Source organism: Pseudomonas sp. G166 (genome assembly GCF_037027455.2).
Taxonomy (GTDB): domain Bacteria; phylum Pseudomonadota; class Gammaproteobacteria; order Pseudomonadales; family Pseudomonadaceae; genus Aquipseudomonas.
Genome location: NZ_CP146985.1, coordinates 4,410,946 through 4,867,416 on the forward strand (window position 1 = coordinate 4,410,946; position 456,471 = coordinate 4,867,416).

The window sequence follows — 456,471 nt, forward strand, 5'->3', positions numbered from 1 at the left end:
TGGCCGGTTCGAACACGCCGACGCCGTAGCGCAGGCTGAGTTTTTCCGAGAGGTTGCCGCTGGCCACCACGCTGGTGGTATCGCCGCTGCCCTGGGTGTCGAGCTGGAAGTCCTCGATCCCCAGGTTATTGGCCAGGCTGGTGGTCACCCCCGAGCTGCCCATCAGCCCCAGGCCCAACGCTGCCTGGGCAAGCATGTTGTTGTCCTCGCCCGTGGTGCTCAGCGGTCGGCCCAACACCAGGTAAGACAATGCCTGCTCCTGGCTCATGGCCGGCTCCGAGAAAATCTGCGTGGTCGGCTGCTCGGCGCTGCCGCTCAAGCGAATACCGGCGATTACGTCGTCGGTCTGGCGGATCGCTTCGATGTCCAGGTAAGGCTGGTCGATGGGCCCGGCGAACAACAACCGCGCCCGACGCACCGTCAGCCGTTGTCCGTAGGCCCGGTAGCGACCGTCGTTGAGCCAGAGTTCACCGCGGGTGTCCATGTTGTCGCCGATGTGTACCTGCCCTTGCACGTTGGCCGTCAGGCCGAAGCCTGAAAAGGCGAGTTTTTCCTGGCCGACGATCACATCGATGTCCATCGCCATGGCGATCGGCGTCGTGCCTTCTTCAGTCTGGTGGCCGACGATCACCGTGTCATCCGACACCTTGACGGTCGAGGGCGGCAATTCGCGGATGGTGATCTCGCCTTTGGGTATCAGGACCTTGCCGGCGATGGAAAGCCGCTCGCCCTGCATCGTGATAGTGAGGTCGGGCGCCACGTCCAGCACTGCATAAGGCTCGACGGTGACCGGCAGTTGCGAACCCTTGAGGGTCAGGTTCATGGACAGGGCCTCGCCCCAACCGATGTTGCCACTCAGGCTGCCCTGCCCGCTCTTGCCACTTTTCCAGTCGCCGTTGAGCCGTACCGTTTCACCGACAATCATGGCCCGCACCTGCAGGGCTTCGAGGCTGACCGGCAATTCCGGGCCAGACACTTCGCCGTCACTGAGCACCAGGTTGCCGTTGACTTGGGGCGCGAGCAAACCACCGGACAACGTCCCACTGCCGTTCAAATGGCCGGTCAGGGTTTCCACCATCGGCACAAACGGCCGGGCCACCGACAGGTCCAGACCGGTCAGGCGGAACGAGCCAGTCAGCGGCTTGCTGGCCGGCAGCGGATTGATCTGTGCCTGGAGCATCAGCTCACCGAGCTTAGCGCCGACGAAATTCAGGTGAGTGTCGATGCGCTTGGGGGTCAGGCGACTGTCCAGCGTCAAGGTCTGGTATGGGAAGTCCACCCAGTGCTCGTTGTCGCGCGCCTTGTCTCGAATCCGTAAGGTTCCGCCACTGGCATCCACCAGGATCCGCCCACTCGGGCCGCTGGCCGGCAGGTCCAATTGCAGGTCAGCGTTGAGCTGGCCCTGCCAGGCAAAATCCTTGGGCATCCACTGGGCCAGGCTTTCGATGGGAAATTGCTTGAGGTGATAACGCAGCTTCGGTTCCGGCATCAGGCGCTGGTCTTCACCACACAGGCTGGCCGGGCCGGAACGCCAACAGTGAGCGCCCACGTTGAGCGTGCCATTGGCCAGGCGCTCCAGCTTCGCCGGGGCTTGCAGGCGCCAGGCTTGACCGCCAGCCTGCACCTCGCCGCTGGCCAAACGCCCGCGCCAGTTGCCCTGGTCGAGGGCGCCATCGAGCGCCAGAGTGGTGTCGAGCTGCGGCCCTTGCAGGTCCAAGGTGAGTTTTTGCTGCTTGATATCGCCCTGCCCGCTGACCGTGAGCACACCTAGAGAGGTTTCGCCGGCGCGGATGCCGCTGGCCTTGAGATCGACTTTTCCCCGTTGCGCACTGTCGAGGGTCGCGTCCAGGTTCAGGCTTTGCAGGCGATTGTCCTGGAACGCCAATTGCGAGCCTTGCAGGCCGAGCTTGCCTTGCGGAGCCTTCAACGTCCCGGCCACATCGATACGGCCCATGACTTGGCCGCGCAACTGCGGCCAGAGCTGGGCCAGGCGCGCGAGCTTGATGTCGACCTGGCCGGTGAGTTTCTGTTGCAGGCTGCCGGTGCCGTTGATGCGGTTATCCCCCAGGCGGATGTCCAGGGCGCTGAGGTTCCACTGCTCGCCGGCGCCGCTGGCCTTGGCCTGGAACAGCGCCGGTTGCCCGCGCAGCTTGCCCTTGAGGTCGAGGTCGGCATCGAGGCTGAGACTGTCGTCCTTCAGCGACCCTTTGCTGCGCAACGGCCCGGCCAGGGTGCCGGGCAGTTCACCAAGCCAGTACGCCGGGTTGATGGCCGACAACTCCAGCGCCGTATCCCAGGCGATGCCCTCGGCAAATTGCAGGTCCAGGTGCCCTGCGGCCTTGCCCTGCCCGGCCGCGAGCTCAAGCTGCGGCAAATGGATTTGCGTCAAGTCGCCGCTGAACGGGCTGCCCAGGTTGAAGGCCCCGGCGGGTCCGTCCAAGGCAGCCTGGAAATTTCCCAGGTATTGACCATCGGTGTACGAGACTTCGCCACTGAAACTGCGCAACGTCACCTGCGGCTCGTCAATCAGCGGATAGAGGCGATGCCAGGGGAAATCCAGCCAGGCGATTTTCGCCTCGGCGCTAAGGCCTTCGCGCCAGTCCAACTGGCCGGTGAGTTTCAGGCTTTGCTGGTCGCCGGCGTCAAGGTCCAGACCGGCGATCTGTGCACCATTGGCATCCACCTTGCCTTGCAGCAGCAACGCTACCGGTCCCTTTTCGGCAGGCAGCGTGGCCTTGCCGAGCAGTTGATAGCCGTTCTTCAGGTCGCCTTCGCCGGTCAGTTCCAGCTGATTGAGCATCAGGGTGTCGGGCAGGTCGGCACTGGCCTTGAAGCCGTCAGCGGTGATGCGCACCTTGGCCGGCAGGTTGTCCGCCAACGGTTGCAGCTCACCGATGAGTTGGCCTTGCAGGTAACCGCTGCTCAGTGCCTTGAGGTTTAGGGTTTTGAGCAAGTTGCCGTCGATGTCCAGGTCCAGCGCCCAAGGTGTTGCACCTGGCGCGGGCAAGGTCAACAGCCCTTTGGCCTTCAACGGCCAGTCGCCGCCTGGTTTCAACAAGCCGGACAACGTCAGGCTCAGTTCGTCGCGCTGCAATTGCACCGAGTCGATCTGCAAGCCTTCGGCGGTCCAGTGGGCGACCAGTTGCAAGCCCTTGAGCTGTTCGCTGCCATTGAACAACAGGCTACCCACCTGCACCTCACCCAACTCGATGGCCACCGGCAACTCCAGGTCCGGCAAGCTGATCGGCGCGCTGCTCGGCTCATCGACTGACGGCGGCAATTGCAGGCTGACCTTGCCAGCCTTGAGCTGTTCGATGCACAGCGTCATGCGCATCAGGCACAACGGCGACCAGGCGAGGATCACCCCGTCGAGTTCTACCCGCTGGCTGTCTTGTTGCCACAACACATGCTCGGCACTCCATTGGCCGCCCAGTCGCCCCTGGAAATTCTCCGTGCTCAACCCCGGTATCAAGCCGAGGGTCCAGCGACTGCCCCATTGAGTGCCCAGCATGGCACTCAAGGCCAGCACTATCAGCACCAGCAACGTAGCGAGCGCCAGCAGCGTTATCTTCAAACCACGACTCACAGCTCGGGCCCCATGGAAAAGTGCAAACGAATACCGCCCTCGTCGTCCAGCGCATGGGCCAGGTCGAGGCGGATCGGGCCCACCGGCGACACCCAGCGCACGCCGACGCCCACGCCGGTCTTGAGGCTCGGCAGTTCAAGGCTGTTAAAGGAGTTGCCCTGGTCGACGAAGGTCGCCAGCCGCCATTTCTCGGCGATTGAATATTGATATTCGAGGCTGCCGGCGACCATGTAGCGACCGCCGATGCGATCGCCCTCGGAGTTTTCCGGCGACAGGCTCTGGTAGTCGTAACCGCGCACACTCTGGTCGCCCCCGGCAAAAAAGCGCAGGGACGGCGGGATCGATCTATAGCCATTGGTGGCGCTGCCACCGACCTGGGCCCGGGCCAGCAGGCGATGTTTGTCGAACACCGTGGTCAGGCCCTTGACCATGGCCGTGCCATATAAAAGGTTGTTGTCCGAGCCAAGCCCTTCCTTGGCGAGCTTGGTGTCGAATTGCAGGCGATAGCCGTTGTGCGGGTCAATGCGGTTGTCACTGCGCAGGTAGGAATAGCTGACGCCGGGCATCAGCAAGGTACTCAAGCCCGAATCGTCGCCGAGGCGATACTCCTCCCGCTGCCACTTGAGCGACACCACCCGTTGCCAACCGCTGGGCAACTTGCTATGCCATTCAGGGCCCACGGTCAGCAGTTTGCTGAGACTGTCGGTGTCGGCCAGCTCTTCATATTGATAACCGCCGGCGTAACGCAGCTTGTCGGTCAGCGGCGGGTCCAGTGGCACGTCGTACCACAGGCCGACGTTCTGCCGCGGCGCCGACACTTCCGTCTCCCAGCCATAACTGTGGCCCTGGGCATTGACCCAATGGCGAGTCCAATTGGCCTTGGCCCGTGGGCCGACGTCGGTGGAAAACCCCAGGCCCAGGCCCATGGTGCGCGGCTTGCGGGTGTCGAGCTTGACCGCCACCGGAATCACGTTATCGGTGGCCGCAGTGGGCGCCGCATCTACCCGGACGCCCTCGAAATAACCACTCGATTGCAGGGCCTGGTTGAGCTCGGCAATCAGTTCGGAGTCGTACGCGGCGCCCGCCTTGAACGGCACCATGCGCTGCAACAGCTCTTCGTCTATCGGAGTGTCGCCTTCGAAGTGCACGGGCCCCAGGGTGTAGCGCGGGCCGCTGTCGTAGATCAACTCGATGTCGGCGACACCCGCCTGGGGGTCCACGCGCAATGTCTGGCTGACAAAACGCCCGCTGAAAAAGCCATAACGCGAAGCCTGGTTCAGGATCTGCCGCTTGGCGTCCTCGTAACGGCCGTGGTTGAGCACCGCGCCCGGCTTGAGGGCCGCGTTGTCGGGGACGCGAAAGGCTTTGAGCGAGGCCGCCGGGCCGTCGATGCGCACGGAGACATTACGCAAGTGCACAGGCTCGCCGGGGTCGATGGTCAGCACCAGGCGCGGCACCTTGCCGCCCTTGACCTCGCTGTCGATCTGCGGCTGGTAATAACCCAAGGCCTGGGCGGCCTTGCGCGCCTGTTCCTCGGCACCGCGACTGAAGCGCAGCAAGGCTTCTTCGTCACGGTCACCTACACCGCCGATGTAACCTTCTACGTTGGCCTTGAGTTCGTCGTTGGACGGCTTGACCCGTACATCCAATTCACTTTGTGCCAGCGCCGCACAGCTGAGGGACAGCAAGAGCGCGCCACTGGTCATTCGTCCTGGGAAATTCATGGCGCGGATGCTATCACGAGCTTGGAAGCCTGATAGAGCCAGACATTTCCCAAAAGTTCGGCCGATTATGCGGTTGCGCTTTGCAGAACTTGGGGGTTGGCATGAAAGAACACGTGTTCACGGACGGGTCCTACCGCAATCTCACCGATTTCCTCATAGCCCTGGCGTTTATAAAACTCCAGGTAACGTGGGTTGCCGGTGTCTAGCACGACGCCTTGGGAGTTTTCGTCCACCGCACACCAGTTGTGCACCGCCGCGAGCAGCTGTTCACCAAAGTGCTGGCCTTGAAACTGTGGATGAACCCCCAGTAGCGGCAACACATGGACAGCATCCGACGGCAGGCAGGCTGCCACCGCTGCGTGGTAGTCCAGATAGCGCCGGGTGCAGCGAAAACCGGTGCTCAACACCATGCGCAGGCGCCAGGCCCAGCTTTCGGTGATGCCCAGGCGCCGCTGCGGAGGGGCGATCAGGGCGATGCCGATCAGGCGATCGTTGACCAGCAGGCCGATGGCCGGCAGATCCTGGAGAAAGTGTTGCTTGACCAGCTCGCGCACCGTGGCCCGTACCCGATGTTCATAACCGGGACGCTCGGACTCGAACAGGAAGCTGAAGGTCGGTTCATGGCGATAAGCCTGATACAGCAATGAACGGGCTTCGCGGGAGTAACCGCTGTCGAGCATATGAATGTCGGCAATGGCGGTGGCGGTTTCAGGCATGACGGTAGATCTCCTGGGCGAGGCTCGATGAGGCCCCGCTCTTATTGAGTACGAACCCGATTGGGTTGCGATCGTTCCTACACCCACAGGACATTAGCAGCGCATTTGTCCTACTGCCACGCTGGCTCAGTTCCGACATGTCAGCTAGCATCGCAGTTTTGCCAGGACAGCCGACCATGAAGATCGTCTCCTTCAACATCAACGGGCTGCGCGCCCGTCCCCATCAGCTGGCGGCGCTGATCGAGAAGCATCAGCCGGACGTGATCGGCCTGCAGGAAACCAAGGTCCATGACGAACAGTTTCCCCTGGCCGAGATTCAGGCCCTGGGTTACCACGTGCACTACCACGGACAAAAGGGCCACTACGGCGTCGCCCTGCTCTCCCGCCAGGCCCCACTGGCCCTGTATAAAGGCTTCGACAGCGATGACGAAGACGCCCAGCGACGCTTCATCTGGGGCACTTTCGCCGACGCCAATGGCGTGCCGGTGACGATCATGAACGGCTATTTCCCACAAGGTGAAAGCCGCGATCACCCGACCAAATTCCCCGCCAAGGAGCGTTTCTACAGCGATTTGCAGCAACTGCTGGAAAGCCGTTTCAGCAACGATCAACCGCTGGTGGTGATGGGGGACGTGAATATTTCCCCGGAAGACTGCGACATCGGCATCGGCCCGGACAACATGAAGCGCTGGCTGAAAACCGGCAAGTGCAGCTTCCTGCCGGAAGAACGCGAGTGGATGGCCCGCCTGAAGAACTGGGGCCTGGTGGACAGCTTCCGCCACCTGAACCCGGACGTCACCGACCGCTTCAGCTGGTTCGATTACCGCAGCCGCGGTTTCGAGGACGAGCCCAAGCGTGGCCTGCGCATCGACCTGATCCTCACCTCCCATGGCCTGTTGCCACGGGTCAAGGATGCCGGCGTGGATTATGAGCTGAGGGGGATGGAGAAACCTTCGGACCATGCGCCGATCTGGCTGCAGTTGAGCTGACCGACAAGAAACGGCTCGCCGCAATGGCGAGCCGTCCTGTCACAGCGTACCCAGTTGCTTGAACAGGGTCAGGTTGTCCTCGATGTGCCAGTTGGCGACGATTTTTCCTTGGTCGACCTGATAGATGTCCGTGGCGATGAACTCCACGGGCTGGCCCTGGCCCTTGAGCTGGTCGAAGGTCCCGGTGAAATGCCCGCGAAAACGCAGGTGCACCACCACCCGATCCCCCGCCACCAACATCTGCTCAACAACGCAGCTGAGATCCGGCACGGCAGTGCGGAAAGCCCGTGACGCCAGCAACGGACCTTCCGGGCCCTGCTTGCGCCCGGCCGGAGGGGTCTTGTCGACGAAGCCCGGCGCCAGGGCTTCGCGGGCCAGCGCTTCATCGCCGGTGTGCCAGAACGTGTCATAGCGCCGCGCCGCCAGGATCATCGATGTCGCCTGCTGCTCGGACAGGCTGCGGTCGACAATCAGGCTTTGCGGCTGCACAAGCGCATCGGGGGCGGCCGAAGCCCCCAGCGACAGGCCAAGGGCCAGGAGAAAACCGGCCAGGCGCAGGCCGCCGGGCATGGCAAGGGATAAGCACGACATGGTGGATTCCTTTGGGTCGATCAAGGGCCGGGCAACACGCTGCGGCCCGGGGTTGTAGAACAGGTTTCAGAGGGCCTCGGGCTCTCGCAAGGACAGCGGGCTGGCAAGGGTGTAGCGGGCAATGTCGTCCTTGCGCATGAACGTCACGCCCGGGTGGCTTTTGGCGTAACGCAGGAACTCGTCCCAGACCCTTACCATTTGTGGCGTGCCACTGATGCGATCATGGGCGCTGATGGACATCATTCGCCGCCGCGTGCCGGCTTCTTCGTAAAGCTGATCGAAATCGAGCTTCACTTGCTCCAGAAAGGCCTGGGGCGAGTAATGGCGACCTTCGATCAGCACAATGTCGTTATTGCGCAACGTGTAGGGGACCACGACGAAATCCTTGCCGTTGACCGATTCGATGAAGGGCTCGTCGCGGCTGACGTCATCGATGTGGTAGAGGTAGCCCAGCTCCTGCAGCAACGCCAGGGTATTGGGGCCCCTGCGCAACCAGTTGCAGTTGTAACCGGTGACCGGCTGCCCGGTGACCTCCTGCACCATCTGCGCGGCCTGGCGCAGGAACGTCCGTTCCTCATCGCGGCTCATTGCAAACTGCGAACTCCAACGCGGGCCGTGTCCGGCCGCTTCGTGACCGCGAGCAACGATCTCCCGTGCCAGGGCCGGCTGGCGCCGCACCGCTTCGCCGATCATGTGGGAAGTGACCTTGACGCCATGGCGGTCCCACAAATCCAACATGCGTGGGATACCTTCCCGATAGCCGTAGGCAAACCAGGTATTGGTCGCCGGATCACTGGGGACGCTGTCCGGGAAGTCCACCGGGGGGAACGGGCTGTCGGTCCCCTTGGGTGGCTGCCCTCCGGCTTCGAATTGCATGGAAATCGAAATGACCAACCGGGTGTCACCCGGCCAGTAACCACTCTTGGCAACGCTGGCGGCCTTGTTCGCGACACTGGCCCGGGCCGATCCGCTTGCCAGCACGTCCCCCGCGCTCAACAGCGCTGCGGCGGCGCTGGCATGGGCCAGAAAGGTCCTGCGTTCGGGGTTGTGGGTGACATCGGCGATGGCCATGGCAGAACTCCTGGGAAAACGCTGCGGGTAAGCTTCTTGGGTGCTAAGGTATTGCCTGCGTGTTTTCCTGATAATTGAGCTGTTTTCAAAAATACATTTCGAAAAATCCGAATAATGTTCCTGAAAAATCTCCAGCTGTTTTTACTCATTGTGGAAAAAGGCGGATTGTCTGCCGCAGGTCGAGAAATGGGGTTGTCTCCCGCGTCGGTCTCGGAACGGCTCGCCGCGCTGGAAACCTATTACGGTGCCACCCTGCTCAATCGCACCACACGTGCGATCAGCCTGACCGACGAAGGCAAGTTGTTGGTCGAAGGGGCCCGCCGGTTGCTGGCCGAGGCCGGTGAGTTGCACAGCAGCATTCGCGCCGGCAGCCAAACCCTTAGCGGACCGATTCGCCTCAGTGCCCCGCAGGATTTGGGACGCCAATACATCGAGCCCATCCTGGCGCGCTTTCTCGATGAGCATCCGGATGTCAGCCTGGACTTGGACCTGGGCGACGGCTACGTGGATCTGGTCAGCCAGGGGCTCGATTTCGCCATTCGCTACGGTGCCTTGGCCGACAGCTCACTGCGCGCCAGGCCCCTGGGGGAAAACCGGCGCGTGGTCTGCGCCGCGCCCAGTTATCTGGCCCGTCATGGCACACCCTTGCACCCCACCGAATTGACCCGACACGAATGCCTGGTGATGCGCCTGGGCATCAATACCGCGCGGGAATGGACCTTTAGCCGGCGCGGCGAGGTGCATCGTGTGCTGGTCCAGGGGCGGCGAATCGCCAATGATGGCGGTCTTGTGCGCCAGTGGTGCCTGGAGGGGCACGGCATCAGCCTCAAGTCGATCTGGGATGTGCGCGACGACCTCAAGAGCGGGCGCCTGGTGGAGTTGCTCCCGCAGTTCACCGCCGGCAGCACGCTACTGCAGATTGTCTACCCGACTGCCCGCATCCAACCCAAGCGCGTGAGGGCGTTGATCGAACGGCTGGTGGCCGAGTTGGCTGAAACCGAGACCGGGGTTTAGGGCGCAATCGCGCCGTCATCGTTCAGTCATCTATCTGACTTATTCTCCCGGCACTTCCCTGGGTTCTGAAGGTGTCGGCATGCGGCTGTCTGTGGTCTGGATAATGGCGTTGTGGCTGCCGTTGGCGATGTCCGCCGAACGCTTGCCCATTACCGGCCTGCCCCTTCCAGAAACCGGGCCGGCCCTGCGCCTCCAAGGTTCCAATACCATCGGCGCGGCGCTGGGCCCGGCGTTGGTCAAAGGGCTGATGGAACACCAGGGGCTGCTCAAAGTGAGCGCCGAAATCACTGGCAAGGACAATGAACAACGGATCGTCGGCCAGACCGCTGACGGTCGGCGGGTAGAAGTCGACATTGCCGCCCATGGCTCCAGCACCGGGTTCGCTGCCCTCAAGCAGGGCAACGCTGACCTGGCCGCCTCTTCGCGACCGATCAAGGACAGCGAGCTGAAGGAACTGTCGCTGATGGGGGATCTGAAAAGTCCCACCGCCGAGCAGGTCATCGCCATTGATGGCCTGGCGATTATTCTTCATCCACAGAACCCGTTGCGTCAGCTCGATACCGTACAACTGGCGCGAATATTCAGCGGCGAGGCGAAAACCTGGGAAGCAGTCGGTAGCCTTGGCGGAGCGATTCATCTTTACGCCCGGGACGAACAGTCCGGCACCTACGATACCTTCAAGGAACTGGTCCTTAGCCGACAGGGCAAACGGCTGGATCCTTCAGCACGGCGCTTCGAATCCAGCGAGCAGTTGTCCGACGCTGTCAGCCAAGACCCGCAAGGCATCGGTTTCATCGGTTTGCCCTACGTGCGCCAGGCTAAAGCGCTGGCAATCGTCGATGGCGATTCCCAACCCATGTTGCCGTTGAACAACCTGATCGCCACCGAGGATTACCCCTTGTCCCGGCGTCTGTTCTTTTATGTGCCCCCCCAGGAAACCAACCCGTGGGCCGAGGCACTGGTTGAGTTCACCCAGAGCGACCAGGGCCAGGCCATCGTCGCGGCCAATGGGTTCATCGCCCAAACCGTCCAAGCCATGTCCGTCACACCCAATGCGCTGATGCCGGAGGGGTATCAGGCCCTGAGTCGGCATGCCCAACGCCTGAGCGTGAACTTTCGCTTCGAAGAAGGCAGTGCCAACCTCGACAACAAGGCTCACCAAGACCTCAGCCGGGTGCTCGACTATATAAAGCAGCACGACAAATCAGATCGACGTGTGACGCTGGTGGGGTTTGGCGACGCCAAGGACGACCCGGCGCGCGCGGACCTGTTGTCCAAGTTGCGGGCCATGGCGGTGCGCCGTGAGCTGGTCAAATACGGCGTGGCGCTGCGGGAGGTGCGGGGGTTTGGGGCATTGATGCCGGTGGCGGCCAACAGTGAGGATGAAGGCAGGGTCAGGAATCGGCGGGTGGAGGTTTGGGTTTACTGAATGGGATCAAGCGGCAGGCACAAACTCCTGTGGTTCGGACTTTTGATCGTTCCCACAGGGTTTCGAGGTGCTCACTGCATTGACGTTCGGCGTCACCCCGCTAGCGCGCCGAATGACATCGGACTTTACCGCCCCGCCAACTCCATGATCATCCGTGACAACAGATAAATCCTTGGCACCACGCTCTCGACTTCCGCGTATTCCTCAGGCGTATGAATGTTGCCCCCAACAATCCCAAATCCATCCAGGGTTGGTGTGCCGACGCCGGCTGAGAGGCTGGCATCCGCCGCGCCGCCACTGCCCTCTTCGGTGAGTTTGCGCCCCAATTCGCCATAGATCCCCTGGGCCATGGCCATCAAACGATCCGACTCCGCCGTTTGCGGCATTGGTGGCAGGCCGCGTTTGAGGCTGGTGGTGACTTCAGTGTCGGCGATCAGTTTGTCCTGCGACACGCGGGCCAGGTCTTTTTCGATGCGGTCGAATTCCTCCGGCACCGCTGCCCGAACATCGGCCTTGGCGCTGGCCCGGTCGGGGATCACGTTGGTCCGGTCGCCGGCCTGGAGCACGGTGAAGTTGATGGTGGTTTTCTTTTCCGCATCGCCGAGCTTGCCCAGTTGCAGGATCTGATGCGCCGCTTCCATCGCCGCATTGCGTCCCAGTTCCGGCGCGACACCGGCATGGGACGCCTTGCCCTTGACCTCCACCAACGCCGTGGCACTGCCCTTGCGCCAGACCACCAGCCCATCGGCCGGGCGCCCCGGTTCAAGGTTGAGGGTCACATCATGGGCCTTGGCGGTTTTCTTGATCAGGTCGGTGGCGGCGTCAGAACCGGTTTCTTCGCTGGCGTCGAGCAGGAAAGTGATCTGCGCGTAGTTCTTGAAGTCCAGGTTCTTGAGCACCTTCAACGCATAGATCCCGGCGACGATCCCGCCCTTGTCGTCCATCACTCCCGGGCCGTAGGCCCGGCCATCCTTGATATGGAAAGGCCGCTCGGCGGCCGAGCCTTCCTTGAACACCGTATCCATGTGCGCCATCAGCAGGATCTTCGCCTTACCGGTACCTTTGAGGGTCGCCAGGATGTGCTGGGTGCCGTCCGAGTTGGGCACCTTTTCAATGGTAGCGCCCAACTTCTTCAATTCGTCGATGGCAATGTCACCAACCTGGGTCAACCCCGGTACATACCCGGAGCCGGAGTCGATATTCACCAGCCGCTCCAGCAGCTTCAGGGCCTCGCCCTTGTACTGTTCGGCGTCGCTGAGGACTTGTTGATGGGGCTGCGCGAAAGCAACGGGGGCGAAGGCGCCGAGGGCTAGGCTCAGGCCGAGACTGACGGCCAGACGGGAGCGAAGAGGAGTAATCGTCATGGGTTCATCCTTGTTCCGTATCGAGAAAGTGCCTTGGGCACCCTACCCGACAATGAAACAAGGCTCTAGACCGAATGCGACCTCAAGTCACATCAAAGAGGAACTGCCGGCTCCGCCGATACCTGCCGGGGGCGGTAACAAGTGACCCGATTGCGCCCGCCGGTCTTGGCCTCGTAGAGCGCCTGGTCGGCGTCATTGAGCCAATGGGTCGCATCGCCATAGTCCATGTTGAAGGCCGCCAAGCCAATGCTCAGGCTCACCTTCAGCGCCGGGTTCTGTTCGTAGCTGAGCGTCGCAAAGCGCTCGCGCAACCCGTCCATGGCCTGCACGGCGTTGTGAAGTGTCAGGTCCGGCAGAATCACACAGAACTCATCCCCGCCATAACGCCCGGCCACATCGGCAATGCGAAGGTTTTGCTTGAGCATCTTGCCGAGCTGGCGCAGCACGATGTCGCCAGCCACATGGCCATAGGTGTCATTGATGGCTTTGAAATGATCGATGTCGATCAGCGCAATTGCGCCACGCCCTGCCCCGTCTTTCGGATGGCGCAGGCAACGCTGGAACTCCTCGTTGAGGCGGTCTTTCCAAGCACCATGATTGAGCAACCCGGTCAGGCTGTCGGTGCGACTCAGGGCCAGCAACTCGCGCTTTTGCCGGCCCAGGGCGTAGGCCTGGCGATAGCAGAACCAACCCAGCGCCATCGGGTACAGGCACAGCAGCGGCAAACAGGCGTAGAGCTGCGCCGGGCTGGTCATGGGCACGCTGGTCAGCGGGAAGATCATCTCGCCTACGACAATGCCTGCCACTTGGGCTACCCCCCCGATGAGCAGGAAACGCAGACCGCCAATGGCGACGTTGTTCATCGCCATCATCGCCAGCGTGACGGCCGCAGGCAGCGGGTTGAACTGCATCGCCGCGACCCAGAAGCCGCCCAGGGCCGCATCGATCAATAAATTTAAGTGTTCGGCGTGGTACGGCGCCGCGCAATGCCGGGCCCACCAATAGGACAAGTGTGGCCAGAGCAGGCCGTTGAACAACATGAATCCCCAGACCCACGGCGCCGGCTCGAGGGGGTAAAGGGCAGCACTTACCAACACCAACCCCAGCGTCAAGCCCAGGATGCGCGATATATAAAGCCTCCTGGCAAGCGTGCGTCCCTTTCGTCCCGTTTTTTGCATAGAGACCTCTGCATCGCGGGTTTCCCAAGTTTTTCAGGGAGGGGATGCCTGGAGTCTATCAGGGCACCATCAAATAGCCACTATCAATAAAGGGGTATTTATTCTCTTCCGAATGCCGGGCTCGGCGCGGATTTTGGCTATACCTGACAAGGGCAATCAGCGAACCACCCGAAAGGAGATCCATGGGCAGTTATCAGGTGTTGATCATCGGCAGTGGATTTGGAGGCCAGTGCGCGGCGGTCAATCTGCTCAAGGAAGGCATTGAGGATTTCCAGTTGCTTGAGCGCCGGGATTTTTTCGGCGGCACCTGGTGCCAGAACACCTACCCCGGCGCGGCGGTGGATGTGCCGTCGCCCTTGTATTCGCTGTCGTTCGCCGCTTACGACTGGAGCCGGATGTTCGCTACACAAGAGGAACTGCACCGCTACACCCAACACGTAATCGAACGCTTCCAGTTGCGGGACAAAGTGCAGTTGGGGGCGAATGTCGAGCGAGTGGAATGGGATGACAACGCCAGGCAATGGCTTGTCCAGACTGCCAAGGGCATCTACCGATCGCAGTTCCTGATCAACGCCACCGGTCCCCTCAGCCAACCGGTGATCCCAGCGTTCGAAGGCCGGGAACGTTTCAAGGGCAAGACCTTTCACACCAATCATTGGGAGCATACCTACGACTATCGCCACAGGCGCGTGGCCATTGTCGGCAGTGGTGCCAGCGCCGCCCAGGTGATCCCGGCCATTGCCCCGGACGTCGAACACCTGCACGTGTTCCAGCGCACACCCCACTGGGTATTGTCACGCCCCGACCGCGCCTTCAACCGCTTCGAGCGCGGATTACTGCGCCTGGCACCGCTGCGCACGCTGTTGCGATGGTCGATCTATTGGCTGTTCGAAACCCGGGTGATCGCCTTCAAGTATTCACGGCCGGCGGTACGCCTGGTCCAGCGCCAGGCCTTGAAGCTGCTGGAGCGCCAGGTGCCGGACCCGGTCCTGCGGCGCCGCTTGACCCCCGACTACCTGATCGGCTGCAAGCGCGTGATCCTGTCCAATACGCTGTACCCGGCCCTGTGCCGCGCCAATGTCAGCGTGCATGGCCAGGAAGAAGGCATCGCCGCCCTCGACGAAACCGGCATCCTCACCCGGGACGGCCAGCACATCGAGCTGGACCTGATCATCTGGTCCACCGGCTTCGATGCCACCGACGGGGTGATTTCCTACCCCGTGACCGGCAAGCACGGTACCCGGCTTCACGACGTCTGGGCCCAGTACCCCCGCGCCTACCTGGGTACCAGCCTGCCGGACTTCCCCAACCTGTTTATCGTCACCGGGCCCAACACCGGCATCGGCCACACCTCGGCGCTGTTCATCATAGAGTCGCAGATGAACTACATACTGGACTGTATTCGCACACTGAACCGGCGAAACCTGCGTAGCATCGAAGTGCAGCCAGCGGCCGAACAGTGCTACACCGAGATGATCCATCGGGAAATGCAGCGCACCGTATGGAAGTCCGGCGGGTGCCATAGCTGGTATCAAAGCAAAAGCGGCCATGTCATCGCGATGTTCCCCGGCTTCAGCTTCACTTATCACCGCCTGACCCGTCGGCTCAGGCTGGACGATCACATTCTGTCGTGACCCATGGAGGGCAAAGTATGCTGGTGTTGTGGATAATTCTTGCCGTGCTTATCGCCTGGAGCTGGTTGACGTATCCAGCCATTGGCCAGGTGCTGTACGACACGAGCATGGCCTTGGAGGCACGTCTCTACCGATTGCGCAAAATCAACGTACCGATCAGCGAGATGACCGTATCGACCTGGCAAGGCGGGCCTTATGAAGCATCCGGCAGCATCCTGATGCTCCATGGCTACAGCGGCGACAAAGACCTCTGGCTGCGCGTTGCCCGGCATTTTGTCGGTGCCTATCGGGTGGTGATCCCCGACCTGGCCGGTCATGGCGAAACCGGCTTCAAGGCCGGCGGCGGCTATGACATCCCGACCCAGGCCCGGCGGGTGATCGAGTTGCTCGACGCCTGCGGCCTGGACAAAGTCCATGTGATCGGCAACTCCATGGGCGGGCATCTCGCGGCATGGCTGGCGGCCACTTCGCCTGAACGGGTACTGACCCTGGCGCTGCTCGATCCGGCTGGCGTCACTTCGCCCCAACCCAGCGACATGGATCGTCAACTGGCCGCCGGCCGCAACCCATCCCTGGTGCACTCGCGGGAGGAATTCGCGCCGTTCTACGCAATGACCATGGCCTCGCCGCCCTGGGTCCCGGGCATGGTGATGGCGGCGGTTGCCGAGCGCTATGTGCAACATCGCGAAGAACTGGCGGAGATCTACGCCGATTTTCGCGCCAGCCCTCCAATGGAGCCACGCCTGGCCGACATCCGTGCCCCCTCGCTGTTGCTCTGGGGTCGCCAGGACCGGGTGATCGACGTCAGCAGCGTGCCAGTGTGGAGCAAGGGCATCGCGGATTTGCGGGTGGAAATCTGGGACGGGGTCGGTCATCTGCCCATGATTGAAAAACCCGGGAAAACAGCAGCGCTGTATCAGGAATTTCTCAAGGGACTGGGGCAGTGAGCGGATGCCTCGCCACATGGCATTGGACCATGTGGGGGTATCAGTCCCTGGCAGAATGAAGTCCTGAAGATTCTTCGTTTGTCGGCACTGGCGAAGGCTGCGATCTTTCGTTCAACTTTCCCACAGCCCAAACCAGGAACTCTCACCATGAGCTTCGTCAGTCCCGACCTGATCCGCCAACGCTTTTCCAAAGCGATGTCCGACATGTACCGCGACGAGGTGCCGCTCTACGGCGCGTTGATGAATCTGGTGGAGCAAACCAATGCCCAGGTGCTGGGCAAAGACCCACAACTGGCCGAACACCTGCGCAGCACCGGCGAACTCCAGCGCCTGGACCTGGAACGCCACGGTGCTATCCGCGTCGGCACTGCCGTGGAACTGGCCACCCTCGGGCGGCTGTTCGCGGTGATGGGTATGCAGCCCGTGGGCTATTACGACCTCACACCGGCTGGGGTGCCGGTGCATTCCACAGCATTTCGCGCCGTGCATGAAAGTGCCTTGCAGGTCAGCCCGTTCCGAGTATTCACCTCACTGCTGCGCCTGGAACTGATCGAAAACACCGAACTTCGGGCCTTTGCCGAATCGGTGCTGGATAAGCGCCAGATCTTTACCCCCACCGCCCTTCAGCTTATCGATCTCGCCGAACGCCAGGGCGGCCTGACGGAGCCGCAGGCCGAGGATTTCGTCCTACAGGCCCTGGAGACGTTTCGCTGGCACCACAGCGCCACTGTCACGGCCGAGCAGTACCGGCAATTGAGCGCCCAACATCGTTTGATCGCCGACGTAGTGGCCTTCAAGGGCCCGCACATCAATCACCTGACGCCACGCACTCTGGACATCGACATCGTCCAGGCGCAGATGCCCGTGCACGGCATCACGCCCAAAGCAGTGATCGAAGGCCCACCCCGCCGTCATTGCCCGATCCTGCTGCGCCAGACCAGTTTCAAGGCGCTCGACGAGCCCGTCAGCTTCACCGACCAGGCGCAATCCCAAGGCAGCCACAGCGCCCGCTTTGGTGAAATCGAGCAACGTGGTGCCGCCCTCACGCCCAAAGGGCGAGCGCTCTACGATCAACTGCTGAACGCCGCCCGGGATGCGCTGGGGGAGTTCCCCAACGAAGCCAACGCCGAGCGCTACAACACGCTGATGAGCCAACACTTTGCCCAATTCCCTGACACCCACGATGAACTGCGGCGTCAGGCACTGGCGTACTTCCGTTATTTCGTGACGCCAAAGGGCCTCGGCGCCAAGGGCACTCTTGAGCAAACGGCCTCGCTGGAGCACCTGCTGGAGCAGCAATACCTGCGTGCCGAACCCTTGGTGTACGAAGATTTCCTGCCGGTCAGCGCCGCCGGCATCTTCCAGTCGAACCTTGGCGATGCCGCCCAGAGTCACTACGCCGGGCAGTCCAATCGCCAGGCTTTTGAAGAAGCATTGGGGCGCGCAACCATTGATGAGTTGGGGCTGTATGCCGAAACGCAGCAGCGCTCCATTGATGAATGCAGGGCTGCGTTGGGCGTGTAGGAAGTTGCTCTAGGAACCTGACGCGAAGCTTGGCCCATCAAGCCGTTACGCCGGGGGGCGGCGGCGCCAGCCCCTTGCGCAGGAGAGTGCGCGGCACTGGGCGGTGCCATGTGCAGATTGCGCGGCCCCCGAGGCTGTAACTCATGAACCAAAAACATAACCCATTGAACTGTATTATTTTTTTATTGAATGGCATAGCTCTTGATAATCGTCAGGCCACCTCGGGACGACGACCGTCCCAGGCCCTTTAGTTATCCAGGAAGGAGAGCATCCATTGGCTACCCCCGCGTATATGATCATCAAAGGCATCAAACAAGGTCTGATCACAGCTGGCGCGTTTACGGCCGACTCGGTAGGCAATATCTATCAGGAAGGTCGTGAGGACAAAATCATGGTGCAAGGCTTCCAGCACCAAGTGACCGTCCCGCGCGATCCTCAGTCCGGCCAGCCAACCGGCCAACGCGTGCATCACCCCCTCGTCATCACAAAAGTCTTCGACAAGGCCACGCCGCTGCTGCAGGCAGCCCTCACCAGCGGTGAATGCCTGGAAGAAATAGTGATTCATTGGTTCCGGACTTCAGCGGCGGGGACCCAGGAACACTACTTCACCACCACACTGTTTGACGCGATCATAGTCGAAATCAAGGACTACATGTTCAACTGCCAGGACCCGGCGAACGCGCACTTCACCCATCTGGAAGATGTGCACTTCTCATATCGCAAGATCACCTGGAATCACGAAGTCTGCGGCACGATGGGTGCCGATGACTGGCGTGTACCGGTCGCTGGTTAAGTCCGGGACAACCGTCAATGCACCGGCCAGGTCTGCTGGCCGATGTGCATTGAAGTGAATGGGAGTGATTGACTCCGAGAAGGTGTTCGCCCAGTGCGGCGGCCTCGGCATTCCATGCACTGGTAAAGAGCCTGACACTGGGCGAACGGGCACAATAATAGTGGAACTCGCAGAATATTGCCGCGAGTTCTTTTAAATAATTATTTATCCACAGCCGTCGTTATTGATGACTGGTCAATAACGGTGGCGCGGGCGCTTGCTCCCGCTGGGCTGCAAAGCAGCCTTAAAAGAACGGCCGCTGCGCGACCTGGCGGGAGCAAGCGCCCTCGCCACAGGTTTTTTGGGTCAACTTCTAATTTGTATTAATAGCTGTACAAGCCGTTATACAAAACTACAGACAAGTACAAAAACATATCAGCCGATAGGTGACACGTTATGGCAAGTTAAACGGTCATTAACATACCCGTTTTAATACCGCTCTGGCTCAACCACGCCGTCCGGTTTTTTGCGCATCGGTATCGCCCGCTTCGGGGTCGCCTTGCTGCTGTTTGCGCTTGGCCGGGTCGTTTGGGCGCAAGGCGTCGTTATCGCGCTCCACCTCTCCAGGCATCGCCGGTTCATCAGGGTTCTGCGGCGTTTGATCGGGGCTTTGCTTCATGGCGAACTCCTTGCGTTTTCAGGCCTGGACTTCAGGCATCAGGGTCAGCGACTTCTTCTGCGACATTGGCATCCGGCGAGCGCTGGTGCAGTTGCTCGGCCTTGGCCTTGAGTGTCTGCCACTGCGCCAGGTCGATAGCGCCCTGGCCGAACAGATCGTTGGCCAGCTGCATCAGCTCGGTGAAATGAACATCGGGGGACTGTTGCCAATAGGTCTTGTCGTCGAACAGCCGCTGCCAATCGGCCAGCGACGGAGGTTTAAGGTCATCGCTCATGACGGACTCCTGCGAGGCATTCATAAGGTATGAGGGCTGACGTTCCCGGGGAGTTCCGGTAATTCTCAGTAGCCAGTCATTTCCAGGTAGCCGTTGCCGCCGTGGCTGCCACTCAGTTGCACCGGCCCTTCCCAATAGGGAATGCGCAGGTTCATCCAGGCGTTGGGGTTCAAGGCCTGGGTGGTGACGTCGAGCTGCTTGCCGGGAATCTTGAGCGACCAGCGCACCGGCATCGAATGCCCGGCGACCTTGGCGGTGTCCAGCGGCACGAGGTCGATTTCCCCGGCGTGCAGGGTTTGCGCCTGGCCCTGGGCATCGATCCAGGTGCCTGTCAGGTACGGCGCGCCGTCCTTGTGGCGCATGCGATAGAGCATCACGTGCTCACCGCTGTCCAGGTGCAGGGAAAACCAGTCCCAGCCAGTCTGGTTGGCCGTCAAGGGCTGGCTGCTCCACTCGCGGTCAAGCCAGGCCGGGCCGCTGACCTGATAGCGCTGGCCGTCGATTTCCAACTCGCCACTGGCCTGGAAAAACGGCTGGCTGTAGTAGTACGACGCCTGGCCCTGCTCGGATTTCTGGCTGAAACCCTGATCCCCCTGCAACACCAGCGGGCGGGTCGAAGTGAGCCGCAACGCATAACTGAAGCGCGGGTCCCGGGCCTTCAACTGCATGTCCGCCAGAGGGTCGGCGCCTGACGCTTGAGTGCCGAAGCGCCAGTCGTCTATCCAGGCGTTGAAAGGCATCGTTAGCACCCCGGCCTGCCCCACGCCACCTCGTGCGTAGCGCTCGGCGGCATGATGGACGGCGGCAGAAGTGACCGCCGCGTGACCGAGCCAGATCGTCTGGTTGCGCCAGCCGTTGGCCTGGGGCGCGGCGTTCAAGGCGCTGCGAAACAGCGTCCATTGCACACCGAAATCACGGCCCTGGGCATCCTTGAGATTGGCGGTGACGTACCACCACTCAATGCGAAAACCCTCATGAACGCCGTGGTCAGTCGGGAAACTGAACACCCGCCCCGGCACCACTGGCGTGAACGCGGCGGCCTGATCGCCCAGGCCAGCAAAGCCCTTTTCCGGTGAAGGTTTATCGCAGCCGCTAAGCAACACCAGCAGCATCAGGCCGACTTTAATCTTCATGGGCAAAGGTCCTCAGCAAATCCGCCGGCTGCGTGCGGTACAGCGCATACAACGGCCAAGCCGATGCCAATAGCGTGGCGAACATCGCCAGGGCCAGCAGCTGCGCCAGTTGCATCGGGAACACCTGCAACGGCAGCCGCCAGCCAAAGGCCTGCACATTGATCACCGCATCCAGGCACCAGGCCAGGGCGATGCCCAGGGGCAAGGCCAGTACCAGGGTCAATAGCGCCAGCAGCCAGGTCTGGCCGAGATTGAGCAACATCAACTGGCGTCGCGTCACCCCCAACGCCCACAGCGGCGCCAACTGACCGAGGCGACTCTGGCTCTGGGTCAACAGACTGATGAACAACGCCACTCCAGCCACCGCCAGGGTCAGGCTGTTGAGGGCGGCAGTGGCGGCAAAAGTGCGCTCGAACACCTGGGTCGACCAGCCCTTGAGCCGGGCCTGATCGACGATGCGGCTGTCATCCAGGCTGAAGCGGCTTTGCAACGCCGTCAGCAACGCCGGAATCGCCGAGGGATCGATGCGCAGATTGAAGCGGTTCGGCGTCAGTTGCGGCCAGTGCGCCAGCAAGTGATCGGCGTTGATCAATACGTGGCCTTTGGGATTGCCGTAATCGGCATAGACCCCGACGATGCGCAGCACCCACGGCCCCTGTGGCGTCGGGAGGGTCAACTGATCGCCAATACTTACCTTGAGGCGCCGGGCCAGTTGTTCACTGAGCATCAGCGTGTCGGCAGCGGCGAGTTGCGCCCAAGGCTCGTCGCTGGCCGACTCCAACAGCGGCCAATGCTGACGATAGTGAGGATGATCGAGGATGCCGTGGATATCCGTCGGCCAGCCTTGCAACGGGATCGACACCTGCCAGATGGGGACCACGGCAGTGATCGCCGGTTGCTGCTTGAGCCAGGCGTGCAGCTCGCCCGCCTGGGCCGAGGTTTGCGGGTTGATGTACAGCTCGGCGCTGAGCCGTTGTTCGAGCCAGTTGCTGAAGGTCTGGCGGAAGCCTGCGGTCATGCTGCCGGCCCCGATGTTCGCCGCCAGCGCCAGCAGCAACGCCATCAGCGCCAGGCTCAACGTCGGCAATTGCTGGCGGCAATCGGCAAGGAACCATTGCCCAAGCACCGAGCGGCTGCGGCGCAACAGCAGGTTCAGTGCGTGGTTGAGCAACACCGGCAAGGCCAGCGCCGCCCCCAGCAGCAAGGCCGTCATCAAGACAAAACCACTGGCCAGGCTGTCGCCCCAGATCAACGCCGACACCGCGATCAACCCGGCCAATGTTGCCACCCCACCCTGGCGTCGCAGCCATCGCGCATGGGCCTGATGCCAGGCTTGGGGGTTAGCCAGCGCCAGCAAGGGCAGGCGCGCGGCTCGCAGCAAGCTGTCGGCGCCGGCCAGCAGCGCGCCAAGCAGGCTCAGGCCGACACCGCTGAGCCACCACCACGGGCTGAGGTTCAGATGCCCGGCCACTTCAGCGCCGTACAAACCCCGCAGGCTCGCCGCGACATCGGGCAATAACAGGCTCGCCAGCCAATAGCCGCTGAGCACCCCGGCGATGCCTCCGAGCAAGGCCAGCGCCCCCAGCTCCAGGGCCAGGCTGGTGACCAGCACCCGCGCACTGACGCCACAGGCCCGCAGGGTTCGCAGCAGGCTGCGGCGCTGTTCCAGGGCCAGGCCGATGGCGGCGTGGACTATGAACAGTCCCACCACGAAGGATAGAAACCCCAGGGCATCGAGGTTCAAGTGAAAGCTTTCGGTCAGGCGCGACAGGTTGTTTTCTTCATCGGCGTGCTTGAATTGCAACCGACCGCTAAACGCCTCCGGTAACACCGCACTGAACGTGGCGGGCAGCAACAGTCGTGACAACTGCTCCGGCAACCCGAGTACCTGCTGGGCAAATCCGATGTCCATCAACAACACGCCCGGCGCCATGTCCGCCTGGATGTGCAACGGCGGCAGGGATTGCCCATCGACCGTCAGGGGCCGGGCGCCCTCGCCAAACCCCAAGGCTTGCAAGGTCTGCGGGGCGATCCAGGTGCGCCCGGGATCACTGAAAAATGCTACCACCTCGGTCATTTCTCGCGCCTGCCCCGCCAGCGCCGCACCGGGGGGCAGTGACACCGGATCGATGCCCATCAGCTGCAAGCGATGGTCTTCGTGGCCTTTGAGCAGCACCCGTGCCTGCAACACCGGCGACACCGGCCAGCCCTGGCGCCGCAGGTCGACAAACCATTGCTGAGGGAAGGTCCCGCCGCCGGGCGCGCTGAGGCTGGCCTGGGGTTCGCCGCCAATCAGTTGGCTGGCCCGGGCGTAGCTGTCCCGGGCCTGACTGTTCAGCGCTTGCACGCCGGTGAGCAGGCTGGTGGCGAGCCAAAGCCCGGTCAACACGCTGAAAAACTGTACCGGGTGTTGGCGCCAGTGGCTGAGCAGCGCCTTGAGGGTCTGGCGAAAAATCATCACCCCTGGGCCACCTCGGCCAGACGGCCGCGTTGCAGCACCACGCGATGGGCCAGGCGCGCCGCCACCCGGGGACTGTGCGTGACCATCAGCAAGCTGGTGGGGCTGCCGTCCAGCAGTTCCAACAACAGTTGCAACACTTCGTCGCTGGTGGCTTCGTCGAGGCTGCCGGTGGGTTCGTCGGCCAGCAACAGGGGCGGTCGCGAGGCCAGCGCCCGACCCAGCGCCACCCGCTGTTGCTGCCCGCCGGAAAGCTGTTCCGGGTAGCGCCGCAGCAAGTCGGCAAGCCCGAGCCGCTGCACCAGATGGGCTTGCCAGACAGGGTCATGGCGACCGCACAGGCGCGCCTGGAATGCCAGGTTGTCCTCCACCGGCAAACTGCTGATGAGGTTGAATTGCTGGAACACCAGGCCGATTTCCGTACGCCGCCAATTCGCCAGCTGGCTTTCGCTCATGCCGTCGAGTCGGTATTGGCCACTGCGAATACTGCCGCCATCGACCTTGTCCAGCCCGGCGACCAGGTGCAGCAAGGTGCTTTTGCCGCTGCCGGACTCACCCATCAGCGCCAGGCTGCTACCGGGCGGCAGCGTCAGGTCGATGCCTTGCAACACCGGCAATGGCCCCTGAGGGGTGGCGTAGCTTTTAAAAACGTCGCGAACTTCAAGCATGAACAGGCTCGATGGGTAATCGTGAGGCTCAGGATAGCGGAGTTAGGGGGCGGCCCCACCAGGGATGAACCTGCGTAAGCGCTCTACCGTTTGTCATTTGCTGGCGGGATTGGATCCGCTTTGCTTGTATGGAGTCAATTTTGAGCTTGCTCGCGATGACGGTCGCACATTCAAAACTGCCGCAAGCTGACCCGGCGCTTTCGCGAGCAAGCTCGCTCCCACAGGGGATCTGGGGGTACGCGATGCCAGTGAACGATCACTGCCCCGCCGCCATCTCAGCCTGGGCCGGCCCCGGGGTGACGATGTGGTTCAGGTCGATGTGTTTCCATTCAGGCACAGCCCCCAACCGTGCATTGAAACGGTAGTTGAAGGTGAAGGCGTCGTCGGTCGGCTGGCTCAGGGACTTGCCATAGACAGCTTCGATCCCGGCCGGCTCGTACCCCATCAACTGCAACAGCGTCGGGAAGATGTTGTAGTGGCTGGAATGATCCTTGTTCTGCGCCCAGACACGGCGCCAATCCAGAGTGTGCAGCTGAGCGCCTTCGATCACCACCAGCGGCACCAACCCTTCCTCCGCCACCGGGTCGCCACCGCAATGGGTGTTGAGCCCCGGGTTGCCACGCTCGTGCAGATCCTGACCGTGGTCGGAGGTGTAGATCAGCACGGCGTTACGCAAATCGGCCTGCTGGAAAATTCGCTTGAAGAACTCGCCGACATTCCACAGCAACGTGTTCTGGTAGGCATTGCGGTACAGCGCCCAATCGTCCTTCTGACCGTTGAAGCCGTCACGCTTGCCGGTGTCGGCCACTTCCTGGAACTGCCCTCGCGGCAAGGCCGGACGGTAGGTCATGAAGTCGTCGGGGTATTTGTCGTGTACAGGGAAATGCGCGCCAACCTTATTGATCACCACCAGCTCGGCGCGGCCATCGCCCAGCAGTTCGATCAACTTCGCCGCCGCCGCCATGTCACGGTCGCGCACGCTGACCTGGTCGAATTGGACAAACTCGTCGATGTCCTGTTTCTCAAGGTCGCTCATCAGGTTCTGCAGGTTGCCACCGGTGCGCTGGGCATCGATGTAGACGGTGCGCAGCCCAGCCTTTTTAGCGTACTGCCAGATCGACGGCAGGGTGCTGTTGATGCGCATGTAGTCGGCGCGAGTACCGCCGTAACGCAGGGTGATATTTGTGTCGGCGCTGCAATTGGCGATGGAGGCCGCATAACCGTAGTTGACGATATCCACGCCTGCGGGCGGCGTTTTCAGACCGGTGTGCACGCCGAACGGCGTGTTGATGTCCAGGTAGTTGCCGGAAATGCTTTCATCGATGATCAACACAATATCGTGCTCGATGGCCGAGGTTAGCCGCGCAATGCGCACCGGCTCGCGAGGGCCTACGGTGTTGTGCAAGGCCTCGTAGGCGAACAGGTTCAGATAGGCCAGCGGCGTGTACATCACCGGCAGCCCCCGCGCGCCCTCGCCCGCCCGCACGAACAACACGCCGCTGAGCAATAGCACGCCAAGCAACGGCGCAGCGACTGGCAGCCAGCCTGGCAACGGCAGCCGTCGGCGAGGCTTGAGACCGATCCCCAACAACAGCAACAAGCCAGCGCTCGCGGCGTTGATGATCACTTCGCGGTACTGATAGGCCGCCTCTTGGATGAAACCGCCGGAATACACCAACGACACGAACTGGCTGTAGGTCAGGTAGCTGTCAGTGACTCGGGTGTACACCTCGAAGAACACCGCCGAGACAAACATCACCAGCGCGAACAGATGCCGCACCAGGGTCTGGCGGATGTACGCGCTCATCCATAACGCGACTACCAACACCACGAACATCGCGCCATACAACAGCGTGGCAAAACCAAAACCCAGCGCCTGCAGACGGTCAAGGTAGTACTCGTACCCCCGCACCAGATAGAGCACCAGCAGCAGTTCCTTGAGGTATCGGGCCATGTCTGTCTCGCCAGTATCGCGACGTTGGGAAGAAGGTCGTTTTCTGCACACTAGCAGGGGGTTCGCAAAGCGCAAGAAAGGCATTGACCGGCGAACGCGTCAAAAAAAAGTTACCCCAAAAATGACACCTTTATCCATCAAAAAACTGAAAAAACTATGGATTACGACCGTTCATCGCATTCTAAAACGTCCATATACGCCTTTAAAACCGGCACTTTTCTAAGTCAGTCAAGGACTTGATATCAAAAGGCCCGGTTATTTCTAGTTTTGCCAACACTGACAACTGTCATTTTGCTGACACGCTTTTATGAAGCTGCGCTATACCCCTCTAAACAGTTTCATCCGAGTTACATCAATCGGTTTGCGAGGCGCGCCAAAAATGGACGTGAGCGTATTTGGTACGGGGTATGTGGGGCTGATCCAGGCCGCTGCGTTGGCTGACGTCGGGCACCGGGTTTTGTGCATCGATATCGACCCGAACAAGGTCCGGCAACTGCAACAAGCGGTACCGACCATCAGCGAGCCAGGGCTGTCGGTGCTGCTCGAAGACAACATCAAGGCCGGGCGGTTGTCGTTCAGCTCCCAAGCCAGCGACGCGGTCAACCATGGCGAACTGATTTTCATCGCCGTCGGCACCCCCGCCGATGAAGACGGCTCGGCCGACCTCAGCCATGTACTGGGCGTCACCCGGCAAATCGCCGATTTCATGGACAGCGACCGCACCCTGATCATCAAGTCCACGGTGCCGGTGGGCACGGCCGATAAAGTTGCCGAGTGCGCACGCCAGGTTCTCGAACGCCGCGGCCTGAAAAAACTCGCGGTGCGCGTGGTCTCCAACCCCGAGTTTCTCAAGGAAGGCAGCGCCCTGGCCGACTGCATGCGCCCGGACCGGATCATCGTCGGCACCGCCGACCCGCAGGCGCGCGACCAGATGACCGAGCTCTACGCGCCCTTTTGCCGCAACCACGAAAAACTGATGTTCATGGATAACCGCAGCGCGGAACTGACCAAGTACGCCGCCAATGCCATGCTCGCCACCCGCATCAGCTTCATGAACGAACTAGCCAACCTCACCGAACGCCTGGGCGCCGACATCGAAGCGGTGCGCAAAGGCATCGGCTCGGACCCGCGCATCGGTTATCACTTCATCTACCCCGGCTGCGGTTTCGGTGGCTCGTGCTTTCCCAAGGACCTGCGCGCCCTGCTGCACACCGCCGAACAGAACGGCATGCCGCTGCGCCTGCTGCGCAGCGTCACCGACGTCAATGACAGCCAGCGGCACATCCTGTTCGAGAAACTGGCCAAGCAATTCCCCGACGGCCTGGCCGATAAGTCGATCGCCATCTGGGGCCTGGCCTTCAAACCCAACACCGACGACATGCGTGAAGCGCCCAGCCGCTACCTGATGGAAGCGCTGTGGCGCGAAGGCGCCCGGGTCCATGCCTATGACCCGGAAGCCATGTCCGAATGCCGCCGCCTCTACGGCTATCGCAAGGACCTGAACCTGTGCGCCACCCGCGATGACACCCTGGAGGATGCCGACGCCCTGGTGATCTGCACCGAGTGGAAAAATTTCCGCGTGGTGGACTTCGACCTGCTGGCCAGCAAACTGCGCGCCCGGGTCATCATCGACGGCCGCAACCTGTACAACCCCGAACACCTGGCCGCCGCCGGACTGCTGTATCGCGGCATCGGGCTGCGGCACACCCTGCCAGCCCAGGGGCCACAAGCATGAATGTCCTGGTGACCGGTGCGGCCGGTTTCATCGGCGCCCACTGCGTACTGCGATTGTTGCGCGACGGCCATCGGGTGTGCGGGCTGGACAATTTCAACGACTACTACGACCCGCAGCTCAAGTACGACCGCGTGACCTGGGTGAAGGATCAGGCCGGCGAATTCCCCCTGGCGCGGATCGACCTGACCGACGCGCCGGCCATCGATGAGCTGTTCCAGGCCCGGCGCCCGGACGTGGTGATTCACCTCGCGGCCCAGGCGGGTGTGCGCTACTCCCTGGAAAACCCGCAGGCCTATGTCGACAGCAACATCACCGGGTTCCTGAACATCCTGGAAAGCTGCCGCCGCTATCCGGTCAGGCACCTGATCTACGCCTCCTCAAGTTCCGTATACGGCGCCAACCCGCACACGCCTTATTCGGTGCATGACAACGTCGACCATCCGCTGTCGCTGTACGCGGCCAGCAAAAAAGCCAACGAGTTGATGGCGCATAGTTACAGCCATCTATTCGGCATCCCGTGCACCGGCCTGCGCTTCTTTACCGTGTATGGCCCTTGGGGCCGGCCAGATATGTCGCCGATCCAGTTTGCTCGCGCCATCATCGAGGACCGTGTGCTGCAACTGTTCAATCACGGCGAGCACCAACGCGACTTCACCTACATCGATGACATTGTCGAAAGCATCGCCCGCCTGATCGCACATGCGCCCCAGGTCACGCCACTGCTGGATCACGAACAACCGAGCCCGGCCACCAGCCGCGCACCCTGGCGGATCTACAACATCGGCGGGCAACACCCGGTGGCGCTGCGCACCTATGTCGCGTTGCTGGAAAAACACTTGGGACAAACCGCCCGCATCCAACTGCTGCCCCTGCAAGCCGGGGATGTGCTCAACACCTGCGCCGATGCCAGCGACCTGGCAAAGACCACCGGTTTCAAACCGTGCATCGAACTGGATGACGGCCTGGGTCGTTTCATCCAGTGGTTTCTCGATTACTACGCACGGCCTGCCCACGCGCCGCTCGCGGCTGAACACTTGCGGCCCAATCTCAGCGGAGGAATCCATGACCCGACATGAGCAAGTCATCGAGATCAACGCCCCTGGACGCGATAAACGTGTCGACCCCGACCACCGCAGGCGCCTGGACGCCGCCATCCACCGCCAAGGCCGCGGCTGGCTGACCGGTCGCGACGGCGGCCGGCCCTGGACCGTCTCGCGCACCAACCGGGTGGTGGCCTGCCTGGGTGCACTGTCGATTCTGCTGCTGCTCTGCCCACTGCTGCTGGGCCTGGCATTGCTGGTCAAGTTCTCCAGCCCAGGTCCTGTGCTGTTCGTGCAGAAACGCACCGGTTACCGCGGCCGCGTGTTCGGCATGTACAAATTCCGCACCATGGTGGCCGACGCCGAGGCCCTCAAGGAGTCGCTGCGCCACCTCAACAAACATGGTGCCGACGCCATCGACTTCAAGATCGACAACGACCCGCGCATCACCCCCATCGGCCGGTTCCTGCGACGCAGCAGCCTCGACGAACTGCCGAACCTGATCAATGTAGTGACCGGCGACATGCGCCTGGTGGGCCCACGGCCAACCTCGTTCAACGCCTATCGCTACAAGGACAACCATCTTGCGCGCCTGAGCATCTACCCCGGCCTGACCGGCCTGTGGCAGATCTCCGGGCGCAGCAATATCGACTTCGACCAGCGCGTGGAATTGGACCTCAGCTATATCGCTGAACAGAGCCTGTGGCTGGATTTGAAGATCCTGATGATTACCCCCTTCAAAGTTTTCAGCGGCCACGGAGCGAGTTAAATGGACGGTTCAACCAACATTCTGACCATAGCCAGCCCGAGCGAGACCAACCTGACCTCGACCGTGCTCGACCCTTCCCTGCGGATCCTGCTCTTGACGGCCGCCAACACCGGTACCGGAACCAGCACCAGCGCCATGGCGCTGGCCGCTCAACTGGCGCAGATGAGCAATGGCCGCGTATTGCTGGTGGACGCCAGCCAGTCGCCGCGCAACCTCAGCCAGCAACTGTCGCTGCACAAAGAGCGCGGCTTTACCGATCTGCTGTTCAACAGCCTCGCCCCGCCCTTGTTGCAGGACTGCGTGGTGCAGACATCCAGCCTGCCCTTCGACGTGCTGCCTAACGGCCGGCTGGGCCGCAATGCCGAACGCCTGAGCCCCGAGCGACTGCGCCCGCTGTTCCGCCAACTGGCGACGCAGTACCGCTTTGTGGTGATCGACGCCGACGCCGTGTATTCAGCCTCCGACACCCTGGTCATGAGTACCCAGGCCGACGGCGTGGTGCTGGTGGTGCGCGGTGAGGACACCCGTTGGGAAGTGGCTCAGGCCGCCCGCCAGCGCCTGTCCCAGGCCGGCGCAAAAGTGGTCGGCAGCGTGTTCAACCGCCGCAAGTACTACATGCCCAAGTGGCTCTACAACAACCTGTAAGCCTGCAAAAGGATGACGAGATGAACGCCAGAATGCTTGTCCTGCTGTTGCTGCCGCTTGCCGGTTGCTCCAGCACCTCAGACACCCGCTCGATGCCGGTGCAGATCCTTACGGCCGCGCCGGCCAATGCCCAGGCCACCGACATGCCCAAGGTCGAGCAGACCCTGCGGCCCCAGGACGTACTGGATGTGATCTTTCACATCAGCACCTCCGGGCCTCAGGCCTATCGGGTACAGCCGGGCGACCAGGTGGCCCTGAACTTCACCGCCGCCAGCCAGCTCAACGGTACGCAACAGGTGATGCCCGACGGCAGCATCGAGCTGCCGGGGGCCAACACCTCGGTGAAAGTCGCCGGCCTGACCACCGACGAGGCCCGCGTGGCGGTGCAACGTGCCTATGATCAGAAAATGCTGTTCCAGCCCAATCGCAACCAATTGACCGTGCTGGTGACCAGCCCGTTGTCCGGCGAGACGAACCTGAGGAACACCTTGACCCACCCGGGCACCGGCATGAGCCGGGAAATCACCGTGGGCAGGGATGGTTACGCAAGCTTTCCGGAAATTGGCTCGGTGCCGCTGCAAGGCATGACCGTCAACCAGTTGGAAACCTTCCTCAACGAGCGCTACGCCCAACTGCCGGGGCACATGACCGTCGATGTGCTACTCAAGTCCACCGCCGGCAACGAGATTTACGTCCTCGGTGAGGTGGCCCAGCCCGGCTCCTACCCGATCCGCCGGCCGATCTCGGTGCTCGAGGCGCTGACGCTGGCCCGGGGTACGAACGTCAAGGCTCGGCTCGATTCGGTGGTGATCATGCGCCGCAACGGCAATCAGGTCGAAGCCCGTCACTACGACGTGGAAAAAGCCCTGAGCGGTGATGCCTCGCAAATCGCCTACCTGCAACCCGAAGACATGCTCTTCGTGCCCAAGACCAAACTTGCCAGCGCCGGCGAACTGGCCAGGCAACTGGCCGACGTGGTGCTGTTCCAGGGCGTGGGGTTCAGCTTCGGCTACCGCGTCGACAACAAAGGCAGCAACAGCAACTGACCTCAGGTGACCTGACATGAACCCCAAGGAAAACTATCTGCATGAGTTCTTCAGGATCTTCTTCGCCAACAAGCAGTGGGTGAAGCGCGTCTTCCTGATCTTCGCCGTGATCGCCCTGGTGCTGCCATTGATGCTCAAGCAGAGCTTCGATATCACCGCCCAGGTGATCGTGCAGTCGAAAAAACTCTCCCAGGGCGACGCCACCACGTCGCTGAACCAGGAAAATGCCACCTTCATTCCACCGTCCCTGGCGGACATGGAGACTGAGAGCAATATCCTGCGCTCGCCGGCGCTGATCCGGCAGACCATCGCCACCCTGCGCGACCAGGGCGAGTACACACCCAGCCCGGGCATCTTCAACAAGTGGGTGAGCGAGCCGTTCAAGCGCTACGTCACCACGCCACTGCGTGAGTACGTGATCAACCCGCTGCGCGATGGCCTGGGGCTGGAGGTCGATCCAGTGCGCGACACGATGCTCGATACGCTGACCGACGAGGCCATCGAAAACCTGAAGATCGAGACCCTGCCCGGCTCCAACGTCATTTCTATCGTCTACAGCTTCGGCGACCCGGCCCAAGGCACTCGGTTCGTGGCGCAACTGCTGCAGAACTACCTCTCCAGCCGCCAGGACCTGCAATCGATCGAGCTGCCACAAGCCTTCTATGAACAGAAGAAAAGCCAATACCAGAATCGTCTCGACGGCCTGGAAGGCACCCGCTTGGCGCTGCTTGAAGGCGTCGGCTCATCCGACCCCAAGGAGGAAATCACCTTCCGCCTGAACGCCATCAACACCGAAGAACAGGCCCTGAACCTGTATCAGGACCGCCTGCTGCAAAGCCAGCGCTGGCTCGATTACCTCAAGACCAGCCTGGCGGCGGCGAACAGCTCGCGGTTCAACGACTACACCTTCCCGTTCACCTTCACCACCACCGTGGACAACATTGCTTTCGAAGACCGGGAGATCAAACAGCTGGGCGAACAACTGACCGGCCAGGTCAGCCGCTACATGAATGACCTGGCGATCTTCCAGCCCGGCAGCGAACCCATGCTGCTGGCCCGGGAACAGATCGTGCGCACGCGCCAGCAATTCCTCAAGGTGGTGAACAACCGGATCCAGGAACGCACCACCGACCTGGCCGTGGTCAGTTCGGTGATCAACCAGAAGGTCGAACGCATCGCGGCGTTCAAGGAGCGCATCCATCAGTTGCAGGAAACCCAGAGCAAGCTGCGGCAGATGGATACCGAGATCAACGCCCTGCATGCGGCGTTCTCCACCTATGCCCAACGGTTCGCCGAAAGCAGCACCGCCCGTTCGCTGGACAACGACTTGTCCAACGCCCGGGTGCTGAGCCCGCCGTTCGAGCCGACCGCCCCGGCCTTTCCCAAACCGATGCTGATTATCGCGTTCGGCCTGTTCAGCGGCATGCTGCTGGCGATCGCCCTGGTCTATGTCCGTGAGTTCTTCGACCATCGCTTCAAGCATCCAGCGCAGATCAGCCAGCAACTGGATGTGCCGGTGCTGTTGGTGATCAACGAGCAGTCCCCCGACCAGGTCAACCCGCACCGCAACTGGAGCCTGCCCAGCCTTGTCCATTGGGTGCGAAATTGAACGCGCCGTTCGGCCCGACCCGCCACAGCAGTCCCCTGTCGATCATTCATTTGCTCGACAGCGGCGGCTTCTACGGGGCCGAGCGGATGTTGCTCGATCATTGCCTGGCCACGCCCGGGCAGCACCAGGTGCTGTTCCTGGCGGCGCCGCCGACCTTGATCACACGCTTTCGCCAGGCCGGGGTCGATTGCCGCCACTGCGCCAGTTGGGCCGAGCTGTTGCAGCACCTGCGCCAACGTCGGGATGAACGTCCGCTGATCAACACCCACAACTTCAAGGGGCTGTTGTTCGGTTGGGCGGCAGCGACGCTGCTGCGCCTGCCGTTGGTGATCACCCAACATGGCTTCACACCGCGCAGCCCCAAGCAACGTTTCTACACCTGGCTGAGCCTGCAACTGTGCCGCACCGCCTCGGTCAAGCGGGTGGTGTGCGTGGCCGAAAGCATCGCCGCACTGCACCGCCGGGCCAGCGTCCGAGCGGAAAAACTCGACGTGATCCCCAACGGCCTGCCCGCGGTCAGCGCGCCGCTGGCCCACCGCGATGACGAGCAGCATTGGCGGGTCGGCTACGTTGGCCGCTTGAGCAGCGAGAAGGGTCCGGACCTGTTCCTCGACGCCATGATCCCGCTGTGCCAGCGCCACTCATCGCTGCATGCGGTGATGCTTGGCGACGGCCCGGAACGCCAGGCCCTGCTCAAGCGCATCACCGAGGCCGGGCTGCCGACGCGCATCGAGCTGCCCGGCTACCAGACCGACATGAACGCCTGGTGGAGCCGCCTCGACGCACTGGTGATCAGCTCACGTACCGAAGGCACGCCAATGATTCTGCTCGAAGCCATGCAGGCCGGGGTGCCGGTGGTGGCATTCGGCGTCGGCGGCATTCCCGATGTGCTGCAGGACCGCCATAACGGCCTGCTCGCCGCGCCGGCCGACAGCACCGAACTGGCCCAGCAGATCGAGACGCTGTTCAGCGAACCACCCCTGGCACGGATCCTGGCCGACAACGCCCGTCGCACCCAACTAGACCGCTACGACCTGCGCACGCTGGCCGAACGCTGGTCGCAGCTTTACATCCGCACGGCACGGGAGGCTCGCCCATGATTGTCCCGCTCTCGATCGTCAGCTTGCTGGGCCTGGTCTGCCTGGCGTTGCTGGCCAGCCCTTATCCGTTCCTCGCACCGGGGGCGGTGCTCGGCCTGGTGGGCGTCGCGGTGCTGTACCGCAAGCCCGGCTGGGGCTTGCTGGGCATCGCCGCGCTGGTGCCGTTCGAAGGCCTGTTCAAGGACAACGCCTTTTCCGGCAGCAAGTTCTTTGGCCTGGCGTTGATCCTGATCCTGATGTTGCAACTGGCCCTGCACCAGATTCCGGGGACGCGCCTGCGCAGCAATATCTGGCGGCCGCTGATCGGCTTCCTGCTGCTGTACGGTCTGAGCCTGCTGCTGTCGGAAAACATGGGCCTGTCCCTGACCCATTTTCGCGAATTGTCGGTGGGGCTGATTCTGTTCGTGATCACCCTGCTGATCGGTCGTGAACTGAACCTGGACCTGTTCTGCCGATTGATGACCCTGAGCGTCGCCACCACCTGCGTGCTGGCGATGTTTTCGGCCAAATACCAGGACCAGGGCCGCGCCTCCGGCCTGCTGGAAGACCCCAACTCCTTTGCCTTGTTGATTGCCTTTACCGTCCCGCTGGCGCTGCTGTTGGTACTGCGCAGCACAAACCTGCTCTACCGGTTGTTCTGGGGCGGCTGTTTCATCTTGCTGCTGGGCGGCATGACCAAGACCGAATCGCGCTCGGGGCTGGTGGTATTGATGCTCAGCCTGATGATCGGCGTGTACCACTATCGCGCGCAGCTGCCACGCATCCGCCCACGGCACCTGGGCTTCGCCATGCTCGGGCTGGCGCTCGTGATCCCCTTGGCAATCGCGGTGATGCCAGCCGGCTACGTGGCCCGCATCCAGTCGTTGAGCATCCTCAGCGCCGGCGCCAACGCCCACCAGGATGAATCCCTGGGCCGGCGTGCCTCGTACATCGTGGTCGGCAGCCAGATGATCCGCGAGAACCCGGTGCTGGGCACAGGCCCGGGCACCTTTCCCCTGCACTACGCGCCCACCGGTTACGCCAAGGCGTTCTCGGCCAATCGCAAGCTGGGAGACCTGTATCGCCGGGCCCATAACACCTATCTGGAAATCTTCAGCGAAATCGGCGTCCCCGGCGGGCTGATGTTCGTCGCCATGCTGGGCCTTGGCCTCTACAACCTGCTACACGCCCGCCAGCTCTGGTTACAACGCCGGGACTGGGCACAGGCCGACCTGCTGACGCACCTGGGCATGAGTTTCCTCTCGCTGGCGCTGTTCCTGATGTTCCTCAGCGCACCGAACCATAAGCTGCTGTGGATCATGCTGGCGCTCACCAGTGTGTTGCGCTACCACGCCGAACAGGCCGTGCCACAGGAGGCGCGTCCATGAGTCGCGTGAGCATTGTGATCCCGATGTACAACGAGGCCCGACACATCGGCCGCACGTTGCTGGCGGCCCGGGAAGCCGCCCGCCAGGCGCAGCTGGAATGCGAGTTGATCGTGGTGGACAACGGTTCCGACGACCATGGCCCGCGCATCGCCAACGAACTGGGTGCGCGGGTGCTGATCGTGCCGGGCGTGCACATCGGTGCCCTGCGCAACCGTGGCGCCGCCGTCGCCCATGGCGAATGGCTTGCGTTCATCGACGCCGACATCGAAATGCCGGTCGATTGGCTCAAGCTGTTGCTGGAACTGCAAGGCCAGGGCGATGTGCTGGGCCTGGACCTGGACACCCCCAAGCAGGCGCCGTGGTTCGCCGAAGCCTGGCAGCGTCGCAGCCAACGTTCGGGCTCGCGCCCGCTACACCGGGTGCAATGGCTGCCCAGCGCCAACCTGTTGTTGCGCCGCTCGTGGTTCGAACGGGTCGGCGGTTTCGACGAAAGCCTGCGCACCGGCGAAGACAAGGACTTCTCCCTGCGCCTGCGTCAGGCCGGCGCGCAGTTATTGCTGGTCAATGAAAGCGTGGCCCTGCATTGGGGCTACGAAGGCAGTTGGCGCGAGTGGATGAGCAAGGAACTCTGGCGCCAGGGCAGTCATGTGCAATTGCTGCGCAGCCACGGCCCGAGCCTGCGCCTGTTGCGTTTCCCGGCGCTGTCGATCGGTGCCTGGACGCTGGATCTCCTCGCGCTCGTCGCCCTGCTCCAGGGGCAACTGCGCCTGGCGTTGCTGCTATTGCTGCTCACCTCGCTGCCGGCCTTGTTCCTCAGCTTGCGCCAGAGCCGGCGTGATCCGCGCCTGACCCTGCAATTGTGGGCCTTGCATGGGGTGCGCCTGCACCTGACCGGCGCCGCGTTACTGCTCAACCTTTGTCATTGGAACGTCGGGAGGCCTGCCCGTGGCTGAATTCATTTACTGGTCCTGCCTGCTGTTGCCGGTGTACGCCTACCTCGGCTACCCCCTGATGTTGAGCCTGCTGGCGCCGTTGTTTCCGATCCGGCGCTACGGGCGAGCATTGCCGATGGACGTCAGCATTGTCATTGCCGCCCACAACGAGGCGCGACACATAGAGGAGAAACTGCGCACGTTGCTCGCCCAGGATTACCCGGCGCACTCACTGCAAATCATCCTCGCCAGCGACGGCTCCACCGACGACACCGTGGCCTGCGCGCGCAAGGTGATCGACCCGCGCATCAGCGTGCTCGACCTGCCGCGCCAGGGCAAGGCTGCCGCCCTCAATACCGGGGTGGCCCACAGCCGTGGCGAGATTCTGGTGTTTACCGATGCCGACAACCAATGGGCTGACGATACCCTCGGGCACCTGCTGGCGCCGCTGGGCGATCCGGAAGTCGGCGCCTGTGCCGGGCACATGGAAATCCCCGTGCCGGGCAAGGGCCTGAGCCTGGGCGACAGCCTGTATCGGCACTATGAAGGCTGGCTGCGTCAAGTTGAAAGCCGCACGGGCTGCATGGTCTCGGCCGACGGCGCGCTGCTGGCGCTGCGCCGGGAGCTGTTCCAGCCAATACCGGCGCAGGTCAATGATGACTTCTTCCTCAGTACCTGCGCACCGGCGGCCGGCAAGTCCATCGTCTATGCGCCACTGGCCCGTGTCACCGACCAGGGCGTGGACGAGGCCGACAAGCAGTTTCGCCGGCGCCAGCGGGTCACCGTCGGCGGCTTGCAAAGCCTGGCCCAGCGCCGCGAGTTACTCAATCCTCTGCGTCACGGGCTCTACGCCATCGGGCTGATCAGCCACAAATTGATCCGTCGCCTGGCGCCGGTGTTGCTGCTGCCGCTACTGGTCAGCAATGCGTGGCTGTGGAACGACCATGGGTTCTACCGCCTGAGCCTGGCCGGGCAACTGCTCGGCTACACCATGGCGCTGGTCGGTCTGCTGGACGCCGGTCATCGCTTGCCCCGGCCCTTTCGCCTGGCCGCGTTCGTGCTGGTGACGCTGGCGGGCATGAGTATCGGCCTGTGGCAATTCCTGCGTGGCCAGCGCTACAGCCAATGGAATCCGGAACAGAACCGCTAAGGGGAATGGCCGATGTCAATCAAACAGGTCTTCAAGCGCACCGGCGGCTGGCTCTACCTGAACACCTCTCTGGGCCGCGGCCCGCTGCGTGGCGCCGGCGTGATCCTGATGTTGCACCGGGTATTGAACAACGACCGCGCCGCCGAACTGCCCCATCGCAACGAATTGTGCGTGGGCCCTGAAGCCTTTGAGCACCTGCTGATCTGGCTGCAACGGTATTTCGAATGCGTACCGCTGATGAGCCTGCTGCTGGCCGACCCGGAAAGCGTGCCGAACCGCCCGCGGGTGGCCCTGACCTTCGATGACGGCTGGCGCGACAACGCCATGAATGCCTTCCCCCTGCTGCGCCAATACCAGGTGCCAGCGAGTATTTTTTTGTCCACCGATTTCATCGGCAGCCGCCAGCACTTCTGGTGGGAGAGCATCGGCGAAACCCTGTGGGGCAGTCACGGTCAAGTGGCGCGGCATTCACTGATCGAGCACTTGCAGCACGTCGGCAGGCCGTTGCCGGTGATGCTCGACGACTTGGACGTCGAGCGGCGCAGCCTGTCACTGCTGCACTACCTGCAAAGCCTCAAGAGCCTCACCCCCGATGTGTTGAGCGACCTCACCCAAACCTGCCCACCCGGCTCCCAGCCCCAGGCCCTGGACTGGTCCCAAGTGCGCATGCTGGAAGACTCCGGGCTGATCCGCTTCGGCCCCCATGGCGCCAGCCACGCGATTCTCACCGAGCTGGACGACCAGCGCCTGCACGAAGAACTGACCCGCAGCCGGACCGCCCTGGAAAACGGCTGCGCCCAGCCACTGCCGGTGTATTGCTACCCCAATGGCGATAACGACGAGCGCGTGCGCAAGTTCGTCGCAGCCCACGGTTATGCGTTCGCCCTGGGTACCGAAACCGGGCTGTATCGCCATGACGGCGACCCGTTGAACCTGCCGCGCTTCGGCGTCAGCCAGCGCAATGCCCAACACCCTGAACTGCTGGCCTGGCGCATTCGCCGAGGGGCACGCCCATGAGCCGTAGTCATTACCTCAAGCACCTGCTGCTGAGCATGGGCACACGCCTGGCGATGATCGGCCTGCGCCTGCTGCGCAACGTCTTGCTGGCCCGGATTCTGGGGCCCAGTGAACGCGGGTTGTTTGCGTTGCTCAGCACCCTGCCCGACCTGATCAGCGCCGCCACCAGCGGCGGCCTGAATTCCGCCGTGGGTTACCAGGCGGCGCAACAACGTTCGATGGGCTTGCTGCTCAGCCAGGTGCTGGTCTTCGGATGCCTGTTGGCCGGGTTGCTGACGGTACTGGTCGTGGCGCTGACGCGCGCATTCGGCGCCAACCTGGACATCACCACACAGTTGGGGTTGCTGGCCTGGTTGCTGTTGCTGGCGGTGCCGTTGACCGTGCTCAAGAGTGGCCTGCTGACGCTGCACAATGCCTCCGGCGGCGTGGGTGCCTTCAATGCCTTGCGGCTGATGGAATCCCTGGCGCCGCTGCTGCTGTTCCTGGCGTTGTTCTGGATGTGGAAGGAGACGGCCCTGGAAGCGGCGCTGATCAGTTGGCTGGCGGGGCTGAGCCTGGTGGTGCTGGCCGGTTGGGTCTGGCTGCGACGCGATCAGGACGTCACCTTGCAATGGGATCGCGCCGGCCAGAACGAGCTGCTGCGCTACGGCGCTCGCAGCCATCCGGACCTGCTGTTCCAGCAGGTGATGCTGCGCTCGGACTACCTGTTCATCGGCGCCCTGCTGGGCAGCACGGCGTTGGGTCACTACGCCATGGCCAGCGCCGCCGCCGAATTGCTGCTGATCGTGCCGGAAGCCGTGACCACACCGCTGATGAAACGCTTGTTGCAACAGGACAGCGACATGCAGCGCCTGACGCCCCTGGCCCTGCGCCTGACCGCCACGGTGATGCTCGGCGCTTGCATGGGCATGGCGCTGATCGGCGAATGGCTGATCGTCACTTTGTTCGGCGTCGCCTACCAACCCGCTTATCCGGCCTTGCTCGCATTGCTGCCGGGGCTGTTCGGGCTCTGCTACGCGAGCATCCTGCGCCTGGACCTGCTGGGCAAAAATCGGCCCGGCGCGGTGTCGCTGCTGATGGGGTTGGGCGCATTGTTGAACCTGGCGCTGAACCTGATCCTGATTCCGCGCTATGGCATCGTCGGGGCCGCCGCCGCTTCTTCCATTGCCTACCTGGGCGTGACCCTGGCGCTGCTGGCGATGTATTGCCGCCTCAGTGGCGTGGCGCTGTGGCAGACGCTGATCATCCTGCCCAGTGATTTGCTGCCGATGCGCCAGATGCTGATGGGGAAATCGGCATGAGTTTCTTCGCCCCTCCATCTGCTATCGCGAGCAGGCCCGCTCCCACAGGGTTTAGCGATGTCACTGTGGGAGCGAGCTTGCTCGCGAAAGTGCTGGGTCGGCTTGCAGTGATGTTGGATGTGACGCCCTCTTCGCGAGCAAGCCCGCTCCCACATATCGCCCTGTGCCTGTGCCTTTGGGGGTTGGCATTTTCAGCCCATGGCGCATCCATGGCCTGGACCGGCATCCGCGACGGCAGCCTGTACCTGCAGACCGCGCGCCCCGACAGTGTGACCGTACGTTGGGTGCCGGCCTGGCAAGCCAACGCCAATTCAGAGTACCTGTACCTGCTCGATGGCCAGGGGCACTTGGTGGGTGAACGCTTGATCAAGGCGGATCAGGAGCGCGGCGAGCAGCAATGGCCGTTGCTACCTGGGGCCGCCAGTTATCGACTGGAGATTCCCGGCTACAGTTTTCGCCGCTACGCCATCGAGCACGATGCCCGCACCCAGGCTTTGTTCGCCCCAGCCAAGGTGCATTTCAGCGCCGAAGCCCACGACGGCGATGAGTTGTACTTCAAGGTAGCGCCCGGCGAACAGGCGGTGCTGGCGGGCAAGTTCCACGGTGGTGTGCACGGCCTGCAAGCCCGGCGCGTCGGCGACGACAAAGAGCTCACGCTGGCCCTCAAGCCGTACCGTGCCTATTGGCAATTCGATCAAGTGGCACTGCCCGTCGCCAACGTCGAGCAAATCTGGCGCCTGCGTTTGCAGGGCAATGGCAAGGTCGCGTTCTGGCTGGACGGCACCGCCAATCTGTTCGCCCAGAACCCGGCTCAGTTACAACCGCTGCGCCAGGACCCGGGACAGGTCCACCTGAGCCTATCCAACAGTGTCCTCGGGCCGACCCCCAAGCTGGGGATTTCCCTGCCCTATGTCATGCCGCCGCCGTCCAGTTATACCGTCATCGAGGCGCTCAAACCCCAGGCGGCGACTTATTACAGCCTGGTGGATATCACCGCCGGCAAACCGGACTATGAAGATCGTTTCCGCCGCTTGTATCAGGATCGCTTCGGCATCACCCGGGACATCACCCTGCTGGCCGGCAGCCAACGCCAGGCCGATCTGCGGGCCGACCGGGTCAGCAATAGTGGTTTGCAGGCCTGGCTCCAATCGACCCGCGCCCTGGGCGGCAAAGGCCTGCACTACCTCAGCTTCGCCGATGAGCCGAACCTCAACTACGCCGACTTCGCCAGCTATCAGCAACTGTTCGAAAGCATGGCCGACCAGGTCCGCGCCGACCCCGCCAACGCCCGCGCCGGGGTACGCATCGCCATACCGGCCAGCTCGCGGTTCACCAACGGCCCCCTGGCCGAAAACGCGGCGGACAAGCGCGGTATCGATTGGGCGCGGCGCTTACTGACCAAATCCGCTGACAAAATCGACGCCCTGGCCTGGCATGAATGGATGATCCGCGATCTGCTGGCTACCCGGGTCTACCGCAACAGCGTGCGCCGGGCCGCCGACCTGGTAGGCCTGGATATCACTGGCCGGCCGCGCAAGGCCTTGTTGCTGGACCAGACCAACATGTCCAGCGGCTCGAGCCTGAGCCCCTACGATCAGGAAACCCACTACGCCGCCCTCTGGTGGACATCCGTGGTGATCAACGCCTCTGCGGACGGCCTGTTGGACATGCTCAACTGGTTCCAGTCCGCCGACGAACCGGAGTACCCCAAGGGCATGGTGCGGGTGCTGGACAACCAGCGCTTCGAGCTCAAGCCGGTGGGCCTGGCCCAGCAATTCATCCAGCAACACTGGCTCGACCAGGTGCTGCGCCTGGACAACGACGCCTTTGAAGTCGACGTCCTGGCCATGGCCACTGACGCCAGGCGCAGCCTGCTGGGCGTGAACAAAAGCACGCGCCCGCAACAGGTCAGCCTCGACGGCGCGCCCTGCCCTCAAGGGCAGGCCGCCCTGGTGTATTTCGGTCCGGACAACCGCAGCCAAAGCGCCCCATTCAATTGCGAGGCCGGGCAAATCCGTTTTCTCCTGCCAGGGGAAACCCTGTTTGCCCTGAGCTGGACTGCATCCTCTTCTCCCCAACCCGCCACCCGTCAGGAGGCACCATGAACGTACTGCAAAAACTGCGTGATCGCATCCAGAAGAAAGGCCTGCGCGCTGTGCTCAAGCAGGTGATACGCCATTACGTGTTTTCCCATTCGCAACTGGTTTGGCTGGAACACGATGTGCGCACCCCACTACCTCCGCATAACCTAAAGCCCTACCCACCGATGCGCCTGGAATTCATCACGACCAGCAATGCCGACGCTTTTGCCCGGCATTTCGGCGACCGCGTCGAAACCATGCGCGAGCTGGCCGCCGAAGGCTACACAGGCTTGATGTACCTGGATGACCAGGGCGACACGGTCGGTTTCGCCTGGGGTAGTACACGAGACTATTTCGACCGCCATTTCTATGGCTGCTCGTTCCCGATCGGCCCCGGCGAGTACTTTCAGTTCGGTGGCGAGATGATCCGCGCCTACTGGGGCTCCTCGATGTCGGCGGACATGCAGTTGGAGGTGTGGAAAGTCATGGCCGCCAAAGGTTGCAATAAAATGGTCGATGTCTGCGATTTGCAAAACATACCAGCGATCAAGATGCATCTGCGCATGGACTTCCAGGAACGCGGCCAGATCACCCACGTGTATCGCCTGTTCGGTCGCTGGCGGTTTTTCCGCGACACGTTTTACAACGGCTCGGTACTGGACGCCTTTCGTAAACCGGCTCGGCCGGTTACATCGACTGCGACGGCCTGATGTCCATGGCGATCCGGTTCCAATGGTGTCGCTCCCTGGGCGCCGAGGACTTTCCTACAACGGCTTATGAACAGCTGCGAACCCAGGTACCCGACGCTACGCCCTTCAACACCCTGGCCTGGCTGCAGGCAGCGGAGTTCGCCCTGCTGCCGGACCAGCAGTTGCAGGTATTGCTGGGCTGGGAGGACCAGACGCTGTGCCTGTGCCTGCCCCTGGTATCGGGCCGTGAACGCATCGGTGGCCTGCGGTTCCGGGTGTTGCATCACTTGGGTTATCCATTGGCCGACCGAATCGCCTTGTTGGTGCACCTGGACGCCGAGGGCATGGGCCAGGCACTGATGCAGATTCGCCAGCACCTGCCCCATGTGCTGTTGCAATTGAACGAAGTGGTCGAGCCGGTAGGTGAAGAAAGCGTCCTCAGTGCCTGGATGGCGCTAAGCTCCACTGGAGAGCGACGGCTCAGTTGTCGGGTGCCGGTACATTTGATCAGCGACAGCGACCGCCAGGAAATTTCTGGCGACCCACGCTACAAGTTGCGCCGGGCACGCAAGCGGATCGCCGCCTGCGGTGCGCAGATTCGCCGGGTGACACCCGACGCCATCAGCATCGGCCTGCTGTTGCACGAGCTGGCCGAAGTCGAGGCGGCCAGTTGGAAAGGCGAAGAAGGCGTGGGTATCTTCGCCGATCCCAGGCGTCGGCAATGGATGAACCACGCCTTCACCGCCCTCGCCGCCCAGGGGCTGGTGCGAGTGGTGATGTTGGAACTGGACGGGCGCTGTATCAGTTACCGCCTCGGCCTGCTGGATCAGGGGCGGCTGTACGATTACAACCTGGCGTTCCTGCCGCAGCACGCCGACCTGGGCAGCGGTCGGGTACTGCTCGAAGAGTGGATTCGCTGGGGGCTGGACGAAAACTGGCGCTGGATCGATGCATCGCGGGTCAGCCTCGAAAACTCTAGCCATCAGCTACACGAACGCATGACTGGCCAACTGGAACACTGGCGCTGGAGCTTTTACTCATGGCAGCCCGCAGGCCTGATCCTGGGAGTTGCCTTGCGGCTATGGAAAAGCCTCAAGCCATGGCTTCGCCAGCGCCCAGGCGCGCAAGCCACGGCGTCGGTTTCACCCACCCCCAGCCAGGAGAACACGCATGCCTCGCCAAGTGATCGTCAACGCTGACGACTTCGGGCTCAGCCTCAGCGAAAATGCGCTGATCCTGCGGGCCTTCGAGGCAGGCTTGATCAGCTCCGCCACGGCCATGGCCAACATGCCGGGCTTCGAGCAGGCGTGTGAACTGGCCCGGCACCCGCTGCTCAACGGCCACATAGGCCTGCACTTCAATCTCAGCTACGGCCCGCCACTGAGTGAGGCGATCGCATTACGAAAAGTGTTTTGCGGCACCAATGGCGAGTTCGACCTGAACCTGTCGCGTTACTGCCTGCGCCTCGGTTCGAAGGACTTGGCGGCCGTGGAAGACGAACTCCAAGCGCAATGGCAGCGCTGCCTCGACCACGGCTTGCGGCCAAGCCACCTCGACTCCCATCAACACGTGCACAACATCTGGCCGATCGGAGAACTGGTGGCCCGCTTCGCCGCCCGTCAAGGCGTTCCCATACGACTGGCACGCAACCTGGGGGCGAACCTGAACCTGCCCAAGCGCCTTTTCAAGACCCTGCTCAACCGTCGCATGCACCGCCTGTGCGGCGCCACCGCTGACTACGTCTGCACGCCGGCCGACCTGGACCACGCCGCACCACCGGAGCGTGGCTCGCTTGAGGTCATCGTTCATCCGCTGGAACTGGACGGGGATTTTGGCGATGCCAGCCTGATCCTGGGGGGCTCCCTGACTCAGGTGTTGAACAAGCGCCTGGCGGGCGTGCCCAAAGTGGCGTACGGCGGGATGGTGCCAGTGTTGACGCTGGCCGAATACTGGGATGTACAGTAATTGATCTTGTGCCGGGGAGCTTGCTCCCTTGTCACGGCTGCAGGCAAAACCCCACGCCCCTGCAAAATCCCTCCACCTTTCGAGCGAATCTGATAAAAAGCATCTTCCGTCTAAAGTAGCGAATTGCGTCGATGTCTTCGTCTCTTCTGTCCCGCCTTGGGCGGCGTTGGCTGGCTTTGCTCTGCATGACCACAATGGTGGTCGGGCTACCGGTGGGCTGCGCGGTGTTGCAGCATAAGGAGCGGGAGCTAGTCTTTCGGATCGAGCCGGGAACGGCGACCTGGTTCAATGGCTTGCCCAGCACTGTGCAAGAGTTCGACCTCAGGCCAAAAAGCTTCAAGGCCGGAGAAAACATCCACGGCTGGTGGTGGCCGGCCGAACGCAAGAACGCGCCGGCGATTCTGTACTTGCATGGTGTGCGCTGGAATTTGACTGGGCAGTTATTTCGTATCCAGCAGTTGCGGGCCCTGGGCTTTTCGGTGCTGGCGATCGACTACCGTGGCTTTGGCAAGAGCCACGGGGAGCTACCGTCGGAAGCCAGCGTCTACGAAGACGCACGCATCGCCTGGAAGCGTCTTGAAGTGCTGCAACCGGACCCGGCCCGGCGACTGATCTACGGCCACTCCCTGGGCGGCGCCGTGGCCGTGGACCTTGCGGCGGAACTGGGTCAAAAGGCCGCCAAAGACGGCAGCGCAGTCCCAGCCCGAGGCTTGGTCATCGAATCCACGTTCACGTCCCTGGGCGACGTCGCAACCGCCATGGCGAACACCTCCCTGCCGGTGCGCTGGTTGCTGTCGCAGAAGTTCGACTCCATCGACAAAATCGGCGAGATCAACATGCCGTTGCTGGTGGTGCACGGCTCGGCCGATCGCTACGTACCGCCGCGCTTCAGCGAGCAACTGTTCAACGCCGCCCAGGAGCCCAAGCACCTGTTGCTGGTGCCTGGCGCCACCCACAACAACAGCATGAGCCTGGCGGGCAAAAACTACCGGCAGGCATTGGATGCCCTGATGAAAAGCTCACCTTCGCCCGTGGCTGGAAACGCCTTGGCCAGCCCGGCCAAGGCGGGCTGATCACTCTCCCTCCAGATCGCCGCTCCTGTGGTGGCGCTGTGTCTAAGTCTTTGGCCCACCCCTTCAAATCTAAACATACAAGCGAGCTTGCTCGCGATAGCGTCAGCCCAGTCAACTCGATACAAGCTGACCCTGCGCTATCGCGAGCAAGCTCGCTCCCACAGTTTCGAAACAGAAAAAAACGGCACCTCTCGGTGCCGTTCATTCATTGCCGATGCCGTTTTATTTGCGTGCTGCCTCCCACGACTTCAACAGCTCGGTGTAGCTCACTGTTTCGCCTTTAGGCTTCTCGTTCGCCAGTTTCGGCTTCGGTGCACCCGGTTGGTCGAACCAGTATTGCGCGTCGCGCTCGGGGTTCATTTTCGGAGCGCAGGTGGCTTGGGCCTTGGAGCGTTCCAGACGCGTCATGATCGCGTCCTGATCCTTGGCCAAACCGTCGAGCGCCTGTTGCGGAGTTTTCTCGCCGCTGGCAGCTTCGGCGATGTGGCTCCACCACAGCTGGGCCAGGCGCGGGTAGTCCGGCACGTTGGTCCCGGTCGGAGTCCATTGCACGCGGGCCGGGCTGCGGTAGAACTCCACCAGGCCACCGAGTTTCGGCGCCAGCTCGGTCATCGCCTGGGAGTTGATGTCCGACTCACGAATCGGCGTCAGGCCAACGATGGTCTTCTTCAGCGACACGGTCTTGGACGTCACGAACTGCGCATAGAGCCAGGCCGCGAGTTTCTGTTTCTCAGGCGTGGACTTCATGAATGTCCAGGAACCCACGTCCTGATACCCCAGCTTCATGCCCTCCTCCCAATACGGACCGCGTGGCGAAGGCGCCATGCGCCATTTCGGCGTGCCATCGGCGTTCACCACCGGCAGGCCCGGCTTGGTCATGTCGGCGGTAAACGCGGTGTACCAGAAAATCTGCTGGGCGATATTGCCTTGGGACGGTACCGGACCTGATTCGGAGAAGGTCATGCCCGCCGCTTCCGGTGGCGCGTACTTCTTCAGCCAGTCCACGTACTTGGTGGTGGCAAACACCGCCGCCGGCCCGTTGGTATCGCCGCCACGGGTCACGCTGGAACCGACCGGATGGCAGTCTTCGACGCGAATACCCCACTCGTCCACCGGCAGACCATTGGGCAGGCCCTTGTCGCCGCCGCCAGCCATGGAGAACCAGGCATCGGTGAAGCGCCAGCCCAGGGACGGGTCTTTCTTGCCATAGTCCATGTGGCCGTAGACGCGTTTGCCGTCGATCTCCTTGACGTCTTCGGAGAAGAACTTGGCAATGTCCTCATAGGCCGACCAGTTCACCGGTACACCCAGCTCGTAGCCGTATTTCTCCTTGAACTTGGCCTTCAGCTCCGGGCGCTCGAACCAGTCGGCTCGGAACCAGTACAAGTTGGCGAATTGTTGGTCGGGCAGTTGATAGATCTTGCCGTCCGGCGCGGTGGTGAAGGAGATGCCGATGAAGTCCTTGATATCCAGGGTCGGCGAGGTGAAATTCTTGCCTTCGTTGGCCATCAGGTCGGTGATCGACTCGGTCTTGCCGTAGCGAAAGTGCGTACCGATCAGGTCCGAGTCGTTGACCCAGCCGTCATAGATGTTCTTGTCCGACTGCATCACCGTCTGCATCTTCTCCACCACATCGCCTTCTTGCAGAAGGTCATGGGTCAACTGGATCCCGGTGATTTCGGTGAAGGCCTTGGCCAGTACCTTGGACTCGTATTCGTGAGTGGTGAGGGTTTCCGACACCACGTTGATCTTCATACCGCGAAACGGCTCGGATGCCTTGATGAACCATTTGAGTTCTTCAAGCTGCTGGGCTTCCGTCAGGGTCGACGGCTTGAACTCACTGCCGATCCATTTTTTAGCGGCGTCTTCATAGGCGTCGGCCCAGGCCGCAGCACTTAGCCCGCTGAGTGCCAGCATGGCTGCCAATGAAACGCTATGTCGCAGCTTATTGTTTTTATTGAACATAGAGACCTCCTGTTTGGGTTTAAGAGCCTGATCGGCGAACGTTCGCCGTGGCCTGTACGGTTAATTCGAGTGCACGAATTAGCCACACAGGCCACTTAGCCCCACCGCATCACTGCCAACAGCCACACCAAAGACAACGCGAACGCTATCCAGATGCTCCAGTCAGTAGCACCGATCACCAGCATATGCAGGTAGGCGCTACCGAGAAGACCGATAAACAACCGATCGCCACGGGTGGTGGCAATCGGCAGGAAACCCCGTCGAGGGATACTCGGCGAACGCAATTCCCACGTGGTCATGCCTGCCAGCAGCACGGCAATGACCCCAAAGAACACCGCCGTGGGGGCGGTCCAGTTCATCCATTCCATCATCGACTCCTCAGACCCGGCCCAGGGCAAAGCCCTTGGCCACGTGGTTGCGAACGAACCAGATCACCAGCATGCCCGGCAGGATGGTCAACACCCCCGCCGCCGCCAGCACGCCCCAATCGATACCGGACGCCGACACGGTACGGGTCATGACCGCCGCGATCGGCTTGGCATTCACCGAGGTGAGCGTGCGCGCCAGCAGCAGTTCGACCCAGGAAAACATGAAGCAGAAAAACGCCGTGACACCGATGCCGGAGCCGATCAACGGGATGAAGATCTTCACGAAGAACTTGGGAAAACTGTAGCCGTCAATGTAGGCGGTCTCGTCAATTTCTTTCGGCACCCCGGACATGAAGCCTTCGAGGATCCACACCGCCAGCGGCACGTTGAACAGGCAATGCGCCAAGGCCACGGCAATGTGGGTGTCGAACAAGCCGATGGACGAATACAGCTGGAAGAACGGCAAGAGGAACACCGCCGGTGGAGCCATGCGGTTGGTCAGCAACCAGAAGAACAAGTGCTTGTCCCCCAGGAAGCGGTAGCGGGAAAACGCATAGGCCGCCGGCAGCGCGACGGTCAGGGAAATCACCGTGTTCAGGCTGACGTAGTACAGCGAGTTCAGGTAACCGGTGTACCAGCTCGGGTCGGTGAAGATCACCTTGTAGTTATGGAAGGTAAAGTCCTGGGGCCACAGCGTCAGGCTGCCGAGGATCTCGGTGTTGCTCTTGAACGACATGTTCAGCAGCCAGTAGATCGGCACCAGCAGGAACAGAATGTAGATCAGCAGCGGAATCAGCTTTCTCTTGCTCATCATGCGGGCCTCAACGGTTGGCGTCGGAGTGAGTCATGGCGGTGTAGAACAGCCACGACACCAACAGAATGATCAGGAAGTACACCAGGGAAAACGCCGCCGCCGGGCCCAGGTCGAATTGACCGATGGCCATCTGCGTCAGAGTCTGGCTCAGGAACGTGGTGGCGTTACCCGGCCCGCCGCCGGTGAGTACGAACGGCTCGGTGTAGATCATGAAACTGTCCATGAAGCGCAGCATCACCGCGATCAGCAGCACGCTCTTCATCTTCGGCAACTGGATGTGCCGGAACACCGCCCAATTGGACGCCCGGTCGATTCGCGCGGCCTGGTAGTACACATCCGGAATCGCCCGCAGCCCCGAGTAACACAGCAGCGCCACCAGGGAGGTCCAGTGCCAGACGTCCATCACCAACACCGTGACCCAGGCGTCCATGGTGTTGGCCGCATAGTTGTAGTTGATGCCCAGGCCGTTGAGGGCGGAGCCCAGCAGGCCGATGTCGGCGCGGCCGAAAATCTGCCAGATGGTGCCCACCACGTTCCATGGAATCAGCAATGGAATTGCCAGGATGATCAACACCAGGGATGACCATTTGCCCTTGGTCGGCATGGTCAGGGCGATGGCAATGCCCAGTGGGATTTCAATCAGCAGCACGCACGCCGAGTAGATGAACTGGCGCAACAGCGAATCGTGCAGCCGCGGATCGAGCAGCACCTGCTTGTACCAGTCGGCGCCGACGAAGTAGCGGCTGGACTGGTCGAAGATGTCCTGCACCGAATAGTTGACCACGGTCATCATCGGGATCACGGCGCTGAACGCCACCAGCAGGAACACCGGCAACACCAGCCACCAGGCCTTGTTGTTCTGCACCTTGTTCATGGCTGCACCTCGCTCAGTGGTTCCAGCAAATATTCATCGGCATAAACCATCAGCCACTGGGCCGGAAAACTGATGTACGCCGTGCCTTCGGGCACCGGCTTGTCTTCGGCCAGGCGCACTTTCAACGGCGCGCCATCGAGGTTGAGGGTCAGGATCTTGTAGGTGCCCAGGTCTTCGACGTGGACCACGTCGGCGCGCATCGCATCGTCGTAAGGCCCGTCCCAGACATGGACGAATTCCGGCCGAATACCGACCTTCAGGCTTTTGCCTTGAGCCTCGGCAATGCGCTGCTGCAAGGTGGCGGACAAGGGCAAATGAGTCGATGCGAAGCCGACGCCACCGGGCTGCGCCGTGACCTCGATCAGGTTCATTCCCGGGCTGCCAATGAAGTAGCCGACAAAGGTGTGGCTCGGACGCTCGAACAGATCCCGCGGCGTGCCGAACTGCACGATCTGGCCGCCATACATCACGGCGATCTTGTCGGCGAAGGTGGAGGCCTCCAACTGATCGTGAGTGACGTAGACCATGGTGATGTTGAACTGCTCATGGATCTGCTTGAGCTTGCGCCGCAGCTTCCATTTCAAGTGCGGGTCGATCACCGTCAGCGGTTCGTCGAACAGGATCGCCGACACGTCGTCGCGCACCAACCCGCGGCCCATGGAGACTTTCTGTTTTTCATCGGCGGTGAGATTGCGGGCCTTTTTGTCCAGCAGGCTTTGCAGGTCCAGGACCTCGGCGATTTCCTGCACCTTGGTGTGAATCCTGGCCTCGGCCATGCCCTGGTTGCGCAGCGGGAACGCCAGGTTATCGAACACCGTCATGGTGTCGTACACCACCGGGAACTGGAACACCTGGGCAATGTTGCGCCGCTCCGGAGTCAGGTCGTTGACGACTTTGCTGTCGAACATCACCTGGCCTTCGGAGGGGCTGAGCAGTCCGGAAATGATATTGAGCAAGGTGGATTTGCCACAGCCCGAGGGCCCGAGCAACGCATAAGCGCCGCCCTGCTCCCAGATATGGTTCATCTCGCGGATCGCGTAGTCCTCGGGGCCCGCCGGGGTGCTGGTGTAGCTGTGGGCGAGGTTCTGCAAACGAATTTCAGCCATCAGGCAACCCTCGCGATACGCTGGCCAGGGGCTTGGACCAGCTTGCCCTGGGCATCGAAAACAAACAGTTTGTGGGTCGGGATGTAAATGCGGATCGGCGCATCCACGTCGTACTCATGCACCCCGGGCAAGTGCAGCACCAACAGGAAATGCTCGTTGCGCACATGCAGGAAGGTCTCCGAGCCACTGATCTCGGCCACCTCCACGGTCACCGCCAGTTCAAGATCGTCATCGTTGCTGGGCACCAGGGAGATATGGCTGGGACGCACACCAAAGCGGAACTCGCCCTCGCCTACCGGGCGCAGGTCGACGTTCAGCGGGAAGTGCACGAAATTGGCAAAGCTCACTTCATTGCCGGCAATGCGACCGGGCATGAGGTTGATGGGCGGCTCGGAAAACAGCTCGGCGGCCAACACAGTCTGCGGCTGGTGATACACCGAGGACGATTTGCCGCTCTGGATGATCCGCCCCTCATGCAGAATCGTGGTAGTGCCGCCCAAGGCCAACGCTTCGTTGGGCTCGGTGGTGGCGTAGACGGCGATGGTGTGGCGGGCCTGGAACAGTTCGCGCATTTCCTGGCGAAGTTCCTCACGCAGCTTGTAGTCCAGGTTTACCAGCGGCTCATCGAACAGGATCAGTTCGGCGTCCTTGACCAGCGCCCGAGCCATGGCCGTGCGTTGCTGCTGGCCGCCGGACAATTCCAGCGGATGGCGCTGCAGGAACTTCTCGATGCGCAGCATCCTGGCGGTTTCCAGCACCTTGCTCTGGATTACCTCGTTGGACACACCGGCCTGGCGCAGCGGCGAGGCGATGTTTTCGAAAACAGTCATGGTCGGGTAATTGATGAACTGCTGATAGACCATCGACACGTTGCGCAACCGCACCGGGCGCTTGGTGACGTCGACGCCGTTCATCAGGATGCGACCGCTGTCGGGCTTGTCGAGTCCGGCCATCAGCCGCATCAGGCTGGTCTTGCCGGACAGCGTGCGGCCCAGCAGGACGTTGAAGGATCCGGGTTCGAAACTCAGATTGGCATCGTCGATCCAGGTCTGGCCTTCGACGGTGCGACAGATGTGCTCAAGCGTTAATGACATGGCTCGGCCTTTTTATTATTTGGAGTCAAGCGACCCGAGTTTAAAAGCGAAAGCCGTGCCAGAAATTACAACTCATTGATCGTATTGGTTTTTCATCTATTCCCTCCCAAAAAAGCTTTCGTTGATGAACACAAGTGAACAGCCACGACTGAACAACTGAACAATTCGCCGGTTGACAATGAACAATTTTGAACAACACTGAATATGATCTGTGGGAGCGAGCTTGCTCGCGATAGCGGTGGGTCAGTTGAATCAATGTGACTGATCCACCGCTATCGCGAGCAAGCTCGCTCTCACAGGGTCTGTGCATATTAAGTAGTGCCTGGATCTGCCCCAGCACAAGGAGTCTGTGCGAGACTGATCACAACAATAAAAACAGCACCTGCGAGAGTGCCCCATGGCCGCACCTGCCCCCGCCTTGTCCCATGACGCCATTATCCAGGCCTCCTGGTCCCGTTGCCGCGCCTTTGGCCTGAACCATCAGAGCGTGCCGGCCTTCGATCAGCTCCCCGCCGAAGGCATCGCCCAGTTGCTGGAAAGCCAGCATTCGCTGGTGCAGACCACCCATCAGGAAGTCTTGCCGTACTACGAGAACATTCTGAGTAACTCCAACTGCCTGATCATGCTGGCCGACAACCAGGGCCAGGTGTTGACCTCGTGGGGCACCCAACGCTTCATCGAGCCGAAACTGGCCCACGGTTTCAGCGCCGGGGCGAGCTGGATGGAGCGCTGCAGCGGCACCAATGCCATCGGTACCGCACTGGCCTGTGAACAGGCGGTGCATATCGAACACGATGAACACTTCCTCAAGGCCAACCGCTTCATGACCGGCTCCGCCGCGCCGATCTTCGACGCCGAGCGCAAGGTCATTGCGGTGCTGGACGTCTCCAGCGACAGCTACCTGCCGCCGTCCCACACCCTGGGCATGGTCAAGATGATGAGCCAGACCGTGGAGAACCGTCTGATCCTCAACCTGTTTCGCGGTGAACACTTCCAACTGACCTTCAATACCGGCTTGAACAACCTCGACAGCCAATGGGCCGGGCTGTTGATTTTCGATGAGAGTGGCCAGGTCCTATCCGCCAACCGCCGCGCCGACAACCTGCTGGGCCTGAGCCTGTCGCGGGTCAGCATCGAAAGCCTGTTCAAGGTCTCGCTGCTGGAGCTGCTGAACCAGCCCGATGGCCTGCCGTTCGCCCTGCAAGCGTCCGGGAGCAATCGTTTCCAGTGCTTGCTCAGGCGCCCAAGCCAAGTGTCGATCAAGGCACGAGTCTTCAGCGAGCCGGCGCCCACACCGGCCCTGGCTCCTGCCACCCACGTCATCAGCCTCAACACCCTGCACTTCGGTGACAGCCGCGTGGAAAAAGCCGTGCGCCAGGCCGAGCGCTTGCTGGAAAAGGACATTCCGCTGCTGATCCACGGCGAGACCGGGGTGGGCAAGGAAGTGTTCGTCAAAGCCCTGCACCAGGCCAGTTCGCGCTGCAAGCAGCCGTTCATTGCCGTCAACTGCGCGGCGATTCCCGCTGAGCTGGTGGAATCGGAACTGTTCGGCTACGAAAAAGGTGCCTTCACCGGCGCCAACCAGAAGGGCAGCATCGGCCTGATCCGCAAGGCCGACCGTGGCACGCTGTTCCTCGACGAGATTGGCGACATGCCCTTGCCGACCCAGGCCCGGCTGTTGCGAGTCTTGCAGGAACGTTGCGTGCAACCGGTGGGCAGTGCCGAGCTGTTCCCGGTAGACATCCGCATCATCTCCGCCACCAACCGCTCGTTGCGCGAACAGGTGCAACTGGGGCGGTTTCGCGAAGACTTGTATTACCGCATCGGCGGCTTGACCCTGGAATTGCCACCGCTGCGTGAGCGCAGTGACAAGCAGGCCTTGTTCAAGCGCCTCTGGGAACACCATCGCGAACCGACCCAGTGGGCCGGTTTGAGCCGCGAGGTATTGGACCTGTTCGAGCGCCATCCATGGCCGGGCAACCTGCGCCAGGTCAGCAGCGTGCTGCAAGTGGCCCTGGCGATGGCCGAGGAACAGCCGATCCGCCCGGAACACCTGCCCGACGATTTCTTTGTCGACCTTGAAATGGAACCGGTGGAAACACCCGAACCGCTGGCGGTGGACTTGAACGATATCGAGGACCTGAACCGCCAGTTGCAGGCGGTGGGCGGGAATATTTCGCACCTGGCGCGACGGCTGGGGGTCAGCCGTAATACCTTGTACAAGCGCCTGCGCCAACTGGAAAACTGACACGAAACCTGGGAGCGAGCTTGCTCGCGATGGCGTCGTGTCAGTCACTTCATCATTTGGCTGAACTGACGCTATCGCGAGCAAGCCCGCTCTCACAGAGTTCGCTCAACTCACTGGCATTACTCCGAAAAGGCTGCCATTTCGTTGAAACACCGGGTCAATCGAACGCCCCGTTGAGCACTTCATAGATGATGCCGCTGGCGATCGCCACCAGGATCAGGTCCGTACCCGCCTGCCGCCACTCATAACCATCGTAGTGCGGCAACTGCCCCAACAGGCGTCCGTCGAGCTTCTTGGCAATGCCTGGGGGCAACGGCTTGCCTCGGGCGAGGTTCTTCTGGATACCCGGCGGCAACGGCGGACCGGGGCTCCAATAATCACGATGACCGCCAAGCAGGCCGATAATGCCGCCGCGATCGATGCTGGGGCCGTTATGCCAGTCGCCACCACCGCCTTGGTTTCCCTTGCCACCCTGGTTGCCCTTGTTACCGGGATTTCCTTGACCGCCCTTGTTGCCCTGCCCGCCTTTGCCTCCTTGTCCATGACCCGGACCTTGATCGAATTGAGCGTTTCCCTTGCCGTTGCCCGGGTCCGCGACAACAATGCCAGGGCCCGCCACCAGGGCGAAACAGGTAACTGCAGCAATCAACGAGCGCGATTTGAACATGGCAGTTCTCTCAAAAAGGGGACGTCCCCTGTAAAGATATAGAGACTAAGGGTGATATTAGTTCCATATCACGCTGCGCGTCGTTGCCAGACAGGATGATTCTCTCAACCCGCAATCAAGGAGCTCCATGCACAAGGATTACCTGGCTTTTTTCGTCTCGATGTTCCTCTCCCGGCTGGCCGACCAGATCTTGCTGTTCATCGTCCCGTTGATTGTTTTCCAGACCACCAACAGCGTCTCCTGGGCGGGCCTGGCGTTCTTCGTCGAATCCTTGCCACGCTATTTATCCTTCCCGATCTGCGGCGCGCTGTGCGACAAGTTCCCGCCCATTCGTATCCTGCACATCAGCCAGGTCTATCGCGCCGTAGCCTGCGGCGTGGCGGTCATGCTTTACGCAATCTTTGGTGGGATCTATTGGATCGTCGCCCTTTCGGCGTTGTGCGGCGTACTGACCACCCAAGGCATCATGGCCCGCGAAGTGGTGATGCCTTACATCTTCAAGCAGTACACCTACACCAAGACCCTGGCCTACTCGCAAATTGCCGACCAGACCGGGCTGGTACTGGGCCCGCTGATCGCCGCGTTGATGCTCCAGGTGTGGGCGTGGCACTGGGTGGTGCTGGCAATAGCAGGGTTGTTCCTGCTGGCGGACCTGGCCATGGTGTACTGGCAGCGCACCAGCTCGGTCACATTGCAAACCTTCGAGCAACATTACGACATCTGGCTGAACCCGCTGCGAATCGCCTTCGGTCATATCCGTCGCCGGGCGGAGCTGAAAAAAATCATCGGCCTGGCGGTGGGCGTCAACCTGATCATCGGTGTCACCCTCGCCACATCAGCGGCCATGGTGATCGGCCAATACAGCGCCGATAAGGACTACTACGCCGGGTTACAGGCGGCCGGGGCGGTCACCACCATCCTCATTCTGTTCTTCCTGGCGCGGGTGAGCTTGCCCTTGAAAATCCTGGGAGCACTGTCCTATACGCTGATCGCCGCCGGCGCCTTCATCACCGCGCTCAGCCCGAACACGTGGGGCTATGTCGTCGGTTTTCTGCTGATCGTCGGTTTCGACAAGATGTTCAACGTCTACTTCCGCACCCTGCGCCAACAAGTCATTCCTCCCCAGGATTTCGGCAAGACCGTTGGCGTCATTACGCTACTCAACAACCTGTCGCAACCACTGGCGGGCCTTCTGGTCGCGGTACTGGCCACACCTGTCGGAACGCAACGGGTGATTTTGCTCTTGGCACTGGCCACCAGCCTGATCGGCATTGCAATGGTGGCGGTGCATAAAAACGCGACACCCGTGCCCGCAGCTTATGGCACAGAGGCTGACTGATTGTCGTAAGCCGGATACAGAAGCGGTTTTGTAGTATCAGTGACTTATTGTTGAGGCATGGTTGAAACGTTGCCGGCGTTGAACGTCTTCCGGGCGCCCTAGGACAGGCAACCCCGCCACTCGTCGCCTGTTAAACTTAGCGGCTGAATAGACGACCACGCCTGGCTTAGGGTTTGCACGGGCCTGTGTTAGCAGCCAAGAACGACGTAATTCTGACGCGGCGGCAAATTTATCAATGCTTAGTCAGCCAATGGAGATGTACCGTGTCAACTCTCAACGAAATCGCAGCGAACCACGCGAGAATGGCAAAGGCAAAGGAAGAGGAGTCGATACGGCTGAGTGCGCTTCACGGTCAAGTCGTGGGGAGTTTTGAAATTCCACCCCTCGAGACGAAGCAGCAGATGCCGCTGCACTTCATGGCTGGGGTTCAGGATCACTCGTTTGGGGAGGCGGCCCTGAGCTTTTGACCCGGGTGTTGGCTGGAACTCATCGCCTCTGCAATGACATCGGTTTTCATGACGACACCATTTAGAGCGCCGATGAATGACCCGGCCGCAGCGATGAGTATGGATAGATGAAAGGCTGGTCAGGCGTCAGAACTTACCGTAGGGGATGTCTTTGCCGGCCTGCGCCCAACCGCTAGGCATGATTGTTTCGTCCGGGTGGGGGGTAAGGATTGGCAGGCCACTTGCCACTGTGAAAGTAAAACAAAGACTTGCGTGGATCGGCTCATAATCAAACACCTGCGCGATCAGCCTGATAAGTTGAAAGCGCCGATCATCCATCAGCGGATAACCTTGACGGTTCTTCTTGCCCGTTGAGGCCGCCGTATTGAACCAAACGGCGCCAAGGCCAATCATGAATTGATTGGTCTTGGTCTCACCGACAAACCACTTATGAAAATTTCGCAGCGATAGTTCATTCCATGGGTCGCCTTCGCCATTCGCACAAAAAAGCGTGTTGTAATGAGCCATGGCCATTCTGCCGTTACCCGTATTGAACCCAGCAACGGCAATACAATTTCCCAGTCCTGCGGTCCCCACCAACCCATTGAACGAAACGACGTTAGACAACTTGTCAAAGCCGGCTGCATCCATTGCTCACATCCTCCATGATTTAAGCAAGCAGCATAGTCAATGCATGTAAAAAGAAAAAACGGGAACAAGAAAAAGCAGCAAAAGGCTGCCAATCCATTTCCCGAATCTATTCCAGGTCAAACCAAGCAGCTACTAACGTCTTCTTCCTTGGAAGCGTCCAGTGCAGCGGATTGCTTGAAGCCCATCACCCGCTTGTTGGCGGGTGACTCGGCCTTTTAGAACTGCCTGGCTAAAGCAGCTGCAAGTATGCCGGCCGCAATCGCTGGCAGCGGCTTTTTAAGTATCAACATGACAATGGCCGTGCTCAGCAGAGCCAGGCGCGCGCCGTTATCACCTTTTACAGCCAGCGGAGCCAGCACCGCCACCAACACTGAGCCCGACATGGCCGTGATGAACTGCTGCACCCTATAGTTGATCGGCACGAACGACATCACGAAAACACCGCCCCACCGAGTCGCCAATGTCACGACGGCCATGATCAATATGACGATCAATGTGCCGTAACCCGCTGTTTCGATATTCATTGTTTTTTCTCCATCCACAGCGCGCCCAAAACTCCCCCCGCCAAAGCGCCGACCACGACATGACTATTCGCCGGCAAATACCAGTAGGCCAACAGTGATGAACAGGCCGCCACGGTCCAGATGATGAACATGCGCAGGTTTTTCTTCCCGCCAACGACCATCGCCAGCAAGAAACACCCCATCACCATATCGAGGCCAAAGCTGACCGGGTTCTCAATGGCGCTACCAAAATGAAGTCCCAGCCAACTGCCCAGAATCCAAGTGACCCAGAGCGCAATGCCACCGCCGAACAAAATCCCGAGCCCCGGCTTGCCGCGACTGAACGCCTGCATCGCCATGGCCCAGTTGGCGTCCGAAACAACCAGCATGACACCGTAGCGTTTGGCCACGGGTAACTCCCGCAGCCACGGATACAGGGTCGCGCCCATCAACAAGTGCCGGGCGTTGATGGCGAAGACGGTAATCATCAGCGGAACGACCGGGACTTGCTGTCCCCATAGATCCAGTGCGGCAAATTGAGAAGCGCCGGCAAAGACCAGCGCGCTCATGAGCACGGCTGACGTATCACTCAAGCCCGTTTGCGCAGCGGCCAGGCCGAACGCCACTCCGAACACGACGACGAAAAGAGAGATGGGGGTCAGCTGTTTGAAACCGTCGTAGATGTGATTCAACGTCAGCGCGTGCAGGTGGGGTTCAACATTCGACAAAACAGGGCCTCTTCTGAATATCTGCGGTGCAAAAACCGAGAGTATGGGGCTGAATCTGCATGTCGAATACTGTTTGGCGGGTCAATGCACAACTCAACCCACCGAGCCTTAGAGATTGCGCGTGGCAAAACCAGCAAAATGGGTGAACCTCAAATCCTTGCGCAGTCCTTCCAGGTCGCCATAAACAAGCTTCGAACTGAAATTCATCAACAACAGCTCGGAAAACACCGTCGCCACGCTCTGTTTTCTTATGATGACTTGATGCGCCTGACGCTGGAAAACTGCCCTCTACCTCGTAGCCGAAACTGAACAACCCGCTTTCCGCCCTCAGACCGTCATTCATATAGTTCGGTGTGTAGAAACAGAACCCGTCTTCGCGAGCATCGGGAACGCTCGAAAAACGTCCTCCGGTAAGGCGTTGGTTTCCACCCAGATATATTCACCGCGAGGTGTCACCAAGTTTTCCAGGTGCTAGCGCACCAGTTCCTTCAGCTGGCCGACCGCCTGTTTGACATCGCGGCTGACCAGCGGCTCGAAGGGGCTTCGTATTGCAGTTGGAGCGGTTCGCCGCCTGCGGTGGATCAGCCTTGGAGGATCAGGTCATAGGACAGCTTGCTGATCAGGATCACCAGCAGCACCAGGAACAGCGCGCGGACAAAGGGCACCCCCTTGCGTACCGCCAGCCAGGTGCCGGTCAGCGCGCCGAGGATATTGAACAGCGCCATCGGCAGCGCTACCAAGTAGAGCACGTTGCCGCTCGGGATAAAGAACAGCAGCGCCGCGACATTGGTGGCGATATTCACCAGCTTGGCCGACGCCGAGGCGTGCAGGAAGTCAAAGGCGAAGCAGCGAATGAACAGGAAGATCAGGAAGCTGCCGGTGCCCGGTCCGAACAAACCGTCGTAGAAACCGATGGCGCCACCGACCAGTACCGCCAGCAGCTTCTCCTTGGTGCCGATGCGCATGGGCTTGTGCAGGCTGCCGAAGTCCTTTTTCCAGAAGGTGTAGATCGCCATCAGCATGATTAGCACCAATACCGCCGGGCGCATCAGTGCCTGCGGCACGATCGATACCGTCGCCGCGCCAGCGAAGGCCATGACAAAGGCCGCGCCGGCGGCAGGAACCACCAGGCTCCAGTCGATCACCACCTTGCGCACGAACGAGCGCGCGGCAAAGGCCGTGCCGCAGGCCGCCGCGACCTTGTTGGTGCCGAGCAGGGCGGCGGGCTGGGCGCCGGGCAGCACATTGAACAGTGCCGGGATCTGGATCAGGCCGCCGCCACCGACGGCCGCATCGATCAGGCCGGCGGCGAAGGCGAAGACACATAGCAGGACGATATCGAACATTGAATCAGGCTCTGGCAATAAAGGGGTGGGTGGTCGAGAGCGGGAGCAGGCGCTTGCGGTCGTTGACGCCAAAGACCCTAAGCATCCAGCGGTCCAGACCGTCGTAACGCGGCGCGAAGCCATCACGCGCGTGCAGGGTCTGCTGGTTCTTGAAGATCAGCATGTCGCCGGGCTGCAGCAGTACCGAGCGGACCACGTCGGGGTGATTGGCGGCGGCGGCGAACAGTTGCAGGGCCAGTCGCGAGTGCTCGCAGTGAGCGCTGACGCTGGCCATGTTGTAGCGACAGTGCAGGCCGCCGCTGCTGGGCCGGTAGAGCAGTGGGACATGTTCCAGGACCTTGCCCTGGCGGGCGAACGAGTCCGGCCGGCGTACCGAAAAGCTCGGGCGCAGCAGCTCCTGCTCGACGAAGTCCGGCAGCATGTTGAGCACGTCGGTAATCGCGACGATCCGCGTCGGCACCGTCAGTTCGCAGCGCAAGCCGGTCAGGCTCAGGTACTCGGGGCAGGCGGACAACTGCTGCACGGCCTCGCAGCTGAGCGGCAAGTGTGGGTTGTCGACATGCATGCCCAGGTCCAGGCGCGAGCCGTAAGAACTCTTCTCGGTTTCCCGCTGCCGCTTGGGCGAGACATGGCGAAATACGCTGTCCTCGCTCTCGCCCTGGTAGCCCACCGGGCAGGTGCCGAGCACGGCGAGTACCGCCAGGATCGCCCCGGCGACCACCGGCAGTTCGGCAATATCCGGGTTGCCATCGTAGGGCGTCGCCGGCAACTGCGCGTCGACCGGCAGGCCACGGATCACCAGCGCCACCTCGTCGCAGTGCTGGAAGTCACGCAGCAAGCGGAGTTTTTCCGGAGCCAGCAGTTGCTCCAGGCAGCGTCCGAGGGCCGGCATCTGCCGCAGGCCGCAGGCGCTGTCGCTGATTGCGAAATGGCTGAGTTCGTTGTGAAATTTTCTGTTTTCTTCGTAGGAAAGCTGTAATTCGACCAAGGGCTGTTCTGTCGAGAGGGGGGCTTTTGGCACCAGCCATTCGTGGGTCACTTCGCCCGCAAGGGCGGTTGCTTTTCTGAGTGTTTCATCCAGCGTTGACATATCCATCGCTCCTGTTTACCTACGTCCCTGTGCTGAGAGCGGGAAGGCTAACGGAAGGGGCTTTTTTGTGTTGCAATGTCATATTGTGAAAAGTGCAATGAGGTAGTCGGTGGCACTGGATATGTTGGCTGATCTTGAAGCCTTTGCGACGGTGGCCCGCAAGCGCAGCTTTGTCGTCGCAGCCCGCAGCCTGGGGCGCTCCCCCAGCTCGCTGACCCGCGCCATTCAAGGGCTGGAAGAACGCAGCGGGGTCAAGCTGTTCAATCGCTCGGCCAATGCCGTGACGCTGACCGAGGCCGGCGAGCGGCTACTGCCCCACGCCTACAGAATGCTCGATCTGCAACGTGAGGCGGACGAGGACCTGGCCGGGCTCAGCGGCCTGGCCACCGGCTGGATCCGCTTTTCCGCACCGGAATCCTTGGCCCACACGGTGGTCCCCGGGTTGATCACCCAGTACAGCCAGCGTTATCCCGATGTCAGCGTGGATGTGATCTTCACCGATGCAGCGGTCGATCCGGTCAAGGGCAAGCTGGACTTTTCGATTCGCGGCGCCTTTCCACAATCCAGCGACCTGATCGGCTACCCGTTGTGGAGCTATTCGCGCTACCTCTACGCCAGCCCTGGCTACCTGGAGCGATGCGGGCTGCCGGCGTCCATCGAGGCGCTGGAACAGCACGCATTGATCCTGCACACGGCGCCGCGGATTCTCAAGGAATGGAATTTTCGTGGGCCGGGCCAGGCCGGCAGCTTTCGCGTGCACCCCAAGTTTCGCTTCAGCTCCGGCGCGGCGGTGTTCCAGGCTGCGCTGGCCGGTGCCGGGATTGCTCGCCTGGCCGACTGGCTGGCGGAGCCGGAAGTGGCGGCGGGACGCCTGGCGCGGGTGTTCCCCGAGTACAAGCTGACCTCCAGCACGGGTGAAGACCCGCGCATGCATGCGGTCTATCCAGCCGGCAACCTGCCATTGCGGGTCAAGAACCTGCTGGACATGATCCGCGTCTACGGAGACAGCGTCAGCCGCTCCTGAAGGCCAGCTTCGCCCTTCCCTTTATCGCCTTCTGACCTCATTACGCTGCAAGGTTGGATGAGGATGAATACGCTGGGGGCAGGCCCTTGTCGAGCGGGCCCGTATCCAGCTTCTGCTGGCTGATGGAATGACGCTCAAAGCCGGATCGGGAGCAGCAGGTCGAGAACAGAGCAGTTCCGGGTGTCTCTCCTGGGCTTGCTCGTACAGCGCCTGACGCCGGCCCAGGATCTGATGATCCTGCCCACGGTGCCGTTCGGCCGGGGCCCCCATTGAAAAAATAGAGTGAAGCACGTCACAGACCAGGCGACCGCTCAAGTGGCCAGTGCGGAATGTTCCACACCCATGGCCATAAAACGGCAAAATAAACACCTCAGGCGATTCACTCGCGCCCTTCGTCAAAGATCAAAGCAATCAATGCGCTAGAAACAGAGCACAGGATTTCTTGGAAGAAAGAAAAATTACTAATGGAAAGCAGGAGCCTTGCAAAATGAGCACAACTGAACAAGTACAAAGCACGGGTAAATACAGCGCTAAATGGCAGGAACGCTTTGACTTCTTTGACACTTACGGCGCGCCAAACGACCCGCGCTACAAGGAAGCCGTCAAGACGCTGCCAGGCGTCAAGAAGAAAATCCTCATCAACGCCAACGTGATTGCGTTTTTCTTCGGCCCTATCTACCTGTTCGTCCTCGGCCTCTGGAAGAAAAATCTCGCCCTGCTGGGTATTTTCCTGGCGATCAATATCGCATTGAGCGTGATTTTCGCAATCCTCGGCATGGAGTTTCCCCGGCCGTTGAGTACAGGCCTGAGCATCGCCATGTCGATGATGTACGCACTCATGGCCAACTACGCCTACTACCTCAAGGAAGTGAAAGGCGAGCAAGGCTGGAACCCGTTCAAAGGCATGCGCCTCTGATTGCAGGCTAGGGTCATCAAGAGCCCGCGCCTCATCATGAGTGTGCGGGCTTGTTGTTTCTGGGGATTACATACCTGCGAAAGAAAGCAACAGCGGGTGCTCAACGATCGAAATGTTGTTTTTTTACACCTTTTCCTCTCTTGCGCTCAAAATAGGAGTGAAAAAACCACAGCGCCAGGGCAAACCCAGCAAAGCCAAAAATGAAGAGAAGAACCTCTATTGCAGTACCTTCATGAGAAAACATTGTGTTCACCTCGTCCTTAAGTGGGTTGACCGAAAATCGCCACGCTCGAAATCTCTCGTAACAATCCGAACATTTTCAGGGTAGTCGCCATCAACCTGCGTGACAACCCTTAGCCCGGCATAAACCCCCGGTCTAGACGAGTCGCCGACCAATGACACCCTGCCCGGTCGGGTCAAGATATGGTTTCACAAGGGTCGATCCAGGCTATCCAGAGAGCTGAGGTGAACACCGAGGACGAATCAATCGCCGCCCCATTACAGGAGCAAATGATCACGAAACTCCCGATTCGTTGACGGGAGAGCTTCCAGCGTCACGACTGCGCCAAATGACTCTTGGCCTGTTCGGATGCCGCAGTCTTTCGATTGAACGCCAACCTGCCGAGCAGGACCTTGTCGTGCCCCATGACGACGTGCATGCCCAATATCATCGTCGAAAACGGGCGCTTTATGGGCTTCATTGATTGCGGTCGGCTAGGCGTCGCGGATCGATATCAGGACCTGGCCCTGGCCACCCGAAACATCGCCGAAAAGTTAGGTAACCAATGGGTAGCGCCATTTCTGCAGCGATACGCAGAGGTCGAAACCGATCAGGAGCGAATTTACTTTTATCGGCTTCTGGATGAGTTCTTCTAGCATCCGGCATCCGATTGTTCCCCCGCCCCCAGCAAAGTGTTAAGTAAGCGATACATATCTGTCAGCATTTTAAACACCCGCACCAATACCCCCTTAATCCCCTTAAAAATAATGGCAGCACACAGAAGCCCGACTATTCTGAGCCTTAGCCCCACAAAAAAAAACAATGCAAAGGAACAGCAGATGAAAACACTACCATTGATAATGGCTGCGTTACTTTTACATGGCTGCAATGCAAACTGGAACAGCATATATAGAACTCATGACTTCCAGCTTCCTCAAATAGCCAAAGAAAGACAGAAATCCGTATTCATAGATATTAACCAGAGAGCAATTGTAAGCGGTAACGACACCATTTGTGCGGAACCGAGCCCTGATGCAATGCAGGCCTATGCGGCTCAACTCGCTGCGTCCGGCACTCTGAGTGATAGAGCCAGGGCGGAATTGGCAGCCGCAGTACAAACTTCGGCAGCCTACATTGGCGTCAGGTCAAAGAACATTCAGCTCTTCAGAGATGAATTCTATAGACTCTGCGAGGCGCGCATGAATGACACGCTCGATGACGCACAATATAATTTTTTCCTGGCAAGGCTCCAGCGTTACTCGGTGGCATTAGCAGCCGTGGAAGAACTGAACCAGAGTGCAATGGCTCCGGCCGTGTATCTATCGTCCTCTGGCAGCGCATCAGTCGCAGGATTAGCAGCCCAGCGGCAAGAGTTGACCGCCGTTCAGAGTGAGCTGGCGACTGCAAAAAAAGCGGTGACCGATACACCTTCTGACGCAGCCAAAGCGAAGGTAGCTGAATTAACCGGAAAAGAAGCAGAGCTCAAGAAGGCTATCGATGAGAACAAAAACAACTCAGTCAGTGGTAAAACTTCAGGGGAAATTGGAACGCCGGTAAGGGGTACGTCCCAGATAACCGCTGACGCCACACAAAAAATCATCACAGCGGCCCTGACGACTAACGACCTTCCCTATATGTGCCTGGAGCGTTTGAACGAATATGCTAAACGAAACATGAGCCTGGATGAAAGTGACTCATGGTCTCAACTTCCCGACGGCCGTATTATTTCCAGAGGCGGACGCCCGCTGAATGAAGCCGACAGGGTCATCGTTTCATATTGCAAATCCATACTTCAAGCAGCTGGGTCCAATGCGCAGTTCTGAGTACTTGATAGGCAAGAACATCGGGGGCTCCAGTTTGCCCCCGCACTGTCTAAGTTAGCGTTTAATCACCCAAGACAACAAATCAGTACTGCCCCAGCCATGGTATTGGCTGTCCTCTGAAATAAAAGCAAAGGAATGACATCTTCCTCAAAACGGTAGAGGAACAGCTCATAGCGGATCCTGGTGTAATCAAGCTTTTGAGCAACTGATTCAAGAAGCGTTGACGTTAGACACTGAATGCCGATCGGACTGCGCCGAAAGCGGAACATCAAACACCCGATCAAATCCCCATTGAAAAACCAACGAGTAAAAAAAGAAAAACACAAACAACCCCAGATTAGTCACCAACGCCAGCCACAGGCTGATGCCCAGCCACGCCCCAATCACGGGGGTAAGAATCAGCGTCAAGCCGCCTTCAAATCCCAGGGAATGCAGCAGTCGTCGCTGCCAGTTGCGATGGCGGCTGCGTTGACGACGTTCCCACCACTCGAACAGGCCGTTGAAAAACATGTTCCAGGCCAGCGCGACAGCAGAAATAACCAATGACAGCAGGGTTGAATAGCCCATGCCCTGACCGTAGATCAGCGCCAGCGCCGGTGCGACGAACAGCACACCACCGGCTTCGTAGAGTATGGCCTGGAGAATTTTACGAGGTGCGCCTTGCATTGGAGGGCTCCTTGGTTGGGCTTGGAACCACAGCGTGGCAAGTTGAGCACCCGCGCACAATTGAGCTAAATTGAGCCACGCTCACCCTGAGTAACCTACCCGCCCATGTTCGCCAAACTGCCCCTCACCGCCTTGCGCGGCTTTGAGTCCGCCGCACGGTTGGGCAGCTTCAAGGCAGCGGCCCAGGAACTGAACGTCAGCCCGGCGGCGATCTCCCACCAGGTCAAAAGCCTTGAAGCCTTCCTTGGCGTGCGCCTGTTCGAACGCTCCAGCCAGAACGTGCGCCTGAGTGCCGACGGCGAGCGCCTTCATCCTTTCATGCACCGTGCCCTGCTTGATATTCAGCAAGGCCTGCAGACGCTGTCGCCGCCTTGTGCTGCACAGTCTCTGGTGGTGAGCACCACGCCGGCATTCGCCAGCCTGTGGCTGATACCGCGGCTCGGGGGTTTTCATCGGTTGCACCCGGACATCGACGTCAGCCTGCACAGCAGCAACGACGTGGTGGACCTGAAGCGTGACGCCAGCATCGACTTGGCGATCCGCGCCCTGTTCACGCCCGATCCGCAGCTGTTCGAGCAGCCTCTGCTGGACGAGTATTTTGGCGTCTATTGCCGCCCTGGCTGGCAACCACCGGCAGCGGGCTCGCCCGTCGAGCTGATCGATGTGCCGTGGCTGAGCAGCGCAAACGTTGCGGTCGACTGGCCTGCTTGGTGCGCCAAGGCTGGCACTCTGGACTGGCTGGATAACGCACGATTCAGGCGTTATGACGAGGAACAGCATGCACTGCAGGCGGCGATTGCCGGGCATGGGCTGGTGCTTGCCAGTAATGTGCTGGTGGCTGAGGCAGTTGTGCGTGGGGAATTGGTTGGCTATCGACCAGAGGTTCGCCTGGAGGGTGCGCGTTACACCGTGGTGTGTGTGCCGGGGCGGGAGCGGCAAGTGGAGGTTCGGGCTTTTAGTGAGTGGTTGCTGGGAGAAAGTAACGGCTGAAAACGATGTGGTCGCGTTCGCGGGCGGATATTACTCACTGGACAGGAACCGATTGATAATCATCGAGACCGCTTGCACCGGAGAGGTTAGAGCTGTGTCTATGCGAAACGGAGCTTCGCCCCACGGCTCATACTCATGATCCAGTACCGACTGCCAGGTTGGTGGAGTCAGTCCGGGAATATCAGCGATCCTTGTTTCGACCCGGCGCTGATGTTCATCTTTTTCGGAACAAACCACCTGGATGTTTGCTAACCGGACACCAGCTTGTGAGGCGATTTCGCTCCACGCGCTTCGACTTTCGAGGACGGGATTGACACAATCAACGATGACTGTGCGGCCCAATCGAAGATTACTCAGGGCAAGCTCATTAGCGACCATGTAACCACTGCGCCCTACATCTTGCGCAAGAGCGCCCGAGTTTCGAATCGCCTGCTCGATCGTATCGATCCGCAGGTACACGGCGCCTGTTGTAGCGGCAAGATCATGGGCGATAGTTGTTTTTCCGGTACCGGGAAGGCCACTGAAGACGATGAGCATTCTAGATCCTTCGATTAGCGAGCTAACTCAGTTTAGGCATTTCAATGAAGGACCCTGCGGCTCTCCCCAATCCTGATCCTGTCGAGCGCCCGATTCAAAGCATCCAGGGCATCGAGCAGAGCTTTGGCCTCAGCCTCCCGGCCATCGCCCCAGAGGCGTTCTGCCATTTTGTTCAGTGCCTGGATAGAGCGCTCAATGTCTGCAGCCGTCACTGCTTTGTTTTCCTGAAGTTTCTTTGGCATTGACTGATCGTCCTAGGGCACGCAGCGTAATGGGCCGGTGAACACTCCTTCCGAGCCAAGCCGATAGCTGGGCCAGCAAATGCTCACGGTGAAGTGGCCAACCTCTGATCCTGACGGGTGCGCCCGATTCATCCGTGGACTCGCCCAATGATTCGCATCGATTCCATTTGGCTCGCCACCGAGCCGATGGACGTGCGTACCAGTACCGAGACAGCGTTGGCCAGAGTGATCGTGGTGTTCGGTGCGGCGCAGTTGATGTCGCAGGTCGACACCATGGGCAAGAAGATCAACCGCGACCAAACGGTTATCGAGAAGCTGACTCACGAGATCGCACAAATCAAGCGTTTGAAGTTTGCCAAGCGCAGCGAGCAGATGAATCTCCGCATTCTTGCACTTCAAATAAACAGCCGGTACAGCGCTACTCTGTGAAAACGTCACAAGCGAAGGCTAACGACGTGCGGTAGTTCAGAGCGTTTCGATCAGCACATCCAGGAAAGCACGCACAGCCGGATTGGTGCGACGACTCTCTGGCCATATGGCCGTGATGTTTTGCCGGTCTACCGCAAAGTCGGACAGAATCGGGATTAGCTCTTTGCGTTTCACCCAGGGAGCAGCCATAAAGCTGGCTGCCATTCCAATGCCTGCGCCGGCTGCAATCGCCACTATAACGGCTTCACTGGCATCAACGATCAATGGCGATGAGGGCAATATCTCAATCTCCTTATCCCCGATCCGAACCGGCCAGCGAAACACTTGCCCCGTGCTTTGATAACGCAAATTTACCGTTTCGTACGCCACCAGTTCATCAGGATGCCTAGGGGTTCCGCACCTGGCTAAATAATCTGGCGAGGCGTAGCAGCAGAGCCCGTATGGCGAGAGTCGGCGGGACAGGAGGGATGAATCTGCAAGGTCACCGATACGTATCGCAAGATCAACACCCTCTTCAACCAGGCCCACGAAGTGGTCGCTCAGCCGCAAGTCAACCATCACTTTAGGGTGACGTTTGCGAAATTCCGTAATGGCCGGGACAATCATGTGCAGACCAATTGGGAGTGATGTCGCGATACGTAATGTACCTGCTGGTTCGGAACGTGCTGACTTCGCGACCTGCTCGATTTCTTCTGCATGGCGCAGCAGTTGTAGCGCGCGCTCATGCAGGTCTCGGCCTTCCGCTGTTAGCGTCAGGGAACGTGTCGTACGTATGAAGAGAGATACGCCAAAATGACGCTCCAACCGCTGCACGCTTTTGCTTATCGCGGAGGGAGAGACCGCTAACGAGCGAGCTGCGGCGGTGTAGCTACCTAGAGAACCAGCGCGGGCGAACGCGATTAAGCCTGTCAGGCTTTCGAGACCAATTTGTGCCTTCATGGCAACATTAAAGCGAACCAGAGCGCCATTATCAACCTCGCTGGATCATCATAACCTCTGTCATCCAAGTGATTCTCTGAACGAGATTATGATGATCGACATGATGAAAGCGGTGCAACTACACGAATTCGGTGGCCCCGAAGTCTTGCGTTATGAAGATGTTACTCGGCCCTTAGCGGGGCCCGGCGAAGTCTTGGTTCGCATAAACGCAGCAAGTCTCAACCCACCAGACCTCTACCTGCGAGATGGCTATCGTTCGCTGCCGCCTGAATGGCAGCCGGATCCAACCTTTCCGCTGATCCTTGGCACCGATATATCGGGCGTCGTTGCGGCAATTGGCGACGAGGTATCCGGGCTAAGCGTGGGTGATGAAGTCTACGCAATGGTGCGCTTCCCGGAAGACCTGATGAAAGGCAGTGGCGCCTATGCCGAATACGTCCGCGTCGCCGTATCCGAACTGGCCTTGAAACCCAACGGTATAGATCATGTACAGGCAGCCGGTGCGCCGATGTCCCTGCTCACTGCCTGGCAGTTTTTGATTGACCCCGGTCATGACTTGCCGAACCCATTCCAATCGTTCCGACATATACCTGTCTTACTGGAAGGCAAAACGGTTCTGGTTAATGGCGCTGGGGGTGGAGTTGGGCACTTGGCAGTGCAAATTGCCAAGTGGAAAGGTGCGCGCGTAATAGCAGTTGCCTCAGGGAGACATGAAGGACTTCTGCGCGACCTAGGAGCCGATGAGTTCATCGACTACACCAAAGTCGCGGCCGAAACAGTCGCAAGTAATGTGGATGTAGTCATTGACGCTGTCGGCGGCCGGAATATGGAACGCTTTCTGAGCGTTATCAAACAGGGAGGCTCGCTGTTCTTGGTCAATCCTCTAGGCTTCTCGGGACATGATCAAGCAGCTGGTTTAGGGGTCACTGTTTCCTCGACACAGGTACACTCCGATGGCGCCCAACTAGCAGAGGCCGGGCGCTTGCTCGACGACGGTAGCATTCGTGTCGTGATCGACAGCATATTCCCATTGGCCGAAGCCTCGGCTGCCCATGCGCGAGCTTCACGGGGCAGTATCCAGGGTAAGGTCGTGCTTATCATCTGAGTAACCGATGCCCCGACCAACATTCTATGCTGGGTCGGGGCCGTCGCTGAAGGAAGCACATGCTAATAATTACGGGTTACCTCTACATCGCTCCAGCTGATCTGTCCCAATTTCTGGCTGATTTTCATGTTCTTTCCGTCGCCACCCGACAGCGTGAGGGAAACATCTCTTATGACGCGGGGATAGATGATCAGCGGGCCGGACGGTTGATCTTATCGGAACGTTGGGCTGACCAACGCGCACTCAGCGCTCACCTTGGTTCCGTCGACACTGCTCAGTTCATCAATAAGTGGCAGGGGCGGATGCACGGTGATATTCGAAAGTACGACGCATTCAACGAGAGAGATCTTACGCAAGCGTAGGAGAATCAATACGCGGCGGCGTGCCTTTGCATACGCTGGCAACACGATTGCAGTGTCGGTATCAACGTTAGTGTCCGGCGAAGCCACCCTCTCGAACGAAGCTTTAAAGACCGTGGTGTTCACTTAAAAATTCGTGGACAACATCACTTCTATCGCCGAGATTGCCAGGAGCCTAGGGGCAGGCAACAGCCTTTCGAGACTGCTTCTTGGCCCACAAAAGACGACCGTTGATTCTTCCATCAGTCCATGACTCGGTAACCAGAGCGCAATTGCCGCTCAGGTTCTCAACAAACGTCCTTGGATAACCTTCAGGCTCTTCGCCACCCAGACGCATCCAATTTGGATCTGGCGAGCTCACTGATTGATAAGGCATGCAGGCTACCAGTGCGGCCAGCGAGAGAGCCAAAACTACCTTTTTCATTTAAGTCCCAATCAATTGACGAGTGTCCGGGCAAAACGCGGAGTATAGATTGACTGGATGCCTTCCCAGCGCGAGCTACGACGGGGACTTGCTGCAAATGCCGCTATGGATCCCACCTCAATCGGCGGAGACCAGAAAGCTGGGGACAGACCGCGATTTGAGTTCATGTGTAATCGGATCGCCTCATCATCGTGGTCTGCCCGCGTTTTCCTTGCATCCGTAGCCCACAAGACCATTGTCGCGAGTGACGTTGAGGAGATGGGGACAGACTCCGATTTGAACTCATGAGCACTTTCTAACCCTCTGTAATGCCACCCTGGCGATGCTCGCTCCCTGCGGGCTCGGCTCGTGAGGAAGGCACGGAAACGGCGCAAAGGATTTAAATTGGACCAGGCCATATCCAAGCGTGCCTGCACCATCTCACTTTTCACCTGGACGATCTGCCCTGCCAAACTTAGCGCCCTCTTTTTGAACTCCCTGTGAAGCGCCTGTTCCCCGGTCTCGTTTCCCAGTGGCTTAACCTTCATCTCCGAAAATGTGAAAAGCGTTTTGTCGCTGAGCACATAAAACGTGTCGCGACATTTTTGTATAGTGCCCTGAAAGGTAAAATCGATCGAACAGAACGCATGTTCGTCCATGTCTATGTAGTACAGCGGCTCACCCCGGAGGTTTCGAACTTTTCCGTCCTGGTGAATCCGGCCCAAGGGCGCCCCGTCGCTGCCATTGCCTTTGAAGACTAGGTAGCGGCCGTTCGTGTAGCCGTATGGCATCAACGGTCCTCATCCCGAATAGACATCGGAACACCTGGTTTGCCCATTCGCTGTACCCATCCATGTCCCTTTCACGTAACGCTATCAGAGAAAGGGGTAGATGCCTTGCGTTTTAAAGCTCTCCCATCTTGTGAGGCGGGCGACTTATAAGCCGCCCGCGCACATCTGCCATAAACACTGCAAAAAAGCCCCGCAGCTGCTGCGCTTCATTCAATCGAGTCGCCACGCCCGAACCGCCATCTGGGCGACAGAGAGACAACAGGTTGCACATCCTGGGGCTGCAATGCATTGGTTTCCGAGGTTTGTGTAGGAATTTGCGTCTCTGTCACTCGCGGCACACGACTGAGCCTTCATAAGACATTTTCAAGACTGCAGCGGAGCCACGACTGGGTCCTCTGCAGCCCACAACCTAATTAATAAGTGAACCACACAGTTAGCTGCATGAGAGTGGCGATGGAGTCATCACCACTTTGTAGGCCACCATTCCCCAGCCAGCGATTAGGTTTAAAGAAACCAATCAGTGGGGAAACTACGATGTTCTCGGTAGCCATCCAATCCACGGAAAGATCAAGCTCTTTGCCTCCCATGTCCCCCTTATCGCGATCACTCAGTTGAGTGAATACGAAGTACTGAGCATTGAGGGACAGATCATCAGTGGGATGAAGCGATAGGAACACGTCGTTCGTTTTGTAATTATTAGTAGTAGGACCGGCATAGCCTGCCCCTACCTCACCTGGGAAACGCTTACGGTAGCCACCTGGGAAGATCGGATCCCAGTCTTTACTGAAACGCGACTGTCGGAAGCTCAGCAGGGGTTTCCAAAAGGCGTCAGCAAAGGTGTAGCCCACATCAAAGTACATCCCATTTTCGGTGCGACCTTTGTTGTTCTGAAGGGCAACTTCAAAAGCAAAATCAGCATTTTCAATTCCTAATCTACTTTCACCACGAATGCTGTAGGCCTTAAGGCTGTCGCGCTCGGCAGTAACGCCCTGGACCCATTTCTTGTTCACATCGAGGCCTTGAATGTAAGTGGTGCCGATGGTGCCGAAGTCCGTGGTGTAGTCAATGTTGGTAACTGCAAATTCAGCTTCACCCTCGATACGGTTATTCGATTTGATCCACATCAGATCACCATGCAGGCCTTCATCTCCACCTAAACGCAGTACTACGGTGTTAGCAAATGCCAAACGCATCCCCAAAGTGTAAGCGCCGCCGCGGTCGAACGAACCGTATGGCAGATTGGGGTCTGGATTAAAAGCATTGCCTGGTGAGAAGCCGTCCTCTACGACCATGAAACTATCAGTTGCAGCCAACTGACGGCCAATGGATAAATCAACACCGTCTTGACCCAGCGCAGGAAACATTTCGCCTGAGCGCCAACCGATGTAGGCCTCTTCAACCGTGGTGGCATGCTCGTTACCAGCAGTAACGCCACCGGGGTCGCCATCACCAAAAGAGCCTGTACTGAGAAGGCTGAAACCACCGTATACCGAACCTGCAGGTATTTTATCGGTAGCACCGCTAAAGCCATACTTGATAATGCCCTCTTGCCAGTTCATTCGACTTGGGTTTCTATCAGGATCGCCCAGATAGTTTCTATTGAGGGTAAAAAAACCTACCGCCCCCATCAGATCTGCATTCAGAAAGGTTGCTCCATCATCCTCATCATACAACTTGTAAGCTTGCGCCTGTTGGCAAAGCGAATAGATCAGAATGGCTGAAGCGAAAGGAATACTTCTTGCTGCGCGCATTGTGTATGTCTCTTATTATATTTTCTGTGGTTCCGCCTTGTGCACCTTGCTTCAATCCACCAGAGACGCCCAATTTCAGTCAAAAAAATGATGGGTAGGAGTTTTTCATGCTGGGAATACTTCAGCCAATCAAGCTAATGTAATATCAGGCTAATTTGATATCCCAAATCGGCACTTATAGTAGCGCTGGTGGAGTTTTTAGCTCCCAATAAAGGCGCACAAAATTAGTGCATCCACCAAGGCGAATGCCTGATAACGAGCAGCAAATTAGCGTTGGAATACCGTTCAGATTGTCGACTTTGGATACACTCTATGGGGAGTGCCCTATATCCATCAGGGATGAAAGTTCATAATAAGAATATGGTTATCATAAGCCATCGATTGCTCGACTTGGGCGCAAGTACCGCAGATACCAATGACAGTAGCGGAACCGGCTGCAGATCGGCCTCCACTGTCTTCGGCCAAGCGAGAAGGCACTGAACTCATCGACGTGACCAAGCATGGGTACGTAGAGGAAGTGTTCTATTTGCAAGACATCGCCCCAGCCATTACCGTTGCTGGCGAAAGCCTGTTTGATGCGCCTTACTGTTTATAGCGTGTCGAGAATTCTGACGTAACGCTTCGGAGTCGACCCAACATCGGCACCGATATGGCTTCATACCGAAGAAGATTCCAGTCGCCCCCAGCGCAGGGGCTATTTCCACGTTCCGATGACTTTACCGTCAGGAAAGCGCATTGCTTGAAGAGCGCCACCTCTTTTAGTTTCATCTTTCATCGGGGCCAGCTGTATATCTACCTTATCGCCGGCCTTCAGCGTGTTTGCCTTCCATCCTTGGCGCATCAGGATGTTTGGTCCGCCTGCCTCAACAGCCCAGCTTTGGGGTTGCCCCTGATCATCCACATCAACGAATACCCAGACATGCGGATTTCGATATTGAACCTCAGCTACGATACCGCTGATTTCCACCATTTTACTCATGTCAAAATCCGAGTAGGAATGATGAGCAAACGCAAAAGTAACGGGCACACCAATCAGGGCCAAACCAAGAAGTATAGATTTAATATTCAATTGACGAACCCTTCATTATTATTCGCACTCAGACCAAAGTGCACGTATTGTGGAGGCGAACTCGCTATTGTTTATTTATTAGTCGAGGGTGGACTGCTTCGCTCAGGGATATTAGTGACTTCCCGACCGGTTGTCGGATCGATTGTTTCAGTGTTGTTGTCCTCACAAATGTACTCAAGAAATTCAGTCCCCTTCGGTGCGCGCATCAAGATGATCGGATCCAATTTCCATGGCTTGGCGAGCGCCTGTGGGTCTTCAACCACGGTATCGACCTGAAGCATCCCGTCACCGTTGATGAAGATACGTTCCTTGATGGTCATAAGTGGACTATGGCCCATCGCATCTTCAGCTTGGGCAAACTCCCCTAGCGTGGTTTCCTGGCGGACGTGTTTAGTTTCTACAACCAGTACATCTCCCTCCCAGTGTCCAATTGAGCTCCCGCTGAACGTTGGTGGGACTTCTTCGGGATCGGGATGAGAGCGTCCATCCAAATAGATTCTGCGGGTCTCCTTGTAGAGCTCCTGAGACCAGTTGATCTGCTTGGGTGTTTGCAAGATCTCTACGGCGTACAGACTAGACATCATGGTCGGCATGCCGAGTAACTTGCATGTCGATTTGAACCCGACACCAAGTTTGGACAACGCCTCGTTGCGCTTCTTGAAGCTCTCGAGGTACACGCCTTTATATTCAGGGAGGGTACCGAAGAGCGGTTCCGGTGCCTCGCCAAGTGAGTCGTCCCCCTCTGATCCGGTAGCGCGACTCGATGGATCGAGTCCGGCACCAGGAGCCACCCAAAGGCCGCTGAGATCAGGTGGAGCGCTCCCTCCCGCAGCATTGGCCGACAACGAAAAAACGCTTGCTGTCACCAAAGTTGCAAGTGCTACTGCAACATAAGAAAACCGGACCTTCCTGATGTTCATAGGTTTTATCTGCGCCTTCAATGGTTTATAGAAGTAGATAGTGCGCGAAATGGCACCCATCCCTCTTTGTACCAATCCTCTGCATACGGAGTGATCAAGCTTTGACCAATGATACTGAGGGCGAAGGAACATGATTAACCCAAATCGGCATTTCGTATGCTGTTGCGATGAGGAGCCCGACTGAAAAGGACTGGAGAGTACGGAAAAGGGGACTACGGAAAAGGGGATAGATTTATTTTTATGCCAGCTGATCCAAGAGAATCCATTCGATAAAAACTCTCAACGCAGCGAAACAAAAAATAAATCTGTTCCCTTCTCCATTCCGTTAGCATCAGCGCTGCCGCGAGTTCTAAAGATAATTATCTTCTGGTGTGATGCTTCGTGTTCAGCACTTGAAAAGTACATTGCACCGGGTACACCACCCTTCAGCTGCGCTCCGGTTCATTGGAAAACGGAGGAGAGGATGGCTTGTATCGGCAACCGTCAAAACCAGTGAGAATCCTATGAATCTACGCCGAATCTCATCGGCTGGAACACTCATACCCGCCCCATCGACTATTTGAAGAACCCCGCCCGACACCCTGCTGTCAATCCGTTGCCACTCACACTGCCAGCCTGTTACCCACGTGAAGTCTCGAATTTGATAGTCGCCGGTGGCGCTTTGGCATTGAGCGAGTTTCTTGCTGGAGAGGTCAAAGGCAAGAAATATGGGGCTTGGATAACCGAGCAGCTGAGTATCGTCAAGGCTCAGGCCTTCTTTTAGGTTGATGGATGCGACCAGTGCTTTTGCTCGTCTCTTGCGCCGTATCAAATGCCATATGGCGAGGCAAAAAATAGAAACAGAAGCCAGGAAGAGCTGACGTCCTTCGACTGTAAGCTTACCGGACGAAAACTCTATCATGCCCCACAAGAGTCCTATCGTCGCAAGCCCCGATACCCAAGCGGCGGGGATCACTATACTGTTAGCGAGGCTAGCTCCGAGCGTCCTCAAACAGCCTGTCATAACTGTATCCAATATCATTTATAGAAGAGCTCGTAGGTTATCACTCACGGAGCGCTAACTTATAGGACTTGGCCTGAGGCCGGTTAATGGGTGCCCCCTTTTTGCCCTGACTGCTCAGTAGTCACATCCGCTCGACCCACCTAATCGGGTTTCACGCAGGCAAAAGTGCCGCCAGCTATTGAGCGACAGTGGGGCATAACTGCAGGACGCATCGACGTTGTTGATCGCAACCTGCAACGATTCCATGTCGTCACGGCTGACAGGAACAGATATTGCGCAGCAGTCTTGGGCTTTTGAACAGGCTGAAATGGTCGTGTCATTTCGCGTGCGCCCATTCACTGATACGACCAACGCAGTGTTGTCACAGTAGCCCGTCAAACCTTCTCCAGTAATAACAAAAGAGGTAGTTGGTGGGTTATTAGCACCCGCCCCAAGCCCTAGCGGAATAAGGAACAGCGAATGAGCGTAGCCTTCGCTGGCCTGAACCGTTGAGATCGTGACGGGTGAATTACAAGACTGGTTGACCCACTCCACGGGGGTTACCGGCTTCCAATCGCTGTCGTCAGTGACGTTCCAATGTTTGCCACTGCGGTAGTCATAGCAACCGTTCAGGCATGCGGCGGCGGTTAGTACTAGAAGAATTGCCGCTCGTGTTGTTTTCATGGTTGACCCGCTGTCCAATAAGGTTTTGATTGAAAATCGCCAAAACGCAAAAAGCCCCGACCCAAATCGAGGCTTTCTTATTTCTGCCAGACGCAAACCCGCCCGATAGCCGGCGGAGCTCGTTAATTTTTGCAAGCCATCTGCGGAGCTGCAGCAGGCGTCAGCTTTTGTGGGACCACAATGGAAGTGCCAGGCACCGCGCTCAGCTCGAGAACCGCCAACATGCAAATAAGCGCTTGCTCGCCATCTTTGCCTGGTCTGCTATCGACCCCTACCACAGCTTCGTAGTCTTTCCCTGGTTCCAGCTTGTAAACGAGCGCCTGGCCGCCACAGGACCGGTAAGAACTGCCATTGCCCGCAATGGTCGCGCCCAGGGTTGCAATTTGAAATGGCAAATCCGTCCTAACGCGATACTCGGTTACGACCTCTTTATAAGCCCCTTCCCCCATCCGAATTGCAGGGACGTACTGGATAAGACTGGGCCAAACTCTTTTCGGTATGCCAATGCTCGCCGACTTCAGGGGATACTGCGGATAATTGATGTTCGCCGTACCGTCCGACCCGAAACGTCCGGCTTCAGCCATCTTGTGCCGGGTAGCAGGAGCGCAACTGCCGATGATGCTGTCTCCATACACATCGGAGTTCGTGATAACGCGAACACGCGCCATTCCCTCTGATTGAGTAGGCTCTTCGTATGGAACTGAAGGTATTCCAGAGCAACCAGCAAGTGCTATAGAAAGAAAAGTTACGGAAGTGACAACCCGCATGACCATGTCCTTATGTGTGCGCCAACAAAAAAGGGCCCACCTTTCGGTGGGCCCTTCTAGACCGCCCAGCAGAGCGGATTTTGTTTGGTAGGCGCGATTGGACTCGAACCAACGACCCCCACCATGTCAAGGTGACCGTAACGCAACTCTAACCTATTGATTAAGAAAAGAAAAATATGATTTTTAAGGTTCAACAAAACCGCCGAACCACCCTATAAGAATCAATAAGTTAGCGTTGGATATTCCTACAGCTGTTTCCTCTCCTGGCGCGTCCACCAAGCAACACTACGTCCCCCTCAACTGCTATTCTGATCTCACTGCAAAAGGAAGCAGCCATGCCAAATTCAGACCTTCTCCCCTCTCTATTATTCAAAATCAACGAAAATCAGCTCGCCCTTGAGGCCGCCATCCTGGAGCTGTCTAACTGGGTCGAGGCGCGGGGCTCGACCGAAGTAGCTGACAATGTGCGTGGCGCTCTGGATACAATCAACATGAACGAAGAGTTCATCAAGACGGCATTGGCAGTTCTGATGACACCCGAGTGACTGCTTTCACCCTGAGGTTGAGCGCCAAGGTAGCGGCTGCAAGGGAAATCTGGGTTTGGTTGATCCTGAAAAGCAAGGAAGGAAGCAGGTCTGTGTTGAGCATCGAAGCTCCTCCGAGGAAAGAACCTTTGATGTGTGGATTTTATTCCCGCTCTAGCTGCCGGGCATCTGACGTTACCGCCTCCATTATTGACACCAACTCCTCAAGTAGTTCCGCATAGTGGTGTTTTAGATACACCGCAATAGTTTCGTTGCGAAGTAGCCGCACCAAATAACCTTTTGCTACAACTAAAACCAGCATCGTTTCCCCTAGGGTGTCCTCGACTTGCTTGTAATCATGCTGCAAATTCTCCATCTCTCGCTCCATGCGAGAGATATCCACAGCACTGACCTCGGCGACCGACTTTTTCTTTTGTTCCACCAGCGCCTCAGGTCGAGACGCTGCCAGTACCATTCGAGCGTAATTTTTGGTGAAACAATTTGCGGAAATCATCATTTCAACGGTTTCGATTTGCCTAATTGGCTTCATCTGGCGCAGGGATCGAAATACGTCTTGAGAGACCATCCGGACCTTGAGCATCTCTGCTACCTCTGGGGCTATGCCTTTCAGCAATTTTTCCCTCTCGTGGATTCTATCCACGTTTATCCCAAGTACCGTGGCAATACGCGATGCTTCAATTCCCTTCTTCAGAGCAGAAATAATCATTTTGTGCTCCTGTATCGGTGTCAGACGATTGATTTGCCTGTTGTAGGTAAAGCCCTCGTCATCTGTAGAAACCAAGCATAGTGCTTCAATCGCGCCGAGAGCTTTCAGCGCCTCCAATCGAAGATGCCCGTCCAAGAGCATAAAAGAAGATGTCCCTCCTGCAATGATCTGTTTGGGATGGACTACTAATGGTTCAATGACTCCAAGCTCCTTTATTGAGCTCAGAATACTGGCGTACTTTTTACTTCCGCACATGAGGTGTTCGACCTTCCGCGACGGGAGAATTCGCTCGATAGGAATCGCGATGACACGCTGATCGAAAGCCTGTTTGATCTCTGCCATCATTGCGACTCCCCAAATATCCTATCTGCCAAAGGCTTGGGCATGTCTGGAATTTCTTCGTTACGGAGCAATGTGCTGAAGTAGTCATCAGTCAACAGCTTGCGCATTGCAGTGACGATGATCAGTAGACGTTGTTCATTAATGTCCGACTTCTTGATCATCACTTTCTGACGTCGAACCTCTTTCTGGTAAGCATGAAGAAGCTTTTGTGGTGTCGTCTTTTCTGTGCGAACTGGCAACTGTCCATAGCGCTTTCCAAAAGTTTTTCGCTTATCAATTAGGCGCCGCACCTTCATCAATTGTTCGCCCTTAAGGATCCCACTTTCGTACGCATCGATCATCGCTTGTTGAAGATCACTATCCTTTGAGCGAGCGATTTCAACAGCCAACTTTATGGATAACCAACCTTTTTCAACCGCGGCTATGAGTCGTTCTTCTCCTTGGCGCAGCAGCACAAGAATTCCTTTTATGTAGCCAGCGTCAAGGCAGGTTTTCCCGGCTATCTGCTGACACGTGTAACCACGTTCTGAGAGAATTTGAATCGAAGTTAAAAGTTCTCTATTAGAATGCTTTCGTCTCGCCAGGTTCTCTACCAGGCCGATCAGATAACGATCCGCTTCGCTCGCACTCACAACTAAGCAAGGGACTTTTTTCTCTCCTAGCGCTTGATACGCTTCGAACCGACCTTGGCCGCAAACAATTTCAAAAGCCTCAGTACCACTAATAGTAGGAGCGACTGTAATGGGGCGTTTGAGTCCTAATGCGGATATATTTTCTACCAGTCTGGCAAAGACTTGCTTGTTGCGTGCCCGAGGGTTAAGCACTCGAATATCCTCAATTGGGATGAGACGAATCATCGACTCTTCCGCAATGTGCATCAGGGCTCTGTGAGGGGTTTGAATTACCGTCATGCCGCCCTCCTATACTCAGTGCGGCGCGCCAGCTCCGAAAGGATATCCAGAGTGTCGAACCGGTAAATCTCGAGTCTAGCCTGATTATGTTCAGCTAGGCGTAGCTGAGGGAGTTCCATATCGATAGTGGGGAGTATGTAGTAGTCCAGCGCTGCTTCTTCTTGTTCCTTCATCCGTACGGCAATTGTGAGGTCAGGATTCAGGGCTAAATCGAAACGAATATTCCAGCGTTTGTAACCAGTGGCGGATGACTGACAGCGGCATAGGACCAAAGAGACAGACAACTCTTGGTTAACTAATATGAGGTCAGTAAGAGGGTCAATCAACACCTGACCACCTACTTCTGCGATTTTCATCGTCGTTTGCTCAAGTAGTATCGGGTACATTTGACGAAGTCTTTTATTCGCCTCAATGTATTTGTAGTCGCGCGCAGGGACATACCCAATCAAGGAGTAGCAACGTAACAAGCTTCCAAATCGGCTTTGATAGGCGCTACTTGAGGGGCAACCCTCAGTCTCATCAATTATAAGCCCTGACAAGGAGCCGCTACGTTCATAGATACTCTTCAATACTTGAAGCATTTCATCATCGGGCATGCGATAGGAACGCGCTTGGATGACCAATTGGGCAGCTTGAAATAGGATCGTGCTGACGATAGGCCGAAAGGCACCATTCGCCCGAATCCATTGTTCAGGGGGATTAACCGTTCGCGACTGCTTCAGTTTGAACGAGCTATGATTCCAAACATTATTTCCCACGTATTTTTCGTTGATCAATACCTGATGTACCGCGCCTCTCGACCACAAAAGTGCACGGTCATTGAGCACACCTTGAGCATTCAACCAATCAGCTATTTCGCGTTCGCTTCTCCCCTCCTCTACGAACAAGCGATAGATGTGTTGCACCACTTCGATTTCGCCTGAAGGGCCCGGCACCAAGATCACACGATCTGTTTGGATACTTTTATGTTCACCGAGTCTCAGTTCGTTTTTTGGCGACCCATTGCTGTCGACTAACTGCCGTCTGAGCCCAAACCCCGCCCGTCCACCTTGGCGATACCCCAACTCAATGAGTCGAGATTGACCAGCAAAGACTTTAACTGAAAGTTCTCGGCTGTACTCACCAGCCATCATCCGCTTCACGCTTTTAACGATATTAGAGACCGGCGATCCGTCATTGGTGAATTGCTCCGCACAATATTGAACGGAGACACCTGCCTGGCGGCAGCGTACCTCGTAGCTGGCGCTAACGTCTGGATCCTGGAAGCGCCCCCAACGGCTGACGTCATACACTAGAACCGTCGCATATTCGGCGCAACCGCTCTCCACGTCGAAGAACAGTTGTTTCAGAGCATCCCGCCCCTCTAGGCGAAGACCGCTTTTACCCAAGTCCGTATAGATTTTTATGATCTCGAGAGTGTGGGCGGCAGCAAAAATTCGGATAACGTCTAGCTGATTTTCAGTCGAATATTGCTGATGCTCAGTGGACATTCGTACATACGCGGCCGCCAAGGTCGTGTTTGATTCAATGTGAGCATGACCCGCGCCAATAAGCGTCTTCATCGCCAACATCCTCAGCCTGATCCAATAGCTGCTAGGGATGGGATCAAAGCCGTGATCAAGTACCGCGTTTTTCGAAACAGCCCTAAAGAAGGTAGAAGATGGGGGAGAGAAAAATGTTCACGAAAACGGGCAATTCTTTTCTGACTCAAGAACAATACGCAGCCGAAATGGCCAAAGCTCTTCATATGGAGCTTGGTGGTACACATCAGGCGACAAAAACACTGATGCGATGGACTAAAGCGAACGAGAGAACAGTTAAGAATTGGATGGCCGGAAGCAATGGTCCACGGGGAGAGCATTTGGTGGCACTCGTCAAGCATTCTGACTTGGCCTTGGCTGCGTTTCTTGTAATGGCAGGGAGACCATTTGCGCTAACTGCAGCAGAGCTCCCATTACTCCGACAGAAGCTTCAGACAGCTATAGAAGGGATTGATTTGTGTTTAAAGCCTAGAGAATGAGCTTTGCAACAAAATGAGTCTCCATATTTTCGGTGTTTCAGAGTATCCGCTTTCGCGCCGAAAGCTACCGATCAACAGTTTAGTCGCCAGAGCTTCGACCGTCGTTTTATCGGGTCAATAGGACCGAACCGCGCCATCACATCGATCGATAGCTGGTTCCGGTATGTCCATGAGGGTAGGCCGAAGAATCAGCGCAACCTGTTCCGCCGGCGAGGCGAGGTGCCTACATTCTGTTCGGCTATTGGCCAATTCCCACTGGCGACCGTGAGCCGGGCTAGCACGACGGCTTCGTCATCATTACCGCCGACAGCGCGAGCGGCATGGTCGACATCCACGACCGCCGATCGGTTGTGCTGGGCGTTGACCTAGCCCGGGAATGGCTGGACCCGGCCACGCCGAAGGAGCGTGCCGAACAGATCCTGATGCAGCAGGGCGAGCCGTCGGAGACCTTCGAGTGGTTCAAGGTAGACCGGGCTCTCGGCAACGTGCAGAACGAGGGACCCGAGCTGATCAGAAAAATAGTTTGACAGTGGCATTTTGCCCAAACTATAGTTTTGTCACTCCGTCTCGCACGGTAAATGGGGATTTAGCTCAGTCGGTAGAGCGGCGGTCTTGAAATCCGCGCGTCGGGGGTTCGATTCCCTCAATCCATTCAGAAGCCCTGGCTCAATGCCGGGGCTTCGCCTTTTAGGGAGTCCAATTAAGGACGGCTAGCGGCCCCGCTGATCTGGCTCGCATACGCTTGGCAAGCCGCCAGTTTAATCACCGTCCTGTCGCCGTCGTCGGTGATGGCGACAATTCGTTGAGCATGCGCTGGGTCAAGTTGGGCTCGACGGGTTCCATGAACCACGCCGACGGCGCTGGTGGCGGAAGGCACTGTGTTGCAACTGGCTGAATCCTCGAGGAGGACTGACAGCCGCAAATCAGCAGTGGCAAGGCGATCGCGCAAGCGAGCCTGATTCGTTTGAGCATCGCTCAGTTCCTTGTGGTGGGTTTGTTCGCTGGCCGACAGGAGCTGCTCCAGGTCCAGGCGCTTGTCCTGCTCTGCTCGGGCCTGGTCGGCGGCCGCGCTGCTGATATTGTCCAGGTCGGATTGATGCAGGTCGGCCTGCTCTGCCAGCTGCTTGCCGTAGCGCCAGTTCTGGACCTTCCATGTCGCGCTCATGGCCAGGATCATCGCCACGGCCCCGCCGGCGATCATCAGCTTCAGCGTGGTGGGATTCATGGCACGTCCTTGAAGAAGATGTGATTGCCCAGGCGGAAGGTCTGCGTGGCTTGGCTGGCCCAGGCCGGCGGCTTTGGCATCGTGGTTGCGTAGTAGTGGGTCGCGCCCCGGGTAATGTCAGGCTCCTGGCCAGAGATAACCAGGTCCGCCGCCCGCTGAGCCTGGGCGAACTGCTTCGGCGGGATCGGCTTGGCGCCGCTCAGGAAGGCATAGTTCGGGTCGTTCTTGTTCCAGCAACTGAACTGGTACGGCTTCAGGCAGACGCCGGCATAGCCCTCGCCCCACCAGGACTTTTCTTTTCCATCAAGCACACGATTGCGAATGGTCCAGGCGACGACGATTTGGCCGGCCAGCCCTTCCCCGCGGGCTTCACCCCACAGGGTGCGCGCGAGGATGTCGCAGTCCTTCTCGGTTGCGTTCATGCTTTTCTCCAGACAAAAAAATCCCGCTCGATGGCGGGTTGAATATTTGGTTAAGCTAAAGGAGGACTCTCTACATTTATTAGCCTCTAGAGCTTGGCGAATACAGCGGGCAGAAAGAATGCGAACGGGTTGTTTGGCCCAACAGTCAATGCGTAGAGATTACCGCCGGAGAAATCCCACCAACAATACAAGGCCCTACTAAAAGGGTCATCGTTCAGCATCCGCATGCTGAAGGTATTTATTAGCATGTACTCTCCGACCGGAAAATTAAAAGCTACGCGATAATAGTTTCTCGGGACTCCCTGCGCTGTTGTATCGCTCCTTACATATGTCCAGTTCTGAAACGTCCGTGTGAATCTGGCATAGGGTGTTCCACTATCGAACAAAAGCTTTGAGCTTCCATCCCACAGACGCATACCACAATTAGCCAGGGCTGTAGCCGCGAAACCGCAAGCGAAATATGAACCGTTTGGCTGTAGCGTATTTGAATCGTAAGCTCGGACATAGAATCCCGTCCAGGCCCCTGGAGTCCCGATTACGCGCATGAGGCACAGACCGGCAATACCGCTGCTGCCCGATGGACGGACAAAGACGAGCGGCGGCTCTTGGCTGGTAATAGTGCGCGGAAATGTAGTAACAGATCCAAGCCCAGATTCCTGGGTTGGTTGATAGGCACCCTTCGCCAAGACAACGAGTCTTGTGAACTCAGAATCTACCGTCACAATATTACTATCGTTGGTGAACTCCAATCCATATGACATTAGGAGAACCTTATTACAATTAGGCGCATGGTAACTGTTGTTACGCTGCTATATTCAGCTCTTCCGCGTATAAAATTATATACCCGTACTGCGCCGGCTATTACCTCTGTTTCAAGCTGCATCGCGACGTCAATATCATAGCTACCAATCGGCACCACGAAAGCGGTGCCGTTGGTAGCTGTAAGTCCTGGAACTGATATTGTTTGATAGGTTGGTCCGGCTCTTGATCCTGTCACAACTCCGCTATATACAACACGCATCGTGAACGATGTCTCATCAAGACTAACGTTGCCGTCTTCATCCCAGATCTTCAGTCCAAAACTCATGCAGTCAAATCTCCTAACTGAACCCGTTTAACGCCGTTCTCGTCATAGACCTTGATAGCGCGATTGGTCATGGTCAGTCGGCCGCCACCTGGTGCCGGCCCGTTGAACTCAAGATTTCCAGCTTTATCCAGGCGCCACCCCTGAACACCAGCTACGTAGTTGTCGGATTGCAGGTATTGCCCGATCTTCAGCATGCTGATGCTGCCGTCACGAATGAACGCGGTATCGATGTACGCCGCGCCGCCTTGAATCACGAACGGATAGAACACGTTGGTGGTGTTCGGATCTACCACGGCGAACCGGCTTGCCGCGATTAGAACCTGGCTGGTAATGATCCCCTCATCGTTCTCAACGCCTATGCCGATGCCCGCCAGGTATGGCTTCCCGTCTACGGTGAGCTGAGTCTTGATGCTGTACATCGCCGCCAGCTCAGTCTTGAGTGCATCGATTTCAATCTGCGCACCACCGCCGGAGTCGATCTTTTCCAGCAGATGCTGACTCAGCTGGGTTTCCGTGATCTGGTCATTGAGGTAGTCGAGGATTGGGCCGGCATCCGCTGACGATTGTCCGAAGACCGGACCGTAGAACGCACCAATGTTGCCGATTCGATCAACCAGGCGAGCCCAGAAGAAGAACGTCTTGCCGGAAGCCAGTCCCATGATTGTCAGGTCGGTTTGTGGATAGGCGTAGTCGCCAAATTTAATGGCGCCGCCGATCTGGTTGGTTTCGCCGTACCAGATTTCTGTCCGCTGCAGGTCGGCGGTGTTCAAATCTTGAGGGATCGCCCACTTGAGCTTGATGCCGAACACAATCGAGTCGGCAGTGAACGAGGAGACCACCGGCGGTGGGGTCGTCTTTCCATTCAGTACCGTCTCCTCGGATGTTGCAAAGATCGACCCGATGTCGAGTGAATTGATCGCCCGGACCTTGGCAACATAGCGCCCGGCATAAATGCCGCTCACATCGATTGACGTGGTGCCAGTGCGGCCCGCGAATATCCAGTCTCCGTCATTCTTGCGCCAGTAAACCTCATAGGCAATTGCCGCTTCTGGCTTATCCCACGCGATCGTCATGACGCTGACCGCGCTGCCCTGGTCGACAAAGTGGTCATTGCTGACCGTCACATTGGTAGGCGGCTTTTGAACGCTTGGCGGAATCACGGTGATCGGCGGTCGCTCTATGCGGCTGCCATTGTCGATTGCACCAAACTTGCTTGAGTTGTGCCGAACGGCGCTGATGGTGAACTTGATGTCCGTATCCGAAAAATCCTCAACCACAGACATCACGCGGAACTGCTGGACCGCCAAAGTTGGCGAATCGATTGCCCACATCGAGTGACGCGGAGGCAAATCATCCAGAGCCTCGGACAGCACCACCTGTTGCACCTCGGAAGGAAAGCCTGTGGTGTCGAAGGTGATGCTTCCATTGTCCCAGGTGATGCCAGTGCTATCCCAGGTCAGCGGATAGCCCACCGACTGGATGGACCGGGACACTGCCTTGCCGTTCGGCATGATGAGGGTAATGGTGTCGCCCGGAAAGGCACTCACATCAGCATCTAGAACCAGCGTGTCCAGGGTGGAAGAGCGGAGACGGCCACCAATACGACGGCCCGCCCGGTCATTGTCTGCAATGCGGATAATTTGCCCGGGGCGAGCCAGGGTTCCATCCAGGCCAACAGAGAAGCCAACGCTTTCGGTCTCCAGTCGGTTGGTGAGCAATGCCCACTTGCCGACTCTTTGTGCCTGGGCCTGAGATGTGCAACCTGTTGCGGTAATCTCGGTTTGCTGGATGCCATAGCGGGTTATCCCGGCCTGGTCGTCCACATACTCGACCTTCGGCCGGTAGAAGTCGGATGGGTCGTTCCAGCTAACCAGGGCAACGGTGTAGCGCGTCTTCTTGGCCGACCCGGTGTAACCGAACTTTCCGTCGATAACGTTGGCATTCGAATAGGTGTAAACCGGATCCTCTGGGATATCGGCCACGACCATAACCGATCCGGCGGCCCAGTACGCCATCCCCCGGAAGGTGGTGGCTAGGTCTTGGAGCACGCGCAACGCATCGGCGCGAACCGACAGATAAAGATTGCAGGTGAAGCGTGGCTCTGTGCCGCCCTTGCCGTCCGGAACGGGTTGATCGCAGTACTGCCCGATTCGGTACAGCTCCCACTTGTCCACTTGTGCGGCGTTCAGCAGGTGGCCGAGGCCGTAGCGGTAATGCAGCAGCAGGTCGTAGAAAACCCACGCCGGGTTATCAGTCCAGGCACTCTTGAAGCTGCCATCCCACACGCCGGCATAGGTCCGGGCTTGTGGATCATAGTTGCTCGGAACCTTGATAATTCGACCGTATAGGTCAAAGGCCCTGGTCGGTATGGATTGGAACTGTGAGGCATCGAACTGCAGGCCGATAATGGCCGAACCTGGATACCGTAACTTCGCGTCGATGATCTCAGTGATGGCATCGACGTTGGTGGTGTCAGCGATAGTTCCGCTGGTGGAATTGGCGGTCAGTCGAACAACCCGCACGGTCCATCCGCTTGTAGCGTCAGGAAGGTCAACACGGTGCGAGCGCTCGTATTTGGTGGAGGTCTTGCCGCTGAAGGCCGCAGCTACCACGGGAACGAACGGTCCACCGTCAGTGGAGAGCTCAATCCGGTAGCGCACGGTGTAGCCGTTGGTGTCGCCATTGGTGGTGTTGGTCTGCGCCAAACGCGGCACCGAGAGGCGGATACGCACAGCTGACAGCTGCAAGTTGCTGATCGCCCGAACCCAAGGCTGGTCAGAACGAAGCTCAACGCCAATTCCGATCTCACTCTCCACCGCAGGGAAGCCGGAGATATGCAGCTGGTCCTGGCTTCCAGTGCGCACGTCCTGGGTAACACCACTAAAATTTAGGCTCCCATCGGCGTTTGCCAGCGGCGTCTCGTCCAGAAATACCGATCGCATGCCATTGACCAGCCCCAGGATCTCGCCCTCGCTGACCAGATCGAGAATCCGCGCAAAAGCGGTGCTTTGCAGATTGTCAGGCGCCTCAACAGATGGGCGCGGCTTCGACTCCCCGCCCTTGCTGCCGGCGATAGCTAAATTGGTCATGGCTTTCCTTCAGGCGAAAAAAAGCCCGCTCGGAAGCGGGCTATGTGGCGATGGCGAGGTTTACATCTGGTCTTCGGAGTAGATACCGGCGCTGATTACAGCGCTGCCGACGATCATCCGGCCGTAGAGCAACGGCACCGGGTTGCCTTGCACGCTGGTGTTCACCGGACCGTTGAAGCTGTAACTGGCCCGGTTGTTCGGGCTGTCCTGCGTACCCAAGCCTTTTGCCTGGGGGCTGAGCATTTGAATAACGCCGCCGGCGACTAAGGCAATGCCGACTGGTGCCAGCGCCTGAAATCCAGGGATAAAGGAAGCGGCGATCAAGATTGCACCCACGATCGTCTGCAGAAGCCCTGCCCGTTTAGAGCCCGCAATAACCGGGGCAATTCGGATTACGTCCCTACCGGTAGGCTTTTCGAGATCTTCCTCGCTGATATTCTCCTTGCCATTGAATACCGCAAAACGAAGCCCCTTACTTTTGCTTTCAAGCATGAACCTTTCGAACCCAGCGAATTGCTTGAAATAGCCAATGATGTCGCGCCAGCCGGCGCTAGTCGTCATCCGGTGCTCGCGCTTTCCGGTGATCTTGGCGAGCTGCTTCGTCACGATGACGGTTTGCATTTTTTCAACTGAGTGCGCCATGTTTCCTCCGGGCAACAAAAAACCGCCCGAAGGCGGCTTGCTTGATGTTTCTTGGGTTCTATAAGCAGCTTCTGACAGCCTGCTGCATCTCGCCTCGCCCATAACCAAGTGCCCAGGCCATGCGCTGGTACAGCTTTACGGCGGTGCCTTTGGACGTCTTGCGGATGCTCAACAGCTCGTCGGTCATGTTGTTGGTCGCGGCGATCAGTCGGTAGCCATACTCCGTTTCAGACATGGTCACGTCGCTGCGCGCATCCTGCCATCTCGGGAGAACGCAAAGTGCGTACTGCTTCGGGTCCTTCGACGTACTGGCCGATATGCTGGGGTCCTTCGACTCCAGGTCGCCAGGGGAAACACACCCTGCCAGCAAAGCAACAGCTACCGCGCCTACGAACATTCTCATGGGCCACTCCTGTGGAAGATGGCCACAAGATATCAGAAAATGGAAAAACCCAGCGGGTGGGCTGGGCCAGAACTCAACTCCTGGCACTACTTGAAGCTGGACGGAATCACGGGAACCTCCACAACCTTCCCGTCCACCATTCTGAAGGAAATAACACGGCTAGCTCCGCTCATCCCGTTCGCATGGCTCCATATCCACATCTGACCGTCAGCTCGGGAAACCACAGAATAGGGAGGCCCCATGATTTGAGTAACCTCATCCTCGGTCATCCCGACCTTAACTTTCCTAGCATCATCGTACGAAAAGTTCGTCCCGGCGCAGCCTGAAAGCACAAGCGCCAGTACGGCAGTGGCGGCAAAGTTGATAATCCTCATGGCTCTTCCTCATCCTTAAAGAATCGACTGTACCACCGGCTTCCGCCTGTACGAATCCCCAGTAACGCGCCTCAGCGATTCGGTAGTAGCGTTCGGCTATACCGCATGGATAGCTCGTTTGGGGTGGAAAGGTGAGACAGAAAACTCCTGGGGACAGGATCAGAGAGGCTTCGGCAATGCCTAGCGCGGATGAGCGATGGGTCCGAACTCTTCGTTACGCGATGATGCTGGAAATTGAAGCGTTTATGGATCGCGAGAACTTTCGCCGGACACTCTCTCCGCAACAGGCGGACGCGTTGACCGGTTCTGATCGGCTTGCTTACCGGTTCAGTCGATGCACTGACATGCTCGACATGATCGCCCCCATCGAGAATGAGCGCCCTGCTAACTCAGCCAGATTGGCGATCGATTTCGCGGACTATCTTCAAGATCGATACTTGAATCCAAGGTGCGAGCCTCCACAGTCGCTGACGGGGGAGCTGTTATCAATGGATCTTGGTATTTGAATAACGGATTTCCACGTTAAGTGGCTGTGCATTTTTGTGCCTGAGGATCAGATGTGTTCTGTTAAGCCAATGGCCGCCCAAGACGATGATTTCACTCGGCCTGCCGTGTAGGTGATGCAGTAGGAGTGGCTCTGGGCCGAAGGTGTCGACTTCCTCTCCGTGCACCGGTGGGCCCGCCCCCCTCCTAAAGCTTGGCGTCCCGGTGGCGCCAGTAGCTGACCGTTACCTCAACAAAGTATCCGCCGTACACATCCCGCTTGCTGTCTCGGTTGTAGAGATGATGCAGAATGGATCCTGGTGCGGGGTAGTGCTCGGGCTCGGTCTTCAGCATCCCGTCGGCCAGATAAATCCCGGCATGGTTCGGTACCGGCGACCGGATCTGCATCAGGACGATGTCGCCGTGCTGCAGCGTCGATACCTTTTCGAAGCCGGCGGCTGGCAGATTCTCCAAATATAGGTTTCCGCCCTTCTCCCACCAGCCGTCCTCGCGCTCATAGTCGCCAAGGTCGATTCCCATCTCGCGACGGTAAAAGTCCAGAATAATGCTGAGACAGTCGTGCACGCCATGGGCGAATTTCCGGCCAATCAAAGGCGCCTCATATCCGGCCGGCGAAAAGCTCACCATTTCACCGGCACGCACGACGCCATCATCCCCCTTGCGAACTTCAAGGATGTGCCAGGGCAATTCTGAGGCCTCGCATGAGACGCGGTCAGCCTCGCTGGGTGTGGCCGGGTAATCTGGATGGCTGTGCACAACGGCCAACACCTGGCCTCGATCCTCGGCGGCGGCATAATCCTCCGGCGCCAGGCGGAAATGCTCGCTGGGCGTCGAGGCCGTGTTTCGGCACGGCACATACACTTCCTTGCGCCCTTCGCACACCAGCAGCCCGCAGGCCTCGCGCGGGTATTCGGCCAGGGCATGAGCCTCGACTGCCGCTCTGTTTGATTTGTTCATCAGGGTGCGCTCGCTGAGGCATTACTGCCGCAAGAGACCTGCGGCAGGGAATGAGCCGTAAGGCAATGGGTTGTTTTCACCGAAGCGAAGCTTGCAACTGGTAAGCCGGCCGCCGCACTTGTCCTTGGCCGCATCAGTCACAATGACGTCGTTCTCGTCGGCCACCGGCGGGCCGTTGTAGCCGCAGTAGGGACCGCGATACCCACCACATGAAAGCCACCAACACACGTTGGCCACGATTTGGCGCCGAGGCAACTGCACACCCGCAAAGTCCAACGCGGTCGCAAGTTCGAACTGAACGACTTGGTTGTCCTCCGACGCCTTGCGCTCGACGTACCAGATATCTGGCGGCAGCTCTTCCTCTGGGTCAGCCTCAGGATGGCCGTCCAGGTACTTGCCCAGCGTGCGGTGCCGGATCAGCTTCGCGCCGACCAAGTCCTCGAAGTACAGGACCAGCGCCGTGATAAATCCGCCTACGTTGCCAACCGACAGCGTCGGCGTCGGCTGCGTGCCCTGCCCAGTCATCTCGAAGCCCTCAGCCTTGATCGGCCAGGGCGAGTACTCTTTTCCCTGCCAGAAGATCGATGCCTCCTGCGGGTAACCGTGGAACCGGTAAAGCTCAGCGCCAAGCACCGTGGCATCGAATTCAAAAAGCTCCACCCACGCGCCAGGCTCCAAGGTCTGGATATCGGCCAGAATTGGCATTGGATTTCCTCAGACTTTGTTTCAGGTTGGCTGAATTGGGCGCTTACTGCTGTTAGGGAAGTCAGGGTTATCTGCGGTCCATTTGCGCAGTGCAAGCCAGTACTTCTGCCAGCTATCCACCGTGCCCGGTAGATCGTCTGCTCCGTACGTCAAAGCGGTAACATTTTGCTGAGCTTTCGGCATTTCAATGTCTCGCCAAGCAAGTTCTCGACTCATTGCCGCAGCCAGGCTTTCAGACCATCCGGGAAACTGCCACACCTGGTCGGCATACTCAGGCGGCGGGCTAATCTCAATCCCATCGCCCAATGGTTCGCCATCTGAGCCACCAAGATAATTACCATCATTATTGATGTAATAGATCATGCTGCGGCCCTTATGATCAGCTGACTGTTAGATGGAGTGAGCTGCTGAGCTCCGGTTGAAGATGTGAGCAGCGGAATAGCTGATGCCATCCGAAATTTTATCGTGGTCGTGGTTTCATCTGTTATCTGCCCTCCCCAATAGGCAGAAGCATTCACATAAAGCGAAACATTTACTCGGGTGCCAATGGGGTATCCGGCTACAGCGGCAGTCAAAACAGCGATGGCCTGTGTCGTTTTAGGAAGAGTTCCGAGCCCGTGCGTAAAAGTTAGCTCTCCACCGACCGTCCAAGTAGTGGGAGCGCTTTCGTAATAATTCGTAAATACCTGTACTCCTGAAGAAATTTCGGTCCATGTAATGGTAGTTCCGTTATACCAGCCCTCAAAAACCCTCCCCATGCTGTTAAACGACACATTGTAAAATGTGTCATTTGTTGAGTACCGCTTTGCGAAGACCATGCAACCTGCCCCAACATTCAAAGGTGAGGACACAGTCGTATTGCCAACAGCCCTGTAAATTCCAGTAGGCACATGCTGCAAAAATGTAGTCAGCGCAGCCTGCGTGCCTTGGTTGCCAAGCCCCATCCATCCCGGGGTCAATAGTCTTCCACTCGTGGTATCGGACGCGCTCGCAACAGGAACCAAACCTAAATTCGTTCTCGCGCCTGAGTCGGTGTCTGCACCTGTCCCGCCTTGTGCAATAGATAATGCAGTCGTGAGCGCACTAAGGGATGTGATGTCGCTATTGGCTCCCTTCGCGGCCTTCAACCCAAGCGAAATAACCGCATCGCTGATTTGCTTTTGAAGTTTTCCGACTGCAACGAGAATTGTATCCGCTGCCGCGACCACCGCCGAGTTGGTAGTGACCAACCCTGTAAGGACGCTTGCGATGGTACGGGCATTGGTCCAGTACTTGTTGACGGATCCTTCAGGAACGTTGTCTGTAGACCCTGGCGAAGCCGTAAGCATGATGTACTGAGTTCCGCTCCATCGGTATTGGCTATTGGTGTTGATGGCTATGTAGATCTTGCCCGTCTCGCCCGTGGCGGGAAATGCGGCCAGACTAGCGAACTCAAGCACGTCATCCACGTAGCTCGGTAGTTGACTGGCCGGCACTACACCGCTGCCGTCCAGGGATGCCACGCCGCCTGGCTGCCCCTTCTGAGAAGCTGGAATGGCAGCATCTGCCTTGGCCTGCGCGGAGTCCGCCTTTGACCCCGCAGAGGAGGCGGCAACCGCTGCCGAGTCTGCAGTAGACTGTGCCGCGGTTGTCCTCTGGTCGAGCTCGGTAAAGTTGTCATTAATGACTTGGCCGCCAGATCGCAGGGTTTGCCCCGTGCCGTCGTTCGCAGCCCCACCGATATTGATTTGGACAATGCTCATGGGTGGAATGCCTGTTCAAAGGTTGCGGCCAGCATGTACACGTTTCCGCCAGCGTGCCGGGGTTGATATTCGTTGCATCGCATCAGAAGGGCTTCTCCGAAAGGTTCGGTCCAGCTGAAAGCTGTAGCGCCTTTATGCGCATCGAGGAATTCCATGATCTCGGCGATCCGCGACTTCGGGCCGGTGAAGGTCAGCGGCCAAGACTGGGTCTTGTTGTTGATCCCATCCTCCGCAGTCTGCTCGTACCCGTCGCCGAATTTTGCCGACTTGACGCGGAAACTCACGGTGCCGGAAGGCTCCTTGTCTGGAACCCAGGTGAAGGTTTCCATTGCCAAACGCCTCTGAAAAGATGACCCCGCCGAAGCGGGGATTGGTTACCGACCGTTGATGGCTTGCCAGATTTGGCCGCCTGGGCGAAGGTCCCTTGCGATTTGATCTTGGGCGCCCTGCTTTGCCGCTCTCGCGTAAGCCTGGGCCACTGCCTGGCTGGTGGATTCGTCAGTACCGGAGCTCTGGCCTTCGGGCACTGCGAAGTTCTGCTGGATCACCACCTGGTTGCTGCTGGATCCACTCCCACCTCCGACCGCCATGACTCCAAGCTTTCCGCCGGCCGTGCGGGTCAGCGGCATGATTGCCTCCTCCCCGGCCTCACCCATCACGCCAATATCACCGCCAGCCATGCCGAACGCTGTCGGCTTGCTGACGATTGAGTTCGTGAAGGCAGCGCCATTGGCAAACATCTGCACGCCGCCCGACCAGGCGCCGCCCTTGGCCTGAATGCTGCCTGGGGTGAAGCCTGATAGATCGCCGGAATACCCGGCCTGGGTTGAGCCAGCCGATGTCGCGCCGCCACCGAAATACGAACCAGCAGCAGATGCGGCTATGCCGAAAAGCGAGCTCAGTGCAGAAGAAGCCGCAGCCCTGGTCGCCATGCGAGCCATATCCGCCAAAATCGACTTCGCAAAATCCGCAAACGAAAGCTTCCCGGTCATGGCGAAGTTTACGATTGCGTCTTCCATCGAGCTGAAGGCATTGGTGAACAGGCTTTTCGTCTGCCCGGCCACGTCCCGCGCCGATTCCAGATAGTTCTGCCAGGCCGACGACGCTCCAGCGCTCCAGCTTCCCTGGGCGGCGGTCATGTCGTCGTAGTTGGCCTGCACGGTATCGTGCAGATCCTGCTGCGTCGCTTTCAGTGCGTTGAGCTTCTGCTTGTACTCGTCGGGGCTCATGCCGCGCGAGCCGTCGCCGTACTGATTCGCCAGTTCGAGCCGCTGCTGGTTGATGCGATCGTCGATGCCGTTCTGCTGATCCGTCAGCCCGCGCTGCCGATCGCCCTGGCCAAGGCCGGATGCTGCTCGAATCCCTTGCTGCCGAAGCGTGTCGACTTGGCGTTGCAGCGCCCCGGTATAGGTGCTGACGGCTAATTCCTGTTTCTTTAGACGGCCCTCTTCATTCGCGGCCAGCACGGCCAGCTCCGAATCGGATTCCTTCTGAGCCTTGACCATCGCCGAGCGCGCGTCGGCGATCTTCTGGTCCAACTGGATACGCTGAGCGGCTGAGGTATCAGCTTTACCCTTGGTCGCCTCAAGCGCCGAGATTTCCGCCTCGTAGGCGGCGGTTACCTCGTCGCGCTGGTTGCCAATCATTGCCTGGCGCTTCAGCAGGTAGTCCGACTGCGAGACCAGCCCAGCTTTTTGGGCCGCATCCAGTTCCTGTTGCGCGTTTTTGTAGTCGGACAGAATTGCGTTGAGGGCGTTTTTCGAGTCGTTGAAGCTGGTCAGGTCGACAGCACCTGCAGCTGTCTTCGGATCCTTGAACTGGTCGTTGATATTCGCAATGTTTTTATCGACGACGGCCTGATTCAGTCGTGCATCGTTGGGGCTGACTTTGCGAATATCGTCGAGCTGCCGCTTGTACTCCTTCAGTGCGTCGGCGCGCTTTTGCTCATTCGTCCAGGAGGACTTGGTCAGCGCATCAACCTTGCCCATCGCCGTGACAGCATCCCGCTGAGCTTTGGCCTGCTCACCTTCCCACTTGGCGATGTCCTCCGCCGCGGCCTTCTGGTCCTCCAGCATATTGAGCTGGTTACTGTAGAGCTCAACTATTTCCTTCTGGTTCTGGAACGCCCCGACATTTCCTGACTGGGCCTGCTCCAGGTTTCGCCGAGCTTGGTCGATGTCAGCATCGATATCGGGACGCCCCAGGTTCTTCAGGCTATCCGCTGCCCGCGCAACCGCGTTGTACCCCTTTTCCCAAAAACTCAGGTTTTCCAGAATTCTCGGGGTACGCTCGTTGATTGCGTCGGCGTATTGCTCGGTTGCCAGCTTCACCGCGCCGGCATGATCCCCCTGTTTCTCGAGCGCAACGATCTGCGAATAAACCGAGGCCGTCAGGTAGTGGTATTGCTCATTGAGCGCAGCCGAGGCCTTCACCGGCTCATCGGCGATTTTCTCGAACTCGGCTACCGTCTCCTTGACTGCCTTGCCGGTAGCTTGCCGCATCGACACAGCAGCCTGTGTGATGCCGAGGAAGCTTTCACCTGCGATCTTGCCATTCCCGGCCAGCAGCGCCAGTACCTCGGCGGCCTGCCCAGTTGTGCCGACGATTGCGCCTACCTGGCGCGCCATACCTCCAAGCTGCCCAGCGCTAACCCCGGCGTAGTTGCCGGTCGCAATCAGTGACTCGCTGTACTCATCCTGCTCTTTGGTACCCTTGTAATAAGCGAACCCTAGAGCGGTGACAGCGGCAGTGGCCAGCGCGAGCGGCGCCAGAATGGCGAGGAGTCCTGCTGCCGAAGCACCAGCACCCGCTCCCAACTGGGCCACAGCTCGCACGCCGCTGCCCCAGTCACCCGAGGACAGCGCATTACCCAGTTGAACGACGTTTTCCTGGGCCTGGCGGGTGCCAAGGCGCAGCTTGTCGAACCCAGTGGCGGTTTTTTCGAGCTTCGCGTAGTCCTTGTCGATCTTGCTCAGCGAAGAATTGAACTCATCCTGGCTGATCCGGCCGGCGTCGAGGTGCTTGCCCAGATCCTCAACCTGCTTGTCCAGCTTCGCCAGTGCGGCGCGGGCCGGGTCAATGGCACCCAAAAGGCTGTTCAGGGCCTTCTGCTCGTCCATGGCCGACTTGGCCAGAGCCACCTGCTGTTTATCGAGCTGAGCTGAGATTTTCGCCGCCTCAGCCTCGCCATAGGCGCCGGTCTTGGTCAACTTCGCCAGCGCATCACGCTGTTTTGCGAGATCCTGCGTGGTCTTGGCGCTGGTAGAAAGCGACTTTTCCAGCGCCTGCATTTCGTTCATCAGCGAAACAGCGGACTGCTCGGCGCGGCCGCCGGCCTTCGCCATTTCATCCAGGCTTGTCTTGGCCTGGATTGCATCGGCCGAGTCGATCTTGACGCCGAGTTCTGCAATATTCATCGACTCACCTTGAATAAGTACCCGTTCTCACGGGCGGTTATCGCGTAACTCAGCCATTACGGCGATCGCTTCCGACTCCATCACACGAATGTCCTGGAAAACTGTCGGCCGATCCTTTGCAGGCACACCGATAAGGCGCATCACGCTGGGCAGCACGGCATAATCAAGTCCGGTAGCGCCGCACGCGCCGGTGCGCCACTGCGTTCCCATGGCGTCCATAACGAGGAATGAAGGCCAGGCGTCCGGCCAGACTTCGAATGTCTCGTCATAGTCTTCAGGGGAAAATCCGAATACCGCCAATTGCTCGGCGGTTGCGGCTGGCTCGTAAAGCGCCCGGGCGGCGGCCGTCAGTTTCCCAGGCGGGCCTTGCCGAATGCATCGCTGTAGGCCTTGACCACGGCATCCGAAACACCGATGCAGCTCTTCACCAGAGCGGTTATGGATTCGTCATTCAGCTTGTCGCTGAAACCCCAGCCCACCACCAGATCTCGGACCTGCTCGACGCCCTGCTCGACTTCCGCTTCGGTGATTTCCGAGATGGTCGGCTCAATACCCTTGAAGCGTTCGTGCAAGGCCTCAGCCTTGGCGCTCCAGGCATCAAACAGTGCTGCAAGCGCGGTGCGGTCGCGGTATTGAAACGTGAACGGGACCATGACCGGCTTGCCGCCCACCTGGGGTATCGCTACGTCGACCGTAAAGGTCGGCTTCGGCGCGATTGAAAACTTTGCCATGAGGCCTCCTTATGCGTTGTAGCGAGTTGGGCGGGACGCGAACGACAGGGTGATGGTCCGGGTCATGATGTTGTTCCGGCTAAGCGTCGGCGTCGCAGTGATCGACACGTAGGCGTAGTAGAGGATGGTTGAGCCGGACGGGAGGTTTGCGCGAATCAGCCGCGGCTCCTTGTCTTCATCCGCAGCCTCAACGAACGCCACGAATGCCTGGTTTGGATCATCCGCCACCGGCAGCGTCATGCTGCTAGCCGACTTGGTGGTAGGGAGCTGTCGGTCGTCGTCATCCTCCAGGAAGCCGTAGGTCAGGAATTGCTGGTCGCCACCATTTGCCGCCGGCTCAGTGATCTGAGCGATCTGAGTCCAGCCAGAAGCGGAGCGGACAGAGCCGGCGCCCGAGCCGGCCGGGAAACTCTTGACGTTGGTAGTGTTGATCCCTTCCGCGGCGAAGTCGCCGACGTCGGAGTCAATGACCCGAGCCGGACGGCCGTTGAGTTTCGCCCAACCCGAGTCAACGACGATGATGTCGCCATCGGCTAGGCCGTGGGCCGCAGCGGTCAAGATGGCCGGATTGGCGTTGGAAATTGCAGTGAACGGCTTCGCAGCGCTCATGACGCTGGCGATTTCAAAGGTAGTGCCGTTGGGAATCGAAACGCTCATGGGTTTTCCTCTGTGCAGAAATGACAAAACCCGCTCAATGGCGGGTTCGGGGGTTGCCCAACGGGCGAATTATTTGGATGGTTTGCTATTCAGGAATTCGACTGTTCTCGTACTCCTCGAGCGGCAATCCTGACTCGGAACCAACGACAACACCGGTCAGCCCACAATGAGGGCAGCAGGCGTGTTTCTCGTCGTGCCACTTCGTGATCTGAGCTGGTTTTGACCATTGACCGCAGGCACTGCAAATACATTTTTCGCTCGCGTTGATTTCCTCACGGTTGTTCCAACCATGATCTTCGGCTGACCAGCCATTGTAGGCGCGCCTTTGTTGCATCATCCATGGGCTAGTCCTGGTCACTTCTACTCATAACGCGATTCTAACTCGATGCCGCTCAGTTGGTGTCGGCTCGGTACTGGAACGACACAGGCAAGGCGAACGCCGTGTCTTCGGTTTGTTCAGGCCCAGGCTCAACTGGCGTCATGATCAAGGCTGTGAGGCCGTTGCGAATCAATCGGTCGTTGAGTGGGTATAGCGCTGCAAGTTCGTCCGCGATCGTCTCGGCGCCGGATGGGCCGTTGCCGGCAGGCGTCACGATGGTGATCTGAAACAGGCCAGTGTACAGCCGGTGCGCACCGGCGAGGTCGTTGCTGTCGGTACCGGCCGGCAGCAGAAACGCTCGCAGGTACGTCTCGTCGCTGCTTGGGGTAAACGCAACGTTTTGGTACACGATGCGTAACGCGGGCATTCGAGCGCTCGCCCAGGCGTTCAGGCGAGACTCCAGCAGCAAGCGGATGATCTTGTGGCTCATACCTGATTATTCCTGATGGCCTCCTGCACGATCTGCTGGAAGCGGGCCACGGTTACCCGGACCATGCCGCCGGGGGCCTGGGTGGAATGGCCGAACTCCAGCGGGATCGCGTAGGGCAAATTGTTGACGATATAGGCCATCTGACCGGCGGTGAAATCACTAATTGCGGCCACCAGCGCGGCAGTGGTTTGGGCGCCGCTTGGGTCTACCTCGTCGAAGGTGACGCTCTCGACGACGCCCAGCGATATGTGCCAGTTCGCCCGGAACCGGCCGCCGACGTAGCCTTCCGGCGCGATGATATCCATCCCGTCGTTGAGCTTGCGGCCTTTCTTGAGCCTGCCGCCCTTCGTGAGGTTTTCCGGATCGCTACGCAACGCGCTGTTGTGATCGTCAACGGCCTTGTTGTACTCGGTCGCTACAGCGTTCTGCGCCCAAATCTCTGGGTTTCCCACGGGAGACATACGGATCAGGCTGCTACCGACCTCGATGATGATCTCGCGCACACTGGCGTCGATGGCTTCGCTGGTCTGGGCGGCAAACTCAGCCAGGCTCAAGGCGAAACTACCGGATTGGCCGGCGCCCGCCCTGCTCACGACCGCACCTGCAGCTCGTAGAGAATCGGCGTGCCGGCCGGGCTAATCTCTTTCAGCGGCGGAATGATCGACCATGTGCGCCCCTGAACGATGACTTTGTTCAGAAGATTGGGAGGCCAGTCCAGGCCCTGCGCAGCGATCTTGAGCTTCTTGTCGCCAACCTTGATTAGGCTGTTGGCCTGGAACTCCTGACCAGTAAAGTCAAGCAAAACGCCCTTGGAGGTCTGCTCGATGACGGCATCCGGTGGCACCGTACCTGTGCCAGGGTCGTACTCACCGACCGTGATGTCTCGAATGATCACGGGCTGGCCGAATTCTGTGATCATGTCCAGAGCCATCACGGCCATTTCGTCGTAGAAGGCCATGATGGGCTAACCTCGGTTTTTATCTTTTCCGTTGCTGTTCAAGCATATGGTCGGCCATGGTGGCGGCTGTCCCAAGCAGAACACTATGTGATTTTTTCAGCTTGTTAATTGCGTCATCTGGGAGCGCTGCCGCTTCCAAATAAACGATCTGTAAGGCAGCTGCATAAAAGCGATCCCAAGAAATCCTGTCTGCTGCGTTTAGTGCCATGTCAACCTCCATGATTGAAGATCGACAGTAGCTCACGCTCTAATCGCAAACAATCCACGCTTCAGCAAATAGTCAGCAAACTGCGTTGCACTCGGCCGGTCCGGTGCCGCTGGCAATAGCCTCCCACTGGTGTTGGAAATCGTCGCGTACTCGCGCGTTACAGCGCCCTCGACACGCTCCAGCGTAACCGCACCCTTTCTGCTCTCCACCGGGTCGATGTCGTCCCGGTGAATCTCGGCAGCCAAGGCCATCTGGCCGTATTGAATGCGCGCAGGGAGGTAGTTGTCTGGCTTGATTTCGCAATCCAGTTGGACACCCCGGCGCGGCCAGGCCAGAGCCTGATCACTGCTCATCTTCCGACCTTTCCAGATCATGCCATCCATCGCCAAGGCGGACCGGCGAAGCAACGCTTCTTGCGTGGGCACGTCAGCGGGGATGACGACGCCGAACTTCACGGCATACAGCGCTAGATCCGCGGCGCTCGCGTAGCTTTCGGCGTCAGGCTTCCCGGTGCCGTCCTCGATGATGAGTGTCATGAGTTATTCCGTAGGAATGAGTTTTACAAGATCGGCTTTCGGGGCTTTCGGGTCGAACTCGACGCCTTGGGCAGTCAGCCAGTCGCGCAATTCTGCCACACCCATCTTCGTCGGATTGGTTTCGACTTCGTCCGCTGCATACTCGGGTTTCAGCTTGGCCTTGGGCGGGCTATCGGCTTCATTGTCGCGGCTCTCGGTAGCGCTCGCATCGATGATGCGCAGGCCGGCCTTCTTGGCCAACGCCTTCACATCATCTTCGTAGCGGTGGAATGGCCCGGAAAGGTACCAAATGTTGTTATCAGTCATCGTTGCTACTCCGCTGCGCCAGAGCCCACTGCCCCGGCGCAGTCATTGAGGGGTTACTTGGAAGCGTCACCGATCAGAGCAACACCAGCGGTGTGCTTGATGCTTGTGGCGGTCTTGTCCCAGTTGGTACCGGTCGCCAGTTCAGCGTCGGTTGGCGACTTGCCGCCGGTGGTGGTGTCCCAGGTATAACCTTTCAGGCCCAGGCCGAAGGTGTAGTCGGTTTGCAGCGTGGTTTCGATACGCTCTTTGCCGTTGGTGGTCTCGACGTTGCTGATGATGTCGCGGCCGTCGTGGACCAGGGCAGCACCTTGCACCAGAGACAGGATGATTTCCTTGTTCGGGGTGCCGGCCTGCATCAGCGCCGGGGCATCCGTCACGACGGAGATCTTGCCGAGGATGTCCACCACGCGGACGTTGCCCGCCTGGAACAGCTGCTGCTGGTTCGCCAGGTTCTGGCCTACCAATTTATGGTAGCTGGTGCCCTGCATCACCTGGGTGACTAGGTTCTGGCTTGCGTCGCCGAACTTCGCGTGAGCGTTGTTCAGTGCGGCGTAGGTGATGCCAGCGGTAGCCGACACATCATTGACCGCGGCGGCCTGGGCGGTGATCGCAGCAACGAGCGCGGCAATGGCGGTGTTCAACTGGTCCTTGAGCAGGATTTCGGCGAAGGCGCGCGAGGCAACTTCAATACCCTGGGTGGTAGGACGCTCCAACCAAGTCATCTGCGACGGCTCGTAGCGGATCGGGCCGAAGCCGCCGGCGACTTTCACTGAGGTGTTCTTCAGCTCGGCCAGGTCGGTGGCAGCAACAGCAGCGTTTGCGCTGTAGCGGTCCACGCGTCGCTGGGCAGCAGCCAGGGTCTGGAAGAACGACTCTTGGAGGAAGTCGCCAGTGAAGCCGTCCGGGGACAGCACGATTGCGCCACGGCTGGCGGCGTTGAAAGCGGCGAGATACTGATCCAGCGTCTCGAGAGTCGCCGGCATGATGTATTCGTTGAAAACCTGCATTTGCGACAGGGACATGGGTTATTTCCTTACGATTGTGGGAGATCCGGGAACCGGCTCGCGATTGCTGCCTGTCGCTCCTCTTTGGTGCCGCCGATTTTTCCTTTTGCGGCCCCGCCGCTACCTCCAGCACCGCTGGCCCCGCCACCAGATGCCTTGCTACCCGCGATCAACGGCGCGAAGGCCGTGTCGTTTGCGAATTCTGCTTTCAGCTCATCCAGCGTTGCCGCCGAGAGCTTGCCCTGCTGGTCGAGGACGACCACGACAGGCTTCCCATCCCGCTGCTCAACGCTCAACCGGCGCTCAATGTGCGGCAACAGGGCTTTGGCGCTGCCTGGGATCGCCAGGGCAGACGCGATGTCAGTAGCGGTACGGCCGACAGTCAGATCCCGGATCTGAGTGCTCAGCACCCCACGCTCCTGCTCCAGCATGCCGTTCAGCTCAGCTTCGCGGCGGTTGTACTTTTCGGACCAGGACTTTTCTAGCTCTTCGACGTTGCCGGACTTTCGAGCGGCTTCTTCACGCTCAAGCCGGGCCTGCTCTTCCGCGTCCTTGCGAGCCTTCTCGGCGGCCTTCTTCTCGCCGAGCAGCTCATCAACTTTGGCCTTCAGGCCGGTGACATCTTCTTGCTGCGGCAGACCTTCAATGCCGAGTACGAACTTGCCGTCCTTCTCGGTGTAAAGAGCGCGCACGGCTTCATCTACCCCTTCCAGGGTATCCAGTTGGAATTTCAGCATTGGTTGTCTCCCAGAGACGTAGGTGCAGGCCCTGCCTGCGGGCATAAAAAAGCCCCGTCACTGACGAGGCCTGTGTAAATAATGACTATCAATAAGCCTGGCAACTCTAGAGCGCGGATAAAACATCCCAGTTCAACCGCTATAGAAGTCAGCCTTCATAGTGCTCGGAAATACTGAGGGTTCCTTCAATCAGCCCGATAACTGAATTATCTGCCGGGTAAACATGTGCCTTCATACTCGTTTCAACCACTACTTCCAGATCGGACAAATCGATTATTTCGTTATCCCCACAAATTTTCTCAGCGATTTTGCGGTACATGACGCCCTCAACGGTGATGCCTTCAACGTCGCCAAATTCCAAGCGTTTTGGGAATATTGTTTTCGTTGCAAGGCGAGCCTGCCCCCGATAACGCCGTGATCGCAAAAAAACACCAGTAACGAGGGCGCCTCGATCTCCCACCGAAATAATATCAATGTGAAACCCATAAGGCTCAGCGGCCTGCAAAAGCTTAATCCTTGGAAAGCTCGCTCTTCGCTGCCTGTCTGCAAGAGTTATTGCGATGATGGCAGCTGCTAATGCGCCAATTCCCGAGACCCAGTCTCCAACTGACCCAATTGCAGAAGATACAAACTCCAACGGTTTTGTTTCGGTGGTAGCGGAGATTCCAACTCCAATTCCAGCGAAGAAGGCAAACACAGGCCCAAGCACGACAGCTATTACCAGTAAAATTGTTCTATTCACTATTTGCCCCATTCATTTGAAGCAAAATCGTAGCATAGGCTCGCCCGTTTTCTGACCAGCTGAAGGCACAGGTACTCTCTAACCGACCGCCGCTATTTGATTCCCGCTCTCTCGAACGCCAGAGGCTCAAGAGCCTTCATCTGCACAAGGGTCAGAGGTGAAAAGTTGCGATCAAGCTGAAGCTCGGAGAATCGCTCGACGCTAAGGCCGCCCTCACGGAACAGCTTGGCGCGGACCGGGCCGATAGCCTTGTCTTGGAACGCCGCCGGCTGCTGCCTGAGCCAGTCGTAATAGCTGAGGTCTGCCCTCACCTGCTGGGTGCCGCCGTCGCCGATGGACGCCCGGGTGGCATCCTTGCTGAACAGAGCGCTGAAGCGGGTGACCGCAACCACCGTCGAGCGACAGTTGATGTGGATCGGCGGCCTCGGCCCCTCAGTCAGCTTGAACCGACGCTTATCCAGCGTCCGGCACTGGCTTGTCGTCTTCGAATCCAGGGTGCTGACCCACTCCACCGACTGCACAACATCGAAGTTCTCTTTCAGCGTCTCCATGCGCGCCTGGGTGGCGACGTGCTGCACGGCGGTTCTCACCACGGCGCCGGCGTTCCGGCTGGTCGTGGCAAGGATGCCGTCGTTGTACTGGAGCGCCTTGGTGCCGCGAATGTTCTTGATGATCTGGAAGTTGGTCTGGCCTTCGAAAAAGCCTTGCCTGATCGCACCTGTGAGGCGTTGCCGCTCGGTGCTGGTGAAGCCATCAATGAAGGTCTTGAGCAGCTTCCCGCCGTCCGCGCCACGCACGCTGAGCGGATTCGTGAGTATTGCCGCCCTGATTGCAGCAGCGCCCGGCACCGCCGCGTCGAAGGTGACGCCCACTGGTGCCGCCCTCGTCAGGCTGGTCGCTTCAAACTCAGCCTCGTAGTTGGCGATGTCCACCAGGTCTAGGCTCAGCTTCTCGCTGTACCGGTCGAAGATGCCCAGCAGCAGGCTATCCACCTCGCTCAGCAGCCGTTCCAGGCGGGCGACGGTGTAATCCGTCAAATCCGCCCGGGTCAGCCGTTCACGAATCGAGCGATCGATCTCCTTGAGGAATGGAGCGAACTTCGCCACCTCTCCCGACTTCAGTTGCTCCAGGAAGACGGCATGCCGGATGGTGGCGTCAAGGATTGCTTGGTTTGCCGCCATTCGGAATTACCTCGGTGTCGTCCAGGGCTGGCCCGGTGCTTTGCACTTCCAGCTCATCCCGGATGTCGTCGTCCGTCTTCTCTGGGTTGATCACGCCGCGATCACGCAGGTACTGCCAGAAGTCACCTTCCGGCAGCTTACCGCCCTGCACCGCATTGAACAGAGCAGCCAGAATCGTTGAGTCCAGAGTAATTTGGCTGAAGTCTTGGTTGAGCTTATAGACCACCTCACCGGGCGCATTGACGAACTCAGCCATCCAGGCCAGGCACTGGCTGTACGCCTCGCTAACGTTGCTCACTACCAGGGATAGAACGCTGTGTTCGGCGGCGCTATCGTTGTCGGCCTGGGTTGCGGTTTTCACTGCGCTACCACGCTCGATCAGCCGGGCGCCGAGCGACACCATGTCTTCCTTCTTGGCATCCATGGCCTCTTTCACAAGTGTGTTCGGCTCTGGCTGAGCAAACCCGCACGATCCATTGGCAGGAAGCGTCAAGGGGGCTCTGGAGCCGACATAGATGCCATTGGCTTCAAGGTGGTCGCGCCAAGCCTCATCGAGCCCGGAAATCCAGAACTGCGGCTGACCCGAGAACCAGACTGAGTCCTCATAGTCCGCGCTATTGCAGTAGTGACCAATGTTCAGCACGGCCATGTCGTACAGCGGCGCATCATCGATGCTGGTGTCATTGTTTTCGCTGCCGAGAAACTGGAACGGAATAATCTTCCACGGTTGACCAAGGCCATTCAGTGGTGTGAAAGGCGGGGTGATCATCGACGTCTCGCTACTGCCTTGCTGCCACACCTCCTGGGTATAAACACCGGCCTCGTCCAAGCGCAAAACCCGATATTGCACAACCTTTTCGCTACCGAAGCCGTCATCGGTATCAACGTCCACCGACTCCTGCAACACCACCAGGCTCAAAAGGTGCTGACCACCGACCTTACGGGTCTTCCAGTTCCTGATTGACTCGGCCGGGTAGCTGGCAACGCTCGCCCGCGCCCGGCCTGCTTGCTCGTCTGCCTTGCTCACCGTGCCAGGCTGAACGACGGCATAATCCACCAGCAGCCCGTGCCGGCCGACCTCAAGCAAATGCCCGATGACCGACTGCGACTGCTGATAGACGCTGACGCCCTGCCCGTCGATATCCCCGGACACGTAGTCGAGCGCACCCGGGACGGTCAGCGTGGGCCAGGTACGAAAAACCGCACCAACCAGGCTGTTTTTTGTCCGCCCCGTGGCGTTGTAGAAAACCGCTCGTTGCTTATAGGACTTGTACCGATCCTGGTTCTCTTTGCTCGTGTCATGCTCGTTGGGTTTCGGCAGATAGACATCGCCGCGCCCCTTGACCGTTTCGGAGCCCTTGCACACGTCGCGCACCAGCCGCCAACGGGACTGTGCCGCGTCATATTCCGGGCGGGTGTAAGTGACGTCTGCCATTAGCGTGCGAATCCCATTTTGATTGACTTGACCGGCTTCTTTGCGCTCTTAGCGACAGCGAAGTACCGGAATGCATCGGAGCCGTGAGACGTCCAGTCATGCAGCGGCTTGTCTTTCCAGCAGCCCTTCTTGTCGTCCCACTCCTTCCGATAGTTCTCAAGGCAGGCAATGCCTTCCTCGCATTTCGATTCATCGAAGGCGCACTTGGACAGAATCTCGCGAGCTTGCTCGATGCCATCGTCCACCCCGATCTTCGGCACGACCTGGAACGTCATGCGGTAGACCTGGCCGTCGATTTCGTAGCCTTCTCGGGCAATGTCTTTGCGCGTCTTGGCATCACTGCCGAACTCGCGGTTCTCGATGTCGTGCGGGCCCCAGTGCTCCGAATAGGTGTAGCCCTTGTTCTTGAGCACCTTCATGTAGTGCCGCAGGCCTTCGCCTGAGTTCTCGTAGTAATCAATGACGTGGTATTGCTCCCCGACCTGGCGCACAAACCAAATGGCGGTGGAGTCGCTCACACCGATGTCCCAAATGGTCATCACAGGCAGGTGGCTGTTGTCGGGCAGAGTGCCGATGCGCTGAGCTGCATACAGTTTGGTGAACTGCTGAGCGTAGTAAGCTCCCTCGACCGACTGCTGGAAGGCCTCGGCAGGGATCGACGGGTATTCCCGCTTCATGTCGTCGCCGAGTGTCTTTTCCTTGGCGGCGTACCAGGCGCGCTGGCCCGGGTTCGTATCGATGCCGTGCTTGGCGAACAGCTCATTGAAATAATCGATTAGGCGCTGCGGGATTGGCGCCTCGGCCGGGTCAAGCCAGTAGGCCTTGTTCTTCCACCAACTGAAGAAGAAGAACTTCCAGTCCAGCTTGCCCAGGGGTGTGCCTGATAGCTGCTGCTTCTCGGCACTCTGCGAGTAGTCGAAGAAGTAGCCGGCGCGACCTTCTGCTGTGGACTCAATAGTGACGAAACAGTCAGTGGCCACCGCCTCGAAGGCACCGGTGACGATCTCCCGGGCCTTGTGCGGAAACTTGGCGCAGATCTTCCCGAACTCGGATACGTGCAGATAACGCAGCGTGCCACCCCGGAACGAGGTACTGACGTAGATCGAACCACCCTTGCTGAACACCAGCTCGCCGGCGGCATCGTTGCTCGCCGGGTTGGCGGCCCGTATCTCTTTCGGCAGGTTGTCGTAGGCGTACTTCACCTTTTCCCGGAACAGACGCTTGGCGTCGTTCAGGGTGTGAGCAATCAGCGCGCACTTGGCCGACTCGAACAGAGCGGCGTCCAACTGGATGATGCAGCACTCAGTGGTGAAGCCAAGCTGCCGAGCCTTCAGGATGATGTTGCGTGTGTGCATCCCGTCGAAGTATTCAATCTGCTCGTCCGTCATCCGGAAGCGGACCTTTTTGCCCGCCTTGTCCGTGATGAAGTAGAGATTGTTCAGACGCCACCGCTTATCCCGGAGCAGCTTGATGTGCTCGGGCTTCATGTCAGGCGTCCTTCGATAGTTCGTCCATCATCTTCGAGAGTTCGTCGGCTTCGTCCGTCTTCTCCTTCTCGTCCAGGCTGTATGCCTGACGCTCCAGAACCTGCAGGTTCTTCATTGCAGAGGAAAGCTGGAACAGTGTTTTTGAGTTGCTGGGCAGCGCCACGGCGGCGAGCATTGATGCCCGGCGCATACCGTTGCTGTCCTCTGAGGTTTCATCCTCGATCGCGTCTTCGATCTCTTCGCGGCGCTGGATGGTGGTCATCAGATCATCCATCAACAAGTTCGCAAGGATCGTCGCTTTGCGGATGTCGCGGCGATGGCTGCGAACTACTCTGGCGCCTTCCTCTGCTGCCTCTTCGATGATCTCGGCATCCAGTTCGCAGTTCGCGCCTTGTTCATTGCGAACCTCTCCGCGAACCAGCTTGCTGCGAACCTCTTTGCGCACCTGGTCAGAAAGGTCTCTCGCCCATCCAAGGGCTTTGGCCTTCTTCCTGATCGCGGTGTCACTCACGCCTTGGCGCTCTGCGATAGTTCTGATGGAAAGCGAACCAGCCCGGTAGGCACGTTCGATTGCCTCCCAGTCGGGTTGCTTGGTTGTCATAAATTGTCTCAGGCACACCTAAAGAAGGGATTGAAATAGTGGCGCGTTGCCGGTATGTGTAGGGATCAAATCATCAGCAAGGAAAGCAACATGGCTATATCGGAAGACGCAAAAGTCGCCATCCAGACCATTAAGGGTAATCCCCCCTTGTCCAGGTCAAACGCTGTCGCAGCAGCTATTGGGCTGATAGCGCTACAGGTCCAAGCAGGCAAGGTGGATGATTTGGGGAAGGCGCTAGACGAACTTTCCAGCTTGGCGACAAAGATTCAGAGCGCCGCAACGTAATTGTTTAGTGCCGCACTCACCTGCGGCACGCCTACCCCGCCTTGCACAGTTCAATGACCACGGTACGAATCAAGCCGCCCGTGTAGATGTCACGCTTCATGGCCGCGAGCACTGCGTCTTCTGCGCTTGCGCCCATATCCATTGCAACCAGGGCATATGGTGCGCCACTGCCAATGGCGTCAGGGTTCGATGGGTCAAGCTCCTGTTTCCAGATGCCTGTCTTGTCGTCATACCCCACCATCATCAGCTTGCCACCATCGACGACGTAGCCCGAACATTCCACAGGAGTTGGTGACGGCGTCCCGAAGTAGGCCGCGATCAACGCCTTCTCATCGCACACGGCGCCAGACAGGAAGAAGCTGACACCATCTACCACCTGGCACTTCGAGCAATCGTCAGAAACGATGGCGCCGCTTCGGGTCTGGCGACCGTCATAGGCGATCACGCCGCCTTTGTAGGCGATGGTGGTCATAGAGCCCTCGCTTGATCTTGAAATGGACGCTGATTGCCGGTATTGGTGAAGGCCAATTCAGCAGAAGGAACTCGGCATGGATATCGTCTACATCGTTCAACGGAAACCGAGGGTTAGAGCCATTGTTCAAGGAAAGCGCCCGGGCCACCCAGTCGATCCCTTACCCCTGCCTGCGTACTGCTTCAAAGCTGTCGACACCAGGACTGGTGATTACCTTGGCGAATTCGATACCGAGGCCGATGCTCAAGCCCTATGCAATCGTCTAAACGCCCAACTTCCGCAAAATCAGCCTAGATAGTTAGTGTCGCGACACAATTTGCGGATACGCGAAACGTGTCGCGCCCTACCTTTTCTTCTCGCAGCCCATGCAGTGCTCACAGTTCAGGTGCCGGCAGATCCAGGCCTTGACCCGTTGCCAGTAAGTGACCATGAACAGGTGGCGAATGCCGGCCAGGGCCAGGGCGATGTGCAGCGTCAGGCCGGCAGTGGTCGGCCCGAACAGGAAGCTGTCATGTCGGGTGGTGACCACGTAGGCGCTGATGGCGATGGTCGAGTAGATCAGCTTCCCAAGGATGCCGTCCCTCACCTTCCCGCTCACTACGCACCAAAACGCCCACAAGGCGATCATGCCGCAGGCGATGGAGTTGATCAGTTCAAGACTCATGGTGGGTTGCCTCCTCCGAACCGCTGGCGGATAAGCGCCCAGAGGTCAGCGGCTTTGATAGCTCGGTTGATTGCTGCCAGAAGTGAGCCGCCGAACGTACCCAACAGGAAACCGATGCCAGCAACGATGCTGGGTTCGGTGACCTTCAGGTAGGCGCTCACCATGCCGGTCAGGTACAAGGAGCAGGCCACCCCCGTCACAAGAAAGATGCCCCAGGCGCGCCAGTCCGTGAGGTCGTCCTTATGCCACCAACTGGCAACGATGGCCCCAATGAGGCCCGCGATAACCCACTCGATCTTGTCGAGCAGGCGGTGCAATAGATCCATGCGCTCGACTCCGACTGTGCATGATTGAAGAAAAGAGACCTGCGACGGCCTGAGCATTGCCCGAAAATAAATAACACATAAGTGTTGTATCAACACAAAAGTGTTGTAGAGTTTAATCATCCAAACAACAAGGCGAGGTGATGAAGTTCAGCGAGTTCAGACGATGGTTGAAGGCCCAAGGGGTGACCTTCGAAGCAGGCAAAGGAAGCCACTTCAAAGTCACCGCCCCAAACGGCAACAGGACAACCTTCGCGGACCACGGGTCCAAGGAAATGCCGGAACCGACCCGCAAGGCGATCATTAAAAACTGGGGCTCTGATGAGCCCCTTCACCACATCTGAATGCTGAGCGATCACCTCCAAGGAGTGACCATGTACGACTATGCAATCCGCTTCGAACAGGACAGTAGCGCTCCAGGCGTTGCCGTTCTCTGCCGTGACCTGCCGGAGCTCAACAGCTATGGGGATGATCGGGAACACGCAATTCGCGAAGCCCTGGACGGGATCGAAAGCGCCCTCTCCATCTACGTCGATGAGCGCCGTGCAATTCCGCAGGCATCTGCACCCCAGGATGGCGAGCACGTCGTTCATCTTCCCACAGTGACCGTAGCGAAGATTGCGCTATGGAACGCCATGATGGAGCGGGATATGCGCAAGGCTGATCTGTGCCGCCTGCTCGGTGTGCACCAGGCCCAGGGCGACCGCCTTGTGGATTTCCTGCACACGTCGAAGATGGAGCAACTGGAGGCTGCTCTATATGCGCTGAACGTCAAGCTTCGATTGACTCAAGAGACGATCGTTGACCCGCTCGATATCTGGATAAACCTTCCAGAATCGCGAACTTCTGCCCGGTTTGCAGTGCGACAGCTTGTCGAAGCATTTGGCGAAAGTCGTGAACTGGTGGTCGGTAAATCCAATGCCAACAAAGATGAAATCAAGGATTACAGCGTCGACTTCATCTTGCGTGATTTTGCACACCCTGCCAGTCGCAACACTCGACAAGCTACCGTTCCGGTCATAGATGCCCTTGTGGCAACTGGTGTATTTCGTCGATCCCGAATGGTCGACCCAGCAACAGCGCGAGAGGTCGATAGCCTAGCGCTCATCTAAGCGCGTGCCGATTGTCTGTGTCTGCACCAGCCCATGCAATTGAATCGGCTCCAGCAGCACTCCCAGCCCGGGGGAATGGGTGTGGTGGAGCCGAAAACGAAAAAGCCCCGGCAAATGCAGAGGCTCTGTGAACGTAGAAAGCCAAAAAAAACCAACACTGGATCGGGCTTTTCTCGCAGAAAAAACCGCAAAGTGACGGAAAAACTAAAAACTCAAATCGATTCCGTCAGGCTTGCTCCGCGCCTCCATTTACATCAACCCTGCTTACTTCAACAGTTCACAATCTTCGAACATAGGAGTTTTGACGACATCACCTTTACCAATGCAAATGACCTTTACGGTGGCGCCCTTCTTCAACGTTGCCATAACGGCCAAGTCGGATTTTTCAAACTTAAACTGCGGCCCCATGAACTGGTTCGTGCCGGCCAGCACCAGGTAAGGCTTTCCGAGGAAGTCAGTATTGATGTCGGTGATTCGGCCGGTCACCTGAACTCGTTTACCCTTGAACTGGACGTCTGCGGCAACGGTGTTGTCCTCGTAACTCGAAGCTACTTGTGCGGCGGTGTAGGCCTTAAGGGGTTCGGCAGGAGCAGTTGCAGCAGCAGGGGCTGGTGACGATGTGGATGTCTTGGAAATCTGAGAACTGGTGTTGTTGCTTGACGTTGAGGACGGCGCCCCAGCACCAACGAGAATGGACAGCACAAGCCAGCCGAACCCGATGATTCGAGCGAGAAGCGAATGCCCCTTCCGCAGCAGAAACCATACGAAGACAAAGGGCAGGAAAAAGATCCCAAGCCCGAGAAGAAAACCGACATTTCGTTTAGTTGGCGCGGTCACTGCAGTCATATCGCTCTCCGTGGCGATTGGTAGGGGGAAGCATTTTGTACGCAGCGACATCAAAATGCTACCAGCGCACAAAGGAAGCCTCTAAAGCATTACGAATGCAATCCTGACAACGGCCCAGCGCTCTTCACTCACTTCCTCCGGTCTCGAATAAGCAAGAAGGTTCTTCGTTCTTTCGCTTTGCATCTGGCCATAAAAAAGCCCGACTCAACGGCTGGGCTGTAAAACAGTTGTGAATCGTGATACCTAGATTTTTTAACAACCGCCTGCAAGGCGCCACCATGGAAAAGGAGCGTCACAATGCTAGTAGATATCTACCGAGACCGGGCGCTTGAAAAGATCCTGATCGTCGAGGACGGCAAAGGCATTCCAAGAATATCTGACTCCGGCTCTGAGTTTTTGGATGGCTTGGTGTTTCATCGCCAAGTAGATATCAGCACAGACGATCTGCCGACAGGACTTAACAAAAATGAAGTCCTCACATCTCTAAAGGAGCACGGGGTTTACGTGGCAAGTAACACTACAACAATCAGCGAGGTTGATATCTTGGACTAGCTCTGAAACGAAAAAGCCCCGCACGGTGGCGAGGCTAGTAACTGGTGTAGGAGGCGACAGGGCCTTGCGTGAGCACCCGACAAACTTGCGTCCATGTCACCAGAGGATCGGCTTGGTCATGCTTCGAAGCATTTCTAGCTTTCTTCCTTCGACCCAGGAAGTGAGCGACAGCTATGCTTTAAGGCTATGGCCAGTTTGTAAATATTGTCCGGGTCCGACTCCGCTCGTACTTCATTTGCTCTCGTGATAATCAGAGAGGCTATACCATCGCGCTCTCGCATAAATGCCGCTGGAGCCAACGGACCTTTTTCGGCGCTACCCAAAGTGATGCTTGCAACGCCCGCAAGCCCCGCCGAGATAGCGGGAGCAAAACCTCCAGTTCCAGCAGCAGCCAACATGGCACCTGTAAAGCCCATCACACCTCCACCAGCCCCCACACCAAGCCGCCAGAACTCTGCGTTCTTGGTTCTGATTTCATAATTGTTCGAACGGGTCCAGCAGTACTCTGCGACGGTATCGAAGTCCTTGAGCGCCGCGACCATCGGGGCTTTTGTTGAGTCAGATTTAACGAAGCTCTCATATGCCGTCAACGCTGGAGGGCTTACCTTGGTCACGTGATAGCAACCTGACAACAGAAGAGCGCCTACTACGACAAAGATTCCTTTAGTCATACCTACCTCCAATTACCCAAAATGGGGCAATTGTGATTGTAGATACGAATTCAACTATGCAAGTGGCATTTTGATATTGGTGATTAGGCTGGTACCCAATCTTAAAACATCACGCTGCTTGGTCAATTTGACGAAGCCAGCCATGCAGGGTTGAGAGGCGCGATCAAAAATTGAAGTCCCGACATGATCGCCGGGCACTTCATTCAACCTGCCTCTGTGTCGCGCAGGAACAGCTGAACACCGTGCTATGAAAGCAGGTGTTTATCCGGCAGGAAAGAACTATTTACGCGGCATCGCTCATTCCGTGCAGGACGCCATCAATCCAACCAACACCTGACTTGATTATCTCTCTAGCTGAACGCTCAGAAATACCTGCCGCCCCGCCTCCCGCCGACTCCCCTATTCGAACCATCGTCCACTTGGCACCGAAGTAAAGCCAGAGGAACAGGCCCATCTGTGCATTGCGCCGTGTGAGCTTGGCCATAGCGGAATCCACTGCCAGAGCCTCGTCATCCGTAATCATGTAGCTAGATACGCTGGGCATATGAACATTGTCTCGCATGAGCGCCAATTGCGGCGAGACATACCGAGGCACTCCCATTCCGTCCATGCGCCACCAACCCCATTGCTCCAGCAAGTACTCCGTGTCCCCCAGGGGCTTGTTGATGTAGGTGCGCTTTTTCATGCAGCTTCCCTCGGGTCAGGATCACTCAGGCCAAACAGGTCTCGAAGCAAGCGGTCAGCCGCGGTCTTCTTCGCATTGCCCTCCAGAAGCCAGCGCTGGCCGTAATAATGGAAACCGATCTGCAATCGGCTCGAGTGCCAACTGGCGACCATATCCAATAGAGCTGCCAACGCGGCCGGGCCGCCCATTTTGATCTTCGCCAACTCTTCGCCAGCGATTTTCAGGAACTGGCACTCGATGTCGCTCATAGCTTTGCGTGGCAGCGCCGCTCCGACGTTACTCATGATTTGCTCTCCCCTTGATGCGGCCTGCGAATGGGCGATTTGCTTCGACCTCATCCTGCGTTGGCTCGCGCCCTGCAAAGTTGACGAAACGGGCGAATTGACCCTGCTGCTGGACCAAACAGGACCCAACCGGCGCGTGCCTGCACTTGGGCATGAGCAGTTCAGTAACGCCGTTCTGGCCTTCTTCCGAATCCATGTCGCGGTGGACAAGGATGATGCAATGGGCATCCGCTTCAATCTGCCCCGAGTCACGAAGGTCTGATGCGATCGGCTTTTTCCCAGGACGCTTGGTGGAGTCGCGGTTGAGCTGCGCCAGCAGGATGACTGGCACGTCGAGTTCTTTCGCGATATTCACGATGCCTGTCGAGATCCTCCCGAGCTCCGAGGCGCGGTTAAAGGCCTTCCCGTCAGATCCGATCAACCCGATGTAGTCGATGACCACCACGTCCAGACCATGGGCCCTCTGAACCTGTCGAGCAATACTGCGAATCCGCGCCACCGTCAGACTCGATCGATCGCAGACGAATAGCGGTGCGTTATTGATTCGATTGACCGCTGAAGTCAGCCGTGGCCAGTCCTCATCTGTCAAACTGCCATCGTCTAGGCGTTTGAGATCCACTCCAACCAGCGAGGCAAGCGCGCGGTTACCCAATTCCTCCTCGGGCATCTCCAGCGAAAACACCATCCCTACCCCGGTGCCACTGCACGCAATGTGCTGGGCAATTTGCAGACCCAATGTGGTCTTCCCGCTACCAGGCAGGCCCGCCACGATGGTCACGGTTTTCTTGCGCAGCCCCCTGATCAACTTGTCCAGATCAACCAGGCCGGTGGACAAGCCCGACTGCACAGCGCCGTTGAACTTCGCATCGATGACGTCGATGTTTTTTGCGACTACCGCATCCATGCGCTTGTAGTCGGGTTCACCGGTTTGCAGGTCGCGAAGATCCGCCATTGCCTGTTGCGCTTCGGCGATGATCTCAGCCACCGGCCGATTCACACTGGCTGATTCGCGCACCGCATCAGCGGCAGTCACTAAACGGCGCAGAACAGCCCGCTCAATCACAACCTTGGCATAGGCCTCCCAGTTGGCGGTACTGGGCGTGTTCGCGGCCAACTCCCCTGCGTAGGCCATGGTCCGCGTTTGGCTGGGCAGATAGGGCCGGAAGTCGCCCAGCGTCACAGGGTCGATCGGGGCGCCGCCTGAGTGGCACTCCACTATGGTCTGAAACAAGGCGGCATTTTCAGGATCATGGAAGTCCGCTGGCGTGACACGACCGCTGATGGGGTCGATCAGGTCGCCATTCAGCATCAACGCGCCCAGCAGTGCCTGTTCGGCCTCATCGCTGTACAGCTCGCGATAGTCGTTCATACGGCACCTCTCGCCGAGGCCCAACCGAACCCAACAGCCTGGCCTCCGCCCTCACGAAGTCGATCCAGCGCGCGATCTCCGATGTAGCGCCCCAGGTCCGTTGCAGCCAGATTCGACACCACCACGGTAGGCAAAACGAGCTGGTATCGCCGATCAATTACCTCATGGAGTACACCCAGCTCGTAGACGGTACCGGCCTGGGCTCCGACCTCATCGACGACCAGCAAATCGAAACTGGCAAGCTCGCTCAGAACATCCCTGTCGGTGTATTCAGCACCACGATCCATAGCACCCTTGAACACCCGGATTATCTCAGCCGCAGACACGATCACGGCCTGGGCCCGGTGTTCTCGAATCACAGCTTGGACTATCGCGCAGGCCAGATGAGTTTTCCCATTCCCCACATTTCCCGAGAGAATCAGCGAGCGGCCGACCTCGTAGTTCTCTTTGAACCGATGAACATAGTCCTCGCAAAGTTTGAGAGCTTTCGCCATGCCGGCCACACCGCCGGAGGTTCTGTAATTGCCGAAGGTGCAGTTGCTGAACCGCGGCGTGATCCCCGAACCTACGAGCAGTTTGTTCAAATCCTCTGCCTGTCTTCGATTGCGCGCCTCGATATGTTCCCCGCTCTCGGCAGGAGCGATGTTCAACGCCTCCCAGTGGCAATTCTTGCATCCGCGCGCAAGCATAGAACCGTCGAACTGCTCGGTCTCTGAACTGCTGACTTGGCCATGCTTCGAACATTCGATGTCGAAGAAGCGGACACGCGGCTGCGGGCAGAAATTAGAAGTTCGGGCCATGTGCTACCTCCGGGTATTCAAGCGTGTGGTTAGGCAGGCCGGTGTAGGCTGATTGCTTGGTGGGCATGGCGAGCGTCAGCTCGTCGGTCCATCGCTCTCCGTTCAACCAGGTTGAAGCGTTCGGGACGTAGCGCCCACCGTCTTTGGCCCAGTCTTCGGAAAGGCAGTGGCTACCCAGGGCGGTGATCAGGGTCTGGCGCAGCTCATCGTTCGGCTTCAGCTTCGCCCAGGCTTTGGCAGCGTCCTTGCGCCCCTTCTTTTTCGGGTACAGCTTCCAGAATTGCTCAAACCCCTCTGCAGTATCTGAAATGACCGTAGGTTTAGGTTCCTTGACTGGTTCATAAGAGTGACTGGTTCTGGGGGCAGTTCCTGCCCCACCCCCTGGGTTATCTCCTGCCCCAGGTGGGTTATCTCCTGCCCCACCCCCTGAGGCAGATGCTGCCCCACCATCAAGCGACAAGTGGAAAACGTTCGACTGATTCAACTCGCCCTTTCGGCGGTACTCTCGACGAAGCAACCCCGCCTTTTCCAACTCGCGGATATGCAGCTTCACGGTGGATCGTCCGATCTCGCACTGGTCGGCAATATGCTGGTATGACGGCCAGCATTCGCCCTGATCGCTGGCGTTATCTGCAAGCTTGATCAGCACCAGCTTGCGCAGCGGATTTCCGACCTTGGTTTTCATGGCCTTAACCATTAATTCCATGCTCATAGGTCGAGCTCCCCAGTCACGCGACGGACGAACTCGTCGTAACCTTCAGCCATGATCAGGCCTTGGTTCTCGAGCGCCTCGCGGTACGCCTTGGCGCTGCCATACAACAGGGATCTGAACGACGCGTAGCTGGGCCATGGGCCGGCTATCAACGATGCCGGTCCTTTCTCAGCAGATGACGTTTTCGGCCGCGTATTCATTGCAGGGTCTCCCCTGCTGGGAACTGCTCGATCTCAGGGCACAGCACCAGCGCCTCTAGTCGCCGCTGCAGCACGGCCTGGCGGAGGATGTCCGCATCCATCCCCGTAAGACGGCGCACCAGAACGCGGAGAGCCATGCAGGCGTGGGCCACTTCAAACTTGGCATCATGCAGGCTGTCTTCGCAGGCCTCATCATCAAAGAGGATTTCCTGCACCATGTCCGTGCCGGTCCAGGCCTTGTAGGCCAACTGGTCGTTGGTGAACTGCTCCATGTGAGCTTCGTCGATCACAGTGGGTTCGGTTGAGTTGAGCTCGCTCATCTTGACTCCTCCTTACTGCCCAGTTTCGTGAGGAGTGCATTCAAATTGTCACCACGGTTCATCAAATCGGTACCGACGATTCGCAGCCCAGCAACGATTCCGCCAATGGTGTATCCGTTGAGAATTTTCTCTACCGAATCCGGGGCCTCAGCAGCCAGGTCGAGTAAGAGGCGTCCAAGGGCGTCAATGAAATAGCCTGTGGAGTGCATGGACTCCGCGTCTTCAGCGATTCGGCCAGCGGGTAGATGCTGGAGGCTCATTGATCTTCCTCCTCTTCAGCAAAACGATCTTCGGGAGAAAACTCCCTCTCACCATTTCGCATAGCTCGAAGCCCCAACACAGCCGCTTTGGCTATCTGTTGAACAAACCCCAGTTCTAAGCAGGTTGTACGCCCTCCCATATCCGAAATCGCGAATTGGATTGCTTCGTACGCGGCAGTTTCATCAAACGCGGCCAGCGTACTCACCTCTTGGTCAAAAAAAGCGATCCCCTTCGCCCAATCGGAAGCTACGCCTGGGTTGTTCCTGGGCCAGTTAATGAGACGTCCCTCCGAGTCACGCGCAGTAAAACTAAGATCATCACGAGTACGCACAAGCGGAAAATTAATCGTCGCCAGTACACGAGCTTGTTCATTGCGAGTTGCGTGTGCCATGATTGGTACCTCTACGAGATGTGTTGTCCTGGTTGCACAGGACGATTAAATGAGCCCGGTTCCCGCCGGGTTTGTTGCTTTCTTGGCCGGGCGATTTCCATCATCCACCCGTTTGAAATAATGCAACTCCTGCCCTGACAGCCTGTTTCGAGCGAGCAAACCCATGGTCATGTATTTGCTCAAAAGGCCGGGTGTCAGCGCCGTTTAAGAATGTCTTCGACCAGTTCACGCCGCCTTCACCGACTCTTCCAGCACCAGTAAGCTCTGCCGCACATGGCCGATTTCTCGTTGAATTCCTGCTTTCTCAATCTGCGTTACTCGACCATCTGCCATGGCGTCGTGAACAGCACGAGAGACATCGCCTGACTCGGCCGCCAAATGCACCAATGCTTGAACCAGGCTGACCCCATCAGGCTTGACCAGCGGCACCAGTGCATAGCCCAAGGCATTCGCCAGAAGCTGCAGCGGCTCGGGGTTCTTGCTATGCACCAATATTTGTAAAAACTGCTCCAGGTTCAGCCGATGCGAATCGTCGTTTGGGTTACTGCGGTTAAGTAGCGCGGTGTGGCTCATTCCCATCAGGTGAGCCAACTGTTTTGGCCCCGCATCAAGCACTGCCTCATGAATCGCGCGATGTACTTGTTCCATTCGGGAAACCTCTTGGCGGTTGTCGTGGCGGTAACTCCTGGCAATGAGCGAGACTTTGCTCATCGGATCAGGCGACAGATTGCTCAGGGCCAGTGGATGAATTACGCAGGTACGCCCAATCGATATCAGGTCGTAGGTCTTCGCAGATCACCGCCCTCTTCGTCTCGCGCTCGAGCTTGATGGCAAGAGCGGGGTTGGCACGGCGGAAGCCGAGAGCGACCTGCCTGAGTTGGCCCACGCTGGTGTCGCAACGCTTAGCCAGGGAGTCCAGCGAAACGGCGTCCAGAGAGCGCATGAGTTCAATTAGCGTCATGGTTTTCCTCCTAAGAGACTACACATTACATATTGCTAAATTAAATAGCAATAGCATTTTATAATTTACTGTTTGCTAACGCAGGAACACTATTCGCCAATGGATATGAAAACTCTTCGGGTCGAAGCGCTGCGGCGTGTCATCGGCCCACTCAGTCAAAAAGAATTCGCCGACCAGCACGATCTGGACGCTTCCTATTTGTCCCAAATCCTTAACGGGCATCGAGGCCTGGGCGAGAAAGCGGCGCTCAACCTTGAGAAGAAGATCGGGTTGGCGCCTGGTGTTCTGGTCAATCCGGGCGGATACGGTTCGAACGTCATTGAAGGTGAGTTCACTCGCCAAGAAAGCGTGCGCGACCAGTCACCCGCCTATCAGGCTATGCAACAAAGTGCTTCGCCCAAAGCGATCGCTGTTATCGAGAAGCTCGCCAGAGCCGCGGCGAAGGGACGGCTGAAGGAGTCGGACCTGGTGCTCTTGGAGGGCATCGCCGCTCTGCTTGAGAAGGCCAACGCTGAAAAGCCTTGAGTCAGATGTAGAAAGCCCGGCGCATGGCCGGGCTCTCTTCATTTGCTACGTCAGCAAGTCCTCTTCCCTGCTCTGCCACATAGCTTGAAGCTTGGTCAGCCCCTTGCCAGTGATCAGCGTCGAACACGTTGGGATCGTGCCATCGATTGGGTGCTCGAAAGTGCCCAGCTTCACGTCAAGCAGGCCGGCCTCGATCTTCGCCTGGTACGGCTCATTGGTCCTCGTCACCCACCCCTTCTGCCTCATGAACTGCAGCAGTCTGGTGCGACCGGTACCGATGATCTTCGCGGCCTGGGCGGCGTTGTATCTCTTGTGGGATACCGTGACCATGTCGTGAAAGGCAACCTTGGGAGCGTCTTGCTCCACCTTTACTTCCAGAAGATGGTTCTCTTTGGTCAGTTCGGTGTTGTCGGCTTCCAAGGTGACGACCTTGCGCACGTTGTCGGTCAGCAGCGCCAAGAGCACCTTTGGGTCGTTGAGACTAGATATGTCAAAGGCAGGCTTGGCTACCTGCTCTTCCAACTCTTGCCAGCGGTCAACCAGGCGGGCCGTGAACTCAGGGCAGAGCTGCGCGACGATGATGTAGGTGTCACGCTTGCAGATTTGGTACTCAGCAACGGTCTGACCTAGGTGATTTTTAACATCCGCCAATGGCGGAAGTTGAATAACCCTGCGATCCGAGAGCCGAACAATTGAACGTTTCACGTCATCGTGACGAGACCCCACCAGATCGGCAATATCGCGAGATGACATAGTGGGTTGCGACACGTTTTCAGATTGAAGCAAACGTGTCGCATCGCCAGAAAGCTGCCCAGATTGGACGGAAGAAGTATTCATCGTGCTTTCTCCAGGCCTTCAGCGACGGAATCGATAGCAGCCTTTGCAGACTCGACCGCCATGTGAAGCAACCAAGCCTGGCTTAGCGTAACGATGAGCTCCCCCATTCCCGCGTCTTCCAACGCCGATTTCACGCTATAAAGAATGCAAGATGCCTGATTCAAAGCATCGACGGCGGGAACGCCTGGACGGACGCCGTACAAATCTTGCTCCTCAATGTTGCAGCGCGCGAATGAAAGCGACACGGTAGCTGCCCCTTTAACAGCGCCAGCATTGAGTTTTTCGTTAACTTCGGTATGCTTATCCATGACGTTTTTCCTAGTAGATTGACGTTCTGCTTCATGGGCCTCAAGCGTTGCCGCGCTTGGGGCTTTTTCATGCCTGTTGGTTTTCATGCAGTAGCTCCTGCTCCATCATTTTTCTCAGGCGGAAAACCACCTCCCCATTCGTTGACCTCCCGTTTACCTCGGACTGCGTGTCCAACCACTCTCTGAGCTGCGCCGGCAATCGGATCAACAGCGGTCTTTTCTCTTGCTTCATTTTGCCTCCGAGCTTATCCAGAATGATCACTTATGATCATTTGATACCTCTTATGATCACGTGTCAATACCGATCATAGGAGATCATTTCTTGTCTGGTATAGTGATATGAAACCGTGTACTCGAAAGGCAGCTATCCCTAATGACCGATTCCAAACCCTTCTCTGAGCGCCTTTTATGGGCCAGATCTGAAGCAGGATTGACTCAAAAAGATCTCTCGGTGAAGAGCGGTATCAGCCTCCCGCAGATCGTACGATATGAGGCTGGTCGATCTAAACCACGTCTCGGCGGGGCCCTAAAGTTGGCCCGCGTCCTCAAGATGGATGCGTATGATTTGATGCCGGAGCTGCGGAAAACCACTCACGAAATCGAAATTGAATTTTCCTCTGAAGAAGCGCAATTCCTCGACTCCACAGCTGCAAGTCTCGGAATATCCACTGAAGAGCTGGTGCGTAAGCTAACCATGTTCGGTCTGAGAGAGCGTTCCAAAGACCCTGAGATGCGCAAGATGATCGACACAGAAGCACCAGGCCTACTGGATCGAATTGACGCTCTTGACGACGACGGCGAACAGGAAATCGTAAACGCCCCTAACTCTTAGTCCAAGAATGAGCGTGCATTTGACTCGAAAAAAATGCAGGAAAAAACATAACGTACGTAACGTTGACAGGGGTTTACTCGAGCGTAAAACCCCTTGAGCGTGGCGCTCAAGATGATTTAGGTGAGCGTCCAGGCTGCTTTGCGTATGCGGGGGCCATCGGCCTTAGCCAGCTTTTAACCGTTTCGATAGTTTTTGGCATATCCTCCGCCCACCCTTCAGTTTCTAAACGCGTCCTAACGTACACAGCCATATCCGAAAGACGGGGATATTCTTTCTTTTTCGCGTCCGATTTCCATTTCTCGTCTGCGATAGTCCTAGCTCTCTCCTTAACAGCATCTTTTATCTCGTTGACAACCGCAAGCGACGAGCTAAATGCAGCACTTTCTGATCTATAACGCCTCTTGAGATTTCGAGACGGTATAAAAAATAACTGAGCAATACTAAACATAAGCTCTGTGAAATCTTCCAATGCCTCAGGACGTCGGTCTGAAACGTCCACCAAGTGTTCTTGAATCTTATTCAAGGGACCAAGAACAAATCCACCGAGGTCCAAAGCTAGATTAAAAAGCTCCTCTTCCGATTTAAATTTACGCGACAAACCCACAGCTGAGATCATTGCAAGTAATCCCAAAACCTCATTTTGAACCTTTAAAAGGTCATCACTCAGGAAATCATAGTCCTTAGATGCATCGGTAAAATCCTCTGCTGAGCTAATAAACAGCTCTCGAATTTTTACAAAATTTTCGCTCATTCACTTTCCTCCAATCACCCTATTACAGGAGCACGCGCAATAGCATCCAGTCTATCGTTGGTTAGCAAAATGTAATAGCCGAACGGCTTATCTAGGAACACAATCCGAACGGTCATGGTGACAGCCGTTGAGGCCTGGGTTCGAGGCTGCTCCCGTCGCCGCCCTACCACCTGATCATGGAAAGATGGAGACCGCACTGCGCTCGATATTGCTACTGATCGTCGCTGGGCTGAGCCCGGTGGCCTGGGGGTATGGAGAGATTGATCAGTTGGCGGGGGGCGACCGTCCTAGCCTCTGGCGGGCTTGAGCGAGTCACCTGCCCTCCTTTCGGCGACTACGACTGCATGACCTGGCCTCAGGACCTGTACAAGCTCAAGCTGCAGATTGTTTGCTTCACCGCCAGGATCATGATGTGTGGTTCTTCCTGCGATGGTTTCATCGCAGAGAAGGCCAACATTCAAACGCTTTATGTGCTTGCCAGTAATGGCCTGGACAGCTCGGCGATCAAGTTCTACAAATGCCCGAGCATGTACTGATATCCCCCAGTCAGAACAGGCGTATCGTTGATAACAACAGTCACTAGACCTGCCAAGGATGAAAAATGGGCCTATTCACGAAATGGAAACTAGCTCGGTATCTTCGGATTCAGGAAAGAGAAATGTCCTCCTTTACTGCTCAACTCAGGCAGATGGACGCCGATGAAATCGGTATGGTCGTGGCGCTGGCCACGGATGCTCGGAACCGCCTGGAAGAGGCAGGGTTCATTTTGAGTGACCCAATTGGTGCTCACACTCTCAAACCAGAAACACCTGCCGCGCTGCACGGCATGATTTCAAGCCTACAGGCTGAAGGAAGATTGCAGGAAGCCGCAGCAATAATGGTTTGGCTCCATACGGCGAGAGTCGGCGCCAGACTGGAACTGAGGCCCTTGGCGAGAGATATGTGGCGGCAACTCGAAAGAGGTTTTCCACATACACAGGAAGCGTCTGGGCCGTTAATGAGAACGCTCTTCCGATCAATTCGACTTGATGGTTACGACCAGTTTCCGAAAGGCCTTTCCCCAGATCCTCTTTGAATTCAAAGACGTTGCTATTAATCCAATACTCCACCGGCTTCGCAGTTGGCGTGATTCGTAGTCATGAGCTATGACTTGTTCGAAGTCACCGACCGGAGGCCGATATGAGACTGCAAAGCGACATAGATGCGCTCGCGGCGATAGAGGAAGACGCAAGAGCGATGCTTAACTGGTTAGGTTTGCCAGACGACGCCCAGAAACTGGCGATGGCTGTTTTCCTTCGCCAGATCATTGATCTGGCGACTTACACCGAATCGGCGAGGCTGCTACTGAGGCGCTGGACTTCAACTGACTCATCCGCCCCCTCGGTGCGAGGTTGGCGTGATTCAAGTTTGTGGGCTATTGGTTGATGGCGCGGCATGGAGCCGGAAGAGGAGATCGTTTTGAGTGATGCAGAAAGAAGCTTGATTGCGCATACTGCGTTCAGAGAAAGCAGCGAAAAATTCGACCACCTTGTGCTGGCCATCATCTTCGCAAGCATTGGCTTTTTGGTTCAAACCATTCCTTTCGGCAAGATAGGAATGAACGTGGAAACCATGTTCTTGTATTCGCTGGCGCTGTTCGGCTGCGCGGGAGTTTCGGCCTTCAAAAGAACCGAGTGGGCAATACAGGTGTATGCAAAAAATCACGCGATGCTTGAGGCTCTTGAGAAAGGAAAACAACCTGAGTTTTTGGGAAATCGTATAGCTTTGGAAAAATGTCAAAACCGGACTTACCTGTACTACCGAGCCCGAAACATCTTCATCTTTACTGGTCTCGTATGCTTCATCATCACAAAAGTCTTTGAACAGTATCTGAAATAGAAATTCGCTACTCGCTTCCAAGTCTGAGTGCTTCGCTCATAAACGAGTTTCCGTTTTCGGGTATCACGTATTCGCGTCGCGGAGCAGAAAGGAACTGAGCAGATCCAGCCGGGACAAGCCCATGCTGGTGGTGAATCATCAGCGTGATCGCCTCGCCCTGTTCTCAATACCTCCCCGACGCCATGTCAACTGCTAAATTTCACCCGCCAAGCAACGTGCTCCCTGTACCAGTTGCTAATGGTGATTTGAATATCAGGAGTGATACGTTCGGTCTCCCGCCCGTCTGCTGAGACCAGAGCATGTCCGCATCTGAAAAACGGTATCCCCGCGAATCATTTACCAAAAAGCTGATCCGTATGTGCCAGAGGTTGGACGAATGCTCTGTCCGCATCATCACGCATAAAGACATCTACGGTGAGTTCACTGGCGAGATCACAATCACATCAATGTGGGTCGTGGGGTCCTACGCCCGGGGCGCGATAACCTGTGGCGATCTGGACATGGTCATAGGCGTGCAAACCAAAGGAGCCCTGCCCTCAACAAGGGTTTGGGCCAGGTCCTTCTTCGGCGCTCCGTCACTCGTACGCTACTACCCAGGTGATCCAACCGAGAACGCCTCGGGTGTACCGTTCTCCGAGGCAGTCTTAATCTGGTCCGGCATCGGATGCGACTGGAAAGCAGCGATGGCGTCAATCAAACCGGATCCCAACGCAGGTAGAGCGTCGCGTGAAACGGATGCCATTCCCCTTCGGGACGAACAGCTGCGTACCTACAATGACGAATATCACGCCGCGGTAGATATGCAACGCGATGGTCTTTGGGAGTGGGAATTCGTCGAGATACGGAAGCAGGTACTCATCCCTACTCCCTCCGAGGCGGCCGCAGAGGATGAAAAGTACTTCGCGCGCTGCGCACCGCTGATGGGACGCAAATCGCGGGAGCTAATCCCAGCAATCATCAAGCTAATGAGAGAGAGGGAGCCCTTTGGCTCATGGTCTTCCGCGAACAGTCATCGATCAGAGTTCAGATGTGGCGGATCGCATCTGCACCTGGGCCGTCCGGCGCTTCCCATACGCTTCTTTGACTACACACCATGGGCGCACCAGTTAATTTTAGTTCCTCACATCAGCGCCAGAGGACCTAATGGCGCGTGGATTATTCGCCGCGGCCCAGAACACCCGGACCGCAAAGCCCTTGAAGGTAAACACGCTTACTACCTCATGACCTCCGGACAGCCCGATACCATCACCTACTTCGGGCCTTCCATCTACTGGCCTCCCACCGGCATTGAGCTGCTTGGGTCCCGCGATGAGGCTCAAGAGCTAGCAGCTGAGTTTACCGATGAGGATGACTTCGAAGCCCCAGAGATAGGTCGAGCTGAAGGAATGGATTTACTCTCTCTGTTTGGGCTGGTGGACATCGTGGAGGTGAGTGGGGAGCAACTAGCTCTGACATACCCCGGATCTTCTTATCTGGAAACAGACATCGCCACCCTGGATGAATTGATCGCCCTTCTCCCCTCATCCTGCACTCAGCCATTCGAGGATGAAGAAGACGTAAATCGCGAGACGAAAAAATCGGCCAATGTCGGGCTCGATGCATGATGGCGCTCCGCTACACTCGTTGCATTCAGTTACTGGACTGAGCGATGAATCGGGTCATAGCGGCAGCACTTGTAGGTCTTTCCGTGGGGAGCCTTAAATGCCTCGCGAACGACAGCGTCCCTCATGAACACTGGGGTTTTATGCCCGGCTACCGATATGACTACGCCGGATGCAGGGTGGACTGGAACGAGCGACGGGGCGAGTTCATTACAAGCGGCGATCAATGCGACCGAATCAGCCCGCAAAAAATGACGACGGACGCCGTCAAGTCGATTGAATACGTCAAAAAAAACAGCAGCGCCTCAGACTTCCTTGAGTACTACGCCTTGGTACATCGGGCCGAAAGCCAATACACGCAGCAAGAGGCCAACAAAGACGCTCAGAAATCTGGCAGTCAGGCTGTTCTGACTTCAAGAATGGGATGAACGCAGGCGACTTCCAGGGATGGTTGAAAATCGGGGATGTGACCAAAGCACACCTGAGGATCAAGAGCATTGCCGTAACGAGTCTGTACATGGACGGGTGGGACATGGCACGCGGACTGAATGGCGTCATCAACTGCCGTGGTATCGCCCCGTATCGCTCAGCCGACTACGTCTCCGGCGTCGACATAAGGCAGCATGACTAGTCTTCCCTGCTGACGGGGAGGAAGCAGAAACAAGAAGCCCGGCGCTGAGCCGGGCTTACTGGAGTATGATTCAAGACGCTGCAATTCTTATTCATCTTCCTCTTCTATTTCTGTCGAGGAAAAGTCTTCCGGCCCGATAATCTTGGGCTGTAAATAGTATTCACTCCAGGGACCACGGCCAGTCACGGTCGCAATCATATCCCGAATTCCACTGTAAACAATATTAGGCCCACTACGGGCTATAAGGGAAACCTTTTGCTCATCACTAAGGCTCTCGTCAGTACTGAAGGTTCCAATCCCTAACACTTCAATGCCGTACTTGTCCGAATCAAACTCTGCAGACACCACCAGCCGTAGACCTACGTGAAAAGTATCGCTGCCATTCCTATGCACATGAATCGCTATTTCTGGCTCAGTTGGCAACTCTTTAGATTCAGTACTAAATCCTTGGTTAGCCTTGACGGAAATTTCAGGGAAAAACAGATTCTCAAGCGTAAATTTCGCGGCTTTCATTTTGTATCTCATCAAATACGCGGGAAACATCAATCAGCTCGCGATCCTTTTGGCGCGCAGGGGGGGCTGGCTGATGATCAACATTTGCGCAATTAATGTGCTCGAGCCACCGAACACTGGCCTCAGCATCTGCGACATGAATATGGATGCGCCCACCCATTGCGTGAGCAACCTTTACCATTGTCTCGATGGTGAAATTTGCGTCACCCCGCAGCGCTTTCGTGACGTAAGCCGCGCTGGAATCCAATCTATCCGCAAGGGCGGCGTTGTTCACCCCCTTTAACCGCATGAGTCGTGTGATTCCACCCACGAATTCCAGCTTTGCCTGCTCCTGACAGTAGCTCTTGGTCCTTTTGAGCTCGCTTATTCTTTCCTTGAATGATTTGAGCATTAGTTATTCCTCCGTTATAAATCTTAGGCTATTCAGAGACTTGCTCTCAGCATAGGCCCGTTTCACGCGGATCGCTCGCTGTATCTCTCGCTTGGGAGTCTTTTGAGATTTTTTTACTATCCCGTGAGTGCAAACGACTATTTTCTCATCGTCCTCAAACCAGAAAAGCCTCAATCGGCCCTTGATGTACTCGTAAATTTTCTCGCCCTGATCAACGTAGTGACACTGGGCAGTGTTGAAGGTTTCAGGCCCTTGTTTGCTATGCCGCTCCATCATGATCAGCAAGCCATTAAGGTTCGATTCGAAGCCAGAACCAACCTCCTCCATGAACAGCTCCACTTGGGATAACCCGTTCGGCTCCATCGGGGAGGCTATTTGCCATCGGTTCGCAAAAAGGATCTTGAGGTCCACTGCGTCACCGAAACTGAGCGCACATTAACCCATAGGTTAACTGGAGGATAGAGGATAAATCGCCAGATGATGTAAATTTTTCTATGCTTTCCATGCGGATTTTCTACTTGTCAATTGATTTTTAGTCTTTAGGCCCGTCAGCTTAGAAAGCTGATGTACCGGCCCGCATAATCTTCCCCCTTCACCCCCATAACAGGCAGCCGATCCTCCCATCATGAAAAACCGTGGAAATATTCACTACCATCTGAGCATCTGCATCGTTGCCAACCAACTCCAAACGTTCGACGATTCACAACAGAACGACGACTGACCAAATGAGGCCGGAGGCTATGTCCTGGAGATCGCGCTTCAGGTTTTGAAGGGTTTGGTGAAGGGCACCCGCCAGATGTCCTACCGCAAAATGCAGAATCTAACACCATTAATTCGCCACTACGAGTCGAGCCTCAGAAAATTAGCAAACCGAAAATCATCAAAACAGTTTGCTAATTTATTTAGCTATTGCTAATTTATAGCCACTCCTTCGCCACCTCATGGCGAAACAAGAGCACTCACTATTTTTTTGCTAAAGCCATCAACTCGGCCGGGATTCGCTCGACCTGGAGAAAGTAATGACTCAAAAACGCCTATCAGCGACGCGCCTATTTGAGGTGCTGATGCTCATGTTCGTCTACGCCGTGCTCACGGTCGCCTGGTTTGGCTTCGCTGCGCCGGCAATGATCAGCAGCGTCTCTACCGGTGCGGTTTTGACAGGGCTCGCAGGCTCGGTCCTGTGACTCATCTGCACCACCTGCATCGTCATCCACATCCACAACAAATGGAACTCAGGCAAAACCACAGAGAAACAACCATGAAGCGGTACGACTCCCGCACCGCCGATAAATTCGTGGTGCGCCTACCAGACGACATGCGATCCAATGTTGAAGCTCTTGCAGCCTTTGAAGACCGCAGCATGAACAGCGTGATTGTCCAAGCAATCCGAAACCATCTCGACGGCCATCGACGCCAAGGGCTGATGCTGGATGCGCTGGCCGATGCACTTGATCGGGTCGCTCCAGGACAGGAAAGGAACAACCCCTACACAGATCCGCGCGATCTATTTATTAAAGCCAACCCTGTCGACTCCTTCGTCGAAGAAACGGAGGCGCAGCCATGACAGCCACAACACCCAGTGACGGCCGGATTGCTCTCCAGAACGAGTTCAGCCAGCTCGGCGCCCGCCTGGTTAGGTTCGGTCAAGCCATGCAAGAGCCAAGCACCACGGTCAACGAACTGACGCAGTTGGCCCAGGCCTGCGGGATCAACCTCAAGCTGCGAATGGCGGCTGAATCGGAGGGGCGCTCAGATGGCTAAAACTGTCCTGCGTGTCCGATTGGACGCCATATCGTTTTACCTGAACACCGAATCCTCTTCCCCAGGTACCGGACACAGAAACCGGTACCGCTTGTTCAAGACCGATAACTACGGGCGGGACAAACTCGGGTGGATTCAGGTCGGCTCGATGGCGGGCCAGGAACTGGTCGCACTCGATACCGATCGGGCCAGATTCGAGGCATGCGAGAAACTGTTTTTGAGCAAGAAACCTCATCAGTACGGGCAGTACGGCGATATACGCGGTCAGCCGGGCAAATGGGAAGGAGAGGCGTTCCCGCTACGCGTGACGAATAGGCCGTGACGCGACACAAATCGCGAATACCGAAAACGTGTCGCAAGACAAAATTCGAAGTGGAGCCGAGCACGGCCCGGAGCATCATCATGGCAAAAGTCATTGCCCAAATTACGGTAAAGCTCCCCCGCCTCATGGAGGTGAGCGAGTACAGAAAGTTGAGGTACGCCGGCGGCAAGCCAAGCGTTCAGCAGTTGAAGAAATGGATCGAGGAAGGCGAAGTGATCGGGGAAGTAAAAGGCGGGATGTATTTTGTGGACCTGCAGGCGGCCGTCATGGGGTCGAATGACCCGCTTCTGGCCAAGATGATGGAGGTTGGCTGATGGCCCCCCCTCGCGCCAGGACAATCAAAAACAGAAGTCTACCGGCGAATCTGTACCCAAACGGGAAATATTGGCAGTACAAAAACCCGATCACCGGGAAGAAGACCAGCATCAACAAGCCCATGGCCGAAGCCATAAAGCTGGCCAACGCCGCCAACGCCAAACTGCTCCCGCTCCTGGCTGATGACGGGTCACTGCTCGCGATGATCACTGGGGATGCCGCCCCGAAATTCACCGGTTGCCTGGATCGCTTCGAAAAGGAATGGCTGGGAACCCGGAACTACGCAGAGCGCACGCTGAAGGAAATCAAGTTCAAGTTGGCCCGTTACCGGGAGGACCTGGGCGATTTGATGATGGGGCAACTGGACGTGCTGACGGTGGCCGAATACCTGGACGGCTTCGAGAACAACGCCTACACCAAGCACCGCGGGCTGCTGGTCCAGATATTTGCCTTCGCCGTGGCCAAGGGCCTGTGCGAGCGCAACTCGGCCGAGCTGACTCTGGTCAAGAAGGAAGCCGAGAAGAGGCGACAGCGCCACACCGTCGAGGGATTGAACACGATACTGAACTACGTGGGCACGCCGATCTGGCTGAAGCGCGCCATCCGACTTGGGCTGCTGAGTCTTCAGCGGCGGGAGGATATCGTAATGTGGCCGAAGTCGGCCGTTGACCTCGAGCAGAACACCATCAAGGTGTCGCCTGGCAAGACGCAGAATTATGGGAAGCCTGTGCACCTGGAGATTGCGATGGGCCCGGCACTGCGCGAGGTTGTAGCCGAATGCATGCGATCGCCCGTCGTGTGCCCGTATCTGATCCACTACTCGCCGAAGGCTCGCAAGCGATCGCAGCTCGACACCAAGCTGCATTGGAATGCCGTGACGCCTGACTATCTGACCAAGTCATTCGCCCAGGTGCGGGACGACTCCGAGGCCTACAAGGACATGCCGACTGGCGAGCGTCCCACCTTTCATGAGATCCGGGCACTAGGTGCGTGGCTGTATGAACAGCAGGGTTTCCCGCAGGAATATATCCAAGGGCTGATGGGTCACGTAGACGTCAAAATGACTGAACACTACCAGGCGGGCCATGGCGATGACGCCGTGGTGTACATGAAGGTGAGCGCCGACCTGAAGGTGTAAGCGGTGGTCGTTTGCCCAAAATATTCCCAATGTTTGCCCAAACACCAGGCAACAAAAAAGGGCCCACCTTTCGGTGAGCCCTTCTAGACCGCCCAGCAGAGCGGATTTTGTTTGGTAGGCGCGATTGGACTCGAACCAACGACCCCCACCATGTCAAGGTGGTGCTCTAACCAACTGAGCTACGTGCCTGCTGTGAGGCGGCATTCTACGGAATTCCGGAGGGGTGTCAACACCTTTTTTTCACCTAACCCTATGAATATGCAAAATATTTAATTTCGCCAATGCGACGAAGATTTTGCGGTGGCTGGCGGCCAATTTTTATCTCGGGTAGGATCGGCGCATTCGTAAAAAATATAAAACAGAGGTTGCAGAATGGCGAACACATCCTATCCAGCGTCCTATTACGCCGCGTCGGCCAACCCGGTTCCTCCGCGCCCTGCCTTGCAGGATGACGTCGAGACGGATGTTTGCGTGATCGGCGCTGGTTACACCGGCCTGTCTTCTGCGCTGTTTTTGCTGGAAAACGGTTTCAAGGTGACGGTGCTTGAAGCGGCGAAGGTCGGCTTTGGAGCTTCGGGTCGCAACGGCGGGCAGATCGTTAACAGTTACAGCCGCGACATTGATGTGATCGAGCGTAGCGTTGGACCTCAACAGGCGCAGCTGCTGGGCAATATGGCGTTCGAGGGTGGACGGATTATTCGCGAGCGGGTGGCGAAGTATCAGATTCAGTGTGATTTGAAGGACGGTGGCGTATTCGCGGCCATCACTGCCAAGCAAATGGGCCATCTGGAGTCGCAGAAGCGTTTATGGGAGCGTTTCGGGCATACCCAGCTGGAGCTGCTGGATCAGCGCCGTATACGCGAGGTGGTGGCTTGCGAGGAGTATGTGGGCGGGATGCTGGACATGAGCGGCGGGCATATTCATCCGCTCAACCTGGCCTTGGGTGAAGCGGCGGCCGTGGAGTCCCTTGGCGGGGTGATTTATGAACAGTCGCCGGCGGTGCGCATCGAGCGCGGTGCCAGCCCGGTTGTGCATACGCCGCAGGGCAAGATCAGGGCCAAGTTCATTATCGTGGCCGGCAATGCTTACCTGGGTAATCTGGTGCCAGAGCTGGCGGCCAAATCCATGCCTTGCGGTACCCAGGTGATCGCCACCGAGCCGTTGGGCGATGAGCTGGCTCATAGCCTGTTGCCCCAGGATTACTGCGTGGAAGACTGCAACTACCTGCTCGACTACTACCGACTGACGGGGGACAAGCGTCTGATCTTCGGCGGTGGCGTGGTGTATGGCGCGCGGGATCCGGCGAATATTGAAGCGATCATTCGCCCGAAGATGCTCAAGGCATTTCCGCAGCTCAAGGACGTGAAGATCGATTACGCCTGGACCGGAAATTTCCTGCTGACGCTGTCGCGTCTTCCGCAGGTCGGGCGCCTGGGGGATAACATTTATTATTCCCAGGGCTGCAGCGGTCATGGCGTGACGTATACGCATTTGGCAGGCAAGGTTCTGGCTGAGGCGCTGCGTGGTCAGGCTGAGCGTTTTGATGCGTTTGCCGACCTGCCGCACTACCCCTTCCCCGGCGGTCAGTTGTTGCGCACGCCGTTCGCGGCGATGGGGGCTTGGTATTACGGGTTGCGGGATAAATTGGGGTTCTGAGAACAACAACACATCGCCAAAGGGCTGCTTCGCAGCCCTGCGGGGCGGTGCGACGTTTCGCTAAATCCCCTCGCCACAGCAAGCTCCCTCGCCAGGGGCTTTTCCAATCTTTCAAATCCCGAAAACAAAAAACCCCGGTCTTTCGACCAGGGTCTTTGCTATCGACTAGAAGTAGCTTTGCAGCTTTCTTCCTAGCTTCAAGGCGTTCAGTGGGCCTCGAAGCAGATATGGCGCAGCGGACGGGACTCGAACCCGCGACCCCCGGCGTGACAGGCCGGTATTCTAACCGACTGAACTACCGCTGCGTATCGCTATGGACTTGCGTCCAGTTAACTCGTCTGACCTAAACCCTTGGGTTTGGATCTCGAACCAGGCGAACCTGCTTCGGAAAATATGGCGCAGCGGACGGGACTCGAACCCGCGACCCCCGGCGTGACAGGCCGGTATTCTAACCGACTGAACTACCGCTGCGCGTCGGTGGAGGCTTTTGACAGCTTCCATCTTGCTTTCGCAAGACTCTCGTAAAACATGGTGGGTGATGACGGGATCGAACCGCCGACATTCTGCTTGTAAGGCAGACGCTCTCCCAGCTGAGCTAATCACCCTTTGCTTCGTTGAGGCCGCGAAATTTACGCAGGTACCGAAGCTAAGTCAATAGCAGGGTTGGATTTTTTTCAAAAACAGTTTCAAACGGCACCCGCAACCGCACTCACTTATAAATCATTTTCTTGGTCATGCCGCCGTCCACCACAAACTCCTGGCCCGTGACGAAACCGGCGTTGCGCGACAACAGCCACGCTACCATCGCCGCCACGTCCTCTACCGTGCCGACCCTGCCCGCCGGATGCTGGGCGTGATCGGCGTCGGTCAGCGGCTGCGCACGCCGCACGGACGGATCCCGCGCGTCGATCCAACCAGGGCTGACAGCATTGACCCGGATCTCCGGCCCGAGGCTGATCGCCAAGGCGTGAGTCAGGGCCAACAAGCCACCCTTGCTCGCCGCATAGGCCTCGGTGTCGGGTTCCGATTGCGCGGCACGGGTCGAGGCCAGGTTGACGATGGCGCCGTTGTGGGCGCGCAGGTAGGGCGCACAGTGCTTGGCCAGCAGCATCGGCCCGCCCAGGTTCACCGCCAGGACGCGATTCCAGTAAGCCAGGTCCAGGCTTTCCAGGGTGATGTTGTGCGGGTCGGCGATGGCCGCGTTGCACACCAGCGCATCAAGACGCCCGAACTGCCCAAGCACTTCGGCAATGCAGGTGGCGACTTGTGACTCGTCCGCCACGTCCATGGCGATGAACCAGGCGTTATCACCCAACGTCTTCGTAACCTTGGAACCGCGCTCACGATCCAGGTCGGTCAGCACCACCTGCCAGCCTTCACAGATCAACCAGGCGGCGATGCCCAGGCCGATGCCGCGTGCAGCGCCCGTAACCAGTGCTACCCGGCCATGAGTGCCGCTCGGCGGCGTTGCCAGCTCGATCACAAGGCCGCCAACCCGCGAGCCAGATCAGCTTGCAGGTCGGCCACGTCTTCCAGGCCGACCGCGACACGGATCAGGCTGTCGCGGATGCCCGCCGCTTCACGCTCCTGGGGCGACAGACGGCCGTGGGAGGTGGTGCTCGGATGGGTGATGGTGGTTTTGCTGTCACCCAGGTTGGCGGTGATGGAGATCAGCCGGGTCGCGTCGATGAAGCGCCAGGCGCCCTCCTTGCCCCCCTTGACCTCGAAGCTCACCACCGCACCGAAACCACGCTGCTGACGCGCAGCCAGGTCATGCTGCGGATGGCTCTTGAGGCCGGCGTAATGCACTTTCTCGATGCCGTCCTGCTGCTCCAGCCACTCAGCCAGAACCTGGGCGTTGGCGCAATGGGCTTTCATGCGCAGGCCCAGGGTTTCCAGGCCTTTGAGGAAGATCCAGGCGTTGAATGGGCTGAGGGTCGGCCCGGCGGTACGCAAGAAGCCCACCACCTCTTTCATCTGTTCGCTACGACCGGCCACCACGCCGCCCATGCAACGGCCCTGGCCATCGATGAACTTGGTCGCCGAATGCACCACCACGTCCGCACCCAGCTTCAGCGGCTGTTGCAATGCCGGAGTGCAGAAGCAGTTATCGACCACCAGCATGGCGCCCTTGGCGTGGGCGATTTCCGCCAGCGCGGCGATATCCACCAGCTCGGCCAGGGGGTTGGAGGGCGATTCGACGAACAGCAGCTTGGTATTGGCCTTGATGGCGGCGTCCCAACCGGACAAGTCCGCCAGGGGCACGTAATCGACTTCCACACCGAAGCGCTTGAAGTACTTCTCGAACAGGCTGATGGTCGAGCCGAAGACGCTACGCGACACCAGCACATGGTCACCGGCACTGCACAGGCTCATCACCACGGCCATGATTGCCGCCATGCCGGTGGCAGTGGCCACGGCTTGCTCGGCGCCTTCCAGGGCGGCAATGCGCTCCTCGAAAGCCCGCACGGTCGGGTTGGTGTAGCGCGAGTAAACGTTGCCCGGCACTTCACCGGCAAACCGTGCCGCCGCATCGGCAGCGGTGCGGAACACGTAGCTGGAGGTGAAGAACATCGGTTCGCCATGTTCGGCTTCCGGTGTACGGTGCTGACCAGCGCGAACCGCCAGGGTATCGAACGCTACGCCTTCAAGGTCGCTGTCCAGCCGACCGGCATCCCAATCCTGACTCATGCTGTCACTCCTGAAATCGGTTTAAACGCAAACCGGCCCCTCAGGGCCGGTTGGTTAATCAGTTGTTGTACAGATCGATGATCGCGCTGACCGCCTGAGTCTTGGCCTTGGACGCATCGTTACGTGCGTTCTCGATCTTGTTCAGGTAGGCCTCGTCGATGTCGCCGGTAACGTACTTGCCGTCGAATACCGCGCAATCGAAGTGCTCGATCTTGATCTTGCCGCCACCGACCGCTTCGATCAGGTCCGGCAGGTCCTGGTAGATCAACCAGTCCGCGCCGATCAGATCGGCGACGTCCTGGGTAGTGCGGTTATGAGCGATCAGCTCATGGGCACTCGGCATGTCGATGCCGTAGACGTTCGGGTAGCGCACGGCCGGGGCCGCGGAGCAGAAATACACGTTCTTGGCGCCGGCCTCGCGGGCCATCTGGATGATCTGCTTGCAGGTGGTGCCGCGCACGATGGAGTCATCCACCAGCATCACGTTCTTGCCACGAAATTCCAACTCGATGGCGTTGAGCTTCTGGCGTACGGATTTTTTCCTTGCGGCCTGGCCCGGCATGATGAAGGTACGACCGATGTAGCGGTTCTTCACAAAGCCTTCGCGGAACTTGACACCCAAGTGGTTCGCCAGCTCCAGGGCCGCGGTGCGGCTGGTGTCCGGAATCGGGATGACCACGTCGATGTCGTGGTCCGGACGCTCGCGCAGGATCTTGTCGGCCAGCTTCTCGCCCATGCGCAGGCGGGCCTTGTAGACCGAGACACCGTCGATGATCGAGTCCGGACGCGCCAGGTAGACGTGTTCGAAGATGCACGGGGTCAGGCTCGGGTTGGTCGCGCACTGACGGGTGTGCAGCTTGCCGTCTTCGGTGATGTAGACCGCTTCGCCCGGGGCGAGGTCGCGAATCAGGGTGAAGCCCAGCACGTCCAGGGACACGCTTTCGGAGGCGATCATGTACTCCACGCCTTCGTCAGTGTGACGCTGGCCAAAGACGATCGGACGAATACCGTGGGGATCACGGAAACCGACGATGCCGTAACCGGTGATCATCGCCACCACCGCATAACCGCCCACGCAACGGTTGTGCACGTCGGTCACGGCGGCAAACACGTCTTCTTCAGTAGGCTGCAGCTTGCCGCGCTGGGCCAGCTCATGGGCGAACACGTTGAGCATCACTTCCGAATCGGAATTGGTGTTGACGTGGCGCAAGTCAGATTCGTAGATCTCCTTGGCCAGTTGCTCGACGTTGGTCAGGTTGCCGTTGTGCGCCAGGGTGATGCCGTATGGCGAGTTGACGTAGAACGGCTGGGCTTCTGCCGAAGTTGAGCTGCCCGCTGTCGGGTAGCGCACATGGCCAATGCCCATGTGCCCGACCAGGCGCTGCATGTGGCGCTGGTGGAACACGTCACGCACCAGGCCGTTGTCCTTGCGCAGGAATAACCGGCCGTCATGGCTGGTCACGATACCGGCAGCGTCCTGGCCGCGGTGCTGGAGCACGGTTAGCGCGTCATACAGCGCCTGATTGACGTTCGACTTACCGACGATACCGACGATGCCACACATGCGACGCAACCCCTACTTAATGGATCTGAACTGAACAACACTCACTGCGGCGTTTTGGCCGTCGGCAAGAGGTGTTCCTTGAACGGTATTTCAGCGGGTACGCTGATACCGCTGGCAAGCCACTGACTGCTCCAACCCAGGATCAGGTTCTTGGACCAGTCTGCGACCAATAAAAATTGTGGCACGAGCCGGGACTCCTGCCACCACGTATCCTGCTGTACCGGCCCCAGGCTCAACAGCCCGACGGCCACGACCACCAGCAACGCGCCACGCGCCGCGCCAAAGGCCATGCCCAGGAACCGGTCCGTCCCGGAAAGCCCGGTGACGCGAATCAGTTCGCCGATCAGATAATTGATCATTGCGCCGACCAGCAAGGTGGCGATAAACAAGATGGCACAGCCCGCGATCACGCGAGCCGACGGAGTTTCGATGTATCCGGCGAGGTACTGGGACAGCGAACCACCAAACATCCAGGCTACGACCCCCGCGATGATCCAGGTCAGCAGCGAGAGGGCTTCCTTGACGAAGCCGCGGCTCAGGCTGATCAATGCGGAGATGGCGACGATCGCAACGATCGCCCAGTCAACCCAGGTAAATGGCACGGTGCAGCCTACAGACGGATAAGGCGGCGCATTTTAGCAGAGCCTAGGGCTGTCGGTAAGCTGCACGATTCAAATCAGCTAAATCGCTGTCAGCCACGCTCGGGCTGGAAGCGCACCACAAAACCCTTGAGGTTCTGCTGACGACTCAGCAGGTCACGCAGGCGGTCGGCCTCGGCTCGCTCGATCAGCGGCCCGACAAACACGCGATTCTTGCCATCGGCGGAGCGGATGTAAGCATTGTAGCCCTGGCTGCGCAGGGTTTTCTGCAGGCTTTCGGCGCTTTCACGACTGGTCAGGCTGGCCAGTTGCACCGACCAACTGACCGATAGGCCGTTGGCATCCACACGACTTTGCGTGGTGTCCGGCTTGGTCGTGGCGGCGGTAATCGGCTGGCTTGGGGCCGGCTTGACCGCTGGAGCGGCTGGAACCGGGGCCGGAGCGACAGCCGGCTTGCTCGGTGCGGCAGGCACTGGCGTTGCGGGTGCAGGCGCAATCGGCATCGAAGGCGCCGGTTGCTCAGCCAGTTCCTCGTCGCTCGGAACCGGCTCTTGGGGCAGCGTCTGCGGCTCGGGCACCGCCACGGGCTCGACCTGCACAGGCGGCACGGACGGTGCCTGGGGCGCGGCCGGCGCATCGACCGTTACCTGGCGCTGCTCATCCTGACGGGAAAACAGCATCGGCAGGAAAATCACGGCCAGGGCCACCAATACCAGGGCCCCCACCATGCGCTGCTTGTACGCCTTATCCAGCAATGCCATCTGCAGCTTCCTCCGTGGAGCGCCGGGCCAGCCATTGAAGGGCCTCGGCAACACAAAAAAATGATCCGAACAGCAGAATCTCGTCGTCGGCCGTTGCCTCGGCACACTGCCCTTCCAACGCGGCAGCCACGCTGGTGTAGGCTTGCACCGAAGCACCACGACGCTGCAAGGCTGCCTGCAATTCAGCCGCCGGGCGCGAACGCGGCGAATCCAGCGGCGTCACCGCCCAGTGCTGGACACTAGCACCCAACGCGTCGACAACGCCATCCAGATCCTTGTCCGACAGTAATCCGAATACCGCCAGACGCCGCCCCGCCACCGGCCGTCGCGCCAGGCGCTCGGCCAGGTACTGCGCCGCGTGGGGATTATGGCCGACATCCAGCAACAGGTTCAGACGCTTACCCTGCCAGTCGAACTGGCGACGATCAAGACGCCCGACCACGCGGGTCGCTTGCAACGCCGCGGTGATTTGCCCGACATCCCACGGCAAACCCAGCAGCAGGTAAGCCTGGAGTGCCAGCGCGGCGTTTTCCATCGGCAGGTCCAGCAGCGGCAGATCGTGCAACTCCACCGGGTTGCCCTGGGCATCACTGCCCCGCCACTGCCAATGCTGCTCGGTCATTGCCAGGTCGAAATCTCGCCCGCGCAGGAAGAACGGGCAGCTCAACTCGCGGACCTTATCCAACAACGGCTGGGGAGGATTGAGGTCGCCACAGAGCGCAGGCGCGCCCTGGCGAAAGATGCCGGCCTTCTCGAAAGCCACGGATTCGCGGGTATCGCCCAGGTAATCGGCGTGGTCCACACCGATACTGGTGACCAATGCGATGTCCGCGTCCACCAGGTTGACCGTGTCCAGCCGTCCGCCAAGCCCCACTTCCAGCACAACGGCATCCAGGCCGGAACGGGCGAACAGCCAAAACGCCGCCAGGGTACCCATCTCGAAATAAGTGAGGGACGTCTCGCCCCGCCCGGCTTCCACCGCGGCAAAGGCTTCGCACAGCTGGGCATCAGTGGCTTCGACGCCATTGACTTGCACCCGCTCGTTGTAGCGCAGCAGGTGCGGCGAGCTGTAGACACCGACACTCAGCCCCTGGGCCCGCAACAGCGAGGCCACGAAGGCACAGGTCGAACCCTTGCCGTTGGTGCCAGTGACGGTGACGACCCGAGGCGCCGGCTTGGCCAGTCCCATGCGGGACGCTACCGCTTGCGAGCGCTCCAGCCCCATGTCGATGGCCGATGGATGCAACTGCTCGAGGTAGGCAAGCCAGTCGCCCAGGGTACGTTGGGTCATAGGCCTGCAGGCACCGGCGGAACCACGACCGGCTCGATCGGTGCGGCGACGAATTTCGGCGTCGGCAGCCCCATCAGTTGAGCCAGCAGGTTGCCCAGGCGCGGACGCAGCTCCTGGCGATGGATGATCATGTCGATGGCACCGTGTTCCAGCAGGAACTCACTGCGCTGGAAGCCTTCCGGCAGTTTTTCGCGCACGGTCTGCTCGATCACGCGCGGGCCGGCGAAGCCGATCAGGGCTTTCGGCTCGCCGACGATCACGTCGCCGAGCATCGCCAGGCTGGCGGAAACGCCACCGTAGACCGGGTCGGTCAGCACCGAGATGAACGGAATACCTTCTTCACGCAGACGCGCCAGCACCGCAGAGGTCTTGGCCATTTGCATCAGGGAGATCAGCGCCTCCTGCATCCGCGCACCACCGGAAGCGGCGAAGCAGATCATTGGGCAACGGTTTTCCAAAGCATGGTTGGCGGCACGAACGAAGCGTTCACCGACAATGGCGCCCATGGAACCGCCCATGAAGGAGAACTCGAAGGCCGAAACCACCACTGGCATACCCAACAGGCTGCCGCTCATGGATACCAAGGCGTCCTTTTCACCGGTCTGCTTCTGGGCAGCGGTCAGGCGGTCCTTGTATTTCTTGCCGTCGCGAAATTTCAGACGGTCCACTGGCTCCAGGTCGGCACCCAGTTCAACACGGCCTTCGGCATCGAGGAAAATATCGATACGGGCACGCGCACTGATGCGCATGTGGTGGTTGCACTTGGGGCAAACGTCCAGGGTCTTTTCCAGCTCGGGGCGGTACAGCACCGCTTCGCAGGATGGACATTTGTGCCACAGACCTTCAGGCACCGAGCTTTTCTTCACCTCGGAACGCATGATCGAAGGGATCAGTTTGTCTACCAACCAGTTGCTCATGCTTTCTTTCTCCAGTACCGGCGGCCCGAACGCTTTGGTTCGCGGCCCCGCGTATGCCCTTGAGCTAAATTCATTGTGCGGCGAGTCGAGGGGCCGCCACGGTCAGTGCAAAACTGACCTGCGTGCAACCCAACCTTTCTCAACCATCCCGGCAGCCGCTGCACCGCGGCTACCACTTCGCTATCGGCCCACCCGGAGGCGGCGCCTGCCTGCTTTGTACAGTGCTGGTATGGACGGCGGCAGTCTGCCAGCCGTCACATTGACGACTGGCTACTGTGCACAGCAGCCATGAACGCACGAATCTTGGCCGGATCCTTGATGCCCTTGCCCTGCTCCACTCCACCGCTCACGTCCACCGCGTAAGGGCGAACCTGGCGAATGGCTTCGGCCACGTTGTCCGCTGTCAGGCCACCGGCAAGGATAATCGGTTTATCCAAGCCTTGGGGTACCAGCGACCAATCGAACGCTTCACCGGTCCCTCCGGGAACGCCTTCGACATAGGTGTCCAGCAAAATACCGCTGGCACTGGCGAAAGCTGCGCAGCTGGCGGCAATGTCATCCCCAGCCTTGACCCGCAACGCCTTGATGTACGGACGATGCCAGCCCTCGCAATCGGCTGGCGCCTCATCACCGTGAAACTGCAACAGGGCCAGCGGCACGGCATCGAGTATTTCGCCCAGCTCGCAACGGCTGGCATTGACGAACAGGCCAACAGGCGTAACGAACGGCGGCAAGGCCTGGATGATTGCCCTAGCCTGCTGCACCGTGACCGCCCGAGGACTCTTGGCATAAAACACCAGCCCAATGGCATCGGCCCCGGCCTCGACCGCCGCCAACGCGTCCTCGACGCGGGTGATCCCGCAAATCTTGCTGCGAACGGCCGACATGTCGTTAAAACCTCAGGCAAATCCGTGAAAGTCCCGGATGGTAGCAAATGCTGCGCAGAGCGTCAGCCGTCGAGTTCCGAGAAGCCAGTGAGGAAATGCGGCCCGATGTAACGCTGCGGCAGCTCGAATTCGTCGTGGTACTGGACCTGCACCAGGTACAAGCCAAACGGATGCGCCGTCACACCACCGGAACGGCGGATGCGACTTTCGAGTACTTCCTTGATCCATTCCACTGGCCGCTCACCGGCGCCAATGGTCATCAGTACCCCGGCGATGTTGCGCACCATGTGGTGCAGGAACGCACTGGCACGGATGTCGAGCACGATCATCTTGCCGTGACGGGTCACGCGCAGGTGGTGTAATTCCTTGATCGGCGACTTGGCCTGACACTGGCCGGCGCGAAAGGCGCTGAAATCATGCACACCGACCAGGTATTGCGCGGCCTCGGCCATGCGTTCGACATCCAGCGGGCGATGGTTCCAGGTGATCTCTTCGTTCAGGTGCGCCGGGCGGATCTGATCGTTGTAGATCACATAGCGATAGCGCCGGGCGATGGCCTTGAAGCGCGCATGAAAATGCGCCGGCATCGCCTTGGCCCAGCTGACGCTGACATCGTGGGGCAGGTTGATATTGGCGCCCATCACCCAAGCCTTCATCGAACGCTCGACCTGAGTGTCGAAATGCACCACTTGGCCGCACGCATGCACGCCAGCATCAGTACGGCCGGCGCAATGCAGTGACACGGGCGAATCGGCGACTTTGGACAGCGCGTTTTCAAGGGTTTCCTGCACCGTCAGTACACCGCTAGCCTGACGCTGCCAGCCGCGATAGCGCGAGCCTTTGTATTCAACGCCCAGGGCGATCCGGAAAAAGCCGTCGGCCGCCATTTCGGCGGCCGGGTTGTCTATGTTTGCCAAGGAATTACAGCCTGCTGAGGTACGCAAAGGCGGGCATTATAAGGCCGGTTGGGTGGGATGCCAGTGCAACAGTCGATCCTGTGCTGGATGGACTGACGCCATCGCGAGCAAGCCCACAAAGAGTTCTGTTGGATTCAGATTTTGCGCTACACACAAACCCGTGCTCTCGATGGGGCCAGTCCACACGCCATTACCTCCCCTGCCCCAAACAAAAACGGCAGCCTCACCGGCTGCCGTTCTTGTGAGCCCGCCCCTCTCAGACCAGGCGCGCCAGCATTTCCTGCGCTTCGCTCTTCTGGGTGGTATTGCCTTCGCTGAGGACTTCACCAAGGATGTCCCGGGCGCCGTCGTTGTCACCCATGTCGATGTAGGCCTGGGCCAGATCGAGTTTGGTCGCCACTTCGTCGGTGCCGCTGAGGAAGTCGAAGTCCGGTTCGTCTTCAGCGCCGACCAGGGCATCTTCAGCGGTGAAGGTCGGCACGCTCAGGTCATCAGACAGGCGATCCAGCTCGGCGTTGACATCATCCAGCTCCGACTCGAAAGCATCTTTTGGCTTGTCCTGAGCGTCCATTTCGTCGGCCAGGGACAGATCGAAGTCCGCCGGCAGTTCGAGGTCGTCGGCCGGGGTGTCAGCCAAGGCCGGCGTATCGGCCGCCGGCAAGTCCAAGCCCTTGAAGTCGTCGTCCAGGTCGAGCAGGAAGTCTTCGTCATCGAGAGCCGGGATCGGTGTCGGAGCATCGGCGCCCAGGTCCAGGTCAAACTCCGACAGATCGTCCAGGCTTTCGCTGGCTTCGGTCTGCTGCTTGAGCACCGACTCGAAACTCAGGTCATCGTCCTCCGGGAACGCATCCAGTTCGGCGACGGGCTCCGGTGCCGGCGCGGCCGGTGTGGCCTCCATATCATCCAGGCTCAGATCGAAGGCGCTGTCCAGCTCCTCATCGGTCGGCGACTTGTCTTCGAGCAGGTCCTTGACGTACTGCGCGTCCAGTTCGGCAGCCACCGCCGCCGCGGCCAGGCCAGCGGTGGTGGCGACCACCATGGCTGGGAAACGGCTCTTGAGCTGTTCGACCTGGGCGTAGTTTTCACCATTGGCCACCAGTTGGCGTTCCTGGGCGACGAAGGCGTCGCGGTCGCCCTGCTGACCGTAGACTTCCATCAATTTAAGACGCAAGTCGCTGCGCTGAGGCTCAGCCTTGATGCCCTGCTCAAGCAGGTCGGCTGCCTGGTTCAGGCGACCACGGTCGATATGGGACTGAGCCTGGGGCAGCACATCGTCGGAACGTTCGGCGGCCGGAGCCACCAGCGGCGCGGCGATGGGCGGCGTGACGATCACAGGCGCAACCAACGGAGCCGGCTTGGGTGCTGGCGCTGGCGCAGGTTTAGGCTCGAGTTTTACGCTTGGCGGTGGGACATCAATGCCCTCGAAGCTGCTCGGGGGCAGATCGAGCTCCGGGGAGAAGTCGGCCTCCTCCTCGAGGGCGCGGGCCATGCGCAAGTGTTTCTCGGCTTCCTGCTGGGCCTTGCGGCGACGGGCGAGCAACAACAGCAACAACAGCAGAACCAACGCGCCGCCGCCAATCAACCCCAGCAAGATCGGGTTGGTCAGCAGGTCGTTGTACTTTTGCTCATTGGAAGCAGCCGGCACTGGCTCGACCGGTGCGGCAGGTGGCGTCGCCTCAGGCGTCGCTTCAGGCGCAGGTGCTGCCGTCGGGGCCTGTGTCGCTGGCGCGGGGGTCAACTGCGCCGACATCGCCGGGGTCGACTCACCGGCAGGTGAAACTGCGGCACCTTCAGCCTGCATCTTGGCCAATTGATTGTTCTTCAGCTCGATCAGGCGCTGCAGCTTGTCCAGCTGGCTTTGCAGATCGGCCATGCGGCTTTTCAGCTCTTCATTGTCGCGCCGAGCCGAATCGAGGCTCTCCTGGGTGACCGCGAGCTTGTTGCTCAGCGCCTGGGCATCGCCGGCAGCGCCTTTACCCTTGCCCTTGCCAGCGGCCTTGGACTCGGCCGACACCAGGCTCAAATTATCGCGACCGGCAGCTTGTGCCGGTGCGCCTTCACCACGGCCACGCTTGGTGGCGTCCAACTGCTGTTGGCCATTACGCGCCACGCCCGGACGCCCCTGGCGCCAGGCGGCATTCTGCGCAGCCACTTCGGCGATGGCCTGGGGTTGCGGCAACGCGGTGCTTTGCACCGGATCCGGCAGGCGCAGCACCTGGCCGGTCTTGAGCAGGTTGATGTTGCCATTGATGAAGGCTTTCGGGTTTAGCGCCTGGATCGCCAGCATGGTTTGCTGGACCGACCCGCCATTGCGCACCTTGGCGGCGATTTCCCACAGGGTATCGCGCGGCGTGGTGGTGTATTGGGCAGGCTTGGTAGCCCCGGTGACCGGCGTGGACACCACCTGGGGCGGCTTCGCCCGCGCAGCGTCGGCGGCCTGCGGCGAGAACTTGGACGGATCGAGCAACACACTGTAGTCGCGTAGCAGACGACCGTTGGGCCACATCACCTGCACCAGGAACTTGACCATCGGCTCGGACAACGGCTGGCTGGACGTCACCCGCAGGACGCTTTTGCCGCTGGCATTGATCACCGGGGTAAAGGTCAGGTCATTGAGGAAGGCCTGGCGGTCGATACCGGCCTTGGCGAAGTCATCGGGCGAGGCCAGGCTCGGCACGACTTCGGCAGCCGTCAGTTGCTGGACATCGAGCAGCTCGATCTCGGCGACCAGAGGCTGGTTCGGCGGCGACTTCAGGGTCAATTCCCCGAGCCCGAGCGCTTGCGCCATACCGGAGGACAGCGCCGAGGCGGCCGCTATTGCTAACACCAGTTTGCGAACTTGAACCATAGCCTCTTCCTTTGTTTGAACATTCCTCGGCCAGCGAGAAGGTGTTGATGCCGCTGCCGTAAGGCATTGCGCGCAGCCCCGAAGCGACGGTGCGCGCGATCGTTTCACTCATGCCCCGGGTAAGCCCCCGGAGGGATGTTCGCCTTCAACGCTCTGGCCAAGCATAGCGCCCAGCTAGAATCATTCGACAAATTGTTGCCAAGTATCTTTTACAGCAGGTCTTTTATCAACAACTCAGCCACCTGCACCGCATTGAGCGCCGCGCCCTTGCGCACGTTATCTGACGTCAGCCACATATTTAGTTCCGCCGGATCGTCGATACCGCCGCGCACACGACCGACGTAGACCACATCCTGGCCCACCGCATCACCCACCGGAGTCGGGTAATCGCCCGCCTCCACCAGCTCGATTCCGGGCGCCGCTTCCAGGGCCGCGTTGATCTTCGCCAGGTCGATGGCGCTGGCAGACTGCACAGTCACGCTAAAGCTATCGCCGAAAAACACCGGGGCTTGAATGCAAGTGACGGAAATCTTTAATAAAGGTTGATCCAGCACCTGGCGCAATTCGCGAACCAGGCGCTTTTCCAGTGGTGTATGGCCCTGCTCATCCGGGGTGCCAACCTGGGCCAGCAGGTTGAACGCCATCTGCCGGTCAAAGAACTTCGGCTCCAACGGACGGGCATTGAGCAGCTCGGCGGTCTGACGCGCCAGCTCGCTTACGGCGACGCGTCCCTGGGCTGATACGGCGAGGCTGGCGGTCACGCTGATGCGTTGTAGATCCAGGTATTCGCGCAGCGGTGCCAGCGCCACCGCCAATACGGTGGCTGAAGCGCTGGGGCTGCTGACCTGCAATGGCTTGTTTAAACCAGACAGCACCTGAGGATTGGCTTCCGGCACGATCTGCGGTGCCTGCTCCGGCGGCAAGGCACCGGACAGGTCGATCAGCGCACAGCCGGCCGCCGTGGCACGCGAGGCGAAACTCAGGGTCACCGCCGGTCCGGCGGCAAAAAACACCAGCTGGACCTTGCTGAAGTCGAACTCATCCACCTCTCGCACCCGCACGTTTTTGCCGCGAAACATCACCGAGCTGCCTGCCGATTCGCTGCTGGCCAGCAGGTGCAGGTTGCCAACCGGGAAGTCCCGCTCTTCGAGGATCTGGACGAGGGTTTCGCCGACAGTACCGGTGGCGCCGATCACGGCTATATCAAAGGACTGGCTCATGGGTCTACCTCAGGTAAAACGTGGGGAGCGGCACTTTACCGGGTGGTAGGAATGCAGGCAATTGGCAGGAAATGTGTAGTGGCTTTACGGGCCCCATCGCGAGCAAGCTCGCCCCCACATTGGATTTGCGGCGTTCACACAAACCTGTGGGAGCGAGCTTGCTCGCGATGAGGCCAGCCCTGACACACAACTGCCAATAAAAAACCCGCACCTCTCACAAGGCACGGGTTCTTTCACTGCGACATCCGATCAACGCTCGAGCAGGATCCGCAGCATGCGACGCAGTGGTTCGGCCGCGCCCCACAGCAGTTGGTCGCCGACGGTGAAGGCACCGACGAATTGCGAGCCCATGTTCAGTTTGCGCAAACGGCCAACCGGAACATTCAGGGTGCCGGTGACCTTGGTCGGGCTCAGCTCCTGCATGCTGATTTCGCGGTTGTTCGGCACCAGCTTGACCCAAGGGTTGTGCTGGCTGATCAGCCCTTCGATGTCGGCGATCGGCACGTCTTTGTTCAACTTGATGGTCAGCGCCTGGCTGTGGCAGCGCATGGCGCCGATGCGCACGCAGATGCCGTCCACCGGGATCGGGCTCTTGAAGCGACCGAGGATCTTGTTGGTTTCGGCCTGGGCCTTCCACTCTTCACGGCTCTGGCCGTTAGGCAGTTCCTTGTCGATCCACGGGATCAGGCTGCCGGCCAGCGGCACGCCGAAGTTCTCGGTCGGGTAGGCATCGCTGCGCATCGCCTCGGCGACCTTGCGGTCGATGTCGAGGATGGCGCTGGCCGGGTTGGCCAGGTCATCGGCGACAGCGGCGTGGGTCGCGCCCATCTGCTTGATCAGTTCACGCATGTTCTGCGCACCGGCGCCAGACGCCGCCTGATAAGTCATGGCGCTCATCCACTCCACCAGCCCAGCTTCGAACAGGCCACCCAGGCCCATCAGCATCAGGCTGACGGTGCAGTTGCCACCGATGTAGTTCTTGGTCCCGGCATCCAACTGCTGGTCGATGACCTTGCGGTTCACCGGGTCGAGGATGATCACCGCATCGTCCTGCATGCGCAGGCTGGAAGCGGCGTCGATCCAGTAACCCTGCCAGCCGGCTTCACGCAGCTTGGGGAAGACTTCGCTGGTGTAGTCGCCACCCTGGCAGGTCAGGATCACGTCGAGAGTCTTGAGCTCGTCGATGCTGTAGGCATCCTTGAGCGCACCGGTGTCCTTGCCCACGGACGGGCCTTGGCCACCGACGTTGGAAGTGGTGAAAAACACCGGCTCAATGAGATCGAAATCCTGCTCTTCCAGCATTCGCTGCATGAGCACGGAACCGACCATGCCGCGCCAACCGATCAGACCTACACGTTTCATCGCAACTACACCTATACAAAAGTGGGCCACCGTCGGAGCGGTGGACCCGAAAGATTACAGATTCCGCAGCGCGGCGACTACTGCATCGCCCATTTGCTGCGTACCGACTTTGGTACAACCTTGCGACCAGATATCACCGGTGCGCAAGCCTTGGTCCAAGACCACGCTGACGGCTTTTTCGATCGCGTCGGCGGCATCGTTCAAGTTGAAGCTGTAACGCAGCATCATCGACACCGACAGGATGGTCGCCAATGGGTTGGCAATGCCCTGCCCGGCGATGTCCGGCGCCGAACCGTGACATGGCTCGTACATACCCTTGTTGTTGGCGTCCAGGGAAGCCGACGGCAGCATGCCAATGGAACCGGTGAGCATCGATGCCTCGTCGGACAGGATGTCGCCGAACATGTTGTCGGTGACGATCACGTCGAACTGCTTCGGTGCGCGCACCAGTTGCATGGCGGCGTTATCGACGTACATGTGGCTCAGTTCGATGTCCGGGTAATCCTTGGCCACCTGCTCGACCACTTCGCGCCACAGTTGGCTGGATGCCAGGACGTTGGCCTTGTCCACCGAGCACAGCTTCTTGCCCCGCACGCGGGCCATGTCGAAGCCGACCCGAGCGATACGGCGGATTTCGCTCTCGCTGTACGGCAGGGTGTCGTAGGCCTGACGCTCGCCATTGTCCAGCTCACGGGTACCGCGCGGGGCGCCGAAATAGATACCACCGGTCAGCTCGCGGACGATGAGGATGTCCAGGCCCGAGACGATTTCCGGCTTCAGGCTCGAGGCATCGGCCAGTTGCGGGTAGAGGATCGCTGGCCGCAGGTTGCCGAACAGCCCCAGTTGCGCGCGGATCTTCAGCAGGCCGCGCTCAGGGCGGATATCGCGCTCGATCTTGTCCCATTTCGGGCCGCCGACGGCGCCCAGCAGTACGGCATCGGCTGCGCGGGCGCGGTCCAGGGTTTCATCGGCCAGGGGCACGCCGTGCTTGTCGATGGCCGCGCCACCGATCACGTCGTGGCTGAGCTCGAAGCCCAGGCCGTACTTGTCGTTCGCCAGCTCCAGGACCTTGACCGCTTCGGCCATGATTTCCGGGCCAATACCATCGCCAGGGAGAATCAGAATCTGCTTGCTCATGCTTTCCTCGTTTGCTCTATCGGCGCGCCCCAGGCTTTGTAACCTTGGACGGGCCGGGAAAAATGCTATCGCTCGGCCCACAGCACCAGTACATCTGTACTGAACGAACCATCGGCCTCAATCTCAAAATATTCACGCACTTCAGCGCCCATCGAACGCTGCAGCTCGAGAATCGCCGCACGCATTACCTCGGGGGTGCGCATGCGCTCGACCCAGGAGCGGTATTCCAGGCGCAGGCGTTGGCGTGCGGTGCTGCGGGTGTGCAACCCCGCTTCGCTGACCTGGCGCAGCCATTCACCGGCCGAATAATCGCGCACATGGCTGGTGTCGCGCAGCACTTCGACACTTTGCAGGTACGTGTCCAGCAATGGCATGCCGGGCGACAGGACATCGATGAACGCCACCACGCCGCCCGGCTTGAGCACCCGGCGCACTTCCCGCAACGCCAGGCCCAGGTCGCTCCAATGATGCGCCGAGTAGCGGCTGAACACGAAGTCGAACTCAGCATCGGCGAACGGCAGGCGCTCGGCGGCACCGCGTACAGTGGTGATGTTACCCATGCCTCGATCCACTGCCGCGGCGGCGACGACGTCGAGCATTTGCTGGGACAAATCGTAGGCCACCACTTCGGCGGCCAGTGGCGCGACGTGGAAACTCACATGACCAGCGCCGCAGCCCAGGTCCAGCACCCGGGAATCGCTACGGCCCGCCAGCTCAGCCTGTAGCAGCGCGAACTCGGCGCCCTGGGCGTGCACGGCACTGCTCAGGTAGGCCGAGGCCTGTTCACCGAATTGCTTTTGTACAACCTGACTGTGGGCGGTGCTGGTCATGGGATGTCCTTGTGGTTTTGTCTTGCCTGGGCGGGCCCCATCGCGAGCAAGCTCGCTCCCACAGGGGCTTTGTGAACGCCGCAAATCCAATGTGGGAGCGAGCTTGCTCGCGATGAGGCCGGTACTGCCTACATCACAATCCATCAAGCATCGCGAAACAACCAAGGCTGGCTCGCCCGATGCTTGGCCTCGAACGCGGCAATCGCCTCGCCGTCCTGCAAGGTCAAGCCAATGTCGTCCAGGCCGTTGAGCAGGCAATGCTTGCGGAACGCGTCGATCTCGAAACTCAATACCTTGCCGTCAGGACGGGTCACGGTCTGGGCCGCCAGGTCGATCTGCAATTGGTAGCCCGGGTTAGCCTCGACCTGCTGGAACAGCTCATCCACCTCAGCGTCGCTCAGAATGATCGGCAGCAAACCGTTCTTGAAGCTGTTGTTGAAGAAGATGTCGGCGTAGCTCGGCGCGATGATGCTGCGAAAACCGTACTCTTCCAATGCCCATGGCGCGTGTTCACGGCTCGAACCGCAGCCGAAGTTCTCACGGGCCAGCAACACGCTGGCGCCTTGGTAACGCTCGGCGTTGAGTACGAAATCCTTGTTCAACGGCCGCTTGGAGTTGTCCTGGTACGGCTGGCCGACATCCAGGTAGCGCCACTCGTCGAACAGGTTCGGGCCGAAGCCGGTGCGCTTGATGGACTTCAAGAACTGCTTGGGAATGATCTGGTCGGTGTCGACGTTGGCACGATCCAAAGGCGCGACAAGACCGGTGTGCTGGGTAAAAGCTTTCATGCTGCGCTCCTTCAGATCAATTCGCGGACGTCGACGAAACGGCCGTTGACAGCCGCCGCCGCGGCCATGGCCGGGCTCACCAGGTGCGTACGGCCACCGGCGCCCTGACGGCCTTCGAAGTTACGGTTGGAGGTGGACGCGCAATGCTCGCCCGACTCCAAACGATCCGGGTTCATCGCCAGGCACATCGAGCACCCTGGCTCACGCCATTCGAAACCGGCTTCGAGGAAAATCTTGTCCAGCCCTTCCGCTTCGGCCTGGGCTTTGACCAGGCCTGAGCCCGGCACCACGATGGCCTGCTTGATGGTCGAGGCGACCTTGCGGCCCTTGGCGATCACTGCAGCGGCGCGCAGGTCTTCGATCCGCGAGTTGGTGCAGGAACCAATGAACACGCGATCGAGCTGAATGTCGGTGATCGCCTGGTTTGCACTCAAACCCATGTACTTCAGGGCGCGGACGATGGAGTCGCGCTTGACCAGGTCCATTTCCTTGGCAGGATCCGGTACGTTCTGGTCCACCGCCAAGACCATTTCCGGGGAAGTGCCCCAGCTGACTTGCGGCTTGATCTGGGTCGCGTCGAGTTCGACTACAGTGTCGAATTTCGCATCGGCATCGGAGACCAAGTCTTTCCAGGCTTCGACTGCCATGTCCCATTCGGCACCTTTTGGTGAAAACGGGCGGCCCTTGACGTATTCCACGGTTTTTTCATCGGCGGCCACCAGGCCGACGCGGGCACCGGCCTCGATGGACATGTTGCAGATCGTCATGCGGCCTTCGACAGACAGGTCGCGAATCGCGCTGCCGGCGAACTCAATGGCATGGCCGTTACCACCAGCGGTGCCAATCTTGCCGATCACGGCCAGGACGATGTCCTTGGCGGTCACGCCGAACGGCAGCTTGCCCTCGACGCGCACCAGCATGTTTTTCATTTTCTTGGCGACCAGGCACTGGGTGGCGAGCACGTGCTCGACCTCGGAGGTGCCAATGCCGTGGGCCAAGGCACCGAACGCACCGTGGGTCGAGGTGTGGGAGTCGCCGCAGACCACGGTCATGCCCGGCAAGGTCGCGCCCTGCTCCGGGCCGATGACGTGGACGATGCCCTGGCGCACGTCATTCATCTTGAATTCGACGATGCCGTATTCGTCACAGTTATCGTCGAGGGTCTGCACCTGCAAGCGCGAGACCTGGTCGGCAATGGCTTCGATGCCGCCCTTGCGCTCCGGCGTGGTCGGTACGTTGTGGTCCGGGGTCGCGATATTGGCATCGATGCGCCACGGCTTGCGCCCGGCCAGACGCAGGCCTTCGAAGGCCTGCGGCGAAGTCACTTCGTGGATGATGTGACGATCGATGTAGATCAGCGCCGAACCATCGTCGCGCTGCTTGACCAAATGCGAATCCCAGAGCTTGTCGTAGAGCGTTTTGCCGGCCATCAGACGGTTTCCTCATCAGCTTGTTTCTATGCCCCGGGTCCTGAGCGAATCAATAACCCCTTGGCTTGTGAGGCTGATCCTATGGGGTTACATTAAATAACTCAAATTCATATTTTTCATACTTTGCATAACCAACTGGAATCCGAGCGAAACGCCATGGACCTCGCCAATCTCAATGCCTTTATTGCCATCGCCGAGACCGGCAGTTTCTCCGGCGCCGGTGAACGCCTGCACCTGACCCAGCCGGCCATCAGCAAGCGTATCGCCGGGCTGGAACAACAGCTCAAGGTGCGTCTGTTCGACCGCCTCGGCCGTGAAGTGGGCCTGACCGAGGCCGGCCGGGCGCTGTTGCCACGGGCCTATCAGATCCTCAACGTGCTGGACGACACCCGCCGCGCCCTGACCAACCTGACCGGCGAAGTGACCGGCCGCCTGACGCTCGCCACCAGCCACCACATCGGCCTGCACCGCCTGCCGCCTCTATTAAGGGAGTTCACTCGCCGCTACCCACAGGTGGCGCTGGACATTCAGTTCCTGGATTCGGAAGTGGCCTATGAAGAGATCCTTCATGGCCGGGCTGAACTGGCAGTCATCACCCTCGCACCCGAACCGCACTCACTGGTACGGGCCACGCCAGTGTGGGACGACCCCCTGGATTTCGTGGTGGCCCCGGAACATGCATTGCTCAACGGTGCGGTCAGCCTGGCGGACATTGCCTTGCACCCGGCGGTGTTCCCCGGCGGCAATACCTTTACCCACCACATCGTGCGACGGCTGTTCGAAGCCCAGGGCCTGACGCCAAACATCGCCATGAGCACAAATTATCTGGAAACGATAAAGATGATGGTTTCCATCGGCCTGGCCTGGAGCGTTCTGCCGCGCACCATGCTCGACGAACAGGTGGCGCGCATCCCTTTGCCGGGCATACAGCTCAGTCGCGAGCTAGGCTATATCCTGCACACCGAACGGACGCTGTCGAATGCTGCACGGGCTTTCATGGCCTTACTGGACGCACAAATCGATCTGCCAGGGACAACGGCATAGGTTGTGCTACTCCTATAGAGCCGCCATACCCGTGCCTAACGCCCAATCTGCCCAAGGCTCGCTAGATAATGCCCAAACCCGCTGACCACCTCCCGCCTCTGCCGCGTATTCAGGCGCTCGACCCGAAACGGTCCGAGCAAAGCTGGGACAGCGCACCGCAGTTGCTGGCCGCCCTGAACGGCGCGCGGCTGGGGGCCTGGTCATGGGACATCGATACCGGGCAGATCAGTTGGTCCCGGGGCACCCAGGCGCTGTTCGGCTTCGATCCGCGCCAACCCTTGCCGGCGGACGTGGACTACCTCGACCTGTTGCTACCCGAAGACCGGGCCAAAGCCCTGCGGGCCTTTCACGCCGCAGTGGCCGGCGTGCCCCTGGAACAGGCGATGCACCACCGCATTGTCTGGCCTGATGGCACCCTGCACTGGCTGGAGATCAGTGGCAGCGTGCTGCCTGACAAACATGGCCGCCCCCGAATGATCGGGGTGATCCGCGAGATCACCCATCAGCGCGAACGCGAACAAGCACTGCGCAGCTCGGAAAAGCGCTTTGCCACGTTGTTTCACCTGTGCCCCAACATGGTATTGCTGACGCGTCAGGAAGACGGCCTGATCAGCGAGGCCAACCAGTATTTCGAAAGCCTGTTTGGCTGGCCGGTACAGGACGTGATTGGTCGCACCACCCTGGAGCTGGGGTTGTGGGTCGACCCAGCGCAACGGACAAAGCTGGTGGAAGCGACAAAGGCCAAGGGCGAACTGGTGAGCATGGAGGTGGAGTTCCGGGCCAGTAACGGCCAGGTCCACAACGGTATTCTCAGCGCACAGAAAGTCGAACTCGAAGGCCAGCCCTACCTGCTGAGCACCTTCCTCGACACCACCGAGCGCAAACTGGCCGAACAGGCCCTCAAGGACAGCCAGGAACGCCTGGACCTGGCCCTCGACTCGGCGCAACTGGGCACTTGGGACTGGCACATTCCCAGCGGCATGCTTTACGGCTCCGCACGAGCCGCGCAGCTCCACGGCCTGGAGCCCAAGCCGTTCCACGAGTCATTCGACGCGTTTTTCGATGGGGTACCCACTGAAGAACGCAACAATATGCGTAACGCCTACCGCAGCCTGAGGGAAGGCCCGGCGGGCAATTATCAACTGACCTACCGTGTACAACTGCCGGACGGCAGTTCGCGCTATCTGGAAAGCCGCGCCCGCCTCTACCGCAACGACGACGGCAGCCCCTTGCGCATGGCCGGCACCTTGCTGGACATCACCGACCAGGTCGAACGCGAACAGAGCCTGGCGGCATCGGAGGAAAAATTCGCCACGCTGTTCCAGGTCAGTCCCGATCCGATCTGCGTCACCCATCAGGACAGCGGGCGGTTTCTCGAAATCAATTCCAGCTTTACCCAGACATTCGGCTGGGCGGCCAGCGACGTGATCGGCCTCAGCGCCGACGAAATCGGTCTCTGGGACGCCTCGGGCAGCAGCCTGCAACGCATCGAACGGGTAATCCGCGAGCAATCACTGAACAATGTCGCCATCCTCGTCCACCATAAGAACGGTCAACCGCTGACCTGTGTGATTTCCAGCCGGCAGATCAACGTCGGCAACCAACCCTGCATCGTCACCACCTTGCGCGATATCACCCAACAACAGCGCTCCGAAGCGGCCCTGAAGGCCAGCGAGGAAAAATTCGCCAAGGCGTTTCACTCCAGCCCCGACGCCATCACCATCACCGAACACGAAAGCGGCCGCTACCTGGAGGTCAACGATGGCTTCTGCCGCCTCACCGGCTACCGCGCCGACGAAGTGATCGGGCACACAGTCTATGAGGTGGGGATCTGGGCCGAAGAAAAGCAGCGCGCGCTGCTGCTGGCCGAGCTGCAGCTCAAGGGCCGCGTGCATCACCTGGAAATGCTCGGGCGCAACAAACGCGGGGAAATACTCACCGTGGAAGTCTCAGTGGAGCCCATCACGCTCAACGAAACAGCCTGCCTGCTGCTGACGGCCCGAGACGTCAGCCTGTTGCGCAATGCCGAAGCGCAGATACGCCACCTGGCCTATCACGACTCACTGACCAACCTGCCCAACCGAGCCTTGCTGATGGACCGGTTGAGCCAGCAGATCGCCCTGCTCAAGCGTCATAACCTGCGTGGTGCCCTGCTGTTTCTGGACCTGGACCACTTCAAGCACATCAACGACTCGCTCGGTCACCCGGTGGGTGACACGGTGCTGAAAATCATTACCGCACGCCTGGAAGCCAGTGTGCGCCTGGAAGATACCGTCGCGCGGCTGGGCGGCGACGAATTCGTCGTACTGCTCAGCGGCCTGGAAGGCAGCCGCGCCGCTGTCAGCGCACAAGTGCAGAGCTTGGCCGACACCCTGCGCGAATTGCTCTCGGAGCCGATGTTCCTCGATGGCCAGCGCCTGCAAGTCACGCCGAGTATCGGCATGGCACTGATTCCCGACCACGGCTCCACCCCGACCGACCTGCTCAAGCGCGCCGACATTGCGCTGTACCGCGCCAAGGATTCGGGGCGCAATACCTCGCAGATGTTCCACGCCACCATGCAAAAAGCCGCCAGCGAACGCTTGCGCATGGAAACCGACCTGCGCCAGGCCCTTGCCCGCGGCGAGTTCAGCGTGCATTTCCAACCCCAGGTCGACGCCCGGGACAACCGCATCATCGGCGCCGAAGCCCTGGTCCGCTGGCATCACCCGGACCTGGGTGCGCAATCGCCCAACGAGTTCATCAAAGTGCTGGAAGACAGCGGACTGATCCTGGAGGTCGGGACCTGGATCCTCGACGAGGCTTGCGACGGCTTCAAGCAACTGATCGCCAGGGGCAAAGTCGATCCGCAGCGGTTCAGCCTGTGCGTGAACATCAGCCCACGGCAGTTCCGCCAGAGTGACTTCGTCGAGCGCATTGAAACCTGCCTCGCCACCCACGGCCTGCCCTGCGCCATGCTGAAGCTGGAAATCACTGAAGGCATCGTCATCCAGAACCTGGACGACACCATCGGCAAGATGCGCCGGCTGAAAAAACTGGGGGTCAGTTTCGCCATGGACGATTTCGGCACCGGTTATTCGTCGCTGACCTACCTCAAACGCCTGCCGGTGGACACGTTGAAAATCGACCAATCATTCGTGCGCGACGCCACCAGCGACCCTAACGACGCCGAAATCATCCGCGCCATCGTCGCCATGGCCCGCAGCCTCAACCTGGAAATGATTGCCGAAGGTGTGGAAACCCTGGAGCAGCTGCATTTCCTGCAAGGGCTTGATTGCCATTTGTACCAGGGTTACCTGCATAGCCGGCCGTTGCCGCTGGAGGCGTTCGAGCGGTTGTTGCCGTGATGCAAGACCACAATGGAATCTCCACAATGAAAAAGGGCGCCATCTGGCGCCCTTCTTCAGTAGTGATGCATCAGTTTTGCAGCGCGGGTTGCTGCTGCACCCCATTGATCGGGATGCGCTTGGCCTTGGCCTCTTCCGGAATCACCCGCAACAGGTCGATGCTCAACAGACCGTTGCTCAGGCCGGCAGACTTGATCTCGATATGATCGGCCAACCGGAAGGACAGCTTGAACGCACGCTGGGCAATGCCCTGGTGCAGATAGGTCACGCTGTCGTTGCTCGCTTCGCGTTTGCCACCGCTGATGGTCAGCACACCTTTTTCCACTTGCAGGTCCAGGTCTTCTTCCTGGAACCCAGCGGCGGCGACCACGATGCGGTACTCGTCATCACCATGTTTTTCCACATTGTAGGGCGGATAGCTGCTGCCCGGCTCATTGCGCAGGGCGGTCTCGAACAGGTCGTTGAAACGGTCGAAACCCACCGAGGAACGGAACAGAGGGGCCAGCGAAAATGCAGTACTCATGATTCAAATCTCCTGAAAAATTCAGCAAGTTTTTTTGTCTCCGCGACCCGAATTCGGCATCGCGTAACCCTTATCTAGGGTCCGCCAAAAACTTTTCAAGAGCTTTTTTTGAATTTTTTTCAAGCTGCTTCGGTGTGCCGCACACCCAGCAAATGACCTACCGCATCCAGCTCGGTTTCACGGCGCAGAGCGGTAAACAGCTGCACCGCTTCGGGATAATTGCGGGTCAGCATTGCCAGCCATTGCTTCAACCGACCCGGCGCTTGGCGGGGTGTCAGTTGTTCGACCACCTGCACCCAGAAGTCCTGGAGCATCGGTTGCAGTTCGGCCCAGGACATCTCGACCACTTCCTCACCCGCCCGGGCCGCAGCGATCTGCCGGGCCAGGTCAGGACGGGAAACCAGGCCACGACCGAGCATGATGTCTTCCACGCCGCTGATTTCGCGGCAACGGCGCCAGTCTTCCACGCTCCAGATATCGCCATTGGCGAATACCGGCACCTTGACCACTTCCTGGACCCGCGGGATCCACTCCCAGTGGGCCGGGGGCTTGTAGCCGTCGGTCTTGGTTCGCGCATGCACCACAATGTGCGCCGCGCCGCCTTCGGCCAACGCCGTGGCACAGACCAGCGCACCATCCGGGCTGTCGAACCCCAGGCGCATCTTGGCGGTGACCGGGATGTGTTTCGGCACCGCGCGACGTACATGCTCGACGATTTCGTTGAGCAGCTCCGGCTCCTTGAGCAACACCGCCCCGCCCCGGGATTTATTCACGGTCTTGGCCGGGCAACCGAAGTTCAGGTCAATAACTTCTGAGCCCAACTCGCAGGCCAACGCCGCGTTTTCCGCCAGGCACACCGGGTCGGAGCCGAGCAACTGCACCCGCAACGGCACGCCGGCAGCCGTTTGGGCACCGGTCAGCAATTCGGGGGCGAGCTTATGGAAATAGGCTGGCGTGAGCAGACGGTCATTGACGCGAATGAATTCGGTGACGCACCAGTCGATACCACCAACACGGGTCAGGACGTCCCGCAGGATGTTGTCGACCAACCCCTCCATGGGCGCCAGGGCAATTTGCATGGAAAAACACACTCAACGAAAAAACGTGCGGCAGTTTACCGGATTTTGCTCACATAGCCGGTATTCACCACAAATCCCCTGTGGGAGCGGGCTTGCTCGCGAAAACGGTGGGTCAGCTTGCATTGATGTTGGATGTGCTGCCGTCATCGCGAGCAGGCTCGCTCCCACAATGGTTCCAATGTGTTTACAGAATTGGAGCCCGCCACAAATCCCTGTGGGAGCGAGCCTGCTCGCGATAGCGGTGGGTCAATCTATGAAGATGCCAGATGGATTCAGCGCCACACCATAACCCTCGATGAACTCCGGCGGCATGCGCTTGGGCCTGCCAGTGGACAGTTCAATGCAGACAAATGTGGTCTGGGCCCGCAGCAAGGTGGTGTTGTCGCTGGGGCGGATCAGTTGGAAATGCCGGGTCATCTTCAACCGCTGGTCCCAATCGACGATCCAGGTCGCTAATTGCAACTCGTCGCCTTCATAGGCAGCCGCCAGGTAATCGATTTCATGCCGCACCACCGCCATGGCGCGGTCCAGCCGCCGATACTCCACCAGATCCAGCCCCAGGCGCTGGGAATGGCGCCAGGCACAGCGCTCGAGCCAGGTGACGTATACCGCGTTATTGGCGTGGCCCAGCCCGTCGATGTCTTCGGCATTTACTTGAAGATCAATGATGAACGGCGTTGCCCGATCCCAGCCCATGCCCCTCTCCCGGTCGAATATGGTTGGGGGCAGTGTAACGGATCCGCGCTTGACCGCCATCGCGGGCAGCCTTGCTCCCACAGATCAAGCCGATTGGCGCGCTTGCAGGCTGCGCCCGGCCAGCAGTGACAACACACCATCAATGACACGCGGATCGGCCAGCACCCGCTGGTGCCCGCCCTGTGGCAAGCGCAGCAAGCGGCTGTCGAACCAGGCCTCGTGAATCAGTTGCGATTCCTTGACCGAGACGAAGGTGTCGTCGTCGGCATGGACGATCAACCCAGGCACGTCCAGTTGGTAATGGGCGACGTCCATTTTCTCGGCCCGCATGCCCACATCGTTTTCCACCAGGCGAATGAAGGCTGAACGGGCCTTGGGCGGCAGCCCCATCATCCGGGCGAACCCGCGCAACACGCCCAGAATGCGCGCAGGTGCAGCGATGCTGACCAGGGTCTCGGTCCGCAACCCCAACTGAACCGCGAGCATGGCACTGGCGCCGCCCATGGAATGCCCGATCACGGCTTGCAGCGGCGGCAACTCAGCCGCGGCTTCGAGCATGGCCCTGGCGAACAACAAGACATTGGCCTCGCGTCCAGGTGAGCGGCCATGGGCCGGACCGTCCAGCGCCACCACCGTGTAGCCGGCGTCCACCAGTGCCGTGATCAGCGCCGCGAACTGTGTAGGTCGCCCTTCCCAGCCGTGCATCACCAAGACGGTCGGGCCTTTGCCCCAGCGCAAGGCCGACAGACCGAAGCGCAAGGTGATGCGCTCGGAGGTTGCCAGCAATGGCAATTCCCAATCCCGCGGCGGCAAGTCTCGGGGACGCATGAACAGCAGTCGCATCTTCTTTGCTATCAGGCGCGGCGCCACCCAGCCAAGGGTGCCATTGACGCCACGAATCCAGCTCAACCTGTTCATCGCTCATCTCCAGGGCTTGCGCCTCAGCTCATTGCACCGCCGACTTGGCGGCGCGCAGCAAACGATCCGATAACTCTCCAGGGCCCAGGGCGCGTGCCAAGGCCAGGCCGCCCACCATCAAGGCGATGTCGGCCAGGGCCTTGTCGGCGTCCTCCGGGCTGGCCGCCAGTTGCGCGACCATCAGTTCAATATGCTCATTGAGCACCTCACGAAATGCATCTGGCAGCCTGCCCAGTTCGCCAACCGACGCAGGAATCGGACAGGCGTGCTCGGTAGAGTCGCGGTGCTTTCGTGACAGATAGAACGCCGCGACCAGCGCGCGCCGCTCTTCGCCTGTCAGTTCGCTGTCCATGTCGGCGATCAAGCCGCGGCGCCGATTGAGCAATTGCTTGAACGCCTCCAGCATCAAGGCATCTTTGCTTTCGAAATGGGCATAAAAACCGCCCACCGTCAGCCCGGCCGCGCCCATCACCTCGCCCACGCTCGGTTCAGCCGGCCCACGCTGGATCAGCGCATCGCTGGCCGCCTTGAGAATGCGTTCACGGGTTTGTGCCTTTTTATCGCTCATCGTCGCCTCCGAATATTACGATTGAAATATTATTCCCATAATAATTTTCCGCAAGCGGAAATTTTGACCGCTGGTCAGAAGACTCTCTCAAGGATAAGGGAATTGGCCGAACGCCAGACAAACAAAAGGGCCATTCAAGAATTGAATGACCCCTATAAATCCCGCAGAGCGGGTAATCGTGGCGTCCCCTAGGGGACTCGAACCCCTGTTACCGCCGTGAAAGGGCGGTGTCCTAGGCCACTAGACGAAGGGGACACAAACCTTCTGAACGTGATCAGCGCTGAGAACTGATCGACTCAAGGCCGGTGTGGCCAGACCTTGAACCTGTAAATTGGTGGAGCTAGACGGGATCGAACCGTCGACCTCTTGCATGCCATGCAAGCGCTCTCCCAGCTGAGCTATAGCCCCGGATTTTTCGCCTCGCGGCGGAGCGACATCTTGCAACATCGCTTCTGTAAAACTGGCGTCCCCTAGGGGACTCGAACCCCTGTTACCGCCGTGAAAGGGCGGTGTCCTAGGCCACTAGACGAAGGGGACGCAAACCCTTCTATACAACTGATCAACGCTGAGTGTTGATCGCTTCAAGCCCCGTGTGGCCAGGCCTTGAAGTATAAATTGGTGGAGCTAGACGGGATCGAACCGTCGACCTCTTGCATGCCATGCAAGCGCTCTCCCAGCTGAGCTATAGCCCCTCATCGCTGAGGACGGGGCGAATCTTAAGGGCGTATCGGAGGGCTGTCAAATTTATTTTCAACAAATTTGAAAGTTTTTTGCCGGGATAACAATCACTTACCGACAAACCCCGGAAAACCGGGGTATGTCCTGCCTCATCGAGCGTTCAGGCAATCGCGCCGAGCAGTTTTTCCCACTCCTTGTTTTCCTTCTTCGACACGCCACCGAGCAAGTCGATGGCCTGGCGCAGGCGGAAACGGGTCAGATCCGGCCCGAGAATTTCCATCGCATCGAGCACCGACACCGAACTGGCCTGGCCGGTAATGGCGGCGAACATCAACGGCATGGCATCGCGCAGCTTCAACTCCAGGTGTTCGACAACCGCCTGAATGGTTGCGGTGATGCTGTCCTTTTCCCATTGGCGCAGGCTTTCCAGTTTCCACAGAATCAACTGCATCAACTGGCGTACCTGATCACCCGACAGCTTCTTGGATTCGAACAGCTTCGCATCCGGCGTCACGCCACCGGCAAAGAAGAAACCAGCCAGTGGAGCGATCTGGCTGAACGTCTCCACCCTGCCCTGCACATGGGGCGCGATCTTCATCATGTACTCAGGATTCAACGCCCACTTCTGCACACGCGCAGCGAATTCTTCCACCGGCAAGTCCCGCAGCCACTGACCGTTGAGCCACGACAGCTTCTCGACGTCGAAGATCGGCCCACCCAGGGACACCCGCGACAGGTCGAAATGCTCGACCATTTCCTGCAGCGAAAACTTCTCGCGCTCGTCCGGCATCGACCAGCCCATGCGGCCCAGGTAGTTGAGCATTGCCTCGGGCATGAAACCCATGCGCTCGTAGAACGTCACCGAGGTCGGGTTCTTGCGTTTGGACAGCTTGCTCTTGTCCGGGTTACGCAGCAGCGGCATGTAGCACAGCTGCGGTTGCTCCCAGCCGAAGTATTCGTAGAGCAGGATCAATTTCGGTGCCGACGGCAACCATTCTTCCCCGCGCAATACGTGAGTGATGCCCATCAGGTGATCGTCGACCACGTTCGCCAGGAAGTACGTCGGCAGGCCATCGGTCTTCATCAGCACTTGCATGTCCATGCGATCCCACGGGATCTCGACATCGCCCCGCAGCATGTCCGGCACCACGCAGACGCCTTCGGTCGGCACCTTCATGCGGATTACATGGGGCTCGCCGGCGGCCAGGCGACGGGCGACTTCTTCCTTGGACAGCAGCAGCGCGCGGCCGTCGTAGCGCGGGGTTTCGCCACGGGCCATCTGCTCGGCGCGCATCTGGTCCAGCTCTTCGGCGGTGCAGAAGCACGGGAATGCGTGCCCCATGTCCACCAGTTGCTGGCAATACTGCTGGTAGATATCGCCACGTTCGCTCTGGCGATACGGACCATGCGGGCCGCCAACGTCCGGACCTTCGCTCCAGTCGATGCCCAGCCAGCGCAGGGCGTCGAAGATCTGTTGTTCAGACTCGCGAGTCGAACGCAACTGGTCGGTGTCCTCGATCCGCAGGATGAACTCACCGCCATGCTGCTTGGCAAAGCAATAGTTGAACAAAGCGATGTAAGCGGTGCCGACATGGGGATCGCCAGTGGGCGAAGGCGCGATGCGGGTGCGGACGGTGGTCATGGCATGTCTCGAAAAGAATATAAAAGCGAAGATGAAACAGGGGGCGAATGGTAACAGGCGATGGTAGGCGGGCTCCAGTGAGAGCGGGATTTGTGTGGCCAGACGTTAGACCGAATCGCGCCCATCGCGAGCAAGCTCGCGCCCACAGGGCACCCAGTTGTCCGGACTGGACACGGCCCAATGAGGGAGCGAGCCTGCTCGCGATGAGGCCCTTAAAATCGCCACAAAACCTCAGACAGTCAGCAACCGCTCGCGCAACTTGCCAATCTCATCGCGCAACTGCGCCGCCGCCTCGAACTCCAGGTCCCGGGCCAGTTGGTACATCTTCTCTTCCAACTGACGGATACGCTTGGCGATCTCGCTCGGTGAGCGCAATTCGGCTTCGTAGCGAGCGCTCTCTTCGGCGGCCTTGGCCATGCCCTTGCGCTTTTTGCTGCGCGAGCCGGGTACGGTGGCACCTTCCATGATGTCGGCAACGTCCTTGAACACCCCTTTGGGCGTGATGCCGTTGGCCAGGTTAAAGGCGATCTGCTTGTCGCGACGGCGCTCGGTCTCGCCGATGGCCCGCTCCATCGAACCGGTGATGCGGTCGGCATAGAGAATCGCCCGCCCATTGAGGTTACGTGCGGCGCGACCGATGGTCTGGATCAACGAGCGCTCGGAACGCAGGAAACCTTCCTTATCGGCGTCGAGAATCGCCACCAGCGACACCTCGGGCATGTCCAGGCCTTCGCGCAGCAGGTTGATGCCCACGAGCACGTCGAAGGTGCCCAGGCGCAGGTCGCGGATAATTTCAACCCGCTCCACCGTGTCGATGTCCGAGTGCAGGTAGCGCACCCGTACGCCATGATCGGCCAGGTAATCGGTCAGGTCTTCGGCCATGCGCTTGGTCAGCGTAGTGACCAGCACCCTTTCCTCCAATGCCACGCGCTTGGTGATTTCCGAGAGCAGGTCATCGACCTGGGTCAGCGCCGGGCGCACTTCGATCTGTGGGTCGACCAGCCCGGTCGGCCGCACCAGTTGCTCGATCACTCGCCCGGCATGTTCGGCCTCATAGTTGCCTGGGGTGGCCGAGACAAAAATCGTCTGCGGGCTCACACTTTCCCATTCGTCGAAGCGCATCGGCCGGTTGTCCAGGGCCGAGGGCAGACGGAAGCCGTATTCCACCAGGGTTTCCTTGCGCGAACGGTCGCCTTTGTACATCGCGCCGACCTGGGGCACGCTGACGTGGGACTCGTCGATCACCAGCAAGGCATCGGCCGGCAGATAGTCATACAAGGTGGGCGGTGGCGCACCCGCCGGGCGGCCTGACAGGTAGCGCGAGTAGTTTTCGATGCCGTTGCAGTAGCCCAGCTCCAGGATCATCTCCAGGTCAAAGCGGGTCCGCTGCTCCAGACGTTGGGCTTCCACCAGCTTGTTGTTCGAACGCAGGTATTCCAGGCGCTCCTGCAGTTCGACCTTGATGCCTTCAATGGCGTCCAGCAGGGTTTCCCGCGGCGTCACGTAGTGGCTCTTGGGGTAGAAGGTGAAACGCGGCAGCTTGCGGATGACTTCGCCGGTCAGCGGGTCGAACGCGGAAATGCTCTCTACTTCATCGTCGAACAGCTCGATGCGGATCGCTTCGAGGTCCGATTCCGCCGGGTAGATGTCGATCACATCGCCACGCACCCGGAACGTCGCCCGAGCGAAATCCATGTCGTTGCGGGTGTACTGCAAGTCCGCCAGGCGGCGCACCAGGGCGCGCTGGTCGAGCTTGTCGCCGCGATCCACGTGCAAGACCATTTTCAGGTAGGTTTCCGGGCTGCCCAGACCGTAGATGCACGACACGGTGGTGACGATGATCGCGTCCTTGCGCTCCAGTAGCGCCTTGGTCGCCGACAGCCGCATCTGTTCGATGTGGTCGTTGATCGAGGCGTCCTTCTCGATGAAGGTGTCCGACGACGGCACGTAGGCCTCGGGCTGGTAGTAGTCGTAATAAGAGACGAAATACTCCACCGCGTTGTTCGGGAAGAACGCCTTGAACTCACCGTACAACTGCGCCGCCAGGGTCTTGTTCGGTGCCAGCACCAGGGTCGGGCGCTGCACCTGGGCGATTACGTTGGCGATGCTGAAGGTCTTGCCCGAGCCGGTCACACCGAGCAGCGTCTGGTGCGCCAGCCCCGCCTCGATGCCTTCGACCATCAGGCGGATGGCTTCCGGCTGGTCGCCGGCAGGCTGGAATCGGGTGACTAGCTGGAATTCAGACATGACATAACCTCTGGGTTCACCCCTGTCGGCCAGCCGACAGGGACGAGAAAGACCGAAACGACTGATGCCGTCCGAGGAAAAAGCTGGGATGCACACAATGTGGAGGTGAATGCCCTCGCTTTCAAGACGAACGTCCTACACGCCTTGCAGACTTTGACGCAGAGAAGGGACTAACGGTCGAAAAAAATCGAAAATACTTACCGCAAAAGCAGAATCGCCTGTCGCCGTGCCGGGTGATGGCCTCTATACTAGCTCCCCGTTTGTGCACCGCTCTAGTGCATCCGGCTGGAGCGCGACACGTCCCCCTCACTCCATTCAGAGCCGCGCAATAATGAGCCTGTTTTCCGCTGTCGAATTGGCACCCCGCGACCCCATCCTGGGCCTCAACGAAGCATTCAACGCCGACACCCGTACCAATAAGGTCAACTTGGGCGTAGGTGTTTACTGCAACGAAGAAGGGCGCATTCCACTCCTGCGCGCCGTTGTCGAAGCCGAGACGATTCGCGTGGCTCAGCACGTTTCCCGTGGTTACCTGCCAATCGACGGCATTGCAGCCTATGACCAGGCAGTGCAGACCTTGTTGTTTGGCAAGGACTCCCCGCTGATCGCCTCCGGCCGTGTCATCACCACCCAGGCCGTGGGCGGCACCGGCGCACTGAAGATCGGTGCCGACTTCCTCAAGCAACTGCTGCCGGACGCCGTTGTAGCCATCAGCGACCCGAGCTGGGAAAACCACCGCGCCCTGTTCGAAACCGCCGGCTTCCCGGTGCAGAACTACCGCTACTACGACGCCGCCACCCATGACGTGAACCGCAGCGGCCTGCTGGAAGACCTCAACGCCCTGCCCGAGCGCTCGATCGTTGTGCTGCATGCCTGCTGCCACAACCCGACCGGCGTGGACCTGAGCCCGCAAGACTGGAAAAACGTACTGGCTGTGATCAAGGCCAAGAACCACGTGCCGTTCCTGGACATGGCCTACCAGGGCTTTGGCGATGGCATCGACGAAGACGCAGCGGCCGTGCGCCTGTTCGCCGAGTCGGGCCTGACCTTCTTCGCGTCCAGCTCGTTCTCCAAGTCGTTCTCGCTGTACGGCGAACGCGTTGGCGCCCTGTCGATCGTCAGCGAATCGAAGGAAGAAAGTGCCCGCGTGCTGTCCCAGGTCAAGCGCGTGATCCGCACCAACTACTCCAACCCACCGACCCACGGCGCCAGCATCGTCGCCGCCGTGCTCAACAGCCCTGAGCTGCGGGCCCAGTGGGAAGCCGAACTGGCCGAGATGCGCCTGCGGATTCGCGGCATGCGCAACCAGATGGTGGACATGCTGGCCAAGGCCGCGCCGCACCACGACTTCAGCTTCGTCGCACGCCAAAGCGGGATGTTCTCCTACTCCGGCCTGACCGTTGAACAAGTGACGCGCCTGCGCAACGAGTTCGGCATCTATGCCCTGGACACCGGTCGCATCTGCGTGGCTGCGCTGAACCAGAACAACATCGAGGCAGTGACCAAGGCCATCGTTCAGGTGATCTGAAACTTTCGCGCCGGATGAAAAACGGGAAGCCATTGGCTTCCCGTTTTTTTTAGCGTCACTACCAGGTCAGGCGTACCCCTCGCCACAAAAGCACCCGGCACAACACTTTCAGCGAGGCTAAAGCTCCGTTGCCCGCTGACTCGCCGCATCGTCGTAGATCACATACAGCGACTCGGCAATCTGGCTCTTGATCGCCTTGGCACTTTCCAGCCCCAGGACGAAACCTTCGGCCTTGCCCCCGGCACGGTTCAGCTCATCGGCGGTGCCGGCCTGGGTGATGGCGTCGTAGAGTTTCTCGGCGTGGGGCCCCACACCCTTGGGCAAACTGATCTGCGCGGTGCTCATAGCGACACCCCAGTGCGGCTGGCGGTGTAAAGCGGTAACAGGTGATTCATGGCGCGTACCTTATGTCGGCGAATGGCCGGCAGCGCGTCCTGCCACTTCCGGGCGACCATGGTAGCCCTCTCCCGCCGTGGCAGTAACTGCCAATCGTTGATTGATCGTCAAAGGGCATCCGGGATCTACCGCTCGGCAATAGAAGCTTGACTTCTCTTTTCCAATCAGTAACATACGCGCCATTCCGCGATAGCTCAGTTGGTAGAGCAAGTGACTGTTAATCACTGGGTCCCTGGTTCGAGTCCAGGTCGTGGAGCCAGATAGCGACAAATCAAGCCCCTGAATCGAAAGATCCAGGGGCTTTTTCGTGGGCGAATAAAAATGCCGCAGGCTGAAAAAGCTTGCCGAGGTCGCTGCCGGAACAATAATCCGGCGCCAAAAAGGCATTATGGTCTGAATCCTGCTTTCTTTTCCAAAACCCGAGCTGTCACCCCAGTGTCATGACTGCACCGCAAACTGGTGCGGTCCGTCAACAACAGCTTCATAAAAACAAGGACGAAGGTATGCCCACGCAAAATCCCCACCGCATTGTCGGCCTGTGCACCTCCAGCAAGGTGTACAACGCACTGACCGAACTCAAGCACCTGGAAGGCCATCGCAGCGCCAAGTTCCTTTCCCTGCTGACGGAGAACCTGGTTCGCAAGGGCCTGCTCAACGAGCAGGAAGTGGTGCACATGCTCGACCTGGTCGTCGATTGAGCGGCATCGATTCCTACTATCGAGCCTGTTGATTTTTCGCCCCCCCGGCTGAGTCGTAAGGTAACCCCATCGATTGATGGAGGTTCCCATGCCCAAGGTTCAAATCATGTCTGTCATAGGCAGTGCCGTCCCCGCCCCACTCCGGGAGCGCGGTTTGCTGGCCTGCTGGTATCTGGTGCAGGACGGCGTGACCATCAGCGGTCCGCTGACTTCACTGCCCGCCGCCCAAGCCCTGTCGCAACGCATCGGCCCGTACGTGCTGAACGTCTAGGGCAGTTGTATGCGCGGTGTACTTTCGACGAACAAGGCCCAACAGGACATGAACAGCGCGGCGATCAGCGGCCCGATCACGAAGCCGTTCAGCCCGAACACCGCCAGCCCGCCGAGTGTCGAGACCAACACCATGTAGTCGGGCATCTTGGTGTCCTTGCCCACCAGGATCGGTCGCAGGAAGTTGTCCACCAGGCCAATCACGAATACGCCGAACAGCGTCAGCACCACACCCTGCCAGATCGCCCCGGAAAGCAGGAAATACACCGCCACCGGCGCCCAGACCAGGCCCGCCCCCACAGCAGGCAACAGTGACAGGAACGCCATCAGCACCGCCCACGGCAATACCGTCGGGATGCCCAGGATCCAGAAGATCAGCCCGCCCAGCGCGCCCTGGCTGATGGCGACCAGCAGATTGCCTTTTACCGTAGCGCGCACCACCCGGTTGAATTTCAACTGTAGGCGGCGCTTCTGGTGTTCGGCCAAGGGAATGGCCATGCGCACTTTGCGCACCAGTTCCGGGCCGTCGCGCAGGAAAAAAAACAGCAGATAAATCATGACAAAGAAACTGACCAGGAACTGGAACGTCCCCTGGCCGAAGCTGAACGCCTGGGTGGCGAAAAACTCACTGCCCTGCATCGCGCTCTTGACGATCTTGTCGCGCAACCCGTTCAGGTTACCCAGGCCGAAGCGGTCCAGCAGGTGCTGGAAGTACGGCGGCAAGGCATCCTTGAAACGGGCCAGGTAATCGGCAATGTCCAGCTCTCCGCTTTCCAGGCTCTTGTACAACGCCGTGCCTTCCTGGACCAGCAAGGTACTGATGATGATCACCGGTAAAATCGCACTGACCACGCAAATGCTCAAGGTGAACAGCGAGGTGACGTTGCGGTGCCAGCCGAACTTCAATTGCAGGCGGCGCTGCATCGGCGCAAAGACGATACCCAGGATCACCGCCCAGAACACCGCGCCATAAAACGGCAGCAGAATCCAGATGAAAGCGAGGGTCACGAGAACAAGCAATAGCATCTGGGATTTGTTTTGCAGCATCTTTCGATTCATCAGCGTTCCATGTCCAAAGGCGGGATAAACATTAGTCCGCCAGGACTCGCCGGAGTGCCTTCGCATTTCTCCCCCGGCATTGATCCAAATCAATACCGCCGGACCGACAGTGGCGTACCCTCGCCGCTTTTTGCGACCTGACGCCACCATGACCCTCGCCGCCCCCGAACTGCTCGCTCCCGCCGGCACCTTGAAAAACATGCGTTATGCCTTCGCCTACGGTGCCGACGCGGTGTACGCCGGCCAACCGCGCTACAGCCTGCGGGTGCGCAATAACGAATTCGACCACGCCAACCTGGCCCTGGGCATTCGTGAGGCCCAGGCCATGGGCAAGCGGTTCTACGTGGTGGTGAACATTGCCCCGCACAACGCCAAGCTGCGTACCTTCCTCAAGGACCTGGAGCCGGTGATAGCCATGGCGCCGGACGCGTTGATCATGTCCGATCCGGGGCTGATCATGCTGGTGCGCCGGCACTTTCCGCAGATGCCGATTCACCTGTCGGTGCAGGCCAATACCGTGAACTGGGCGAGCGTCGAGTTCTGGCAGCAACAGGGCTTGAGCCGGATCATCCTGTCCCGGGAACTGTCCCTGGAGGAAATCGCCGAGATTCGCCAGCAGGTGCCGGCCATGGAGCTGGAGGTGTTCGTCCACGGCGCCCTGTGCATGGCTTATTCCGGTCGCTGCCTGCTGTCGGGCTACCTGAACAAGCGCGACGCCAACCAGGGCAGTTGCACCAACGCCTGCCGCTGGAAGTATTCGGCGCAACCGGCGGTGGAAAACGTCGTGGGCGACATCGTGCAAACCTATCAACCCGAGCCGACCCTGGGCCTCGGCGCGCCCACCGACCAGGTATTCCTGCTCCAGGAGGCCAACCGCCCGGAAGCGTCCATGCCGGCCTTCGAGGACGAACATGGCACCTACATCATGAACGCCAAGGATCTGCGAGCGGTGCAGCACGTGGAGCGACTGGCGCGCATGGGCGTGCACTCACTGAAGATCGAAGGCCGGACCAAGTCGCACTTCTATTGCGCACGCACCACCCAGGTGTATCGCCGGGCCATCGATGACGCGGTCGCGGGTCGTGAGTTTGACCGCAGCTTGATGACCGACCTGGAGTCCCTCGCCCAGCGCGGCTACACCGAAGGTTTTCTACGCCGCCATGTGCATGACGAGTATCAGAACTACCAGAACGGCAGCTCGGTGTCGGAACGCCAGCAGTTCGTCGGAGAACTGACCGGCGAGCGGCGCGAACGCTTGGCCGAGGTGCGGGTCAAGAACCGTTTCCAATTGGGTGACCACATGGAACTGATGACGCCCAAGGGCAATTTTCACTTCGACCTGCATCAGTTGCAGAACGTGAAGGGCCAGGGCATCGACGTGGCGCCGGGGGATGGGCATGTGGTGTACCTGCCGATTCCGGATGCGGTGGATTTGCGGTTCGGGTTGTTGATGCGGGATGTGCGGGAAGCGTAAGGCCGGGACAGTGCTAGCGCCACATAGCCAATGTGTGCGAGCTTGCTCGCGATAGCGATTTACAGCTAACTCCTTCAGTGACTGACCTGCCGCCATCGCGAGCAAGCTCGCTCCCACAGGTATTTCCAGTCCTCGGCACGAACTGCCGAAGGCTGCGATCCTTCTTTCCCGATAGGACCCGGTTGCCCAGGTGAAAACATCTGGATCGAGAGCAAAAGATCGCAGCCTTCGGCAGCTCCTGCCTGATAGTCAGATCCGGAACTGCCCCACCAGTTTGCCCAGGCGCTGGCCCAGGTCGGCGAGGCTGCGGGAGGTCTGGGCGCCAAGCTGGGTTTCGTCGGCGACGCTGTCCACCGCCACGGCGATCTGATGCACGCTGCGGTTGATCTCCTCGGCCACGGCGGTCTGTTCCTCAGCGGCGCTGGCGATCTGGGCGTTCATCGAGTTGATGGTGCCGATCAACTGCGCCATGGTGTCCAGGGATGCCCCGGCTTCGTTGGCCCGCACCGACGTGCCCTCGCCGGCCTCACTGGAGCGACGCATCGCTTCTACCGCCGCATGGGTGCCTGATTGCAGGCGGTCGATCATGCCTTGGATTTCCTGGGTGCTTTGCTGGGTCCGGCTGGCCAGGGCCCGCACTTCATCGGCCACTACCGCGAACCCACGCCCGGCTTCACCGGCACGAGCAGCCTCGATGGCAGCGTTGAGGGCCAGCAGGTTGGTCTGCTCGGCGATCGAACGAATCACCCCAAGCACACTGACAATCGACGCCACGTCCTGCTGCAGGCTGTCCAGGGACACGCCGCTGCTACGAATATCGTTCACCAGCGCATGAATCTGCTGGATGCTGCCGGCCACCACGCGCTTGGCAGACTGGCCTTCTTCGTCGGTCTGCTGGGCCGCGACGGCCGCGCCCTGGGCGCTGCGGGCCACTTCCTGGGCGGCCGAAGACATTTCGTTGATCGCCGTGGCGACCTGGTCGGTTTCGTGACGCTGGCGTTCCATGGCCTGCTCGGAGCGCTGGGCCTGCTCGGAAACCTGCGTCACCAGCCCGGTCAGTTGGGAAGTCATCTCGGTAATCTGCCGCACCAGGCCGTGGATCTTGTCGACGAAACGGTTGAAGGAACCGGCCAGTTGGCCGAGTTCGTCCTGGCTGGTGATTGCCAGGCGGCGCGTCAGGTCGCCCTCGCCCGCGGCGATGTCATCGAGGTTGTCTTTCATCAGGTGCAGCGGCCGCAGAATGGTATTGGCCAGCACGATCCCCACCACCGCAATCACCAGCAACACCACGACGGCGATCCCGACAATACTTAGCACCACACCTTGCAGGCGCTCGTGGACTTTGGTTTCCACCAACGCCACTTGGGCTTCGATGCCGTCCAGGTTGACCGAGCTACCGACCGCCATGTCCCACTTGGCCAGGTATTCGGTGTAACCGAGCTTAGGCACCAGGTCTTTGCTGTTGGGCAGTGGCGAGCTGTATTCGAGATAGTGGGTTCCGTCCTTGGCGACTTTCACCAGGTCGCGGTTGACGTAGACACCGTTCGGGTCACGGTTGTCCTTGAAACTCTTGCCCACCCCGTCGGGGCTGTTGGCCTTGAACAGGCGCACGGTTTCGGAGTCGTAGCCGAAGAAATAGCCATCCTTGCCATAGCTGACGTTCGACAACAGCTTGATCGCCTGGGCCCGCGCCTCGTTATCACCGGGCGCTGCCGCGTCGTACAACGGCTTGATGGCCGTCAGCCCCACCGCCACGTAGTTCTGCAACGTAGCCTTGGCCTCGCTGAGCAGGCGTTCGCGGGTCTGCTGGACCTCTTTGACGGCCTGTTCCTGCAGAATGAATGCCGTGGTCAGGCTGATGATCACGGCGGACAACAATACAGGCAGTACTGCCAGGGACAGGACTTTAGCCTTCAGGCTCAGGCGCATACTGTTCACTCTTGTAGGTGTTATTGGCGTGGTTAGCTGTATTAACGGCAAGGCACGGGAAAACTGTAGGACAAGGTGGGACGGTTATCGCGAGCGGTCAGCAAATAAGGTTGCTGAATTGGAAGGCCCCATCGCGAGCAAGCTCGCTCCCACAGGGGATCAGCGCTGCTCACGAGTTTCGTGTTCACGCAGGATCCAATGTGGGAGCGAGCTTGCTCGCGATGAAGGCGACTCGGTCTTGAGGCTACAACACCATCGCCGCCACCCACCCAAACGCCAGCAACGGCAGGTTGTAATGGATGAAGGTCGGGACCACGGTGTCCCAGATGTGATGGTGCTGGCCGTCGATGTTCAGGCCGGAGGTCGGGCCCAGGGTCGAGTCCGAGGCAGGCGAGCCGGCGTCGCCCAGGGCGCCGGCGGTGCCGACGATGCAGACGATCGCCAACGGGCTGAAACCCAGTTGCAGGCACAGCGGCACGAAAATCGTCGCCAGGATCGGCACCGTGGAGAACGACGAGCCGATGCCCATGGTCACCAGCAACCCCACCAGCAGCATCAGCAGCGCTCCGACGCCCTTGTTGTGGCCGATCCAGGCCGCCGAGGTTTCCACCAGGCTCTGGACTTCACCGGTGGCCTTCATCACTTCAGCAAAACCCGAGGCGGCGATCATGATGAAACCGATCATCGCCATCATTTTCATGCCCTCGGTGAACAAGTCGTCGGTTTCACGCCAGCGCACCACCCCCGATACGGAGAAGATCAGGAACCCGACCAGGGCACCTATGATCATCGAATCCACCATCAGCTGGACGGCGAACGCCGCCACAATCGCCAGTCCTGCCACCAGCAGGCTCATGGGGTTGTAACGCACGGCCACTTGCTCGACCCGGGCGATTTTCTTCAGGTCGTAGACACGTTTCTTGCGATAGGTGAACAACGCCAGCAGCAAGCCAAACACCATGCCCAACGCCGGGATACCCATGGCATGGGTGACGTTGATGCCGCTGACGTCCACACCGCTGCGGGCGATGTTGGCCAGGAGGATTTCGTTAAGGAAGATATTGCCGAACCCCACCGGCAGGAACATGTAGGGCGTGATCAGACCGAAGGTCATGACGCAGGCGATCAACCGGCGGTCCAACTGCAACTTGGTCAGCACATAGAGAAGCGGCGGCACCAGCAGCGGGATGAAGGCGATATGGATCGGCAAAATGTTCTGGGAGGCGACCGCGACCGTTCCCAGCAGACCGATCAGGACCCATTTGACGCCCGAGCCGCCAGCGGCATCCTGGCGATCCACCAAGGCCAGGGCTTTGTCGGCCAGGGCATGGGCCATGCCGGACTTGGCAATCGCCACGGCGAACGCACCGAGCAAGGCGTAGGACAGCGCCACCGTCGCACCGCCCCCAAGGCCGGCGTTAAAGGCCTTGAGCGTTCCCTCGATACCCAGGCCACCGGTCAAGCCGCCCACCAACGCACCGACAATCAGCGCGATCACCACATGCACGCGGGACAGGCTGAGCACCAGCATGACGCCAACCGCGGCAATTACTGCATTTATCATCGTTACCTCAGAGCACAGCGATGGAGAGCCACCGGACAAAAAGGTCGCGACTTTGCAGGAAGCGGCGGCAAGCTGCAAGGGCTGTGGGGCGGGTTTTCAGTGACTCGCAATGTCTATGCCCACTACACCCTGTGGGAGCGAGCTTGCTTGCGATAGCAATCTATCAGTTGATACCGATGTGACTGGACTGACGCCATCGCGAGCAAGCTCGCTCCCACAGGGGCTCACCGCCATTGGATACGTATCAGCGCTTGGGCAACTCGATCACAACCTTCAGCCCGCCCCACTCGCTGTCTTGCAGCGCCAGCGTGCCGCCCCAGGTGTCGACGATGTCCCGCACGATGCCCAGGCCCAGGCCATGGCCATCGGTCTGTTCGTCCAGGCGTGTGCCGCGGCTGAAGACCTGGTTGCGGCGATCCTCGGGAATGCCTGGGCCGTCGTCTTCCACCGCCAGGCTGAACCCCGTGGCCGTCTCGTTCACGGTCAGGCGCACTTCGGCGTCTGCCCACTTGCAGGCGTTGTCCAACAGGTTGCCCAGCAGCTCCAGCAGATCCTCACGGTCCCAGGGCAGGTGCAAGCCCGGCGGGGCGATGCAAGTCAGTTGCAGGTGTTCGCCGTGGATCATGTTCAGCGTGGCCAGCAACCCCGGCAGTTCGGCGTCGCAGTCCAGGTGCGCGCCGGGCAACGCATCGCCGGACAGACGGGCGCGGTTGAGTTCGCGGTTCAGACGCTGGCGGACCTGCTCCAGTTGCTCGAGCAACAGCTTGCGCAGCTCGGGATACGGGTCGAGCTTCTCGTTCGAAGCCAGGCTTTGCAGCACCGCCAGCGGAGTTTTCAAGGCATGCCCAAGGTTGCCCAGGGCATTGCGCGAACGCTTGAGGCTGTCTTCAGTGTGGGCCAACAGATGGTTGATTTGCGCCACCAGCGGTTCCAGCTCCCGGGGCACTTGCTCGTCGAGCTGCGAACGCTGGCCGCGCTGCAACTGTGCAATTTGCTCACGGGCCCGATCCAGGGGGCGCAAGGCGCGGTGCACGGTGATGCGTTGCAATAACAGGATCAACAGCAGCCCCGCCAGCCCGAGACCGAGGCCGATCTGTTGCATCCGCCGGAAACTGTCACGCACCGGTGTGTAGTCCTGGGCCACGCTGATGGAAATAGCCTGGCCCAGGCGCCGATAGTCGGTGCGCAGCACCAGCAGCTTCTGCCCCTCGGGGCCCAACTGCAGGTTGCTGTGCAAGCCTGGGTGATCGAGCCGGGGCAACTCCTGGTCCCACAGGGAACGGGAGCGCCAGTGCACATCGGCAAAATCGATGCGGAAATAGTGCCCGGAAAACGGCCGTTGATAGGCCGGCGACAAGCGCCGCTCATCCAGTTGCAAGCCCTGCGGGCCACGCACCAGAGCCACCAGCAGGTTCTCGCTGTCGTTACGCAGCCCGGCTTCCAGATAGCGCTGCAAACCCAGTTCGAACAACCACAAACTGGTCTGCGCCAGGACCAGCCCGACCACCACCATCACACCAATCAGGCCCAGGCTCAGGCGCCGCTGGATCGATCTCACTGCGCCTGCCCGCCGAACAGGTAACCCTGGCCGCGACGGGTTTCGATCACGCTGCGCCCCAGCTTGCGCCGCAGGTGATTGACATGGACTTCCAGCACATTGGAATCACGCTCGGTTTCACCGTCATACAGGTGTTCGGCGAGATGGCTCTTGGACAGGATTTGCTCGGGGTGCAGCATGAAATAGCGCAACAACCGAAACTCGGCGGCGGTCAGTTGGATCTCTGCGCCATCACGAATCACGCATTGCCGCCCTTCATCCAGGTGCAGCCCGGCCGCCTTGAGCGTCGGTTGGTTGGCTTGGCCATGGGAGCGGCGCAGCAGCGCCTGGACCCGCAGGTGCAGTTCTTCGGGGTGAAAGGGTTTGGTCAGGTAATCGTCGGCCCCGGCCTTGAGGCCTTCGATACGTTCGGCCCAGGAGCCACGCGCGGTGAGGATCAGCACGGGCGTGCCCAGGCCGCCGGCACGCCATTGCGCCAGCACCTCGAGCCCCGGCACACCGGGCAGGCCGAGGTCGAGAATGATCAAGTCGTAAGGCTCGCTGCTGCCTTGATACACCGCATCGCGACCGTCAGCGAGCCAATCGACGGCGTAGCCCTGTCGTGTCAGCCCGGCCATCAGTTCGTCGGCCAGGGGAACGTGATCTTCCACCAGGAGCAGGCGCATCAGTCTTCCTTATCTTTGAGTAAGCGGCCGGTGGCGGCTTCCAGGTCCAGTTCGCGCACGACGCCGTCGGTATCCAGCAGTTCGACCTCGTAAATATAGACGCCGTGTTTTTCTTCCAGCTCGGCCTCCAGCAGCTTGGCGCCGGGGTGAAGATCCAGAGCCTGCTGGAGCAACTGCTCCAACGGCAGGATCACGCCTTGCTGGCGCAGTTGCAGGGCCTCGTCCTGGTCCAGGTCCCGGGCCATGGCCACCGAACAGAACGCCAGCAGCGCCAGCGTCCATCGGCTGCGGGCGCATAAATTAAGCTTCATTACGTATCCTGATGATTCTTGAGCACCTCGCCGTTGGCGGCGTCCAATTCCAGGTCCCACTCAATACCCTTCGCATCGCGCAGATCCACCTGATAGATGTACCGGCCGTACTCTTCGTCCAGCTCGGTATCGGTCAAGGTCGCGCCAGGGTGTTCAGCCAGGGCAATGGCGTTGAGTTTTTCAAAGGACAGAATGGTACCAGCGTCTCGCAGTTTGCGGGCTTCGTCGTCGTTGAGATCTCGTGCATGAGCCAGGCCAGCGCCGAGGGCCATGAGGGTCGCGATGAAAAAGGCAGTCAGGCGGTTCATGGATTGTCTCCTTTTTATAATCTTTGCGGGGGGACTGTATCGGGGCGAACTTAACTGAAACTGAATTGCCATCATCCAACCCAGATCAATGTGGGAGCGAGCTCGCTCGCGATAGCGCCAGTTCAGTCTCATCAATATCAACTGACAGACCGCCATCGCGAGCAAGCTCGCTCCCACAGGGTTTTGTGTCGCTATAATTGTCCGCTTGTTTGCCTTCGAGACCGGTATGACCGCCATCCACATCAAGTTCCCCGCCCTCACCCTCAAGGCCGGTCCGCGTGCCTTTGCACGCATTCGCCAGGCCGGCCTGAACGCCGCCGACGTCGGCATCCTGCCGGGCGCCGCCGGTGGTCCCAAGGCCTTGGGTATCCAGGGCCTGGACCTGGCGCTGTTCGGCCAATGGCTACCCGCCGCGCCCCGGGAGCGCTCGCTGATCGGCGCCTCGGTGGGTGCCTGGCGCTTCGCCAGCGCCTGCCTGCCGGATGCCGCCGAGGGGATCCGGCGCCTGGGCAATTTGTACAACGAACAAAGCTTCGCCAAAGGCGTGACCATGGCCGGGGTCAGCCAGAGCTCGCAGCGCATGCTCGATGACTTGCTCGAAGGCCGCGACAGCTCGATCCTCGACAACCCGCACTACCGGCTCAACATCATGGTGGTCAAGAGTCACGGCTTGCTGGCGCTCGATCATCGCGGACGGCTGGGCCTGGGCTTGTCGTCGGTGATCGCCGACAACCTGCGAGGCCGTGCACGGCTGTCGCGGCATTTCGAACGGTTGATCATCCACGACCCGCGCCTGGCCCCGCCCCTGCATCCGCTGAAGGACTTTCCGTCACGTTTCGTTGCGTTGCAAGCCGACAACCTGCGCCAGGCCCTGCTGGCCTCGGGTTCGATCCCCATGGTGATGGAAGGTGTGCGCGACCTGCCCGGCGCCGGTGCCGGCACCTACCGCGACGGCGGCCTGCTGGACTACCACCTCGACCTGCCTTACAGCGGCGAGGACATCGTGCTGTATCCGCACTTCACCGACCGGGTCATTCCCGGCTGGTTCGACAAAGGTTTGCCGTGGCGCAAAGGCAATGTCGACCGCCTTCAGGACGTGTTGTTGCTGGCGCCGTCCCGTGAATACCTGGCGCGCCTGCCCTACGGCAAACTGCCGGACCGGAATGACTTCAAGCGTTTCATGGGCGATGACCCGAGCCGTCGCAAGTACTGGCGCACGGCGATGGACGAGAGCCGCCGGCTCGGTGATGAGTTTCTCGAACTGAGCGCCAACGGTGGGCTGGGCGAGCGTTTGCTGACCCTTTAGTCAGCACGCTCGCGCAACGCCTGGATCAAACTGATAAACTCCGCCGCCTGCCTCGCGACCGCTACCTTAAAGAGCCCGAACCTGTGGAAATCTTCAAAGAGTTTACCTTCGAATCCGCCCATCGCCTGCCCCACGTGCCGGATGGCCACAAGTGCGGGCGCCTGCACGGTCACTCGTTCAAAGTGGCGATCCACTTGAGTGGCGACATCGACCCGCATACCGGCTGGATCCGTGACTTCTCGGAGATCAAGGCGATCTTCAAGCCACTCTACGAGCGCCTGGACCACAACTACCTCAACGACATCCCTGGCCTGGAAAACCCTACCAGCGAAGTCCTGGCCAAGTGGATCTGGAATGAGTTGAAGCCGTTGCTGCCGGAGCTCAGTGCCATTCGCATCCATGAGACATGCACCAGCGGTTGCATCTATCACGGCGAATAACCATTCCCCTTGTGGCAAGGGAGCTCGCTCGCCACAAGGGTGTCTCCCCTGCTGAATCGCATTGGCCTATGCTCTTTCCCCTGAGCCATTCTCAGTGGAACATCGATCATGACCAACTGGCTGCTGGATCAGACCTACGACTTCAACGGACACCCCATCCGCTACGCCATCCACGGCGATGGTCCACCGCTGGTGTTTGTCCACGGCACGCCCTTTTCTTCCTACGTGTGGCACCGGATCGCCCCGCTGTTCTTCGCCACCCACAGGGTGCATTACTTCGACCTGTTGGGTTATGGCCAGTCCGCGCAGCCTGATGCAGACGTGTCCCTCGGCGTGCAAAACCAATTGCTCGCAAAATTGCTGGAGCACTGGGGCCTGGAATGCCCGGACGTGGTGGCCCATGATTTCGGCGGCGCCACCGCCCTGCGCACACACCTGCTCGACGGCAAAGACTACCGCAGCCTGACCCTGATCGACCCGGTGGCCCTGTCACCTTGGGGCTCCCCCTTTGTACAGCACGTGCGCCAATATGAAACAGCGTTCAGCGGCCTGCCCGATTACATTCAGCGGGCCATCGTACCGACCTACATCCGCGGCGCGATCAAGCGCGATATTCCAGACGCAGAACTGGCGCCTTACGTAGAGCCTTGGCTTGGCGAGCCAGGCCAGGCGGCGTTCTATCGGCAGATTGCGCAGATGGACGAGCGGTACACCCGCGAGATCCAGGACCTGTATCCCAGCGTGCGCTGCCCGACACAGGTTCTCTGGGGCGAGGATGACCAGTGGATCCCCATCGAGCGCGGCCGGGCCTTGCACAAGCTGATTCCCGGCGCGCAATTGCACCCGGTTCCGAACGCCGGGCACCTGGTCCAGGAAGATGCGCCGCAGGCCATCGTCGCAGCACTGTTGCGATTTCTGACCTGAACCTGTGGGAGCGAGCTTGCTCGCGATAACGGTCTGTCAGTTGGCATCTATATGACTGACCCGACGCCATCGCGAGCAAGCTCGCTCCCACAGGGGGGACCTCATCGCTAATGAGATCTGTGTTCCAACTTGAATCACCGCCGCACCGCTTTCGCCCTCTTGCGCCACCCAAGCCCGAAGATTGTCTATAAATAACCTCGCGCTCACTCGTTTGGCACGGCCACTGCACGCTTGCGATATTCCCCTCATCCGCAAGGACCGCCACATGACTCAGAACGATCCAGGCAACGACTACCCCTTGAGCGAAGTCCCGATGCACGCCCGCAAGGGCTTGGCTTCCACGGCCATGGTGCTGCTGGGCTTCACCTTTTTCACCGCCACGATGTTTGCCGGTGGCAAGCTGGGGGTGGCGTTCGGTTTTGCCGAGATGCTCACCGTGATCGTGATCGGTAACCTGCTGCTGGGCCTGTATGCGGCGGGCCTGGGTTACATCGCTTTCAAGAGTGGGCTCAATTCGGTGCTGATGGGGCGCTTCTGTTTTGGCGAGGTGGGCAGCAAGCTCAGCGACTTGATCCTGGGCTTCACCCAGATCGGCTGGTACGCCTGGGGCACGGCGACTGCCGCCGTGGTGCTGGGCAAGTATTTCGAGCTGAGCGAGGGCAGCGTGCTGGGGTTGATGGTGCTGTTCGGCCTGGGGTTCTGCGCCACGGCCTACATTGGCTATCGTGGCTTGGAAATCCTCTCCTACATTGCCGTGCCGGCCATGATGTTGCTGCTGATGCTGTCGATGTGGGTGGCGACGGTGAAGGTCGGCGGCCTCGATGGCCTGCTGGCGATAGTGCCCACGGGCAGCCTCGACTGGTCCACCGCCATCACGCTGGTGTTCGGCACCTTCGTCAGCGGCGCGACCCAGGCGACCAACTGGACGCGGTTTTCCCGCTCGGCGAAGGTCGCGGTGCTGGCGAGCCTGATCGGCTTCTTCCTCGGCAATGGCCTGATGGTACTGATCGGCGCCTACGGCGCCATCGTCTATCAACAGCCAGACGTGGTCGAAGTGCTGCTGTTGCAGGGTTTCGCCATGGCGGCGATGGCCATGCTGCTACTCAACATCTGGAGCACCCAGGACAACACCATCTACAATTTCGCCGTAGCCGGTTGCAACCTGCTGCGCACCCGCCGGCGCAAGGCCGTCACCCTCGGCGGCGCGCTGATCGGCACACTGCTGGCGCTGCTGGGCATGTACGACCTGCTGGTACCGTACCTGATTTTGCTGGGCACGGTGATCCCACCCATTGGCGGCGTGATCATGGCCGACTTCTTCTTCCGCTGGCGCGGCCGCTATCCACGCCTGGCCGAAGCGCAGTTGCCTGCGTTCAATTGGCCCGGGCTGTTCGCTTACGGGATCGGCACCGTCGCCGCATTCAACTCACCCTGGGTCGCGCCGCTGGTAGGAATCGCCGCTGGCGCGCTAACGTATGTGCTATTGATCGGCGTAATGGGAATTCGCGCCACCAACGCCCCCCTACAAGATCTTTAAGAAGGACTCGCCTGATGCACATCATCAACGCCCGCCTGCGCAACCGCGAAGGCTTGCATGAACTGCACCTGGAAAACGGCCTGATCGCCAACATCGCCCGCCAGACCGAGGCCCCCAGCCTCGGTCCGCAGGATCTCGACGCCGGCGGCAACCTGGTGGTGCCACCTTTCGTCGAGCCGCATATCCACCTGGACGCGACCCTTACCGCCGGCGAGCCGCGCTGGAACATGAGCGGCACGCTGTTCGAAGGCATCGAGTGCTGGGGCGAACGCAAGGCCACCATCACCGAGGAAGACACCAAGACTCGCGCCAAGAAAACCATCCAGGCCCTCGCCGCCCATGGCATCCAGCATGTGCGCACCCATATCGACGTAACCGATCCCGAGCTCACGGCCCTCAAGGCGATGCTGCAAGTGCGCGAGGAAAGTCGCCACCTGATCGACATGCAGATCGTCGCGTTTCCCCAGGAGGGCATCGAGTCCTACCGCAACGGTCGCGAGCTGATGGAAGAAGCGATCCGCATGGGCGCCGACGTGGTGGGGGGCATTCCGCATTTCGAGTACACCCGCGACCAAGGCGTCAGCTCGGTGAAGTTCCTGATGGACCTGGCCGAGCGCACCGGCTGCCTGGTGGATGTGCATTGCGACGAAACCGATGATCCGCACTCGCGCTTTCTCGAAGTGCTCGCCGAAGAAGCCCGCAGTCGTGACATGGGCGCGCGGGTCACGGCCAGCCACACCACGGCCATGGGCTCCTACGACAACGCCTACTGCGCCAAGCTGTTTCGCCTGCTCGGGCATTCGGGCATCAGCTTCGTCTCTTGCCCCACCGAGAGCATTCACCTGCAAGGGCGCTTCGATAACTTCCCCAAACGCCGCGGCGTCACCCGGGTCAATGAACTGCTCGAAGCCGGGATGAACGTATGCTTCGGCCAGGACTCCATCGTCGACCCGTGGTACCCGTTGGGCAATGGCAACATCCTGCGGGTGCTCGAAGCCGGGTTGCACATCTGCCACATGCTCGGTTACCGCAACCTGCAAAGCGCCCTCGATCTGGTCACCGACAACAGTGCCAAGGCCATGGCCCTGGGCGAGCGCTACGGCCTGGAGCCAGGGCGCCCGGCGAACCTGCTGATCCTGTCGGCGGACAGTGATTACGAGGTAATCCGCAGCCAGGGCTTGCCGCTGTACTCGATTCGTAACGGTGAAGTACTGATGAAGCGGCAGATGCCGGTGGTGGAGTTTGCGCAGCAGTTGGGCTGATGTTCCCCACAGTGAGAGTGAGCTTGCTGCCCACCCGTTGACATTGAGATGACTGACCCGCCGCTATCGCGAGCAAGCTCGCTCCCACAGTGGTCTGTGTCGGACACAAATTTCGTGCCCGCTGAAGATCAAAATGTGGGAGCGAGCTTGTTCGCGATGGCGTTATTGGCCGCGCCGCGGGACTCCAGATTTTCTAGGGCACAAGCCGCGCCGTACCAAACAACCTGACCCGCATCAGCTCGCCGGCCTGCTCCTCCAACAAAATCGGCGCAATCCCTCCCGGCATTACCACACTCACCGGCCCCGCCTGCACCCAACCCACCCGCCACGCGGCACTGGCCACGGCACTGGCGCTGGTGCCCGAGGACGCGGTGGGGCCTTCGCCCCGTTCAAACACCCGGGCGACGACCCGCCCTTCGCCCTCGCGCCAGGCCCATTGCAGATTCACCCCCGCCGGGCATGGAGCCCCATCGCCAGCGGGCGCCGTATAAGCGATGCCGGTCAGGCTTTGCGACAACGGCGAGGCACGCATTTGTGCGTTGCTCGGCAGCGCCTCGGCAGCCTCCACCAAAGTCACGCAATGAGGATTGCCGATGCTCACGAACTGGCTGTTGCCCCATGCCGGATTCAACCCATGGAGCGCGGCCACTCGACTGACATCGCGCAGATTGAAGTTCACATTCTCCACACCGTGAGCACCAACGGCCCGAGGCCCGAAAAGCGGTTTCCCCAGGTTCAGCCAGAAGCCCTGCACACCCTCGAACTCAGCAGCTTGCACCGAAGTCTGCAGCGGTGACGGGCCTTGCTGTCTGTCGTGATGAACCTGCAGCACACACTCACCCTCCCCCGGCATCAAGCCTTGCTCTTTCAGCGCCTGGGAGAAAATCGTCAGGCCGTTGCCGCTACGCTCGGCCAGGGTGCCGTCGGTGTTGACGATCAAAACGTCAAAGGGCGGTTCGTTCTGGAACGGACCGACCAACAGACCGTCGCTGCGATGAGCCTTGGCATCCGGCGGGGCTTCGCCCGGTGCCCAACTGCAGAAGGCATGCACGGCAGCCACGGCCCAGGCCTCGCGCCGCTGCGCAGCCAGGGCGGCTGACGGCGGCAGGTCAATGCCGTGGTCACGCACTTGTTGCGGTGAAACGACCCCATAAATATTGCCGCGTGCATCATAAAACTGCGCCATGGACCAGACCCGGAATCAGCCAGCAAAGGCCGGTACTTTATGCTGGCAAAGGCTATGGGAGCAAAGCCTGCGCTTTGGCCGGCACCTTGGAGTCGCGGTGCGGTCAGTGGATATGCAAGCATAGGCCCCCTGCCCGCACCAGCGCACTGCAAGTAAGCCAAGGACGTTTCATGACTGCCATCACGCCACCACCCACCTTTATCCCAGGACGCCTGGAACAGATGTCCACCCGCATCGCCTATCTCATCGCCGGTATCGGCATCGCCGCCTGGGCGCCGTTGGTGCCTTACGCCAAGGTGCGGGCCGACCTGGATGAGGGCACCCTCGGTTTGCTGTTGCTGTGCCTTGGGGTGGGCTCGATCCTGGCGATGCCGATTTCCGGCGCGCTGGCGGCACGGTTCGGCTGCCGGCGGGTGCTCAGCGGCGGCACGCTGCTGATCTGCCTGGCGTTGCCGCTACTGGCGACGATGACCTCCCTGCCCTGGCTGGTGGCGGCATTGTTCCTGTTTGGCGCCGGCCTCGGCACCGTGGACTCGACCGTGAACCTGCAAGCGGTGATCGTCGAGCGCGCCAGCGGCAAGACCATGATGTCGGGCTTCCACGGCATGTTCAGCCTCGGCGGGATCATCGGCGCGGCGGGCGTGAGCGCCCTGCTCGGCCTCGGGCTTTCGCCGCTGGGGGCGACGCTGGTGGTCAACGCGGTGCTGCTGGTGGCGTTGTTCAAGGCTGCGCCGCACCTGCTGCCCTATGGCAGTGAAAGCTCGGGCCCGGCGTTTGCCATTCCCCACGGCGTGGTGCTGTTCATTGGCATCCTGTGTTTCATCGTGTTCCTCGCCGAAGGCGCGGTGCTGGACTGGAGCGCCGTATTCCTGACCACCGAACGCGCGGTGGATACCGCCTATGCCGGCCTGGGCTATGCCGCATTCGCGCTGACCATGACCGTCGGCCGGCTGACGGGGGATTCGGTGGTGCACCGCTTAGGCGCCAAGCGCGTGATCATCTACGGCGGTGCGATTGCTGCGACCGGATTCCTGCTGGCGACCCTGGCACCGATGTGGCAAGCCGCGCTGTTGGGTTATGCACTGGTGGGCGCCGGGTGTTCCAACATCGTGCCGGTGCTGTACACCGCCGTCGGCAAACAGACCCTGATGCCGGAAGCGATCGCCGTACCGGCCATCACCACCATCGGCTATGCCGGCATCCTCGCCGGCCCGGCGCTGATCGGGTTCGTTGCCCATGGCAGCAGTCTGAGCTTTGCCTTTGGGCTGATTGCGCTGTCGCTGGTGGCGGTGGCGGCGAGTGGCAAAGTGTTGAAGGTTTAAGACTCATATCATTTTTTGTGGCAAGGAGCTTCTCTGTGGCGAGGGGATTTATCCCCTCTCCACAAGGGTACGCGTCAACCCTGGATTTTCATCAAAACCCCACACTGGCCTGCACGAAGAATGTACGCGGCGCACCCACATACATGCCCGAATTGTTGTCGCTGGAGCGGGTGTAGTACTGGTGATCGAACAGGTTCTTCACCCCGGCGCCGAGTTTCAGGTTCGACAGTTGCTCACCGAAGTCATAGCCGGCGCGCACGTTCCAGAGCACATAGCCCGGTATGTCGCCGTACTGCCCGTCAGCGGTGCCGTCGGTGATGTAGTCACCGCTGAAACTGCCATCGGCGTTCACGCCGGTACCCGGCGAGCGCTGTTTCGACTGGGCGAAGGCATCGAGGTTGTAGGTCCAGCGGTTGACGTCATAGCGCAGGCCCAGGTTCACCACCTGACGGGAATAGAACGGCAGGTCGCGGCCCTTGAAGCTCGGGATCTGGCCTTCATAGGTCGCGCGGGTGTAGGTGAAACCGGCATTGGCGGTGAGGCCTTCGAGGCGTGGGTCCAGGGCGGCCATGTCGTAGTGCACCGAAGCTTCCAGGCCCTGGTGCTTGGTCGCACCCAGGTTGGTCCAGCCCACGTCGTTGCTGATGTACTGCAACTCGTCGTCGAAGTCGATGTAGAACAGCGTCACTTCCCCGCCCCACACGTCATCGTTGTAGCGCGTACCGATCTCGTAGGTCTTGGCCTTTTCCGGGCTCAGGCCATTGGCGGTGTTGTTGCCGTCGCCGCCCTGGCCGAGCTGGAAGTATTGCAGGCTGCCAAATGACGTCTCGTAGTTGGCGAACAGCTTCCACGCATCGGACAAGTGATACATCACGCTCAGGGCCGGCAGCGGTTCGTTGCTATCGATGCTGCGGCGTTTTTCCTGCACCGGGCGGCCGGCGGTGTCGAGCACGGGGCGGTCATGCCACTGGGTGCTGATGCTTTCGAAGCGGATCCCCGGGGTGATGGTCCATTTGCCGATATCGATCTTGTCGTCGATGTAAACCGCATGGGCTTCAGTGCCGCCAGTGCGGTCCTGGTAAACGTGACCGTCGGAGCCCGGCCGTACCACCGGCTCGTTGTTACGCAACGCCAAGCGGCTGGCTTCTTCGTGCATGCCTTCCTTGAGGTAGCGATAACCAACGCTGGCCTCCTGGGTGGTTGGTCCCAGGTCGAACACGTGGGACACCCGAGGCTCGATGCCGAAGGTGTAATAGGTGCGCGGGTAGGAGGCCAGGTTGCGCTGGTCCCGGGAGGCGATGGTGCTGCCACGGTAGCTGTCGGAGTAGTAGGTCAGCACTTCGGCCTGGGTGCGATCGTCGATCTGGCGCAACCACTTGAACGACACATCCTTGCGTCGCCCGCTGAAGTTGTCCCAGTCGCGGTCGGACTGGTACGGGTCGGCGTCATACTGCTTCTGGGTCAGGCCACCGGGCATGTCGGCCTTGGCGTCGTAGTAATGGAAGTTCAGCGAGAAATCGTCCACATCGGTGGGCGCCCAATGGGTCTTGAGGATGACGTCGTCGATGTCGTTGTCGTTGTTGCTTCGGCGATAACCATTGCCATTGACGCCCGAATACAACAGCGCCACGCCCAGGCCATTGTCGGCGGTGCCGCCGAGGAACGCCGTGTCGATGTGCTTCCAACCACCGCGCTGGGAGGTTTCCAGGGTGCTGCCAATTTCGCCGGTGGCCTTTTCCGGGATCGCCCGGGTCACGAAGTTGATCACCCCACCGACGTTCTGCGGCCCGTAGCGCACGGATCCGGCGCCGCGCACCACGTCGATGCTGTCCAGGTTGCCCGAGGAGATCGGTGCCATGGACAGTTGCGGCTGGCCATAGGGGGCGAACGCGGCCGGTACGCCGTCGATCAACACCGTAGAGCGCGGCGACAAGCGCGAGGTGAGGCCGCGCACGCCAACGTTCAGGGAAATGTCGCTGCCACCGGTGCCATTGGCATCCTGCACCTGCACACCCGGCACACGCCGCAGCACATCACCAACGTTCATGGCGCCCTGCTCCACCATCGCTTCGCGGCGGATCACCGTGCGCGCGCCGGGATGGTTCTGCACCACTTCGGCGTTGGCATCGCCGAGCCAGTCGCCGACCACCTGAATCTCCGTCGCCCCCAGTTCCATGGGGCCAGCGCTGGACGCCGTCGGCGCCGGCAACACGGTTACCGAACCTTCGTCGATCTGGTATTGCAGGCCGCTGCCCTGGAGCAGTTGGCGCAACGCCGCTTCCGGCGACAGGGTGCCGTCCACCGCCGGGGCTTGTTTGCCAGCGACCAGCTCGGGGCTGAAGAACACCTGTAACGAGGTCTGCTGGCCGAGTTGGCTCAGGGCCTGGCCCAGCGGTTGCGCCTGGATGTGTATGTTGCTGGTCGCCTGCTCGGCGAACGCCTGGGGCAGCGCGGCGCTGACAGCCAGGGCCAAGGCCAGCGGCAGCCAGGATGAAGAGAGGCGGTTGTTGTGTTTGGCGGAGGTTTTCACGTCGAACCTTGTCCTGTCAAATCGCAAGAATACGCGTCTGTTAATGCAAACCAGTTGCAGTTGGACAAGAAGACGAAGAACTCGAAAAAAACCTGAATCTATCGCGCAATTATTTCCTGGCTGCCGTCATCCAGGGTGCGCACTGCCACCGGCAGGATGTTGGGCAAGGCTTTGAGCAGCGCCTCAGGGTTGTCGGAACGGAACACGCTGGTCAGGCGCAGGTTGCCCACCGCCGCGCTGCCGACCCGCAGGGGGTTGGCGCGATAACGGGAGACTTCTTGCGCCACTTCGCTCAAGGGCGCGTTGTTGAATACCAATTTGCCGTTGCGCCAGGCGGTGAGTGCCTCGGCGTTGATCGCGTAAGGTGTGGCCACTTTACCCTGGGCATCGATCTGGGTACCGAGGCCCGGCGTAAGGCTGACGTACTGGGTTCGCGGTGCATCGCGTCCCTGGACCTTGACACTGCCCTGCTCCACCGCCACCCGGGTTCTGTCGGCATCGCGGCGCACGTCGAAGCGCGTCCCGGTCACCGTCACCTGACCGTTGCCCGCATCAACGGTGAATGGCCGGCCGGCATCATGCTCGACAGTGAACAACGCCTCGCCTTCGGCCAGTTCCACCCGGCGTTGATGATGGGCGAATTGAACACGCACTCGGCTGCGACTGTTGAGATCGATCATCGAACCGTCCGGCAATGCGATGTGCCGACGCTCGCCGAGGGTCGTGGCAAATTCGCCGCTGTAATCGGTGGAAGAACTCAAGCCACTGAACAGACCCAGGCCGATCGCCACCGCCAGCAACCCGGCGGCCACCGCGTAGCGCAACAGTGGCCGACGCCTGGGTCGTTCGGCGGGGCGCTCGCACAACGCTTGCAGGCGTTCCCTGGGCAGCAGGTCCGTGGCGCTCCAAATGCCTTGCAGCAGTTGGATTTCGTCGCGGTGGTTGGGATGTTCACCCAGCCAGGCATCGAAACGCTGGCGTTCCTCGACACTCATGGCGTGCGCCTGCAGGCGCACGAACCAGTGCGCCGCCGCGTCGCGGACCTTGTCCTGCCCGCACGGGCATTCACGGCTATCCATCATGGAAGGTCCTGTGACTCAGGTGGAAGATGACGACCGATCATTGGCCAGGCCCGTCCAGACGATCGCGCAGATGCCGCAGGGTGCGGATCATATACTTTTCCACCATGTTTTTTGACAGGCCCAGGCGCTCGGCGATTTCCGCCTGGGTCAGGCCCTCGATCTTCTGCCAGACGAACACCGTGCGGCAGTTGGCCGGCAGCTCGGCAAGCGCCCGCTCGATGGAGTCCGCCAGTTGGATCGCGTGCATGAAATGCTCCGGGTCGCCCGAAAACGACTGACCAGGGTCAATGACAGCCTCTTCCATGGCCCCCCGTCGATCTTCGCGCCGATAGCCATCCACTGCAATGTTGCGCGCCGTCTGGTGCAAATACGCCCGTGGCTGCTCGACCCCGCTCGAATCGGACTCAAGCACCCGCACGAAGGTGTCATGGGCCAAGTCCTCGGCCTGCTGGCGATTGCGCAGGCGACGGGTCCAGGTGCCGATCAACTCTTCGTAATGCTCGAAAAAGCCGGGTCTGCGGGGCAGCTTGGGAATCATCGCGGCGCGCTGTGGGAACGGGGTACGAATAGTAATGCTTCCTATTAATAGGAAGCAAACGGATTGCGGCGCTTAAGACCAGAGGTTGCCTGGTGGTGCCAAATCTGGCGCGCTTACATCCTGTGGGAGCGGGCTTGCTCGCGAAGAGGTCGGGACATTCAATACTTCTATCCACTGACACACCGCATTCGCGAGCAAGCCCGCTCCCACAGGTTTTGCGTCGAATCAATCAGACCAGCCGAACCTGCCGCACCGTCAAGCACACCGCCAGCACCCCGCACACAATCAACGTCCAGCCCAGTGCCTGGGACCAGGCCGCGAGCATCAAGGCGCCACCAATCAGCAGGTAATAGAACAAACCGAACAGCGCACCGGCCGTGCCCAAGCAGTCGGCATAGCGAACCAACGCAGCACCGAGCACGTTGGGGATCGCCATGCCGAACGCCAGCACGACCAACAGCATCGCCACGACAAAGCCGCGACCGTCGAGCAGACCTTGCACACTCACTCCACCGATCAGCAGCACCATCGCGGCGACGGCCGACAACTGATTGCCGTTGAAACCCCGTGCAAGCAGGCGCTTGTTCAGCCATGCCCCCAGGCCCGAGCCCAGGGCCAGGATCACCCCGCTGTAGCCAAACAGCGCCGCGTTCAAGCCGAGCCGTTCGAACTGGAACGGAGCGAGGTTGTAGTAACTGAACAGCGCAACGTTGAAGGTGGCGACCAGAAACGCAGAACGCCAGATCCACGGGTCCTTCAGCATGCGCCACGACGTCTTCGACAAGGGTTGCGATGGGAGACGGGTCGGCAAGGTTTCCGGCAGGGATCGCGCACACCACACGAGTAGCATCAGCGACAGCAGCAACAGGCCACCGAGTACACCTTGATACCCAAGGCATCGCACCAGGGCGGCACCGCTGAACAAACCAATCGCCGGGCTGGCCGCCAGGGCGATACCGACTACTGAAAAAACTTGGCCCAGCTGTACGCCCTGGTAACGATCCCGCAGGACCGTCTGGGTCACCACCGAACCGACCGCCGCACCCAACGCAGCCAGGGCCTGGACAGCCAGGAGCGCTTCGAAGGTGTCGACGCTCAGCCCCAACATCATCGCTGCCGCATACAAGGCCAGCCCACCCAACATGGCAGGCCGTCGACCGATGCGGTCACAGAGGCGGCCCCATACCACGACACCCAAGGCGAATCCCAGGAAATATACGGACAACATCTGCGCCGCCATTTCTGGACTGACGGCAAAACTCAAACTGATGTCTCCCAACGCAGGGCTATAGAGGGTCTGGGCAATCTGGGGAAACATCACCAGGGCAATCGCCAGGCTCAGGAAAGATCGCGACGTCATCGGTAAGCTCGCTCGAAAAATGGCGAGCAGTCTACGAATCCACGACCTGTCGTATTATCCGAATTCTGACAACTTATCATTGAAATCTGACAATTCATGGCTTGGCTCGACGCTCACACCCTCTTCGACCCCGACCGCCATCCCGCGCCGGTGATCGGTATCGCGGCCACATTGGCTTACCACGACTCTGGGCCGCACCAGCATCAGCGCGGACAACTGCTGTTCACACGCCAGGGCTGCACACGCATCACCCTCGCGCAGCAACTGTGCCTGCTGCCGCCATCACGCGCTGCGTGGATTCCGCCGTTGACGCCCCATCGGGCGGAGATGCAACAGAGTGTGGATTACCGATCGATCTACCTCGCGGCGTCGCTGTGCGCCGACCTGCCACCGCAGGTGTGCATCATCGAGGTCTCGCCGCTGCTGCGCGCTGTCCTCGAACCGATCACCGACGCCACATTCGACAGCGACTGGACGCAAGGTCGCAATATGCATTTGCTGGGGTTGTGCCTGAGTGAAATCCGCGAGGCGGCACAACAACCGATGCTGCTGCCGCTGCCTCAAGACAAGCGCCTGGCATCGCTGCTCGCAGCACTGGATCGCTTACCTCCCACCCTGGAGGTGCTGGAGCGACAGATCGGTGCCAGTAGCCGGACCATCGGCCGGATCTTTCAGCGGGAAACCGGCATGGGTTATCAGCAATGGCGGCAGCAATGGCGCCTGATGCGCGCCATTGAACTGCTCGCCACCGGGCGCAGCTTGAGCTACTGCGCCTTTGACCTGGGCTTTGCCAGTGACAGCGCTTTCATCGCGTTCTTCAAGCACATGACCGGTAGCACACCGAGGGCCTATCTGGGCCGATAACCGCTGGATTCACGCCTCGGGCATCTTGCGAAACCCCACCGCCAGACGGTTCCAGCCGTTGATGGCGTTGATCGCCACCGTCAGGTCGACCATTTCCTTGGGGCTGAAATGCTCACTCAACAGGGCGTAGTCGGCGTCTGGCGCGTGGGTGTCGCTCAGGCGGGTCAGGGCTTCGGTCCAGGCCAGGGCAGCGCGTTCACGGCCGGTGAAGAACGGCGCTTCGCGCCAGGCGGTCACGGCGTACAGGCGGCGCTCGGTCTCGCCGTCCTTGCGGGCGTCGGCGGTGTGCATATCGATGCAGAAGGCACAGCCGTTGATTTGCGAGGAACGCAGCTTGACCAGTTCCAGCAGGGATTTTTCCAGGCCCAGTTTCGAGACGGCGGTTTCCAGGGCCAGCATGGCTTTGAAAGCATCGGGGGACGCGGTGTAGAAATCGATACGCGGTTGCATGGTGAGCTCCAAACAATGAGGTGTGGGGCTACGTTAGCTTTGCGCTGGCGTGGGACAAATAGCCAATTGTTGGGAAGTTCGGGTGGCCAATAATGCGGGCGTCGGGTTAACCCTAGTAAGGAAGGAATTTTCGCCCCCTGTGGCGAGGGAGCTTGCTCCCTCGCCACAGGGGGACGGTGCATGTTTCGAGTCTGTCAGGCCCGGCTACGCAGCCATTGCAAAAAGCGCTTCTTGGCAACCGGCTTGGGGAGCTCGCGGGTCAGGTTCTGGGCCAGGTGCATGCGCACGTCCAGCAGGTTTTTCATGGCGTCGTTGATGTCGCGACGGGCGTCTAGGCAGGGTTTGAGGTAGCTGTTTTCGATGCGATAAAGGGTGCAGAAGGTCTTGGCCGAAAAGCTCGCCAGCGCAGCCTGCCCGGCGACGATCCCGGCTTCGCCGATCACCTCTCCCGGCCCCATGCGCCCGCCTTCGAACGGCTGGCCATTGCGCACAAGGCTCACGCTGACCACGCCGGACTCGATGATGAACAGATGATCGCTGACCTCCCCGGCTGCCAGGATCACGTCACCGGCGCGGAAGGTTTGCAGGGTCATGTTCTGGCTGAAGGTTTCCTTTTCATCCTGGCGCAAGGTGGAGAAAATGTTCGAGCTTTCCAGCAACGCCCGGGGCCGCGACGCGCCATTGGCCGTGGCACTTTCGCTGGTGGACAACAGGCTCACGCCCGATGCCTGCAAATGCCGGAACGCCAGGTCGAACAGCTGGTTGCGCACCTCGCGTTTCTGGGCCCTGGAGGCGACGAACCCGCTGATCTCGTATTCGGCCCCGCCGCTGCCGCTGCTTTTGAGCGTCACACAGGGTGCCGGGTTGGTGAGCAAGGTACGACAGCCGATCATGGCCCGTTCCAGGGCATCGATCACGGTTTGAGGGCGCGCGTGAGGGCTGACCTCGACGCTGATGGACAAGCCATGGACATCGCTGGGTCGGCTGAAATTGATGACCTTGGCCTTGGCCGCCAGTGAGTTGGGGATCACCGCCATGCTGCCTTGGGCGGTCTGCAACCGTGTCGCCCGCCAGTCGATGTCGGTAACCCGGCCTTCGGTGCCATCGATGGAAATCCAGTCATCGAGCTGATAAGGCTTGGTGGTGTTGAGCACGATCCCGGAGAACACATCGCTGAGGGTGCTCTGCAAGGCCAGACCGACGATGATCGCCATCGCGCCGGACGTTGCCAGCACGCCCTTGACCGGCAAGTCCAGCACATAGGCCAGGGCCGCGATGACCGCGATCAGGAAAATCACCGCGCCCAGCAAGTCCTGCAGCAACCGCCCGGTATGGCCGACCCGCTGCATCATCGCCGCGCCGATCATCACCGTCAGGGTTCGCGCGGCGAACAACCACCAGGCAATCTGCAAACCGGTGGCCGCCAAGTGCCGCGGCACGTCGTCGACCCACTGCGCCGGCTCCATGGGGTTGAGGCCCTCGTTGAACAGCAGCATGCTGAACAACGAGAAGATCAGCAGCCGCCCGCCGATTTTCCAGTAGGTCCGATCCGCACTGACCAGACGCCACATCAGGAGGTCGAGCGCAAGCAGCACCAGGGCACAGAGCAGCGGGTGCTCGGAGATCAGAGACAGCATCGGCACAGCTCCAAGAAGATCATTGGCGAAGATTGGCACAGATTGAACACGGCGTGGAGCTCACCACAAAAACCCTGTGGGAGCGAGCTCGCTCGCGATGGCGGTGTATCGATCAATGACGCATCGACATTCAGATCGCTATCGCGAGCAAGCTCGCTCCCACAGGGATTGTGTCGCCTCAGTCATCCATCTGGCCGAAGCGCCCGGAGTGGAAATCGCTGAAGGCCTGGTGGATTTCCTGCTCGCTGTTCATCACGAACGGGCCATGACCAACGATGGGTTCGTCGATGGGCTCGCCGCTGAGCAGCAGCACCACTGCATCGTTGTCGGCTTGCAAACTCAACTGGTCACCGGCGCGCTCGAACAGTGCCAACTGCCCGGCCTCGACCCGTTCACGGCCATTGGCCTGGACCGAACCGCGCAGCACCACCAAGGCGGTGTTGTGGCCTTCATGCAAATCAAGGATCAGGTCTTTCCCGGCATTCAAGCGGATGTCCCAGACATCGATGGGCGTGAAGGTCTTCGCAGGGCCTTGTTGCCCCTCGAAGGTCCCGGCAATCAGGCGCAGATTGCCAGCGCCGTCCTTCAGGGCGATGTTCGGAATGTCGCCCTTGAGCAGGGTCTGGTAGCCGGCCGGGGCCATTTTGTCCTTGGCCGGCAGGTTGACCCACAGTTGGACCATTTCCATGAAGCCACCCTGGCGGGCAAAGGCTTCGGAGTGGAATTCTTCGTGGATGATCCCGGACGCGGCGGTCATCCACTGCACATCGCCAGGGCCGATCTTGCCGCCACTGCCGGTGGAATCCCGGTGTTCCAGTTCGCCCTGATAGACGATGGTCACGGTTTCGAAGCCGCGATGCGGGTGTTGGCCGACGCCGCGACGCTCAGTGGTGGGGGTGAATTCGCTGGGGGCCGCGTGGTCCAGCAGCAGGAACGGGCTGATGTGCTTGCCCAGGTTGTCGTAGGAAAACAGCGTGCGGACCGGGAAACCATCGCCGACCCAATGGGGCCGCGGGCTGGTGTAGAGGCCGATGATGTTTTTCATGCTGTGTCTCCAAATCGGGTATTGCGATTAATGGACACAGGATAAAACCGACACCTTTAGAGCACTAGACTGCAAAAACCGGCCTTAGCGTTCTACCTGGGGAACGGTGATCGAAAACTGTGGGGGCGAGCTTGCTCGCGATTGCGCTCTATCAGTCAATGATGCATCGACGGTCAGGCCGCTATCGCGAGCAAGCTCGCTCCCACAGCTTTTGGTGTGGTTCATTCACAGATGATTGCGCTTGGCAAAATCCGACAGGCCCACCAACGATTTCAACCCAAGCTTCTCCAGCAAGCGGGTCTTGTAGGTGCTGACGGTTTTTGGGCTCAGGAACAGGTTTTCGGCGATGTCCTTGCCGCGCATGCCCATGGACAGCATGCGCAGAATGGACAGCTCGCGAGTGGAGAGACTCTCCAGGGCCTGCTGTTCGGTGCGCTGTTGAAAATCCAGCCTGACGGACATTTGCGGGAAATAAGCGTAACCGGACTTGAGCGCATGAATGGCTTTGATCAGCTCCTTCAGGTCGCTTTTCTTGGTCACAAACCCCCGGGCACCGGCCGAGATGCAACGGTTGCAGAAGTGCTGCGCGTCCTGGGAAGTGAATACCAGCACGGCGCACTCAGGAAACTGGGCCATGATCCAGACCAGCAAGTCCAGGCCATCGAACCCGTTCATTACCAGATCCAGGATCACCAGGTCTGGCGCACTCTCCTTGATGAGGGCCCTGGCATCGGTTGCGCCGGCGGCATCCCTGACGCGGTTGAACCCCTCGTTCTGGCAGATAAGCCGCAATGCCCCTCGTATGACAGGGTGGTCATCCACGATCAACACGTCTTTCAAGGCAGTTCCCCAAGTCAATACAAACGACACCGGTGCCATGACCGCACCGGACTCTTGCACACGTGCCAAGTCATGCCACCTGTCAGACCTGACAGTGCAGACAAACGGTCTGGCTCAGCGTCCATGGCCCTGCCTGAGGGATTGCCCCCACGGTTGCAGCGGCTCATGGACTTGCGGGTCAACCCGCGCCATCAGGCACCGCAGTGAAGCGAGGTCAGGCAGTGGGGCCTGACTCAGGTGCATGCTCGATCGGCGCGCGCCAGGCACCGGCGACTGACTGGCCGGTTGAGTGTTGTAAATCATCCCGTGACGAACCTGTGGGTTATAGATAACAAAATCGTGCAGGTCCAGCGCCCCACCTGCGAGCTCTGCGTTGACGACAATCAGGTCGAACGGCTCGCTGCCGTACTCCACCAGCGTCAGTAATTCCTGCAAATTGCTCACGGGGACAACCCGGAAATAACCCTGTTGGTTGAACAGGCGCTCCAGCACTATTCGATGGGTATGTTGTGTATCGGCAATCAAGATACGGAGTGCTTTGTTCGGCATGGCAAGCTTTCCAATAGCAACGCGCCAGGTAGGCACCGGCTCAAGAACATTAAGGGCCGTCAGGCTAGAGGAAGCTTTTGAAGGGCGATGTAGGACTAATCCTAAAATGAGGACGGATATAGCCTCACATCTCGATTTTCAGTCGTTCAGCCAGATGGTCCATGGCTTGGTGAAGTTCTTCCACGGCTTCGGCGAGCAGCAACGTGTCGCCTCCCCGACAAGCACTTTCCAGCGCCTCGCAGGCGGCGATCAGGCGTTGCGCTTGGATGATTCGCGCCCCGCCCTTGATCCGGTGCGCCAAGTCCGCCAGGCCCGGCAAGTCTTGTCGGGTGGCCAGGTGCAGCAATCGCGCCTGATCCTCGGCATTGCTGCTGACCAGTACCGCCAGCAGCGTCCTGATGGCGGTCGCATCGCCGCCAATCAGTTGTTCGAGGCTGCTCAAGTCGATGTCATCGATGGCCGAAGGTGTCACAGCGTCCGCGGTGACCGCAGCCAGGCACCCATTGAGTTCCCTGAGGCCGATGGGTTTGAACAGGCAGTCGTCCATCCCGGCTTCGAGGCAGCGGGACTTTTCCTCGGGCTGGGCATTGGCCGTGAACCCCAGGATTACCGTCGGCACCAAGCCTCGGGCGCGCTCCTCGTCACGAATGGCCCGGGCCAGTTCGTAGCCACTCAGCAACGGCATGTTGCAGTCGGTGATGACGACGTCGAAAAGGCCGGCGCGCCACGCATGCAGCCCCTGGACACCGTCCTCGGCAGCCTCGACACAATGCCCCAGATAGTTCAGTTGCTGGGACAGCAGCAGGCGGTTGGCCGGGTAATCGTCGACCACTAGAATGCTCAGCGCCCGCCCCGCCCCCAGCACCTCGTCCGAGTCCACCGGGGCTTGCGCCAAGGTGTCGAGCACCGGCAGGTTCAGCAGGACTTCGACCTGCGTGCCCTCCCCCGGCACGCTGCTCAACGCCAGGGTGCCGCCCATCATTTCGCACAAGGTGCGGCTGATCACCAGGCCCAGCCCGGAACCACTGCGGGCCGACTGGGCGTTATCGCTGGCCTGGGTAAAGGGGCTGAACAGGCGTCGCTGGTCCTCCAGGGAAATACCGCGGCCGCTGTCCTCAACCCGCAGGCAGACGCCCAGACGCCCGCCCTCAAGCCCCGGTTCGCCGCGCACACTCAGGCGCACCTGGCCCTGATCAGTGAACTTGAGCGCATTGCCCAACAGGTTCGAGACGATCTGCTTGAAGCGCAACGGGTCGATCAATACGTCGCGGTCGATCGCGGCATCCAGGTCCAGTTGCAGGCGCAGGTGCTTCTGCCGGGCCAGGCCTTCGAACATTCGCGCCACCGACTCGAGCAACTCCCGCAGGTTGGCCCGCTCTGGCGCCAGCGACAGCTTGCCCGACTCGATGCGGGCGATGTCGAGAATGTCGCCAATCAGCTCCAGCAGGCCCCGGGCGGCCCCCGACGCGACTTCGATGGCAACCCGGTCCATCACACCCTGGTCGGCTTTTTTCAGGGCCAGTTCCAGCATGCCGATCACCGCATTCATGGGTGTGCGGATTTCATGGCTCATGGTCGCCACGAAAGTGGTCTTGGCCCGATTGGCGTCGTCGGCGCGCTCCTTGGTCACCCGCAACTGCTCCAGCAGCCGCCGCAGGTACGCGACCCAGCCAAAGGCCAGCAGCAAGAGCAGCGCGGCGATGGCAAACCCTTGGACGATGGTCGTGCGGTTACGCAGCCAGTAGCTATCATCGATCACCACTTCACTGCGCCAGCGGTTGGTCAGCTCGTCCATCTCTTCGGGGGAAATGCTCAGCAGCGCCTTGTCCAGGATCGAATAGAGCTCCAATGCTCCCCGATTCGTCGCCAGGGCAACGCGCGCCGGCAAAGTGCCCACGGTGCTGGTGACCTGCAGCTTGTCGCGGTATTGACGGGAGATCAGGTAGCGGGCGCTGATCAGCGGATTGATCGCACCGTCCGCCGCGCCGGCGGCGACCATGGCCATGGCGTCGGCGGTATTCTGCGCCACCACCAACTGCACGCGGGGAAACTGCTCCAGCAGGAACTCGCGCAGCACGTTGCCACGCACCAGCGCCAGGCGTTTGCCGGCCATCTGGTCCAGGGTCAGAGGGACTTTGTCCCGAGCGGGCACCACCAACACGAACGGGTTCGTCAGGTACGGTCGGGTAAAACGCAATTGGTCTTCGAGTTCGGCGCTGGGTATGGCGGTAGCCAAGATGTCCGCCTTGCCGCTCTCGATCTGCCCGATCAGGTCGTCAACCGAGCCACCCCGCTGCACGTCGAATTTCAAACCGGTGCGCAAGCTGATCCGGGCCAGCACATCGGCGCCGATGCCGCGCAAATGGCCTTGCTCGTCGAAGAACGTCAGCGGCAGGAAATTTTCGTTGACCGCCACCTTGATCCGCGGATGGGCGTCCAGCCAGCGCTGTTCCTTGACACTGAAATGCAACGCTTGCTGACCCGGCATGCTCGCGCCGCCAGCACTCCAGCGGCGCAGGATGCTCATGCGTTCGCCAGCGGGAATGGCTTGCAGCGCCGCGTTGACCACGGGCAACAAGCGCCCATTGTCGCGCCTGAGCGCAAAGGCGAATGGCTGCACTTCCATGCGGGAAAAGTCCGCCAGTTGGATATTGTTCAGGTAATTCTTGCTGATCAGGTAATTGGCACTGATCGAATCCCCCAGATAGACGTCGGCCTGACCAAACGCCACGGCGCCGATGGCGCTCAAGGTCGAGGGATACAACTGCAAGGACGCCTTGGGATAGAAGGCCTCGACTGTCTCCGGTGGCAAGTAGTGATAAAGCATCGCGACCCGTTTGTCCGCCAGGTCCGCAGGCAAGTCCTGGCTGTCGTCGATGCGCGCCACCAGGGTGGGCAAGTCATCGGCGTAGGCCTGGGACATCGCCAGGTCCGGGTCACTGGCCTCGAAACCGTTGGCGGTGCCGAGCAGGTCAACCTCGCCGCTGCGCAGGGCCTGGAGCGATTCGGCACGGGACGGATAGCGCTGCACCTGCACCTTGACGTGCAATAACTGCCCGAGCAACTGGGCATAGTCAGCGGTCAGGCCTTCATAGTCCGTGCCATTGCCGGTGATGCCGAAAGGTGGGTCGTCTGGCGCCGAGGCGCCCAGCAGCAACGTGCCCTTTTGCCGCAGCAAGGTCCAATCGGCCTCGTCCAGGGACACCGAATAGTCGCTCACATTGGAACGCCCGAGCACATCCAGCAACTCGGGTGCCGCGCCAACGGTTGGCGCCACACTCAATGAGCCCAGCAACAGCGCCGCCAGGCCTGCGCGTAAAAGCAGCTTCATCTGTATCAGGTTGTTTCGCTTGGCGTAATCGGCCCGGCGCACCACTGACTTCACCGTAAGTCAGGGTGACCGGCTGATGGGTTCAGACTGCCAATACGAGGGAACAGCGAACCGAGCCTTTCAAACAGCGGGAGGCGTGCAGTGAGTGTAGGAAGTTTCTGAGGAATTTCCTGCGAGTTACCCGAGGCCGGCTTGCCCAGGGACCGGAATTGTGGGAGCGAGCTTGCTCGCGATGGCGTCAGTTCAGCCAATATTGAAGTTGACTGACACTACGCCATCGCGAGCAAGCTCGCTCCCACAGGGTTTTGCGTTGCATTGACTGACGCGTAGCGCGGCTCTGGCCTACACAGCGGCCAACAACACATCTCGCACCGCACGAGCCTGCCCACGATGGTTCCCGTGTTCATACAGCGAGCCGGCAATCTCATCGGCACGCACCGGCAAGATCGACAGCAAGGTATCGCTAAGGCCATGGCTGGCCTGGCAGAAGCCCTGCATGTAGATCGCCGCCTTGCAGCGCTCGTCGGTGATCAACTTGTAATTGCGGTCCACCTCGAAATCACCCAGGTACTGTGCAAGCGGGCCTAGCAGCGTGCGGTGCATCTGCCGTTCGTAACCGGTGGCCAGCACCACCGCGTCATAGCGGCGCACGGTCAGCTCGCCGGTGGCGTTGTTGCGTACCGTCAGTTCCACCCCGGCGTCGGTGGCCGTGGCTTTCTCCACCGTGGTCAAGGTACGGAACGCATGCCGCGCCACGCCGGAGACTTTCTGGCGATAGAAAATCCCGTAGATGCGTTCGATCAAGTCGATGTCCACCACCGAATAGTTGGTGTTGTGGTACTCGTTGACCAGGCGCTCGCGCTCGCTGTGGGGTTGCTGGAACACCAGGTCGGTGAATTCCGGCGAAAACACTTCGTTGACGAACGGGCTGTCGTCCGCCGGCTTGAGGGCCGAGCCGCGCAGGATCATGTCGACTTGCACCGAAGGGAAGCTGTCGTTGAGGTCGATGAAGGCTTCCGCCGCGCTCTGGCCGCCGCCGATGATCGCGATATTCATCGGCTGGCCGCTCACGCACGGCTGGGTCGCCATGCGCTCCAGGTACTGGGAATGGTGGAACACCCGGCTGTCACCCTTGAAGGCCTTGAACACTTCGGGAATGCGCGGCGTACCGCCGGCACTGACCACTACCGAACGGGCGGTGCGTACGAACTCTTCGCCCTGGGTATTGCGGGAAATCACCCGCAGCGCTTCAACCTGCTGGTTGTGCAGCACCGGTTCGATGCGCAGCACTTCTTCGCCATAACGACTCTGTTCGCTGAAATGCCCGGCGACCCAGCGCAGGTAGTCGTTAAACTCCATCCGGCATGGGTAGAACGTGCCGAGGTTGATGAAATCCACCAGGCGACCGTGGTGCTTGAGGTAATTGACGAACGAGTAAGGGCTGGTGGGGTTGCGCAGGGTCACCAGGTCCTTGAGGAAAGAGATCTGCAACTCGCTCTGGGTCACCAGGGTGTTGCCGTGCCAGCGGTAATCGGCCTGTTTGTCGAGGAACAGCACATCCAGTTCGCCCTGGACCGGGCCCCGCTCCTGCAGCGCGATGGCCAGCGCCAGGTTCGAGGGGCCGAAGCCGATGCCGATCAAGTCGTGAACGACGGGCGATGCAATTGCCTGTGTCATGTCCAGTGTCCTCTGGAGAAGCCCCGCAACAGGGCGCAAAAAGCCTGGGGAACCTGACCAGCGTTTGTGGGGCCGGCAAGTCGTCTGTTGAGAGGAACGAGGACAATGAAAAAAAATTTACCGCGATGCGATCAGCGTGGGCCGATTAATGCGTATCCCACTGTCGCACCCGAACGCGGCAGTGCTTCATGGCGTTGACGATGTGCTTTTCCACCAATGCTCGGGAAATGCCCAGGCGCTCGGCGATTTGCGGGTGGGACAGGCCTTCGAGCTTGCGCAACAGGAAACTCTCGCGGCACAGCGGTGGCAACTCGGCCAGGGCGCGCTGCAGCATGTCCAGGCGCTGGCCATGGTCGAGGCTGGTCTGGGGCGACGGTGTAAAGAAGCGCTCTTCACTGTCCAGCACATCCAGGGATTCGACCTGGCGCAGGGTATTGCGCCGATGCCCATCGATCACCAGGTTCAATGCCGTGCGATACAGGAATGCCCGAGGCTGTTCGATGGGGGTGTCGCTGGCGCGCTCCAGCACCCGCACATAGGCGTCATGCACCACATCCTCGGCCGCCTGACGGTTGCCTAGCCTGGCGTTCAGGAAACACACCAGCTCGCGATAGTAGTTTTCCAACATGACTCCCGTGCGCAATGGCCGCGCCAGCTATCCCTGTGCCACTCGGCATGCCTGAAGCAGGCAATGGCACGATGGTGGCAGATTCAATCGCGTAATTTATAGTAATTCTCATATAGATTTAAAGCTTTGGTTTGTATTCGGGCTGATTCATTCATTTCTACTGGCGCCAGGTATTACTTCTGTGGCGAGGGACTTATCCCCTCGCCACAGATAAATCCCTCACCACAACATCACCTGACTTGGTTATGGCGTTGCCCTTCCGCCAACCTGCTACCAAGTGTTTCACACCGCTAAATTCCCGCCCGGAACGCTCGTTTACCAAGACAGCCTCCCGTCCCTGCCCCCCATGCGACGGGCCCGACACCACCGGCCGGAACCCTGCATGAAACGTCCCCGCCCTACCCGACGCGCCTGGCTTTTAACTATCGCACTGCTTCCAGCCCTGGCCTTCGCCGCCTGGCAAGCGGTGGCACCGAACCGTGAACCCCTGGTCACCGCGCCCGTCACCCGTGGTGATATCGAAAACAGCGTCACCGCCCTGGGCACCCTGCAACCACGGCGTTATGTCGACGTGGGAGCCCAAGCCTCCGGACAGATCCTGAAGATTCACGTGGAAGCCGGCGAGGAGGTGCGCGAGGGCCAACTCTTGGTGGAAATCGACCCTTCCACACAAAAAGCCCGGTTGGACGCTGGCCGCTTTTCCATTGAAAACCTCAAGGCCCAGCTTCAGGAACAGCGCGCCCAGCACGACCTGGCCCAGCAGAAATTCCGCCGCCAGCAGCAACTCAAGGCCGGCGGCGCCACCCGCGAGGAAGATGTACAGACCGCCCAGGCCGAGGTACGAGCGACCCAGGCACGCATCGACATGTTCCAGGCGCAGATCCACCAAGCCCAGGCCAGCCTGCGCAGCGACGAGGCCGAGTTAGGCTACACGCGCATCTATGCGCCGATGAGCGGCACCGTGGTCGCCGTCGGTGCCCGGGAAGGCCAGACCCTCAACGCCCAGCAGCAAACCCCGTTGATCCTGCGCATCGCCCGTCTATCCCCCATGACCGTCTGGGCCGAAGTCTCGGAAGCCGACATCGGCCACGTCAAACCGGGCATGACCGCCTACTTCACCACCCTGGCCGGCGGCGCCCGGCGCTGGAGCAGCACCGTTCGGCAGATCCTGCCGGTGCCGCCGCGGCCACTGGAGGCCAGCCAGGGCGGCAGCCCCACGGGTGGGCGCAGTGGCAGCGAACGGGTGGTGCTCTACACCGTGTTGCTCGATGTGGACAACGCCGACCGCGCCCTGATGACCGACATGACCGCCCAGGTGTTTTTCGTCGCCGCCCAGGCCCACGACGTACTGACCGTGCCCAGCGCCGCGTTGCAAGACAACGCCGGCCAAGTGCAGGTGCTGGCCGAGAACGGCGAGGTTCAGCCACGGGCCGTGCGCACCGGCGTCAGCGATCGACTGCGCACCCAGATCGTCGATGGCCTGAATGAGGGCGAGCGGGTGCTGATCGACCCGGCTGTCGGCAGTGGAGGCTGAATGAACACGCCCCTGATCGAACTGCGGGACATTCGCAAGGCCTACGGCGGTGGCGACAGCCCTCGGGTGGAGGTGCTGCGCGGCATCGATTTATCCATTCATGCCGGGGAATTCCTGGCGATTGTCGGCGCGTCCGGCTCCGGCAAATCGACCCTGATGAACATCCTCGGTTGCCTCGACCGCCCCACCAGCGGCGAGTACCGTTTCGCCGGTGAAGACGTCGCCCATCTGGGCAGCGATGAATTGGCCTGGCTGCGGCGCGAGGCCTTCGGGTTCGTGTTCCAGGGCTATCACCTGATCCCTTCCGGCACCGCCCAGGAAAACGTCGAGATGCCGGCCATCTACGCCGGCACCTCCGCCGCCGAACGCCATGCCCGCGCCAGTGCCCTGCTCGCACGCCTGGGCCTGGCCAGCCGCACTGGCAACCGCCCGCATCAATTGTCCGGTGGTCAGCAGCAACGGGTGTCGATTGCCCGGGCGTTGATGAACGGCGGTCACATCATCCTCGCCGACGAACCCACCGGCGCCCTCGACAGCCAGAGCGGCATCGAGGTCATGGCCTTGCTCGACGAACTGGCGAGCCAGGGCCACGTCGTGATCCTGATCACCCACGACCGCGAGGTGGCGGCCCGGGCCAAGCGCATCATCGAAATCCGCGACGGGCAGATCATCAGCGACAGCGCCGGCCCTGTACCCGCCACCCCACAGGCCAACCCCAAGGCATTGCAGGCCGTCGACCTGCGCCAGCGCCTGAGCGCCGGCAGCGAACACACCGGTGCCTGGAAAGGCGAGTTGCTCGACGCGGTGCAGGCGGCGTGGCGGGTGATGTGGATAAACCGTTTCCGCACCGCCCTGACCTTGCTCGGCATCATCATCGGCGTGGCCTCGGTGGTGGTGATGCTGGCGGTGGGCGAAGGCAGCAAGCGCCAGGTCATGGCCCAGATGGGCGCCTTCGGCTCCAACATCATTTACCTCAACGGCAGCGCCCCCAGCCCGCGCGCCGCCAAGGGCATCATCCGCGACGATGACCTGGCCGCCCTCGCCGCCCTGCCCGAAGTGCAGCGGGTCATGCCGGTCAACGGCGCCGAAGCCAGCGTGCGCTTCGGCAACCTCGACCACACCAGCTACGTGGGCGGCAACGATACGAACTTCCCGCTCATTTTCAATTGGCCGGTGGTCCAGGGCCATTACTTCAGCGAGGCCGATGAGCGCAACGCGGCCGCAGTGGCGGTGATCGGTCACAAGGTCCGGCAGAAACTGTTCAAGGATGTCGCCGACCCCATCGGCCGCTACATCCTGATCGAGAACATGCCGTTCCAGGTGGTCGGCGTACTGGCGGAAAAAGGCGCCAGCTCCGGGGATTCGGACGCCGACAACCGCATCGCCGTGCCCTACTCCGCCGCCAGCGTGCGACTGTTCGGCAGCCGTCATCCCGAGTACGTGGTGATCGCCGCCAAGGACGCGGGCAAGGTCAAGCAAGCCGAGCAAGCCGTCTCCCGAACGCTGTTGCGCCTGCACGACGGCAAGCAGGATTTCGAACTGACCAACAACGCCGCGATGATCCAGGCCGAAGCGCGCACCCAGGGCACGCTGTCGCTGATGCTCGGCGCCATCGCCGCGATTTCGCTGCTGGTGGGTGGCATCGGGGTGATGAACATCATGCTCATGACCGTGCGCGAACGGACCCGTGAGATCGGTATCCGCATGGCCACCGGCGCACGCCAGCGCGACATCCTGCGCCAGTTTCTCACCGAGGCGGTGATGCTCTCGGTGGTCGGCGGGCTGGCCGGTATCGGCCTGGCCCTGCTGGTGGGCGGCGCCTTGCTGCTGGGCAAGATCGCCGTGGCATTCGAATGGCTGGCGGTGTTCGGCGCCTTCGGCTGCGCCCTGGTCACCGGCGTCGTCTTCGGTTTCATGCCGGCCCGCAAGGCGGCCCGCCTCGACCCGGTCGCGGCCCTCACCAGTGAATGAACCTCATCCTATGAAAGCGCACTTGACCCTCCTGGCGACCGGCCTGTTACTGGCGGCTTGCGCCAGCCCGTTGCCGGTCCCGGACAGCGGCATCCAGCCGCCAGCGGCCTGGCAAAACCTCGATACCCCCGGCACTCGGGCGGACAACCAGCAATGGTGGACGCAGTTCGGCAGCCCGCAATTGAACCGGCTGATCGAACAGGCGCGCCTGGACAGCCACGACCTCGCCGCCGCCATGGCCCGGGTGCGCCAGGCCCAGGCCAGTGCCGTCATTGCCGGTGCGCCACTGCTGCCGGAAATCAGGGCCGGGCTCAACGGCAATCGCCAGGAGTTGCTGCGGGGCAAGGGCTACAGCCAGTTGGACGTGGATCGGGACAACCGCACCATCGATTACTACGACGCCAACCTCAGTGCCAGCTATGAGCTGGATTTCTGGGGAGGCAAACGGGCGGCCCGGGACAGTGCGCTGAGCACGCTCTCGGCCAGCCAGTTCGACCGCGCGACCGTGGAGTTGACCCTGCTCAGCAGCGTCGCCAACAGCTACACCCAGGCATTGTCCTTGCGCGAACAACAGCGCATCGCCGAACTGAACCTGGCCAACGCCCAGCGCGTGCTCGACCTGGTGCAGACCCGCTACGACGCCGGCAGCGCCACGGCCCTGGAACTGTCCCAGCAGAAAAGCCTGGTGGCGGCCCAACAGCGCCAGTTGCCGCAGGTGCAGCAACAAGCCCGGGACGCCTTGATCACCCTGGCGGCGCTGCTAGGGCAGCCGGTGCAATCGGTCAGGCTCGACGCTGAAAACTTCGACCGTTTGCACTGGCCGTCCATCGACGCCGGCGTCCCCAGTGAACTGCTGCGCCGCCGCCCCGACATCGCCGCCGCCGAAGCCCGCCTCAGCGCCGCCCAGGCCGACATCACCGTGGCCCGCGCCGCCATGCTGCCCTCCGTCACCCTGGGCCTGAGCCTGGGCACCGGTGCCGACATCGCCGACCAGTTGCTGCGCAACAACTTTTACAACCTCACCGCCGGCTTGGCCGCGCCAATCTTCAACAACGGCCGCCTGAGCGCCGAACGCGACCGCGCCACCGCGCGCCAGGAAGAACTGCTGGAACTCTACCGCGCCGCCATCATCAACGGCTTCGCCGACGTCGAAAAAGCCCTGAACAGCATCCACGGCCTGGACCAGCAACGGCAGTGGCAAAGCGAAGAACTGAAGCAGGCCCAGACCGCCTTCGACCTCGCCCAGAGCCGCTACCAGGCCGGGGCTGAAGATTTGCTCACGGTGCTGGAAACCCAGCGCACGCTCTATGCCGCCCAGGACATGAACGTGCAACTAAGGCTGGCGCGGGTGCAGGCGAGTGTGGCGTTGTATAGGGCGTTGGGTGGGGGTTGGCGGGTGATGTAGGCCTCGACCACACCTTCAAGCCAAGTGACATTTGTGGCGAGGGGATTTATCCCCTCGCCACAAATGGATCTCATCTTCATAAAGGATGTTCGGCTTTGGCTCTGTTTATCCGGCCATGTAGGACTCCCGAGCGAGGCTACGTTGCCTTGCGCCGTTACCTACAACTGCGCCAGAATCCGCCGGCTTGTCTGCCTGGCTCGTGGCTTTTACTGTTTCCGGGTCGCTGATTTCAGCGATCGGGTTTGGTAGCCCGCGAGTTAACTAGGCGCAAGCGCCACCTCCTACAGATGCTGTCTCGGCGTCTGCTTCATGGTGGCCGTGCGCAGGGCGTCTACGGGCGCGCCGGGTTCCTAGTGCTCCGGTCTACCAACCCGCGTACGGCCGCCACCCCATCGTTTGGTAGCGAGGGTGTCGGCTCCTGAAAATGAATACTAGGAGTTACACCATGTTCAAGATCACCCCCAATCCCCCGGAAGACGATTCAAAGAAACTCAACGAAGCCGCCGACCGCGCCCTCGCCTTTTATCTCGATCCCCAACCCGAAAAACCCACTCCACCACCGGGCCAGTTGTTCACCGTGGCAGAAGGCGCGGACCTGGAATGCCTGCTGGCCAACCTCAGCGAAACCCTGGCTTCGGTCAATGTCATGGCCAACGAACTGGCATTTGATTTGGAAGGCACGCGACGAAGTTTTGCCCTGGGGATCCAACAGATGGTCGAGCTGAGTGAGTTGCTGGCGAACCGCGCCCTGGACATCGCCGCGCCGCGTTAACACCCCTTCCAGCCACAGCAGCATTCGATCGTTCCCACGCTCCGCGTGGGAACGATCAGTAAGGGTTAAACCGGTTTGGATTTGAGATTGCGCGCATACCACGGCCTCTGCGGCACGCGGCGGAACAGTTCGGAGAGTTTCTTGTCATCGCTGCCGAAGGTGATGCGCAGCGCCAGTTTCATGGTTTCCGGGTCCATTTCCACCGAGCGTCCGGCTTGCAACCCAGGCGTGGTGCTGCAGCCGTGGGTGTCCGGGCCCAGCCAGGGGTCGGCGATTTCTACCCACCGGCCCGGGGCGAACCAGGGCACGCCGTTGACTTCAAGCCGGCTCACTTCGCCCGGATGGAAGCGTTCGTGGGCACGGAACCAGTCTTCGAGGCGGTCGTCGATCCAGCCGTGGAAGGCCCAGAACACCGGGTTCACATGGGAGGAAAACGGATCGCCGAGGAAGTCGTTTTCCGGGGCATACCAACGCGCGGCGAAGTCGTCCGGGTCGCGGGCGAACGGCACCGGTTGGCCGTTGGACGGATCGCGCGGCACCGAGGCCCAGCGCATGTGCAGCCAGTCGTGCAGGCCCAGTTCCACTTCCGAACCGAACTGGCCCAGGGTCAATTTCGCCAAATAGCGCGGGTCGTGGTAGCGCGATTCCCAGACCTGGAAATTGCTGTGATAGGTCTCGGCGGTCTTGATGTCGCTGACCCACTGGGCGTATTGCTCGTCGCCGTCGGCCAGCCAGGTGGGCGGCAAGGCGGTGCCGTCGTGGTTGTCGAAATAGCGGGCGAACCCCTGGCGATCACGCTCCAGCTCCGGTTGCGGCAACGGAAAGCGCGACCACGATGGCAGCGGCTGGATCGAACGCGCGGTGCCGAGCATGTGCCGGTGCATGAAAAAGAAGTCGATGCCCGAGCCATTGCGATCCTTGCGCGGGCCGCGGGCGTCACGTTCCTGATCCCGTGGGCCGGGCTGCCAACCGATACCACGCAGGGCGTTGCGTTTGTCCTCGTCCAGGGTGTGCCACTTGTCCCGCGAGGCATGCCAGAGCTGGTGGAACAACCGATGCTCGGGCGACACCAGCCAGGCCAGCAACGCCGGGCTCAGCGGCGTGCGCTCGCGGGCTTCGGGGAAGCGCTGCTTGACGGCGATGAACTGATTGTCGAGTTCCGGCAGGGCCAACGCACGGTCCAGCCGCGACACACGGCCGCTGAGGGTCGCGCTGCCGGCATTGCCGAAGCCGGCCCAGACTTCGTCCAGGGTCATGGTGAATTCATAGTCCGGCGCGCCACCGCAGGCCTGGGCGCCGATCAAGCGCCAGCTCAGTTGCTTCGGGTCGGTGCCGGCCAGATCACCCAACACCCGATAACGGGGTTCATCTCCGGCACGCAGGCGTTCGGCGGTGTCGAGGTACCCCACCAGGCCACGGCCCTTGTGGCCGATATCGAGGAGCACTTGCAGATCGTCCCGGGGCAAGCCGTCGAGGCCGGCATCGCGCCCGGTGAAGCGGATGCTCCAGATCCCCCGCAGCGTATCGGCCCGGCGCTGGCCTGCCACATCCGCCACATCGAACGAGGCCTCGCCGGGGGTGATGGTGGGGTCCGGCCGGGTCAGTTCGCGATGCCCGTAATACACCGCAGGCACGGCGGCACCGGTCAGCGCCAGGCCTGCCATGAACCATCGTCGAGAAATCGTCATTGCCTTACCTGTGTTCGGCCCTGGAGCGGGCTTTATCCAAGCTAGAACGATGGGGGGGCTGACAAATTTATAGAGGCTGTGAGGGCCTCATCGCCAGCAGGCTCGCTCCCACAATGGATCAGGTACATCCGCGAGGGATCGGTCGCCTGTCAGACCGCCATCGCGAGCAAGCTCGCTCCCACAGGTGACCGCGTTCCAATGTGGGAGCGAGCTTGCTCGCGATGAGGGCCTGAAGGCCACCTAAATTTCCCCGCCGATCACTCGTTCTCCCCAGATAGCAAAGGCCCCTGCGCCTGTCCTTCCAAGGCGAACCTGACTGAGATCGGCAATGACAACACCACGTTCGAAAAAGGCTCTTTTCACCGGCGTGCCCCTGGTCCTGGCGCTGGCCGTGGGTGGCGGCCTGGCGGCCTGGGACCATTGGTGGCGGGACAACCCCGGCTACCCGGTCAAGGTGATGAAAGAGGCCAAGGAGCTGCACGAGCGCCTGCTGTCCTTCGACAGCCACATCACCGTGCCGCTGGACTTCGGCACCGCCGGCAACGAAGCCGACAAGGACGGCAGCGGCCAGTTCGACCTGGTCAAAGCCAATCGCGGGCAGCTCTCCGGCGCAGCGCTGACGGTGTTCGGCTGGCCCGAGATCTGGAACGGCCTCAACGCCCCGCACAAGCCCACCGCCGGTTTCGTCGAAGAGGCGCGCAATCAGCAAGAGGTGCGCTACAAGATCATCACCGGCCTGGTCCGGGACTTTCCCAACCAGGTCGCCATCGCCTACACCCCGGATGATTTCCGGCGTCTGCACGGCGAAGGCAAGTTTGCGATTTTCATCAGCATGCTCAACGCCTACCCGCTGGGGCACGACCTGAGCCTGCTGGACCTGTGGACGGCGCGCGGCATGCGCATGTTCGGCTTCAGCTACATCGGCAACAACGACTGGGCCGACTCCTCGCGGCCGCTGCCGTTCTTCAACGACTCGCCCGACGCCCTCGGCGGCCTGTCGGAAATTGGCAAGCAAGCGGTGACGCGTCTGAACGACCTAGGGGTGATCATCGACGTGTCGCAAATGTCGACCCAGGCCCTGGAGCAAGTCGCGCAACTGAGCCGCACGCCACTGGTGGCCTCCCATTCGGCGCCACGGGCCATGGTCGACATCCCACGCAACCTCAGCGACAAGGAAATGCAGCTGATCAAGGCCAGCGGCGGCGTGGTGCAGATCGTCGGTTTCTCCCAGTACCTGCGCCCACTGACGCAAAAGACCCAGGACAAACTCAACGCCCTGCGCGAGCGTTTCGATCTGCCGCCGCTGCCCAACCTGGCGATGGCGCTGATGCCGGGCGACCCGATCATCGCCGCCTGGCCGGAGCAAAGGTTTGGCGAATACGCCAGCCAGCTCTACGCCATCCTCGAAGAAGAACCCAAGGCCAGCCTCAAGGACCTGGGCGATGCCATCGACTATACCGTGCGCAAGATCGGTATCGACCATGTCGGCATCAGCTCGGACTTCAATGAAGGCGGCGGCGTCAAAGGTTGGGAGAACGTTGGCGACATTCGCAACGTCACCGCCGAACTGCTCACCCGTGGCTACTCCGAAGCCGACATCGCCAAACTGTGGGGCGGCAATTTCCTGCGGGTCTGGGATCAGGTCCAGCAAGCCGCAAAACCCGCATTGGCCTCGAACCAGAAGGCCGTCCAGCCATGAATGAACGCCGTACCTTTCTCAAGCAAGCCGGGATCCTTGTCGCCGGCCTGCCACTGGCCGCAAGCCTTCCCACCACTGCCAGCGCCGACTCGCTGCCGCCATTGCCCCGCAACAAATGGGCGCAATTGCGCACGCTGTTCGACCAGGACCCCGACTACCTGCACTTCTCCAATTTCCTGGTTACCACCCACCCGCGCCCGGTGCGCGAGGCCATCGAAAAGCACCGTGCAGCCCTGGACAAAAACCCGGGGCTGTTGATGGACTGGGATTTGGGCGTCACCGAAGAACGCGAAGAAAACGTGCGGACCTGGGCCGGACGTTATCTGCAAGCGAACCCGAAGCAGATCGCTCTGACCGGCAGCACCACCGAGGGCCTGTCAATGATCTACGGCGGCGTCCATGTGGCGGCCGATCAGGAAATCCTCACCACCGCCCACGAACACTACGCCACCCACACTATTCTTGAGCTGCGCACCCAACGGGACGGCACCCGGGTACGCAAGATCAAGCTGTTCGAAAACGCCCACGACGCCAGCCACGAGCAAATCCTCACCGCCATCGACCGCAACATCCGCCCCGAAACCCGGGTGCTGGGCATGACCTGGGTGCACTCGGGCAGCGGCGTGAAACTGCCCATCGACAAGATCGGCGCCCTGGTGGACAAGCACAACCAGGGCCGCAGCGATAAGCAACGGATCATCTACGTGGTGGACGGCGTGCACGGTTTCGGCGTCGAGGACCTGGACTTCCCGGCGATGAACTGCGACTTCTTCATCGCCGGCACTCACAAATGGATGTTCGGCCCACGTGGCACCGGCCTGGTGTGCAGCCGCAGCGAGGAGGTCAAGTACGTCACGCCGATCATTCCGACCTTCTCCGAAGCCACGGCGTTTTCCACCACCATGACGCCCGGCGGTTACCACGCTTTCGAGCATCGCTGGGCGGCGGACGAAGCGTTCAAGCTGCACCTGCAACTGGGCAAGGCCGAGGTGCAGGCGCGCATTCATGCCCTCAACACCTACCTGAAAAAACAGCTGGTGGCGCTGCCGCAGATCGAACTGGTCACGCCCCTGAGCCCGGACTTGTCCGCCGGTTTCACCTTCTTCCGGGTCAAGGGTCGCGACAGCGATGAGATCGCCGGCTACCTGATGAAGAACCGGGTGATCGCCGACGCCGTGCATCGCGACGCCGGGCCGGTAATCCGCACCGCGCCGGGGTTGCTCAACACCGAAGCCGAGATCGATCGCTTCATGGGCTTGCTGGCCAAGACACTCTGAACCTGACTTTATCGAGAGAGACGGATGAACAGTTTTTCCTTGACGCTACTCCCGGCACTGGCCCTCGTCGCCCTGCTGCCCTCCGGCGCCCAGGCCTCGCAACCGGGCCAGGTCTTTCGCGACTGCAAGGACTGCCCGGAAATGGTCGTGCTGCCCACCGGCACCTTCCAGATGGGCACCCCGGAAGACGAAGTGGGCCGCGAGCCTGATGAGGGGCCGATACACCCGGTGACCTTCGCCAAGCCACTGGCGATCAGCCGCTTCCAGGTATTGAAGGGTGAATGGTTCGCCTACCTGCGCGACACCGGTTACCAGATGCCCGACGGCGACAAGCGCCCCGGCCGCGCCTGCAAGGCCGGCATCCCGAATTACCAGGGCAGCGACCCGCGCAAGCAATACACCGACCGACACCCGGCGGTGTGCATGGATTTCGCCGAGGCCAACGCTTACGTGGCCTGGCTGTCGAAAAAAACCGGCAAACAATACCGGCTGGTCAGCGAATCCCTGCGCGAGTACGCAGCACGCGGCGGCAGCACCGGCCCGTTCCCCTTCCCGTTCGATGAGGGCAAGGAATACAGCATCGCCCAACACGCCAACACCTACGGCGCGGCCGACGGCTACAACTTCACCGCCCCGGCCGGCAGCTTCGCGCCCAATGCCTTTGGCGTGTATGACATGCACGGCAACATCTACGAATGGACCGCCGACTGCTACAACGAAAACTACGTGGGCGCCCCGAGCGACGGCAGCGCCTGGCTGACCGGCAAGTGCGAGTTCAAGCGCATCCGCGGCAACGACTGGGGCGAGGCACCGGTGTTCTCCCGCTCCGGCAACCGCAACGCCCTGGTGCCAAGTGATCGCGGCGACTGGATCGGTTTCCGGGTGGCGCGGGATATGTAGGCCGAACACAGCACGGCCCCATGTGGGAGCAAAGCTTGCTCGCGATGCAGACACCTCGATTTCACAGAGAACCGCATCGCCTTCATCGCGGGCAAGCGTTGCTCCCACAGGATAAATTCCCCTCCCCTCCAATCGTTCTAAAGATGGGCGCAACCCAATCCAGCGCGCCTGCGCCCTAAAGCCCTCCCGGCAACCACCCGCGACGGCCTTCGACCTTTTCATCAAGCAGGGAAACCTCCATGAGCCAACCAACCCGCGGGGTGATCAGTGAACTGTTCAGCCTGCTCAAACCCTTCCGGCTGATTGTCGTAGGCTCCATCCTCTTGGGCATGCTGGGCGGCCTGAGCATCACTGCTCTGCTGGCAACCATCAATGACGCCCTGAACGCCGCCACAACGCCTACGCCGCAGGTGCTGGCGACGTTCGCCGGGCTTTGCGCGGCGGCGTTGCTGACCTCGATTCTTTCCGACATCGGCACCAACCATGTCGGCCAGAACATCATCGCCGAGCTGCGTAAATCCCTGGGCAAGAAAGTCTTGCTGGCGCCCATCGAGCAGATCGAACGCTATCGCAGCCATCGGCTCATCCCGGTGTTGACCCACGACGTCAACACCGTCAGCGACTTCGCCTTTTCGTTCGCGCCGCTGGCCATCGCCTTCACCGTCACCCTCGGTTGCCTGGGTTACCTCGCCTACCTGTCACTGCCGATGTTCTTGCTGCTGCTGGTGGCCCTGGTGATCGGCACGGTCGTGCAGTACCTGGCGCGGGCCCGTGGCATCAGGGGTTTCGAAGCCGCCCGTGAGGCCGAAGACGCGCTGCAGAAACACTACGGCGCGATCGCCGCCGGGGCCAAGGAACTGCGCATTCATCGCCCACGCCGCCAGCGCATGTTCAGCCAGCGCATCGAAGCGACTGCCGATTACATCTGCGATACCAACATCCGTTCGGTCAACACCTTCGTGGTGGCCAAGACCTTCGGCTCGATGCTGTTTTTTGTGGTCATTGGCCTGGTCCTGGCCCTGCAATCGCTGTGGCTGGGCACGGACAGGGTCGTGCTCAGCGGTTTCGTACTGGTGCTGTTGTACATGAAGGGTCCGCTGGAATACCTGGTGATGACATTGCCGGTGATCAGCCGGGCGAACGTTGCGTTCAAGCGCATTGCTGAACTGGCCGAGCAGTTTTCCTCGCCGGAGCCGCACCTGCTGCTCAACGACAAGCAGCCTTGCAAACCTACGATCCAACAGCTTGAGCTGCGTGATGTGCACTACGCCTTCCCGGTGGTCGAAGGCAGCCAACCCTTCGCCCTGGGACCGGTCAACCTGTCCATCGCCCAAGGGGACATTGTGTTCATCGTCGGTGAAAACGGTGGCGGCAAGACCACGCTGATCAAACTGCTGCTGGGCCTCTATCTCCCCCAGGGCGGTGAAATCCTCCTGGATGGCACGCCGGTAGGGGCTGCGCAACGGGACGATTATCGCCAGTTGTTCACCACGATTTTTGCCGACTACTACCTGTTCGATGAGTTGGTCCAGGGCGATCAACAGGTGCCCAAAAACGCCAACCGCTACCTGGAGCGTCTGGAAATCGCCCACAAGGTCAGCATTCAGGACGGCGCCTTCAGCACCACTGACCTCTCCACTGGCCAGCGCAAACGCCTGGCGTTGCTCAACGCCTGGCTTGAGGAGCGCCCGGTGCTGGTGTTCGACGAATGGGCCGCCGACCAGGATCCGGTGTTTCGCCGCGTGTTCTACACCGAACTGCTGCCGGAGCTGAAGGCGCTGGGTAAAACCATCATCGTGATTTCCCACGACGACCGCTATTTCGACATCGCCGATCAACTGGTCCGGATGCAGGCCGGTCAGGTCATCAGTGAAAAAGCTCCGGCGGCGTTTGCCTGAGCCCGTCCGACGCCATGCTGCTTACCGCGAGAACACCATGAACGAACTGCTAGATGATGATCTGCTGACGCTGCTGCTGGAGGATGTCGCTCGCGACGTGCACACCAGGTCCAACGGCCGACTGGACCGCGCGCCCCTGTCTTTCGCCCAGCAGCGCCTGTGGCTGGAGCACCAGCGTGACCCGGCCCGTTCGGCCTACAACTTGCCACGCGCCCTGCGCCTGACGGGCGAGCTCAATGCCGACGCCCTGGAACAGGCGCTGAATCGGGTCATCGACCGCCACGACATCCTGCGCACCGCGTTCAATGACATCGACGCTGCGCCGGTTCAGGTGGTCGAGCGCAACGCCTTCCTCTCCCTGCATCGGGAGGACCTCAGCGCCCTCGCCCCCCAGACGCGTGCCGCAACGCTCTCACAACACATCGAGCTGCACGCCCGGCAACCGTTCGATCTCAGCCGCGCGCCGCTGATGCGGGCAACGCTGCTCAGGCTGGACAGCGACGAACATGTGCTGCTGCTCAACATGCATCACATCGTCTCCGACGCCTGGTCCAACACGATCCTCATGCAGGACATGACCCAGGCCTACGCCCAGGCCTCGCTCGGCGATCCATCGCCGCTGCCGCCGTTGCCCATGCAATACGCCGACTACGCCACCCACCAGCGAGGCGAGTATTTGCAAAGTCCGCAATGCCAGCGCAGCGGCGAATATTGGCGTCACTACCTGGGCCACGATCTGCCCACGCTGGAATTGCCCCTGGATTTTCCCCGCACCGCAAGCCAGCAACACCGGGCCGGACGCGTGCAGGTGACGCTTGCCCCCGCCGTGACCCAGGCCCTGAACGCGTTCTGCCAACGCCAGGGCCTTGCGCCGTTCGTGGTGGCGCTGGGAGCCTGGCAACTGCTGCTGGGCCGCTACAGTAACCAGGACGACTTCACCGTCGGCGTGCCCAACGCCAACCGCAATAGCCATGAAAGCCAGGACCTGGTGGGATTCTTCGTCAGCAGCCAGGTGTATCGAGCGCGAATCGACTCGACCCACAGCGCGTTGGATTTTCTGCGCAGTTTGCGCGCCCAGTCCCTCGCGGCCCTGGAACATGCCGACTACCCGCTGGAGCTGATCCTCGATCAACTGCAACGTCCCGGCGCACAGGGCTTGTTCCAGGTCTTGTTCAACTGGCGCACCGGCTCTGCGCCCCTGCCGACCTCGTCCAAAGGCGAACTGGCCCTGGAGTTTCTCGACACAGGCGACAGCCAGGCCAAGTTCGACGTGGCGCTGGATGTCGACTATTCACAGCAGCAGATACTGGCGACGTTCGAATACAGCCGTGATCTCTACCGCACTGAAACCATCGAGCGCATGGCCGGCCACTGGCAAAACCTGGTGCGGGGCCTGATCGAAACACCTGAACGCGCCCTCGGCGAACTGCACTTGCTCAGTGCTGATGAGCGCCAGCACACCCTGCACGACTGGAACCGCCAGCCGACCCGGCTGCCCCGTGAACACTGCTTGCACCAGTTGATCGAAACCCATGCCGCCGCCACCGGTGAGGCCATAGCCCTGACCTTTGAAGGGCAGCACATGAGCTACGCCGAGCTCAACCGCCAGGCCAATCGACTGGCCCATCGGCTGATCGAGCAAGGCGTCGGGCCCGACGTGCTGGTCGGTATCGCCGCCGAGCGCACACCGCAAATGATCATCGGCCTGCTGGCGATCCTCAAGGCCGGCGGCGCCTACGTGCCGCTGGACCCGGCCTACCCGGCCGATCGCCTGGCTTACATGATCAAGGACAGTGGCGTGACGCAGATCCTGACCCAGGCTCATCTGCGTGAATCCCTGGCGTTGCCCGCCGACATCAACTGCCTGTTGCTCGACCCAGCCGAGGCCGATGGCAACTACCCCGAGCACAATCCGGATGTGCCGATGCACCCGGATAACCTGGCGTATGTGATCTACACCTCAGGCTCGACCGGCCAGCCCAAAGGCGCCTTGCTGGCGCACCACAACGTCAGCCGATTGTTCCAGGCCACGGACCATTGGTTCGGCTTCGATCACCGGGACGTCTGGTGCCTGTTCCATTCCTATGCCTTCGACTTTTCCGTGTGGGAAATTTTCGGCGCGCTGCTGCACGGCGGTCGACTGGTCATCGTGCCCCACGCCGTGAGCCGTTCACCCCAGGATTTCTACGCTCTGGTTTGCCAGGAAAACGTCACAGTGCTCAACCAGACGCCTTCGGCATTCAAGGCGTTGCTGCAAGTCGCCTGCGCGCCTGACCAACCTCTGGTCCACCGGTTGCGCCAGGTCATTTTTGGCGGCGAAGCGATTGACGTGCAGAGCTTGCGCCCCTGGTTCGAACGCTTCGGCGACCAGTCGCCGCAATTGATCAATATGTACGGCATCACCGAAACGACGGTCCATGTCACCTGGCGACCGCTGTCGATCGACGACTTGCACAGCGAGACCGCGAGCCCTATCGGCCAGCCCATCGTCGACCTGTCCTGGTACTTGCTCGACGCCCACTTGAACCCGGTGCCCAAGGGTTGCATCGGTGAGTTGTATGTCGGCCGGGCCGGTCTGGCCCGTGGTTACCACCAGCGCGCCGACCTGACCGCCAGCCGCTTTATCCCCGACCCGTTCGATCCCCTGCCGGGTGGCCGCCTGTATCGCACTGGCGACCTGGCACGCTACCGCAGCGATGGCAGCATCGAATACATCGGGCGCCTGGATCATCAGGTCAAGATCCGCGGTTTCCGCATCGAACTGGGGGAAATCCAGGCACGTTTGCAAACGCTGCCAGCGGTCCGGGACTGTGTCGTGTTGACCCATGAAGGCCCCGCCGGCCTGCAACTGGTCGCTTATGTGATTGCCACGCAAGCGGCCACAGCCGAGTTACGCGAAGACCTGTTGACCGCCCTCAAAGCGCAATTGCCGGACTACATGGTGCCCAGTCACCTGCTGTTCATCGATCACTGGCCGCTCAATGCCAATGGCAAGCTCGACCGCAAGGCCTTGCCGGAACCTGATGCCGCTCTCCGGCAAACCGATTACGTGGCGCCGCGTACGTCATTGGAACAGGCGCTGGCACAGCTCTGGCAACAATCCCTCAGGGTCGAGCGCGTGGGCATCAACGACAGCTTCTTTGAACTGGGCGGGCATTCGATCCTGGCCATCGAACTGATTGCCAACCTCAAGGCCCGCCTGAACATCAGCGTGCGCCTGCAAGCGTTGCTGGCCAACCCGAGCGTCGCACAGCTGGCGCTGTTCATTGCGCAAAATCATCGAGAGCAGACCCAATGCCTCATCCCGTTGAACAGCGCCCCCAACAGCGCGCCGCAGTTGTTTTGCCTACACCCCAGCGGGGGCATCGTGTTCTGTTACCAGCCCTTGGCACGCAAACTCGACCAACGGGCGCGCGTCAGCGGCGTCATGCACCGTGGCTTCAGCGAACCCCATGCAAACCCTGAGGCTTGGGCCGAGATGATTGCCGACTACAGCCGGGAAATCGTCACCGCCCAACCCCAGGGCCCGTATTACCTGATGGGCTGGTCGTTAGGCGGAACCATTGCGCTGGACATCGCGGCGACGCTGGAACGCCAGGGCCACACCGTGAGCTTTCTCGGGCTGGTGGACAGCACGATTCCTGAACACCTGTATCCGGCGACGTTGTCGCGTCATCGGCATTTGCCTGACGAAGAACCCGCCGATCCGGCCTCCCAGGATCTGCTTGAGGCCATCGAATATTTCGACCTGCTGTTCCCCACCCTCACCGAACGTACGGCGGCTTACCGTCAGGAACATCCCGATAGCACGGTTCAGGCCTTCCATGAATGGGCTACCCGCCAGATCGAGCCGGGGCGAGGCGATTTGCTGTCAATCGTGCAGAGCGTCAAGGATGAAGTCATGAACGCCCAGGCGTTCTCGGTGCATGATCGGTTGCTGGAGGCCTTCGATGGATTCACCTTCAAACCGGTACGGGTACGCCCTAGTTGCTGGTGGACCCAGGCGGAAAAAACGCCGGACGAATTGGCATTCTGCGAGGGCTTGATCAAGGGGTACAGCTTGACCGGCGAGCTGCGATGCTCGGTGCGCTCGCCGTTGCGTCACCGCGGTATGATCTTTGATGATGGGTTGCTTGATTCGCTGGTTGAGGTTTTTCTGGGCAGCACGGCATAGGAGCAATAGCGCCGACAGCCGGTTTTGTGTTCCCCGAACGTTGGTGTGTATATCCGTTTCTTCGGTAACGGCCACTGGCGGTTCCGCTCTTACAGCGGGTCACTTTTGGAAGAGCGCCAAAAGTAACCAAAAACGCTTTGCCCCACCACTCGGTGCCTCGCCTAGGCTCGGCATGCCCTCACTCCGGCATTGCTCCGTGGGCCGCCGCGAAGGGCCATCCATGGCCCAGCGCGGCTAACCCGGCATCCATGCCGGGTTGCCCACTGCGCAATGCCTGCGTTCGGCCAGCGTGGTTTAACGGGGCGTCCCAGATCAAAATCAAAAGCAAAGCAAAGCAAAGCAAAGCAAAGCAAAGCAAAGCACAGTAGATGTCCAGCACCTATGCAACTGAACCACCGCTATCGCGAGCAAGCTCGCTCCCACATGGGTTTGCGAGTGTTCACAGCATCTGTAAACGACACAAAACCTGTGGGAGCGGGCTTGATCGCGAAGGCATCGGCACATCCAACATCACCGCAAACTGAACCGCCGCTTTCGCGAGCAAGCCCGCTCCCACAAGTCCTGCTCAAACAGGTCGGATAGGTGTACACCCGCAAGAGCCAGGCCGGCTGTCAGGCCGCCTCGCGTCGGACGTTGATCTCGGCGCCCCGTTAACCACGCTGGCTGAACGAAGGTATTGCGCAGTGGGCAACCCGGCATGGATGCCGGGTTAGCCGCGCTGGGCCATGGATGGCCCTTCGCGGCGGCCCACGGAGCAATGCCTTCGTTCAGGCATGCCGAGCCTAAGCGAGGCACCGAGTGGTGGGGCAGAAGCGCTTTGCTTACTTTCGCGCTCTTCGAAAGTGAGCCGCCGTAAGGGCGGAACCATAAGCCGCCGTTACCGCAGCAACGGATATGCACCCAATCCAACCCAAAAGAAAACGGCGCTTTCCCCATCCGGGAAAAGCGCCGTTTCCTTAAGCAAACAACCTCACGCACAAGGCGGGTCTATCTCACTCTCCCAAGAATCAGAACTCCGGAGTGTACTTCACAGAGAACATCAGGTTACGCGGATCACCAAAGTTGTTGTTGCCATTGAGCTGGTTGTAAGCCGACGTTAAGTACGTCTTGTCAAACAGGTTATTGGCATTGACCGCCAAGGCGATTTCCGGCGTCAGCTGGTAGCCGACCCGGGCATTCCATACGGTGTAACCCGGGATTTCACGGTCATAGTCATAAACCATCGTGTGGCTTTGGGTGGTGAAGCCCAAGCCGGTGCTAACACGGCTCCAGTCACCGGTGAACTGGTAGTTACCCCACACACGCAGCATGTGTTTCGGCGTCCAGGTACTGTAGATACGACCTTCCTTTTCCGGGTCCTCCAGGTACTTGGTGGTGTTGTAGGTGTAGCCCGCGAACAACTGCAGGTTGTCTATCACTTCACCACTGATTTCGGCATCGAAACCCTGGCTGCGCACTTTCCCCGAGGCTGCCGAGCAGTCCGAGTTAACACACGCCGGGTTAGAGCTGTCGTCGATGGCACGGTTTTCGTGGTCGTAACGGAAGATCGCCAGGGAGGTATTGACCCGACCGTCCATCAACTCACCCTTGAGGCCAACTTCGTAGTTGGTGCCGACGATGGGCTTGAGCACCGTACCGCTGGTATCGTGTTCGGTTTGCGGCTGGAATATGTCGGTGTAGCTGGCGTACACCGCCCACTCACGGCTCAGGTCATAGATGATACCGCCGTAGGGCGTGACCACCCCGGTTTCAGTTGTGATGCTTGGGTCGACGCGTGTGATACCGGTGGACTTTTCGATTTTCGACTTATAGCTGGAGTCATACCAACTGACCCGGGAACCCAGCACCAGCGTCAGGTCGTCGACCGGCTTGACACGCCAAGTGCCGTACACGCCCTTCTGGCGAATATCGTACTTACTAAGGGTGCCCTGACCGCCCGCAGCGATCAGACTCTCGTAGCTGATGTCCGGACGGTCATTGTTCAGATCGAAGATAGAGTCGCTGGTGCTGTTGAATGTACGGGCGTAGCGATCATCCGTCTCCAACTGAGAGAAGTTGCCGCCAAGCATGACTTCCTGCGCCATCGACAAGGCTTCGAACTTGCCAGTCAGGTTCATGTCCAGACCAGACTTCGTGGACTGGAAATCGGTCACGAAGTCGGCATATTGCACGCCACTGCCATCAGCCAAGAGGCCACCATTTCTTTGCACTCGCTGGTTTTTCGCCTGGTTATCTTCGGTCATGTACACGGCCCCCACCTTGAACGCCCAGTCCTCGTTGAAGCGATGCTCCAGGTCGGTGTAGTAGGTGGTGACATCGATTTCTGAACGGTTCCAGCGCGCACCCGTGTAGGTCGAACGCGACACGTCCGGCATCGAACCGTCGGCGTAGCGTGGCAGGCCGCGGATGTTGCCGCGCGATTCACCGTTGGATTGACTGACCGCGAAGCCCAGGGTGGTGTCTTCGCTCAGGTCGATGTCCAGCGCGCCGTACAGCGAGTGGGTCGTGCTCCACGCATGGTCGACGAAGGAATTGCTCTGGTCTTCGTCGGCGACGATACGGCCGCGGATGTTGCCGGCCTCGTTCAGCGGGCCGCCGGCGTCCAGTTGCAGGCCGTAGTGATCCCAGGAGCCGGCCTTGCCGGTCAGGGTCACGGTCGGTGCGCTCTGGCCACGCTTGCGCACCAGGTTGACGGCACCACCAGGGCTGCCAGTGCCTTGCAGCAGGCCGGAGGCGCCGCGCATGATTTCCAGGCGGTCGAAGAAGATCAGGTCCTGGGTCGCCCAGTTGCCCAGCGAATAGTTGTTACGCAGGATCGGCACACCGTCGTACTGCCAGTCGTCGATCTGGAAACCGCGTGACGACAGGATCATGCCTTGGCCAACGCCCTGCAGGCCGACGATGCCGGTGGTCTGGTTGACGGCGTCCTTGAGACTGACCAGGTTCTGGTCGTCCATCTGCTTGCGCGTCATCACCGTGATCGACTGGGGAATTTCCTTGAGGGTGTGGGTGCCCTTGCCAATGGTCACGGCGTTACTGGTGTAGGAGTTGCTGCCTTCGGTCGTCGCGTCCAACGCCTGTGCACTGATGGTGGTCGCGCCCAATTCGAGGCCTTCACCAGCAGAACCGCGCACCAGCATCAGGGTATTGCCCTCGACGCTGTAACGCACGCCGGTGCCCTTGAGCAATTCGGCGATGGCCGCCTGCGGACTCATCTTGCCGCTGACGCGGTTGCTTTTCAGGTCGGCCATATCGTTAGCGTTGTAGATCACTTGCTGGTTGGTCTGTTGACCGAACGCTTGCAGTGCCTGCGGCAGCGGTTGCGCGGGAATGTTGATGCTAACGTCTTCCGCCATCACCTGAGCACTGAAGGGCAGTGCGCAGACCAGCCCCAGACCGCCCAACACCCGACGCGAACGCAGGCCGCGGGACATGACGAGCGCCTTGAACAGAGGTTTCAACTCATGAATGGATGACATCGTGCTCTCTATTATTGGTAAAGGTAAAAAGTCCCTGGGGCCGAAGGGCCCGCCGCTCGCCAGAACAAGAGACCCCGCACGGTCGATTGCCTCAGGGCAATGTGTCTGTGCGTGGCCGACCGGCCCCTCCCCGGGCACGGTCATTCGGCTGGACGACGGCGAAATCTTTACTGGACAAATCCGATGCCTGGGCGTCCTGCTCGACCCGATTTGTCCACATACCTAAGTAAGACGCAGCACCTGCAAAAAACCGGAATGAGTTTATTTATCATTTGCGAAAAAAAACCGCCGCTGTTAGGCGACGGCCTTTTGTTCATGCCATATCAGCTGCCTTCATCGATCATTCCCACGCTCCCGCGTGGGAATGCCGCCAGGGACGCTCCGCGTTCCGCTTCTGGAAGGTGACGCAGAGCGTCACGGGATGCATTCCCACGCAGAGCGTGGGAACGAGAAAAAAGACCGTCGCCGTTGGGCGACGGCCTTCTTAATGCCTGGATCGATCGTTCCCATGCTCCCGCGTGGGAATGCCGCCAGGGACGCTCCGCGTTCCGCTTCTGGAAGGTGACGCAGTGCGTCACGGGGATGCATTCCCACGCAGAGCGTGGGAACGAGAACTCACAAAGGCCTTTTGTTCATGCCATATCAGCTGCCTTGCGCAGCCTTGGCGGCTTGCAGCTGTCGAGCCTGTTCGGTCAGAAGGGCCTTTTCCTCGGGACTCATCGCGTCCATGCGCAGGCGCACCTGGGCGATTTTTTCCAGCTGCCCCGGGCTGCTCTCCAGCGCCCGCAAGGCCAGGGCCAACGACGCCACGGTCGGATGATCGAAGACCAGCCCCGGATGAATGTCGCACTGCAACAACTTGCGAATACCGGCCACCAACTTGATCACCAGCAACGAATGCCCACCGGCGGCGAAGAAGTCGCGGTCGATGCCCAATCGCTGCAACCCAAGCAATTGCGCCATGCGCGCGGCGAGCAGTTGCTCCAGCGCATCGCGCGGTGCAGCATCCTGGTCATCCGCCGCCGCACCCGCTAACTGTTGCAACGCCTTGCGATCGATCTTGCCATTGGCCAGACGAGGGAACTGTTCGATCAGTTGCAGGTGCTGCGGCACCATCACACTGGGCAGGCGCGCGCTCAGCTCAGCGTGCACGGTGTCCGGCAAGCCCGCTGACAAACCCTGCTGTGCCACGACAAAGGCCAACAGGCCCTGCTCGGCCGACGCCGCCGGCAACACCAGTGCTTCGGCCACCTGCGGCAGGCGTAGAAGCTCGGCCTCGATCTCTGCCAGTTCAATGCGGAACCCACGCACCTTGACCTGCTGATCACGCCGACCGTGCAACTGGATCGCCCCGTCCGCGCGATAACGTGCCAGGTCGCCGCTGCGATACAAACGCTGCGCCGGATCGAACGGACTCTGGATGAACGCCTGCTCATCGGCCTCGGCATTCAGATAGCCCCGACACAACTGCGCACCGCCCAGGTACACCTCGCCCAGCACGCCCACCGGCGCCAAGCGCAGATCGGCATCCAGCACGTAGACCTGGTTATTACCCAGCACCTGGGTCAGCGCCGAACAATCGTCGGCAGCGCCGTGCAGTGACAACGGATGAATCATCACCCCGACCGTGGTTTCGGTCGGCCCGTAGTGGTTGAACACTCGGCAATCACTGCGCAATCGGGCGATGCGCTCGATCAACGCCGCAGGGATCGGCTCGCCACCCAGCACCAGAGTACGCGGCAGTATCGCCCGCTCACTGTCGAGCAGCGCCGCGAGGTGCGACGGCACGATCTTCAGGCAGTCGATCCGTTGCTGTTGCAGGTACCTGGCAAACAATTCGCCGTCCTGCATCTGTTCATCGCTGGCCACATGCAGGGTCGCGCCATTGAACAACGCGCCAAACAACGTCGTGTTACCCAGGTCCGCCGCCACGGTGGAACTGAAACCGACGTTTTTGCACTGGGCAAGGCCCAGTGCCTGGCTGGCTTGGGTGGTGTAGTTGAGCAATTGCCGATGCTCGATCACCACACCTTTGGGCACACCGGTGGAGCCTGACGTGAACAATACATAAGCGATGTCGTTGCCTTGGGTGGCGAGCGCTGGCAATGGCGCCGGCGACTGACTCAACTGCGCCGCTGTCAGGGCTTTATACGGCTGGTCCTGCCAGGCCGGCAGATGCGCCGCATCAGTCAGCAACAGTGCCGCGCCGGCCTGTTCCAGCATCAACGCCTGGCGCGCCTGGGGCCACTGCACATCCAGTGGCAGGTACGCCGCCCCCAAACGCCAGCTCGCCAGCATTGCAATCACCAGCTCCGCCGAGCGCGGCAATGCCAGTGCGACAATCGAACCGGCGCCCACGCCTTGGTGCTTGAGCCCCAGCGCCGCGTTATCGACCCGAGCCTGCAACTGACCGTAACTCAATTGCAGATGGGCGTCGGTCAGGGCGATGGCATCCGGTGTATGCAGCGCCAGATCGGCGATGCGCTGTGGCAGATAACGGCCATCCGCCAAGGCCTGCATCGGCGGGTTGATCGCCAATAAGCGCCGCTCCTGAGCGTGACTGAGCAGGCTGAGCTGCGCGAGTGCACGATGGGGAGCGGCCAGGATCGAGGCCAACAGCACGTTGTACTGTTCCAGCACGGCATTGGCCGAGGCTGGCGAATAACGCGAGCTGGCGTAATGCAGATTGAGCGTGACGTGCCGTTCGTTCAATTGAACCTGCAACAGCAACTCGAACGGATCTGCCGGTACAAACACGGACTCTGCGGGCGCCCAGTGCAGCCCGCCACTGTTCCCGCTGGCGCTCGCCTGCCCCAGCGTAAAGCCGTAGGCCGGGCGCGCCGCGTCCGGCGCCAGCTCCGGTGCCCAGTATTCCTGCCAGGTGCGATGGGCTTCGAGGCGCGCCGCCAACTCGTCCAACCACTCGCTGAACGACGCAGTGGCAGGCAACGAAACGCACAGCGGCAGGGTTTTCTCGAACACACCCACGGCATTGGCGAAGTATTCATAGTCGCTGCGGCTGTCATGGCGCACACCGACCAGCGCCTGCTCAAGCCCACTCAACCGTCCCAGCAACACCCACCACGCGCCTTGCAGCAGCGTGGCCAGCGGCTGGCCAAGCTGCTCGGCCAGGTTGTGCAAAGCCTCGCGTTGAGCCGGCTCCAGGCTCAGCGATACGTGGCTGTCGGCGGCACCTGTCTCACCGATGGTGCTGCGCGGCGCCAGCCATGGCGTGGCGATGTCTGCCTGCATCCCTTGCAAGTGTTGCTGCCAGTAAGCTCGTGCGCTGGCGGCGTCTTCATCCAGCACCACTTCACTGCGCCACTCCAGGTACTGGGCAAACTCGCCAGGTGCGTCGTCTTCCTCTGCCTGCCCCCCGGCGTACACTTGCTGGATGTGTTCAAGCAGCAGATTCAGCGACTGCGCATCGGCACTGGAGCGGGCGATACCCAGCACCAATTGCCATTGCCGCGGCGCCAGGCGATACAGCACGGCCTGGACGCTTTCCGATTCGCCGAGCACAAAAGCGCGGTCCATCGATTTCCTGACCTGCGCACGGACGGCCTCAGCCCGTTGCTCGCCGGCCTGTACCGTCAGCGGGAAGCGAGTGGCACCGGCGGCGGCCTGACGCAAACCATGGAAACCGGCGACTTTGCCCAGCCGCGCCAGCAGCATCGGCTGCTGTGCCAGTAGCGTATCGAACGCCACCTGCAAGCGCTGCGGGTCGAGATCGCCGTCAATGACCACCTCCAGCCAGCGCAAGGCCTGGCCACAGGTCGCCGTGCCGGGCAGTTGCTCGAGCAGCCTTTGTTGCTCGGGTGTAAGGGCGAAACCCGGGTTGTGCGCGTCCATCGTGACCTCGTTCATGCTCCGGCTTCCTCGGTATTGAGTGCGCCCTGGGCGGTTTGCCCGGCGGCCGACGGACGCTCAAGGCTGCTGCGTTCGTACATGTCGCCCATGGCGACCACGATCTTGCGTGGCCCCTCGAACGGATCGCGGGCATGGGCCACCAGCATGTTGTCGAGCAGGATCACATCGCCTTTCTGCCAGTCGAAACGCACCGCGCAGGCTTCGTACAACTCACCGATGCGCGCCATCACCTCATCTTCAATCGGTGTGCCGTCGCCGTAATACACATGCCGGGGCATGCGCTCCAGGCCGAACATCGACAGCAGGTCTTGCCGCACGTCCGGGTCCAACCAATAGATGTGATGCAATTGCACCTGATTGAAGAACGACTTCTCTCCGGTGATCGGGTGGGTGATGATCGCCGGCCCCGGCGTGCGGGTCTGCAACTCGTCGTTATCGAGCCAGCGCCATTGGATGCCACCGGCCCGGCAGCGGGCCTCCACTTGAAGGCGGTCTTCGGTCTTGAAAAAGTGCTGCCACGACACATCGAGTTTGTCGGTAAAGGTGCGCACGTAGAGCAGGCCTTTGTCTTCGAACTTCTCACGAAGGTCGGCCGGCAACCGTTCATACATCAAGCGGCAATCCACCACCGGGGTCGCCCCGCCCACAGGCGCGGCTTGCTCGCAATAGAACATCTGCTTGCGCGGCCAGCGGTCCTGATGGGAGCTCTCGTTGTGGAACAGAATCATCTTGCGCTCGGGATACGGCGTGGAACGGTAGGTGTTCTTGCCCCCCTCCTTCTTCGGCAGGTCGCCGTACTGACCATAAAGCCCTGGCTGTACCGCTTCGGCGAACGCTTCAAAACCCTGAATGCCGTCCAGCTCGAAACCGCGAAAGAGAATACCGGCGTGCTCAGCGAGCTTTTGCTCGATCAATGGCCGGTTCTGCTGGATCCACTCGATGACATCCAGATGGGGCTCACCCGGTTCCAGCATCAAGGGAAAACGTTGCGGTGCAGCCACCAGTGATTCACGCACCCGCGCCGCACGAGGCTTGGCGAGCGGTGTCACGGAACGCTTGAGAAACTTGCCCAGTTTGTCGGCCTTGGGCCCTGGGACGGTGGCAGGCGTGACGGCTGCCGCCAAGTGGTCGACTGGCATGCTGATAGCTCCCAATTGAATGTCCTGATCAGCGACGATCTGTTCCAACAGGGCTGTCCAGGCCTGAATCAGGTGCTGAATGCGCTCATGTCCGAACAAGGTTGTGGCGAATTGCCAATTGCCGCGCAATTGCCCTTCTTCTTCGTCAACGAACAACGCCATGTCGAATTTAGAATGGGTCTCCAGCGCCGGCAGGAACTCCATGTTCAACCCCGCCATGGACCGAGGGCGCACCGGTACGTTGTTCATCACGAACAGCACCTGCAGCAGTGGGTTCATCCCCTTGTGTCGCGCTACCCCCGAGGCGTCGACGATCTGGTCGAACGGCAGGTCCTGATGTTCCAGCGCGTCGAGCAGGTTGTCCTGGGTTTGCGCCAGGAAGCTGGCGAACGTGGCCTCGGCGTCCAGGCGCGAACGCAGGGGCAGCACGTTGACGAAGAAACCGATCAGCCGCTCCAGCGCCGGCTGTTCACGACCGGCCACGTCAGCGCCGACCACCAGGTCTTGCGCCTCGCTCACTCGATGCAACAACACTTGGAAAGCCGCCAGCAGCGTGCTGTACAGCGTGACCCCGGCCTCGCTGGATAACCGCCGCAATGCCTCGGTCAAACTGCTGGAAAGCTGGAACTGCAACGCATCGCCGTCATAGGACGCGGTCTGGCCCCGAGGGCTGTCCAGCGGCAGGTTCAGGCGCCCCTCGTAACCGCTGAGGCGGCGTTTCCAGTACTCGGCCTGACGCGCCAGGACGCCCTGTTCTTCCAGCGCCTGCTGCCACAACGCGAAGTCTTGGTACTGCACCTCCAGGGGTGCAAGCGGCATCGGTTTACCGGCGAGCGATGCCTCGTAGACCTGCACCAGTTCGTCGATCAACAGCCCCATCGACCAGCCATCGAAGATGATGTGGTGCATGGCGTACAACAACACATGTTCGTTCGGCCCCAGGCGCAGGATTCGCCCGCGTAACAGCGGTGCCTGCTCCAGGTCGATAGGCGTGCGGGCGTTCTCCAGCGTCGCCTGAACCACCTGCTCCTGCTGGGCAGCGGGCGAGAGGTCGGACAGATCGATCAGCGGGAAGTCCAGTTGCACCTCATCGGCAATCAACGCCAGCGGATCGCCTTCATCGTCCTGGACATATGCAGTACGGAGCACGTCATGGCGGCGCACCACTTCGGCGAAGCTGCTCATCAGGTGTTCCACCGACAACCCACCGCACAGGCGCAGCGCCATGGGCATGCCATAGGCCGACGTGCCACCGGACAATTGTTCGGCGATCCACAAACGCCGTTGCACCAACGACAGCGGTGCCGAGCGCCGCGGCCCATGGGCCTTGAGCTGAACCTTGCGGGAATCGCCCGCCCGGCCCGGTCCTTCGGCGGTGCCGGCCATCAGGACCGCCAGCGCCTTGAGCTGCGGATGATTGAACAGGTCACGCAAACTCAACGGATAACCCGTCAGCTGGCGCAAGCGTGAAACGGCCTGGGTAGCCAACAACGAGTGGCCGCCGCGTTCGAAGAAATGATCGTTGCGCCCGACCTGCTCCAGCTCCAGCACCTCTTGCCAGACACCGGCAATCTGTTGCTCCAGCGCCCCTTCGGGCGCCACGAAGCCTTGCTGCGGCTGGCTGGCATCGAAGCGAGGCAGCGCCTTGCGCTCCAGTTTGCCGTTAGGGCTCACCGGCATGCGTTCGAGCAATACCCAATGCTGCGGGACCATGTAGTCCGGCAGATGCTGGCTCAAGTGGGCCTTCAATGCCTGCTCGAATTCCTGGCCGACGTTGCCATCAGCGTTCAACAACGCCTGGGAGTGCGGCACCACATAGCCCACCAGCAGCGTGCCGTCCTGAGCGATCACCACGGTTTCGCGGACCTCGGCATGCTCGGCCAGGCGCGCCTCGATTTCACCCAGTTCGATGCGCAGGCCACGGATTTTCACCTGATGGTCCATGCGCCCGGCGTACTCGATGACGCCGTCGGCACGGTAGCGCGCCAAGTCGCCAGTACGGTACAGGCGCGCGCCGTCACCGAATGGGCTGGTGACGAAGCGCTCGGCCGTCAGCGCCGGGCGAGCATGGTAGCCGCGAGCCAGGCCTTCACCGCCCAGGTACAACTCGCCCGTCACGCCCACCGGCAACGGCGACAGGTTGTGGTCGAGGATAAACGTACTCAGATTAGCAATCGGCTGACCGATCGGCACCGCGTCGCGGCCCTCGTCCACACAGGTCCAATGGGTCACATCGATGGCCGCTTCGGTAGGGCCGTACAGGTTGTACAGGCCGGCCGCCGGCAACTTGGCGAACACCTGCAATTGGGCATCCACCGGCAAGGCTTCACCGCTGCAAATGACTCGCGTCAGGCTCTGGCAATCGCCGACTGCGGGGGCTTGCATGAAGACCTGCAACATCGAAGGCACGAAGTGCAAGGTGGTGATCTGCTGCGTGGTGATCAGCTCGATCAGTTGCTCCGGATCACGATGGGCACCCGGTGGCGCCATCACCAGGGTCGAACCGGTCAGCAACGGCCAGAAAAACTCCCAGACCGACACATCGAAACTGAACGGTGTTTTTTGCAGCACACGGTCGCTCGCGTCCAGCCGATAGGCGTCCTGCATCCAGCACAAACGGTTGACCAAGGCCGAATGCCGGTTGCCCGCACCCTTGGGTTTGCCGGTGGAGCCCGACGTGTAGATCACGTAGGCGAGGTTTTCACCATCGACCACGACCGACGGATTGGCCTCGCTGTGGCCGGCCAGCCAGTCACCCGGCTGATCCAGCACCAAGCTGCGCAAGCCCGCCGGCAGTGGCAATTGTTCCAGCAAGTGGCGCTGGGTCAGCAACAAGCCAATGCCGCTGTCTTCGAACATGTAGGCCAGGCGATCCTGTGGGTATTCGGGGTCCAGCGGCACGTAGGCGCCACCGGCCTTGAGGATCGCCAGCAGGCCGACGACCATTTCCACCGAACGCTCCGCGGCGATGCCCACCAGCACATCCGGCCCGACGCCCTGCTCCATCAGCACATGGGCCAGTTGGTTGGCCTGGGCATTGAGGGCCGCATAGCTCAGCCGTTGCCCGGCACATACCAGGGCACACGCATCAGGCGTCTTGGCCACCTGCGCTTCAATCAGTCGCTGCACACTGCAATCGAGCGGGTACGGCGTCGCGGTGGCGTTCCAAGCCTGCTGAACCTGTTGCTGTCCGGCATCGAGCAACGACAGTTGCCCCACCGAGCGCTCGCCGCCGAGCACCATCTGCTCCAGGAGATAACGCAGGGACTGGCCGATACCGGCAATGTCGTCCGGCGCGAAGCTGGCGTGGCTATAGCTCAAGAGCAACGACAGCGTGTCACCCAGATTCACCGCCAGGGTCAGTGGATAGTTGGTTTGTTCGTGATTGGCTACATCGCCGAAGCGCAACGTGTCCGGGGCGCCCTGCTGCAACGCCTGGGACACCGGATAGTTCTCGAACACCAGCAACGTGTCGAACAGCGCCGCACCGCCCTGCCCGGCCCAGCGCTGGATGTCGAACAGCGGCGTGTGTTCGTGCTCGCGCAGGCTCAGGTTGCGTCCCTGGACCTCTTGCAACCATTGGCCGATGCGCTGCTCCGCCTGCGGGCTGCCAACCAGCGGCAAGGTGTTGATGAACAGGCCGATCTGTTGCTCGACGCCGGGGATATGCGCCGGACGTCCAGCCACCGTGGCGCCAAAGGCAACCACCGACTGCCCGGTACAACGTTGCAGCAACAACTGCCAGGCCGCTTGCACCAGCGTGTTGACCGTCACTTTCTGCTCACGGGCAAAGGCATGCAGCCGCGCCGTGGCATGGCTATCGAGCACCAGCTCGTGTTCGCCGTGGCCGTCGGTTGCCTCGCCGCGATGATCCCGGGCAAAGGCCCCGGCAAGGTGGGTCGGCTCGTCCAGTTCGGCCAACTGTGCCGTCCAGAATTGCTCGCTGGCCTGTGGGTCCTGGAGCGACAACCAGTCGATGTAATCCCGGTAGCGTCCGGATGTGCGGACCGGTGCCTGGCCGCTGTAGCGTTGCAATACTTCACCGAGCAACTGCGAATTGCTCCAGCCGTCCATCAGGATGTGATGGCTGGTGTAGATCAGGTGATAGCGCTCCTCCGCCACGCGCACCACCAGCAAGCGCAACAGCGGCGCCGCATCCAGCTCGAAACCCTGCTGGCGCTGCGCCAACGCCAGGGCGTCCAAGTCCAGGGATGGATTCGCTGCGGCGCATCCATCGTGGAACAGGAACGCAACCTCCATCTGCTTGTGTACAACCTGCAGCGCCCGCTTGAAATCGCCCTCCCAGACGAAACTGCTGCGCAGCACTTCATGGGTGTCCATGGCCGCCTGCCAGGCCTGGCGGAAGCGCTCGACGTCCAGCCCTTCGACGTCAACCCGCAGTTGGTTGATGTAGTGACCGGCCTGTTGCTCATACAGCGAATGGAACAGCATGCCCTGCTGCATCGGCGACAATGGGTAGATGTCTTCGACCTGTCGCGGCACCAGCGGCAAGGCGTCCAGCTGGGCCTGGTTCAACCCGGCCAGCGGGAAGTCCGACGGTGTGAAGCCCTGATGCCGGGTCTGGCAGCAGTGTTCGATCAAGGCCTGCAATTGCTGAGCGTACTCCTGGGCCAGCCGCTGAATGGTCGACTCATCGAACATTTGCCGGCTGAAGGTCCAGTCGATGCTCAACTCGCCCGCATAGACGCTGCCGTTGAGCGTCAGCCAGTTGTCCAGCGGCGCCAGCGGGCTCTGTGGCGTGCCCGCCGGCTCGCTGGCCGGGATAAACAGCCCGTTGGCGGCATCGCTAAATCCGCTGTCGAACTGCCCCAGGTAGTTAAAGGTGATGCGTGGCATGGGCAACGCCGCGAGGGTGCGGCGTGTCTGCGCATCGCCCAGGTAGCGCAGCACACCGAAGCCGAGCCCTTTATCGGGTATTGCGCGCAGTTGCTCCTTGATCGCCTTGAGCGAATCTTCAAGGGTCGCGGCCGGGGTCAAGCGCACCGGGAACAGACTGGTGAACCAACCGACGCTGCGGCTCAGGTCCAAATCCAGTTCCAGGCTATCGAACAGCGCCTCACGGCCATGGCCCTCCAGTTGAATCAAGGTCGAGGCCTCGCCGGTCCAACGACTGATCACCCGCGCCAGCGCCGTCAACAGCAGATCGTTGACCTGGGTGCGGTAGGCCGCCGGCGCTTGCTGCAAGAGTCGTTGGGTCTGGTGCTTGTCCAGGCGCGTCTGCACCTGCGCCTCGTGACACCTGCGCAATTCACCCTCAGGCCGGTCACAGGGCAAATCGTTGCGAGCGCCCTCAAGCTGCCCTTGCCAATAAGCCATCTGCGCTTGCAGCGCCGCGCTGCCGGCATGGGTTTTCAAGCGTTGCGCCCAGGCCTGGGTGGCACTGGTCTTGGCCGGCAGTTTCGGGGCCTGGCCAGCTTGCAGTTGTGCATAAGCCTGTTGCAGGTCTTCCAGCAAAATCCGCCAGGACACACCGTCCACCACCAGGTGATGAATCACCAGCAACAACCGTTGGCTGCCATCGGCCAGGCTTGCCAATACCCCACGCAACAAGGCGCCGCTTTCCAGTTCCAGGCTACGCTGGGCTTGTTCGGCCAAGCGCTCCAGCGCCGGGGCATCGGCCACCTCGGCGGTCCACAACAGCGGTGAGCGCTGCCAAACCGCTTCTTGCTCTGTGAGGGTTTGATGGCGGGCGGTCCAGGCGTCGTTCTCGCGCACGAAGGCCAGGCGCAAGGCATCGTGGTGGGTCACCACGGCCTGCAACGCCTGCTCCAGATGCCCGGCGTGGACCGGTCTCAGCCCCTTGAGCAGCACCGACTGGTTCCAGTGATGGGGCTCGGCCATGTCCTGTTCGAAAAACAATTGCTGGAACGGCAGCAACAGCGCATTCCCCGTCACCGGGCCTTGGTCAATGCCCGGAGCGCTGTCCCCCAGGGTTGCCACGCTGGCGAGTCCCTGGATGGTCTGGTGGACGAACAGATCCTTGGGGCTGAAAAGGATCCCGGCCTGCCGGGCCCGGCTGACCACCTGGATGGAGATAATCGAGTCGCCCCCCAGCTCGAAGAAGTTGTCACTGACCCCCACTTGCTCGCGACCGAGCACGCTTTGCCAGATAGCGGCCAGGGCCTGTTCGACGGCGGTATTCGGCGCGATATAAGCCTTGGGGCTGGCATTGATATCGGCCCTGGGCAGCGCCTTGCGCTCCAGTTTGCCGTTGGGGCTGACCGGCAGTTTTTCCAGCCACACCCAGTGCTGCGGCACCATGTAGTCGGGCAAGGACTGGCTCAAATGCCCCTTGAGGCGGTTTTGCAACGCCTGGCGAACGGCGTCATCGGCGTTCAGCAGCTCAGCGCCTGCCGGCACCACGTAGGCCACCAGCAAGCTGCCGTCCTGAGCGATGACGACGGTTTCGCGCACCTCGTCATGCTCGGCCAGGCGCGCCTCGATTTCACCCAGCTCGATGCGCAGGCCACGGATTTTCACCTGATGGTCCATGCGCCCGGCGTATTCGATCACGCCATCGCTGCGGTAGCGCGCCAGGTCACCGGTGCGATACAGCCGCTGACCGTGACCAAAGGGGCCGGTCACGAAGCGTTCGGCTGTCAGCGCCGCGCGTCGATGGTAACCACGGGCCAGGCCCTCGCCCGCCAGGTACAGCTCGCCAATCACCCCCACCGGCACCGGCGTCAGCTCATCATCGAGAATGTAGGTGCCCAGGTTGGCAATCGGTTGACCAATCGGCACGCTGTCGCGACCTTCCTCGACACAGGTCCAGTGGGTCACGTCGATGGCCGCCTCGGTCGGGCCGTAGAGGTTGTACAGGCCGGCATTCGGCAGTTTGGCGAACACCTGCTGTTGGGCATCCACCGGCAGGGCTTCGCCACTGCAGACGATGCGTTTGAGGCTGGTGCATTCGGCCACCCGAGGGTCTTGCACGAACGCCTGCAACATCGACGGCACGAAGTGCAGCGTGGTGATGCGCTGCGCGGTGATCAACTCGATCAGTTGCGTCGGGTCGCGATGCACGCCCGGCGCGGCCACCACCAGGGTCGAGCCGGTCAGCAGCGGCCAGAAGAACTCCCACACCGACACGTCGAAACTGAACGGCGTTTTTTGCAGCACGCTGTCCGAGGCATCGAGCCGGTAGGCCTGCTGCATCCAGCACAGCCGGTTGACCAGGGCCGAATGACGATTGCCCGCCCCCTTGGGCTTGCCGGTGGAACCGGAGGTGTAGATCACATACGCCAGGTTTTCACCATGGACCGCGACGTCCGGATTGCTCTCGCGGCCTGGGTGCGGCCCGGCGTCCGACAGGTCCAGCACCAGGCTGCGCAGCCCGTCCGGAATCGGCAACTGTTCCAACAGATGCTGCTGGGTCAACAGCAGAGCGATGCCGCTGTCTTCGAACATATAGGCCAGGCGATCCTGTGGATATTCAGGGTCCAGCGGCACATAAGCACCGCCGGCCTTGAGAATCGCCAACAGCCCCAGGACCATTTCCACCGAACGTTCCACGGCGATGCCCACCAGCACATCCGGGCCCACGCCCTGCTCGATCAGTGTGTGCGCCAAGCGATTGGCCCGGGCGTTGAGCTCGGCGTAGCTCAGGCGTTGCTCGCCGAACACCAGCGCCGGAGCGTCCGGAGTCCTGCGCACCTGATCTTCGATCAGCCCCTGGACGCTGCGATCGAGCGGGTAGGAAACCGTCGTCGCATTCCAGTCGACGAGCATGTGCCGCCGCTCGTCAGCGTCCAGTAACGCCCACTGCGCAACGGGACGATGCAGATCCTGCACCAAGCCTTGCAACAGGTTGAGCCAATGCCGGCCCATGCGCTCGATGGTGGCTGGCTCGAACAGGTCCGTGGCGTAGATCAGCGCGGCGTGCAGGCCTTGTGGGCTGTCGGTGGTCTCCAGGCTCAGGTCGAACTGCGCGGTGCGCTGCTCCCAGCCTAGGGGTTCGACCGTCAGGCCCGGCAAGGCGTTTTCAAAGGTCGAGGCACTCTCGTTGCGATGGTTGAACATGGCCTGGAACAGCGGGCTGTGGCTCAGGTTACGCTGCGGCTGCAAGGCATCGACCAATTGCTCGAAGGGCAAGTCCTGATGCATCTGCGCCGCCATGGCCGTCTGCTTGAGCTGTTGCAGCAAACCGGCGCCGGTCAGATCGCCATGGAACTCAGCGCGCAGCACCTGGGTGTTGACGAAGAAGCCGATCAACCGCTCGGTTTCCAGGCGCTGGCGGTTGGCAATCGGCACGCCGACGCGGATGTCGGCCTGACCGCTGTAGCGGTGCAACAAGGCTTGGAAAGAGCCGAGCAGCAGCACAAACAGCGTGACGTTTTCCCGTCGAGCCAACGCCTTGAGGGCATCGCTCAGCGCGCGATCGAGCACAATCGGTAAACGCGCGCCCCGCAGGCTCTGCTGCGCCGGGCGCGGATGGTCCGTAGGCAGCGCCAGCAGCGGCTGCTCACCGCCCAGTTGCCCGGTCCAGTAGGCCAATTGACGCTCGCGTTCACCGGCCGCCATCCATTGCCGCTGCCAGACGGCGTAATCCGCGTATTGCACCGCCAGCGCCGGCAACGACGCGGGCTGCCCCAGAGAGAAAGCCGAATACAGACTCATCAGGTCGTCGACCATCACCTGCAACGACCAGGCATCGGACACGATGTGATGCAGGGTCAGTACCAGAATGTGCTCCTGCTCGGCCAACTCCAGCAACGCCACGCGCAGCAGCGCATCGTTCAGGAGGTCGAACGGGGCCTGCATCTGCTGCTCGATGAATGCCTGGACACCGGCCTCATCCTCGCCGGCCAGGCAGCGTTCGACGAAGTCGACCTGCCCTTGCGCACGGATCACCTGGCAGGTGCCGCCATCGTTCTCCACGAACAGGGTGCGCAAGCTCTCATGACGCGCCACCAATGCTTCAAAACTGCGGCGCAGGGCGATTTTGTCCAGCGCCCCGCGCAGCCGCAACGCGGTGGGAATGTTGTAGGCGGCGCTGTCGGGGTCCATTTTCCACAGGAACCACTGGCGCTCCTGGGCAAACGACAGCGGCAGCGGCTGGTCACGGCGCACCGGCACCATCGCCAACGGTCGTTCAGCTTGGCCCAGGTCAAAGGCAGCGACGAAATCACGCAACGTGCCGTGCTCGAACAGGCTGCGCAGCGGCACCTCGATCCCCAGTGTCCGACGGATTCGCGAGACCACCTGGGTGACCAACAGCGAGTGCCCGCCCAATTCGAAAAAGTTGTCTTCCAGCCCTACCCGTTCGAGCTTGAGCACTTCCTGCCAAATCGCTGCCACCTGTTGCTCATGCTGACTGCGCGGTGCCACGTAAGCCTGTTGCAAATCGCCGGCGTCGGGGGCCGGCAGCGCCTTGCGATCGACCTTGCCGTTGGGCGTCAATGGCAGTTGTGCCAGCAACAGCAAGTGCGCCGGGACCATGTACTCGGGCAATTGCGCCTTGAGCGCAGCTTTGAGCGAAGCGCGTAACGCGGACTCGTCCGCTATTTCACCGGTCGCCGGCACCACGTAACCCACCAGTTGCGCACCGGTCGGGCCTTCATGGGCCACCACCACGGTTTCACGCACGCTGTCCTGGGCCAGCAGCGCCGCTTCGATTTCCCCCAGCTCGATGCGCAAGCCGCGGATCTTGACCTGATGGTCGATGCGGCCGATGTACTCGACCACGCCTTCGGCCCGATAGCGAGTCAGGTCGCCGGTGCGGTACAGCCGCTCGCCGGTGGTGGAGAACGGGTCCGGCACAAAACGTTCGGCGGTCAGGGCCGGGCGCTGGAAGTAACCGCGCGCCAGGCCATCGCCACCGATCAGCAGTTCACCCGGCGCGCCGGGTGGGTTGAGCGTCAGGTCGCTGCCGACAACGTACAACGCGGTGTTGTCCAAGGGCTTGCCCAGGTACGGACGGCTGTTTTCCAGACTCAAGGGATGCAGCGCCGACCAGATCGTGGTTTCGGTCGGGCCGTAGAGGTTCCAGACCTTCGGCGACAGCGCCAGCAGCCGTTGCGCCAGCTCCAGGGGCAACGCCTCGCCACCGCACAGGAAGGTGCGCCCGGCCAGCAGCGCAGCGTGCTCATGATCCAACAACATGCGCCAGCTCGAAGGCGTGGCTTGCAGCACGCTCACGTCGTGACGCTCAATCAGCGCCAGCACCGCTTGCGGATCCTGGTGGACGTTCTGGCCGGTCAGCACCACGCTGGCCCCCGCCGACAGGGGCCCGTAGATCTCCAGGCCAAAAATATCGAAGGAAAACGTCGTCAGCGACAGCATGCGATCACTGGCCGCCAGGCCGGGTTGGGCGATCATGCTGGTGACGAAATTGCTCAGCGCGCCATGGCGCACCATCACGCCCTTGGGTCTGCCGGTGGAACCGGAGGTGTAGATCACGTAGGCCAGGTGTTCGGCGCTCAACGGCACCACCGGACAGGTGCGCGGTGCGTCTTGCAACGCGGCGTCGGGCTGGTCCAGCAACAGGGTTTGCAGGGTTGCCGGAATCGGTAATACCGCCTGCAAACGGGCCTGGGTCAGCAGCAGTTCGATGCCGCTGTCCTCGATCATGTAGGCCAGGCGATCCTCGGGGTACGCCGGGTCCAGCGGCACGTAGGCGCCGCCGGACTTGAGGATCGCCAGCAGGCCGACAATCATCTCGACGCTACGCTCCACGGCGATGCCCACGCGCTGGTCAGGCGTCACGCCCAAGGCAAGCAAGCGGTGGGCGAGCTGGTTGGCGCGCGCGTCCAGTTGCCCGTAGGTCAGGGCCTGTCCATCGATGGTCAGCGCCAATACATCGGGGTGAATGCGGGCCTGTTCGGCGATGCGCTGGTGCACACACGCCACCGGGCCATGATCAACCTCACGTCGCCAGTCGTGCTGCATCAGACGCTGCTGGGCGGCATCGAGCAATGGCAACTCGCCGATCCGTTGCTGCGGCGCCTCGACGATACCTTGCAGCAGGTTCTGCCAGTGATGGGCCAGGCGTTCGATGGTCTGCGGCTCGAACAGGTCGGTGGCGTAGGTCAGTTCCGCGGCAAGGCCCTGCTCGGTTTCATAAGTGCCCAGGGTCAAGTCGAACTGGGCGGTGCGCCCTTCCCACACCAGGTCTTCGATGCCCAGCTGCGGCAAATGCATCTGCCGGGCTTGGGCTGCACCCGTGGTCTGATGGTTGAACATGACCTGGAAAATCGGGCTGTGGCTGAGGCTGCGCTCTGGTTGCAGGGCCTGGATCAACTGCTCGAACGGCAAGTCCTGATGCGCCTGGGCCGCCATGGCCGACTGCTTGACCTGATCGAGCAAGCGTTCGAACGGCAGTTGCCCATCGACATGGGCGTTGAGCACCTGGGTGTTGACGAAAAAGCCGATCAGGCCCTCGGTCTCGACCCGGTTGCGGTTGGCCACCGGCACGCCGACGCGGATCTGCGGCTGGCCGCTGTAGCGGTGCAACAAAGCCTGGAACGAGGCCAGCAACACCATGAACAGGCTGGCCCCTTGGCGCTGGGCCAGTTGCTTGAGCGCTGCCCCCAATTGCGGCGGCAGGCTCAAGTCCAGCCGTGCACCGCGAAAACTTTGCACGGGCGGGCGCGGATGATCGAACGGCAACTCCAGCACCGGCTGTTCGCCACCCAACGTCTGGAGCCAATAGGCCAACTGGCGCTCACGCTCACCGGCCTCAAGCCAGTGGCGCTGCCAGATCGCATAGTCGGCGTATTGCACCGTCAATTCCGGCAACGCCAGCGACTCGCCGGCCGTGTCAGCGGCGTAGTGGCGGACCAGCTCATCCACCAGCACCTGCATCGACCAGCCATCGGCAATGATGTGGTGCTGGATCAGCACCAGCACGTGATCGTCCTCGGCGATTTTCAACAACGAAACCCGCAGCAGCGGCCCTTGGCGCAGATCGAACGGGTGGGCGATTTCGCGCTCGACAAAAGCCTTGATGCTGTCGTCCTGGCTGATCGGCGAACCGGCGGGCAACGCCTCGACCGCAATGCACAAAGGCATTTGCGAGTGGATGACCTGCACGGCTTGTTCACCGCGCTCGATGAAGGTGGTGCGCAAGCTCTCGTGGCGCTCGACCAGGGCGTTGAAGCTGCGCTCCAGGGCCGGCACGTCCAACTGCCCTTTGAGGCGCAGGGCACTCGGAATGTGATAAGCCGAGCTGTGCGGATCCATCTGCCACAGGAACCACTGGCGTTCCTGGGCGTAGGAAAGCGGGAGGTCTTCGAACCCGCCACGGACCTCGGGAATGGGCAGGTTGGCCGGCGAGACGCCCTCTTCGAGCATCTTCTCCAGGTACAGCCTGCGTTTGTCCAGCGGCAGAGTGATAAAGCGCTTGGCAATCCTCAAAGCAACACTCTTGTCCATCAGACTTCCTCCATTTCATCAAGCAGGGCTTCCAGCTTGTTCAGTTTCTGTTCATTGATTGGCCCGTCCCCGGTGTCCAGTTGCGCGACAAAATCCCTCAGGACGGGGTGCTGGAAAATCAGTTGCGGGGTCAGCGTCAGCCCCAGTTCGAGGGCCAGGCGCGAGACGGCATTGACCGCCAGCAGCGAGTGGCCGCCCAGCTCGAAGAAGTGATCGTTCAAGCCCACGCGCTCCACCGTGAGCACCTCGGCCCAGATCGCTGCGACCTGCTGTTCAAGCTCACTGGCCGGCGCGACATAACCGGCCTGCAACAGGCCGCTCTCCACGCCCGGCAGCGCCTTGCGGTCGAGCTTGCCGTTGGGGGTCAGGGGCAGTTGTTCGAGGAACAGCAGGTGCGCCGGAATCATGTAATCGGGCAAATGCTCCCTGAGCCCGGCCTTGAGTTGATCGCGCAGTGTGCGCAACTCTTCAGGGTCATCCAGGTTCAGCGCCGGGGCGACCACGTAGGCCACCAGTTGCTGGCCGCCCGCTGCGTCCTGGGCCAGGACGGCCACTTCACGCACCTCGGCCTGTTGCAGCAGCCGCGCTTCGATTTCCCCCAGCTCGATACGGAAGCCACGGATCTTCACCTGATGGTCGATGCGGCCCCGGTACTCGAGCACGCCATCGGCGCGATAACGGCTCAGGTCACCCGTGCGGTAGAGACGTTCGCCATTTGTGGAAAACGGGTTGGGCACGTACTTCTCGGCGGTCATCGCCGCGCGGCCGAGATAGCCACGGGTGATACCCGCGCCGCTCAGGTACAGCTCCGCCGATACGCCTTGGGGCACCGCTTGCAGGTCGGCGTCCAGCAAGTAGCTGGCGGTGTGTTTGAGCGGCCGGCCGATGTTTGCCGTACCGCCAGCAGTGCGGCGGGTCCAGGTGGAATAGGTGGTGTCTTCCGAAGGGCCGTAGAGGTCGTAGACGTGCTCAATCCCGCCTTTCAAATGTGGGAGCGAGCTTGCTCGCGATAGCGACCTATCGGCTGGCTCCTGTGTGACTGACCCACCGCCATCGCGAGCAAGCTCGCTCCCACAGTACAGGGCGTCCACCAAACTTTGTTTCAAGGGCTCGCCCGCCAGGTTGATGATGCGCACACTGGCCGGAATCTCACCGCTATGCTGCAACGCGGCGATGGCCGAGGGCACGGTGTTGATCAGGCGCACCTGATCCCGGGCCGGCAGTTGCGGCAACTCCAGCGCGTTGCGGGCGATGATCAGCGAGCCGCCGTTGGCCAGGGTCACGAACAGCTCCCACACCGACAGATCGAAGCACACCGACGTCGACGCCAACACGCCCTGGATGTCGTCGCGGCTGTAGACGGACTTGGACCAGTCGATCAGCGCCAGCACGTTGCGATGGGCAATCGCCACGCCCTTTGGCTTGCCGGTGGAACCGGAGGTGTAGATCACGTAGGCGAGGTTGTCTGGGATGACCTGGGTGTGCGGGGCGCTCAGCGGGTAGTGCGTCAAATCGAGCTGATCGAGCATCAACACAGTGGTCTCGGCCGGAACGCTCAGCGTCGTCGCCACGGCTTGTTCAGTCAGCAGCACCCGCGCACGGCTGTCCTCGAGCATGTAGGCCACGCGTTCGGTCGGGTAGTCCGGGTCCAACGGCACGTAGGCGCCACCGGCCTTGAGCACCGCCAGCAAGGCAATCAGCAGCTGCTCGGAGCGCGGCATTGCCACGCCCACTCGCACTTCCGGGCCCACCCCCAGTTCGATGAGTCTATGGGCCAGGCGATTGGCCTGAGCATCCAGTTCGCGGTAGCTCAGGCGCGTGTTGGCGAAGGTCACCGCCAGGGCCTCTGGCGTGGCTTGAACCTGACGCGCGATCATCTGGTGAATGCACAGCGCTTGCTCGAACGGTGCGTCAACCGGGTTCCAGTCATGGGTCAGGCGCTGATGCTCATCGAACTCAAGCATCGACAGCTCACCCAGGCAGCGCTCGCCATCGGTCATCTGCCCCAACAGTTGGGTCAGATGCGCCGCCAGGCGCGCCACGCTGGCGGGCTCGAAACTGGCCCGCTGGTAGCTCATGTGCACTGACAACTGCCGATCCAGGCCCACCAACAGCGTCAACGGGTAGTTGGTCTGCTCCTGGGTGGCCACCGGGCCGAAGCGCAGGCCATCCGGCGCGCCCTGCTCCAGGGCCTGGGCAATCGGGTAGTTCTCGAACACCAACAGGCTGTCGAACAGCGCTTCACCGCCCTGCCCGGCCCAACGCTGGATGTCCAGCAACGCAGTGTGCTCGAACTCCCGCAGCGCCAGGTTGTGCCCTTGCACCGTTTGCAACCAACTGTCCAGGGACTGCTCTGCTCGCGGGCTGGCGATCACCGGCAAGGTGTTGATGAACAGACCGATCTGCTGCTCGATACCGGGCAAATCCGCCGGGCGCCCGGCGACCGTCGCCCCGAAGGCCACCGTTTCGCGACCGGTGTAACGCTGCAACAGCAGCAGCCATGCCGCCTGCACCAAGGTGTTGACGGTGACTTTCGAGGCTCGGGCGAAAGCTTCCAGACGGCGCGTCAGCGCTTCGTCCAGCACCTGCTTGTGATCGCCATAACCGGCATCGGCCTGCGCCGGCTTGGCCATGACGTCGGCCAGGCGCGTGGGTGTCTCCAGGCGTTGCAGCGCAGGCGTCCAGAACGCTTGGCTGGTGGCCGCGTCCTGGCGTTGCAGCCAGGCAATGTAATCGCGATAACGACCGGCCGGACGAGCCACGCTGTCACCCCGGTAATGCTGCAACACTTCACCGAGCAACTGCGCGCTGCTCCAGCCATCCATCAGGATGTGATGGTTGGTGTAGATCAGGTGATGACGCTCAGTGCCGGTGCGCACCAGCACCAGGCGCATCAGCGGCGCCTGGGTCAGGTCCACGCCGTGGGCACGGTCCTCATCGGCGAGGGTTTGCAGGGCGTCCTCAATACCAGCATGCCCGCTCCAGTCGAGCACACGGAACGGCACCTCGACCCGGCGCTGCACGATTTGCACTGGCTGCGCCAGATCGCCCTGCCAGAAGAAGCCGCTGCGCAGGATGTCATGGGCATCGACTACTGCTTGCCAGGCCGCCCGGAAGCGTTGCGGATCGACGCCTTCGACGTCGAGGCGCAGCTGGTTGATGTAGTCGCCGCTGCCCTGCTCTAGCAAGGTATGAAACAGCATGCCCTGCTGCATCGGCGACAGTGGGTAGAGGTCGTCGATGGCCTGGGGGTGTGGGACCAGTGTGTCCAGTTGCGCCTGGGTCAACCGCGCCAGGGGGAAATCCGACGGCGTCACGCCACCGCTGTGGTGGTCGCAGCAATGGGCGATGAGCGCCGTGAGTTCTTGCACATAGTCATCGGCCAGGCGCTGGATGGTCACGGCGTTGAACAGGTCAGCGCTGAAGGTCCAGCTCAGGTCCAACTCGCCGCCGAACACTTGGCCATCGAGGGCCAGCGGACTGCCCAACGGGCCCTGCAGGTTCACTTCTTCGCCGCCGCGCTCAGTGGTTGGCACGAACAAGGCATCGTCGGCCGCGTCGAAACTGCCGTCAAACTGACCGAGGTAGTTGAAGGTCAGTTGCGGTTTCGCCAAGCCTTGCAGGGTATGACGCGCACGTTCATCGCCCAGGTGCGCCAAGGCGCCGAAGCCAATGCCCTTGTTGGGGATGGCGCGCAGTTGTTCCTTGATCTGCTTGAGCGAGGCGCCAAGATCGGCAGCCGGGGTCAGTTTCGCGGGGAACAGGCTGGTGAACCAGCCGACGGTCCGGCTCAGGTCGACGTGGGCGAACAGATCTTCACGGCCGTGGCCTTCGAGTTGCACCCAGACACTGTCCGCGCCGGTCCAGCGCACCATCACCCGCGCCAGCGCGGTCAGCAACAGGTCGTTGACCTGGGTGCGATAGGCCGCCGGGGCTTGTTGCAACAGTTGTCGGGTGAGGGTTTTATCCAGTGCCGTGCGGATCGTCACGGCTTGGCTATGCTGCTGGCCGCCCTGGAGATTGTCCAACGGCAACCCCGCCGCGGCGCCTTGCAACTGTTGCTGCCAAAAGCCCAGTTCAGCTTGCAAGGGGGCACTGGCGGCGTAGTCCTGCAACGCTGCGGTCCAGGCTTTGACCGCGCTGGTCTTGGCCGGCAGTTGCACCGCAGTGCCCGCCAGGGTCTGGCGATAAGCGCTTTGCAGGTCTTCGAACAGAATCCGCCAGGAAACCCCGTCCACCACCAGGTGATGGACGATCAGCAGCAGCCGCTGCGTGCCATCGGCGAGGTTCGCCAGCAGCCCACGGATCAGCGACCCGCCGTCCAGTTGCAGGCTGCGCTGGGCCTGATCGCCCAGCACTTCCAGCTCGGCGAGATCAGCGACCTCGGCTTGCCACAGCAACGTGCCGGCGGCCTGCGCCTCGACCTCACGATAACGCGCGGTCCAGCCTTCGCCCTGCTCGATAAAGTCCAGGCGCAAGCTGTCGTGGTGCACGACCAGCGCGCCCAAGGCCCGCTCCAGTGCCTGGGCATCCAGCGCCTGGGTCGGCTTGAGCATCACCGATTGGTTCCAGTGATGGCGGTCAGGGATCGGCTGGGCGAAGAACCACTGATGAATCGGCAGCAGCGCGGTTTCGCCAGTCACCGGTTGCTGGTCGATCGCTTGCAGCGGTGCGCCAGTCTGCGCCACGGCAGCCAGGGCCTCGATGGTCTGGTGCTGGAACAGATCCTTCGGCGTGAAGTGAATACCCACCAGCCGGGCGCGACTGACCACCTGGATCGAGACGATGGAATCGCCGCCCAGTTCGAAGAAGTTATCCCGCAGGCCAACTTGCTCGAGCTTGAGCACGTCCTGCCAGATCGACGCCAGTTGCTGCTCCAGCTGGCTGCGCGGCGCCACATAGGTGTGCTGCAAGTGGCTGACGTCGGGCTTGGGCAGGTTCTTGCGGTCGAGCTTGCCGTTGGGGGTCAGCGGCAAGCGTTCAAGCAGCAGCAGATAGGCCGGGACCATGTGCGCCGGCAAGGTCGCCTTGAGCTGTTCGCGCAGGTGCTCGGCGAAATCCTTCGGCGCGGGTGCATCAGCCACCACATAGGCAACCAGACGCTTGCCGCTGCCAGCAGCACCTTCCTGAGCCACCACCACCGCTTCGCGCACACCCTCAAGGGCTTGCAGACTGGCTTCGACTTCACCCAGTTCGATGCGGAAGCCTCGGATCTTCACTTGATTGTCGATGCGATCGAGGTAATCGAACGTGCCGTCGGCGCGTTGGCGCACCAGATCGCCAGTGCGGTACAGCAAGCCGCCTTCAGTGCTGAACGGATCAGCGACAAAGCGCTCGGCGGTCAGGCCCGGACGGTTCAGGTAACCCCGGGCCAATCCGCTGCCGCCCAGGTACAGTTCACCGGCCATGCCTTGAGGCAGCAGGTTCAGGTCAGCGTCCAACACGTAGGCACTGCGGTCGCCAATGCGGCTGCCGATGGGCGCATACGCGGCGCCGCACGCCACCTCACGACCGGCCTTCCAGATCAGCGGCGTGACCACGGTTTCGGTCGGGCCGTAGCCGTTGATGATGAAGTCCGGATCCAGGGCGCGCTTGACCCGTTCGAAACTGGCGTTGGGCACCGCATCGCCGCCGAAGCAGTAGATGCGCACCTTCGGCGGGTTGCCCTCGCGCTCGGCGTGTTCGGCCAGTTGTTGCAGGTACACCGGCGGGAACGCCACCACCGTCACGCCGTGCTCGCGCATCGCGTTGTAGGTCTGTTCCGGGGTCCACAGGCTGTCGTCGCGAATCAGCAGCGAGGCGCCGTGAGTCAGGCTGGTGAGCCAGCGTTCGTGGGCACCGTCGAAGGCGAAGGACATGAAATGGAATTCGCAATCGCTGTCGCGCATCTCGTAGCGCTCGCCAATGGCCTGGCAGTGCATCGCCAGCGGACCATGGGCCACGCTCACGCCCTTGGGGTTGCCGGTGGAACCGGAGGTGTAGATCACGTAGGCGAGGTTCTGCGGATCGACAGTGATCGATGGTGCATCCGCCGGCTGCCGGCTCAGGTCCAGGCGATCGAGTTCCAGCACCTGGGCCGCGGCTTCCAGGGGAAGTTGCGCCGACACCCGGGAATCGGTGAGCAACAGCGCCAGCCCCGAATCCTCGATCAGGTAGGCCAGGCGTTCACGGGGGTAGCTGGTGTCCAACGGCACGTAGGCAGCGCCGGCCTTGAGCACCGCCAGCAGCGCGACAATCACCCCTTCGCTGCGCGGCAGGGCCACGCCGACCCGGGTTTCCGGGCCCACGCCACGGGCGATCAGGGCATGGGCCAGTTGGTTGGCCCGACGGTCGATCTCGCCATAGCTGAAGTGTTGGCCGTCGAAGATCACCGCCGTGCTGTGCGGTTTTCGCGCCGCCAAGTGGGCGATGCGCTGGTGTACGGCGATGTCGGTCGGGTATGGCTGCGGGTGGTTGGCAGCCTGTTGCGCCCTGTGCTCCTCGTCATCGGCCAGGGCAATCTCGCCGAGGCGCCGCTCGGCGGACTCGGCGAATCGCTCCAGCAAGTGCAGCAGTTGCGCACTCAAGCGCTCGATGGTTGCGACGCTGAAATGCGCCTGGTCAAAACTCATGTGCAGCGCCAGCGTCTCGCCCAAGGTCACGCCCAGGGTCAGCGGGTAGTGAGTCTGATCCTGGTTGGCGACTTCGCCGAACACCACGCCTTGAGCGGTGCCGCGTTGCAACGCCGCGGAAATCGGGAAGTTCTCGAACACCAGCAGGCTGTCGAACAGCGCGCCACCGCCCTGCCCGGCCCAGCGCTGGATGTTCGCCAGCGGCGTGTGCTCGAACTCGCGCAGGCTCAGGTTCTGCGCCTGCACGGCGGCCAGCCAGGCCGCGACCGTCTGGTCCGGACGCGAGCCGGCGATCACCGGCAAGGTGTTGATGAACAGGCCGACCTGCTGCTCGATGCCCACCAGCTCCGCCGGCCGCCCCGCCACGGTGGTGCCGAACGCCACGCAGGCGCTGCCGGTGTAACGCTGCAACAGCAACAGCCACGCGGCTTGCACCAGGGTGTTGACGGTGACCTTCTGCTGGCGGGCGAACGCGTTGAGCCGTTCGGTGCGCGGCGCGTCCAGCGTGTAATGTTTGAGCGCATGAGCGCTTTCGCCGCGCACTTCAGCACTCGCCGCAGCGGCGTTCGCCAGCACGGTCGGCTCCTGCAGGTCGGCCAGTTGCTCCAGCCAGAACGCTTCGCTAAGGGCCGCGTCCTGGCGCTGCAACCATTGGATGTAATCGGCGTAGCGGCTGACCGGGCGCGGTGGCTGTTGACCGGCATAGCGCTGCAGGACTTCACCGAGCATCTGCGCGCTGCTCCAGCCGTCCATCAGGATATGGTGGTTGGTGAAGATCAGGTGATGACGCGCATCGCTCAACTGAATCAGCGTGACCCGCAGCAGCCCGGCCTGGGTCAGGTCGAAGCCCTTGGCCAGGTCAGCGGCAATGAAATCCTCGAGGGCCTGGGCGGCGTCATGGCGCTCGCGCCAATCGAGCAAGGTGTAGGGCAACACCAGACGACGGTGGATGATCTGCAATTGCTCGTGCAACTCGCCCTGCCAGATGAAACCGCTGCGCAGGATCTCATGGGCGTCCACGGTCGCCTGCCATGCGGCGCGGAAACGCTCGGGGTCCAGGCCGTCGACATCCACGCACAATTGGTTGATGTAGGTGCCGGTGCCCTGCTCGTAGAGGGTATGAAACAGCATGCCCTGCTGCATCGGCGACAGGGGATAAATGTCTTCGATAGCGCCAGCCGGTACCGGGATCGCGTCCAGCTGCGCCTGGGTGATGCGCGCCAGCGGGAAGTCCGACGGCGTGGCGCCCATGGCATCGGCCGAGCAGCAATGGCCAATCAGCGCTTCCAGTTCGCGGGCATAGTCATCGGCCAGGCGGGCGATGGTCGCCTCGTTGAATTGCTGATCGCTGAACGTCCAGCGCAAGTCGAGCTCACCGTCGTAGACCTGGCCCTCGATGCCCAGCCAGTTGTCCAGCGGCGCATCAGGGCTCTGCTCGAGCCCGGCGCTTTCGCTCGCCGGGCTGAACAGCGCGCCCTCGCGGGCATCGAAACTGCCATCGAACTGGCCGAGGTAATTGAAAGTGATGCACGGCAATGGCAAGGCCTTGAGACAGACCTGTGAAGTGTCGTCGCCGAGGTAGCGCAGCACACCGAAACCGATGCCCTTGTTCGGGATCGCCCGCAGTTGCTCCTTGATCTGCTTGATCGCGGCCCCGACGTTATCGGCCGGTGTCAGGCGCACTGGGAACAGACTGGTGAACCAGCCCACCGTACGGGTCAGATCGACGTCGCTGAACAACTCTTCGCGGCCATGGCCTTCCAGTTGGATCAGGGTGTCGGCATGCCCGGTCCAGCGGCAGATCACCCGTGCCAGGGCGGTCAGCAGCAGGTCATTGACCTGGGTGCGATACGCTGCGGGAGCCTGTTGCAGCAGTTGCTGGGTGAGGTTTTTGTCGAGACGGCTGTGCAGCACTTTGGCGTAACGGCTTTGCCGGCTGCCTTGGGGGTTATCCCAGGGCAGATCCACCACCGCGCCTTGCAGTTGCTGCTGCCAGAATGTCAGTTCGGCCTGCACGCTTTCAGTGCTGGCGTAGGCCTGCAAATGTTCGCCCCAGGCCTTGTAGGCGCTGGTCTTGGCCGGCAACTTGATAGCGCCGCCGGCGCTGGCCTGTTGATAAGTCCGTTGCAGGTCTTCCAGCAGGATGCGCCACGACACACCGTCCACGGCCAGGTGGTGCACGGCCAATAACAGACGCTGGCTGCCATCGGCCATGCTCGCCAGTACCGCACGCAGCAGCGGGCCATTTTGCAGATCCAGGCTGCACTGGGCCTTGGCACAGAGCTCTTCCAGCTCGGCGGCGCTCAGGTTGTCCGCCGTCCACAGCAGCTCAGGGTCGACCACCACCGGTGCCACCTCGGCACGCCAGCCGTCGGGGGTTTCGACGAAGCGCGAACGCAAGGCATCGTGATGCGCCAGCAGTGCGTTGAGGGCCTGTAGCAGTGCCGGTGCCTGCAACGGTAGATGGCTGCGCAACAGGACGGCCTGGTTCCAGTGGTGACGCTGGGCAATGGCGTCCTCGAAAAACACCTGCTGGATGGGCAGCAACGGCAGCCCGCCAATGACCGGTCCCTGATCGATGACCAGCCCACTGCCGCCCTGCTGCGCGACGCTCGCCAGGCCTTGCACGGTTTGATGCTGGAACAGATCACGGGGAGTGAAATGGATCCCTGCCTGCCGCGAGCGGCTGACCACCTGGATCGAGATGATCGAGTCGCCGCCCAGCTCGAAAAAGTTGTCGGTCAGGCCGACCTGCTCCAGCTTGAGCACGTCCTGCCAGATGGCCGCGATGCCTCGTTCCAGTTCGCTGCGGGGCGCGATAAAGGCCTGCTGCAACTGGCTGGCATCGACTGAAGGCAAGGCCTTGCGGTCGAGCTTGCCGTTGGGGCTCAGCGGCAACTGCGCAAGGAACAGCAACTGAGTCGGCACCATGTAATCCGGCAGGCGCTCCTTGAGTTGCGCCTTGAGGGTTTCCCGCGCCGCGCCCTGCTGCTCGGCCGAGGCCGACACCAGCGCTGCGTCCTTGGGCACCACATACCCCACCAGTTGCAGGCTGCTGCCGCCCTGCACCGCCAGCACGACGGTTTCGCTGACCGCATCCAGCTCCAGCAAGCGTGCTTCGACCTCCCCCAGCTCGATGCGCAAACCGCGGATCTTCACTTGATGGTCAACGCGACCGACGTATTCGATCTGGCCCAAGGTGTTGAAACGTGCCAGGTCACCGGTGCGATACAGGCGCGCGCCGGTGGTGGAAAACGGATCAGGGATGAACCGTTCGGCGGTCAAGCCCGGGCGCTGGAAGTAACCGCGCGCCAGCAATTCGCCGCCAATCAGCAGCTCGCCGATCACCCCCACCGGGGTGGGTTCAAGGTGTGCATCGAGCAGATAGGTGTGGCGGCCTGGCAGCGGTTGACCAATGGGAAGGGTCAGCGGCAGTGGTCGGCGATTGAAGACGTAATCGCTGCAATCAAGGGTGGTGGCGGTGACCGTGGCTTCGGTCGGGCCGTAGGTGTTGAGCAGCTTGACCTGCTCCAGCCCGGCCCGGCGCCAGGCCTGCACGCCTTCGGGTGGCATGGCTTCACCACCGCTGTGCACCTGGCGCAGCGCCGCGTAGTCACGCGGACCGACAGCGGCGAACTCCTTGGCGATCATGTTCCAGTAGGCAGTGGTCAGGTCCATGACCGTGATGCCCTGCTCGACGATCTGGCGGTACAGGGTTTCGCTGTCCCACACCTCGTTACCGCGCAGCAACACCGAGGCGCCGCAGGTCAGCGGGCCGAACAGCTGCTCGCCAAAGGCATCGAAGTTGAACGTGGCGAATTGCAGCACGCAATCGGCACTGCTCAAGGCGTAATAGTGCTGCGAGGCGAACGCATGCTTGCTCAGCGCGCCGTGACTGATACCGACGCCCTTTGGGCGCCCGGTCGAGCCGGAGGTGAACATCACGTAGGCCAGGTTCTCGGCCCATACCTTGCGTTGCAGATTGCCTGGCTCGGCACCCTCCCAGGACTCGGCCTGATCCAGGCACAGACAACGCACGCCCTCGGGTACGGGCAGGCGTTCCAGCCAATGGCTCTGGCTCAGGAGCAAACGGCTGGCGCTGTCTTCGATCATGAACCGCAGGCGCTCAGCCGGGTACTGAGGGTCCAGCGGCACGTACGCACCGCCGGCCTTGAGCACGGCAAGAATGGCGACCACCAGCTCCAGGCTCCGATCGACAGCGATGCCCACCAGCACGTCAGGACCGACACCCTCGGCCACCAACGTGCGCGCCAGGCGATTGGAGCGAGCGTTGAGCTGGTCATAGGTCAACCGTTGTCCATCGCAGATCAAGGCGATGGCATCCGGGCTGCGTTCAGCTTGCGCCTCGAACAGTTCATGCACCGGGCGCTCGCTCGGCCAGGTCGTGTCGTGGCGCCCCCACTCGGTCACCAACTGGCGATATTCGGCCGGAGCCAGCAACGCCAGCTCGCCGACGCGCTGCTGCGGGTCGTTGACGATGTTGCGCAACAGCAACGTCCAGTGCCGGGCCATGCGCTCGATGGTTTCGGGGTTGAACAAGTCACTGGCGTAGGTGAACGCCGCGTGCAAGTGCCCGGCCTTTTCGTAGGTGTCCAGGCTCAAGTCGAACTGGGTGCTGCGGGACTCCCACTCGATGACGCCCAACTCCAGGCCGCTGCCGACTTTCAGCGTGGTGACATCGGCCACTTCCGGCTGGTGGTTGTACATCACCTGGAACAACGGGTTGTAGCTCAGGCTGCGCTCAAGCTTCAGCGCCTCGACCAGCCGTTCGAAGGGCAGATCCTGGTGGGCCTGGGCGCCGAGGGCGGTTTCCTTGATGTCTCGCAGCAGGTCGCCGAGGCGGGCCTGGCCATCCAGTTGCACCCGTAACACCTGGGTGTTGACGAAAAAACCGATCAGCCCTTCGATTTCCCGGCGGTTGCGGTTAGCGATCGGCACGCCGACCCGCAGGTCGTCTTGTCCGGTGTAACGGTGCAGCAGGATATTGAACGTGCCCAGCAACAGCATGAACAGGGTCACCCCATGCTGCCGGGCAACGCCGCGCAGTTGCTCGACCAGCGCAGCCTCCACCACATGCTCCAGGCGACGTCCGCGATAGCTCGGAAGTACTGGGCGTGGATAGTCGATTGGCAGCTCCAACACCGGGTGCTCGTCACCCAGTTGCGCCTGCCAGTAATCGAGTTGACGCTGCAGCTCGCCGGCCTCCAGCCAGCGCCGCTGCCACAGGGCATAGTCGCTGTACTGGATCGGCAAATCGGCCAGCTGCGGGGCAACGCCCGCTTCATGGGCGTCGTAGAAACGGATGAATTCGTCGATCAGCACGTTCATCGACCAGCCGTCGGAGACGATGTGGTGCAAAGTCAACAGCAGCACGTGTTCCTGGTCATCGAGCTTGAGCAATTCGACCCGCAGCAAGGGGCCGCTGGACAAGTCGAAAGGCTGCAGCGATTGCGCCTCGGCGGCCCGGCGCACCGCCTGCTCGCGCTCGGCGGCCGGCAAGTGGCTGAAGTCGGTTTTGCCGATCTCCAGGGGCGCGCTGGTCGGCACCTGTAACAGGCTGTCGTCGGCCTGACGCTGGAACACCGTACGCAGGGTTTCATGCCGGGCCACCAGGCTGGCGAAAGCTTGCTCCAGCGCCGGCAGGTTCAGTGCACCCTTGAGCCGCACCGCTCCCGGCAGGTTGTAGGCGCCGCTGTCGGGCTCCAGTTGCCAGAGAAACCACATGCGCTGCTGGGCGTAAGACAAGGCCTGGCGATCCTCGGCCTCGACGCCCTGGGGAATGGGAAAACCGCTGAACTCCACGCCCTCCTTGGCCAACGCGGCCAGGAACATCCGGCGCTTGTCCAGGGGCAACCCGATAAACCGGCGAGCAAGTTTCAAGGCGTCTTCAGCATTCATTTCTGGGGTATCCGGAATCAGTGGGCACAAGGCACAAAGGCAAGTCGTCCCTTTAAAACGAATGCAGACCGGAAAAATTAGCGTTTGAGAATCTGTATCAGGAAGGGAGGTAGGACGGGGGGTTCAGAAGGATGCAGACCTAAATGTGGGAGCGAGCAATGTGGGAGCGAGCAATGTGGGAGCGAGCTTGCTCGCGATGGCGTCGTGTCAGTCAATGAACAGCAAGCTGACCCACCGCTATCGCGAGCAAGCTCGCTCCCACAGGGGACGAATCCCCCCCCAGCCGATGTGGGGCGGCATTTGAATGAGCCGGGAATCAAATCAAGCGCTGATCGCCACCCCATGCCGCCGCTGATGCACGCTCAACTGATCCTTGATCAGCCGCAGCACCCGGGCTTCGTGCTCATGAATGAAAAAGTGCCCGCCGGCCAGCATGTCGACCGAAAAGCTGCCCGACGTCTCGCGGCGCCAGCCAATCAGTTGCTCCGTGGTGGCCTTGTCGGCGGTACCACCGAGTACGTGCACCGGGCAGTTGAGCAGTGGTCGCACTCGCGGCTGGAAACGTCCGCACAGCAAAAAATCGGCCCGCAGGATCGGCAAGGTCAGGGCCATCAACTCTTCATTGGCCAGGATCTCCTCGCTGGTACCGTTGAGGGTACGCAGTTGTTCGATCAATTCAGCATCGGTTTTCGGCTCGGCGAAACCCCGGTCATAGTCGGCTCGCATTGTCGGTGCCGCGGTGCCGGAGGCAAACAGCGCCACCGGTTCCGGGCCACCGAGCTCACGCAAGGCATGGGCGATTTCGCAGGCCAGCAGCGCACCCAGGCTGTGGCCGAACAAGGCATAAGGTGCCCGGAGCGACGGGAGCAGTTCCCGGGCCAGTTGCATCGCCAACGGGCCCATGTCGGTGTGCAGCGGCTCGTCGAAACGAGCCCCGCGCCCCGGCAGTTCCACCGGCTGCACCTGCAGCCACTGCGGCAACGCGCGCCGCCAGCGGCTGTAAACCATTGCGCTGGCGCCGGAATAAGGCAGGCACAGCAAGGTCAGTTGGGTCACTGCGGTTTTCTCCGATCGGTCGTGTAGGGAAGATAACGAAAACGTAGCCCACAGAATTAATCAAAACCGTTACGGTCGCTCCATCCTCTTCACCCGGCTTTATACTGGCGGCACCTCGACTCACTGCGCCGCACAGGAGAACGCCATGGGCTGGTCCGCCAAGCAATACGTCACCTTCGAACAGGAACGCACCCGTCCGTCCCGGGACCTGCTCGCCGCCATCCCCCCCACCCAGGCCCGTTCGGTGATCGACCTGGGGTGCGGCCCTGGCAATTCCACCGAACTGTTGGTGGAACATTTCAGCGGTGCCACAGTGCGCGGCCTGGACAGTTCCAGCGACATGGTCGACGCCGCGCGCAAGCGTCTGCCCGCAGTGACGTTCGACACTACGGACATCGGCCGCTGGAACGAGCCCGGGCCGTTCGACGTGATCTTCGCCAACGCGGTGCTGCAATGGCTGCCCGACCACGCCAGCCTGCTGCCGTCGCTGGTGAGCAAACTTGCCCAGGGCGGCAGCCTGGCGATCCAGATGCCCGACACCCTGCACCAGCCGTCCCACCGCTTGATGCGGGAAGTTGCCGCCAACGGTCCTTGGGCCAGTCAATTGGCCGGGGCAGCCGACTCGCGTACGGAAGTGGAAGATGCCAGCACCTATTACTCCATCCTGAAGCCCCACTGCAGTCGCGTCGATGTATGGCGCACCACCTACCATCACCCCTTGGCCGGCGGCGCCGCAGGCGTGGTGGAGTGGTTCAAGGGCAGCGGCTTGCGGCCCTTTCTCGAACCGCTGGACGAGACGCAACGCGAGCAGTACCTGGCGCACTACCTCAAGGCGATCGAACAGGCTTACCCGCCCCTGGAAGATGGGACCGTGCTGCTGCCGTTTCCCCGGGTATTCATGGTCGCGACACGCTAGGGCGAGGGTCGATGACGCAGCGACGAGGGCCTAAATTTCGGCTCCAGGCCCTCGTTACCTGCTAAGACCAAAACCCACAAGAGTGACCGCCGTGGACCTGCAAACCATCCTGGGCAAGCTGTTCGCCAATGCCGGCGCCGTTGGCATCGAAGGCGTTTTCCAATTCGTGTTCGGCCCGCATCAGGCGTATTGGTCCGAGGTCAGGGCCAACAGCCACACCCAGGCCGGGCGGCACACCCGCCCTGACGTGACCATTGAAGTGGCGGAAAAGGATTTCCTCGGGATCATGGCCGGCATGGCCAACGTTGAAGAACTGTTTGCCAGCGGTCGCCTAAAGATCGGCGGCAACATGGGCCTGGCGACGTTGCTGCCGCAGATCATCGACCATGCCCGGCATGGCGGTGGCGTGGCGGAAAAGGTCGACATGAACAAGCGCTACCCCACCCCATCGCGTTTCAGCGAAACACTCACCGCCAGCCTGCCGGTCCAACGTAGCGTGGAGCGTCGGCCCCGCAGTGGGCTGTCGGTGCAGGAGTTCCAAGCGCGTTATTTGCCCCACGGTATTCCGCTGGTCATCAGCGACGCCTTGCAGGACTGGCCGTTGTTCAAGCTCAGCCGCGAAGAATCCCTGGTGCATTTTGCCGAGCTGCAAGGCATCACCCGCCACGGCGACTACGTGAAGAAAACCTTCTCCACCGAGCGGGATTTCCGATCCACGTCCATGGCCGACTTCATTGCCTCCCTGGACAGCCCGGCGGTCAAGGGCAGCGACGGCGAACCACCGGCCTACATGGGCAACAACATCCTGCCAGCGCAGTTGATCGAGCAGATCAACTACCCGCCCTACTTCGACCGCTCGCTGTTCATCCCACCGCGCATCTGGATCGGCCCCAAGGGCACCCTTACACCGCTGCACCGCGATGACACCGATAACCTGTTCGCCCAGGTCTGGGGCGAGAAAACCTTCACCCTCGCCGCCCCCCATCACCGCGAAGCCCTCGGCACCTGGTCCACGGCGCCCCAGGGCGGGCTGGACGGTTGTGATTTCAACCCGGATGCGCCGGACTACCAACGCTTCCCCAACGCTCGCGACGTGACTTTCATACGGGTGACGCTGGGGGCCGGGGACCTGCTGTTTCTGCCGGAAGGCTGGTTTCATCAGGTGGAGTCGGTGTCCACGTCGTTGTCGGTGAATTTCTGGGTGAATTCGGGGCGGGGTTGGTAATGGTGAAGACTGTTTCACCTAAATGAACTCTGCACGCCTCACGCCAGTCAGCAGGTAAGGCCCTCCGTTCAAGGTGCTAAACCATGCAGATATCCCTCGCCCAACAAGTCGCCCTCGTTACCGGTGCCAGTTCCGGCATTGGTGCCGGCTGCGCCAGGGCATTGGCGGACGCCGGGGCCGCCGTGGTACTCAACTACCATTCCAGCGCCGGCCCGGCCGAAGACCTGGCCCGTGAAATCAACGACAACGGCGGCCGCGCCATCGCCGTCGGTGCCGATGTAGCAAAGGAGCAAGACGTCGAACGGCTGTTCGCCCAGACCCTCGAAGCCTTTGGCTCGCTGGACATCCTGGTGGCCAATTCCGGCCTGCAAAAAGACGCCGCCGCCGTCGACATGAGCCTGGAAGACTGGAACACCGTGATCGGCACCAACCTCACCGGCCAATTCCTCTGCGCCCGCGCCGCCCTGCGGATTTTCACCCGTCAGGGCATTCGCCAGGGCGTGTCCCGGGCCGCTGGCAAGATCATTCACATGAGTTCGGTGCACCAGCGCATTCCCTGGGCCGGCCACATCAACTACGCCGCGTCCAAGGGCGGTGTCGATCAACTGATGCAGAGCCTGGCCCAAGAGAGCAGCCACCAACGCATCCGCATCAACAGCATCGCCCCCGGCGCGATCAGCACGGCCATCAACCGCGAGGCCACCGAGGGCGAGCAGGAGCAGAAATTGCTGGAGCTGATTCCCTACGGTCGCGTGGGTGACGTGGAAGACGTCGCCAACGCGGTGGTCTGGCTGGCGTCGGACTTGTCCGATTATGTGGTGGGCGCCACGTTGTTCATCGATGGCGGGATGAGCCTTTACCCGGGGTTTCGCGGCAATGGCTAACGACCACGAACCACAAAGCCCCATCGAAAACCACGGCATCATCGGCGACATGCGCACTGCTGCGCTGGTCAATGACCGCGGCAGTGTCGACTTTTTCTGCTGGCCGGAATTCGACAGCCCATCGCTCTTTTGCTCGCTGCTGGACACCCCGGAGGCGGGCATTTTCCAACTCGCGCCCGACCTGCCGGATGCCCGTCGCCAACAAATCTACCTGCCCGACACCAACGTGCTGCAAACCCGCTGGCTGAGCGACGGCGCCGTGGTGGAAGTCACCGACCTGCTACCCATCGGCGACAGCGAGGATGATCTGCCGGTGTTGATGCGCCGGGTGCGCATGACTGTCGGCAGCACAACGTTTCGCATGCGCTGCGCGGTGCGCCACGACTATGCCCGGGCAGTCACCACCGCGCGCCAGGACGGTGCCCACATCTGTTTCGAGGCGTCGGGGCAGCCGAGCCTGCGCTTGTGCGCCGATCAGCCCATGAGGCTGGACGGCAACGCGGCGGTGGCCGAATTCACCCTGGAACAGGGCCAGAGCGCCGAGTTCCTGCTCGGCGGCATCGACGACCCACGACTGCAGGATGACGTCAGCACAATATGCCTGGAGCGGACCCTGGCGTTCTGGCGCGGCTGGATCGGCCAATCCACCTATCGGGGGCGTTGGCGGGAAATAGTCAACCGCTCCGCCCTTGCGCTGAAACTGCTGACCTCGCGCAAACACGGCGCGATCCTCGCCGCCGCCACCTTCGGCCTGCCGGAAACTCGCGGCGGCGAACGCAACTGGGATTACCGCTACACCTGGATCCGCGACGCCTCGTTCACGGTCTACGCATTCATGCGCCTGGGCTTCGTCGAAGAAGCCAATGCTTATATGCGCTGGCTGCGCGGGCGGGTCAGCGACTGCTGTGACCAGCCGGTCAAACTCAACATTCTCTACGGCCTGGACGGTCGGCTGGAGCTGCCGGAAACCGAGTTGCCGCACTTGAGCGGTTTTGGCGGTGCTCAGCCGGTGCGCATCGGCAACCTCGCCTACCAACAGGTGCAATTGGACATCTTCGGCGAGCTGATGGACGCGGTGTACCTGGTCAATAAATACGGCGAAGCCATTTCCCACCAAGGCTGGAAACACACCGTCGACGTGGTCGACCAAGTGTGCGAGGTCTGGCAGGACAAGGATGTGGGCATCTGGGAGATGCGCGGTGAGACACAACACTTTCTGCATTCGCGACTGATGTGCTGGGTCGCCGTCGACCGCGCTATCCGCCTCGCCGAAAAACGCTCCCTGCCCGCCCCGTTCGCCCGCTGGGACGAGACCCGCCAGGCGATTTACCAAGACATCTGGAACAATTTCTGGAACGAGGAACACCAGCATTTCGTCCAGCGCCTGGGCAGTACCGCCCTCGACGGCGCGATGCTGTTGATGCCCTTGGTGCGCTTCGTCAGCGCCCGCGATCCGCGCTGGCTGTCCACACTGGACGCCATTGAGAAAAGCCTGGTGCGCGACGGCATGGTGTATCGCTACCGCAACGACGACAGCCCCATCGACGGTCTCGGCGGCATCGAAGGCTCCTTCGCCGCCTGCTCGTTCTGGTACGTCGAATGCCTCGCCCGCGCCGGCCGCGTGGAAAAAGCCCAGCTGGAATTCGAACAACTGCTGCGCTACGCCAACCCGCTGGGGCTGTACGCCGAAGAGTTCGACAGCCACGGTTACCACTTGGGCAATACACCCCAGGCCTTGACTCACCTGGCGTTGATCAGCGCCGCCAGTTTTCTGGATCGCAAGTTGAGTGGGGAGAAAAATCATTGGCAGCCGTGAACCGGGTTGTTGTGATCGTTCCCACGCTCCCGCGTGGGAACGCCGCCAGGGACGCTCTGCGTTCCGCTTCTGGAAGGTGACGCAGAGCGTCACGGGATGCATTCCCACGCAGAGCGTGGGAACGATCAAAAAAGTGGTGTGCCTGTTAGGACGCCGGCTCTGCTAACTCAATGTCATCCAACGCCCGATTGGCCAACAACGTCCCCAGTTCAATCAACTGCTGAATCCCCAACGCCACATGCCGCCGCGACCCTTCCAGTTCGAACGCCAGATCACTGACCATGGCATTGGCCGAAGCCAGGGTTTCGCTGAGGCTGGTCAGCACCGATTCGGTGTTGAGGCCCGGGACCACTGAGAAGACTTGGCCGTCCTGGGTATCGGGTTTGGCTGGTGTGGGGGACAAGTGGATGTTCAGCGCCCGGTCGGCGGCTTCGCGGAGTTTTTTTGTGTCGAGGGTGGTGTAGGCGGAAAGGTTTTCAGCTTTTGGGGGGTTGGGGGTGATCTTGACCATAGTGAAACTCCTGACTTGAAGTTGGAGCTCACCCACCTCGTGACCAAACGAGGGTGGTGGGCTATACGCAGGTTGGTCAACCGGGAAGTCAGGCACCCGGCGCACTCGAAAGTGCCCCGCGCACAGCCCACCGCAAAGCATACCGACAAGCACACAAAAAAGCGCCGACATGCTGAGGTTGGCGCGTGTGCGCCTGACATTGGACGGGCGACCAAACCCGGTCGCTGATTTTGCAGCGACGGGCAAAGCCTATCCCCGCCCTTTCCGAACCGGCAACCGCCGCGACTCGTCAGAAAATTCCGGTTCACCTATTTTTTTGTAGGAACACAACCCCGTGGCGAGGGAGCTTGTTCCCGCTCGGCAGCGCAGCCACCGCAAAATCTCCCTGGCACGAGGGCATTGCAGTATCCCCTCCCCATTTATCGCCACGCCCCGTTACAGGTTGCCAACCCCGCAACCCCCTCCTAAGATCGATGCACTCACGGGTGCAGCGGAGCTGCCCGATAAAAACCCGACTCAAGGATCTGACATGACTCATATCAAACGCTCCATCACCACCCCACCCCGAACAGGCCTGACCCGCGAAGACCTCTGGGAAGGCCAGGACCGGGGCCTGATCAAATGCTGGGAAATCGGTCGCGACCGCGCGGTGAAGTTTCCCGAACTGGCGCAACGCTGCCTGAATGGTGAATTGCCGGTACTGGGCTGGAAAGGTGGCGTGAGCCGCAGCCTGAAGAAAAGCGAAAAATTCGGCTGCCTCAAATACCTCGCCCAGTGGCAAGGCCTGCGCGGTGAAGACCTGGACATCGACCTGTCCCAGGAGCGCACCCTGACCTGCGCCAGCACGAACATGATCGTGACCTTCACACCGGATCGGGCCAAATACGTCAATCAGGAACCCGCCTGACTGCAAACGCGCTGTACCGGAGGCCGACATGAGCTTGAATCCCAAGATCAACTTCGCCGTGACGCCGCTGTTGCGCATCGCCTACGAAGAGCACGGCCCCGCCAGCGGCGAGCCAGTCATTCTGCTGCACGGTTTTCCTTACGACCCGAGGGCCTTCGACGAAGTCGCGCCTGCCTTGGCCGAGCGCGGCTACTGGGTCATCGTGCCCTACCTGCGCGGCTATGGCCCGACCCGGTTCAACAACCCGGCCATCCTGCGCTCAGGCCAGCAAGCGGCGCTGGCCCAGGACCTGCTGGACCTGATGCACGTGCTGGCCATCCCTCAAGCGGCGTTGTGCGGCTACGACTGGGGCGGTCGGGCGGCGTGTATCGTCGCGGCCCTGTGGCCCGAGCGCGTGCGCTGCCTGGTGACCGGCGATGGCTACAACCTGCAGGACATTCCACGTTCCAAGCAGCCGCTGGACCCGCAAACCGAACATCGCCTGTGGTACCAGTACTATTTCCACACCGCTCGGGGCGTCGAGGGCCTGACGCAGAATCGGCGTGAACTGTGTGAGTTGCTCTGGCGCCTGTGGTCACCGACCTGGAAGCGCGGCGCAACCTTGTATCCTTTGAGCGCGCCGTCTTTCGACAACCCGGATTTTGTCGACGTGGTGATCCATTCCTACCGCCATCGCTTCATGTACGCGCCGGGCGACCCGACGCTGGAGTGGATGGAGGAGCGGCTTGCGGCACAACCGACCATCAGCGTGCCGAGCATTTCCCTGTGCGGCGCCGACGACGGCGTTGGGCCCGCGCCGGAACACGATGAAGACGTCGAGCATTTCACGGGGCTCTATGAGCGCCGAGTGCTGGCCGGTGTTGGCCACAATATTCCCCAGGAAGCCCCCGAGGCCACGCTCAGGGCATTGCTGGATCTGCTTGAAGGCTGACCGCGAAGCGCTCGCGATAGGCCTGGGGCGTCACCCCCATGGCCCGCAGGAAACTGCGGCGCAGGGTTTCCTCGCTGCCGAAACCACATTGCACCGCCACTCGCTTGATTGACAATGTCGTGTCTGCCAGCAGGCGGCGAGCGGTTTCCACCCGAATCAACTCCACCGCCCGTGCCGGGGTCTGTCCCGTATCGGCGCGGTAGTGACGCACAAAACTGCGCTCGCTCATGCCCACCTCGGCGGCCAGGTTTGGCAATCCCAAGTCACCGGTGAGGTTTTCGGCGATCCAGGCATGCAGTTCATCAAACCGACTGCCCTGTTTTTGTAGCGACAACGTCACGCTGAATTGCGATTGCCCGCCAGGGCGCTTGAGGAACACCACCAGATGCCGGGCGACCTCCAGGGCCACGGCACGCCCCAAGTCCTCCTCGACCAGTGCCAGGGCCAGGTCAATGCCAGCCGTGACCCCGGCCGAGGTCCACACCGGGCCGTCGTTGATGAAAATCGGGTTGGGTTCGACCCGCAGTTGCGGATGCTGCTCGGCCAGTTGTTCACAGCGAGTCCAGTGGGTGACCACTCGCCGCCCGTCCAGCCAGCCACTGGCGGCCAACAGGAACGCCCCGGTACACACCGACGCCACCCGTCGCGAACGCAGCCCGTGCTCCTTGACCCAGGCCACCAGCGCCGGGTCCTTCGCCGCCTCATACACACCCCAGCCGCCAGCAATGAGCAAAGTGTCGCTGCCTTCAATCGGCAGAGGCTCGGCCAGCAGCGCCAACCCCGCCGAAGACATGACCGCCCCGCCACCGACAGCAATCACCGTCGGTGCGTACGGCAAGGGCAAGCCCTGCTGGCGTGCTAGGTCGTTGGCCGATGCGAAGACCTGCAAAGGCCCAGTGACATCCAGCACTTGCACGTTGGCGAAGGCCAGGACGTGAACGGTTTTCGGCGTGTTTGGCATATTGGCGTAATTCGTGGGCTTATTGGCGTATGCGCCAAATCCTACGAGCCTAAAGTGAAGCCGTCCACCCCCGGGCATCATCCAAAGGAGAAAGCGAGATGACGTTGCAGATCGGTTTGCTGTTATTCCCACAAGTCCAGCAACTGGACCTGACCGGCCCTTATGACGTACTGGCCTCGTTGCCCGACGTGAAGGTCCACCTGATCTGGAAGGACCTGGCGCCGGTCACCGCCAGTACCGGGCTGGTGTTGTTGCCAACCACCACGTTCGAAGACTGCCCGAAGCTCGACGTGATCTGCGTCCCTGGCGGAACCGGCGTTGGCCCCCTGATGGAAGACGAGCAGACGCTCTCCTTTATCAAACGGCAGGCCGCCGAGGCGAAATACATCACCTCGGTGTGCACCGGCTCGCTGGTACTCGGTGCGGCGGGCCTGTTGCAAGGCAAACGGGCCACCACCCACTGGGCTTACCACAGCCTGCTGCAAACCCTGGGTGCGACACCGGTCAAGGACCGCGTGGTTCGTGATGGCAACCTGTTCACCGGGGGCGGCATCACCGCCGGGATCGATTTTGCCTTGACCTTGGCGGCCGAACTGTTCGGCCAGGACACCGCCGAACTGGTCCAACTGCAACTCGAATACGCCCCTGCCCCGCCGTTTAACGCCGGCAGTCCAGACACCGCGCCGACGCGCGTCCTGGAAGAAGCCCACCGGCGTACCGCAGAGTCGTTCCGGGTACGCTCGCAAATCGCCCAACGCGCTGCGGCGCGGTTGGAACTGGCGTAACGATCAGTCCCAGCGCAAATGAAATCCGTGATGAGGGGAGTCTATCCCCTCATCACAAAGATCATCGGTTCATCACTCCCCCTGGCGATACAGCACCATTCCCGCGTGATACAGCACGCCCTCACGAAAATCCCCATCGGCGGTGAAACCTGTGTCGTCGTGGTATTCGATATGGTCGTCCTGCAGCCAGTAATCGCCCTGGTAAGCGCTTTCACGCAATCCCCGCGCTTCATCGTAGCGTCCGCCCGGCAACAACCGATGGCGAATCACGCCATCAGCCGTCACCCACAGGCCGACAAATTTGTCCTGGTCTCCAAAGGCCTTTCTCATGGGACATCTCCTGTTGGGTAAACCTGGGTTCAGAACGGGCTGGCGGTGGGCCGCACGATCAGTTCGCTGACGTCTACGTCCGCCGGTTGTTCGATGGCGTAGGCGATTGCCCGGGCGATGGCTTCGGCCGGAATGGCGATCCTGCGGAACTCGCGCATTTCGGCACGTCCACCTTCATCGGAAATGCTCTCGGCCAGTTCCGACTCGGTCACGCCGGGGGAAATCACCGTCACGCGCACATCCCCCCCGACTTCCTGGCGCAAGCCCTCGGAAATCGCCCGAACGGCAAATTTGGTGGCGCAATACACCGCGGCAGTCGGGCTGACGGCATAGGCACCAATGGACGCGATGTTGATGAACTGGCCGCTGCGCTGGCGCTGCATCAGTGGCAAGCCGGCAGCGATGCCGTGAAGCACGCCACGGATATTGACGTCGATCATGCGGTCCCACTCCTCGACTTTCAGAGCCTCGAGCTTGGAGAGCGGCATGACCCCAGCGTTATTGATGATCACGTCGACCCGGCCGAACCGCTCGACAGCAAAGTCGATCAGGTTCTGGACGTCATCGCGACGGGTCACGTCCACGGCCTGGCAGACCGCTTGCTGGCCGACGGTTTCGAGTTCGTGCACCAGTGTTTGCAAACGATCGATGCGCCGGGCGCCGAGCACGACACGAGCACCGCGAGCCGCGAGCAGCCGCGCCGCTGCTTCACCGATCCCGCTGCTGGCACCCGTGATGACCACTACTTTGTTTTGAATATCGGACATGATGGTTTCCTCGTCTGGATGTGTTGGCCCCCGGTGGGAGCGTTTTGACAGCTCCAGATTAGGGAACCGACCCAGGCCCGGGTTAGCCGGATCCTCCTGCGCACTTGCACGATCCTGTAGCGATAAAACCGACTCTGGCCGACAGCCGCACAATCGGTTTTACTAGCGCGGTCCACTTATTTGGCCAGGGAGGTTGATCGGTATGTCGGTATCCACGTCCATCCACATTGCGCCAGACGACGGCGTCAGCCAGCGCCGCGCCGAACTGGCGAGCCTGATGAAGCGCTTTGCGCCCGAATACGGTGTCCACTCTACGGCCATCGAGTCCTTGCACCTGATCCGTAGCGACCAACCGACCGAAGCCTTGCACACCGTGCACAAGCCTGGTTTGTGCGTGATTATCGAGGGGCGCAAGGAAGTGCGCCTGGCGGACGAATGCTACGTGTATGACCCGCTCAATTACCTCGTCGTCTCGGTGACCCTGCCGTTGGCCGGCCAGGTGATTGAAGCCAGCCCTGAACGCCCCTACCTATGCATTCGTCTTGATATCGACCCGGCGCAGATCTGCCGACTGATTGCCGATGCCAGTCCTATCGGCGTACCGGTCGAAAGAACCGGACGCGGTTTGTTCCTGGACCGTATCGATGCGCCATTACTCGACGCGGTGTTGCGCTTGCTGCGGCTGTTGGACAGCCCGGACGATATCGCCACCCTCGCGCCGTTGGCTCAACAGGAGATTTTCTACCGCCTGCTGCGTGGCGCCCAAGGCCAGCGCTTGCACGAAATCGCCATTCCTGACACCCAGACCCATCGCATCAGCCGAGCCATCGAGTGGCTCAATACCCATTACGCCGAGCCGCTGAGCATCGATAGCCTGGCACAAATGATCAATCTCAGCCCTTCGGCGCTGCATCACCGCTTCAAAGCCGTGACGGCCATGAGTCCGCTGCAATACCAGAAACAGTTGCGTCTGCAGGAAGCCCGACGGTTGTTGTTGGCAGAGAACAGCGACGTTTCGTCAATCGGCTACAAGATGGGGTATGAAAGCCCTTCGCAGTTCAGTCGCGAGTACAGCCGTCTATTTGGCGCCTCTCCGAGCAAGGACATCGCACGTTTGCGTGCCCAGGCGCTGCAAGCCAGTAGTGCTTGATCCCGCACACAAACAGGATCAGGCAAAACCAGGACAGTATCCGTCTAACGACCAAACCCGCCTCGCCCCTAATCTGAACCCATGCAGCAAGGCAACCGCCCCCGCTGCAACGGGTTCAGCAGATCACGACATCTGAACGACCCGGCACTCAACCCTTGATCTGACCGGAGTCTCACCATGAAAACTTTCAACGCCCTGATCGCCGTTACCACCTTTGCCCTGAGCGCAAGTGCGTTTGCCTTGCCGAGCCAGCAGCAAGACCGTTTCTTCACCCAGGCCTACGACCACCAAGAGCCTGTGGCCGCTGACGGCGCGGATCGTACCCCTGGCGGGCAGACCCTCGCCGCCGATGGCGCGGACCGTACCCCTGGTGGGCAGACCCTCGCCGCCGATGGCGCGGACCGTACCCCTGGTGGGCAGACCCTCGCCGCCGATGGCGCGGACCGTACCCCTGGTGGGCAGACCCTCGCCGCCGATGGCGCGGACCGTACCCCTGGTGGGCAGACCCTCGCCGCCGATGGCGCGGACCGTACCCCTGGTGGGCAGACCCTCGCCGCCGATGGCGCGGACCGTACCCCTGGTGGGCAGACCCTCGCCGCCGATGGCGCGGACCGTACCCCTGGTGGGCAGACCCTCGCCGCCGATGGCGCGGACCGTACCCCTGGTGGGCAGACCCTCGCCGCCGATGGCGCGGACCGTACCCCTGGTGGGCAGACCCTCGCCGCCGATGGCGCGGACCGTACCCCTGGTGGGCAGACCCTCGCCGCCGATGGCGCGGACCGTACCCCTGGTGGGCAGACCCTCGCCGCCGATGGCGCGGACCGTACCCCTGGTGGGCAGACCCTCGCCGCCGATGGCGCGGACCGTACCCCTGGTGGGCAGACCCTCGCCGCCGATGGCGCGGACCTTACTTTGACGCGGCGCCAGGCATGAGCAGACCAATTTTTTCACAGACGAAAAAAAACCCGCCGAAGCGGGTTTTTTGAGGACCAATTTGACTCCCTGTCTGGCATTCCATGCCTGGTCCAATCATCCATGACCCCAAGCACTCCCTGTACTCAGTGGATGGACATAGATTAGGCCCACCACTGCCTTGGAAAAAGACGAGAAAGCAGTGCCAACGTGTAAGCGTTTCGCTATACAGCGCTTGCGGGGCTTTTTGGCAGGCGAAAAAAAACCCGCCGAAGCGGGTTTTTCCAAGACCATTACGACTCCCTGTCGATAGCCGTCCTTGCAAGGTCGATCGTCCCTGATCCTGAGCACTTCCTGTGCTTCAGTGGATGAGTCCAGATTACGCCTCGGATCCAAAGTGCAATAGACGATATAGCTACCATGGCGTGTAAGACATTCGCTATATCGGGTCTTCCGCAAACCCCTAGTCACGCCAGGTGTCGGCGGTGTGCGCATCACCGCAGGGGAAAATCAAGACTTGGCCAGGAACGCTTCAATGTTGGCCATCTGCTCATCCCAGCCACGGCTGTCCATGCGAAAGGCCTTGAGTCGGCGTGCCTCGGGAATATTGTTGAAGCCCGATTCAACCACTTTCAGCAAGGTACCGCCGTCCATGTCTTCGAGTTCGAATTGCACACGTGTTTCTGACTCTTGAGAGTAATCTACCTGCGGCTCAATAGCGTAAGGGTGCCAGCGAAACGAGAACACCCGCTCGGGCTCGACCCGCTCCACCGCCACATCCCAAATGAGGTGTTCATAGCCCGGATACGTGATCTGCCCCTGAGTACGTTCGCCCGCAACAAACCGCTTACCCTCAAGGGCGACACCGAACCATTGGCCAAAGGCCTCGGCATTGGCCAAGGCGCGCCAGACTTGGGAACGCGGCGCCTTGAGCAGGATCTTTCTTTCAATGCGATCGGATGAATACATGGGTCACCTCCTGTGTTCAACAGTAGGCTTGTAAGACCACAAGGCCAACCGGAAAGTTGTATCAGTCCTTCGTCCGGGTACACTCCTCCGGCATTTATCCCCCTCAAGGAGAGATCGACCATGCCCCCACGCTTGCTTCTGGTCCTCGCACCGTTATTTTTTATCACCGCAGCCCAAGCCGATGACTGCGCCAATGCCACCACTCAGGGTGAGATGAACCAGTGCGCGGCCAAAGAGAACAAGGCCGCCGACAGCGAGCTGAACAGCCTGTATAAGCAAATTACAACACGTCTGAAGGACAACCCCGAGGCCAAGCAAATGTTGGTCAAGGCGCAGCGAGCCTGGATCAGCTTCCGTGACGCCGAATGCAACTTTTCTGCCTCCGGGGTCGAAGGTGGCAGCGTCTACCCGCTGATCTATAGCAACTGCATCACCGACCAGACCAAAGCCCGAATCGAAGCGTTCAAGACCTACCTCAAGTGCAAGGAAGGAGATCTGAGCTGCCCAGTGCCCGAAGCTTAACGGTCTGGATGGAAAAATAAGGATGGCCTCTTCAGGTCATCCTTTTTTGCCATGAAATTTTTCAGCAAAAAAACAAAACCCCTACCTGCGTCAGCAGATAGGGGTTTCGGAATTTAATCTTGACGATGACCTACTCTCACATGGGGAAACCCCACACTACCATCGGCGATGCATCGTTTCACTGCTGAGTTCGGGATGGGATCAGGTGGTTCCAATGCTCTATGGTCGTCAAGAAATTCGGTAGCCAGCGCGTGCCTTGCGGTCACGTTCCAGCGAATGGGTATGCGATAGTTTGTGTGTTTGCTGCGAACCTTCGGTTCATGTCATCTTCACACACCGCAATCTGGTGCCCTTTCGGGTCAGCAAATTGCTTGGGTGTTATATGGTCAAGCCTCACGGGCAATTAGTACAGGTTAGCTCAACGCCTCACAGCGCTTACACACCCTGCCTATCAACGTCGTAGTCTTCGACGGCCCTTCAGGGGACTCAAGGTCCCAGTGAGATCTCATCTTGAGGCAAGTTTCCCGCTTAGATGCTTTCAGCGGTTATCTTTCCCGAACATAGCTACCCGGCAATGCCACTGGCGTGACAACCGGAACACCAGAGGTTCGTCCACTCCGGTCCTCTCGTACTAGGAGCAGCCCCTCTCAAATCTCAAACGTCCACGGCAGATAGGGACCGAACTGTCTCACGACGTTCTAAACCCAGCTCGCGTACCACTTTAAATGGCGAACAGCCATACCCTTGGGACCGGCTTCAGCCCCAGGATGTGATGAGCCGACATCGAGGTGCCAAACACCGCCGTCGATATGAACTCTTGGGCGGTATCAGCCTGTTATCCCCGGAGTACCTTTTATCCGTTGAGCGATGGCCCTTCCATACAGAACCACCGGATCACTAAGACCTACTTTCGTACCTGCTCGACGTGTCTGTCTCGCAGTCAAGCGCGCTTTTGCCTTTATACTCTACGACCGATTTCCGACCGGTCTGAGCGCACCTTCGTACTCCTCCGTTACTCTTTAGGAGGAGACCGCCCCAGTCAAACTACCCACCATACACTGTCCTCGATCCGGATAACGGACCTGAGTTAGAACCTCAAAGTTGCCAGGGTGGTATTTCAAGGATGGCTCCACGCGAACTGGCGTCCACGCTTCAAAGCCTCCCACCTATCCTACACAAGCAAATTCAAAGTCCAGTGCAAAGCTATAGTAAAGGTTCACGGGGTCTTTCCGTCTAGCCGCGGATACACTGCATCTTCACAGCGATTTCAATTTCACTGAGTCTCGGGTGGAGACAGCGCCGCCATCGTTACGCCATTCGTGCAGGTCGGAACTTACCCGACAAGGAATTTCGCTACCTTAGGACCGTTATAGTTACGGCCGCCGTTTACCGGGGCTTCGATCAAGAGCTTCGCGTTAGCTAACCCCATCAATTAACCTTCCGGCACCGGGCAGGCGTCACACCCTATACGTCCACTTTCGTGTTTGCAGAGTGCTGTGTTTTTAATAAACAGTCGCAGCGGCCTGGTATCTTCGACCGGCGTGGGCTTACGCAGTAAATGCTTCACCCTCACCGGCGCACCTTCTCCCGAAGTTACGGTGCCATTTTGCCTAGTTCCTTCACCCGAGTTCTCTCAAGCGCCTTGGTATTCTCTACCCAACCACCTGTGTCGGTTTGGGGTACGGTTCCTGGTTACCTGAAGCTTAGAAGCTTTTCTTGGAAGCATGGCATCAACCACTTCGTCACCCAAAGGGTAACTCGTCATCAGCTCTCGGCCTTAAGATCCCGGATTTACCTAAGATCTCAGCCTACCACCTTAAACTTGGACAACCAACGCCAAGCTGGCCTAGCCTTCTCCGTCCCTCCATCGCAATAACCAGAAGTACAGGAATATTAACCTGTTTTCCATCGACTACGCTTTTCAGCCTCGCCTTAGGGACCGACTAACCCTGCGTCGATTAACGTTGCGCAGGAAACCTTGGTCTTTCGGCGTGGGTGTTTTTCACACCCATTGTCGTTACTCATGTCAGCATTCGCACTTCTGATACCTCCAGCAAGCTTCTCAACTCACCTTCACAGGCTTACAGAACGCTCCTCTACCGCATCACTTACGTGATACCCGTAGCTTCGGTGTATGGTTTGAGCCCCGTTACATCTTCCGCGCAGGCCGACTCGACTAGTGAGCTATTACGCTTTCTTTAAAGGGTGGCTGCTTCTAAGCCAACCTCCTAGCTGTCTAAGCCTTCCCACATCGTTTCCCACTTAACCATAACTTTGGGACCTTAGCTGACGGTCTGGGTTGTTTCCCTTTTCACGACGGACGTTAGCACCCGCCGTGTGTCTCCCATGCTCGGCACTTGTAGGTATTCGGAGTTTGCATCGGTTTGGTAAGTCGGGATGACCCCCTAGCCGAAACAGTGCTCTACCCCCTACAGTGATACATGAGGCGCTACCTAAATAGCTTTCGAGGAGAACCAGCTATCTCCGAGCTTGATTAGCCTTTCACTCCGATCCACAGGTCATCCGCTAACTTTTCAACGGTAGTCGGTTCGGTCCTCCAGTTAGTGTTACCCAACCTTCAACCTGCCCATGGATAGATCGCCCGGTTTCGGGTCTATTCCCAGCGACTAGACGCCCTATTAAGACTCGCTTTCGCTACGCCTCCCCTATTCGGTTAAGCTCGCCACTGAAAATAAGTCGCTGACCCATTATACAAAAGGTACGCAGTCACCCAACAAAGTGGGCTCCCACTGCTTGTACGCATACGGTTTCAGGATCTATTTCACTCCCCTCTCCGGGGTTCTTTTCGCCTTTCCCTCACGGTACTAGTTCACTATCGGTCAGTCAGTAGTATTTAGCCTTGGAGGATGGTCCCCCCATATTCAGACAAAGTTTCTCGTGCTCCGTCCTACTCGATTTCACTTCTAAGATCCTTCGCGTACAGGGCTATCACCCACTATGGCCGCACTTTCCAGAGCGTTCCGCTAAAATCAAAGAAGCTTAAGGGCTAGTCCCCGTTCGCTCGCCACTACTAAGGGAATCTCGGTTGATTTCTTTTCCTCAGGGTACTTAGATGTTTCAGTTCCCCTGGTTCGCCTCTTGCACCTATGTATTCAGTACAAGATAACCATCTTATGATGGCTGGGTTCCCCCATTCAGACATCTCCGGATCAAAGTCTGTTTGCCGACTCCCCGAAGCTTTTCGCAGGCTACCACGTCTTTCATCGCCTCTGACTGCCAAGGCATCCACCGTATGCGCTTCTTCACTTGACCATATAACCCCAAGCAATCTGGTTATACTGTGAAGACGACATTCGCCGAAAATTCGCATGCATGCTCAAAGAGCAACTCACAAATTTTACCTTAGCCTGATCCGTTACCAGTGAAAGTAACGTTCAGTCTATCTTTCTATCACATACCCAAATTTTTAAAGAACGAACTAGTCAAAGACTAGAAATCAACATTCACCATCGAACCGATGGAATGCTCATTTCTAAGCTTTATACAATCGAAGCAGTAGTGGTGGAGCCAAGCGGGATCGAACCGCTGACCTCCTGCGTGCAAGGCAGGCGCTCTCCCAGCTGAGCTATGGCCCCGTATTTCTACAGGCGTTTCCCACACAAAATTGGTGGGTCTGGGCAGATTCGAACTGCCGACCTCACCCTTATCAGGGGTGCGCTCTAACCAACTGAGCTACAGACCCAATTTCGGGCTGCTTCTTTCGTCTTCTTCAATGAATCAAGCAATTCGTGTGGGAGCTCATGAAGCAGCTGCGGTCGTCGATTAAGGAGGTGATCCAGCCGCAGGTTCCCCTACGGCTACCTTGTTACGACTTCACCCCAGTCATGAATCACACCGTGGTAACCGTCCCCCCGAAGGTTAGACTAGCTACTTCTGGTGCAACCCACTCCCATGGTGTGACGGGCGGTGTGTACAAGGCCCGGGAACGTATTCACCGCGACATTCTGATTCGCGATTACTAGCGATTCCGACTTCACGCAGTCGAGTTGCAGACTGCGATCCGGACTACGATCGGTTTTGTGGGATTAGCTCCACCTCGCGGCTTGGCAACCCTCTGTACCGACCATTGTAGCACGTGTGTAGCCCAGGCCGTAAGGGCCATGATGACTTGACGTCATCCCCACCTTCCTCCGGTTTGTCACCGGCAGTCTCCTTAGAGTGCCCACCATAACGTGCTGGTAACTAAGGACAAGGGTTGCGCTCGTTACGGGACTTAACCCAACATCTCACGACACGAGCTGACGACAGCCATGCAGCACCTGTCTCAATGTTCCCGAAGGCACCAATCCATCTCTGGAAAGTTCATTGGATGTCAAGGCCTGGTAAGGTTCTTCGCGTTGCTTCGAATTAAACCACATGCTCCACCGCTTGTGCGGGCCCCCGTCAATTCATTTGAGTTTTAACCTTGCGGCCGTACTCCCCAGGCGGTCAACTTAATGCGTTAGCTGCGCCACTAAGAGCTCAAGGCTCCCAACGGCTAGTTGACATCGTTTACGGCGTGGACTACCAGGGTATCTAATCCTGTTTGCTCCCCACGCTTTCGCACCTCAGTGTCAGTATCAGTCCAGGTGGTCGCCTTCGCCACTGGTGTTCCTTCCTATATCTACGCATTTCACCGCTACACAGGAAATTCCACCACCCTCTACCATACTCTAGCTCGACAGTTTTGAATGCAGTTCCCAGGTTGAGCCCGGGGATTTCACATCCAACTTAACGAACCACCTACGCGCGCTTTACGCCCAGTAATTCCGATTAACGCTTGCACCCTCTGTATTACCGCGGCTGCTGGCACAGAGTTAGCCGGTGCTTATTCTGTCGGTAACGTCAAGACAATCACGTATTAAGTAACTGCCCTTCCTCCCAACTTAAAGTGCTTTACAATCCGAAGACCTTCTTCACACACGCGGCATGGCTGGATCAGGCTTTCGCCCATTGTCCAATATTCCCCACTGCTGCCTCCCGTAGGAGTCTGGACCGTGTCTCAGTTCCAGTGTGACTGATCATCCTCTCAGACCAGTTACGGATCGTCGCCTTGGTGAGCCATTACCCCACCAACTAGCTAATCCGACCTAGGCTCATCTGATAGCGCAAGGCCCGAAGGTCCCCTGCTTTCTCCCGTAGGACGTATGCGGTATTAGCGTCCGTTTCCGAGCGTTATCCCCCACTACCAGGCAGATTCCTAGGCATTACTCACCCGTCCGCCGCTCTCAAGAGGTGCAAGCACCTCTCTACCGCTCGACTTGCATGTGTTAGGCCTGCCGCCAGCGTTCAATCTGAGCCATGATCAAACTCTTCAGTTCAAACATCTTTGGGTTTTGAGAAAACCCTAAACTTGGCTCAGCAATCGTTGGTTACATCTTTGATTTCTCGCGGAGTAACTTGTGATGCTGATAATCTGTTGACTAGCAGTCTGACTCCACAAGCACCCACACGAATTGCTTGATTCAGTTGTTAAAGAGCGGTTGGTTAAGAGCTTTCGCCTCAACCGAGGCGCGCATTCTACAGCGCCCGGTGTATCTGTCAAGCGGTTATTTTAAGAAGTTTTCAAAGTTTCGTTTGGGAAACATCAACAACTTCAACCACTTGCGCTTCCGATCTCTCGTTAGCGGGAGGCGAATTCTACAGCGTTACTCGCTGCTGTCAACACCTCTTTTTCTCCGCTTCCGACCGAGAAGATCGAACCGCTGACAAGGCCAAACAAACACTGCCTTATCAACTGCTTCCTGGCTTCGATGAACTGAAGCCCGGCACCTTCAAAACATGGTTAACTCATTGAAACTCAAGGAGTTTTCCGTTTCGACTGCGCCGGAAGTGGGGCGAATTATAGACGTCCAGAATTTGCCGTCAACCCTTAATTACGCTTTTCTATCTATAGGGCGTCTAGCCGGTTAAATCTGCCATATATATAGACGGAAGCGCTCATAATGCGCAGTATATTGCGCAAAGCAGCCCTTCCCGCCCCTATTCTGGACAATACTCTGTAATGACTCCTCCACATCGCAGCCTGGCCTCCACCCTGTTCCCGGTTGCCCTGCTATTAATCGCCATGGCCTCCATCCAGTCTGGCGCGTCCCTGGCCAAAAGCATGTTCCCAGTAGTAGGCGCGCAAGGCACTACGACACTGCGGCTCATTTTTGCCAGCATCATCATGCTTATATTGCTTCGCCCTTGGCGCGCAAAACTCACTGCTCAATCCCTGCGAACTGTGATTGTCTATGGAATGGCTTTGGGCGGCATGAACTTTCTCTTCTATATGTCATTGCGAACCGTCCCACTGGGAATCGCCGTGGCACTGGAGTTCACCGGCCCCCTGGCGGTAGCCATCTACGCCTCGCGCAGGGCAATCGACTTTCTCTGGATCGCCCTGGCAGTGATTGGCCTTCTTTTGTTGATACCCACTGGTGCCGCCAGTGCCGGTATTGACTTACTAGGTGCCGGCTATGCGTTGGGCGCAGGTGTCTGCTGGGCCCTGTACATTTTATTTGGTCAGAAGGCCGGGGCGGACAATGGCGTGCAAACCGCCGCACTGGGGGTCATGATCGCCGCACTGTTCGTAGCCCCTATCGGCATCGTTCATGCCGGCGCTGCACTGCTCACGCCAAGCCTGATTCCGGTCGCCATTGGCGTCGCTATCTTATCCACCGCCCTGCCGTACACGCTGGAGATGATCTCCCTAACCCGAATACCGGCCCGCACTTTCGGCACCCTGATGAGCATCGAGCCCGCATTCGGCGCCTTGTCGGGACTGGTATTTCTCCAGGAGTACTTATCACTGGCCCAATGGACAGCCATTACCTGCATCATCCTCGCATCGGTTGGCGCCACGCTGACCATGGGCAACACAGCGAAACCCGCCATCGCGGCTGATTGAAGCAGGATTTCACGAAGGGCTGGTATTTACCGCGCATTTAGGCCATGTTTAGGTCCGTAACCCAATGCCAGACATGGATTTTTTCATACAGGACGTCATGAACGCTTCAAGCAAAAGCGAACGCAACCGTATGTGGGCATAAGATCCACGACGGTATTAAGGACGGGAATGAAACGAATTTTGATATTGATCGCCGTACTTGCAGTTGCGGGCTGCGCGGCGACAACGAAAACTGAAGTCAAACGCGGTAAAAAAGGTTTGCACATCAACTGTTCTGGCCTGTCTTCCTCCTGGGATCAATGCGCCGCAAGCGCCGCCAACTCATGCGCCCCCAAAGGTTACAAGGTCATCGCCAAGTCGGGGGATGCGGTCGAGGAACCGGGGGATTATCCTTTCGGGCTCAACCCTGCCGGTTACACCAGCCGCAGCATGATTGTAATCTGTAAATAAGCAGCGCTCAGTCAATCCGCTGCTCGGCCATACGACGGCTGATTTCGTCGTAGCTGGATTTCAGGACATCACGCTGAACCTCTGGCGTGGCGAGCATCCGTGCAACAACCAACGCACCCACGCATTGCGAGAGGATTGCCCAGGCCAGGCTGTCGCTTCCCAGTATTCGCGCCCAGCTTTCATGCAAACGACAGATCCATGTCTGTGCCGCTTCCCTCACCTGCACATCCGATCGCGCGATCTCGGCGCCCAGCACCGGCAGCGCACAACCTACCTCTGGTTGCTCAACGTGACTCATGCTCAGGTACTGCCTCAGACAACGCTCCAGTTTCGTTGCGTCCACAACACTGTCGCCACTCAAGCGATCCAGGCTCTGGGCCAACTCTCGTTCAACAATGGCCTTGAACAGCTCATCCTTGGATGAGAAATGGCTGTAGAAAGCCCCGCCGCTCAACCCTATCGCTTTCATCAAGCCATCGACGCCGACCGTGGAAAAACCCGATTTCTTAGCGGATTCGGCACTGCTGGAAAGCAGCTTTTCTCGGGTTTCCATTTTGTGATTGGCTGAATAACGCATGGCCCTGCCCCTAATTGCTCACCTTGACGCTCGCCGGATCTTAGCATAACGTCCGTTTAGCTAACGATCGTTTACCAATGAGGCTGATCATGAATAATAAGAAGGTCGTACTGGTTGTTGGCGCGGGCGACGCCACGGGTGGCGCGATAGCCAGACGCTTCGCCCAGGAGGGTTTTGTCGCCTGCGTTACCCGCCGTAGCGCCGACAAACTCGAGCCATTGGTTGATGGGATCCGAGCCCAGGGCGGCGAAGCCCACGGCTTTGCCTGCGACGCCCGTAAAGAGGACGACGTGATCGCGCTGATCGAACAGATCGAGGAGCAGATCGGCCCGATTGAAGCTTTTGTATTCAACATCGGCGCCAACGTGCCCTGCAGCATCCTCGAAGAAACTGCACGCAAATATTTCAAGATTTGGGAGATGGCCTGCTTCTCCGGATTTCTCAATGCACGGGAAGTGGCCAAGCGGATGGTCAGGCGTCAGCGTGGGACGATTCTGTTTACCGGGGCAACAGCAGGGTTGCGTGGCGCTTCAGGGTTCGCCGCATTCGCAGGCGCCAAACACGGCATCCGGGCACTGGCCCAGAGCATGGCTCGCGAACTGGGACCGATGAATATTCACGTGGCCCATGTGGTGGTGGACGGCGCTATCGACACGGACTTCATCCGCGATAATTTTCCAGAAAAATATGCGACCAAGGACACGGACGGCATCCTCAATCCCGATCACATTGCTGACAATTATTGGTATCTGCACAGCCAACCTCGAGACGCCTGGACCTTTGAGCTAGACCTGCGTCCCTGGAGCGAACGCTGGTAACCTCCCTCACAACAACAAGAGAGCAGATACCATGGGCAAATCGGTGGAATTTTTCTTTGATCTCGGTAGCCCGGCCACTTATCTGGCCTACACCCAATTGCCAGCGCTTTGCGCACGGACCCATAGTGCACTGATCTACCGCCCCATGCTGTTGGGCGGCGTTTTCAAGGCGACAGGCAATGCTTCACCGGTGACCGTACCGGCCAAAGGCGCTTACATGTTCAAGGATTTGAATCGCTTCGCCGAACGCTACGGTGTCGCCTTCAAGCTTCCTCCCCACTTTCCAATCAATACCCTGTTGCTGATGCGCGCCGTGACGGGTATCCAACTGCGTCATCCTGAACGTTTCGAAGCTTTTATCGACTGCCTGTTCCGCGCCCTGTGGATGGACGCCCGTAACCTCAACGACCCGACGACGGTAGCAGCGGTGCTGGATGAAGACGGCTTCGACCCCGAATATGTGCTGGCCCTCACGGCCGACGCACAGGTCAAGAACGCACTCAAGACCGTCACCGAAGAAGCTATTCGACGGGGCGTGTTCGGCGCCCCGAGTATGTTCGTCGGCAACGAGCTGTTCTTTGGTCAGGATCGACTGGACTTCGTCCGTGAAGCCCTGGGCTGATCCTTACCTCAGATTGCCATTGTCCGGGCGTTCAGCCAGTGCAGTGCATCCTCCTCCAGCAACGGGCTCAATCGACGCTGAACCTCGGCGTGATAGGCGTTGAACCAGTCTTTTTCATCCTGGGTCAGCAACGAGGGCTCCAGGCAGCGAGTATCGATCGGGCACAGAGTCAAGGTTTCGAACTCAAGGAACTCACCGAACTCGCTTTTACCCGCCTCTCGGTTCAACACCAGATTCTCGATACGCACCCCCCAACGGCCTGGACGATAAGTGCCCGGCTCGATGGAGGTGATCATGCCCGCCTGCATAGCAGTCTGCGGCGCAGCGGCGGCCTGGTAGGCAATCACCTGCGGCCCCTCGTGGACGTTGAGGAAATAACCGACGCCATGGCCGGTGCCGTGGCCGTAGTCCACCTGTTCGGCCCAGATTGGCGCGCGGGCAATCGCATCCAGCAAGGGCGATAGAATGCCCCGTGGGAATTTGGCCCGGGACAAGGCAATCACACCCTTGAGCACACGAGTGCAATCACGTTTTTGTTCGGCGCTGGGTGTTCCAACCGGCACCATGCGGGTGATATCGGTGGTGCCGCCCAGGTACTGGCCGCCGGAATCGATCAGCAGCAAGCCATCGCCTTCGATGACTGCATGGGATTCTTCCGTGGCGTGGTAATGGGGCATCGCGCCGTTGGCATTGAACGCGGCGATGGTATTGAAGCTCAGGGAGACAAAATCCGGCCTACGGGTGCGGGCTGCAGTCAGGTGCTCGTCGATGGTCAGTTCGGTGATTCGCTCGCGGCCCCAGGCACTTTCCAGCCAGGCGAAGAACTCACAGAGCGCCGCGCCGTCCTGCTCCATGGCCCGCCGGATATGCTCGGCGTCGGCCAGGCTTTTACGGGACTTGGCCAGCGTCGTCGGATTGAGTCCCTCGACCAGCTTCACGCCACTGTCCAGATTATCCAGCAAGCCAACCGTAACCCGCGCCGGATCGATTTGCAGACTCGCCCCGCCCGGCACTTCCCTCAGCGCGGCCGCCGCTTCGCTGTAATCGCGCAGTGTCACACCATCCTGCTCAAGAACGGCCCGCAGCGCAGCATCGACCTTGTCCAAAGCCACGAACAGCGTTGCCTGTTGCTGGCTGATCAAGGCAAAGGAGACGAACACCGGGTTGAAGGACACGTCCGCGCCACGCAGGTTGAACAACCAGGCGATGTCATCCAGGGTGGCAATGAAATGCCAGTCGGCGCCGCGTTCCTTGAGGGATTCGCGCAGTTTGGCGAGTTTCTCGACCCGGCTGACAGTCGCCTGGGGTGGCAAGTGCGCGTAGACCGGTTGATCGGGCAAGCTTGGCCGATCAGTCCAGACTTCATTGAGCAGGTCGATGTCGGTGCGCAAGCGCGCACCTCGCTCTTCAAGCTTGCCGCCCAGAGTCCGCGCCGAGGCCACGGCCATGACCGCACCGTCGACCGCAACCACTCCACCTTCAGGCGTTTGTTCGGCCAGCCAGTCCAACGGACCGGGCTGGCCCGGAATGAGCTTGACCAGTTCGATGCCGCTGCCTTCCAGTTCCTGGGTGGCCTGTTCCCAATAACGGCTGTCGGCCCATACGCCGGCGAAACTGCCGGTTACGATCAAGGTGCCCACCGAGCCATGGAACCCCGACAGCCATTGCCGCCCCTGCCAATAGCCCGGCAGGTATTCCGAAAGATGCGGATCGGCCGATGGCACCAGCAGCGCGTGAATGCCTTCACGGCTCATCAGTTGGCGAATTCGGGCCAGGCGCTGGGGAACCAGTCCATGGGTCAAAGGCTTGGTGCTCATCGTTTCTCCTGCTCATCAATATTGTTGTTCAGTGCCGAAGAAGCTCGGCTCATGGGGTCGTGGCCCAGAACGCCGGCGCAGTGGCGCACGCGGCCTTGATCAACCGCACCGCCTCGTCGATATCCTGCTCGCTGGTAAAGCGCCCCAGGCTCAAACGAATGGTCCGCCCGGCTGCGCGGGCATCGTGACCCAAGGCCAGTAGCACGTGAGACGGCGTGTTGCTCGCCGAGTTGCAAGCCGAGGTCGCGGAAAAGGCAATCGATGCGCCCAATGTTGCCGGGTTGAACTCACCTTCGTTGAAAGTCAGGCTCAGCGTGTGAGGAATTCGCTGGGTCGCACTGCCATTTATACACACGCCGGGCAATGCCAGCATCGGCTCAAGCAAACGATTGCGCAATCGGTCGATTTTAGCGGCCTCGTCGTCAAACGACTCAGCCGCCAGTTCGAATGCGGCGCCCATGCCTGCGATCTGGTGGGTCGCCAGGGTGCCGGAGCGCAAACCGCCTTCGTGCCCGCCACCATGAATCTGTGCCGCCAGACGCGGTCGGGCGCGGTCGCCGACGTAAAGTGCGCCGATACCCTTGGGGCCGTAGACTTTGTGCGCCGAAAAAGACATCAGATCCACCGGCCACCGAGCCAGGTCAATCTTCACCTTGCCGGCGCCTTGGGCCGCGTCAACATGCAACAGCGCGCCATGCTCGCGAACGATCTCACCGATGGCGACGACATCATTGACAGTGCCCAGTTCGTTGTTCACCAGCATCAGCGACACCAGGAACGTGTCTTCGCGCAGCGCCTCGCGAACAGCTTGCGGGTTGATCAGGCCCTCGGCGTCGGGCGCAAGCCAAGTTACCGCAACACCACTTTCCTCCAACTGCCGGACCGTATCGAGAATCGCCTTGTGTTCGATCAGGCTGGTAATCACATGGCCACCAGAGGCGCCGCGCGCCTGGGCCACACCTTTGAGGGCCAGGTTGTTGGATTCGGTGGCGCCGGAAGTCCAGATGATCTGTTCGGCCTGTGCACCCACCAGTTCCGCCACCTGCTGGCGCGCCCGTTCCACCGAGCGGCGGGCCTCCTGGCCAAAGGCGTGGGAACTGGAAGCCGGGTTGCCGAAGTTACCGTCAAAGCCCAGGCATTGGACCATCACCTGGATGACCCGCTCATCCACCGGCGTAGTGGCGGCGTAATCGAAATATAAGGGACGTTTATTCATGGGAAACTCGCAGAGCCTGCTCCGGGATCAGGTGCCCTCGTTGGGTTCGAGACTAGCAATACCTGATCGAAGACCTTAAAGAAGTCGGACTTCGTTTAAAAGTGCGTAGGAACGCTCCTGAACCGGGAGCTTAGCAGGCATCGCGTCGAAGCTCAGCCCTCAACGAATGCTTTCGAGCAGCAACGGATACAACGAGGCGACCAGCAACAGCGCCATACCCCAGTTGAACAGGCGCAGCCAGCGACGATCACGCAGCAAATTACGCAAGAGGCTGCCGCAGATCACCCACAAGCTCACGCTAGGCAGGTTGATCAGGGCAAACACCGCCGCAATGACCACCACATTGAAGAAATAGCCTTGCAGCGGTGTATACGTGCTGATGGCACCAATGGCCATGATCCAGGCCTTCGGGTTGACCCACTGGAACGCCGCTGCGCCCCAGTAACTGATCGGCGTATGTTCCCTCGACTGGTTTTCCGAAACCGGGCCGGAGTGCGCGATTTTCCACGCCAAGTACAACAAGTAGGCGGCACCGACATAACGCAGCACCGTGTAAAGCAACGGATAGCTCTGGAACACAGCACCCAGGCCGAGGCCCACCGCCAGTACCAGGGAAAAGAAACCGCAAGTAATGCCCAGCATGTGGGGGATGGTGCGGTTGAACCCGAAATTGACACCCGAGGCCAACAACATGGTGTTGTTAGGGCCTGGCGTGATCGAGGTCACCAGGGCAAACAGGGCGAAGCCCAGTAACAGGTCAAGCGAAAGGGTCATGGCAGGTCAATCCATCGGGGCAGTCAGTCAAGTCATGACCCTACCCCACGTCCTGGCGCAAACCCATGGACAGTTGGGCAAAACTTCGAGCGGTACAGTCCCTCAGCTTGACCGCCCGGGCTGTTGTACGACCTGCTCGGCACTCATCTGGCCCTGATCGTCGAAGCCCACGTTTTTTTGCGCGGTACCGAGCAGCTCGGCTTTTTTCGCGTGGTATTCGTCGAACGACAAGCCCCGGCGGTTTAAAGCTTCAAGGGCCAGTTCCCGGGTTTCGTCGGCGGTGTAGGGACGCAGCTCTGGAGACGAGGCGGCGCAACCGCTCAATACGGTGGCAGTCAACAGCAGCAAAACGGCAAAGGTACGGTTCATGGCGGGTGTCCGGTGTTCTGAAGTTGGGCGATGAACAAAGGCTACTCGCCGGCCCCCCCACAGCAGAAATCAACCCTCTTGATAGTGGGTATCGCCTGCTCGGATCACCTGTTGCGCTCAATCGACCAACTGGCAGTGCAACGCGTTGTCCAGGCTGCGCTCAATGTTGTGCAGCACTTGAAACGAACCGAATGTCACGGCTTTGGCGCGGTGAGCCTGGATCAACCGCCAGAAATCCTGCTCGCCGTTTTCGAAGCTTCGAAACGCCGCCTCGCCCGCCTCTCGGGTTTGCCATTGCAAGTAATTAAGAACGCGGCGACCGTCCTCGCTGGCCTGGATACTGGCACTCAGGAAGCCCTTATGGTCCCGCGCCAGGCGCTCGGTCTGTTCCGACAGGGCCGTTACCAGCGCCGGCAACCATTGCGGCTCGATGTCGAACTCCATGAGTTGGGTGAAGCTGCGATTATTCCTTGGCGATTGCATGAAAGGTCCCCCGATGCCCGTAAGGCGAATCTTGCGATCCGAAGGCGTGCAGGTTAAAACCTCTAGTTAACTCAAGGTCAAGCGGTAACTCAGGCGATGACGCAGATAAATGTCCATAAGGAACTCACCGTCGGCCAAGTGGCCGCCCGCAGCGGCGTGGCGGTCACAGCCCTGCACTTCTATGAATCCAAGGGACTGATCAAAAGCACACGTAACCAGGGCAACCAACGCCGTTATCCACGGGAAGTGCTACGGCGCGTGGCGCTGATCAAGGTCGCCCAGCGCCTGGGCATCCCCTTGGCAGAAATCGGCGCGGCGTTGAAAACCCTGCCGGACGACCGCGCCCCGACGGCCGCCGACTGGAAGATCTTGTCGGCGCAGTGGAGCCGCGACCTGGATGAGCGCATCAATCAATTGCTGGCGCTGCGCGATCGACTCAACGGTTGCATCGGCTGCGGTTGTCTGTCGATGGACAGTTGCCCCTTGCGCAATCAGGGGGATGTGTTGGCTGAGAGGGGGCCAGGAGCGCATCTGTTGGACAAACCGCAGACGTTCGTCGGGCCGTAAGCCGGCCCCAAGGTGCTGGCCTATAGTGGATGGGCGCAAATCGACGAAGACCTCTTCGCCTCCCATAACAACAAGGAGAAACGTCATGGGCGTCAAATCCACTCCCGAAGGGTTCAATAACATCACGCCCTACTTGGGCATTCAAAAAGCTGCCGAAGCCATCGATTTCTACAAAAAAGCCTTCAATGCCACCGAGGTCATGCGCCTGGCCATGCCCGACGGGGGCATCGGCCATGCCGAACTGCGGATCAACGGCTACCCGATCATGCTCGGCACGCCTTGCGATCAAGGGCCTCTGAGCAACCCGGATCAATCGCCATCAGTGGGTCTGCACCTTTATGTCGAAGATGTGGACAGCGCCTTTGCCCAGGCGATTAACGCCGGTGGCACAGTGATTTCCGAGGTCAAGGATCAGTTCTACGGTGACCGTACCGGGACTTTGAAAGATCCCTATGGGCATGTGTGGTTTCTGGCCACTCATAAGGAAGATCTGACTCAGGAGCAGATCGAACAGCGGGCCAGGGAGATGTTTCAACAGGGCTGACGGTTGACTTGCTGTGTGGCGAGGGCACCTGCTCCTCGCCACAAAAGCCAGAGACACGAAACGCGAAACATTTTCTTTCATCTTCCCCTTCAGGATTTCACTTGCTGGTTCGTCTTAATTAGATGCAGCCGGCCGCGTCGGCAAAAGCCACGGCCGGTTTTTCAGGGTTCATGAGATTGCGAAGCCCGTAATCCAGAACCTTTCATCGAATCAAGACGTTCAATCATGTCGAAGAAGTCCCGCTCCAAACTCTGGTTTCTGGTGCACAGCTGGCTGGCATTGCCCATCTGGTTTTTCGTGCTCATCGTCTGCGTGACCGGCACCCTGGCGGTGGTCAGCCAGGAGATCGTCTGGCTGGCCAACCCCGACATGCGTGCCAGCAAGCCATCGGACGATGCCCCGCTGCTCAGCTATGACCAAGTGATTGGCGCGATCAAGCAAGCCCAACCACTGACCCAGGTGCTAAGCATCGCGCGTCCGGACGAATCGCATTTTGCGCTGGAAGCCAAGGTGACCTATCCCGACGGGCGCCCCGACACGGTCTACGTCAACCCGTACAGCGGCGTGATCCAGGGCTCGGCACCGGCGTTCAATTTCAGGGGATTCACCCGTGCCCTGCATGGCTGGTGGCTGGTGCCGTTCACCAACGGCTACAGCTGGGGCTGGTACCTGGTGTCCTTGCTGGGGCTGCCGTTGCTGGCCTCACTGGTGACCGGGCTGGTGGTCTACAAGCGTTTCTGGAAAGGCTTTTTCCGCCCGACCCTGCGGATTCGCCACGGCGCGCGGATTTTCTGGGGCGATTTCCACCGGCTGAGCGGTATTTGGTCGATCTGGTTCATCGCGGTGATTTCCATTACCGGCACCTGGTTCCTGATCGAGGCCTTGCTGTCGGACAATCAAATTTCCATTTCCAGCGAGCCCGTCATTCCAGTGGTGGCGCGTGAAAGCGTTCCGCTGTCTACCGATGGTCTTGCACCGCCGCAACTTAGCCTGGACCGCGCGATTGAAATCGCCCAGCAGCGAATCCCGGGCTTGGACGCAAGTTTCGTCAGCCTGCCCGGCAATGCCTACAGCCACCTGGAAATCGGCGGCCGTGGTTGGTACCCGTTGATGTACCAGACCGCCACCATCAACCCCTACAACGGTGACGTGGCCGCCTCGCGGTTGCTGTCGGACCGCACGGCGCTGGAGTTCGTCACCGAATCCATGCGCCCCTTGCACACCGGGGACTTTGGCGGCCTCTGGATCAAGCTCATCTGGTTCTTCTTCGGTCTGGTCCTGAGCATGATGGTCCTCAGCGGGCTGCTGATCTGGACCAAACGCACGGCCCTGGCCACCGCCAATGCCTTCAAGCGCAGCCAGAAACCCGCCCGCGAAGCCAGAATTGCCAGGTCACCGCAGCCGTCCCTCCACCGTGAATCGCCGGAGGGCAACCTATGAGTTCGCCCACCGCAGCGGCCCCCTCACGCCTGAGTCTGTTCTGGCATAAGTGGCGTTTTCACCTCAACGTGCTGTTGTTGCTGATTCCCCTGGGTTTCATGCCCAAGTATTTCTCGGAAGCGGCATTGTTCCGCGGGGATACCGGGCTTGGCGAACGGGAGGTCGGCGAAGTCAAGGTCGGGCCGTGGAGCCTGCGTCTTGCCGAGTTTCGCAACGAAGCCCCACGCCCCGATGGCCCGGCCGGGCATATGAAACATTTCAACGCAGCCCTGTGCCAACGTTGCATCGGCGAGGTCAAGGCCACCTACCTGCGTATCGGCAAGCCCCGCAGCCTGCGGGCCGCCGGGGTCATTTTCTTCGGCTCGCCCTATCGCATGGGAGCCTCGTTGCCGGTGCCGCCCAAGACCCCGCTCGACGCCGAACTGTGGATAACCCTCGAGGGCTGGGACGGCTCGATGCACCAAGCCGCCATTCCCCTGAGCCAGGCCTCTCCCGCCACCATTGCCTGGCTGAAAACCCAAGGAGCCCAACCATGACCCCCCGCGCCTCTCTCAACAGCCTGGCGCTGCTGCTCTGCGCCGGTTTCGCCAGCAGCGCCCTGGCCCACAACCCGATGTGCGAATGCAAGGCCATCGACGCCGAACAGATCCAGTGCACGGGTGGCTTTTCCGATGGCAGCGGTGCGCCTGGGGTAACGCTGGACGTGATCGGCTACGACGAAACCATCCTGGTGCCGGGCAAGCTCGGCGCCGATTCGACGTTGACCTTCAAGAAACCGAACGCCGAATTCTACGTGCTCTTCGACGCCGGCCCCGGCCACGTGGTGGAAATCGACCAAGCCGACATCGAGGCCCCATGAGCAATCCCACCACCCAAGTCATCCGCCCGGCCGGCGCGGGCCATGAAACCCTGCATGTGTTGCTGCTGTGCCTGTTCATCGTGCTGGTGGCCGGATCGGTCGTGGCCTGGCACGGTAAAACCGAAGACAGCAGTCACCTCGCCGCGAACCAACTCGATGCCCGTCGCGATCTCAACGCCGCCGAACAAGGCATCTATGCGGACCTGCGGGTAACCCTGGATGAAATCCGCCTGCTGCGCGAAGAACAACAGGTCCTGCCCGGCCCGCAAACGCTGGCTGATGAAGGCTTTGCCCCGTTCGCCCAGGACGCCAGTTCCGTCAGCCGCGGCGGTCATGCCTGGCAACAGCTGGAAGACCGGGCCTACTTCGGCGCGAGCAGCAACTCATCCGTCGCTGGTTCGTTTCTGATGCGCATCAGCGAAGCGTCCGACGCCGCTCCCGACATCTGGCTCAATCGCGGCAACGGCCTCACTGCCCCCACCGCGCTGGACGACGCCACTTTGTCCGCCGCTGGCTGGCAACAGATCGTTGCGCAATTCGACGCCGGCGTAACCCGCCAGCACCGGCACTGATCCCACGCCCTTATTCGAGAGAAGACCCTTCGCCCATGCCTATTGCCACTCCACGCCGCCCCTTGCTGCGCCTGCTGCTGATCGGCCTGCTGGCCTGCCTGCTCACCCCACACGCCAGCGCCGAAACGGCCAAGCGCCTGCGCATCGGCATCACCTTGCACCCTTATTACAGCTACGTGGCGAACATCGTCGGCGACAAGGCCGAGGTGGTGCCGCTGATCCCGGCCGGCTTCAACCCCCATGCCTATGAACCTCGGGCCGAGGACATCAAGCGCATCAGCGGCCTCGACGTGATCGTGCTTAACGGCGTGGGCCACGACGACTTCGCCGACCGCATGATCGCCGCCAGCGAAACCCCGAACGTGAAGGTGATCGAGGCCAACGAAAACGTACCGTTGCTGGCCGCCACCGGCACCGCCGCCCGAGGTGCCGGCAAGGTCGTCAACCCACATACGTTCCTGTCCATCAGCGCGTCCATTGCCCAGGTCAATAACATCGCCCGAGAGCTGGGCAAGCTCGACCCGGACAATGCCAAGACCTACACCCAGAATGCCCGCGCCTACGGCAAGCGCCTGCGCCAAATGCGCGCCGCCGCCCTGGCTAAGCTGACCCAGGCGCCCAATGCCGAGCTGCGGGTCGCCACGGTGCACGCGGCCTACGACTACCTGTTGCGCGAATTCGGCTTGGAAGTGACCGCCGTGGTCGAGCCAGCCCACGGCATCGAGCCGAGCCCCAGCCAGTTGAAAAAGACCATCGATCAACTGCGTGAGCTGGACGTGAAGGTGATCTTCTCGGAAATGGATTTCCCCTCCACCTACGTCGACACCATCCAGCGCGAATCGGGTGTGAAGCTGTACCCGCTCTCGCACATTTCCTACGGGGACTACAGCGCCGAGAAGTACGAAAAGGAAATGGCCGGCAACCTCGACACCGTAGTCCGGGCGATCCAGGAGTCTGGCGCATGACCGTCCAGGAAACCCTCACCCCGCACCGCGTCGGCCCCTCGATTGAATTCGCCGATGTCAGCCTGAACCTGGGCCGCACCACGATTCTCGACAACGTGGGGTTTCAGGTGCAGCCCGGCAGCATCCATGCCCTGGTGGGCCCCAACGGCGGCGGCAAGAGTTCGTTGATCAAGACCCTGCTCGGGCAGATGCCGCACCAGGGACGCTTGAGCCTGCAATGGCCGGGTGAACCCGGTGTCATCGGCTATGTGCCCCAGGCGCTGGAGTTCGACCGGGGCCTGCCCATGACCGTGGATGATTTCATGGCGGCGATGTGTCAGCGGCGTCCGGCCTTCCTCGGCCTGAGCAAACATTACGCCGGCGCCATCGGCCAGGCCTTGGAGCGGGTGGGCATGCAGGACAAACGCAAGCGGCGCATGGGCGCGCTGTCCGGCGGCGAGCGCCAGCGGGTGTTGCTGGCCCAGGGGCTGATTCCGTCGCCGCAGTTGCTGGTGCTAGATGAACCGATGTCGGCGCTGGATGAGGCCGGCATCCAGGTGTTCGAACGATTGCTGCAGGACTGGCGCCAGGCCGGGATCACCGTGCTGTGGATCGAGCATGACCTGGAAGCCGTCGGGCGCCTGGCCGACCGTGTCACCGGCCTGAACCGCAAAGTGCTGTTCGACGGCCCGCCAGGCCAGACCCTGACCCCGGAGCGCTTGCTGACGCTGTTTTCCACCCATCCACGCACGAATGGGAGCGCTGCCTGATGAGTTATGAAGCCTTTCGCTTGATGGTCCAGGGTTGGGCCTCGTCCGGTTACTTGCCCGAGGCGCTGGCCTACGGGTTTGTGGTCAATGCGTTGCTGGCCGGGCTGTTGATCGGCCCGGTGCTGGGCGGTCTTGGCACGCTGGTGGTGGTCAAGCGCTTCGCGTTTTTCTCCGAGGCGGTGGGCCATGCGGCGCTGACTGGCGTGGCGGTCGGCATCCTGCTCGGCGAACCTTACACCGGCCCTTACGGCAGCCTGTTCGGCTATTGCCTGCTGTTCGGCATCCTGCTCAATTACCTGCGCAACCGCACCGGCCTGGCGCCGGACACGCTGATCGGCGTCTTCCTCTCGGTGTCCCTGGCCCTGGGCGCGAGCCTGCTGCTGATCCTGGCGGGCAAGATCAACGTGCACATTCTGGAGAACGTGCTGTTCGGTTCGGTGCTGACGGTCAACGGCAACGACTTGTTGGTGCTGGCGGTGGTCGGCTCGCTGGTGATGGCCCTGGCGTTGCCGCTTTATAACCGCATCATGCTCGCCAGCTTCAACCCGCAACTGGCGGCGGTGCGCGGGGTGGCAGTCAAGACTCTGGACTACCTGTTCGTGGTACTGGTGACGTTGATCACCGTGGCGGCGGTGAAAGTCATTGGCGCGATTCTGGTGGGCGCACTGCTGGTCATTCCGGCAGCGGCGGCACGCCTGCTCAGCCAATCGCTGAAAGGCTTTTTCTGGTGTTCAGTGCTGATCGCCACCCTGAGCACCTTGTGCGGAATTCTCGCGCCAATTGTGTTCGACCTGCCGATCCCGTCCGGTGCCGCGATCATCCTGGTGGCCGGCATCGCCTTCGCCCTGAGCGCCATCGCCCGTGGCGTCGTCCCCAGCCTCAAAGGGAATCTTGGATAAATGGTTTTTTCATTACGACAACTGGCCCTGGCCGCAGCGCTGTGCAGCGTGGCCGTTACCTCGTCATTTGCCAGCGAAAAAGTGCGTCTGCTGGCATCGTTACCGATCACCTACGGATTGAGTGAAGCCTTGCTCAAGGGCACCGACGTCAGCCTGGAGCGAGCCGCACCCGCCAACCTGCCCGGCACCCGCCAGAGCGCCTATTTCAGCGGCCGAGGGGCGCCAGCCCTGAGTAAACTCGCCAGCGAGGCGGATGGGGTAATCGGCCTGCGCTCGCTGTGGCCGGACGATCCGCTGTACCCCATGGCCCGCCGCAGCAATATTCGCATCGTCGAAGTCGACGCCGCCCGCCCGGTGGACGGCGCCCTGCCCGGCATCGCTGTACAACCGGGCATGACTGACGGCCTGGCGAGCCAGCCGTGGATGGCCAGCCATAACCTGGGACGCATGGCCGATGTGATCGCCGCCGACCTGGTGCGCCTGGCCCCGGTAGCCAGGCCACAGATCGACGCCAACCTGGCAGCCCTCAAGCAGCGCTTGCTCAAGCTCAGTGCCGATAGCGAAAAACGCCTGACCAGTGCCGACAACTTGAGCGTGGTCAGCCTGAGTGAACACTTCGCTTACCTGATCAGCGGACTCAATCTCGACGGGATCAGCACCGATGCTCACCCCGATGCCGAGTGGACAGCCGAAGCCCTCAAGCAATTGACCGTTACTTTGAAAGACAATGACGTGGCGGTGGTGCTGCATCATCGCCAACCTTCGGAGGCGGTGAAGGCGGCCATCAGCGAGGGCGGCAGCCGGCTACTGGTGCTGAGCACCGACGGTGCCGATCCGGTGGCGGAGTTGGAGAACAATGTGGGGCTGGTTGTCGCAGCACTGACGACGAACTGATGGCAGAAGTCCGACCAACCTGTGGGGGCGAGCTTGCTCGCGAAGAGGCCGGCCCATTCGACATTGATGTCGGCTGACACGCCGCCATCGCGAGCAAGCTCGCTCCCACAGGTTTTGTGTTGTTCCTGAAGTATCGAGTTAGAAGACATCCCCCGGCACCCGCACAAACCCTTCCATCAACACCCGTGCGCTGCGGCTCATGATGGCTTTGTTCACGGTCCATTCGCCGTTGACCTGGCTGGCCTCGGCGCCGACGCGCAGGGTGCCGGACGGATGGCCGAAACGTACGGCATTGCGTTCGATGCCGCCCGCCGCCAGGTTCACCAGGGTGCCGGAAATCGCCGCTGCGGTGCCGATGGCGACTGCCGCGGTGCCCATCATGGCGTGGTGCAGTTTGCCCATGGACAAGGCGCGCACCAGCAGGTCGACATCCCCGGCCGCCACAGCTTTTCCGCTTGATGAAACGTAGTCCGCTGGCGGTGCGACGAACGCCACTTTCGGCGTGTGCTGACGCTGGGCGGCTTCGTCCAGATGCTTGATCAGCCCCATGCGCAAGGCACCGTGGGCACGGATGGTTTCGAACATCGCCAGCGCCTTTGGATCGCTGTTGATTGCGCCCTGCAACTCAGTACCGGTGTAACCGACGTCACGGGCATTGATGAAAATCGTCGGGATCCCGGCGTTGATCAAGGTCGCCTTGAAGGTACCTACACCAGGCACCTCAAGGTCGTCCACCAGGTTGCCGGTGGGAAACATCGAGCCGCCACCGCCCTCCTCCTCGGCCGCCGGATCCATGAATTCCAGCTGCACTTCGGCCGCCGGAAAGGTCACGCCGTCGAGTTCGAAGTCACCGGTTTCCTGCACCGCGCCGTCGGTGATCGGCACATGGGCGATGATGGTCTTGCTGATGTTGGCTTGCCAGATCCGCACCACGGCCACGCCGTTTCGTGGGATGCGAGCGGGGTCTACCAAGCCACTGCTGATGGCGAATGAACCGACTGCCGCCGACAGGTTGCCGCAGTTGCCACTCCAGTCCACGAACGGCTTGTCGATGGACACTTGGCCGAACAGGTAATCGACATCGTGATCGGCCCGGGTGCTCTTGGACAGGATCACGGTCTTGCTGGTGCTCGACGTCGCACCGCCCATGCCATCGATCTGCTTCTCATATGGATCGGGGCTGCCGATCACCCGCAGCAGCAAGGCATCCCGGGCCGGGCCGGGGACGCGAGCCGCTTCGGGCAGGTCTTGCAGGCTGAAGAACACGCCTTTGCTGGTGCCACCACGCATGTAGGTGGCAGGAATTCTGATTTGCGCTGCGTGAGCCATGATGCTCCTCAAGCGGACACGCAAGGGTGCCCGCGGTTGTGATTTAGACGGCAACCGCCGATTCAAGGAAGTCCTGGGCAAAACGCTGCAATACGCCACCGGCTTCGTAGATCGACACTTCTTCAGCGGTGTCGAGGCGGCAAGTCACTGGCACCTCGACGCGCTCGCCGTTCTTGCGAGTGATGACCAACGTCAGCGTCGCACGCGGGGTACGTTCGCCGATCACGTCATAGATTTCGCTGCCGTCGATGCCCAGGGTCTTGCGGTTGGTACCGGGCTGGAACTCCAGCGGCAACACGCCCATGCCCACCAGGTTGGTACGGTGGATGCGCTCGAAACCTTCGGCGGCAATCGCCTCGACACCCGCCAGGCGTACACCCTTGGCCGCCCAGTCCCGGGACGAACCCTGGCCATAGTCGGCACCGGCAATGATGATCAGCGGTTGCTTGCGCTCCATGTAGGTTTCGATGGCCTCCCACATGCGCATGACCTTGCCTTCCGGCTCGACCCGGGCCAGGGAGCCCTGCTTGACCTTGCCGTTTTCCTGGACCATTTCGTTGAACAGTTTCGGGTTGGCAAAGGTCGCGCGTTGCGCGGTCAGGTGGTCGCCGCGGTGGGTTGCATAGGAGTTGAAGTCCTCCTCCGGCAGGCCCATTTTCGCCAGGTATTCACCGGCGGCGCTGTCCAGCATGATGGCGTTGGACGGCGACAAGTGATCGGTGGTGATGTTGTCCGGCAGCACAGCCAGCGGACGCATGCCCTTGAGCGGCCGCGCACCGGCCAACGCCCCTTCCCAGTATGGAGGGCGACGGATGTAGGTGCTTTGTGGGCGCCAGTCGTACAGCGGCGTGACTTTCGGCCCGGTGTCTTCCTGGATGGCGAACATCGGGATGTACACCTGGCGGAACTGCTCAGGTTTCACCGAGGCCTTGACCACCGCATTGATTTCTTCGTCACTCGGCCAGATGTCCTTGAGGCGGATTTCCCGGCCGTCCACCACGCCCAGCACATCCTTCTCGATGTCGAAGCGGATGGTCCCGGCGATGGCATAAGCGACCACCAGCGGCGGCGAGGCGAGAAACGCCTGCTTGGCGTACGGGTGGATGCGCCCGTCGAAGTTGCGGTTGCCCGACAGCACGGCGGTGGCGTACAGGTCACGGTCGATGATTTCCTGCTGGATCACCGGGTCCAGTGCACCGGACATGCCGTTGCAGGTGGTGCAGGCGAATGCCACCACGCCGAAGCCCAGCTTCTCGAGCTCGGACGTCAGCCCCGCTTCATCCAGGTACAGCGCCACGGTTTTCGAACCCGGGGCCAGGGATGACTTGACCCACGGCTTGCGGGCCAGGCCCAGGCGATTGGCGTTGCGCGCCAGCAGGCCCGCGGCGATCACGTTGCGCGGGTTACTGGTGTTGGTGCAACTGGTGATGGCCGCGATGATCACTGCGCCGTCGGGCATTTGCCCTGGCACCTCAGTCCATTGCCCGGCAATGCCGCTGGCCGTCAGGTCACTGGTGGCAACGCGGGCGTGGGGATTGCTGGGACCGGCCATGTTGCGCACCACCGAGGACAGGTCGAAGGTCAAGCCACGCTCGTATTGCGCGCCCTTGAGCTCGTCGGCCCACAGGCCGGCCTGCTTGGCATAGGTCTCGACCAGTTGCACCTGCTGGTCTTCGCGACCAGTGAGTTTCAGGTAATCAATGGTTTGCTGGTCGATGTAGAACATCGCCGCCGTGGCGCCGTACTCCGGGGCCATGTTGGAAATGGTCGCACGGTCGCCCAAGGTCAGGGCACTGGCGCCTTCGCCGAAAAACTCCAGCCAGGCACCGACAACTTTTTGCTTGCGCAGGAATTCGGTCAGCGCCAGCACCATGTCGGTGGCGGTGATGCCCGGCTGCAGCTTGCCGGTCAGCTCGACGCCGATGATTTCCGGCAGGCGCATCCACGAGGCGCGACCGAGCATGACGCTTTCGGCTTCCAGGCCTCCGACGCCGATGGCGATCACGCCCAGGGCATCGACATGGGGAGTGTGGCTGTCGGTACCCACGCAGGTGTCTGGGAATGCCACGCCGTCACGTTGCTGGATCACCGGGGACATTTTTTCCAGGTTGATCTGGTGCATGATCCCGTTGCCGGGCGGAATCACATCGACGTTCTTGAAGGCTTTCTTGGTCCAGTTGATGAAGTGAAAACGGTCTTCGTTACGCCGGTCTTCGATGGCGCGGTTCTTGGCGAAGGCTTGCGGGTCGGAACCACCGCTCTCCACCGCCAGGGAATGGTCGACGATCAGTTGAGTCGGCACCACCGGGTTGACCTGCGCCGGGTCACCGCCCTGCAGGGCGATCGCGTCGCGCAGGCCCGCCAGGTCCACCAGCGCGGTCTGGCCGAGGATGTCATGGCACACCACTCGTGCGGGGAACCAGGGGAAGTCCAGGTCGCGCTTGCGCTCGATCAGTTGCAACAGCGATTCACGTAGCGTGGCCGGGTCGCAGCGACGCACGAGGTTTTCCGCCAGCACCCGAGAGGTGTATGGCAGGCCGTCGTAGGCGCCGGGCCGAATGGCCTCCACGGCCCCGCGAACGTCGAAATAATCCAGCGAAGTGCCGGGCAGCGGTTTGCGAAATTCTGTGTTCATCGTCAGGACTCGGTCACGGTGGTTTCAAGGAGGATTGACGCCGGATTCGAAGGCCCCCGGCCACTGTGGGAGCGAGCTTGCTCGCGATAGCGGTGCAACAGTCGACATCGATGTTGGATGTCAGTGCGCATTCGCGAGCAAGCTCGCTCCCACAAGGTTTCGGGGTTATTCAATTCCGGCGGCTAGAACCCTCCCAGCTCAGCGGCGTTCGATTGGCACGAACTTGCGCTGTTCGACGCCGGTGTATTCGGCGCTCGGTCGGATGATGCGGTTATTGGCACGTTGTTCGTACACGTGGGCGGCCCAGCCGGTCAGGCGCGAGCAGACGAAGATCGGCGTGAACAGCTTGGTCGGGATGCCCATGAAGTGGTAGGCCGAGGCGTGGTAGAAATCGGCATTGGGGAACAGTTTCTTCTGTTCCCACATGGTCTTGTCGATGGCCTCTGAAACCGGGAACAGCACCTTGTCGCCCACTTCGTCGGCGAGTTTCTTCGACCAGCCCTTGATCACCTCGTTGCGCGGGTCGTTGTCCTTATAGATCGCATGGCCGAAGCCCATGATCTTGTCTTTGCGCGCGAGCATGCCGAGGGTGCCTTCGATGGCTTCCTGCGGCGAGCTGAAACGCTCGATCATTTCCATTGCCGCTTCGTTGGCGCCACCATGCAACGGGCCGCGCAGCGAGCCGATGGCGGCGGTGATGCAGGAAAACAGGTCCGACAGTGTCGAGGCGCAGACCCGGGCGGTGAAGGTCGAGGCGTTGAATTCGTGCTCGGCGTAGAGGATCAGCGAGACGTTCATCACCTTGACGTGCAACTCGCTCGGTTTCTTGCCATGCAGCAGGTGCAGGAAGTGACCACCGATAGAGGCTTCGTCGGTCACGCATTCGATGCGCTGGCCTTCGTGGCTGAAGCGATACCAGTAGCACATGATCGCCGGGAAGGCGGCCAACAGGCGGTCGGTCTTGTCGTGCTGCTCGGAAAAGTCCTTCTCAGGCTCCAGGTTGCCCAGGAACGAGCAGCCGGTGCGCATCACATCCATCGGGTGAGCGTCGGCGGGAATGCGCTCCAGCACTTCCTTCAGGGCTTGGGGCAAGTCCCGCAGCTGGCTCAGCTTGCGCGTATAGGCATCCAGCTGGGCCTGGGTCGGCAGCTCACCGTACAGCAGCAGGTAGGCGACCTCTTCAAATTGCGCGTCCGCCGCCAGGTCGCGAACGTCGTAGCCGCGATAGGTCAGGCCGGCGCCCGACTGGCCCACGGTGGACAACGCGGTTTGCCCTGCCACCTGGCCTCGGAGCCCGGCGCCACTGAGTACTTTTGCTTCGGCCATTTGCTGTCTCCATTTTCTTGAATTTGTAGGGGGAGTCGCCTTACTTCTTCGCCGCGAACAACGCATCGAGCTTCTGCTCGAAGGTGTGATAGTCAATGCGATCGTAAAGCTCCATGCGCGTCTGCATGGTGTCGATGACATTCTGTTGCGTGCCGTCGCGGCGGATGGCGGTGTAGACGTTCTCGGCCGCCTTGTTCATGGCCCGGAAGGCCGACAGCGGGTACAGCACCAGGGATACGTCGGCACCGGCCAGTTGTTCAGTGGTGTACAGCGGAGTCGCGCCGAACTCGGTGATGTTGGCCAGGATCGGCGCCTTCACGCGGCTGGCGAACAGTTTGTACATCTCCAGCTCGGTAATCGCTTCCGGAAAGATCATGTCGGCACCGGCCTCAATGCAGGCGGCGGCGCGGTCCAGAGCCGACTCCAAGCCCTCCACGGCCAGGGCGTCGGTACGCGCCATGATCACGAAACTGTCGTCGGTGCGAGCATCGACCGCGGCCTTGATGCGGTCGACCATCTCCTGCTGCGAGACGATCTCCTTGTTTGGACGATGGCCGCAACGCTTGGCACCGACCTGGTCCTCAATATGAATGGCCGCCGCGCCAAACTTGATCATCGACTTGACTGTGCGAGCCACGTTGAACGCCGAGGAACCAAAACCGGTGTCCACGTCCACCAGCAGCGGCAGGTCGCAGACGTCAGTGATACGGCGCACATCGGTCAGCACGTCATCGAGGCCGGTGATGCCCAGGTCCGGCACGCCGAGGGAACCGGCCGCCACGCCGCCGCCCGACAGGTAGATCGCCTTGAAACCGGCGCGTTTGGCCAGCAGCGCGTGGTTGGCGTTGATCGTGCCCACCACTTGCAGCGGATGCTCGCTGGCGACCGCATCGCGGAAACGCTGGCCTGGAGTGCTGTTGCTCATGACTCACCTCGTTCAGTGGCGGCGCTGTCCTGGAAATGACGCGCGATATTGCGTTTGGAGGCGCCGATGTGCCGGCGCATCAATAATTCAGCCAGTTCGCCGTCACGGTCGGCGATGGCGTCTAGAATCCGGTGGTGCTCGGCAAAGGCCTGGCGCGGACGGTTGGGCGTGGTGGAAAACTGGATGCGGTACATGCGCACCAGTTGATACAGCTCGCCGCACAGCATTTGCGTCAGGGTGCGGTTGCCGCTGCCCTGGATGATCCGATAATGAAAGTCGAAATCGCCTTCCTGCTGGTAATAGCCCACGCCGGCCTGGAACGCCGCATCGCGTTCGTGGGTTTCCAGGACTCGGCGCAGCTCGTCGATTTCTTCCAGGGTCATGCGCTCGGCCGCCAAACGGCAGGCCATGCCTTCCAGAGACTCACGGATTTCGTAGAGCTCCAGCAGCTCGGCGTGACTCAAGGACACCACTCGGGCGCCGACGTGAGGCACGCGCACCAGCAGGCGCTGGCCCTCCAGGCGATGGATCGCCTCGCGCAGCGGCCCGCGGCTGATGCCATAGGTGCGCGCCAGTTCAGGCTCGGAGATCTTGCTGCCGGGGGCGATTTCGCCTTTGACGATGGCGGCCTGGATACGTCGGAAGACGTTCTCGGAAAGGGTCTCCGAGTCGTCCTGAGCCAGCATCGGGGATTCGAGCTGATCGAGCATATTGTCGACACCTTGAAAATCAATACGGCAAAAACTAACCAATAGCGGCATTAACGTCAAAACAAAATTCAACATTGTCGACAATCGTCTAATAAGCCCCAACGCCATAACCGCTCGTTTGAATGACTCGTAGCGTCCGGCCAGCGGTGGCGTCAGAAAACCACCGTGCTAGAATGCCGCGCGATTTGCCGCTCTCCTTTTATAGGGAAGGCTGCCCAGGGAGCTTGTGCAGTAATGCCAGGGCCTGAACCGATAAACGGAACGCTGCGCACCAGGATCTATGACACTCAAGCCCTTAACCGCTGTTCTTTATTTCATATGCCTGCCGGGGCTTGCCGTGGCGGGTGAAAAAACCGTGTACGGCCTCAACGAATACGCAGCCCTGCAGGGCATTGACCTGGAGGTCGCCGCCAAGCTGGACACCGGCGCCAAGACCGCCTCGCTCAGCGCCCGGGACATCAAGCGCTTCAAGCGCAATGGCGAATCCTGGGTGCGCTTTTACCTGGCTATCGACGCCGCCCATTCGCACCCTATCGAACGTCCGCTGGCCCGGGTCAGCAAGATCAAGCGCCGCGCCGGTGACTACGACCCGGAAGAAGGCAAGAAATACACGGCCCGGCCGGTCATCGAACTGGACATCTGCATGGGCACGGCCCTGCGCAGCATCGAAGTGAACCTGACCGACCGTAGTGCCTTCCAATACCCGTTGCTGATCGGTTCCGAAGCGCTCAAGCGCTTCGACGCACTGGTCGACCCCAGTCTTAAATACGCTGCCGGCAAACCCGCCTGCGCCAATGCCGCTCATACCGCAGAGTAATTCCAATGCGCTCCCTTACCCTCCATCTGAAAATGCTGATCGCCATCCTGGTGGCGGTGGGCCTGTCGGTGACGGCCTATCAGATTTTCGTGCTCGGCATTCCGGTGACCGAAGACGCCACCGACGACTTGTGGAACATCGACGCCAAGGTCGAATTCGTGCCCAATGCCAAGGATCCGGTGAAGATCCAGATGTTCGTGCCGCCCCTGAGCCGCGATTACGTCAGCCTCAACGAAAGCTTCATTTCCAACAATTACGGCGTGGCGGTAAACCGCGTCGACGGTAACCGCAAGGTGACGTGGTCGGCCCGCCGGGCCAAGGGCAACCAGACGCTGTATTACCGCCTGGTGTTGACCAAGCGCTACAGCGCCGAAAAAACCAAGGTCAAGGGCCCGACCTTCCGCGACAGTATCGCCGTCGAAGGCCCGGAAAAGCTCGCCGCCGAAGCCTTGCTTGCGCCGATCCGCCAGCATTCGGCCGACGTCGAGACCTTCATCAGCGAAGCGATCAAGCGGGTCAACAACCTCAACGACGACAACGTCAAGCTGCTGCTGGCCGGCGACCCGTCCTCGGCCCATAAAGCGAAAATCGTCGAACTGGTGCTGTCCATCGCCCACGTACCGGTGGAAAAGGTCCACACCATCCGCCTGGTGGCCGACCAGCCGCAGACCCCGGAACTGTGGCTGCGCAGTTTCAACGGTACCGACTGGCTGTATTTCAACCCGGACACCGGTGAACAGGGCCTGCCCACCGACCGCCTGCTGTGGTGGACTGGCGACGAAAACCTGATCACCGTCGATGGCGGCAAGAAAGCCACCGTCACCTTCAGCATGAACAACAGCGAGATGAACGCCATTCGCCTGGCCAAGCTGACGGACGAGAACACTGACGCCAACTTCCTCGAATACTCGCTCTACGGCCTGCCGCTGCAAACCCAGCAGACGTTCATGATCATGGTGATGATCCCCATCGGCGTGCTGGTGATCCTGATCCTGCGCAACCTGATCGGCCTGCAGACCCTGGGGACCTTTACCCCGGTGCTGATCGCCCTCGCCTTCCGCGAGACCCAACTGGGTTTCGGGATCATCCTGTTCACGGTGATCACCACCCTGGGCCTGTCGCTGCGCTCATACCTGGAACACCTCAAATTGCAAATGCTGCCACGGCTTTCGGTGGTGCTGACGTTCGTGGTGGTGCTGATCGCCGCCATCAGCCTGTTCAGCCATAAGCTGGGCCTGGAGCGCGGCCTGTCGGTGGCCCTGTTCCCGATGGTGATCCTGACCATGACCATCGAGCGCCTGTCCATCACCTGGGAAGAACGCGGCGCCGGCCACGCGATGAAAGTCGCCATCGGCACCCTGTTCGCCGCGTCCCTGGCGCACTTGATCATGAGCGTGCCGGAGCTGGTGTACTTCGTGTTCACATTCCCGGCGATCCTGCTGATCCTGGTGGGCTTCATGCTGGCAATGGGTCGTTATCGCGGCTACCGCCTGACCGAGCTGGTGCGGTTCAAGGCCTTCCTCAAGGCTGACTCGTAATGTTCGGCTTCTGGAAGACCTGGAAGGCCCTGGAAGCCCGGGGCATCATGGGCATAAACCGGCGTAACGCTGACTACGTGCTCAAGTACAACAAGCGCAGCCTGTATCCCATCGTCGATGACAAGATCATCACCAAGGAACGGGCCATCGCCGCCGGCATTCATGTGCCGGAACTGTACGGGGTGATCTCCACCGAAAAGGAAATCGACAAACTCGACGGGATCATCGGCGCACACAACGATTTCGTGATCAAGCCGGCCCAGGGCGCTGGTGGCGACGGCATCATTGTGATTGCCGACCGCTTCGAAGGGCGCTATCGCACGGTGTCCGGCAAGATCATCAGCCATGAGGAAATCGAGCACCATATCTCCAGCATCCTCACCGGGTTGTATTCCCTGGGCGGTCACCGTGACCGGGCGCTGATCGAGTACCGCGTGACGCCGGACCAGATCTTCAAGAGCATCAGCTATGAAGGCGTGCCGGACATTCGCATCATCGTGCTCATGGGCTATCCGGTGATGGCCATGCTGCGCCTGCCAACCCGCCAATCCGGCGGCAAGGCCAACCTGCACCAGGGCGCCATCGGCGTGGGCGTCGACCTCGCCACGGGCCTGACCCTGCGCGGTACCTGGCTGAACAACATCATCACCAAACACCCCGACACCACCAATGCAGTGGACGGGGTGCAACTGCCCTACTGGGACGGGTTCATGAAACTGGCCGCCGGTTGCTATGAACTGTGCGGGCTGGGCTACATCGGCGTCGACATGGTGCTGGACCAGGAGAAAGGCCCGTTGATCCTGGAGTTGAACGCTCGGCCGGGGCTGAACATCCAGATCGCCAACGACTGCGGCCTGACCCTGCGCACCCACGCGGTGGAAGCCCACCTGGAAGAACTCAAGGCCCGCGGCGTCGAGGAAACCGTGGAAGAGCGCGTGGCGTTCGCCCAGGCGCTGTTTGGGCATATTCCGCCGGTTGAGGGTTGAAATCCCCCTTGTGACGAGGGGATAAACCTTCTCGCCACAAGGTGTTCATACTCCAAGATTTTCGATGGCCCCATACTTACTCATCTCCGACATCCCTCTAGGAGCAAATCCTACAGAGGGATTACAATCGCCACCCCGCCTGAACGGCTGACCCGCCCCGCCCATGCCAACCTGCTCCGTACACCCGCTGCCCTACCGCGCCAACCCTGCCGAGTATTTCGCGGCGATCCGTCACGCTCCTGGCAGCGTCATGCTCGACAGCGGCCGGCCGAGTGCCGAGCGTGGCCGTTATGATCTGCTCAGTGCCTGGCCGCTGGCGCAGTTGGCGGTGTTGCCGGACGAAAGCGGCACTGACTTCCTGCAACGCTTGCGCATTCAGCTGACACAGCTGGGGCACGCCGTACTACCGGCCACAGTGCAATTACCCTTCGCCGGCGGCCTGATCGGCTACTTGAGTTACGACTTCGGCCGACACCTCGAAGCGCTACCGTCCCATGCCAAAGACGACCTGCAGCTGCCCGATGCGCGTTTCGGCGTGTACGACTGGGCGCTGGTCAGCGATCACCAGGCCGGCACCAGCCAATTGGTGTTTCATCCCCATTGTGGCGAAGGCGAACGCCAGCGCCTGATCGCGCTGTTCAGCCTGCCGGCTGCGGCATCCGTTGATACCTTCAGTCTCGAAGGACCGATGGCCCCCGACCTCAGCGCCGAGGCCTATCGACAGGCGTTCGAACGTATCCAGGCGTATATCCAGGCCGGCGACTGCTACCAGGTCAACTTTGCCCAGCGTTTCCGCGCCCCCTGCCAAGGCGATGCCTGGGCTGCTTACCAGGCGTTGCGCGCAGCTTGTCCGACGCCGTTTTCCGGTTTCCAGAGCCTGCCCGATGGCGGTGCGGTGCTGAGCCTGTCGCCCGAACGCTTCGTCAAGGTCAGCGAAGGCCATGTGGAAACCCGGCCGATCAAGGGCACCCGGCCCCGTGGCACGAGCCCTGGCGAAGACGCGGCCCACGCCGCCGAGCTGCTAGCCAGCCCCAAAGACCGGGCGGAAAACCTGATGATCGTCGACCTGCTGCGCAACGACTTGGGCCGCACCTGCCGCATCGGCTCGGTGCGCGTGCCGGAGTTGTTCAGCCTGGAAAGCTACCCGAACGTGCATCACCTGGTGAGCAGCGTGACTGGCGAACTGGACGCCGATAAGGACGCCCTGGACCTGATCGCCGGCAGCTTCCCTGGAGGCTCGATCACCGGTGCCCCGAAAATCCGCGCCATGCAAATCATCGACGAACTCGAACCGACCCGTCGCGGGCTGTATTGCGGCTCGTTGCTGTACCTGGACGTGCGCGGGGAAATGGACAGCTCCATCGCCATCCGTAGCCTGCTGGTCAAGGATGGTCAGGTATGTTGCTGGGGCGGCGGCGGGATTGTCGCGGATTCGGATTGGCAGGCGGAGTATCAGGAGTCGATTACCAAGGTGCGGGTGTTGCTCGAAACTTTGCAGAATCTTTAGAGCGTCGCCCCCTCCTGGCCTAGTGCAAAACCCTGTGGGAGCGAGCTTGCTCGCTCCCACAGGGTTGATTGGGTTTACAGACTGAGGCTGCGGTTCGAAGCCTTGAGGAATTCCTGCTTCAATTCGGTAAAGCTGTGCACCGCCGGGAACTGCGGGAATTCACGGATCACATTCTCGGGCGCATGGAACAGAATCCCGGCGTCGGCTTCGCCCAGCATCGTGGTGTCGTTGTAGGAATCTCCCGCCGCAATCACCCGGTAGTACAGGCTCTTGAAGGACAGGACCGACTGCCGTTTGGGATCTTTCTGACGCAATTGGTAGCCGGTCACCCGCCCGCTGTCATCGGTAATCAGACGATGGCAGAGCAATGTCGGGAAACCCAGCTGGCGCATCAGGGGTTGGGAAAACTCGTAGAACGTGTCGGAAAGAATCACCACCTGGAAGCGCTCGCGCAACCAGTCGACGAACTCGATGGCGCCGTCCAGCGGCTTGAGTGTGGCAATGACTTCCTGGATGTCGGAGAGTTTGAGGCCGTGCTCGTCGAGGATGCGCAAGCGTTGCTTCATCAACACGTCATAGTCGGGAATGTCCCGAGTGGTCGCCCTGAGGGACTCAATACCGGTTTTTTCAGCGAAGGCGATCCAGATCTCCGGGACCAGCACACCTTCCAGGTCGAGACAGGCAATTTCCACAAGACACTCCCATTTTTTGATGTTTATCGGTTGAGCGAACAAAAGGCCTGCCGACTCTAGCCATTCACCGAAGGCGGCGCAACGCACAGGAGCGCGCCAGCCTCGACAGCTTTTGTTACCATCAGCCCCATATAGAGCGCCCAGCGCCACCGACCTGTAGGAAACCGCCCTGATGAGCCCATCGTTTGATGTCGTGGAACTCGCCACGACCTATGCCAGCAAGTCCCCGCAGGACATCCTCAAACTGGCCTTCGCCGAATTCGGCGATGACCTGTGGATATCTTTCAGCGGCGCCGAAGACGTGGTGCTGGTGGACATGGCCTGGAAGCTGAACAAGAACGTCAAGGTGTTCAGCCTCGACACCGGCCGCCTGCACCCGGAAACCTATCGCTTCATCGATCAGGTGCGCGAGTACTACAAGATCGACATCGAGCTGATCTCGCCGGACTACACGAAACTTGAACCCTTCGTGAAGGAAAAAGGCCTGTTCAGCTTCTACAAGGACGGTCATGGCGAGTGCTGCGGCATCCGCAAGATCGAACCGTTGCGGCGCAAACTGACCGATGTCCGTGCCTGGGCCACCGGCCAGCGCCGCGACCAGAGCCCCGGCACCCGCAGCCAGGTGGCGGTGCTGGAAATCGACACGGCGTTTTCCACCCCGGAGCGCACCCTGTACAAATTCAACCCGCTGTCGCAGATGACCAGCGAAGAAGTCTGGGGCTACATCCGCATGCTGGAGCTGCCCTATAACAGCCTGCATGAGCGCGGCTTCATCAGCATCGGCTGCGAGCCCTGCACCCGCCCGGTGCTACCGAACCAACATGAGCGTGAAGGCCGTTGGTGGTGGGAAGAAGCCACGCAGAAAGAATGCGGGCTGCATGCCGGGAACATCATCGCCAAATCCAAGAGCGTCTGAGCCTCGCACTCTGTACACAAAAATGTCACCACAAGTGGCATTTTTGTGTGCACTTATACTGTTTATGCCCTGAAAAGTTACACACACCTTCCCGCTTCACCTGCACTCCTATCCCCACTGGCGTTCGCCAAAAAATAAATACCTGTTTAAACGGTCAGTTTTAAATCACGGTATTTCAGTTAGTTATTCAAATTCAATAACGAAACGAAATTAGCCCGACGGCCAATAGATCAATAGATGGCATAAATCTGGCTTGAGTCGACAAGTGTTTTGTATACAACATTTATAAAACATACACACACTTTAGATCCGCAAGCCTGAAGCGCCCTATCCCGTACAGGCTGCAGATGCCCCGTAACCAATGATGCTCACCTGCCGCGACGAAGATTTGTCGAGCCTCGCGCTCATGCACAGTCATCGTGGCACCGAGAATCAGGAGCCTGCCGGAATGCGTACAAGTCTCTCCAATAACATCGCGCTGGATCTGCCCTCCTCCACCACTGCCCTTGATGACAGAACCCCAGCTTCCCTGGCCTTGAGCCCGCGGCTGCACAACAAGGACCTGGCGCCAACCAAGGTCGAGGGGCGGCGCTGGGGTCGCTACAGCATCTTTGCCCTGTGGACCAACGACGTGCACAACATCGCCAACTATTCCTTCGCCATCGGCCTCTATGCCCTGGGCCTGGGCGGCTGGCAGATCTTGCTGTCCCTGGGGATCGGAGCGGCGCTGGTGTATGGCTTCATGAACCTGTCCGGCTACATGGGGCAGAAAACCGGAGTGCCGTTCCCGGTGATCAGCCGGATCAGCTTCGGTATCCACGGAGCGCAAATTCCTGCCTTGATCAGGGCCGTCATCGCCATTGCCTGGTTCGGTATTCAGACGTACCTGGCGTCCGTGGTCTTGCGGGTACTGCTCACCGCGATCCATCCGGGTTTCGCCGACTACGACCACGACTCGATCCTGGGCCTGTCGAGCCTGGGCTGGGTGTGTTTCGTGGCGATCTGGTTCGTGCAATTGGTGATCCTGGCCTACGGCATGGAAACGGTTCGTCGTTACGAAGGGTTTGCCGGGCCGGTGATCCTGATGACCGTCGCGACCCTGGCCGGTTGGATGTACACCCAGGCCGACGCCACCATTGCCTGGTCGATCCGCGAGCCCCTGAGCGGCGGCGAAATGTGGCGCAACATCTTTGCCGGCGGCGCGCTGTGGCTGTCGATCTACGGCACGTTGATTCTCAATTTCTGCGACTTCGCCCGCTCCTCGCCGTGCCGTCGGACCATCATCGTTGGCAATTTCTGGGGCCTGCCGGTGAATATCCTGGTGTTTGCCGGGATCACCGTCCTGCTGTGCGGCGCACAGTTCCAGATCAACGGGCAAATCATCGAAAGCCCGACCCAGGTCATTGCCTCGATACCCAACACCTTCTTCCTCGTGTTGGGCTGTCTGGCATTCCTGATCGTCACCGTGGCCGTGAACATCATGGCCAACTTCGTCGCCCCCGCCTTCGTGCTGAGCAACCTGGCGCCCAAGTACCTGACCTTCCGCCGCGCCGGGTTGATCAGCGCCGCCATTGCCGTGCTGATCCTGCCGTGGAACCTCTACAACAGCCCGCTGGTGATCGTGTATTTCCTGTCCGGCCTCGGCGCCCTGCTCGGGCCACTGTACGGGGTGATCATGGTCGACTACTGGCTGGTGCGAAAAGGCCGCATCAACGTGCCGCAACTGTACAGCGAGGACCCGAACGGTGCGTATTTCTACAGCAATGGGGTCAACCTCCGCGCGGTGGTGGCGTTTATCCCGGCAGCCCTGATCGCGATTATCCTGGCGCTGGTGCCCGGTTTCGACAGCATTTCACCCTTCTCCTGGCTGATTGGCGCTTCGATTGCAGGGTTGCTGTACCTGATCATCGCCAAGCGCCAAGCGTATTACGAAGACGTCAGCGGCGAAGCCATCGCGGTGGATAACGTCAGTCATTGATTGGCCCCCAGCGGCCCGCCAGGTTCGGGTCGCTTATTTTTCTACATCAAGGAGGACAGCTCATGCGAATTCTCGTGGTCAACGTCAACACCACCGAATCCATCACCCAGGCCATCGCCCGACAAGCCCAGGCCGTGGCCGCGCCCGGCACCGAGATCGTCGGGCTCACGCCGCATTTCGGTGCCGACTCCATCGAAGGCAACTTTGAAAGCTACCTGGCGGCCATTGCGGTGATGGACCGGGTGATGTCCTACGACCAACCCTTCGACGCAGTGATCCAGGCCGGCTACGGCGAACACGGTCGTGAGGGCTTGCAGGAACTGCTCAACGTACCGGTGGTGGACATCACCGACGCCGGTGCCAGCACCGCCATGTTTCTTGGGCACGCCTATTCAGTGGTCACCACCCTGGACCGCACCGTGCCGCTGATCGAAGACCGCCTCAAGCTCTCCGGCCTGTTCGACCGTTGCGCCTCGGTGCGTGCCAGCGGTCTGGCGGTGCTGGAACTCGAACAGGACCCGCAACGGGCGGTTGAAGCCATCGTGCAGCAAGCCGAATTGGCGGTCAGCCAGGACAAGGCCGAGGTGATCTGCCTGGGCTGTGGCGGCATGGCCGGGCTCGATGAGCAGATCCGCCAGCGCACCGGCGTGCCAGTGGTCGATGGCGTGACTGCGGCGGTAACCATTGCCGAATCCTTGGTGCGACTGGGGTTGTCGACCTCCAAAGTGCGCACCTATGCGACGCCTCGGCCCAAGACCATCATTGGCTGGCCGGGGCGGTTTGGGCGGTGAGTGTTCAATCTTAGAGCGAGGCGTACCCATCGCGAGCAAGCCTCGCTCCCACAGGTTTTTTGGCGCTCACAAAATATGTGGTGCGACAAAACCAGTGTGGGGGCGCGCTTGCTCGCGATTGAGGGCAACTCGGTCTAGAGCTCAGCTCAAACCGCACTGAACCGCTGCGCCAACCCCTGCTCGGCAAACTGCTCGATGATGAAATCCACAAACGCCCGGGTCTTGCCCGGCAGCAGTTTATGCTCGGCGTAGTAGATGGAAATGTTGCCATCGTCGACGTACCAGTCCGGCAGCACCCGCTGCAGCACACCGGATTGCAGAAAGGGAACGGCTATCGGCATGCTCACCAGCCCGATGCCCAGCCCCTGGGTGGCGGCCGCGCAGTCGGCTTCCGAATCGCTCATGGTCATGCGCGTCTTGAGCGTCAGCGGACTGTGTTCCCGACTGCGACTGGTCAGTTGCCAGGAACGAACGCGTCCGGTTTGTGGCGAACGAATCAGGATGCCTTGATGCTGTGACAGATCTTCCGGCTCAACCACCGCAGCGTGGCTTTGCACATAGTCCGGTGATGCAACCAGCACCCGATGGGCCACCGTCAATTTGCGCGCCACCACGCCCTGGGGCAGATCGAAACCGCCACCGATAGCCGCATCGAAGCCTTGGCCGATCAGGTCCACCTGGCGGTTATCGAAATGCCAGTCCGGATTGATCGCCGGGTAACGCTGCAAAAACTTTCCCAGCAGCGGCACGACATACAGTCGACCGAACGCCGTGCCCATGCTCACTTTCAAGGTGCCCGCAGGCTGCCCACCGGCGCTGGCCAGGTTGGCAACGGCGTTCTGAATGGTATTGAAACTGGCACCCACTTCTCTCAGGAACAACTGGCCGGCTTCGGTCAGCGTCAGGCGACGGGTGCTACGCTGGAACAGCCGCACGCCCAACCGCGCTTCGAGCTTGGCCACGCTTTTACCCACCGCAGCGGGCGTCACGCTCAAGCGTCGCGCCGCTTCGGCAAAGCTGCCGACTTCGGCACTGCGAACAAAGCATTCGATACTGCTGAAGGTTTCCATATGGGCCATTCCAAACTTTTGGTTTACACAGACTGTATCAACGAGCGTCTACACAGGCGATAACCAACGCTTGATACTCGCTCCATTCCCGCGGCATCACGCCTCGGTATCTTCTGGAGAATAGTTATGAGCACGCAAACACTGAGCGGTAAAGTCGCCTTGATCCAGGGCGGTTCTCGCGGCATCGGCGCTGCCATTGTCAAACGCCTGGCGGCTGAAGGCGCCGCAGTGGCCTTCACCTACGTCAGTTCTGCTGCAAAGTCTGAAGAGCTGCAAAACAGCATCACCGCAACCGGCGGCAAGGCCCTGGCGATCAAGGCTGACAGCGCCGACGCCGAGGCCATCCGCAACGCCGTCGATGCCACGGTCGAGGCCTTTGGCCGGCTGGATATCCTGGTCAACAACGCAGGCGTGCTGGCCATGGCACCGCTGGACGAATTCAAACTCGAAGATTTCGACCAGACCCTGGCCATCAATGTGCGCAGCGTGTTCATCGCCACCCAGGCGGCCGCACGTCACATGGGCGAAGGCGGTCGGGTCATCAACATCGGCAGCACCAACGCCGACCGCATGCCCTTCGCGGGTGGCGCGCCATACGCCATGAGCAAATCCGCGCTGGTAGGCCTGACCAAAGGCCTGGCCCGCGACCTCGGCCCGCGCGGCATTACCGTCAACAACGTACAGCCCGGCCCGGTAGACACCGACATGAACCCGGCCGACAGCGAGTTCGCCTCCAGCCTGATGTCGCTGATGGCTATCGGGCGTTACGGCAACGTCAATGAAATTGCCAGTTTCGTCGCCTATCTGGCTGGGCCGCAAGCCGGCTATATCACCGGTGCCAGCCTGACCATCGATGGTGGTTTCGGCGCCTGATCCGGGTATGCAAAAACGCCGGTCATGGCTTCAACCATGACCGGCGTTCTGTTGTGTTGCGTTGTGTCGTCAGGCCCATTCCAGTTCCGGCAAACCACACAGGCTTGGCTGGAACAACCTCAAGGAACGAATGATCGCGTCGGCATGGGCATACTTTTCGTCAGCCATGGCCGAATCGGGAATGGCAATCGCGGTCATGCCGGCGGCTTTGGCTGCCGTCACGCCGAACGGTGAATCCTCGAACACCAGGCAGTCGCGCGGCGCGATGCCCAGGCGACGAGCGGCAGTGAGGAAGATATCCGGCGCAGGTTTCGCCGCGCCGACTTCTGGGTCATCCGCTGTCACGATGAAATCGAACAACGCGAACCAATCCCGGTGCAGAGTGGTTTTAAGCGCGAATGATTGGCTCGACGAACTGGTACCCACCGCAATCGGGATGTTGTGGGCCTTCAAATGCCGCACCAATTCCTCAGCGCCGGGCATCCCCAAGGCATGGGGAAAACGCTCGCGCATCAGGGGCTCGCGGATGACCAGGAACTCCTCCGGAGTGATCGGCAACTCCAGAGCCTGGACGACATAATTGGCCAGGTCCTCAGCGCCTCGCCCGATGATGTTTTGCTTGACGCTCCAATCGAAGGTGCGCCCATAGCGCTCGGCGATGATGGAAGTGACCTCGGTATAAATGCCCTCGGTATCCAGCAACAGCCCATCCATGTCGAAAATCACAGCTTTGATCGGGCCAAACTCTTTTTGCGGTGCATTCATCGCATCTGATCCGTTATCAACACAACATTCCAGGGATGGCTCAGGTGCGGCCAGGGCAGTGTGTTCGCCTTAAAGGATTCAGCAGCATAACGAGAGGGGCTTGGGGCAAGCAACGAGAAATCTACGTGTCGCAAAAACCCGAGTGCGCCCGCTCTCATTTGTGGCCAGCGTACTACCGCCCTCCTCACAAAGAGCGGCTTGAAGTGATGGCGGCGTTGTTATTGGTCTGAATCGCTGGAATAACTCGAGCTGCCCCCCCTGTTGCTGGTGCCAAGAAATCGAGCGGCGCGACGGACGCTCAGCTCGGCTCGCCAGAAGCATCGTCACCAGCGATGTCCGGATCCTCCGGAGTCGCCTCGACATCCTCATCCTCGCTCGGTACCTGCTCCACACCGGCCTCATCGTCAGGTGGACGCTGGTCGCGGCCCAGCGGGTTGGTTGGTGATGGCAGCGGGTATTCCGGGGTTTCATCGTTGTCGGGGACGAATGAATCGGCAGTCATACAACCTCCTGGCAGGGGGGATCACCTGCCGTACAGCTTAAAGAACGCGGGCGGTCAGCTTGAGCGGCTTCAATCGTAGGAGTCGTCCTCAAGCTCAGCGTCCTCATCCTCGATCAAGGGAACCTGGGCGTCATCCATCAGCGAACCGGGGTCTTCATTGCCCGGGTCGTTGACGCCCGGATCATTGACGAAGGGAACGCCCGTCGGACCTTTTTCTTCCTTACCTTCAGTTTCCGGCGTCATGGCACACCTCGCGATTGCTGATGGATGTATGAATTTGAGGTGGAGGGAAGCTAAACGTTCCGGGTGATGTTCAGGAACAACAATTATCGTAGCGAGTTGCCCGTCCTGGACCGCTGAATAACAAAAAACCCGGCACAAGGCCGGGTCTTTTCATCAAGCATCCGCTTAACGGTGCTTTCTCTTATGCTTGTGCTTCTTGCCGCCACCCGAATGACCGTCATTGTCATTGGACAGGTTGCTGCCCAATGCGCCGCCAGCCGCGCCGCCAATGCCCGCGCCGATGGTGGAACCGGTGGAGCCGCCCAGGCGGTTACCGACAATCGAACCACCGGCCGAACCCAGGCCGCCACCAATGGCTGCTTCCGTACGGCTGCCCTTGCGCGCACCTACCGCACTGCCGGCTGCACCACCGACACCGGCACCAATCGCGGCGCCTGTGCTGCCGCCCATCTGTTGGCCGACCACGTTACCCAACACACCGCCCAAACCACCGCCAACTGCGGCAGTGCCGTCGCCAGCAGCCATCGCGCCCTGGGCAACCAGAAGCCCAAGCACCAAGGTGGACAAAGTCAAACGCATGATAAAACCTCAAGAATGCCGCATCGGGGAGAGATGGCCGGTGCGCGCGAGCGTCAGTTTACGCTAGATAGCGATCAGCCATACCGGTTGGACAACAAACGGAGAGGGAGTTTTATGACAGGCAAAAAAAAAGCCCGCTGGGGAAACGGGCCAGGTACTGCTTTCTAACGGATGAGCTGAGACTACGTGCCCGCTTGTGAAAGAAACGTGAAAGAAACTGGCGGTTGGAAAAAGATGAAAAATATTTACGAGACTTTCTTTTTCCTGGCGAAATTCGCCTGAAAAAAAGCCCCGTTCGGTGACGGGGCTGCGCTTACGGTTATTTCCTGATCGGGACTTTGGGCAAAAACTTGGCCTTTTCCCCTCGCTGCACTTTGGGCACCTTCGTCCTGATGGACTTGATCGGCTCATCACCAAAGTCTGCATGATAGGCCGATTGGCCACACTGCAACCCTTCATTGATCGGATACGCGGCTCCGTTCTCCTCGCTGTACGGTGCTCCCATCGCCTTTCCCCTTTCATCGAGGCCCATACCGGCAACAACCCATTGCCTGAAAAATATCGACCTCATGAAATCAGACTAGTCGGTCATCAACAGACCGGTTATCCCGCAATACCGTTGGCCGACGAATGGAACTCACTGTTTCAAAAAGGAAACACTCACTCCGTACCCAGCATTGTGCGGTTTAAAACCCGAGAAACCTGATCAGCCGAATAAGGCTTGGACAAAAATTCAAAGCCCTCATGACCACTGTGGACCAACTCTTGACTATAGCCAGAGGTCAAGACCACAGGCAGATCCGGGCGACGCTGGCGTAAAGCCCTGGCCAGGGCAACGCCGCTGATGCCGGGCATGACGACATCGGAGAAAACCGCGTCGAATGCCATCGCATCCGGGCCAACCATTTCCAGCGCCTCCTCGGCGTTGGTCACCCAGGCCGTTTCGTAGCCCAGGTCCTGGAGGATCTGGTTGGCAAAACGTCCAACCTCCAGGTTGTCTTCCACGATCAACACCCGGCGCCTACCCTTTTCCAGCACCAGGTGCGTGGTTTCCTCCTTGAGGGGCTCAGGTTTTTTCTCCGGCTCCACTTCCGGAAGGTACAAGGTAAACACCGTCCCCTCGCCCACTACGGTCGAAACATCGACGTTACCGCCGGACTGCTTGGCAAACCCGAACACCTGGGACAAGCCCAACCCCGTGCCCTTGCCCACCTCCTTGGTGGTAAAGAAAGGCTCAAAGATGTGCTCGAGTACTTCTGCGGTAATACCGGTGCCGGTGTCTGCCAGGGCAACGGCGGCAAAAGATTGCCCGGCCCCGGCATGACCGCGGATCGGCGGCATGCCATCACCACAACGGAGCCGAAGCCACAACGTGCCTTGACCGTTCATGGCGTCGCGGGCATTGAGGGCCATGTTGATCAAGGCCGTTTCAAACTGGCTCAGGTCGGCGCGGATGTAACAAGGCCGGTCGCACAACTCGACCTTGACCTGAATTCGCGCCCCCGTAACGGTTTCCAGCATGTCCCCCAGGCTCTGCACCTGCTTGCCCACATCGATGACTTGCGGTTTCAACGGCTGGCGCCGGGCGAATGCCAGCAACTGGCTGGTCAACTTGGCGGCGCGCTCCACGGTCTCGGCAACCGCTGTCATGTAGCGGTTGCGACGCTCGGTGGACAGGTTGGGCATGCGCAGGAAATCAACGGAAGAGCGGATGATCGTCAGCAGGTTATTGAAATCATGGGCCACACCGCCGGTGAGCTGGCCGATGGCCTCGAGTTTTTGCGACTGGCGCAACGCCGCTTCGGTCTGCTTGAGGCGAGTGGTGCGTTCCTCGACCCGCTCCTCCAGCGTCGCATTCAGCTCAGCCAGGGCCGCCAGGCCTTCGCGCACGGCGGCATCCGCACGGGTGCGTTCGATGTGGGCCCAGGAGCGCTCCGTGACTTCCAGCAGCAGCGCCAGGTCGTTGGATGACCAGACTCGGGGAGTTTTATCATGGATGGCCATCAATGCAGTCAATCGCCCGTTCTTGATCAGCGGCACGCAAATGGTCGCTGCGATACCGATCGCCTGGAACGTGGCCGCTTCATCCGGGGCCAGCTCCGCCTGGTTATCGTTGACCACCAGTGGCTTGCCAGCCCGCAGGTTGGCGACCGCCAGCCGACCGAAATCAGCCAACCGATAATGCCCGACGATATGCGGCGAGCCCGCCCTGGCCCAATCGCCGCGGATGGTGAAGCCGTCCTCGTCCTCATCCATGTCTGCATAGGCACAATTGGACAGGTTCAAGTGCGCCGCCAGGATCCGCGTGGTGGTCGCCATGATGTCCAGCGGGTCGGTAGCGTTGGCCACGGCATTGCCAATTGCATCCAGGACAGCCAGGCGTTGGGTCATGAACACCGTCGAGGTGGTCTCGGTGACCGTATCCAGCATGCCCACGACCTTGCCGAACTGATCACGGATGGGGCTGTAGCAGAAGGTGAAATAGGCCTGCTCGGGGCCACCACCGCGCTCGATGACCAGGGGAAAGTTTTCTATAAAGGTCGCTTGCCCATCGAAGGCCGCGCGCGCAATCGGCTCGATATCGCTCCAGACCTCCTGCCACACCTCATCGAACCGCCGGCCCAACGCTTCGGGCTTGTTGCCGAGGATCGGCAGGAACGCATCGTTGTATAACGTGATCATGTCCGGCCCCCACACGATGGCCTGGGGGAAATGCGAGGCAAGGCTCAGCGCTACGGTGGTCTTCAGCACATCGGGCCACTGTTTCGGCGGCCCGAGCGGGCTGGCGTCCCAATCATGGCGGCGCACCCGCTCGGCCATCTCTCCATAGCTTTGCAGCCAGTCTGTCATTGCGATCGATCCTTCTCTGCCGCCAATACAATCAGGGGGAAGCGCTTGTGACCTCAAGCCGGGTCGTATTATCCCGCGTGGAATGGGAATACGCGATTGGATTGTGGGATATGGAGAGCTGTAATTGGGGGGTGAATGGCGAAATGGGGTGATGGGACTACAGCAATGTCCTACATATCGTTGGGAGTCGCTCTGCCTATCAATCTGTTGTGTGTGTTTTTTGATGGCATCTTATAGTCTAGCCGTCGCCCAGGCGCCGGTTGGTTTTGGCGACTCGATTGACAAGAACCAATGGCCACCTTGCGGTGAGTTCTGGTGCTGCGCACTCTGATCAAGGAAGAAACGACATTGAAGACAGCTTTCGGCGCCCTATCGCTGGCCTGCCTGACAACCATCGCATTTGCTGACGAAAACCCCATCGGCTTCCAATCTTCCACACTGCCGGATCCACACAATGGCCGCGCACTGGAGATGGTCGTCTGGTACCCGAGTACGACCACCGCAACCCCACAACTGATCGCCGATAATGCAGCGTTCGTCGGTGCGTCTGCCGTACGTGACGCGCCGCCAACTGCCGGCGAACATCCTTTGGTGGTGCTCTCCCACGGATACAGGGGTAACTGGAGCAACCAGATTTGGTTGGCCAGTTCCCTGGCCCAGAAGGGGTATATCGTCGCCGCCATCAACCACCCCGGCAGCACCACCCATGACCGCAGCCCCCAAGCAGCGGCGCAGTTATGGCTGCGGCCCGTTGATCTGCGCCGAGCCATTGATAGCGTCACGACTCAACCCGAAAAATTTGGCCGCGTCACCAATGGCCAAATTGCCGCAGTAGGCCATTCACTCGGCGGCTGGACTGCCCTGGAGATCGCCGGCGCTCGTTTCGATCCGGAGCGCTTCGCCCAAGACTGCAAAGCCCACCCGCAGCTGTCCGGTTGCACCGTTTACGAAAAGATGAACCCCGCTGGCACCTCAGAGGCAATGGCCGCGCTGGCCGCCGATTGGCGCGATAAACGCGTTACTGCGGTGGTGACATTGGACCTGGGCCTTTCACGTGGCATGACCGATGAAAGCTTGGCCGCGCTGCCTGTCCCCGCTCTGGTGATCGCTGCCGGCGTGCCATCGCGCGAACTTCCCGCCGAGTTGGAGTCTGCCAACCTGGCCAAGCGCCTTTCACCGGCGACAAGCCGTTACGTCGAGATCAGCGACGCAAGCCATTTCAGCTTCATGTCGATGTGCAAACCTGGTGCGCAGGGGATGCTCGAAAAGGAGGTGCCGGGAGATGGGATCATTTGTCAGGATGGGGATGGCGGGCGCGCACGAGGGGTGATTCAGCAGCAGGTTGCATCATTGATAGCAGAGTTTTTGGCGCAGTCCGCTGGGCACAAAGAAGGCCGTTTGTGAACGGCCCCATCCTCGTTGAGGATATGCCTCTTTCCCAATAGTTTGCGACTTAACTATCCTACGTCTCCACCCCAAAACGGATTCGCCAAGATGTATCTGCGTTCAAGCTTGTTGTGCTTGTGCTTTTTCAGCGGCCTGAGCCAGGCAGCGGTTAACTGCTCCGCCCTGGCGGAAAAGATCTCGGGAACGGTGCCTGAGTTTCATCCGTCAGTGCAAGGCAAGGTCATTGGCACCGGACGCCTGCACTTTCACGAAGCGCCAGATGAAGCCTGTGCCAATAAGAAGATTTTCGTAATACCCGGCGACTCCCTCACCATTTACTCCAGCCTTGAAGACGAATCATGGCTGGAAGTGAATTTCATCGCCAAGAGTGGCGACGACTATACCGGTTGGGTAAAGGCTGATCGGGTCGAGATTGGCGTACCTTACGGTGCGCCAGCGGACGATGTTGACGACGCGCCGACGGGGGATGCCCAATAATTCAAAATGGGTGTCCCCTTTTTCCATTTTTTGAAGCGCAGGAGGAGCCATGACGGGTCCGTTAGAAGCGAGCGGGCTATTGCCGGCCAACACACGTGGCGACCTCGACGAGGCTGATGGCACGGGTTTCGCCGCCTGGGCTCGCGTCTGGGCGGAGCTTGGCGTCAGATGTGCGTCGCGAGAGACGTACGAAGAACTCATTCGACACTACTGCGAGCCGCACCGCGCTTACCACAACCTCCAGCATCTGAAGGAATGCCTCCAGGTACGCCAATTCGTCAATGCTGCCTGCCAGGCCCCCGCCGAAGTCGACCTCGCACTCTGGTTCCATGATGCGATCTACGACCCCCTTCGCAGCGACAACGAGTTGCGCAGTGCGCAATGGTTGGACGACGTGGCACGCGATAGCGGCCTGGGCGATGAAATCCGACGCAGGCTTTACGACCTGATCATGGTGACGCGACACGACGGTGCTCCAGCGTCGACAGACGAAGCGGTGCTGGTGGACACGGATCTGGCGATCCTTGGGGCACCGTTCGAGCGGTTCGAGGAATACGACCAACAAATTCGCCGCGAGTACCGATTTGTGCCTCTGCCTATTTACCGCCAAAAGCGGCGCCAGGTCCTTGAAGGCTTCCTGGCGCGCGGGCGCATCTATACGACCGCACCGTACTTCGACACATTCGAGCAGCGGGCACGCGCAAATCTTGCTCGCGCCATCGACCGCCTCGACTGAAGACCGGATTCAAGTGGAAGGAATATTCACCTTCGCCGGTGCCTGATCACGATTACCGGCGTCATTCGAAAAATCGGGATTTATCCACCGATCAGGCTTCAAATCAGCCTATCCACTACTCTCGCGTTCCACAGCTCCCGATATCGCTCCCGCCAACTCGGACTGCCCTTATCCAACCACTCCAACGTCGCCTCAATACTCTCAGGGCTGATCATGAAGTGATTGATATGCTCCTCGATCCGCTCCTCCGATAGAAACAGCGAGTCCAAGTAGCCATTGAAAGAATCCGCCAACACCACGTACTCATCGCCCTGCTGACGGCGCCCAGTCCAGGCGGGTAAGCCCGCCACCATCGCCGCCACCTCCTGGCGCCCTTCCCGCAGGTCCAGCAGCAAGATACTCGCGCCGCCGTCGCGACCGATCGGCAGCAATCCCGTTGCAGGGAACCCGGGCTGAGCCCGTAGTTGCTCCAGTTCAAAGGGGTTGGATTCATACTCTTTGTCCGGGTCCAGCCCGTACAGCGAAAAGCTGAGCAATTCCTCATCGCCATTGGCGAGCGTGGCCAGCACATCGTATTCCACGTAGGCGCCGTTGCAGGTCTTGAGGAACTGGCGATAGTCGTCCGGCAAGCGGGCGCCCAGGCTGGCTTCCAGTTGCGCGATGGCCTGGTCGGTGGCGCCTTCACGGGTGTCTTCGAGGATGAGTCCGCGGTAGTCAGTCATTGATATCTCGAAAGGTATTGGGTGGGACGGGGTGCCAAACCTGGCGACCGTTCACTTGGGGCATTTTGTGGGGGCGACCCCATTCGGTATCACACCACGCTCGCCCGATGCAGGCTGCTCATATGTCCCACCCCCGCCGCCTTCAAACGGCTCACCAGATCCTCCCGCGCCGCTCGCCCACCGCAACGGACGTATTCCAGCTCCGCCGCCGTGATCAATACCACCGGTACCAATCTAACCGGGGACAACGGCATGTCATCCAATTGAGTAGGAAAATCTGGCTCCGGGGCGCCGAGCAGTACGCCGGTGGAGTCGTCATCGGTCACGAAGAGTTTGGGCAGTTGATCGCTCATGTGATGCGACTGGCTGAGCCCGGGAAGTTCGAGGGATAGCGCGCCGTGTTGTTCCAGTTGGTGGGTGATCCCTCCTGCCTCGGCCACTGTCCTGGCAACATGCTCTACCAACTCGAAGGCCCAACTGCGCTTGAATGGATCGACCTCACCCACGGGGCCATGAGCGTGCTCGGGGATATCTGCGGTTTCGACGAACAACTCCATCTCGAAACCATTGCCCATTCCCTCTGTATCATCGAACGGATCTGACAGGCCTTCAGTGGCGAGAATGACTGTGGTGCCACGGCGAACCACTCGGTAGGCCTGACGGGTCGAAGGCCAATACGGGCCACCGGAAAAGCTCGGACTGATCAGGTATGAAAGGACATCCCGCTCGACCGTGCCGACGGAACGCCAATGACGATCCAGGCACGCTTCGCCGGCTTCTCGGAGGGCCAGATTGGCTGCTTCTGCCTCGGTCAGGTTGCCAAGCTCGTGGGATGGCGGCGCGGGCTGGTCATCTTGGGTTTCAGGACCGTTCAATGAACCGAGAAGCTTCTTGAAGAAATTCATGGGCGTTCCTTGCTGGATTTTCGCTCAGCCTCACCCAGGTCAGCACTCGCTGATCCGATGGCAGGCGTTGGGCGCATTGTGGCGCGTTGGCGTTGATATGAAAACGCGGGCAGGCACTTGCAGGCAGTTTCGACGAACGGCGTGACAATCAGGCTATACACCGTCAGGTAGCGCTGGTGGTCCTGTTCTCCGGTGCCGAAACGCAAGCGCTCAGGCTGCGTACTGGTGACATAGAGCGTGCCGAACATCCAGTCCCACAGCGACAGGTTGACGCCGAAATTGCGGTTGAAATGCCGGGGTGCATCGCTGTGGTGGATCTGGTGCTGGGCCGGACTGTTCAGCACATGTTCCAGCACCGGGCCAAAGGACAGCCAGACATGGGTGTGACGCAAATTGGCCGCAAGGCTATTAAAGATGAACACCAGGTACGTCACGCCGAACAAGGTATAGCGGCTGACCTCACCGCCGCAGGCATACCAGAAGCCACCCGCGAAGAGCCCCAGGCACGCGGTGACGCCGAGCTTCTCGACGATCTTCTCCACAAAGTGCACCCGGCTCGCCGTGGCCGGTACCAGCACCGGTGCCGAGTGATGAACCTTGTGAAACGCCCACAGCCAGCGTGAATGAAAAGCCCGGTGCGCCCAGTAGTGGACGAAATCCTTTACCAGAAACACCCCCAGCCCGTAGAGCAACGCGAGCGAAAGGTTCTCCCCCAGGCGCGGGCGAGCCCCCCAGAGATTGCTGAAAAAAGCTGCGTAATCTGCAGAGCGCAGGATGTACGGATCCACCAGATGGACGATGGGCAGCACGAGAGCAATCTTGAGAATGGCCCGCACGAAGTAATAGCGATAATCCAGCAGTGCTGAACGATGCAGATGCACCCGGCTGCCGCCCATGAATTGCCAGAATGAACCGGCGTTGGTCAGGCCGCGACGTTTTCTGTGGCGGAACAAGCCATAAGCAACGCCGTAGGAGGCGCAGAGAAACAGGATCCCGAGGCGGCCGTTCAAGTTGAAAATGCTGAAGAACTGATCGGTGATCGGGGCGATGACCCACTGAATCAGGTGCTGATAGACAAGGGAAAAAGCATCCACGAAATGCCAGCCTCGGTTGAAGGACAGGCATTGTAAATCAATCGCGTTCAGCCTTGCTGTGACGTCTACGACACTGATGCAGCTTTCTGTCGTTCCCAAGCCCGCTTTATGGCCTCGATGCTCGGCACAAACCTGGACATATGCCGTATCCCCACGACGGGTACCTTACGACTGCCAAACGTTTCATGACCAAGCGCTTGCGACTGGGCGGGGCGGCGAGTAGTTCGAAGGCACAGTCGAAGGGTCGGGATGAGAAATCACCGATGGACAGGTCTTGGAGAACACCAAGAATAAAATCGCGAGTTTTCAGCGGCATGTTTCCATCCAATGGTCATAGCAGCAAAGGCATCGGTGTCTCGCCTGCCCTGACACTCCGTCGGGGGTCAACTCAATCTCTGGTAACTCATGAACGTCAGGTTTTCAATAGCGTACATATACTCAGAGAATCCCGCGCGCGACTCATATGAATGAGCGCTGTTCTTCGACTGTCCGCAGAAAGTCGCTCCTCGATAGCAAAGGGTAAGAAACCCAGTTTTGGATAAAGCAGCAAACCCGCCGTATTTTCATTGAAGCAAGAGATCTGCACCTGCGTGGCGTTATAACGATCAAACGCCAGGGCCGTCATCGTCTCCACGAGGAAAGTCGCAACACCTTGACCTCGTGCCTCTTGGGCAACGATGACATTGCCGATACAGCAAACTCCCCCCGTTTCGGCCCGGTAGAAGTTGGCAAAGCCCACAATGCCGTCATCTGTCTCCACGATCGTCGAGTCGAATCGTTGAGTGATGGCGTTGAAGAGTTGAGTCTCAGTCAGAGGGTATTGAGCTTTCGGGAACATATAAAACAGTTCCTGAGCATTGAGCGGAAAACGGCAGATAGTTTTGACGTCATCAGCCTTCACTGGCCTGTGTCGCAATATCATCATGGGTCCTTGAGTTCTATGCGTCCGGCATTCTAGCGCACCTGGATTTGCTCAGACATCTGACCCGATCACGGCTTCTGGCCGAATGGTTGTTCATTCGCTCATGCCCCCTGGCTCTTGCGGCAACGCTTTGCCCATCTCGGCAAGCGCGTACCCCCAACCATTGTGGCGACGGGGTCAATGCCCCGTTAAAGAGAGGCCTACGCCAATGGCCCGGCTTTTGCTCTGCTTCTCGGCTACCCACCAAGGAGTACCAACATGATAGGAAGCACCTTACGTTCACTGCCGTACGTGGATAACCTCAGAAAGGCCTTGGAGAGTGGCACAGCGACTGCCGGCAGAATTCAGGTCACAAACGCAACGCCGGAAATCCAGGCCCGGCTCGACGAAAAATTTCGCGATACACAACGGGCTCTTGAACAACTGGCAGCCAGCTCTAAAGCTGCGTAGGCCGATTGGGATCGGCCTCTGTTTGTCACGCTGTTGCTGTTAATAAGCTATCTGCGGTCATCCCCGAAAAACTCACCTCCACCGGCCCAATGAGAAAGACCGGCCCCACACCATCCCACTGAACCGTCACACTTCCACCGTCACATTCAACCTCAACTGAACTGTCCAACAAGCCACGCCGAATACCGTTGACAGCAGCACCACATGAGCAAGAACCAGAACCCAGCGCAACACCCGCTCCACGCTCCCATATGCGTAACCGGATATGGGAGCGATCAATGATCTGAACGAAATGAACGTTGGTCTTGAGTGGAAATAGAGCGTTGGTTTCGATTGCCGGTCCGATCGTCGCGATATCAATGGCGGCCAAGTCATCTACAAAATAGGTGCAGTGCGGATTTCCCATGCTGCAGGCCGCAGGGCCGCCTGCAAGTGGCAAAGCAGCGGTGTCCAGCTCCCGGGCCAAGGGAATGTCCGACCAACCCAAAAGCGGCAGTCCCATGTCGACAGCAATTTCGCCGTTTGCCATTCGCTCGCAGGTGAGCAGACCACGCTTGGTACGTAGCGTTATCGAAGTAGTACTTGATTCGCGCATGAGCATATCTGCGGCACCTCGTGTTGCACTGCCGCAAACATCCAGCGCGGAACCATCTGCATTCCAGAACATCACGCGGGCGTGCGCATCGTCGCAATCGAGCAGCACCGCGAGTTGATTGAAGCCAACACCGCGGTTCCGATCCCCCATTCGCCGAACCAGGGCACTTGTGATGGGGTTGGCTGAATCCCGCGAGTCGACGATCACGAAATCATCGCCATTGGCATGCATCTTGTGAAAGTTCAGCGGCATGCAAACGCTCTACTGGAAATAGAAATGGAATTCCCGTCAGGGTCTTTGGCGTTGGCGAAGGAATAACCGTCGGCCTTGTGCGTAGCGCCAAACTTCAGGCCTTGGGCCTCGCACTGTTCCTTGAAGCCCTCGACGTCCTGGGTATCAAAGACAAGCTTGACGGTGACTTGTCCTGTTTTAACGCTCTTCCCTGCCGGGTGAACCATCAGAATCGCGCCACCGTTTGCAGGCCTCAATTCGGTGACACGATCATCGGCCTGTTTTTCACAGGCAAAGCCGAAATGACGCGCGTAAAAATCACAGGTCGCTTGAACGTCCCGGACGTACAGCATGATTCGATTGAGTAACGGTTGCATGTTTTCTTCCTTGATTGTTGCTGACGATAAAGTCTTGGTGTGACATCAAGACCACTCACATCGGTGGCTCACGCCTCATTCACTCAATGAGACCTGGGCACAGGTCTTCTCTCAAGCCATTCCTCACGCGTCATTTCCCAAACCTCCTTAAGCGACGACCCACTCACAAAATCCCCCCGCTGCGTCGCAATCATGCGCATGCCTTCATGCTCCGAAACTTTACGTGAAGCATGATTGCCCACCGCCTTGGGCACTTGCATGACGGGGCGCTCCAACACTTCAAACCAATAGGCGTTGATCACCTCGCAGGCCTCGCGCATATAACCCTTCCCCTGCCATTGGGGCGCCAGCCAGAAACCTCGATTGTTCCCTGTTTTCCATCATGAAGCTCCTTTTCAAACGTTATGGCGTCCTTGGCAAACAACGCTAAAAGTTATCCGTCACCTTGCACAGTTTGCTTTCCTTCAAGGGTGAAGGGGAAAACGTGCCGGTCCCCACGGGCGCTTGTTGGAGCGTCACAGCACACTTATAAAGCCCTGCGGCGTCCAACTGGTAATCCACGCCTGCCTTGGGGACAAAGCTGAACATGTTGTAGCAGCGAGCACCGATGTAATGAAAGGCAATGGGCCGGCCGGCTGGCACTGACAGCTCAGTCATAACCGTAGAAGATGGGGGCTCGCCGGTAACCGGCATGCCCAGGCTTTCTCCGTTGCGATTAGCGTAGCCATCCCGGAACGCCACCATGACGCCTGCACCCGGCAGGCGGAAGTCGACGCAATCGGACTTGGGCACGCCCCTGACCATGCCGTCGCTGATTACCCGCAAGCGTGCGGTCTCGCCACCGTCAGGCGTTGAATAGGGCGTGGAAAAAGAGCGGACATCCGTCAACGCGCCACATCCGCTGAGCAGGGCCAGGATGCTGACGCCCAAGGCACGTAGCAGCACGCGGAACGACATGTTGCCCAGGCAAACGTTAATCCGGAAGTTGAGGGGGCGCGGCGGTTGGCTCACGATGATGCTCCATGCGGGTCAGATATCCAGAAGCAACGACGATGAAGAAGGTCGTGCTGTCAGCGCGGGATTTTATAGAGGGTTCGAGGGCTCGCTGCAATGCCTGTCCTGACCTGGAGCAGTTGCCAGTCAATGGGTGGGAGAACCGGCTTGATGATCAACGCCCACACAAATATCGCCGCCGGGTTGACCCTTGCCGTGGTCTTGTTCGCGACACTACTTGACCTGTGGTTTCGTCGTCGGATGCCCGCGCCCCGATCAGCTCAGCAATCAATCCAAACGGCGACATGCGTAGGCTTGGGTTTGATAGGGGAACTCAATAATTTCACGCCCTCGCAAGGATGGGTGAGTGTCGATAAGCTGCTGCAACTGCTCGGTCACCTTCGCCCTTTCGGCAGGAGGCAGGGCGGCGATGAAGCTCACCGACAGGAACCGATCGATGATGACTTCCTTGGCAGTACCTGAGTGTGTGTATTGGAAGCAGGTCAGCTCGGGAGCCGAGAAATAGTTTCCGGTGAAGGGTGACCGCCACGCCCCGGTGTGAAAACGCGGAGCATCGCCTTCGTACGGAGTAATGATGTCAGTGATAGCTGCCACCCAGTCGACCGTCTCATCACGTACGTTCCAGATCAGCCCCAGTCGACCGTTCGGTCTGAGCACTCGGTGAATCTCGGCCAGAGCCTTTTCATTGGCAAACCAATGGAAGGCCTGGGCACATACCAGCGCTTGCGCTGCTCCAGATCCGAACGGAATACATTCAGCCGTCCCCTCCACGATCCCGACGTCCGGTAAACTTTTGGCAAACTCGGTTCGCATGGCCTCAACAGGTTCGACTGCAACAACGTCGATCCCCATGGACTTCAACAATCGAGTGAATTTGCCAGTGCCGGCCCCTAAATCGATAACCGCCGATCCCGGAATAACGCCTAACTCTTTGGTCAGCCAGGTACTGAGTTCGACTGGATAGCTAGGGCGCCCTGCTGCGTAGGTGTTGGCTTGCGATGAGAAGCCGATCTGGGCGACCTCTTGGATTTTTGCCATGAGCCATGACCTCACAATTGTCCTACCCCTTGTCGGGGTCTTTGACTGTCTTTCTACGGCCTTCGAAGCCGCCACTGGCCTTTTTCATTATTTTGTTTTTTTACTGCACGGGTAAGCACAAACCATCACAACACCATAGACCTTACCTCTGCTTCTGGCTCAACACAGCAAATTCATCGACTGGCCGTCGCGCAACCTTCCTGAAGTGCCCCCTCACCCCGTCACACACCCCTGCGGCACTTTCCCAGCAAAACTATCCGCCAGACTCGCCACCACCATCTCCCCCATCCGCGTGCGGGTCTGCAACGTCGCACTCGCGCGGTGCGGTTGCAGCACCACCCGCTCATTGCCAAACAGCGCCTCGGGCACGTTCGGTTCATCGACAAACACATCCAGCGCCGCGCCGGCGATGTCACCGGTGCTGAGTGCCGCTACCAGGTCGGCCTCGTTGACCAGTTTGCCCCGGGCCACGTTGATCAAGTAGCCCCCCTTGCCCAGGGCTTGCAGCACCTGGGCGTCGATGATGGCTTCGGCCTTGTCGGCGGCGGCCGCGAGGATCAGGGCGTCGCTGTCGCGGGCCAGTTGTTTGAGGTCGGCGACGAAGGTGTGGCTCACATCACTCATCGGTTGCAGGTCGGTGTAACTGATCGGACAACCGAACGCGGCGGCGCGGGTGGCCACGGCGCGGCCGACCCGGCCCATGCCGACGATACCGATGCGCATGCCGGACACTTGGCGGGCCAATGGCAGCGGTGCCAATGGCGTCGGGCTGTGGGGCCATTGGCCTGAACGTACGTAGCGATCACTCGTGCAGAGGCCGCGGCACACGGCGATCAATAAGCCGATGGCCAGGTCGGCAACGTCCTCGGTCAGCGCGCCGATGGTGGCGGTCACGCGGATTCCGCGATCCCTGGCGTAGGCCAGGTCAACGGCATCGGTACCGACGCCGTTGACCGCCACCACTTCCAGTTTGGGCAGTTGCGCCATGAGCGCCTGGCTGATGCCGGTATGCCCGCCAGTGATCACGCCACGAATATTGGCACCGTGCTTTTGTAGATAGGCTTGTTTGTCGGTCTGTTCGAAATAGCGTCGTATCGTGAACAGCTCGCTGAGCCGGGCGTTGATTTCAGGGATCAGGATCGGGCTGAGCTGTAGGACTTCTGGCTTCATAAAAACCTCGTATAGCGAATAAAAAACCGGCTCAACCGCGACCGGCAAACGGCATGGCCGTGGCCATGACCGTCATGTTCAAAACGTTGGCCGACAACGGCAGGCCGGCGATGTAGCGCACCGCATCGGCCACGTGCTTGACGTCCACCATCGGTTCCACCGCGATAGTGCCGTTGGCCTGGCGCACGCCTTTGGTCATGCGCACGGACATTTCGGTGAGGGCATTGCCAATGTCGATCTGGCTGCAGGCGATGTTGTACTCGCGCCCGTCCAGGGCCAGGGATTTGGTCAGCCCCAGCACCGCGTGTTTACTGGCGGTGTAGGCGCTGCTGAACGGCCGCGGAGTGTGGGCCGAGATCGAACCGTTGTTGATGATCCGTCCGCCCTGGGGCTGTTGCCGGCGCATCAGACCGAAGGCGCCACGGGCGCAAAGGAAAACGCCGTTGAGGTTGGTGTCGATCACGTTTCGCCACTGTTCGAACGTCAGTTCGTCCAACGGCACAGCGGGGGCATTGACCCCGGCGTTGTTGAACACCACGTCCAGGCGTCCGTAGACCTCGGCGATGGTTGCAAACAATGCATCGACACTGACTGGGTCGCGCACATCGGTGGAGACCGCCAGGGCTTCGCGGCCCTGGCTGGCCGCCAACTCGGCCAACGCCTGCAAGGGCTCTGGCCGGCGGCCGGCCAATACCAACGTGTAGCCGTCTTCCATCAGGCCCAGGGCCACCGCACGGCCAATCCCGCTGCCAGCACCGGTCACCAAAGCCACTTTCAATGTGTTCGACATGCTGTTCCTTCCTCTCTCGAATCAGTAAGACGAGCGTCGGGCTCAAGGTCGCTGACCGACGCGCATTTGCAGTTGGCCGATGCCATCGATGCCGGCGCTGATGACATCGCCGGGCTGTAGCGCATCGACGCCGGCCGGGCTGCCGGTCATGATCAGGTCGCCTGCCCGCAACGCCACCGACTGGGAGATGCGGGCGATGACTTCACTGACCGACCAGATCTGACTGTCGAGGCTGTCGCGCTGGCGCTCTTCGCCGTTCACGTTCAGCCACAACTCACCCTCGGGATGCCCCGCCCGCGAGACCGGCACGATGGCGGTCATTGGCGCGGCGCCGTCGAATACCTTGGCGCCCTCCCACGGCAAACCGTTGCGCTTGGCCATGCGCTGGACATCGCGCCGGGTCAGGTCCAGACCCGCAGCGTAGCCCCAGACATAAGCCAGCGCCTGGCTCTCGGGGATATGGGCGCCGCCCTCACCGATGGCCACGACCAATTCGATTTCGTGAACGAACTCCTCGGTCAGCGATGGAAACGCCACTTCACCGACCGCCTCTACCACGCTGCTGGCCGGTTTCATGAAGAACACCGGCGGCTGGCGGGACTGGCCCTGGGTGTCTGGCCAGGGATAATTGCGGCCAACGCAAAAGACTCGCCCAACGGGAAACCGCTGCTGGGTGCCGACCACCGGCAGGGTCACTGGCAGGTCCGGAGTAAAGACGTACTCAAGCATATTCATCCTGGTAAAAGTCCTGATAGAAGCGTCAGCGTACGGCGGCAATCCTTGGTGAAGTTGGAGGAATGCCGCCTCGTGTTGGAGAAAAACAGCTTTTTTCGGGCTCAGCGCACCTTGAGTTCAATGCGGTACAAACGGCCGAGCAGCAACGAATAGGACAAGGTGCCAATCAGCGCTACGCCACCGATGAACCAGAAGGCCAAGGCGAATGAGCCGGTCTTGTGGACAATCGCGCCAATCACGATGGGGGTGACGATGCCACCGATATTGGCGGCCAGGCTGGTGATCCCACCGGTCAGGCCGATCAGTTCCTTGGGGGCAACTTCCGACACCGCCGCCCACGAAGACGAAGCAATACCTTGGGCGAAGAAGGCGATCGTCAGCACGGCGATGCAGATCACGTTCGAATCGGTGAAATTCACCAAAACAATGGACATACCCAACATCGACCCGACCACCAACGGCAACTTGCGGGCGAAGGACAGCGAATAGCCGCGGCGGATCAGCAAGTCGGAAACGATCCCGGCGAGCAGAATGCCCACCGTCGCCCCCACGAACGGCAGCACGGCGAAGATCCCGGCTTTGATCATGGTCAGTTGACGCTCTTCGATCAGGTAGGTGGGGAACCAGGTGAGAAAGAAGTACAGCGCCGACGTGCTGGCGAACTTACCGATGCAAATCGCCCAGACCTGCCGATAGCTGAACAACTCGGCGATCTGCCGCCAGTTGAACCGGGTGCGTTCCTGACTGCTCTTGACCAGCCCTCCCCCGGCCTCGATGTACTTCAACTCTTCCTTGCTGACTTTCTTGCAGTTCATCGGGTCGCGATACAGGAACAGCCAGGCCACACCGAAAACGATGCCGAGTGCGCCGGTGCTGTAGAACACATGACGCCAGTCGTAGGTGGTCGCCAGCCAGAGCAGCGCACCGGTAAACAGCGCCGTCCCCAAATACTGACCGCACACGTAGATGCTGCTGGCCAAGCCCCGCTCCCGCGCCGGAAACCACACCGTGACCGCACGGCTGTTGGCTGGAAATGCCGGTGCTTCCATCGCACCGACGGCCAGGCGCAGACCGAACAGCGAAGCGAACCCCGTGGCCAAACCTTGGCACACGGTAACGGTCGACCAACTGATCAGCGATACCCCGTAGGTGAACCGGGAACCGAAGCGATCGGCAATGAATCCGGCAGGCACCAATGCGATCGCATAAGTCCAGGCGAACGCGGAAAAAATCAGGCCCATTTCGATCTTGTCCAGGCCCAGGTCCTTGGCCAGGAACGGCGCGGCAATCGAAATATTCACCCGGTCGATGTAGTTGATGATCGTCGCAATCAGCAGCAACGAGAGCATGAACCAACGCCGACGCGATGGCAGTCGCCCGGGCACTACGGCGTCCCGGGCGCTGGCAATCACCGGCGCTGCGGTGGTCTGGGAGGTGTGGGAATTCGACATGGAAAACCTCGTTATTGTTAGAAGCGTCGAAATGTTTACGAGCAGCCGAAGCCATTGCCCTCGATACCGGGGCAGAAGCAATCGCTATTGGAATGGGAGGCGCGGACAGCGGGTGTCAGGTGTTCGAAAACACTCTGCAACAGGATCTGTCGAGGGAGACGGCGGGAGGGTCAGCGAAGAATCGAAACAGCTTCATGATGTGCGCACCTTTTTGGATTTGTTTTTGGATACGGGTCGGGTTGCGTGGCTCCAACAGTGGTCGTACAACCATCCAAAATCAACCGAGGTGTTAGATCATTTTTCCCGGAAGAAACTGCGACGCAGACACCTGTCCAAAAAAATCAAATCTGCAGTTTTTTCCTTTTTCCGTGAAAAACAAAAATAACAATTTGATTTTTAATGAAAAAATACCATTCCTTACCTGTGTTTTTTTGGACAAGCCTCCTTTCTACGCAGGAGGCAGAAAATTCACCTGCCGCGCCTCGTCATCGTATAAGTTCTTGAAAATCGGCCAGATGCGCCGTCACAATCCTCATCATAGTCATCGCCATGTACCTGTAGAGGATTCCCAGGAGATGCCATCACCGAGCCGAGTCCCCACCTACGTCATGCAGCAACGCAGCGAATTGACGGACTTTTACATCCGCGACAAAAAGGGCCGACGCGCCGAAACCAGCCCGCATCGCCACGAGTACTTCCAGATCCAGATCAACCTCGGCGGCGACACCGTGCAGCACATCGGTAACGTTGAACGGCCATTTCCGCGCAACACCCTGGCCTTCATCCTGCCTCACCGCGTGCATGTGATTCCGCACCCGGCCGACAGCAACTTCATGGTGATCAATTTTTCCCAGACCTTCCTGCTGCCGCATTTGCAGTGTGACCCTATGGATCTGGAAGAGGTCTCGATTCTCCTGGCGCCCGAGCTGTCGCCGTTCCGCTTCCAGGAGCACCTGGACTTCATTCTGGGCGATGCGGATTTCGCCAAAGTCTGCGCCCTGATCGAACAGATGCGGGTCCTGGACGAGAACCGTCAGTTCGGTACCCGCGAGATGCTCAAGGGCTTGTTGCTGCAATTGATCGGCAGCGTCTGCGCCTTGTATGCCGAGCCGCTCAAGCGCCTGGCCGAAGAAAACGCCGCTGAAGTCAGCCGACGCGACGCGCTGAGCAGAATGTCCGAATACCTGCGCAAGAACATCGCCGACCCCGACCTCAACCTGATCAAGGTGGCTGCCGCGACGTACTTGTCCCCCACGTACCTGACTCACTGGCTGCGCAAGGAAATCGGCAAGACCTTCACCGAACTGGTGCTCGAACGCAGGATGCACGCGGCACGTAATTATTTACTCAACGGCACGCGTCCGGTGGGCGAAGTGGCGAGGTTGTGCGGGTTTGCCGACGAGGCTTATTTCTCGCGGCGCTTTCGCCAGATACATGGGCAACCGCCGGGGCAGTTCAGGCGCCAGCAACTTAATCCGGACAGTCCGCAGTTGCCATTGAACAACAGCTAGCTATATTCCACGCCATGAGCCGGCATCATCAGGTTATCTATGCTGGCTTCCCGGACGAAAACCAGAGCATGAATAATGTCCCTCAAGCCCAATCAAAACCCTCCAGTCATTTTGGTCCCCGCTCAACAAAGCGACTCGGACTCTCTGGTGAATATTCGAATCGAGGCCATGCGCGAAAGTCTGGAGCGTGTGGGGCGATTTGATCCGATACGCGCACGCGAGCGATTTCTCAGTGGTTTCGAACCTCGCTACACGCGCCACATCGAGGTGTCGGGAAGGAGGGTTGGATTCGTTGTGGTCAAGCATCACAACAGCGAGCTCTTGCTTGACCACTTGTATGTGAAACCAGATGCGCAAGGGTCAGGAATAGGCTCTGCTGTTCTCGATCATATTTTCAAGGAAGCGGATGCAGCCGCGCTCCCGATAAGGGTTGGCGCCCTTAAAGAAAGCGCCTCGAATCGCTTTTACATCCGCCACGGCTTCCAATTCGTCGAAAGCAGTGAGTTCGACAATTATTATGTTCGGCAAAGCGTTGGTGAAACCTGTGGGTGAGTGGCGTTCGGGTTCAGAAAAGACTAGCCATTTCCGGTTTTTTGTTCTGGATCAAGCGTAGCTTTTGGGTTGCGCTGTGTGGAAAAGCCAACGGCTTCATGGAAATGCCAATCGAACCCCGTACAACGCCATAGGTCTGCTCCTGTATGACCTATCGGAATTCAAGCCTATGTCCCCACATCAAAGCCTGGTTTTACTTGCGCGGGGCGGTTATGCCGCTCGAGGCGTCATTTATCTGATCATCGGCATCTTCGCCTTGCTGGCGGCGCAAGACTCGAGCAAATCGAAGGATAGTCACAGCAGCCTGGAAGTATTGTTGAGCCAGCCATTCGGCCATGCTTTAGTCGGCCTGGTGGTGATGGGTCTACTTGCCTTCGCCGGGTGGCGTGTGTTGCAGGCAACCCGTGATGTCGATCATCACGGTAAAGAACTCAAAGGCTTGGTGATTCGGGCAGGTTTGTTGGCTGGAGGTTTGATCAATGGCGCACTGGCATTTTTTGCGTTGGGTTTGCTGATCAGTGGCCTCAAAGGCTCGGGCGGCTCAGGCAGCGATCAGACCCAGGATCTACTGGCGCGCCTGCTGTCCTGGGATCACTCGAATGTGCTGATTTACCTCATCGCACTGATACCGCTTGGCGTCGGCATTGCTCATATCATCAAGGGCTGGAAGGCGTCGTTCGAGAAGTACTTCGAAGCTGACGAGGACGTCATGCGCTATGTGCGCCCGGTGTCACGCTTCGGTCTAATCGCCCGTGGCGTCGTCTTCATTGAAATCGCCCTGCTGCTCATCATCAGCGGCTCGACTTATAAAGCCATGGACCCACCCGGCATGAAAGACGCCCTCGATGCACTGCAAAACCTGCCGGCCGGTGGCGTGGTTTTAATGGTGATGGCGTTGGGGCTGATCGCGTTTTCGGTCTACAGCTTTTCCGAAGCGGCCTGGCGCAAGATAAACATGGATGTACCTGGAATGTCGGGAACATAGCGTTATTTATTGCCGCACAGGTTGTACGCGACGCATAAGGTCGTTCAACACATAAGTGTCCAGAAAAGCTTTTACCTCCGTGATCTGGCCATCCTTGAATGTCATGTGCCACAAGTAGGTGTTGTTGTAGGGTTGGCGATCCAATGCGGTTGCTTCACCGCTCCACAGAACGACCACGACGTCCTCCTCGGCAACAATGCTTTGGACAGTAGGAGAAATCGCGGTCGCCAACCGAGCCGTGATGGGGCGTACGGCCTGCTCCAGTAAGTCTTTTTTGCTGTTATATACACCCGATACGGGGCTTGATCCGGTCACGGTCCATATGGCGTTGGGCGCCAGCAGATCGAACACAGTGCCTTTGCCTTGCTGCCAGTTGGTGAACGCTTGGCGCACCCTATGCGCATTGGCGTCCTGAGTCATCGTTTCCGACGCCCAGACCGGGCTCGTTGAAAGTACCCAGTACAGGGCGACAGTCTGAAGGCGCAAAGTCGAACTCATCCGTGTGGTCATGATGTTGCCTCATAACAATGCAGTTGGTAGGAAGCTCTTGAAGAGGAACCTTAGCGGCATGCATTTGAATGCTGTTGCTCGATACTGCTGCGAATTTGCCTGATGCTGTCTGGCGAAAAGTTCTGACGCGACTAGAGGGTACGAGTCGCACGAAATACCAACCTGCAACGAGGCACTTTATTCGTAGGTTTGCTTCATTCCGAGAGGGATACTGGTTTCCAGAATCGCCCAGCCAGCCAGCGACTTACACTCAGGGCCCAGGCAAGCAAAGCGATCAATCCGACACCCAGCAGCATCCCATTCACGCCCGTGCTGCTGATGAGCCTGCCGGCGATAAAGGGAAACCCGAATACGCCTATAAAATAGGAGAGACTGAAAAGCAGGAGTGCCTGTGCGGTCAGTCCAGGTGGCGCCTCGTTGGCCGCCAAGCCATTAATGACCGAATAGTTGAGACCATAACCGATCCCAAGTATGGCAGCGGTCAACCCATAACTCAGACTGTCATGGACCCACATACCGAACCCCGTCACGGCGATCAACATCAGCGTGGTCAATAGACAAGAAGTCGCGAATGGCTCACGACTGACCACCCACCCGGCAATCAACAACCGACAAGCGATAGCCGCCCCCATGAAACCGACGAAAAACAGGGAGTAGTCAAGCCCCTGACTCGCGGCATAACTTGTCTGGAAACTGCCCAGACCGCCGAAGATCGCGCCCCCTAGACCCACCATCAAAATGGACAACGCTGAACGTGAGCGTAGAACATCCGTCGCCGATCTCAGCCCCATCCGAAGCTTGTCGCCAGACCGGCGCTCCAACTCGGCGAAGCCAGCTCTCAACCACCAAAAATACAAACCACCCAGCAACGCCGAGGCCGCAGCACAGAAGAAAGCCGTCTGAATGGGTAGTCCTGCATAGCTTGCCAACTTGCCTGTGAGAGGGCCGCTGCCGATCCCCGTCAACATGCTGCCAGACAAAAGCGCGAAGCAATGAGTCCGCCTGGCTGGCTCGACCATCGCGGCCACCATGATGGGGCCAACCGTGTAAAACAGTCCCCATCCGATCCCCAGCATCAATCCACAAGCCAACAAGGCAATGCCAAGGCCCGACAACAGTGCAAAACCCATTGATGAAATGACCAGAAATACGGCGCCAAGGGCCATGCACGGTGCCGCGCCTACGCGCTGCATCAAATGCCCGGAGCCGACTACAGCTACCAAGGTACTCGTCATGGCAACGGCAAAGACTTGTCCTGCATCGCGCTCAGTTCCCCCTAGGGAGGACACTAGCAGCGAGACCAGGAAGGTGACGCCATAAGAAATGGACAGAAGAAAACTGGCTACGCAAAACAGGCCAAATCGATGGGAGGGCCTGCCGTTGGAGAGCGCTGGCATCGGTGTTTTTCCAGGAGTTGAGCAGGCCTTTTTGTAGCATGGCTAAACCCGGGGATAGTCATTGCGATGGTGGAGTCAAGGTTAGGAAATTCGCACCTTTTGCGCTCAGGGCGTATCACCTGGGCGCCATTGCCCATATCGTCATTTTTCAGACGGCAGAAAGCACAAAGCCCCTGATTTTCTTGGAAAACCAGGGGCTTTGTGTGTATCGAATGTGGCGGTGAAGGAGAGATTCGAACTCTCGATACAGTTTCCTGTATACACACTTTCCAGGCGTGCTCCTTAAGCCACTCGGACACTTCACCGTATCTCGGCAAACTGTTCAGTCTGTCGAGGCGCGCTAATGTAGTCGAAAGCTTTTCCGATGGCAAAGGTTTTTTTCAGAATTTTCATGCGGTTAAGGCGGTTGGGCATTTCAAACGCCTAGGAGCATGGCAAATCGGCCAATCTCCGGGTTTGTGTCTGCGCTGCACTATAGATGAAGGCATGGCCGCTTGGGCGGGCCAGGTTGTTTGTGGGGCCTGGGGCTGACCGGTGAGTCAGTCACGGTGCTTTACCTGGCCTGCGACGGTGGGTAACGTCTGCGTCACTTCTCTTACAAGGAATAGCGCCATGAGCGACCTGATTGCCTACCATCTCGAAGACGGTATCGCGACCCTGACCTTGAACAACGGCAAGGTCAATGCCATTTCGCCGGATGTGATCGCCGCGTTCAACGTTGCGCTGGACCAGGCGACGGCGGATCGGGCGGTGGTGATCATTACCGGGCAGCCGGGGATTTTGTCGGGTGGTTACGATCTGAAGGTGATGACCGCCGGTCCCAAGGAAGCGGTGAGCCTGGTCACGGCCGGTTCGACCCTGGCCCGTCGCCTGTTGTCACACCCCTTCCCTGTCGTTGTCGCTTGCCCCGGGCATGCGGTGGCCAAGGGCGCGTTCCTGCTGCTGTCGGCGGACTACCGCATTGGTGTGGACGGGCCGTTCAGCATTGGCCTGAATGAGGTACAGATCGGCATGACCATGCACCATGCGGGTATCGAACTGGCCCGTGATCGCCTGCGCAAGTCGGCGTTTCATCGCTCGGTGATCAATGCCGAGATGTTCAACCCACAGGGCGCGGTGGATGCAGGTTTCCTCGACAAGGTGGTGTCGGCAGAAGAACTGCAGAGCGCAGCTCTGGAAGCGGCGCGTCAGTTGAAGAAAATCAACATGTCCGCCCACAAGAACACCAAGCTGAAGGTTCGCAAAGCCCTGCTGGAAACGCTGGACAGCGCGATTCTGCTGGATCAGGAACACATGGGCTGACGCTCCCACGTCACTCAAGGCTTCCACGCTCATTGTGGTGAGGGATCTTGCTCCCTCACCACAGGCTCCCCCTCAGGGCAGGGCCTTTTCCTACGCGCGCCGTTTAAAAATCAGCAACCGCTCTAGCCCGCTTCTGTCGCCTCATTCGGAAACATACGCTCAAACATCCTCCATCTCCTACCTCTATGGCGGCAATTGCCGAAAACAGTGCACATCCGTACACTGCGCCACCTTTTGTCCCGATAGGGCCTGTAGATGCTGTTTGTACTGCGTATGTCATTGATGGCCCTGCATTTTGTCCTAGCGGGTATGCTCGGTGTAATCCTGGGCCTGTGCCGACCGTTCAATCCGGACAACAGCCGTTTATGCGCAAGATTGTATGCATTGCCCGCCATGTGCATCTTGCGCCTGCGGGTGAAGGCTGAGGTCAGCACGCTGGTGGATAAACCGCAGAGCTGCGTGATCATCGCCAACCACCAATCCAACTATGACCTGTTCGTGTTCGGCAACGTGGTGCCGCGCCGCACCGTGTGCATCGGCAAGAAGAGCCTGAAGTGGGTGCCGCTGTTCGGACAACTGTTCTGGTTGGCGGGCAACGTGTTGATCGACCGGGGCAATGCGATCAAGGCGCGCCGATCGATGCTGACCACCACCCATACGCTGCAGCACGAGGATACGTCGATCTGGGTGTTCCCAGAGGGCACGCGCAATCTTGGCGAGGACTTGCTGCCATTCAAGAAAGGCGCCTTTCAGATGGCGATAGCCGCCGGGGTGCCGATTGTTCCGGTGTGTGTCAGCAGTTACATCAAGCACATGCAGCTCAATCGCTGGCGCAGCGGTGACATTCTCATACGCTCGCTGCCGGCCATTCCCACGGCGGGACTGAGTATGGACGACATGCCCCAGCTCATCGCCCAGTGCCGTGAGCTGATGCGCGAGTGCATCGCGACACTGGACCGGCAGCTGCAGGCCGCTTGAATGAAAAACCCGCCCCACGGCGGGTTTTCTTTTGCCGTCGAACTCCGCAGATTTTGCTGACTCTCAAGCAACAGGGCGCGCTAAGCTGAACATTGCCTGCCACTGCCATTTTCACAATAAGAAGTGAACCACCATTATGGGTAGAGTCGTTGCTGCTGCGGTATACAGCGCCGGAAAGAAAGTCACCAATATCACCCTCGACGAAGGCAGCGCCTGGGCCGCCAAACCTGGTCATTTTGTATGGATCGGCCTGGAAGAGCCCAGTGCCCTGGAGCTGACCAACCTGCAGCGTCAATTCAATCTGCATGAATTGGCGATCGAAGACGCGATGGAGAAGCACAGCCGGCCCAAGCTGGAGACCTTTGGCGATGCGCTGTTTATCGTCACCTATTCGCCAATACGCAAGGACGGCAAGCTGCAGTTCATCGAAACCCATATCTTTGCCGGTAAGGGCTACATCATCACCGCCCGTAACGGTCACTCAGCGTCCTACGCCCACGTCCGACAACGCTGTGAGGCGCGTCCTCTTTTGCTGAAACATGGGGAAGATTTTGTCCTCTATGCCATTCTTGATTTCGTGATTGAAAACTACCAGCCGATGGGTGAAGCCATTCACGCTGAAATCGATGAACTGGAGCGCAATGTCATGTGCAGCTCCCTGAACGAGCGGGATATCCAGAACCTGCACAGCTTGCGCCGCGACGTGTTGCGCCTGCGTCGCTACGCGGCGCCGATGGTGGAGATCAGTGAAGAGTTGCAGAGACTCGACTTCCCCTTCATCGACAAGAACATGAGCCCGTATTTCCGTGATGTGCAGATTCATGTCACGCGGCAAATGGAAGACCTGGCGACCCTGGCCGACATCGCCAGCCAGACCATCGAAGTCGGCGTGTTGCTGGAAGCGTCGCGCCAGAGCGTGGTGCAACGCAAGTTCGCGGCGTGGGCGGCGATCCTCGCGTTTCCCACGGCAGTGGCCGGGATCTATGGGATGAACTTCCAGGATATGCCGGAGTTGAGCTGGCAATACGGGTATTTTGCCGTGCTGGGGGTCATTGCGGTGGGATGCTCCTCGTTGTGGTGGAGCTTCAAGCGTTCGGGGTGGTTGTAGGCGGGCGCTCTTCGCTGGGATTTGTGGGCATTCATCGCGAGCAGGCTCGCTCCCAGAAACAACTGTGGGAGCGAGCCTGCTCGCGATGGGGGCAGCCCATCCATCACCTATGCCAACTGATCCACCGCTATCGCCAGCAGGCTCGCTCCCAATTAGACATCGGTGAACGTTAGCCTTGGGCGGCTTCGGCCTGTGGCTTGTGAGCAACGAAACGCATCATCCACTCCGCCACCGTGGTGCCATGGTGCTCGTGGGCCAGGCTCGCCACACCCTGGCTGTAAATCTGCTCGCCGAGATGCTGCTGGCGAATCTCCAACAAGGCCCGGGAATAGTCGTGGATGAATTCCGGGTGGCCCTGGAAACACAGCACCTGATCGTTGATGTGATAGGCGGCGAACGGGCAGAAATCGCTGGAGGCGATGACCGTGGCGTTTTCGGGTAATTGGGTAACCTGGTCCTGATGACTGATCAGCAGGGTCAGTTCTTCCATCACCGGGCTCATCCACGGCGCCTTGGCCGCGAGTTTATAGCGATGGGTACCGACCCCCCAACCCTGGGTGGCACGTTCGGTCTTGCCGCCCAGCAACAACGCCAACAGTTGATGGCCGAAACACACGCCCAGCAGCTTGTCGCCACGCTGGTAGCGGCCCAGCAGGTAAGTCTTGAGGGTTTGAATCCACGGATCGGTGCCAAAAGAATCAGCCTTGCTACCGGTCACGAGGTAGGCGTCGAACTGCTCATCATCGCTGGGGTAATGGCCTTCCATCACGTTGTACACAGTAAACTCGGCCGCAACAGGCTGCTGTGAAAACAGGCGCTGGAACATCTGCCCGTAACCCTGATATTGGTCGACCAGTTCCGGACGCAGGATATCGGTTTCCAGAATGCAGATGCGTAGCGACATAAAAAATACCTGACACGATGATGGGAATATTGCACACCCCAGAGCCTGCCCTGAAACACCGTTCCAAGGCAAGCCCCTCCCCAACATGTCAGAAAAGTTCCTGCCTGACGGCTTTGTTCAACAACAAGGCGGGTGGCGAAAAACGCTCGCCGTATTGCTCGGCCAGATACTGGGCGCGAGCGACAAAATCCTGCAGGCCGTACTGGTTGATGAACTGCAACGCACCACCGGTCCAGGCCGCGAAGCCAATACCGAAGATCGAACCGACATTGGCCTCGGCCGTCGAAGTGAGCACGCCTTCCTCCACACAGCGCACGGTTTCCAGGGCCTGGATGAACAGCAGGCGATCACGGATGTCCTGCGGCGAAATCTGTCCGTCGGCTTTCTCGAAACGGCTTTTGAGTCCCGGCCACAAGTGCTTCGGCCCACCGGCCGGATATTCATAGAAACCCGCACCAGCGGCCTTGCCCGGCCGCTTGTATTCGTTAAGCAGCAAGTCAATCACGGCGAATGCTGGGTGCTCGACGGGCGTTTTCCCCTCCAATTTCAGATCCTGGGCGGTTTGTTTGCGGATATGGCTCATAAGGCTGAGGGAAACTTCGTCAGAGACCGCCAGAGGCCCAACCGGCATCCCGGCCTTGCGCGCTTCGGTCTCGATCATCGGCGCACTCACGCCCTCGCCAAGCATGGCGATACCTTCATTGGTAAAGGTGCCGAAGACCCGGGAGGTAAAGAAACCGCGACTGTCGTTGACCACAATCGGCGTCTTGTTGATCTGCAGGACGAAATCGAAACCCCGGGCCAGGGTCTCGTCGCTGGTGCGGGCACCCTTGATGATTTCCACCAAGGGCATTTTTTCCACCGGGCTGAAGAAGTGCAGCCCGATAAACTTCGTCGGGTCCGCTACAGCCATGGCCAGACCGCTGATGGGCAAGGTCGAGGTGTTGGAGGCGACCACCGCGTCATGCCCCGCCACTGCCTGAGCGGCAGCCGACACCTTGGCTTTGAGGGCGCGGTCTTCAAACACCGCTTCGATGATCAGATCGCAACCGGCCAGGTCAGCGTCGCTGTTCGTGGTGTGAATCCGCGCCAGCGTGGTTTCGCGTTGCTCGGCGGTAAGCTGGCTGCGAGCGACTTTCTGGTCCAGCAGCATCGCCGAACGGGCCTTGCCCTTCTCGGCAGCGCTTCGGTCGATATCCTTGAGCACAACCTCAATGCCGGCCACGGCGCTGACGTAGGCAATACCAGCGCCCATCATGCCCGCTCCAAGCACGCCGACCTTCTTTGTCAGATACGGCGCAAAACCCTGTGGGCGCGAACCGCCGGCCTTGATCTCGTTGAGCTGGAACCAGAAGGTACCGATCAGGTTCTTGGCCACCTGGCCGCTGGTCAGTTCGGTGAAGTAGCGGGTTTCGATCAGGTGAGCGGTGGCGAAATCCACCTGGGCGCCCTCCACCGCGGCGCAGAGAATTTTCTCTGGTGCTGGCAGGCAACCCTGGGTCTTGTTACGCAGGATCGAGGGAGCAATCGCCAGCATTTGTGCGACTTTCGGGTCCGACGGCGTGCCACCCGGAATCTGATAGCCCTTCGCGTCCCATGGCTGGACCACGTTGGGGTTGGCGAGAATCCAGGCCCGGGCTTTGGCCAGCAGCTCATCGCGGTCCTTCGCCAGCTCATCGATCAAACCCGCCTGCAGCGCCTGTTGCGGGCCCACCTTCTTACCCTCGAGCAGATACGGCAAGGCCTTTTCCAACCCGAGCAGGCGCACCATTCGCACCACCCCACCGCCGCCCGGCAGGAGGCCAAGGGTGACTTCCGGCAGGCCGATCTGCAGCGATGGATGCTCCAGTGCCACACGATGATGGCACGCCAGGCAGATCTCCCAGCCACCGCCAAGGGCCGCGCCATTGATGGCCGCCACCACGGGTTTGCCCAAGGTTTCCAAAACGCGCAGCTGCGCCTTTAGTCCCAGAACCATGTCGTAGAAAGCCTTGGCCTCGGGCTTGCCGACCTTGATCAGCTCATTGAGGTCACCGCCGGCGAAAAAGGTTTTCTTCGCCGAGGTGATGATCACGCCGGCAATCGAATCTCTTTCGGCGGTCAAACGGGCGACGCAGGCAGCCATCGCCTCGCGGTACACGGCATTCATGGTGTTGGCGCTTTGCCCTGGCATGTCCAGGGTCAGGACGACGATCCGGTCCTGGCCAATTTCGTAACGGATGGCATCGGTCATCAAAATATTCCTTGAAGTCGTGGCTCAGAGGCGTTCGATCACAGTGGCAATGCCCATGCCGCCGCCGACACACAAGGTCGCCAGACCATAGCGCAGGCGACGCGCCTCCAACTCATCGAGCAGAGTGCCGAGGATTGCGCACCCGGTGGCGCCCAAGGGGTGCCCCATGGCGATGGAGCCACCGTTGACGTTGACCTTGGCGGGGTCGATGGCCATGTCCTTGATGAACTTGAGCACTACCGAGGCGAAGGCTTCATTGACTTCGAACAGATCGATGTCCTCCACCCGCAACCCAGCCTTGGCCAAGGCCTTGCGGGTGGCCGGCGCCGGGCCGGTGAGCATGATCGTCGGGTCGGTGCTGGTGACGGCGGTGGCGACGATCCGCGCCCGGGGTCGCAAGCCCAATGCACGCCCCTTGGCTTCGGAACCGATCAACATCAGCGCCGCACCATCGACGATGCCGGAACTGTTACCCGGCGTGTGCACATGGTTGATTCGTTCAACGTGGCTATAGACCCGCAGCGCCGTACCGTCGAAGCCCATCTGGCCCATGGCTTCGAAACTTGGCTTGAGCTTGCCCAGGCCTTCGAGCGTCGAGTCGGCGCGGATGAATTCGTCGTGGTCCAGCAGCACGATGCCATTCTGGTCCCGCACCGCCACCAGCGATTTGTCGAACGAGCCGTCAGCCCGGGCCCGCGCGGCTTTTTGCTGGGAATGCAACGCGTAGGCATCGACATCCGCGCGACTGAAGCCTTCCAGAGTAGCGATCAGGTCAGCGCCGATGCCCTGAGGGGTGAAGTGGCCATGCAGGTTGGATTGCGGGTCAAGCGCCCACGCACCACCATCGCTGCCCATAGGCACCCGGGACATGGATTCGACGCCGCCAGCCACGACCAGGTCCTCGAACCCGGATCGCACTTTCATGGCCGCCAGGTTCACCGCTTCCAGACCCGAGGCGCAAAACCGATTGAGCTGCACACCTGCCACGCTGACGTCCCAGTCGGCGATCAGAGCGGCGGTCTTGGCGATGTCGGCGCCCTGCTCGCCCACTGGCGTTACACAACCCAACACGATGTCGTCGACCTGGCTGGTGTCCAGGCTCATGCGTTGGCGCAACGCAGTGAGCAGCCCCCCAACCAGGTTCACCGGCTTGACGCTGTGCAGCGCGCCATCAGCCTTGCCCTTGCCGCGAGGCGTGCGTAATGCATCGAAAATCAAAGCTTGGATCATGACATCCTCGAACCACGGGGTAGGCAATTGGCTTCAACCATAAGCCCAGCGGCGCGGGATTCAATGACCACAGTGCTCAATGGCGTTGACAGCCACGCTCAGACGAACGGTAGCGAGCTATCGGGTTAACCGATTCAGGTGGGCAAGCTGTCTAGCAAAAGGGCCTTCAAGCAGGTGGCAATAGGCCTCATGCCGTTTTAATAGCGATATCCATTGAACTGATACGAATTGGATCTAAGCCAAGGCGGCTGCGGCCCCTAATGTAATCCTTGTACAAGAAGGTCGTCGGGTTTTGCCGAGACGCTTGTCAGACAGGAAGTGCACCGCCAGCCATCATGGATATGCAGGCTGGCCTCAGGAAATAACAAAAAAGGCGGGTCAGCCATGTTCAAACATTCGAAAGTTCGTCAAGCCGGGCTCATTCTCTTCGCCACGACGCTGCTGTTGATTTTGCCGAATATCACCAAGGTGATCGGCTGAGTCCTGCGCGCGGGTGCCTGCACCATCAGCACGTTGTATCGCCAAGAAATGTGACGGGTTCGTTGTCCCGGCGACGGTGGCTGTGCCAACCTTTACGGCATTCTCCACGACATGGAAGGCGATCCATTTGAAAGCTCTCATTGTGTTCGGGGCGTTGCTGCTCAGCACGCCTCTGTATGCCGCGCAGCTGGTGCTGGAGCTGGGCGCGAATGCGCGCACCTGGCAAACCGAAGAACTGCTCAAGCATCCTGAAGCCCAGACAGTCCAGATCACTGACGACGTTTCCTACAAGAAACCGATGAGTTATCGCGCCGTCCCGCTGACGGCATTGTTGGCTGGCGTCCAGTCGGACGAGCATCTGCAAGCCGTGGCGCTGGATGGTTTCGCCGCCGAAATGCCCGCCGCGCCACTACTCAATAAGAGCGGCGCCCGGGCCTGGTTGGCGATTGAGGACCCGGCCAAGCCCTGGCCTGCGCTGGGCGAAGGCAAGCACAGTGCCGGGCCTTTCTATCTGGTTTGGACGAACCCGCAGGCGGGCCATATCAGCCCTGAACAATGGCCGTACGCGCTGGCGAGCATCAAGCGTCTGTCCGCGGTGGCCGAACGCTTCCCGGCCCTGCTACCGTCACCCAGCCTGGCCAAGGACGATCCGGTCAATAAAGGCTTCGAGCTGTTCCAGAAGAACTGCCTGGCCTGCCATCGGCTCAATGGCGCGGGCGATGCGCAGTTCGGCCCGGACCTGAACATTCCCTTCAACCCGACCGAATACTTCTCGGGGGATTTCCTCAAACGCTATATCCGTGATCCACAGAATCTGCGTCGCTGGCCCCAGGGCAAGATGCCGGGGTTCTCGGAGGCGGTGCTACCGGACTCAGAGCTGGATTTGTTGGTGGGCTATTTGAAGCATATGGCAGGACGCAAACAGCCTTTGAAGCAGTAAATTTGCTTGCGTGGCGAGGGAGCCTGCTTCCTTGCCACAAAAGCTCGCTCGCCAGACGGTTACTGTTGTTGCACCGAGATCACCGGCGCCGGTGTCACGACCACCTTGGCATGCATCTGCTCAAACCCACCCCCGCGACGCATGCCCCGCACCGGGCAGGCATCCAGGTAATCCAGGCCCACGGCCAGTTTCAGGTGTCGTTCCGGGCGGACCAGTTGGTTGGTCACATCGAAGCTGTACCAGGCGTCATCGAGCCAGGCCTCGGCCCAGGCGTGGCTGACCAGCTGTTCGCTGTTGTCGCTGAACAGATAGCCCGACACGTACCGCGCCGGCACGCCAAGACTGCGGGCACAGGCCAGGAATGCGTGGGCGTGGTCCTGACACACCCCACTACCACCAGCAAAAGCCTGGGCTGCGCTGGTCTCGACCTCCGTGGCGCCGGGTGTGTAGGTCATGTGCTGGTTCAGCCCGTGCATCAAATCGATCAATGCCGTGCGATCACGACGCTGTTTGCATTGCTGCTGGGCAAACGCGCGAAGAGCTTCGTCCGCTTCAGTCAATCGGGTGAACCGCAGGAATGGCAGCGCCGACTGGCTCTCATGCTCGGCTTCGTGCAACGGATCGATGTCCACCTGTCCGCGCGCGCCGATGATGATCGTTTCGTGGGGTTCGTCGAGGGTGAGTACATGAAAGATGTTGCCGAACGGATCCAGCTGCGCCCGTACCGGCCGTGGCAAATCCAGTTGCCAGCTGAGCACATGCTGGCGTTCGCTGTCGTGGGGCGTCAGGCGCAGGTACTGGATGCTGGCACGAACCTGGTCTTCATAGTGGTAGGTCGTTTCGTGGCTGATTGAGAGTCTCATATGACCTCCAGGTAGGAACTGTGAATGGCATTGCCCAGTTCACGGACCAGTGGGATGAATTCGGTGAGCCAGGCATGCAGGCCCCCGTCGAGGATTTCGTTGATACCGGTGTAGCGCAGACGCGCGTCCATCTCCGCGCCCAGCCGTTGTGCCTGCCGGCCATTGGAACCTGGCAGGCTCGCGAGGATCTGCTCGATTTCTTCGGTGCAGGCCCGCAGCGAACGCGGCACATCGGCGCGTAACAGCAACAGTTCAGCCACATGACGGGCACCTGGGGCGTCGCGGTAGATCTCGGTGTAGGCCTCGAAGGAAGACAAGGCCCGTAACAAGGCGCTCCACTGGTAATACGCGTGGGCGGTACCGTCGCTGACCGTGTCGGCCTGATCGCCGGCCATTTCGTAGCGGGCGTCGAGCAGGCGCAGGGTGTTATCGGCCCTTTCGATAAAGGTCCCCAGGCGAATGAACCTGAATGCGTCGTTACGCATGATGGTGCCGTAGGTTGCACCTCGGAACAGGTGGGACCGCTCCTTGATCCACTCGCAGAAACGGCTCATGCCGTAGCGAGTCAAACCTTGCTCGGCAATCCCGCGAATTTCCAGCCAGGTGGCGTTGATGTTTTCCCACATGTCGGCGGTGATTCGCCCACGTACCGCGTGGGCGCTGGCCCGCGCGGAGCCAAGACAGCTGTAGATGCTGGCCGGGTTGGCCGCGTCCAAGGCAAAGAAATGCAGCAGTCGTTCGGCATGCAGATCGCCGTGTCGCTCCCGGTAATCGTCCAGCGTTCCGGTGATCAGCAAGGGCATGGCCAATTCGTGCAGGCCATCGCCGCGCCCGTCCTGAGGCATCAGGGACAACGAGTAACTGACGTCGAGCATCCGCGCGAGGTTTTCCGCACGCTCCAGGTAACGCGACATCCAGTACAGGTCCGAGGCAGTTCTACTTAACATGGCAGCTCCCTCAATCCTCGACCACCCAGGTGTCCTTCGTGCCCCCGCCCTGGGACGAATTCACCACCAGCGACCCTTCACGCAACGCCACCCGGGTCAGGCCGCCCGGGACCACACGGGTTTCCCGGCCGGACAGCACAAACGGGCGCAAGTCGATGTGGCGCGGGGCGATGCCATTTTCGACAAAGGTCGGACACGTCGAGAGTGACAGCGTCGGCTGGGCGATGTAGGCGTGCGGCTTGGCCTTGATTCGCTCGCGGAAGGCATCGATCTGCGCCGTCGTCGACGCCGGCCCCACCAGCATCCCGTAGCCGCCGGAGCCCTGGGTTTCCTTGACCACCAGGTTCGGGAGATTCACCAGCACATGGGAAAGCTCAGCAGGATTACGACACTGCCACGTAGGAACGTTCTTCAGGATCGGTTCTTCGTCCAGGTAAAAACGGATCATGTCGGTAACGAACGGATACACCGACTTGTCGTCCGCCACGCCCGTGCCGATGGCGTTGGCCAACACCACGTTGCCGGAACGGTAGGACGACAACAGCCCCGGCACCCCAAGCATCGAATCCGGATTGAAGGCCAGCGGGTCGAGGAACGCATCGTCGAGGCGACGATAGATCACATCCACCGCTTTCGGCCCGTCGGTGGTGCGCATGAATACCTTGTCATCGCGCACGAACAGGTCAGCGCCCTCTACCAGCTCCACCCCCATCTCCCGGGCCAGGAACGCGTGCTCGAAGAACGCACTGTTGAAGCGCCCCGGAGTGAGCACCACGACGCTGGGGTCATCCAGCGGACTGGCGCTTTTCAGGGTGTCGAGCAGTAGGTTGGGATAATGATCAATCGGAGCGATACGCTGGACAGCAAACAGTTCGGGAAACAGGCGCATCATCATCTTGCGATCTTCCAGCATGTAGCTGACGCCGCTGGGCGTACGAAGATTATCCTCGAGCACGTAGTACGTACCGTCACCGTCGCGTACCAGGTCGACACCGCAAATGTGGGCATAGATATCGCGGTGCAGATCCAGACCTTGCATCGCCAATTGATATTGCTCGTTGGCCAGCACCTGCTCGGCCGGAATAATGCCGGCACGGATGATGCGTTGCTCGTGGTAGAGGTCGGCCAGGAACATGTTCAGCGCCTTGACTCGCTGGATGCAGCCACGTTCGACGACCCGCCATTCACTGGCAGGGATGCTGCGCGGGATGGTGTCGAAAGGGATCAGGCGCTCTGTCCCCTGCTCGTCACCGTAGAGCGTGAAGGTAATCCCGGCGCGGTGAAACAACAGGTCGGCTTCGCGCCGCCGCTGTGCCAGAAGTTCGTCAGGCGTTTCGGCCAGCCACCGGGCAAATGCCCGATAATGCGGGCGGACCTGGCCATCGGCGTCGTACATTTCGTCAAAACCAGTGCGAATCATGCCGTACTCCTTGTCACCCTGGCATCAGGCTTCGCAAGGCCCGTGCCATCGGCATAAACGCTTTATGATCAATGGGTTGAATAAGCCTCCGACAGGCTGCGCACCCTTGTAGTGCAGCAAATGCCCTCGCCCCACTGCTCCCGCTCCATTGCGACGCAGGGGGCGCCGCTACCCAGAGCATAGACATGGAAAGAGCACGTGGCTTGATCTGGATACAGTTAGGTACAAAACCTGGGGGGAATGATGGCGGTGGTCAGTTGGCAATAATGTGGGCCGCATGACCGCCCTCGTGCGCAAGCTCGCCCCAACAAGGAAATTGACTGGCTCGCACACATGAAAACGGCCGACACAAAGGTCAGCCGTTGCTCTGGTTGCGGTGAGTGAATTATCAGGCCTGCAGGCGCCGAATCTCCTGCTTGACGCCCCAGCCTTCGATGATGCCGCCCAGCGGCTCGACCACGGCCTCAAAGTCCTGCTCGAAGTCTCCAATGTCATCGTAGGTGGCGTACATCACCCGGCTCAGCTCCAATGACCAGGCCCCGTCATCCCGTGCGCTGATCTGTGCATTCAATGACTCACCCCGAAATTGACCTGCCGCCCTGCGCGCCCGCTCCTCATCCGGGAAAATGGCGTAGAACTCGATGGGATGGAACTGTGAGAAATCGAAACCACCTTCTTTCATGCGGCGAAGCACGCTGGTGCTGATGTCTTCTTGATAGGCTGTGCTCATGAAACGTCCTCCTCAAACCGATGGATAGACTTTCCGTCTTCCCGTGCGTACAACCGGTAAGTTGCATGCGCTACGGCATCAAATTACCGTCGGGACACAAGCATGTAGCTGACAAGACCGGACCTAAGCGATCCTTTCGCTGATCTCACTTGCAGAGTAGCTGCAAGTCGCAGCCACTGCCAAGCGGGACCAGACAACGATTTCATGAAATCGGTGTGATGCTGATGATTTCGATGCTGTACTGGGACTTGAGATTCTTGACCGTCGGGTCTGCGGTACGCCCCTCCAGATCATTGAGGTCCAACTCATTGGCCACCGGAAGCAGCCTTTCGCGAATCAGCTGTGCAGCCTGTTCCATAGTAGGCTCCTGGTCATACTCGAACTCCTGGACGTTGGTTTCGCTGTGATCATCCACGAAAGTGATTTCCCACTTTTGCATCGGTGTCTCCTCGATCAATTCAGGGCCTGGCTTACCTTTATCTCGACATTGAGGGTCGAACAATCGTTCCGCCGGGTCGTTGGACGGCACACATGAAAAGACCGCCTCATGGGCGGTCTCCAGATGCAACCATAGCCGATTACTTTTCGGCGCGGTCCCTGAGGGCTTTCAAGGTGTTGAACGGTGCGTCGACGACAAACTTGTTGGCCAGCCAGGACGGTACGCTGCCACCCGGATCGGTGTGGACCTGATAGGTCACTTCGATCTGATTCGCGCCCTTGGGCGTGAACTTCCAGAAGCCCTCGACCTGGGTGACCCGCACAAACCCTTGCTCTTCAGGCAGGTACGTCGGCACGCCCTTGAGGTTACGCGTCAGGCTGCCATCGGCACCTTCGACGGTGGTGACTTCCAGCACCGAGTCCCGGGACGTGACCGGCCACGGCGTATTGAACTGGGTGTAGGTCCAGGACTTATTGCCCTCATGCTTGACCAGTTTCTGGCTCTTGCATTCGTGAATCCAGGCGCAAGCCCCAGCGACGTCTTCCTGCAGGGCCCGCAGCTTTTCCATGGTGGTGTTCATGACGGTAACGCCCTGGTAGGCCTTGTACTTGGAGCCGGCCACCTCACTGAGGGAAACCTTGATACCGTCCTGCTCCTTGGCCACTGTCCAGCTCTCTGCCTGGGCGGTTGCCGTCGCCAACAACACGGTCAACCCACACAACACAGCCATACGATGCAGCGAACCCATAGTTTTTTTCCTTATTGTCCAAGTTCTGATCATTGACCCACTACGCTGCCGTGACTTGCTCCCACCAACCGATCAATCGGATGGCGTCTTCGCTGCTGCTGCCACAGACCTCGATGTCGGCTTCGAACGCCGAGCACACCGCCGGGCGTTCCGGCTGGCCGAAGATCCGGCACAGATTATCGACCGACAATTGCACGCAACGTTCTCCCGCCGGCTTGCCATGGGGCATACCAGGGATCGGCGAGCTGATGGACGGGGCGATGCAGCAGGCGCCACAGCCTTCACGGCACTTCATGACGACAACATCCTCACGACAGGTAATGGTTGGTAACGGGTCACAGAGTAACGGCTAAAACACTCGTTTTAAATTACCGATCGCGTGTTTTTTCGGCCACGGTGAGATGACTGGGCAGTCAGCGACCAACTGCCTGCATGACGGAGGTTTATTGCTTGAATTCAAAATCCAGCGCCGCGCCTTCCACTTCATTGCGCTCTTGATTGCGCAGCGGCAGTTGCATTTCATTGCTCAGCAAACGGCCATTGAGTTGGAACGGCCCGGGTTTATCTCCAAACATGGACGGCAGCAGTGGTTGATGTTTGGTTGACTGCACCTGACCGGGCGGCTGCAGTTCCTCGACCATGTCATGGGGCAGGCTCAAATCCAGCTTGGCCGGCGGCAACGGGGTCTTGGCAACCTCGTGGGCAGATTTGCTCTTGGAGGCGATGGGAGCACGTTTCTTCTTTGCAGGAGCCACTTTTTTCACGGGCGCCTTTTTGACCGCAGCCGGTTTTTTCGACGCATTTTTCGTGGCGCTGGCGGCGGGTTTCTCCGGTGCCGATGCGGCCATCACGCCTCCCATGTGGAAGGCAGTCAACAGGCCGATCAAAACCCACACGGCAGGAACAATGGCTTTCATAAACACAACGGCACTTACGGCAGGGAACCCCATGCTCGCCTGATAATGAGACGCTGACAAGCACATCAGGCTAAACCGCTGATTCCTATAAAAATCCGTTGGCGGTCTCTTGGCACAGTTGAGTCGCCAACAGCCCCAGCGTCATCAAGGCCCGCTCTGCCTCGCGGTTCCAGGGCGTGCCACAGTTCAAGCGGATACAATGATTGAACTGCTCGGTGTTACTGAAAATCAGCCCTGGCGCGATACTGATACCTTGCTGCAGCGCCCGCACATGCAACTCTTGAGTATTGACCCGCCCCGGCAGGCTGACCCACAAAATGAAACCTCCGGTAGGCCGGCTCATTTGCGTGCCTTCGGGGAAGTACTGCTGCACCGCCAGTTGAAAAGCGCTGAGGTTCTTGCGGTACTCCTGGCGGATATAGCGCAGGTGCCGGTCGTAGCCGCCATTTTCCAGATACGCCGCGATGCCCATCTGCGTGACGCTGCACGCCGAGTGAGTACTGAAGGTCTGGAGTCGCTGGATTTCCTGCTGGAATTTTCCAGCAATCATCCAGCCGATGCGCACGCCCGGCGACAAGGTCTTGGAAAAACTCGAACAGTAGATGACCCGGTCCAACCGGTCGTAGGCCTTGAGCGCCTTGGTACGCCCCTGCTCGAACATGAGTTCGCCATAGATATCGTCCTCGACGACCTGAATGTCGAAGTCCGACGCCAGGCGCAGCAGTTGCTTTTGTCGCTCCTCTGGCATAGTGCCGCCAAGGGGATTGCTCAGGCGCGTGGTCAACACCAGTGCCTTGATCGACCATTGGTTGGCCGCCAGCTGCAAAGCCTCGAGGCTCATGCCGGTAACCGGATCACTAGGGATCTCGATGACCTTGAGCCCCAACAGATCCGCCAGTTGGAGCAAGCCGTAATAGGTGGGCGATTCGGCGGCGATCAGATCCCCTGGCCGGGTCAGCACGCGCAAGGACATTTGCAGCGCATCGACACAGCCGTGGGTAATCACTACTTCAGAAGGATCCACCACGACGCCAGCGTCGCGCATACGAATCGCCACCTGACGCCGCAACGGCTCGAAGCCCGGGCTGAACATGTAGCTGAACGCCCGCGGGCTATGGAAACGCGTGACCTTGGCCAATTGCTGGTGCAGCGCCCGCACAGGCAGGTAATCGACGCTCGGCACCGCCGCCCCCAATGGGAACACCCCTTCACGGCGCGACTCGACCAAAACTTGCTGGATGATACTGCTGCGCGTCACCAGCCCCGGGCGCTCGACCCGGGCGATGTCCGGCGTCGGCGCGGTGAGGGCCGGCGTCTGGTGCACGTAGTAACCCGATTGCGGCCGCGCGCGGATCAGCCCCTGGTCTTCAAGGTTGGCGTAGGCCTGCAGCACCGTGGCATGGCTGACGTTGAGCTGGGAACTCATCTTGCGCACCGACGGCACGCGTTCGCCAGGCTGATACACACCGCGCCGGATGTCTTCAGCCAGTTGCTGAGCAATACGTTGATAGAGCAGAAGGTTGGTCATGACGCAGCACTCGATTTCACGGGCATTTTATTCTTGTCGGAAACGATACCGGAACAGTTTAGAAGTGTACGGGGACAGTTGCCAGATTACTCGACAGTACAGTGGAGTGACAGCGCTAACTGTACCCCTGGGAGGATAATCTGCGAGCCAAAAAAACCCGGCGCCGTGGAAGGGGCCGGGTTTTCCAGTGACGCCGCCCTCAGCGGGCGGCGCCGAGCTGGCCTTTCTCGTCGGAGAACACAATTTCAACACGGCGGTTCTGGGCCCGCCCCCGCTCCGAGGCGTTGACGTCCACCGGATACTCGTCACCGTAGCCTTCGACCTGGATACGTTTTTCGTCAATCCCCAAGTCCACCAGCACGTCCGCCACCGACTGTGCACGGTCCCGAGACAGCTTGAGATTTTCCTGCTTGCCGCCGGTGCTATCGGTATAGCCCTCGATGCGCACGACACGCTTGGGATTGAGCTGCAAGAACTGCACGATCTTGAGCACCACGCGGTTGGCCGAATTCTTCAGTTCTGCCTCGCCGGTGTCGAACAGGACATCACCCAGCGTCATCACCAGGCCGCGATCGGTCTGGGTGGTCGCCATCGCCATGATCTGTTCTTCCAGCCATTTGCCCTGCTGCTGCACGCTCAGCAACTTGGACTCACGCAAGGCCAACTGCAGGCGCTGGCGCTCCAGTTCGAGCTTTGCCGCACGCTCTTCGTTCAGCACCTGATTACTGTGCTCCCGGGCAATCGCACTGTAGCGCTGGCTCAGGTAGGCGTAATGCTGAACATCCTCGCCACTGCCCCAGTAGCTGGACAAGCGATCAGCCCGGGCCAGGGATTCACCGGCACGGATCACGTCCCTGGGCGCGGCGCGCAATACGTTGGCGTCTTCCTTGACCTTCTGGAAGTCGGTGCTGGCCTGTTCGAGCGCTGCTTCGCTGCGCTGGCCGGCACAGCCATACAAACTGGCCAGGCCCGCGAGGACCAGCCCGCCAAATACATGGGACTGCTTCATTGGGCATCATCCCTCAACTGTTTGCGCAAACGCTTGATGCGGGTGTCGAGCACGTTCAGTTGCTCCTGGCTCTTGAGGGTCAGCACCTTGGCTTCGGCCAGACGTGCATCCAGCTCGGCCTGTTCAGCCCGCATGCGTGCCTTCTTGTACGATTCGTCGGCCATGTTGGATTTGGCCCGAGCGAACTTTTCCTCGGCCAGTTTCAATTCGGGCACTTCGTCGGCATTGGCGCCCACGGCCCGAGCTTGCTCCAGTGCCTGTTCGGTCAGGCGGATCTGTTCATTCGGCGCCGGATCGGCTGCGCAACCCGCCAGAGCCAGAACGGCCAGGGCAGCGAAAAGAGGTCGAATAGTCACTAATGTTCCCTACTGTTTTGGGGCACCGACAGGTGGCTGCAACTGTGTGTTCCAACGCTCAAGATTGCGCTGCAACACAGCCTCTGTCAGGCCGGACGCGGCCAATTCTGTCATCTTTTGCGCCAGCTGTCCGCGTAACCATGGGTCATTGCAGGCGGAGTTATGGGAAACCGCGAGGAACAGCCCCGGTTTATCCACCGGTTGCGGTGCGGCTTGCAGGTCGTTGGCCATCCCCAGTGTCTGCGCCATTGCCAGGCCCGAGTAGCGCCCCGCCAGGACATATTCCACCTCACCCAACAGCAATTTCTGAAAGGCCTGGGTCAGGTTGGGCGTGCGCACCAAGGACAATTTCTGCTCGGCGAAGATGCCGAATCCCTGGGTCATACGCGCCTTTTCCGACAAGGCTCCGGGATGACCATGAAGATCCTCGGGCTGGTTGATGACCAGCGTCGAATCCTTGCGGGTCCAGACCAGGTAATCGTTTTCCAGCAAAGGTGGATGGACGTAGTCCAACGCTTCGAGGCCAGTGCTGGTCAGTGGAGCATCGGTGAGCAGATCCATGCGCCCGCTGCGCACTTCATCCAGCGCCTGGGCGCGCTTGCCGGCATAAAGCAGTTCGATCTTGATACCCAGCTCCCCTGCCACTTGCGTCAGCAGGTCGGCGCCGGCGCCAATCAGATGCTTGGGGTCCTGGGGGTCTTGCCAAAGGTAGGGCGGCGCATCCGGGCTGCCGGTGGCGATCAGTCGCTCACACTTGCCGGCGGCAGTGGCCAGGCCTGGCACACCCGCCAACGCCCACAACAATGACCAACCAGCCAAACGGCGAAGATCCATGGCAATACGCTCCCCTTGCAGCGAAAACAAATAGTGCACAAATAAAAAACCCGGCCAAAGGGCCGGGCTCTTTATAAGTGAAGACGCCGGATTAGACCAGCTTCTCCAGCTCAGGGATGGCTTCGAACAGGTCGGCTACCAGGCCATAATCGGCCACCTGGAAGATCGGCGCTTCTTCGTCCTTGTTGATCGCAACGATCACCTTGGAGTCTTTCATGCCGGCCAGGTGCTGGATCGCGCCGGAGATACCGACGGCGATGTACAGCTGTGGCGCAACGATCTTGCCGGTCTGGCCGACCTGCATGTCGTTGGGTACGAAACCTGCGTCGACCGCCGCGCGGGAAGCGCCGACGGCAGCGCCCAGCTTGTCGGCCAGGGCGTACAGGTGCTTGAAGTTGTCACCGTTCTGCATGCCACGCCCGCCGGAAACGACGATCTTGGCAGCGGTCAGTTCCGGACGATCGGACTTGGCCAGTTCTTCGTTGACGAAGCTGGAGATGCCGGCGTCGTGGGCAGCGCCTACGGCTTCAACGGCAGCCGAACCACCTTCGGCGGCAACCGGGTCGAAACCGGTGGCGCGGACGGTGATGACCTTGACCGCAGCGTTCGATTGAACGGTTGCGATCGCGTTACCGGCGTAGATCGGACGCTTGAAGGTGTCGGCGCTTTCCACCGAGATAATCTCGGAGATCTGGTCGACATCCAGGGCAGCGGCAACGCGCGGCAGGATGTTTTTGCCATTGGAAGTAGCGGCAGCCAGGATGTGGCTGTAGCCCTTGCCCAACTCTGCAACCAGAGGAGCAACGTTTTCCGGCAGTTGGTGCGCGTAGGCGGCGTTGTCGGCCACCAGCACTTTTGCCACGCCAGCGATTTTCGCAGCAGCTTCGGCAACGGCGCCAGCGCCCTGCCCGGCTACCAGGACGTGGACATCGCCACCGATTTTGGCAGCGGCAGCAACGGTGTTCAGCGTGGCCGGAGCCAGCGCCTTGTTATCGTGTTCGGCGATTACCAAGATAGTCATGATCAGATTACCTTCGCTTCGTTTTTCAGTTTCTCGACCAGTTCAGCCACCGACTTGACCTTGATGCCCGCGCTGCGTGCAGCCGGCGCTTCGACTTTTACGGTCTTGTTGGTGGAGGCGGTGGAAACGCCCAAAGCGTCAGGCGTCAGCACTTCAAGCGGCTTCTTCTTGGCTTTCATGATGTTTGGCAGGGACGCGTAGCGCGGCTCGTTCAAACGCAGGTCGGTGGTGACGATAGCCGGCAGTTTCAAGGAAACCGTCTGCGCGCCGCCGTCGATTTCGCGGGTCACGGCAACGCTGTCGCCGGACACTTCAACCTTGGACGCAAACGTGCCCTGACCATAGCCGCTCAATGCCGCGAGCATCTGGCCGGTCTGGTTGTTGTCGCTGTCGATGGCTTGCTTGCCGAGGATCACCAGCGATGGCTGTTCCTTGTCGACAACGGCCTTGAGCAGCTTGGCCACGGCCAGGGAAGTCAGGTCTTCGGCGGATTCGACGAGGATGGCGCGATCGGCACCCAGTGCCAGCGCGGTGCGCAGTTGTTCCTGGGCGGTGGTCGGGCCGATGGAGACGACGACGATCTCAGTCGCCACGCCTTTTTCTTTCAGGCGTACGGCTTCTTCTACGGCGATTTCGCAGAAAGGGTTCATCGACATCTTGACGTTGGCGAGGTCGACGCCGGAGTTGTCCGCCTTGACGCGAACCTTGACGTTATAGTCGACCACTCGTTTGACAGCTACAAGAACCTTCATGGATTCCTCGTTACTCTCCGGTGAAAAGAAAGTCGCCTAGGCGAACCTGGCGGTTGATGCTCATGGGCGCAAGGGCACCTCTAAAAACGCCGGCATGAACCACACATGACCTTGCTCACGGGAGTGAAGACCGTTCGTCAGTGATGACTGATGAGTCATTCATTATCGCGGCGTGTAAACTGCGCGTCCGAACCACGCAATACGTCACTTTGTGCTGCCTTCGCCCTGTCTTTAGAGGTGCTCTTGAAACCAACAGTCAGCCTACGGCGAGCGCAAAACCGCCCGTATCTTGACCGGAACACCTATTCCGGTCAATACGGCAAAATGGTCAGTCATAAGCCGCACGTCAGTGATTTATCTGGCCTGCGGCAATTTCAAACAAACGTTTGTATTGGACCCTGAGAGTGGTGTAGATATAATGCGCCGCTTAAGAGAGCACCGCGTGCCATTCCGTGTCACTTTCGTCGCTTTTAGCAAAGAAACGACGGATGCCACGCCCAACCTCCAATTAGAAAAAACTGTAGAGCCTTGAGTAGGAGATAGCCTGTGGAACGCGAATACATGGAATTCGACGTGGTCATCGTCGGTGCCGGCCCCGCTGGCCTGTCTGCCGCTTGCCGACTGAAACAGAAGGCCGCCGAAGCCGGTAAGGAAATCAGCGTCTGCGTGGTCGAAAAAGGCTCCGAGGTCGGTGCGCACATCCTCTCCGGTGCGGTGTTCGAACCCCGCGCCCTGAACGAACTGTTCCCGGACTGGAAAGAACTGGGCGCACCGCTCAACACCCCGGTGGTGCGCGACGACATCTATGTACTGCGCAGCAGCGAGACCTCCACCAAGGTGCCCGACTTCTTTGTGCCCAAGACCATGCACAACGAAGGCAACTACATCATCTCCCTGGGCAACCTGTGCCGCTGGCTGGCCCAGCAGGCCGAGAACCTGGGCGTGGAAATCTACCCGGGCTTCGCCGCCCAGGAAGCGCTGTTCGACGAGAATGGCGTGGTCCGCGGGATCATCACCGGCGACCTGGGTGTCGACCGTGAAGGTCAGCCGAAGGAAGGCCTCTACACTCCCGGCATGGAACTGCGCGGCAAGTACACGCTGTTCGCCGAAGGCTGCCGTGGTCACATCGGCAAGCAACTGATCAAGCGCTTCAACCTTGACAGCGATGCCGACGCCCAGCACTACGGCATCGGCCTGAAGGAAATCTGGGAAATCGACCCGGCCAAGCATCAACCGGGCCTGGTGGTGCACACCGCCGGCTGGCCGCTGGACATCATGAGCGCCGAAAACACCGGTGGCTCGTTCCTGTATCACTTGGAAAACAATCAGGTCGTAGTCGGCCTGATCGTTGACCTGTCCTACAGCAACACCTTCCTGTCGCCGTTCGATGAGTTCCAGCGCCTCAAGCATCACCCGGTCCTCAAGCAGTACCTGGAAGGCGGCAAACGCATCAGCTACGGCGCCCGCGCCATCTGCAAGGGCGGTCTGAATTCGCTGCCGAAAATGGTTTTCAAGGGCGGTGCGCTGATCGGTTGCGACCTCGGCACCCTCAACTTCGCCAAGATCAAAGGCAGCCACACTGCCATGAAGTCCGGCATGCTCGCGGCCGACGCCGTGGCCGATCGCTTGTTCGCCGAATCCGAAGGCGGCGATGAACTGACTGCCTATGTCGACAGCTTCAAGAACAGCTGGCTCTACGAAGAACTGTTCGCCACCCGCAACTTCGGCCCGGCGATGCACAAATTCGGTCCGATCATTGGCGCTGGCTTCAACTGGTTCGACCAGAACATCATGGGCGGCAAAATGCCGTTCACCCTGCACGACACCAAGCCGGACTACGCCTGCCTCAAACTGGCCAAGGACAGCCAGAAGATCGACTACCCCAAACCTGACGGCAAGTTGAGCTTCGACAAACTCAGCTCGGTGTTCATCTCCGGTACCAACCATGAAGAAGAACAACCCTGCCACCTGAAGCTGACCGACCCGAGCATCCCGATCAGCAAGAACCTGCCACTGTACGACGAACCGGCACAACGCTACTGCCCGGCCGGCGTGTACGAAGTGGTGACCAAGGAAGACGGCGAGAAGCGCTTCCAGATCAACGCCCAGAACTGTGTGCACTGCAAGACCTGCGACATCAAGGATCCTTCGCAGAACATCACCTGGGTTTCGCCGGAAGGCGCCGGTGGGCCGACTTACCCGAACATGTAAGCCGATTCGCTGAACATCAAGGCTCCCGAAAGGGGGCCTTTTTGTTGCCTGCCATTCAAGGAACACCGCAACCCAATGTGTGCGAGCTTGCTCGCGATAACGATTTTTCATTCAACACAGATGTCGACTGACACACCGCTATCGCGAGCAAGCTCGCTCCCACAAGGGAACATCACGGGATCAGGCGGCGCGCTCTTCCCCGGGATTGCGCTCGAAGTAGCGTTTGTACTCCCGGCTGAACTGCGACGAACTCTGATACCCCACCTGATGCGCGACCTGGGCCACGCCCAAGCCTTCGCTAAGCAGCAATCGCTGAGCCTTGAGCAGACGCAAGCGCTTGAGGTACTGCACCGGCGACAATAGGGTGCTGCGCTTGAAATGCTCATGAAAGGTCGAGGCGCTCATGTTCGCGCAACTGGCCAACGTCTCGACGTTCAGCGGCTCGGTAAAGTGTGCATGCAGATGGCTCAGGGCAGCGGCAATCCGGGCGAACTGCCCTTGCTGTTCCACCAGTGCCCGCAATACATCGGCCTGGGGCCCACGCAAGGCGACGAACAGCAATTCCCGCAGCCGCGCCTGGCCCATGACCTGGCACTCCAGCGGATCGTGCAGGCAGTGCAACAAGCGCTCGACGCACCCGCGCATCGCGTCATCGAGCACGGCACAGGTCATGGACTCCGGCGTCTGCGGCGCCAGGCTCCGCCCCGCCACCAGCCCCATGGCCAGCACCAGCTCCCCCAGCATCACCCGATCGATCGCCACAGAAACCCCTAGCAGCGGGGCATTGGGCATGGCATAGGTTTCGCACTCGAACGGCACCGGCAATGCCTGGATCAGATAATGCCCGGCACCATATTCCAATGTGCGAGGTCCCAGGTAGGCCAGCTTGCTGCCCTGGGCAATGATCACCAGGCTCGGCTCGTAAAGCTGCGGACCGCGGGCAACATCCTGGCAGGCCCTGAGCACATGCACGCCGGGCAGCCGCGTGGGAACGAAACCATCGCGGATCGCCAAGGGCTCGATCAGCGAGACCAAAGAGGCATTGGCATCAAGATGACGGGTCAACAACATAGGAAAACTTCACGAAAAAAGATGAGGGCATCATCGCAGGTCTGCGTCTCGTAGAGATCAAATCATAGCCAGCGCCGGAGAAATAGGCATGACATACGTAGGAATCACCATCGCCTCAATCCGGCAAGACTCCCAGAATGGATCGTCTCACTGTTCACTGCTTAGCGAGGTCCACTATGTACACTGCCATCGGATATGCCGCCCAGTCGGCCACCACTCCCCTCGCCCCCATGAAATTCGAACGCCGCAGCCCGCGAGCCGACGATGTGGCGATCGACATTCTCTACTGCGGCGTCTGCCATTCCGACATCCACCAGGCCCGTAATGAATGGGGCATCGCCGTTTATCCGCTGATGCCCGGCCATGAGATCGTCGGCAAAGTTACCGCCGTCGGTGCGAATGTCACCCGCTATAAGATCGGCGACCTGGTGGGCGTTGGTTGCATGGTCGACTCCTGCCGCGAGTGCGAAGCCTGTCGCGCGGACCTGGAGCAATACTGCTACCAGGGCATGACCCAGACCTACGCCAGCCCGGACCGTATCAGCGGCGGCCACACCATGGGCGGTTACTCCAACAGCATCGTGGTCAGCGAGCACTTCGTGCTGCGCATCCCGGAAACCCTCGATCCGGCCGGTGCCGCGCCGATTCTCTGCGCCGGCATCACCACCTACTCGCCCCTCAAGCACTATGGCGTGAAGGCTGGCGACAAGGTTGGCGTACTGGGCATGGGCGGCCTCGGGCACATGGGCATCAAGTTCGCCAAGGCCATGGGCGCGGAAGTGACGCTGTTCACCCGCTCGGCGAGCAAGGCTGAGGAAGCCCGTCGCCAAGGTGCGGACCATGTGATCGTGTCTACCGACGCCGAGCAGATGGCCGCTGCCGCCGGACGTTTCAACTTCCTGCTGGACACCATTCCAGTGCAGCACGACCTCAATCCCTACCTCGACACCTTGCGTTTTGACGGTGTGCACATCCTGGTGGGTCTGGTCGAACCGATTGATCCGCCGGTCCATGCCGCAAAACTGATCATGGGCCGTCGGGTACTGGCCGGTTCGCTGATCGGCGGTATCGCAGAAACCCAGGAAGTGCTGGATTTCTGCGCCGAACACAACATCAGCTGCGACATTGAAATGCTCGACATCCGTCAGATCAACGAGGCCTATAGCCGCATGATCGCTGGGGATGTGAAGTACCGCTTCGTCATCGACATGGCGACACTCAAGGCCTGATCCTCAAACCTTGGCGCCAAGCTCCGCCGACAGCCGGGCTGTGACCCCTTTGACCAGGGGAATCAGCTCGGCCATTTTTTCCAGCGGCATGTATGGCACGGTGCTGGCGATACTGATACCGGCGACGATGCGCTTGCCGGCGTCACGGATCGGCGCCGCCACGCAACGAATCGACGGTTCGTTGTCTTCCAGATCGAAGGCATAGCCCCCCGCCACGTATTCCACCATCCGTTGCTGGAACTGTTCCCAGGATTGCTCCTGATGCTGGGGCCAGAACTGATTCTTCCCGACGGCCGGCAGGCTGATTTCATACAGCCGCTTCCATTGTTCCTGCGTGTCATCGAGCATCAGCGCCTTGCCGATCCCGGTGCGCGCCAACGGCATGCGATGGCCTACGCGCGAGCGCATCTCCGGGCCATTACGCCCCGGATTTTTCAGCAGGTACAAGACTTCGTCACCCTCGCGAATCGCCAGGTGAACGGTATCGCCGGTGAGTGCCGACAGCTCGTCCAGATACGGCCCCGCCAGGCTCACCAGCGGCAGTTCTTCCCGGGCCTGGAAACCCAGTTCGATCAGCTTGGGCCCCAGCAGGTAACCCACTTGCGGCACGACGCGCAGGTAACGTTCGTCCACCAGGCAACTGGCCAGGCGATGGGTAGTGCTGCGGGTGGTGCCGATCAACCGGGCAATTTCCTTCAAGTCACGGGCGCCGCTGGCGACCGCCTGGACCACACCCAGGCCACGCAGCAATGTCTGGGTGCCTGTGGGCGCTGCATCCTTGGAGATTTTGGGATCGTCTTGCTGCATAACCGGCCTTCAACAGTGAGCGGGGAACGGGCGGCATTATGGTCGCCCGCCCCGTCGGACTACAACTCGATGCGCTCGACCTTCCCCACCAGCAGGATGTAGGACAGCGCGCCAATCAATGCCAGAACGGCGATATAAGTGATGGCTGGGGCAAACGAATCGCCGCTGGCGAGAAAGCCGATGACGATAGGCGTGGCGATGGCCGCCAGGTTACCGATGAAGTTGAACACCCCACCCGTCAATCCGAGCAGCCGTGCCGGTGCCAGGGTCGAAACCAATGACCAGGTGATCGACGCCAGGCCATTGCCGAAGAACGCCAGGGCCAGGAAAGCGATCACCAACGGTGTCGATTCGACAAAGTTGGCACCGATGATCGACGTGGAAATCAACAGGCCACCAATGATCGGTAGCTTGCGAGCGAACCCCACCGTGGCACCGCGACGGATCAACCAGTCGGAGAAGAATCCGGAACACAACACGCCGACGAACGCTGCGAGAAACGGCAACGATGCCAACAGGCCGGACTTGATGAAGTCCATGCCGCGATATTTCACTAGGTAGGTCGGGAACCACGTCAGAAAAAACCACAGCGTGGAGTTGAGGCAGAATTGGCCGAGGTAAATGCCCCACAACTTGCGTTGAGTCAGGACGATCCCCAGGTCGGCCCAGCTGAATTTCGCCTTGGCCTTCGCGGTATCGGCCTGGATATCGACCAATCCGCCACCTTCGCGGATCAGTTCGATTTCAGCCGCATTGGCCCCTTTGAAGTCCCGTGGTTCGCGATACACCGCGTACCAGATCAACGCCCAGATAATGCCTACCGCGCCCGTGGCGACAAACACCATGTGCCAGCCGAAGGCGTGTTGCAGCCAGGCCAATACCGGCGTCAGGAAGGCCAACCCGACGAACTGCCCGGAGGTGTAGAAACCGATGGCCGTGGCCCGCTCGCGCTCGGGAAACCAGGTGGTGACCACGCGGCTGTTGATCGGATAAGCCGGCGCTTCCAGGGCACCCACCGCCATGCGCAGCACGAACAGCGCGATGAAACTGGCGGCGAAGCCAAGCATCACCGTGGCCACCGACCACAGCAGCAGCGCCACGCTGTAAAGAATGCGCGGAGGCACCCGGTCCACCAACCAGCCACCAGGAATCTGCATGGCCGCATAGGTCCAGCCGAACGCCGAGAAAATCAGCCCGACATGGATTGGATCGATACCCAGGTCGCTGGTCAGCGCGGGGGCGGCAATCGAGAGGTTACTGCGGTCCAGGTAATTGATCACCACGGTGATGAACAGCAGGACCATGATGAAAAAACGCTTGCGGCTGGGCGTCACCAACGACGCTTGCGCGCTCAGGGTGTGCGCTTGCATGTGAGGTGCCTCTTTTTATGTTTATTGAGGAATCGGGTGCATCGAAGAAGATCTCCCTGCTTGCGAAGATCAAACTGTGGGAGCGAGCTTGCTCGCGATGACGGCGTGTCAGTTGGCGCATGTGTGACTGATGCACTGCCATCGCGAGCAAGCTCGCTCCCACAGGGTCAGGCGTGACTCACCACTCGGCAAAACTACCATCGGCATGCCGCCAGATCGGGTTGCGCCAGCGGTGGCCTATGGCCGCGCGTTCGATGACGTATTCCTCGTTGATCTCGATGCCCAGGCCCGGCCCATTGGGGATCTTCACGAAGCCTTTGTCGTAGTCGAACACCTGCGGATCCTTGATGTAATCCAGCAGGTCGTTGCTCTCGTTGTAGTGGATGCCCAGGCTCTGCTCCTGGATGAAGGCGTTGTAGCAGACCGCATCCAGTTGCAGGCACGCTGCCAGGGCGATGGGGCCCAGAGGGCAGTGCAGCGCCAGCGCCACGTCGTAGGCCTCGGCCATGTTGGCGATCTTGCGGGTTTCGGTGATGCCACCGGCATGGGACGCATCCGGCTGGATGATGTCCACGTAACCTTCGCTGAGTACACGCTTGAAGTCCCAGCGCGAGAACAACCGCTCGCCCAGGGCAATCGGGGTGCTGGTCAGCGGCGCCAATTCCTTGAGGGCTTCGTAGTTTTCACTGAGCACCGGTTCTTCAATGAACATCAGCTTGTAGGGGTCGAGTTCCTTCATCAACACCTTGGCCATTGGCTTGTGCACGCGGCCGTGGAAATCCACGCCAATGCCGACGTTCGGCCCCACCGCATCGCGCACCGCCGCGACGTTGGCCAGGGCCAGGTCGACCTTTTCAAAGGTATCGAGAAATTGCAGCTCTTCGGTGCCGTTCATTTTCACTGCCGTGAAACCCCGCGCCACCGCCTCTTTCGCCGCCCGCGCGGTGTCCGCCGGCCGGTCGCCGCCGATCCACGAATACACGCGGATCTTGTCGCGCACCTGGCCACCGAGCAAATCGCTGACCGACACACCCAAGGCCTTGCCCTTGATGTCCCACAACGCCTGGTCGATACCCGCCAGGGCACTCATGTGGATCGCCCCGCCCCGGTAGAAGCCGCCGCGATACAACACCGTCCAGATATCTTCGATGTTGCGTGGGTCTTTGCCGATCAGGTAGTCGGACAGTTCCTCGACGGCCGCCGCCACCGTGTGGGCACGGCCTTCGACCACGGGTTCGCCCCAGCCGGTGACACCTTCGTCGGTTTCGACCTTGAGGAAGCACCAGCGCGGCGGAACGATAAACGTGGTCAGTTTGGTGATTTTCATCTTGTTGTCTCTCTTATCAGATGCAGCGCACGGGGCGCTGGAAAAGTCTTCAGTTCAAGGCATTCCACGCGGCCACGTAGGCCTTGGCGCGCACCGCCACCTCATCTGCCGTCAGGCCTGGCTTGAACAGCCCGGAACCGAGGCCGAAGCCCTTGACGCCAGCCTCGACGAACACCGCCATGTTGTCCGGGGTAATCCCGCCCACCGGCACCAGCACGGTCCCGGCCGGCAGCACCGCGAGCCAGGCCTTGACCACCGCCGGGCCCATTTGCTCGGCCGGGAACATCTTCAGCACATGGGCGCCTTCGGCCAGGGCGGCAAAAGCCTCGGTGGGCGTGGCGACGCCAGGGGACAGGTACAGCCCTGCCGCTTTCGCTGCCCGCAACACCTTCGGATCACTGTGGGGCATGACGATCACTTGTCCGCCAGCGGCTTTCACCTGCTCGACCTGTTCCGGCGTCAGCACGGTGCCGGCACCGATCAGGCAATCGGCGGGCAACGTACTGCGCAGGATGCGGATACTTTCGTACGGCTCGGGGGAATTGAGCGGTACTTCGATGACGCGAAATCCGGCGCTATAAAGGACTTCGCCGATAGCGGCGGCCTCTTCCGGGCGCAGACCACGCAAAATTGCGATCAGCCCATTGTGCGCCAGTGCTTGTGTGAGCATGTCAGACCTCCAGTCAGGTTTAACGCGATGCGGTGGAATCGAGCAGCCCGGCCGCCACGGCCAGTTGCCACAAACCACGTTCAGTGGCCTGTTCGACCATGGTCACCCGGGCGAAACCGCAGGCGTCGAGAGCCCGTTGATAACGGGCACAGAGTTGGGAATTGCCAATCAGCACCACTGCGGGCAAGTGGATGCTGTCGCGCCGCCGACGTTGCACGGTAGCCAGCGCTGTCAGCTCATGGCCGATCAACAGGCCAGAGAGGTAGTCAGCCTGGGCGCTGGCAGCCAGTTCGCCGGTCAAGCCCAGGCTGCGGGCGCTGAACACGGTGGACAACGGACCGATCTCGCCGCCCACCGACAACGCCACCTGCACGCCGCGATCGAAGGCCTGACCGTCGAACGTCGCGCCGCGCTGCTGGGTGCGACCGAGAATGCTGTGATCACTGAGCACGGCGAAGATCTCGCCGGTCATGAAGGTGTCGAAATGCACGATGCAGCCGTCGGTCACTTCCACCCATTTCGAGTGGCTGCCGGGCAGGCCGATCAGCACCGCTCCGTCCGGCAGGTCGTGCAACGCACCGAGCACCTGGGTCTCTTCGCCGCGCATGACGTTGGGCAGCCGTGAACGCTGGATTACGCCAGGCACGATGTGCACATCGACACCACGAAGGCTGCGAATGACTTGTAGGGAATGTCCGAGATTGGCGACGTTGGCCGGCGTGTCGCAGTAAGGCGCTTCGCGCCAGCCCTGGGCGCTGCCGACCATCCCGCAGGCTATGACGGGCAGGCCCGGCTGAGCATCGAGCCAATCGCCACAGGCCTCATCGAAGGCCAATTCGAAGCCGTCGATGCACACCTGGCCGGCAACGGTTCGCGGCCCGGCGGGCAATTGCATGATCCCCGACGACAGCGAGCGCTGGTCCAGAACTTCGCCTCCGGCGGCGAGTTTGTAAGCCCGTAGTGAGGTGGTCCCCCAGTCGAGCGCGATCAATTGCGCCTGCATCCGCTTCACCTGTTCTGTTTTTTGGCAGTGAGTGGGGCGGACTATAAACCTGGACCCATGGAAATCTCAATATATAAAAATGCATCCCATATATTGGGAGATGCATCTGAATGTCTAACCGTGCCGTCGCGGACAGCCGTCAATCATGCAAGCAAGTGCCGGTATGCCCTAGTGCGATTCGCCGTTCAAGAACCCGAGGATTTCGGCAGCCAACGCCTCGGGCGCTTCTTCCGCCATGTGATGACCACAGTCCAGCGCACGCCCTTGCAGTTTCGTCGTCCACGGCTCCCAAACGGCCAACACGTCCTCATAGATCAGTTTCAAATCATCACGCCTGGACCACAGGACCATGGTTGGACACGCAATCCGGCGCCCGGCGTGGCGGTCCGCCTCATCGTGGTCGCGGTCGATCCCCGGGCCTGCACGATAATCCTCAAGCATGCCATGGACCGTCTCGGGATCATGAATGGCGGCCCTGTAGTCTTCATAGGCAAGTGCCCCCATTTTCTCGGGAGAGCCGCCATACCATGCATCTGGATCGGCCAGGATGGCTTGTTCCGGTTTCTCGGCTTGCATGAAGAAGAACCAGTGCCACCACATGGAGGCGAATCGCTCGTCGCAGCGTTCCAGTGCCTCGATGATGGGGACGCCGTCCAGTACCCCGAGGTGGGTTACGGCGTCGGGATGATCCATGGCCATGCGAAAGGCCGTATAAGCGCCCCGATCATGGCCGATAACCGAGAACCGTTGGTGTCCTAGATGGCGCATCAGCGCAATACAATCGTGGGCCTTGGCACGTTTCGAGGAGCCGGCATGGTCCGGCGTATCGGCAGGTTTGGAGGAACGACCGAACCCTCTCAGGTCGGGGCAAACCACCGTGTGGTGCTGCGCCAACAACGGCGCTACCCGGTGCCAAGTCGCGTGCGTACGAGGATGACCATGGAGCAATAGGACGGGAGAACCCCTGCCTCCATGCCTGACCCTCAACGTCGCCTCAGGCAGGACGACGGTATCGAGAGAGAATTGTTCGAACATCAGGTTTCCTTCCTGTTTCTTTAATCGACAGGCACTGACTCGGCCAAGTCGGCCAAGGCATATCTGCATTCGACATGCAGCCTAGCGTTCATGATATGCCGAGTTGTCTTGGGCGGATAAGGACGACCTTCCAGGCCCCTGGCAATAATCTCGTGGGCTGTCACTTCAATGCCCGCTTGACGGGATTCAAGTTCGACCTGTGAATAATCGAGCAATAAGCAGGGAACCACTTTCAACGAGGTCCGCCGTGCAAACTCACGCCGATGGTGACCGTCCATTATGACCCACGATCCGCGCTCTACCAGAATCGGTTGCAACCAAAAGCCGTGGCTTGCAATTTCGTGGGCGACTTGCTGCACCCGCGCTTCAATAAACTCCTCGGTAGGAAGAAGCGCGTCCGGAGGCAAAAGCATAATGCCCGCATTTTCACGTCGAGCCTCTGCAAAGAATCTAGTGTTCATAGGTGACTCACTCTAGTTTGTTCTCATCCCCACGACACAGCGCTGGTGCGTGCCGAAGAAGTTTACGGATAGCCTAGTCCCATCTTCAGTCATGGCAAGATTTGCTTATAAGGTCTTATTTCTACACGATCGATTTAAATAAAAAAATATTGCTTAAAAAGATTGAACCTTACACCGCTTCGTTTCCCCGACCGTACGTACCATTTCGTTACCGCATTTTCATTTTATAAAAAAATCTTATTTACCAACGCGTTATGACAGCCCAACCAATAAAGTCAAAAAATATTTTGTTTTTTAAAAACTTCATGTCTAGTCTCGCTGAGGAATTTAAATTTTGGATCCAATATCAAACTAATGGCTACCGCCAGAACTTAGCTATTCGCTACGGAGTATTTGCGTGACCACTCTTATTGAAAATCCGATTTGTGATTATTACGATCAGATCTGCAACGAACTGCGTGCCTCCACTGATCATCTGGAGCAGGCTGGAGATGAACTATTCAGTCCCCGATACCTGCCGGAACTGGACCCGCAGATAAAGCAGTTTTTTGCAGCGTCTTCGATAAGTTACTCATTGATTGACTTGGGTTTGGGCATTGAAACCATCTTGCTCAATATGTCGAGATTCGAACGAACCCGTACGACCAAGACCAATCCTTCCCTGCTCATGGTGGCACGAGCGATCGAACACAGTCGTCGCAGCGGCGAGGCGGTCACCATTGTCACTCCCTCTTCAGGAAATAAAGCGACCGCATTGCGCGCTGCGGTATACCGCGCCTACGAGCTCGGACTGGCCTCTCCAGACACCCTGAATATCGTGTGCGTGGTGCCAGCGGATGCGCAGCTCAAACTGTGGGATAGCCCCCTATCGTCGGACGACCGGCTGCGCGCCCTCAATCCACTCGTGACGGTTGAAACGTCGACTCGCGACACAGTCAAGAAAATGGTTTCCAGCGCCGCTCGCAGGCTTCCTTCCGTGGCATCGAAGCGACGATTGTGGTTCACGCTCTCGCTGGACAATTACGTCCTCGCCGATCAACTGCGGGCCTTTCTGGAGATTGACCGTTTCGCACCGGAGGTCCGTCGCTGGCACACACACAGCGTGTCCAGTGCGTTCGGGTTGATAGGGCATAGTCGAGGATGGGCGCGAAGGTGGCCAGACGCACCGCTACGGCCCGGTTACCTGCTCGTTCAACACCTCGACACCCCTGACATGGTCCTGCATCTGACGCGAGGCACTTTTGACCGAACGCAGCTCCCCCAGTACCACCCCGGTGCCAATGGGCGTTTCAAGCAAACAGACTCGGCGCACTTCCCTACTGAAACCCACCGAATCGACGAATGCATCGACACGACGTTCTACACCTCCGCACCTGTAACGCAGCCGGAGATGGAAGGCTACATCGCTCAGCATGGAGGCACAGGGATCGTCGTCAGCCGTATCGAATGTGAAAGGGGCTATGACCAAGTCCGAAAGGCGCTCGCACACACCGACGTGCGCTTGCCAGACGATCCGGGTCGCCTGCGAGAGCACTCGTTATTAATGGCAGCCACCGGAGCAAGGCTGGCCCATACGCGGGGATTGCTGGAGGGCGTCGGGTCGGTCGTGCTCCATAACAGCGGCAGCTATACCGATAGCGATTTTGACCCGGTACCCCATCGACACCTGACACGCCTGCACCAGGATCAACCCCAAGCGCTGGATGACCTTATCGAGCGAACCAGAGGGAGAATGCTTGGATGAACTCGCCGATTAGTATTGTCTCGGCCATCGACTTCAACGATGAGCCCATCCCTCTTGAAAACCTGCATGCCACCGCTCAGTCGCTCCTGGAGGAGCACGGCTACGTACAAGTCGTGAACATTCCGGATGGATTTGACTACATCCGCTTCGGTCGACGGTTGGGCAGCTTCGTGCCGAACTACGGCGGAGCGGTTGTAGGCAATGTACGTCCCGAACCGGGCATGGATGACGTCTACCACGCTGGCAACCATCAACCGCTCACCCCCCACACCGAGGGATACGACTTCAAGCACCTGCCGCCCCGCTACATCATGCTTTGGTGTGTGGTCCCAGCAGAGGGCGACGGGGGGGAAACCACGCTTGCACTGACCCAGCCATGGATCGATGCGCTCGATGACACCTCGCGCGAGCATCTGTTGAAGACTGTGTATGCCTGGAAAACCACCGAGGGCATACAACGGCAGGGGCTGGATCTACGCACCGAGCATCCGATTCTCGAGGACACCGGCTCAGGCCGCATAGTGCGGTTCTCCTGCAATAACCTCTTGCACGAGAACGACGTGATCGCGACCACCCTGCAACACGATTGGCAGTCACGCTATCAGTCGGACTCAGTGTGGGTTCGTTATGCGCAGAACGACATCTTGCTATGGGACAACTGGCGTGTGCTCCATGCGCGCAACGCGTTCCAGGACAGTCGACGCCACCTGCGGCGCCTGCAAATCAGCGCGAGCGGCGGGCTGCAAGGACGCGCCCGATGAGCGGCAATGAAAACGCTGCGGTGAAGGTGCTCGTTATCGGGCGTGGACGGTTTGCGCGGACCCTGCTTGCACACCTTTGCGGTGTACTCGATGAAGGTGCGCAAATCGTCCAGTGTTACCGGGATGCCCGGCTCGCCTCGTCTGCGGGCAACGCCTTTGCGGCGCCGCGCGTCCGGCAGGCTCCGATGCGCACCCTGCTGGGCGAGGAAGGGTTGGCAAACCTTCAGGCGTTGATGGCCTCGTTCAAGCCGGACGTGATCGTGTCTGCGGCATCGGCGTACTCGCCGTACGGATCGGGACCCGGGGCCGGAGCGCCTTTCGGCTCGACGCTACCACTCCAACTTCCCATCGCAACCAACGTCGCCAGGGCGGCGCATTCATGCGGCAATGACGGGTTGTTGCTCAATGCCTGTTACCCCGAACTCGTCAACCCTGTCGCGCGCTTGCTCGGAACCCCGTTCGACGCGGGCCTGGGAAACGCCCAGACCTTGAACTGGGCCCAGGACTTTGGCAGTCAAGGTGACCGTTTTCAGGCTCTGGCTCACCATTCGCACCTTGGGAAAACCCCCAGGAAAATGCCATTGATGTACGACGCAACGAGTGGCCTGATCCAAGAACCCATGGCTGCGTGCATCGAAGCGCTTGATCGGCGGCGGGCCTTATCCCGAGAGGAACGCAACGACATAGGCGCCACGGCAGCGGCATCGCTGATCGCCGAGTTGGCCATGTCGCCCTCGGTGACCGCATGCCTGCCCGGCGTCGGCGTGGAAACCGGGGCGATGCCTGTAAGCCTGGGGCGCGCAGCGCAGCCCTGTATCAAGCTTTCGGGGGCGGACCTGAATCAAGTCCGCGCCAGACACCGTCAGGAGTGCATGGCCGAGGGATGGGATATTCGTGATGACGTACTGGAGCTTTCATCAGACGCTCGCGTGGGCATGGGGACGATGGCGCCGCCCGATACCCGGGTAAACGGCACTGACCTTGGGACCTGGGTGAGCTCGCTGGAGGGATGGCTATGACGATGCCAGCCAGGCTTGCGACGGCGATACGATATGGTTGGAGAAACTCGTCCCATCCTGGGGTCATCCACATGCACAGGCTACTGGATTCATGGGCGCCAAAAACCGGCACCGTGACCAGTACAGTGCCGACGTGTCCGCACGCGCCGTCCATTTCCTACGCGGGCCTTCCCCAAGGGCTGACCAACATTCTCAAGCTCATGGACGTCCTGCGGTCACGAGACTTCCCCGGGCCAGTACGTTGGCAGGATGACCACGACGGCGCCGCCGATATTGCGCTGCTAGGCACCTCGGTACGCGGGTCTCCCGTGGGCCCACGCGAGCTGATCCTGCCTTTTCGCGTTCACCTCGCGATTCCGACTCCCGACCTCGAATCGGTCAAGCAAGCCGTTTCAAAACGCGAGCGACCACGCTTCTCGTCGTCGTTCGACCAGGAGCAATGGCGCGCGCGAATCACGACGGATGAAGCTGAAGTACGCCGTTTCTACTGTCGGATGCACTTGCCGACCATGGCCAAACGGCACGCTGACGCAGCGCGGACCGAGCCCCTGGCGCTGGCGTTGCACATCGCCAGGCAAGGCGGGCTGTTTTTGTCCGAATCGTCCTCAGGCCCGGTAGCCGGATGCCTATTTACCCTGTGTGGCGGCGTGTTCACCACACGACTGCTGGGCGTCGATGAAGGGGCCGATGAGCACTACGACAACGGCGCGTTCAAGAACCTGTATCACCTGATGCTCCAGCACTGCGCCAGGAGCAGCGCTATCCAAGCCATGGATCTTTTCGGGACCGAGGCCTTCATCTCCAAAGGCATATTCCAGTGGAAACGAAAACTGGGCGCCCAGGTATGTCCGGCCCCCAACCATTTCCGGCACAAATTCCTGCGACTGAAAGTCCACCGCGACAGCCCGGGGGTACGCCAATTCCTGCTGCACAACCCGATGCTGATCGATACGCCTACCGGCTTCGCTCCGGTGTATTTCACGACAGGGGAGCAAGGAGCGGCGTGTGAATTCAGCGCCCGGATGGGTGGGTTGAATCCGCCATTGCATATTCCGATTGATGAATTCCTGTCCTCGGACGGTGCTGTAAACCAATACGCCCAAAGGCCGCGCGATACCTGAATCAGGCGTCATGTCCCGCCCGTCGAACGACGTTCGGGCAACGCTTCGCTGGTCATCGTCATTGCCCACAACACCCGCTTTCAAGCGAGAAGGTCCTGATATGCCCGATACTCCGCGCCCCGCTACACCCATCGAACTCACCCGCCGCATCCTGCAGCGCCACCTGGCCGATACTGGCATCCAGGCCCGGGAGTCCTGCCCGATTTCGCCGGTAATCCTTGATCGTCGGGTCCACCACCGATTGCAGAATGCGGCGATGTCTCTGCTCAAGCTCTTGAAACGCGCCGCACTGTCAGCGGGTGATAGCACCCAGGCGAGACTCAACGCTTACGGCGCTACCGAGCAAGACTACCCATTGTTCAGCACCGACCTGCATTTCGAGGATTCATACAGTGATGTATTTGCCCGCCCTGACTTTGTCCTGACCACGTCCGGTCCCAAAGTACTTGAGTTCAATGTCAGTGGCGCCGTGGGTGGGATACCCGAACTGGCGTGCCTCCAGGCCGGCCTGCAAGCCGCTTATGGCCGGCGGGAAGCCATCCGCTTCAAGTGGAGTAGCCCCTATGACGACCGCGCCAGGGCCTTTCGCGAGATAGCCACGCGGGAGGACCTGGAGGGCCGGGTTCTGGTAGTAGGCTCGGTGCGCGACCTTGAATATACCAACAGCACCAAGGTTTTCGACCTGGAAGTCGAAGCTTTGCGTCGCCAGGGCCTGGTCGCGGATTTCTGCGAACCGGAACACCTTGATGACATTCTTGAAGCTACCCACGGCGATAGCCATGCGGCGTTCCCACTCAGCTTGCGCATGTTCACCATCCCTGAATGGGCCGAGCTCGGTATCGACCTATCCACCGTGCGGCGTTGGCTGGACGGTGGCTCACTGCTCCTCGGCCCACAGACCTCGGCCTTCCTGGCCAACAAAAAGACGCTCGCCTGGCTTTCCGAGGGCCTGCCTTGGATGACACGCCAGGACCGTGAAACAGTGGCTGAATTTGTCCCCTGGTCGCGTTGCCTCGCAGATCGCAATACGACCCTGCTTGGCGGCGCCGAAGGAGCGCTCTTACCTTTCTGCCTCACGCATCAGGAGTGCCTGGTGCTGAAAGAGGCGATCGGCATGCAGGGACGCCAGGTCACAATCGGACGTGAGGTATCGGAGGCGCAATGGCATGACCTGGTCACAACAGCGGCCGCGTCTGGAAACTCCATCGTGCAAGCGTACGTCGAACCGAGCCTGCAGCAGGTGTGGATGAGCCATGGAGCCCACGACGATCAGACGGAGCTGCTGAAGATGCGCCCCATCATCAGCTTCTTCGTATTCGGCGGCCGTCCCGGCAGTGGCTGGGCACGGTTCCGACCCGACGACAGCTACGGTGTCGTCAGTTGCGAAGGTTTCGGAGCATTTGAAACCGCCATCGCCCCCGATTAAGGAGAAGCCATGTCAACGCCCATTCACCCTGTCGACCTGCACTCACCCGCTGAACGAGCCAGGCATCTGCTCGGCGCCCTGAAGGACGCAGGCACCACCTCCCTGACAGGTACCCCGTGCGGCATCCTGGCGCCGTTGTGGCGCCAGGCACACGACAAAACCAGTGACCTTTCCCTGGTTACAGTGTCCCGCGAGGATACCGCGCTCGCTTTCGCTGCCGGTGAGGCACTCGCTGGCGGCCATCCGGCCGTGCTTATGCAGAATTCCGGGTTCGGGAACTGCGTCAACGTCATGGCCTCCCTCATATGTCCTTATGACCTCCACGTGACCTTGGTCATCAGCCTCAGGGGAACCGGCAACGACACGACACCCGAGAACAGCGCCATGGGTGCGACAACCGCGTCGATTCTTTCTCATTGGGGCATCGCGACGACCCTCCTGGCAGCTCCCGGAGACCTGCTTATTCCACGAAATCTCGCCAGGAACGGCCCCAGTGCCGTGCTGATCGCTCCCGAATATTTTGGATGGTGCCCATGAACAAGACAGAACTGATCGCCGAAATAGTCACTCGCTTCGAGGGTCACCCGATCATTTTCACAACCGGGTACGCGTCACGCATCGCGTTCGCTTTGCGACCCGCCGCCACCAATCACTTCTACATGGTGGGGAGCATGGGGATGGCCTCCGCCGTCGGCCGTGGCGTAGTGAGGGGATTGGGGAGCGGCTGTAGGCATCCAGTGATCGTCGATGGCGACGGTGCGATGCTTATGGGGCTCCATTGCCTGCTGCTTGAGCAGGAAACCGCCAGCGCCATCCTGCACATCGTCGCCAACGATGCCAGCTACGCCTCCACGGGGGGCCAGGATGTCCCGCCCAGCGTTGACGCTATCTGCGACCTGGCCAGGGCCGCCGGGTATGGTTTTGTAACAGAGCTGCAAACGTCAGCGACGACGTTCGCCGAAGCGCTTCCCGTCGCGGCCGCGGCTATTTCGGGCGGCAGCAGTGCCTTACTTAATTGTCGTGTGCAGCCTGGTCCCGATCCCTTGGGCCGTATAGGCTTGTCGCTTCCGGACATCGCCAGGCAGTTCCAAGCCTTCGTCAAGGACGGCTCTGCACGAGAGACTTCGACGGCGCGATCATGAACAGGGAGTGAGTAGTTGATGTCAGCAGGATACCTTTCGCTGCTGCGCGAACGTCAGTTCGGCAGCCTGTTCGCCACGCAGGTTACCAATGTGCTGGCCACCTCCATATCCGGTCTTTACCTGGGCACCGTGGTCAACGCCGCGACCGGGTCAACATTTCTGACATCCTTTGCGATGTTTGCGCCGTCGCTGGCCAGCCTTTTGGGTGCGGCGAGCCTGATGTCGCTGGCCGACACCTCCTCGCCTCGTGCGCTGATGACCGCCCTGCAGCTCCTCAGCGCGATCTGCATGGCCGCCCAGGCCTTGCCACTACCCTTGTGGATGCGGTTTGTGCTCCTGATCTTCAGTGGACTGCTCGCGGCGATCAGCAGCGGGTTGCAGCTAGGCTTGGTCGTGACCAGCGTCGGACGTGATAACTATGCCATGGCTCGCAGTCTTCTGAACCTGACGAACGGGGCAATGCAGATCTGTGGCTTCGCCTTCGCAGGGGCGCTTATCCAGTTCGTGGATCCCCCGCCCATGTTCGTGGCTCTCGGAATACTCATGGCTCTGGGTGCCTGCGTGGTGCTGTGGGGGATACCGGCCACGCCACGCCCCGGCGTCGAACCAGGCAATGTACGTCGATCAACCGGGTTCGCTGCCACCCAGGCGGTTAACAAGTGGGCGCTACGCCACCCCAATGTCAGGGTCTTGCTGCTGGCGCTGTGGGTACCCAATGGAATCGTGGTCGGTGCCGAAAGCTTGTTCATCCCCTACGCCCACGACAATGCCGGCTATCTACTGGCGGCAGGAGCGGTCGGCATGCTGTTCGGTGATTTGGTGGTTGGCCGGTGGATGCGCTCCGACACCCGCCGCAGGATCAACCTTTACCAGCGAGTGTTACTGGCAGCGCCCTACCTGATATTTTTCATCGAGTTGCCTTGGATGTTAGCCGCGCTGCTGGTCTTGCTCGCCAGCCTCGGATTTTCTGCGTCGCTGGGCCTTCAAGAACGCCTGGTGGCTCACATTCCCCAGGATCGTATTGGGCAGGTCCAGGGGCTGGAGTCCTCTGGCCGACTGGCGGCCCAAGGCATCTTTGCCTTGGCAGCGGGCGGCACAGCCGAACTCCTCGGGGCCGGCTACACCATCACGCTATTCGGTGCCCTATCGCTGTTGGTGACCGCATCCTTGATGTCTCGTTTGGCACGCGCGAACACCCAGCAGGAACCTGGCCCACCGACGACACGGGTCGCGCAGGAGTCTTAGTTGCCTTGGGCAAAATCCCTCAAGACCTTGCCGTCCATCCGATAGCGCACCCATTCCTCCTGGGGCTGCGCGCCGAGGGACTTGTAGAACTCGATGGCCGGGGTGTTCCAGTCCAGCACGCTCCATTCGAAGCGACCGCAATCGTTGTCGCAGGCAATCTTCGCCAGATGCCGCAGCAAAGTCTTGCCCGCCCCGCCACCGCGCTGTTCAGGCGTGATGTACAGGTCTTCGAGGTACAGGCAATTGCTGCCCAGCCAAGTGGAATAACTGAAGAAGAACACCGCGAAACCGATCGGCACGCCATCACGCAGGCAGATTAATCCGTGAGCGGTTGCGCCCTCGCTGAACAGGCTGCGCTCGATGTCAGCCACACTGGCGATGACTTCGTGGCGGGCTTTTTCGTAATCGGCCAACTCGGTGATGAAGGCAAGGATTTGAGGCGCATCGCTGGGTTGCGCAGGACGGATCTCGATCGACATGAACAGGCCTTGTAGCCAATTGAAAGCGCCATACTAAGCCGCCACAGGGCGCTCGTCACACATGAAAACGAACATCTCCATCGAAGTACCTGCAAACAAAGGATCTGTCATGACCGCCGCCTTTGCGCCACTACAACCCGTCGCCGCTCAATTGTTACCCCATGCACTGGAGCCTTCGGAAGACGGCGCGCACGATCTTTCGCACCTGCAACGGGTCTGGCACAACGTGCGCACCCTCCAGGGTCATGAGGGCGGTGATCTGTCTATCCTGCTGGCGGCGACGTTGCTGCATGACTGCGTGGCAGTGGAAAAGAACTCCCCCTTGCGCGCCCAGGCCTCTCGACTGGCGGCAGACAAGGCATCGACCCTGTTGTCGACGCTGAACTGGCCAGACGAAAAAATCAGTGCCGTCGCCCATGCCATCGAAGCTCACAGTTTCTCGGCCAACATTCCTGCCGTCACGCTCGAAGCAAAAATCCTCCAGGACGCCGACCGCCTCGACTCACTGGGCTTGCTCGGGGTGGCGCGGACATTCTACGTTGCCGGACGCATGGGCAGTGCGCTCTACGATCCCGAGGATCCGCAAGCCAAGTCGCGAGATTATGATGATCGTCGTTTCTGCCTCGATCATTTCCAGACCAAGTTGTTGCACCTGGCCGACGGTTTCCAGACCGTCACCGGGCAACACATGGCGCAGGTCCGTCACGAAAAGCTAAAAGGCTTCATGGAGCAATTCATCGAAGAAGCCGGACTCGACGCCTAGACCATTCGTCGCGCCCGAGGCACCAACGCAAATCCAGCGCAGCCCAAGATCAGGCAAGCATTCTGAAAAATGGAGGCGACACCATGATCACTTCAAGGCTGACTGCATTCACATTCGCCACGCTGCTGTCCTCGGTCGCTTTCGCGGCGTCTACCGCTGGCACCGGGCCGACCGATCCGGTGCAGGCGCCCAACTCCCCCGCGCCCCAAGGCATGCCCAAGTTGAACACCGACGGTACCGGCGGCGGGCCGGACAATAGCCAGCCACCTGCCACCGGCACTGATCCGCGTGTGCAAGGCAACGACATGGGTCGCCAGGGCGGAATGAATACGCCGGACTCCACGGCCCCCGATAACGCCGACACCGGCGTGGGTTCGAAAACCACGACCGGTGGTTCGGGTTCGGAAGGTAACGCCAGCCAGTAACCGCTGCTCAGACACTTGAGGAGGAAGATCCCATGCCTCGTGGAAGCAAAGACAAATACACCACCGAGCAAAAGCGCAAAGCCCAACACATCGAAGAGAGTTACGAGAAGAAGGGCCTGTCCGAGGACAAGGCCGAGGCGCGCGCGTGGGCCACGGTGAACAAGCAATCCGGCGGCGGTGAGCGCTCCGGCGGTTCGGGAAAGGCAAAACCGGCCGCAGAGAAGAAAACCGACCGCAAGGAATCGGCCCGCCGCGCAGCCAAGACCCGCGAAGGTCAGCCGCGCGCCAGCAAGGCCTCCCATGGGGCCCAGACCGTAGACAGCCTGATGAAGGAGGCCCGGGCGAAAAATATTCCCGGGCGTTCGAAGATGCGCAAGCAGGAGTTGGTCGAAGCGTTGCGCAAGGCGGGGTGATGGATGGCGTCAGGGAGGACGCTATCGCGAGCAAGCTCGCTCCCACACTGGTTCTGTGCTGTGCCGAGGTTCTGGGCTCTGACACAAAGACCTGTGGGAGCGAGCTTGCTCGCGATGGCGGTGGGTCAGGTTAGAAGGTGTTGAATGTACCGACGCCTCGCGAGCAGGCTCGCTCCCACATTGAATCTTCGGTGTGCCGGAATTTTGCACCTGGCACAAAACCTGTGGGAGCGAGTCTGCTCGCGATGGCGGTAGATCAGTCGCCAGCGATCTCTGTTTTCAGCGTTGTTTCAAGCGGTCGATCACCACCGCCAGCAGCAGGATCGAGCCGCGGATGACGTACTGGTAGAAGGTGTCGATGTTCTTCAGGTTCATCGCATTTTCGATGATCGCCAAAATCAGCACGCCCGCAATGACATGACGAATCATGCCGATGCCACCGCTCAACGACACCCCGCCCAGCACGCAAGCCGAGATCACGGTCAGTTCGAAGCCCTGGCCGATCATCGGCTGGCCCGAGGTCATGCGTGACGCCAGGATGACCCCGGCCAAGGCGCCGATCAAGCCATGCACGGCGAAGATGATGATCTTGGTGCGATCAACGTTCACGCCTGCCAACAACGCCGCTTCCTGGTTGCCACCGATGGCCATGGTGTTGCGCCCGTAGGTGGTGTAGTTCAGCAGCCAGCCGAAAAACAGAAAGCAAACGATGGTGATCAGAATTGGTACCGGCACGCCAAACAATTGGCCGTTGCCGAACACGAAGAACGATTCCTGCGACACCCCCACCGCCTTGCCGTTGGCAAAGATGTAGGCCAGGCCACGGACGATCTGCATCGTCGCCAGGGTGGTGATCAAGGCGTTGACCCGCAGCTTGGCGATGACGATGCCGTTGATCAGGCCGACGATCAGCCCCATCGCCAGCGCCGCGCTGACGCCGAGGAATACGCTGTTGGTGTCGCGCATCACCACCGCCGCGACCACGCCGGCACAGGCAATCACCGAACCGACCGACAAGTCGAAGTGCCCGGACGCCAGGCAATACAACATGGTGCACGCGGCGATGCCGGTGGTGGAAATCGCCAAGCCCAGCCCGCGCATGTTCAACGGCGACAGGAAGTTGTCGATCATCAAGGTGCAGAGCACGAAGATACCGATGGCCGCCAACAGCATGACCCAGTCATCCAGGAAACGGCGCAGGTCCAGGGGTTTGCGTGCCGTTGGCAGTGCATTGTTTTGAATGGTCATGATTTACCTCTCAGTTCGCCGCGTCGGCAACGCGTTGGCGCGGTAGCGCCAGTTGCAGCAGGTTGGATTCGTTGGCCTGGTCGCGCGGCAACTCGCCGCGCATGGCCCCTTCGCAGAGCACCAGGATTCGGTCGGAAATGCCCATCACTTCCATCAGGTCGCTGGACACCACAATCACCGCGATGCCGTCGGCCGCCAGGTTGTGGATAATCTGGTAGATCTCGGCCTTGGCGCCGATATCGATACCGCGAGTGGGCTCGTCCAGCAGCAGAACTTTCATCGGCATAGACAGCCAGCGGCCGAGAATCGCCTTCTGCTGGTTACCGCCGGACAGGTACATGATTTTCTGGCTGGCCGCCGGGGTCTTCACTTTCAGCGACTTGATCTGCTTGTCGGCATTGCCCCGCTCCCAGTCGCCGCGCAGCAGGCAGCCGAGCGCGGAATGAGCCGGACGGGCACTGATGTTGATGTTCTCGCCCACGCTGCCCAACGGGATGATGCCTTCCTTCTTGCGATCTTCCGGGCAGAGCAGCACGCCAGCGGCGATGGCATCCCGTGGCGAACGCAGTTTCAGTTCCTTACCGTGCAGCACGAGGCTTCCCTCGCTCTGGCGCTCCAGGCCACTGAGCAAGCGAAACAGCTCGGTACGACCGGCACCGACCAGCCCGAACAAACCGAGGATCTCGCCCTTGTGCACCTGGAAACTAACCGGTTCGCGCAAGCCCGGCCCCAGCAGGCCCTTCACTTGCAGCGCCACATCACCGCGCTCCCGAGGGCGGTAATCATAGATGTCCTGGATATCGCGACCGACCATGCACGTGACCAACTGATCATGGGTCAGCTCGCTCATGTTCTCGAAGGTCCGGACATAACGACCGTCCTTGAATACCGTCACCGCGTTACAGATACGGAACACTTCTTCCATGCGGTGGCTGACGTACAGCACCACTTTGCCCTCGTCTCGCAAGCGGGCAATGATCGCCATCAAACGGTCAATTTCCCGGGCCGACAGACTACTGGTGGGTTCGTCGAAAGCAATGACGTGGGCGCCACGGGACAAAGCCTTGGCGATTTCCACCAATTGGCGCTGGCCGAGGGACAGGCGACCGACTTTTTCCTGCGGGTCGATTTCGTCGGCCAGGCCTTTGAGCAGTGTCAGCGCCTGCTGGCGCAGCACGCCACGATTGACCAGGCCGAAACGTGCCGGCAAATGGCCGAGAAACAGGTTTTCCGCGACGGTCATTTCCGGCACCAGGTGCAGCTCCTGGTGAATCACCGCGATACCGCTGGCGATGCTATCAGCGGTGCCTTTGAACGCCATCGTCTGCTCGCCGATCTGCAAGTCGCCGCTGCTCGGGATGTAGGCGCCACCCAATATCTTGAGCAGCGTAGACTTGCCGGCGCCGTTTTCACCCATCAAGGCATGGACCTGCCCCGGATGGGCAACGAAACTGATATTGGCCAGCGCCTGCACGCCGGGAAAGGACTTGCCGATCCCGTTGAATCGCAAGCTGCCACCGATGTTGTGTTGCCGTGTCGCTGTTTGCGCTTGCATAACCACCTCGAACTCACAGAGATCAAGCGATCCCGGTCACTCAACTGACCGGGGCCGCTCTTGAATCAACCGACCGTCAATTCCACAGGCCGATCTTTTCCAGCTCCTGCTTGAAGTTCTCCCGGGTGATCAGCGTCACCTCGTCCATGGCGGTGTACTTCGGCGGTTCCTTGCCGGTGGTGATCCACTCGTACATCATTTCGGCAGTCTTGTAGCCTTCGATGTGCGGGCTTGGCAGCATCGAACCGAAGAAGCCGCTTTTCGGTTTCTTCAGCTCACCGATGGCGTCGGTACCGTTGATACCAATGCCGATCACGTTGTCGGCCTTGAAGCCGGCCGCTTCGGTGGCACGCACGCCGCCCAGCACGGTGTTGTCATTCATGCCGCCGATGATCAGGTTTTTCGCGGTGCTTGGCAGTTTCACCAAAGCCGAGTTGGTGGAATCCATGCTGCCGGGTACGTCGAGGGTCTTCAGGGCCGCGAAGAGGATGTGGTCTTTCGGGATGCCGGCCTCCTCAAGGGACTTGACCGAACCATCCGTGCGCTTCTTGCCAGTGTCCAGTTCGTTGTAGGTGTTGATCACCGCATAGGTTTCTTTCCAATCCCAGTTACGCTTCTTCGCTTCAGCAGCCATGGCAGCGCCCTGCTTCTGGCCTACCTCGAAAGCGGCCATGCCCAGGTACGGCACGTCTTCCATGAACTTGCCGTTGGCGTCGACGAAACGGTCGTCCACGGCAATCACCTTGAGATCGTTGAGCTTGGCCTTTGCCATGATGGCCGGGCCGAGGGACACGTCTGGCGGGCAGATCACAAAGCCCTTGGCACCGTTGGCGGCAAGGCTGTCGATGGCCGAGAGGGTTTTCTCGCCGTCGGGCACGGCGATCTTGATCAATTCGAAGCCTTTGTCCTTGCTCGCCTTCTCGGCGAACGCCCATTCGGTCTGGAACCAGGGCTCCTCGGCCTGCTTGACCAGGAAACCGATTTTTACGGGAGCAGCCGCCAGCAAGCTGCTGCTGAGGCTGACCGCGGTAACCGCCAGGGCGGCACGGCACAGGGAACGGATCCCACGACGATGATTCATAGTTGACTCCTTGTTTTTTTTATTGAAAGCCAAACGTCCAGGGTCTGCTCCACCATCGGTGGAAATGCGCAGGCTGGGCGGTCAAATCAAGTTGCTACACAGCATAGGCTCAAATAGTCATATCGTATGATGATTGGATTACAGGCGAAGTTTCCGACTGTAATCCAGGAATATTCAGTCGTGGTACATGACCGAACGTCCCCCATCGATGGTGATGCATGAGGCATTGATAAACGGTGCTTCGTCGCTGGCCAGGAACACGGCCGTCATTGCCACTTCGATCGGTTGCCCGATACGCCGTGGCGGGTGCATATCCAGCGCACGCTGGCGTTCGGCATGCGGATCGGCAAAGCCGTTCCAGTAGTCGACGTTCAGTTGGGTTTCGATATAGCCCGGCGCGATGGCGTTTACCCGCACCCCCTTGGGCGCGTATTCGATGCCCAAGGCGCGGGTCAGGCCAAGCAGGCCATGCTTGGCCACCGGGTAAGGGAAACAGCCGGGAATAATGTGGGAAGAGTGAACCGACGCGATATTGATGATGCTGCCCACGCCCTGCTCGATCATCTGCGGTAATACAGCCTTGCAACCGTACCAGGCGCCATCCAGGTCGATGGCGAAACAGCGACGCCAGTCTTCTTCGGACATTTCCAGCGGGTCACGGAACACGTTGACGCCGGCGCAATTCACCAGCACATCGATCCGACCGTGCAATTCGATGGCATGACGAGCCATGGCGTGCAGGTCCTGCTGCTTCGACACATCGGTTTTCAGCGCTTGTACATCCGCCCCGCGTTCACGCCAGTGGGCAGCGACGGCTTCGACCTTCTGGGCCTGAATGTCACTGATCACCAGCCGTGCCTGTTGCGAAGCGAACGCGGCGACGATGGCCTCGCCAATGCCCTGGGCTGCACCGGTCAACAGCACGACCTTGTTTTTCAGCCGTTCGCCCCTCGGTGGCTCGGGCACCGGCGGCAAGACAAGAGGTTCAGCCATGGATCAGGACTCCTGTTCGCAGGCACGGCAAAAACCGGGCATCCAGGGAAGCCCGGCCAAAAGTCGCCGCAGAAAACAGTGAGTCGCGTACGCCGCCGGGGCGTACGGAGGAGGATCGTTGCATCGCTTCACCTGTTTTGTTTTTTTAGTGTGAGTGCGTATTGCTGATGGAGCCGACTATAAACCCGACCGCCGAACAATCTCAATATATATATTTACATCCCATATTTTGGGATTTAGCCAGCGAATCGAGTACAAGCCACACCGGGCACGTCGACCCGCATTGACAGCACTGCACCGTCCAGCGGATGGCCCAGCGGACTCGCCGCGCTGGTGATGTACAGCGTCCTGAGGTCTTCACCGCCGAACACACAGCTGGTCGGGCGGCTGACAGGTAACTCGATCATCCGGTCAACATGGCCGTCCGGATGCAACCGCAGCAGGCAACTGCCATCCCAGCGCGCGTTCCAGATGTAACCCCGGGCATCCATCGCTGAACCGTCCGGTCCACCGCGCAGATGAGGGCCAAACCAGACTTCCGCGGGAGCCAGGCTGCCATCAGCGTGAATGAAGTGCCGATACAGCGTCCCATCGAGGCTGTCGCCGAAGTACACCTGGGTGTTATCGGGGCTCCACAACAGCGTGTTGGGAATGCCCAACTCACGCAGCAACGGCATGACCCGACCATCGGCGCCAACGCGAAACAGACCACCGGAGCGCCGCTCGATGGGCAAGTCTTCTGCGTTTTCACCAATATTGTTCTGCATGGTGCCAAGCCAGAGCTGACCCAAGGCATCGCAACGGGCCTCGTTGGGACGATTGCCTGGCTGGGGATCGGCCATGCAGAACAGCGTCAGCCGCGGTTCCAGGCCCGGTGAATCCAGATCCAGCCGGTACACGCCACTGCTCAGGGTCACCAGCGCGTCGCCCCGCTGAGTCGGGATAAAGGCGGAAACGTGCTCGGGCATCTGCCAGATATCCACGTTGGCGCCGATCAGCCGCAGTGCCTGCCGGCCGGCGATATCAACCCAATACAATGCCTGGGTCGGCTCGTCCCAGAAGGGCCCCTCGCCCAATTTCGCCCGGTGTTCCGTCACAGCCGTCCACTTCATTGAAACCTCCTGTTCCCGGCTTGCCCGGCAGCGTCTGTTCGACCGGCCATGACATCGGGGTAAAAGCGTTTGATCGCCAGGTCGGCGTTATCGATCAGGGTCATGCAGGCCCAGACACCCCGCGCCGCGTCGCGGGCAGCGATGGCGTCGGCAATATCCTTGTGGATCGGCAAGGTGCGGCGCAGTTCATCCGGATCGGCGGCCGACACCTCGAACGACACCGCCAGCAGTGCGCCCAGGGCCGGAACCATTTGTTCGATGAATTGATTATGGCTGGCGGCAAGGATGCACTCGTGGAAAAACTGATCGGCACGGTTGTAATCGGTGCCGCTGTCCACGGCCCGTTCCAGTGCATGGTAGGCCAGGCGGATCGCCTGCACCTGATCAGCCGTGGCCCGCTCACAGGCCCAGCGCACCGCCATCGGTTCGATGGTGCGACGCAGGTCCAGCAGGTCATCGACAAAGTTTTCCGGCAGGCCACTGCGCGACAGCCAGCCAACGACCTGGGGGTCGAACAGATTCCAGCGTCGCACCGGCAATACTCGCGTACCGACTTTCGGCCCGACTTCCAGCATGCCCTTGGCGACCAGCGTCTTGATCGCCTCGCGAATCACCGTGCGGCTGACCCCCAGTTGCTCACCCAAGTCGGCCTCGACCTTGATGGTCTGCCCAGGCTTGACCTGGCCGGCGGCAATCCAGCCCCCCAGCCAATCGACGGTCGACGCATGAAAACTGCTGGACATGAACACCCCGGGCCACTCTTATTGGAGGCCCACGCTAATCATCATACGATTGGGTGTCAATTTGAATTTTTCAGCTTCACCCCTGTGGGAGCGAGCTTGCTCGCGATAGCGGTGGGTCAGCTTAGGAGATGCTGATAATGATGCCGTCATCGCGAGCAAGCTCGCTCCCACAGGGAATCAGGGTTCCAGGCCTATAGGGAAAAACTCGCCGCCGCTCCACACCCCCAGCCACTTCTGCCCGTCGATCTCGCGACTGACCGCCAGCTCCACCAGTTGGTAGAACACATTGCGGTGAATCAGCGCTTCGAGGTTACTGCGCACATGTACGTACGGCGCAGGCTCCTGGGTCTGGGGATCGATCACCACGCGCAGCGGATGTTCGTCGCCAGCCTCAGTGGTTTCCTCGACATTGGTGGTGAAGCGCAACAACTGCCCTTCCCCCTGGCCTTCAACCTCAAGGGTCACGGCCACGAACGGCGCATCGTCGACCTTGATGCCGACTTTTTCCACGGGGGTGATCAGGAAGTAATCATCGCCATCGCGGCGGATGATGGTGGAGAACAGTTTGACCATCGGCTTGCGCCCGATCGGCGTGCCCAGGTAGTACCAGGTGCCATCACGGGCGATGCGCATGTCGATATCGCCGCAGAAGTCAGGGTTCCATAAGTGGACCGGCGGCAGGCCTTTGGTCTTGGGGATCTGCCCCAGCAAATCATTGGCTTTTTGCGGTCCGCTCATGGTGACTCCTTGTGTTTACTCGTCGCTCATCCCCAGCAGGCTGCGGGCATATTCACGCAACGGCGTGGCGATGAGGTCTTGTGGCTGCTTGTCGTGCAACGTCAGTAAACCGCCACGACTCTTGATACGCGCAGTATCAATCAAATACTGGGTGCTGGTCTCGATCAACATGATCTGAATCACGCTGGTATCCACACCCAGGCGATCCACGGCTTCTTCATCCTGCCATTCGTCGGTGTTGCCGATACGGTTATCGGCCTTGGCGAAGCGGGTGTAGAGCAAGTAGTGGGCACCGGCGGCACGGGCCTCGCCCATGGCTTGGTCGAGACCTTCGGGAACCCGGGCGCGACGGACCATGGGGAAATATTCGATGAAACCGTTAAAGGCTTCTTCGGCCACGACGTTGGGACGTGGATAGGCGCTACCTGGTGGAGCGAAGGCCCCCTGAGCGATGTAGATGAACGAGTCTGGCTGAATACGCAGGTTGTTTATACGACGGCTGTCGCTATGATCCAGCAGACCGGCGTCGCTCATGTGATAACGAACGCCCTCTCCCATGTCACTGACATTCATGCAGCCACCAAGCGCCAAAACGGCCAGCAGCAAAACCAGGCTACGCATCCTACCCTCCAAAAACCGGTGACGGAAAACCGGCGAATGGCCAGTGAATGCAGCTTTTGCGCCAGCTCATCGAAATACGGGGGTCAGACGGTTCCAAGTTGAATGAAAAATGGCTATCGCGGGCAAGCCTTCAGTCAGCCGCCGATGATTTTCATGATGGTCGCGCCGCCAGAGAACGCCACTTCCTGCTTATCCCCCAAGGCCTTGACCAGCAAGCGCTGTAGCGCCGGCAATGCCTGATGGCGAGGTTTATCCAAAAGGTCGCCGACGAAATGCCGGTTACTCGACGACAGGCAGCCATGCAACCAACCTGTAGAGGACAGCCGCAGCCGGGAGCAGGTACGGCAAAACGGCACGCTTTCGTTGGCGATCACGCCAAAGTGCCCAAGCCCAGGGATCTCGTAGCGTACCGCCGTGGCATCCACCGGCGCGTCGGCCTGCAGGTATTCGTATTGTTCGCCAATCAGGCTCAGCAGTTGTTGAAGACTGACGAACTGCTGCAAGAACGCGTTGGAGTCGCTGGCCAGGTGGCCCATGCGCATCAACTCGATAAAGCGCAACTCATAGCCGCGCGCCATGCAGTATTCGAGCAATGGCATTACCTGATCCAGGTTCTGCCCGCGCAACGGCACCATGTTGACCTTGATCTTCAACCCTGCCGCCCGGGCCTGGTCCATGCCATCGAGCACCGTCGCCAAATCACCGCCGCGGGCGATGCTGCGAAAGGCAGCGGGGTCCAAGGTGTCGAGGGAAACGTTGATCCGGCGGATACCGGCGTTTACCAGCAATGGCAGTTTTTTCGCCAGCAACTGACCGTTGGTGGTCAGGCTGATGTCTTCCAGGCCCATCTGCCCAACCGCCGTCATGAAGCTTTCAAGCTTGGGACTGACCAGTGGCTCGCCACCGGTGATGCGCAACCGCTCGATGCCAGCGGCTTCAATCAGATAAGCCACACCCCGCGCCATGGCCTCGGCCGACAGTTCATCCTGCGCAGCCACCAGCCGCTTGCCGTTGGGCACGCAATAGGTACAGGCGTAATTGCAGGCGGAAGTCAGGCTGATCCGCAAATTGCGGAAACGCCTGCCTTGACGGTCAACGATCATGGATCACTCCGGCGAAAGAAGAATCGGGCCCATGAAACTTGACCTTTAAATCAAGTTTTCGCAAGACCCAAGCCTGAGTATATTCCTGGGGCACTGCGCCATGTAAGCGGACATGGCGCAATAAGGCATCTGAATGTCAGTTGCTGGGGACGTCGGTATCGCGCTTGCGCTTGTTGCCCATGCGCACGCCAATGTCCATCAGGAACTGGAAGAAGCCTTCCTGATCTTCCAGCACGTTACTCCAGAAGGGCGAGTGATACAGCGCCACCGCGCCGTGCACCAACGCCCAGGCCGCGCAGTAATGGAAGTAAGGCGGCACATCTTCGAGCTTGCCTTCGCTGATCCGGCCCTTGATCAGCAGGGTCAGGCGTTCGAAGTTCGAGGCACGGATCTTGTGCAACTCCTCGACCATCTCCGGCACCTGGTTGCCCTTGACCACCTTCTCTTCCAGGCGATCGAACAAGCGGTAACGCTGCGGGTCGCGCATGCGGAACTCGAAGTAGGCCCGAGACAGGGCTTCCTTGTCCTTGTCCACATCAGCCGAATGCAGCAGCTCGTTCAAATCGCGCTCGTAATCGAGCATCAGGCGCAGGTAGATCTCGGCCTTGGATTTGAAATGTTTATAGATCGTGCCTTTGCCGATACCCACGGCATCCGCAATCATCTCGACGGTGACACTGTCTTCACCTTGGTCGAGGAACAACTTGAGCGCGGTGTCGAGAATTTCCTGCTCGCGGCGACGAAACTCACGGACCTTACGGGGTTCTTTGTGCATAAGAAAAAGGTCTGAAGGGTCAAAATTCGAAGCCGGGTATTATGCCTAACTTACGCAAAAATGCACGGATCATCCGTTCTCGGCCATCGTTCTTCGGAAAACCGTGCTGGCCCGACTCCCCACTTTTCACACTATCACCCCGTACCGGCAAGCTTTGGCGACAGTGAGAACTTATCCGAAGCGAGCGTATTCCAAATTTGTTTAAAAACCGTCCCGGCCAGACTGGACGCGTTGTGATACTGATCAATACTTGAACTGTCGGGGCGACATCTCCCCCAAGTGACGCACCGATAAAGGTACCAACGGACCGCGTGCCTTTGTTTTACTCCTAATGGTCTTAACCCGGATTCACCCCCCAGAACCCGGGTTTTTTTTGCGTGGAATTCAGGCCTGCATCGGCCGCACATGGGCCAGCGGAAACAATTTCTTAAAATTTTCCGTGGTCTGTTCGGCGAACCGCTCGTAAGACTCACCGCGCAACATCGCCAGAAACTCCGCTACCTCCCGGACGTATTGCGGAAGGTTCGGCTTGCCGCGATACGGAATCGGCGCCAGGTACGGTGAGTCGGTTTCCACCAGCAGGCGATCGGCGGGCACTTTACTGGCCACGTCCCGCAGCGCGTCGGCATTGCGGAACGTGACAATGCCGGAAAGGGAAATGTAATAACCCATGTCCAGCGCAGCCTTGGCCATGTCCCAGTCTTCGGTGAAGCAATGCAGCACACCGGCCTGGGGCAGCGCAGCGTCACGCAGCAAGGCCAAGGTATCGGCCCGGGCGCCCCGGGTGTGGATGATCACCGGTTTACCGGTCTGTTGCGCGGCCTCCAGGTGCAGCCGGAACGAGGCCTGCTGCACTTCGGCGGCTTGCGGCTCGTAGTGATAGTCCAGGCCGGTTTCGCCGATGGCGACCACCCGTGGGTGGTCCAGCTCACGCAACAGCCAGTCGAGGGCCGGTGTGGCATCGGGCTGGACATCCAGCGGATGGATACCGACCGAACAATCGACATCTTCATAGCGCTCAGCCAGCGCCTTGACGTCGGCGGCGTTGTCGGCACTGACCCCGATGCACAGGAAGTGCCCGACACCCCGTTGGCGGGCAGCGTCCAGCGCAGCATCCAGGGAGCCGTCATGGGCGGCGAGGTCGAGGCGGTCAAGGTGGCAATGGGAATCTACAAGCATAAAGGGCCGGGGCTACATCGTATGGGTGGGACGGTCGGACTTCAGGGTTCCGGCCAGGTGGGTTTCGATCTGATTGCGGGCCACATTGTCGCCGTCATTGAACTGCACGCCAACGCCAGCGGCACGGTTGCCCTGGGCACCTTTGGGGGTCATCCAGATCACCTTGCCGGCAACCGGGATCTTCTCCGGCTCATCCATCAGGCTCAACAGCATGAACACCTCATCGCCCAGGCGATAATTCTTGTTGGTGGGAATGAACAGGCCGCCGTTCTTGATGAAGGGCATGTAGGCGGCGTAAAGCACCGACTTATCCTTGATCGTCAGGGACAGGATGCCATTGCGTGGCCCAGGACTGACAGGTTCGTTCATGCTGATCTCCGCTGCAATTGAGCTGAGTTTAGGCCGTGTCTGTCAGTTTCGACCAGGCAAACTCGCCCACTGCACCAACAGCGCCTCGAGCAGCAACACCCGATTGAGATTCGCCTTGCTCAGCACCTTCTGACGTTGGGCAAGAATCCAGTCCTGAATGTTCAAGATTTTGTCCTGGCTGCTTTTTTGCGCCAGGTACTGGATCACCTTGCGCATGTCCGCCAACCCCAGGCCGGCCTCGTCCTCGGTGAGCTGGTAGCGCAGGATCAGGCTCGACCAGTCGCAAAACCAGTCAAACAGCAACAACAACGGGATGGCATTCCAGCCTTCAGCCAGTTGCGTCGGGGATTGCTGCTGCTTGAGCAGTTTTTTCACACCGTCCACCACCAACGCCCGCTGCTCGCGCACGCCCTGGGCTTGCAGGCTGACAGCCGCCAAGGGCGACCCGGCAGCCAGGGTCAGCAATTCGATACGTTCTTCATCGGAGCTGTCGGGCAAAGCCTGGGCCAGCCATTGCAGACTCATCGCCTCGCTCGGCAGCGGGCAGGCCTGTTGCACACAACGGCTCTTGATCGTTGGCAGCAAACGGCTCGGCTGGTGGCTGACCAACAACAGTACGGTGTCGCCGGAAGGCTCTTCCAGACTCTTGAGCAAGGCGTTGGCGGCATTGATGTTCATCGACTCGACCGGCTCGATCAGCACCACTTTGCGCCCCCCCATCTGTGCGGTCTGGACCACGAAGCTGACCAGGTCACGCACCTGGTCGACCTTGATTGCCTTGTCGGCCTCTTCCGGCTCCAGTACGTAATTGTCGGGATGGCTGCCAGCCTTGAGCAGCAGGCAGGACTTGCATTCACCACAGGCGTTCGAGACTCCCGGACGTTGGCACAGCAGGCTGGCCATCAGGCGTTCAGCCAGCGCTCGCTTGCCAATGCCGACCGGGCCGTGCAGCAGATAGGCATGGGCATGCTGGGCACGACCGGCAAGCTGCTGCCAGAGGCCGTCCTGCCAGGGATAGGCTTCAGCCACGGGCACGCTCCAGCAAACGCGGCAGCAAGCTGTCCAGGGACTGCTGGACCTGCGTCAGCGGTTGAGCGGCGTCGATCAACAGGTATCGCGCTGGATCGGCCTTGGCACGACTCAGGAAGGCATTGCGCACCGCGTTGAAAAAATCCTGGCCCTCGAGCTCAAAACGGTCCAAGCGCCCCCGGGCGCTGGCACGGGCCAGGCCGATTTCCACCGGTAGATCGAACACCAGGGTCAGGTCCGGTCGCAGGTCGCCCTGGACGAAGGTCTCCAGCGCGGCGATACGCTCCAGGGACAGGCCCCGACCACCGCCCTGATAGGCGTAGGTGGAATCGGTAAAACGGTCGCAGAGCACCACCGCGCCACGGGCCAGCGCCGGGCGAATCACTTCGGCCAAATGCTGCGCCCGCGCCGCGAACACCAGCAATAGCTCGGTGTCGGGATTCATGACTTCTTCAATTGGCGCCAGCAGCACCTCGCGAATCCGCTCGGCCAGCGGCGTGCCGCCGGGTTCGCGGGTCAGTACCACCTCGATGCCGGCGGCCCGCAGGCGTTCGGCCAAGTATTCGCGGTTGGTGCTCTTGCCGGCGCCTTCGGGGCCTTCGAGCGTTATAAACAAGCCAGTCACAGGCGATCCTTAATCAAAGTCATTGCGCGCTCGGCGGCTCGCTGGCATTCGGTTCCGGGGCAGGTTGCTCTGCAGGTACCTGGGGCACAGCCTCGGGCGCGGTATCGGGCGATGCGGCGGGAATCGGCGCCTGCTCGTCCGGCGTGGCCGGAGCCGGGCTGGAGCGATAGTCAGCGCGACGCTTGAGTTGGAATTCACGCACGGCGTTGTTGTGCGCGTCCAGGTCATCGGAGAACACGTGGCTGCCATCACCGCGGGCGACAAAGTAAAGGCTGTTCCCCGACGCGGGGTTCAACGCCGCGTGAATCGCCTCGCGCCCCACCATCGCAATCGGCGTTGGTGGCAGGCCCGGAATCAAATAGGTGTTGTACGGATTTTCTTCTTTGAGATGGGCACGGGTGAGCTTGCCCGTGTAGCGCTCGCCCAAACCGTAGATCACCGTGGGGTCGGTTTGCAGCAGCATGCCCAGGCGCATGCGCCGCACGAACACGCCGGCGATCTGCCCACGCTCCTGGGGCACACCGGTTTCCTTTTCCACCAAGGACGCCATGATCAGGGCCTGATAGGGTTGGGTATAAGGTACATCGGCGGCACGCTGCTCCCACTCTCTGGCCAGCACATCTTCCAGTCGGTCATAGGCTTTTTTCAGCAGGTCGGCATCCGATGTACCGCGCACAAAGCGATAGGTGTCCGGAAAAAACCGGCCCTCGGGAAATACCCCAGAATGACCAAGACGCTCCATCACCTGGCTGTCGCTCAGGCCGGTGAGGGTCTGCTGGAGTTTTTCATCCTTGGCCAGCGCCGCACGGACCTGACGGAAGTTCCAGCCTTCCACCAGCGTCACGCTGTACTGCACCACATCCCCGCGTTTCCAGACACCGATCAGGCCTTCCATCGTCATGCCTGGGACCATCCGATATTCACCGGAGTGCAATGGCTGGTCGGCGAGATTGAAGCGCCAATAGACCCGCAACCAGAAGGCGTCCTTGATCAGGCCGTCGGCTTCGAGGCGCTTGAGGGTTCCGGTCGGGGTGGTCCCGTTGGGTACGTCCAGCAGTTCTTCCTGGGTGATGTTCAGCGGCTGTAGCAGCGCCGAATGGATTTTCCAGGCCGAAGCGCCCAACAACAGCCCTGCCAGAACCAGTCCGGTTTCCAGCAGCAGCAAGAATTTACGTCTCACGAATCAAACATCCAATAGCGCGCGGGCAAGGGTCTGCAGTTTACGGGTGAGCGGCCCAACCGACCAGCGCGTCGAACCACATGCGAACACTGGCCACACGCCATAAACGCTGTTGCAGACGAAGACTTCATCGGCCTGTTGCAGTTGTTCGAGGCTAATGTCAGTGATTTGCGTGGCAATGCCTTGAGACTCGGCTTGAAACAATAATTCTGCACGCATCACGCCGGCCACGCCGCAACGGCTCAGATCCGCTGTGACCAACACACCGTCGCGCACCAGGAACAGGTTGCTGAAGACACCTTCGATCACCCGTCCGGACGTATCCAGCATCAAGCCTTCGGCATGTTCCGAGTCGGCCCATTCAGCACGGGCCAGCACTTGTTCAAGGCGATTGAGATGTTTGAGGCCGGCGAGCAAGGGCTGCTCGGACAAGCGCACGGTGCAAGGAAACAGGCGAATGCCTTGTTCGGCGTGGGCCGCGGGATAAGCGGCCGACGGGCTCCCTTGCAGGATGCGCCGGGCCGTGGCCGAGGGATCAGCGGCATAACCGCGCAAGCTGTCCCCACGGGTCACGATCAGCTTCAGCACGCCGTCGCCCAGGCACCGAGCGTAGGCACCCAGCTCAGTACTCAACGCGGTCATGTCGACCTTGAGCGCCAAGCGCCGGCAACCTGCTTCCAGGCGTTGCAGATGACGGTCCAGCAACACTGGCCCGCCCTTGCGCACAGCGATGGTTTCAAACAACCCATCGCCGTAAGCCAGGCCGCGATCTTTCAGCGACAGGACGTCGGCCGGTTGACCGTCGACCCAGCTTTCCATCAACCGGCGAACCGGCGGAACACCAGCGAGCCGTTGGTCCCACCAAAGCCGAAGGAGTTGGACAACACCACATCGATGTCCATGCCGCGGGCGGTGTGCGGCACGAAGTCCAGGTCGCAGCCTTCGTCCGGCTCATCGAGGTTGATGGTCGGCGGCGCGGTCTGGCTGTTGATCGCCAGGACGCTGAAGATCGCTTCCACCGCCCCTGCCGCACCCAGCAGGTGACCGGTCATGGACTTGGTCGAGCTGACCGCCAGCTTGTAGGCGTGCTCGCCGAACACGGTCTTGATCGCCTGGGCTTCGGCCAAATCGCCAGCCGGGGTCGAAGTGCCGTGGGCATTGATGTACTGGACCTGCTCACCGTTGATTTTCGCGTCACGCAAGGCGTTGGCGATACAACGGGCAGCACCGGCACCGTCGGCCGGTGGCGACGTCATGTGGTAGGCGTCGCCACTGGTACCAAAGCCGATCAGTTCGGCATAGATGGTCGCACCACGTGCCTTGGCATGTTCCAGCTCTTCAAGTACCAACGCACCGGCACCGTCGGACAGCACAAAGCCATCGCGCCCCTTGTCCCACGGGCGGCTCGCCCGGGCCGGTTCATCGTTGCGGGTGGACAACGCACGGGAGGCACCGAAGCCACCCATGCCCAAGCCGCAAGCTGCCATTTCGGCGCCGCCGGCAATCATCACGTCGGCTTCGTCGTACATGATGTTGCGCGCGGCCATGCCGATGCAGTGGGTCCCGGTGGTGCACGCCGTGGCAATGGCGTAGTTAGGTCCCTGGGCACCCAGGTGGATGGACAGGAAACCGGAAATCATGTTGATGATCGAGCCCGGTACAAAGAACGGAGAAATCCGTCGCGGCCCCGACTCGTGCAGCGTGCGGCTGGTTTCCTCGATATTGGTCAGACCGCCAATACCCGAGCCCATGGCCACGCCGATGCGTTCACGGTTGGCATCGGTGACTTCCAGGCCAGCGTTACGCACCGCCTGGAAACCGGCTGCCAGGCCGTATTGAATGAACAGGTCAAGTTTGCGGGCTTCCTTGACCGACAGGTATTCCTCGACATTGAAGCCCTTTACCGAGCCGCCAAAACGGGTGGAATAGGCAGAAAGGTCGGTGTGTTCGATCAGACCAATGCCACTGCGGCCAGCCAGAATGCCCTGCCAGCTGCTTGGCACATCCGTGCCCAGTGGCGACAACATACCCATACCGGTGACTACGACGCGTCTACGCGACACAGCACTCTCCTTTTTCTAATGACGACTTTGCATCAGGCCTAAAGAAAAAACCGCACGCCGTGATGGCAGTGCGGTTTTTCCATGACAGCTAGCGACGACTAAAAACAATTACGCCTGGTGGCTGGTAACGTAGTCGATAGCAGCTTGTACAGTAGTGATCTTCTCAGCTTCTTCGTCAGGGATTTCGGTCTCGAATTCCTCTTCCAGAGCCATCACCAGCTCAACGGTGTCAAGGGAGTCGGCACCCAGGTCTTCAACGAAGGAAGCGGTGTTCACAACTTCTTCTTCTTTAACGCCCAGTTGCTCGGCAACGATTTTCTTGACGCGCTCTTCGATGGTGCTCATACCTTGTTTTCACTCCTAATGGACAAATTCAGGCAGCTGGCCGGTGGGTAAGTGTATAGAAGAACTTTTCGGTTTTTCAACCGAAAGCTTCACTCCTCAAACCCCGCGGCCCGCCGTCTATAAATTGATTGCAGCTTTATAACGGATTTTAGACAGCTCGTATGACATTTTTTTGAAGCAATCCGTCACATTTAACTCATGTACATCCCGCCGTTTACCGGGATTGTAGCCCCGGTCACGTATGCCGCACCGTCCGATGCAAGAAAAGCGACCACAGACGCGATTTCTTGAGCTTGCCCCAGACGACCCAGCGGAATTTGTGTCTGCAATGCTTCACGCTGTGCTTCCGGCAGTTCACGGGTCATGTCGGTGTCGATAAAACCCGGGGCTACCGAGTTTACCGTAATCGAGCGCGAACCCACTTCACGCGCCAGTGCACGGCTGAAACCTTCCAGACCGGCCTTCGCCGCAGCATAGTTTACTTGGCCTGCGTTGCCCATGGCACCCACAACCGAACCAATACTGATAATTCGCCCCCAACGAGCCTTGGTCATGCCGCGCAGAACCCCCTTGGACAGCCGGTACAGGCTGTTCAGGTTGGTGTCGATCACGTCGAACCATTCGTCATCTTTCATGCGCATCATCAAGTTATCGCGGGTGATACCGGCATTATTGACCAGGATCGCCGGCGCGCCGAACTGCTCCTGAATGCTTGCCAACACCGCCGCAACAGATTCGTCGCTGGTGACATTCAATTCCAGGCCGGTGCCTTGAATATCGTTTTCCTTCAGGGTCGCGGCGATGCGCTCGGCGCCCGAAGCGGAAGTCGCGGTGCCCACGACGATGGCGCCTTGACGACCCAGTTCCAGGGCAATGGCCTGGCCGATGCCACGGCTTGCACCGGTCACCAGTGCAACTTTACCTTGCAGACTCATGCAAGCTTCTCCTGTTCAGGCTTGTGCTGCACGGGTGGCAGCGAAAGCGTCTGGGGTATTGAGGTTGGAAGTCGATACGCCTTCGGCGCAGCGTTTGTTCAGACCGGCCAGCACTTTGCCAGGGCCGCACTCGACCAGTTCGGTCGCGCCCTTGGCTGCCAGGGTCTGCACCGATTCGACCCAACGAACCGGTTTGTAGAGTTGTTCCAGCAGGTCGCGCTTGAGGGTCTCGAGATCCGCCGCGACATTGGCGCTGACGTTCTGCACCACGGGAATCTGTGGCGCCTGCCAATCGATGGCGGCGATGGACTCGGCAAAACGCTCAGCGGCCGGGCGCATCAGTTCACAGTGCGACGGCACGCTGACCGGTAGCGGCATGGCGCGCTTGGCACCACGAGCCTTGCAACCTTCGATGGCGCGCTCGACAGCAGCCTTGGCACCGGCGATCACCACCTGGCCCGGCGAGTTGAAGTTGACCGCGCTGACCACATCACCTTGAGCGGCTTCGGCACAGGCTGCCAGCACATCGGCATCTTCCAGGCCGAGGATCGCGGCCATGCCGCCCTGCCCGGCCGGAACAGCCTCCTGCATCAGTTGGCCACGACGCTCCACCAGCTTCACCGCATCGCCCAGGCTCAGGCTGCCGGCTGCCACGAGGGCGCTGTATTCGCCCAGGCTGTGACCGGCGACAAACGCCGGGCGCGCGCCACCCTCAGCCAGCCACAGACGCCAGAGCGCGATCGAGGCGGTCAGGATGGCCGGCTGGGTTTTATCGGTTTGATTGAGTTGCTCTTCCGGCCCTTGCTGGGTCAGCGCCCACAGGTCGTAGCCGAGTGCATCGGAAGCTTCTTTGAATGTTTCGAGGATCAGCGGGTATTGCGCGCCCAGCTCGGCCAGCATGCCGAGGGACTGCGAACCCTGTCCTGGAAAGACGAATGCGAGGGAAGCAGACATGAAAACAAAGCCCCTAATGATCTTGTCGTCAAAAATTGACGCCCCTGGGGGCGCTAGGAAACTGACAGTTGGATGGCCGGTTGAACCGACCGGTCACATTTAAGCATTGTCGGACGAAAACGCCTAAGTTAACAAATCTTCGAGGCGACCATGCAGACGCTCGGGCAGGTTTTCCTGGATCTCGATCACCGCCCGGTTAATCGCGCTTTGAAAGCCCTGCACGCCTGCCGAACCGTGGCTCTTGATCACAATGCCCTGCAACCCAAGGAAACTGGCGCCGTTGTGTCGAGCCGGCGCCAGATCCGCCTGCAGTCGCCGCATCAACGGCAGCGCCAATGCGCCGACCACCCGCGATGCCAGGCTCTGGCGAAACAACGTCTCGATTCGCTCAGCGATCATGGTCGCCAGGCCTTCGCTGGACTTGAGCAGGATGTTGCCGACGAAACCATCACACACCACCACATCCGCCTCGCCGCGATACAAGCCATCGCCCTCGACGAAACCGATGTAGTTGATACCGCGCGCGCCCTGCAACAACGTGGCAGCCAGCTTGACCTGCTGGTTGCCCTTGATGTCCTCGGTGCCGATATTGAGCAACGCCACGCGAGGGCGCACGACGCCCAGGGTTTCGGCCGCCACCGAACCCATCACGGCGAACTGCAGCAGATGTTCGGCGCTGCAATCGACGTTGGCACCCAGATCGAGCAATTGACAAAAACCGCGCTGGGTCGGGATTGCCGCAACCATCGCCGGCCGATCGATCCCTGGCAACGTCTTGAGCACATAGCGAGACAGCGCCATCAGCGCACCGGTATTGCCCGCACTGACACACGCCTGGACCTTGCCATCTCGCAGCAGCTCGAGGGCCACCCGCATCGACGCGTCAGGCTTGCTGCGCAGGGCCTGGGCCGGCTTTTCGTCCATGGCAATCACTTCGGACGCTGGCGCAATCGTCAGGCGCGAGCGATCCACAGCCGACTGGCCATTGAGCATTTCTTCCAGGAGGGAGGGTTGACCGACAAGGGTCAGGTGCAGCGAGGGCGTAGCATTCAGACAAGCAAGGCTGGCCTGAACAATGCTGCGGGGACCGAAGTCCCCGCCCATTGCGTCAATCGCGATGACTTGAGCAGACAAGGATTACTCGTCAGCGCCCTTGTCGATCACTTTGCGACCACGGTATACGCCTTCTGGCGATACGTGGTGACGCAGGTGAACTTCACCGGTGGTTTTTTCTACGGACAGGGTGCTAGCCTCGAGAGCGTCGTGCGAACGGCGCATGTCACGGGCAGAGCGGGATTTTTTGTTCTGCTGAACAGCCATAATTGATTAACTCCTAAACGTTTGGGTCACGCTTTAACTGCGCCAATACACTGAACGGGTTGGACCGCGTTACCTCGTCCTCGCTCGGTTCGGGCTCATCTGCTCCCGCCGGCTGCTGGCATTCTTCCGGATGATGAGCAGGCACAATGGGCAAGGCGAGCAGAAGCTCCTCCTCGATCAGTGACTGCAGATCCAATGGATCTTCGCCCAGTTCCAGCACGTCATAACCTTTCGGCAACGACTGGGTATTCGCACCCTCCTTCACCACGGCGTAACTGCATTCGCTGTGGATCGGCAGGGTGACCAGCTCAAGACAACGCTGGCAAACCATTTTGACTTCAGTGTCGATAAAGCTGTGGATCACCACAGATTTACGTTCATCTCGTTCAAAAACGAATTTGGCCTGGACCGTACCGACATCGTCGGAAAGCGGGTCGCAGAGTCTCTTCAAATCGGCCAGCAGCAGTTCACCTTGGAGGGTGGTGCCACGATCAGCCAATTTGCGCGGGTCAACGTGAGGTGGAATCGGGTCATTCAACATAGGCGCAGCATTATAGGGATGCACCCGGCCATGTCAAAGGAAATTCAGCCCTGTCCGTTACTTGCGCGCCTCGCTAGAATTCCCCCCTGCCTTTTGGAGATGCCCATGCTGCCTTTATTACTTGCCTCCAGCTCGGTCTATCGGCGCGAATTACTCGCCCGCCTGAGACTACCGTTCGTCTGCAGCTCGCCGGATATCGACGAAAGCCACCGCCCCGGCGAGCCCGCCATCGAACTGGTAAAACGCCTGGCCCGGGAAAAAGCCTTGGCACTGGCAGGCAGCCACCCGGCGCACCTGATCATCGGTTCAGACCAGGTAGCCGTGCTCGGCGAACGCATCCTGGGCAAGCCCCATACCTTCGAGAATGCTCGCGAACAACTGCTGGCCGCCAGCGGCGCCAAGGTGACCTTCCTGACCGGCCTGGCACTGCTCAACAGCCAGACCGGCGCCTGCCAGGTCGATTGCGTTCCGTTTACCGTGAATATGCGCTCGCTGGACCCAGAACGGGTCGAACGCTACCTGCGGGCCGAGCAACCGTATGACTGCGCGGGCAGCTTCAAGGCCGAGGGGCTTGGCGTGAGCCTGTTCCAGAGCACCGAAGGCCCGGACGCCACCAGTCTGGTTGGCCTGCCACTGATTCGCCTTGTGGATATGTTGCTGGCCGAGGACGTACTGGTGCCTTGAGGCAGAACCTCGTCACAGGGGACGGCATCAGCCCTCCCCTGCGCTCAAGCCCCAAAGCAATCAGCGCAACGCTGGCCCCTGGAAGCCCATCCACATTGCCAGGTGCTCGGCGATGCTGGCGCCCAGCTTTTTCGAGAAGCGGTCAATCGGCGACTCTTCGATAGTGAAATCCACCAATTCCTTCTCGCCGATCACATCTCGAGCCACCGAACTGGCACTGCCCAATCCGTCGATCAGCCCCAGCGGCAATGCCTGCTCGCCAGACCAGACCAGACCGGAGAACAATTCCGGATGCTCCTTGTCTTTCAGCCGCTCGCCCCTGCCCTTCTTGACGCTGGCGATGAACTGCTTGTGGGTAGTGTCGAGCACACCCTGCCAGAACGCCGTTTCCTCCGGCTTCTGCGGCTGGAACGGATCAAGGAAGGATTTGTGCTCGCCTGCGGTGTAGACCCTGCGCTCCACCCCGAGCTTGCCCAGCGTCTCGACAAAGCCATAACCGGCCGCAGTCACACCAATGGAGCCCACCAGACTGGCCTTATCGGCATAGATCTGATCCGCCGCACTGGCGATGTAATAGGCACCGGAGGCGCCAAGATCGGAAATCACCGCGTAGACCTTGATATCCGGATGCGCGGCACGCAAGCGGACGATTTCGTCATAGACGTAGCCAGCCTGCACCGGGCTGCCACCCGGACTGTTGATGCGCAGCACCACCCCTTTGACTTTCGAATCTTCGAACGCAGCTCGCAGGCTACCGATGATGTTGTCCGCGCTGGCCGCTTCCTTGTCGGCAATCATGCCCTCGATGTCGATGACCGCCGTATAGGCCGCACCACCTCCTGGACTCTTCTTCCCGTCAAGCGCCTGGAAAATCATCGCCAAGCCGAAAAACAGATAAATGAAGACCAGGCACTTGAAGAAGATCCCCCAGCGGCGCGCACGACGCTGCTCCTCCACCCCGGCCAACAAGGTTTTTTCCAGTAATTTCCAGCTTTTATCGTCACCGTTGTCAGCGCTCGCCTTGGCCGGTGCCTTCCATTCATCGGTCATACATGCATCCTCAACAGACTTTAATCGGTGCGCCGGCTCAGCCAGGCGTGCAATTCAGGAAAATGATCGATCGCCAGTCGCGGCTCGAATGCCCGGAGCGCCTCGATGGACTGCGCGCCATAGCTGACAGCCACCGACCCCATGCCGGCGTTGCGTGCCATTTGCAGATCGAACGACGAGTCCCCCACCATCAATGCCTGCTCCGGCCGCACCTCGCAATGCGCAAGTATCTGCTCAAGCATCAGCGGATGCGGCTTGCTGGCGGTTTCATCCGCCGCACGGGTGACATCGAAATAATCATCCCAACCATGGGATTTCAATACCCGATCCAACCCACGACGGGCCTTGCCGGTCGCGACAGCCAAGTGATAACCCTCGGCTCGCAGGACTTCAAGGGTGTTGACCACACCATCGAACAAAGGCGAAGGCTCGGCCTCCAAAGCAATGTAGTGATCGGCGTAATGCTGGCGAAAAACCACCAACTCATCGTCACCAATCTCCGGATACAGGCTACGAATGGCTTCTGGCAAACCCAGGCCAATGATGCCTTTGACCGCAAAGTCATCACGCCGGGCAAAACCCGTACGATCCGACGCGACATGCATCGACTCCACGATCCGACCAATGGAATTGGCCAGAGTGCCGTCCCAATCGAAAATCAGCAGCTTGTAGTCAGGATGCACTCAACCGCTCCACGGTCTTGGCCCACATGTCATCCACGGGAGCCTGCAGTTTCAGCTCGCCACCGTCAGGCAGCGGCACGGTAAGCATGTAGGCATGGAGGAACAGGCGCTTGCCGCCCAGGTCACGGATTTCCTTGGTGAAATCGTCATCGCCATATTTGCTGTCACCGGCGATGCAATGCCCGGCGTGCAGGGTATGGACACGGATCTGGTGGGTACGCCCCGTCACCGGCTTGGCCTCGACCAGAGTGGCGAAGTCACCGAAGCGGCGCAGTACCTTGAACACCGTCAATGCCTCCTTGCCCTCCTCGTTGACCTCCACCATGCGTTCGCCGGAACGCAGGTTGCTCTTGAGCAGCGGCGCACGGACTTGCTTGATGGACGTATCCCAGCGACCACGCACCAATGCCATGTAGCGCTTGTCGACGCCATCACCGCGCAACTGTTCGTGCAAGTGGCGCAACATGCTGCGCTTCTTGGCGATCATCAACAGGCCGGAGGTGTCGCGGTCCAGGCGATGGACCAGCTCCAACTCCTTGGCGTCGGGACGCAACTGACGAAAGGCTTCGATCACGCCGAAATTCAGGCCGCTACCGCCGTGAACCGCAATGCCCGCGGGCTTGTTGATCACGATCAGGGCCTTGTCTTCAAAGACGATCGAAGCCTCGAGGCGCTGCAGCAGGCCCTGGGCCAAGGGCACCGGTTCATCGCGCTCGGGCACGCGTACCGGCGGCACGCGCACGATATCGCCGGCCTGGAGCTTGTATTCGGGCTTGATCCGGCCTTTGTTCACCCGCACTTCGCCTTTGCGCAAAATGCGGTAAATCAAAGTCTTGGGCACGCCTTTGAGCCGGGCCAGCAGGAAATTATCGATTCGTTGGCCGGCATATTCCGGCGAGACCTCGAGCAGTTGAACGCCAGGGGTCGAAGGGGCAATAGTTGTCATGGCGGCGATCATAACAATTTTTTATGGAATTGAAGCACTTAATCATTGCTGCTATAGTCGCGAACGCCGCCAAAAGTGGCTGGACAGCGGACTAACGGTCAAAAACCGGCCCTGACCAACGCAATTCACGAGGACGAGAGGCCGTCCTACGGGGCTTTCGCGACGTAACGGTAGAGTTTGCAGGTGTAACGAGCGCAGGTGACATGAGGCCTGAAATACGCGGCAAAGCAGAGTTTTGACTCGCCTTGCGCGCCATATTCACGGCCAGTTCACAAAGTGCAGTCAGCTACGAACGACCCCGAGCGAGAGCTTCGGAAACAACGCCTAAATTAGCCATGATGCGTGACCTCCCCTTCCGGAGCTCACGGTAAATGCCAACCCGCTGCGGATTCTGCGCGCGGCAGCACCCGATTATCAGGGATACGTGTAGGGTGGAGATGTACAACCGTCGGACTGTGTAGCACTAGGCTTATATTTAGACGCTTCATCTCGTCCACAGGCGCCGGTTGATTCCTCCTCCTGACTGAGTGCTTGAATTAGCCAGCAAGCAGGACGCGTCCGTCGCGACTTCGCCATCATTGGGTCGAACTCGCTGGACACTGGAGTGGCCCGGCCACTTCCATGACGCACCTGACACCGACCGTGAGAAGTCGTGTGTGCCGAACGCCGTTTCCGGCAGCCCGGAAACCGACGGTACTACATGAAAAGAATGCTGATTAACGCAACTCAACCCGAAGAGTTGCGTGTTGCACTGGTAGATGGCCAGCGCCTCTACGACCTGGATATCGAATCCGGTGCACGCGAGCAGAAGAAGGCCAACATCTATAAAGGCCGGATTACTCGCATCGAACCAAGCCTTGAGGCTGCCTTTGTCGATTTCGGCTCCGAGCGCCACGGCTTCCTGCCCCTCAAAGAAATCTCCCGCGAATACTTCAAGAAAGCCCCTGAAGGCCGTGTCAACATCAAGGACGTACTGAGCGAAGGCCAGGAAGTCATCGTTCAGGTCGAGAAAGAAGAACGTGGCAACAAGGGCGCCGCCCTGACCACTTTCATCAGCCTGGCCGGCCGTTACCTGGTCCTGATGCCGAACAACCCGCGTGCCGGTGGCATCTCCCGCCGCATCGAAGGCGAAGAGCGCAACGAATTGCGCGAAGCCCTGAACGGCCTGGTTGCCCCCGCCGACATGGGTCTGATCGTTCGCACCGCCGGCCTTGGCCGCAGCAGCGAAGAAATGCAGTGGGACCTCGACTACCTGCTGCAACTGTGGACTGCCATCAAAGAAGCCTCGCTGGATCGCTCCGCGCCATTCCTGATCTACCAGGAAAGCAACGTGATCATCCGCGCCATCCGCGATTACCTGCGCCAGGACATCGGCGAAGTGCTGATCGACAGCGTCGAAGCCCAGGACGAAGCCCTGACCTTCATTCGCCAGGTGATGCCGCAGTACGCCAGCAAGATCAAGCTCTACGAAGACAGCGTTCCGCTGTTCAACCGTTTCCAGATCGAAAGCCAGATCGAAACCGCTTTCCAGCGTGTCGTCGAACTGCCGTCCGGCGGCTCCATCGTCATCGATCCGACCGAAGCCCTGGTGTCCATCGACATCAACTCGGCGCGTGCCACCAAAGGCAGCGACATCGAAGAAACCGCCCTGCAGACCAACCTTGAAGCCGCCGAAGAAATCGCCCGTCAGTTGCGCCTGCGCGACATCGGCGGCCTGATCGTCATCGACTTCATCGACATGACCCCGGCCAAGAACCAGCGCGCCGTGGAAGAAAAAGTCCGCGAATGCCTGGAAGCCGACCGTGCCCGTGTACAGGTTGGCCGTATCTCGCGCTTCGGCCTGCTGGAAATGTCCCGTCAGCGCCTGCGTCCATCCCTGGGCGAAAGCAGCGGCATCGTCTGCCCACGCTGCAACGGCACCGGCATCATTCGTGATGTCGAATCGCTGTCCCTGGCGATCCTGCGCCTGATCGAAGAAGAAGCCCTGAAAGACCGCACCGCCGAAGTTCGCGCCCAGGTGCCGATCCCAGTGGCCGCGTTCCTGCTCAACGAAAAACGCAATTCGATCACCAAGATCGAACTGCGCACCCGGGCCCGCATCGTCATCCTGCCGAACGATCACCTCGAGACGCCGCACTTCGAAGTGCAGCGCCTGCGCGATGACAGCCCGGAAGCCCACACCAACCAGTCCAGCTACGAAATCGCTGCTGCCGCTGCCGAAGTGGAAGAAGTCCAGCCAGCCGCCGCTACCCGCACCCTGGTGCGCCAGGAAGCTGCGGTCAAGACAGCCCCGGCCCGCGCCAACGCTCCGGTTCCGACCGAAGTGGCCGCTCCGGTTGCCACACCGGCCGCCGCGCCTGAGCCAAGCCTGTTCAAAGGCCTGGTGAAGTCCCTGGTCAGCCTGTTCGCCACCAAGGAAGAGCCAACTGCGCCAGCCGTTGTCGCCAAGCCGGCCGCCAGCGAGCGTCCTGCCCGCAACGAGGAACGCCGTAACGGTCGCCAGCAGACCCGCAACCGTAACGGTCGTCGTGACGAAGAGCGCAAGCCCCGCGAAGAACGTGCACCGCGTGAAGAGCGCGCACCACGTGAGCCGCGTGAAGAACGCCAGCCTCGCGAAGCCCGTGAGGAAGCGCCAGCCGTAGCCCGCGAAGAACGCGCACCGCGCCCGCCGCGTGAAGAGCGTCAGCCACGTGCCCCACGTGAAGATCGCAAGCCACGTGGTGAGCGTGAAGAACGTGTTCGCGAATTGCGCGAGCCACTGGATGCCGCCCCGGCCGCTGCTGCAGCCACCGCTGAAGAGCGTCCGGCTCGCCCGCCGCGTGAAGAGCGCGCACCGCGTCCGCCACGTGAAGAGCGTCAGCCTCGCGCCGAGCAGGCAGCCGCCGCTAGCGAAGAGGAAGTGCTGAACACCGAGGAACAACTGCAGGAAGACGGCCAGGACACCGCCGAAGGCGATCGTCCGCGCCGCCGCTCCCGCGGCCAGCGTCGTCGCAGCAACCGTCGTGAGCGTCAACGCGATGCCAACGGCAATGTGATCGAAGGTTCGGAAGAATCCGAATCCACCGAGAATGCCGAAGCGCCAAGCGCAGCGGATCTGGCTGCAGGCCTGGCCGTGACTGCGGCAGTTGCCAGCAGCACGATTAGCGCCCCCGCCGAAGCCCAGGCTAATGAGCAGGCCGAACGCGCTACCGCCGTGGTGGAAAACGCGCCGGTTGAAGCGCCCGTGGTCGAAGCCACCACCCCGGTAGAAGCCACCGCTTCGCCAGAAGTGGAACTCGCTCCGGCACGTGAAGCCCAGCCCGAAGCCGAAACCGCCGCCGAGCCTGCACCGGTCGTCGAGCAGCCAGTGCTGGCCGCTGAGCCTGCATTCGAAGCACCGGCCGAGGAAAAGGCACCGGAGCCTGCCCGTGAAGAGCAGACTGCGTTCAACTGGACCGCGGAGCCAGCTGCACCGGCACCTGTCGTCGAGCCAGAACCGGCACCCGAGCCAGTGAAAGCGATCGAACCAGTAGTGGTCGAGCCTGCTCCAGTGGTCGAAGCGCCTGTGGTGGTTGAAGCACCGGCCCCAGTAGAAGAGCCTGCGCCTACCAGCGCCCTGACCCCGAACGGCCGTGCGCCGAACGATCCGCGCGAAGTACGCCGTCGCAAGCGTGAAGCCGAGCGTCTGCAGAAGGAAGCCGAACAAGCTGCCGCTGCCGCCGCTCAAGCGCCTGCCATCGTCGAGCCAGCTCCCGTCGTCGAAGCAGTCGAGGCAGCACCTGCCCCGGTCGCGCAAACCGCTGCCGAACCGGCGCCAGTGATCGACGAGCCTCAGCACTCCGCTGAAGCTGAAGAAGTCGCACCGCGTCACATTGAAGCCTTGGAAAAAGAGCACGAGCCTAAACCTCACGCCTGATTCCATCGCCCAGTAAAAAGCCCCGCCTGGTCATGCCAGGCGGGGCTTTTTATTGCCTCTGGACTTATCCACAACCCTGTGGGAGCGAGCTTGCTCGCTCCCACAGGGGCTTGGCAGCGCTCATACGATCAATGTCCACCACAGATCAAAATGTGGGAGCGAGCTTGCTCGCGATAGCGGTGGGTCAGCTTGCATCAATGCTGAATGCCTGATCGCTATCGCGAGCAAGCTCGCTCCCACAAGGGGATTTTGCAGCGGCTGTTATTTGAAGGTCAGTGCTTCAGGCACATCAACATCCCACGTCACGCCTGGGTCATCCACCGGCACTTCGACCACTTGCGCCCCGGCAAACAATACCTTGGCCCCCCGATCGCCGGTCAATGCCATCAGTTTCGGCCCAAACGCACGGCCAAACCCCACTGGATGCCCGTATTCACCGGCAAGAACCGGCACGCTGATGCCATCCTCACGGATCGCCGCCACCACTTGCTCGATACTCGACGGCAGGATGAACGGCATGTCGCCCAGCACCATCAGCCAGCCATCAAGGTCCGGGCAAGCCCGGACGCCGGCGGCAATGCTGTCTCCCAAACCGGGCGAATCCAGCTCCACGAAATCGCAGCCGTAGGCCTGGGCCATCCGAATAGCCTGCGGGCGGTCCTTACTGGTCACCAGTACGCGCTTTTCCAGGACGGCGGGCAAATTCACCAGCACCTGCTCGATCACTGACCGGACAGCGCCGTCACGCCCCGTGCAATCGGCCAACAATTTATCCTTGTCCGGGCCCGCAACCTGACGGAAACGGCTGCCCGATCCGGCCGCGAGAATGATCACGCCAATCGACAGGGACATACCCCCCTCCTCATCTGCGGCTCACAGCGGTTTTTTCTGCCGCAGTTCAACGCCATTCTTGATCGCCACGATTTCGGCCAGCAGCGACAAGGCGATTTCCGCCGGGGTGTGACTGCCGATGTGCAAGCCGATCGGCCCATGCAAGCGTGCAATGGCCTCTGCAGACAAGCCTAGCTGAGCCAGATTTTCCCGGCGCTTTTGACTGTTGACCCGCGAGCCCAGGGCGCCGACATAAAAAGCCCTGGAGTCCAGGGCTGTGAGCAGCGCCATGTCGTCCAGGCGCGGATCATGGGTCAAGGCGACGATGGCCGTGCGCTCGTCGGTCTGGATGCTCAACACGGCCTCGTCGGGCATCCCCGAGACGAAACGGCCATGCTGCTCTTCCCAACCGTAGACAAACTCCTTGCGCGGATCGCAGATCAGCACTTCGAAATCCAGCAGCCGGGCCATTTCCGCCACGTAGCGCGACAGCTGCCCCGCACCGATCAGCAACAACCGCCAACGTGGGCCATAAATGGCCCGCAGGACCTGCCCATCGAACACCAGGGCGTCGGTCTTGCTGGCCGGGGTCAGGACTACACGACCGCTGGCGACGGTCAGCTCACGGGCGACGATTTCATGGGCTTCGCAGCGCTCCAACAGTTCAGCGACCCACTGTGGGTCGCCGACCCGCTCCTCTGTCAGGCGCAAGGTGCCACCGCACGGCAGGCCGAAGCGCGCCGCCTCTTCGCGAGTGACGCCATAGGTGATCAGTTGCACCGGCGGACCATCCGCCGGAATACGGCCGTCATGGAGCCGGGCGATGAGGTCATCCTCGACACAACCGCCCGACACCGAACCAATCACCACGCCATCCTCACGCAGGGCGAGCATTGCACCTGGCGGCCTCGGCGCGGTGCCCCAGGTCTGGACCACGGTGAACAGCACTACCCGCTGCCCGGCGCGGCGCCACTCGAGCACGCTGCGCAGGACATTCAGATCAACGCTGTCCATCAGGCTTTGGCCTGTTGCCAGCCTTGCAGCTGATAGCGCACAGGCAGGTTGCGGATGCGCTTGCCGGTGGCGGCAAAAATCGCGTTGCACAACGCCGGCGCAATCGGCGGCACGCCCGGCTCACCGACACCGCCCAATGGCACTTCGCCCGGCGGCATGACCAGATGCACTGCCACTTCCTTGGGCGCCAAGGACATGCGCGCCACTTCGTACATGTGGAAATTGTCCTGCTGCACTTTGCCGTCCTTGAAGCTGATTTCCCCCACCATCGCGTTACCCAGGCCCATGACACAGGCACCTTCGAACTGGGAGCGAATGCGCTCGGGGTTGATCTGTGGGCCGCAGTCCACGGCAATGTCCGCCTTGTGCACGATCACCGTGCCATCGTCCTTGACCTCCACCTCGATCACCGCCGCCACGTAGGTCACAAAGCTGTAGTGCACCGCCAGTCCCAGGCCACGGCCCTTGGGCAGTTTTCGCCCCCAACCGGCAGCCTTCGCAGCGGTTTCCAGCACCGTGCGAATCCTCGCAGTATCGATGGGGTAACGTTCGGGGGATTCGCCGTAGTTCCATTCTTCGCTCAAGGTGCGCGGATCGATCTTACGGTCCGGCCCGAGCAATTTGACCTGGTACTTCAGCGGATCCTGGCCGGCCTTATGGGCCAATTCGTCGATGAAACTCTGGATCGCAAAACCGTGGGGGATGTTCGACACCGAGCGATACCAGCCCACCCGGGCATGGGCCACCGCTTCGGGGTTTTCCAGGCGCAGGTTGGGAATGGCGTAGGCCATGTTGGTCACGCCCATGCCTATTTCGAACGGTGCTTCATGGGTCATGCCCGGCGCAAACAACGCGGTGATGCTCGGGGCTACGGTGCGGTGCAGCCAGCCGGACGGCATGCCGTCCTGGTTCAGGCCGGCCTTCAGGTATTCGACCGACACCGTGTGGAAATACGAGTGATGGATGTCGTCCTCGCGGGTCCATTGCACTCGTATCGGCTGGCCTGGAAATTCCTTGGCGAGCACGGCTGCTTCGACGACGAAATCGGGCTTGGACTTGCGTCCGAAACCGCCACCGAGCAACGTGATGTTTACCGTGACCTTGTCGAAAGGAATTCCCAATCGTTCGGCGATACGCTCACGGGTCACTTGTGGGGCCTGGCTCGGTGCCCAGGCTTCGCACTGGCCATCCTTGAAACGGGCGACGGCGACCATCGGCTCCATCGGCGACTGAGACAGGTGCGGCAAGTAATACGAAGCTTCCAGGGTTGAATCGGCCTTGGCCAGCGCGTCGTCGAGGTCACCGGTGCTGCGTACGACTTTTCCGGGATTGAGGGCAGCCGCTTCCAATTCCTTACGATAGGCGATGGAGTCATAACCGGCATTCGGTCCGTCGTCCCACTCGATCTTCAGCGCTTCACGCCCCTTGATCGCCGCCCAGGTGTTTTTCGCCACCACCGCCACACCGCCCAGGGGCTGGAATTCCGAGGGCAACGGGCGGCCTTCGATCGGCACCACCTTGACCACGCCCGGTACTTTCAGCGCGGCGCTGCTGTCCACGGTCTTGACCTTGCCACCATAGACCGCTGGGCGAGCCACGACAGCGTAGAGCATGCCATCGAAATGCACGTCGGCACCGTACACGGCACGGCCATTGACGATGTCTTCACCGTCGATGGCCCGGGTCGCTTCCTTGCCGATGTAGCGAAATTCCGCAGGCTGCTTGAGGCGCAAGCTGTCACGGGCCGGCACCGGCAAGGCACTGGCGGCGGCGGCCAAAGCGCCATAGCCCAATTCGCGACCGGAAGGTTGGTGCAACACTTTGTGCAATTGAGCGCGACATTCAGCCACCGGGACATTCCACTGCGCAGCGGCGGCCTGCTCCAGCATGGTCCGGGCGGCAGCGCCGCAACGGCGCATCGGCTCATACCAGTGACGCATGCTGCGAGAGCCGTCGGTGTCCTGGTTGCCGAAGCGCGCTTCATCGGCCGGCGCCTGCTTGACCAGTACCCGCGCCCAGTCGGCCTCCAGCTCATCGGCCACTACCATGCTCAGGCTGGTGCGCACGCCCTGCCCCATTTCCGAACGGTTGCAGATCACCGTCACGCTGCCGTCGGCGGCAATGCTCACGTACACCTTGGGGTCGTCGACCGCACCATGGGGCATGCCCTCGGCGCCGAATTTCTTTTCCTCGGCAAAGGCCTCCGGCAGGCCCCAACTGGCGGCCAGCACCAGCACACCGGTGGCGCTCGCACCTTTGAGGAAACCACGACGACTGAGATTGCTCAGCACAAAATCATTGGGCAAGCGGCTCATGCCTTGGCCTCCTTCAGGTGAGTGGAGGCCTGGCGGATCGCGGTCTTGATCCGGTTATAGGTGCCACAGCGGCAGATGTTGCCGACCATGGCTTCTTCGATCTGCTCATCGCTCGGGTTGGGGTTGGTCTTGAGCAAGGCGGTCGCGGACATGATCTGCCCGCCCTGGCAGTAGCCGCACTGGGCCACGGCGCTATCGAGCCAGGCCTTCTGGACGATCTGCCCGACCGGATCGGCATGCAGCGCGTCGATGGTGCTGACATCTTGCCCATTCACAGAGCCGATCGGCGTAATGCAACTGCGCGCCGGGGCGCCATCGATGTGGATGGTGCACGCGCCGCACAGGCCCATGCCACAGCCGAATTTGGTGCCGTTGTAACCGGCCACGTCCCGAATGGCCCACAGCAGTGGCATGTCCTCGGTCACATCCAGTTGATGGTCTTTTCCATTGAGTTTCAGGGTAATCATGGGCACGCCCGCATAGTTATCGAGTTATGGGGTCGAGCAATCTGCCGTTTGGGTGACGGTTCGGTTGTCGCAGACTGGCTCAGGCTGATCGGGCTCTCTTACGCATACGCACGCAGGCGTCTGCATCGGGCCTTAAGGATGCAAGGATCGCATCGTCAGCGAGCTAAATTAACCCAGGACCAAGCAAAACGCCCTGCACAATCCTGCACAAATGATCGTGCGCAGGGTGTGCAGGGCGTTTTTTCAGGCGCTTGCGAAAGCCCGGCTCAATACCGATTGGGCTCCATTTCCAGCTCGACCTGGAAACGCTCGGCAATGTCTTTCTGGATACGCAGGGCCAGATCCAACAGTTGCGGGCCCGTGGCCTTGCCGTAGTTGACCAGCACCAACGCCTGCAACTTATGCACCCCAGCGTCACCTTCGCGAAAGCCTTTCCAGCCGGCGTGCTCGATCAACCAGCCGGCGGCGATTTTCATCTGTCCTTCAGGCTGTGGATAAGCCACCAGGTCCGGGTATTTCACCTTGAGTTGAGCCACGTGCGTAGCCGGCACCAGCGGGTTCTTGAAGAAACTGCCAGCGTTGCCCAGCACGGCCGGGTCCGGGAGTTTTTCGCTGCGGATGCTGCAAATGGCCCGACTGACATCGGTGGGTGTGGCGTGCTCGATGCCCTGCTCGGTCAACCGTTGACGCACCGGACCGTACTCCAGGTGCAGGTGCGCGGCGCGACTGAGGGCAAAGCGCACCCGCAGGATCAGCCAACGTCCCACTTGCTGTTTGAACAGACTGTCGCGGTAGGCGAAACGGCATTCTTCAAGGGTGAAATCGCGCAGCTCACCGGTCTGGCGATCCAGCGCGGTAAGGCCGGCGAACACGTCCTTGATCTCTACGCCGTAGGCGCCGATGTTTTGCATCGGTGCCGCCCCGACCGTACCGGGAATCAGGCTGAGGTTTTCCAATCCCGCCCAACCTTGCGCCAGTGTGTGCTGGACGAAAGGATGCCACGGCTCCCCTGCTTCGGCTTCGACCACCACGCGTTCGCCGTCATCGCTGAGCAGGCGAATGCCGTGGCTGGCCATGCGCAGCACCAGCGCATCGATATCGCCGGTCAGCAGCAGGTTGCTGCCGCCGCCGATCACCAGCAACGGCACCTCATGCTCGGATGCATAGGCCAACGCCTCGCGAACATCGCCATCGCTGTGAGCTTCGGCAAACAACCGGGCAGTGACGTCCACCCCGAAACTGTTGAAAGGCTTGAGGCTGACGCCCGCCCGTACCTGCAAGGTCATAACCGCCCCTTCAATTCGATCACCAGGCGATGCGTGGCGCGTTCGATCAGGTCCAACACCTGCTCGAAGCCCTGCTCACCGTCGTAGTACGGGTCCGGCACATCATCGAGTTCAGCCTCGTAGCGACGCAGGAACAGGTCCAGCTCGGCCCTGGCATTGGCCGGTTGCAGGGCCTTGAGGTGGCGCAGGTTGCTGCTGTCCATCGCCAGGATCAGGTCGTAGGCGGCGAAGTCGGCACGGGTCACCTGTTGCGCGCGCTGGGCCGACAGGTCGTAGCCACGCCGCAGGGCCGCAGCCTGACTGCGCTTGTCCGGAGCCTTGCCGACGTGCCAGTCACCGGTGCCGGCGGAAGCCACTTCCACCTGCCCGGCCAACCCGGCTTCGCGCAGCTTATGCCGCAGGATGCCCTCGGCGGTGGGCGAGCGGCAGATGTTGCCGAGGCAGACGAACAGAACCCGCATCAGGCCTCCAGCAGGCGACGAACGCGCTCGAGGTCTTCGGCAGTGTCCACGCCGGTCGGCGGGGCGATCAGTGCATCGGCAACATGGATCCGCACGCCATGCCACAGGGCACGCAGCTGTTCCAGGGATTCAGTGCTTTCCAGCCAGCATGGACCCCAGGCGACGAAGTCCTGGAGGAAACCGGCGCGGTAGGCATAGATACCAATGTGGCGGCGGTACGGCACGCCTTCGGGCAGCACATCGGGGTTCTGGGCAAACGCGTCCCGGGCCCACGGCAGTATCGCGCGGCTGAAAGTCAGCGCCAGGCCGTTGATGTCACTGACAACCTTGACCACGCTGGGGTTGAACAGGGTCTGCACATCCTCGATCGGCTCGGCCAGGGTGGCCATGCGCGCCTCGGTGTGGGCCGCCAGGTTCGCGGCGACCTGATCGATCACGCTGGGCGGGATCAACGGCTCGTCGCCCTGTACATTGACCACGATGGCGTCGGGTTCCAGCCCCAGTTTCTCGGCGACTTCCGCCAGGCGATCGGTGCCGGAACTATGATCTTCGCGAGTCAGGACCACCTCGGCGCCAAAGCCCTTGCAGGCTTCCACGATGCGCGCATCGTCGGTCGCCACCACCACGCGCTGGGCGCTGCTCTTGCAGGCCTGTTCCCAGACATGCTGGATCATCGGCTTGCCTGCAATCAACAGCAAGGGTTTGCCTGGCAGGCGCGTCGAGGCAAAACGTGACGGAATGACAACGGTAAAGGCAGCAGTCATTTATCCAGACGCTCGTCGGTGGTCAGGGTGCGGGCTTCGCTTTCGAGCATCACCGGGATGCCATCGCGAATCGGGTAGGCCAGGCCAGCGCCCTTGCTGATCAGTTCGGTCTTGTCGGCGCTGAGCTTGAGCGGGCCTTTGCAGACCGGGCAGGCCAGAATGTCGAGCAATTTGGTGTCCATGGAATTCCCCTGGATAAAAGGTTTAAGGCAAAAGCCGATCCGGCAACAGGCGCATCAACTGTGTGTCGAACCAGGCCGCGAAGGCCGGCGACGGCGCTGCGTCTACCGCCAGGTACCACCAGTCAGACGCGGCGAAGGCACGGCATTTGACCGCGTCCTTTTCCGTCATGACCACTGGCAACGAAGGCGTGAAATTCAACGCCTGGGCGCTGTATTCGGCATGGTCGGCAAACCCGTGCGGTATTGGCCGCCAGTGTAGCGTTTCGAGGGTCTTGAAGAAACGCTGGGGGTTGCCGATGCCGGCCACGGCGTGCAGGGCCTGGCCGGGTGGAAAATGATCGAGCGGACGACGTTCGCCACTGGCCAGGTTCACCAGCGCGGTGGGCCGCAACTCGAAGGCGAAACCGTCTTCGCGGTCGGCACTGGCGCCGTTGTAAAGCACGGCGTCGACCGATTGCAGGCGCTCGACCGGTTCGCGCAACGGACCGGCAGGCAGACAACGCCGGTTACCCAGGCCACGGGCGTTGTCGATCAACACCAGTTCAAGGTCCCGGGCCATCCGATAATGCTGCATGCCGTCATCGGACAGGATCAGGTCCAGCGGCTCGGCTTGCAGCAGCGCCCGGACCGCGCGGCTGCGATCGGGATCGATCATCAACGGCACGCCAGTGCGCTGTACGATCAATAGCGGTTCGTCGCCCGCGAGGTTGGCGCCCTGCTCGGCCTCGACCCGCCACGGCAGTTGCGGCGGCTGGGCGCCGTAACCCCGGCTGACCACCCCAACCCGCAAGCCACTGCGCTGGCAGTGCTGGATCATCCACAGGATCAACGGCGTCTTGCCGGTGCCGCCGACCGTGATGTTGCCGACCACGATCAGTGGCACGGGCGGTTGGTAGATCTGGCCCTCTCCCGCCAGGAAGCGCTCACGCTTACCCACTACCACCCGCCGGTACAGCCACTCCAGCGGCCGCAGCAATGTCAGGGCTGGGTGACCGTCGTACCACGCGGCAAGCAAGCGATCGGACATGGCCATCAGGGTGCAGGCGCCGCCTCGACCGTGGTCATGCGCAGATGGCTGAAGCCGAGCTTGCCGGCCGCGTCCATGGCGGTGATGACCGATTGATGAGGGGTCTTGCCATCGGCGCTGATGGACAGCGGCAGGTTGGTGTCGCCGCCGGACTCCTTCTGCAGGGCGTCGATCAGGCTCGCCAGGTCACTCTTTGGGAGCAACTGGTTGTTCACCGAGAACGCCCCTTCGGCGCTGATGGTGATTTCCAGGTTCTTGGTTTGCTGGTCTTCGGCCGGTGAGCCACTGACGGCTTGCGGCAATTCAACCTTGAGCTGGGTTTCCCGGGTGAAGGTGGTGGTCACGACGAAAAACAGCAGCAGGATGAACACCACGTCAATCAGCGACGCGAGGTTGATCTCGATGTTTTCCCGAGGCTTGCGGCGGAATTTCACTTCTTGCCCCCGGCCAGGTCCACGTCACGGTCGCCTTGCACCACCTCGACCAGCTTGATGGCTTCCTGCTCCATGCCCACCACGAGCTCGTCGATGCGCCGTTGCAGGAACCGATGGAAAAATACCGAAGGGATCCCCACCATCAGGCCCGCGGCGGTGGTGATCAGGGCCTTGGAAATACCACCGGCCAATACCGAGGCGTTGGTGGTCATGCCGGAGCCGGTGAACGCGCTGAAAATGTCGATCATGCCCAGCACCGTCCCCAGCAGGCCCAGCAACGGGGCCATGGCGGCGATGGTGCCCAGGGCGTTGATATAGCGCTCCAGTTCATGGATGACGCGGGCGGCGGCCTCCTCGATGCATTCCTTCATGATCTCGCGACCATGCTTGGAATTGGCCAGGCCCGCGGCGAGGATTTCGCCCAGGGGCGAACTGGCCCGCAGCTCCTTGAGCTTGTCCTTGTTCAGTTGCTTGTCCTTGATCCAGACCCACACCTGCCCCAGCAGATGCTCCGGGGTCACGCGGCTGGCCCGCAGGGTCCACAGGCGTTCGGCAACGATACCCAGTGCCGCGATGGAACTCAGAATGATCGGCAACATCATCCAGCCGCCGGATTTGACCAATTCCCACACAGTGACAGCCCCCTCGAAAAAGTGCGCCACTTTATCATACAGACTCGCCTTGGAGGCCCGACCTGCCGATAAGTCCGTCGCGGGAGCTGACCCCGGTCAATGTTCGGTCCGCAGCCCCGCAGACGGCGGATCCCGCCAATACCGCCGCTGCCCGGCCTGGGTGAATGGCGGCTCGAAGGCGCCCAGTTGCAGACGAATGGCGCCCTGTTCAGCACTGTCGTAGATCGCCATGCCCAGCCGTCGGTAACGGGCGATCACCCGGGGATGGGGATGACCGAACGCATTGCCTTGCCCCCGGGAGATCAGCACCGAATGCGGTTTGAGGCGCGACAACAACGTCATCGACGAGGAGCTGCGGCTGCCATGATGCGGGGCCGCCAGCCACTGGATTGGCAAGGCCAGCGGCCCGTCGAGCAAGGCGCGCTCAGCCTGGCTATCGATGTCGCCGGTCAGCAGCAAGCGCTCGCCGCCAGCCTCGACCAGCAAGACGCAGGACTTCTGGTTGCTTTCAAGGGCAGCGGACCATTGCCACAGCTCGAAGCTGACCCCATCCCACTCCCAACGCTCGCTGCTATCGCATGCTCCGGCCTGCAGCTCATCAGGTAGCGCGCCCGGATCGCCACTGATCACCCGCGTCGTTGCCAGGCCGTTGTGCACAGCGCGGGCACCACCGGCGTGATCGGCGTCGGCATGGCTGAGCAGCATCAGATCCAATGCCGGCACCCCCAGCTTACGCAACGTCGGCAGCACGACGCGCTCGCCCGCGTCGGCCTCGCCAAAGCGCGGCCCCGCATCGTAGAGCAGGGTATGACGACGGGTGCGCACAAGCACCGCAAGCCCTTGGCCAACGTCCAGATGCCAGATTTCGGCATGGCCTTGCGGCACGCTTTCTCGCGGCGGAAAAACCAGCAACAGCAGCATCGGCCACCCCAGCACCCGCAGCGGTACGCCCTTGGGCAGCAACAGCAAAAAAGCCCCGAGAGCGGCGATGCACCAGGCCCAGAGCGGGACCGAAACAGGTATCCACGCCGGCATTCGCCCGGCAGCCAGCGCCAGCCCCTTGAACATCAGATCGAGCAAGCCACCGGCCACCCACAGCAACCCTTCACCCATGAACGGCACGGGCAACAACGCCGTGCCGAGCAGTGCCAACGGCAACACCAACAGGCTGATCCAGGGCACCGCCAGCAGGTTCACCAATGGCCCACTGAGACTGACCGGCAAGCCCAATAGCAACAACAACGGACACAAGCCGACCGCCACCAGCCATTGGGCACGGGTCCAGGTTTGCCACCAGCGCCAGGGCCCCAGACGAGCGCCAAAGGTGAACATCAAGATCGCCACCGCCGCAAACGATAACCAGAACCCCGGCCGCAAGCTGGCCAGCGGATCGAACACCAGCACTCCGGTGAAGGCCAGCAGCCATGCCCACCAGGGGTCCGGATGCTTGAAGCGCAAGCGCCAGAGCAGCACCAGGCCGATCATCGCGCAAGCCCGCCGCACTGGCACCTCGAACCCAGCGAGCAGGCCGTAGCCCAACGCTGCGGTGAAGGCCAGCGCGCAGGCCCAGGGCAACCACGGCAGACGCACCGGCCACACGCCATAGCGCGCCGCACCGGCTACCAGCAGGTACACCAGGCCGGCGAGCAGCCCGATGTGCTGCCCGGATATCACCAGTAAATGAACGGTGCCGGTATCTTGCAACACCTGCCAGTCATCGCGGCTCAGCCCACTTCCGTCCCCAAGCACCAAGGCCGCCAGCGCCCCGGAGCGCCCCTGGGCATCCACTTGGGCCAGAGCCTGTCGTACGCCGTCGCGCCAGGCCCCCTGGGCCGCACGCAGGCGACGGCCATCCTTTACCGTACCGGTCGCCCCGATGCCTCGACTCAACAGCCAGGCTTCATAGTCGAAACCGTCTGGGTTCAGCAACCCGGAGGGCCGTTTGAGCTTCACAGCCAATCGCCAGCGCTCGCCACTGCTGACAGGCGGCCCACCGAACCAGGCCAGGCGCATCGACGACGGTAGTGGCGTGCGGCGTGAATGGGCATCGGCCAGTTCGAATCGCACCGCCCCCTCGCCGTACTGCGGCAAGCCAACGACGCGCCCTTCCACCCAACGGGTTTCGCCGTCCAGCGCGGCAGGCAACCGCTCGTCCAGCGCAAACTGCGCCGACAAGCAGGCCCAGGCCAGCCCGAACAGGAAAAAACCGAGCGGGTAAATTCGAAACGGCACAACCATCAGCCCCAGCACCGGCATGGCTGCAATAAGCCACGGCGGCGGCAAGGCCGGTAGAAAAACCGGGGCCAACAACCCCACTGCAAGCGCGGCCAACCCTGTGCGCATAACCCCGTCCTTGAGAGTCCTCTCTTCAGGCATAGCCGGTCAGGGGCACCCTTGGCGTTATCAATTGTCACAAAGTCTGAATCTACCCGCCGTAGAATCCGGACATACTTGCGGCTTTACTGCTTTGAACCGACCGAGAAGCCTTATGCCCCGGCGCCTATTCAAACGTTACATGCCAGACCCAGAGAGTATTCGGGAACACAAATCCTTACGTTTTCTCGGCACCCTGTTGCACGACCCCAACCTCTGGCACCTCAATCGCCATTCCGTGGCCAGGGCGATGGCCGTTGGTCTGTTTGCCGCTTTCCTGCCGATCCCCTTGCAGATGTTGCTGGCCGCGGCGCTGGCCATCACGGTGCGCGGCAATATACCGATAGCGGTGAGCCTGGTCTGGCTGACCAATCCGATCACCATGCCCGCAGTATTTTTCTGCACCTACCAGACCGGTGCCTGGCTGATGGATGTGCCTGCCCGGACGTTGCCGGAAGAACTGAGCTGGGAATGGATCAGCGACCAGCTGTCCACTTTGTGGCAACCGTTCCTGCTGGGTTCGGTGGTGACCGGCCTGGTGCTGGGTGCCCTGGCCTACTTCATCACCATGAGCTACTGGCGCTGGTGGGTGACCCGGCAGTGGAAACGGCGCAAGAAAAGCCGGATGTGAGATACAAAAAAGGCCTCCTGGGAACGGAGGCCTTTTTTGTGGTTTTTTACTGACGCTATCGCGAGCAGGCTCGCTCCCTCAGAGGGTTCTAGGTACGCATCCCCCGCCCACTGACCAACAACCGCGCGCAGCCGATATAAAGCACCACGGTCGCCACCAGCATGAAGGTAATCGCGACGCTGATCTTGATGTCCGAAACCCCAAGGATGCCGTAACGGAAGGCGTTGACCATGTGCAGCACCGGGTTGGCCAGGGACACGGTCTGCCAGAACGGCGGCAGCAGTGAGATCGAGTAGAACACCCCGCCCAGGTAGGTCAGCGGCGTCAGCACGAAGGTCGGGATGATGGAGATGTCATCGAAGTTGCGCGCAAACACGGCATTGATGAAACCCAGCAGCGAAAAGATCGTCGCCGTGAGCACCACCACCAATACCGTCACCCCCAGGTGGTGCACCTGCAAATGAGTGAAGAACAGCGACAGCAGGGTCACGATCAGGCCCACCGCCAGGCCGCGCAACACGCCACCCAAGGTGTAGCCGATGAGGATCGTATGGGGCGAAACCGGCGAGACCATCAGCTCCTCGATCGAACGCTGGAACTTGCTGCCGAAGAAGCTCGACACCACGTTGCCGTAGGAGTTGGTGATCACCGACATCATGATCAGCCCCGGCACGATGTAGTCCATGTACGTGAAGCCGCCCATGTCGCCGATCTGTCGGCCGATCAGGTTGCCGAAGATCACGAAGTACAAAACCATGGTGATGGCAGGCGGCAGCAAGGTCTGCGGCCAGATCCGCATGAAACGCCGGACTTCGCGGTAAACGATGGTATTGAGGGCGATGAGGTTGGGTCGCAGTTCGGAATTCATACCGCCACCTTCGCCAGATTTTTCTCCACCAGGGACACGAACAACTCCTCGAGGCGATTGGTCTTGTTGCGCAGGCTCTGCACTTCAATGTGCTGCAACGCCAGTTGGGTAAACAGCCCGGTAATGCCGACGGCTTTGTCCACCTGGACTTCCAGGGTGCGGTTGTCCACCAGTCGGGCCGGATAGCCGATGAGCTGCGGCGCGACCTGCAGATCGTTTTTCAGGTCCAGCAGAAAGGTTTCCACATGCAGCTGGCTGAGCAACTGCCGCATGCTGGTGTTCTCGACGATGGTACCGTGGTCGATGATGCCGATGTTGCGGCACAGCTGCTCGGCCTCTTCCAGGTAGTGCGTGGTGAGGATGATGGTGATGCCTTTCTGGTTCAATTCAGTCAGGAAGGTCCACATTGAACGACGCAGCTCGATGTCCACACCCGCGGTCGGTTCGTCGAGGATCAGCAGGCGCGGCTCGTGCACCAGCGCACGGGCGATCATCAGCCGACGCTTCATGCCACCGGACAATGAACGGGACGGCACGTCACGCTTGTCCCACAATCCCAACTGAGTCAGGTACTGCTCGGCGCGCTCGTTGGCGATCTTCGGCGGGATGCCGTAGTAGCCCGCCTGGGTCACGACGATGTCGAAGGTCTTTTCGAACTGATTGAAATTGAACTCCTGGGGCACTACGCCAATGCAACGCTTGAGGGCGGCGGGCTCGCGGTCCAGGTCATGGCCGAAGATATTCACCGTGCCGCTGGTTTTGTTCACCAGGGTGGAAAGAATGCCGATGGTGGTGGATTTGCCGGCACCATTGGGGCCGAGCAAGGCGAAAAAGTCACCTTCGGCGACGTCCAGATCGATACCACTCAAGGCCTGGAAACCGTTGCCGTAGGTTTTGGTTAGCTGCCGGATGGACAGAGCGGAACTCATATCGGATTTATGCACCAAGAAGGGAGGAAAGAATGAGATAAGGGCGCGCGGCGAGCAATACAACCACGGCACGAAGGCAATGGTGCGTGGCGTCGCCGCACAAGTACAGTCACGTGTGTCGATAGTAAGTATTAAGTTAACGCGGTCATGACGGCCTTGCGGTAAGCCGTACGCGCTTGCAGCCGCGCGTACCAGGCCTGTAGATGCGGCCTCGCAGCCCGTTCGATGGGCATCTCGAACCAGGCATAAATGAAACTGCCGAGGGGGATATCGCCCATGCCGATTTCATCACCCGAGAGGTAAGGCTGTTCACTCAAGGCCTGCTCGACCATCGCCAGCAAATCTTCGCACTCCTTGATCGCCGCCTTGATAGCCGGCCAATCCTGCTGCTCGGCCGGGGTGCGCAAGACACCCCAGAACACCGTGCGAAACGGTCCGGCAAAGGACGACGTGGTCCAGTCCATCCATTTTTCAGCCGTGGCCCGAGCCCGGAGGTCGGTCGGATACCAGGCCGATCCCGCTGCATGGCGAGCCGCCAGGTAGCGCACGATGGTGTTGGATTCCCAGAGCACGAAACCGTCGTCTTCGATCATCGGCACGCGACCGTTGGGGTTCTTCGCGCGATACTCGGGCGTATCGACCACTCCAAATGCACCGCCAGCGTCGATGGCCTCGTAGGCCAACCCCAGCTCCTCGGCGCACCACAGTGCCTTGCGCACATTCGATGAGTTTTTCCGGCCCCAGATCTTCAGCATCACGGCTTCCTCGATGGATAAATGCCGCAGCAGCATACGCCGGATCAGCCGTGACTCAAATCGCCCTGCATGTCCCCCAGCAGGAGCGGCACTTGATCGCCGAACAGGTGCGGATAGCATTTTTCCAGGTGCTCGAAGAAGAACGCTTCGGGCACATCGACGAACTGGCCGTGGTCGGTGACGTACTCCATCAGCTTGGCGCCTTGACGGTTGAACGGATGGAAAACACTGTCCTGGCGACCGTCGAACTCCAGCGGTGCCACATCGAACAACTCACACAGGCCCTGGTTGAACGCCGGAGTGGCTTTGACCCAGCGGTCGTTCAGGTACAGCTCGGTATAACCATGCATGGCGAACACATCGCTCTTGAGCAATTCCAGCAGGCGCGGCGTGGACAGGTGATTGCGTACGTCCGCCAGGCCGATGCGTGCCGGAATGTCGCAATGCCGGGCGCAGCCAGCCAGCAAGGTGGCCTTGGGCACGCAATAACTTTCGCCTGACGCCAGCGCGTAGCTGCCGCGCAGGGTCGCCGGGTCGCGACTGAAGGTGTAAGGGTTGTACCGCACGGCCTCACGCACCGCGTAATAAAGGCTGATGGCTTGCTCGAGCGGCTCGCGGCCTGCGCCGCGATGGGTTTCGCTGAACTCGATGACGGCCGGATGATCGCTGTCGATGAACTGGCCGGGGTTCAGGTATTGCTGCATGGGGAAGACCTCTGGAGAAACATCACCGCCCCTCAGGGTCGGACTCGGTCCTTGTGTCGACTGGACCTGACTGTGTCCGAGTTTATCCACAGCCCACATCCAGCAATAACGGCATTTACGCCAAACAATGGCGTTTTCTCACTTTGTTAACGAACGATTTCCCACGGCTGTTGCCAACCAGACTGGCGCAATGCATCCAGGGTTTCCCACGAAATCAATCACATCGCGCTGACCACCGCTTTTGCAGATGCCGTCTAAGCTCTGAGGGTCGGTTTTGCCCTGGTTCACGGAGGATTACATATGCTGTTGTTGTGGATACTGGTTCTGGTCGTCGGGATCGCCTGGCTGGCGCATCGGCGCACCGCCCCGCTGCCGGCGCTGGGTATCGTCGCGGTCTACCTGCTGGCCATGGGTATTTTCAGCCACGCCCCCGGCTGGCTGATGCTGATCCTCTGGGTCGTGCTTGCCGCCGTGGCGGCCCCGCTGCTGCTGCCAGACCTGCGCCGCCGATATTTCAGCGCGCCGATGTTCGACTGGTTTCAGAAAACCCTGCCGCCCATGTCCCAGACCGAGCGTGACGCCATCGACGCCGGCACGGTGTGGTGGGACGGTGAACTGTTCAGCGGCCGCCCGGATTGGGACACGCTGCTGGCCTACCCCAAGGTGCAACTGACCGAGGAAGAGCAGGCGTTCCTCGACGGCCCCACCGAAGATCTCTGCGCCATGGTCAGCGACTGGCAGATCGGCCAGGCCATGGACTTGCCACCTCAAGCCTGGGCGCACATCAAGGAGCACGGTTTCTTCGCGCTGATCATTCCTAAGGAATACGGCGGCAAAGGCTTTTCCGCTTACGCCCATTCCCAGGTGGCGATGAAGCTGGCCACCCGCAGCGGCGACCTGGCCTCCACGGTGATGGTCCCCAACTCCCTCGGCCCGGCGGAACTGTTGCTGCATTACGGCACCGATGAACAACGCGACCATTACCTGCCCCGACTGGCCCGTGGCGACGATATTCCCTGCTTCGCCCTGACCGGGCCGCTGGCCGGCTCCGACGCCGGGGCGATGCCCGACACGGGCATCATCTGCAAGGGTGAATGGGAAGGCCAGGAAACCCTCGGCCTGCGCCTGAACTGGGAAAAGCGCTACATCACCCTCGGCCCGGTAGCCACCCTCCTCGGCCTGGCCTTCAAGGCTTATGACCCCGACCATCTGCTGGGGGATGAAGAAGACCTGGGCATCAGCCTGGCCTTGATTCCCACCGACACCCCTGGCGTGCATATCGGCCGCCGTCACCTGCCCCTCGGCGCCGCGTTCATGAACGGACCGAACTGGGGCAAGGACGTGTTCATCCCGCTGGATTTCCTCATCGGCGGCCAGGCGATGCTCGGCAAGGGCTGGATGATGTTGATGAATTGCCTGTCGGTCGGCCGCTCGATTTCCCTGCCGGCGGTGGGCACCGGCGCGGCGAAGTTCACCAGCCTGGTGACAGGCCAGTACGCCCAGGTACGCGAGCAGTTCAACGTGCCGCTATCGGCCTTCGAAGGCATCCAGGAAGCCATGGCGCGTATCGGCGGCAATGCCTGGTTGATGGACGCTGCACGCATGCTGACCGCCAACGCGGTGGACCTGGGAGAAAAACCCTCGGTGCTGTCGGCGATCCTCAAGTACCACCTGACCGAACGTGGCCGCGAATGCATCAGCCACGCCATGGACGTGCATGGCGGCAAAGGCATCATCATGGGCCCCAACAATTACCTGGGGCGCAGTTGGCAAGGCGCACCAATCTTCATCACCGTGGAAGGCGCGAACATCTTGTCGCGTAACCTGATGATCTTCGGCCAGGGTGCGATCCGCTGCCATCCGTTCGTGCTCAAGGAAATGGCTCTGGCATCCCGTGAAGACAAAGACCAGGCGCTGGTCGAGTTCGACGGTCTGCTGCTCAAGCACATTGGTTTCGCCGTAAGCAATGCCGCCAGCACCTTGGTGCTGAACCTGGGACTGGGGCATTTTGAAAGAGCCCCCGGCAACACCTTGAGCCAGGGCTATTTCCGCGCCCTCAACCGGCAGGCGGCAGCATTCGCCCTGCTGGCGGACCTGAGCATGATGCTACTGGGTGGCGAGCTCAAACGCCGCGAACGCTTGTCGGCACGCCTGGGCGACGTTTTGAGCAACCTGTATCTGGCGTCCGCCGCGCTCAAGCGCTATCACGACCTCGATTCGCCGGATCACATGGCGCCGCTGTTCACTTGGGCCATGGAAGAAAGCCTGGGCCAATCGGAGCGCGCGCTGGACGAACTGTTGCAGAACTTCCCGAACCGGGTGCTGGGTTGCCTGTTGCGATTGGTGGTGTTCCCCTTCGGTCGCCGTCACAAGGGCCCGAGCGACAGGCTGGACGCCGAAGTGGCCGCCGTGATTGGCCGAGCCAAGGGTGATCCAACCCTCGAAGAGTTGCTGCGGGGCTGCTATCGCCCGCAATCGGTCGATGATCCGGTGGGCGCCCTGCAACATGCCACCGACCTGCTGGCCGCCGCCCATCCGTTGCACAAGAAACTGCACGGTGCGCTCAAACAGGGCCAGCTCAATCCGGCGCCAGGCGAACCCCTCATCGACGCGGCCCTGGAATCGGGTGTGCTGCAAGCCGGTGAAGCTCAGACCTTGCGCGCGGCCGAGGCGGCTCGGCGCAAGGTCATCGACGTGGATGACTTCGATAAGGAAGAGTTGACGCTGGCGCAAGACAAGGTCCGTTGATCCTGACGACCCGGTACGCCCGTCACCTATAAAAGCAGGCGCAAGAGCTTTATACTCTTGCGCCCGTTTTGCTCTTGAGGACTTATCTCGTGTCCAATGTCGTTGCCGATCACCTTGTCTTGCTTGACCACTTGCGTAGCATCCTGGTCGCCGTGGGTGAGGCCGAACAGGTTCCCGAAGAAAGCCATGCCCTGTTTCTGGAGCGCTTCGACGAATTGCGCGCGCAGTTGCCTGTCGATCCTATCGAAAGCCAGTACCTGGGCCAGGACCTCCTGTGCCAGGTGATCGTCCGTTATCCACAGATCGCTCACCTGGTGCCTCGCGATCTGCTCTGGTATTTCGCCGGCGACTGCCTGCACTACATGCCCGACGAAGAAATCGCCCTGTACCAGGCCTTGGAAGAACGTCGTTTCGAAGCCGAACAAAACGATGAGCCCTTTGACTGGAACCAGGAAAAGCAATTGCTGGCGATGTCGGATCAGGACAGCAAGCACTGATTGCGGTCAATCAGGCAAAAGGCCCGCACGGTTAGCCCTGCGGGCCTTTTTATTGGCATTGCCAAAGTGTGTTGCCGGGGCGGGCCTCATCGCGAGCAAGCTCGCACACACTGGGTCGATGGTGAGCACACATTCCGCATTCACAGCAGTCCACCTGAGGGAGCGAGCTTGCTCGCGATGGGGCCACTCAAAACAACCCATCACTCTCTGACAGTTTATAGTGCGCCGCATCCTTGCTGGCACGACTCCCCTCGCCCACCGTGTGCAAGGTTGGCTCCTTCTCCAGGCATTCCACCAGATAATCAATGAACACCCGCAACTTCGGCGGCAGGTATCGGGTCGGCGAGTGCAGCAACCACAAGCCACCGTGGTAGGAAGCCAGGAACGTCCAGTCGGCCAGCACTTGCACGATCAACCCCTGCTCCAGGGCATATCGAGCCGTGAAGTACGGCAGGCTACCAATGCCAATGTGCTGCAAAACTGCGCCCAGCCGCACGCCCGTGTGATTGGCCGCATAACGTCCACGCACGCCAACGGTGACCGACTTGGTGCCCTTCTTGAATTTCCAACGAGCGTCATTGGGCGTTTCCCCCAGATAAATGCAGCTGTGCTCCAGCAAGTCGTGGGGATGTTCGGGAACGCCGTGTTCAGCCAGGTATTGCGGCGTGGCGCAGAGCAGGTGATCGATGGTCAACAACTGACGCCCCACCAGCCCGGCCGAGGGTTGGTCAGTGATCCGGATGGCCAGGTCGACGTGATCGTCGATCAGGTCGACCTGCCGATCTTCCAGAAACAACTCCACATCGATCTTGGGGTAACGGCGCAGGAATTCGGGCATATGGGGATGAATCACGAAACGCCCCACCGCCTTGGGCACGCTGACCCGAATCCGCCCCTCGGCGTCCTGGGTAAATTGGCCGCTGATTTCCATCACCGACCGAGCAGCGGCAACCATTTCCTGGCAACGCTTTAAGACCTCCTCACCGCCATCGCTCAAGCGCAACTTACGCGTGGTGCGTTGCAACAAGCGAGTCGCCAAGGCTTTTTCGAGACGGGAGATACTACGGCTGACAGCAGACGGCGATGAACCTGACTGGCGGGCCGCTTCGGAGAAGCTACCGGTCTCCACGACCTTGACGAAAATAGCCATTTCGGCGAGCAATGGCAGCGGTAGATTTGTGCTCATGACACAACAGTCCTTTGAAATTTGAACGGATTATCAGCAATTTCCACACGACTTATAATCCCGACACAAAATTCTAATACGGACATGGAATGACACTTCGCCTCTTTTTTCATAGCGATGACCTCAGGGCCAACGTCGAAGTCCTGGATTGCACCCCCTGGGAAAACGAATTTGCCGTGGTACTGCGTGCGACGCTGTTTCACCCCCAGGGCGGCGGCCAACCTTTCGATACCGGCTGGATCGGTGAAAGCCAAGTGTTGCGTGTCGTGCAGGACGGACAACGGATCATTCACCATGTCGACCGCCCGGTGGCCTTGGGCATGACCTCGATCCGCGTGGATGAGCAGCGACGACAGCTCAATTCACGGCTGCATTCGGCCGGGCACTTGATCGGCCATTTCGCTGAAACTCAAGGCTGGGTGCCAATCAAGGCCCACCACTGGCCCGGCGAAAGCCGTGTGCAGTTCAAACCTGGGGAAGATCCTCAGGAGCTCGACACGTCGATCATCCAGCAAGGCATCGATGAGTGGATCGCCCAAGATCTGCCGCGCTTGATTGCATTACGCGAAGGCTCGCGCGAAGTCGGCTTTGGCGAGCTGGCCGCCTATGGCTGTGGTGGCACTCACGTGCGATGCCTACAGGAGCTGGGCACGGTCACTATCGCCTCGCTTTCTCAGAAAAAAGGAACGTTATCGGTTCACTACCACGTGGACTGACACGCTGCGGCCAGGAACACGGCTCACGTTGAGCGCTTATCTGTTGATGAACGCCTGCTGCCCTCCTACTCGCCAGGTAAACCTTCTTGTTTTTCTCCCAACACACCACGGAAGTTTTTCCTGCGTGGGACAGGTTTCTTCGCGCTTTCAAAAGAGGCACGCCATGCCAGACGCCCTTGCACCGCAAGCACTGCCCCCTCTCCAGTTGCCCATAGTGTTCACGCCTGGTGCGTGGCAGCGCGCAGTCATGCTTGAGCATTCAGAGCCCTCTGAAAATCTGCTGCTCGATCGATTGAGCAACGTGTTGCGCGCAGTCTTTAAGACGCGCCAGGCTCATCCACACGAATCTTATGTGGTATTCGAGGTCGTCCAAACCGCCTCGGCGACTCATCCACACCACAACCTGTTTGTGCGACTGAGCCTTAGTCTGTTCCATGAGCAGGACCAGCCTGATGCGCTGCTGATAGCGCTTGCAGGAGACCACCCGCGTTAACAGACCTGAAATCCGTCAGCAAAAAATTGCTCAAAAGACAATTTATTGACGCTGACTCATCCCCTGATTTTCCATCCGTCACTTTTTAGTCGTTTTTTTATTTTATGACGTGGCGCTTTGCCATGCTTGAGCTACCGTCAAAAAGAAGCGAGCACGGGGACAGGTCAATCGCTCCTCCAACGAGCGGATCGATACCGATTTCCTTTGCTCGACACCCCGGGTATTCCCGGTCTTAAAACAGTTTTTCGTAAGTTGCCTGTCGTTCAGTCAGGCCGGTGTAATGCACCCGTTCGCTTGCAGCGACGAGGTCTGTAGCCGGTGCCACTGAAGGGTTGGTGAGAGATGAAGGGGCAGCCCGGGCCCCTTAAGTGATCCGAGGCATTTGGTAAGCCTAGGGATGGCCTCTCTATCGAGGATCACTTCATGACCCATCGTACCGTGCCCGTTTTAAAACAATTCATTCATGGCCTGTTCTGGATGGGCCTTGGTCTGGACGCAGCGCAGGCCGCAGCGGCAAATTGTTCACAGTTGGACAGTTTGCCGGCAACCTTCGAGGTCGGCCAAGGACTCCAGAGCGAGCTGCGCATCCTCGCCCCCGTGACCAAATTGGCAGTCGGTGACCCGAAAATTGCCGATGTACAGCCCAGCGGCAGCGATGCCTTCATCCTTACGGGCCTGACGCCCGGCGCCACCAGCCTGATGGTCTGGACGGACTGTTCGAAGATACCCCGCCAGAGCATGGTCTTTGTCAAAGGCCGGGCGACTGAGGCGTTGACCAGTGCAGCGAGCATCCCTTCCGAAGATCCGATGCTGCTCGCCCAGGTGCAGACCGACATCCGTTTCGTCGAGGTCAGCCGGACCAAACTCAAGGAAGCCTCGACATCGATTTTCGGCAGCCGTGGCAATTTCCAGTTCGGCGCGCCGAGGACCTTGCCCTCAATCGGCGGCATTGTCCGGCCTTCATTGCCGGTCAACAACGACATGTTCAACCTGTCTTTCGCCACCGGTAAAACCCTGTTGATGATCAATGCACTGGAAGGCAGCGGTTTCGCCTATACCCTGGCGCGTCCCAGCCTGGTGGCCCTCAGCGGGCAGAGCGCCAGTTTCCTGGCCGGCGGGGAGGTGCCGATTCCGGTGCCCAGTGCCGGCAGCGACAACGTGTCCATCGAGTACAAAGAGTTCGGCATCCGCCTGACCCTGACGCCCACCGTGATCGGGAAAAACCGCATCGCGCTGAAGGTGGCACCGGAAGTCAGCGAGCTGGACTTTACCAACGCCGTGAACATCGCCGGGACACTGGTTCCGGCGCTCACGGTACGTCGTACCGATACCAGCATTGCCTTGGCCGACGGTGAAAGCTTCGTCATCAGCGGCCTGATCAGCACACGCAACAGCTCCCAGGTGAACAAGTTTCCAGGGCTGGGCGATGTGCCGATTCTCGGCGCGTTCTTTCGCGACAACTCTATCAATCGCGAAGAACGCGAGCTGCTGATGATCGTCACGCCGCACCTGGTCCAACCGTTGGCCGCCGACGTGCAACTGCCGACGTTGCCGGGCGAACAACTGCGCAACTACGACCCGAGTTTCTCCCGCATGTACTTCCTTGAACATGGCGAGTTCGACAATCGCAGCGGGCTTTCCCAATGAGCCGGCGCCTGAATTGCCAGGCCCCATGTGTGCAACCTGATGCCAGGGGACATTCAATGAAAGCAGTGATCGCGATAGCGGCAGCGTTGGTGCTCACCGGCTGCGCCAGCAATGGCGTGGCTTCACGTACAGCCAGTTGCCCCAAAGCCGGGGCCGATCAGGAACTGGCCCTGAACATGGCCGATGACATGGCCAATGAGGGCCGTTTGTACGCCAGTCTGGCGAACCTCGAACGCTTGCCCGAAGACTTGGTCCAGGTCCGTCTGCGCAAGGCTCGGGTACTGCGCCTGATGGGGCGTAATGAAGCCGAGCCTTTGTACCAAAGCCTGCTCGGGACCTGCCTGGCCGCTGACGGGGAACATGGGCTGGGCCAGTTGGCCGCCGCCAGGAATGACAATACGACTGCCATCGAACACCTGGAGCGGGCCATGAAAATGACCCCGACCGAAGGGAAGATTCGCAATGACCTGGGGGTTGTCTACCTCAATCAACGACGTATTTCAGAAGCCCGCTTCGAGTTCATGACCGCCATGGAACTCCAGCAGTCAGACACGTTGGCAGCGCTCAACATGGTGACCCTGCTGATCTACCAGGACAACTGGAAGCAGGCCGCCGAGCTCGCGAACATGGCCAAGCTGAGCCCTCAGCAAGTAGCAGATGCCCAAGCCCGTGCAGAAAAAATCAGGGGCTCGGCCAATAACGCAGTGACGTCACCAGCGAACCGTCTGACCGAGGTCGTCGATGCCTCATCCGGCGCGGTCAAATAGAGCGTTTGAGGAGTCCAAGCAATGAAAACCAAACAGTTGATGATCGTGTGCATGCTAGGCCTTTCCACCTCCGCCTGGGCGATTGAACCAGGCCCCTCTTCGGCAGCCCAACAAGGCACCGAGAGCTGGATGCAACTGCAGATTCGCGGCGCGGTTGCCTCCACCAACCTGCAAACCGCCTCGGCCACCGAACGCGAGCTGGCCATGCAACGCTGGCTCAACAGCTTCACCTACCCGATCCCGGAATTCTTTGACCAGGACTCGGGAGGAGAAATCACCAGTAGCAAATGATGCACCGCAGGGACAACGAAAAGATCGCAACCTTCGACAATACCGCCCCATCGATCCGATGCAGGCATTGTCGAAGGTTGCGATCTTTTCGCTTGAAGATATCCGCTGCCGCCTGTGTTTTGGCTGGCTATTAATTGGGATGATCGTGGCGAGGGAGCTTCTCGCGAAGGGCCCCACACATCCAACAGCCATACAAACTGACCCACCGCTATCGCGAGCAGGCTCGCTCCCACAATGGATCTTTAGTGAATACAAGACTCATGAACACCCGAAATCAACTGTGGGAGCGAGCTGCTCGCGATGACGGACCAACATTCAATACCTTCATTGACTGTCGTACCGCTATCGCGAGCAAGCTCGCTCCCACAATGGATCTGCAGTGAACACAAGACTCATGAACACCCAGGATCACCTGTGGGAGCGGGCTTGCTCGCGAAGGGCCCCACACATCCAACAGCCATGCAAACTGACCCACCGCTATCGCGAGCAGGCTCGCTCCCACAATGGATCTTCAGTGAATACAAGACTCATGAACACCCGAAATCAACTGTGGGAGCGAGCTGCTCGCGATGACGGACCAACATTCAATACCTTCATTGACTGTCGAACCGCTATCGCGAGCAGGCTCGCTCCCACAATGGATCTGCAGTGAACACAAGACTCATGAACACCCTGGATCAACTGTGGGAGCGGGCTTGCTCGCGAAGGGCTTCACACATCCAACAGCCATGCAAACTGACCCACCGCTATCGCGAGCAGGCTCGCTCCCACAATGGATCTTCAGTGAATACAAGAGTCATGAACACCCGAAATCAACTGTGGGAGCGAGCTTGCTCGCGATGACGGACCAACATTCAATACCTTCATTGACTGTCGAACCGCTATCGCGAGCAAGCTCGCTCCCACAATGGATCCCGGTGGCCTACATATTCCCGAAGGCCCTGAACACGCCGATCATGGCAGGGCCGATGGCGACCAGGAAGAAGCTCGGCCACAGGCAGAAGATCAGCGGGAAGATCAGCTTGGTGCCTATTTTCGCGCCCATTTCTTCGGCGGCCTGGGTACGCCGGTCACGAAATTCGTCGGCATAGATGCGCAGGGTGTCGGCGACGCTGGTGCCGAAACGAATGCTCTGCGCCAACAGGCTGACCAGCCCCTGAATATCCTCCAACCCGGTACGCACGGCCAGTTGCCTGAGCGCCTCGGTACTGGTGATGCCCGCACGGATCTGCGCATTGACCAGGGCCAGTTCTTCGGCCAGCTCCACCTGGCTGACCGACATTTCTTCAGCCACCCGTTCGATGGTCGTCGGCAGGGCCAGGCCCGATTCGACGCACACCACCATCAGGTCCAACGCATCCGGAAACGCCGCCCGCAACCGGGTTTGTCGAGCCTGTTTGCGCTTGCCGACATACAGCGCCGGCAGCAACCATCCGATACCGACCACCAAGGTGAGCGCCAGCAGAACGATGACCGCATTCACCTTGATCATCGGTAACAGCAGGAGCGCAACGCCGAGCAGCGACAACGGGAGCATCAAGCGCACGGCCCAGTAGACCTGCACCGCCGAAGTAGAACGGTAGCCAGCGTGTGTCAGCAGGGTCTGGGTGGCGGACGTACGGGTCGGATCGGCCGAGGCAAAACGCTGGCCGACGCGCTCCAGCAACAGTTGCAGGTTTCCCGGCGCCTCTTGCCCCGCCGAACTGCCGGAATACCCCCGTTTGATCAGCGCCAGTCGCCGTTGCACCGGATCCTGCAGGCCCATCAGCAGCAGAAGCACAGCGACCGCCGCCAGTACCGTACTGAGACCGACCGCGGCGATGAACAACAGCCGCGCCAGCTCCTCGCTCCCGGTAAACCGACTGAATAACCCAAGCAAAAAATCCATGACTGATACCTCTCGGCAGAACAGCGTTTACACCTGGATCCGGATGATTTTTCGTATCCAGAGAATCCCGATCAACATGGCGCAGAAGGCACCAATGATCAGCTTGTGGCCGATGGGGTCGTTGATCAGCACCGGCATGTAGCTGGGGCTGGTGAGGACGATGGCGATCGCCAGCACAAAAGGGATCGCCACCAGCACCCAGGCCGACATCCGCCCTTCCGCCGACAACGTCCGGATCTTGCGCTGGAAGCGAAAGCGCCCGCGGATCAGCCGGCTCAGGCGCTCCAGTACTTCGGTCAGGTTGCCGCCGGTTTCGCGATGGATGAGGATCGAGGTCACCAGCATCATCACCGTCATGCTCGGCATGCGTTCCAGCAGGCCAAGCATGGCCCGGCGCACGTCGTTGCCATAGTTGATGTCGGCGAAGGTCATGCCGAACTCCTGGGCGACCGGTCCCTTGTGCTCATCGGCGACCAGGCGCAGGGTCTCATTGAACGGATGCCCGGCGCGCAGGGCGCGGCACATGGCGTCCAGCGCATCCGGCAAGCCTTCCTCGAACGCGGCGAAACGCTTGCTGCGATCACGCATGATTTTCAGCACCGGCAGCCAGGTCAGCGCAAACGTGGCCAGCAGCGCCAGCCACCACAGCGGCGAGACCATCAGTACCAAGGCACCGGCCGTCACCCCCAGGACCAGCCCCAGCAGCATCACCCGATAGGCCCGGTATTCATGGCCGGCCTGCTCGATCAGTTGTGTCAGGTTGGCCATGAACGGCAATTGCTCGAGCCTGGCTTCCAGAGGAGACAGGCGCGTCAGGTATTTCTGCCGCAATACGGTCTGCATGTTGGGCAAATGGTTGGCTTTCTCCAGCACATGCAGGCGCCCACGGATGCGCTTGCGCATTTTGCCGGCCTCGCCGAACACCGGCACCACCACGCCCTGGGACAAGAGGAAGACGGCAATGAACACCATGGCGAGGAAAATCAGGATGAATTCACCAGGAATGTTGTTCATGACTGCCGAGCCTCCATCCATTCAGGACGGAACAACGTCAGCGGCAATTCGATGCCGCGCTTGGCCAACACATCGCGGAACGCCGGGATCATGCCGCTAGGCCGATAATCCCCGAGCACCTCACCGTGTTCACCGATGCCCTGGCGCGAAAAGGAGAAAATTTCGGTCATGGTGATGACCTCCCCTTCCATGCCGTTGATCTCTTGCATGCTGACCACGCGTCGCTTGCCGTCTTCTTGACGCTCCAGTTGGATCACCACATCGATGGCCGAGGCAATTTGTTGACGCATCGCCTTGATCGGGAACGTCGCGCCGGTCATCGACACCATGTTCTCGATTCGCCCCAATGCGTCCCGCGCGGTGTTGGCGTGAATGGTGGTCAGGGAGCCGTCGTGGCCGGTGTTCATGGCCGTGAGCATGTCCAGCGCCTCGGCGCCGCGCACCTCGCCAATGACAATGCGGTCGGGGCGCATCCGCAGGCTGTTGCGCACCAATTCACGCTGGCTGACCTCGCCACGCCCCTCGATGTTCGAAGGCCGGGTTTCCAAGCGCACCACATGGGGCTGTTGCAGTTGCAATTCGGCCGAGTCCTCGATGGTGACGATGCGTTCGTTATGGGGAATGAAGCTGGACAGCACATTGAGCATGGTGGTCTTGCCGCTGCCGGTGCCGCCGGAAATCAGCACGTTCAGGCGCCCACGAACGATGGCCTTGAGCAGCAAGGCAATGGCCGGGGTCATGGTACCCACCTGGATCAGGCTGTCGGTGTTGAGCAGGTCCACGGCGAAGCGCCGGATCGACATGCTCGGCCCGTCGATGGCCAGCGGCGGGATGATCGCGTTGACCCGCGAGCCGTCCTTGAGGCGAGCGTCCACCAGGGGCGAGGATTCGTCGATACGCCGGCCCAGGCTGGAGACGATACGGTCGATGATGTTCAGCAGATGCTGGTCATCGCGAAAGCGCACATCGGTCCTTTGCAACTTGCCGAAACGCTCGACATACACCGAGGCAAAACCGTTGACCAGGATGTCGGACACGCTATGGTCGGCCAGCAGCGGTTCCAGTGGCCCCAGCCCAAGCACTTCGTCGGTGATCTGCTTGATGATCAACTGACGGCTGACCGAACTCACCGGTGCCGAATGCTCATCCAGCAGGCGCTGACAGATGTCGCGAATCTGCCGCGTGGCCTCGACTTGTTCGAGGGCATCGAGCAAGGACAGGTCCATGACCTTGAGTAACTGTTGGTAGATTTTTTCCCGCCACTCGGCTTCCAGCGGTGTGACCTGGCTGCGGGTTTCGTAGAGCACATCCGGGATGGCCTGTTCCCAGGCCATCAACTCTTCTGCCGGGTCCGCCAGGACGTCGCCATGCTGGGCGGCGACTGAGGCACCAGGTTTACCGGACTGTTTGCGCAAGCGGTTGCGGAAGTCGCTGATCATGGGTCATCCCCCGAAGAAACGGTTGAAGGCGCGTTTGAGCAGGCCTTGGTTCGTAGCCATCTGGTGACCGACCAGGTCTTCGGTCAAATCGCGCAGGGCGGCGGTGATGGCCGCCTTCGGCGCATGCAGGCCCAACGGCACGCCAGTGTTCTGACTCTGGCTGACCAGGTTGAAGTCATTGGGCAATTTCGACAGGTTCGTGCAACGCAGGGCCTCGCCGATGTCCTTGAGGCTGATGGTGGCGGACTTGTCATAACGGTTGACCACGATCTGCAATTGGTCGCCGCGCACACCCAGGTCTTCGCGAAGAATCCGCACCAGGGCGCAGGCATCGCGCAGATGGCTGACGCTCTGTTGCACCACCACGTACACCCGGTCCACCTGTTCCAGCACGGAACCGGTGAGATGGTCGATCTGCCGCGGCAGGTCCACCACCACCCAGTCATAGCTGGCACGGGCCAGTTGCAACAAGGCGTCGAGCTGTTCGGGTTGGGCGTCCTGGGGCAAGCACAACTCGCCTGCTCGCCCCCCGAGCACATGCAAGGTCGGACTAAAGTGACTGCAGAACCCCCGCAGCGCAGTGCTGTCCAGGTCCTCGACCTGCTGCAGCACTTCCAGATGACTATGGGTCTGCGCCACGTCAAGGTAATGGGTCACGCTGCCAAACTGCAGGTCCATATCCAACAACAAGGTGTTACCCGCCCGGGCACTCAACTGTTGAGCCAGATTGCAGGCCACCAATGTCCCACCGGAACCACCCTTGGCGCTGATCACGGCAACCAGCTTGCCTTCGGTGCCGTTGCCGAGGCGAACCTCCGCCACCAGCCGATTCAGGGCGGCCACCAACTCCGTCTCGGCGATGGGCTCGGGCAGCACATCCCGGGCCCCGGCCTGCATCGCCAGGCGCATGCCCTCCTGCCCACCCAACGGTCCGCACACCAACATCGGCGGACGCTCGTGGGCCGGACGTTGCAACAACGCCGCCAGCTCTTCACGCCACAGGTGGCTGACACGCAACAGCAGCAGGTCGGGCATCCGCTCCAGGCCGTACAGCGGATCGACATGCCCGTTGCTCACCAGGCGTGTACTGACTTCCAGACACGGCATGCGCTGGCAGACACATTGCAGGTCGCGCAGGGACGAGGCATCGCGGCTGCTGATCAGTATTCGCAACCCGGCTTTGCCGGTGGCGGTCGAGAGCGGAGTTTCCCTGGTATTCAGCATGGTGTGATCTCCCCGGAATCGGAATGACGCCCAAGGCTTTCGCGTGGCAAGGTTGCCCGGAACGCGGGCAAGGTAATGGGCACGCCTAAGCCGGGAATGAACAAATTGAACACGAAGTTCTGCACGCTCAAGCGCACGTAGCGGATGGCACGAAAGCCGTTGGCGCCAGACGTGTCGGCGGGGTTCGCCACCACAGCACCGTTAACATCCAGATAGGTCAGCGCCAGGTTCGTGGTGGCCAGGCTGCTGATCAGTTGGCTGGTCCCCGCGTCAGTCGCGGCGTTGAAGATGGCTCGGCGCAACACCACCGGGTCGCTGATATTGCACACCGCCGCCAATCGCACGCCACGCCGAGCGGCTTCATCCAGCGCGTTGACGGTGAAGTACAGCCGGCCCATTTCCACCACGCCGAACAGCAGGATGAACACCAGCAGGCCCACGAAGGAGAACTCCACGATGTAGGTACCTCGCATGTGTTTATTGTTCATCACAGCGCCCTCATGACGGTGGTCGCGACCAACTGGATGCCCAGTGGAATGGCATTGCCGAAAAATCCGGGAATCGACCCGGCGCAGTTGCCTGCACCAATCACCGGGCAGAAGGTGTAGGTAATGGTGACGCGCACATGATCGATACCCACGGCGGCGACCTGCACGTTAGCCGTCGTCAACCCTGACACCACGGCGGCACCGGCGGCGCTGGGCACGCCATACACCGCAACGTTTTTTGTCTGGGTCAGTAGCGTGTTGTTCAGGGCGATGCCGCCGAGAGTGGAGTTCCACGCCTGGCTGGCAACGAAGCGGTCGGCATCACGGCTGGCCTGCAGCAGCACGTTGTATTGGTAGAGCATGCGGCCGAACTCGCCGAAAGCCAGTAACAGCAGCAACAACAACGGCAGCACCAGGGTGAACTCCACCAGTGCCACGCCCTGCTGGGCCTGCGGGGGTTTGAAGTGAATAGGTCCCATGACGCCTCCTACGAGTCGGTGCTCGGAGTGCCGCTGCCGTTGAGATAGGTTTTGTAGAGCTGGATGATCTGTGGACCGGAATCGTTGGATGGCGTCGGGCCGGGGACGTTGTCGCCCTCGCATTCCTGGACGAACTGGCCGAAGACCAGGGAATCCGAACCACCGCCATCAACCGGTTGCACGACGAAATAGCAGCCGAACCCCAGGACGGGAATCGAGGTGGACCCACCCTGCTTGCCGGTGCAGTTGCCGATCACGATTTTCAGCATCCGCCGCTCGAATACGCCGTTGCTCTGGCAGCCACTGGCGCCCCCCGCTACGCAGGCGGCGACCTTGGTCCGCCAGTCGTTGTAATCCTCTATCGCCTCGCCGCCGGCCGAGAGATCGCCGTTGCTCGCGGTGACAGGCTTGCCTTTGTATTTCGCTTGGGCGAGCGCATCGTCGTAGGTCATCGACGGCGTGCTCGAGGTCGTGACCAGGTCCGGTGGATAGTCCGAAGAGCTGACTGGACCGTTATAGATACCGAAGCGCGTGTTCAGACCCTGGGAGGTCGGGCCGGCTTTGTTACCCGGCGCGGTCTGGACGTTGTCCCCGACACTGCGGCAGACCGAACCGCCACCTGCCAGGTCCTCCCGGACTGCACTGCCGCCGGAGCCGAAATCGAGCAGTTGGAAATTGCCCGGCCCGATAGGCGATGTATTGCCCGCCGCCGTCTTCAGAACTTCCAGGTCACCGAAGTGATACCCCCAGAAGTTACCGGCGGCAGGGTTGTATTGAGTGGGATCGCCGCAAACCATCAGCGGCGCCAGGTCACAAGGCGAGGTGGGGCTGGGACCGGCAGTGGCGATCGCCGCCACCCTTTTGCTCCCCAGGCCGGCGCTGCCCATTGTCTGCACGAAACTCCAGAAGAAACCGTTCAACTGATAACTGGACACCGACACCCGCACGTATTTGGCATCCGCAGGTCCCGGGTAGGAGAACGGGCCATAGACGCTGCTGGCCAGCTCCACCACGGCAAACGCACCGGGGTTGCCGGCGACGGCGGTTGCCAGTTCCGCGTTCCCCGCGGCTTGGGCATTTTTGGCCAGGGTATCCAGGGCTGCCGCACGAGTCGTGCTGGCCATGTTGATGCCGCCCGTGACCTGGCTCAGGGTCTTGGCACCGCTCAGGGCCGCGGCATCCACTGCATTTTGTACGCGGGTCTTGTTCAGCAGCATATGCCCGCCGTCCAGGGCCAATGCCGCCATCATGGAAATCGCCACCAACGCGATCACCATCAACACGCTCACCGCCCCTTCCTGGCGCCGAGGCTTAAAGAAAGGCTGCCGAATACTGGGGTTCATCATCACATCCTCGTCTACTGACGTTGAGGATCAGCTGCGCCTTAGCGGCCAGGAATTGTTCTGCGCCCGTCAGCGAACGTTGACTACGCTGCGTTCGATCCCGCGGATCACCGTGATCGAGCTATCGTCCTGCGCCTTGGCGATGCGTTGCACCACCGGTCTTGGCGCCGGAGCGGCGACCGCCATGACCGGTGCAGGCGCTGCCGGCGCAACAGCCACAGCCTTTTTCTCCAGGTTCAGCGGGTTGCGCAATGCCAGTTGCAGCTTGCCTTCGGTCTGCGCAGTAACCAGCGCCTCCGCTTCGCTGGCCGACATCTCCAGCGTCACGGCCCGTACCACCACCGGCTGGGTCTTGTCGGTGCCGGCCGTCTGGTCCACCGCCAGCACCCGCAGGTTTTCCAGGATGGTCCGCGACACGGCGTTGTTACTGCCGGCGCTGGTGGTTTTCGTCGCCAGGACATCGACCCGGTTGCCCGGCAACAGGAAACCGCCGACACCCACCACATCGTCCACGCGGACCGATATGGCGCGTTTGTCCGGGGCGATCAAAGAAGCCAGGGTGCTGCCGCCCAGGTGTTCGCTCAAGCGCGCACCGCGCACAATGTCGCCGCGCAGGATGTCGAACGTCGCGATCTTGCCCACCGCTTGTTCGCTGGAATCGAAGGCGTCGTCCGGGATCGTGTCCATGGGCATGCGCACGGTCGTGACCTGCTGGGCCTCGACCATCTGTCCGAAGGGAATTTCCACCGTGGCGACTACCACGCTTCGCAGGTGGTCATCGGGTGTGGCGTTAAGTCGTGCGCTCAGCCAGGAGTCAGCCATCCATGCGGCACCAAGGCCCATTACCAGGGAAACGCCTATCAGCGAAAGCGTACGAGAGCTCATGTCGGTATCTCCAAATCAAAGAAAGTCGAGCTGCACAAAGTAGTTGTGCCAGGCCCATTCCAACTCTTGCGGTAACAGCGGCCCGGTACCGCCCAGGTAACGCTGGCGGTCGAGCGCCATATTCAGCAGGTCACGAGGATGGCAAGGCACCAGCGGCATGCCTTCGCCGGCATACAGCCGCTGCAGCACATGGCGCACCAGCAACGGGTCATATGGGATGCCCAGGCGTTCGCACTCCTGGCGCCAGATGCGTTCGTATTCCTCGGGCTTGAGGTAACCGAACTGCACCTTGTAACCGATGCGTCGCAGAAAGGCCTCGTCAGCCAATTCCAAGGGGTTGAGGTTGGTGGAAAACACCAGGACCAGGTCGAACGGCAATTCGCAGTGCCGCCCACCGCCCAGGTTGATGAAGTCGCGCTTCTCCTCCATGGGTACGATCCAGCGGTTGAGCAATTCGGCCGGGGCCATGCGCTGGCGGCCCATGTCATCGATGATGAACAGACCATTGCTGGCCTTGAGCTGCAAGGCGGCCTGGTACTGCCGGGTGAAGGGATCGTAGCGCACGTCCAACTGCTCCATGCTCAACTCCCCGCCAGTGATGACAATGGGACGTTTGCAGCACAGCAAGCGGCGGTCGATGCCTTCATTGAGCATCAGATTGTTCGATTGGCTGCTGTCATCCAGGCGCTGGTGCACCTGCGGGTCGTAGATCTCGATCACCGACTCATTGATGACAATGGCGTGGGGCACCCAGATGGCCTCGGCGAATAGACGGATCAAACGGCTGCTGACATAGGTCTTGCCAGTGCCCGCCGGGCCATAAATCATGATCGCCCGGCCGGAGTTCAGCGCCACGCCCAACTGGTCGAGCATCCCCTGGGTCAGCACGACGCCAGCCAGGGCCCGGTTCATATCGCTGGCGGTGATGCGGCCATGGTGAATAGTCTGGATCTTGATCAAGGAGCGATAGGTGCTCACCGGGAAAGGCGCGGCCCCGATATAGCCGCTACGAGCCAGGGCGTCACGGGCGAAACTGCGGCCGCGCTCGGTCAGGCCGTAACGCAGCGCCTGTACACTCGCCTGCCCGATCTGGCCAAGCACTTCGACGCGACCGTCCTTGCGCAGGAATGCCAGGATTTCCTCCAGCACCGCACCGGTCAGCGCCAGGCGCTCCACCAGCCGCGTCATGTCCAACACTCCGGCGTCGTGCAGATGCTTGCACACCAGCTCGCCCAGGAAACTGTCCGTCAGACCGGTGTCGCGAATGGTGCACGGCTGGGGCGCCAGGCGTTGTACCGCTTCTCGCTCGCTGGGGTAGGCATCGCTATCATTGATGACGTGCATGACTAGACTCCCCATCCAGCGGCATCCAGCTGCCAATAGACACTATTCAAAGTGCCGATCAGGATCGCAATCGAATAAGGAAACGGTTTGCCAGCCACTTCGTCCGAAGTCGGCGCCAGATAAGCCTGGGCTCGCACTATCAACCAGTAACGGCCCAGGGTCTGGAGCAGTTGGCCGCGGGCCAGGACGATCAGAAAGCCGCACACGCCGCCAGCGATCAGGCTGAACAGGGCCGCCCACAGCGCGTAATGAAAGGGTAGGAAACTGCCGACCATGGTCATCAACTTGACGTCGCCGGCCGCCATGCCGCCCACTGCGTACATAGGCAAGAACAGCGCGAAACAGATCAACATGCCCAACAGGCTATCGCCCAACCCACTGATCCCGCCTGTATAAACCTGACCGGCCAAGCCCAGGGCAAGGCCCAACAGGACCAACACATTGGGGATGCGGTGGCGACGCAGGTCGCTCACCACCGCCACACCCAGCAGTCCCAGCAGTAGTAACGTCGACACCAGCAATTCCATGGACATGATGCGTCTCCCTAAGGGTGGTTATCGTTAGCAGGCGACGTTGCCATTGGCGGCTTGGCACAACGCCCGGATCTTGGTATCCACAGCGCCGCCCAGAAGGACGAATGCCGCCGCCACCAACACCGTGATCAAGCCACCCGCCACCGCGTATTCAACGATGGTCAAGCCGTCTTCATCTTTGGCGAATTTGCTGATCGAAGTGCTTATAGTTTGGAGAGTCATGGCATGGACCTCACGCTAGTAAGTAGTACTGCTACGAACTTAAGTTGGAGGGGACAGCGCGAAGTCCATTTGATGTATTCGTTGCACTCGGAACAAAAGAGCTACAAGCGGGTATTCCCTGAAAGTTACCGTGCCCCCACACAGCAGATAGCCGCTGTCAGCAGGCAACGTTGCCGTTGACGGCCTGGCACAGTGCACGGATCTTGGTATTCACGGCGCCGCCCAGAAGAACGAAGGCTGCGGCCACCAATACGGTGATCAACCCGCCGGCCACGGCGTATTCCACAATGGTCAGGCCGTCTTCATCTTTAGCGAACTTCAGAACCGAAGCCTTGATCGTTTGAAGAGTCATTTTGCACACCTCATCGGGGTTGTTTTTCAGGGGCAGTACATTGCGAACTGCCTGATGCAACCCTAGTCAGGGGGTAGGCATAGCCGTTAGGAGGATTTTGCACATCGCTAGGATTTTTTTGCGGGCGGCCAGGCAGGCGTGGTCATGACAGCAGGCAACGACATGCGCTTCGTCGCTTTCAGGACTCGGCGCTAAAAAACCGTCCTTTTATAAAAAATTATTCGGCGAGATGGTGGCACATTGGCAATACTGCTAGCTAAAGGGCAGTAAGCACCGCTGAGTAGGCCTATGACATCCACCCTGACTGGCAAGCCAAAGTTGTTGTGGTTCGATCTGACTCACGATCGCTCCACCAAGGAACTCATGAGCCAGTTCGAGGACACCTGCGACTGCACGCTGGCAAAAAACGCCATGTTGCCCAATGGGGAACAGGCCGACATGATCTGTATCCATTTCGATCGACCAGACACGCCGGGCTTGAGGCGTTTGCTGGAGATCAAGCGCGCCGTGCCGACCATCCCCATCACCATGTTCACCGTGCAGCATTCCGAAGAGCTGGCAGTCTGGGCCATGCGCTCCAGTGTCTGGGAATACATGGTGCTTCCCCTGCCAGCCGCCGAAAGGAAGCGCTACCTGAGCGCCGTGGTGCAATTGTGTGAACTGCGCCGCCATGCCAACGGCCAGCGCAAGACCTCACAAATCGACCACGCTCCGACCCTGCCAGACAGCATCCGCCTGACCTCAGGGCACCAGAAGCACCAGGCCCTGAATCACATCATGCTGTACATCGACCAGCATTTTCGCGAAAGCATCGACCAGCGCGATCTGGCCAAGCGTTGCGGTATGACGACGTTTCGCTTCAGTCGCCTGTTCAAGGAGGCCAATGGGCTCGGCTTCACCGACTACGTGCTGAACAAACGCATGAGTTTTGCCAAGGAACTGCTCGACAACAGCCAGATGCCCATCACCAGCATCGGTTATGAGGCCGGCTTCAAGGACCCGTCCTACTTCGCCCGGGCTTTCAAGCAATATGCCAACTGCACCCCCAGTGAATACCGCTCGGCCTACCCGATGCGCAGCGCACGGCCTGCAGCGCCATCTGCGGATGAGGCGTCCCTGGTAGCGATTGAAAACCTGGTGCACAGCCTTGAAGGTTGAAAGGGTTTCTCACTTTCATTGATTTCACTGCATCGCAACTTGTATCCAAATAATAATATTCACGCAGCGCCAACTAACAAAAACACAATGCACAGCCAATATTTACTGCATCCAGAGCACCAGGCTGAAACAACACGAATCATTATGTAGTTATCGGCAATGCTTTTTCGACTGAAACAAACTCTACCAGCCTTGCATAATGCCAGCCGAAAATGAAACGGGCTTCATGTCCGCAAACCATTCCAGATACAACAGGAATGGAATCTCTAACTGGCATGATTTATCAAAAAAATCAAATAGAGCGCTGATGGGTATATGAAGGCAATCAGTTTAACGAGCGCGCGAAAGTTGAGCCTGGTGAGTCACCACGAGCTCGACACGCTACCCGACGACGGTGTAGAAATAGAAATTGTACTATCTGGGATTTGCGGAACAGATCTAGCGGTATTGTCAGGGCGTGAAGAAGGACAGCTAGGAATCGTTCGTGGCCACGAAGCAGTCGGTGTCGTTGTCAATGTTGGGGCAGGCGTCACACGCACGCGCAAAGGTATGCGTGTGGTCGTAGACCCCAACGAATATTGTGGTAACTGTGAACATTGCAACTCAGCTAAAACTCACCTATGTAGTGGCGATTCAAAAGCGGGTCTGAATATTGCTGGCGTCAACAAACACGGTACATTTGCAGAGCGCTTCATAACACGCGAACGTTTTGTACACCGCATCCCAGACGATATGAGCTGGGAAACTGCCGTCCTGATTGAACCCGTAGCATGTATTTTGAACAACATCGAGCAAGCGGCTATCAAAGCTGGAGAACACGTACTGCTTCTTGGGTCAGGCCCAATGAGCCTGGTCGCACAAATACTTTTGCGCGCCATCGGTGCTCGTACACGTGCTACCGATTTGAATACCTTTCGAATTGAATTCGGCCAATCCTTGGGTTTGGACATTGTGCACCCAGAGGCGCTTGAGTGTCCTGGGCAAGACCAAGGAAAATATGATGTCGTCATTGATACCGTTGGCAATCAGCTCGAGACAGCCGCAAGTATCGTTGGCCGAGGCGGCAGGATTGTCCTGTTCGGTTTTAACGGAAATTATAAATATTCGCTGCCTGTAAAACACTTCCTGGTCAATGCCATCAGCATCATTGCAGCGGGCGAATACAATCAGCACTTTCCCCAGGCGCTGCGGATTGCCCACAGGCTTCCTGAACTTGGAAACCTGGTCACCCACCGCTATCCACTGGAAGGGTATTCAACAGCATTTGACAGTTTGTTGAATGATCCTTCCGCCCCCACGGTAAAAAGCGTCTTCACACCAAATCCCCAGCACTTGTCACACTAAATCTCACAAGCACTCCAAGTGGACTACTTATGAAAGTCACTGTATTTAGCCAGATTTCCATTGATGGCAAACTGACGCTCGGCAATGAAGCATCCAGCAAACCGCTTTTTCGGCATTTCGACGACGAGGACATGCGCTTTATCCATAAATTTCGCGGTGAAGTCGATGCAATCATGGTCGGTCGTAACACGATTACCACAGACGATCCTCAATTGACTAATCGGTATGGGACCGGTCGCAACCCCGTTCGTATCATTCCTACAACATCGCTGAACTTTCCAGCCTCCGCGAAAATCCTAAGCTCTCCCGAGCGAACGATCATCGCGACCACAGAACAGGCTCGTGACCACAAGATGATCGAGCAGATCCGCGCCCATGGTAAAGAGGTGCTTTTTGCCGGTACCGCACGCGTCGACTTCAAACAGCTTTTCCCAATGCTGGAAGCCCGCGGAATAAATCACATCATGGTTGAAGGTGGCGGCCAATTGAATTGGCAGGTATTCAATCTCGATTTAGTCGACGAAATCATGCTCATGCAATTACCTATCATTATTGGCGGATCAGACACCACTACGTTAATAGATGGCGAGGGGTTTCAGGACATTGAGATGACAAAATCATTCAGACTGCATGAATTTGAAGCTCGCTCGCACTATAACTTCTTGCATTTCAAGCGCGCACCGAAACAGCAGCGTGCGCATTGATGCTGGCTGCTCAAGGGTTCATTTTTGATATGGATGGCGTGCTGGTTGATAGTGAACCGGCCTATATGGAACTGGAAAGGCTTTCTTATGCGCGCTACGGCATTGTGCTTAATGAGACAGAACTATCGCGTTTTGTGGGAACCACGCAGCTCCATATGTGGAACGCCATCAAAACCGAATACGGGCTTGCAGATCCTTTAGACTGCCTTATGGCGGAGCATCACCGCCGGTTGATGGAGTCATTAAATGCAGCTCCGCTGACTCCCATGCCCGGTGTGACACAACTTCTCCTCGCATTAAAGAAAGCAGGAATACCCTGTGCAGTCGCGTCCTCTTCACCTCGAGAACTCGTTGCGCTTATTTTGCGTAACGCCAGGCTACAACATTTTTTCAATGAGATAATTTGTGGCGATGATGTTAAACACAGCAAGCCAGATCCCGAGATTTTTCTCATGGCTGCTAAACGCCTGGGCATCCCACCCTCGTCCTGTGTGGTGATTGAAGACTCTACTCATGGTGTGGCGGCGGCAAAAGCCGCCACCATGTTTTGTATTGGCCTGCTCAACCCCAACTCAGGGCAGCAAAACCTGAGCGCGGCGGACTTATGTGTTCACCAGCACGGTGAAATAAATCACTGGTTTTTTGGGCAATGAAAAACATGAAAAAACTGAATATCTCAGACTGGACCTGGATTAATGTACCCGAGCGTTCGTCCGTCAGCGAACAGGAGATAATTATCCACACCGCGCCCGACACTGACTTCTGGCGAGGCACCTATTACGGCCTGGAGTATGACAATGCGCCGGCCATTGTGGTCGCCAGCAAGGAACAACACTGGACGTTGAAAGCCAAAGTATCTTTTTCCTCAAGCATCTACTTCGACCAATGCGGCCTTTTTATCTATCAAGATAAAAACAACTGGATGAAAAGCGGCATCGAGTATCAGAACAATGGTTTCCAACAGTTGTTCTCTGTCGTGACCAACAACGGCTTTTCGGACTGGTCCATGGCTAATTTCGATCGAATCACCCAGACCATGTATTACCGGCTGAGCCGAAGAGGCAGTGACTTCCTTCTTGAAAACTCGGTTGACGGGACAGCGTTCTGCATGATGCGTATGTTCCACATGTTTCATGCAGAAGAACTTGTCCAATTCGGTTTCTTTGCCAGTAGCCCCGGCGATTCGTCTTTTGCAGCACACTTCTCAGAGATTGAATGGACTGAATGCTGCTGGAAAGAGCACGGTGCCTCACGTTTCTAATCTCAAGAGTCCTACACCTAATGCTGTCTGCGTCCTACTCTAATCGTCACGCGCTTTACGCTTGTTATGCAGCCATGATGTGTTTGGCCATGGCACTCAACTTTTTGCCGGTATATCTGACAACATTCAGTGATGCTTTCGACCCCTCGTCAGGGCTGACAACGGAGCAACTGGGACGAATTCCCGCCGTCATGTTTCTCAGTTTTATAGTGGCAATTTTGATCACCGGGCCATTGGCTGACAGAGGGGACGCCAGGCGGATTATTCTCTTTGGACTGATGACCACTTCATCTGGTTTGGGCCTCGTGGCTTTCGCACCATCCTATGCCTTCCTGCTATTCGCTGTTGCCGTCATGGGTTTCGGTGCGGGTGTGCTGGATATGATCCTCAGCCCCATTGTCGCAGCCCTGCAACCCGAACGCCGAAGCGCCGCCATGAACTGGCTGCATTCGTATTTCTGCATCGGCGCTGTAAGTGCCGTGCTGATCGCCAGCATCGCTTTGAAATGGGATATTTCCTGGCGCATGGTTGCCCTGGGCCTGATCATTGCCCCGCTTGTAACTGCTCTACTGTTTATGCGATTGACCTTACCGCCCTTGATACAGGAGCACGTGCAGCGTGAATCCATGCCCACGCTTATCAAGCAGCCTTATTTCATCGCCTGCATGGTTGCTATTTTCCTGGGTGGGGCAGCGGAAACGGGACTGTCCCAATGGCTACCCGCCTTTGCTGAACAAGGGTTGGGGTATTCGAAGGAAGTGGGTGGGTTTGCTCTCGCCGGTTTTTCAGTTGGCATGGCCCTCGGGCGAATTGCCGCCGCCATGCTGCAAGAGAAGATACCCGCCATTTCACTGATGCTGGGCTGCTGTGCCGTCACCGTCGTCCTGTTTTTCGTGATCAGCTTTGCGCCCAGCCCCGCAATGGCATTAACCGCCGCCATCGCTGCAGGCTTCTCAGGCAGTTGCCTATGGCCAACGATGCTCGCTATTACGGCAGATGCATACCCTCAAGGTGGCGCAACCATGTTCTCTGTACTGACGGCCTCCGGTAATGCCGGGTGCAGCCTGATCCCATGGCTTGTGGGGGTTATTTCAGCGCGTTCGGATTTGCACATCGGTTTATTGGCGGTCACGCTCTGCCCCGCGGTCATGATGCTATTGCTCGTGTGGATGTCTCGCTGGTCACATAAACATCCCCACCAGCGTTCATGTGTTCCCCGGAGTTAGACGGGGACACCAATGGCCGAGGAGCGACCTCGCTCCCCGGCCCCGCCGGACAGAGGCTCCTGGTTCACGGGGCAAGCTTTCTTCTCTCGATAGGGACTGACAAAACAATGCTGGTACGCGTCTCACCGTACGCATTGATATTGGCAATAATACCCTCGATCTCAGCCATGGACTTGGCATAGATCCTGATCAGATAGGAGTCGTTACCCGTGATGTGCAGGCACTCAACGACTTCGGGGATGTCGGTGAGCGTGGCTATTAGTTTGGCTTTTGCCGGCTTGAGGGTGGTGATGCCAACGACAGCGGATATGCCGTACCCCAGTTTGGTTGGATCTAACTGAGCGCTATAGCCTTTGATGACGCCGGAGTCTTCCAGTTTTCGCAACCTGTCAGTGGTGGCAGGAATAGAAAGACCTGCGTGTTTGGAAAGCTCTGTGATGGAAATGCGGCCACAGTCCTGTACCTTCCCCAGGATTTTTACGTCTATACGATCCATGTGCGTTTCCCCCAGTAAAAAGTATAAAATTTAATGAAAAGCCCGCGTTTTTCATTAAAAAAAGCATGCACCAAAATAAAGCAGAGTGCTAGTCTATTTCCTGCCTGAAAAGCATAAAAAGAACCCGGGCACAGCAATAGCCCTCCTCTTTAGCGTAACGCACTGCATAATAAAATATTTCTCTCCAGGGATGGTGTTCGCATGGAAGATGAAAAGATAAAGTGTGAAAAAAAGTCTTACCTTTTCGCCCGGTATATTGGAACGCAAGTCCTAGAACTTCGTAGTTTCAAGAGGGATCAAATCCTGATGTACCTGATAGGTGTCAGCTTTTTTTCAGTGGGTGCCAAGTGCTTCATCATCAGTCAACTGGGGACAGACCCATTAGACGTCCTGATCATCTCGATAGATAAGATACTGACATTCGGCATGGGCATTTGCTCGGCGATTGTTTCCCTGTTCTTTCTATCGTGGTGGATGTTCTGGAACAAGAAATACCCGCCTATAAGCCCATTTATTACAACGACTCTGACAGGCCTGCTGATTGATCTCTGGTCCCTACTTGGACTGGGAGAATATTTGATCGTCAGAATGAGTGCGTACACATTACTGGCGATGGGGCTGGTGCTGTGCGCCTATTCATCCGCGCTGATTATCATGAGCGGCATTGGTATCAGAATCATGGACCTGGTGGTACTGACCATGGTAGGCAAATGGGGCTGGTCATTTACCAAAGCCAAAATGATCATTGAAATAGGCATCTTTTCGACCGGTTGGCTTTTAGGCGGCCCCTTCGGCGTGGGTACGATTGCATTCTTGCTGGTGATCGGCCCTCTCATTCAACCTTTCATGAATATGAATGCCAGGCGTTTTGCACTTAAAAACTACGGGCTGATCCGCGCTTCGTCTGCTTACTAATAACAACAAGATAACTACCGTCCCTGGCGGCGGCTTTGTTTCGCCTCGACGATTTTAACCGATGATACTGATAGCAACTTCCGTGATGAGGAGTGAGAGATGGACACTGCAAAAAATAAAAACTGGACCCTGGAAAGCACCCCGGCAAAACTGGAAGAAATACTCCCTGGAGGCGCCGTAAAGTGCCATCTTTCCCCGCGAAACTGTGTCATACAGGAAGGCAAACTAGGCTTTTGCAAAGTACGTGGGAACCGTGGGGGGCGACTCGTTACCTTGAACTACGGTAAAGGCGTTCACAGCACCGAAGAGACGATCGAAACCGAGGCAGTATTCCACTTTGCTCCCGGTGAACGAATTCTTTCCCTGGGTAATATCGGCTGCATGCTCAACTGCGGTTATTGCCACAATTGGAAGACTTCACAAGCCAAGTATGTCACCGACAAAGACGTTTACTACTACACCCCTGAGCAGGTAGTGGAAACCGCGCTCAAGCATGGTATACGCGTCATTTCCTGGACCTATAACGATCCTGTCGTCTGGCATGAATTCATCCTCGACACGGCAAAGCTGGCCAAGGAAGCGGGCCTGATCAATCTGTATAAATCAGCCTTTTTTATCAGTGAAGAAGCCATTGATGAGTTACTGCCGGTCATTGATATCTTCTCGATTTCACTCAAATCCATTTCCCCCGAATACTATCGGAAGGTCACAACAGGCTGGGTGGAGCCGGTCCTGGCTGGCATCAAGAAAGTCTACGATGCCGGCAAATATGTTGAAGTCAGCACCTTGATGGTGACCGACATCAGCGACGATGAAGATACGGCCAGGAAAATCAGCCAGTGGGTACTGGATGAACTGGGTCCGAACGTGCCCCTGCACTTCGTACGGTTTCACCCCGATTACAAAATGAGCAACAGCATCCGTACCCCGGTGGACAGGCTCCTGAAGGCTCGGGACGTCGCCCGGAGCATGGGCGTCGAGCATGTTTACCTGGGTAACGTGAATGATGTCGAGGGCACCAATACCAGTTGCAACAACTGCAACGCGCTGCTCGTTACCCGCTACGGTTTGAACGCTGAAATCATCGGCTTGGACAGCAAGGGTTGCTGCTCCCAGTGCGGACACGACGCGCATTTCAAATTACTGGGCGAATACCAAGCGAACGCAGCTGTTGAGCTGCAAGAGGAAGCGCTGACGGCTTACGAGAAGCGCAAATTCGAGTGGCACGGGGATATCGTGTCGCTGCACGCCCAAGTGCTGAATACCCAGGACTTTGAACAGACCGTCTACCTGCGCCGCAATTATACCGACGGGCGCAACAGCGAGTGGAAACCCCTGACATTGCGCCCGTATGAAAGCTATCGATTCATTATCGCCAAGGCTCGCATCGATGAATCAGGTCCAGAGGTCTGGCTTCCCAACGGAGTGAACTCCAACCTTCATGAGGTCTTTGACAGGGCTCACTTCCCGACCGAGTCGATTGAAGAGATTGGCATTTCACAAAATGACATAACCCCAACCATTGGTTATGAGGGCAAGCAGAACATGTATGAACAAGTCATTAAAATGGTCAGCCAGTCATGAGTGTGTCGACTGAAATACTTCATATTCAGGTGGATGATCGAGAGGCTAATCCCTCAGTAACGCCTATCTATCAGTGCAGTGCTTTCAGCGCGGACTCGGCATTCTTCTATTCGAGAAAGGCCAATCCAAATGTGACTGAATTGGAACAGGTTGTCGCAGCCTTGGAAGGCAGCGAATACGCCTTGGCCTACAGCACCGGGATGAGCGCCATCTATATGATTCTGGAGCTGTTGAAACCGGGTGGTTCGCTGGTGATCAACAAATTCATCTATGGCTGTTCCTATAAGTTGTTTCAGCGGTATGCGGCGCGTATCGGTGCGCAGTTGACGATCCTCGATCTCACCACGAAAAGCGGCCTGGAAGCGTTACCGGCAAATGTCGACATGGTCATTTTTGAAACGCCGACCAATCCTTTCCTGAAGGACATTGATATTCATGCGGTCAGTAAGGCCGTCAAGCAAAACAACCCGCAGGCCCTGATCGTCGTTGATAACACCTGGGCCACCCCGATATTTCAGAAGCCACTGAACTTGGGGGCCGACATTTCACTGTACAGTGCAACGAAATACTTCTCCGGGCATAGCGATGTCATGGGCGGTTTGGTGCTTGTCAACAATGAGATGATTTATAACCGGCTGCTCGAAGGGCGCTTTTATTCAGGCTCGATATTAACCCCCAACAGCGCCTGGCTGCTTCGCAGAAGCATGCAGACCTTCAACCTGCGCATGGAGAAACACAGCCAAACCACATCCAGCATGCTCAACTACCTGCGAGAACTGCCGTTTATTGAGCATGTCTATTATCCACGCGTCGATGGGAAACAATTGACCGGTTATGGCGGCATTGTGTTTGTTGATATCCGGCCTGACCTGGTTCCCTTCTATAAAACCTTCACCGGCGCGCTCAAATGGTTTGGCACCGGCACGGGAATGGCCTGCGTCACGTCGATGGTTGCGCAGCCCTTTAGTGGCAGCCATGCCTCGATGACAGATCAGGAAAAAGCCGACATGGGCATAGGGAAAGGCTTGGTTCGATTGTGCTTTGGGCTGGAGGACCTCGAGGACCTTAAAGCCGACCTGCTGCAAGCATTCGAAGCCATGGAGAAGAAGGTGGATCAAAAAAGCTCACTCAACCCTGCCTAACCGGTGTTAATCATGGGCAACGAGCCTTCAATGGCTCGTTGCTTTTTTATGGAGAAGCAAGATTGTCCAGCGCTTTCGAAAACACGATATTCGAAGACCCGATTCTGAACGTTATCCACCTTTTAAACTCCATTGCCCAAGAAAACCCGGAGGCCATTTCCCTGGCCTCAGGTCGACCGGATGATGAGCAGTGCGACCCCTCTCTCATTGACAGGGGATTGGCCCGTTACAGGCAACACGTTGCCGACACTGACCATTCACTTGCGACACTGCTCTGTCAGTATGGAAAAACCTCCGGAATCATCAATGGAATCCTCGCCGACTATTTGCAGGTGGATGAAGGGATAAAGATTCTTGATCCTGAAAGTATTGTGGTGTGCATGGGCTTTCAAGAGGCGTGCACCTTGGCGCTCTTATCGATCTTTGAGAGCGGCGGTGTTCTATTAGTGCCGGATCCTGTGTTTTCCGGGATTACGGGCATCGCAAAACTGCTAAGAATAAAAATCCTACCCATTCCCATGGCGACCTTTCTCGACCCCGCGGCCCTGCGCAAGTTAGCCGAAGAGCTTGAGTCCAGAGGGGAAAAGATCAAGGCACTGTACGCAATTCCGGATTTCAGTAATCCCACCGCTGACAGCCTGTCCTATCACGACAGACGAGCGATGCTTGCATTAGCCAAGGAAATGGATTTTTTCATCCTGGAAGATACTGCCTACAGTTACTTCAGGTACGAAGGAGAGAAGACGCCGTCGATGAAGTCGATCGACAGCAGTCGAGTGTTCCTGCTTGGGTCATTTTCAAAGTCGATTTTTCCGGGTTTGCGCATGGGTTACGTGGTCGCTCCAGAGGGAGCCGGGGTTACGCCCTTCAGCGCCAGGCTGTGCAAGGCCAAGAGTTTGGTCACGGTCAATACCCCCGCCCTCTGCCAGGCTGTTGTCGCAGGCTTACTGATCGAGAACAATTATTCGCTGAAAAGGCTGAACCAACCCAGAGTCTTGTCTTACACCCAAAAAAGAGACCACATGCTTGAATGCCTTGAGCGTGAATTTCGACCCTGGGTTGATGCCCAAAGAACGCTTACGTGGAATCAACCGGCCGGCGGCTTCTTCATCAACATGCACCTGCCTTTCGCCTTTGGATATTCTGAAATGTGCGAATGCGCCAAGCATTTCAAAGTCATAGTGTTTCCCACGTCCTTATTTTCACTGACCAACGACGCGGTTAATCAGGTCAGGTTGTCGTTTAGTAATGCGACAGCATCCGACATCACAGAGGCGATAAGCCGTTTCAGGGCGTACGTCGAGTCTAGAACTCAGTAAAACGTCCCCTCGTGGACCGCAGGGGACTGCATCATTCACTGGCGGAGAGCTCAGGCTCCCGTAGCCAACATGACGCCAGTGGCTACCTGGTAGGCTCCCAGGACGGTAATGGTTGCCCCGGAAAGATAGTTGATCAACTTAAGCTTCGACTCGGCGATCCTGGCCTTGAAGATGGAGGAGAACCCGCTCAACCCCAACCACCAGGCAGCCGACCCCAGAAAGATACCGGTCACCATGGGCAGCACAGAGTGTTGACTGCTTTGATCATTGACCATGCCGTCACTCAGCGCGGCAAATATCGCGATGAACGACAAGATCGTCATTGGGTTCGACAGGGTCAAAAACAGCGTGGTCGAATAGGCTTTGAACATGTTGGCGCGCTCACCCGCCATGGCAGTTGCACCGCCCTTCGATCGTATTGTTTGATAACCGATGTAGGCGAGGAACACACCGCCAAAAATACACAACCAGGGTTTAAAGCTAATAAGTGTCGCGATGATGGCGGTGACACCCAAGGCACCGATGAATCCATAGATCGAATCGGCCGTGGCAGCCCCCAACCCTGTCGCGAAACCGGCTCTCCAGCCAAGCATGAGACTTCTCTGTATGCACAACAGCCCAATGGGTCCCACAGGGGCTGCAATGCACAACCCAATGACCATTGATTTAACGAAAATCAGCATAAATGCACCTCCTAATGGTTACTGGAAGGTTAGGAGAAGTGCATTTTTTTAGAAATTAATTATTAATCTTCCTCAGCGTTTTTCCGGCAGTTTTGCATGAAGTAAACCAATCTCCCCTTCATTATTAAGGCCCGCAGCGCTCTCCCCCTCAAACAAGAACAATCCGTACAAAATGCTCGTTAAAGGGCTTTGAGGGGATAGGTCATAACCTAGAGGTGAAATGGCTTTTTTTACGCGCATAAAAAAACGCCGCTCATTGAGCGGCGTTTTTTGAATTTGGAGCGGGAAACGAGACTCGAACTCGCGACCCCGACCTTGGCAAGGTCGTGCTCTACCAACTGAGCTATTCCCGCAAATGGCGTCCCCTAGGGGACTCGAACCCCTGTTACCGCCGTGAAAGGGCGGTGTCCTAGGCCACTAGACGAAGGGGACACGCTGCCCGGAACACATGGTGTGTGTTCCAGTGCCCAGATCCGTATCCAAAGATACCGGTTCTGGTTTCACTCAGCCCTGCTCGAAAGCAACGCTGTTTAAAATTGGAGCGGGAAACGAGACTCGAACTCGCGACCCCGACCTTGGCAAGGTCGTGCTCTACCAACTGAGCTATTCCCGCATTGGCGTCCCCTAGGGGACTCGAACCCCTGTTACCGCCGTGAAAGGGCGGTGTCCTAGGCCACTAGACGAAGGGGACACACGTACAACATTCACTGCTTATCGCGTTTGGCTGAGTGCTTTACGCTGTAAGTGGCGCGCATTCTATGGATGGATTGGAAGGTCGTCAACCCCCAGATATAAATTTATTTAAATCAATGACTTCGACCGGTTTAAGGCCGTTTAGCAGATTTTGCCCGTCCGGTCTCTGGCGCCTATATTCCGCCACTCGCCAAGACGTTATAGTCGCGCCCGACAAATAGTGGCAATGTGCATCCATCTGCGCCGCGTTGCCTGTGAACGCACGACGCCCGTCTAATGTCGGTGCACGGGCCTATGCGCTTAAAAGCCAAGCCACTACACTCATAACATGCGAACCCTAATAAAGAGGTCTTACCGGTGACACCACTCATGATCACCCTGCTCGTTGTAGCCGGGATCGCACTGTTGATCGCCATCGGCTACATGAACCATGTGGTGGAGAACAACAAACTGGAAAAGGCCCGCACCAAGGTGGAACTTAACGACCGCCTGCGTCGCTGTGGCGAGCTCACCGAAACCTTCCCCGGCCAGTTGATGACCCCGGCCCTGAAGTTGCTGATGACGCGCCTTGAGCTCAACGTTTGCCAGCGCTTGTTGAACCTGGAGAAAACCAACGCTGGGGTCAAGGCGCGCCTTGAAGAACTGAACGCGTTGGCTGCCCAAGGTGAGTCGATCCCGGTGAACAATCCACCGGCACCGATCCTGACCGAAGCCAAGGCCAAGGACGTGCGTTTTCTGCTCGAAGCCTTGCACGGCCAGATCACCCGCGCCGCCCAGGACGGCTTTCTGCCTGCCAACGAAGCCAAGCGCTGGATTCGCGAAGTGCGGCACATTCTGGTCCTGCTGCACATCGAGTTCTTCAACAACCTCGGCCAACAAGCCTTGCAGCAAGAACAACCGGGGCAAGCCCGTCTGGCGTTCGAGCGCGGCGTGCAGTACCTGCGCAAACAACAGGAACCGCAGGCCTACGCCGAACAACTGGCCTACCTGGAGAAACTCCTGGCTCGCGCCAACTCCATGGTCCTGGCCAAGACCCAACCTGTGGAAGGCGAAGTCAACCAGTTGACCGAAGGCTTGAAGGAAGACGAGGACAACGACGAGTGGAAGAAGAAGAAGGTTTACGACTGAAGCGACTCAAGCTGGCATAAGTGGCGAGGGAGCTTGCTCCCGCCGGGTTGCGTAGCGGCCCCATTTTGCGACCGCTGCGCAGTGGTACAGGAGCAAGCTCCCCCGCCACAAAAGCGCCCTCACCACATATGTCTTGAGTTACCGACGCTTCACAACCTGAAATGCCCCACCATCCCCTTCAATTTGACACCCAGCTGCGCCAGCTCAATACTGGACGCGGCATTGCCCTGCATCGCCAGGGAGGATTGATCGGCACTGGCCCGAATACTGGTGACGCTGCGGTTGATCTCTTCGGCGACCGAACTCTGCTGCTCGGCCGCAGCCGCGATCTGCTGATTCATCTGTTGGATCAACGACACCGCCGCCGCAATGCTTCCCAGGGCGCTTTCAGTCTGCAGTGCATCGCTGACCGCCATTTTTACCAGTTCGCCGCTGCTCTGGATCTGCTGCACGGAAGTGTGGGCCGCTGAGCGCAAGGCGCTGACCAATCGCTCGATCTCCTCGGTGGACTGTTGCGTGCGCCTGGCCAGGGCCCGCACCTCATCAGCCACCACCGCAAAGCCCCTGCCCTGCTCGCCAGCCCGAGCCGCTTCGATGGCGGCATTGAGCGCCAGCAAGTTGGTTTGCTCGGCCACACTCTTGATCACCGTCAGCACCGTGCCGATGTTCTGAATCTCGGCGCTGAGGCTTTCGATACTGGTGCTGGCTGAAGTGGCCGAATCGGCCAGTTGCTCGATGCGCACCATGCTCTGACGCACCACCTGCTGGCCGCTCTCGACTTTATCGTCGGCAGTCTGGGCCGCTTGGGCCGCTTCTTCGGCATTGCGCGCCACGTCATGGACCGTGGCGGTCATCTGGTTCATGGCCGTGGCGACCTGTTCGGTTTCTTCCTTCTGGCTGCTAACCTCCAGATTGGTCTGCTCAGTCACGGTCGACAACGACTGGGCGGAGTTGGCCAACTGTTCAATACCCGCCTGCAATCCGCTGACAATACTGCTCAGACCGGCGCCCATCTGTTGCATGGCCAGCATCAACTGGCCAATTTCGTCCCGCCGCGTCACTTCGACCGTCGCGCTCAAGTCGCCCGACGCGATCTGCTGGGCCACGCGAATGACGCTGCGCAACGGCGCAACGATCAGCCGGGTAATGACCCACGCCGCGATCAGCCCCACCAACAGCGCCAAGGCCGAGGAACCGATAATCAGCAGCGAGTTCTTTTTCAACTCGGTCCGCATCGCTCCGTCCTCTGCACCGTAGGCTTGGTCAACGCGTTCCACGACTTGGGCGGCTCGTTCGTGCAGTTGCTGGTAGACGATTTTTTCCTTGGCCAACAGGTCGGTGTATTCGGCCAGTTGCTGGTTGAACCCGGCGATGTGCCCGGCGACTTCGTTAAGCACGGTCTGGTAACCCGGGTCCTTGACGACGGCTTTGAGCGCTTCGGCCTGTTTCATGGCCTGCTCGGCCTGCTCGATGTTGCCTTGCCCGGCCCCCTCCTCACTGCCTTTGCGGCTTTGGTCCAGACGAACCCGGGCTTCGTTCATGGCCTGCAGCATCAACCGCGACACTTCGCTGACCTGGTTGGCCTGCTCGATGAATTCGGAGCCCTCCTTGCCTTCGGTGTCTTTCAAGGTATAGGCGCCATCATCCGCCAACCCCGCCTGCAGCACATCAAGGTTATTGGCGACGCTGGACACCGACCAACTGGCCATCTCCAGCGCGAGATCCTTGCTCTGGCTCAACCCGACAAACTCGTCGAACGCCTTGCGATACGCCACCAATGCCTGCTCCACGTCGCTCATCACCGGGACATTGGCAGCCGACTGCGCCTTAAGCTCATTTGCCATGGCGATCAGCTCGTCGACGCCCTTGCGCAAGGCATCGGCCACCTTGGCGTCGGAGCGCAAAGCATATTCCTGTTCCAGCAGCCTGACCTTGAGCAGCCCGCTGTTCAGGGAAGACATCTGCTTGAGCCCCTCAAAACGGTGGCTGATGGTCTGCAGGGACCAGACTCCGATGGCCGCTACCACTGCGGTGAGCAACAGCACCAGGACGAACCCGATACCCAGTTTCTTTGCCATACCCAGGTTGGCAAAACGTCCTTGCACGGCCGAAATCATTGCGCTCAGTCCTCTGCCAGTGTGTGTTGATTGCAGATTCGCAACGAGACGCCCTGCAACACAAGATGCTGGCGTCGGAATAATGGCAAAAAGCTACAGCCGCGTCGTTTTCAGGACACTCAAGGTCGATCCAGAGCTGCGGCCTGGAAAAATGCTTGTGCCCTGGGGTCCAATGCGTAGGCCACGTTGATCCGTAACCAGTCACTGTTGGCGCCCGAAGGGCTGAAGGCGGTACGCGAAGACAGCAGCACGCCGAACCGCTTGGCCAAGCGTTGTACTCCAGCGTAGTCACACATTGGCGGACGTGCCCAGATGAACAGCCCGCCGACCGGCTTGCCAAAGATTTCCCAGTCGGCGTCTTCCAGTACCTGCAACACCGCGGCCCGGTCACCATTGAGACGTTGCCGCTGGCGCTGGACCAGTTTTCGATAGGCACCGTTGGCCAGCAGGCTGGCAAGCACCGACTCACAGAACCGCGAGCCGCCCATACTGGTAATGCCTTTGACCTCGCTCAGGCGCGCAATGACGGACGGCCCCGCCGCTACAAAACCGACGCGCAACGAGCTGCTCAGGGTTTTCGAGAAACTGCCAACATAGACCACGTCGGCGTCCAACGCTGCCAGCCGGGCCCGCGCCGAACCCTGGAAATCAGCATAGACATCGTCTTCGATCACCAGCATGGCGTGTTTTTTTGTCAGTTGTAGCAGCCGCTGGGCAATGGCCGGCGCCAGGCTGCTGCCAGTCGGGTTGTGGCAGGCGCTGTTGACGAACAGGGCGCTGGGCCGGTGCGTCGCCAGAATCCGCTGCAGAGCATTGACATCCGGGCCACGCGGGGTTCTGGGCAGTTCGATCATGTCGATCTTGTGCAGCCTGAGCAGCTCGAACAGCTTCGAATGACCGGGGCTCTCCACCACGACGCAGCAGCCCGGCTGTAACAGTGTCCGCACGATCAGGTCCAGCCCATGGGTGGCCCCGGTCGTGGTCATGATCAGGTCTTTATCGGCCTCGATATTGAGCAACTTCAGGCGCCGGGCCAGTTGCTCACGCAAGGCAGGCAAGCCCAACGGCGTGCTGTAGTTGAACAGCCCGGCCATATCGGTGCGGGTGACCTGACGAATCGCATAGCCCAGGTCATCGCTTTCACGCCAGCTCTCGGGCAGCCCGCCGCCCCCCAACGCCAGCGCCGATGGCGAGCTGTCGGTCAAATGCCCCCGGATCGACGGTGCGTCTTGCGCTCGGGGTTCGCCGATGGATTCGTGCCCGAGCGAAGGCGACGGGGCGACAAAAAAACGCGAACCGTGACGGGACGCCAATAGCCCTTGGGCCACCAGGCGTTCGCACGCCTCATTGACACAGGACTGGCTGAGCAGATTCTCCCGTGCCAATTGCCGGATGGATGGCAAGCGGGTACCCGGTTGTACCGCATCCTGTCGGATCCAGCCCGCCAGCCCGTCGACAATTTGCTGCACGACGGGCACCAGGGCCTGTCGGTCGATTCTCAATTCCATGAGTAACCAAGCTCCTAAGCGTTTGTTTTATTTCCGGAAACAGTTAAGCACAGGCCGCCGCCAGACGATGTAAGACAACATCACCAAAACCGCCGATTCTCACTCCTTGAAACACATTGACGGTCCTTTCCAGGGATTTTTCCGCCGCCCAAGAAAAAGCCCGCAACCAGTGCGGGCTATGTCCTACAGTCTCAGCAGACCGTCCTCAGAAAGCCGTGACCCCGCCGTCCACCGCCAGGGAATGCCCCGTGGTGAACGCTGCGCCATCGCTGCACAAGTACAGCACGGCGCTGGCGATTTCCTCGACTTTACCAATACGTCCCACGGGGTGCATGGCGTTGGCGAACTCGCCTTTTTTCGGATCCGCCTCATAGGCTCGGCGGAACATGTCGGTGTCTATCACCGCCGGGCAGACCGCATTCACGCGGATTTTCTTCTTGGCGTACTCGATGGCCGCCGACTTGGTCAGACCGATCACAGCATGCTTGGAGGCCGCATAGATGCTCATCTTCGGCGCCGCCCCCAAACCAGCCACCGAGGCTGTATTGACGATCGCCCCGCCGCCTTGGGCCAGTAGCAATGGCAGTTGGTATTTCATGCACAGCCAGACGCCCTTCACATTGACCCCCATGATCGCGTCGAACTCATCGACGGTGCCATCGGCCAGCTTGCCCTTCTCGATCTCGATCCCGGCGTTGTTGAAGGCGTAATCGAGGCGACCGTAGGTATTGACCACTTCGTTCATCAGGTTCTGCACGTCGCTTTCCAGGGTCACATTGCAGCGCACGAACACCGCCTCGCCGCCCGCATCTCGAATCGACTGCACCGTGCCCTCGCCGCCCGCCACGTCCAGGTCTGCCACCACTACTTTCAGGCCCTCTGCCGCGAACGCCAGGGCAGTGGCGCGGCCAATGCCTGCGGCGGCGCCCGTTACCACGGCGACCTGCCCGGAAAACGTCATGCTCATTGTCTGTTCCTCGAAGAATGCGGGGGATGTCGCCAGTCTAGCCACAGGTCCCGATGACGCGGCAGCACTATCCAATTGCCGTTTGAGCATTCATGAGCCGCAGTGATAAGGCCCCCGGGCGAACTATCACTGTGTTGGATCGAACTGCATTCGCTGTATCAGCAAACCTTGCGGCAAAGGCTTCGAAGGTCTATCAACAAGGCTTCATTCATCTTGAGTGCCAGCCATGACTGCCCAGACCAATCGCCAGTTCCTGCTCGCCAAACGCCCGGTGGGCGCGGCGACCCGCGAGACTTTCACCTATCAACAAGTACCGGTCGGCGAACCGGCAGCCGGTCAGATCCTGGTAAAGAACGAGTATTTGTCCCTGGACCCAGCCATGCGCGGCTGGATGAACGAAGGTAAATCCTATATTCCACCGGTCGGCATCGGCGAAGTGATGCGGGCATTGGGTGTCGGCCAGGTGATCGCGTCGAACAACCCTGGGTTCGCGGTCGGGGACTACGTCAACGGTGCGTTGGGCGTGCAGGATTATTTCCTCGGCGAGCCAAGAGGTTTCTACAAGGTCGATCCGAAACTGGCGCCGCTGCCACGTTATTTATCCGCGCTGGGCATGACCGGCATGACGGCCTATTTCGCCCTGCTGGACGTCGGCGCGCCCAAGGCCGGCGAAACCGTGGTGCTATCGGGTGCCGCCGGTGCTGTGGGCAGCATCGCCGGGCAGATCGCCAAGATCAAAGGCTGTCGCGTGGTGGGCATCGCCGGCGGGGCCGACAAATGCAAGTTCCTGATCGATGAACTGGGCTTCGACGGCGCCATCGACTACAAGAACGAAGACGTCCATGCCGGCCTCAAGCGCGAATGCCCCAAAGGCGTGGATGTGTATTTCGATAACGTCGGGGGCGACATCCTCGACGCCGTGCTCAGCCGCTTGAATCTCAAGGCTCGCGTAGTGATTTGCGGCGCCATCAGCCAGTACAACAACAAGGAAGCGGTGAAGGGTCCCGCCAACTACCTGTCGCTGCTGGTCAACCGGGCGCGCATGGAAGGCTTCGTGGTCATGGACTACGCCGCGCAGTTTGCCGCCGCCGGGCAGGAAATGGCCGGGTGGATGGCCAAGGGGCAGCTCAAGAGCAAGGAAGACATCGTCGAAGGGCTGGAGACGTTCCCCGAGACACTGACCAAATTGTTCAGTGGGGAGAATTTCGGGAAGTTGGTACTCAAGGTCTGACCCAAACAACTGTGGAATCTGGTGCTCAGGGCCTGACACAAAACAACTGTGGAATCTGGTGCTCAGGGCCTGACACAAAACAACTGTGGAATCTGGTGCTCAGGGCCTGACACAAAACAACTGTGGAATCTGGTGCTCAGGGCCTGACATAAAACGACTGTGGGAGCGAGCTTGCTCGCGATGGGGCCGTGTCAGTCAACATTGGTATTGACTGACACACCGCTATCGCGAGCAAGCTCGCTCCCACATTAAGGATCCTCGGTGTCAGGTCAGGCCAGTTCGGCCACCACTGCCGCCAATGCCTTGGCCGGATCAGCCGCCTGGCTGATCGGACGGCCGATCACCAGGTAATCGGACCCCGCGTCCAGCGCCTGGCGCGGGGTCAGGATACGGCGTTGATCATCCTGGGCACTGCCCGCGGGACGAATCCCCGGGGTCACCAGTTGCAGCGACGGATGAGCCGCTTTCAAGGCGCTGGCTTCCAGGGCCGAACAGACCAAGCCATCCAGGCCGGCCTTCTGCGCGAGCGCCGCCAGCCGCAGCACTTGCTCCTGAGGCTCGATGTCCAGGCCGATCCCAGCCAAGTCCTCGCGCTCCATGCTGGTCAGCACGGTCACGCCGATCAGCAGCGGTTTCGGGCCGCTGCGCTGATCCAGCACTTCACGACAGGCCGCCATCATGCGCAGGCCACCAGAGCAATGCACATTGACCATCCACACCCCCATCTCCGCGGCCGCCTTGACGGCCATGGCGGTCGTGTTGGGGATATCGTGGAATTTCAGGTCCAGGAACACTTCGAAACCCTTGTCGCGCAGGGTGCCGACGATTTCCGAAGCACAGCTGGTGAACAGTTCCTTGCCGACTTTGACCCGGCAGAGCTTGGGGTCCAACTGGTCGGCCAGCTTCAGGGCGGCGTCACGGGTAGGGAAATCCAGGGCGACGATAATGGGCGTCTGGCAGGCGGACATGAGCGGGCTCTCAGGCAAGTCGAAATCGGCGCGCATTGTAGCGGAACCAGCGCCGGTGCGGGACCCAATGATCGGTAAATCATCATCGCGTCCAGAGCAGCATGGCCGATACCGGCCTTTGTGTCTAAGACGATACATTCATGACATGCGTACAACACGCCGGCACGCTACCGTCTGGCGCCGCAACCCGTCCTTTCAGCGCTTCACGCCTCGCGGCACGAAGCCTATGCTGAAGCCTCAACCTCGCCGCCTTCTTTGCGGTTGGCAGCCTACCTGGCAGATGATGCATCCATGCAGAACACCCCTGTTGCAAATTCTGACGATCAAAAAGCGCCCGACGATGACAAGCGCTGGAGCACCCGCGCACTGATCGTCGACGACGATGTGCCGATCCGCGAACTGCTGATCGATTACCTGGCCCGTTTCAGCATACGCGCCAGTGGCGTGACCGATGGCGCAGCGATGCGCCTGGCGATGCAAGCCGAGCATTTCGACGTGGTCGTGCTTGACCTGATGCTGCCGGGTGAAGACGGCTTGCAACTGTGCCGCTGGTTACGTTCCGAATCGGACATCCCAATCCTGATGCTCACCGCCCGCTGCGAACCTACCGATCGCATCATCGGCCTGGAACTGGGCGCCGACGACTATATGGCCAAGCCGTTCGAGCCCAGGGAACTGGTGGCACGGATCCAGACGATCCTGCGCCGCGTACGTGACGACCGCACCGAACAGCGGGCCAATATCCGGTTCGATAACTGGCGGCTCAACAGCGTGCTGCGCCAACTGATCTCCGCCGACGGGTTGGTGGTGCCACTGTCCAACGCCGAGTTCCGTCTGTTGTGGGTCTTCATCGAACGGCCGCGCCGGGTGCTCAGCCGCGAGCAACTGCTGGACGCTGCCCGAGGTCGGTCCATCGAGGCGTTCGACCGCAGCATCGATCTGCTGGTCTCGCGCCTGCGCCAGAAACTGGGCGACGACCCGAAGGCACCGCAACTGATCAAGACCGTACGCGGTGAAGGCTATCTGTTCGACGCCCGGGACATCGGCTGATGCGATTGCGCCTGGACTCCCTGTTCGGCCGTCTGTTTGGCGTGCTGTTGCTGGCGATCGTCCTCGCGCATCTGTTGGCGTTCGCCTGGTTTTCTCACTATGACAAGCCACCACATCCCGGACCACCGCCGAAGTTTTCCCAACAAACCGAAGGGCCGCCACGCTTTGGTCCGCCGCCCAACCGCCGTGAGCGCCCCTGGTTCGGTGGGCCGGTGGTGCCGCTGACGTTCCAGTTCGTGTGCCTGATCGTGGCCGCCTGGTACGGCGCCAAACTGCTGACCCGGCCAATCCAGCGCCTGAGCAATGCCGCCGAACGCCTGAGCGAGAACCTCGACAGCCCGCCGCTGGAGGAAACCGGTC

General features: G+C 59.9%; 420 protein-coding genes, 17 tRNA genes, 3 rRNA genes and 6 pseudogenes (2 of these 446 cut by a window edge). 160 read left to right on the forward strand and 286 right to left on the reverse strand.

What is annotated here, in order from left to right; genetic code table 11:
* The 3 genes from SGN16_RS19135 to SGN16_RS19145 all read right to left on the reverse strand — a co-directional run.
* Positions 1-3,586, reverse strand: the 5' portion of a protein-coding gene (locus SGN16_RS19135) for a translocation/assembly module TamB domain-containing protein (protein WP_335944385.1). It extends 101 nt beyond the left edge of the window; 3,586 of the gene's 3,687 nt are visible here — the first part of the coding sequence; it begins with the start codon at positions 3,584-3,586; its stop codon lies beyond the left edge, outside the window.
* The gene (locus tag SGN16_RS19140) at positions 3,583-5,310 is read right to left on the reverse strand and encodes an autotransporter assembly complex family protein (protein WP_335944386.1); all 1,728 of its coding nucleotides are present in this window, start codon (positions 5,308-5,310) and stop codon (positions 3,583-3,585) included. The genes SGN16_RS19135 and SGN16_RS19140 overlap by 4 nt, the downstream gene beginning before the upstream one ends.
* A 65-nt stretch (positions 5,311-5,375) precedes the next feature.
* On the reverse strand, positions 5,376-6,026 hold the full coding sequence (locus SGN16_RS19145) for a GNAT family N-acetyltransferase (RefSeq protein WP_210639568.1): 651 nt from the start codon (positions 6,024-6,026) through the stop codon (positions 5,376-5,378).
* A gap of 176 nt (positions 6,027-6,202) precedes the next feature.
* On the opposite strand from SGN16_RS19145, the gene xthA reads away from it, so the two are divergent.
* Positions 6,203-7,015, forward strand: a complete 813-nt coding sequence (gene xthA, locus SGN16_RS19150; RefSeq protein ID WP_210639569.1) for an exodeoxyribonuclease III — start codon at positions 6,203-6,205, stop codon at positions 7,013-7,015.
* 39 nt (positions 7,016-7,054) lie between these two features.
* On the opposite strand, the gene SGN16_RS19155 is transcribed toward xthA, so the two are convergent.
* Both SGN16_RS19155 and SGN16_RS19160 read right to left on the reverse strand, forming a co-directional pair.
* Complete coding sequence (locus SGN16_RS19155) at positions 7,055-7,606, reverse strand: ester cyclase (protein WP_335944387.1); 552 nt, start codon at positions 7,604-7,606, stop codon at positions 7,055-7,057.
* A gap of 66 nt (positions 7,607-7,672) precedes the next feature.
* Positions 7,673-8,677 (reverse strand): polysaccharide deacetylase family protein, encoded by a 1,005-nt coding sequence (locus tag SGN16_RS19160; protein WP_335944388.1) that lies wholly within the window; start codon positions 8,675-8,677, stop codon positions 7,673-7,675.
* 114 nt (positions 8,678-8,791) lie between these two features.
* Between SGN16_RS19160 and SGN16_RS19165 the strand changes: the two genes are divergently transcribed.
* A complete protein-coding gene (locus SGN16_RS19165; RefSeq protein ID WP_210639572.1) occupies positions 8,792-9,691 on the forward strand; it encodes a LysR family transcriptional regulator in 900 nt (299 codons plus the stop codon).
* A 79-nt stretch (positions 9,692-9,770) separates the two neighbouring features.
* Positions 9,771-11,120 carry a phosphate ABC transporter substrate-binding/OmpA family protein gene (locus tag SGN16_RS19170; RefSeq protein WP_335944389.1) on the forward strand — a complete coding sequence of 450 codons (1,350 nt, stop codon included), beginning with the start codon at positions 9,771-9,773 and terminating at the stop codon, positions 11,118-11,120.
* Positions 11,121-11,245: 125 nt separating this feature from the next.
* Here the strand turns inward: SGN16_RS19170 and SGN16_RS19175 are convergent, their stop codons facing one another.
* A complete protein-coding gene (locus SGN16_RS19175; protein ID WP_335944390.1) occupies positions 11,246-12,484 on the reverse strand; it encodes a M20/M25/M40 family metallo-hydrolase in 1,239 nt (412 codons plus the stop codon).
* 92 nt (positions 12,485-12,576) lie between these two features.
* Complete coding sequence (locus tag SGN16_RS19180) at positions 12,577-13,662, reverse strand: diguanylate cyclase (RefSeq protein ID WP_335944391.1); 1,086 nt, start codon at positions 13,660-13,662, stop codon at positions 12,577-12,579.
* Between the two features lie 182 nt (positions 13,663-13,844).
* Between SGN16_RS19180 and SGN16_RS19185 the strand changes: the two genes are divergently transcribed.
* From SGN16_RS19185 to SGN16_RS19200, 4 genes are all read left to right on the forward strand, one after another.
* Complete coding sequence (locus SGN16_RS19185) at positions 13,845-15,296, forward strand: NAD(P)/FAD-dependent oxidoreductase (RefSeq protein ID WP_335944392.1); 1,452 nt, start codon at positions 13,845-13,847, stop codon at positions 15,294-15,296.
* A 17-nt stretch (positions 15,297-15,313) separates the two neighbouring features.
* Positions 15,314-16,243 carry an alpha/beta fold hydrolase gene (locus tag SGN16_RS19190; protein ID WP_210639577.1) on the forward strand — a complete coding sequence of 310 codons (930 nt, stop codon included), beginning with the start codon at positions 15,314-15,316 and terminating at the stop codon, positions 16,241-16,243.
* A 147-nt stretch (positions 16,244-16,390) separates the two neighbouring features.
* A complete protein-coding gene (locus tag SGN16_RS19195; protein ID WP_335944393.1) occupies positions 16,391-17,767 on the forward strand; it encodes a VOC family protein in 1,377 nt (458 codons plus the stop codon).
* A gap of 274 nt (positions 17,768-18,041) precedes the next feature.
* On the forward strand, positions 18,042-18,560 hold the full coding sequence (locus tag SGN16_RS19200) for an Hcp family type VI secretion system effector (RefSeq protein WP_210639579.1): 519 nt from the start codon (positions 18,042-18,044) through the stop codon (positions 18,558-18,560).
* A 484-nt stretch (positions 18,561-19,044) separates the two neighbouring features.
* Here the strand turns inward: SGN16_RS19200 and SGN16_RS19205 are convergent, their stop codons facing one another.
* The 6 genes from SGN16_RS19205 to SGN16_RS19230 all read right to left on the reverse strand — a co-directional run bounded on the left by SGN16_RS19205 (position 19,045) and on the right by SGN16_RS19230 (position 25,705).
* Entirely contained in the window at positions 19,045-19,218 is a 174-nt protein-coding gene (locus tag SGN16_RS19205) for a hypothetical protein (RefSeq protein ID WP_335944394.1), read from the reverse strand.
* Positions 19,219-19,249: 31 nt separating this feature from the next.
* On the reverse strand, positions 19,250-19,492 hold the full coding sequence (locus tag SGN16_RS19210; RefSeq protein ID WP_210639581.1) for a hypothetical protein: 243 nt from the start codon (positions 19,490-19,492) through the stop codon (positions 19,250-19,252).
* 65 nt (positions 19,493-19,557) lie between these two features.
* Positions 19,558-20,625 carry a lipocalin-like domain-containing protein gene (locus SGN16_RS19215; protein ID WP_335944395.1) on the reverse strand — a complete coding sequence of 356 codons (1,068 nt, stop codon included), beginning with the start codon at positions 20,623-20,625 and terminating at the stop codon, positions 19,558-19,560.
* Positions 20,615-23,083 (reverse strand): FtsX-like permease family protein, encoded by a 2,469-nt coding sequence (locus tag SGN16_RS19220; protein WP_335944537.1) that lies wholly within the window; start codon positions 23,081-23,083, stop codon positions 20,615-20,617. Before SGN16_RS19220 ends, SGN16_RS19215 begins: the two co-directional genes overlap by 11 nt.
* On the reverse strand, positions 23,083-23,751 hold the full coding sequence (locus SGN16_RS19225; protein ID WP_210639583.1) for an ABC transporter ATP-binding protein: 669 nt from the start codon (positions 23,749-23,751) through the stop codon (positions 23,083-23,085). Before SGN16_RS19225 ends, SGN16_RS19220 begins: the two co-directional genes overlap by 1 nt.
* Before the next feature lie 256 nt (positions 23,752-24,007).
* Positions 24,008-25,705 carry a sulfatase-like hydrolase/transferase gene (locus SGN16_RS19230; RefSeq protein ID WP_335944396.1) on the reverse strand — a complete coding sequence of 566 codons (1,698 nt, stop codon included), beginning with the start codon at positions 25,703-25,705 and terminating at the stop codon, positions 24,008-24,010.
* Between the two features lie 379 nt (positions 25,706-26,084).
* On the opposite strand from SGN16_RS19230, the gene SGN16_RS19235 reads away from it, so the two are divergent.
* The 17 genes from SGN16_RS19235 to SGN16_RS19315 all read left to right on the forward strand — a co-directional run bounded on the left by SGN16_RS19235 (position 26,085) and on the right by SGN16_RS19315 (position 45,224).
* Positions 26,085-27,440 carry a UDP-glucose/GDP-mannose dehydrogenase family protein gene (locus SGN16_RS19235; protein ID WP_335944397.1) on the forward strand — a complete coding sequence of 452 codons (1,356 nt, stop codon included), beginning with the start codon at positions 26,085-26,087 and terminating at the stop codon, positions 27,438-27,440.
* Positions 27,437-28,516 (forward strand): NAD-dependent epimerase, encoded by a 1,080-nt coding sequence (locus SGN16_RS19240; RefSeq protein ID WP_335944398.1) that lies wholly within the window; start codon positions 27,437-27,439, stop codon positions 28,514-28,516. Before SGN16_RS19235 ends, SGN16_RS19240 begins: the two co-directional genes overlap by 4 nt.
* Entirely contained in the window at positions 28,503-29,249 is a 747-nt protein-coding gene (locus SGN16_RS19245) for a sugar transferase (protein ID WP_210639587.1), read from the forward strand. Before SGN16_RS19240 ends, SGN16_RS19245 begins: the two co-directional genes overlap by 14 nt.
* Positions 29,250-29,894, forward strand: coding sequence for a CpsD/CapB family tyrosine-protein kinase (locus SGN16_RS19250; protein ID WP_335944399.1), 645 nt, complete (start codon positions 29,250-29,252; stop codon positions 29,892-29,894).
* Positions 29,895-29,914: 20 nt separating this feature from the next.
* The gene (locus SGN16_RS19255; protein WP_210639589.1) at positions 29,915-30,940 is read left to right on the forward strand and encodes a polysaccharide biosynthesis/export family protein; all 1,026 of its coding nucleotides are present in this window, start codon (positions 29,915-29,917) and stop codon (positions 30,938-30,940) included.
* Between the two features lie 16 nt (positions 30,941-30,956).
* The gene (locus SGN16_RS19260) at positions 30,957-32,549 is read left to right on the forward strand and encodes a Wzz/FepE/Etk N-terminal domain-containing protein (RefSeq protein WP_335944400.1); all 1,593 of its coding nucleotides are present in this window, start codon (positions 30,957-30,959) and stop codon (positions 32,547-32,549) included.
* A complete protein-coding gene (locus tag SGN16_RS19265; RefSeq protein ID WP_335944401.1) occupies positions 32,546-33,649 on the forward strand; it encodes a glycosyltransferase family 4 protein in 1,104 nt (367 codons plus the stop codon). Before SGN16_RS19260 ends, SGN16_RS19265 begins: the two co-directional genes overlap by 4 nt.
* Positions 33,646-35,016: an O-antigen ligase family protein gene (locus SGN16_RS19270; protein WP_210639592.1), complete on the forward strand. Its 1,371-nt coding sequence runs from the start codon at positions 33,646-33,648 to the stop codon at positions 35,014-35,016. Before SGN16_RS19265 ends, SGN16_RS19270 begins: the two co-directional genes overlap by 4 nt.
* Entirely contained in the window at positions 35,013-35,969 is a 957-nt protein-coding gene (locus tag SGN16_RS19275; protein WP_210639593.1) for a glycosyltransferase, read from the forward strand. The genes SGN16_RS19270 and SGN16_RS19275 overlap by 4 nt, the downstream gene beginning before the upstream one ends.
* The gene (locus tag SGN16_RS19280) at positions 35,962-37,098 is read left to right on the forward strand and encodes a glycosyltransferase family 2 protein (RefSeq protein WP_210639594.1); all 1,137 of its coding nucleotides are present in this window, start codon (positions 35,962-35,964) and stop codon (positions 37,096-37,098) included. The genes SGN16_RS19275 and SGN16_RS19280 overlap by 8 nt, the downstream gene beginning before the upstream one ends.
* Positions 37,099-37,110: 12 nt before the next feature.
* Positions 37,111-38,115: a polysaccharide deacetylase family protein gene (locus SGN16_RS19285; protein WP_210639595.1), complete on the forward strand. Its 1,005-nt coding sequence runs from the start codon at positions 37,111-37,113 to the stop codon at positions 38,113-38,115.
* Positions 38,112-39,416 (forward strand): oligosaccharide flippase family protein, encoded by a 1,305-nt coding sequence (locus SGN16_RS19290; RefSeq protein WP_335944402.1) that lies wholly within the window; start codon positions 38,112-38,114, stop codon positions 39,414-39,416. The genes SGN16_RS19285 and SGN16_RS19290 overlap by 4 nt, the downstream gene beginning before the upstream one ends.
* 110 nt (positions 39,417-39,526) lie before the next feature.
* Complete coding sequence (locus SGN16_RS19295) at positions 39,527-41,521, forward strand: hypothetical protein (protein ID WP_335944538.1); 1,995 nt, start codon at positions 39,527-39,529, stop codon at positions 41,519-41,521.
* Positions 41,518-42,207, forward strand: coding sequence for an N-acetyltransferase (locus SGN16_RS19300; protein WP_210639597.1), 690 nt, complete (start codon positions 41,518-41,520; stop codon positions 42,205-42,207). The genes SGN16_RS19295 and SGN16_RS19300 overlap by 4 nt, the downstream gene beginning before the upstream one ends.
* Positions 42,208-42,212: 5 nt before the next feature.
* Complete coding sequence (locus tag SGN16_RS19305) at positions 42,213-43,385, forward strand: GNAT family N-acetyltransferase (protein ID WP_335944539.1); 1,173 nt, start codon at positions 42,213-42,215, stop codon at positions 43,383-43,385.
* The gene (locus SGN16_RS19310) at positions 43,357-44,151 is read left to right on the forward strand and encodes a ChbG/HpnK family deacetylase (RefSeq protein ID WP_335944403.1); all 795 of its coding nucleotides are present in this window, start codon (positions 43,357-43,359) and stop codon (positions 44,149-44,151) included. The genes SGN16_RS19305 and SGN16_RS19310 overlap by 29 nt, the downstream gene beginning before the upstream one ends.
* A gap of 131 nt (positions 44,152-44,282) precedes the next feature.
* The gene (locus SGN16_RS19315; RefSeq protein ID WP_210639599.1) at positions 44,283-45,224 is read left to right on the forward strand and encodes an alpha/beta hydrolase; all 942 of its coding nucleotides are present in this window, start codon (positions 44,283-44,285) and stop codon (positions 45,222-45,224) included.
* 222 nt (positions 45,225-45,446) lie between these two features.
* Here SGN16_RS19315 and SGN16_RS19320 read toward each other — a convergent pair whose 3' ends face one another.
* From SGN16_RS19320 to SGN16_RS19345, 6 genes are all read right to left on the reverse strand, one after another.
* A complete protein-coding gene (locus tag SGN16_RS19320) occupies positions 45,447-47,189 on the reverse strand; it encodes an ABC transporter substrate-binding protein (protein ID WP_210639600.1) in 1,743 nt (580 codons plus the stop codon).
* 95 nt (positions 47,190-47,284) lie between these two features.
* Positions 47,285-47,557, reverse strand: a complete 273-nt coding sequence (locus tag SGN16_RS19325) for a DUF2160 domain-containing protein (RefSeq protein ID WP_210639601.1) — start codon at positions 47,555-47,557, stop codon at positions 47,285-47,287.
* 10 nt (positions 47,558-47,567) lie between these two features.
* Complete coding sequence (locus tag SGN16_RS19330) at positions 47,568-48,368, reverse strand: carbohydrate ABC transporter permease (protein WP_134925077.1); 801 nt, start codon at positions 48,366-48,368, stop codon at positions 47,568-47,570.
* A 10-nt stretch (positions 48,369-48,378) separates the two neighbouring features.
* Complete coding sequence (locus tag SGN16_RS19335) at positions 48,379-49,245, reverse strand: sugar ABC transporter permease (RefSeq protein WP_181288986.1); 867 nt, start codon at positions 49,243-49,245, stop codon at positions 48,379-48,381.
* Positions 49,242-50,351: an ABC transporter ATP-binding protein gene (locus SGN16_RS19340; protein WP_210639602.1), complete on the reverse strand. Its 1,110-nt coding sequence runs from the start codon at positions 50,349-50,351 to the stop codon at positions 49,242-49,244. Before SGN16_RS19340 ends, SGN16_RS19335 begins: the two co-directional genes overlap by 4 nt.
* Positions 50,351-51,445 (reverse strand): ABC transporter ATP-binding protein, encoded by a 1,095-nt coding sequence (locus SGN16_RS19345; protein ID WP_210639603.1) that lies wholly within the window; start codon positions 51,443-51,445, stop codon positions 50,351-50,353. Before SGN16_RS19345 ends, SGN16_RS19340 begins: the two co-directional genes overlap by 1 nt.
* Before the next feature lie 397 nt (positions 51,446-51,842).
* Here SGN16_RS19345 and SGN16_RS19350 point away from each other — a divergent pair, with 397 nt between their 5' ends.
* Positions 51,843-53,693, forward strand: a complete 1,851-nt coding sequence (locus SGN16_RS19350) for a sigma-54-dependent Fis family transcriptional regulator (RefSeq protein ID WP_210639604.1) — start codon at positions 51,843-51,845, stop codon at positions 53,691-53,693.
* Positions 53,694-53,850: 157 nt separating this feature from the next.
* On the opposite strand, the gene SGN16_RS19355 is transcribed toward SGN16_RS19350, so the two are convergent.
* A complete protein-coding gene (locus tag SGN16_RS19355) occupies positions 53,851-54,360 on the reverse strand; it encodes an anti-virulence regulator CigR family protein (protein ID WP_210639605.1) in 510 nt (169 codons plus the stop codon).
* 127 nt (positions 54,361-54,487) lie between these two features.
* On the opposite strand from SGN16_RS19355, the gene SGN16_RS19360 reads away from it, so the two are divergent.
* Complete coding sequence (locus SGN16_RS19360) at positions 54,488-55,699, forward strand: MFS transporter (protein ID WP_335944404.1); 1,212 nt, start codon at positions 54,488-54,490, stop codon at positions 55,697-55,699.
* Between the two features lie 263 nt (positions 55,700-55,962).
* On the forward strand, positions 55,963-56,166 hold the full coding sequence (locus SGN16_RS19365; protein WP_210639607.1) for a hypothetical protein: 204 nt from the start codon (positions 55,963-55,965) through the stop codon (positions 56,164-56,166).
* Positions 56,167-56,292: 126 nt separating this feature from the next.
* Here SGN16_RS19365 and SGN16_RS19370 read toward each other — a convergent pair whose 3' ends face one another.
* The 5 genes from SGN16_RS19370 to SGN16_RS19390 all read right to left on the reverse strand — a co-directional run bounded on the left by SGN16_RS19370 (position 56,293) and on the right by SGN16_RS19390 (position 60,463).
* Positions 56,293-56,796, reverse strand: coding sequence for a hypothetical protein (locus tag SGN16_RS19370; RefSeq protein ID WP_210639608.1), 504 nt, complete (start codon positions 56,794-56,796; stop codon positions 56,293-56,295).
* A gap of 215 nt (positions 56,797-57,011) precedes the next feature.
* The gene (locus SGN16_RS19375; RefSeq protein WP_058542900.1) at positions 57,012-57,320 is read right to left on the reverse strand and encodes an AzlD domain-containing protein; all 309 of its coding nucleotides are present in this window, start codon (positions 57,318-57,320) and stop codon (positions 57,012-57,014) included.
* A complete protein-coding gene (locus SGN16_RS19380) occupies positions 57,317-58,027 on the reverse strand; it encodes an AzlC family ABC transporter permease (protein ID WP_335944405.1) in 711 nt (236 codons plus the stop codon). Before SGN16_RS19380 ends, SGN16_RS19375 begins: the two co-directional genes overlap by 4 nt.
* Positions 58,028-58,608: 581 nt before the next feature.
* The gene (locus tag SGN16_RS19385) at positions 58,609-59,373 is read right to left on the reverse strand and encodes a TSUP family transporter (protein ID WP_210639611.1); all 765 of its coding nucleotides are present in this window, start codon (positions 59,371-59,373) and stop codon (positions 58,609-58,611) included.
* 4 nt (positions 59,374-59,377) lie between these two features.
* Positions 59,378-60,463, reverse strand: coding sequence for a TauD/TfdA family dioxygenase (locus tag SGN16_RS19390; protein WP_335944406.1), 1,086 nt, complete (start codon positions 60,461-60,463; stop codon positions 59,378-59,380).
* 109 nt (positions 60,464-60,572) lie between these two features.
* Here SGN16_RS19390 and SGN16_RS19395 point away from each other — a divergent pair, with 109 nt between their 5' ends.
* Together SGN16_RS19395 and SGN16_RS19400 are read left to right on the forward strand one after the other, a co-directional pair.
* On the forward strand, positions 60,573-61,487 hold the full coding sequence (locus SGN16_RS19395) for a LysR family transcriptional regulator (protein WP_210639613.1): 915 nt from the start codon (positions 60,573-60,575) through the stop codon (positions 61,485-61,487).
* Positions 61,488-61,974: 487 nt separating this feature from the next.
* A complete protein-coding gene (locus SGN16_RS19400; protein WP_210639614.1) occupies positions 61,975-62,403 on the forward strand; it encodes a DUF2628 domain-containing protein in 429 nt (142 codons plus the stop codon).
* Positions 62,404-62,503: 100 nt separating this feature from the next.
* Here SGN16_RS19400 and SGN16_RS19405 read toward each other — a convergent pair whose 3' ends face one another.
* Entirely contained in the window at positions 62,504-62,647 is a 144-nt protein-coding gene (locus SGN16_RS19405; protein WP_335944407.1) for a hypothetical protein, read from the reverse strand.
* A gap of 382 nt (positions 62,648-63,029) precedes the next feature.
* Here SGN16_RS19405 and SGN16_RS19410 point away from each other — a divergent pair.
* A pseudogene (locus SGN16_RS19410) lies at positions 63,030-63,279 on the forward strand (phosphotransferase); the annotation flags it as partial.
* Positions 63,280-63,462: 183 nt separating this feature from the next.
* Entirely contained in the window at positions 63,463-64,446 is a 984-nt protein-coding gene (locus SGN16_RS19415) for a hypothetical protein (protein ID WP_335944408.1), read from the forward strand.
* Positions 64,447-64,656: 210 nt separating this feature from the next.
* Here the strand turns inward: SGN16_RS19415 and SGN16_RS19420 are convergent, their stop codons facing one another.
* The gene (locus tag SGN16_RS19420) at positions 64,657-65,112 is read right to left on the reverse strand and encodes a PACE efflux transporter (RefSeq protein WP_210639617.1); all 456 of its coding nucleotides are present in this window, start codon (positions 65,110-65,112) and stop codon (positions 64,657-64,659) included.
* A 105-nt stretch (positions 65,113-65,217) separates the two neighbouring features.
* On the opposite strand from SGN16_RS19420, the gene SGN16_RS19425 reads away from it, so the two are divergent.
* The gene (locus SGN16_RS19425) at positions 65,218-66,102 is read left to right on the forward strand and encodes a LysR substrate-binding domain-containing protein (protein WP_335944409.1); all 885 of its coding nucleotides are present in this window, start codon (positions 65,218-65,220) and stop codon (positions 66,100-66,102) included.
* 30 nt (positions 66,103-66,132) lie between these two features.
* Here SGN16_RS19425 and SGN16_RS19430 read toward each other — a convergent pair whose 3' ends face one another.
* Positions 66,133-66,639, reverse strand: coding sequence for an AAA family ATPase (locus SGN16_RS19430; protein ID WP_335944410.1), 507 nt, complete (start codon positions 66,637-66,639; stop codon positions 66,133-66,135).
* 41 nt (positions 66,640-66,680) lie between these two features.
* Positions 66,681-66,881: a hypothetical protein gene (locus SGN16_RS19435; RefSeq protein WP_134925090.1), complete on the reverse strand. Its 201-nt coding sequence runs from the start codon at positions 66,879-66,881 to the stop codon at positions 66,681-66,683.
* 186 nt (positions 66,882-67,067) lie between these two features.
* Between SGN16_RS19435 and SGN16_RS19440 the strand changes: the two are divergent.
* Positions 67,068-67,259: pseudogene (locus SGN16_RS19440) on the forward strand (hypothetical protein); the annotation flags it as partial.
* An 87-nt stretch (positions 67,260-67,346) separates the two neighbouring features.
* On the opposite strand, the gene SGN16_RS19445 reads toward SGN16_RS19440, so the two are convergent.
* On the reverse strand, positions 67,347-68,249 hold the full coding sequence (locus tag SGN16_RS19445; RefSeq protein WP_335944411.1) for a LysR substrate-binding domain-containing protein: 903 nt from the start codon (positions 68,247-68,249) through the stop codon (positions 67,347-67,349).
* 91 nt (positions 68,250-68,340) lie between these two features.
* Between SGN16_RS19445 and SGN16_RS19450 the strand changes: the two genes are divergently transcribed.
* On the forward strand, positions 68,341-69,354 hold the full coding sequence (locus SGN16_RS19450; RefSeq protein WP_335944412.1) for an NADP-dependent oxidoreductase: 1,014 nt from the start codon (positions 68,341-68,343) through the stop codon (positions 69,352-69,354).
* Positions 69,355-69,413: 59 nt separating this feature from the next.
* Entirely contained in the window at positions 69,414-69,716 is a 303-nt protein-coding gene (locus SGN16_RS19455; protein WP_335944413.1) for an antibiotic biosynthesis monooxygenase, read from the forward strand.
* 432 nt (positions 69,717-70,148) lie between these two features.
* Here the strand turns inward: SGN16_RS19455 and SGN16_RS19460 are convergent, their stop codons facing one another.
* From SGN16_RS19460 to SGN16_RS19485, 6 genes are all read right to left on the reverse strand, one after another.
* A complete protein-coding gene (locus tag SGN16_RS19460; protein ID WP_335944414.1) occupies positions 70,149-70,907 on the reverse strand; it encodes a hypothetical protein in 759 nt (252 codons plus the stop codon).
* A 413-nt stretch (positions 70,908-71,320) separates the two neighbouring features.
* Complete coding sequence (locus SGN16_RS19465) at positions 71,321-72,658, reverse strand: hypothetical protein (protein ID WP_335944415.1); 1,338 nt, start codon at positions 72,656-72,658, stop codon at positions 71,321-71,323.
* A gap of 694 nt (positions 72,659-73,352) precedes the next feature.
* Positions 73,353-73,727 carry a DUF6152 family protein gene (locus tag SGN16_RS19470; protein WP_210639625.1) on the reverse strand — a complete coding sequence of 125 codons (375 nt, stop codon included), beginning with the start codon at positions 73,725-73,727 and terminating at the stop codon, positions 73,353-73,355.
* A 71-nt stretch (positions 73,728-73,798) separates the two neighbouring features.
* Positions 73,799-74,707, reverse strand: coding sequence for a hypothetical protein (locus SGN16_RS19475; RefSeq protein ID WP_335944416.1), 909 nt, complete (start codon positions 74,705-74,707; stop codon positions 73,799-73,801).
* A gap of 1,057 nt (positions 74,708-75,764) precedes the next feature.
* The gene (locus SGN16_RS19480; protein WP_335944417.1) at positions 75,765-76,448 is read right to left on the reverse strand and encodes a hypothetical protein; all 684 of its coding nucleotides are present in this window, start codon (positions 76,446-76,448) and stop codon (positions 75,765-75,767) included.
* Positions 76,436-77,080 carry a hypothetical protein gene (locus SGN16_RS19485; RefSeq protein ID WP_335944418.1) on the reverse strand — a complete coding sequence of 215 codons (645 nt, stop codon included), beginning with the start codon at positions 77,078-77,080 and terminating at the stop codon, positions 76,436-76,438. Before SGN16_RS19485 ends, SGN16_RS19480 begins: the two co-directional genes overlap by 13 nt.
* Positions 77,081-77,415: 335 nt before the next feature.
* On the opposite strand from SGN16_RS19485, the gene SGN16_RS19490 reads away from it, so the two are divergent.
* Positions 77,416-77,625, forward strand: coding sequence for a hypothetical protein (locus SGN16_RS19490; RefSeq protein ID WP_335944419.1), 210 nt, complete (start codon positions 77,416-77,418; stop codon positions 77,623-77,625).
* Between the two features lie 142 nt (positions 77,626-77,767).
* On the opposite strand, the gene SGN16_RS19495 is transcribed toward SGN16_RS19490, so the two are convergent.
* The 3 genes from SGN16_RS19495 to SGN16_RS19505 are packed head-to-tail and all read right to left on the reverse strand — an operon-like array spanning position 77,768 to position 81,146.
* Positions 77,768-78,673, reverse strand: coding sequence for a plasmid partitioning protein RepB C-terminal domain-containing protein (locus SGN16_RS19495; protein WP_335944420.1), 906 nt, complete (start codon positions 78,671-78,673; stop codon positions 77,768-77,770).
* Positions 78,673-79,584 (reverse strand): ParB/RepB/Spo0J family partition protein, encoded by a 912-nt coding sequence (locus SGN16_RS19500; protein ID WP_335944421.1) that lies wholly within the window; start codon positions 79,582-79,584, stop codon positions 78,673-78,675. The genes SGN16_RS19495 and SGN16_RS19500 overlap by 1 nt, the downstream gene beginning before the upstream one ends.
* Entirely contained in the window at positions 79,581-81,146 is a 1,566-nt protein-coding gene (locus SGN16_RS19505; protein ID WP_335944422.1) for a recombinase family protein, read from the reverse strand. The genes SGN16_RS19500 and SGN16_RS19505 overlap by 4 nt, the downstream gene beginning before the upstream one ends.
* Before the next feature lie 113 nt (positions 81,147-81,259).
* On the opposite strand from SGN16_RS19505, the gene SGN16_RS19510 reads away from it, so the two are divergent.
* The 3 genes and pseudogenes from SGN16_RS19510 to SGN16_RS19520 all read left to right on the forward strand — a co-directional run bounded on the left by SGN16_RS19510 (position 81,260) and on the right by SGN16_RS19520 (position 82,255).
* Positions 81,260-81,604 (forward strand): hypothetical protein, encoded by a 345-nt coding sequence (locus SGN16_RS19510; RefSeq protein WP_335944423.1) that lies wholly within the window; start codon positions 81,260-81,262, stop codon positions 81,602-81,604.
* Between the two features lie 114 nt (positions 81,605-81,718).
* Positions 81,719-82,131, forward strand: a pseudogene (locus SGN16_RS19515) (SOS response-associated peptidase family protein); the annotation flags it as partial.
* Positions 82,132-82,184: 53 nt separating this feature from the next.
* A tRNA-Ser gene (locus SGN16_RS19520) sits at positions 82,185-82,255 on the forward strand.
* A 49-nt stretch (positions 82,256-82,304) separates the two neighbouring features.
* Here the strand turns inward: SGN16_RS19520 and SGN16_RS19525 are convergent.
* From SGN16_RS19525 to SGN16_RS19690, 34 genes and pseudogenes are all read right to left on the reverse strand, one after another.
* Positions 82,305-82,829: a lysis system i-spanin subunit Rz gene (locus tag SGN16_RS19525; protein WP_335944424.1), complete on the reverse strand. Its 525-nt coding sequence runs from the start codon at positions 82,827-82,829 to the stop codon at positions 82,305-82,307.
* Positions 82,826-83,251 carry a cell wall hydrolase gene (locus SGN16_RS19530; protein WP_335944425.1) on the reverse strand — a complete coding sequence of 142 codons (426 nt, stop codon included), beginning with the start codon at positions 83,249-83,251 and terminating at the stop codon, positions 82,826-82,828. The genes SGN16_RS19525 and SGN16_RS19530 overlap by 4 nt, the downstream gene beginning before the upstream one ends.
* A gap of 86 nt (positions 83,252-83,337) precedes the next feature.
* Positions 83,338-84,012: a hypothetical protein gene (locus SGN16_RS19535; RefSeq protein WP_335944426.1), complete on the reverse strand. Its 675-nt coding sequence runs from the start codon at positions 84,010-84,012 to the stop codon at positions 83,338-83,340.
* Complete coding sequence (locus SGN16_RS19540) at positions 84,012-84,338, reverse strand: hypothetical protein (RefSeq protein ID WP_335944427.1); 327 nt, start codon at positions 84,336-84,338, stop codon at positions 84,012-84,014. Before SGN16_RS19540 ends, SGN16_RS19535 begins: the two co-directional genes overlap by 1 nt.
* Positions 84,335-87,427 (reverse strand): host specificity protein J, encoded by a 3,093-nt coding sequence (locus SGN16_RS19545; RefSeq protein WP_335944428.1) that lies wholly within the window; start codon positions 87,425-87,427, stop codon positions 84,335-84,337. The genes SGN16_RS19540 and SGN16_RS19545 overlap by 4 nt, the downstream gene beginning before the upstream one ends.
* A 60-nt stretch (positions 87,428-87,487) precedes the next feature.
* Entirely contained in the window at positions 87,488-88,069 is a 582-nt protein-coding gene (locus SGN16_RS19550; RefSeq protein WP_335944429.1) for a tail assembly protein, read from the reverse strand.
* A gap of 58 nt (positions 88,070-88,127) precedes the next feature.
* On the reverse strand, positions 88,128-88,472 hold the full coding sequence (locus tag SGN16_RS19555; protein ID WP_335944430.1) for a hypothetical protein: 345 nt from the start codon (positions 88,470-88,472) through the stop codon (positions 88,128-88,130).
* 86 nt (positions 88,473-88,558) lie between these two features.
* Entirely contained in the window at positions 88,559-88,846 is a 288-nt protein-coding gene (locus SGN16_RS19560) for a hypothetical protein (RefSeq protein ID WP_335944431.1), read from the reverse strand.
* A gap of 485 nt (positions 88,847-89,331) precedes the next feature.
* Positions 89,332-89,523, reverse strand: a pseudogene (locus SGN16_RS19565) (hypothetical protein); the annotation flags it as partial.
* A gap of 13 nt (positions 89,524-89,536) precedes the next feature.
* On the reverse strand, positions 89,537-90,307 hold the full coding sequence (locus tag SGN16_RS19570; RefSeq protein ID WP_335944432.1) for a Mov34/MPN/PAD-1 family protein: 771 nt from the start codon (positions 90,305-90,307) through the stop codon (positions 89,537-89,539).
* Positions 90,308-90,328: 21 nt separating this feature from the next.
* Positions 90,329-91,012 (reverse strand): phage minor tail protein L, encoded by a 684-nt coding sequence (locus SGN16_RS19575; RefSeq protein ID WP_335944433.1) that lies wholly within the window; start codon positions 91,010-91,012, stop codon positions 90,329-90,331.
* Between the two features lie 21 nt (positions 91,013-91,033).
* Complete coding sequence (locus SGN16_RS19580) at positions 91,034-91,375, reverse strand: hypothetical protein (protein WP_335944434.1); 342 nt, start codon at positions 91,373-91,375, stop codon at positions 91,034-91,036.
* The gene (locus SGN16_RS19585) at positions 91,372-92,754 is read right to left on the reverse strand and encodes a hypothetical protein (protein ID WP_335944435.1); all 1,383 of its coding nucleotides are present in this window, start codon (positions 92,752-92,754) and stop codon (positions 91,372-91,374) included. The genes SGN16_RS19580 and SGN16_RS19585 overlap by 4 nt, the downstream gene beginning before the upstream one ends.
* A complete protein-coding gene (locus SGN16_RS19590; RefSeq protein WP_335944436.1) occupies positions 92,751-93,089 on the reverse strand; it encodes a phage tail protein in 339 nt (112 codons plus the stop codon). Before SGN16_RS19590 ends, SGN16_RS19585 begins: the two co-directional genes overlap by 4 nt.
* Positions 93,090-93,128: 39 nt before the next feature.
* Positions 93,129-96,170, reverse strand: coding sequence for a phage tail tape measure protein (locus SGN16_RS19595; RefSeq protein WP_335944437.1), 3,042 nt, complete (start codon positions 96,168-96,170; stop codon positions 93,129-93,131).
* Positions 96,171-96,197: 27 nt separating this feature from the next.
* Complete coding sequence (locus tag SGN16_RS19600; RefSeq protein WP_013693849.1) at positions 96,198-96,470, reverse strand: DUF1799 domain-containing protein; 273 nt, start codon at positions 96,468-96,470, stop codon at positions 96,198-96,200.
* A 47-nt stretch (positions 96,471-96,517) separates the two neighbouring features.
* A complete protein-coding gene (locus SGN16_RS19605) occupies positions 96,518-96,901 on the reverse strand; it encodes a phage tail assembly chaperone (protein ID WP_116832989.1) in 384 nt (127 codons plus the stop codon).
* A 9-nt stretch (positions 96,902-96,910) separates the two neighbouring features.
* Positions 96,911-97,558 carry a phage tail protein gene (locus SGN16_RS19610; protein ID WP_335944438.1) on the reverse strand — a complete coding sequence of 216 codons (648 nt, stop codon included), beginning with the start codon at positions 97,556-97,558 and terminating at the stop codon, positions 96,911-96,913.
* Between the two features lie 392 nt (positions 97,559-97,950).
* Positions 97,951-98,367, reverse strand: coding sequence for a phage tail terminator-like protein (locus SGN16_RS19615; protein ID WP_335944439.1), 417 nt, complete (start codon positions 98,365-98,367; stop codon positions 97,951-97,953).
* A complete protein-coding gene (locus SGN16_RS19620) occupies positions 98,364-98,960 on the reverse strand; it encodes a hypothetical protein (protein WP_335944440.1) in 597 nt (198 codons plus the stop codon). Before SGN16_RS19620 ends, SGN16_RS19615 begins: the two co-directional genes overlap by 4 nt.
* Complete coding sequence (locus tag SGN16_RS19625; protein WP_335944441.1) at positions 98,957-99,325, reverse strand: hypothetical protein; 369 nt, start codon at positions 99,323-99,325, stop codon at positions 98,957-98,959. Before SGN16_RS19625 ends, SGN16_RS19620 begins: the two co-directional genes overlap by 4 nt.
* 19 nt (positions 99,326-99,344) lie before the next feature.
* A complete protein-coding gene (locus SGN16_RS19630; RefSeq protein WP_335944442.1) occupies positions 99,345-99,533 on the reverse strand; it encodes a hypothetical protein in 189 nt (62 codons plus the stop codon).
* Positions 99,534-99,565: 32 nt separating this feature from the next.
* On the reverse strand, positions 99,566-100,069 hold the full coding sequence (locus tag SGN16_RS19635; protein ID WP_335944443.1) for a DnaT-like ssDNA-binding protein: 504 nt from the start codon (positions 100,067-100,069) through the stop codon (positions 99,566-99,568).
* Between the two features lie 3 nt (positions 100,070-100,072).
* Positions 100,073-100,375, reverse strand: coding sequence for a HeH/LEM domain-containing protein (locus SGN16_RS19640; protein ID WP_335944444.1), 303 nt, complete (start codon positions 100,373-100,375; stop codon positions 100,073-100,075).
* Positions 100,376-100,428: 53 nt separating this feature from the next.
* Positions 100,429-101,397 (reverse strand): major capsid protein, encoded by a 969-nt coding sequence (locus SGN16_RS19645; RefSeq protein ID WP_335944445.1) that lies wholly within the window; start codon positions 101,395-101,397, stop codon positions 100,429-100,431.
* Between the two features lie 11 nt (positions 101,398-101,408).
* Positions 101,409-102,116: a hypothetical protein gene (locus tag SGN16_RS19650; protein ID WP_335944446.1), complete on the reverse strand. Its 708-nt coding sequence runs from the start codon at positions 102,114-102,116 to the stop codon at positions 101,409-101,411.
* A 148-nt stretch (positions 102,117-102,264) separates the two neighbouring features.
* A complete protein-coding gene (locus SGN16_RS19655; RefSeq protein ID WP_335944447.1) occupies positions 102,265-102,858 on the reverse strand; it encodes a hypothetical protein in 594 nt (197 codons plus the stop codon).
* Between the two features lie 92 nt (positions 102,859-102,950).
* Positions 102,951-104,039, reverse strand: coding sequence for a minor capsid protein (locus SGN16_RS19660; RefSeq protein ID WP_335944448.1), 1,089 nt, complete (start codon positions 104,037-104,039; stop codon positions 102,951-102,953).
* The gene (locus SGN16_RS19665) at positions 104,014-105,474 is read right to left on the reverse strand and encodes a DUF4055 domain-containing protein (protein ID WP_335944449.1); all 1,461 of its coding nucleotides are present in this window, start codon (positions 105,472-105,474) and stop codon (positions 104,014-104,016) included. Before SGN16_RS19665 ends, SGN16_RS19660 begins: the two co-directional genes overlap by 26 nt.
* A complete protein-coding gene (locus SGN16_RS19670; RefSeq protein WP_335944450.1) occupies positions 105,474-106,961 on the reverse strand; it encodes a terminase in 1,488 nt (495 codons plus the stop codon). Before SGN16_RS19670 ends, SGN16_RS19665 begins: the two co-directional genes overlap by 1 nt.
* Before the next feature lies 1 nt (position 106,962).
* Positions 106,963-107,562, reverse strand: a complete 600-nt coding sequence (locus SGN16_RS19675; protein WP_335944451.1) for a hypothetical protein — start codon at positions 107,560-107,562, stop codon at positions 106,963-106,965.
* Between the two features lie 316 nt (positions 107,563-107,878).
* Complete coding sequence (locus tag SGN16_RS19680; protein ID WP_335944452.1) at positions 107,879-108,319, reverse strand: proteasome subunit beta; 441 nt, start codon at positions 108,317-108,319, stop codon at positions 107,879-107,881.
* Positions 108,320-108,662: 343 nt separating this feature from the next.
* Positions 108,663-108,983, reverse strand: a complete 321-nt coding sequence (locus tag SGN16_RS19685) for a hypothetical protein (RefSeq protein ID WP_335944453.1) — start codon at positions 108,981-108,983, stop codon at positions 108,663-108,665.
* On the reverse strand, positions 108,980-109,309 hold the full coding sequence (locus tag SGN16_RS19690) for an MFS transporter (protein WP_335944454.1): 330 nt from the start codon (positions 109,307-109,309) through the stop codon (positions 108,980-108,982). Before SGN16_RS19690 ends, SGN16_RS19685 begins: the two co-directional genes overlap by 4 nt.
* Positions 109,310-109,449: 140 nt before the next feature.
* Here SGN16_RS19690 and SGN16_RS19695 point away from each other — a divergent pair, with 140 nt between their 5' ends.
* Positions 109,450-109,650 (forward strand): type II toxin-antitoxin system HicA family toxin, encoded by a 201-nt coding sequence (locus SGN16_RS19695; protein WP_335944455.1) that lies wholly within the window; start codon positions 109,450-109,452, stop codon positions 109,648-109,650.
* A 30-nt stretch (positions 109,651-109,680) separates the two neighbouring features.
* Positions 109,681-110,091 (forward strand): annotated as a pseudogene (locus tag SGN16_RS19700) (type II toxin-antitoxin system HicB family antitoxin); the annotation flags it as partial.
* Between the two features lie 591 nt (positions 110,092-110,682).
* Here SGN16_RS19700 and SGN16_RS19705 read toward each other — a convergent pair.
* Positions 110,683-111,264, reverse strand: coding sequence for a hypothetical protein (locus tag SGN16_RS19705; RefSeq protein WP_335944456.1), 582 nt, complete (start codon positions 111,262-111,264; stop codon positions 110,683-110,685).
* Between the two features lie 297 nt (positions 111,265-111,561).
* On the opposite strand from SGN16_RS19705, the gene SGN16_RS19710 reads away from it, so the two are divergent.
* A complete protein-coding gene (locus tag SGN16_RS19710; RefSeq protein ID WP_335944457.1) occupies positions 111,562-111,816 on the forward strand; it encodes a hypothetical protein in 255 nt (84 codons plus the stop codon).
* Positions 111,817-111,950: 134 nt separating this feature from the next.
* On the opposite strand, the gene SGN16_RS19715 is transcribed toward SGN16_RS19710, so the two are convergent.
* The 12 genes from SGN16_RS19715 to SGN16_RS19770 form a co-directional block, all read right to left on the reverse strand.
* Entirely contained in the window at positions 111,951-112,487 is a 537-nt protein-coding gene (locus SGN16_RS19715) for a hypothetical protein (protein WP_335944458.1), read from the reverse strand.
* 283 nt (positions 112,488-112,770) lie between these two features.
* On the reverse strand, positions 112,771-113,172 hold the full coding sequence (locus SGN16_RS19720) for an antiterminator Q family protein (protein ID WP_335944459.1): 402 nt from the start codon (positions 113,170-113,172) through the stop codon (positions 112,771-112,773).
* Positions 113,169-113,456 (reverse strand): hypothetical protein, encoded by a 288-nt coding sequence (locus tag SGN16_RS19725; RefSeq protein ID WP_335944460.1) that lies wholly within the window; start codon positions 113,454-113,456, stop codon positions 113,169-113,171. Before SGN16_RS19725 ends, SGN16_RS19720 begins: the two co-directional genes overlap by 4 nt.
* Complete coding sequence (locus tag SGN16_RS19730) at positions 113,449-114,825, reverse strand: replicative DNA helicase (protein WP_335944461.1); 1,377 nt, start codon at positions 114,823-114,825, stop codon at positions 113,449-113,451. The genes SGN16_RS19725 and SGN16_RS19730 overlap by 8 nt, the downstream gene beginning before the upstream one ends.
* On the reverse strand, positions 114,822-115,625 hold the full coding sequence (locus SGN16_RS19735; RefSeq protein WP_335944462.1) for an ATP-binding protein: 804 nt from the start codon (positions 115,623-115,625) through the stop codon (positions 114,822-114,824). Before SGN16_RS19735 ends, SGN16_RS19730 begins: the two co-directional genes overlap by 4 nt.
* Positions 115,609-116,337, reverse strand: coding sequence for a helix-turn-helix domain-containing protein (locus tag SGN16_RS19740; protein ID WP_335944463.1), 729 nt, complete (start codon positions 116,335-116,337; stop codon positions 115,609-115,611). The genes SGN16_RS19735 and SGN16_RS19740 overlap by 17 nt, the downstream gene beginning before the upstream one ends.
* Positions 116,334-116,537 carry a hypothetical protein gene (locus SGN16_RS19745; protein WP_335944464.1) on the reverse strand — a complete coding sequence of 68 codons (204 nt, stop codon included), beginning with the start codon at positions 116,535-116,537 and terminating at the stop codon, positions 116,334-116,336. The genes SGN16_RS19740 and SGN16_RS19745 overlap by 4 nt, the downstream gene beginning before the upstream one ends.
* Entirely contained in the window at positions 116,534-116,857 is a 324-nt protein-coding gene (locus SGN16_RS19750; protein WP_159285844.1) for a hypothetical protein, read from the reverse strand. Before SGN16_RS19750 ends, SGN16_RS19745 begins: the two co-directional genes overlap by 4 nt.
* Positions 116,854-117,117 carry a hypothetical protein gene (locus SGN16_RS19755; RefSeq protein ID WP_335944465.1) on the reverse strand — a complete coding sequence of 88 codons (264 nt, stop codon included), beginning with the start codon at positions 117,115-117,117 and terminating at the stop codon, positions 116,854-116,856. Before SGN16_RS19755 ends, SGN16_RS19750 begins: the two co-directional genes overlap by 4 nt.
* Complete coding sequence (locus SGN16_RS19760; RefSeq protein WP_335944466.1) at positions 117,114-117,509, reverse strand: hypothetical protein; 396 nt, start codon at positions 117,507-117,509, stop codon at positions 117,114-117,116. Before SGN16_RS19760 ends, SGN16_RS19755 begins: the two co-directional genes overlap by 4 nt.
* 225 nt (positions 117,510-117,734) lie before the next feature.
* Positions 117,735-118,157 carry a phage regulatory CII family protein gene (locus tag SGN16_RS19765; RefSeq protein ID WP_335944467.1) on the reverse strand — a complete coding sequence of 141 codons (423 nt, stop codon included), beginning with the start codon at positions 118,155-118,157 and terminating at the stop codon, positions 117,735-117,737.
* A gap of 67 nt (positions 118,158-118,224) precedes the next feature.
* A complete protein-coding gene (locus tag SGN16_RS19770) occupies positions 118,225-118,470 on the reverse strand; it encodes a YdaS family helix-turn-helix protein (RefSeq protein WP_335944468.1) in 246 nt (81 codons plus the stop codon).
* A 99-nt stretch (positions 118,471-118,569) separates the two neighbouring features.
* On the opposite strand from SGN16_RS19770, the gene SGN16_RS19775 reads away from it, so the two are divergent.
* Positions 118,570-118,995 carry a hypothetical protein gene (locus SGN16_RS19775; protein ID WP_335944469.1) on the forward strand — a complete coding sequence of 142 codons (426 nt, stop codon included), beginning with the start codon at positions 118,570-118,572 and terminating at the stop codon, positions 118,993-118,995.
* Between the two features lie 45 nt (positions 118,996-119,040).
* Here the strand turns inward: SGN16_RS19775 and SGN16_RS19780 are convergent, their stop codons facing one another.
* Genes SGN16_RS19780 through SGN16_RS19790 form a run of 3 tightly spaced genes read right to left on the reverse strand, consistent with a single transcriptional unit; the run spans position 119,041 to position 120,372 of the window.
* Positions 119,041-119,832 (reverse strand): phage antirepressor KilAC domain-containing protein, encoded by a 792-nt coding sequence (locus SGN16_RS19780; protein WP_335944470.1) that lies wholly within the window; start codon positions 119,830-119,832, stop codon positions 119,041-119,043.
* Complete coding sequence (locus tag SGN16_RS19785) at positions 119,829-120,227, reverse strand: DUF3077 domain-containing protein (protein ID WP_335944471.1); 399 nt, start codon at positions 120,225-120,227, stop codon at positions 119,829-119,831. Before SGN16_RS19785 ends, SGN16_RS19780 begins: the two co-directional genes overlap by 4 nt.
* Positions 120,208-120,372, reverse strand: coding sequence for an Arc family DNA-binding protein (locus SGN16_RS19790; RefSeq protein WP_116834255.1), 165 nt, complete (start codon positions 120,370-120,372; stop codon positions 120,208-120,210). Before SGN16_RS19790 ends, SGN16_RS19785 begins: the two co-directional genes overlap by 20 nt.
* 141 nt (positions 120,373-120,513) lie before the next feature.
* Between SGN16_RS19790 and SGN16_RS19795 the strand changes: the two genes are divergently transcribed.
* Complete coding sequence (locus tag SGN16_RS19795) at positions 120,514-120,972, forward strand: helix-turn-helix domain-containing protein (RefSeq protein WP_335944472.1); 459 nt, start codon at positions 120,514-120,516, stop codon at positions 120,970-120,972.
* Positions 120,973-121,078: 106 nt separating this feature from the next.
* Here the strand turns inward: SGN16_RS19795 and SGN16_RS19800 are convergent, their stop codons facing one another.
* Positions 121,079-121,723, reverse strand: a complete 645-nt coding sequence (locus SGN16_RS19800; protein ID WP_335944473.1) for a hypothetical protein — start codon at positions 121,721-121,723, stop codon at positions 121,079-121,081.
* A 344-nt stretch (positions 121,724-122,067) separates the two neighbouring features.
* Between SGN16_RS19800 and SGN16_RS19805 the strand changes: the two genes are divergently transcribed.
* The 6 genes from SGN16_RS19805 to SGN16_RS19830 all read left to right on the forward strand — a co-directional run bounded on the left by SGN16_RS19805 (position 122,068) and on the right by SGN16_RS19830 (position 125,630).
* Positions 122,068-122,259 (forward strand): hypothetical protein, encoded by a 192-nt coding sequence (locus tag SGN16_RS19805; RefSeq protein WP_335944474.1) that lies wholly within the window; start codon positions 122,068-122,070, stop codon positions 122,257-122,259.
* A gap of 122 nt (positions 122,260-122,381) precedes the next feature.
* Positions 122,382-122,798 carry a hypothetical protein gene (locus SGN16_RS19810; RefSeq protein WP_335944475.1) on the forward strand — a complete coding sequence of 139 codons (417 nt, stop codon included), beginning with the start codon at positions 122,382-122,384 and terminating at the stop codon, positions 122,796-122,798.
* Between the two features lie 104 nt (positions 122,799-122,902).
* A complete protein-coding gene (locus SGN16_RS19815) occupies positions 122,903-123,148 on the forward strand; it encodes a hypothetical protein (protein ID WP_335944476.1) in 246 nt (81 codons plus the stop codon).
* Between the two features lie 33 nt (positions 123,149-123,181).
* Entirely contained in the window at positions 123,182-123,601 is a 420-nt protein-coding gene (locus SGN16_RS19820) for a hypothetical protein (protein ID WP_335944477.1), read from the forward strand.
* A gap of 299 nt (positions 123,602-123,900) precedes the next feature.
* Complete coding sequence (locus SGN16_RS19825; protein ID WP_335944478.1) at positions 123,901-125,205, forward strand: hypothetical protein; 1,305 nt, start codon at positions 123,901-123,903, stop codon at positions 125,203-125,205.
* A 44-nt stretch (positions 125,206-125,249) separates the two neighbouring features.
* Positions 125,250-125,630, forward strand: a complete 381-nt coding sequence (locus tag SGN16_RS19830) for a hypothetical protein (RefSeq protein ID WP_335944479.1) — start codon at positions 125,250-125,252, stop codon at positions 125,628-125,630.
* A 290-nt stretch (positions 125,631-125,920) separates the two neighbouring features.
* Here SGN16_RS19830 and SGN16_RS19835 read toward each other — a convergent pair whose 3' ends face one another.
* From SGN16_RS19835 to SGN16_RS19845, 3 genes are read right to left on the reverse strand one after another with little or no spacing between them, the layout of a single operon-like run.
* Positions 125,921-126,346: a protein-export chaperone SecB gene (locus SGN16_RS19835; protein WP_335944480.1), complete on the reverse strand. Its 426-nt coding sequence runs from the start codon at positions 126,344-126,346 to the stop codon at positions 125,921-125,923.
* A complete protein-coding gene (locus SGN16_RS19840) occupies positions 126,321-126,737 on the reverse strand; it encodes an XRE family transcriptional regulator (protein WP_335944481.1) in 417 nt (138 codons plus the stop codon). The genes SGN16_RS19835 and SGN16_RS19840 overlap by 26 nt, the downstream gene beginning before the upstream one ends.
* Before the next feature lie 3 nt (positions 126,738-126,740).
* A complete protein-coding gene (locus tag SGN16_RS19845) occupies positions 126,741-127,148 on the reverse strand; it encodes a type II toxin-antitoxin system RelE/ParE family toxin (RefSeq protein ID WP_335944482.1) in 408 nt (135 codons plus the stop codon).
* A 608-nt stretch (positions 127,149-127,756) separates the two neighbouring features.
* Here SGN16_RS19845 and SGN16_RS19850 point away from each other — a divergent pair.
* The 6 genes from SGN16_RS19850 (at position 127,757) to SGN16_RS19875 (ending at position 130,273) form a co-directional block, all read left to right on the forward strand.
* Positions 127,757-127,921 (forward strand): hypothetical protein, encoded by a 165-nt coding sequence (locus SGN16_RS19850; protein ID WP_335944483.1) that lies wholly within the window; start codon positions 127,757-127,759, stop codon positions 127,919-127,921.
* Positions 127,922-127,995: 74 nt separating this feature from the next.
* A complete protein-coding gene (locus SGN16_RS19855) occupies positions 127,996-128,301 on the forward strand; it encodes an Arc family DNA-binding protein (protein WP_335944484.1) in 306 nt (101 codons plus the stop codon).
* The gene (locus SGN16_RS19860; RefSeq protein ID WP_335944485.1) at positions 128,298-128,498 is read left to right on the forward strand and encodes a hypothetical protein; all 201 of its coding nucleotides are present in this window, start codon (positions 128,298-128,300) and stop codon (positions 128,496-128,498) included. The genes SGN16_RS19855 and SGN16_RS19860 overlap by 4 nt, the downstream gene beginning before the upstream one ends.
* Positions 128,491-128,820 carry a hypothetical protein gene (locus SGN16_RS19865; protein WP_335944486.1) on the forward strand — a complete coding sequence of 110 codons (330 nt, stop codon included), beginning with the start codon at positions 128,491-128,493 and terminating at the stop codon, positions 128,818-128,820. The genes SGN16_RS19860 and SGN16_RS19865 overlap by 8 nt, the downstream gene beginning before the upstream one ends.
* Positions 128,821-128,900: 80 nt before the next feature.
* Complete coding sequence (locus SGN16_RS19870; RefSeq protein WP_159285864.1) at positions 128,901-129,134, forward strand: hypothetical protein; 234 nt, start codon at positions 128,901-128,903, stop codon at positions 129,132-129,134.
* Complete coding sequence (locus SGN16_RS19875; RefSeq protein WP_335944487.1) at positions 129,134-130,273, forward strand: tyrosine-type recombinase/integrase; 1,140 nt, start codon at positions 129,134-129,136, stop codon at positions 130,271-130,273. Before SGN16_RS19870 ends, SGN16_RS19875 begins: the two co-directional genes overlap by 1 nt.
* A gap of 112 nt (positions 130,274-130,385) precedes the next feature.
* On the opposite strand, the gene SGN16_RS19880 is transcribed toward SGN16_RS19875, so the two are convergent.
* A tRNA-Val gene (locus SGN16_RS19880) sits at positions 130,386-130,462 on the reverse strand.
* 183 nt (positions 130,463-130,645) lie between these two features.
* On the opposite strand from SGN16_RS19880, the gene SGN16_RS19885 reads away from it, so the two are divergent.
* On the forward strand, positions 130,646-131,929 hold the full coding sequence (locus SGN16_RS19885) for an FAD-binding oxidoreductase (protein ID WP_335944488.1): 1,284 nt from the start codon (positions 130,646-130,648) through the stop codon (positions 131,927-131,929).
* 228 nt (positions 131,930-132,157) lie between these two features.
* Here the strand turns inward: SGN16_RS19885 and SGN16_RS19890 are convergent.
* The 19 genes from SGN16_RS19890 to leuC all read right to left on the reverse strand — a co-directional run bounded on the left by SGN16_RS19890 (position 132,158) and on the right by leuC (position 151,171).
* Positions 132,158-132,234, reverse strand: a tRNA-Asp gene (locus SGN16_RS19890).
* 89 nt (positions 132,235-132,323) lie between these two features.
* Positions 132,324-132,400 (reverse strand) — tRNA-Asp (locus tag SGN16_RS19895).
* A gap of 58 nt (positions 132,401-132,458) precedes the next feature.
* Positions 132,459-132,534, reverse strand: a tRNA-Val gene (locus tag SGN16_RS19900).
* A 104-nt stretch (positions 132,535-132,638) separates the two neighbouring features.
* Positions 132,639-133,412 carry an SDR family oxidoreductase gene (locus SGN16_RS19905; RefSeq protein ID WP_210639631.1) on the reverse strand — a complete coding sequence of 258 codons (774 nt, stop codon included), beginning with the start codon at positions 133,410-133,412 and terminating at the stop codon, positions 132,639-132,641.
* Positions 133,409-134,620, reverse strand: a complete 1,212-nt coding sequence (locus tag SGN16_RS19910) for an O-succinylhomoserine sulfhydrylase (protein WP_135846289.1) — start codon at positions 134,618-134,620, stop codon at positions 133,409-133,411. The genes SGN16_RS19905 and SGN16_RS19910 overlap by 4 nt, the downstream gene beginning before the upstream one ends.
* Before the next feature lie 58 nt (positions 134,621-134,678).
* Positions 134,679-136,184, reverse strand: a complete 1,506-nt coding sequence (gene purF, locus SGN16_RS19915) for an amidophosphoribosyltransferase (protein ID WP_003203840.1) — start codon at positions 136,182-136,184, stop codon at positions 134,679-134,681.
* 41 nt (positions 136,185-136,225) lie between these two features.
* Complete coding sequence (locus tag SGN16_RS19920) at positions 136,226-136,786, reverse strand: CvpA family protein (protein ID WP_030142022.1); 561 nt, start codon at positions 136,784-136,786, stop codon at positions 136,226-136,228.
* 89 nt (positions 136,787-136,875) lie between these two features.
* Positions 136,876-137,544: an SPOR domain-containing protein gene (locus tag SGN16_RS19925; protein ID WP_335944489.1), complete on the reverse strand. Its 669-nt coding sequence runs from the start codon at positions 137,542-137,544 to the stop codon at positions 136,876-136,878.
* Positions 137,528-138,835 carry a bifunctional tetrahydrofolate synthase/dihydrofolate synthase gene (gene folC / locus SGN16_RS19930; RefSeq protein ID WP_335944490.1) on the reverse strand — a complete coding sequence of 436 codons (1,308 nt, stop codon included), beginning with the start codon at positions 138,833-138,835 and terminating at the stop codon, positions 137,528-137,530. The genes SGN16_RS19925 and folC overlap by 17 nt, the downstream gene beginning before the upstream one ends.
* Positions 138,832-139,752, reverse strand: a complete 921-nt coding sequence (gene accD / locus SGN16_RS19935) for an acetyl-CoA carboxylase, carboxyltransferase subunit beta (protein WP_210639635.1) — start codon at positions 139,750-139,752, stop codon at positions 138,832-138,834. Before accD ends, folC begins: the two co-directional genes overlap by 4 nt.
* A gap of 254 nt (positions 139,753-140,006) precedes the next feature.
* A complete protein-coding gene (locus SGN16_RS19940; RefSeq protein ID WP_335944491.1) occupies positions 140,007-140,639 on the reverse strand; it encodes a phosphoribosylanthranilate isomerase in 633 nt (210 codons plus the stop codon).
* A gap of 62 nt (positions 140,640-140,701) precedes the next feature.
* Positions 140,702-141,526, reverse strand: coding sequence for a tRNA pseudouridine(38-40) synthase TruA (gene truA / locus SGN16_RS19945; protein WP_210645350.1), 825 nt, complete (start codon positions 141,524-141,526; stop codon positions 140,702-140,704).
* 286 nt (positions 141,527-141,812) lie between these two features.
* Positions 141,813-144,404 (reverse strand): FimV/HubP family polar landmark protein, encoded by a 2,592-nt coding sequence (locus SGN16_RS19950; RefSeq protein WP_335944492.1) that lies wholly within the window; start codon positions 144,402-144,404, stop codon positions 141,813-141,815.
* Positions 144,405-144,613: 209 nt separating this feature from the next.
* A complete protein-coding gene (locus SGN16_RS19955) occupies positions 144,614-145,624 on the reverse strand; it encodes an aspartate-semialdehyde dehydrogenase (RefSeq protein ID WP_335944493.1) in 1,011 nt (336 codons plus the stop codon).
* A 249-nt stretch (positions 145,625-145,873) separates the two neighbouring features.
* Positions 145,874-146,986 carry an aspartate-semialdehyde dehydrogenase gene (asd, locus tag SGN16_RS19960; RefSeq protein WP_047229242.1) on the reverse strand — a complete coding sequence of 371 codons (1,113 nt, stop codon included), beginning with the start codon at positions 146,984-146,986 and terminating at the stop codon, positions 145,874-145,876.
* Between the two features lie 54 nt (positions 146,987-147,040).
* Positions 147,041-148,123, reverse strand: coding sequence for a 3-isopropylmalate dehydrogenase (leuB, locus tag SGN16_RS19965; protein ID WP_060741441.1), 1,083 nt, complete (start codon positions 148,121-148,123; stop codon positions 147,041-147,043).
* Between the two features lie 65 nt (positions 148,124-148,188).
* Positions 148,189-148,953 (reverse strand): class I SAM-dependent methyltransferase, encoded by a 765-nt coding sequence (locus SGN16_RS19970; RefSeq protein ID WP_335944494.1) that lies wholly within the window; start codon positions 148,951-148,953, stop codon positions 148,189-148,191.
* A 143-nt stretch (positions 148,954-149,096) separates the two neighbouring features.
* Positions 149,097-149,741, reverse strand: a complete 645-nt coding sequence (gene leuD / locus SGN16_RS19975) for a 3-isopropylmalate dehydratase small subunit (RefSeq protein WP_003179749.1) — start codon at positions 149,739-149,741, stop codon at positions 149,097-149,099.
* 11 nt (positions 149,742-149,752) lie between these two features.
* A complete protein-coding gene (gene leuC / locus SGN16_RS19980) occupies positions 149,753-151,171 on the reverse strand; it encodes a 3-isopropylmalate dehydratase large subunit (RefSeq protein WP_003203866.1) in 1,419 nt (472 codons plus the stop codon).
* Positions 151,172-151,327: 156 nt separating this feature from the next.
* Here leuC and SGN16_RS19985 point away from each other — a divergent pair, with 156 nt between their 5' ends.
* On the forward strand, positions 151,328-152,215 hold the full coding sequence (locus SGN16_RS19985) for a LysR family transcriptional regulator (protein WP_210639646.1): 888 nt from the start codon (positions 151,328-151,330) through the stop codon (positions 152,213-152,215).
* 68 nt (positions 152,216-152,283) lie between these two features.
* Complete coding sequence (locus tag SGN16_RS19990) at positions 152,284-155,562, forward strand: EAL domain-containing protein (RefSeq protein ID WP_210639647.1); 3,279 nt, start codon at positions 152,284-152,286, stop codon at positions 155,560-155,562.
* Positions 155,563-155,632: 70 nt separating this feature from the next.
* Here SGN16_RS19990 and SGN16_RS19995 read toward each other — a convergent pair whose 3' ends face one another.
* The 11 genes from SGN16_RS19995 to uvrB form a co-directional block, all read right to left on the reverse strand.
* Positions 155,633-156,085 carry an Hsp20 family protein gene (locus SGN16_RS19995; protein ID WP_335944495.1) on the reverse strand — a complete coding sequence of 151 codons (453 nt, stop codon included), beginning with the start codon at positions 156,083-156,085 and terminating at the stop codon, positions 155,633-155,635.
* Between the two features lie 119 nt (positions 156,086-156,204).
* Positions 156,205-157,164, reverse strand: coding sequence for a tRNA-dihydrouridine synthase (locus SGN16_RS20000; RefSeq protein ID WP_335944496.1), 960 nt, complete (start codon positions 157,162-157,164; stop codon positions 156,205-156,207).
* A 246-nt stretch (positions 157,165-157,410) separates the two neighbouring features.
* Positions 157,411-157,860, reverse strand: coding sequence for a thioesterase family protein (locus SGN16_RS20005; protein WP_210639650.1), 450 nt, complete (start codon positions 157,858-157,860; stop codon positions 157,411-157,413).
* An 84-nt stretch (positions 157,861-157,944) separates the two neighbouring features.
* Positions 157,945-158,778, reverse strand: coding sequence for an alpha/beta fold hydrolase (locus SGN16_RS20010; RefSeq protein ID WP_335944497.1), 834 nt, complete (start codon positions 158,776-158,778; stop codon positions 157,945-157,947).
* Between the two features lie 28 nt (positions 158,779-158,806).
* On the reverse strand, positions 158,807-159,346 hold the full coding sequence (locus SGN16_RS20015) for a TetR/AcrR family transcriptional regulator (RefSeq protein WP_210639653.1): 540 nt from the start codon (positions 159,344-159,346) through the stop codon (positions 158,807-158,809).
* Positions 159,347-159,525: 179 nt separating this feature from the next.
* Positions 159,526-159,601, reverse strand: a tRNA-Glu gene (locus SGN16_RS20020).
* 77 nt (positions 159,602-159,678) lie between these two features.
* A tRNA-Ala gene (locus SGN16_RS20025) sits at positions 159,679-159,754 on the reverse strand.
* Positions 159,755-159,807: 53 nt separating this feature from the next.
* Positions 159,808-159,883, reverse strand: a tRNA-Glu gene (locus tag SGN16_RS20030).
* Positions 159,884-159,962: 79 nt separating this feature from the next.
* Positions 159,963-160,038, reverse strand: a tRNA-Ala gene (locus SGN16_RS20035).
* A 146-nt stretch (positions 160,039-160,184) separates the two neighbouring features.
* Entirely contained in the window at positions 160,185-161,666 is a 1,482-nt protein-coding gene (gltX, locus tag SGN16_RS20040; RefSeq protein ID WP_335944498.1) for a glutamate--tRNA ligase, read from the reverse strand.
* A 231-nt stretch (positions 161,667-161,897) separates the two neighbouring features.
* Positions 161,898-163,913, reverse strand: coding sequence for an excinuclease ABC subunit UvrB (gene uvrB / locus SGN16_RS20045; protein WP_210639655.1), 2,016 nt, complete (start codon positions 163,911-163,913; stop codon positions 161,898-161,900).
* 331 nt (positions 163,914-164,244) lie between these two features.
* Between uvrB and SGN16_RS20050 the strand changes: the two genes are divergently transcribed.
* On the forward strand, positions 164,245-165,441 hold the full coding sequence (locus SGN16_RS20050) for an amino acid aminotransferase (RefSeq protein WP_210639656.1): 1,197 nt from the start codon (positions 164,245-164,247) through the stop codon (positions 165,439-165,441).
* 117 nt (positions 165,442-165,558) lie between these two features.
* On the opposite strand, the gene SGN16_RS20055 is transcribed toward SGN16_RS20050, so the two are convergent.
* Positions 165,559-165,786: a hypothetical protein gene (locus tag SGN16_RS20055; protein WP_210639657.1), complete on the reverse strand. Its 228-nt coding sequence runs from the start codon at positions 165,784-165,786 to the stop codon at positions 165,559-165,561.
* A 234-nt stretch (positions 165,787-166,020) separates the two neighbouring features.
* Between SGN16_RS20055 and SGN16_RS20060 the strand changes: the two genes are divergently transcribed.
* The 3 genes from SGN16_RS20060 to SGN16_RS20070 all read left to right on the forward strand — a co-directional run bounded on the left by SGN16_RS20060 (position 166,021) and on the right by SGN16_RS20070 (position 166,806).
* Positions 166,021-166,096, forward strand: a tRNA-Asn gene (locus SGN16_RS20060).
* Positions 166,097-166,340: 244 nt separating this feature from the next.
* Complete coding sequence (locus SGN16_RS20065) at positions 166,341-166,535, forward strand: hypothetical protein (protein WP_210639658.1); 195 nt, start codon at positions 166,341-166,343, stop codon at positions 166,533-166,535.
* 88 nt (positions 166,536-166,623) lie between these two features.
* Positions 166,624-166,806 carry a hypothetical protein gene (locus SGN16_RS20070; RefSeq protein ID WP_335944499.1) on the forward strand — a complete coding sequence of 61 codons (183 nt, stop codon included), beginning with the start codon at positions 166,624-166,626 and terminating at the stop codon, positions 166,804-166,806.
* Here the strand turns inward: SGN16_RS20070 and SGN16_RS20075 are convergent.
* The gene (locus tag SGN16_RS20075) at positions 166,803-167,864 is read right to left on the reverse strand and encodes an AI-2E family transporter (RefSeq protein WP_210639661.1); all 1,062 of its coding nucleotides are present in this window, start codon (positions 167,862-167,864) and stop codon (positions 166,803-166,805) included. The genes SGN16_RS20070 and SGN16_RS20075 overlap by 4 nt on opposite strands.
* A gap of 148 nt (positions 167,865-168,012) precedes the next feature.
* On the opposite strand from SGN16_RS20075, the gene yegQ reads away from it, so the two are divergent.
* The gene (gene yegQ / locus SGN16_RS20080; RefSeq protein ID WP_210639663.1) at positions 168,013-169,338 is read left to right on the forward strand and encodes a tRNA 5-hydroxyuridine modification protein YegQ; all 1,326 of its coding nucleotides are present in this window, start codon (positions 168,013-168,015) and stop codon (positions 169,336-169,338) included.
* Between the two features lie 249 nt (positions 169,339-169,587).
* Here yegQ and SGN16_RS20085 read toward each other — a convergent pair whose 3' ends face one another.
* The 6 genes from SGN16_RS20085 to SGN16_RS20110 all read right to left on the reverse strand — a co-directional run bounded on the left by SGN16_RS20085 (position 169,588) and on the right by SGN16_RS20110 (position 175,673).
* Positions 169,588-171,267 (reverse strand): methyl-accepting chemotaxis protein, encoded by a 1,680-nt coding sequence (locus tag SGN16_RS20085; RefSeq protein ID WP_210639664.1) that lies wholly within the window; start codon positions 171,265-171,267, stop codon positions 169,588-169,590.
* Between the two features lie 244 nt (positions 171,268-171,511).
* Positions 171,512-172,828: a Na+/H+ antiporter NhaC family protein gene (locus tag SGN16_RS20090; RefSeq protein WP_210645352.1), complete on the reverse strand. Its 1,317-nt coding sequence runs from the start codon at positions 172,826-172,828 to the stop codon at positions 171,512-171,514.
* Between the two features lie 247 nt (positions 172,829-173,075).
* Entirely contained in the window at positions 173,076-174,389 is a 1,314-nt protein-coding gene (locus tag SGN16_RS20095; protein WP_210639666.1) for a sensor histidine kinase, read from the reverse strand.
* Entirely contained in the window at positions 174,386-175,054 is a 669-nt protein-coding gene (locus tag SGN16_RS20100; RefSeq protein ID WP_210639668.1) for a response regulator transcription factor, read from the reverse strand. Before SGN16_RS20100 ends, SGN16_RS20095 begins: the two co-directional genes overlap by 4 nt.
* Positions 175,054-175,365, reverse strand: coding sequence for a PepSY domain-containing protein (locus SGN16_RS20105; RefSeq protein WP_210639670.1), 312 nt, complete (start codon positions 175,363-175,365; stop codon positions 175,054-175,056). Before SGN16_RS20105 ends, SGN16_RS20100 begins: the two co-directional genes overlap by 1 nt.
* Positions 175,365-175,673: a PepSY domain-containing protein gene (locus SGN16_RS20110; protein WP_335944500.1), complete on the reverse strand. Its 309-nt coding sequence runs from the start codon at positions 175,671-175,673 to the stop codon at positions 175,365-175,367. The genes SGN16_RS20105 and SGN16_RS20110 overlap by 1 nt, the downstream gene beginning before the upstream one ends.
* Before the next feature lie 226 nt (positions 175,674-175,899).
* On the opposite strand from SGN16_RS20110, the gene SGN16_RS20115 reads away from it, so the two are divergent.
* From SGN16_RS20115 to codA, 5 genes are all read left to right on the forward strand, one after another.
* Positions 175,900-176,979, forward strand: a complete 1,080-nt coding sequence (locus SGN16_RS20115; protein WP_335944501.1) for a patatin-like phospholipase family protein — start codon at positions 175,900-175,902, stop codon at positions 176,977-176,979.
* Positions 176,980-177,062: 83 nt separating this feature from the next.
* Entirely contained in the window at positions 177,063-177,419 is a 357-nt protein-coding gene (gene queD, locus SGN16_RS20120; protein WP_003203918.1) for a 6-carboxytetrahydropterin synthase QueD, read from the forward strand.
* A 108-nt stretch (positions 177,420-177,527) separates the two neighbouring features.
* Positions 177,528-178,343, forward strand: a complete 816-nt coding sequence (locus tag SGN16_RS20125; RefSeq protein WP_335944502.1) for an alpha/beta hydrolase — start codon at positions 177,528-177,530, stop codon at positions 178,341-178,343.
* Between the two features lie 265 nt (positions 178,344-178,608).
* Entirely contained in the window at positions 178,609-179,880 is a 1,272-nt protein-coding gene (gene codB, locus SGN16_RS20130; RefSeq protein ID WP_210639674.1) for a cytosine permease, read from the forward strand.
* Between the two features lie 14 nt (positions 179,881-179,894).
* Positions 179,895-181,142, forward strand: coding sequence for a cytosine deaminase (gene codA / locus SGN16_RS20135; protein WP_335944503.1), 1,248 nt, complete (start codon positions 179,895-179,897; stop codon positions 181,140-181,142).
* 193 nt (positions 181,143-181,335) lie between these two features.
* On the opposite strand, the gene SGN16_RS20140 is transcribed toward codA, so the two are convergent.
* A complete protein-coding gene (locus tag SGN16_RS20140) occupies positions 181,336-182,328 on the reverse strand; it encodes a diaminopimelate epimerase (RefSeq protein ID WP_335944504.1) in 993 nt (330 codons plus the stop codon).
* Positions 182,329-182,498: 170 nt separating this feature from the next.
* Here SGN16_RS20140 and SGN16_RS20145 point away from each other — a divergent pair, with 170 nt between their 5' ends.
* Positions 182,499-183,650 carry an MFS transporter gene (locus SGN16_RS20145; protein WP_210639677.1) on the forward strand — a complete coding sequence of 384 codons (1,152 nt, stop codon included), beginning with the start codon at positions 182,499-182,501 and terminating at the stop codon, positions 183,648-183,650.
* Between the two features lie 91 nt (positions 183,651-183,741).
* Here SGN16_RS20145 and SGN16_RS20150 read toward each other — a convergent pair whose 3' ends face one another.
* The 4 genes from SGN16_RS20150 to SGN16_RS20165 all read right to left on the reverse strand — a co-directional run bounded on the left by SGN16_RS20150 (position 183,742) and on the right by SGN16_RS20165 (position 189,160).
* On the reverse strand, positions 183,742-186,180 hold the full coding sequence (locus tag SGN16_RS20150) for a TonB-dependent siderophore receptor (RefSeq protein ID WP_335944505.1): 2,439 nt from the start codon (positions 186,178-186,180) through the stop codon (positions 183,742-183,744).
* 98 nt (positions 186,181-186,278) lie between these two features.
* Entirely contained in the window at positions 186,279-187,262 is a 984-nt protein-coding gene (locus SGN16_RS20155) for a FecR family protein (protein WP_335944506.1), read from the reverse strand.
* A gap of 37 nt (positions 187,263-187,299) precedes the next feature.
* Entirely contained in the window at positions 187,300-187,800 is a 501-nt protein-coding gene (locus SGN16_RS20160; RefSeq protein WP_135846329.1) for a sigma-70 family RNA polymerase sigma factor, read from the reverse strand.
* Positions 187,801-188,029: 229 nt separating this feature from the next.
* Positions 188,030-189,160, reverse strand: a complete 1,131-nt coding sequence (locus tag SGN16_RS20165; RefSeq protein ID WP_335944507.1) for an MFS transporter — start codon at positions 189,158-189,160, stop codon at positions 188,030-188,032.
* Between the two features lie 96 nt (positions 189,161-189,256).
* Here SGN16_RS20165 and SGN16_RS20170 point away from each other — a divergent pair, with 96 nt between their 5' ends.
* Positions 189,257-190,024: a helix-turn-helix domain-containing protein gene (locus SGN16_RS20170; RefSeq protein WP_335944508.1), complete on the forward strand. Its 768-nt coding sequence runs from the start codon at positions 189,257-189,259 to the stop codon at positions 190,022-190,024.
* Positions 190,025-190,033: 9 nt separating this feature from the next.
* Here the strand turns inward: SGN16_RS20170 and SGN16_RS20175 are convergent, their stop codons facing one another.
* The 8 genes from SGN16_RS20175 to SGN16_RS20210 all read right to left on the reverse strand — a co-directional run bounded on the left by SGN16_RS20175 (position 190,034) and on the right by SGN16_RS20210 (position 200,181).
* Positions 190,034-190,474 (reverse strand): carboxymuconolactone decarboxylase family protein, encoded by a 441-nt coding sequence (locus SGN16_RS20175; RefSeq protein WP_003203930.1) that lies wholly within the window; start codon positions 190,472-190,474, stop codon positions 190,034-190,036.
* 194 nt (positions 190,475-190,668) lie between these two features.
* Positions 190,669-192,111 (reverse strand): mechanosensitive ion channel family protein, encoded by a 1,443-nt coding sequence (locus SGN16_RS20180; RefSeq protein ID WP_210639682.1) that lies wholly within the window; start codon positions 192,109-192,111, stop codon positions 190,669-190,671.
* 178 nt (positions 192,112-192,289) lie between these two features.
* Entirely contained in the window at positions 192,290-193,156 is an 867-nt protein-coding gene (locus SGN16_RS20185; protein ID WP_210639683.1) for a pirin family protein, read from the reverse strand.
* 225 nt (positions 193,157-193,381) lie between these two features.
* The gene (locus SGN16_RS20190) at positions 193,382-194,035 is read right to left on the reverse strand and encodes a response regulator transcription factor (protein WP_210645354.1); all 654 of its coding nucleotides are present in this window, start codon (positions 194,033-194,035) and stop codon (positions 193,382-193,384) included.
* Between the two features lie 75 nt (positions 194,036-194,110).
* On the reverse strand, positions 194,111-194,545 hold the full coding sequence (locus SGN16_RS20195; RefSeq protein WP_210639684.1) for a response regulator: 435 nt from the start codon (positions 194,543-194,545) through the stop codon (positions 194,111-194,113).
* 124 nt (positions 194,546-194,669) lie between these two features.
* A complete protein-coding gene (locus SGN16_RS20200) occupies positions 194,670-197,876 on the reverse strand; it encodes a transporter substrate-binding domain-containing protein (protein WP_335944509.1) in 3,207 nt (1,068 codons plus the stop codon).
* 342 nt (positions 197,877-198,218) lie between these two features.
* Positions 198,219-199,553, reverse strand: coding sequence for a SidA/IucD/PvdA family monooxygenase (locus SGN16_RS20205; RefSeq protein ID WP_210639685.1), 1,335 nt, complete (start codon positions 199,551-199,553; stop codon positions 198,219-198,221).
* A 145-nt stretch (positions 199,554-199,698) separates the two neighbouring features.
* Positions 199,699-200,181 (reverse strand): sigma-70 family RNA polymerase sigma factor, encoded by a 483-nt coding sequence (locus SGN16_RS20210; protein ID WP_335944510.1) that lies wholly within the window; start codon positions 200,179-200,181, stop codon positions 199,699-199,701.
* Between the two features lie 382 nt (positions 200,182-200,563).
* On the opposite strand from SGN16_RS20210, the gene SGN16_RS20215 reads away from it, so the two are divergent.
* From SGN16_RS20215 to SGN16_RS20230, 4 genes are all read left to right on the forward strand, one after another.
* Positions 200,564-201,715: an efflux RND transporter periplasmic adaptor subunit gene (locus SGN16_RS20215; protein WP_335944511.1), complete on the forward strand. Its 1,152-nt coding sequence runs from the start codon at positions 200,564-200,566 to the stop codon at positions 201,713-201,715.
* Complete coding sequence (locus SGN16_RS20220; RefSeq protein ID WP_335944512.1) at positions 201,716-203,686, forward strand: MacB family efflux pump subunit; 1,971 nt, start codon at positions 201,716-201,718, stop codon at positions 203,684-203,686.
* Positions 203,687-203,696: 10 nt separating this feature from the next.
* On the forward strand, positions 203,697-205,091 hold the full coding sequence (locus SGN16_RS20225) for an efflux transporter outer membrane subunit (protein WP_335944513.1): 1,395 nt from the start codon (positions 203,697-203,699) through the stop codon (positions 205,089-205,091).
* Positions 205,092-205,536: 445 nt separating this feature from the next.
* Positions 205,537-205,863: a DUF6124 family protein gene (locus SGN16_RS20230; protein ID WP_335944514.1), complete on the forward strand. Its 327-nt coding sequence runs from the start codon at positions 205,537-205,539 to the stop codon at positions 205,861-205,863.
* A 65-nt stretch (positions 205,864-205,928) separates the two neighbouring features.
* Here SGN16_RS20230 and SGN16_RS20235 read toward each other — a convergent pair whose 3' ends face one another.
* Positions 205,929-207,551 (reverse strand): PvdJ/PvdD/PvdP-like protein, encoded by a 1,623-nt coding sequence (locus tag SGN16_RS20235; protein WP_335944515.1) that lies wholly within the window; start codon positions 207,549-207,551, stop codon positions 205,929-205,931.
* Between the two features lie 328 nt (positions 207,552-207,879).
* On the opposite strand from SGN16_RS20235, the gene pvdM reads away from it, so the two are divergent.
* The 5 genes from pvdM (at position 207,880) to SGN16_RS20260 (ending at position 217,499) form a co-directional block, all read left to right on the forward strand.
* On the forward strand, positions 207,880-209,250 hold the full coding sequence (gene pvdM / locus SGN16_RS20240) for a pyoverdine-tailoring dipeptidase-like protein PvdM (RefSeq protein ID WP_335944516.1): 1,371 nt from the start codon (positions 207,880-207,882) through the stop codon (positions 209,248-209,250).
* On the forward strand, positions 209,247-210,527 hold the full coding sequence (locus tag SGN16_RS20245) for an aminotransferase class V-fold PLP-dependent enzyme (protein ID WP_335944517.1): 1,281 nt from the start codon (positions 209,247-209,249) through the stop codon (positions 210,525-210,527). Before pvdM ends, SGN16_RS20245 begins: the two co-directional genes overlap by 4 nt.
* Positions 210,528-210,551: 24 nt before the next feature.
* Positions 210,552-211,427, forward strand: coding sequence for a formylglycine-generating enzyme family protein (locus SGN16_RS20250; RefSeq protein ID WP_335944518.1), 876 nt, complete (start codon positions 210,552-210,554; stop codon positions 211,425-211,427).
* A gap of 239 nt (positions 211,428-211,666) precedes the next feature.
* Positions 211,667-213,325: a cyclic peptide export ABC transporter gene (locus SGN16_RS20255; RefSeq protein WP_335944519.1), complete on the forward strand. Its 1,659-nt coding sequence runs from the start codon at positions 211,667-211,669 to the stop codon at positions 213,323-213,325.
* A 37-nt stretch (positions 213,326-213,362) separates the two neighbouring features.
* On the forward strand, positions 213,363-217,499 hold the full coding sequence (locus SGN16_RS20260) for an amino acid adenylation domain-containing protein (RefSeq protein WP_335944520.1): 4,137 nt from the start codon (positions 213,363-213,365) through the stop codon (positions 217,497-217,499).
* Positions 217,500-218,506: 1,007 nt separating this feature from the next.
* Here the strand turns inward: SGN16_RS20260 and SGN16_RS20265 are convergent.
* The 5 genes from SGN16_RS20265 to SGN16_RS20285 form a co-directional block, all read right to left on the reverse strand.
* Entirely contained in the window at positions 218,507-220,978 is a 2,472-nt protein-coding gene (locus SGN16_RS20265; RefSeq protein ID WP_335944521.1) for a TonB-dependent siderophore receptor, read from the reverse strand.
* Positions 220,979-221,620: 642 nt separating this feature from the next.
* Positions 221,621-224,845 carry an amino acid adenylation domain-containing protein gene (locus SGN16_RS20270; RefSeq protein WP_335944522.1) on the reverse strand — a complete coding sequence of 1,075 codons (3,225 nt, stop codon included), beginning with the start codon at positions 224,843-224,845 and terminating at the stop codon, positions 221,621-221,623.
* Positions 224,842-238,380: a non-ribosomal peptide synthase/polyketide synthase gene (locus tag SGN16_RS20275; RefSeq protein WP_335944523.1), complete on the reverse strand. Its 13,539-nt coding sequence runs from the start codon at positions 238,378-238,380 to the stop codon at positions 224,842-224,844. The genes SGN16_RS20270 and SGN16_RS20275 overlap by 4 nt, the downstream gene beginning before the upstream one ends.
* On the reverse strand, positions 238,380-250,910 hold the full coding sequence (locus SGN16_RS20280; protein ID WP_335944524.1) for a non-ribosomal peptide synthase/polyketide synthase: 12,531 nt from the start codon (positions 250,908-250,910) through the stop codon (positions 238,380-238,382). Before SGN16_RS20280 ends, SGN16_RS20275 begins: the two co-directional genes overlap by 1 nt.
* A 321-nt stretch (positions 250,911-251,231) precedes the next feature.
* Positions 251,232-251,966 (reverse strand): alpha/beta fold hydrolase, encoded by a 735-nt coding sequence (locus tag SGN16_RS20285; RefSeq protein WP_210639700.1) that lies wholly within the window; start codon positions 251,964-251,966, stop codon positions 251,232-251,234.
* A 145-nt stretch (positions 251,967-252,111) separates the two neighbouring features.
* On the opposite strand from SGN16_RS20285, the gene tam reads away from it, so the two are divergent.
* The 4 genes from tam to SGN16_RS20305 all read left to right on the forward strand — a co-directional run bounded on the left by tam (position 252,112) and on the right by SGN16_RS20305 (position 256,807).
* Positions 252,112-252,882 carry a trans-aconitate 2-methyltransferase gene (tam, locus tag SGN16_RS20290; protein WP_335944525.1) on the forward strand — a complete coding sequence of 257 codons (771 nt, stop codon included), beginning with the start codon at positions 252,112-252,114 and terminating at the stop codon, positions 252,880-252,882.
* Between the two features lie 91 nt (positions 252,883-252,973).
* Positions 252,974-254,107 carry a cupin-like domain-containing protein gene (locus SGN16_RS20295; RefSeq protein ID WP_335944526.1) on the forward strand — a complete coding sequence of 378 codons (1,134 nt, stop codon included), beginning with the start codon at positions 252,974-252,976 and terminating at the stop codon, positions 254,105-254,107.
* Positions 254,108-254,190: 83 nt separating this feature from the next.
* Entirely contained in the window at positions 254,191-254,991 is an 801-nt protein-coding gene (locus tag SGN16_RS20300) for an SDR family oxidoreductase (RefSeq protein ID WP_210639703.1), read from the forward strand.
* Complete coding sequence (locus tag SGN16_RS20305) at positions 254,984-256,807, forward strand: glycoside hydrolase family 15 protein (RefSeq protein WP_210639704.1); 1,824 nt, start codon at positions 254,984-254,986, stop codon at positions 256,805-256,807. The genes SGN16_RS20300 and SGN16_RS20305 overlap by 8 nt, the downstream gene beginning before the upstream one ends.
* Positions 256,808-256,952: 145 nt before the next feature.
* Here the strand turns inward: SGN16_RS20305 and SGN16_RS20310 are convergent, their stop codons facing one another.
* Positions 256,953-257,318, reverse strand: coding sequence for a DUF6124 family protein (locus SGN16_RS20310; RefSeq protein WP_210639705.1), 366 nt, complete (start codon positions 257,316-257,318; stop codon positions 256,953-256,955).
* A 529-nt stretch (positions 257,319-257,847) separates the two neighbouring features.
* Between SGN16_RS20310 and SGN16_RS20315 the strand changes: the two genes are divergently transcribed.
* Positions 257,848-258,225, forward strand: a complete 378-nt coding sequence (locus SGN16_RS20315) for a hypothetical protein (protein WP_210639706.1) — start codon at positions 257,848-257,850, stop codon at positions 258,223-258,225.
* A gap of 28 nt (positions 258,226-258,253) precedes the next feature.
* Positions 258,254-259,156, forward strand: coding sequence for an alpha/beta hydrolase (locus tag SGN16_RS20320; RefSeq protein WP_335944527.1), 903 nt, complete (start codon positions 258,254-258,256; stop codon positions 259,154-259,156).
* On the opposite strand, the gene SGN16_RS20325 is transcribed toward SGN16_RS20320, so the two are convergent.
* Positions 259,125-260,117, reverse strand: a complete 993-nt coding sequence (locus tag SGN16_RS20325) for a GlxA family transcriptional regulator (RefSeq protein ID WP_210639708.1) — start codon at positions 260,115-260,117, stop codon at positions 259,125-259,127. The two genes, SGN16_RS20320 and SGN16_RS20325, sit on opposite strands and share 32 nt — an antisense overlap.
* 98 nt (positions 260,118-260,215) lie before the next feature.
* On the opposite strand from SGN16_RS20325, the gene inhA reads away from it, so the two are divergent.
* The gene (gene inhA, locus SGN16_RS20330; RefSeq protein ID WP_335944528.1) at positions 260,216-260,902 is read left to right on the forward strand and encodes an isonitrile hydratase; all 687 of its coding nucleotides are present in this window, start codon (positions 260,216-260,218) and stop codon (positions 260,900-260,902) included.
* A gap of 72 nt (positions 260,903-260,974) precedes the next feature.
* Here inhA and SGN16_RS20335 read toward each other — a convergent pair whose 3' ends face one another.
* Entirely contained in the window at positions 260,975-261,232 is a 258-nt protein-coding gene (locus SGN16_RS20335) for an Atu4866 domain-containing protein (RefSeq protein WP_134925164.1), read from the reverse strand.
* Positions 261,233-261,261: 29 nt separating this feature from the next.
* Complete coding sequence (locus SGN16_RS20340; protein WP_210639711.1) at positions 261,262-261,999, reverse strand: SDR family oxidoreductase; 738 nt, start codon at positions 261,997-261,999, stop codon at positions 261,262-261,264.
* Positions 262,000-262,201: 202 nt separating this feature from the next.
* On the opposite strand from SGN16_RS20340, the gene SGN16_RS20345 reads away from it, so the two are divergent.
* Positions 262,202-263,149 carry an AraC family transcriptional regulator gene (locus SGN16_RS20345; RefSeq protein ID WP_335944529.1) on the forward strand — a complete coding sequence of 316 codons (948 nt, stop codon included), beginning with the start codon at positions 262,202-262,204 and terminating at the stop codon, positions 263,147-263,149.
* A gap of 177 nt (positions 263,150-263,326) precedes the next feature.
* Complete coding sequence (locus SGN16_RS20350; RefSeq protein WP_339101768.1) at positions 263,327-264,082, forward strand: hypothetical protein; 756 nt, start codon at positions 263,327-263,329, stop codon at positions 264,080-264,082.
* A 489-nt stretch (positions 264,083-264,571) separates the two neighbouring features.
* Here the strand turns inward: SGN16_RS20350 and SGN16_RS20355 are convergent, their stop codons facing one another.
* Positions 264,572-265,030 (reverse strand): SRPBCC family protein, encoded by a 459-nt coding sequence (locus SGN16_RS20355; protein WP_210639714.1) that lies wholly within the window; start codon positions 265,028-265,030, stop codon positions 264,572-264,574.
* A gap of 120 nt (positions 265,031-265,150) precedes the next feature.
* On the opposite strand from SGN16_RS20355, the gene SGN16_RS20360 reads away from it, so the two are divergent.
* Complete coding sequence (locus tag SGN16_RS20360) at positions 265,151-265,552, forward strand: lysozyme inhibitor LprI family protein (protein ID WP_210639715.1); 402 nt, start codon at positions 265,151-265,153, stop codon at positions 265,550-265,552.
* Between the two features lie 117 nt (positions 265,553-265,669).
* Here SGN16_RS20360 and rrf read toward each other — a convergent pair.
* From rrf to SGN16_RS20385, 5 genes are all read right to left on the reverse strand, one after another.
* A 5S ribosomal RNA gene (rrf, locus tag SGN16_RS20365) occupies positions 265,670-265,785 on the reverse strand.
* Positions 265,786-265,934: 149 nt separating this feature from the next.
* Positions 265,935-268,825, reverse strand: a 23S ribosomal RNA gene (locus tag SGN16_RS20370).
* Positions 268,826-269,072: 247 nt separating this feature from the next.
* A tRNA-Ala gene (locus SGN16_RS20375) sits at positions 269,073-269,148 on the reverse strand.
* A 30-nt stretch (positions 269,149-269,178) separates the two neighbouring features.
* Positions 269,179-269,255 (reverse strand) — tRNA-Ile (locus tag SGN16_RS20380).
* An 81-nt stretch (positions 269,256-269,336) separates the two neighbouring features.
* Positions 269,337-270,873: ribosomal RNA gene (locus SGN16_RS20385) — 16S ribosomal RNA — on the reverse strand.
* Together the 16S, 23S and 5S rRNA genes with 2 tRNA genes alongside form the textbook arrangement of a ribosomal RNA operon.
* A 683-nt stretch (positions 270,874-271,556) precedes the next feature.
* On the opposite strand from SGN16_RS20385, the gene rhtA reads away from it, so the two are divergent.
* The gene (gene rhtA, locus SGN16_RS20390; RefSeq protein ID WP_335945795.1) at positions 271,557-272,444 is read left to right on the forward strand and encodes a threonine/homoserine exporter RhtA; all 888 of its coding nucleotides are present in this window, start codon (positions 271,557-271,559) and stop codon (positions 272,442-272,444) included.
* A gap of 168 nt (positions 272,445-272,612) precedes the next feature.
* Positions 272,613-272,894 carry a hypothetical protein gene (locus tag SGN16_RS20395; protein ID WP_042729241.1) on the forward strand — a complete coding sequence of 94 codons (282 nt, stop codon included), beginning with the start codon at positions 272,613-272,615 and terminating at the stop codon, positions 272,892-272,894.
* Positions 272,895-272,901: 7 nt separating this feature from the next.
* Here SGN16_RS20395 and SGN16_RS20400 read toward each other — a convergent pair whose 3' ends face one another.
* Complete coding sequence (locus SGN16_RS20400; protein ID WP_210639717.1) at positions 272,902-273,471, reverse strand: TetR/AcrR family transcriptional regulator; 570 nt, start codon at positions 273,469-273,471, stop codon at positions 272,902-272,904.
* Between the two features lie 89 nt (positions 273,472-273,560).
* On the opposite strand from SGN16_RS20400, the gene SGN16_RS20405 reads away from it, so the two are divergent.
* Both SGN16_RS20405 and SGN16_RS20410 read left to right on the forward strand, forming a co-directional pair.
* Positions 273,561-274,289, forward strand: coding sequence for an SDR family oxidoreductase (locus SGN16_RS20405; protein WP_210639718.1), 729 nt, complete (start codon positions 273,561-273,563; stop codon positions 274,287-274,289).
* A gap of 31 nt (positions 274,290-274,320) precedes the next feature.
* Positions 274,321-274,911 (forward strand): 2-hydroxychromene-2-carboxylate isomerase, encoded by a 591-nt coding sequence (locus SGN16_RS20410; RefSeq protein ID WP_335945796.1) that lies wholly within the window; start codon positions 274,321-274,323, stop codon positions 274,909-274,911.
* Positions 274,912-274,919: 8 nt separating this feature from the next.
* Here SGN16_RS20410 and SGN16_RS20415 read toward each other — a convergent pair whose 3' ends face one another.
* The 5 genes from SGN16_RS20415 to SGN16_RS20435 form a co-directional block, all read right to left on the reverse strand.
* Entirely contained in the window at positions 274,920-276,728 is a 1,809-nt protein-coding gene (locus SGN16_RS20415; protein WP_335945797.1) for an aminopeptidase P family protein, read from the reverse strand.
* Positions 276,729-276,777: 49 nt separating this feature from the next.
* A complete protein-coding gene (locus tag SGN16_RS20420) occupies positions 276,778-277,944 on the reverse strand; it encodes an aminotransferase class V-fold PLP-dependent enzyme (RefSeq protein WP_335945798.1) in 1,167 nt (388 codons plus the stop codon).
* A gap of 159 nt (positions 277,945-278,103) precedes the next feature.
* Complete coding sequence (locus tag SGN16_RS20425; protein ID WP_335945799.1) at positions 278,104-278,718, reverse strand: LysE family translocator; 615 nt, start codon at positions 278,716-278,718, stop codon at positions 278,104-278,106.
* A gap of 102 nt (positions 278,719-278,820) precedes the next feature.
* A complete protein-coding gene (locus tag SGN16_RS20430; protein WP_210639723.1) occupies positions 278,821-279,087 on the reverse strand; it encodes a hypothetical protein in 267 nt (88 codons plus the stop codon).
* A gap of 117 nt (positions 279,088-279,204) precedes the next feature.
* Positions 279,205-279,570: an antibiotic biosynthesis monooxygenase gene (locus SGN16_RS20435; protein ID WP_210639724.1), complete on the reverse strand. Its 366-nt coding sequence runs from the start codon at positions 279,568-279,570 to the stop codon at positions 279,205-279,207.
* A gap of 96 nt (positions 279,571-279,666) precedes the next feature.
* On the opposite strand from SGN16_RS20435, the gene soxR reads away from it, so the two are divergent.
* The 10 genes from soxR (at position 279,667) to SGN16_RS20485 (ending at position 287,059) form a co-directional block, all read left to right on the forward strand.
* Positions 279,667-280,137, forward strand: a complete 471-nt coding sequence (gene soxR, locus SGN16_RS20440; protein WP_210639725.1) for a redox-sensitive transcriptional activator SoxR — start codon at positions 279,667-279,669, stop codon at positions 280,135-280,137.
* Between the two features lie 85 nt (positions 280,138-280,222).
* Complete coding sequence (locus SGN16_RS20445) at positions 280,223-280,681, forward strand: VOC family protein (RefSeq protein ID WP_210639726.1); 459 nt, start codon at positions 280,223-280,225, stop codon at positions 280,679-280,681.
* A 225-nt stretch (positions 280,682-280,906) separates the two neighbouring features.
* On the forward strand, positions 280,907-282,121 hold the full coding sequence (locus SGN16_RS20450; protein WP_335945800.1) for a PepSY domain-containing protein: 1,215 nt from the start codon (positions 280,907-280,909) through the stop codon (positions 282,119-282,121).
* Positions 282,118-282,657 (forward strand): thiamine pyrophosphate-binding protein, encoded by a 540-nt coding sequence (locus SGN16_RS20455; protein WP_210639728.1) that lies wholly within the window; start codon positions 282,118-282,120, stop codon positions 282,655-282,657. Before SGN16_RS20450 ends, SGN16_RS20455 begins: the two co-directional genes overlap by 4 nt.
* The gene (locus SGN16_RS20460) at positions 282,654-282,980 is read left to right on the forward strand and encodes a hypothetical protein (RefSeq protein WP_135846383.1); all 327 of its coding nucleotides are present in this window, start codon (positions 282,654-282,656) and stop codon (positions 282,978-282,980) included. The genes SGN16_RS20455 and SGN16_RS20460 overlap by 4 nt, the downstream gene beginning before the upstream one ends.
* Entirely contained in the window at positions 282,977-283,552 is a 576-nt protein-coding gene (locus SGN16_RS20465) for a DUF6162 family protein (RefSeq protein ID WP_335945801.1), read from the forward strand. The genes SGN16_RS20460 and SGN16_RS20465 overlap by 4 nt, the downstream gene beginning before the upstream one ends.
* Before the next feature lie 35 nt (positions 283,553-283,587).
* Positions 283,588-284,517 (forward strand): zinc ABC transporter substrate-binding protein, encoded by a 930-nt coding sequence (locus SGN16_RS20470; protein ID WP_210639730.1) that lies wholly within the window; start codon positions 283,588-283,590, stop codon positions 284,515-284,517.
* Positions 284,514-285,266, forward strand: coding sequence for a metal ABC transporter ATP-binding protein (locus tag SGN16_RS20475; protein WP_335945802.1), 753 nt, complete (start codon positions 284,514-284,516; stop codon positions 285,264-285,266). The genes SGN16_RS20470 and SGN16_RS20475 overlap by 4 nt, the downstream gene beginning before the upstream one ends.
* A complete protein-coding gene (locus tag SGN16_RS20480; RefSeq protein ID WP_335945803.1) occupies positions 285,266-286,165 on the forward strand; it encodes a metal ABC transporter permease in 900 nt (299 codons plus the stop codon). Before SGN16_RS20475 ends, SGN16_RS20480 begins: the two co-directional genes overlap by 1 nt.
* The gene (locus SGN16_RS20485; RefSeq protein WP_335945804.1) at positions 286,166-287,059 is read left to right on the forward strand and encodes a zinc ABC transporter substrate-binding protein; all 894 of its coding nucleotides are present in this window, start codon (positions 286,166-286,168) and stop codon (positions 287,057-287,059) included.
* 138 nt (positions 287,060-287,197) lie between these two features.
* Here the strand turns inward: SGN16_RS20485 and prpF are convergent, their stop codons facing one another.
* From prpF to SGN16_RS20510, 5 genes are all read right to left on the reverse strand, one after another.
* Entirely contained in the window at positions 287,198-288,388 is a 1,191-nt protein-coding gene (prpF, locus tag SGN16_RS20490) for a 2-methylaconitate cis-trans isomerase PrpF (RefSeq protein WP_335945805.1), read from the reverse strand.
* A gap of 43 nt (positions 288,389-288,431) precedes the next feature.
* Positions 288,432-291,023, reverse strand: coding sequence for a Fe/S-dependent 2-methylisocitrate dehydratase AcnD (gene acnD / locus SGN16_RS20495; protein WP_210639735.1), 2,592 nt, complete (start codon positions 291,021-291,023; stop codon positions 288,432-288,434).
* A gap of 198 nt (positions 291,024-291,221) precedes the next feature.
* Positions 291,222-292,349 carry a 2-methylcitrate synthase gene (prpC, locus tag SGN16_RS20500; protein WP_335945806.1) on the reverse strand — a complete coding sequence of 376 codons (1,128 nt, stop codon included), beginning with the start codon at positions 292,347-292,349 and terminating at the stop codon, positions 291,222-291,224.
* 40 nt (positions 292,350-292,389) lie between these two features.
* Positions 292,390-293,274: a methylisocitrate lyase gene (prpB, locus tag SGN16_RS20505; protein ID WP_030137801.1), complete on the reverse strand. Its 885-nt coding sequence runs from the start codon at positions 293,272-293,274 to the stop codon at positions 292,390-292,392.
* On the reverse strand, positions 293,271-293,984 hold the full coding sequence (locus SGN16_RS20510) for a GntR family transcriptional regulator (RefSeq protein ID WP_335945807.1): 714 nt from the start codon (positions 293,982-293,984) through the stop codon (positions 293,271-293,273). Before SGN16_RS20510 ends, prpB begins: the two co-directional genes overlap by 4 nt.
* A gap of 280 nt (positions 293,985-294,264) precedes the next feature.
* Between SGN16_RS20510 and SGN16_RS20515 the strand changes: the two genes are divergently transcribed.
* The 4 genes from SGN16_RS20515 to pabB all read left to right on the forward strand — a co-directional run bounded on the left by SGN16_RS20515 (position 294,265) and on the right by pabB (position 298,832).
* On the forward strand, positions 294,265-294,801 hold the full coding sequence (locus SGN16_RS20515; RefSeq protein ID WP_210639738.1) for an ATP-dependent zinc protease: 537 nt from the start codon (positions 294,265-294,267) through the stop codon (positions 294,799-294,801).
* A 5-nt stretch (positions 294,802-294,806) separates the two neighbouring features.
* Entirely contained in the window at positions 294,807-296,339 is a 1,533-nt protein-coding gene (locus SGN16_RS20520) for an inactive transglutaminase family protein (protein ID WP_210639739.1), read from the forward strand.
* Entirely contained in the window at positions 296,339-297,325 is a 987-nt protein-coding gene (locus SGN16_RS20525) for an alpha-L-glutamate ligase-like protein (protein ID WP_210639740.1), read from the forward strand. Before SGN16_RS20520 ends, SGN16_RS20525 begins: the two co-directional genes overlap by 1 nt.
* A 163-nt stretch (positions 297,326-297,488) precedes the next feature.
* Positions 297,489-298,832 (forward strand): aminodeoxychorismate synthase component I, encoded by a 1,344-nt coding sequence (gene pabB, locus SGN16_RS20530; protein ID WP_335945808.1) that lies wholly within the window; start codon positions 297,489-297,491, stop codon positions 298,830-298,832.
* Positions 298,833-298,906: 74 nt separating this feature from the next.
* On the opposite strand, the gene thrH is transcribed toward pabB, so the two are convergent.
* Positions 298,907-299,524, reverse strand: coding sequence for a bifunctional phosphoserine phosphatase/homoserine phosphotransferase ThrH (gene thrH / locus SGN16_RS20535; RefSeq protein WP_210639742.1), 618 nt, complete (start codon positions 299,522-299,524; stop codon positions 298,907-298,909).
* Positions 299,525-299,696: 172 nt separating this feature from the next.
* Here thrH and SGN16_RS20540 point away from each other — a divergent pair, with 172 nt between their 5' ends.
* The 3 genes from SGN16_RS20540 (at position 299,697) to SGN16_RS20550 (ending at position 303,209) form a co-directional block, all read left to right on the forward strand.
* Entirely contained in the window at positions 299,697-300,440 is a 744-nt protein-coding gene (locus SGN16_RS20540; protein WP_335945809.1) for a phosphoadenylyl-sulfate reductase, read from the forward strand.
* 448 nt (positions 300,441-300,888) lie between these two features.
* Entirely contained in the window at positions 300,889-302,418 is a 1,530-nt protein-coding gene (locus tag SGN16_RS20545) for an NCS1 family nucleobase:cation symporter-1 (protein WP_335945810.1), read from the forward strand.
* Positions 302,419-302,480: 62 nt separating this feature from the next.
* Positions 302,481-303,209: an aspartate/glutamate racemase family protein gene (locus SGN16_RS20550; protein ID WP_134925196.1), complete on the forward strand. Its 729-nt coding sequence runs from the start codon at positions 302,481-302,483 to the stop codon at positions 303,207-303,209.
* A 146-nt stretch (positions 303,210-303,355) separates the two neighbouring features.
* Here the strand turns inward: SGN16_RS20550 and SGN16_RS20555 are convergent, their stop codons facing one another.
* Positions 303,356-304,279, reverse strand: a complete 924-nt coding sequence (locus SGN16_RS20555) for a LysR family transcriptional regulator (protein WP_335945811.1) — start codon at positions 304,277-304,279, stop codon at positions 303,356-303,358.
* A gap of 126 nt (positions 304,280-304,405) precedes the next feature.
* Here SGN16_RS20555 and SGN16_RS20560 point away from each other — a divergent pair, with 126 nt between their 5' ends.
* On the forward strand, positions 304,406-305,152 hold the full coding sequence (locus SGN16_RS20560) for a 3-oxoacyl-ACP reductase family protein (protein WP_335945812.1): 747 nt from the start codon (positions 304,406-304,408) through the stop codon (positions 305,150-305,152).
* A gap of 69 nt (positions 305,153-305,221) precedes the next feature.
* Here SGN16_RS20560 and SGN16_RS20565 read toward each other — a convergent pair whose 3' ends face one another.
* From SGN16_RS20565 to SGN16_RS20585, 5 genes are all read right to left on the reverse strand, one after another.
* Entirely contained in the window at positions 305,222-305,917 is a 696-nt protein-coding gene (locus SGN16_RS20565) for an HAD-IA family hydrolase (RefSeq protein WP_210639748.1), read from the reverse strand.
* Positions 305,918-306,215: 298 nt separating this feature from the next.
* Positions 306,216-306,419: a hypothetical protein gene (locus SGN16_RS20570; protein WP_335945813.1), complete on the reverse strand. Its 204-nt coding sequence runs from the start codon at positions 306,417-306,419 to the stop codon at positions 306,216-306,218.
* A 69-nt stretch (positions 306,420-306,488) separates the two neighbouring features.
* The gene (locus SGN16_RS20575) at positions 306,489-306,662 is read right to left on the reverse strand and encodes a hypothetical protein (RefSeq protein ID WP_210639750.1); all 174 of its coding nucleotides are present in this window, start codon (positions 306,660-306,662) and stop codon (positions 306,489-306,491) included.
* A gap of 165 nt (positions 306,663-306,827) precedes the next feature.
* A complete protein-coding gene (locus SGN16_RS20580) occupies positions 306,828-307,241 on the reverse strand; it encodes a glycine zipper domain-containing protein (protein ID WP_210639751.1) in 414 nt (137 codons plus the stop codon).
* A 660-nt stretch (positions 307,242-307,901) separates the two neighbouring features.
* Positions 307,902-310,091 (reverse strand): response regulator, encoded by a 2,190-nt coding sequence (locus tag SGN16_RS20585; RefSeq protein WP_210639752.1) that lies wholly within the window; start codon positions 310,089-310,091, stop codon positions 307,902-307,904.
* A gap of 348 nt (positions 310,092-310,439) precedes the next feature.
* Between SGN16_RS20585 and SGN16_RS20590 the strand changes: the two genes are divergently transcribed.
* From SGN16_RS20590 to SGN16_RS20600, 3 genes are all read left to right on the forward strand, one after another.
* The gene (locus tag SGN16_RS20590) at positions 310,440-311,495 is read left to right on the forward strand and encodes an alpha/beta fold hydrolase (protein ID WP_335945857.1); all 1,056 of its coding nucleotides are present in this window, start codon (positions 310,440-310,442) and stop codon (positions 311,493-311,495) included.
* Positions 311,496-311,585: 90 nt separating this feature from the next.
* Positions 311,586-311,975 carry a hypothetical protein gene (locus tag SGN16_RS20595; protein ID WP_210639753.1) on the forward strand — a complete coding sequence of 130 codons (390 nt, stop codon included), beginning with the start codon at positions 311,586-311,588 and terminating at the stop codon, positions 311,973-311,975.
* 49 nt (positions 311,976-312,024) lie between these two features.
* Positions 312,025-312,711, forward strand: coding sequence for a hypothetical protein (locus tag SGN16_RS20600; RefSeq protein WP_335945814.1), 687 nt, complete (start codon positions 312,025-312,027; stop codon positions 312,709-312,711).
* Positions 312,712-312,809: 98 nt separating this feature from the next.
* Here the strand turns inward: SGN16_RS20600 and SGN16_RS20605 are convergent, their stop codons facing one another.
* The 13 genes and pseudogenes from SGN16_RS20605 to SGN16_RS20665 form a co-directional block, all read right to left on the reverse strand.
* Complete coding sequence (locus tag SGN16_RS20605; RefSeq protein ID WP_210639755.1) at positions 312,810-313,433, reverse strand: SMI1/KNR4 family protein; 624 nt, start codon at positions 313,431-313,433, stop codon at positions 312,810-312,812.
* Between the two features lie 89 nt (positions 313,434-313,522).
* Positions 313,523-314,338, reverse strand: a complete 816-nt coding sequence (locus tag SGN16_RS20610) for a suppressor of fused domain protein (protein WP_335945815.1) — start codon at positions 314,336-314,338, stop codon at positions 313,523-313,525.
* Positions 314,335-315,432, reverse strand: coding sequence for a sterol desaturase family protein (locus SGN16_RS20615; RefSeq protein ID WP_335945816.1), 1,098 nt, complete (start codon positions 315,430-315,432; stop codon positions 314,335-314,337). Before SGN16_RS20615 ends, SGN16_RS20610 begins: the two co-directional genes overlap by 4 nt.
* Positions 315,433-315,844: 412 nt before the next feature.
* A complete protein-coding gene (locus SGN16_RS20620) occupies positions 315,845-316,354 on the reverse strand; it encodes a GNAT family protein (RefSeq protein WP_335945817.1) in 510 nt (169 codons plus the stop codon).
* A 475-nt stretch (positions 316,355-316,829) separates the two neighbouring features.
* Positions 316,830-317,651: a diaminopimelate epimerase gene (gene dapF / locus SGN16_RS20625; RefSeq protein ID WP_335945818.1), complete on the reverse strand. Its 822-nt coding sequence runs from the start codon at positions 317,649-317,651 to the stop codon at positions 316,830-316,832.
* Positions 317,642-318,007, reverse strand: coding sequence for a VOC family protein (locus SGN16_RS20630; RefSeq protein WP_210639759.1), 366 nt, complete (start codon positions 318,005-318,007; stop codon positions 317,642-317,644). Before SGN16_RS20630 ends, dapF begins: the two co-directional genes overlap by 10 nt.
* 83 nt (positions 318,008-318,090) lie before the next feature.
* A pseudogene (locus tag SGN16_RS20635) lies at positions 318,091-318,378 on the reverse strand (GNAT family N-acetyltransferase); the annotation flags it as partial.
* A 55-nt stretch (positions 318,379-318,433) separates the two neighbouring features.
* Positions 318,434-319,018 (reverse strand): hypothetical protein, encoded by a 585-nt coding sequence (locus SGN16_RS20640; protein ID WP_335945819.1) that lies wholly within the window; start codon positions 319,016-319,018, stop codon positions 318,434-318,436.
* 270 nt (positions 319,019-319,288) lie between these two features.
* Entirely contained in the window at positions 319,289-320,059 is a 771-nt protein-coding gene (locus SGN16_RS20645) for a class I SAM-dependent methyltransferase (protein ID WP_335945820.1), read from the reverse strand.
* A gap of 213 nt (positions 320,060-320,272) precedes the next feature.
* Entirely contained in the window at positions 320,273-321,229 is a 957-nt protein-coding gene (locus tag SGN16_RS20650) for a 2-hydroxyacid dehydrogenase (protein WP_335945821.1), read from the reverse strand.
* A 31-nt stretch (positions 321,230-321,260) separates the two neighbouring features.
* Positions 321,261-322,019 (reverse strand): SDR family oxidoreductase, encoded by a 759-nt coding sequence (locus SGN16_RS20655; protein ID WP_210639762.1) that lies wholly within the window; start codon positions 322,017-322,019, stop codon positions 321,261-321,263.
* Between the two features lie 42 nt (positions 322,020-322,061).
* On the reverse strand, positions 322,062-322,754 hold the full coding sequence (locus SGN16_RS20660; RefSeq protein WP_210639763.1) for a fumarylacetoacetate hydrolase family protein: 693 nt from the start codon (positions 322,752-322,754) through the stop codon (positions 322,062-322,064).
* Positions 322,755-322,855: 101 nt separating this feature from the next.
* Complete coding sequence (locus SGN16_RS20665) at positions 322,856-324,205, reverse strand: MFS transporter (RefSeq protein ID WP_210639764.1); 1,350 nt, start codon at positions 324,203-324,205, stop codon at positions 322,856-322,858.
* Here SGN16_RS20665 and SGN16_RS20670 point away from each other — a divergent pair.
* From SGN16_RS20670 to SGN16_RS20685, 4 genes are all read left to right on the forward strand, one after another.
* Complete coding sequence (locus SGN16_RS20670; protein WP_210639765.1) at positions 324,204-324,590, forward strand: hypothetical protein; 387 nt, start codon at positions 324,204-324,206, stop codon at positions 324,588-324,590. The two genes, SGN16_RS20665 and SGN16_RS20670, sit on opposite strands and share 2 nt — an antisense overlap.
* Positions 324,591-324,780: 190 nt before the next feature.
* Entirely contained in the window at positions 324,781-325,716 is a 936-nt protein-coding gene (locus tag SGN16_RS20675; protein ID WP_210639766.1) for an AraC family transcriptional regulator, read from the forward strand.
* A 75-nt stretch (positions 325,717-325,791) separates the two neighbouring features.
* Positions 325,792-326,268 (forward strand): GNAT family N-acetyltransferase, encoded by a 477-nt coding sequence (locus tag SGN16_RS20680; RefSeq protein ID WP_210639767.1) that lies wholly within the window; start codon positions 325,792-325,794, stop codon positions 326,266-326,268.
* A 169-nt stretch (positions 326,269-326,437) separates the two neighbouring features.
* Entirely contained in the window at positions 326,438-327,253 is an 816-nt protein-coding gene (locus tag SGN16_RS20685) for a DUF1206 domain-containing protein (RefSeq protein WP_335945858.1), read from the forward strand.
* 6 nt (positions 327,254-327,259) lie between these two features.
* Here SGN16_RS20685 and SGN16_RS20690 read toward each other — a convergent pair whose 3' ends face one another.
* The 3 genes from SGN16_RS20690 to SGN16_RS20700 form a co-directional block, all read right to left on the reverse strand.
* Positions 327,260-327,751 (reverse strand): nuclear transport factor 2 family protein, encoded by a 492-nt coding sequence (locus tag SGN16_RS20690; RefSeq protein WP_335945822.1) that lies wholly within the window; start codon positions 327,749-327,751, stop codon positions 327,260-327,262.
* 206 nt (positions 327,752-327,957) lie between these two features.
* A complete protein-coding gene (locus SGN16_RS20695) occupies positions 327,958-329,160 on the reverse strand; it encodes an MFS transporter (protein ID WP_335945823.1) in 1,203 nt (400 codons plus the stop codon).
* A 215-nt stretch (positions 329,161-329,375) separates the two neighbouring features.
* A tRNA-Ser gene (locus SGN16_RS20700) sits at positions 329,376-329,465 on the reverse strand.
* 307 nt (positions 329,466-329,772) lie between these two features.
* Here SGN16_RS20700 and SGN16_RS20705 point away from each other — a divergent pair.
* From SGN16_RS20705 to SGN16_RS20715, 3 genes are all read left to right on the forward strand, one after another.
* Positions 329,773-330,462 carry a crotonase/enoyl-CoA hydratase family protein gene (locus tag SGN16_RS20705; protein ID WP_210639768.1) on the forward strand — a complete coding sequence of 230 codons (690 nt, stop codon included), beginning with the start codon at positions 329,773-329,775 and terminating at the stop codon, positions 330,460-330,462.
* A 255-nt stretch (positions 330,463-330,717) separates the two neighbouring features.
* On the forward strand, positions 330,718-331,440 hold the full coding sequence (locus tag SGN16_RS20710) for a 1-acylglycerol-3-phosphate O-acyltransferase (RefSeq protein ID WP_210639769.1): 723 nt from the start codon (positions 330,718-330,720) through the stop codon (positions 331,438-331,440).
* A gap of 136 nt (positions 331,441-331,576) precedes the next feature.
* Positions 331,577-332,548, forward strand: coding sequence for a magnesium and cobalt transport protein CorA (locus SGN16_RS20715; RefSeq protein WP_092204682.1), 972 nt, complete (start codon positions 331,577-331,579; stop codon positions 332,546-332,548).
* Between the two features lie 169 nt (positions 332,549-332,717).
* On the opposite strand, the gene SGN16_RS20720 is transcribed toward SGN16_RS20715, so the two are convergent.
* The 3 genes from SGN16_RS20720 to SGN16_RS20730 all read right to left on the reverse strand — a co-directional run bounded on the left by SGN16_RS20720 (position 332,718) and on the right by SGN16_RS20730 (position 336,915).
* Complete coding sequence (locus SGN16_RS20720) at positions 332,718-333,452, reverse strand: amidotransferase (protein ID WP_210639770.1); 735 nt, start codon at positions 333,450-333,452, stop codon at positions 332,718-332,720.
* An 88-nt stretch (positions 333,453-333,540) separates the two neighbouring features.
* Positions 333,541-335,685, reverse strand: a complete 2,145-nt coding sequence (locus tag SGN16_RS20725) for a 3-hydroxyacyl-CoA dehydrogenase NAD-binding domain-containing protein (protein WP_335945824.1) — start codon at positions 335,683-335,685, stop codon at positions 333,541-333,543.
* Positions 335,686-335,709: 24 nt separating this feature from the next.
* Complete coding sequence (locus SGN16_RS20730; protein WP_335945825.1) at positions 335,710-336,915, reverse strand: acetyl-CoA C-acetyltransferase; 1,206 nt, start codon at positions 336,913-336,915, stop codon at positions 335,710-335,712.
* 607 nt (positions 336,916-337,522) lie between these two features.
* Here SGN16_RS20730 and SGN16_RS20735 point away from each other — a divergent pair.
* On the forward strand, positions 337,523-338,335 hold the full coding sequence (locus SGN16_RS20735; RefSeq protein ID WP_335945826.1) for a cytochrome c: 813 nt from the start codon (positions 337,523-337,525) through the stop codon (positions 338,333-338,335).
* A gap of 59 nt (positions 338,336-338,394) precedes the next feature.
* Here the strand turns inward: SGN16_RS20735 and SGN16_RS20740 are convergent, their stop codons facing one another.
* The 14 genes from SGN16_RS20740 to SGN16_RS20805 all read right to left on the reverse strand — a co-directional run bounded on the left by SGN16_RS20740 (position 338,395) and on the right by SGN16_RS20805 (position 349,899).
* Positions 338,395-339,198, reverse strand: coding sequence for a transglutaminase family protein (locus tag SGN16_RS20740; protein WP_335945827.1), 804 nt, complete (start codon positions 339,196-339,198; stop codon positions 338,395-338,397).
* Entirely contained in the window at positions 339,195-340,145 is a 951-nt protein-coding gene (locus SGN16_RS20745) for an alpha-E domain-containing protein (RefSeq protein ID WP_210639775.1), read from the reverse strand. Before SGN16_RS20745 ends, SGN16_RS20740 begins: the two co-directional genes overlap by 4 nt.
* 10 nt (positions 340,146-340,155) lie before the next feature.
* Positions 340,156-341,565, reverse strand: a complete 1,410-nt coding sequence (locus tag SGN16_RS20750) for a circularly permuted type 2 ATP-grasp protein (RefSeq protein WP_335945828.1) — start codon at positions 341,563-341,565, stop codon at positions 340,156-340,158.
* Between the two features lie 388 nt (positions 341,566-341,953).
* Positions 341,954-342,295 (reverse strand): ribonuclease E inhibitor RraB, encoded by a 342-nt coding sequence (locus tag SGN16_RS20755; RefSeq protein WP_025214821.1) that lies wholly within the window; start codon positions 342,293-342,295, stop codon positions 341,954-341,956.
* A gap of 202 nt (positions 342,296-342,497) precedes the next feature.
* Positions 342,498-342,734: a hypothetical protein gene (locus SGN16_RS20760; RefSeq protein ID WP_210639777.1), complete on the reverse strand. Its 237-nt coding sequence runs from the start codon at positions 342,732-342,734 to the stop codon at positions 342,498-342,500.
* A gap of 139 nt (positions 342,735-342,873) precedes the next feature.
* The gene (locus SGN16_RS20765) at positions 342,874-343,482 is read right to left on the reverse strand and encodes an START domain-containing protein (RefSeq protein ID WP_335945829.1); all 609 of its coding nucleotides are present in this window, start codon (positions 343,480-343,482) and stop codon (positions 342,874-342,876) included.
* A gap of 40 nt (positions 343,483-343,522) precedes the next feature.
* Complete coding sequence (locus SGN16_RS20770; RefSeq protein ID WP_210639779.1) at positions 343,523-343,777, reverse strand: YkgJ family cysteine cluster protein; 255 nt, start codon at positions 343,775-343,777, stop codon at positions 343,523-343,525.
* 148 nt (positions 343,778-343,925) lie between these two features.
* Positions 343,926-344,399, reverse strand: a complete 474-nt coding sequence (locus SGN16_RS20775; protein ID WP_335945830.1) for a translation initiation factor 2 — start codon at positions 344,397-344,399, stop codon at positions 343,926-343,928.
* An 85-nt stretch (positions 344,400-344,484) separates the two neighbouring features.
* Positions 344,485-345,927, reverse strand: coding sequence for a PLP-dependent aminotransferase family protein (locus SGN16_RS20780; protein WP_210639781.1), 1,443 nt, complete (start codon positions 345,925-345,927; stop codon positions 344,485-344,487).
* A 199-nt stretch (positions 345,928-346,126) separates the two neighbouring features.
* Positions 346,127-346,936: an OmpA family protein gene (locus SGN16_RS20785; RefSeq protein ID WP_210639782.1), complete on the reverse strand. Its 810-nt coding sequence runs from the start codon at positions 346,934-346,936 to the stop codon at positions 346,127-346,129.
* Positions 346,933-347,292 (reverse strand): DUF4398 domain-containing protein, encoded by a 360-nt coding sequence (locus SGN16_RS20790; RefSeq protein WP_210639783.1) that lies wholly within the window; start codon positions 347,290-347,292, stop codon positions 346,933-346,935. Before SGN16_RS20790 ends, SGN16_RS20785 begins: the two co-directional genes overlap by 4 nt.
* 9 nt (positions 347,293-347,301) lie before the next feature.
* Complete coding sequence (locus SGN16_RS20795; RefSeq protein ID WP_210639784.1) at positions 347,302-348,126, reverse strand: transporter substrate-binding domain-containing protein; 825 nt, start codon at positions 348,124-348,126, stop codon at positions 347,302-347,304.
* A gap of 91 nt (positions 348,127-348,217) precedes the next feature.
* Entirely contained in the window at positions 348,218-349,147 is a 930-nt protein-coding gene (locus SGN16_RS20800) for an FAD-binding protein (protein WP_210639785.1), read from the reverse strand.
* Positions 349,148-349,149: 2 nt separating this feature from the next.
* Complete coding sequence (locus SGN16_RS20805; protein ID WP_003179445.1) at positions 349,150-349,899, reverse strand: electron transfer flavoprotein subunit beta/FixA family protein; 750 nt, start codon at positions 349,897-349,899, stop codon at positions 349,150-349,152.
* A 546-nt stretch (positions 349,900-350,445) separates the two neighbouring features.
* Here SGN16_RS20805 and SGN16_RS20810 point away from each other — a divergent pair.
* Positions 350,446-352,110, forward strand: a complete 1,665-nt coding sequence (locus tag SGN16_RS20810; protein ID WP_335945831.1) for an electron transfer flavoprotein-ubiquinone oxidoreductase — start codon at positions 350,446-350,448, stop codon at positions 352,108-352,110.
* A gap of 180 nt (positions 352,111-352,290) precedes the next feature.
* On the opposite strand, the gene SGN16_RS20815 is transcribed toward SGN16_RS20810, so the two are convergent.
* The gene (locus tag SGN16_RS20815; protein ID WP_210639787.1) at positions 352,291-353,181 is read right to left on the reverse strand and encodes an AraC family transcriptional regulator; all 891 of its coding nucleotides are present in this window, start codon (positions 353,179-353,181) and stop codon (positions 352,291-352,293) included.
* A 176-nt stretch (positions 353,182-353,357) separates the two neighbouring features.
* Here SGN16_RS20815 and SGN16_RS20820 point away from each other — a divergent pair, with 176 nt between their 5' ends.
* A complete protein-coding gene (locus SGN16_RS20820) occupies positions 353,358-354,410 on the forward strand; it encodes an NAD(P)-dependent alcohol dehydrogenase (protein ID WP_210639788.1) in 1,053 nt (350 codons plus the stop codon).
* Positions 354,411-354,413: 3 nt separating this feature from the next.
* Here the strand turns inward: SGN16_RS20820 and SGN16_RS20825 are convergent, their stop codons facing one another.
* From SGN16_RS20825 to SGN16_RS20855, 7 genes are all read right to left on the reverse strand, one after another.
* Positions 354,414-355,217 carry an IclR family transcriptional regulator gene (locus SGN16_RS20825; RefSeq protein ID WP_335945832.1) on the reverse strand — a complete coding sequence of 268 codons (804 nt, stop codon included), beginning with the start codon at positions 355,215-355,217 and terminating at the stop codon, positions 354,414-354,416.
* Positions 355,218-355,276: 59 nt separating this feature from the next.
* Positions 355,277-356,587, reverse strand: a complete 1,311-nt coding sequence (locus SGN16_RS20830) for an MFS transporter (RefSeq protein ID WP_210639790.1) — start codon at positions 356,585-356,587, stop codon at positions 355,277-355,279.
* A 178-nt stretch (positions 356,588-356,765) separates the two neighbouring features.
* Positions 356,766-357,914: a galactonate dehydratase gene (gene dgoD / locus SGN16_RS20835; RefSeq protein ID WP_003179439.1), complete on the reverse strand. Its 1,149-nt coding sequence runs from the start codon at positions 357,912-357,914 to the stop codon at positions 356,766-356,768.
* 49 nt (positions 357,915-357,963) lie between these two features.
* Positions 357,964-358,584: a 2-dehydro-3-deoxy-6-phosphogalactonate aldolase gene (locus SGN16_RS20840; RefSeq protein ID WP_003204208.1), complete on the reverse strand. Its 621-nt coding sequence runs from the start codon at positions 358,582-358,584 to the stop codon at positions 357,964-357,966.
* A gap of 19 nt (positions 358,585-358,603) precedes the next feature.
* Positions 358,604-359,587 (reverse strand): 2-dehydro-3-deoxygalactonokinase, encoded by a 984-nt coding sequence (locus SGN16_RS20845; RefSeq protein WP_335945833.1) that lies wholly within the window; start codon positions 359,585-359,587, stop codon positions 358,604-358,606.
* Between the two features lie 168 nt (positions 359,588-359,755).
* On the reverse strand, positions 359,756-360,622 hold the full coding sequence (locus SGN16_RS20850; protein WP_335945834.1) for an alpha/beta hydrolase: 867 nt from the start codon (positions 360,620-360,622) through the stop codon (positions 359,756-359,758).
* A 20-nt stretch (positions 360,623-360,642) separates the two neighbouring features.
* Positions 360,643-361,083: a ParB N-terminal domain-containing protein gene (locus tag SGN16_RS20855; RefSeq protein WP_335945835.1), complete on the reverse strand. Its 441-nt coding sequence runs from the start codon at positions 361,081-361,083 to the stop codon at positions 360,643-360,645.
* 397 nt (positions 361,084-361,480) lie between these two features.
* Between SGN16_RS20855 and SGN16_RS20860 the strand changes: the two genes are divergently transcribed.
* The 8 genes from SGN16_RS20860 to SGN16_RS20895 all read left to right on the forward strand — a co-directional run bounded on the left by SGN16_RS20860 (position 361,481) and on the right by SGN16_RS20895 (position 369,541).
* Positions 361,481-362,827, forward strand: a complete 1,347-nt coding sequence (locus SGN16_RS20860; protein ID WP_335945836.1) for a DUF6002 family protein — start codon at positions 361,481-361,483, stop codon at positions 362,825-362,827.
* Entirely contained in the window at positions 362,824-363,588 is a 765-nt protein-coding gene (locus tag SGN16_RS20865) for a TauD/TfdA family dioxygenase (RefSeq protein ID WP_335945837.1), read from the forward strand. Before SGN16_RS20860 ends, SGN16_RS20865 begins: the two co-directional genes overlap by 4 nt.
* Positions 363,585-364,607 carry a hypothetical protein gene (locus SGN16_RS20870; RefSeq protein WP_335945838.1) on the forward strand — a complete coding sequence of 341 codons (1,023 nt, stop codon included), beginning with the start codon at positions 363,585-363,587 and terminating at the stop codon, positions 364,605-364,607. The genes SGN16_RS20865 and SGN16_RS20870 overlap by 4 nt, the downstream gene beginning before the upstream one ends.
* 71 nt (positions 364,608-364,678) lie before the next feature.
* Entirely contained in the window at positions 364,679-365,728 is a 1,050-nt protein-coding gene (locus tag SGN16_RS20875) for a hypothetical protein (protein ID WP_335945839.1), read from the forward strand.
* Positions 365,729-365,828: 100 nt separating this feature from the next.
* Positions 365,829-367,154 carry a hypothetical protein gene (locus SGN16_RS20880; RefSeq protein ID WP_335945840.1) on the forward strand — a complete coding sequence of 442 codons (1,326 nt, stop codon included), beginning with the start codon at positions 365,829-365,831 and terminating at the stop codon, positions 367,152-367,154.
* 9 nt (positions 367,155-367,163) lie between these two features.
* Complete coding sequence (locus SGN16_RS20885; protein WP_335945841.1) at positions 367,164-367,691, forward strand: thiamine pyrophosphate-binding protein; 528 nt, start codon at positions 367,164-367,166, stop codon at positions 367,689-367,691.
* Positions 367,688-368,296, forward strand: coding sequence for a thiamine pyrophosphate-dependent enzyme (locus SGN16_RS20890; protein ID WP_335945842.1), 609 nt, complete (start codon positions 367,688-367,690; stop codon positions 368,294-368,296). Before SGN16_RS20885 ends, SGN16_RS20890 begins: the two co-directional genes overlap by 4 nt.
* Positions 368,297-368,314: 18 nt before the next feature.
* Positions 368,315-369,541, forward strand: a complete 1,227-nt coding sequence (locus tag SGN16_RS20895; protein WP_335945843.1) for an MFS transporter — start codon at positions 368,315-368,317, stop codon at positions 369,539-369,541.
* Here the strand turns inward: SGN16_RS20895 and SGN16_RS20900 are convergent.
* Positions 369,538-370,020 carry a GNAT family N-acetyltransferase gene (locus SGN16_RS20900; protein WP_053150223.1) on the reverse strand — a complete coding sequence of 161 codons (483 nt, stop codon included), beginning with the start codon at positions 370,018-370,020 and terminating at the stop codon, positions 369,538-369,540. The two genes, SGN16_RS20895 and SGN16_RS20900, sit on opposite strands and share 4 nt — an antisense overlap.
* Before the next feature lie 109 nt (positions 370,021-370,129).
* On the opposite strand from SGN16_RS20900, the gene SGN16_RS20905 reads away from it, so the two are divergent.
* The 3 genes from SGN16_RS20905 to SGN16_RS20915 all read left to right on the forward strand — a co-directional run bounded on the left by SGN16_RS20905 (position 370,130) and on the right by SGN16_RS20915 (position 371,621).
* Positions 370,130-370,783, forward strand: a complete 654-nt coding sequence (locus SGN16_RS20905) for an HD domain-containing protein (protein ID WP_210639794.1) — start codon at positions 370,130-370,132, stop codon at positions 370,781-370,783.
* 83 nt (positions 370,784-370,866) lie between these two features.
* Positions 370,867-371,208, forward strand: a complete 342-nt coding sequence (locus tag SGN16_RS20910) for a hypothetical protein (RefSeq protein WP_210639795.1) — start codon at positions 370,867-370,869, stop codon at positions 371,206-371,208.
* Between the two features lie 32 nt (positions 371,209-371,240).
* Positions 371,241-371,621: a Rho termination factor N-terminal domain-containing protein gene (locus SGN16_RS20915; protein WP_335945844.1), complete on the forward strand. Its 381-nt coding sequence runs from the start codon at positions 371,241-371,243 to the stop codon at positions 371,619-371,621.
* 279 nt (positions 371,622-371,900) lie between these two features.
* Here SGN16_RS20915 and araH read toward each other — a convergent pair whose 3' ends face one another.
* The 23 genes from araH to SGN16_RS21030 form a co-directional block, all read right to left on the reverse strand.
* Complete coding sequence (gene araH / locus SGN16_RS20920) at positions 371,901-372,869, reverse strand: L-arabinose ABC transporter permease AraH (RefSeq protein ID WP_025214842.1); 969 nt, start codon at positions 372,867-372,869, stop codon at positions 371,901-371,903.
* Positions 372,870-372,879: 10 nt separating this feature from the next.
* A complete protein-coding gene (gene araG / locus SGN16_RS20925; RefSeq protein WP_335945845.1) occupies positions 372,880-374,424 on the reverse strand; it encodes an L-arabinose ABC transporter ATP-binding protein AraG in 1,545 nt (514 codons plus the stop codon).
* A gap of 76 nt (positions 374,425-374,500) precedes the next feature.
* Positions 374,501-375,505 carry a substrate-binding domain-containing protein gene (locus tag SGN16_RS20930; protein ID WP_210639798.1) on the reverse strand — a complete coding sequence of 335 codons (1,005 nt, stop codon included), beginning with the start codon at positions 375,503-375,505 and terminating at the stop codon, positions 374,501-374,503.
* 174 nt (positions 375,506-375,679) lie between these two features.
* On the reverse strand, positions 375,680-376,498 hold the full coding sequence (locus SGN16_RS20935) for an SDR family oxidoreductase (protein WP_335945846.1): 819 nt from the start codon (positions 376,496-376,498) through the stop codon (positions 375,680-375,682).
* A 236-nt stretch (positions 376,499-376,734) separates the two neighbouring features.
* The gene (locus tag SGN16_RS20940) at positions 376,735-377,610 is read right to left on the reverse strand and encodes an SMP-30/gluconolactonase/LRE family protein (protein WP_335945847.1); all 876 of its coding nucleotides are present in this window, start codon (positions 377,608-377,610) and stop codon (positions 376,735-376,737) included.
* Complete coding sequence (locus SGN16_RS20945) at positions 377,607-378,353, reverse strand: FadR/GntR family transcriptional regulator (protein ID WP_210639801.1); 747 nt, start codon at positions 378,351-378,353, stop codon at positions 377,607-377,609. The genes SGN16_RS20940 and SGN16_RS20945 overlap by 4 nt, the downstream gene beginning before the upstream one ends.
* A gap of 177 nt (positions 378,354-378,530) precedes the next feature.
* Positions 378,531-379,091 (reverse strand): DUF1285 domain-containing protein, encoded by a 561-nt coding sequence (locus SGN16_RS20950; RefSeq protein WP_339101780.1) that lies wholly within the window; start codon positions 379,089-379,091, stop codon positions 378,531-378,533.
* A 15-nt stretch (positions 379,092-379,106) separates the two neighbouring features.
* Positions 379,107-379,712 carry a DUF4823 domain-containing protein gene (locus tag SGN16_RS20955; protein WP_210639803.1) on the reverse strand — a complete coding sequence of 202 codons (606 nt, stop codon included), beginning with the start codon at positions 379,710-379,712 and terminating at the stop codon, positions 379,107-379,109.
* A 134-nt stretch (positions 379,713-379,846) separates the two neighbouring features.
* Positions 379,847-380,815 carry a radical SAM protein gene (locus tag SGN16_RS20960; protein ID WP_210639804.1) on the reverse strand — a complete coding sequence of 323 codons (969 nt, stop codon included), beginning with the start codon at positions 380,813-380,815 and terminating at the stop codon, positions 379,847-379,849.
* A 136-nt stretch (positions 380,816-380,951) separates the two neighbouring features.
* Positions 380,952-381,590 carry a TetR/AcrR family transcriptional regulator gene (locus SGN16_RS20965; RefSeq protein WP_060741238.1) on the reverse strand — a complete coding sequence of 213 codons (639 nt, stop codon included), beginning with the start codon at positions 381,588-381,590 and terminating at the stop codon, positions 380,952-380,954.
* Positions 381,591-381,974: 384 nt separating this feature from the next.
* Positions 381,975-382,769, reverse strand: a complete 795-nt coding sequence (locus tag SGN16_RS20970; RefSeq protein ID WP_335945848.1) for a TatD family hydrolase — start codon at positions 382,767-382,769, stop codon at positions 381,975-381,977.
* 12 nt (positions 382,770-382,781) lie between these two features.
* Positions 382,782-383,138 carry a PilZ domain-containing protein gene (locus SGN16_RS20975; protein ID WP_135846462.1) on the reverse strand — a complete coding sequence of 119 codons (357 nt, stop codon included), beginning with the start codon at positions 383,136-383,138 and terminating at the stop codon, positions 382,782-382,784.
* Positions 383,139-383,180: 42 nt separating this feature from the next.
* Positions 383,181-384,167, reverse strand: coding sequence for a DNA polymerase III subunit delta' (locus tag SGN16_RS20980; protein ID WP_210639806.1), 987 nt, complete (start codon positions 384,165-384,167; stop codon positions 383,181-383,183).
* The gene (tmk, locus tag SGN16_RS20985) at positions 384,160-384,792 is read right to left on the reverse strand and encodes a dTMP kinase (protein WP_335945849.1); all 633 of its coding nucleotides are present in this window, start codon (positions 384,790-384,792) and stop codon (positions 384,160-384,162) included. The genes SGN16_RS20980 and tmk overlap by 8 nt, the downstream gene beginning before the upstream one ends.
* A 19-nt stretch (positions 384,793-384,811) precedes the next feature.
* A complete protein-coding gene (gene mltG, locus SGN16_RS20990; RefSeq protein ID WP_210639808.1) occupies positions 384,812-385,972 on the reverse strand; it encodes an endolytic transglycosylase MltG in 1,161 nt (386 codons plus the stop codon).
* 3 nt (positions 385,973-385,975) lie between these two features.
* Entirely contained in the window at positions 385,976-386,791 is an 816-nt protein-coding gene (pabC, locus tag SGN16_RS20995) for an aminodeoxychorismate lyase (RefSeq protein WP_335945850.1), read from the reverse strand.
* Positions 386,791-388,035 (reverse strand): beta-ketoacyl-ACP synthase II, encoded by a 1,245-nt coding sequence (fabF, locus tag SGN16_RS21000; RefSeq protein WP_210639810.1) that lies wholly within the window; start codon positions 388,033-388,035, stop codon positions 386,791-386,793. The genes pabC and fabF overlap by 1 nt, the downstream gene beginning before the upstream one ends.
* A gap of 108 nt (positions 388,036-388,143) precedes the next feature.
* The gene (gene acpP, locus SGN16_RS21005; protein WP_003175607.1) at positions 388,144-388,380 is read right to left on the reverse strand and encodes an acyl carrier protein; all 237 of its coding nucleotides are present in this window, start codon (positions 388,378-388,380) and stop codon (positions 388,144-388,146) included.
* A gap of 191 nt (positions 388,381-388,571) precedes the next feature.
* A complete protein-coding gene (fabG, locus tag SGN16_RS21010) occupies positions 388,572-389,315 on the reverse strand; it encodes a 3-oxoacyl-ACP reductase FabG (protein WP_335945854.1) in 744 nt (247 codons plus the stop codon).
* Between the two features lie 15 nt (positions 389,316-389,330).
* Positions 389,331-390,269 (reverse strand): ACP S-malonyltransferase, encoded by a 939-nt coding sequence (gene fabD / locus SGN16_RS21015; protein ID WP_210639812.1) that lies wholly within the window; start codon positions 390,267-390,269, stop codon positions 389,331-389,333.
* A gap of 123 nt (positions 390,270-390,392) precedes the next feature.
* Complete coding sequence (gene plsX, locus SGN16_RS21020) at positions 390,393-391,403, reverse strand: phosphate acyltransferase PlsX (RefSeq protein ID WP_210639813.1); 1,011 nt, start codon at positions 391,401-391,403, stop codon at positions 390,393-390,395.
* 3 nt (positions 391,404-391,406) lie between these two features.
* Entirely contained in the window at positions 391,407-391,589 is a 183-nt protein-coding gene (gene rpmF, locus SGN16_RS21025) for a 50S ribosomal protein L32 (protein WP_003179396.1), read from the reverse strand.
* Between the two features lie 13 nt (positions 391,590-391,602).
* Positions 391,603-392,130 carry a YceD family protein gene (locus tag SGN16_RS21030; protein WP_003204262.1) on the reverse strand — a complete coding sequence of 176 codons (528 nt, stop codon included), beginning with the start codon at positions 392,128-392,130 and terminating at the stop codon, positions 391,603-391,605.
* A 105-nt stretch (positions 392,131-392,235) separates the two neighbouring features.
* On the opposite strand from SGN16_RS21030, the gene SGN16_RS21035 reads away from it, so the two are divergent.
* A complete protein-coding gene (locus tag SGN16_RS21035) occupies positions 392,236-392,814 on the forward strand; it encodes a nucleoside triphosphate pyrophosphatase (protein ID WP_335945855.1) in 579 nt (192 codons plus the stop codon).
* 60 nt (positions 392,815-392,874) lie between these two features.
* Here SGN16_RS21035 and SGN16_RS21040 read toward each other — a convergent pair whose 3' ends face one another.
* Genes SGN16_RS21040 through rluC form a run of 3 tightly spaced genes read right to left on the reverse strand, consistent with a single transcriptional unit; the run spans position 392,875 to position 395,493 of the window.
* Positions 392,875-393,864: a S49 family peptidase gene (locus tag SGN16_RS21040; RefSeq protein ID WP_210639815.1), complete on the reverse strand. Its 990-nt coding sequence runs from the start codon at positions 393,862-393,864 to the stop codon at positions 392,875-392,877.
* Positions 393,865-393,884: 20 nt separating this feature from the next.
* Positions 393,885-394,547: an HAD-IA family hydrolase gene (locus SGN16_RS21045; RefSeq protein WP_210639816.1), complete on the reverse strand. Its 663-nt coding sequence runs from the start codon at positions 394,545-394,547 to the stop codon at positions 393,885-393,887.
* Positions 394,537-395,493, reverse strand: coding sequence for a 23S rRNA pseudouridine(955/2504/2580) synthase RluC (rluC, locus tag SGN16_RS21050; RefSeq protein ID WP_210639817.1), 957 nt, complete (start codon positions 395,491-395,493; stop codon positions 394,537-394,539). Before rluC ends, SGN16_RS21045 begins: the two co-directional genes overlap by 11 nt.
* Positions 395,494-396,193: 700 nt before the next feature.
* Here rluC and rne point away from each other — a divergent pair.
* Positions 396,194-399,388 carry a ribonuclease E gene (gene rne, locus SGN16_RS21055; protein ID WP_335945856.1) on the forward strand — a complete coding sequence of 1,065 codons (3,195 nt, stop codon included), beginning with the start codon at positions 396,194-396,196 and terminating at the stop codon, positions 399,386-399,388.
* 261 nt (positions 399,389-399,649) lie between these two features.
* On the opposite strand, the gene SGN16_RS21060 is transcribed toward rne, so the two are convergent.
* The 12 genes from SGN16_RS21060 to SGN16_RS21115 all read right to left on the reverse strand — a co-directional run bounded on the left by SGN16_RS21060 (position 399,650) and on the right by SGN16_RS21115 (position 411,144).
* Positions 399,650-400,240: a nucleotidyltransferase family protein gene (locus SGN16_RS21060; RefSeq protein ID WP_335945255.1), complete on the reverse strand. Its 591-nt coding sequence runs from the start codon at positions 400,238-400,240 to the stop codon at positions 399,650-399,652.
* Between the two features lie 21 nt (positions 400,241-400,261).
* A complete protein-coding gene (locus SGN16_RS21065; protein WP_210639820.1) occupies positions 400,262-401,233 on the reverse strand; it encodes an XdhC family protein in 972 nt (323 codons plus the stop codon).
* Positions 401,233-403,548 (reverse strand): xanthine dehydrogenase family protein molybdopterin-binding subunit, encoded by a 2,316-nt coding sequence (locus SGN16_RS21070; RefSeq protein WP_335945256.1) that lies wholly within the window; start codon positions 403,546-403,548, stop codon positions 401,233-401,235. Before SGN16_RS21070 ends, SGN16_RS21065 begins: the two co-directional genes overlap by 1 nt.
* Positions 403,545-404,015, reverse strand: a complete 471-nt coding sequence (locus SGN16_RS21075) for a (2Fe-2S)-binding protein (RefSeq protein ID WP_210639822.1) — start codon at positions 404,013-404,015, stop codon at positions 403,545-403,547. Before SGN16_RS21075 ends, SGN16_RS21070 begins: the two co-directional genes overlap by 4 nt.
* A gap of 266 nt (positions 404,016-404,281) precedes the next feature.
* On the reverse strand, positions 404,282-405,301 hold the full coding sequence (gene murB, locus SGN16_RS21080; RefSeq protein WP_335945257.1) for a UDP-N-acetylmuramate dehydrogenase: 1,020 nt from the start codon (positions 405,299-405,301) through the stop codon (positions 404,282-404,284).
* Positions 405,298-405,762, reverse strand: coding sequence for a low molecular weight protein-tyrosine-phosphatase (locus SGN16_RS21085; RefSeq protein ID WP_335945258.1), 465 nt, complete (start codon positions 405,760-405,762; stop codon positions 405,298-405,300). The genes murB and SGN16_RS21085 overlap by 4 nt, the downstream gene beginning before the upstream one ends.
* Complete coding sequence (kdsB, locus tag SGN16_RS21090; protein WP_210639825.1) at positions 405,762-406,526, reverse strand: 3-deoxy-manno-octulosonate cytidylyltransferase; 765 nt, start codon at positions 406,524-406,526, stop codon at positions 405,762-405,764. Before kdsB ends, SGN16_RS21085 begins: the two co-directional genes overlap by 1 nt.
* Positions 406,523-406,708: a Trm112 family protein gene (locus tag SGN16_RS21095; protein ID WP_003179363.1), complete on the reverse strand. Its 186-nt coding sequence runs from the start codon at positions 406,706-406,708 to the stop codon at positions 406,523-406,525. Before SGN16_RS21095 ends, kdsB begins: the two co-directional genes overlap by 4 nt.
* A gap of 22 nt (positions 406,709-406,730) precedes the next feature.
* Positions 406,731-407,741: a tetraacyldisaccharide 4'-kinase gene (lpxK, locus tag SGN16_RS21100; RefSeq protein ID WP_210639826.1), complete on the reverse strand. Its 1,011-nt coding sequence runs from the start codon at positions 407,739-407,741 to the stop codon at positions 406,731-406,733.
* Positions 407,741-408,169 (reverse strand): biopolymer transporter ExbD, encoded by a 429-nt coding sequence (locus tag SGN16_RS21105; RefSeq protein ID WP_210639827.1) that lies wholly within the window; start codon positions 408,167-408,169, stop codon positions 407,741-407,743. The genes lpxK and SGN16_RS21105 overlap by 1 nt, the downstream gene beginning before the upstream one ends.
* On the reverse strand, positions 408,166-408,801 hold the full coding sequence (locus SGN16_RS21110) for a MotA/TolQ/ExbB proton channel family protein (protein ID WP_210639828.1): 636 nt from the start codon (positions 408,799-408,801) through the stop codon (positions 408,166-408,168). The genes SGN16_RS21105 and SGN16_RS21110 overlap by 4 nt, the downstream gene beginning before the upstream one ends.
* A 96-nt stretch (positions 408,802-408,897) precedes the next feature.
* Positions 408,898-411,144, reverse strand: coding sequence for a DNA internalization-related competence protein ComEC/Rec2 (locus SGN16_RS21115; RefSeq protein ID WP_335945259.1), 2,247 nt, complete (start codon positions 411,142-411,144; stop codon positions 408,898-408,900).
* 145 nt (positions 411,145-411,289) lie between these two features.
* On the opposite strand from SGN16_RS21115, the gene SGN16_RS21120 reads away from it, so the two are divergent.
* Positions 411,290-411,805 (forward strand): DUF2062 domain-containing protein, encoded by a 516-nt coding sequence (locus tag SGN16_RS21120; protein ID WP_210639830.1) that lies wholly within the window; start codon positions 411,290-411,292, stop codon positions 411,803-411,805.
* An 88-nt stretch (positions 411,806-411,893) separates the two neighbouring features.
* On the opposite strand, the gene SGN16_RS21125 is transcribed toward SGN16_RS21120, so the two are convergent.
* From SGN16_RS21125 to SGN16_RS21140, 4 genes are all read right to left on the reverse strand, one after another.
* Positions 411,894-412,673 carry an ABC transporter permease gene (locus SGN16_RS21125; RefSeq protein ID WP_210639831.1) on the reverse strand — a complete coding sequence of 260 codons (780 nt, stop codon included), beginning with the start codon at positions 412,671-412,673 and terminating at the stop codon, positions 411,894-411,896.
* The gene (locus SGN16_RS21130; protein WP_135846488.1) at positions 412,670-413,602 is read right to left on the reverse strand and encodes an ABC transporter ATP-binding protein; all 933 of its coding nucleotides are present in this window, start codon (positions 413,600-413,602) and stop codon (positions 412,670-412,672) included. The genes SGN16_RS21125 and SGN16_RS21130 overlap by 4 nt, the downstream gene beginning before the upstream one ends.
* 131 nt (positions 413,603-413,733) lie before the next feature.
* Positions 413,734-414,357, reverse strand: coding sequence for a glutathione S-transferase (locus tag SGN16_RS21135; RefSeq protein ID WP_335945260.1), 624 nt, complete (start codon positions 414,355-414,357; stop codon positions 413,734-413,736).
* A 44-nt stretch (positions 414,358-414,401) separates the two neighbouring features.
* Positions 414,402-415,061 carry a transglutaminase family protein gene (locus tag SGN16_RS21140; protein ID WP_210639833.1) on the reverse strand — a complete coding sequence of 220 codons (660 nt, stop codon included), beginning with the start codon at positions 415,059-415,061 and terminating at the stop codon, positions 414,402-414,404.
* A 300-nt stretch (positions 415,062-415,361) separates the two neighbouring features.
* On the opposite strand from SGN16_RS21140, the gene SGN16_RS21145 reads away from it, so the two are divergent.
* Together SGN16_RS21145 and SGN16_RS21150 are read left to right on the forward strand one after the other, a co-directional pair.
* On the forward strand, positions 415,362-417,809 hold the full coding sequence (locus tag SGN16_RS21145; protein WP_210639834.1) for an acyl-CoA dehydrogenase: 2,448 nt from the start codon (positions 415,362-415,364) through the stop codon (positions 417,807-417,809).
* 89 nt (positions 417,810-417,898) lie between these two features.
* On the forward strand, positions 417,899-418,306 hold the full coding sequence (locus SGN16_RS21150) for a PA2817 family protein (protein ID WP_003204309.1): 408 nt from the start codon (positions 417,899-417,901) through the stop codon (positions 418,304-418,306).
* A gap of 187 nt (positions 418,307-418,493) precedes the next feature.
* Here the strand turns inward: SGN16_RS21150 and SGN16_RS21155 are convergent, their stop codons facing one another.
* Complete coding sequence (locus SGN16_RS21155) at positions 418,494-419,492, reverse strand: LysR family transcriptional regulator (protein ID WP_335945261.1); 999 nt, start codon at positions 419,490-419,492, stop codon at positions 418,494-418,496.
* A gap of 89 nt (positions 419,493-419,581) precedes the next feature.
* On the opposite strand from SGN16_RS21155, the gene SGN16_RS21160 reads away from it, so the two are divergent.
* The 5 genes from SGN16_RS21160 (at position 419,582) to SGN16_RS21180 (ending at position 423,406) form a co-directional block, all read left to right on the forward strand.
* Positions 419,582-420,208: an alanyl-tRNA editing protein gene (locus SGN16_RS21160; protein ID WP_210639836.1), complete on the forward strand. Its 627-nt coding sequence runs from the start codon at positions 419,582-419,584 to the stop codon at positions 420,206-420,208.
* Between the two features lie 163 nt (positions 420,209-420,371).
* Positions 420,372-420,701 (forward strand): hypothetical protein, encoded by a 330-nt coding sequence (locus SGN16_RS21165; protein ID WP_335945262.1) that lies wholly within the window; start codon positions 420,372-420,374, stop codon positions 420,699-420,701.
* Between the two features lie 423 nt (positions 420,702-421,124).
* Positions 421,125-422,348 (forward strand): type II and III secretion system protein family protein, encoded by a 1,224-nt coding sequence (locus SGN16_RS21170; protein WP_210639838.1) that lies wholly within the window; start codon positions 421,125-421,127, stop codon positions 422,346-422,348.
* 56 nt (positions 422,349-422,404) lie between these two features.
* Positions 422,405-423,115 (forward strand): tetratricopeptide repeat protein, encoded by a 711-nt coding sequence (locus tag SGN16_RS21175; RefSeq protein ID WP_210639839.1) that lies wholly within the window; start codon positions 422,405-422,407, stop codon positions 423,113-423,115.
* A 21-nt stretch (positions 423,116-423,136) separates the two neighbouring features.
* A complete protein-coding gene (locus SGN16_RS21180; protein ID WP_335945263.1) occupies positions 423,137-423,406 on the forward strand; it encodes a DUF3613 domain-containing protein in 270 nt (89 codons plus the stop codon).
* Positions 423,407-424,328: 922 nt separating this feature from the next.
* On the opposite strand, the gene SGN16_RS21185 is transcribed toward SGN16_RS21180, so the two are convergent.
* The 12 genes from SGN16_RS21185 to SGN16_RS21240 form a co-directional block, all read right to left on the reverse strand.
* On the reverse strand, positions 424,329-425,294 hold the full coding sequence (locus tag SGN16_RS21185) for a type II secretion system F family protein (protein WP_210639841.1): 966 nt from the start codon (positions 425,292-425,294) through the stop codon (positions 424,329-424,331).
* A 27-nt stretch (positions 425,295-425,321) separates the two neighbouring features.
* Positions 425,322-426,308, reverse strand: coding sequence for a type II secretion system F family protein (locus tag SGN16_RS21190; protein WP_210639842.1), 987 nt, complete (start codon positions 426,306-426,308; stop codon positions 425,322-425,324).
* Positions 426,305-427,747, reverse strand: a complete 1,443-nt coding sequence (locus SGN16_RS21195) for a CpaF family protein (RefSeq protein WP_210639843.1) — start codon at positions 427,745-427,747, stop codon at positions 426,305-426,307. The genes SGN16_RS21190 and SGN16_RS21195 overlap by 4 nt, the downstream gene beginning before the upstream one ends.
* 3 nt (positions 427,748-427,750) lie before the next feature.
* Positions 427,751-428,971, reverse strand: a complete 1,221-nt coding sequence (locus tag SGN16_RS21200; protein WP_335945264.1) for an AAA family ATPase — start codon at positions 428,969-428,971, stop codon at positions 427,751-427,753.
* A complete protein-coding gene (locus tag SGN16_RS21205; RefSeq protein WP_210639845.1) occupies positions 428,965-429,459 on the reverse strand; it encodes a TadE/TadG family type IV pilus assembly protein in 495 nt (164 codons plus the stop codon). The genes SGN16_RS21200 and SGN16_RS21205 overlap by 7 nt, the downstream gene beginning before the upstream one ends.
* Positions 429,459-429,938 carry a TadE/TadG family type IV pilus assembly protein gene (locus tag SGN16_RS21210; protein WP_210639846.1) on the reverse strand — a complete coding sequence of 160 codons (480 nt, stop codon included), beginning with the start codon at positions 429,936-429,938 and terminating at the stop codon, positions 429,459-429,461. Before SGN16_RS21210 ends, SGN16_RS21205 begins: the two co-directional genes overlap by 1 nt.
* A gap of 8 nt (positions 429,939-429,946) precedes the next feature.
* Positions 429,947-431,284 (reverse strand): TadE/TadG family type IV pilus assembly protein, encoded by a 1,338-nt coding sequence (locus tag SGN16_RS21215; protein ID WP_335945265.1) that lies wholly within the window; start codon positions 431,282-431,284, stop codon positions 429,947-429,949.
* A gap of 66 nt (positions 431,285-431,350) precedes the next feature.
* Entirely contained in the window at positions 431,351-432,166 is an 816-nt protein-coding gene (gene cpaB, locus SGN16_RS21220; RefSeq protein ID WP_210639848.1) for a Flp pilus assembly protein CpaB, read from the reverse strand.
* A 15-nt stretch (positions 432,167-432,181) separates the two neighbouring features.
* Positions 432,182-433,510, reverse strand: coding sequence for an AAA family ATPase (locus tag SGN16_RS21225; protein ID WP_210639849.1), 1,329 nt, complete (start codon positions 433,508-433,510; stop codon positions 432,182-432,184).
* A 2-nt stretch (positions 433,511-433,512) separates the two neighbouring features.
* A complete protein-coding gene (locus SGN16_RS21230) occupies positions 433,513-434,043 on the reverse strand; it encodes a prepilin peptidase (protein WP_335945266.1) in 531 nt (176 codons plus the stop codon).
* Positions 434,044-434,070: 27 nt separating this feature from the next.
* Positions 434,071-434,265: a Flp family type IVb pilin gene (locus tag SGN16_RS21235; RefSeq protein ID WP_210639851.1), complete on the reverse strand. Its 195-nt coding sequence runs from the start codon at positions 434,263-434,265 to the stop codon at positions 434,071-434,073.
* A 157-nt stretch (positions 434,266-434,422) separates the two neighbouring features.
* Positions 434,423-434,617 (reverse strand): pilus assembly protein PilA, encoded by a 195-nt coding sequence (locus SGN16_RS21240; protein WP_008070254.1) that lies wholly within the window; start codon positions 434,615-434,617, stop codon positions 434,423-434,425.
* Between the two features lie 288 nt (positions 434,618-434,905).
* Here SGN16_RS21240 and SGN16_RS21245 point away from each other — a divergent pair, with 288 nt between their 5' ends.
* The 6 genes from SGN16_RS21245 (at position 434,906) to SGN16_RS21270 (ending at position 440,310) form a co-directional block, all read left to right on the forward strand.
* Positions 434,906-435,775: a DNA-binding response regulator gene (locus SGN16_RS21245; RefSeq protein ID WP_210639852.1), complete on the forward strand. Its 870-nt coding sequence runs from the start codon at positions 434,906-434,908 to the stop codon at positions 435,773-435,775.
* A 315-nt stretch (positions 435,776-436,090) separates the two neighbouring features.
* The gene (locus SGN16_RS21250) at positions 436,091-437,119 is read left to right on the forward strand and encodes an alcohol dehydrogenase catalytic domain-containing protein (protein WP_210639853.1); all 1,029 of its coding nucleotides are present in this window, start codon (positions 436,091-436,093) and stop codon (positions 437,117-437,119) included.
* A 29-nt stretch (positions 437,120-437,148) separates the two neighbouring features.
* Positions 437,149-437,823: a dihydrofolate reductase family protein gene (locus SGN16_RS21255; protein WP_210639854.1), complete on the forward strand. Its 675-nt coding sequence runs from the start codon at positions 437,149-437,151 to the stop codon at positions 437,821-437,823.
* On the forward strand, positions 437,823-438,476 hold the full coding sequence (locus SGN16_RS21260; protein ID WP_210639855.1) for an HAD family phosphatase: 654 nt from the start codon (positions 437,823-437,825) through the stop codon (positions 438,474-438,476). The genes SGN16_RS21255 and SGN16_RS21260 overlap by 1 nt, the downstream gene beginning before the upstream one ends.
* A 5-nt stretch (positions 438,477-438,481) precedes the next feature.
* Positions 438,482-439,084: a DUF1349 domain-containing protein gene (locus SGN16_RS21265; protein ID WP_210639856.1), complete on the forward strand. Its 603-nt coding sequence runs from the start codon at positions 438,482-438,484 to the stop codon at positions 439,082-439,084.
* Between the two features lie 77 nt (positions 439,085-439,161).
* Complete coding sequence (locus SGN16_RS21270; RefSeq protein WP_335945330.1) at positions 439,162-440,310, forward strand: MFS transporter; 1,149 nt, start codon at positions 439,162-439,164, stop codon at positions 440,308-440,310.
* Positions 440,311-440,374: 64 nt separating this feature from the next.
* Here the strand turns inward: SGN16_RS21270 and SGN16_RS21275 are convergent, their stop codons facing one another.
* On the reverse strand, positions 440,375-440,806 hold the full coding sequence (locus SGN16_RS21275; RefSeq protein WP_210639858.1) for an Lrp/AsnC family transcriptional regulator: 432 nt from the start codon (positions 440,804-440,806) through the stop codon (positions 440,375-440,377).
* 201 nt (positions 440,807-441,007) lie between these two features.
* Between SGN16_RS21275 and SGN16_RS21280 the strand changes: the two genes are divergently transcribed.
* From SGN16_RS21280 to SGN16_RS21295, 4 genes are all read left to right on the forward strand, one after another.
* The gene (locus tag SGN16_RS21280) at positions 441,008-441,721 is read left to right on the forward strand and encodes a hypothetical protein (RefSeq protein WP_335945267.1); all 714 of its coding nucleotides are present in this window, start codon (positions 441,008-441,010) and stop codon (positions 441,719-441,721) included.
* Positions 441,722-441,820: 99 nt separating this feature from the next.
* Positions 441,821-443,305 (forward strand): AmmeMemoRadiSam system radical SAM enzyme, encoded by a 1,485-nt coding sequence (amrS, locus tag SGN16_RS21285; RefSeq protein WP_210639860.1) that lies wholly within the window; start codon positions 441,821-441,823, stop codon positions 443,303-443,305.
* Positions 443,302-444,447, forward strand: coding sequence for a PLP-dependent aspartate aminotransferase family protein (locus SGN16_RS21290; protein WP_335945268.1), 1,146 nt, complete (start codon positions 443,302-443,304; stop codon positions 444,445-444,447). The genes amrS and SGN16_RS21290 overlap by 4 nt, the downstream gene beginning before the upstream one ends.
* Before the next feature lie 62 nt (positions 444,448-444,509).
* A complete protein-coding gene (locus tag SGN16_RS21295; protein ID WP_335945269.1) occupies positions 444,510-445,766 on the forward strand; it encodes a PLP-dependent aminotransferase family protein in 1,257 nt (418 codons plus the stop codon).
* A 50-nt stretch (positions 445,767-445,816) separates the two neighbouring features.
* Here the strand turns inward: SGN16_RS21295 and SGN16_RS21300 are convergent, their stop codons facing one another.
* The 5 genes from SGN16_RS21300 to SGN16_RS21320 all read right to left on the reverse strand — a co-directional run bounded on the left by SGN16_RS21300 (position 445,817) and on the right by SGN16_RS21320 (position 447,140).
* Positions 445,817-446,449 carry a LysE family transporter gene (locus tag SGN16_RS21300; protein ID WP_335945270.1) on the reverse strand — a complete coding sequence of 211 codons (633 nt, stop codon included), beginning with the start codon at positions 446,447-446,449 and terminating at the stop codon, positions 445,817-445,819.
* A gap of 277 nt (positions 446,450-446,726) precedes the next feature.
* A tRNA-Gly gene (locus SGN16_RS21305) sits at positions 446,727-446,802 on the reverse strand.
* A 3-nt stretch (positions 446,803-446,805) separates the two neighbouring features.
* A tRNA-Glu gene (locus SGN16_RS21310) sits at positions 446,806-446,881 on the reverse strand.
* Between the two features lie 105 nt (positions 446,882-446,986).
* A tRNA-Gly gene (locus SGN16_RS21315) sits at positions 446,987-447,062 on the reverse strand.
* Between the two features lie 2 nt (positions 447,063-447,064).
* Positions 447,065-447,140: transfer RNA gene (locus SGN16_RS21320), tRNA-Glu, on the reverse strand.
* A gap of 371 nt (positions 447,141-447,511) precedes the next feature.
* Between SGN16_RS21320 and SGN16_RS21325 the strand changes: the two genes are divergently transcribed.
* Positions 447,512-448,270 carry a hypothetical protein gene (locus SGN16_RS21325; RefSeq protein ID WP_210639864.1) on the forward strand — a complete coding sequence of 253 codons (759 nt, stop codon included), beginning with the start codon at positions 447,512-447,514 and terminating at the stop codon, positions 448,268-448,270.
* Between the two features lie 149 nt (positions 448,271-448,419).
* Here the strand turns inward: SGN16_RS21325 and SGN16_RS21330 are convergent, their stop codons facing one another.
* The 3 genes from SGN16_RS21330 to SGN16_RS21340 form a co-directional block, all read right to left on the reverse strand.
* Positions 448,420-450,387 carry a methyl-accepting chemotaxis protein gene (locus tag SGN16_RS21330; RefSeq protein ID WP_210639865.1) on the reverse strand — a complete coding sequence of 656 codons (1,968 nt, stop codon included), beginning with the start codon at positions 450,385-450,387 and terminating at the stop codon, positions 448,420-448,422.
* 119 nt (positions 450,388-450,506) lie between these two features.
* Positions 450,507-451,895, reverse strand: coding sequence for a PLP-dependent aminotransferase family protein (locus SGN16_RS21335; RefSeq protein WP_335945271.1), 1,389 nt, complete (start codon positions 451,893-451,895; stop codon positions 450,507-450,509).
* 205 nt (positions 451,896-452,100) lie between these two features.
* Positions 452,101-452,862: an SDR family oxidoreductase gene (locus tag SGN16_RS21340; RefSeq protein ID WP_335945272.1), complete on the reverse strand. Its 762-nt coding sequence runs from the start codon at positions 452,860-452,862 to the stop codon at positions 452,101-452,103.
* A 226-nt stretch (positions 452,863-453,088) separates the two neighbouring features.
* Between SGN16_RS21340 and SGN16_RS21345 the strand changes: the two genes are divergently transcribed.
* A complete protein-coding gene (locus SGN16_RS21345; protein ID WP_053189650.1) occupies positions 453,089-454,093 on the forward strand; it encodes an NADP-dependent oxidoreductase in 1,005 nt (334 codons plus the stop codon).
* A gap of 269 nt (positions 454,094-454,362) precedes the next feature.
* On the opposite strand, the gene pyrF is transcribed toward SGN16_RS21345, so the two are convergent.
* Positions 454,363-455,061 (reverse strand): orotidine-5'-phosphate decarboxylase, encoded by a 699-nt coding sequence (gene pyrF, locus SGN16_RS21350; RefSeq protein WP_160893102.1) that lies wholly within the window; start codon positions 455,059-455,061, stop codon positions 454,363-454,365.
* Between the two features lie 291 nt (positions 455,062-455,352).
* Here pyrF and SGN16_RS21355 point away from each other — a divergent pair, with 291 nt between their 5' ends.
* Together SGN16_RS21355 and SGN16_RS21360 are read left to right on the forward strand one after the other, a co-directional pair.
* Positions 455,353-456,111: a response regulator transcription factor gene (locus SGN16_RS21355; RefSeq protein WP_210639869.1), complete on the forward strand. Its 759-nt coding sequence runs from the start codon at positions 455,353-455,355 to the stop codon at positions 456,109-456,111.
* A protein-coding gene (locus SGN16_RS21360) for a HAMP domain-containing sensor histidine kinase (protein WP_335945273.1) crosses the window boundary here: on the forward strand, positions 456,111-456,471 show its beginning. The gene runs 686 nt beyond the window's last position; the window shows 361 of its 1,047 coding nt (coding positions 1-361); its start codon is at positions 456,111-456,113; its stop codon lies off the right edge, out of view. Before SGN16_RS21355 ends, SGN16_RS21360 begins: the two co-directional genes overlap by 1 nt.

Excerpts from the sequence above, each read along its gene's own strand:
- SGN16_RS20680 (WP_210639767.1), top strand. The coding sequence starts at position 325,792 with ATGTCCCTCAAGCCCAATCAAAACCCTCCAGTCATTTTGGTCCCCGCT.
- SGN16_RS19170 (WP_335944389.1), top strand. The coding sequence starts at position 9,771 with ATGCGGCTGTCTGTGGTCTGGATAATGGCGTTGTGGCTGCCGTTGGCG.
- SGN16_RS20785 (WP_210639782.1), bottom strand. The coding sequence starts at position 346,936 with ATGAAGCAGTCCCATGTATTTGGCGGGCTGGTCCTCGCGGGCCTGGCC.
- SGN16_RS20795 (WP_210639784.1), bottom strand. The coding sequence starts at position 348,126 with ATGGATCTTCGCCGTTTGGCTGGTTGGTCATTGTTGTGGGCGTTGGCG.
- SGN16_RS19950 (WP_335944492.1), bottom strand. The coding sequence starts at position 144,404 with ATGGTTCAAGTTCGCAAACTGGTGTTAGCAATAGCGGCCGCCTCGGCG.
- soxR (WP_210639725.1), top strand. The coding sequence starts at position 279,667 with ATGACGCAGATAAATGTCCATAAGGAACTCACCGTCGGCCAAGTGGCC.
- SGN16_RS19870 (WP_159285864.1), top strand. The coding sequence starts at position 128,901 with ATGGCAAAAGTCATTGCCCAAATTACGGTAAAGCTCCCCCGCCTCATG.
- SGN16_RS20780 (WP_210639781.1), bottom strand. The coding sequence starts at position 345,927 with ATGACCAACCTTCTGCTCTATCAACGTATTGCTCAGCAACTGGCTGAA.
- SGN16_RS20480 (WP_335945803.1), top strand. The coding sequence starts at position 285,266 with ATGAGTTATGAAGCCTTTCGCTTGATGGTCCAGGGTTGGGCCTCGTCC.
- SGN16_RS20665 (WP_210639764.1), bottom strand. The coding sequence starts at position 324,205 with ATGTCGAATTCCCACACCTCCCAGACCACCGCAGCGCCGGTGATTGCC.
- SGN16_RS19755 (WP_335944465.1), bottom strand. The coding sequence starts at position 117,117 with ATGAGCCTCCAGCATCTACCCGCTGGCCGAATCGCTGAAGACGCGGAG.
- SGN16_RS21185 (WP_210639841.1), bottom strand. The coding sequence starts at position 425,294 with ATGGATTTTTTGCTTGGGTTATTCAGTCGGTTTACCGGGAGCGAGGAG.
- SGN16_RS19730 (WP_335944461.1), bottom strand. The coding sequence starts at position 114,825 with ATGAACGACTATCGCGAGCTGTACAGCGATGAGGCCGAACAGGCACTG.
- SGN16_RS19315 (WP_210639599.1), top strand. The coding sequence starts at position 44,283 with ATGTCTTCGTCTCTTCTGTCCCGCCTTGGGCGGCGTTGGCTGGCTTTG.
- SGN16_RS19285 (WP_210639595.1), top strand. The coding sequence starts at position 37,111 with ATGTCAATCAAACAGGTCTTCAAGCGCACCGGCGGCTGGCTCTACCTG.
- SGN16_RS19505 (WP_335944422.1), bottom strand. The coding sequence starts at position 81,146 with ATGAAGACGCTTATTGGCGCGGGTCATGCTCACATTGAATCAAACACG.
- SGN16_RS20550 (WP_134925196.1), top strand. The coding sequence starts at position 302,481 with ATGCGAATTCTCGTGGTCAACGTCAACACCACCGAATCCATCACCCAG.
- SGN16_RS20215 (WP_335944511.1), top strand. The coding sequence starts at position 200,564 with ATGAAACGTCCCCGCCCTACCCGACGCGCCTGGCTTTTAACTATCGCA.
- SGN16_RS21060 (WP_335945255.1), bottom strand. The coding sequence starts at position 400,240 with ATGTCCCTGTCGATTGGCGTGATCATTCTCGCGGCCGGATCGGGCAGC.
- SGN16_RS21200 (WP_335945264.1), bottom strand. The coding sequence starts at position 428,971 with ATGCTGAATACCAGGGAAACTCCGCTCTCGACCGCCACCGGCAAAGCC.
- SGN16_RS19810 (WP_335944475.1), top strand. The coding sequence starts at position 122,382 with ATGTCCTCCTTTACTGCTCAACTCAGGCAGATGGACGCCGATGAAATC.
- SGN16_RS21280 (WP_335945267.1), top strand. The coding sequence starts at position 441,008 with ATGGAAGATGAAAAGATAAAGTGTGAAAAAAAGTCTTACCTTTTCGCC.
- SGN16_RS19780 (WP_335944470.1), bottom strand. The coding sequence starts at position 119,832 with ATGAATACTTCTTCCGTCCAATCTGGGCAGCTTTCTGGCGATGCGACA.
- SGN16_RS21235 (WP_210639851.1), bottom strand. The coding sequence starts at position 434,265 with ATGACTCTCCAAACTATAAGCACTTCGATCAGCAAATTCGCCAAAGAT.
- SGN16_RS20165 (WP_335944507.1), bottom strand. The coding sequence starts at position 189,160 with ATGACGTCGCGATCTTTCCTGAGCCTGGCGATTGCCCTGGTGATGTTT.
- gltX (WP_335944498.1), bottom strand. The coding sequence starts at position 161,666 with ATGACCACCGTCCGCACCCGCATCGCGCCTTCGCCCACTGGCGATCCC.
- SGN16_RS20750 (WP_335945828.1), bottom strand. The coding sequence starts at position 341,565 with ATGATTCGCACTGGTTTTGACGAAATGTACGACGCCGATGGCCAGGTC.
- SGN16_RS19985 (WP_210639646.1), top strand. The coding sequence starts at position 151,328 with ATGGACCTCGCCAATCTCAATGCCTTTATTGCCATCGCCGAGACCGGC.
- SGN16_RS20605 (WP_210639755.1), bottom strand. The coding sequence starts at position 313,433 with ATGACTGACTACCGCGGACTCATCCTCGAAGACACCCGTGAAGGCGCC.
- SGN16_RS19670 (WP_335944450.1), bottom strand. The coding sequence starts at position 106,961 with ATGAAGCCCGAGCACATCAAGCTGCTCCGGGATAAGCGGTGGCGTCTG.
- SGN16_RS20085 (WP_210639664.1), bottom strand. The coding sequence starts at position 171,267 with ATGCGCCTGAGCCTGAAGGCTAAAGTCCTGTCCCTGGCAGTACTGCCT.
- SGN16_RS20100 (WP_210639668.1), bottom strand. The coding sequence starts at position 175,054 with ATGCGCCTGCTCCTGGTGGAAGATCACGTTCCCCTGGCCGACGAACTG.
- SGN16_RS19800 (WP_335944473.1), bottom strand. The coding sequence starts at position 121,723 with ATGAGCGAAAATTTTGTAAAAATTCGAGAGCTGTTTATTAGCTCAGCA.
- SGN16_RS20600 (WP_335945814.1), top strand. The coding sequence starts at position 312,025 with ATGACGGGTCCGTTAGAAGCGAGCGGGCTATTGCCGGCCAACACACGT.
- SGN16_RS20395 (WP_042729241.1), top strand. The coding sequence starts at position 272,613 with ATGAAACGAATTTTGATATTGATCGCCGTACTTGCAGTTGCGGGCTGC.
- SGN16_RS19340 (WP_210639602.1), bottom strand. The coding sequence starts at position 50,351 with ATGGCTGAAATTCGTTTGCAGAACCTCGCCCACAGCTACACCAGCACC.
- SGN16_RS19715 (WP_335944458.1), bottom strand. The coding sequence starts at position 112,487 with ATGACTAAAGGAATCTTTGTCGTAGTAGGCGCTCTTCTGTTGTCAGGT.
- leuB (WP_060741441.1), bottom strand. The coding sequence starts at position 148,123 with ATGAGCAAGCAGATTCTGATTCTCCCTGGCGATGGTATTGGCCCGGAA.
- SGN16_RS20685 (WP_335945858.1), top strand. The coding sequence starts at position 326,438 with ATGTCCCCACATCAAAGCCTGGTTTTACTTGCGCGGGGCGGTTATGCC.
- araH (WP_025214842.1), bottom strand. The coding sequence starts at position 372,869 with ATGACCATTCAAAACAATGCACTGCCAACGGCACGCAAACCCCTGGAC.
- SGN16_RS19510 (WP_335944423.1), top strand. The coding sequence starts at position 81,260 with ATGTTCACGAAAACGGGCAATTCTTTTCTGACTCAAGAACAATACGCA.
- SGN16_RS20270 (WP_335944522.1), bottom strand. The coding sequence starts at position 224,845 with ATGAACGAGGTCACGATGGACGCGCACAACCCGGGTTTCGCCCTTACA.
- SGN16_RS20110 (WP_335944500.1), bottom strand. The coding sequence starts at position 175,673 with ATGAACCGCCTGACTGCCTTTTTCATCGCGACCCTCATGGCCCTCGGC.
- SGN16_RS20585 (WP_210639752.1), bottom strand. The coding sequence starts at position 310,091 with ATGACAGACTGGCTGCAAAGCTATGGAGAGATGGCCGAGCGGGTGCGC.
- SGN16_RS19360 (WP_335944404.1), top strand. The coding sequence starts at position 54,488 with ATGCACAAGGATTACCTGGCTTTTTTCGTCTCGATGTTCCTCTCCCGG.
- SGN16_RS21210 (WP_210639846.1), bottom strand. The coding sequence starts at position 429,938 with ATGGGACCTATTCACTTCAAACCCCCGCAGGCCCAGCAGGGCGTGGCA.
- SGN16_RS20565 (WP_210639748.1), bottom strand. The coding sequence starts at position 305,917 with ATGAATGCACCGCAAAAAGAGTTTGGCCCGATCAAAGCTGTGATTTTC.
- SGN16_RS21040 (WP_210639815.1), bottom strand. The coding sequence starts at position 393,864 with ATGACCGATGAATGGAAGGCACCGGCCAAGGCGAGCGCTGACAACGGT.
- SGN16_RS19205 (WP_335944394.1), bottom strand. The coding sequence starts at position 19,218 with ATGAAGCAAAGCCCCGATCAAACGCCGCAGAACCCTGATGAACCGGCG.
- SGN16_RS21355 (WP_210639869.1), top strand. The coding sequence starts at position 455,353 with ATGCAGAACACCCCTGTTGCAAATTCTGACGATCAAAAAGCGCCCGAC.
- SGN16_RS20730 (WP_335945825.1), bottom strand. The coding sequence starts at position 336,915 with ATGATCCAAGCTTTGATTTTCGATGCATTACGCACGCCTCGCGGCAAG.
- SGN16_RS20485 (WP_335945804.1), top strand. The coding sequence starts at position 286,166 with ATGGTTTTTTCATTACGACAACTGGCCCTGGCCGCAGCGCTGTGCAGC.
- SGN16_RS20050 (WP_210639656.1), top strand. The coding sequence starts at position 164,245 with ATGAGCCTGTTTTCCGCTGTCGAATTGGCACCCCGCGACCCCATCCTG.
- SGN16_RS21165 (WP_335945262.1), top strand. The coding sequence starts at position 420,372 with ATGCCAGACGCCCTTGCACCGCAAGCACTGCCCCCTCTCCAGTTGCCC.
- leuC (WP_003203866.1), bottom strand. The coding sequence starts at position 151,171 with ATGGCCGGCAAAACGCTCTACGACAAGCTCTGGGATTCGCATTTGGTC.
- SGN16_RS20965 (WP_060741238.1), bottom strand. The coding sequence starts at position 381,590 with ATGCACAAAGAACCCCGTAAGGTCCGTGAGTTTCGTCGCCGCGAGCAG.
- SGN16_RS19940 (WP_335944491.1), bottom strand. The coding sequence starts at position 140,639 with ATGTCGGCCGTTCGCAGCAAGATTTGCGGGATCACCCGCGTCGAGGAC.
- SGN16_RS20210 (WP_335944510.1), bottom strand. The coding sequence starts at position 200,181 with ATGTTGGAAAACTACTATCGCGAGCTGGTGTGTTTCCTGAACGCCAGG.
- SGN16_RS19210 (WP_210639581.1), bottom strand. The coding sequence starts at position 19,492 with ATGAGCGATGACCTTAAACCTCCGTCGCTGGCCGATTGGCAGCGGCTG.
- SGN16_RS20065 (WP_210639658.1), top strand. The coding sequence starts at position 166,341 with ATGCCCACGCAAAATCCCCACCGCATTGTCGGCCTGTGCACCTCCAGC.
- SGN16_RS20455 (WP_210639728.1), top strand. The coding sequence starts at position 282,118 with ATGAGTTCGCCCACCGCAGCGGCCCCCTCACGCCTGAGTCTGTTCTGG.
- SGN16_RS19300 (WP_210639597.1), top strand. The coding sequence starts at position 41,518 with ATGAACGTACTGCAAAAACTGCGTGATCGCATCCAGAAGAAAGGCCTG.
- SGN16_RS21175 (WP_210639839.1), top strand. The coding sequence starts at position 422,405 with ATGAAAGCAGTGATCGCGATAGCGGCAGCGTTGGTGCTCACCGGCTGC.
- SGN16_RS19725 (WP_335944460.1), bottom strand. The coding sequence starts at position 113,456 with ATGAGTAACGTCGGAGCGGCGCTGCCACGCAAAGCTATGAGCGACATC.
- SGN16_RS19180 (WP_335944391.1), bottom strand. The coding sequence starts at position 13,662 with ATGCAAAAAACGGGACGAAAGGGACGCACGCTTGCCAGGAGGCTTTAT.
- SGN16_RS20610 (WP_335945815.1), bottom strand. The coding sequence starts at position 314,338 with ATGAATTTCTTCAAGAAGCTTCTCGGTTCATTGAACGGTCCTGAAACC.
- SGN16_RS19855 (WP_335944484.1), top strand. The coding sequence starts at position 127,996 with ATGAAGCGGTACGACTCCCGCACCGCCGATAAATTCGTGGTGCGCCTA.
- codB (WP_210639674.1), top strand. The coding sequence starts at position 178,609 with ATGACTCAGAACGATCCAGGCAACGACTACCCCTTGAGCGAAGTCCCG.
- pyrF (WP_160893102.1), bottom strand. The coding sequence starts at position 455,061 with ATGTCCGCCTGCCAGACGCCCATTATCGTCGCCCTGGATTTCCCTACC.
- SGN16_RS20660 (WP_210639763.1), bottom strand. The coding sequence starts at position 322,754 with ATGAATATGCTTGAGTACGTCTTTACTCCGGACCTGCCAGTGACCCTG.
- SGN16_RS19970 (WP_335944494.1), bottom strand. The coding sequence starts at position 148,953 with ATGACCAGCACCGCCCACAGTCAGGTTGTACAAAAGCAATTCGGTGAA.
- SGN16_RS21270 (WP_335945330.1), top strand. The coding sequence starts at position 439,162 with ATGTGTTTGGCCATGGCACTCAACTTTTTGCCGGTATATCTGACAACA.
- SGN16_RS20170 (WP_335944508.1), top strand. The coding sequence starts at position 189,257 with ATGGCTTGGCTCGACGCTCACACCCTCTTCGACCCCGACCGCCATCCC.
- SGN16_RS20185 (WP_210639683.1), bottom strand. The coding sequence starts at position 193,156 with ATGAAAAACATCATCGGCCTCTACACCAGCCCGCGGCCCCATTGGGTC.
- SGN16_RS19955 (WP_335944493.1), bottom strand. The coding sequence starts at position 145,624 with ATGAGCCAGTCCTTTGATATAGCCGTGATCGGCGCCACCGGTACTGTC.
- SGN16_RS19640 (WP_335944444.1), bottom strand. The coding sequence starts at position 100,375 with ATGACTGATAACAACATTTGGTACCTTTCCGGGCCATTCCACCGCTAC.
- SGN16_RS19540 (WP_335944427.1), bottom strand. The coding sequence starts at position 84,338 with ATGAGTTTTGGACTGAAGATCTGGGATGAAGACGGCAACGTTAGTCTT.
- SGN16_RS19165 (WP_210639572.1), top strand. The coding sequence starts at position 8,792 with ATGTTCCTGAAAAATCTCCAGCTGTTTTTACTCATTGTGGAAAAAGGC.
- SGN16_RS21260 (WP_210639855.1), top strand. The coding sequence starts at position 437,823 with ATGCTGGCTGCTCAAGGGTTCATTTTTGATATGGATGGCGTGCTGGTT.
- lpxK (WP_210639826.1), bottom strand. The coding sequence starts at position 407,741 with ATGGCCATGTCCGATCGCTTGCTTGCCGCGTGGTACGACGGTCACCCA.
- SGN16_RS19550 (WP_335944429.1), bottom strand. The coding sequence starts at position 88,069 with ATGGCGCACTCAGTTGAAAAAATGCAAACCGTCATCGTGACGAAGCAG.
- SGN16_RS19885 (WP_335944488.1), top strand. The coding sequence starts at position 130,646 with ATGGCGAACACATCCTATCCAGCGTCCTATTACGCCGCGTCGGCCAAC.
- SGN16_RS19195 (WP_335944393.1), top strand. The coding sequence starts at position 16,391 with ATGAGCTTCGTCAGTCCCGACCTGATCCGCCAACGCTTTTCCAAAGCG.
- SGN16_RS20760 (WP_210639777.1), bottom strand. The coding sequence starts at position 342,734 with ATGCAAAAGTGGGAAATCACTTTCGTGGATGATCACAGCGAAACCAAC.
- SGN16_RS20670 (WP_210639765.1), top strand. The coding sequence starts at position 324,204 with ATGGAAAACCTCGTTATTGTTAGAAGCGTCGAAATGTTTACGAGCAGC.
- SGN16_RS19635 (WP_335944443.1), bottom strand. The coding sequence starts at position 100,069 with ATGACACTCATCATCGAGGACGGCACCGGGAAGCCTGACGCCGAAAGC.
- SGN16_RS20195 (WP_210639684.1), bottom strand. The coding sequence starts at position 194,545 with ATGCCGAACAAAGCACTCCGTATCTTGATTGCCGATACACAACATACC.
- SGN16_RS20865 (WP_335945837.1), top strand. The coding sequence starts at position 362,824 with ATGAACTCGCCGATTAGTATTGTCTCGGCCATCGACTTCAACGATGAG.
- SGN16_RS19760 (WP_335944466.1), bottom strand. The coding sequence starts at position 117,509 with ATGGCACACGCAACTCGCAATGAACAAGCTCGTGTACTGGCGACGATT.
- SGN16_RS21135 (WP_335945260.1), bottom strand. The coding sequence starts at position 414,357 with ATGCTGAAGATCTGGGGCCGGAAAAACTCATCGAATGTGCGCAAGGCA.
- SGN16_RS20830 (WP_210639790.1), bottom strand. The coding sequence starts at position 356,587 with ATGCAAGCGCACACCCTGAGCGCGCAAGCGTCGTTGGTGACGCCCAGC.
- SGN16_RS20870 (WP_335945838.1), top strand. The coding sequence starts at position 363,585 with ATGAGCGGCAATGAAAACGCTGCGGTGAAGGTGCTCGTTATCGGGCGT.
- SGN16_RS20320 (WP_335944527.1), top strand. The coding sequence starts at position 258,254 with ATGAGCTTGAATCCCAAGATCAACTTCGCCGTGACGCCGCTGTTGCGC.
- SGN16_RS21275 (WP_210639858.1), bottom strand. The coding sequence starts at position 440,806 with ATGGATCGTATAGACGTAAAAATCCTGGGGAAGGTACAGGACTGTGGC.
- asd (WP_047229242.1), bottom strand. The coding sequence starts at position 146,986 with ATGAAACGTGTAGGTCTGATCGGTTGGCGCGGCATGGTCGGTTCCGTG.
- SGN16_RS19805 (WP_335944474.1), top strand. The coding sequence starts at position 122,068 with ATGACCTGGCCTCAGGACCTGTACAAGCTCAAGCTGCAGATTGTTTGC.
- SGN16_RS20940 (WP_335945847.1), bottom strand. The coding sequence starts at position 377,610 with ATGAAGTGGACGGCTGTGACGGAACACCGGGCGAAATTGGGCGAGGGG.
- pabC (WP_335945850.1), bottom strand. The coding sequence starts at position 386,791 with ATGGAAAGCTGGGTCGACGGTCAACCGGCCGACGTCCTGTCGCTGAAA.
- dgoD (WP_003179439.1), bottom strand. The coding sequence starts at position 357,914 with ATGAAAATCACCAAACTGACCACGTTTATCGTTCCGCCGCGCTGGTGC.
- SGN16_RS21245 (WP_210639852.1), top strand. The coding sequence starts at position 434,906 with ATGACATCCACCCTGACTGGCAAGCCAAAGTTGTTGTGGTTCGATCTG.
- SGN16_RS19825 (WP_335944478.1), top strand. The coding sequence starts at position 123,901 with ATGTCCGCATCTGAAAAACGGTATCCCCGCGAATCATTTACCAAAAAG.
- SGN16_RS21225 (WP_210639849.1), bottom strand. The coding sequence starts at position 433,510 with ATGCACGTCATCAATGATAGCGATGCCTACCCCAGCGAGCGAGAAGCG.
- SGN16_RS20520 (WP_210639739.1), top strand. The coding sequence starts at position 294,807 with ATGCGCTCCCTTACCCTCCATCTGAAAATGCTGATCGCCATCCTGGTG.
- SGN16_RS19225 (WP_210639583.1), bottom strand. The coding sequence starts at position 23,751 with ATGCTTGAAGTTCGCGACGTTTTTAAAAGCTACGCCACCCCTCAGGGG.
- SGN16_RS20190 (WP_210645354.1), bottom strand. The coding sequence starts at position 194,035 with ATGGCACCGGTGTCGTTTGTATTGACTTGGGGAACTGCCTTGAAAGAC.
- SGN16_RS21030 (WP_003204262.1), bottom strand. The coding sequence starts at position 392,130 with ATGTTGAATGACCCGATTCCACCTCACGTTGACCCGCGCAAATTGGCT.
- SGN16_RS20895 (WP_335945843.1), top strand. The coding sequence starts at position 368,315 with ATGTCAGCAGGATACCTTTCGCTGCTGCGCGAACGTCAGTTCGGCAGC.
- SGN16_RS20695 (WP_335945823.1), bottom strand. The coding sequence starts at position 329,160 with ATGCCAGCGCTCTCCAACGGCAGGCCCTCCCATCGATTTGGCCTGTTT.
- SGN16_RS20705 (WP_210639768.1), top strand. The coding sequence starts at position 329,773 with ATGAGCGACCTGATTGCCTACCATCTCGAAGACGGTATCGCGACCCTG.
- SGN16_RS19560 (WP_335944431.1), bottom strand. The coding sequence starts at position 88,846 with ATGAGGATTATCAACTTTGCCGCCACTGCCGTACTGGCGCTTGTGCTT.
- SGN16_RS20010 (WP_335944497.1), bottom strand. The coding sequence starts at position 158,778 with ATGAACAGGTTGAGCTGGATTCGTGGCGTCAATGGCACCCTTGGCTGG.
- dapF (WP_335945818.1), bottom strand. The coding sequence starts at position 317,651 with ATGCCGCTGAACTTTCACAAGATGCATGCCAATGGCGATGATTTCGTG.
- SGN16_RS19535 (WP_335944426.1), bottom strand. The coding sequence starts at position 84,012 with ATGTCATATGGATTGGAGTTCACCAACGATAGTAATATTGTGACGGTA.
- SGN16_RS20005 (WP_210639650.1), bottom strand. The coding sequence starts at position 157,860 with ATGGGCTGGGATCGGGCAACGCCGTTCATCATTGATCTTCAAGTAAAT.
- SGN16_RS21115 (WP_335945259.1), bottom strand. The coding sequence starts at position 411,144 with ATGCGCACAGGGTTGGCCGCGCTTGCAGTGGGGTTGTTGGCCCCGGTT.
- SGN16_RS19400 (WP_210639614.1), top strand. The coding sequence starts at position 61,975 with ATGAGCACAACTGAACAAGTACAAAGCACGGGTAAATACAGCGCTAAA.
- SGN16_RS21125 (WP_210639831.1), bottom strand. The coding sequence starts at position 412,673 with ATGAATTCCGAACTGCGACCCAACCTCATCGCCCTCAATACCATCGTT.
- SGN16_RS19595 (WP_335944437.1), bottom strand. The coding sequence starts at position 96,170 with ATGAATATTGCAGAACTCGGCGTCAAGATCGACTCGGCCGATGCAATC.
- kdsB (WP_210639825.1), bottom strand. The coding sequence starts at position 406,526 with ATGACTGCTGCCTTTACCGTTGTCATTCCGTCACGTTTTGCCTCGACG.
- SGN16_RS20250 (WP_335944518.1), top strand. The coding sequence starts at position 210,552 with ATGAACAGTTTTTCCTTGACGCTACTCCCGGCACTGGCCCTCGTCGCC.
- SGN16_RS20255 (WP_335944519.1), top strand. The coding sequence starts at position 211,667 with ATGAGCCAACCAACCCGCGGGGTGATCAGTGAACTGTTCAGCCTGCTC.
- SGN16_RS19575 (WP_335944433.1), bottom strand. The coding sequence starts at position 91,012 with ATGCCAATTCTGGCCGATATCCAGACCTTGGAGCCTGGCGCGTGGGTG.
- SGN16_RS20710 (WP_210639769.1), top strand. The coding sequence starts at position 330,718 with ATGCTGTTTGTACTGCGTATGTCATTGATGGCCCTGCATTTTGTCCTA.
- SGN16_RS21240 (WP_008070254.1), bottom strand. The coding sequence starts at position 434,617 with ATGACTCTTCAAACGATCAAGGCTTCGGTTCTGAAGTTCGCTAAAGAT.
- prpC (WP_335945806.1), bottom strand. The coding sequence starts at position 292,349 with ATGGCCGAAGCAAAAGTACTCAGTGGCGCCGGGCTCCGAGGCCAGGTG.
- SGN16_RS20470 (WP_210639730.1), top strand. The coding sequence starts at position 283,588 with ATGCCTATTGCCACTCCACGCCGCCCCTTGCTGCGCCTGCTGCTGATC.
- SGN16_RS20510 (WP_335945807.1), bottom strand. The coding sequence starts at position 293,984 with ATGCTCGATCAGCTCGAATCCCCGATGCTGGCTCAGGACGACTCGGAG.
- SGN16_RS21195 (WP_210639843.1), bottom strand. The coding sequence starts at position 427,747 with ATGATCAGCGACTTCCGCAACCGCTTGCGCAAACAGTCCGGTAAACCT.
- rpmF (WP_003179396.1), bottom strand. The coding sequence starts at position 391,589 with ATGGCTGTTCAGCAGAACAAAAAATCCCGCTCTGCCCGTGACATGCGC.
- SGN16_RS21095 (WP_003179363.1), bottom strand. The coding sequence starts at position 406,708 with ATGGACACCAAATTGCTCGACATTCTGGCCTGCCCGGTCTGCAAAGGC.
- SGN16_RS20000 (WP_335944496.1), bottom strand. The coding sequence starts at position 157,164 with ATGCAAATTGCCCTGGCGCCCATGGAGGGGTTGGTCGACAACATCCTG.
- SGN16_RS21140 (WP_210639833.1), bottom strand. The coding sequence starts at position 415,061 with ATGCAGCAATACCTGAACCCCGGCCAGTTCATCGACAGCGATCATCCG.
- SGN16_RS21345 (WP_053189650.1), top strand. The coding sequence starts at position 453,089 with ATGACTGCCCAGACCAATCGCCAGTTCCTGCTCGCCAAACGCCCGGTG.
- SGN16_RS19250 (WP_335944399.1), top strand. The coding sequence starts at position 29,250 with ATGGACGGTTCAACCAACATTCTGACCATAGCCAGCCCGAGCGAGACC.
- SGN16_RS19525 (WP_335944424.1), bottom strand. The coding sequence starts at position 82,829 with ATGAATCCCACCACGCTGAAGCTGATGATCGCCGGCGGGGCCGTGGCG.
- SGN16_RS21075 (WP_210639822.1), bottom strand. The coding sequence starts at position 404,015 with ATGATTACCCTGAAACTCAATGGAAAAGACCATCAACTGGATGTGACC.
- SGN16_RS20175 (WP_003203930.1), bottom strand. The coding sequence starts at position 190,474 with ATGCAACCGCGTATCGATTTCTACACCGCGTCCCCCGATGCTTTCAAA.
- SGN16_RS20955 (WP_210639803.1), bottom strand. The coding sequence starts at position 379,712 with ATGCGTAGCCTGGTTTTGCTGCTGGCCGTTTTGGCGCTTGGTGGCTGC.
- yegQ (WP_210639663.1), top strand. The coding sequence starts at position 168,013 with ATGACCCTCGCCGCCCCCGAACTGCTCGCTCCCGCCGGCACCTTGAAA.
- xthA (WP_210639569.1), top strand. The coding sequence starts at position 6,203 with ATGAAGATCGTCTCCTTCAACATCAACGGGCTGCGCGCCCGTCCCCAT.
- SGN16_RS20200 (WP_335944509.1), bottom strand. The coding sequence starts at position 197,876 with ATGAAGCTGCTTTTACGCGCAGGCCTGGCGGCGCTGTTGCTGGGCTCA.
- SGN16_RS20225 (WP_335944513.1), top strand. The coding sequence starts at position 203,697 with ATGAAAGCGCACTTGACCCTCCTGGCGACCGGCCTGTTACTGGCGGCT.
- SGN16_RS21255 (WP_210639854.1), top strand. The coding sequence starts at position 437,149 with ATGAAAGTCACTGTATTTAGCCAGATTTCCATTGATGGCAAACTGACG.
- SGN16_RS20360 (WP_210639715.1), top strand. The coding sequence starts at position 265,151 with ATGCCCCCACGCTTGCTTCTGGTCCTCGCACCGTTATTTTTTATCACC.
- SGN16_RS20125 (WP_335944502.1), top strand. The coding sequence starts at position 177,528 with ATGACCAACTGGCTGCTGGATCAGACCTACGACTTCAACGGACACCCC.
- SGN16_RS20400 (WP_210639717.1), bottom strand. The coding sequence starts at position 273,471 with ATGCGTTATTCAGCCAATCACAAAATGGAAACCCGAGAAAAGCTGCTT.
- SGN16_RS21330 (WP_210639865.1), bottom strand. The coding sequence starts at position 450,387 with ATGATTTCGGCCGTGCAAGGACGTTTTGCCAACCTGGGTATGGCAAAG.
- SGN16_RS19645 (WP_335944445.1), bottom strand. The coding sequence starts at position 101,397 with ATGTCCCTGTCGCAAATGCAGGTTTTCAACGAATACATCATGCCGGCG.
- rhtA (WP_335945795.1), top strand. The coding sequence starts at position 271,557 with ATGACTCCTCCACATCGCAGCCTGGCCTCCACCCTGTTCCCGGTTGCC.
- SGN16_RS19160 (WP_335944388.1), bottom strand. The coding sequence starts at position 8,677 with ATGGCCATCGCCGATGTCACCCACAACCCCGAACGCAGGACCTTTCTG.
- SGN16_RS21145 (WP_210639834.1), top strand. The coding sequence starts at position 415,362 with ATGCTGTTGTTGTGGATACTGGTTCTGGTCGTCGGGATCGCCTGGCTG.
- SGN16_RS19270 (WP_210639592.1), top strand. The coding sequence starts at position 33,646 with ATGATTGTCCCGCTCTCGATCGTCAGCTTGCTGGGCCTGGTCTGCCTG.
- SGN16_RS20415 (WP_335945797.1), bottom strand. The coding sequence starts at position 276,728 with ATGAGCACCAAGCCTTTGACCCATGGACTGGTTCCCCAGCGCCTGGCC.
- SGN16_RS20310 (WP_210639705.1), bottom strand. The coding sequence starts at position 257,318 with ATGGTCAAGATCACCCCCAACCCCCCAAAAGCTGAAAACCTTTCCGCC.
- SGN16_RS19430 (WP_335944410.1), bottom strand. The coding sequence starts at position 66,639 with ATGCTCATCGTCTTCAGTGGCCTTCCCGGTACCGGAAAAACAACTATC.
- SGN16_RS19500 (WP_335944421.1), bottom strand. The coding sequence starts at position 79,584 with ATGACGGTAATTCAAACCCCTCACAGAGCCCTGATGCACATTGCGGAA.
- SGN16_RS21265 (WP_210639856.1), top strand. The coding sequence starts at position 438,482 with ATGAAAAAACTGAATATCTCAGACTGGACCTGGATTAATGTACCCGAG.
- SGN16_RS19445 (WP_335944411.1), bottom strand. The coding sequence starts at position 68,249 with ATGAAGGCACAAATTGGTCTCGAAAGCCTGACAGGCTTAATCGCGTTC.
- SGN16_RS19995 (WP_335944495.1), bottom strand. The coding sequence starts at position 156,085 with ATGAGTACTGCATTTTCGCTGGCCCCTCTGTTCCGTTCCTCGGTGGGT.
- SGN16_RS20975 (WP_135846462.1), bottom strand. The coding sequence starts at position 383,138 with ATGAACGAACCTGTCAGTCCTGGGCCACGCAATGGCATCCTGTCCCTG.
- SGN16_RS19785 (WP_335944471.1), bottom strand. The coding sequence starts at position 120,227 with ATGAAAACCAACAGGCATGAAAAAGCCCCAAGCGCGGCAACGCTTGAG.
- SGN16_RS19230 (WP_335944396.1), bottom strand. The coding sequence starts at position 25,705 with ATGGCCCGATACCTCAAGGAACTGCTGCTGGTGCTCTATCTGGTGCGG.
- SGN16_RS20630 (WP_210639759.1), bottom strand. The coding sequence starts at position 318,007 with ATGCAACCGTTACTCAATCGAATCATGCTGTACGTCCGGGACGTTCAA.
- SGN16_RS20890 (WP_335945842.1), top strand. The coding sequence starts at position 367,688 with ATGAACAAGACAGAACTGATCGCCGAAATAGTCACTCGCTTCGAGGGT.
- SGN16_RS20720 (WP_210639770.1), bottom strand. The coding sequence starts at position 333,452 with ATGTCGCTACGCATCTGCATTCTGGAAACCGATATCCTGCGTCCGGAA.
- SGN16_RS20430 (WP_210639723.1), bottom strand. The coding sequence starts at position 279,087 with ATGAACCGTACCTTTGCCGTTTTGCTGCTGTTGACTGCCACCGTATTG.
- SGN16_RS19155 (WP_335944387.1), bottom strand. The coding sequence starts at position 7,606 with ATGTCGTGCTTATCCCTTGCCATGCCCGGCGGCCTGCGCCTGGCCGGT.
- SGN16_RS20960 (WP_210639804.1), bottom strand. The coding sequence starts at position 380,815 with ATGATCGTTGACCGTCAAGGCAGGCGTTTCCGCAATTTGCGGATCAGC.
- SGN16_RS20875 (WP_335945839.1), top strand. The coding sequence starts at position 364,679 with ATGCACAGGCTACTGGATTCATGGGCGCCAAAAACCGGCACCGTGACC.
- SGN16_RS19555 (WP_335944430.1), bottom strand. The coding sequence starts at position 88,472 with ATGAGAATGTTCGTAGGCGCGGTAGCTGTTGCTTTGCTGGCAGGGTGT.
- SGN16_RS21065 (WP_210639820.1), bottom strand. The coding sequence starts at position 401,233 with ATGGACAGCGTTGATCTGAATGTCCTGCGCAGCGTGCTCGAGTGGCGC.
- SGN16_RS20970 (WP_335945848.1), bottom strand. The coding sequence starts at position 382,769 with ATGCTTGTAGATTCCCATTGCCACCTTGACCGCCTCGACCTCGCCGCC.
- SGN16_RS21335 (WP_335945271.1), bottom strand. The coding sequence starts at position 451,895 with ATGGAATTGAGAATCGACCGACAGGCCCTGGTGCCCGTCGTGCAGCAA.
- SGN16_RS19185 (WP_335944392.1), top strand. The coding sequence starts at position 13,845 with ATGGGCAGTTATCAGGTGTTGATCATCGGCAGTGGATTTGGAGGCCAG.
- SGN16_RS20305 (WP_210639704.1), top strand. The coding sequence starts at position 254,984 with ATGGCTAACGACCACGAACCACAAAGCCCCATCGAAAACCACGGCATC.
- SGN16_RS19675 (WP_335944451.1), bottom strand. The coding sequence starts at position 107,562 with ATGACAACCAAGCAACCCGACTGGGAGGCAATCGAACGTGCCTACCGG.
- SGN16_RS19770 (WP_335944468.1), bottom strand. The coding sequence starts at position 118,470 with ATGACGCTAATTGAACTCATGCGCTCTCTGGACGCCGTTTCGCTGGAC.
- SGN16_RS20950 (WP_339101780.1), bottom strand. The coding sequence starts at position 379,091 with ATGAGCGGACCGCAAAAAGCCAATGATTTGCTGGGGCAGATCCCCAAG.
- SGN16_RS19680 (WP_335944452.1), bottom strand. The coding sequence starts at position 108,319 with ATGACCACCATCGCCTACAAAGGCGGCGTGATCGCCTATGACGGTCGC.
- SGN16_RS19325 (WP_210639601.1), bottom strand. The coding sequence starts at position 47,557 with ATGGAATGGATGAACTGGACCGCCCCCACGGCGGTGTTCTTTGGGGTC.
- SGN16_RS19375 (WP_058542900.1), bottom strand. The coding sequence starts at position 57,320 with ATGAATATCGAAACAGCGGGTTACGGCACATTGATCGTCATATTGATC.
- SGN16_RS19305 (WP_335944539.1), top strand. The coding sequence starts at position 42,213 with ATGGCGATCCGGTTCCAATGGTGTCGCTCCCTGGGCGCCGAGGACTTT.
- SGN16_RS21120 (WP_210639830.1), top strand. The coding sequence starts at position 411,290 with ATGCCCCGGCGCCTATTCAAACGTTACATGCCAGACCCAGAGAGTATT.
- SGN16_RS19530 (WP_335944425.1), bottom strand. The coding sequence starts at position 83,251 with ATGAACGCAACCGAGAAGGACTGCGACATCCTCGCGCGCACCCTGTGG.
- SGN16_RS20855 (WP_335945835.1), bottom strand. The coding sequence starts at position 361,083 with ATGAACACTAGATTCTTTGCAGAGGCTCGACGTGAAAATGCGGGCATT.
- leuD (WP_003179749.1), bottom strand. The coding sequence starts at position 149,741 with ATGAAAGCTTTTACCCAGCACACCGGTCTTGTCGCGCCTTTGGATCGT.
- SGN16_RS19260 (WP_335944400.1), top strand. The coding sequence starts at position 30,957 with ATGAACCCCAAGGAAAACTATCTGCATGAGTTCTTCAGGATCTTCTTC.
- SGN16_RS20345 (WP_335944529.1), top strand. The coding sequence starts at position 262,202 with ATGTCGGTATCCACGTCCATCCACATTGCGCCAGACGACGGCGTCAGC.
- SGN16_RS20300 (WP_210639703.1), top strand. The coding sequence starts at position 254,191 with ATGCAGATATCCCTCGCCCAACAAGTCGCCCTCGTTACCGGTGCCAGT.
- SGN16_RS21215 (WP_335945265.1), bottom strand. The coding sequence starts at position 431,284 with ATGATGAACCCCAGTATTCGGCAGCCTTTCTTTAAGCCTCGGCGCCAG.
- SGN16_RS19220 (WP_335944537.1), bottom strand. The coding sequence starts at position 23,083 with ATGATTTTTCGCCAGACCCTCAAGGCGCTGCTCAGCCACTGGCGCCAA.
- SGN16_RS21155 (WP_335945261.1), bottom strand. The coding sequence starts at position 419,492 with ATGAGCACAAATCTACCGCTGCCATTGCTCGCCGAAATGGCTATTTTC.
- araG (WP_335945845.1), bottom strand. The coding sequence starts at position 374,424 with ATGCAAGCGCAAACAGCGACACGGCAACACAACATCGGTGGCAGCTTG.
- SGN16_RS20850 (WP_335945834.1), bottom strand. The coding sequence starts at position 360,622 with ATGTTCGAACAATTCTCTCTCGATACCGTCGTCCTGCCTGAGGCGACG.
- SGN16_RS21230 (WP_335945266.1), bottom strand. The coding sequence starts at position 434,043 with ATGTCCATGGAATTGCTGGTGTCGACGTTACTACTGCTGGGACTGCTG.
- SGN16_RS21250 (WP_210639853.1), top strand. The coding sequence starts at position 436,091 with ATGAAGGCAATCAGTTTAACGAGCGCGCGAAAGTTGAGCCTGGTGAGT.
- SGN16_RS20930 (WP_210639798.1), bottom strand. The coding sequence starts at position 375,505 with ATGAATCATCGTCGTGGGATCCGTTCCCTGTGCCGTGCCGCCCTGGCG.
- SGN16_RS20205 (WP_210639685.1), bottom strand. The coding sequence starts at position 199,553 with ATGACACAGGCAATTGCATCGCCCGTCGTTCACGACTTGATCGGCATC.
- SGN16_RS19580 (WP_335944434.1), bottom strand. The coding sequence starts at position 91,375 with ATGATCTATTACATCAATAATGATGGTAATTATCTTGGTGGCTCAGAT.
- SGN16_RS20515 (WP_210639738.1), top strand. The coding sequence starts at position 294,265 with ATGACACTCAAGCCCTTAACCGCTGTTCTTTATTTCATATGCCTGCCG.
- SGN16_RS19830 (WP_335944479.1), top strand. The coding sequence starts at position 125,250 with ATGAATCGGGTCATAGCGGCAGCACTTGTAGGTCTTTCCGTGGGGAGC.
- SGN16_RS21290 (WP_335945268.1), top strand. The coding sequence starts at position 443,302 with ATGAGTGTGTCGACTGAAATACTTCATATTCAGGTGGATGATCGAGAG.
- SGN16_RS19355 (WP_210639605.1), bottom strand. The coding sequence starts at position 54,360 with ATGTTCAAATCGCGCTCGTTGATTGCTGCAGTTACCTGTTTCGCCCTG.
- SGN16_RS19650 (WP_335944446.1), bottom strand. The coding sequence starts at position 102,116 with ATGCTGAAATTCCAACTGGATACCCTGGAAGGGGTAGATGAAGCCGTG.
- SGN16_RS20880 (WP_335945840.1), top strand. The coding sequence starts at position 365,829 with ATGCCCGATACTCCGCGCCCCGCTACACCCATCGAACTCACCCGCCGC.
- SGN16_RS21205 (WP_210639845.1), bottom strand. The coding sequence starts at position 429,459 with ATGAACAATAAACACATGCGAGGTACCTACATCGTGGAGTTCTCCTTC.
- SGN16_RS19745 (WP_335944464.1), bottom strand. The coding sequence starts at position 116,537 with ATGAATACGCGGCCGAAAACGTCATCTGCTGAGAAAGGACCGGCATCG.
- SGN16_RS19350 (WP_210639604.1), top strand. The coding sequence starts at position 51,843 with ATGGCCGCACCTGCCCCCGCCTTGTCCCATGACGCCATTATCCAGGCC.
- SGN16_RS20350 (WP_339101768.1), top strand. The coding sequence starts at position 263,327 with ATGAAAACTTTCAACGCCCTGATCGCCGTTACCACCTTTGCCCTGAGC.
- SGN16_RS20905 (WP_210639794.1), top strand. The coding sequence starts at position 370,130 with ATGACCGCCGCCTTTGCGCCACTACAACCCGTCGCCGCTCAATTGTTA.
- SGN16_RS21340 (WP_335945272.1), bottom strand. The coding sequence starts at position 452,862 with ATGAGCATGACGTTTTCCGGGCAGGTCGCCGTGGTAACGGGCGCCGCC.
- SGN16_RS19320 (WP_210639600.1), bottom strand. The coding sequence starts at position 47,189 with ATGTTCAATAAAAACAATAAGCTGCGACATAGCGTTTCATTGGCAGCC.
- SGN16_RS21160 (WP_210639836.1), top strand. The coding sequence starts at position 419,582 with ATGACACTTCGCCTCTTTTTTCATAGCGATGACCTCAGGGCCAACGTC.
- SGN16_RS20805 (WP_003179445.1), bottom strand. The coding sequence starts at position 349,899 with ATGAAGGTTCTTGTAGCTGTCAAACGAGTGGTCGACTATAACGTCAAG.
- rluC (WP_210639817.1), bottom strand. The coding sequence starts at position 395,493 with ATGACAACTATTGCCCCTTCGACCCCTGGCGTTCAACTGCTCGAGGTC.
- SGN16_RS20935 (WP_335945846.1), bottom strand. The coding sequence starts at position 376,498 with ATGGCTGAACCTCTTGTCTTGCCGCCGGTGCCCGAGCCACCGAGGGGC.
- SGN16_RS20765 (WP_335945829.1), bottom strand. The coding sequence starts at position 343,482 with ATGGGTTCGCTGCATCGTATGGCTGTGTTGTGTGGGTTGACCGTGTTG.
- SGN16_RS20555 (WP_335945811.1), bottom strand. The coding sequence starts at position 304,279 with ATGGAAACCTTCAGCAGTATCGAATGCTTTGTTCGCAGTGCCGAAGTC.
- SGN16_RS19990 (WP_210639647.1), top strand. The coding sequence starts at position 152,284 with ATGCCCAAACCCGCTGACCACCTCCCGCCTCTGCCGCGTATTCAGGCG.
- SGN16_RS19545 (WP_335944428.1), bottom strand. The coding sequence starts at position 87,427 with ATGACCAATTTAGCTATCGCCGGCAGCAAGGGCGGGGAGTCGAAGCCG.
- SGN16_RS20800 (WP_210639785.1), bottom strand. The coding sequence starts at position 349,147 with ATGACTATCTTGGTAATCGCCGAACACGATAACAAGGCGCTGGCTCCG.
- SGN16_RS19865 (WP_335944486.1), top strand. The coding sequence starts at position 128,491 with ATGGCTAAAACTGTCCTGCGTGTCCGATTGGACGCCATATCGTTTTAC.
- SGN16_RS20840 (WP_003204208.1), bottom strand. The coding sequence starts at position 358,584 with ATGCTCACACAAGCACTGGCGCACAATGGGCTGATCGCAATTTTGCGT.
- SGN16_RS20450 (WP_335945800.1), top strand. The coding sequence starts at position 280,907 with ATGTCGAAGAAGTCCCGCTCCAAACTCTGGTTTCTGGTGCACAGCTGG.
- SGN16_RS19345 (WP_210639603.1), bottom strand. The coding sequence starts at position 51,445 with ATGTCATTAACGCTTGAGCACATCTGTCGCACCGTCGAAGGCCAGACC.
- SGN16_RS20900 (WP_053150223.1), bottom strand. The coding sequence starts at position 370,020 with ATGTCGATCGAGATCCGTCCTGCGCAACCCAGCGATGCGCCTCAAATC.
- SGN16_RS20675 (WP_210639766.1), top strand. The coding sequence starts at position 324,781 with ATGCCATCACCGAGCCGAGTCCCCACCTACGTCATGCAGCAACGCAGC.
- SGN16_RS19585 (WP_335944435.1), bottom strand. The coding sequence starts at position 92,754 with ATGAGCATTGTCCAAATCAATATCGGTGGGGCTGCGAACGACGGCACG.
- codA (WP_335944503.1), top strand. The coding sequence starts at position 179,895 with ATGCACATCATCAACGCCCGCCTGCGCAACCGCGAAGGCTTGCATGAA.
- SGN16_RS20075 (WP_210639661.1), bottom strand. The coding sequence starts at position 167,864 with ATGAATCGAAAGATGCTGCAAAACAAATCCCAGATGCTATTGCTTGTT.
- SGN16_RS19850 (WP_335944483.1), top strand. The coding sequence starts at position 127,757 with ATGACTCAAAAACGCCTATCAGCGACGCGCCTATTTGAGGTGCTGATG.
- SGN16_RS19485 (WP_335944418.1), bottom strand. The coding sequence starts at position 77,080 with ATGCGGGTTGTCACTTCCGTAACTTTTCTTTCTATAGCACTTGCTGGT.
- SGN16_RS20570 (WP_335945813.1), bottom strand. The coding sequence starts at position 306,419 with ATGACTGCCGATTCATTCGTCCCCGACAACGATGAAACCCCGGAATAC.
- SGN16_RS19235 (WP_335944397.1), top strand. The coding sequence starts at position 26,085 with ATGGACGTGAGCGTATTTGGTACGGGGTATGTGGGGCTGATCCAGGCC.
- SGN16_RS19910 (WP_135846289.1), bottom strand. The coding sequence starts at position 134,620 with ATGAGTCAGGATTGGGATGCCGGTCGGCTGGACAGCGACCTTGAAGGC.
- SGN16_RS20140 (WP_335944504.1), bottom strand. The coding sequence starts at position 182,328 with ATGGCGCAGTTTTATGATGCACGCGGCAATATTTATGGGGTCGTTTCA.
- SGN16_RS20525 (WP_210639740.1), top strand. The coding sequence starts at position 296,339 with ATGTTCGGCTTCTGGAAGACCTGGAAGGCCCTGGAAGCCCGGGGCATC.
- inhA (WP_335944528.1), top strand. The coding sequence starts at position 260,216 with ATGACGTTGCAGATCGGTTTGCTGTTATTCCCACAAGTCCAGCAACTG.
- SGN16_RS20115 (WP_335944501.1), top strand. The coding sequence starts at position 175,900 with ATGACCGCCATCCACATCAAGTTCCCCGCCCTCACCCTCAAGGCCGGT.
- SGN16_RS20910 (WP_210639795.1), top strand. The coding sequence starts at position 370,867 with ATGATCACTTCAAGGCTGACTGCATTCACATTCGCCACGCTGCTGTCC.
- SGN16_RS19435 (WP_134925090.1), bottom strand. The coding sequence starts at position 66,881 with ATGCCAAAGAAACTTCAGGAAAACAAAGCAGTGACGGCTGCAGACATT.
- SGN16_RS20655 (WP_210639762.1), bottom strand. The coding sequence starts at position 322,019 with ATGTCGAACACATTGAAAGTGGCTTTGGTGACCGGTGCTGGCAGCGGG.
- SGN16_RS19390 (WP_335944406.1), bottom strand. The coding sequence starts at position 60,463 with ATGTCAACGCTGGATGAAACACTCAGAAAAGCAACCGCCCTTGCGGGC.
- SGN16_RS20315 (WP_210639706.1), top strand. The coding sequence starts at position 257,848 with ATGACTCATATCAAACGCTCCATCACCACCCCACCCCGAACAGGCCTG.
- SGN16_RS20825 (WP_335945832.1), bottom strand. The coding sequence starts at position 355,217 with ATGCAGCAAGACGATCCCAAAATCTCCAAGGATGCAGCGCCCACAGGC.
- SGN16_RS20245 (WP_335944517.1), top strand. The coding sequence starts at position 209,247 with ATGAATGAACGCCGTACCTTTCTCAAGCAAGCCGGGATCCTTGTCGCC.
- cpaB (WP_210639848.1), bottom strand. The coding sequence starts at position 432,166 with ATGAGCTCTCGTACGCTTTCGCTGATAGGCGTTTCCCTGGTAATGGGC.
- SGN16_RS19330 (WP_134925077.1), bottom strand. The coding sequence starts at position 48,368 with ATGAGCAAGAGAAAGCTGATTCCGCTGCTGATCTACATTCTGTTCCTG.
- SGN16_RS19140 (WP_335944386.1), bottom strand. The coding sequence starts at position 5,310 with ATGAATTTCCCAGGACGAATGACCAGTGGCGCGCTCTTGCTGTCCCTC.
- SGN16_RS21300 (WP_335945270.1), bottom strand. The coding sequence starts at position 446,449 with ATGCTGATTTTCGTTAAATCAATGGTCATTGGGTTGTGCATTGCAGCC.
- SGN16_RS19840 (WP_335944481.1), bottom strand. The coding sequence starts at position 126,737 with ATGCTCAAATCATTCAAGGAAAGAATAAGCGAGCTCAAAAGGACCAAG.
- SGN16_RS19710 (WP_335944457.1), top strand. The coding sequence starts at position 111,562 with ATGCTAGTAGATATCTACCGAGACCGGGCGCTTGAAAAGATCCTGATC.
- SGN16_RS19455 (WP_335944413.1), top strand. The coding sequence starts at position 69,414 with ATGCTAATAATTACGGGTTACCTCTACATCGCTCCAGCTGATCTGTCC.
- SGN16_RS19625 (WP_335944441.1), bottom strand. The coding sequence starts at position 99,325 with ATGGCCTTCTACGACGAAATGGCCGTGATGGCTCTGGACATGATCACA.
- SGN16_RS20220 (WP_335944512.1), top strand. The coding sequence starts at position 201,716 with ATGAACACGCCCCTGATCGAACTGCGGGACATTCGCAAGGCCTACGGC.
- SGN16_RS20540 (WP_335945809.1), top strand. The coding sequence starts at position 299,697 with ATGAGCCCATCGTTTGATGTCGTGGAACTCGCCACGACCTATGCCAGC.
- SGN16_RS20275 (WP_335944523.1), bottom strand. The coding sequence starts at position 238,380 with ATGGACAAGAGTGTTGCTTTGAGGATTGCCAAGCGCTTTATCACTCTG.
- SGN16_RS19490 (WP_335944419.1), top strand. The coding sequence starts at position 77,416 with ATGCCAAATTCAGACCTTCTCCCCTCTCTATTATTCAAAATCAACGAA.
- SGN16_RS20410 (WP_335945796.1), top strand. The coding sequence starts at position 274,321 with ATGGGCAAATCGGTGGAATTTTTCTTTGATCTCGGTAGCCCGGCCACT.
- SGN16_RS21035 (WP_335945855.1), top strand. The coding sequence starts at position 392,236 with ATGCTGCCTTTATTACTTGCCTCCAGCTCGGTCTATCGGCGCGAATTA.
- SGN16_RS19405 (WP_335944407.1), bottom strand. The coding sequence starts at position 62,647 with ATGTTTTCTCATGAAGGTACTGCAATAGAGGTTCTTCTCTTCATTTTT.
- SGN16_RS19570 (WP_335944432.1), bottom strand. The coding sequence starts at position 90,307 with ATGAACAAATCAAACAGAGCGGCAGTCGAGGCTCATGCCCTGGCCGAA.
- purF (WP_003203840.1), bottom strand. The coding sequence starts at position 136,184 with ATGTGTGGCATCGTCGGTATCGTCGGTAAGTCGAACGTCAATCAGGCG.
- SGN16_RS19460 (WP_335944414.1), bottom strand. The coding sequence starts at position 70,907 with ATGCCATACGGCTACACGAACGGCCGCTACCTAGTCTTCAAAGGCAAT.
- SGN16_RS20435 (WP_210639724.1), bottom strand. The coding sequence starts at position 279,570 with ATGCAATCGCCAAGGAATAATCGCAGCTTCACCCAACTCATGGAGTTC.
- SGN16_RS21070 (WP_335945256.1), bottom strand. The coding sequence starts at position 403,548 with ATGAGCCGCTTGCCCAATGATTTTGTGCTGAGCAATCTCAGTCGTCGT.
- SGN16_RS19240 (WP_335944398.1), top strand. The coding sequence starts at position 27,437 with ATGAATGTCCTGGTGACCGGTGCGGCCGGTTTCATCGGCGCCCACTGC.
- SGN16_RS20070 (WP_335944499.1), top strand. The coding sequence starts at position 166,624 with ATGCCCAAGGTTCAAATCATGTCTGTCATAGGCAGTGCCGTCCCCGCC.
- SGN16_RS19720 (WP_335944459.1), bottom strand. The coding sequence starts at position 113,172 with ATGAAAAAGCGCACCTACATCAACAAGCCCCTGGGGGACACGGAGTAC.
- amrS (WP_210639860.1), top strand. The coding sequence starts at position 441,821 with ATGGACACTGCAAAAAATAAAAACTGGACCCTGGAAAGCACCCCGGCA.
- uvrB (WP_210639655.1), bottom strand. The coding sequence starts at position 163,913 with ATGTCTGAATTCCAGCTAGTCACCCGATTCCAGCCTGCCGGCGACCAG.
- SGN16_RS20280 (WP_335944524.1), bottom strand. The coding sequence starts at position 250,910 with ATGAATGCTGAAGACGCCTTGAAACTTGCTCGCCGGTTTATCGGGTTG.
- SGN16_RS20650 (WP_335945821.1), bottom strand. The coding sequence starts at position 321,229 with ATGAAGCCAGAAGTCCTACAGCTCAGCCCGATCCTGATCCCTGAAATC.
- SGN16_RS20845 (WP_335945833.1), bottom strand. The coding sequence starts at position 359,587 with ATGCAGGCGCAATTGATCGCGCTCGACTGGGGGACCACCTCACTACGG.
- truA (WP_210645350.1), bottom strand. The coding sequence starts at position 141,526 with ATGGCGGCCGACGGCTTTTTCCGGATCGCCCTGGGCGTTGAATACAAA.
- fabD (WP_210639812.1), bottom strand. The coding sequence starts at position 390,269 with ATGTCTGCTTCCCTCGCATTCGTCTTTCCAGGACAGGGTTCGCAGTCC.
- tam (WP_335944525.1), top strand. The coding sequence starts at position 252,112 with ATGGGCTGGTCCGCCAAGCAATACGTCACCTTCGAACAGGAACGCACC.
- SGN16_RS19310 (WP_335944403.1), top strand. The coding sequence starts at position 43,357 with ATGCCTCGCCAAGTGATCGTCAACGCTGACGACTTCGGGCTCAGCCTC.
- SGN16_RS19765 (WP_335944467.1), bottom strand. The coding sequence starts at position 118,157 with ATGGAACAAGTACATCGCGCGATTCATGAGGCAGTGCTTGATGCGGGG.
- SGN16_RS21085 (WP_335945258.1), bottom strand. The coding sequence starts at position 405,762 with ATGCGGGTTCTGTTCGTCTGCCTCGGCAACATCTGCCGCTCGCCCACC.
- SGN16_RS19875 (WP_335944487.1), top strand. The coding sequence starts at position 129,134 with ATGGCCCCCCCTCGCGCCAGGACAATCAAAAACAGAAGTCTACCGGCG.
- SGN16_RS20560 (WP_335945812.1), top strand. The coding sequence starts at position 304,406 with ATGAGCACGCAAACACTGAGCGGTAAAGTCGCCTTGATCCAGGGCGGT.
- SGN16_RS20770 (WP_210639779.1), bottom strand. The coding sequence starts at position 343,777 with ATGAAGTGCCGTGAAGGCTGTGGCGCCTGCTGCATCGCCCCGTCCATC.
- SGN16_RS20355 (WP_210639714.1), bottom strand. The coding sequence starts at position 265,030 with ATGTATTCATCCGATCGCATTGAAAGAAAGATCCTGCTCAAGGCGCCG.
- SGN16_RS20335 (WP_134925164.1), bottom strand. The coding sequence starts at position 261,232 with ATGAGAAAGGCCTTTGGAGACCAGGACAAATTTGTCGGCCTGTGGGTG.
- SGN16_RS20325 (WP_210639708.1), bottom strand. The coding sequence starts at position 260,117 with ATGCCAAACACGCCGAAAACCGTTCACGTCCTGGCCTTCGCCAACGTG.
- SGN16_RS19370 (WP_210639608.1), bottom strand. The coding sequence starts at position 56,796 with ATGGATGCAGCCGGCTTTGACAAGTTGTCTAACGTCGTTTCGTTCAAT.
- SGN16_RS19685 (WP_335944453.1), bottom strand. The coding sequence starts at position 108,983 with ATGAGTCTTGAACTGATCAACTCCATCGCCTGCGGCATGATCGCCTTG.
- SGN16_RS20620 (WP_335945817.1), bottom strand. The coding sequence starts at position 316,354 with ATGATATTGCGACACAGGCCAGTGAAGGCTGATGACGTCAAAACTATC.
- SGN16_RS20015 (WP_210639653.1), bottom strand. The coding sequence starts at position 159,346 with ATGAGCGATAAAAAGGCACAAACCCGTGAACGCATTCTCAAGGCGGCC.
- SGN16_RS19175 (WP_335944390.1), bottom strand. The coding sequence starts at position 12,484 with ATGACGATTACTCCTCTTCGCTCCCGTCTGGCCGTCAGTCTCGGCCTG.
- SGN16_RS19775 (WP_335944469.1), top strand. The coding sequence starts at position 118,570 with ATGGATATGAAAACTCTTCGGGTCGAAGCGCTGCGGCGTGTCATCGGC.
- acnD (WP_210639735.1), bottom strand. The coding sequence starts at position 291,023 with ATGAACACAGAATTTCGCAAACCGCTGCCCGGCACTTCGCTGGATTAT.
- SGN16_RS19605 (WP_116832989.1), bottom strand. The coding sequence starts at position 96,901 with ATGGCAAAGTTTTCAATCGCGCCGAAGCCGACCTTTACGGTCGACGTA.
- SGN16_RS20155 (WP_335944506.1), bottom strand. The coding sequence starts at position 187,262 with ATGATGGATAGCCGTGAATGCCCGTGCGGGCAGGACAAGGTCCGCGAC.
- SGN16_RS19415 (WP_335944408.1), top strand. The coding sequence starts at position 63,463 with ATGAAAACACTACCATTGATAATGGCTGCGTTACTTTTACATGGCTGC.
- SGN16_RS20475 (WP_335945802.1), top strand. The coding sequence starts at position 284,514 with ATGACCGTCCAGGAAACCCTCACCCCGCACCGCGTCGGCCCCTCGATT.
- SGN16_RS19750 (WP_159285844.1), bottom strand. The coding sequence starts at position 116,857 with ATGAGCGAGCTCAACTCAACCGAACCCACTGTGATCGACGAAGCTCAC.
- SGN16_RS20420 (WP_335945798.1), bottom strand. The coding sequence starts at position 277,944 with ATGAATAAACGTCCCTTATATTTCGATTACGCCGCCACTACGCCGGTG.
- SGN16_RS19465 (WP_335944415.1), bottom strand. The coding sequence starts at position 72,658 with ATGCGCGCAGCAAGAAGTATTCCTTTCGCTTCAGCCATTCTGATCTAT.
- SGN16_RS19145 (WP_210639568.1), bottom strand. The coding sequence starts at position 6,026 with ATGCCTGAAACCGCCACCGCCATTGCCGACATTCATATGCTCGACAGC.
- SGN16_RS19190 (WP_210639577.1), top strand. The coding sequence starts at position 15,314 with ATGCTGGTGTTGTGGATAATTCTTGCCGTGCTTATCGCCTGGAGCTGG.
- SGN16_RS20755 (WP_025214821.1), bottom strand. The coding sequence starts at position 342,295 with ATGAGCACAGCCTATCAAGAAGACATCAGCACCAGCGTGCTTCGCCGC.
- SGN16_RS19690 (WP_335944454.1), bottom strand. The coding sequence starts at position 109,309 with ATGGATCTATTGCACCGCCTGCTCGACAAGATCGAGTGGGTTATCGCG.
- fabG (WP_335945854.1), bottom strand. The coding sequence starts at position 389,315 with ATGAGTCTGCAAGGTAAAGTTGCACTGGTGACCGGTGCAAGCCGTGGC.
- prpF (WP_335945805.1), bottom strand. The coding sequence starts at position 288,388 with ATGGCTCACGCAGCGCAAATCAGAATTCCTGCCACCTACATGCGTGGT.
- SGN16_RS19660 (WP_335944448.1), bottom strand. The coding sequence starts at position 104,039 with ATGGCGGCAAACCAAGCAATCCTTGACGCCACCATCCGGCATGCCGTC.
- SGN16_RS19275 (WP_210639593.1), top strand. The coding sequence starts at position 35,013 with ATGAGTCGCGTGAGCATTGTGATCCCGATGTACAACGAGGCCCGACAC.
- SGN16_RS20160 (WP_135846329.1), bottom strand. The coding sequence starts at position 187,800 with ATGATTCCCAAGCTGCCCCGCAGACCCGGCTTTTTCGAGCATTACGAA.
- SGN16_RS20580 (WP_210639751.1), bottom strand. The coding sequence starts at position 307,241 with ATGCGTTTGACTTTGTCCACCTTGGTGCTTGGGCTTCTGGTTGCCCAG.
- SGN16_RS19420 (WP_210639617.1), bottom strand. The coding sequence starts at position 65,112 with ATGCAAGGCGCACCTCGTAAAATTCTCCAGGCCATACTCTACGAAGCC.
- SGN16_RS19860 (WP_335944485.1), top strand. The coding sequence starts at position 128,298 with ATGACAGCCACAACACCCAGTGACGGCCGGATTGCTCTCCAGAACGAG.
- SGN16_RS19450 (WP_335944412.1), top strand. The coding sequence starts at position 68,341 with ATGATCGACATGATGAAAGCGGTGCAACTACACGAATTCGGTGGCCCC.
- SGN16_RS20425 (WP_335945799.1), bottom strand. The coding sequence starts at position 278,718 with ATGACCCTTTCGCTTGACCTGTTACTGGGCTTCGCCCTGTTTGCCCTG.
- SGN16_RS20745 (WP_210639775.1), bottom strand. The coding sequence starts at position 340,145 with ATGTTAAGTAGAACTGCCTCGGACCTGTACTGGATGTCGCGTTACCTG.
- SGN16_RS20715 (WP_092204682.1), top strand. The coding sequence starts at position 331,577 with ATGGGTAGAGTCGTTGCTGCTGCGGTATACAGCGCCGGAAAGAAAGTC.
- SGN16_RS19695 (WP_335944455.1), top strand. The coding sequence starts at position 109,450 with ATGAAGTTCAGCGAGTTCAGACGATGGTTGAAGGCCCAAGGGGTGACC.
- pabB (WP_335945808.1), top strand. The coding sequence starts at position 297,489 with ATGCCAACCTGCTCCGTACACCCGCTGCCCTACCGCGCCAACCCTGCC.
- SGN16_RS21325 (WP_210639864.1), top strand. The coding sequence starts at position 447,512 with ATGATCACCCTGCTCGTTGTAGCCGGGATCGCACTGTTGATCGCCATC.
- SGN16_RS20340 (WP_210639711.1), bottom strand. The coding sequence starts at position 261,999 with ATGTCCGATATTCAAAACAAAGTAGTGGTCATCACGGGTGCCAGCAGC.
- SGN16_RS20690 (WP_335945822.1), bottom strand. The coding sequence starts at position 327,751 with ATGAGTTCGACTTTGCGCCTTCAGACTGTCGCCCTGTACTGGGTACTT.
- SGN16_RS20145 (WP_210639677.1), top strand. The coding sequence starts at position 182,499 with ATGACTGCCATCACGCCACCACCCACCTTTATCCCAGGACGCCTGGAA.
- SGN16_RS20815 (WP_210639787.1), bottom strand. The coding sequence starts at position 353,181 with ATGTTGTTGACCCGTCATCTTGATGCCAATGCCTCTTTGGTCTCGCTG.
- SGN16_RS20180 (WP_210639682.1), bottom strand. The coding sequence starts at position 192,111 with ATGCTGTCTCTGATCTCCGAGCACCCGCTGCTCTGTGCCCTGGTGCTG.
- SGN16_RS19495 (WP_335944420.1), bottom strand. The coding sequence starts at position 78,673 with ATGGCAGAGATCAAACAGGCTTTCGATCAGCGTGTCATCGCGATTCCT.
- SGN16_RS20545 (WP_335945810.1), top strand. The coding sequence starts at position 300,889 with ATGCGTACAAGTCTCTCCAATAACATCGCGCTGGATCTGCCCTCCTCC.
- SGN16_RS20055 (WP_210639657.1), bottom strand. The coding sequence starts at position 165,786 with ATGAGCACCGCGCAGATCAGTTTGCCCAAGGGTGTGGGGCCCCACGCC.
- SGN16_RS20405 (WP_210639718.1), top strand. The coding sequence starts at position 273,561 with ATGAATAATAAGAAGGTCGTACTGGTTGTTGGCGCGGGCGACGCCACG.
- SGN16_RS21190 (WP_210639842.1), bottom strand. The coding sequence starts at position 426,308 with ATGAACAACATTCCTGGTGAATTCATCCTGATTTTCCTCGCCATGGTG.
- SGN16_RS20725 (WP_335945824.1), bottom strand. The coding sequence starts at position 335,685 with ATGACCGATGCCATCCGTTACGAAATTGGCCAGGACCGGATCGTCGTC.
- SGN16_RS19610 (WP_335944438.1), bottom strand. The coding sequence starts at position 97,558 with ATGAGCGTTTCGATTCCCAACGGCACTACCTTTGAAATCGCCAGCGTC.
- murB (WP_335945257.1), bottom strand. The coding sequence starts at position 405,301 with ATGACCTTGCAGGTACGGGCGGGCGTCAGCCTCAAGCCTTTCAACAGT.
- SGN16_RS19245 (WP_210639587.1), top strand. The coding sequence starts at position 28,503 with ATGACCCGACATGAGCAAGTCATCGAGATCAACGCCCCTGGACGCGAT.
- SGN16_RS20945 (WP_210639801.1), bottom strand. The coding sequence starts at position 378,353 with ATGTCCAGCAGTTTTCATGCGTCGACCGTCGATTGGCTGGGGGGCTGG.
- SGN16_RS20445 (WP_210639726.1), top strand. The coding sequence starts at position 280,223 with ATGGGCGTCAAATCCACTCCCGAAGGGTTCAATAACATCACGCCCTAC.
- folC (WP_335944490.1), bottom strand. The coding sequence starts at position 138,835 with ATGACCCAACGTACCCTGGGCGACTGGCTTGCCTACCTCGAGCAGTTG.
- SGN16_RS19795 (WP_335944472.1), top strand. The coding sequence starts at position 120,514 with ATGACCGATTCCAAACCCTTCTCTGAGCGCCTTTTATGGGCCAGATCT.
- SGN16_RS20235 (WP_335944515.1), bottom strand. The coding sequence starts at position 207,551 with ATGACGATTTCTCGACGATGGTTCATGGCAGGCCTGGCGCTGACCGGT.
- SGN16_RS19835 (WP_335944480.1), bottom strand. The coding sequence starts at position 126,346 with ATGAAAGCCGCGAAATTTACGCTTGAGAATCTGTTTTTCCCTGAAATT.
- SGN16_RS19255 (WP_210639589.1), top strand. The coding sequence starts at position 29,915 with ATGAACGCCAGAATGCTTGTCCTGCTGTTGCTGCCGCTTGCCGGTTGC.
- SGN16_RS19290 (WP_335944402.1), top strand. The coding sequence starts at position 38,112 with ATGAGCCGTAGTCATTACCTCAAGCACCTGCTGCTGAGCATGGGCACA.
- SGN16_RS20260 (WP_335944520.1), top strand. The coding sequence starts at position 213,363 with ATGAACGAACTGCTAGATGATGATCTGCTGACGCTGCTGCTGGAGGAT.
- SGN16_RS19790 (WP_116834255.1), bottom strand. The coding sequence starts at position 120,372 with ATGAAGCAAGAGAAAAGACCGCTGTTGATCCGATTGCCGGCGCAGCTC.
- SGN16_RS19475 (WP_335944416.1), bottom strand. The coding sequence starts at position 74,707 with ATGGGTGCCATTTCGCGCACTATCTACTTCTATAAACCATTGAAGGCG.
- SGN16_RS19295 (WP_335944538.1), top strand. The coding sequence starts at position 39,527 with ATGTTGGATGTGACGCCCTCTTCGCGAGCAAGCCCGCTCCCACATATC.
- SGN16_RS19215 (WP_335944395.1), bottom strand. The coding sequence starts at position 20,625 with ATGAAGATTAAAGTCGGCCTGATGCTGCTGGTGTTGCTTAGCGGCTGC.
- acpP (WP_003175607.1), bottom strand. The coding sequence starts at position 388,380 with ATGAGCACCATCGAAGAGCGCGTCAAGAAAATCGTTGCCGAGCAACTG.
- SGN16_RS19925 (WP_335944489.1), bottom strand. The coding sequence starts at position 137,544 with ATGGCATTGCTGGATAAGGCGTACAAGCAGCGCATGGTGGGGGCCCTG.
- SGN16_RS19665 (WP_335944449.1), bottom strand. The coding sequence starts at position 105,474 with ATGGCAGACGTCACTTACACCCGCCCGGAATATGACGCGGCACAGTCC.
- SGN16_RS21180 (WP_335945263.1), top strand. The coding sequence starts at position 423,137 with ATGAAAACCAAACAGTTGATGATCGTGTGCATGCTAGGCCTTTCCACC.
- SGN16_RS19615 (WP_335944439.1), bottom strand. The coding sequence starts at position 98,367 with ATGAGCCACAAGATCATCCGCTTGCTGCTGGAGTCTCGCCTGAACGCC.
- SGN16_RS20465 (WP_335945801.1), top strand. The coding sequence starts at position 282,977 with ATGAGCAATCCCACCACCCAAGTCATCCGCCCGGCCGGCGCGGGCCAT.
- SGN16_RS20230 (WP_335944514.1), top strand. The coding sequence starts at position 205,537 with ATGTTCAAGATCACCCCCAATCCCCCGGAAGACGATTCAAAGAAACTC.
- SGN16_RS20105 (WP_210639670.1), bottom strand. The coding sequence starts at position 175,365 with ATGAAGCTTAATTTATGCGCCCGCAGCCGATGGACGCTGGCGCTGCTG.
- rne (WP_335945856.1), top strand. The coding sequence starts at position 396,194 with ATGAAAAGAATGCTGATTAACGCAACTCAACCCGAAGAGTTGCGTGTT.
- SGN16_RS19735 (WP_335944462.1), bottom strand. The coding sequence starts at position 115,625 with ATGGCCCGAACTTCTAATTTCTGCCCGCAGCCGCGTGTCCGCTTCTTC.
- SGN16_RS19425 (WP_335944409.1), top strand. The coding sequence starts at position 65,218 with ATGTTCGCCAAACTGCCCCTCACCGCCTTGCGCGGCTTTGAGTCCGCC.
- SGN16_RS20915 (WP_335945844.1), top strand. The coding sequence starts at position 371,241 with ATGCCTCGTGGAAGCAAAGACAAATACACCACCGAGCAAAAGCGCAAA.
- SGN16_RS20645 (WP_335945820.1), bottom strand. The coding sequence starts at position 320,059 with ATGGCAAAAATCCAAGAGGTCGCCCAGATCGGCTTCTCATCGCAAGCC.
- SGN16_RS20820 (WP_210639788.1), top strand. The coding sequence starts at position 353,358 with ATGTACACTGCCATCGGATATGCCGCCCAGTCGGCCACCACTCCCCTC.
- SGN16_RS20460 (WP_135846383.1), top strand. The coding sequence starts at position 282,654 with ATGACCCCCCGCGCCTCTCTCAACAGCCTGGCGCTGCTGCTCTGCGCC.
- SGN16_RS20775 (WP_335945830.1), bottom strand. The coding sequence starts at position 344,399 with ATGAAAGCCATTGTTCCTGCCGTGTGGGTTTTGATCGGCCTGTTGACT.
- SGN16_RS21130 (WP_135846488.1), bottom strand. The coding sequence starts at position 413,602 with ATGAGTTCCGCTCTGTCCATCCGGCAGCTAACCAAAACCTACGGCAAC.
- SGN16_RS19705 (WP_335944456.1), bottom strand. The coding sequence starts at position 111,264 with ATGACTGCAGTGACCGCGCCAACTAAACGAAATGTCGGTTTTCTTCTC.
- accD (WP_210639635.1), bottom strand. The coding sequence starts at position 139,752 with ATGAGCAACTGGTTGGTAGACAAACTGATCCCTTCGATCATGCGTTCC.
- SGN16_RS19630 (WP_335944442.1), bottom strand. The coding sequence starts at position 99,533 with ATGGCACTAAACGCAGCAGACAGGATTTCTTGGGATCGCTTTTATGCA.
- SGN16_RS20885 (WP_335945841.1), top strand. The coding sequence starts at position 367,164 with ATGTCAACGCCCATTCACCCTGTCGACCTGCACTCACCCGCTGAACGA.
- SGN16_RS20575 (WP_210639750.1), bottom strand. The coding sequence starts at position 306,662 with ATGACGCCGGAAACTGAAGGTAAGGAAGAAAAAGGTCCGACGGGCGTT.
- SGN16_RS19815 (WP_335944476.1), top strand. The coding sequence starts at position 122,903 with ATGAGACTGCAAAGCGACATAGATGCGCTCGCGGCGATAGAGGAAGAC.
- prpB (WP_030137801.1), bottom strand. The coding sequence starts at position 293,274 with ATGAGCAACAGCACTCCAGGCCAGCGTTTCCGCGATGCGGTCGCCAGC.
- SGN16_RS19385 (WP_210639611.1), bottom strand. The coding sequence starts at position 59,373 with ATGTTCGATATCGTCCTGCTATGTGTCTTCGCCTTCGCCGCCGGCCTG.
- SGN16_RS20740 (WP_335945827.1), bottom strand. The coding sequence starts at position 339,198 with ATGAGACTCTCAATCAGCCACGAAACGACCTACCACTATGAAGACCAG.
- pvdM (WP_335944516.1), top strand. The coding sequence starts at position 207,880 with ATGACAACACCACGTTCGAAAAAGGCTCTTTTCACCGGCGTGCCCCTG.
- SGN16_RS20595 (WP_210639753.1), top strand. The coding sequence starts at position 311,586 with ATGTATCTGCGTTCAAGCTTGTTGTGCTTGTGCTTTTTCAGCGGCCTG.
- SGN16_RS19335 (WP_181288986.1), bottom strand. The coding sequence starts at position 49,245 with ATGAACAAGGTGCAGAACAACAAGGCCTGGTGGCTGGTGTTGCCGGTG.
- SGN16_RS20265 (WP_335944521.1), bottom strand. The coding sequence starts at position 220,978 with ATGTCATCCATTCATGAGTTGAAACCTCTGTTCAAGGCGCTCGTCATG.
- SGN16_RS21170 (WP_210639838.1), top strand. The coding sequence starts at position 421,125 with ATGACCCATCGTACCGTGCCCGTTTTAAAACAATTCATTCATGGCCTG.
- SGN16_RS19740 (WP_335944463.1), bottom strand. The coding sequence starts at position 116,337 with ATGAGCATGGAATTAATGGTTAAGGCCATGAAAACCAAGGTCGGAAAT.